Below are 461,373 nucleotides of genomic sequence, written 5' to 3' on the forward strand. Positions count from 1 at the left end.
TCAAAAGTAATTGTGTTAAAATAACTTAACCATAAAAATAATCCATGTTTATCAATAGTTTTCGGGCATTTTTTGAAACTTAAAACCAGAAGTTGCGTATAAAACTACATACTTTTAAATATCGACATGAACCGCAATCTGCAGGAAATTAAAATAGCTATCGTAAAACTGGAAAATAACTTACATTCATGCGTTCCTTTTTGTTGTTTTGGAAACGATAACAAAAAAATGATACTTGTAATGCTTGATGTTATTAAACACGACCGGTCGCGGGTTTGGATCAACTCTACTTATTTATCCATTTCCGAAATGTTTCACCAGATGCCTGATAACGCCACATGGCAAGCTGCGATAGACGCCAGAGAATGGTTAGAAAGTAATTTCGAAATCGAAGAGTTGTTATTTAAAGAACTTGAAAATTCATCAAGCAAATTATTTGAAAGCGTTTTCTCTAATCGCTAACCTGCCTCCAAGTGATAAACAAAATTATTAGTATAAGCTGTTGTTTACGATAGGAAGCCAGCTCGAATAAGGGCTAGTAATTTAGAATCCGGCTCCTTTTGCAATTTAGCAATAAGTTTTGAATCAAATTAGGGACATATAACCAATTTAAGTATCCTCAAATAATAGCACTAGCTTAAAGTTAGTTCTCCGCAGCTATTACATCGTAAAGAAAACGTCCTTGCCCTTCTCAACACCAACTTATACGCCATGTATAACGGACTGGCTAGAAAGTAACGAACTACACCCCTGCCAAATTATGTGCCGACAAGTGCGCATTTAATCCCCACTTAAAGTATACTGATCTTAGTTACGCTGATCATTCAAATAGCCCATGAAAACAGTAGCTCAAGTCCCGGTCGCTTTCTTCATCTGAGCCTCTTGAACCTGGCTACTATTAATGATTTATTTTAGTGGTAAAACCATCAGAGTTTCAAGCGCTCCCATCATTTTAAGCGGATATTAAAGAGCTTAATAAAATTTTAAGAAAAACTGGGAATGTGATGTGATATTGCATTGGAACTTATGCTATCAAGACTATCAATTTGAAATCAGTCAATTTTTGATGCTAAAAATATGCGCGGACAATTTTGCGAAGAAAACCAACAAAAATATTTGGTGGAAACGGCCTAAGCTAAAGTTCAGGAGAAGCAGTTAATATATACCCAAACTATCTGGAAAGAAAGGATTACAGCGCCGAGATAATGGTACCACATCAGGTGCTATTATCTCGGCGATCGAATTTATTTGTTTGTATAGGTTTTATAACTATAGTCGGTCAGTACCTCTTTGTATTGATCCAGTACATAATCAGGAAAATTATTCCGTTTTTTGAGCGTGCTCAAGAAATTTGAAGCATCAGCAAAACAACCTTGCTCAAACTTCAATTCATTTTTTTTCCCGTATCTAAGGGTAAGACTAACGTCCCGGCTCATCATTATAGCCCTAAAAACTTTCACAGCTAAGATCATTCTTTTCATCTTCTTGATTATTGGTACAGTTTTATACGTTTTCACTCCAAATTTTGTTACCAAAAAACACGTAATAATATCAAAATAAAATTTAAAATAATAAAACATTGATTACTATCCAACTAGCTTACAGCACATAATGCGGGATTTAAACCTCAATTTTGCACAAAAACACACCAATATGCGGGACAGAACCCAATAAAATATGGTTGGACAAATTGTGTGCAACTGTGTACGAGATACACTCAAGGCGTATTTTTTCGCACATAATTAATAATTTTACAGGTAGAAAAATCTACTGAAGGAAAACGTATGAATAAGCACCATGGTAAAATAATTGAATACACGCTTAGAAAAAACGACTATAATATTAGTGATCTGGCCAAATCCATGAATGTGAATAGAAGGACACTTTATAATTGGTTTGCTCACGAAAAAATTAAAAAGGATATAGTGTTCCGGATAGGGTGCATTATACGGCATGACTTTTCAAAGCAGTTCCCAGAGATGTTCACTAGTGATGATTTCAACGTTATCAACCTACCTAAAACTAAGCAAATGCTGGGTGATGAAGACAATTTCTGGAAGAATAAATACATGGCTCTATTAAACGAATATAACAGAATTGCTGAACGGCATTTGAAAATTGTTTAATAATAGATATAAAATCGCATACGCACTCTCAAAGTGATCATTTTGCCCCTTACAGGAAATTAATTAAATTTAAAAATTGTAATATATATTGTAACGTATTTATTACATTTGAGCAACGATGTATTCCCATTTCAATTTAGGTGACTATTTGCCTTTTGAAAATGAAGTCAAACCATGTTATAGGTTTGAAATTTGTTTATTTATTAATAACAATAAGCATATGGAAAAACACTACGGCCAAATTGTAGAATATCAGGTAAGGAAAAACGGGTACAGCATTACCGATCTTGCCGATGAATTAGATGTGAATAGGAGATCGATTTACAACTATTTTGCCAACCAGCATTTAAAAAGTGATATTATTTTCAAGATAGGGCGTGTTATCCGCCACGATTTCTCTGAGGAGTTTCCGGAGTATTTTAATGCTGAAGATTTCAATCCAAATTACAATCCTGGTAAACTAGCGATACTTAAAACAAATTTAAATGATAGCCTTGTGTCTGACCAAATTTGGAAAGATAAATATCTGGCTCTTTTAGAATGCTATAATGAAGCACTTCTTAAGCGAATTAATTTACAAAACGAAGCAAAACAAAGCAATGGTGATGTTTTTACAGATCAATGCAACTACATTACCAGTTAATTTTTTTTCAAATCTTTTGTCTAATGTAATTACATCACGATAAGTGTAATTTATAATTATAAAAACATCAGGTAAGTTTCTATCTTCGCTGACTGACATCACAATGAATGAGCGAATTATCGGATGCATTACGCCTAAAAACAGCACAATTCAACAATTTTCTAATTGAAAATTACCTTGGCAAGATTAAGGCGCGCAAAGACGTCGACGAACTTCATACATTCTTATTCGGTGCATTTTTAAATCTAAGTGAGCATCTGTCAGCAATTGGTTCGATTTTAGCAAGTTTAAACAATGTTCAGAAGGTTAATCTTGCCCCCATAAACGATGCAATAAGTGAAGCTATTACTGTAGTTTACCTGATAGAAAAGTCAGCGGACTTCGACGACCTTACGTCAAATATACACGGGATTAATACTGCCAGCTTGCTCAGCAGCATTCATAACATCAATTCCTACGGTGAGGTTTTTAATGAGTCTCAGGCTAATATTGATACTGAAATAAACGAGCTTAAACAAGATAATCCGGTATATTTTGCGGCGGATGGGACACCGAATTTCCCAAGCTATAAAATCTTGCCCAACGAGGCTTTATCTTACCTTACCGATCACGCATCTGTGCTCCAGGTTAAACTTGCATTCAAAAAAATCAGGGATGCTACTCATTGCTTCTCCACCATAGATGATAATAGTGTAAACTACGAAGCCAATAAACTTTTCGTCAGCAGCGTATTAAATACGCTGACAGTAATATTGATAGCATTAGGATATATCGAACCATTCTTTCTAAAAGCAAGTACCGTTGCCGGATTTTTTGAACAACAGGTAAAAGAAATCTCCGCTTTACAAACAGCATTGATCAAAGAATTATAATATTCTAATTTTGATCGCCAATTGGCTTTAACCTAATTTCAACCCTGCGATTCTTTTGACGTCCATTGCTTGTTCTGTTATTAGCAATAGGAACAGTACTACCAAACGCCGTAGTTACTATTCGGTCTTCAGCAATACCCCTGCTAACCAAATAAGCCTTTATAGCATTTGCACGTGCTTCAGACATTTTCCAATTACCTACGTAAGACCCTACCGCATCTGCATGCCCGCGTAGAGCTACGGCATACTTATTTTCTAAAAGATATTGTGCCAGTCCGTTTAGTTGCACAGAATCCAAGGAGGGGACGTTAGCTTTGCAAAACCCAAACTCAACATTTCTGGTAAGGTCAGCCACCGAAGGCTTACTTATTAACGCTATTTTATTTTTTGCCCTGATAATTATCTTCGGGCGTGCTAATACCGATTGAAAATGAAAGAAAGCTACAATTGCAAGAATGCCAGTTAATTTGATTTTCATAATATAAACTTTTGGATATTAGTTAACACAAAAAGAGCCAAACCTATCTTTAAATCAAACTTGTATACTACTACGTGTAAACGAACCGACGATATAAACTATCTTCTGTATGGAAAATCAATTTTCATTTCATTTACACAATTTATGGTGCAAGCAAACATTTGGTAAAAATAACTGGCCAATAATCCTGAAGTTGCTTATCAATTAAACCGTTATACTACCGATAATATGAAAACCTCAACTTCATTACTGCTAATCATAGGCTGTGTTGCTGTTTCCTGTTCAAAGGAAGCTTCGCTACCGGTAAGTAAATTAAATAATACTAATGAAACGGCAGCAAGCAAAGCAGCAGTTGACATCGTTTATGCTCCTTATACAGTACGCACTATTGCCGGGGCTTTCGCCCCTTCCCAGTCAGCACCTTACCTGTTAAACGGGCCCGGGCCGAAAGCGAAATTCTGGAAACCCCATGGTATTACCGTAAGCGGCGACGGCAGTATTTATGTAGCTGACTTCCTTAACAGCGCCATCAGGAAAATTACTGTGCAAAACAACGTTTACACAGAAGCCTTATCCTATAATCAGGATACCGGCGGCGGCCTCCTTCCAGAAGCGGTAGGTATATCACCGGGAGGAACCCTCTATATCGTATCTACAGGGTATGGCATTCGCATTTACAATAAAGAAAAAGGCATTGATGTATACGACCGAATTTCAAACAGCGACTCTAACCTCGACCTGGAGAAAGACAGCAAAGGCGATATGTGGTTTGTAAGTTCCAAAAGCCTTGGTAAAATCACGGGCACTACAATTCAAAGGAACTTAGTAAATTTTTCATCCCTACTTGCATCCAATGAATCTTTAAGAGGCCTGGCTACTGGCCCAAATGGCACAAAATACGTAAGCACAGCAACTCAATTATTTAAGGTTGCCAACGATGGCAGGATAACCAAGCTTTTCGAAAACGAAAAATTTACTTTTATAAGCGGCATAGCAGTTACAAAGGATGGCAAAACCATTTACCTTGCCGAAAGCAATAAGGTGAAGAAAATAGTGGAAAATGCAATAACTACAATTTGCGGTCCCTTGGCCGCGGCAGATGGCAGGGACGGTATTGGGGAGGCTGCAGACGTTGTCGCAGCAAATGTGGCGCTTTCCAATAGTGAAACGGCTTTATTTGTTTCGGATACCCGAAACACTATACGTAAAATAACACTGCAATAGTAAACTGGTATACTATTAATAAAATAGCAAAATGGCCGGATAGCATTGTGCTGTCCGGCCAATTTGTTAATAAGGCTAATTCTTAGGCCGCCAAAAAACTGCTAATCGTTTTTAGCAATTTCTTAATTTCAAAAGGTTTACTTAAAAATGCATCAAACCCGAAATTACCAAATAAGGTTGCAAAATTTTCATAGCCGGTAAGCAACACTACTGGTATATGCGATGTATCCTTGTGACTTTTTATCACGCTACATATCTTCCCGCCATTCATACCCCAAAGCAAAAAATCAGTAAGAATCAAATCCGGACCGTGCTGTTTTACCAATTGCAAAATATCATCAGACCTCTCAACCCCAACTACTTCAAAATGATGTTCTTCCAATATGGTTTTCAGTACTTCCAGCGTTTCGTGATCATCTTCTACTATTAATATTTTTCGTACTAACTTTTTCATAACATTTCTTTATCACACATACCTAAACCGGTGGTAACTATTTAAATAATCTTGATAACCCGTAGTGGTCTACCGGCAAATCTTTTAGTCCTTATGCCTTACTTAAAAGGTTTCAATTTGGTTTTATGGCATCGGTTTTCGGTTTAAATTTAACTCATATGGGCCGCTATAACGCTTATAATGCCATTAAAACCTTATATTGAATCAAGATTGTAAAACTTTCTCACTATTTCTCACCACCAAATATCACCTGCTACCGCAACAATAGCTTGCGTACAGAAGCGTGCCAATCAAAAAATAAAACGCGCCTTCACCTTTAGAAAGTGCAAGCTTAAAAGCATACACATCTGCATTGGAGCCAACGCCATCCTTATCCTTGAGATTTTTATGAGAAGCTACCAGGTATTTTATTTTGCAATCGATGATAGCCTTTATTGCTCCGCGTTCCGCTATATAAAGTGTCTGGCTATATTTGGTAGCGATAGTGTCGGATAGCTGAAAAAATGTATGATCACCGTATAATTGCTTAAAAACGCCCGCCGGACTAAGCTTGCATATTATTTTGGAATGCAAATCAGTATATTTCATCAATGCGGACGCTAATAAAATTTGACGAATTTTTAAGTTCATGACAAGAAAGATTTAATTCTATAAGGTTTTAACGTTTGGCTATTAAGGTGTTATAAAAATACACTGAGAATAAATAGATAACTTACCCATTTTTAGCACAATTTGTATACAAGTTAGCGCACCATATTTACGCTTATGTTTTGGTGGTATTTCTCCATTCAGCGTTTTTTTTAATGATTTAATTGCTTTTATCCGCAGTGTCTCTTACGATTATTTATACCGATGCACAGCTATTTACAGCGATTCACATCTTTGGGGCAATTGGATTTACCCTATGGTTATTGTAGTAAATAAATGATTCTTTTGGATAGTGAAAAACATCATAAGTGAAAACGTTTCTACATTTCTTCAAAAATAAAATACACCGATGACTAAAATTTTTCTGGGCGGCTTCCCTTTAGAAATTACAGAACTTAGCTTGGTACAGTTGCTGAGTCATCATGGCGAAGTAGCTACAATCAAAATAGTGCGCAATAAGCAAACACGGATCTGTAAGGGTTATGCCTTTATTGAAACGGCCAGTCTGAAGGATGCGACGCAAATAATAAAAGCCCTGGATGGAACAATGCTAGGTGAGCGTGAATTAACAGTGAGGCTGGTTGTAGAAAAACCGGTAATCATTGAAGAAGTTAAAGAAGTGCGTAAGATAAGCGCACCGGCAGAACGGTTTACCAGCCGTATCATCCCTGTTAATGTTGCAGCCACAAAAATAAAAAGGCCGCGCATCAAATCGAAGTCTCTTTAATATTCCAAACTCGCTTCGTTCGCTTTTTATGACATAGCACGGTCAATCTATCAGCAGGTCAGAGATACATTGCTTCATTGTTCATTTAAATTTGTTAAGCTGGTTTCAAATTGGAATAATCCAATCTGTCCTGGCTTGAATATTAGAAAGCAGCATACTTTTACTCTTTTAATCTGAAATAGTCAGCGCCCTATTGTACTCATAGTTCATTCGCGCAATATGCAATACAGAGATCTCCTGCGGGCATTCTACCTCACAGGCTTCGGTATTGGTACAATGCCCAAACCCTTCGTCATCCATCTGATCTACCATAGCAATCACCCGCCCGGCCCGCTCAATCTGCCCTTGCGGCAGCAGTGCCAAATGGGTAATTTTTGCAGCAGTAAAAAGTTCTGCGCTGGAATTTTTACAAGTTGCCACACATGCACCACACCCGATGCAAGCTGCAGCATCAAAAGCGGCTTCCGCAATGGTGTGCGGTATCAAAATCCCATTGGCTTCCGGCGCTTCACCGGTGGATGCCGAAGCAAACCCACCCGCCTGAATGATTTTATCAAATGCCTTGCGGTCTACCTTCAGATCTCTCACTATTGGGAATGACGCAGCACGGAAAGGCTCAATGTAAATGGTGTCTCCATCTTTAAAACTGCGCATGTGCAGCTGGCAGGTGGTAGTATGGGTAAGCGGGCCATGGGCCCGGCCGTTGATCATCATACCGCACTGCCCGCAGATGCCCTCGCGGCAATCATGGTCAAACTCTACTACGCGTTCACTCTTTTGGATGAGCGACTCGTTTAGCATATCCATCATCTCCAGGAACGACATATCCTGCGATACATTGTCCAATTCGTAGTTCTTCATTTCGCCGGCGGCTGCAGGGCTATCCTGTCGCCAGATCTTCAAGTATATTTTCATGATCGGATTTTATTTGTAGCTTCTAACAGTTAAGGATACATTCTCAAAAACAAGGGGTTCTTTGTGCAATTCATGCTCGGCCAAAGGCCCCTTCCATTCCCAGGCAGATACGTAGCAATAATCCTTATCATTGCGCAAGGCCTCCCCGTCTGGTGTTTGATACTCTTCGCGGAAATGTGCACCGCAGGATTCTTCACGGCTTAGCGCATCTTCGCACATGAGTACACCCAGGTCGAGATAATCAGCAACGCGACCAGCCTTTTCCAGTTCACTGTTCACGGTATGGTCGCCGGTTATCTTAAGGTCGGTGTAAAACTGCGCTCTCAGCTGCCTGATCAATGCAATCGCATTTTCCAGTCCGGCTTTTGTTCGCGACAAGCCGCAGCCATCGTACAACAGTTTACCTAATGTTTTATGGAAATGATCGGCAGACAAATGGCCATTGATATTCAAAAACTGCTGCAATTGTTTTTTTACAATTTGCTCAGCTTCCGCGAAAGCAGGGTGGTCGGTAGTAATTTTTTCAGCCTTTAATTCGCCGGCCAAATAATTGGGGATGCTGTACGGCGCTATAAAGTATCCGTCAACCGAAGCCTGCAATAATGAATTTGCGCCAAGCCGGTTGGCGCCATGGTCGGCAAAGTTGGCTTCGCCCAAGGCAAATAAGCCGGGGATGGTAGTCATCAGTTCATAGTCTACCCAAAGCCCGCCCATGGTAAAATGCGCTGCGGGTGAAATCAGCATAGGTTCCTCGTAAGCGTTTACCGCGTTTATCTTATCATACATTTTAAACAGGTTGCTGTACTTCTCTTTGATCTTTTCTTTACCCTGCTCTTTGATGGCTTTGGAAAAGTCAAGGAAAACGGCATTTTTCATTACCCCTACCCCGCAACCGGCGTCAATCCGTTCTTTTGCTGCACGAGAAGAGATATCCCGTGGCGCTAGATTGCCAAATGTAGGGTACCGGCGTTCGAGGTAATAATCTCTTTCCTGTTCCGGAATATCGTTTGGCTTGCGTTCGTCATGCGCTTTTTTGGGTACCCAGATCCTGCCGTCATTACGCAACGATTCAGACATCAGCGTCAATTTCGATTGATGCTCGCCGGACTGCGGTAAACAGGTTGGATGAAACTGGATCCAGCTGACGCCGGACATGTACGCCCCTTTTTTGTGCGCCCGCCAAATGGCTGAGGTATTACAGCCCATGGCCAGTGTGGAGAGATAATAAACTTTACCGTATCCGCCGCTGGCCAGCACCACCGCGTTTGCCGCATGGCGTTCTATTTCGCCGGTGACCAAATCACGGGTAATAATGCCTTTTGCTTTGCCATCAATCACTACCAGATCCAGCATTTCATGCCGGGTATAGGTCTTTACCTTATTTGCACCAACCTGCCGCATTAAGGCCTGGTAGGCACCCAAAAGCAATTGCTGACCGGTTTGCCCGCGGGCATAAAATGTTCGCGAAACCTGAACTCCGCCAAAGGAACGGTTGTTTAAATAACCACCATACTCCCTGGCGAACGGAACACCTTGCGCTACGGCCTGGTCAATAAGGTTCGCCGAACACGCTGCCAGCCGGTAAACATTGGCCTCCCGGGAACGGAAATCGCCACCTTTTATAGTATCAGAAAACATACGGAACACACTGTCGCCGTCATTCTTGTAATTCTTTGCAGCATTTACACCGCCCTGCGCAGCAACACTATGCGCCCGCCTGGGTGAATCCTGGAAACAGAAGGATTTAACATTATAACCCAATTCGCCAAGCGAAGCCGCGCAGGAAGCACCGGCGAGGCCGGTACCCACTACTATAACATCGAGTTTTTTTCTGTTAGCCGGGTTAACCAGCTTTACCTGTTCTTTATAGTTATCCCATTTATCGGCCAATTTGCCTTCGGGTATTTTTGCATCTAACATAATGGATCAGTTATTAAAATAAACAACAATGGGTATCAGCATAAAGCCACCGGTAATAAAGGCTGTGAAAAGCCAGCCGGTGTAACGCACCAGCTTTACAAATTTTGGATGATAAAGCCCGAGCGTACGCGCTGCGCTAAAAAAACCATGGAGAAGATGAAAACCCAACGCCACGAAGGAAACCTCATATATGAGCACGTACCACCATTGATGAAACGTAAGCACCACAACGCTGTACATATCTTTATAACCCTGTTTATCTAAAGCCATGTTGGTAAAATCACTTACATACCAAAAGTCTTTTAAATGGATCACCAAGAAGATGAGGATCACCGTGCCGAGCAGGCCCATATTACGGCTGTTCCAGGGGCTAACAATGCTGCGTTTATCATACACGTATTTGGCACCATTTGCATTTTTTGTTTTAGCGGCCAATATCAGCGCGTAAACCGCATGCGCAACGATAGCGATTAGCAAGATCCAGGAAACTATCTTAATAAACATATTACCGGCCAGCAGGTGCGAGTACCAGTTAAATTGGTCTTTGGCCTCGGCAGCAGGTAACAGTAACTGAAGGTTACCCAGCAAATGTATCACCAGAAAAAAGCAGAGGAACAGGCCCGTACCCGCCATAACGAGTTTATATTGAATGGTCGTTTGTTTCATATTTATTGGTATCGGCACTAATTGATAATAGTTAATCGCGTTCACTGAAAGACGAGGGCGAATGTACCCGAACAGCCCGAACACACCCGAACATTAAACTTTTGGCTACCATAAGCCGATGACCTTCCACCAAAGCCCGCCCACAATAAACCAAACCAGCAGGAACAGCACACTCATAAAAAAGCCTTGCTTCCACCAATCCTTCATGTCCACATAAGTGCTTCCGAAAAAAATGGGTGCCGGTCCGTGCCCATAGTGTGTCAGTGCGCCCATCAGTGTAGGGCAGGCACCTAAAAAAATGGCCAGCATTACCGGCGGTACGCCCACTGCAATACCAACCGCTAAGAAAACAGAGTACATTGCGGCTACCTGCGCAGTTGCACTGGCGAACATGTAATGGCAATAAGAGTATACCAATATGATAAGCGGAAAAGCCAACTGCCAGCTAAATTGCTTCATGCTGCCGCCCACCAAATGGCCAAACCAGCCTATTAACCCGAGCGAATTAAGGTATGAGCCCATCATTACCAAAGCAGAGAACCATACGATGGTATCCCATGCGCCTTTTTCAGATTTAACATCTTCCCAGGTTAGCACTCCGCAAAGCAATAGGATGCAAAGGCCGATAAGTGCGCCAGTGGTGGCATCTATCGATACCAGGTTGCCAAAGATCCAAAGAACCAGCAAAATGATAAATGTGGCTACCATGAGCCATTCCTGCAGGGAAATCCGGCCCATTTCCTTCAGCTTTTCAGCAGCCATTGCGGGTGCTTCCTTGGTTTGCTTTAATTCGGGCGGGTAAAACTTATAAAGAAATAGCGGTACCAACATAAAACAAACCAGCCCGGGTACAGCTGCTGCCATGGCCCAGCTACCCCAGGTTATCGTTACTCCTAAATCCCGGGCAAATTTTTGGGCCATAGGATTACTGGCCGTTGCGGTAAGGAACATCACCGAGGTGATCATATTGGCATTGTAGCTGCTTAGGGTGAGAAATGCCCCTATCTTGCGGTGTGTTTCGGGTTTTTCCGGTTCGGAACCCATATTCACCGCTATAGATTTCATGATTGGGAATATCACCCCGCCTGCACGTGCCGTATTGCTGGGGATAGCAGGTGCCAGGATCAGGTCGGCGGTATTTAAACCGTAGGCCAAGCCCAATGTGCTTTTACCAAACAGTTTTATAAAGTTATAAGCCAACCGGTTACCCAACCCAGTTTTAATAAAACCCCGGGCAATAAAAAAGGCAAGACCGATGAGCCAGATGGTTGAATTTCCAAAACCGCTTAAAGCATTTTTAATAGCATCAACAGGTTTACCCGGTGCCAACACCTGGGTACTGGCACAAAGTGTAATACCCAGCATAGCCATGGTACCCATAGGCGCTGCTTTTAATATAATGCCAACAATGGTTGCCACAAAAATGGCCAGTAAATGCCAGGCATTTGGTTTTACGCCTTCGGGTACCGGTATAAACCAGATAACGAGGCCAACCACCAGGGTGATGGCTAACGATTTTAAATTGATCTCTTTCATGATAGTAATTAAAAGCGTACCTGTAGTTGGAGATAAGCCAGGTTATGATTGTAAGCTGTAGTAAGGGGTATATTTTTTTGGTATAGATCGATAGATACGCCCAGCTGGAGCGCAGCGTAAAAATCGTCAGCAAATATTAGCGAAGCGTTGGGGATAATTGTTTGCCTTGCGTTATGGGCAAGCTTATAGCTTTCATTAAAATATTCGTAGCGGGATGAGAATTCTATGGCTCTAACCCTGCGCATATTGGCATTATATCTAACAATCGGGAAGATGTAAAAACCCTGCATGCGCACATCTTTCAGGATAGGCTTTACCGTTAAAGTATTGTACAAGGCAAAATTTGTCCCGGTTTTATATTCACCGCCCAAACTAACATCCCATTTGCTGTTCAGTGCTAAGCCGCCTTTAAAATCTATCCCGAGTGCAGTGCCTTTACCGGCCCCCAAACTTCCCTGGCCTGCATTAATGCCCAATGTTAGGCCTTTAAGAAGGTCGCCCTCCAAACGCGCATAAAAGTTTTTAGTATTATCGTTATCATTGGCCTGGTTACGGTTATTGCCGTTGTAGGCCCCTGCGTAATACCTTAGCTGGCCACCTTTGTTGATGTTGCCAAATACAGCCACACCCGTTTGGAAGCTTTGCCAGCCGCTTGCGCCAAAGGCATAGTATTGGTTGGAGTAATCAAGCGTGCGAATAATATCGTTAGGCACAACATCCTCAATACCGAAAAAAGGCCTGAACTGACCAGCCTGCACATTAAAGTGGTTATTTAGCGAATATTTAACATAGGCGTTCTCCAGCACTTTATTAGCCGGATCGCTGCTGAATTCTGCAAAGTTCATCAGCAGGTTAGCTGAGAAGTGGTCATTGACGGTACCTTTTACTACAAAGCGCACCCGTTTCAACATAAATGTGTTGGTGATCTTAGGGGTAGTGGCCGTCGCATCAAAGTTCTTACCGTTCACATCTACATTTTTGGTGAGCGAGCCCAGGAACCGGGTTTGAAGAAGACCGGCGAAGGTGATAGATCTTTTATAGGTGGAAAAGTTTTTTATAGTATCGGTATTCACTTTGAAGTTTGCACCTGCTAGTTGTGCTGTAGCCCGTAAGCAGACAAAGTGAAACAGGATGAGAAAGGTGATATTTTTCAAATGGCGATGATAAAAGAACGTTCAATTAAATTTTGCAAGGGTGCTTAAAGTCAGTTTGGAATTCACAAACCTGAATAGCTTAAGATGACTGGTAAACTTTAAAACCTGGATACCACGTTTACAGTGTTTACCCATTGATCAAAAACTGATTGGTAAGCGGTTTAAGCAGAATAGCTGGTTAGCGAAGCTATTAGTTCCCGCAGAATGCCTTTTGGGCGATCTGAGCAGCATTCTTATAGTCCAGATGCAACCGTAATTGCTGCGCGCTAATGTTGAAGAGGGTGTGTTGATTAACATGCCGTAAAGATGACCCCATTAAAGAGGCGTTTAGATGATGGTGGGCATCTAAAAAAATGATGCCTACAGGTGGATAAGTTGATGCGTATCACTTTATCCGCCAGTAGGCATCGTATCTTTTAACGCGGCCGCAAAAGTCTCTACCCAATCCAAACCTTTAATGGTCGGATTGGTAAACCAACAAGGGTATGGATATATGCGCGGCCATCTTTTGGGTATGGCTCAGTTTTAAGATATCATCAATAAAATCATAGGGCCCGTGGTTCATAGCCAGCATGTCAATCTGCCCGTGTTCGCAAAGCCATTCTAAACCTTTTTCGGGAGTGCTATCCTTTAACGCCCGGTAATAAATATGCGGGTAGTCAGCCTGGTTTGATAAGGTAGTTAGCAATTGGTCTATCAAAGGCTGCAGGGCGGTAGAATGATCATTTTTTTTGTGAATATGCGTTAACAATATATCAGCATTTAAAAGCCTGGCAAAGGCTATCAGTTTGTAAATAGATGGGATATCTTTTTCAACCTGGTTAAAATCTGTAGCAAAGGCAATCTTTTTAATTTTCCCGATAGGTGATTTGGGCGGGATGATTAGAAGGGGTTTGGCTACGGTATCAATTAGCATGCTGCAGTGATTACCTGATAAAAAGCTGCTGAGACCATCACTGGCGTGGCTGCCGGTTATCACTATGTCTATTTCGGCATCAGTCAGGTGTTCTACTACATCCGTAACTCTTCCGGCTTCGCTGATGTAGTTTACAAGGGGTTTAAAAGTATCAGAATAATCGTTTTCTTCCAGGTGAGCTTTCAACCTTTGAAGTTCGGCGATGCTGTAGGCGCTCAATTCCTCGCCCTGAGAAGCGGGCCAAATAATCGTTCCGGCCTGTGGAATTTCTGCGGGAACCGTTACCACGTTTGCCAAAATGATATTGGCTTTGATTTGTTTGGCCAGGTTATAACCGTAAGCTGCGGCGTGGGCGGCAGTTGTCGAAAAATCTGTTGAAATGAGTATGGTTCTCATTGAAATTGTTTTTTACTATTTTGATCCGGAATAAACTAATGCCGGCCCTACCGTACGAGCATAAAACTCGGTGCAGCTTATATAAACTTATTGAGTCCCGCTTAAATGGAGATGCTGTTGAGCTTTATTTCAGAAGCCCCTAACTCTTCGTACCAGCTATGCATTAGCTGCGACGCCTGATCCGGCACATCGCTGAACAACTGTTTGTAGTAGGCTATCCCACTTTGCAGTTGTGCTTTAAATTTAACAAACTGTTTTACCTTCTTATCGTTAAGTTCTTTTAACTGCGATTGAAGATCGGTTTGCAAATAATCGATATACAGGTTAAGTTCTTTGATAAACATATGCGGCCGCTTAACATTAGCCAACAGATCCAGTTTACCATAAATGTGCTTCACCATTTCATCCAGCGAATACGCCCTGCTAAAGTAGGCCAGGTTAGGCCCGGGGCAAACGGCAACTGCTGTGTTTTCTTTGGTTTTGGCGATGTTGTATTTGATATATACCGACGAGCAGAGTCCTTCGCAAAGGCAGATCTTTTCCGTTATGGCATTATATTGTTCCTCATATACATCAGCGTTAAGGCCCGAGGCCTGCAATTGTTTTATTTTTAAATGCTGATATTCCCTGGACGCTGTGCAGATGGGTTGTACGGTAAATTCGGTATTGGTACACAGATATTTTTTAGTACAGGGGCTGCCTGGTTTCCCTGCCGCCATTCTCGCCAGCCTTTGCGTTTCACTGCCGGCAGGCTTAAAGTTATTAAACAGGATGCCCAGTGGGGATGAAGCGCTTAGGTAATAATCTTTTTCTGCCGCTACCGAAAGCTGGGTTAAGGTTTCATCGTCTACATTAGTGGCTTCGGGAACTAATAAAAACGGGCTCCCCCATCCGGTCGCGTCCACCTCATAGTTTTTTACCAGGAAGTCGTTCTCTGCTGCGGTGCCAATGCCCCCCTGCACACTTAGCCTTTGTTTGGGGGAGGCTTCGCAAATTATACCCCTTTGCAATAATGCCGGCCGATACAGCTCCTGTAGTTCTTCCGCCATCTCAGCCCGCTTTTGTTTAAACTCCTCCAGTATCGGGCCCAACAGGTATCCCTCTGTAGCAAAGGCATGCCCGCCGCAATTCAGGCCCGATTCTATCCGGAATTCGGACACCCACAAGCCTTTTTTTGCCAGGAATTTGGCCTGGATCAATGCAGACCTGAAATCGCTTACTTTTAAAATGATCTTCTTCTGCAGTTCGCCATTTTCGTTTGGAAAAAATGCGTCGAAAGTTTCGAGATAACTATATAGTTTGGGATTCATGCCCGCCGATAGGATAACCGATGAGCAAAGGCTACTATTAGCAAATCCTCGCAGGGCTGCCTGGGCATCCGTGTGCTCATCTCCCATATAATCTCCCGCAGCAGTAAAGTTCATCCGGTCTACTTTCGACATGATATTTACATCAATGGCGCCTTTAGTCATGCCATGCCGCAAAAGTTGCTGGAAAATCTGCTTGCTAACGCCCTCGGGGTATTCCGTCATCAGGTCATAACCGGCTTTTAACTGGGAGTTATCGGGCAGCAATTCAAAATAACGGCAAATATCGCTGCCATTTTCAAATGGCTGATTTCGTAGATCATCAAACTGCATCGTAACCAATTCATCCACAAGGTTTAAATAGGCTGTGATCCGGCGTGCCCTGGCGTCGACTGATTTTTTGGCAATAGGTATAAATGGCAAATTATTTTCAACAGCATGATATTCGCGCATCCGTTCTATGAGGTCATCGTCAACAATAGACAAAACGGACGAGATGCCGTAGCGGGCAACTTTCAACGGCGTATCGATAGAAAAACCCAAACCTAAAACGGGGATATGAAAAGTGTGGCTCATGATTAAACAGATGGATAAGAAATGGCTTTTATCAGCAATTTCAATTTCCAAAGGTATCCTGGTCCGCAGTTTCAAAAACTGACTAAGGTCACTTTTCTGCGTATTGGTGGTCACGTTTTACCGAAACTAAAGGCTGCAGATTTGAAGACTAAAAACCCCGGGGAATGCAGCAGTATACAACCATAGAAAAATCCGCCTGTTATCATTGCGGCGATGATTGTGAAACGCAAGAATATATTATTGAGGATAAAAGCTTTTGTTGCCGTGGATGCAAAACTGTGTACGAGGTATTATCGGCCAGTAAAATGGGGAATTATTATAGCTATAATGATCACCCCGGTTTTAATCGTGCCCGTACAGACAAGCGGTTTGAATATTTAAGTTCGACAGATATTGTTAACGAATTGATAGACTATACAGACAGCCAGGTAACCATCGTCACTTTTTATATTCCACATATCCATTGCAGTTCCTGCCTGTGGCTGCTGGAGCAACTGCACAAGATTAACCCGGCTATACATTACTGCCGGGTTGATTTTTTGAAAAAGCAATTGAACATCCGTTACGATCATCAAAGGATTAATCTACAGCAAGTGGTAGAGATTTTGTACGATATAGGTTACGAACCGCTGATCAGCCTGCAGGATGTCATCAAAAAACAGAACCAAGTAATAAAAGACAACCTGGTACCCAAAATAGCAGTAGCTGGTTTTTGTTTTGGGAACGTTATGTTGCTTAGTTTTCCCGAATATTTTGGGATCACAGCATCAGAACATACGCTCAGGCAGGTTTTCGGATGGCTAAATGTTCTTTTTGCGCTGCCGGTAGTATTTTACAGCGGGTGGGGCTATTTTGTTGCTGCCTGGCAAAATATTAACAAAAAAGTATTTGGGATTGATTTTCCGCTGGCGCTGGGCATCGCCGTACTGTTTATACGAACCATTGCTGAAATAGCCACCCAAACAGGTGCAGGTTTCGCCGATACGCTTTGCGGGCTGGTCTTCTTTCTACTGATTGGTAAGTTCGTTCAGAAAAAAACCTACCACCACATCTCTTTCGAAAGGGACTACCGGTCGTTTTTTCCGGTTGCTGTTCAAGTCATAAAAAATGATGCTGTTCATGAAGTTATTTCATTGGCCCAACTAAAAACAGGTCACCGTATATTGATCCGGCATAATGAGATCATCCCTGCAGATGCTATACTGTTGAAAGGGGAAGCGCTCATCGATTTTAGTTTTGTAACCGGCGAAAGCGTCCCTGTGAAGAAAACTTTGGGCGAAGTTATTTACGCAGGCGGCAGGCAAACCGGCGAAGCTATTGAAATGGAGGTAGTTAAACCTGTTTACCAAAGTTACCTTACCCAGCTTTGGAACAACGAGGCGTTTACGCGGCAAAAGGACAGCCGGATACAAACCTTTAATGAAAAGGTAAGCAAATACTTTACTATCGCACTGCTGACTATCGCTTTTGGCTCGCTGCTTTTTTGGCTCCCCACAGATCTAAGACGGGGGATTGCTGCCTTTACTGCTGTGCTGATCGTAGCCTGCCCCTGCGCGCTTGCCCTGAGCACACCGTTTACCATGTCGGCAGCGCTCTCCATTTTCGACCGGAATTTTTTCTACCTCAAAAACGTAGCAGTTGTAGAACAAATGGCGGCTATTGATACCATTGTATTTGATAAAACGGGCACCATTACCACCGGGAACAGCAACCAGATCCAACTACAGGGGTTCATGTCGGCACAGGAACAGCAGCTGATCTACAGCGCTTGTATCAATTCTACACATCCATTAAGCAGGATGATTTGCCAATACCTTGGCAACCAGCAAAGGCTCAGCCTAAACAGGTATGCAGAAATGCCAAACCTTGGCATAATGGCAACTATTGCCGGCCAAAATATTCGTGTGGGGAATGCTAAACTGGTATTAGGTTACAAAGAGGAAGCGACTCGAGTCACCAGGGTTTACCTGATGATTGACAACAAATTGCCTGGCTTTTTTGAATTTTCTCACAAGTATCGCGAAGGAATGCAGGACATCAGCAAACTCCAGCCGCAGTACCAGGCCTATTTACTGTCTGGTGATCAGGACCATGAACGGGAAGAACTTGGCCATTTTTTCAGGGAAGCAAATGATATGCACTTTAACCAGTCGCCACAGCAAAAGTTAAATTTTGTACAGGCCTTACAGCAGCGTGGCCGGCAGGTGATGATGATGGGCGACGGGCTAAATGATGCCGGCGCTTTAAAGCAAGGCGACCTTGGCATTGCGGTTACGGATGATGTGAATAATTTTTCGCCGGGAAGCGATGCTATTATGGATGGCCGTTCGTTTCATAAACTGCCTGCTTTTTTAAAGTTCTCTAAAGATACGGTCAACATTATCCGCTTTTCGTTTTTGATATCACTTACCTACAACTTTATTGGGCTCAGCTACGCTATTACGGGTATGCTTTCGCCGCTCACAGCCGCAATACTGATGCCTTTAAGTACTATTACCATCATCTCATTTACAAGTTTGGCCACCCATTTCGCGGCAAAAAAAAGAAAACTGGCATGAACATCCTCTATTTCCTTATAGGTTGCAGCGTATTGCTGGCCCTACTTTTTTTAGCTGCTTTTTTCTGGGCACACCGCAATGGGCAAAATGACGACCTATACACAACATCCATGCGCATGCTGCTGGATGAAGAAACCGAGCCACCTGCAAAAAAGTGATGCCAATCACTTTAGCGGATAATTCTGGTCACGCTTCAACTTCTCTGCTCCCGCTATTTTTACACCATCTTAAAACACACTATGCAGCCTGAAAAATTTTACTACGATAATAAGATAGTTCGCGACTTTGGTATAGCCACTGTTATATGGGGGATCATCGGCATGACGGTGGGCCTCATCGTCGCCATTCAGCTCTACGCCCCCGGTATGAACATGAATAACCAGTATACCACTTATGGCCGCATCCGCCCTTTGCATACCAATGCGGTGATCTTCGCCTTTGTGGGTAACGCCATATTTATGGGTGTTTACTACTCTCTCCAACGGCTTTTAAAAGCACGTATGTTCAGCGATTGGCTGAGCAAGATCCATTTCTGGGGCTGGCAGCTCATCATCGTATCTGCGGTGATCACCTTGCCACTGGGCTTAACTACCTCACACGAATATGCTGAACTGGAATGGCCTATTGATATTGCCATTACTATTATCTGGGTAGTATTTGGGGTGAATATGTTCGGCACGATAATTAAGAGGCGCGAAAGACATTTATACGTTGCCATATGGTTCTACATCGCAACATTTGTTACCATAGCAGTTTTGCACATCGTCAATTCTGTTGAGCTGCCTGTATCCGCCTTTAAAAGCTACTACGTTTATGCAGGTGTACAGGATGCGCTGGTACAGTGGTGGTACGGCCATAATGCCGTTGCTTTTTTCCTTACTACGCCTTACCTGGGCATGATGTATTATTTCCTGCCCAAAATGGCAAACAGGCCTATTTATTCCTACAAATTAAGCATACTGCACTTTTGGGCGCTTATCTTTATTTACATCTGGGCGGGGCCGCACCATTTATTATACACTACGCTGCCCGGCTGGGCACAATCACTGGGTATAGCCTTCTCTATTATGCTGATCGCACCAAGCTGGGGCGGAATGATCAATGGTTTGTTAACCCTTAGGGGCGCATGGGATAAGGTGCGGGATGATGTAGTCCTGAAATTTATGGTGGTTGGCTTAACTGCCTATGGCATGGCTACGTTTGAAGGCCCCATGTTGTCTTTAAAACAGGTGAACGGCTTTGCCCACTTCAGCGATTGGATTATTGCCCACGTTCATGTTGGCGCTTTAGGATGGAACGGTTTCCTGACATTCGCGATTTTGTACTGGGTTATTCCGCGCATTTATAAAACAGCGCTTTATTCTAAGAAATTATCTGCCTTCCATTTTTGGATCGGTACCCTGGGTATCTTATTTTATGCTATACCTATGTACTGGGCGGGTTTTACCCAAAGCCTGATGCTGAAGGAGTTTACGCCTGAGGGGATGCTGAAATACCCCAATTTTTTAGAAACTACACTTCAGATTTTGCCGATGCATATGATGCGTTCTGCCGGTGGGGCTATGTACCTGTTGGGTGTAATTGTAATGGCATATAATTTAGCCCGCACCATGTTGCAGGGAAGTTTAGTAGCCAATGAAGCTGCACAGGCTATGCCTTTGGCGCCCGCCAGCACGGTGATAAAAGAAGGGACCTGGCACCGCACGCTGGAGCGTAAACCTATCCAAATGATGATTATTGCGCTGCTGGTAATTCTTGTGGGAACATTTGTTGAATTGATGCCTACGCTCACCATAAAATCAAACATCCCAACCATTGCCAGCGTTAAGCCCTATTCTCCGCTTGAACTTCAGGGCCGGGATATTTATATCCGGGAAGGCTGTGTTAACTGCCACTCGCAAACGGTACGCCCATTCCGGTCGGAAACGGAACGATATGGCGAATACAGCAAAGCTGGCGAATTTGTATATGATCATCCATTTTTGTGGGGGTCTAAAAGAACCGGTCCGGATTTGGCCAGGGAGGGGCAAAAGTATAGCAATGCTTGGCACTACAATCACCTGATGGATCCAAGATTGATGTCTTTCGGCAGTATTATGCCCAATTACGACTGGCTGATTTCACAGCAGCTGGATACAACTACCACCGCAGCAAAGATCAACGCTATGCGCAGCCTGGGCGTACCCTATGCTCCGGGATATGAAAATATAGCTAATCAGGACCTGGATAAGCAGGCTAAAGGAATTGCCGGCAACCTGGCGAAAGACCATATCAAAGTAAAAAGTAATAAAGAGATCATCGCTATTATTGCTTACCTGCAAAGGCTCGGTATGGATATCAAGGCAAATAAAAACGGTAAATAAACAACCCAATCATGTTTAAACAATTCACAGAAAATATCACCGCAAACCAGGGCTATTTGCTCTTTTCCCTGGCTATATTCTTCGTCTTTTTTGTTGTAGTCACCTTTATGCTCATCAAAATGAACAAAAATCATGTAGCTAGCATGAGCGATATGCCATTGCATGACGGGACCGGTGAAACGCTTAATACCAATAAGTTATGAAACCTATACCTATTTTTTCTATAATCGTTTTGGTGGCAACCACCTTTAGTGCAAGCGCTGCAAACGACAGCATGCTATCAGGCGAGGTACAGAATTACATCGGCTATGGCGCCTTTATGACACTTTTCCTCCTCATCGTTTTAGCAATGCTAATGCTGTTGCGAACATTTACGGTGTTGACAAAGATCACGCTGAAGGCTCAGGGCTATACCAACGAGCAAATTGAAGCGGAAATGCATCCTGCAAAAAAAGAGAAGAAGAAGGCTAAAGGTGAGGTTTGGAATAAATTGCTTTCGTTAAGGCCCATGGCTGAGGAGAAAGACTTGCTGATTGCACATGATTATGATGGCATCCAGGAGCTGGATAACCCCATACCGGGCTGGTTTATGTATTTATTTTACGCTACCATCATTTTTGCCGGGGGCTACCTTTTAAATTACCACGTTTTCCATTTTGGCCAGCTGCAGTATGAGGAGTATACTACCGAAATAGCACAGGCAGACATCGCAAAAAAGCTTTACCTCAGCAAAGCGGCAAACCAGGTAGACGAAACTACGGTAAAAATGGAAAGTGATCCCGAACTGCTGAAAGCCGGGCAAGTGATATTTATCCAAAATTGTAAGCCGTGCCATGGCGAACATGGCGAAGGAAGCGTGGGCCCCAACCTTACAGATGATTATTGGCTGCACGGGGGCAAAATAAGTGATTTGTTTAAGACCATTAAGTACGGCGTACTAAACAAAGGAATGCCAACGTGGGAAAAACAACTATCGCCAAAGCAAATTGCGGATGTTGCCAGCTTTATAAAATCATTACACGGCACCAAACCTGCCGGCGCTAAAGAACCCCAGGGGACCAAAGAACCGCAGGAAAACAAAGAAGAAGCCGGTGAAAAACTTGCCGCAAACAATTAATATGGACGCATTACTGGCTGGGAAAGAAACCGGGAAACGAAAATGGATGTACCCGTTGTTACGCCGCGGCCAACTTTATAAATGGCGCAGCCTCATTAGCTATGTTTACCTGGCTGCCTTTTTTGCCGGACCTTTTATCCGTATAAACGGGCAACCCCTGCTCCTGCTCAACTTTATAGACAGGCAATTTGTGATACTTGGGCAGGTTTTCTGGCCGCAGGATATTTTCCTGTTCGTGTTAGCTACACTGGTTTTTTTGGTTTGTGTTGTACTGTTCACAATTGTTTTCGGGCGTGTATTTTGCGGTTGGATATGCCCGCAAACCATTTTTATGGAGATGGTTTTCCGCAAGATCGAATATTGGATAGAGGGCGATGCAGCTAAACGAAAAGCTTTGGATGCGAGGGTTTGGGACAATCAAAAAGTAATAAAGAAAACGACTAAGCACCTGCTTTTTTTAATGGTATCTTTCCTGATAGCCAATACTTTTTTGGCCTACCTTACAGGCAGTGAAAGTTTGCTTAAAATAATTACCGAACCCGTAACCGCACATCTTGCAGGCTTTATCAGTATTTGGGTGTTCACCATTATATTTTACCTGGTTTATAGCCAGGTGCGCGAATTGGTTTGTACGGTGATTTGCCCCTACGGAAGGTTACAAGGGGTATTGCTTGACCGTGACACACTTGTAGTTGCCTATGACGATAAGCGCGGAGAACCCCGCGGAAGGCTATCTCGAAACGCAGATCCGGGAGCGATTAAAGGCGATTGCGTAGACTGTGGCCTATGCGTTGCCGTTTGCCCCACTGGTATCGATATCCGCAATGGCACACAGATGGAATGCATCAACTGCACAGCCTGTATAGACGTTTGCAACGAGGTGATGATCAAGGTAAAGAAACCACTGAATCTGGTGGGATTTTTTTCCGAGAACATGATCCACAATCAGGTGAAACCCACCTTTACCGGCAGGATGAAAGCCTACACGGCTGTAATAGCGATTATGATGGCTGTACTCTGCTACTTTATCTTCAGCCGCAGCGACTTAAATATGACTGTAATGCGCGGTGCGGGAATGCTTTACCAGGAACAACAGGGTGGCTACATCAGCAATATCTACAACGCAGAAATTATAAATAAAACTAAAAATGAAACGGCAATAACCATACAACCTGTCGATACGGCCATTAAGGTAAAATACATCCAGGCCCCGGGGCTAATTAGCGGAGGTTCATCTGTAAAAACAGTTTTCTTTCTGCTCATCCCGGTCAGCAGTATCCATGAGGCAAAAACAACCGTCAGCTTACAACTAATACAGAACAACAAGGTTAAGCAAACCGTAAAAACCGCCTTTGTAGGGCCCGTAAACGATTAAAGGTATGAATTGGGGAAAAGGAATTATAGGGGGAATGGTACTATTTATGCTTTTTATACTGAGCATGTGCATTTACATGTTTATGGCGCCCGAAGACGGCTACGACCACCAGTATTACGAAAAAGGCTTAAATTTTGACAAGGATTTCAAAAAAGAGCAGCAGGTTCAAAAGGATCAGGCCAGTCCTTTGATAACCGTTTGGAATAAATCTGTCAGGATCCGTTTTGTAAAACCCGCCGCAGGCACAATCAAATTTGTGCGCCCGGCAAATGAGGCATTGCATAAGGAAATTAAACTTGACAGCCTGGCCGGAAACGAAGTTGCCATCAATACCGAAAACATGGCTGTTGGGCGCTGGCAAATTATACTGAATTGGGACAGTAACCACAAGGCGTATTTATACCACCAGGAAATTGATATCAAATGAGCCCAAACAGCATTGCTTTTTTTATCGGCTTGTTTGGCAGTGTACACTGTATAGGCATGTGCGGGCCGCTGGCGCTGGCTATTCCGTCATTCCAAACCAAGTGGTGGTTAATTATTCTGGATAAAATATTGTATAATTCAGGCCGCGTAATTACCTACTCTTTTTTAGGCTTCCTTATCGGCCTACTGGGTAAACAACTTTGGCTGGCCGGTTTACAGCAAGGGGTAAGTTTGTTTAGCGGTATGCTGATCATTTTGGCGGGTTTGTCGCGTATGTTAAAAATACGTTTGAGGCAGGGCGCTTTTATCTCTAGATTTTTATTGCCTGTAAACAAGCTACTCTCTTATGCACTTAAACACCAGGCAGGGCACCTTGCGGTAGGTGTACTTAATGGTTTTTTACCCTGCGGTTTTGTATACCTGGCTTTGGTTGGTGCGGTAAATACGCTATCGGCCCCGTCTGCCGCGCAATATATGTTTTGGTTTGGTTTGGGTACATTTCCGCTAATGTTATTGGCTACAGTGAGTTCCGGTTTTATTGGTCTTCCATTCCGCCGCCGTATCAATCTAACAATGCCTTATATTATGGTTTGCCTTGGGATTTGGTTCCTGCTAAGAGGATTAAATCTAAACATCCCTTACCTTAGTCCCGCAATCCATTCATCGGGAGTACCTGTTTGTTATTAATTATTGTAAGAGTATGCTTCGTCATTTAGGCACTAAACGTACCTATAGCCATAATGTGAAACTGGCATCGCTGCTTGGTACAACAGCAGGGTTTGTAAACGCAACTGGTTTTCTCGGTTTCGCAGTCCTTACTACCAATGTAACAGGCCATGCTGCACTATTTGCTGAACGGATCGCTTTGCAAGACTGGAAAGCAGCGAGGGTAATCGCTTTATGGATGTTCCTGTTTTTTGCAGGAGCGTTTATATCCGGTTTAATCGTGTCGCGTATCGGCCGCAATCAACGCTACTCTTATGTTTTTCCTATCATTATCGAAATATTTATTTTACTGACTGTGGCGCTGCTGGGTTACCGCTATGATCATAGCCTGGTTGCAAAAGAAGTATTTGCGGGGAGTTTACTTTTTGCAATGGGACTGCAAAATTCTTTGGTATCAATGGTATCCGGCTCGGTTGTAAGGACTACCCACCTTACCGGCACTTTTACCGATCTGGGGATAGAATTGGCGCAATTATTCCGGAAGAATTTTACAGAGCGCCGTGTGCTCATCTCACGGATTAAGTTGCGTTCTGCCATCATTCTCTGTTTTATGTGCGGCGCCCTTGCCGGAGCCTACTTGTTTCAATTGGTGAAATTCTATGCTTTTTTTGTGCCGATAGCCCTTTTATTTTATACGCTGGTGTACGATGTATTTCGGATAGCGATAAAGCGTTATTATCAGCAACTGCATCATCACCTCAAAACCAATAATGACTAAGGTCATTTTTGATACCAATATCCATCATGGTATAAACTATCTTTTCGGGCCATCTTTGATCTATTAAACAACAGATCATGACAACTTATAAATTAAGCACTCAAAATTGGGCAACGCCGAAAACAAACCAACTTACAACACCCACATTATGGAGCAAATGGCTAGCCTTTGCCGATACCCAGGCGCCAAATAAAACGCTTTGGTTTTTGGTTTCACTAATGTTGCAAGGGGTATTGTTTTTGCCTGTCCCCGCTGTCTTAATGTATTATTTTGATGCCCCTTTAGCAGTGCTGGCCGTAACCATGGTACTTTTCTTTGGTAATGTGATTGCCGGTATGGGTGGGTCAGGCATCAGGACATTGTTGAATTTTTTTGCCGCCAGTGTGATCATCCATTTAGCCATGCTGCTTTACTTTATTTTATAATAAAACAACTTTAAAGCTATGCTACCCAAAACAATGAAGGCCGCTGTAATCCGTGAATTTGGACAAGCATTACAGATAGAAGAAATGCCGGTGAAAGAACCAGGCGAAAACCAGATCTTGGTGAAAGTGGTTGCCTGCGGTGTTTGCCATACAGACCTGCATGCCTGCCAGGGCGACTGGCCTGCCAAACCAAAATTACCGCTGATACCCGGGCATGAAGCATTGGGCTATGTAGTGGCCCTGGGCCGCAGTGTTAAAAACGTTAAAGAAGGTGATATAGTTGGCGTACCCTGGCTTTACAGTGCCTGTGGCTGCTGCGAATTTTGCATTACCGGCTGGGAGACCCTGTGCGATACCCAGCAAAATGGCGGCTACAGCGTTGATGGAGGCTTTGCGGAATATGTTATCGCTGATGCCCGGTATGTGGCACACTTTCCGGCTAATATCAACTTTACCGACATGGCACCGATCATTTGCGCCGGTGTAACTGTTTATAAAGGAATAAAAGAAACCGAAGCCAAACCCGGCGAATGGATAGCGATATCGGGCATTGGCGGTTTGGGGCACCTGGCCGTGCAATACGCCAAAGCGATGGGCCTCCATGTGGCCGCGATTGATATTGCGGACGACAAATTAGAACTGGCCAAAAGCTTAGGCGCCGATTTAACCGTTAATGCATTGGAAAATGATCCCGGTGAATTTCTAAAAAAACAAACCGGTGGCATGCATGGTGTATTGGTTACCGCCGTTTCACCTGTAGCTTTTAAACAAGGTATTTCCGCGCTGCGGCGTAAGGGGACAATCGCCTTAAACGGCTTGCCAAAAGGTAGTTTTGATCTGCCTATCTTTGATACCGTAATTAATCGTTACACCGTGCGTGGCTCTATCGTAGGTACGCGTAAGGATATGCAGGAAGCCATTGCTTTTGCATTGGAAGGAAAAGTAAAGGCAACCGTACATACCGCCAAACTGGAGGATATTAATACGGTATTTGATGATATGAAAAAGGGAGAAATAGAAGGCCGGATAGTATTGGAAATCGCCAAATCAAATTAACAGTTAATATATAAAAGCAAAAAGGAGAACTTTATACGGGTTCTCCTTTTCTGCTATATAGCCATACTAAATAGTTGCGTGGCCGGCTTATCTGCCCACAACCGGGCATCGAGCGCCATACATATATTACGTAAATAGCCATTACCAAGTGCAGTTACTTTCAGTGTCCGGGAGCTCAATTCAATCAGGTTATCATCAGCCAAGGGCTGCAAACGCGCCAAACCGTCAATGAGTGACAGGCAGGGTTCTATATGATGATTCCATGAGGTTTCGCCTTTGCACATTATATTTTGTATGTGCCTGCGTAAAATAAGATCGTCAATAGTGAGCAGGTGGCCCTTTACTACTGGCAGTATACCCCTTGCAACCTTCTCCAGGTATTCTTCTACATTCTTTACATTTTGTGCAAAGGCATATCCCGAATCGCTGATTGCCGAAACACCAAGACCTATCAATAATTGGGTGTGCTGAACGGTGTATCCCATAAAGTTCCGGTGAAGATTTCCGTTATTCAGCGCTAGAAAAAGTTCGTCTTCCGGCAATGCAAAATGATCCATACCAATTTCCAGGTAGCCATAGCTATTTAGCAAATTGCGGCCGGTTTGGCGCAGCGCTTTTTTTGCAGTAGCGTTTGGCAGGTGCTGTTCGGTAAAGCTTCTTTGCCCGGGCTTTAGCCATGGTACGTGTGCGTAACTGTAGAACGCTATCCTATCGGGCATCAGCTGAGATACCAGTTTAATGGTACGGGTGAGTCCGGTTATGGTTTGTAGCGGCAAGCCATATATCAGATCAAAGTTTACAGAGGTATAACCTATAGCACGGGCTGCTGTTGTTACTTCTTGCACCTGTTCAAAGCTTTGTTCCCGGTTGATGATCCGCTGAACATCCGGGTCAAAATCCTGGATCCCCAAACTCAGCCTGCGAAATCCCAGATCGTATAACGTTTGCAAATGTGCTCTGGTGGTATTTGCAGGATGTGCTTCAAAACTAAAATGAGCTTCCGGATGAATTTTCGTATTTAGCAGAATGGCATCCAACAATATTTTTAAGTTTGCGGCGCTGAAAAAAGTAGGCGTACCCCCACCCAAATGAATTTCCCGAATCAATGGCTGTGTACCAAACAGGTTTAGGTACATGGTCCATTCCATGATCAGGGCATTGATATAAGGCTGCTCTACACCATGATTTTTAGTAATGCGGGTATTACAGCCGCAATAGGTACACAAATTCTCGCAAAATGGGAGATGGATATATAAACTGATCCCTTCTGATGGATTGCTTTCTGAAAAGCTTTGTTCTACCGATTGTTTCCAATCGCCTGTAGTAAAAGAGGCCGCATCCCAATAGGGCATAGTTGGGTAACTTGTATAGCGCGGCAATGCCACATTGTACTTTGCAGCAAGGTCTTTGTTTTCCGGAAAAGGCATAACTATATTTTTAGGGCTTGATAATGGCTTTGCAGTCTTTTTGGCAAACGCAGGCTTTTCCTACGCACTTATTCAGTTGCCACAGATCGAGGCTTTTAATCGTTTGGTTTGAGATTTCCTGCAGAGCCTCTTTAGTCAGATACGCCTGGTGAGGTGTAATGAGCACATTGGGATAATTTAATAAGCTATGTAACAAAGGATCTTTATTCTTATCATTCTCGTGATCTTCAAAAAACAAGCCTTTCTCAAACTCGTAAACATCTAAGCCGAGATAACCAATCTTTCCGCTTTTCAGCGCCGCTATTACATCGGTAGTCCGGATGAGTGCCCCCCTGGAGGTATTGATCAGCATCACGCCGCCTTTCATTTTAGCTATTGTTTCCCTTTTGATGAGGTGGGCGGTTTCGGGTAATAACGGTAAGTGCAAGCTAATAATATCCGAAGCAACAAGCAGGTCATCCAAACTTACCGGCTGAATATAGGGCAGATCTGCAGGGGGTACCGGGTCGAAGCCGATTACGTTGCAGCCCATGCCGTTAAATATTTTTGCAGCCGCCTTCCCGGTGGTACCCAAACCCACAATACCCACCGTTTTACCTGCAAAGTTGAAACCAACCAATTCATCATTCCTGAAATCGAAATTATGGCTGTGCTGGTCTGCTTTTACCAGTTGCCTGCTCAGCGCGAAGGCAAGCGCAACCGCATGTTCGGCAATTGCCTGGGGGGAATAAGATGGAACATTTGAAAGTTTAATACTAAACCTGGCCGCTGCTTCTTTATCGATATGATCGGTACCGGTAGAACGGGTAACGATATACTTAACGCCATAGCCGGCCAATGCTTCAATAACGGCAGCAGATACATCGTCATTAGTAAATACGATCACCGCATCCTTGCCTTCGGCATAAACCGCTGTTTCGGCGCTTAGGGAATTAGATATTAATGTAATATCATGCTTTTTACCATTGGCAATTGCCAAATATTCTTTTTCAAATGGTTTGATACTGTACGCTACCGCTTTCATTAAACTATATTTTTCAGATCAAAAATATAGCATATTCGTTTGCTTACACGTGTTTACGGTCAGTCAAAAAAGTGATGAATATCAGTTTTTCATTTTTTCGAGGCGTTGCAGGTTTAAGATAGTGATCGTTCCGCCCTTCTTTTCTATCAAGTCTTCATCTTTAAAATCTGCCAGGGTTCGGCTAACCGTTTCTGTTGCCATACCGGCCATTGCAGCGAGGTCTTCCCGGGTTATCTTAAAACTCATATCGCCATTAATTTGCTGCCGATAAAGACGAAGGATCGCCTCCGCCATTTTTTTACGCACCGAATGGTAAGCTAACTGCAGCAATTGCTCTTCCTTCTCCCTTATATTATTGGCTAATAGCTTGATAAACTCTCTTGCTACATCCGGGTATTTATTAAGCAATTCATCCAACCGGTCTTTTGGAATGAGGCAAAGGGTAGCATCTTCTAAGGCTGTAGCTGTATCTGCGTAAGGTTCGTTGCTCAGAATAGCGTGGATACCGAGGTAGTCGTCAGCAACGTACATGCCGGTCATTAATTCTCTACCGTCATCCGCCTGCTTTATGGTTTTAACCCTGCCGCTGATAACCAAATAAAGGCCGTAACCCTTATCTCCCTCATAGTAAATAACCTGGTTCTTTTTAAATTGCCTGGTCTTCCGCTCGCTGATCACATTCTTCAATTCCGACAGGCCATCGTTTTTTGATACGAGTGATTGAAGGCTATCCAGACTTTTACTGTAAAGCTGATGAATATTATCCTGCTTTTTAAGCCTCGTTTCAATGGCGTTCAATAGTTCCATATCATCAAAGGGCTTGGTGAGGTAATCGTCGGCACCCATCTCCATGCCTTTCCGCAAATCCGGGCGCTCCGCTTTAGCGGTTAAAAAAATAAATGGGATGGCTGCCATTTGTGGATGCTTATTAAGCATAAAAAGCACACCGTAGCCATCCAGCTCTGGCATCATTATATCACATAGAATCACATCCGGCGAATTTTTTAGGGCGAGTTCAACGCCCAGCTTGCCATTATCTGCGGTAAAAACGGTATAACCTGCCAGTTGCAATATCTCATCAATATTCTCCCTGATGTCATTGTTATCTTCAATGATCAATACTTTTTTACTCATAGGATCGAAATGAAATCGTAAATTGTGTACCCTTGCTTAAATTACTTTTAAAATCGATAGTGCCGTTCATTAGCCTGACGTAGCGTGCCACTATGTTTAAGCCCAGGCCCGTGCCGGGAATGTTACCTGTATTATGTGCCCTGAAAAATGGTTCAAAAAGATGTTTCTGATCTTCTTCCGGGATACCTATGCCATTATCTTTTACTACCAGGTAGCATCCGCTTGTATTAATCTCCGTATTAAATTCAATAAAAGTATTTTCACCTGAATATTTAATAGCGTTGGCAACAAGGTTTATGATACAATTTTTAAGCAGGTTGGCATCCAAATTGGCTACATGACGTAAACCGGTATGCTGATATATAATGTTTTGATTTTGTTTGGCCAGCATCTGCATTTCTTCGGTTATTTCTTCGGCCAGCTTTACCAGGTCAAAATCGCTGAAAGAGGGCGCCACTATTCCGGCTTCCAATTTTTCCAGAGAAAGGAAATCATTGAGGATCCCTGTTAGATTACCTACAGCGTGTTTTATCCTGGCAACGTGTTTAGTGATGTTGACGTTCTCAAAAGGTTCGGCATATTTATCAATGAGAGAAGCCGACAGCTGCACTGCGCTCAACGGGGTACGAAATTCATGAGAGGCCATGGATACAAAACGGCTTTTTAACTGGCCCAACTCTTTTTCCTTTTTCAAAGAAAGACTAACTTCCTCTTTGGCCAGGCTCAAAGCTTCCACCGTTTTTTGAAGCGACTTCGTCCGCTCGGCCACCAGCTCTTCCAAATCAGCAGCATATTCTTTCAGTTGCTGTTCAGCTTCTTTTTCGCGGCTAAGGTCATGTATAAAACCTGCATAGATCTGCCTTCCGGAATACTTAACCTCACTGACTCCTAACCGGAATGGAAATTGCGTACCATCTTGCCTTAAACCCGTCACTTCTCGGCCAATACCGATAATATGTGCATGGCCGGTACGCTGGTACCGGTCAATATACTCATCGTGCAGTTCCCGATCGGGCGGGGGCATTAACACAGACACATTACGGCCTATAACTTCATCAGGCGTGTACTGGAACAGCTTACAAGCTGCTGGATTGATCGATTCGATAAGTCCCCTACCATCAATGGTAATTACACCATCAATGGCATTGTCAATTATAGCACGTAAAAGGGCGGTACTCTCCATAGGCAAAAATAGCCGGTTGACTATTTTTCAAATATCGGTATAAGCTGCTTACAAATAGTATTTACTTTCAGGGGAAAAAGTGACAAACATCATTTTTTCAAAGTCAAAATATTACGATATGGTTGACCGTTTTTTTACAAAAACTGAAAATTATAAAAACATCGAGCTTGCGATAAAAATGAATTTAGCTATCAAGCCGGAATGGCTTTGAGATCATATTTAATGGTGACGATCGTCATCATTAACGGCTATTTATTTGATGAGATTTGAGAATAGAAATCATATCAATATGCAAAAATTTAACAAGTTAGGGATAGAAACTAAAAAGCTTGCCTGGTTATGCTTAAATCTTACCGCCATACTATTGCTTTTGCATTTAACCGCCTCTGCAACGCCATTAAAAAGGCAATCAGAGTCAAAACTGGCCAATAGTTTTAAGCGCGATACCACGGTAGCCGAAATGTTTAGATCCCAAATTCCAAAACACAAGTACGACTTATTTTACCCACAATCGGTAAAGCGATTTTACGAGAAAAACGGATATAAATTAGCGTTTGTAGCGCTCGAAACCGTAAAAACGCATGCGGGTGATGCCATGATGTTTTTAGACTGCCTGGTGCAATATGGCTTAAATGCAGCTGATTACCATAGCAGGATACTTACTTACAATAAGCTTAATGCCCTGGTGAAATTAAGCAGCACAGCGGGCATAAAACAGAAAGTATTTTTTGATGTGATGCTTACCGATGCAATGATCGCACTGATCAACAACCTGCACCACGGGAAGCTCAACCCTTATTACACAACCAGCGCAATAGATTCAGGCAAATCCAAATTCGGATTTTTGGAAAACACCCTTCAAAATGCAATATTGGCAGCGGATTTCGAAAGTGTTATTCAACTTGTGCAACCCAAATCAGCAGCTTATCAAAAGCTTCAAAAGCGGATGCATTTAATAACCGGACTTTACGAAACCGACTGTTATGAAACCCCTGATAGTACGATCAGACTCATGGCTATCAATATGGAGAGATTGAGGTGGCTAACCCACGATTCCACAAATTATATTGACATAAATTTACCGGCCTCGACCATGGCGCTTCATTTGAATGACAGCACCCGCCATTTTAAAGTAAATATTGGGAGCCCGGCTACCCCAACACCTGTTTTAAAAGGGATCATCAACTATTTTAACGTTGGCGCCGGAGGTACTGCCGAATCAAAAAAAATCATTTTCCCGATAAGCGGTTATGCCTCACCTTATCTGCTAGATATGGCAAATAATACGAAGTTTAAATTTGGGATTTCAACAGCCACTAAAGGAAATATTCAAATTGAACATGCACAACAATTGGCAGAGATGCTATTAGTAAATAATGGCCCCGGTTATAAGTATACCGCGATTTCAAAAAAGTTTAAGAAAACACAGGCAAAAACCTACAACCTAGACAAGGGCATAGAAATCATCATCAACTACATCACCTGTGAAGTGAGACAAGGGGAAATAATAACCTACAACGACATTTATAATTTAGACTCCCGGTTAACCTTTCAACTCTATGGGGTTAAAAACCAGTATGCGGTGAAAACAAAAAAAGACTATCGACCAACTCGTTCCCGGTGAGGAATGCCAATTATTTTAACGACTATCCCACGCAAAACAACCACGGGTTTTACATTTCTCTATTAATGCTTTTTACCTTGAGCCGGACTTCCCGTTTTTCTTTTAGCGGAAGAAAAAAGGATAAACGACTGATAAAAAACCAGTGATTCAAATAAGGCTAGTCCATCATAAAAGGGCTGAACACGCTAACTCTTATTCTCTAGAACGAAACCAAATGCTATTTGACAATTAAATTATATAATATCTATAGCTTTAGTAGATTTAATATTATATTTGCAGCGTAATCGTTCCTAATAATTATCAAGAAAGACTGAGGGAAAGGCCCTGTGATGTCTTAGCAACCTGTACGCCATAGGTAAAAAGGTGCTAATTCCTATCTGTAGCAATACAGAAAAGATAATGTTCGCAAATTATTTGCAATGCCTGCGAAGGCTTTCATTAGACGCACTCCTCCTTCATTTTTTGCTGATTATTCGGGGCACCGAACATCCAAACTATGAATATTAAACAGTTACTATTGACAGGCTCTTTATTGCTTACCGGCCTTTTTGCAAACGCACAATCTGCCCCTACAAATCCCCCGGCAACAGAAATAGACAGGGGCTACATCGTTAAGACGGGCGACGTTGCGCCTGCTGATTTTGAACTCAAACTTACCGACGGCACCACAACATCCCTAAAACAACTGGCCGGCAAAATTGTAATACTTCAATTTACGGCAAGTTGGTGCAGCGTATGTCGTGCTGAAATGCCCCATCTGGAAAACGAAATATGGCAGACTTACAAAGACAAAGGTGTTGTGCTAATTGGTGTGGACCGAGATGAACCTTTGGAAAAGGTTGCAGCATTTCAAAAGGTTATGAACATCAGCTATCCCCTTGCCTTAGACCCGGGCGCTGACATCTTCGGCTTATTTGCCAATAAAAAAAGTGGCGTAACCCGCAACGTGGTAATTGGCCGCGACGGCCGAATAGCTTATTTGACCCGGTTGTACGATCAGCAGGAATTTGCAGGCATGGTTAAAGCCATAGATGACCTTGTCAACAAACCAATTGTAGCACTTAATTAATTCAGCATACCCTAACATTACTTATATGAAAACACCTACTACTAGCCACGTTACTCGTCGCCCCTTTATGATTGCGCCTTTTTTCAACCCCCAAACTACTGTAAGATCATCTTCCATGTGTTGTTGCTGCTAGTCTTTCGGCAATTTACCGGCAAACCTATTCTGGCAAAGTCTGGTAAAACATATCCATTTATTCTTTACTGCTGCTAAGTTTCCTGTTTGTACATTTTGTGCAGGCTGATTTGGAGCTTAGAAATCCGTATTGACATTTTAAGATTCATCAATAACAAATCATGTTAAAAAATTACAAAAACCTACTAGCAATTTTATTGCTGTTTTTAGCCCTGCAACAGGCAGATGCACAAGCTGTAAAAATAAGCGGTGTAGTAACTGCAAAAGGCGATGGCCAGGCACTGCCCGGTGTTACCATCGGTGTTAAAGGCACAACAAATGGTACTCAAACCGATATATCCGGTAAATTTACGATCAATGCTTCCGCCAATGATGTGTTGCGAATCTCCTACATCGGCTTCACTACAATTGAAGTGCCGGTGAACAACAATGGCGAGCCTTTGCAAATTGTGTTGCAGGAAGCGCCTAACTCGCTAAACGAGGTAGTGGTAACCGCCCTGAACATCTCTAAAGATAAGAAGTCGCTGGGCTATGCTGTACAGGGCCTGAAGTCAAAAGACATTTCAGAAGCCAAAGAGAGCAACCTGGTTAACGCACTTTCTGGAAAAATAGCCGGCGTTCAGGTAACCGGCAGCCAGGGCGATATGGGCTCTTCCCGGATCGTTATCCGTGGCGAAACTTCCGTATCCGGAAATAACCAGCCACTTTTTGTTGTAGATGGTGTTATAGTGGATAATTCCCAATTCCAGGGCGCTAACGGCTCAAGAGATTTCCCCAACGCTATATCCGACCTAAACTCTGAAGATATTGAATCCATCAGTGTTTTAAAAGGCCCAAATGCGGCCGCACTTTACGGTTACCGTGCAGCAGGCGGTGTTATCCTGATTAAAACAAAAACCGGAAAGGGTGCCCAAGGACTAGGCATCACTATCAATTCCAACACATCTTTCGCTACACTGAAAGTATTTCCCGATTATCAGAACCAATACGGGCAAGGCTCCAACGGTAAATTCAGTTATGTAGATGGCAAGGGCGGCGGCGTAAATGACGGCGTTGATGAAAGCTGGGGACCGGCGCTGGATGGAAGACTGATTCCGCAGTTTAATTCTAACGGCCAGGCTGTCCCTTTCGTGTCCCATCCAAACAATGTGCGCGACTTTTTTAATACCGGTGTTACACTTAATAATGGTGTGGCTTTAGCTGGCAGCGGCGAAAAGTTTGACTATCGCTTATCGTACAACAACCTGCACCAAACAGGTGTGGTACCTAATTCATCACAAGGGAGAAACTCTTTTTTACTGAACTCTACCTTTCGCCCAAATTCTAAGTTGACCATTACTACCATTGCAAATTACATCAAAGATGATGCAGGTAACTTGCCCGGGTCTTATGGCAGGCGCGCTACCAGCACCATGTTGCAATTTACCTGGTTCGGCAGGCAGGTAGATGTTAGCCAGCTGAGAAATTACCGTGATGCAAACGGCAACACCTTTAACTGGAACAACAGCTACTACAGCAACCCCTATTTTGTTGCTTATGAAAATACGGTGGCTCAGCATAAAAACCGAATTATCGGGAGTGTAGAGTTGAATTACAAGATCATTAATGGCTTATCTGCCAACTTCCGTACGGGAACTGATTACTATAACGACAGGCGTAAGATTAAGGTAGCTTACGGCACCAACGGTACGCCTTTTGGTTCGTACGAGGAAGACGCATACACGGTTAATGAAACCAATACTGAGGCCCGTTTACAATATACCAAAAAACTAAGCAAAGACTTTTCTTTCGATGGCTTTGTAGGTGGTAATATCAGCAGCATTTTAAACGAGCAAAACGACCAGATAGCACCAAAGTTGGCGGTAGCCGGTTTATACACACTGAGCAACTCCCGCGATCCTTTGGTATCATCCAATTATTATGGTAAGCTAAAAACTTACAGCTACTTTGCATCGGCACAAATTGGATATAAGAATTACGCGTTCCTGAACTTAACCGGACGTAATGATTGGTCGTCTACCCTACCTGCGGCCAATCTTTCCTATTTCTATCCGTCAGTGAATGGAAGTTTGGTGCTTTCGGAAGCGCTGGATCTTAAAAGTGATGTATTGAGTTATTTGAAATTACGCGGCGGCTGGTCAAAAGTGGGTAAAGCAACCACCCCCTACCAGTTGATCAACACTTATAACTTCACAGCGCCATTTGGTGCCAATCCGCAGCAAAGTGCGGCCAGCATCAATCTAAATCCAAATTTAAAACCAGAAACCACTACTTCAGGCGAAGCAGGTATTGAGGCTGGTTTCCTGAAGAACAGGATCAGGCTGGATTTGAGCGTTTACAACACCAACAGCGTTAACCAGATCCTGAATGTAGATGTGAGCTCCACAACTGGTTATAGCCAAAAACTAATAAATGGTGGCCGTATCAACAACAAAGGTTTAGAAGTGCAGCTAAGTGCTACTCCGGTTAAATCAACTGATTTTACCTGGGATGTAACGGTAAACTATTCACGCAATAAAAGCAAAGTGGTTTCACTTGATGATGCCGGGCAGCTGAAGAGCTACATCTTGGGCACAAACCGAACCGTACAAGTATTGGCAGCAGTTGGGCAGCCTTACGGAACATTATTTGGTACAGCCTACCAGCGTGATGCTTCAGGACAGATCATCATAGGATCCAACGGTACCCCTGTAGTGAGCAATACTAAACAATACCTGGGTAAATATACGCCAGATTGGTTGGGCAGTATCAACAACAGCTTCAGCTACAAACGGATCAACCTTAGTTTCCTTGTAGATGCTCGCGTAGGTGGCTCAATTTATTCCAACACCAACCGTACAGGTACTTATACGGGTGTATTGGCATCCACATTGCCCGGCCGTGGTGCTGCTAACGGTGGTTTAAGTTATTATTACCCCGGTAACAATGCCGCTTTACCGGCAGTACAGGTGAGCGCAGGTGCCGCAGCGCCCGGTGGTGCAACTGTATATGATGATGGTATGATATTTAAAGGCGTAAAAGCCGATGGCACTGCTAATACATCTATCATCCCGGCGCAATCGTACTATAAAGGATTCACAAATGTTGATGAAGCATTTGTTTACAGTGCTTCATACGTAAAACTTCGCGAAGTGAAGATTGGCTATACGTTCCCGTCGCGCTGGGTTAAAGGTGTCGGCTTGCAATCTGCTACATTATCATTGGTTGGCCGTAACCTGTGGATCATCCATAAGAATGTACCAAACATAGACCCCGAAACCGCATTTAATACCGGTAACGGCCAGGGACTGGAAGACCTTACCCTGCCCACCGTTCGCAACATCGGTTTTAACGTTAACCTCAAATTTTAAAAATCATGAAATTTAGATACATCACCATATTACTTTCGGGCGCTTTTTTATTATCCGTCAGCTCCTGCAAAAAAGATCTCCAGGCGATCAACCAGAACCCTAATGCCTCCCAAAATGCGCAACCCGATTACCTGCTGACAGCTGCTACAAAGGCCACAGCCGACACGTATTGGGGAACTGCCAATAATATGGATGCCAGTTTACTTTTTGTGCAGTACTGGGCCAAAATTCAATATACAGACCCGGACAGGTATATATATACCAATACCGCTTTTCAGGAGCTGTGGACGGTAGGCTATTCGAAAAGCATTGTAAATCTTAACCAGATCATTAAACTCGCTGATGCACAGGCTAATCCTAATTACAAAGGAGTAGCCCTTGTACTTCGTTCCTGGGTATTTGCTTTGGTGACCGATAACTATGGCGACGTGCCTTACACCCAGGCTACCAGTATCGATCAGTACCTTACGCCGGCCTATGACAAGCAAAAAGATGTTTACTTTGCTTTGCTGGATGATCTTAAAACTGCGCAGGCAGCGCTGGACCCGTCGGGTACCGCTATTGCAGGGGATGTGATCTATGCCAATAATATTACGCTATGGAAGAAGTTTGCCAATTCATTACGCTTACGTATTTCATTAAGAATAGCCGACCGCGAGCCGGAAAAGGCTAAACAGGTACTGGCCGATATACAGGCCGAAGGTGGCAGCTACATCAGTGCGAATGCTGAGACGGCACAGCTGGTTTATTTATCATCGCCAAATCAAAACCCCATCAGCAATTTGTTTGATACTCGGGATGATTACCGCATCAGTAAAACCATCGTGGATCAGCTATTTGCACTGAACGATCCGCGCTTACCTGTATACGCCAGCAAAACGCAGGCAGCTTCCACCGCTACTTATGTAGGCATTCCCAACGGCTTGCTGGTTGGCGATGCCAGTAATCTGGGCTTTACTAAAACATCTAAACCAGGCACTTACTTCCTGGCTCCAAACGCTCCCGCAGTGATCATTAGCTACGCCGAAGTTTTGTTTGACAGGGCCGAAGCTGCAGCACGCGGGTTTACAACTGAAAATGCAGCCGATTTATATCAACAAGCCATAACCGCCTCATTAAAACAATACAGCGTTTCGGATGCTGATGTAGCTACCTACCTGGCACAGGCTTCGGTACAATACGATGCTTCAAATTATAAAAAATCGATCGGAAATCAAAAATGGCTGGCTTTATTTGGCCAGGGACTCGAGGCATTTGCCGAGTGGCGCAGACTGGATTACCCGCAATTGCAGCCTGCAGTAGCCGGTACGCTGGGCGGAAAGTTCCCCCTAAGGTTTATTTACCCGGGTACCGAACAATCGTTAAACGGGGCGAGTTACAATGCCGCAGTTGCCAGCCAGGGTGCAGACCTGCTGACTACTAAACTTTGGTTCGATGTAAATTAATTGAACGATACAATTTACAAGTAACAGGCCGCGTCATAAACAAGTAACGCGGCCTGTTTTGTTTCTACAAATCACGGTACGCCGCCCTTGACAACAACCGGTACCAAGACGGTTTTAAGAACTGTTTGGATCAGCAATCCCAACGCCTATAATCGTATTACTTTTATTGGACAGAAAACCCTGTAAGATTTTAATTGTCAGGTACTTCCGATTCTTTTTGTAAAAGTTTGCGTTTGCATCCTGAAGTTCGCCGGGCAAAACAGGCCGTGAAAATGTAAAATTGGCCGATCATTCAAAAAAGCAGCATTTTAAAAAAGTAATCAGGCTAGTTTTAGTTGATGGTTTCTAATCGTATTGCTCCAAGCGTAACCGAGAATTTGTTATCAAACTGCCCCGGTATGGTCACTTGCAATTTTTCTATCTTGTTAAGTGTGAAAGGTGCGTTGCCGGGCGATTTAAAAGTAAAAGCCTGGAAACCGGGATAAGGCCTTGGCAGTAAAACCAGCTCATCTTTTTTGAATAAATCCAACGGAACGCGAACTTCTCTTAACTCCCTGCCGAGTTTAATGGTGGTGCTATAGGCATTGGCATCTTCATCAATCAGGGTTAATTTAAGGCCCAAAACGGTATCAGCTCCTGCATTTATGACTATGGATTGGAACTTACCGAGGTCAGCTTTCCGCGTTATAAGCTGTGGTTTAATATAAGCCTCTACCCCACCCGTTTTTGTACCCCAGTGGTGCTGAAGGTTCAACAAAAGAGAACCATCTGTTCGGTTGATATAGTCGTAGGAATCGCTTTTCCACTCCGGCGAAAAAATGGTTGCCGTTTGCCGGTTGGCGGCGGGCTCATACAGCTGCAGGCTACTGCCTTTGCTGCCCGACACTGCTTTAGCCACTTTTGGCTCTTCGGTTACACTGCCGATTTTTTGAGCAGGTGCATAAAATTCATTCATCCGCAAGTTGCCTACTTTAAAATCGGCCGGATAGCTGGATGGCGCACCCCCCTTTCGCCTCAGCAAATAAACACCGGGACTTACCGTCACAGCGTTTTTCGAAGCCGTTGAACGTACTCCATTTTTATTCACCTGTGTGACACTAAAATTATCGCCCAGGTCCGCCAGGTTTATTTTCATCTCCCGCTCCCGACTGACAACGGCTGTAACCGGTTTGTCTAATGATGTTTTTTCAAACGGGTCGTGCAATTTTATAACATCCGGCATCACTTCCAATCGCCAGGTGCCCGGGGCAATTTTATCTAGAAAATAGGCACCCGTGCCTGCATACTTCAGCACAGCAGAAGAGCCAACGCCAGCAATATGCTGCAATGCATTAGGCTGCACCGGCGCTGACGAGGTACTATTGGTATAGTAAAACTCCGTTGCTGCGTTCATCTCACTAAGTTGCTGTTTATAGCTCAAGTGGAAGTTACCAAAAACCGTATCTGCCGGGTAGGCACCGTACGACTTATACAATGGTACCTGCCGGAAAACTTTGCCTGCTATTAACAAACTGATAGCTTTTGCGGGGGTGTAAGCCAAATTCAAATAATGGGTTTGATACTCGGTATTGGCATATGCCGTTGCCATAGGGTCATAAGCAAACTGGGTGGCCCATTGGAAACCCGCCGTTTTAAAACTCCTTGCCATGGCCGGATACATGTACGGCTGTAAAACATCTCCCGATTCAAATTCATAGATCATCCGGGGTTTGTTCTTAAACGCCGGTATGGTATCAAACGGAATGGCGTAGTGATCTACCTGCGGCAACAGGTTCCCTAACTGTTCGTGCCCCGATACCAGTCCGGTTGGATACCATTGAAAACTAAATCCATTTGCTGTTGACGCGGCCACGGCATCCGCGTACGAAGGCGATTCGCTGATGTTGTAGAATATAGGTTTCTCCCACCCGGTGCTTTTGATCGCCGCCATCATGCGGTTGATGTAAGTTGTCGTTAGCGATTTCGGCCCGGTATGGTGCGGCTCGTTGTTGATTTCTGTTGCAATCACAAACCTGTCGGCTCCGTATGTTTTTTTAGTATAGGAATTTACGTGATTGAAGAACTGGATTAAATACCGCTCCTGGGCTTGAAAAGCTTTAGGGTTTACCAGGGCCTTTTCTTTTCCATAAATATCAGAAAAACTGCCGGTATGTTCATCGCTGTCGGGATAACCGTTACCCCAGAATGCAATCGGCGTGACGATGGCACGGATGCCACGCTGTTCCAGTTTGAACAGCAGGTAATCAAACAAACGCAGGTGTTCGTTATTTTTTAAGTTACCCAGCGAATCGCTGATTTCCGTATCCCAAATATGCACCCTAAAAGCTGTTACGCCAAGGCGGGCCAAATGGTACACATCGGCATCTATAGCCTTTTCCGGCAGCACACCCAGTTTTTTGTGCGAGCGGTAACCATATGCAAAAGGCACCGTATAGTTCACACCGAAAAAAGCAGCCTCGCTATCATCTTTTTGCAGGCGCATAATGCCCTTGTTATCTATGTAAACTTCGTTCGCCTTATTTTTTGGCACACCCGTCTGCGCATAACCCGGTCTGGCCGCACCAAACAAGTGAAAGCTTATTACAATTGCTAAAACTTTAAATCTCATCTACTAACCTTAATTACTACTTAATTAAAAATGCATCCATTGCCGCCGTTGGTTTGCCACTGGCATCAAAAGCGCCCAAACCATAGCCTTGCCAGTTATTATACGCTTCCGGCTCCCAATAAAAAACGCCGACACCTTTGCCGCCGGCAAGGCTGTTGTTTTTGGTAATAATATCAATTAAAAAAGCTTTTGTCGCGGCCGGTTCGTTAACCGGCATCCCCACTTCTGCCAGCATTACTTCCTTGCCATAGCGGGTTACCATATCATTCATATTAGTTAAACATTGGCTATTTAGCGTTTGCCAGTTAGCGGCTGTTGGATAAAGCGACATTCCGATCACATCCCAATTTGCACCGTTTGCCTTTAAACCATCAAATATAAACCGGAACAGATCATTATCATACCCGTTGGAGATATGCACGATAACCTTGCTGGTATTGCTTACGCTTTTTACAGCGTCATAACCGGCTTGTACCAAACCGGCAAAGTTTTTCATATTTACAGATACCTTGCCCTCATCCCAAAGCATACCGTTATTAGTTTCGTTGCCCACCTGTACCCATTCAGGCGTAATGCCTTTATCTTTCAGCGCGTTCATTACACCAGCCGTATAAGTGCTTACTGACGATTTTAACGCAGCAATATCCTGCCCTGCCCAGGCGGCAGGTTTGGCTTGCTTACCCGGATCTGCCCAGGTATCGCTGTAATGAAGATCTAGCAGGATGCGAAAACCCATATGTTTTGCCCTGATCGCTTTAGCCACTACATCGGCAGTGTTATTCCAGCTATCAGCAGGGTTAACCCAGGCCCTCAGCCTGATGGAGTTAATCCCCATATCTTTCAGGATCTGTAAGAGGTCCTGCTGCATACCGGCGCTGTTATAAAATTTAATGTTACTTGCTTCCATCTGGCTCACCCAGCTCACATCAGCACCTTTTGCGTAATTAGCGCTAAGTATTGCTGTATCCGGAACGTTGGAAGATGAGCTATCCTTTGTACAGCTACCTAAAAGTGCAGCATAAGCAACTGCAAGTGCTAAAAATACTTTCTTCATTTTATTGGTTGGCAATGCTGCAGATCTCTTTGCCCGGGCTTATCCAGTTTTAGTTGATCAACTGGTTTTGGTAGCCTTTCATTTTACTGCTTTACCGGCGACTAAATTAGCAGTTACCTTCCATTTTTTTGCGGTCGATTATATCCCTGAAGTAAAACTTTGCTTGTGTGTAAATGAAACCAAAAGGCGTGTAAATTATATGCTGGCTTTTACTAAAGAATTGTTTAATAAATAATAGATTTGGACTGCCTCCTTATCCCGGCCAAGGATGACCCAAGACATTTTTAAGAAACTAAACGAGTTAGGTATTGAGGTGGATGAAAATTCACCCTCCATGCTTGCCTATTGGGATAAAGATTTGAAATGCCGGTATGCCAATAACGCATACTGGGATTGGTTCGGCGTGAAACCTATAGATATGGTCGACAAGATTTCCTTACCTCAACTTATAGGTCCACTGTATGTTCAAAATCTGCCATACATTCAAGGCGTTTTAAATGGCAAAGTACAGGTTTTTACCCGTGATATCACAACCGTTGCCGGTGACATAAAAAAAACGGTAACAACCTATTGTCCGGACTTTCATAACGAAAATGTTGAAGGCTTTTTTGTACATGTGGAAGATATGGCTCCCAAAAACTTCACACATTCAACCCTAAAAGAAGGGAGCCTTGGTTATGAATATACAAACTTCAATGAGCAGAGTATTATCAATGTTCAAAAGGCGCTGTATGCCTTTATGCTCAAACCATTTCCAGGTATACCATTTCTGGCGAAACAAAATTTCGTCTCAGAATCCAGACTGAAGCGTGACTTTAAAGCGCGCTACAATAAAACTATTTTCCATTATTACCGGCATATCCAAATGGAATTGGCTGATGCCTATATTAAAGATAAAAAATGCAGTAAAAAGCAAATGGCAGATCTGCTAAACTTTAGTAATCCATCTAAATTTAACACCTGCTACAAAAATTACCTCAAAGAGAAGGCAGATCTGCAACTGATCAACGACATAAAAAAGGCATCTGACGACCGGTACAAAACTTTCATTACCCAATCACCTTTTGCTATTGCCATGCTTGATACTCAAATGATGCTTATGGCGGCATCGCAAAAGTTCCTGGCCGACTATCACATATTTGAAGGCGCCGTAGTAGGTATTCATTTTTATAAACTATTTCCAGATCTCGACCAAAAATGGAAAACGATGCACAAAGCAGCTTTGAAGGGTAAAACTTTCACGGGCGAAGACACATTCTTTGAGCGGTCAAACGGATCGCACATCTGGATAAAATGGGATATAAGGCCCTGGCGTAAAGAGAATGCCACAATTGGCGGCCTGTTAATATTTACGGAGGATGTAACAGCCATTAAACTAAAAGAACAGGAGAATGCCAAAATTCTGGAAATATTGAATAAGGCCAGCGAAATTGTGAGAATAGGTGCATGGAAAAGAAATTTCAAAACAAATACCAGTACCTGGAACCATGTGATTAAAGAAATTCTGGAGGTGCCGGTTGATTATACCCCCCAGCCAGAACTGGCACTGACCTTTTACAAGAAAGGCAAAAGCAGGGAACTCATGAAAAAATGCCTGCAGGAAGCTACTGATCTGGGTAAAACCTTCGATGTTAATGTTGATTTAATAACGGCTAAAGGCAATCAGAAAAAAGTGCGGGTAGTTGGCTATCCCGAATTCATTAATGGCAAATGCGAGCGTCTCTTTGGCATTTTGCAGGAATTATCGCCCAAAAAATCATCCTTCTGAAATTTGCAAACCGGAAAGGCCACTAATTGGCCCTTTACGGCTACATCACCTTTATGTTGATGATGTAATTTTATAATCTGAATTCTCAGCGTTATAAATAAGCAATCAATGAGTAGATACGAGGCAGATTTAACGAACTGCGACAAGGAACCGATAAGGATACCCGGCAAGGTTCAATCGCATGGATTCTTAATAGGCGTTAGTGATGAAACCGGAAATATCACCCACGTCAGCGATAATATCAGTCAATTTATTCCTACAACACCAGCAGACCTCTTGGGTAAGAGCCTGGCAGCATTAGCCAGCGCACTGGAATTAGATATGTTAAGCAGCGAGTTCTTTTTCGATCAGCTTTTGAAAGAAAAGGGTGAGAAGCAATTACTTGAATTATTAAATCCTCACATCATAAAATTAGCCGGCGAGCCCTTTAATATAGTGGTTAGCGAATTTAAAAACGGGTATTTACTTGAATTTGAACCGGCAAGCAAACACGAATTTGATCTCCAGAAAACCCTGGGCGCAGCCATTTCCAAAATGCTTGCCGGTGAGGGTCTGGTTACTTTGCTAAATAATGCGGCGCGTGAAATTAAACGCGTAATAAATTACGACAGAGTAATGGTTTACCGGTTTGCGGAAGATGGGCATGGCCAGGTCATTGCCGAAGAAAAGAATAACGATCTGGAGCCCTTTTTACATTTGCACTATCCCGCATCTGATATTCCAAAACAGGCACGCCAGCTTTATAAAATCAACCTCACCAGGCTTATTGCAGACGTAAATTCGGTACCATCCGATATTATGGCATTAGCTGATACTGACGAACCGCTGGATCTAACTCATTCGGATTTGAGGGCGGTATCGCCATTGCACATCCAATACCTGAAAAACATGGGTGTTGGTGCCAGTTTCAGCATATCGCTAATTGTAAAAGGAGAACTATGGGGACTTATTGCATGCCACAGTTTAACACCCCGGTTTATCAATTACAATGCCCGCAGTGCCGCCAAATTAATTGGAGAAGTACTGTCATCAGCGTTGGAATACCGGCAAGGTGAAGAAGATGTTGAAAAATTTAAGCAGTTAGCCGATTCGTCAGCGGGGGTTGTAAAAGCGATTGAAAGCGGAGAAGATATCATAGGTGCTTTAACTACCGGTGAGAAAACGCTAAAAGACATCAATAATTCTAGTGGGGCGGCTCTCATTTTTGAGGACCAGGTTTTTTGCATGGGCGATACCCCCAATGAGGCGCAGATCCGCGATCTGGCAGAATGGCTGATTAAAAATATGCAAGACGCTGTTTATACCTCGCACAACCTGTCGGAAGCATATAAGCCGGCTACCGAATACAGCGACAAGGCAAGCGGAATTTTAGCTTGCTTGTTATCCCGAGAATTAAAAGAGATGGTTATTTGGTTCAAACCCGAAAAACTAACAGCAATTAAATGGGCAGGCAACCCCGATAAACCGGTTGAGCTGGCAGCAAATGGCAGTATGGAGCTCACGCCAAGGAAATCGTTCGAAACCTGGGCGCAGGATGTTAAATATACCTCAGAGCGCTGGAACCGCGCAGAAATTGCGGCGGCTATCAACATCAAGGAACATATCATTTATGCCGTAAAGCGGAAAGCCAATGAAATACGTGTATTAAATGAAAAACTGATTCTGGCCTACGAAGAGCTGGATACTTTTAGCTATACAGTTTCGCATGATTTGCGCACTCCGCTGTCATCCATAAAAAGTTACTCAGAACTACTGCTTAGCAGCAATAGTAGCCTGGATGCCAATGCTTTGAATATTTTAGAGCGTATTAGAAAGTGTACCGATAAAATGGCCGTATTGATAACGGAGATCTTAAATTATTCGCGTGTTGGCCGCGTGGAGGTGACTAATGTAGAGATAGATATGGCTACGATGATTCGGGACATTAAAACCGAAATCATTGATGGTTTAAAGCCGGAAAATCTTGAACTCAGTATCGGCCAAACGCCAGCCTTACTTGGCGATAAAGTAATGATTAACCAGGTATTTAGTAACCTGATAAATAACGCGGTAAAATATTCGCGTAATGCAAAGCCTTCCAAAGTTACCATTAACGGATACACCGTTGATAACGAGGTAATTTACGCTGTAAGTGACAATGGAATAGGCATTGATGTAAACTACTACAACAGAGTATTTGAACTTTTTAAACGATTAGACAATGCGCAGGACATTGAAGGAACCGGTGTGGGGCTTGCTATTGTTAAACGAATAATTGAGCGGCACAACGGGCGCATATGGTTTGAGAGCAAACTAAATTTGGGAACTACTTTTTACATGGCCCTTAAGAATAATTAATGATAGCACCAGATATTTTTCAAGTAGAAGACGACATTGACTTTACATTCATAATGGAATATGCTGTAAAAGAGGTAGATAAAAATATAAGTTTAAAGATCACATCCAATGGCAACGAGGCGTTAACCGCACTAAAGGGTATGGCGGAAACGGGTAAAAAGCCCGGCCTTATCCTGTTAGATTACAATTTACCGGGCCTGTCTGGATTGGAAATTTTGAAGAGTATAAAAGAGATGCATTATTTTGATAGTGTACCTATAGTTATATTTTCAACCTCTGATAATCCCAAGGATATAGAATCCTCGATGGCATTCGGTGCCACCGCTTTCAGAACAAAGCCAATGGGTTATCGCGCACTGGTAAATAGTTTAAAAGCTATGCAGGGCACCTGGCTGAATTATTAACATAACATCAACATTACCAAACATAGCACTATGAAAAAAATTTTTGTGATAGAGGACGACAAAGATATCGCCGATTTCCTTGAGATTGCGTTATGCGAGCGATACACAGTGTTAGCCAAGCGAAACGGCACGAATCTGCTGCCGGTGCTTACCCAATTTATGCCCGATTTGATTTTGATTGACAATCAGATTGGCCAACGAAATGCGTCGGAAATTTTAGACGAGATTCGGTCCGCAGATTATTCCTTGAAAATACCGCTGATTTTATTTTCGGGCCATCCGGACATTGCTGCAATTGCGATAAAACTAAAAGCAGATGCTTATTTGGCAAAGCCGTTTAATTTAGTTGATCTTTATAGTTGTATTGCAGCAGTTTTAGAAAAAAACGATGTAATATTCTCTCCTGTCGCATTTAACGCAGTTGGCAATGTTGCACAAACTGATTAAAGAGGCAACCCGGCATCAACACGATGAACTGGAGGAAATGATGTATGTAAAAAACATCATGGATGATTCGCTTACGTTTGAACAGTACAAAAAAGTATTAATTGGTAATTATCAAATTACGGCTTTTTACGAACAAACGCTGATTAGCGCCTTAAATAAATCAATTGCGCTGAGGCTGGAAATCCACATGCGTATCAAAATAAATGCTTTATTAACAGACCTTCACGACCTGCACATTTCAACCGAAACGATCAATATTCCTGAACTGAATGAAATAGCTGCCCAAGGTTGTAACTATATTCTTGGGGGCCTTTATGTACTGGAAAGTGCTACACTTGGCGGAAATTTCACCTATCATAAACTCAAATCTAATCCTCATCTTAAGCCTTTAAATCTTTCGTTTAGATACTACCAGGTATATAGCGAGCAGTTAATCAGTTACTGGAAGCAATTTTGTGACGTTATAAATGCACAGCCGGAAGAAACTTTTAATGAAGTAGTTGAGGGGGCAGTTTACATGTACGACCACTTTATAAAGCTACAGCGCGGCCAACAAATTACAAACAATTAGGATCAGGTATAAAAATTAAAAAATGGATTACATTAATTACCAAACACAACTGTTTTCTGATTCGGACGTACATAGTACAACCGAACAATTTAACAACTGGCTGGCAGAAAAAAAAAATCTCCTGGAGGTGATTTCCTCTAATATGTGCACTTATTACGATGGCGGTAAACAGGTCTTTATGATTTATGTGCTTTTTATACTTTTCCCCGTCTCTACAAACGACTAATTATTTTTATTAAAATAGAATTAAAAAGGCGGTTAGTATTTTCGCTATTTAAAAAGGCCATAAAAATCTGCTGTAAGTTTATTTAAACCAATGCCTAGCCTAAAACTAAAACGAATACTAATTTCAAATCGTTGATAAAGCGGTAACAATCGCCGTAAGTCTACTTCCCCGATATTTGGATAAACCTGCCCGAAAGATCTGGATCTGCCATTGATTTATCAAAAGGAAACATAGGCCTGATGATGCGTTTGTAAGGTAGATGCTCTATATCCTGATCTACCCCGCCAGGTGTTAAAGCCAACAGCCAATCGGCACGCATGGCATATAACTCAGGTTCCAGGTACCCGATTTTAACAACTACAATATCAGCTTTGCGTGGATTTAAACCCAGGCGGGTAAAGTCGATCTCTTTATGATATGGCTTTCGTTTTTTCGTAACAATAACGTGTACGCTCCCCACTTTAACAACAACCTCAACTTCCGCATCCTTGTCGCCATATTCAATGGCTTCTACTGTGCCGGTCAGCAAAACCGGAGGGGCAAAACGCGCATCTACAGCGGCCCCTGCCCTACCTGTTACGGGCCTGCCCACACCCGCGGCAATAGCCTTTTCTACCAGCTCAGGACCGGGTATGGAAGCATAGATCAACGAGGGACCGGTGGCCTTTGTAAATTCCGGTCGTTTGAGGAGCTCAGTGAGTGTCCAGGTAGCATCGCCGGCGCCCCCTGCAGTGGGGTTATCGCCCGAGTCACTAATAAAAAAGGGATGCTTTTGGCTGGCCAAAGCTTTATTTACACAGAATTGTAGGTCACCAGTTGGAGCAACAAAAGCAAACTCTTTTCTTTTTTCCCAAAAGCTAAGTGCCAGCTGCTCGGCCGTGTTTTTAACTTTCTTTTGATCGTCACCTGTAACCATTACAACGGCCCGGTTACGCGGCTCGTCAGCCCAGGCGTAGCCTATCCAAATGGCTGCGTCTACAATACCCTCCTGTGCGGCTGCGGGAGCAACCTGCGCGTAAATACTTTTGCCCGGCTCTATACGGGTGCTGGTTTTTTCGCCGGGCAGCAGGACAGGTACAGGGATCCAAACTTTGTAGGCAGGTTTGCCTTTGCCGCTTGTAATACGGCTGATCAAGTTAGTAACGGCACGCGCTTTTGTTTGCATGGCATCCTCGTGCGGAGCCATGCGGTAGCAGGTAATCAGATCGGTATTTTGAGCAAGCCGTTCCGAAACATTGCCGTGCAGATCCATTGATGTGGAGATAATGGTTTTAAAGCCTACAACTTTCCTGATCCGCACAATGAAATCACCTTCCGGATCATCCAGCCCAACTACGCTCATCGCTCCATGAATATCGTAATACAAGCCATCGTAAGGAAGATGTTTTTTGAGGGAGTCAAGCGTTCTGTTAACCAGCGACTCGTACGCCGCGCGCGTAACCGCTCCGCCCGGCAATGATTTACCAACCAGCGTGGGCACCCAATTGGCTTTTTTACGTAACGCAGAATCGGCCGCCAAAAAAGGATATCTTGAAAATACCTCGTCACCATAAGTAGCATGGAAAGCGGCTTCGTCAGTTAATGCTGGTGAAAACGTACTGGATTCGATCCCGAGTCCGGCTATAGCAATTTTGGGAAGCTTTTGAGCATGACACAGCTTAGCAGCAATGATTGAAACGAATAGGATACCAAGAATCGAAATGCTGCGGAGTCTTTTCATTAAAAAGTGTTTTTACGATAAACTGAATAAACCTCAACGCGACCTGTTTGCTAATAGCCGCTTCATCACCTGTTGTTACAGTTCTTTTACCTACTGCGGTGTCTACTTTTTTTGTAGACTACCTATAGTACTAATGCCGCGCTAAAAAGCCGATACGGGTCTAAGCTCAAGGTCTTATCTGATGATTTGCGTACACAACTAAAATACATCTTTACTCTTGATGCACAACAGAAATTCGATAAATAGTTACAACCTGGCAGGTAATTGCACCAGAGGCACCGCAGCGAGCTGTGCATTATTTTGTATTAAGTATTGCCATGGACTGCAAAGCCGTCAAGGTTCATGCCCGGTGTGTTTTTATTAATTTCAGGTGCTAGGTATGCCTCATCAGTTCACGCTGAATGTCAAATAAAAACTCAAATAAATTAATTTCGGTGGGAATTTGGAGCTTTTTACGGAGCCGATAGCGGCTGATCTCCACCCCTCTTACCGATATAGCCATAAGCTGGGCAATCTCCTTACTGGATAGATTCATGATCAGGTAAGCACAGAGTTTCAGTTCCTGCTGGTTTATACTAGGGTAGCGCTCTTTTATAATGGTTAAAAAGCCGGCGTGGACTTTATCAAAATGCACGGAGAATTGCTCCCACTCCTCGTTTATCTTATTTTCGCCGGCCAGTAATTTTAAGATCTTTTTTATCTCCCCTGTCTCCACCACTTCTTTGCCGGATTTTTGAAGATGCTGCAGTTCTTCCTTTACTTTAAGTAAAAACTCCTTCTTTTGCACCAGGTTTAACGCTGCGGAAGCCAACTCGGCGTTTTGAAATTCTACCTCCGACTGCAGTTTTTCATTTTTCAGTTTCACCACTTCTTTTTCAGATCGTTCCAATTCCAACTGGTGCAGATAGGCGATCTGTCTTTGCTCCTCCTCATTCTTTTGCTGTTGAATCAATAATTCTTCTTGCTTTTTAATAGAGTGCCGTTTCTCTTGTAATTTATACAAGCAATAAAGCAATGCGCTAATACAAATCAAATATAACAGGTAAGCGCTAATCGTTTGATACCAGGGTGGATTAATGATGAAAGCATAGGTGGCCACCGGCGATACATTATTTTGATGATTGCGGGCTTTTACTTTGAAGGTGTAATTGCCCCATGGTAAATTGGTATAATCTTTTTCAGATTTTTTGGACCATTCCGACCATTCTTTATCAAAGCCTTCTAATAGATAACTGTACTCCGCATTAGATTGCTCATCAAAAATTGGTGAGGAATATTCAAAGTGCAGGGATCTCCAGGAATAAGCTAATGATAAAACATTGGTGTCTGCCTGCCCGGCTGCATCGTTAACGCCGCCAAAGTAACCGCCATATAGCAAACTGTCTGTGCCGGATATAGCCCTAACCTTGCGAATGTAAACTTTAACGGGATGAATATTTTGCTTATAGCGGGCATAATTGATATGATAAAACCCGTTTTCACTTCCTACAAACACATTGTTGGCATCAATAGGATAAACGTTTTCAAACCCGCTTAGCACCCGGTCATTCAGCTCGGGAATAATAGTGATAACAGGCTTTGCCGAATAGTCTGCCACGCCAAGGCTCTTACCTTCCACAAACCAGATATTACCGGCTGCATCTTCTTTTAAATATCTTAAACTGCGCTCTCCAAATACTTTTTTAAATTGTGCGGAAGGCTTGAAACGGTCTGTGTGAATATCGTATTCATAAATACCCTTTTCAGTTGCAATCACTACCCGGCCTTTTACCTTAAATACAAAATTGTTTAGGGTTGATGGCAGGCCCTGTGCCTTTGTGTAAGTTTTAACGGCACCATTAACGGGGTTAAGTTTATATACGCCCCGGTAAGGGTGCGATGTCCAAATAATGTGCTGATCATCTACTTGCAGAAAGCGAGCAGACTCGTAATACTTCCCTACGTTTCCCCGGTCAGCTAACTTACCCTGAGTGTTGTCAAACATCCTTACACCGTAATAGTTACCAGCAGCTATCTGCTGCTTTCCTGCATTATCCATCAGCGGCTGAAAGATCCAGAACCCGGTAGCATTATAAACGGGAGCAAATTGATTATGCAGCACCTCGAACACGCCATCGTCCCGGCCGGCAAGCAGGTGGCCATCCACCGCTGTAAGGTTCCAGGTTTGCCCTTCAGCCACTGTTTTTATACTGTTTTTGAGATAACTTAAGTCGGCAGAATTGGTTACCGGCAACCCGTAAATACCATTTGAGAGGCCAAAGTAAAGCGTGTTTTTGTAAAGCACGGTTGCAAAACCCCCACCATCTTTAAATATAGCCGGGTTAACATGTTTTACTGCATTGTTATAGGCAATGTAATCGATGCCATTGTCCAGCCCAAGCCAAAGGTTATGATTAGCATCGGTAAATAAGCTGCGTACATTCGTGTTTTGCAGGGCTTCCTTCCGGGCAATATTTTCTATCACATTTCCGCTGTTATCAATCTGGTATATGCCGTTGTTATAAGTTCCAATAATGTATGTACTATCTTCCAGCGCGGTAGCAGCAGAAAAATGCTGGTGATTATCGATTCCTTTTACCTCAAAATATTTGAGCTTATTGCCGGTAAGCAGGAACAACCCATGTTTTGCGCTGGTAATAAGGGCCGATGAATCATTAAATTTAGATATGGAAGTAATATAAAAATCACCCGGCAGCTTGCTTTTACTGATCAATGGCTGCCATTCATTTCCGCCAAATTGCAACAACCCTTTCTCTCCGTCATGAGCAATCAGTTGATCGCCGTAACGACCCATTGATAACCACGACCGCGAATGATAGACTGTTACCTTATTTTTACTGAGCCGGATGATCTTATCGTTCGATCTGAAAAAAACTGCCTTACCCAGGCAGCAGATATCCCAGATATCAGATAACTGCTGATCTGCCTTTGGGATAAGGTTTTTTATGGAGGTAAAAACTAGCCGTCCGTTTTTTGCCGGCGAAAAATAGCCAATCTCATCCTGCCCCCCTACATAAAGCTTTTTATCTTCCCCAAATTCCAGTGAGCGCACAATGGTTTTATTCGGCAAAGGATAAAGCTGCCAGGTGGCACCATCAAAAACCAGCACCCCCTCGTTATTTGCAAAATACATGCGGCCCTGCACATCCTGGCGTATTTTCCAATTTTGCGTACCAGCATTATACTGCCTTTTTTCGTAGTTAACAGTTTTGCGCTGGCCGATATAAGCCTGCGGCATTGCTTTTTGAGCAATTGCAAGTAACAATACGAAAATCATTAGCCTTGTAAACAATGGGTTAGGTAGCTTAATCAAAATTTTAAGAGAAAATATAATTGGTGTACGAATATCCACCTTTTAAATGATTTTTCAATAGTGTGTAGCAGGGATGTAGTACAAAATTTCAGTTTGAGCACCCGCCTGCTCTACATTTGACCCCATAAACCAATTGCTCCGGCAAATTATAAATCAATTTTAAACCCTTAACATATGATTACAAACAAATGTATGACCCTGCATTTTTGTACCCTAAAATTTAATTATGATTAAACTTTACTAAAACCTAAGTAACACCAACAGACCAATTATTTAATTTTCAATTAAACCTTTATGCAATTAAAACATAAGTTTCTTATGGGTATTGCGTTGCTGCTATTTTTCGGTACCGAGGGCTTCGCGCAATCGTTACGCTTAACCGGCAAAGTAACCCAAAAATCAGACGGGCAAAGCTTGCCCGGTGCTTCTGTATCAGTAAAAGGCACCACAATAGGTGTTGTTACCGATGTTAATGGTAACTACACTTTAAATCTGCCACAAGCAGGCGGAACCCTGGTTGTATCATTTATCGGGATGAATAGCATCGAAAGAAAAGTAACCCAGGCCGGAGAACAGAACTTTGTTCTGGAGGAAAACGCCAACAATACACTAAACGAAGTGGTGGTAGTGGGTTATGGAACGCAGAAAGTAACAAAAGTTTCGGGCGCTATATCCACTGTGAAAAGTGCCGACATCCAAAAGCTTAACCCGGTACGTGCGGAAGAAGCCATACAGGGCCGTGCCTCCGGCGTAACGATTGTGCAGGGCGGTACGCCAGGCTCATCACCCACTATTGCGATCAGGGGTATCCCCTCCTACCGCGGATCAAACCCGCTGGTGGTTATAGATGGGGTGCAGCAATCCGTAGATGACCTTAACTCGCTTAACCCAAGCGATATTGAATCGATCAGCGTATTAAAAGACGCCTCTGCTACAGCTATTTACGGGGTAAAAGGGGGTAACGGCGTTATCGTGGTAAGCACAAAAACCGGCCGTAAGAACATGAAAACGGAGCTTACCGTTAACAGCAGCTACGGCGTACAGGAAATTCAGCGTTACATCGGCGTTCTAAACGCTACGGAATACGGCGCTATGCTGAACGAAGGCAGTGTAGCAGCAGGTGGGAATGTTATTTTTCCCGATTTGTCTGTTTTAGGAACAGGCACCAACTGGCAAAAAGAAGTATTTAAAACCGCACCGCTACAGCAGCATAACATTGGTGTACGCGGCGGCAGCGAAACGGTCACGTACTTTCTTTCCGGCGGCTACACCAGTCAGGGGGGTATCGTTGGTGGTATCGATAAATCAAAATTCGATCGTGGCAACTTCACCGCCAACCTGGATTTTCAACTGGCGCCCAAATTGAAATTCATCTTAAACACCACCGGGGTTATTCTCAATTCGAAAGGAATTCAGGAAAATTCTTTCAATAGTGTTATTGGCAGCGCGCTTAACTTTGATCCCACCGTATCAGTTTTAAACAACGACCCCAATACCATCGGGAAATATGGTTATAGTAACCTGTTACTATCTGAAGTTTATAACCCATTAACCAAACTGGATAATACCTACAACAAAAACCTGGGCAGCAAACTGTATGGTAAATTCGAGATGCAGTATGACATCCTGAAAAATCTGAAACTAAGCAGCAGGTTTGGTTACACTAAGTACGATTCAAACGCAAAATCCTTTAACCCATTGGTTTTTTACGGACCACAAAACGTGGATAACAGCTTGAATGCCGATGGCTCAACCGTAACCGGCAGGTTTAATAGCGTATCGCATGATAAGGTTAGCAACTTTAATTACACCTGGGAAACTTTCGCCAACTACAATTTTAAGATTGCCCGGGACCATAATTTTGAAACGGTTATCGGCTACTCCTTGGCCAAAACATCAGGCAACGCAGCCGGTGCAAGCAGGCAGGATGTACCGTTCAACTCCTGGGAGTTTGCAGATTTCACCGCTGCTACAGGTGTTAACTCAGCTACCAATACCAACGCTTTGACCGGTTACTACTACCAGTATTTCAGCCGTAACCAATCTTATTTTGCCCGCGCTAACTACGATTACAAAGAAAGATACCTGGCATCATTCACCGCCCGCCGCGATGGTTCCACCGCTTTTGGGGTGAACAACAAGTATGCTAACTTCTTCTCCGGATCTTTAGGCTGGGTGGTTACTAAAGAAAGCTTCTTTAATGTGCCTTTTATCGATTTCTTAAAAGTGCGAGGCAGCTACGGTACCGTTGGTAACGATAATACGCCATCGCAATTTGTCAGGATAGTAACCGGCGGCCCGGATTATGGCGCCGGTGCGAACAGCAACGGCTATAACTTCGATAATGTATTTTATCCCGGTTCTACAGTTGGCTCTGCCGAAAACAGGAACCTGGGATGGGAAAGCCAGAAACAAGCCAACATAGGTTTCGACATGACCTTTGGCCACGGCAAGTTTAACATCACTGCCGATTACTATGAAAAACGGGTAAATGGCCTGTTGTTCCAGCCAAAAGGCTCGGAGATTTTGGGCACAGTACCTATCCCGGATGCCAACATAGGGTCTACAAAAAATAACGGTGTTGATATTTCCCTGGGCTATAACGACAAGTTTGGCGGGTTTAAATTAGCTACCAACCTAAATATAACAACTGTAAAAAGCCTGGTTACCGCAACCAATGCCGAAGGTACAGCAAGGATCACCGGCGGATCGTACTTTAACGGCCAATCGCAAACGGTAACTGTTTTTGAAAAAGGCTATGCTCCCGGTTATTTCTACGGCTATAAAACAGCGGGCTTATTCCAAACTGCGGCAGAGATAGCGGCAGCGCCGAAGCAAGACGGTGCCCAACCCGGTGACATCCGCTTTGTGGATATCAATAATGATGGCGTGATCAACGCAGATGACCGAACCAATATTGGTAACCCCTTCCCTAATGTTATTTTAGGATGGAACTTATCCATGAGCTACAAAAATTTCGATTTTAACGCCTTTACCTACGCTTCTATCGGTAACGATATTTACCGTGCTTATGAGCGTAACGCCAACTACACCAACAAATTCCGTGGGGTATTGGCCAGGTGGACAGGACCTAACACCACCAATGATGCCCGTAATCCACGCTATTCATTTACGGATGCCAACAGCAACATCCGCGTGTCAGACAGGTATGTAGAGGATGGCTCATTTGTGAAACTTAAAACGGTACAATTGGGCTACACCGTGCCGCAGCTAATGCGTGGCAAAGTATTTAAAAGTATCCGTCTCTATGCACAGGTACGTAATGCGTTAACCTTAACCAAGTATTCCGGTTACGACCCGGAAATATCTGGCGGCGTGTTAGATACAGGTGTTGACCGCGGCGCTTACCCACAGCCAAGAGTGTACACCGTTGGACTTGACATTAAATTATAATTCATTAACAGATTTACTACGATGAATAAAAGATATATAAAGCTGATTGGGGTGGTAATGCTGCTTAGCACACTCACAGCATGCAAAAAATGGGTAGAAAACAACCCGCACGATAGTTTTTTAGTAACTGACCTGGATTACCTGAAATCGGAAAGTGATTACCGCACCATGGCCATCAGCGTTTACTCGCCTGTACAATGGCTTAACCAGGTAGTGGTTATTGGGGATATTGCTTCAGATAATTCGGTAGCCGGTGGCGAAAACGCTTCAGACGTACTGGCGCTGCAGCAAATTGACGATTTCACCCTCACTCCTGTTAACTCTACGCTGGAGGATCTTTTCCGGGTGGCCTACGAAGGTGTAAACCGCGCCAATTACATGATCCAGTATAAGGACAAGAACAAGGCCGGCGAAGTGGTAACCTTCAATGGTAAGGATGCCCTTTATGGCGAAGTTAATTTCCTCCGCGCCTACTACTATTTTACACTTGTAAAAATGTGGGGAGATGTGCCGTTGTTTACAGACAGGCGACTGGGTTTGGAAGACCTGAAAGGTTTACCAAGAAACCCCAAAGCAGAAGTATATGCACAGATAGAGAAAGACCTTAACGCAGCTATAGCCGCATTGCCGGCAACACAGAGCCAAAAAGGCAGGGTCACTAAATACGCAGCACAAGCATTGCTAGGCAAGGTTTACCTGTACGAAAACAAATTTACCGAGGCGGCGGCTATATTAGAGCCCATCATCACATCCAACGCTTATTCACTGGTGAGTGATTACGCTTCCATCTATTTAGCAGCAGGCGAGAACGGCCCGGAGTCGGTTTTTGAAATTCAGTATACCAATGGCTCGCCGTATTACAACTGGGGCGGGGCAACGCGCGGCCAGGGTAATTATGCGGTACAACAAAATGGTGTGCGCGGTATCAGTGGCAGTGCATCAATGCCTTATGCGGCAGGATGGAGCACTAATCTGCCTACGCAAAACCTTGCAGCAGCTTATACCGCAGGCGATAAACGCAAAGATGTAACGGTATTGGATATAGAGGCTTATAAAAATGCTCATCCAAATTATAATTTGGTTTACCAGGTAGCTCCCTACAAAAACACAGGTTTATACAACCAGAAATATTTACCGCGCAAAGGCGAAACCTCCGGCCAGGTGGAATTGAACTACCTGAATAATTTCAGGGTGTTACGCTACTCGGAAGTATTGCTGATGGCAGCCGAAGCGATTAACCGCAGCAATGGCGGCGATGCCAAAGCCCAGGATTATTTGAACAGGGTGCGTGCCCGTGCCTTTGGTGATAACCTGCATAACGTAACCGCCACCGGCGATGCACTTAAGCAAGCTATCTGGAACGAACGACGGCTGGAACTGGCTATGGATGGTGATCGCTTTTTCGACTTGGTAAGAACCGGACAGGCAGCTTCAAAACTACAGGGATTTGTGGCAGGCAAGAACGAGTTGTTCCCAATTCCGCAGGAAGAAATCAATGTTTCCGGCATCACTCAAAACCCGGGCTATTAACCTTAAAGTATGACCATTATGAAGGCAATAAAATATTTTTTGAGCATATCCTTATTATTAGCCGTTGCAACAGGCTGTAAAAAGGAATCATTTAACGATACATCGTTTGTAAACAGCGGTGTAGCCGACCCGGCAAAGCTATCGGCGCTATTCAATATCACCCAGGATAACACCGGGCTGGTTACTATTTACCCTTCGGGCGAAGGTGCCACCACCTACGATGTTTATTATGGCGACGACGCGGTTAATTTTGTTAAGGTAGCCCCGGGCAAAAGTACACAGCACGTTTATAAAGAAGGTGTTTACCCGGTAAAGCTGGTTGCCCATGGCATTAACGGTAAAACAACCGAAATGACGCAACAGCTTACGGTATCATTTAAAGCGCCGGAGAACTTAAAAGCAACCATCACTACAAACAGCCTAACAGTTAATGTAATTGCAACGGCACAGTATGAAACCATGTTTCATGTATACTATGGCGATGAAGCTACTAAAGTACCGGAGCCCTATGATTCTTTCCTGGAAGATCAAACTGCTACCCATACTTACGCCAGCGCGGGCACCTATGTAGTGAGGGTAATTGCCCTGAGCGGCGGCGCCGCAACAACCAAGTATGAGCAAACCATTAAAGTAGGCAAGCAGATAGACCTGCCTTTAGGCTTTGACGACCCGAACTATGATTACACAACCAGCGACTTCGGCGGCAACCAATCTGGCGTTGCGGCAGACCCTGCTGATGCGGCAAACAAAGTTTTAAAAGTCACCAAACCTGGCGGTGCCGAGGTTTGGGCCGGTACCACTTTGGGTACGGCAGCTGGCTTTGCTACCAGAATTGGAATCACCCCTGGTAATTCGAAAATGACGGCACGTGTTTACTCCCCTGCGGCCGGTTTAACCATAAAACTAAAAGTAGAGGACCATACCAACCCCGATAAATCTGTTGAAACAGATGCCAAAACAACTGGTGCCAATAAATGGGAGACCTTAACTTTTGATTTCAATAACCAGTCTGCGGGTACGGCGGCCCTTAACGCTTCATATACCTTAGATAAGGCTTCAATGTTCTTTGATTTTGGTACTGCCGGTAGTGGTAAAGTGTTTTACATGGACGATTTGAAATTGAGTGCTCCTATTCAACAGATTAGTCTACCGGTAACCTTCGACGCGCAAAACACCGATTACAGCGTAACCGATTTTGGCAATAACATTACCGTTGATGCTGTGGATCCAACTAACCCGGCAAACAATGTTAAAAAAACCACCAAGCCAAACGGCGCCGAAGTTTGGGCAGGCGTTACCGTAGGTACTCCGGCTGGTTTTGCAACCAAGATCCCGGTAACTGCAGATTTTGCGCAAATGAGCCTCCGGGTTTATTCTCCGGCAGCGGGTTTAACTGTTAAGCTAAAAATTGAGGATCATACCGCAGGTGCAAAATCTGTTGAAACGGATGTTGTAACTACCGTGGCAAACCAATGGGAAACCCTAACTTTTAATTTCCTGAACAATTCATCAGGAACGGCGGCTTTCAGCGCAACAACCAATTACGACAAAGGCTCCGTGTTTTTTGATTTTAACGTAGGGGGCTCGGGCAAGGTATTTTACTGGGACGATCTGAAGATAGTGCCTGCCCCTTCTTCGGTTTTAGGTATCCCGCTTAATTTTCAGTCGTCAACCCTTAATTATAAAATTACAGATTTTGATGGCGGACAACTCACCGTGGTGAATAACCCATCGGCTACTGGCATCAATGTAAGCAGCAGGGTTGCAAAAATGGTTAAAAACCCTGGCGCAACTTATGGCGGCAGCTTTATGGCCATGGATAACCCGATTGATTTTTCAACCAAAAAGATCTTTAAGATGAAGGTTTACTCGCCAAGGGTAGGCGCAAAAGTATTATTGAAGGTAGAGAATCTAACCAACGGCGGTATTAGCTTTGAAAAAGAGGTAACTACTACCAAAGCAAACGAATGGGAGGAACTTACCTTTGATTACAGTGCCATCAATACCAGCAACGCTTACCAAAAAGTGGTACTGATATTTGATAACGGCACACCAGGCGACGGCTCCGCCAACTATACCTTCTACTTAGACGACATCACACTCAATTAATTTAAACAGCGATGAAAATTAATATTAAAGCATTAATAACCATCTGTTTGGCAGCCCTCGTTATTGCAATCGGCTGTAAAAAACAGGAATACTCCTTCGGAAAAATAATTACCCCGACCGATGTAAGCCTCACTACCGCTATTGCAGGGGTAGACGCGGCTAACCCAAACGGCGGTGGCTCGGGTAATGTTACTATCAAAACATCAGCTACCAATGCCATTTCGTATAAAATAGATTTTGGCGATGGCAATACACAAATTGTAAGCGGCGGCGAAATGGTGCACCGCTACACCAACCCCGGCACCGCAGATTATACCATTGTGGTAAATGCTATCGGTACCGGCGGCGTTACTTCAACCGTTACTAAAAAAATTACGGTATTTGTGGCCTTTGATATTCCGGCGGCTATTTTGCAAAATTTAACCAATGGCAGTACCAAAACATGGGTAATCGCTCGTGAAACTCCCGGGCATGTTGGTGTTGGCCCTGCAGATGGCTACACATCCAGCTATTACAGCGCAGATCCTAACCAGCGTGCCGAATGCTTGTACGATGACGAGATCACTTTTTCCAAAGATGCCAACAACAATGTAACCATGGTGATCAATAATAAGGGTCAGTCGTTCTTCATCGGTGCCTCAGCTGCATTTTACGGCAAAGCCGGAGGCGATAATTGTTACGATATTGATATGACTGCACCACGCAAGCTGGCTTTTATGGATGCCACATCCGGCTCTACATCTGCAAATTCAACCCGTATTCAGTTCATTGTACCGGGTAACGGCCTTATTGCATTTGGTACAGGCGGCACAACTTACGAACTGCTGGAACTCACTGCTAGTACCATTACCTTGCGTAATATCGGTATAGACGGACTGGCATGGTATCAAAAATTCAAAATCAAACCATAAAAATATGAAATACCTACAAATCTGCATCCTGGTACTGGCGATAGCCGCATGTACCGGCTGCAATAAAAATGATAACCAAGGCAGCACGGTAAATAAACCTGCCAACGTTACAGTAACATCAATGGTAAGCACTGATAATAGTGGCAAGGTAACTTTTGCTGTAACTGCCGATAATGCAGTATCCTATGAGTTTGATTTTGGTAATGGCTACTTCCAAACCTCAACAAGCGGTAACGTTAATTACCAATACCCGGTTGCGGGCACTTACACGGTGAAAGTAACTGCCAAAAGCGCAAGCGGAATGGTAACCGTGCAATCTGTTCAGGTTTCTGTTTCTGCTATAGAAACACTGGTATGGTCTGATGAATTCAACACCAACGGGGCACCTGATCCCGGCAAATGGGGTTTTGAACTGGGCAACAATAATGGCTGGGGCAATAACGAGCTGGAATATTATACTGCCCGCAGTGACAATGCCATTGTATCTAACGGCACCCTGAAGATCAACCTTAAAAAAGAAGACTACCAGGGTTATGGATACACATCAGCCAGGATGCTTACAAAAGGAAAATTCGGTTTCAAATACGGCCGTTTTGAAGCAAGGGCCAAGTTGCCAGCCGGCGGTGGTACCTGGCCGGCCATTTGGGCAATGGGAACTAATATCGACACAACGCCATGGCCCGGCTGCGGAGAAATAGATATTATGGAACATGTGGGTAATCAACAAAACAAGATCTTTTCTACCCTGCATTATCCAAATCATTACGGCGGCGGCGGCATCAGTAATAACACCATTATACCCACAGCCTCAACAGATTTCCATTTGTATGGCTTTGAGTGGAATGCAACAACCATTAAGTTTTCGGTTGATGGCAAGGTTTTCCACACGTTTGCTAATGATCCCTCTACGCCTTTCAATCAAAATTTCTTTTTGATCCTGAATGTGGCGATGGGCGGTAATTTTGGTGGCGCCGTTGACCCTGCTGTTACCGGCGGTACAATGGAAATAGACTATATCCGGGTTTACCGGTAATTAAAAATAAACCTAAAAGCCGTTTCAAATGAAATGGCTTTTAGGTTATTGATCATCCTTCCCCTATTAAGATTATGCTTTACAAAAAGTACTTGTATGTTGCTGCACTATCAGCAATGCTGAGCAACATGTCTTGCTCACCTGTCAAAAAGGCTTCAACAACAGGTTATGCCAAAGGCGACGTCGTTTTTTTTGATGATTTCAACGGAACTGCCCTCGACCGGAAGAAATGGACACCAGAGGTGCCGGGGTTTAATGGCAATAACGAACTGCAAACCTATGTGGATTCTGCCTCGGTGATGTACCTGGAAAGTGGCAACCTGGTTTTAAAACCCAAATACTCGCCACAGTTTAAAAATGTGGAGGGCCGGGTATACGATTTCATTTCTGCAAGAATTAATACTAAAGATAAATTCGACTTTACCTATGGCACAGCCGAAGCAAGAATTAAGGTTACCAGCGGCGATGGTTTATGGCCCGCGTGGTGGATGCTGGGTAATGGCAACTGGCCCGAAACCGGCGAAATAGACATTATGGAATATGTGGGCGAACCAGACTGGATCAGTGCTGCCGTACATGGCCCCGGCTACAGCGGAGAAACGCCGTTTGTAAACCGGCAATATTTTGCTAAAAATAACGATGCCACGCAATGGCATATTTACGCCGTAGACTGGACGCCCGATGCTTTAGTTTTTAAATATGACGGAGCTACCATGTTTCGTGTTACCCGCAAAATGGCCGAAATTTACGGCAAATGGGCTTTCGATAGCAAAAAATACCTGATTTTAAATTTCGCGCTTGGTGGCGGTTATCCTGCTAAAATAAACGGTGCTAAAAAGCCCCACTACGGCCTACCGGAAAGCACGGCCAATTTGGTTAAAAGCGGTGAAGCTAAAATGCTGGTTGATTGGGTTAGGGTTACCAAAACAAGGTAACCTCTAAAGCCCAGAATCCTTTTTTGCCGGCGATATTTAAAATGATTTACCGTGCGCATAACATGTGATGCGGGTTAAAATAATTTTCAAATATTTGCTTATCAAATATTTACATACAAATAGGTTAAGTTAGGTGAACCCTTAGCCAGCCGGGTAACATAACTGCTTTGTAAAAATAGGTGGTTTTACTTTTGAATTGGTGCCGAATGCTTACTTTTAAAAAGTAATGAGCAACATTGTAATTCATAAGGCAAATACACGCGGATCAGTAGATCTAGGCTGGTTAAAGAGCTACCAAACCTTCAGTTTTTCGGGCTACTACAACCCGGAGCGGATGCAGTTTGGTGCGCTAAGAGTATTGAATGATGATATAGTAAACGGCGGTGGCGGTTTTGGCGATCATCCGCATGATAATATGGAAATCATTTCGATCCCGCTGGAAGGGGCTTTGATCCATAAAGACAGTATGGGCAACGCCAGTACCATTTACCCGGGCGAGATCCAGGTAATGAGCGCCGGCACCGGCATCTATCATACAGAATATAATCAGCACGAAAGCGATCCTGCAAAGTTTTTACAGATCTGGGTTTATCCAAACCAGCGCAATGTTGAACCGCGTTACGATCAAACGATCATAAAACCTGCCGGAGATAATGTGCTATACCAGATCCTGTCCCCATCTGCCGATGATGAAGGGGTATGGATCTATCAAAATGCATGGTTTCATATGGGCACTTTTACCGCAGGGTCTGAATTCTCTTATGAGCTAAAGGATACAGCAAATGGTGTGTATGTATTTGTTATTGATGGCACGCTTACTGTAAATGGTACCGAATTGCACAAACGCGATGGAATGGGAACCTGGGAAATCACTAACCTGCAGTTTGTAGCTACCAGCAATGCACAATTGCTGATCATGGAAGTACCGTTAAAATACTAATACCTCATGGAAGCATCAACCCGTATACTTGCTGTATGTACGCACGAAGGCATTCTTGCCACCATACTCCGGCTCACCAATAAAAATGCGGAGTGGCACGCCACTGGTGCAGAAAGCGCTGACGAGGCATCTGCACTGATCAGCGGTAACGACTATCATTTAATATTGCTTGGCAGCGGCTTAACGCCTGAGCAGGAAGACCAACTGGCGGAAATTGCGCTTGGCAAATCCGACGCCCCAAAGATCATTCACCACTTTGGCGGAGGCAGCGGTTTGCTGTTCGGTGAAATTTATCAGGCACTTGGCAGCAAATAGTCCCGGCCCTGATAGTTAAACTGCGCTTTCAGGGGAATCTACACTTGGCCCGATCACGTTTTCAATAGTGGATATCAACTCATCTGCTTCAAACGGCTTCGCAATAAACCCATCAGCCATACAGCTTTTAGCTGTTTGTTCTAAATTAGTTGTACCGGAAAGCAGCAATACAGGAATAGTATTTGTCTTAGGGCTGATTTTAAGCTGATAGCAAATATCATGTCCTGTTTTACCATTCAAAAAATTATCTATCAGCAAAAGGTCGGGTGGGTTCTTTTCCACCTCAAATAAATCGGTAACATCATGACCTACTTTTACGAGATAACCGGCGTCTTTCAGCAAGAGGCTGATGACGTTTAAAATTTCGGCATCGTCGTCGATAATCATAATGGTTTGCTGGGCCATTGCAGTTTAAATTAGATGTGCAATTTAAGTATTAGCAGCCTAATTTCCATACTTTATCTGTTTGGTAACCGTGCATTTTAAGATTTCCGTGATGAATAGGTGTATGCTGATCAGCTGAAAATGCTAAAAGAGATTGCCACCTCCAAAAGGTAAAAGCCAGGTACGACGGGGCTAAACACGACAAGGTTGCTAACAATTCGCACGGTTAGCAAACTGTGATTACAAGATAAAACAGATCTACAAAGGCTTAATTTACACTACGAATTCGTAAAATGCTCGGCCTATTTATATTGCAGCAGGTATTTTCCCCCTGCTGCAATACAATATCAATTAATAAACAGATTTTGGCCTGGAAGCCTGGTTTACACCCCATACCGCGGATGCCTTGCTGCCCATTGTAATTTGCAGCTCGCCACCTTTCGCCATATCGGCATGCAAAAGGTACGATTTAAGATAAGGTTTCCCGTTTAGCGTGATCTGCTGAATGTATTTATTCACTTTGGAATTGTTTTTAACCGAAATGTGGAACACCTTGCTGCCGAGTTTCAAAACCGCATCATCAATCACCGGGCTGCCAAATACGTAAGCGGCGTTTGCCGGGCTCACCGGGTAAAAGCCCATAGCAGATAATACATACCAGGCAGACATTTGCCCAACATCCTCATTACCGATAATGCCATCCTTTTTGTTGGTGTAAAAGTTATCCATCACAAACCTCACCTTATCTGCAGTTTTGTAGGGTTGCCCAACATATGCATACAGATATGCGATATGGTGGCTGGGCTCGTTGCCATGTGCATACTGGCCTATTAAACCGGTAATATCGTTTGATGCCTCGTTACCCATATCACCATGTACCGTAAATAGTGAATCCAGTTTGCTGATGAATGGTTTTTCGCCGCCCAACTCCTGAACCAAGCCCTCCACATCCTGCGGTACCAGCCAGGTGTATTGCCATGGGTTGCCTTCGGTAAAATCATCTTTCATATGGCGGGATACAAACGGACTGAACGGAGTTCGCCATTCGTTTGCTGCTAAGCGGCCGCGCACAAAACGGGTTTGCTTATCAAAATAGTTTGCGTAGTTTTTGCCCCGGGCCAGGAAATAATTATAATCCTGTTCATGCCCAAGTTTTTTGGCCATCTGGGCGATACACCAATCATCAATGGCATACTCCAAACCAGTAGCTACAGATTCCAGCAGACTATCGGCAGGGATATAACCGCGTTCCTTTACAAATTTCAACCCGCGGCGGTCTCCCATGGCGGTAGTTTTTACCGCCTCGTATGCTAGTTCTGTATCAAAACCTTTATAACCCTTTAAAAAAGCATCAACCACAACCGGTATAGCGCTATTACCCACCATACAGTCGGTTTCATTACCCATGAGGTGCCAAACCGGCAACCTGCCCTGTTGTTTATAGATAGCCAGCATGGAACTGATGAGATCATTCACCCTATCAGGCTGCAAAATGGTCATCAGGGGATTTTCTGAGCGGTAAGTATCCCAAAGTGAAAGCGTGGTTACATTGTTAAAACCGGGGTTGTGATAAACCTTCTTATCGGTGCCCAGGTAATCGCCGTTATGATCGTTGTAAGCGGAGGGTGCTATCATGGTATGATATAACGCCGTATAAAATGTACGCATCCGCGCGGGTTCGGCTTTTACCAATGCTTTGCCCAGCTCCATGTTCCAAAGTGCAGTGGCTTCATTCCGCACCTTATTAAAATCCCAGGTGCCTGCTTCAGCCTTAATGTTAAGTAATGCATTATCAGTACTTACCGGCGAGATCCCTACCTTTATTTTTACCTTTTCTCCAGCGGTTGTAGTGAAACTTATCGCGCCTTTAACATTGCGGCCTGTCAGTTCGGTACCGGCAGCCTTTGCCAGGCTATCATACACCGCAAAATTTTTAATCTTTTTTGAGAAAACCGCCGCAAAGTACATCCGCTGGTCAACTGCCCAGCCCGATGATTTGCGATAACCTACTATGGTACTATCATTTACCTGCTTGAGGTAAGTTTCCACGGGGTGATCCCAGCCTATACCCTTTTGCAGATCGATAATTACATGCGCATTGTTTGATTGCGGGAAAGTGTACTGATGAAAACCAACCCTTGAGGTAGCCGTAAGTTCAGCATCGATGTTATACCGCTTTAGCTTTACCGAGTAATAACCCGGCTTGGCTATTTCCTGCTGATGGCTGAACAATGAGTAATAGCCACTGTTATAATCGTTAAGCTTACCGCTTAAAACCTTTATATCACCTGTAGTTGGCATGAACTGAATATCGCCCAGGTCGCCGATACCGGTACCGCTTAAATGCGTATGCGCAAAACCGGCAATGGTAGAATCTGAATAGTTATAGCCCGAGCACCAGTCCCAATCTTTGGCAACAATATTTACCGGCCCTAATTGCACGGCACCAAAAGGCACATTTGCTCCTAAAAAAACGTGACCATGCAAAGCGGTACCAATATACGGATCAACAAAAGATGTAAGATCGGCCTTTTTGAGGGCTGCTTTTTTTTGCGCAAAACTATTAACGCAGCCAAGGGCTGCAAACAGGAACGGAAAGTAATATTTATAATGCTTCATCATGACTTACTTGGTTTTAACCCCTATCTCGGCTACCGTTACACCGTTGCCATTGGTGACGTGGGTTATAGCAAACTTAAAGTACCGGGCGCTGCTTACGCCCTGCAATGTAATTAACTGTTCTATAGGGTTAGATCTGATATTAGAAAACTCCCCTTTTGCGACGGGAGCCCAGTCTTGCCCATTATTACTGGTATAAACTATGTAGCTATCAGCCATACCCGCGGTACGTTTATCCTGGCGCGGCAGGTAGGTAAACGCTTTAATGGCTTCCACTTTACCCATATCAACGCTGATCTCCTGCGGATATTTGATGGCTGCGGCGGTATCTGCCTGTAAACTACTCCAGTTAGTATAGCGATCTTCGTCAATAGCGTACAAAGATTTGCTCAGCGTTTGCGGTGTACTGCTGATAACCGACCAGCCTGCTTTAGATAAACCAAAATCCCCTATCCCGGTTTCGCTCTGCTTGGCACCTTCAAAACTTGCGGCTTTGATAACGCCACCGGTAGGTAGCGCAAACGGCTGCTGGTAAGAAGCGGAGCTGACATTCGGTTCCGAACCATCTGTGGTATAGCGAATACCAGCTACCGGAGCATCTGTACCAATGCTTACCATACCACTTCTATCACGGCTGATCAGCGGTGCACTCAAATGTGCAGGCTCCTTAAATAAACCGAAATCACTTAAGGCGATACAGGCATTGGCACTGGTAACACGCAGGCGAACTTTATTGGTCGTAATATTTTGCGGCAGGCGGATCAACCGGTTTGCACCGATGCTGGTAGCTGTTGCTATTTCCTTCCACACCCCATTTTGAAAAGCATCAACAGCTAAGGCATTTATGCGCTGGCCCAGTTTGATGTTTTCGCGCAAGCGGATAACGTTAAATGTTTTTTGGCCATGCAGATCAACAACCAAAGAAGGTTTAGTTATGGCATCATTAGTAGCCCAATAACTGTAGCGGTCATTGTCGGTTAAAAAAGCCGTACCAAATTTAAGCTTGTTATTACCGCGAATATTGCTTGCCGTAAATGCAGCATCTTTTGCCAGGTTAATTGCAAAGGTTTGTTTCAACAGATTGCCAAATTGCTTAAGCGAAGCCACATCCCGGTCGTTAAGGAGGCCGCGTGGGTCTGGCGAAAGGCCAAGGTCCAGATTAGCACCGCGGCCAACACTTTTATAATAAAGCTCCAGTAATTGATAAGGCGTTTTTACCTGTGCATTTTGAGATTCATGGTAAAACCAACCCGGGCGAAGCGAAACATCGCATTCGGGAGGCATCCATTGGCCTGTGCGGGTTCCCTCTGGTGCTTCCTCATATTTACTGTAACCGTTGGATGGCTTTTTGCCTTCATCCGGCGCTTTAGGCGTGTAGGTAGCCCAGCTTGTTTTGCCTGCCTCGCCTTCTTCGTTCCCTACCCAACGCACATCAGGGCCAATATCGCCAAATATAGCGGCGGCGGGCTGCCATTTACGGATCATTGCCCAGGTGTTATCCCAATCGTAATAGGTGGTTCGGTCTATTTTCCGGTCTTCCACCTTGCCGCCGTAGTAGCCATTACCCCCATTGGCACCATCGTGCCAGGAGATAAAGATAGGTCCATAATTATTGTATAGTTCTTTTAGCTGGGCACGGTAGATCTCCAAATAAGCCGGTGTGCCGTAGGCGCCGTTGTTCCTGTCCCAGGGAGAGCAGTAGAGGCCCAGCTGCATGCCTAATTTCTGGCAGGCCAGCTGGTATTCGCGAACCATATCGCCTTTGCCATTTTTCCAGGGGCTTTTGCTAATGTTGTGTTCGGTTGTTTTAGTTGGCCAGATACATAAGCCATCGTGGTGTTTGGCTACAATTACCACCCCTTTAAAACCGCCCGCTTTAGCCGCTCCAACGATTTGCATGGCATCGAATTGTTTAGGGTTAACTAACGACGGACTTTCATCGCCGAACCCCCACTCTTTATTAGTATAGGTATCCACCCCAAAATGGATAATACAGTACATGCCCATTTCATGCCAGTTGAGCTGAGCCTTATTAGGCAAGGCACCGTAAGGCTTTGGAGCGGGCTGTGCAAAAGCAAGATTTGCAAACAGCAGGCATCCCCCTAAAATTGATAAACTTCTTTTCATACGTTTAGTTCTTCAGCCAGGCTGATGGAATTTCTGTAGGTTCGGAGCCGTTAAGGCTATACTTTAATTTAAGCGTGTAACCACCGCCGCCTTCAATAAAATCAAGCGCTACCGGTTGGAGGCCTTTCTTTAAGGCAACCTGCCCATTCTTTTCAATCGCCGAGTGCAAGCCGTCGTTATTAACCACTTCACGGTTTGCTATGCTCAGCACGCCTCCATCGTCGCAAGTGAGGTAAAAGCTGTAAATACCATCCTGCGGAATATCAAAATAACCACGGTATTTTAAAGCAAAACTTGGAGCCTCTGCATATTTAGGAACAATGATCTCGTTGACTTTAAACACGCCATCCGGTTTAGTATCTGGTATCAGCGAAACCTGTTTGTAATATTCTTTATACTGATTAACAATCAGCCCACTGCTTACTGATTTTCCGGTTGCTGGTTCCGCAAGTGTTTGTTTCTGATATTTCAGATTATAAACATCGCCCATTGTGCCATTCGGTTTGAAGGCAGCCAACCGAATATTTTCCGTTTTATCAATAGCCAATGGTTTGCTCAGCTCCGTAGAAGCGGCGTTTGGTAAAGTACCGTTGGTTGTGTAACGGATGGTCAGATCAGCCATTGGTTTGATCACTTTCAGGGTGTCCCGGTCTGTAAAAACATTAGAGGCCAGGAACCCGCCCAGGTCAGGCAGGCGGTAATGCACTTTAAGCGCATCCAATCGCGGAAATTGTTGTTCCAACCGCTGCTGGTAAGATTTGTAATCTTTACGGTTAGTCCAAAGGACTTCCGCGAGCGCCGTCATCCGCGGCATGTACATATAATCGGCCCGGTTTTCTGTGGGGATGTACTCCGTCCAGATGTTGGCCTGGGCACCGATGATGTTTGCAGCTTCGGCAGCAGTTAAACCTTTGGGGATGATATCGAAATTATACACATTGGTGATCGAATTCTTATCCGGCAGTGCATCAAAGTACAAGGGGTTTCCCGGCGTCATGATCACTTTGTTACCAAGTTTTGCAGCTTCTACAGGGGCCTTTGGCACCCAGCTGCGCCAGTACATAATTACAGCTGTTTTACTAACGCCGCCTTCCAGCACCTCGTCCCAGCCTATCAGCTTGCGGCCTTTGGAGTTGAAGAACTTCTCCATATTATTAATGAAATAGCTCTGCAGTTCCTCTGTATTTTTCAACCCCTCTTTCTTCATCAGCGCCTTGCACTCTTCAGATTTGGCCCATAGGGAGCGATCCACCTCATCACCGCCGATGTGCAGGTATTTGCTCGGGAAGATCTCCATAATTTCGCTGTACACATCCTGAGCAAATTGAAAGGTAGATGGCAGACACGGGCAAATTGGCGTAGAGAATAATTTACCAAATGCGCTTTTTCCGTCGCAGCTCAGATACGGGTATTCATTAATGGCAGCCATCATGTGGCCGGGCATATCAATCTCCGGGATGATCTCGACGTGCCTGGTTGCAGCATAGGCAACAAGCTCTTTTAATTGCTTTTGGGTGTAAAAACCCCCGTAAAGCGTTTTACCATCTTTTTGAATGATGTGTTTTTTATCGATCTCAAAATCCGGGTTATCTGCCGCGCGTTTCATGCAGGCAGTATCCTGGTTGTTAAAGGTTCGCCAGGCGCCGTTTTCAGTAAGCTTTGGATATTTTTTGATCTCCACACGCCAGCCCTGATCATCAGTTAAGTGCAAATGGAATTTATTGAATTTGTACAGCGCCATTACATCAATAAACTTGCGCAGGTATTCGATAGAGAAAAAATGACGGGATACATCCAGGTGCATACCGCGCCAGTCGTACGCCGGGTGGTCTGCTATACTTAATGAAGGTAACGTGAGGCTTTTGAGTGCAATAGCATTGGAGCCTTCTGCGGAAGCAGGAAGCAGCTGCCTGATGGTTTGCACCGCCCGGAACATCCCCGAAGCTGTTTTAGCACGGATAACCACTCCGGTTTTGCCAATGGTCATCTGGTAACCTTCATCCGAGGTGATGGCCTTATCATAAATCAGTTTTATAGCATTCGCAACAGCAACTGTGCTCAGCTTAACAGCCTTATGAAAGCTATTTGTAAAATACCCGTTCAGTATCGCTGCCTCATTCGCAAATAACTTATTGGCTGGCAACACAATAACAGTAGCAGGGGTTACGGTAAAACTACCTCCAGCAGGCGTTAAACTGGTTGGATAAGGGATAATAGGATACCGCTGATCATTTTGCTGGGCAATTGCTTTTGTACCCGAAAAGGCTACCGATAGTACAAAAAGGGCAATCGCCCCGTAATTTAACTTCATATCTCGTTAATATTCTATTTTAAAAGTTGCAGCACTTGCCGTAGTACGGTTATTTTGAACCGATGCCGGGATCTGCAGCACCAGGTCATCATTGGTCAATTGCCATTTGATCTTATCCTTAAAACCCAGCAAGGACACTTTCTTTACCTTTTTAATGTCGTTAAGCTTTACCGTAACCGTCTTGTCAAACTTAACCATATTATCCTGCGCTAATAAAAACGCATAAACAGTATTGGTATTTTTGGCTTTGGTATAGTAAATATTACCGGTAGAATAAGGGGCTATTGATTTAGATCCATAGATTCCTTCACCGTTTACATTCATCCATTTACTGATCTCACCAAGGCGCTCATAAGCAACCGGGTCCCAGTCCCCATCCGGGCCGGGGCCGATGTTCAATAGCAAATTACCACCGCGTGATACGATTTTTACCAACAGGTTAACAATTTCTTTTGAAGATTTGTAGCGATCACCGGGAACATAGCTCCAGGAATTACCCATTGTGATACAAGTTTCCCAGGGATGATCCAGCGGCACGGCTGGTACTTGCTGCTCCGGTGTGGTGTAATTTTCGAACTCTCCGGCAACGGTCCGGTCAACCACAATAAGGCCCGGTTGCTTGCTGCGCCCCATGGCTGCGATTTTAGCCATATCGATGTCCTGGTTAAATTTGATGCCGCGCTGCCAATCTACCGAAGTATCGATAGAACTTTTAGGCCTTACCCAGCCGCCATCCAGCCAAAGTATATCCACTTTTCCATAGTCGGTCATCAATTCGCTGATCTGGTTGTAGGTAAAATCTTTAAACTTCTGCCATTTTTCAGGATGCATGGCGGGGTCGTAATTTACATTACGATCCTTTGGCGGAAAGTATGGCCACCAGTAATCTTCCGAATGCCAGTCGGGTTTAGAGAAATAGGCACCTATCATAAAGTTCTCCTTACGGAATGCATTGAAGATCTCTTTCGTGACGTTGGCACGTGGGTTAGTTGAAAATGGTGTTTTAGCAGATGTGATTTTATAATCGGATTGTTTGGTATCAAACATATTAAAGCCATCATGATGCTTGGTTGTAAATACCACATATTTCATCCCGGCACCTTTGGCGGCAGCTACCCATTTTTCAGGGTTGAATTTTGTTGGATTAAAAGTTGTCTGCAGGTTTTCGTAAGCTTTTACGTAACCGTTGTAAGTGGCACCATAAGGGCCTTTACGTTGCGTCCAGCCTTCGTCTTCGGGGCAAATGCTCCAGCTTTCTACTACGCCCCATTGGCTGTAAGTACCCCAATGCATAAACAGGCCGAATTTGAGATCCTGCCAGCCCTTGAGTTTTTGCTTTACCAATTCATCAGAGGGTGCCTGGTAACTTTTAGACATGTTGTGCTCCTGGGCGTAAACCCCGGCTATGTTCAAAAGCATTGAAAGAATAAATACCGATCTTTTTATCATAAGGCAGTTATAAATAAAGTCCGGGCCAAATATAGCGCGGCTATGTCTAAGACAGGCTTTTATAATTTTATGCTTACAATAAATTTGATTTAGATGCACCCGCCGTTAATCATGCGGAACAAAGCAGCATACATTGCTATTATGCCCTTTGATTATCAGGCGTTTCCATAATGACAACACTAACCCAGCCGTTTAAAAAAAAATACAGAAAAAAAATTTTCAGGATGTAAGCATTATATTTCTTTTAATTGTCCTTACACCAACGCAGGTATTGTGAAACCAGCAATCTGCGGCACCTAATCAATAAATAGTAACGTTACCAAAGCTCCGGCTTGTTTACTACTAATTAAAAAAAACTAATTGATGGCCTATGTAAGAAAGAATTACTCTCCCCAACAAAGCATAGTTACCCAAGGGGCTACCGCTTAAGAAACTAAACTGTTTATACAATCCCCCCTGACCAGGGAATTTTGTAATTAATCTCTTTTAAACTAATCAAGTATGGAATTTTTTAGACATCCAACGGGTGTAAGAAACAGATATTGGCTGAATAAATCTCTGCCAATATGTAAAATGGCGCTGGCTTTGCTAATCGTAGCAAACGTACCGGCTAATGCCGCTGAAGCAACTTTAAACACCAAAGGTTTTAAATTGAATCACAAAGCCGCTGAGCCTGTAACAGGTTTGGTAACTGATGAGGCCGGCGAGCCACTGGCAGGTGTAAGTGTAGCGGTAAAAGGTACCGGTACAGGCACACAAACCGACGCGAGCGGTAAATTCTCATTAAACGCTCCTTTAAATTCAACCATTGTATTTAGCTATGTTGGTTTTAAAAGCCAATCGGTTGTTTTTACAGGTAAAGCACTCAGAATATCTTTAGCATCAAGCACTGCCTTAAATGAAGTGGTAGTAACCGCTTTGGGTATTAAGAAAGATGAGCGTAAATTAGGTTACTCTGTAACTACAGTTAAAGGCGATTTATTAAACACTGCGAAAGAAACCAACGTTGCCTTATCACTACAGGGCCGTGTTGCGGGTTTAAGTATCAGTGGTACAAATGGTGGCCCGGGTTCATCAGCGCGTATTTTGTTACGTGGTGTAACCAGCTTAACAGCAGGCGGCCCATTATTTGTTATCAACGGCGTACCAATGGATAACACCCAAAGGGGTCAGTCCGGCGAGTGGGGCGGTGCAGACTTTGGTGATGGTATCAGCAACATCAACCCTGATGATATCGAAACCATGACCGTATTGAAAGGCCAGTCGGCATCAGCATTATACGGTACACGTGCGGTAAACGGTGTTATTTTAATCACCACAAAATCTGGTAAGAAAAATTCAGGTTTTGGCGTTGAATACAACACCAACTACCAAATGGATAAGGTATATGATAATACCGATTTCCAAAATGTTTACGGCCAGGGTTTACTTGGTGCTAAACCAGTTACTACTGCAGGTGCATTAGCTTCGGGCAACCAGGCTTGGGGTGCTAAGTTGGATGGATCGCAAGTAATTCAGTTTGACGGTAATAACTACGCTTACTCAAAAACAAGCGACGACTATACTAAATTCTACAAAACCGGTAACACATTTACCAACACGGTTTCTTTAACCGGTGGTAACGAAACCGGCGCATTCCGTTTATCAGCTTCCGATCTGAATAACCATGCTATTACACCAAATAGCGGTATCAACAGAAAAACTTTCAACTTTAACGGTTCGCAAACTGTAATTAAAAATCTGGATATCAATTTGGTAGCCAACTACATTTTGGATAACGCAAAAAACCGTTCTGGCTTGAGCGATGGACCGGGTAACCCTAACAACGTTCAGTTCTTAGCGCCAAACGAAGGCCAAAGTATTTTGGCACCAGGCACCAAAGCCGATGGGACAGAGCAGTCTTTCACCGATGATATTTATGTAACTAACCCTTACTTTGCTGCTTACAATTTTGTAACCAACACTACCAGGGAGCGTTTAATATCATCTATATCTGCTAAATACGCATTAACTAACTGGGCATACGTACAAGGCCGTATTGGTTATGATAAAATCCATGACAAACGTTTAGGCATTACTCCAACCGGTACAGCTTACGCGGGCAACAACGGTAGTATGTCAACCCAAACTACTCAAATCACTGAGTTAAACTCTGATGTTTTGATTGGTGCAAAGCATGACCTGATTAAGGACTTGTTAAATCTTGATGTGTCTGTGGGTGGTAACATCCGTAAAAGCGATGCATCTGGTACATTTATCAATGCCAATCAATTCATTATCCCGTACTTCTACGATCTGTCTAACGGTAAAACAAGAGACAGTGGCAACCAGGGTGTATCAAAACAACAGGTAAACTCTGCGTATTACACTGCAGATTTCGCTGTTAAAAGCTTCTTGGTATTGAGCACATCTGGCCGTTACGATTCTTACTCAAGTATTGGTGGTGATGTAGGCCGTGGTATATTTACGCCATCTGTTTCTGGTAGCTTTATCTTTTCCGAGCTTACCCATATCAATGGCCTGGACTTTGGTAAATTACGCCTTTCATATGCCAAAACAAGTGCAGCTCCAAATCCTTACACAAACAGGGTTTATTATAACGTAAATAATTCAATCAATGGAGTAAGCGCTGGTAGCTTTGATACATCGTTACCAAATCTTTTCTTAAAACCTTATACATTAAGTGAGTTTGAAATCGGTACTTCACTAAAGTTCTTCAACGATCGCGTTGGCTTAGATGTAACCTATTTCCACAAGAAAACCAAAAACGAAATCCTGAGCGGATCTCTTGATATTTCAAGCGGTTACACCAGCTATTACGTTCCTACCGGTTCTACACAAAATAAAGGTTTAGAGGTTGAACTACATGGCTCACCTTTCAGAAGCAGCACCTTTAACTGGACATCATCTTTTAACTTTACTTATGTAAATAACAAGATCTTGTCAACAGATGCTAATAATAGCAACATTGGTTTAGGTACCTATCGTCCGTTAAATGCAACAACAGCATTTGTTGTAGGCATGTCTGGCCCACAAATTTTGGCTAACGATTATCTTCGTAACGACCAGGGTCAAATTATCTATGATGCGCAGGGTATTCCTAAAGCTACAGGCCGTGTTCCTATGGGTAGCGTTATACCTAAGTTTTATGGTGGCTTTAACAATGATTTCAGCTACAAAAACTTTAACTTCTCGTTCCTGATCGATTACCGTTATGGTAACAAAGTTTTATCAGCTACTAATTACTACAGTATCTTCCGCGGGTTAAACCAAATGACTTTGGCTGGCCGCGAAACTGGTGTTGTTGGTGTTGGTGTAAACGAAGCGGGTACTACAAACACAGTTAATGTACCTGCACAAACCTATTACCAAGGGCTTGCACGTAATATCTCTGCGGTTAACGTGTTAGATGGTAGCTTCATCAAATTACGTCAGATCACTTTAGGTTATGCTATTCCTAAGGCTTCTATAGCAAACACGCCGTTTAATTCAATCACCGTTTCTTTGGTAGCACGTAACTTATGGACTATCATGAAACGTACAGACAATATCGATCCGGAATCTAACTTTGCACCAGGTATTAACTATGCCGGTATCGAAGGTACAAGCGTACCTGCTGTTAGGACTTACGGGTTAAATGTTAACTTTAAATTTAAAAAATAACAAAGATGAAAAAACGACTTATATATAGTTGCCTGCTTGTAGGTGCCACCTTTATAGCGGGTTGTACTAAAGACTTTGAGGCAATCAACACTAACCCTACAAAAGTAAATGAGGCCACATTTCCACCAAATTTTTTGCTGGCACAGTCTCAGATAAAGTTTTCAAACAGCGGTTACGATCAATTGCTTTTCCAAAGTATGTGGTCTCAATCATTAGCCGGTACCTACTCTTACTATAGCAATGGCGACAAGTATGTTTACGGTGGCAGCGGACGCGGTTACTTAGAGCGTACCTGGAATACCAGCTATGGCGCAGCTACCCTGGTTGATGAAATGAAAAACCTGATCAAGGGTAAAGCTGAATACACCAACCTGGATAACGTTGGTACCATCATGCGGATCCTGATCCTGCAACGTGTTACCGATGCTTACGGAGATATCCCTTTCTCTCAGGAAGGCCAGGCAAAATCTGGTGTGATCACTCCGGAATTTGATAGCCAGCAAGCTGTATACACTTCAATGCTTTCTCAGTTAGAGACAGCAACTGCAGCGTTAGACGCTACTAAAGACAAACCATCATCAGATTTGATGTATGGTGGTAACATTGCACAATGGAAAAAACTGGGTTACTCTTTAATGTTAAAAGCTGCAATGCGCTTAACTAAAGTTGATCCTGCTACTGCAAAAACATATGCCGAAAAAGCATTTGCAGGCGGTACCATGGCATCTATCGATGATAATGCTAAAGTTAAAGCTGATGAAGCAAATGGTAACAGCAACAGTGATGTTAATGCATTATTGGTAAAAGATGATTTCAGGGAAGTAAGATGGTCAAATACTTTGATCAGTTACATGCAATTAAATGCAGATCCCCGCATTAGTGCCGTAGCAGAAATCTCAGCAGGAACAGGTAAAGCTGCAAATGAGGCTTATTTAGCTGGTGACAATACTGCTGCTTTGCAAGTTGGTATGCCAAATGGCTACGACCAAAACGGCGGTACTACCGACATATCTAAAGCACCTGGATACCCTGGAACAAGCCCTGCTAACCCTGCCGTTGCAGGTGATGTTGCAGCACCGGATGGCAAATACTCACGCCCAAGGTTTGCTGTTTATCAGGATCGCAGCCGTATTAATATGCTTTATACTTATGGCGAAAGTGAATTGTTGCTTGCAGAAGCAGCGACAAGAGGCTGGAACACTGGTGTTGCAGCTACACACTTTGCCAATGCCTTAGCAGCAGACGTACAGAGCATTGCGCAATTCAATGCAGCTGGTGCAGTTTCTACAGCCAGCACTGCAGCGTTTGTAGCGGCTCATCCGTTAGTACCGGCAACTGCTTTAGAGCAAATCAACATGGAGTATTTTGTGGTAACCTCTACAACATTTAACTTCAATGAAACATGGGCTAACTGGAGAAGATCGGGCTTCCCTGTTTTAACACCGGTTAAATACCCAGGACAGTTTACTGATGGGTCTATTCCCCGCAGAAATCCTTACCCACTTGGATTACCATCTACCAACGCAGCAAATTATGCTGCTGCGGTTGCAAAAATCACCGGTGGTGACGTATTTACCGCCCGAGTTTGGTGGGATAAATAATTATACCCTACTATAAAAAAACAAGGCTGTGTATACAGCCTTGTTTTTTTGTTTATAGTGAAAACGTTTTTAAATTTAAATTAGCAATCGCTATATTTATAATCGCCGTAATTAGCGAATAAACCCCTATTATTTAAATGTATTGCTGCTACAGTTTTTGCCGACCGGTTTTTAAGGGCCTGAGCCTTTTGTGCCTCTTAATCGTAATTAAATGTACCGGCGTATTTGCCCAGCAATCACCCCTGTTTAAACTTTTACCGGCCACACAAACCGGAATCAGCTTTCGTAACGATTTAACGGAAGATGAGAAATTAAACGTACTCTCCTACGAATACCTGTATAACGGTGGTGGCGTTGCCGTTGGCGATATCAATAACGACGGCCTGCCCGATGTTTTTTTCACCAGCAATATGGGCGCAAACAAGTTGTACCTTAACCTGGGCAACCTGAAATTTAAAGATATTACCGTGCAGGCCTCCCCTGCCCTTGCGGGCCGGAAAGGCGGCTGGAAAACCGGCGTTACCATGGCTGATGTAAATGGCGATGGCCTGCTAGATATTTATATCTGTTACTCCGGCCTCGGCGATAACGAGATTAGGCGGAACCAGCTTTTTATCAATAAAGGCAACAACAAATTTACCGAATCTGCCAAAGCCTACGGGCTTGATGATCCCGGCTACAGCACACAAGCTGTTTTCTTCGACTACAACAACGATGGCAAACTGGATATGTTCCTGCTGAACCACAACGTTAAAAAGATTAATAATATAGAGATAGCCCAAAACAAAACCCAGACAGATGAACTGGCCAGCAACAAATTATTTGAGAACGCAGGCGGACATTTTACTGATGTATCAAAAAAAGCAGGCATTATTCAAAACCCATTAACCTTTGGACTTGGCGTAGCCATTGCAGATATTAACCAGGACGGCTATCCTGACATCTACGCCACCAATGACTATAATGAACCCGACTACGTATACATCAACAACGGGAACGGAACATTTACCGAGCAATCGCAAAAAATGCTGCGGCACCTATCACAGTTTTCTATGGGGGTTGATATCGCGGATATTAATAATGACGGTTTGCCCGATATCATGACCCTGGATATGCTACCTCCCGATAACAGGCGGCAAAAACTGCTTCAGCTGCAGGAAAACTACGAAACCTTTGAGCTGATGCTTAACCAGGGCCTTTACAAACAGTACATGCGTAACATGCTGCAATTGAATAATGGCGATGGCACCTTTAGTGAAATAGGCCAGCTGGCAGGTGTGTCCAACACCGATTGGAGCTGGTGCCCTTTAATTGCTGATTTTGACAACGACGGATACAAAGATATTTTTATTTCGAACGGATACCTTAGGGATTATACCAACAAAGACTTTTTACGCTATTGGGGCGATTATAAAATGAAGAAGGCTATGGATCGCGAGCCTACTTTACTAATGGACCTCGTACAGGCGATGCCATCAACAACGCTATCCAACTACATCTTTCAAAATAATCACGATCTTACTTTTACCAACAAAAAACAGGATTGGGGGATCACACAACCCGGCATTTCCAGCGGTTCAGCCTATGCTGATCTGGATAATGACGGCGATTTGGACCTTATTACCAATAACATCAATAACACGGCTTCGGTGTTTGAAAACACTGCCAGTCAAACTTTAGGCAATACATACCTGTCCTTAAGTTTTACCCAAGCCAACAAACAATTGATCACTACCGGCACCCGCGTATACCTGTATGCCGGGAAATCAATTCAATACCAGGAAGTAAACCAAAACCGGGGGTATTTATCATCGGTATCTACCGTTCTCAACTTTGGGTTGGGTAAGCTGGCCGCGATTGATTCCGTTAAGATCATCTGGCCGGATAAAACCGTTCAACTGCTAACCGATGTAAAGACCAATCAACACATAAACGTTAATTACCAGGGCATTAACAAACCCCTCCCGCTGGTTAGCCAAACCAAAACACTGTTCACCAAAGCAGGCGCTGCCATAGCTTACAAAAGCACTGAGAATTCAATAAACGATTTTAAGCGCCAGCCGCTGATGCTGTTCATGGACTCGAAAACAGGGCCGGTAATGGCAAAAGCCGACGTTAATAAAGACGGACTGGAAGATATCTTCATTGGTGGCGATGCTACCGCTCCGGGTAAAATTTTCTTACAAAATAAAAATGGTTCATTTACGGGTTCGGATATTGCCGACCTGAATGCCGAAAACACATCAGCAGCCGTTTTTTTTGATGCCAACGGCGATGGCTTCCCGGATCTGTACCTTGCCAAAGGCGGCTATGCCTTGCTAGAACCGGGCACGCCTGCCCTGCAGGATAAGTTATATTTTAATGATGGCAAAGGTGCCTTTAAATATATGAGCACTACTTTGCCTAAGATTACCAACAGCAGCAAATCTTGCATCCGCCCATGCGATTATAACAACGACGGCAAAATGGACCTGTTTATTGGCGGACGGATTGTACCCGGCCAGTACCCGGTTACGCCGGAAAGTTACCTGCTCACCAACAACGGAGACGGCAGCTTTCAATCTTCACCCGCGCCCTTTAAAATGGCCGGTATGGTTACCGATGCCCAATGGACAGACCTGGATGGCGATGGCCGCAAGGATTTGATCATTTGCGGCGACATGATGCCGATTATGGTTTACCTGAATACTAAAGAAGGCTTTGTTGACAAAACTAAAACCTGGTTTAGTGAACCCGAAAGCGGCTTTTGGAACAGTTTAAACCTGGTGGATGTAGATGGCGATGGAAAAATGGATTTGATTGCTGGTAACCTCGGCACCAATACCCAAATAACCGCAAGCCCGGCACAGCCTGCAGAAATGTATTACGCCGATTTTGACAACAATGGTTCGATAGACCCTTTCTTTAATTTTTTCGTACAGGGTGTAAGCTATCCATTTGTTAGCCGCGATGAACTTAACGATCAGATTTACCCAATGCGCAAAAAATTCAGCTCATACAAAGCTTACTGCGATGCTACCATGCAGCAAATATTTAGTACAGATGAGCTTTCAAAAGCGGATAAACTCAGCGTTACGGATGTGGGCACCGCATGCTTTTTAAACAGGGGTGGTAGCTTTGTTAAAACCAGCTTGCCTGTGGAGGCTCAATTTTCCACGGTGACCCAAATTTTAAGCGGCGACTACGATTATGACGGCAAACCAGATCTGCTATTGTTTGGCAATCACTCTGATAACCGACTAAAACTGGGCAGTTTTGATGCCGGCTATGGCTGCCTTTTAAAAGGCAATGGCAAGGGCGGCTTTACCTACGTAACGCAGGTTGCATCGGGCATTTGTGTGCCGGGCGATGTAAAATCAGCAACCGAGATCACCGTCAGCAATTCAAAATATATTATGATCGCCGTATCCAATGAGGCGGTTCAATTTTATAAAGAAAACTAATGACCAAAAAAATATTACTGATACTTTTTATCATTCGCGGCACTGTTGTTATGGCGCAGAATGGATCACCGCTGCCGGATTATTTAAGTTTGGATCAAACGATCAATTCAGTTTCGGCAGTGATGATCCATGATGTAGTTAACCCGCCTGCCGCCGCCCGGTACTACAATTATGTAATGATGGGGGCATACAACCTGGTGGCTTTAAACAATAGGGAGATATTGCCGATAGCCTCTTTTGTAAAAACCTATAACCAGGATAATACGATCACCTTAGCGCCCGGCAGCTATGATTACCGCATTGCAGCGGTTTATTGTATGCTGGAAACCGGCAAACAAATGCTGCCCTCTGGTTTTATGCTACAGCCTGATGAAGATAAATATGTAGCCCTCCTGAAGAAAAATAATGTTAGCGAGGCAATCATCCGGCAATCTATAGCAGCCGCTGTGGAAATGAGCGCTAAAATAATTGCGTATTCCCGTGGCGACCGGTACAACCGCTTAAGCGGCAAGCTGCGCTACACACCAATAAAGGGCAACGCCAATTGGTACCCAACCCCACCCAGCTACATGGAAGCCGTAGAGCCAAATTGGAAAACGGTGCGCCCGATGTTTATCGATTCGGCCAGCCAGTTTGTGCCGGTAAGGCCAACCCCTTTCAGTACCGATACCGCAAGTGATTTTTATAAGGAAGCTTATAAAGTGTATAAAGTATCCTTTCACCCTTCTACAGAACAGGTTAACATTGCCAGTTTTTGGGATTGCAACCCTTTCGCCGTAACCACTTCGGGCCACATGATGATCGGCTTCAAGAAGATCAGTCCTGGCGGCCACTGGATGAATATTGCGGCCATTGCCACGAAAAAAGCTAACCTTAGCTTTGATAAGGCGGTAATGGTGATGAGCCTGGAAGGGATGACGCTGATGGATGCTTTTATCAGCTGCTGGGATGAAAAATACCGCAGCAACGGTATCCGGCCTGAAACCTATATCAACCGCTATATCGATATTAAATGGATGCCATTTTTGCAAACGCCCCCCTTCCCCGAATATCCAAGCGGACACGCGGTGCTTTCCAACGCTTCGGCAACGGTGCTTACTTATTTATTGGGTGAACATTTTGCTTATACAGACGATTCAGAAATTCCTTATGGGGTTGCGCCACGTAAATTCAGCTCATTTATGCAGGCGGCAGAAGAAGCTTCCATCTCGCGTTTTTACGGCGGCATACATTTTAATGATGCCATTGTAAACGGTAATAAAGAGGGCCGGGATGTTGGTGCAGATATCGTTAAAAAGCTAAAAGCAGCCAATGTAAACCCGGTAATAAAATAGTTTTAGGTGGGTCGTCAGTAATTTATTGCTTCAGGCATCTACTTAGCTTAAAAACACGTATTAACAATAAACGCGCGCATGCAGTTGAGAACTGGAATTTTGTTGAGTTGTTTTGTTACTACACTCTTTATCAGTTTAAATTCCTTTACCACAAAAACCCACCGTCGCGTTACTGCGGATGACGGCCGCACCTTATTTTTACGCTACTGCAGCCTTTGCCATATGGCGCCAGGTCCGGAAACGCTTACCAAAGAGATCTGGAAAAATCACGTGCTACCCATTATGGCCAGCCGCATGGGGATCATATATCCCAATTATGATCCGCTGAGGGGTTTGTCTGATGCAGAGAGAGCCATCGTTAACAAAAACAATATCATCCCCGAGCGGCCGATGATCAGCCAGGAAGACTGGAAGAAGATAGAGACCTACGTTATTGCAAATGCACCGGATACCAGCCTGTTAGACGAGAGCCGACTTACCCGTAACAGTCCGCTCACCCAATTTAAACGCGTAAATATCCAGATAGACGAGCAGGGACCGTCTATGATCACCGGCTTAAAATATAATGTTGATACAAAAACTCTGTGGATAAGCAATTTTCACAAGCAGGTAATTAATTGGCAATACACGGCCGGTATCACCAAAACATATGACGTGAGCAGCCCGGTAGTAGATTTTAACTTCGATAAAAACACTACTTACCTTACGGAAATAGGTAAGCTATACCCTACCGAACTCAGTACCGGATCTTACGTACAGCTAAACGCCGAAACCCAGACAACTGTACTCCCCGATCTGCACCGACCTGTTCACAGCCAGATTGAAGACCTTAATGGCGACGGGATCCCGGAGATCGTCGTATGTAATTTCGGGAACAAAACGGGCTCCTTATCCCTGTTCAAAAAAAACAATGTCAACGCAAAATATACCGAAGACGTTTTGCTGCCCGTGCCCGGTGCGGTGATGTGCTACCTAAAAGATATGGACGGAGATGGTAAAAAGGATATCATTGCCATGTTTTCCCAGGGCGACGAAAGTGTATATATCTTTTACCAGAAAGAGAACCTTAAATTTAAAGCCAAACGGGTGTTGCGTTTCCCTCCTAACTATGGCACTACCGATATGGCGCTGGTAGATTATGACCATGATGGCCTTACGGATATTGTTACCGTGCATGGGGACAATGCAGATTACTCCAACATTTTAAAATCCTACCACGGTATCCGTTTGAATTTGAACCAGGGCAATGGTGTATTTAAAGCGCGGTTTTTTTACCCTGTTTATGGGGTTACCCGTGTTCTAGCTGATGATTTCGACGGCGATGGCGATATTGATTTCGCTACAACATCTTTCTTCCCCGATTACGGTCCGCTACTGAGCGAGTCTTTCATTTACTTGCAAAACCAGGATAGCAAAACATTCAGGTTTAAACCATTTACCTTAAAAGCAGGACTGCCCATAAAATCGCTGACGATGGAAAAAGCAGATGTTGACGGCGATGGCGATATGGATATCATCCTCGGGAACTTTTCGCAAACGCCGGGAAAGGTGCCGCAGGATCTGGATGAACAATGGAAAAGCGCCAAATATGGATTGATACTATTACAAAACACTTCCAAATAAAAGCCGCTAAATACTTTCGTATTTAGCGGCTGCATAATTAGTTTGGCAAATGCTATTGAATACTGATAAAAGCTTCGGGAACATTCCAGCCTTTTACGCTTAGCAATGGTTTGGCCCCACTTTTTACCGGGGTATAATCAACAATCACTTTTTTAGTCTCACCCGGCAATACGGTTATATAGTTATCACTATAAAAAACGGGGAGCAACCTGCTCTTGGTACCTGCATCTACCAAAGATAATCGGTTAAAGAATGCCAACGGACCGCCTTTTTTATTAGTCAGCGTAACCTCAACTTTGCCGGTGCTTACCTGGCGGGCAGTTGTTTGCAATGCCACCTTTTCCATTTTCTGCAAACCTGAGTAATCGCCTTTTTGATCGGCTACCCAGTAAATATTCTGACTGATGGATTTCTGATGTTCGTCCAAAAGCTCCAGCAATAAAAATGCGCCTTTATCTTTGGCAACTTCATCCAGTGCTTTCTTTACCGACAGGTATCGTTTAGTTGTTGTTTCGGTAACATCGACGAAAACCTGGGTGATCATTTTCTCTTTGCCATCCATATCAAATGTTTTGGCTACCAGCATTAAATTAGTTGCCGGTTTAAAGGTATTATTGGCTACCATCACCATACCATCGGTAGGGTTATACATCACGTGCAGCGGCTGGCTTCCGTTGTGCAGGCCATAAAGGCAAGCGTTCGGATCCAGGTAATAATCATACATCTGGCCGCGCATGGCTGTCCACGGGTTTTGCGTTTTCCATATGATCACGCCGGTATACCAATCCCACATGTGCGAGCTGAAGCCCTCCATCAACGCGCGGTACTGGTCATAGTTAACCAGCTGCGCTTTGTCAGCAAAATCTTCTACATTTTTTGCCTTGCCGTATTTGTTTATAAAACCGTCATAACCTATATATTTATGATAGTCCCAAACAGAATCGGTTTTTGTTTTGCCGGTTGCTTCATCGTAAACGGGTAGCACCATATTTTCCTGGGGCAGAAAACGCTTTAAAGATTCATAATCACTCACCCCTACCGACCCAATCTCAGAATTAAATGGGTAAGTCCGTTCGTTCCACAACACAGATAAGGGCTGGATTCCGTAAGGCCCGTCGCCATTACCGCCAAGCACATTGCGCGACATCGTTTCGGAGTTGGAGTACGGGATAAACCAGCGGGTATTATCCAGCTTCGGCATTAGGGTATCCTGCAGCGCCCGCAATATATCTTCGGGCGGCGTTATTTCGTTACCGCCGCACCAAATGGCAAGTGATGCATAGTTACGCACCAGCTTCACCTGGTCTGCAACCGATTCGAGGTACAGGTCATGATCATCCGGGTACTTGCGGCGGGTCCATTGGTCTTCCAGCTTCATTGGGTCAAGCCACCGGCCGTTGCAATCGCCCGATCCCCACATATCCTGGAATACCAGCATGCCATATTTATCACAAGCTTCAAAAAAGTCTGGTCGCTCTATCAGCGCACCACCCCAAACCCTGATCAGGTTTAGGTTCATATCCCGGTGAAAACGCACCTCGGCATCATAGCGTTCTTTGGAAAAACGCAGCATCGCGTCAGAAATGATCCAGTTACCACCTTTTATAAACACTTTTTGCCCGTTAACATTTACCTGTTTGCTTTCGGTACGGCTGTTCCATTCGGTCGTAATTTGTCTTACGCCTACTGATATATTTTGCTCATCGGAAATTTTGGCACCGGTTTCTACAAACTGCAGTTTTAAATTGTAGAGGTTTTGCGCCCCATAACCATTTGGCCACCACAATTTAGGGTTAGGTAAGGTAAGGTCACTTAGTTGCACTTCTGTTATCGCACCGGGTTTAAGCGTAACCTTCTTCTGTACTTTTAATCCGGCCAGTTCATATTGTAAAACCCCGGTTACTGGGGTGGCCGATGCATTTTGCAGATCGGCAGATAATTGTATAATGGCCGGTTGCTGAGCACCTTCTGCTTGGCGAACACCAGGAACAAGCGTAATCACATGCGGATCCTTGATGCGGACAGCCCCGGTGGTTTGCACGGTAACTTTATCCCATATACCGGTGTTCCTATCGCGCATCGGTTGTATCCAGTCCCACCCTGCGGTGTATTGAATACCCACATTTTTTGCTATGGTACCGTCGCCACCCTGGCCGCCATTTGCATTGCCCACAGCATCCGGCGGGTGTACGATTACGGCCAGGCGATTAGCCCCATCTTTGGCAAGCCACCTGGTAATATCATACGAGCGGCGCAAAAACATACCTTTATTAATTGTACGGTTTAATTTGTGTCCGTTTAAAAAAGCGTCGAAACTATAATTAACGCCATTAAAGTTTAAATAAATATGGCGCCCGGCGGCTGGTACAGTTTGCTTAAAATCTTTAGCGAACCAGTAAGTATAGTAAGCGCTGCCTGTTTTGTAGATATCAGGAATTTTTTCATTGTTCATCCCGTAGAATGGATCGGGTACTTTTTTTTCAGCCAACAAGCTGGTTAGTACAGTTCCAGGCACCACTGCTGGCATCCACCCCGCGAAACTGTAAGTGGTTTTGGAAATTTCCAGGCCGGTTTGTGAAATCTCGCCTGCTTTTTTGCATTTCCAGCTACCATTTAATTCATAAATGTTTTGCGAAAATGATTTTTCGGCTCCAAAAAGGCAGGATATTGCCGAAATCGCGACGAAAAATGTTTTTTTACTGATAATAAACTTCATAAGGTGTACTTAAAGGGATTTTTCTAACGCTATATACTACGGTCGACCACAAAGAGCGAACTTTGTACATAGTGTACTTATTACAACAACCGTTTATCGGTTATCGCCTACAATGTTCAAAAAAACTTTTTAATAAAAATTCAAAAGATGCTTATCTATTTAAAATAGTTTTATAAATTTAACTGTTCTTAATGTTGAATTCACATTAGGGGCAACATAAAGCGTAAATATTGATATTTTGAGTAAAAAAGTAGATACATTAAGTCTCTGGAAACTGATTTGCGAAAATGATGACGATAAAGCATTTGAGCTTTTCTTCTCCGTTTTAAACAATTCGCTGATCAGATTTTGTGTGCTATACATTCACAATCGCGAAGCTGCCGAGGAAATCGTATCAGACGTATTTGTAAAATGCTGGCTAAACCGCAAAACACTCACTGAGATAAAGAAACCCGAGACCTATCTGTTTGTCGCTGTTAAAAACCATTCGCTAAATTACATTAAAAAATATTCCAATATTCACCTGGTACAAATCGAAGATACCAATCAAGTTGAATTTTTTAATAATTACGATCCGCAAAGGGCGCTGGAAAATAAAGAATTGATCCACAAGATGGATTGCGCCATTGATACCCTGCCGCAACAATGCCGGATTATTTTCAGGCTGATTAAGGAAGATAGCATGCGCTACAAAGAGGTAGCCGAAATCCTAAACATTTCGCCCCGCACTGTGCAAACGCAACTTTTCCGGGCTATGAAAAAACTCAACGTCACCCTTGAGGGCTATTACCGGGCAAATTTCCAGACTTCGCCAGCTAAAATACCCGACTACATTTTCTAAATATCCTCATTTATAGATATTTCTCTATTTTTTCATTAAACTTGTATGTATTTTTTGAAAAAATATTGTCCATAATACAAATGGAAGTTATAAACCGAGATGGGCGACGAGAAATTTATTGAACTGGTAACCAAGAAACTTACCGGAGAAATAAACCAACCGGAAGCCGACGAACTTAAAATTTTACTGGATACCTCCCCTTCATTTAAGCAACAATATGAAGCTATGAGTTTGTATTGGAAAAATTCTGATACGCATCAGCAAGACAACAAACTTGCTTTCAGTAAGTTAAAAGATAAAATTAAAAAAGCGGAAGAAGCCGGACTAGATGATCATGACACCGACCAGCACTTACTTCCACCTCCTGCAGCGTTTAAAAAGAAGACTTATTTCTGGGCGATAGCTGCGGCTTTGCTTGTTTTCGCGGCAGCTGCATTAACTTATCTTTTATATTTCGCTGATAAAGACCAGGAAGGCGTTGCCTTGCAGCAATTTAATTCGAACGGCCAAAAGGCTATAATTACTTTAAACGACGGCACTAAGGTTACCCTGAATTCAAAAAGTGTTTTAGCATACCCTGCTAGTTTTAATCACCAATTTCGTGAAGTCACCCTAACTGGAGAAGCTTATTTTGACGTAAAAAAGGATCCAAAACATCCCTTTATCATCCATACTGGTAAAATGAATATCAAGGTGCTTGGAACAGCATTCAATGTAAAATCTTACCCGAAAGATTCAGTGATGGAAACCACCCTGTTAAGGGGAGCAATTGAAGTGACGCTTAACGACCGGCCGGAAGACCGGATCTTGCTGAAGCCAAACGAAAAACTCGTCGTAAAAAATGCAAGTTATAATAAGCCAAACCTGCCAGTTGCACCCAAACACGATACAGCTAAAAACAGTAACAATACCCAATACACCCTTACATCCTTCACTTACCAAAGCGACAGTGACAGTACTTTATTAGAAACCGCCTGGTTAAGCGATCAGATGGTTTTCAGAAACGAAAGCTTTGAAGACATTGCACTACAGATGGAGCAGCGGTACGGGGTAAATGTTGTGTTCAAAAACGAGGGACTCAAAAAATTCCGTTTCACCGGGTACTTCGAAAAGTCCGCCCCACATTTGCTGAACGACCTTCGCCTGACAGAAAAGTTTCATTACCAGGTATCAAATTCCACTATCTATATTTATTAGATTTTTGGCTCAAATTTTTACCCGCTAAAATTACAACAGCACGTTCCAATACAGATACTTTTTACAAGAAGATATTTATATCATGAAAGCCTCTATTCGCACTTTACTATTTACAACGTTAACCCTTACTTTCAGCATCACTGCGTTTGCACAACAGCAGGCTGCCTATTTAAATCCAAATCTGAGTCAAAACGCCCGGGTGAAGGATCTCTTGGGCAAATTAACACTTACAGAAAAAGCATTATTGCTGGGTTACAGAAGTAAAGCGGTAGAGCGTCTGCAAATACCCGCCTATAATTGGTGGAATGAGGGACTGCACGGGGTAGCTCGAGCAGGCGAATCAACCATTTTCCCGCAGGCAATCGCCATGGCTGCAACCTTTGATACGACATTAATCAGGCAAATTGGCGATGTGATATCAACCGAAGCGCGGGCAAAATACAACCTGGCCATAGCAAAAAACAACCACGGGCAGTATGTAGGGCTGACTTATTGGTCACCCAATATTAATATCTTTCGCGACCCGCGCTGGGGACGCGGCCAGGAAACTTACGGGGAAGACCCTTTTCTTACCAGCCAGATAGGCATGGCCTATGTAAATGGTATGCAGGGCCAGATACCCGGCAGATTAAAAATATCTGCAACTGCCAAGCACTTTGTGGCCCACAGCGGCCCGGAAGCTACCCGCGATTATTTTGACTCAAAGGTATCGGAGCAGGACTTGCACAATACTTATTTATATGCTTTCAATAAACTGGTTAAAGGTGGTGTTTCCAGCGTAATGACGGCCTACAACAGCGTAAACGGGATCCCGAACTCGGTAAATAACAATTTGCTACAAAATATCCTCCGGAAAGACTGGGGCTTTACCGGCTATATTGTAACCGATTGCGGTGCATTAGATGATGTGTTCAATACACATAAATATATTAAAACCAGCGTAGCAGCAGCAGCGGCGGCTATCAAAGCCGGTATCAACCTGGATTGCTCCAGCGTGCTGCAGAACGATGTAGTAGAAGCTGTAAAACAAAAACTCCTTTCAGAAAAAGAAGTTGATGCTGCGCTAACGCCGGTATTGCTTACGCAAATGAAACTCGGCTTTTATGATGAGCCTAAACTTTCACCTTATGCCAATTTCGGCACAGATAGTATCCACAACGCATACCATGTAGCCCTCACCCGTGAGGCAGCGCAAAAAAGCATGGTATTATTAGAAAACAAGGGCAACCTATTACCCTTAAGTGCCGATAAATACGGCAGTATAATGGTATTAGGGCCAAATGCGGCATCACTTGATGCCCTGGTTGGCAGCTATCACGGTATCAGCTCTAACATGGTAAATTTTGTTGAAGGTATTTCCGGTGCGGTTGATAAAGGGGTAAGGGTTGAATATGACCTGGGAGCAGGTGAAAGCGATACTACCCATTTTGGTGGAATCTGGGGGGCCGGCAACGCCGATATCAGCATAGCCGTACTAGGATTATCGCCAACTAACGAGGGCGAAGCGGGTGACGCATTCTTATCCCCATCTGGGGGAGACAAAAAAAACCTAAGCCTGCCTGCCAGCCAGATCGCATTTTTAAAGGCACTGCGCAAAGGCACAAAAACTCCACTGATTGCGGTTGTTACCAGTGGCAGCGATGTTGACATTGCTGCTATTAAGCCCTATGCAGATGCCATCATCCTGGCCTGGTACCCCGGTGAACAAGGTGGGAACGCACTTGCAGATCTTTTATTTGGCAAAGTGGCACCGTCGGGTAAACTCCCGCTAACTTTCTACAACTCAGTAAATGATTTGCCTGCTTTTGATAGCTATGATATGAAAGAGCGTACTTACAGGTACCACACCGGTAAAGTACAATACCCTTTCGGTTACGGGTTAACCTATACTACCTTCGGGTATGAGGCTGCCTCAAAATTGAAGACACAATATAAAAATACAGATACCATTTCGGTTGCTTATAAATTAACTAATACCGGAAAATTAAATGGAACAGAAACGGCACAGGCCTATATTGTATATCCGAAAAATCCGGATCTTCCTATCCAGGAGCTTAAATCGTTTAAAAAAGTTCAACTAAAACCAGCGGAGAGTAACCAAATCACTTTTAAGATCGCGGCGTCTGAACTTCAAAAGTGGGATGCAAAGGAACATAAGTTTAAAATGTACCCCGGCGAATATGCCATAAAAGTTGGTGGTGATTCTGAAAACGCAGCCTTAATTCAAAAATTTACGGTTAAATAGCTTTTTACTGCTACTCAGATACTTAAAGTAACGCGAATTTTACGTTATTTTAATCCGTCAAAGTTGGATTGGCCCTGCTTTGCCTTGATTTTTTTATCGCGCAAGCCATGTTTTGGGTATTGAAAATAAACCGGGGACTCCTCCCCGGCTATCAACTAAATCTCAGAACATATGAATTCGCTTTTAAATCATCTTAACGTTTGGGCAAATTCATCTTGTAGTTATAGAACAATCATTAGCCGAAAACTGCTTACAACTTTTGCTAATTTATTAGCTTTTGCTTTTTTAACTGAAATAGTTGATTGGAGGCAACAAAAAAGCAAAGGTGGTGCTTTGCTGGTAAATGAAGTGGTGGAGTCTGTTTGGTGTTAACCTCTATTAATGAAACTGAGATTTTTATTAATTTCATTATTTAGCTTATCCTCATTTGCCGGTGTTTACGGGCAAAATAAAGTCTCTTTGAACTTAAAATCGGCAGATTTTAAAAAAGCGCTCGCTGCTATTGAAAAGCAATCGCCCTACCATTTTGTATACAGCGAACGTAAGATCCCAACCACTGCTAAGTTTAGCCTCACTGTCGATAAGGAAGATGCCCTGGTAGCTTTGGATAAACTGTTAGCCAATACGGGCTTCACTTACAATAAACTGAGTAACAATATCATCGTGATTTTACCGGTTGGCGAACAATTAGGTTCCTCTCAGATCACCGGCACCGTTGCAGCTGATAATGCGCTGCCCTTAATTGGCGCCACTGTGCAGCTGCAAGGTTCAACGATTTCTACAGCAACTGATATAAACGGCAAGTTTTCGCTTGATGTACCGGTCAATTCGCAGTTAACTATTACCTATGTAGGCTATGTACCACAAACCTTCACCATAAAGGATTACGATCCGCTTAGCATCCGCATGCTTCCGGAGGATAATGCGCTGAGCGAAGTTATTATTACTGCACTCGGCTTAAAAAAATCCGAACGCAGGCTGGGTTACTCGGTAACACAGATAAGTGGTGATGAGGTTTCGGAAACGCGAGAGCCAACTTTCATTAATGCACTGGCCGGAAAAGTGGCCGGACTGATCGTACAATCGCCACCTAATGGCCCTGGCGGGTCGTCTAGGGTTATTTTGCGTGGCTATTCTTCATTTTCAGGCTCTAACCAGCCGCTTTACGTTATCGATGGCATCCCGATCAATAGCGACACACGCGAAAACACGGAAGATCCCTTAAAAATATATGGCGGGGCAGACCCCGGCGACGGCCTGGCATCCATCAACCCGGATGATATCGAATCGATCAGTATTTTAAAGGGTGCCTCGGCAGCTGCACTTTACGGTGGCAGTGCCCAGGCCGGGGTAATCTTGATCACCACTAAAAAAGCATCCGGCACAAACGGTTTAGGTATCACTTTTAACAGCAATACCGTGCTGGAAAAAATGGTGCCTTACGGCGATCTGCAATACCAATATGGCCGTGGTAATAATGGAATGCTGTACACGGCCGCTGATAATATCAGCAACAATTATTATTTAACCGGCCAATCCTGGGGGGTACCGTTTTCAGGACAGATGGCACTTGGGGCAGATGGGCAAATTGGCCCTTATCAGCCCCAAACCGCAAAACAAAGGTTCAATACCTTTTTTAATACGGGTTTTAGCACTACGAATAGTCTCGCGTTGGCAAAAACAATTAAGGATGGTAGTTTCAGAGTATCAGCGTCGCAAACCAAAAGTAACTCGCCTATCCCTGGCTCCGGCTTTGAGCGGTACAACGGGCTTTTAAAATTCATCCAGGATTTTGGCAAGCGCATCCACACGGATATTAAAATAGATGCATCCAGAACGCAACGGCTCAATATCCCACTTTTGCGCGGCGACGACCGCGGATCCTTCGCAAAATATTTTATCCGGTCGGATAATGTAACCGATATCGCCTTCCTGGATAAGCGGGATGCCGAAGGTAATTATCTCTACACTTACACTAATCCTTACATCGGGATAGAAAAAGTGATCAATAACCAAACTCAAAACCGGATCATCTCTTCGGCAAATATTTCGGTCGACCTTACCAACCACTTACAGGCCAACCTCATCAGCGGTATAGATTATGTAAATACCGATGGACTATTTGTTAACTTCCCTAACAATAAAAATGGCGGCGGCTCCATCACCACTACCAACTTCAACCAGCAGCGCAGCGATGTACGGGGAATGTTGTTGTACAACCAATCTTTTGGTAATATCAGCCTGAGCGGTTTCGCCGGCGCGGAACTGCAGCAGGCAACTTTTAAATCGGTAACATTAACCGGCGTCAACCTTGCCGATCCGAATCTGGTTAGCCTAGGCAACGTTACGGTAGGCCAGCCCGTACAAATTACAATACCGCGCTCTAAAACCAATTCGGTATTCGGAGAGGCTCAAATCGGTTTTAAAAATTATCTTTTTCTAGAGATTACCGGCCGTAATGACTGGTTTTCGGCTTTAACCTCCTCCAGGCCCGGCTTCACCAACCATATATTTTACCCTTCGGCTAACTTGAGTTATATTTTTACAGATGCACTGAAGATAGACCCGCAGATTCTCTCTTTTGGGAAATTGAGGCTGGCAGTTGGGCAAACCAGTAGTAACCCGGTTCCAAATCAAACGGATCTCACTTTTAAGTTTACACCCACGGTGAATGGTATACCGGGGCAGGAGATCAGCAATACTTCTTTGCCCCCATCGGGACTAAAACCCGAAAACACTACCGAAACCGAAATAGGTACCGAACTTAAGTTTTTTAAAGACCGCCTTTTTATTGATTTTGCCTGGTACAATAAAACATCAAAAAACTTTCTCCTCCCTATCGCGCTGCCTACGGCCACTGGTTTTAATGCCACTTACCAAAACGCAGGCTCGATGTATAACCGCGGCATCGAGCTTTTGGTTAATGCCACCGCTATAAGAACAAAAAACTTTTCATGGGATGTCAGCATCAATTACGCTAAAAATAAAAACCTGGTTACCAGTTTAAATGATGCTTTAAAGACCAACGGGGTATCGTTCTATTATAATATCAAAGCCAAAGCGGGCTATCCGCTTGGGTCAATCTTCGGTACGCCCTTCCGCCGGGATGCTGCAGGGCAACTGGTTTACAAGGCTATTAGTGCCAATGGCAGCGGCACAGCCGATGCAGTAGTAATTGACAAGGGCGCCTTAACTTTTGATAGCAATGGTAACCCGGTGAAAACAGCAGGCGGAATGCTTGCTGTAAATAACGAAGTATACCTGGGCAGCACCAATCCGGATTGGACCGGTGGGATAACCAATAGTTTCCGCTTTAAAAACCTGCGATTAAGCTTTTTAATAGATGGCCGGTTTGGCGGAAAAATATATGAGGACGGCGCGCGCTGGGCTAATTTCTTTGGTAATAGCACAACATCAGTACTGGGCCGCGACGGCAAATATATCCCACAGGGAATGGTGAACACCGGTACGGATGCCGCGCCAAATTATGTTAAAAATACTTTGCCTTATAACCCCTACCAACAATACAATGCAAACGGCACACTGGCTTATTACGTAGATGAATCATCGGTATTCAGCCGCACGTTTATAAAACTGCGGCAGGTGTCATTGGGTTATACACTACCCAGGCGCTTACTCGGCAACGGCCCGGTTAAAAGTGCAACCTTTTCATTAATAGCGCGTAATTTGCTTTACTTCCGAAAAGACCTGCCCATATTTGACCCGGATGCATCAGATAGTATCGGTAATGGCTACGGCTATGATACCGGCGGACTGCCAGCCAGCAGAACTTACGGTTTTAACTTAAATATTGTTTTTTGATGATGAACAGAGGATTAAAGCGGCTACTCAAAACAACGGTGATCATCTGCTTTGCTTTGCTGCCCTGTGCATGCACCAAAAATTTTGCTGAATACAACCTCAACCCGGATGGCAGTGTGGTTGCGCAGCCTGCACTTTTATTTTCAGATGCACTGGTAAAGACCTCTGCCGCAGATATGGAGGCCCGCACCAATTACTGCCATGCTTTTATGCAATACGGTTACAGCGATTTTTGGTCGGGTACTACCTATTCCTTGTCAGATGCAATTTCCAACCGGTATTGGAACAACTTCTACATCCCCGTATTACGAAACCTGGAGTACATCGTACCTATTCTCAAAAACAAGCCGGATATGGCTACTACGTATGCCGCAGCGCGTATCTGGCGGGTTTTTATTTATCAAAAACTGACAGATATGTACGGGGACATCCCCTATTTTCAGGCTGGGCAGGCGCTTGCAAGTGGAATATTCACGCCGGAGTACGATACCCAGCAGGTGATCTATGCCGACCTCATCAAAGAGTTACGTGCTGCCATTGCCCTTATGAAAAGTAACCCGGCAATGGTTGTTGGCGGCGACCAATTCTATGGTGGCAGTGCTGCCCAGTGGCGTAAGCTGGCCAACGCTATGTTGCTAAAAATTGGTATGAGACTGATAAAGGTTGACCCGGCACAAGCCGCAATTTTAGTAAAAGAAGCCTATACCGATGGTGTGATGACCTCTAATATGGACATGCCGGTGTTAAAGCATAACAGCAGCGCAGATAATGGCTTTTTCTTTAACCTCAGCGATCAGCATTTTTTCCTTCATCAAACCCTGGTAAGTAAAATGAAGGCCGCAGGCGATCCCCGGCTTAATATTTATGGGGCAATTTATAACAAAGCCGCCAATGCGGGCGGGGTAATTACATCAAAAGATACCTTACAGTATGTAGGCTACAGTTTTAAAGCAGCCGATCCATTACCAAATGCAAGGGTCAATGTTTCGATATTTGGTTTAGAAGAAACACCTTTTTTTGATTTTCAGTTTGCGGAAGTGCAGTTTCTACTGGCAGAAGCCGTGCTGAGAGGGTACATAGATGGAGATGCCAACGAATACTACCGATCCGGCGTAACTGCCCACATGCAATCGCTGGCACTTTTGCCCACCGGGCCTTCCATTAGCAATGCGCAAATTGTAGCCTACCTGGCCCGCAACCCATTAGTAGATCCTTTAGACCCCACCGTCGAGAAAAGCATTGAACGGATCAACACCGAATTCTGGTTAGCCGGGTTTATATTTGATGCAGACGAGGTTTACGCCAACTGGCGCCGTACAGGCTATCCTAAACTAGTGGCCAATCCAAACACCATTACCGGCCCAAGCAGTTCGCGCGGTGCTATTCCGCGAAAGCTTCCCTATCCGCAATCAGAGTTTACACTGAATAGTACGAATGTAAACAAGGCCCTGGCCGTATACGGAGGGCTAAATGATTTTAATGAAAAGGCCCGGGTGTGGTGGGATAAGTAGCTTTCCGCATTCGCATTTTGTGTGCTGAACAAATTGCCTGCTTATAAAGACGGTCCAGTTAAACACTAAGGGCCTTTGTGAAGATACCTCCTATTTCCGCATCAATTTTCAAAATAATTCGTCTCAAGATGCCGAAAAGAAAGTTTAGAAAATTTTAATTTTTTTAAACATAATAATTGTGGTGATGTTCCTATTGGAAACAATAAGTTATGTTGATTGCATCTCCTACTCAGGTTAACCCTGTTTCAAAAGGGACACCAAAAACGATCACGCTCCATATTAACGGGGCAGCGCATACCCTGGAGGTATTACCTTATGTGAGCCTGTTGGATGCCCTTAGAGAATACCTGGATTTAACGGGCACTAAAAAAGGCTGCGACCATGGACAATGTGGTGCATGCACGGTTTTATGTGATGGCAAACGGGTTTTAAGTTGCCTTACATTGGCGGTGATGAAAGATGGTGCCGAAATTACCACCATTGAAGGTGTGGATCATCCCTTGCAACAGGGTTTTATTGATCATGACGCGTTTCAATGCGGTTATTGCACTCCCGGGCAGATCTGCAGCGCCATTGGCATGATGCAGGAAGGAAAGGCTAAAACCAGGTTGGAAGTGCAGGATGCCATGAGTGGTAACCTTTGCCGCTGTGGCGCCAACATGCAGATAATTGACGCAATAATGGAAGGGATGGGTCATGAATAATTTTGATTATGAGGTAGCAGGCTCCGTTGAGGAAGCAGTAGGAAAATCAACCTTTATCGCCGGTGGCACCAACCTGCTCGATCTGCTCAAATACAACCTTGAAAGCGTTGAAACGCTGGTAGATATCAACTCGCTTGATAGCGCCATAACTCAGATAGAAACGGGGATACTGCTCGGCGCTTTGGCCACCAATGCAGATACTGCCTACCACCCGCTTATCGAACAGAACTACCCACTGCTATCTAAGGCTATTTTGGCCGGTGCATCCGGGCAGATCCGCAATATGGCCACCAACGGCGGTAACTTATTACAGCGTACCCGTTGTTATTATTTTTATGATGCCCATGCCCCATGCAATAAAAGAGTACCGGGGTCCGGGTGTTCGGCAATCAACGGTAACAACCGCATTATGGCTATTCTGGGTACCAGTGAGCATTGTATCGCAGTATTCCCTTCGGATATGTGTGTGGCACTGGCCGCATTGGATGCCGTGGTAAACATTGCTGGCCCGAATGGCAACCGGAAATTAAATTTTGCTGATTTTCATCGCTTGCCGGGAGATACGCCACATTTAGATAACAATTTATTGGCCGGAGAACTGATCACCGGCATTGAGCTGCCCAAAAAAGGGTTTGCAAAAAACTACTCCTATTTAAAACTACGCGACCGCAATTCTTACGCCTTTGCCTTAATATCGGTAGCTACAGGTTTGGACATTGAAAATGGCATCATCAAAGAGGCCCGCATTGCCCTGGGCGGTGTGGCGCATAAGCCGTGGCGCGTAAAAGCGGCAGAAGATTACCTTGCCGGAAAACAACCAGATGAAGCAAATTTTGCGGCTGCTGCGGAAATAATACTACAAGGCGCTATCGGCTTTGAACATAACGAATTTAAAATAGAACTGGCTAAACGTGCCATAATCCGCAATGGAATGATGGCCTTAGATCCATCCACTCAATTACCCGGCGCACAGCCTTCAGCATAAATACCATGACAGCAATAGGACAACCAATTAGCCGGCTGGAAGGCCATGAAAAGGTAACCGGCAGAGCCAAATACGCAGGCGAATACAATGTACCCGGGCTATTATATGGCTACGTTGTGAACAGCACCATCACCAAAGGAAAGATCATTAAGATCAACACTGAAGCAGCAGAAGCTATAGCTGGTGTGGTGAAGATATTTACCCATGAGAACCGGCCGTCTCTAGCCTGGTTCGATCTGCAATACAGCGATATGGATGCGCCTCCGGGATCACCTTTCCGGCCTTTGCACAATGCCGAAATCAAACACAACGGGCAGCCTATAGCTTTAGTAGTAGCCGAAACATTTGAACAGGCAAGGCAGGCTGCATCTGTTATTACGGTTGATTATGAGGAAAGCGCCTTTAAAACCAATCTGGCCTCGCACCTGAACGAGGCGCGCGACCCAAAAGTTGGTATGGCATCTGCCCTGAAACCGCCACCACCAAAACCATCCGGCGATTTTGAGAAGGCTTATGCGGGCTCGGCCGCGAAAGCCGCATTTGAATTTACACACGGTACGGAGCACCACAACCCCATGGAGCTGTTTACCACCACCACGCTGTATGAGGGCAAAGGAAAACTAACCATTTACGATAAAACGCAGGGCACTGTAAATTGCCAACTTTATGTGGCGAATGTATTTGGGCTGCGTTACAAAGATGTTCGTGTAGTTTCCCCGTATGTGGGTGGTGGGTTTGGTGCAGGGCTAAGACCGCAGTACCAGTTATTCATGTCGGCGATGGCGGCATTGGAGCTCAAGCGCCACGTACGTGTTACGCTGGATCGCAGCCAGATGTTTAGTTTTGGCCATCGCCCGCAAACCATTCAGCGTACGCGTTTTGGTGCTGATGAAACCGGGAAAGTCACCGCGCTTAACCATAGCGCCTACGGCGAAACATCGCGGTTTGAAGATTACGGAGAAATTGTGGTAAGCTGGTCGCCGATGATTTACCCTGCTGAAAACACCTTGCTCGAATACAAAGTAGTACCGCTGGATGTGCACACGCCGCTGGATATGCGCGCACCGGGTGGCAGCACCAGTCTGCATGCCATTGAAGCTACGATGGATGAATTGGCTTACCAGCTAAAAATGGATCCCGTTGAACTCCGTTTAAAAAATTACAGCACCTTTAACAAGGTGGAAGGCAAACCCTTCACTAGTAAAGAATTAAAAGCCTGCTATTTAGAGGGCGCAAAAAAGTTTGGCTGGGAGAAACGCAACCCCGAACCAAGGAGCATGAAACGTGGCCACAAACTGGTTGGCTACGGCATGGCCACCGGCATTTGGGACGCCATGCAATTACCTGCACGAGCCGAAGCGATGATCACCAGCGACGGTAAGCTGCACGTTAAAAGTGCAGTGACCGATATCGGTACCGGCACGCTTACCGTAATGACCCAGATAGCAGCTGATGAACTGGGTCTTAATATGGCGGATGTACAGTTTGACTATGGCAATAGCAAAATGCCCTTTGCCCCCATCCAGGGCGGATCGTTTACCACATCAACGGTGGGTATGGCGATAGTTGCTGCAGCGAAAGCTCTGCGTAAAAAGTTGTTTAAAATAGCAAAAGATAAATTTGACACCCTTAAAGAGGCTAAGCTGGAGACTGTAACTTTTAACGGCGGCAACCTGGTTTTTGGGGAAGTTATTATTGGACTGAACGAAATCGTCGAAGCAAATAACGGCAAACCAGTAAAAACCACTAATACGGGATATCCGCATGCATTAAAGCTGCGAAAATATGCTAAAGCCGCTCATAGTGCCGCTTTTGTTGAGGTAGAAGTTGATGAAGAACTAGGTATGATCAACGTGACCAGGGCGCTTACTGCAGTGGCTGCCGGCAGAATCATTAACCCTAAAACAGCACGCAGCCAGGTATTGGGTGGTATGGTATGGAGTATCAGCAAAGCACTGCGCGAGGAGACCATACTAGACAAAAACCTCGGCAAGTATATGAACCAGAACCTGTCTGAATACCATATCCCTGTACATGCCGATATCCACGACCTCGACGTATTATTTGTGGAAGAAAACGACAGCATTATCAATGAGCTGGGTACAAAGGGAGTTGGGGAAATTGGATTGGTGGGCATGCCGCCTGCAATCGCGAATGCTATTTTTCATGCTACCGGCAAAAGGATAAATGAATTTCCAATTCACTTTGATAAGCTATTGTAGCAGTGAGCGTACAGTAAGCTTATCAACAATCGTGAAAACGGTGTTTTGATGGTAAACAAATTGCGCAGCTAATAGTTATTACAATATCAATGCGCCTAAAAGCTAGGCGCCTATACTTAAATAACATCATCATGAGAAATCCATTTGAAAAGCAAAACAACAATATCCTAATCGCTTCACTTGCCATTGGTGCTTTGGCAGCAGGCGGCCTTACTTATCTTTTTGTTAGTGACAACGGGCGCGTTTCCCGTGAGAAAATTAAAGGCTTTGTGAAAGAAGCATTTAAAAATAAAGCATCAGAATTTGCGGCTCTCAAGACCCCGTTCTCCAAAAAAGCAGTAAAAACTGCGCTGGATCATTTCATTAAATAAGTGCAGCCAGATTTCAAACAACGAGATCAGATAAAAAAAGACCCTTCGCTATTGGCAAAGGGTCTTTTTTATGCTTAACTTAACGAGATAGCTCGCTTATTCTGCTACGGCTGCTTCGTTAACCAAAGATTCGGCGCATACGGTTAACGCTACATCCGTTGCTTTCTCGTTATCCAGCGTTTGCTGTAATAAATCGGCAACATCCTGGTTTCCCATAGTAATGGCCAGGGTACGTAAAGCTCCGTAAGTTGCAATCTCATAATGTTCCACCTTTTGCGCACCCAGGATCAACCCGCAATCACGGATCATAGTGCCCTGGTCGGTGTCTGAAATAATGCCATCAGCTTCTTCCAGTAAACCAGCCATCGCGTCACATTTTTTTGCAGCAGCTTTTTCGCCAAGTAACTCAAATACTTGCTCCAATGTTGCAATATGTGTTTCAGTTTCGGCGGTGTGTTTGTCAAAAGCAGCAGCTAGCTCGGGGCTCGTAGCAGCTTTCTTCATTTTCGGTAATGCTTTTACCAGGTGCTTTTCTGCCCAGTAAATATCCTTCAGTTCGTCTACAAAAAATTCATGAAATTCTGAATCTTCAAATTTACCGCTTGCGGGTGATTTGCTTGTAGCAGCCGTTTTGGTGGCTTTAGTTTTAGTTTCGGTTTTAGCTTTAGTTGCCATGTTTTTATAGTTATAGAGTTGTTTAGTTACAACTTTGGCATCCAGATTTTGTTTTCCCGATTTTAATTATTTGATAATATTTAAATTAGTACGCAATGCACATGTATGGGCTTTGAACTTACCGAATTCATATTTAAGTAAAAAGCCCCAACTGTCGTTGAGGCTTTGGATCGTAAATCATCAAAGAAATTTATTGCCCATTATCCACTTTTGGTTTCAATACGTAATCTTTTGGCGGTTCGGCACCTAAAAGATTCTTTACAAAATAATCCCAGCGGCGGCGCATCATATAGTAAGAATATTGCCCGTAACCATGCGCACTATTCGGAAAAATTACCAGGTCGAAACTTTTGTTGGCTTTCTCCAGCGCTTCTGCCACCAGCAGGGTGTTATACGGAGGCACGTTATTATCCATCATGCCATGGGCCAGCATCAGTTTACCTTTCAGGTTCTTAGCAATATTTTGATTGGCTTGCGCGTCGTAATTTGAGTTTTCTACCAGGCCGTTATAGCGTTCGCCCCAATCGTCCTCGTAGTTCCTGTTTTCGTGGTTGCCCGATTCAGAGATACCCACTTTAAAGAAATCGGGATAACGGAACATCGCTGCTGCCGTTGCATACCCGCCTCCAGAATGGCCCCAGATGCCAACGCGGGTTGTATCAATGTAGCTGTATTTTTGCGCCAGCTGGCGAATGCCGCCCACCTGATCGCTCAGGGTATTATCACCCATATTACCATAATTCATATCATGATAGCTTTTTGACCGCAGCGGGTTGCTGGTGCCTTCTATTGCTACCACCACAAAGCCCAATTCGGCCAAAGCCTGGTTATCCCCACGTGCGGCGCCAAACGACCAGCTACCAACGCTGCCGCCCTGCGGACCCGGGTAGATATAATCAATTACAGGATATTTTTTGTTGGGATCAAGATGGGTTGGCGTAAACATTACACCGTAGATATCAGTTTTGCCGTCATGCGCTTTCAGGGTTATCGGCGTAAGTGGTTTCCAGCCCTTTGCTGTTAATTGGCTGATATCCGTTTTCTCCAATGTGGAAAGCAGCTTGCCTTCAGCGTTCCGGAGAACGGTAACAGGGGCAACATTGGGCTTAGAATAAGCATCTATAAAATACCCGTATGAAGGCGAAAACGTTACCTGGTGGTTACCTGCCTCCGGCGTTAGTACGGTAAATCCCTTACCATCCATCCCAATTTTGCAAAGCTGACTAAAATATGGGTTCTCAGCCTGGCGGCCATCCGCTATGAAATAGATAACCCTCTTTTTTTCATCCACTTTGAGCACCTGGGTCACCACCCAGTCGCCCTTGGTTATCTGGCGTTTTAACTTACCGGTGTTTGCATCGTAAAGGTAAAGATGGCCCCAGTTATCGCGTTCAGAAAACCAGATGATCTCGTTACTGGCAGGCAAATATTTCCAGTTGATACTGCGCCAGCCGCTTTCATACTGGGTGGCAACCGTTTCACCAAAAACCTCTTTCACCGCACCGGTAGCCGCATCGGCAATTCTTACTTTTTCTATCTTATGATCGCGGGAGGTAGATACAAAGGCCAGTTTACTGCCATCGGCACTCCAGTTAACATCGTCAAAAGTACCACTGCTGGCAATATCATCGCTCAGTGTAGCGCGATGCGGATCTGCCGGGATCTGCAGCCTGATCACTTTTGGCTCATCAACATTGATAATTACCCGGGCAATAGTGGCTATATCCTTATCACCGGGCAAGGGGTACTTCCACGCTTTTAAAGTTGGCTTACCCACATTGGTAGTCACCAAAAACATGTCACTTACCGTGCGCTGATCCTGCTGAAAAGTGGCAATCTTTTTTGAATCCGGCGACCAGGACAATATCGGCCCGTCGCTCATTTTCCAGCCTGCGTTATCGGTTGCATAGCCGAAATCCTTCACGCCATCGGTAGTCAGCTGAGTTTGTGCACCCGTTTTAACATCCTTTATCCATAAGTTCCAATCCTTAATAAAGGCCGCCTTGGTTTTGTCGGGAGATAAAACTTCCAGTCCACCCCCACCGCGTGCCCCCCTGCCGCCCTGGGCATCTGCCATGGCAACAGCGCCGCTGTACTCGCTTACTTTATCACTTGCCGCATCATACTGCCACTGCTTGCCTAAAGCCCGGAACAAAACTGTTTTATCATCGGCAGCAAAGCTGATAGAACGAAACGGCAGGGCTTTCGCATCCACCTTTTCATTGGAGGCTGTTGCTAAAGCAGTAGCAAGCTTTTGTGAATCAAATGCTGGTGTACGCGTTCCTTTAGCGGCGTTTACCATTACAAACTCGGCACCTGCGGGCATAACAACACGGTACCAGAAGTTGTCTCCCGGCAGCCAGTTAGGTCTCACGCTTCCGTTAAAAACAAGCGGTTCGGTATTATAGCCCAGCATACTTTCGGCGTGCTGGTAATCCTTATCTGTTAATGCCGGCAACTGCTGGGCACCTGCAGTAAACGCAAGCATAAAGCCGGCTGTGGTTAAGTAAAGTTTATTCATCAATGTTTTTAAGAAATCTGTATAATAAAATAATTCAACGCACAATTACCGCAAAAATAATCGCTTTTTACAAGTATGGGGCTGTAACGATTTTGTTAGTACAAAAACCTCTATAATTCAAATCGCAGCATAAAAACAAAGCCATTTAATTAAATCTGAAAGCTTCCCACATTTATTAATAACAGGGCATCGTATGGTCCTGATAAGTAAACCTTAGTTTGTATAATTCAAAAACAAATAAATTTATTCATAGTTGAAATAAGTAACATCTAACAAAACTATGGAAACGATAAACACAGAAAAAATTGCAGCTAAAGGCTATGGTGCCTCGGGCAGCCTGTTTGGGGGAGAAACCCTTGAACTTATGGAGTTTGAACGCGATGCACCTAAAGATAATGAGGTGCTGATTGAAGTACTTTATTGCGGCGTGTGCCACAGTGACGTACACCAGGTAGAAAACGACTGGAAAAACACGCTCTATCCATGTGTACCGGGCCATGAGGTAGTGGGTAAAATTACTTATGCAGGCAGTGCGGTAACCAAATTTAAGGTAGGCGATACCGTTGGTGTAGGCTGTATGATAGATAGTTGTAAAAGCTGTTCGGCCTGCCACGAAGGAGAAGAGCAATTTTGTGAGCATCCGCATGGGCCTACCATGACCTATAACGGCTATTTTGTAGCTGACGGAAGCGGATATAACACCTTTGGCGGTTACGCTAACAACCTGGTGGTACGCGAGGATTTTGTGCTGAGCATTCCGGAAGGCTTGGATGTGGCTAAAGTTGCACCTATCCTTTGCGCAGGTGTTACTACTTATTCCCCGCTTAATCACTGGAAAGTAAAGGCAGGTGACAAAGTTGCGATTGTGGGTATCGGCGGTTTGGGCCACATGGGTGTAATGATAGCCAAGGCCATGGGCGCCGAGGTTACCGCGATTACCACTAAAGAAGAAAAACGTGAACTGGCGCTGGAATTAGGCGCGGATAAAGTGATCGTATCAGAAAATGAAGATGAAATGAAGCAGTTTGAAAAATACTTCAACTTTATTTTGGTAACCATCCCCGATCCGTTTGATGTAACCCCATACATTTCATTGATGCGTCGCCGCGGATCTTTAGTTACCGTTGGATTACTGGCACCTTACAAAGAGCCACTGAACAATATGGAGATGGCCAGCCAGGGCCGCAGCATCGGCGGATCATTAATAGGTGGTATTGCCGAAACCCAGGAAGTGCTTGATTTTTGTGCCAAACATAACATTTTACCATTGGTAGAGATGATCAGCATTGAGGATATCAACGATGCCTATACAAAAATTAAAGACGAAGACGTGCGTTTCCGTTATGTAATAGATATGCAATCCTTAAAACAATAAGTTACCCGGCCCCGTTTTAAAACGGGGCCATTTTTTATATAAACAATGAAAACAGAAAACATAAAAAAAGCAACGAGGATATTATTAGGTGCTAATTTGATCTTTGCAGGTGTAAGCCACCTTAGCTTTGGGCGTAAAGCTTTCAGGGCCCAGGTACCGGATTGGGTTCCGTTAAAAACAGATGATACTGTAATTTACTCGGGCATTGCGGAAATTGCTTTAGGTGCAGCGCTAGTGTTCACCCCGCAAAAACATGAAAAAAACGTAGGTAAAATCTCGGCCGCCTTCTTTACAGCAGTATTCCCGGGCAATATTTCGCAATACCAGCATGATCGGAGTGCCTTTGGTTTGGATACCAAGAAAAAAAGATTCGGCCGGTTATTGTTTCAACCGTTGCTGGTGTTTTGGGCACTGAAAAGTACAGGCAACGTGTAAGGATATTGCACAGTAAATTCATTGTGCCAATATTGTCCATCATGTGTGTTAGATATGTATTCAATCTCATTGATTCCAAAAGCTTTAGATCGCCTAATGGGAAAATCCGAAATTATGTGTGGTAAGCCATGTATGAAGGGTTACGGATGACCGTGGGAACCGTAATAGGCACTTTAGCCCTCGGATTTACTATCGAATTTATAAAGAGATTTTTAGATTAAACGGATGGGACTACACTGTAAACCGCATAAAAAATCACCCAGGAATTATAGGTACTTGGACAAGACAACTTATTAATAATCTGCTGTCAAAAGGCATTTTAGAAGAGCTTGAGAAAAAGACACAAATAGCTCAGCAGGTAAAAAAACCGCTCGCCTACAACAAGGCCTTACGCTCGATTTTGGAGAGCCGCACTTAGAAAACAATTAATCTCAGTTATCACACTGACGAATATTTCTGATACATGGCAAGAGTTTCTAAAAAACTTTGGAAAGAAATTCAAAAAAGAACTTTTAGAACCGCCACCAACAAGCTTTAAAAAAGGAATCGTAAAAACATTTCGGCAAAAAATATTTGGAGTTAAATGGAGATTTATTTGGACAGACCGATTTGTTTGGAAACCAAGTCCAACAAGACTTAAAAGAAGATAGACAGCCGCCTTTATCAGACTTTAATAATAAGCTAAAAACCGCTTTAAACTACAACCCAAAAAAATGAGATTAAAAAGCATAAAAAAAGAGCAGAATTTTTCTGCTCTTAATGTTATTAACTTTGCCTTACTATAAGGTAAGTGGTGTTATTTTACAATGATATCCATAAAGTTATTTATTAAATAGACGTTAATATTTTAACAATGTTATTTTAAATGTGTTTTTATTATTTAATCTTAAACGTATTCCCACTTAAGAAGTTGCCCTGTTCGATATTGCCAGTATGTTTATATGACTTACTTTTAACAATAGAGAAACCCGTTAATGAATGTTTTGCTATTATTTCAAAAGTAATAAACTTTCTTTGATTTAAACAAGTTTTTATGTCATGATAAGTAGAAAACTGCGCTGCGTAGTTAGTTCTACTGCTCAATCGTTTATCGGGAAGGAAAAAGTCTTGCCAAAGATGTTTCCAACATATTTGCGGCAATACCCATTGCTCGCTTTTTCGTAAAGGCACTTCGATATAGGAAACATCATCTCCATTTAGCGAAGGCGTCTGTTCGCATATGTACAATTTAATTTTTATATCATATGCATAATAAAGCAAAGATTTATTCACAACCTTAAATGAAAATAAATTTTGATTCCCAGAACCTGTATTTTCTTTAGAACAAGAAATACTATCCCCAATACGGATTTTAGGTTTAAATCTGCTTATTATGATTAGGAAAATGGCGGAAGACATAATACCTACAACTATAGCAGATATAGAATCAGTAAGAAATTTTGTATAAATCATGTGATTGGTTAAGCTCGCCAAACGTACAAAATAATTTCGATTTATAATATGTAACTGTTTAGTGTAAACTTGTATGTAGTTACAAAATATTACCATAGCACATTTAAGCGGGATAATTTTGCCAACGTTCAATAATTATACAGCCCTGATTGAAGGAGGTGCTTTGTTGGTAATAGACGATGACAGACAAAGGATCAGCATATCACCTCTTCGATTAGCCGGTTAAAGCAGGATAAAGTTGATCACTCCTATCCTGCTACTTAAAATTTCTTCCTCCGTAAAACACCTCCTTTTGGGGATCATCACGCGATGGGCGGTTACCGTCGCCGTGATATGGTTTGGTAGTTTCATCGCCACGGGCCAGCGTCAATACCGGCAAATCTTCTTTGTTATTTTTGGTGAGGCCTCGCATTAGTTTGGTAAGATCGAAACAGCGCTTTACAATTACGTGTACCACAATTCCTTCGCGCTGTAAGGTACCCTCTACCATCAGCAGGCGTGCCTGGAGTATTTCCTTACGGTATTTATCAAAAAGGCTTTCAAACACCACCAGGTTAGAGAAACCGGTTTCATCTTCTATGGTAATAAAACACACCCCTTTGGCCGTACCGGGCCTTTGCCGCACCAATACCAAACCGGCAACTCTAACGGTTGCACCATTGGCTATGCCATCCAGCTCTTTAGTGGAAGAGATACGCAGTAAGCTCAGTTTTTCGCGCACAAAACTTACCGGATGTGCTTTTAGCGAAAGTGCTGTAGTAGCGTAATCTTGTATCACATGTTCTGATGCGGCCATTAAGGGCAGAGACACCTGCGTTTCTATCACACTTTCTGAAGGCTGACCGGCAAATAACGCAACCGGGGCATCTGCCAGTGCAGCTACTTCCCAAAGCGCTTGTCGCCTGTCTAACCCAATGGACCGGAAAGCGTCACCATCGGCCAGCCGTTCCATTGCGGCCTGGGAAATCCCGGCATGCTGCAATTGTGTAATGGTTTTATAACCGCCCATTGGTTTGGCCCGTACCAACAGCTGCATATCTTCTTCCCGCAGGCCTTTTATCTGCCGCAAACCAATCCTTAGCGGGCGGTATTTATCCTCGCCTGTTTCCAGTGTATTATCCCAAAAGGAAAGGTTGATATCTGCCGGCCTTACTTCTACCCCATGTTTACGGGCATCTATCACAATTTGTGCAGGCTGATAAAAACCCATAGGCAAACTATTGAGCAAGGCACAGGCAAATACATCAGGGTAATAACATTTAAGCCAGCAGGAAACGTATACCAGCAAGGCAAAACTCGCGGCATGGCTCTCCGGGAAACCGTAGCTACCAAATCCCTCAAGTTGTTTAAATACTCTTTTAGCAAATGACTCTTCATATCCCCTATCCGTCATACCTGTCACCAGCTTTTTCTGAAAAGCACTCACCAGTCCTTTTGCCTTAAAAGTAGCCATGCTACGGCGCAGTTCATCTGCTTCGGCTGGTGTAAAACCGGCTGCTACAATAGCAATTTCCATAGCCTGCTCCTGAAAGAGCGGTACCCCGAGCGTTCGCCCTAAAATCGCCCTTAATTCTTCTTTTGGATACTCTTCCGCTTCTTCTTTATTGCGCCTGCGCAGGTATGGGTGCACCATATCTCCCTGTATCGGCCCTGGGCGAACAATGGCTACCTCAATCACCAGATCATAGAACTTTGCCGGTTTGAGGCGGGGAAGCATAGACATTTGCGCGCGGCTTTCTATCTGAAAAACGCCCAGGGTATCTGCCTGCTGAATCATTTCATACACTTTGGGATCATCCTCCTTATTGATCTCCGCCAGCGTAAGATCTTTACCATAATGATCTTTTGCCAGATCAAACGCTTTGCGGATACAGGTGAGCATCCCCAGGCCCAGCACATCCACCTTTAAAAAGCCCAGCGCATCAATATCATCCTTGTTCCACTCCACGCAGGTACGGTCTTCCATCCGGGCATTCATAATAGGGCACAGATCTGATAGTTTACCCTGCGTAATTACAAAGCCACCCGTATGCTGCCCCAGCTGCCGCGGAAAGCCAATGAGCTGACCGATCAGCTGCAACACTTTTTTCAAATGCGGATCATGAGGGTTCAGGCCCTGTTCTTCTAACTGACTGCCCTCCAAAAACTCCTCATCGAAATGCCATACCGCGCTGGAAAAGCGGTTAATGGTATCAACCGAAAGCCCCATGGCCTTCCCTACATCGCGAATAGCGCCTTTATATCGCTCCTGCGTAACGGTTGCCACAATGGCCGACCGGTGCCGGCCGTATTTATTATAGATATACTGGATCACTTCCTCCCTTCGTTCATGTTCGAAATCCACATCGATGTCAGGCGGTTCGTCCCGCGCATCCGACATAAACCTGGCAAAAAGCAGGTTGAATTTAGAGGGATCTACCGAGGTGATACCCAAACAATAGCACACCACAGAATTGGCCGCAGAGCCCCGCCCCTGGCAAAGGATGCCCTGCTCGCGTGCAAAGCGCACATAATCATAAACCGTTAAAAAATAGGAGGCATAATTTTTTTTCTCCATAAAGTCCAGCTCCATTTCAATATTTTCCCTCACCTTTTGGGGAATTTCATTATTGAATTTTTCATTGGCGCCTTTCCATGCCAGGTGTACCAGTTCCTGCTGCGGGGTACGCCCTTCGCTGGTAATTTCTTCGGGATAAATATATTTGAGACTGTCTAAAGAAAATTTACAGGCTTCGGCAATGGCTAAGGCATTTTCAATTGCCTCCGGGTATTTTTGAAACAAACGGTGCATTTCTTCAACGGGCTTTAAATGCCGCTCTGCATTTTCATGCAGCCTGAAACCCGCATTCTGGATGGTGCACTTTTCGCGCACACAAGTGAGTATATCCTGGAGTTCACGCCGTTCGGCAACATGATAGTGGGCATCATTAGTGGCTACTAATGGCACCCCCAGTTTAGAGAGGCGATGTAATCTTTTTTCATCATTGCCATTATAGCTGCGCGATGCTGCCAAATAGAGGTTATCACCAAAAGCCCGGCGATAATCGGCCAGATCCTGTAAAAATGTAGCCTCGAAATTAAAGGTTTCGGTTAAACTATCCGGCGGCACCACAATAAGCTTTATGCCTTCGGCATGCGTGTATACATCTGCTTTGTATAAATGGCATTCTCCTTTTTCTGCACGCAGGTTGCCGATGGTAAGCAAATTAGATAGCCTGCTGTAAGCAGCCGTGTCGGTAGGGTAAGCCATCAGGCTGGGACCATCTAGCAGGTCGATCCGGCAGGCAGGAATAAAACGAATGCTCTTTTCCTTTTCGCCTTCATCCTCCCTGCTATTTCTGAGTTTTTTAGCAGCCACATGGGCGCGCACAATCCCTGCAAAAGTATTCCGATCTGTTACAGCGATAGCCGTATAACCGTATATATCTGCCTGTTGCACCATTTCTTCGGGGTGAGATGCCCCCCTCAAGAAAGTGAAATTGCTGGTTACCTGTAATTCTGCGTATTGCATTTAACTCTTTGTATTTATCAGTTGCCTTTCTCCATCTTTACTGGTGGAGAATTTAACTCACCCCCCGCCCCCTATCTGCTACGCAAAGAGGGGGAGATATGGCTTTGCTGCATTTAAGCCTGCCACATCAATATAAATCAGGCAAAAAAACCATGAATAAACCACTGGTTGCTGCCATCTGGCTGGTAATGTCCCAGCCTGAACAACCAGTACCGCTGCCCATCCTGATCTTCTACATTATAGTAATCGCGGTGCTGCCCGCCTTCCAGCCACCATTCGCGTTCTATGCGTTCGGGGCCGTCGGCTCGTTTTATATGGTGCCGCTGATTTTTGTATATAAATACAATCGGCGGATAATCCGGAATGGGGGCGGCCACTTCAATAGCTTCGGGCCGGGGTAGTAACCGCACTGGTCTGGGTTTATCGCTCCGCCAGTTAATGGCCGGCTTGTCTTCCAGTGATACTGCCTTCTTAATACTGCGTTCGGGCCAGTAATGCTCATCGGGCAGGTAACGGTGTATGGTATCTGCTCCTACTTTGCCGGCCAGCCTGTCCAGCAGCTCAATTACGCCCACATCATCCAAACCCGGTTTACCGGCCCACATTGCCTCCTGCACCAGTGATACATCTTCCACTTTGGTGGCCTCCAATACAAAAAGCTCTATCCCTAAAGCTGGTTCAATCGAAGCAATTTTAAGCCCCAGCAGTTTAAAAAGATGATTAATATTATAGGTGGCCCGGTTGGTACCGATTTGTACCTGCTCCAATTTGCCATCAATGCGGTAACCCTTCAGCACCGCTACCCTAATGCCTTTACCTTCCTGATGCAGCCGCTTGCACAGCGCTTCCAGCAAACGGGTAATAGCAATCTCAATGCCTACAACGGTACGGATAGGTTCCATACAAGGCAGGCGTTCCTGGTAGGGCGGAATGATATGCAGGGGCTGCAAAACTTCATCTGCCTGCCCTAATGCCTGGGCCAGCCGCAGCAAAAAATGCTCGCCGAAACGCCTGCGCAATACCGAGCGCGGCATATTGATAAAATTGCCGATGGTGTTTAAACCCAGCTTTTGCAGCCGCTGTAAAACCACAGGCTCCAGCCTTAAAGCTATCGGCGGTAAGCTAAGCAGTGCTGCAGCATGCTCACCGGTTTTAATAATAGGCGTTACTTTGCCATAACGGGCAATGGCCCATGCAGCGCCCGCGGTATCAGCCATGGCGGCGCGTACATCATAGCCTTTACTGCGCAGGCGGTTAACTATTTCTTTCAGATAATCGCGTTCACTGCCCCAAAGATGTGTGCAGCCGCTTACATCCAGCATCAGCCCATCCGGCAGATCGGTAGCGATAATGGGCGTATACCTGGTACACCACTCGCCCAGGCCTTTTAACAATTTGGCCGCACGACCGGGCTTTTCATCAAACACCTGCAAATCACTAATAATGGCTTTGGCATCTGCAACAGGCATTCCTATAACTACACCCTCTTCCATCGCTTTAAGGTTAGCCGCAACAATAAGCATACGGCCATGATCCGGCGCGGAGAATATAAGGGGCAGGTCCTTCAGTTCTGGTCGGCGGAGCGTGAGCCAGTCGGTAGTTAAATACCTGAACCATATGGATACAAAGCGGCGCTGCATAATTACCCTGCATTAAGCATTTGCTGCTTAACCCCGCTTTCGGCAACTGTTTCAGCAATGGAAACAAACCGCCCGGTTAGCCATTCTGCTTGCCATATACCCGGGTTGCCGTTACGTACTTTTAATAATTCAACATTCCAGCGCGGATGGCCAACACCCGGTAAGCCATCCTGCAGCTCACTGGGCAGGTGGGTGATCTTCCAGCGGGCAGTGCAGGCAGTTGTACCCAGCTTACGCGCATCGGTACGCATCATAAAACCGGTTACTTTGCTTTGCTCAACAGCCAGCTGTAAACGGCGCGACTGGGTAAAGCTGATCTCGTTCAGTTCAGCAATAACGGCAGAAAGGCCTCCGCATTTTAAGGCCTCTTCCGTAGCCCAAAGTACGTCACGCTCGCGTTTCAGGTCAACAAATATCATTTTATCCGGCTCTACCCCAAAAGTTTTTAAAGAGGGTGGAAAAAGTGAGCGCGATGTGCTGATCCATAAACAAGCACCGCCCTGTTTCATAAGTGATTTTAAAATTCCGCCCACAAAACCACCACTTGCGGCAGCATCTTCGGGCCGGGTAGTTAAAAACTCATGTATAGCGCCAACCGGGAAAATACCATTTGGAAAAGCCCCTTCTATTGGCCCTAAACCAATAGTTTGGGTAGCCCCGGTGGGCGGCTTAAACCCTTGCAAAAGCAAAATATCCTTTTGCAGCTGGTTAATGATCTCTTTTTTTGATTCGGCCATAACATTATCAGTTTAATCCCGGTGCACGAAAAACAGGGATGAATAAAGCCATATAAGCCGTAAGATGAACGATCATATGCCGGCCGATAGCTTCACCAATTTCCCGAACAGCGCCATCACCCAAAGGGCTTTGATAAGCCATGTTCCAGCTATCAGCATCTACGTAGCGCAACTGGGAATCGTCTTCGGTTATCCTCGAATTACGATCATACCACTTGCCCTGATCAAGTAAAAGGGTAAGCGTAATAAACTCCCTGCCGTTATGATATTCGATAATAAATTGCGGCGCGTAGGGCATATCCCATTGCTCCGGCGGCACTTCGTCCACCTGGATCCGGGTTACTCCCTGGCTTAATTCAACATCTATATAAAACTCCTGCATAAAACTTAATACAAATATAATGCTAAAAATATTAGCATTATAAGAGTGTTGATAAAAAGTTTTTTAGGATAGTTACAGGTTAAATTCTCAAGAAAATTTAAGCTATCAGCGAAAGGCCGGGTTAGTTTTAATCAGAAAAAGTGTAAATATTTGTCAGTAAGATGTGATGGAAGTTTGTTCCAAAGTGTTCCATCGGGGTATTCCGAAGCCTATTATCAAGCGGCAACAAATTTTACATAACTATATAATAATAAGATTATTATATAGTTTACCTCAACAACAGGGATGTTCCAATTTGTTCCACTTAAACTCATTATATATCTGAATATCAAGTTTTTACAAAAAAAGCTGTTCCACCTTCACAAAGTGGAACAAACCTCGTTTATAGCTGAAAGAAGTTTACAGTAATTCTACTACATTTCTTAGCTTAGCCACCGATACATCATATGATAAAAGCTTATAAATTATATACCGGCGAAGACGGGCATTCGCATGTACAAACGGGCACAATTAGTGAAGGGGTGATGAACCAGGCATCATCTGTGCGTTTCCAGGAATCGCCGCCACATTCGTTTTACGACTGGCACAACGCCCCTACCGAACAGTATGTGATCACCCTTTGCGGAACGCTTGAATTTGAGACCAGGCCCGGTGAAACTTTCATTATAAAACCGGGAGAAATATTGGTTGCAATGGATACCACCGGCACTGCCCACAAATGGAAACTGATTGACGATGCCCCGTGGCGCCGCGTATATGTAGCCTTTGAAGCCAGCCAGCAGTTTAATTTTGTGCCGGATGAAACCAACAGCCGGGCTTAAAAGAAATCCTAATAGCCGAATGCTCTTTTAATGCCGAGTTCCAGCCCGCGCAATTCTGCCAGTCCGCGCAAACGGCCAATAGCAGAGTAGCCCGGGTTTGTTTTCTTATGCAGATCATCCAGCATCTTATGCCCGTGATCCGGCCGGAAAGGCATGCTGATATCTTTGCGGCCGGCGGCTATCCGCTTTTGCTGCTCTTCCAGCAAAGCTTTCATTACTGCATACATATCCACGTCACCATCCAAATGATCGGCCTCGTAGAAATTACCCAGTTCGTCCCTCCTGGTACTGCGCAGATGGATAAAATGGATCCGGTGCCCCAGGCGCTGCACCATACCGGGCAAATCGTTACCGGCTATCACCCCAAACGACCCGGTGCAAAAAGTTAAGCCGTTGTTGGGGCTATCAACAGCGTTGTAAAGGTCGGTAATGTCCTGCTCGTTACTTACCACTCGCGGCAACCCTAATATCGGGTAAGGCGGGTCATCCGGGTGGATGCACATCAGCACGCCGGCTTCCTCTGCAACAGGAATTACCTCCTGTAAAAAATAAGCCAGGTTGGCCTTTAGGGCGGCGGCATCAATATGATTATAGGATGCCAGCATAGCCAGCACACTCTCAATCGTATAACCTTCTTCAGACCCCGGCAAACCGGCAATAATATTGGTTATGAGTTTTTGTTTGTCTGTTTCGTTCAATGAAGTGTAATAGGCCCTAGCGCTTTGTAAAACGTGTTCTGAATAGCTTTCTTCGGCGCCGGGCCTGTTCAAAATATACAGATCAAATGCGGCAAAAGCGGCCATTTCAAATCTTAATGCAGTCGAACCGTCAGGCATCAAGTAGTCCAGATCGGTGCGGGTCCAATCCAGCACGGGCATAAAATTGTAGCAGACGATGTTTATACCACATTGCCCGAGGTTGCGCAGACTTTGTTTATAGTTAACGATATATTGCATAAAGTTGCCGCTGCGTTTTTTGATATCCTCGTGCGGCGGCACGCTCTCCACCACAGACCATAGCAACCCGGCATCCTCTATCAATGCTTTCCGCTTGAGGATCTCGTCAACCGGCCAAACCGCACCATTTGCGATATGATGTAAAGCTGTAACAATGCCGGTAGCACCAGCCTGTTTAATATCAGATAAACTAACCGGATCCTTGGGACCATACCACCGCCATGTTTGCTGTAAACTCATATGCAAATATTATTTTTTCAAACCGTATTTTAACAAGGTATGTATATTAACAATTGCAAACGTTTATATTTCTACGTAAAAGTTTGAGTTCTGCCGCCTTTGGGTATATTTGAGTGTGAGGCGGGTTTACGATAACGATTGCGTAGAAATAACAAGCTGTTTATTTCTGATTATTACATCAATAGTTTACACTTGCCATCCAATGTAAATGTTAAATACCTTCAACAGTTTCTGTTTTGAAAATACTACATGCCGTGCATCCCGGCGACTTTAAAAGTTACCAAACTGAAAAGATCCGTGAGAATTTTTTGATGGAAGACTTGGTTAAAACCGACCAGATCAACTGTGTTTACACCCACTACGACAGGATGATCATTGGCGTGGCGCACCCGGCTACTAAAGTTTTGGAACTGGAAAATTACCCAAACCTTCGTGCAGAATATTTCCTGGAACGACGTGAAATCGGCATCATCAATGTTGGCGGAGATGGCGAAGTAACTGCTGATGGGCAAACCTATCCGCTTAAAAAGCTGGATTGCCTTTATGTAGGAAAAGGCGTAAAAAATGTTCAATTTTCTTCCAAAATGGCAGAAGATCCGGCAGTGTTTTATTTACTCTCAGCACCGGCACACCAAACTTACCCAACCGCGCTCATGCCTCTGGCGGATGCTGTTAAAGTGGTTGCCGGGCATAGTGCAACCGCTAACCATCGTACCATCAATAAATACATCCATGCCGATGGCATTAAAAGCTGCCAGTTGGTAATGGGACTTACTATTTTAAGCACAGGCAGCGTTTGGAATACCATGCCGCCGCATGTGCATGACAGGCGTATGGAAGCTTATTTTTACTTCGACCTGCCAAATAACCAGCGCGTTTTTCATTACATGGGCGAGGAAAAAGAAACACGGCACATTTTGGTGAGTAACCATAACGCAGTTGTTTCGCCGCCCTGGAGTATGCACTCGGGTGTGGGTACGGCCAGTTACAGCTTTATTTGGGGCATGGCAGGCGAAAATTTAGATTATACAGATATGGATGCAATTGATATCGAGGGCATCAGGTAATAAATAATAAACTATAAATGGATAACTCTTTTTCATTAAAAGGTAAGGTAGTTGTGGTAACCGGTGGCACCGGCATACTTGGCAACTCGTTTGTAAATGGCATTGTAGCCGCAGGTGGTGCCGTGGGCATTCTGGGCAGAAACAAAGGAATAGCCGAAGAGCGTGCCGCTGTCATCAACAAAAATGGCGGCGAAGCTATAGCACTCGTTGCCGATGTTTTGGATGAATCAGCTTTGCAGCAAGCAAAAATTGCAGTGCTTGACCGCTTTGGCCGGCTGGATGGTTTGGTTAACGGTGCCGGGGGCAATATGCCTGTTGGTGTAATTCAACCCGATGAGGATATATTCAAAATGAATATGGACGGCATGAAAAAAGTGCTGGATCTTAACCTCTGGGGCACACTACTGCCTACCCAAATCTTTGGCGAGGCCATTGCTAAAACCGGAAAAGGAAGTATCGTTAATATCTCATCCATGAACTCCAAACGTGCGGTGACCAAGGTATTGGGTTACAATATGGGTAAAGCTGCGGTTGATTGCTATAACCAGTGGTTTGCTGTTGAACTGGCTAACCGCTACGGCGACGCCATCCGCATGAATGCACTGGCCCCTGGCTTTTTTCTGACAGAACAAAACCGCAATTTGCTTACCCTGCCAGAAGGAGGCTACACATCCCGCGGCGAATCTGTGATCAGGCAAACACCTTTTAAACGTTTTGGCGACCCGGATGAACTGATTGGCGCACTGGTATGGCTGTTGAGCGATGCTTCAAAATTTGTTACCGGATCAATGATCTGCGTAGATGGTGGATTCTCTGTATTCAGCGGGGTATAAACAGATATGAAAGCTGTAAACACGGGATCGGTATTAACATTTGGAGAAATGTTACTGAGGCTTTGCCCGGATGCGGGTGGTAGCTGGCTTGGTAATGAACAATTACCATTTCATGTTGGCGGAGCAGAACTGAATGCGGCAAGCGCACTGGCCTTGTGGCAGGTGCCAACCAGGTACTTTACGGCCTTGCCTGCTAATGGGCTTTCTGACCAACTGATTAGCTATGTAAACAAGCGCAACATAGATACCAGCGCAATTCATCTCGGCAGTGGCCGGTTAGGCTTATTCTATCTTACAAAAGGCAAGGACATGAAGCACGATGCCGTGATCTACGATCGTGCAGGATCTGCTTTTGCCGAACTCACGTCAGGTATAATCAACTGGGATGAGGTTTTAAAAGGGGTAAGCTGGTTCCACTTCAGTGCTATTTGCCCGGCACTTACCCAGCAAACAGCCAACCTTTGCGAAGAAGTTTTAAAAGCGGCATCTAAAAAAAACATTACTATTTCCCTCGATTTAAATTACCGCGCAAAACTGTGGCAATATGGTAAACAACCCAACCAGGTGATGCCGGCTTTGGCCAAATATTGCACGCTAATAATGGGTAATGTTTGGGCAGCAGAGAAACTGCTGAAAGTGCCGGTAACGCCGGAGATGCATGAATCAGGCCAGAAGAGTATATATTTGAAAGAGGCACTGCTATCTTCAGAAACGATCATCAAGGAGTTTCCGAATTGCAAGGCCGTTGCCAATACTTTCAGGTTTGATGAAGGTAACGGCATCCGTTATTACACGACTTTATACACCGATAATAAATTCTATAATTCGGCAGAATACAGTTCTGATTTTGTGACCGATAAGGTGGGCAGCGGCGATTGTTTTATGGCAGGATTGATCTATGGTTTTTATAACCATCTTTCGCCCCAGGAAACGCTTGATTATGCTACCGCAGCGGCATTTACTAAATTATTTATTGCCGGTGACGCCACAACAAGTACAATTACAGAAGTTCAAAATGCAATTAAATATGACGGATAAGTATTTGTCTTAACAGAAAAACGGCTTTTTGGGGTGCATCGGTATTGAATTGAGAAGTGATCTGAACAAAATACCCCAGAGCCAAAACTAGAATACCGGCAGCTTATTATAGCTGCTAACCAAACCGATTATGAACGAACCAAAAAAGACAAACTACCGATGGGTGGTAGTAGCCCTCCTGTTCTTCGCTACAACTATTAACTACCTCGACAGGCAGGTGATCGGGTTTTTGAAACCCACCCTGGCTGCAGAGTTTAAATGGACGGAAACCGATTACAGCCACATTGTTATGGCCTTTTCGGCGGCCTACGCGCTGGGTTTGCTTTTTTATGGGGGTATCATAGATAAGATAGGTACGAAAATGGGCTACACCATTTCGCTTATAGTTTGGAGCCTGGCGGCGATGGCACATGCGATCGTAAAATCCACCTTCGGATTTGGCGTGGTAAGGGCTGCACTCGGATTGGGCGAATCGGGCAATTTCCCGGCAGCTATTAAAGTAGTAGCAGAGTGGTTTCCTAAAAAAGAACGCGCCTTAGCAACAGGTATATTCAATTCCGGTGCAAATATCGGGGCAATACTGGCGCCGGCCCTGGTACCATGGATCCTTGGGGTTTACAACTGGCAAATGGCCTTCCTGATCACCGGCGCCATCGGTTTTATATGGCTGGTGTTTTGGTTGTTATTTTATGAATTACCGTCCAGACATAAAAAAGTAAACACAGCTGAGTTTGATCACATCCATTCTGATACCAGCGAAGCAGCGGCAGCAAACCTCCCGGAAGGAAAAACTAAATGGGCTAAGCTTTTTGGCATCCGCCAAACCTGGACTTTTGTTGTTGGGAAATTACTGACAGATCCTATGTGGTATTTCTTTTTGTTCTGGCTACCCTCCTACTTTTCCAGCACCTTCAATCTCGATCTGAAAAAACCAACGCTGCCACTTATTGTAATTTATACCGCAACTACAATTGGCAGTATAGGCGGCGGCTATTTATCATCCTGGTTGATCAAAAAAGGAATGCCAATATTTAAGGCCCGTAAAATAGCCATGCTGATTTTTGCGCTTTGTGTAGTACCTATATTTTCTGCCAGGTTTGCAACAAACATTTGGCAGGCAGTTGCATTAATCAGTCTGGCAGCGGCTGCACATCAGGCCTGGAGCGCAAACATTTTTACTACAGCATCAGACATTTTTCCAAAACGGGCAGTGAGTTCGGTAGTGGGTATCGGTAGTATGGCCGGGGCTGTGGGCGGCATTGCTTTCCCGTTCTTTATCGGTTGGATCCTCGATTCGGCTAAAGCCGCGGGAGATGTTACGTCAGGCTATAATATTCTTTTTATCATCTGTGCGTGCGCATATGTTGTAGCTTGGCTATTGATGCATTTGATATCTCCAAAAATGAAGGTGGTTGAGTTGTAACGATACTAGCCTTGCAGTTTACTGCCGGATTAAATGAACCAGACATGATTAAAAAGCTTTATTTTATCCTTGGGCTGCTATTGACAACCAGCAGCTCCTTTGCTCAAACGGTGATGCTGGATTACTATTTTAATCACGAAACAAAACAAGATGCAAACCGTCAGCCCCAGCGGTTTCATTACCTATGGGAGGATACTAGTAGTACCGGATTTTCTATCTGGGGCCAAATTTTTAAACACAAAGGCGCCACGCTACGCAGCCTGAACGCTGCTCCAACTACCGGTAACTTGAAGGGCGCTTCAGTTTACATTATTGTTGATCCGGATTCGAAAAAAGAAAACCCGAATCCCAATTTCATTACCGACGCCGACGCCAAACAAATAAGCAATTGGGTGAATGCAGGTGGTATACTTATCCTCATGGCTAATGATAGCGCCAATGTGGAGCTGCCGCATTTTAATATCCTGGCCGGGCATTTTGGGCTACATTTTAATAATGATATGCAAAACCATGTAGTTGATGACGATCATTTTAACGATGGCGCCGTACTAATAACCAATCACCCCATCTTCCAAACCAGCAAAAAACTCTTCCTTAAGGATATTTGCAGTATTGCGTTGAGCGGCAAAGCTATACCCGTACTCAAAACAACTAATGGTGCTGTGATAGCAGCCACTACCAAATATGGCAAAGGTTTTGTATTTGCCATTGGCGACCCGTGGCTTTATAACGAATATGTAAATGGTCGCCTACCTGCTGCCTTTGATAACAACCACGCTGCTGACGATCTAGTGAATTGGGCACTGGCATTAGCCAGAAATCAATAGATTTACAGTTTGCCATATTAAATATCTAAATATTTTATAAGCGGAATAATAATTTACACAGCCAATAATTCGCAAAAAATATTTGTCTATTTTTAGAATAATAAAATTTTATTCTGATGAAGATGAAAAAACCTATCCTACTCATTATCCTGCTCGCGCAAAGTGCCATGCTGTTTGCACAAAAGCCGGTTCCTAAAAAATTTCCTGACATCAATATCCCTTACAAGCGGTTCGTTTTAAAGAACGGATTAAGATTATTGGTGCATGAAGACCACAAAGCGCCTATCGCGGCCTTCAATATCTGGTATCATGTAGGTTCAAAAAATGAAAAGCCCGGTAAAACAGGTTTTGCACATTTATTTGAACACTTGATGTTTAACGGCAGTGAGCATTACAACGATGATTATTTTAAAGTGATGGAAAGCATTGGCGCCACTAACTTAAACGGCACTACCAGTAACGACCGTACTAATTATTTCGAAAACTTCCCGGTATCGGCACTTGATAAGGTACTTTGGCTGGAAAGCGACCGGATAGGCTTTATGGTTGGAGTAATAGACAGCGGCCGGCTTAACGAGCAGCGCGGTGTTGTGCAAAACGAAAAAAGATCAGGCGACAACCAGCCCTATTCAATTGCTGAAGAACTAACTGCTAAAAGCACTTATCCATCCAATCACCCCTACTCGTGGACGGTTATCGGTTCCATGGCTGATTTGGATGCAGCATCCATCCCGGATGTAAAAGACTGGTTTAAAAAATATTACGGGCCAAATAACGCAGTGGTGGTTATTGCAGGTGATGTAAATGCTGATTCGATATATGCCAAGGTGAACAAATACTTCGGCGACATCCCTCCAGCAGGGCCAATTGCCAAACAAGCTTTATGGACCGCTAAAATGACCGGTACACATGAAGAGACCGCCCAGGACCGTGTACCCCAGGCGCGCTTACAAAAAACATGGAACGTGCCGGCATTCGGAACCAAAGATGCTACCTACCTCAACTTATTAAGCAGCATACTGGCCGAAGGCAAAACATCGCGCCTGTACAAAAAACTGGTTTATGATGACCAAACTGCCAGCAACCTTTACGCCTATTTGGATGATCGCGAAATTAGCAGCCAGTTTACAATCATTGTGAACGCTAAGCCGGGGATTACGCTTGATTCTATTGACCATACCATTAACCGCGAACTTTCTAAAGTATACGCCACCGGCGTTACCCAGGCCGAACTTGATCGTGCTAAAACAACCTATTTTTCTAATTTCATTAAGGGGATGGAAGGGATTGGCGGTTTTGGTGGCAAATCTGACATCCTTGCGCAGTATGAAACATTTAGCGGCGATGCCGATCATTATAAAGAGGTACAAAAGTGGATCAAGAATGCTACCGTGGCTGATATCAGGGCAATTGCAGTAACCTGGTTAATGGATGGAGAATATAAATTAAGGATCACTCCTTTTGGGACACCATCTGCCGAAACCGCTTCTATTAACCGTACGGTTCAACCGCCCTTGGGCCCATCGGTTGCGGTGAAATTTCCCGAGGTAAAAGAATTCACATTGAGCAACGGGCTTAAAGTTGCTATGGTGAAACGCACTGCCGTACCCGTTGTAAATATGTCGATGTTTTTTAATGCCGGTTATTCCGCCGATCAAAACGTTCTGGCAGGAACAGCCTCTATGACGATGAAGATGCTTAAGGAAGGCACTAAAAAACGAACCTCTTTGCAAATCAGCGATCAATCAAGCGATATCGGCGCAACCATATACACCTATTCCAACCTGGATTTTTCGTTTGTTGGGATGAATGCTTTAAAAACAAACCTGGAACCATCACTTGATTTATTTTCGGATATTATTGAAAACCCGGCATTCCCCCAGGCAGATTTCGACCGTATCAAGAAACAGCATTTGTTGGGCATCAAGCGGGAGCAGGTAGAGCCATCAACTATGGGTCTCCGTATTCTGCCTAAGTTAGTTTATGGCGAAGGTCATGCCTACGCCAATCCTTACACCGGTAGCGGTACCGAAAAATCGGTAAATAAATTAAGCCGGGCAGATGTAATTAAATTTTACGACACCTGGTTTGCTCCAAACAATGCCACATTGGTAGTAGTGGGCGATGTAGATGAAATATCTTTAAAGGCAGTGCTGGAAAACAAGCTGGCACTATGGAAAAAGAAAACAGTGCCTACTAAAACCATTGCAGCCGTAACACTGCCGCAGAAACAAACCGTGTATATAGTTGACAAGCCTGATGCCGATCAGTCTATCATCTTTGCTGCAGAATTAGCCCCGTCTGCAACTGATCCAAGCAATAAGTTTTATAGCATGATGAACCGCATACTTGGCGGTGATTTCACCTCCCGTATCAACATGAACCTGCGCGAGGATAAACACTGGTCGTATGGATCATTCTCTATACTGCTGGATGCTTACGGTCAGGGATTTTTTACCGGCTACGCCCCGGTACAAACCGATAAGACCAAAGAATCAATTGTTGAGTTGCGGAAGGAACTACAAGATATCTCATCTAAACGCCCCGTTACCGAAGCGGAGTTTAAAAAAGTACAAACCAATGCCGTTTTAGAGCTACCAGGGACCTGGGAAACCAATAGTGCAGTCTTAGGCGATCTTCAATCTGCATTGATGTATAACCGCGGAATGGATTATCTGAACAACTATGCCGCTAATCTTCAAAAACTAACATTGGAGGATATCCGTAAAGGCACTAAGGAAGTAATTAAACCGGACAATTTAACCTGGGTAATTGTAGGCGACCGGGCTAAAATTGAGAAAGGTATCCGGGAACTCAATATTGGTACCGTCCAGATCATTGATTCTGAAGGAAATACAGTAAAATAAAGACCGCACAAAAAAATAATAAAAATGGGTTATAAGAAAATGGCCGTCCAATCGGGCGGCCATTCTTATGTTTAAAGAAATTTCGACAATAAACGGTCACGAGATTATAGCGCAGGCTTGAATTCATGAGCTCAAAAATCTCTTAAAGTTATAACTCCCTTACCCAGATATTTTTATAGCTTATGGGTTTACTATCATCGCCATGAGCTTGCAACTTTATAGGCGCCGGGCCATGCTTGCGATATTGGGGCTGCCCAATGTAGGGGGTATCTCCTTTTAATATGGTATTATTTTGAACCAGGATGCTATTGTGCAAAACAGTTACGCGGGCCGGAGCGTTAACAGAACCATCTTCATTAAAACGGGGAGCTGTCCAAACCACATCATAATAGTTCCACTCCCCCGGTTTGCGGCAGGCATTTACCAACGGTGGCGATTGCTTATACATACTGCCCGCCTGGCCGTTTACATATGTTTTGTTGCCGAAGTTATCCAGTACCTGTAACTCATACCCACCTGCTCCCCATGGAAGAGCAGCTAAAAAGATGCCGCTGTTACCGCGCGCCTGGCCGCTGCCGGCAATATCTTCGGGGATTTTGCACTCTATATGTAACTGAAAATCAGTAAATTTCCTTTTGGTTTGCAGGTCGCCGGCCTTTTTATCAACGGTGATAATATCACCGGCCACATTCCATTTACGCATCGATGTGGAATCGTTGGTGAGCACCCACTCATCCAAATTTTTGCCGCCAAATAAAATTATGGCATCAGAGGGTGCCTCGCCGGCGATTTTAGCCGGTGTGACAACTTTAGGTACCGGTGTCCAGATCTCAGTATCTTCAGGTTTGGCACTTTGCTGGGCCTGTGAGCTCAATCCCGAAGCAATAATCATAGTAGTTATAAATAGTTTTTTCATTTGTTGATATTATTTCAGTGATGTTATCCAGGAAGCTATTTTACGTGCATCAGCAGCCGGAACTTGTGGCATCGGCGGCATCGGGGTGGAATAGTCCGGCCAGTGCTCCGGTTTTGGATTCTTGATCAATGCCATGATCTGCGCAATGCTATACTTCTTTTTGGCTATTTCCTTAAATGCCGGGCCAACCTGCCGGGTGTTTGGATTATGGCAGGATAAACAGGTGTTTTTTTGTAGCAATGGCTGTACATCGGCATAAGTAACCACTTTGTTTGCTTCAATTTTAGCGGCTGCTTTTGCTGCCGGGTTACTTTTCACAGTTGCTTTGGCAGTTGCCGTTTTCGCCGAGTTTTTAGTACTCAAATCGTTTAAACTTAATTTTCCACCTTCGGGAATATTATTCAGCGTGTAGTAAGCAGTTGGGTGCACCAGATTGAAATAGTTCTCTTTATCGCGCATGCCCTCTAACGTAATGGTGTGAATGTAGTGCGTACGGAGTCCGTTTACCACAATACGGGCTTTTAATCCATCTTCAGAAACCTTAACGCCGGCGATAGTCAGTTTTTGGTTGTTTACCGGAGGGCTTCCATAAACACCGTGATATTTGTAAGTATAGCTTTCTACCGAATAAGAGGCCAGGTCCTGCGCTATTTTCATATCCACCGGTTTAGTAAACTCAATCTCGAAACCATCCGGCATGGCACGGATTGCGCGCATCTCAAACGGGATGTGGTTGTTCCAGATCAAACGCTGCAAACCCATGGTAGCCTCCCCTGCCGATCCCCAGCCCCGGTTGGTTTCACCAGTCACTAATGAGCCATCCGGCAGCCAGGCCAAACGTACTATACCCGATTGAAAACCGCTTCTGAATGCCCATGCTGCACCCTGGTACTCGCCGTTTACTTTTTCCAAAAAGATCCGGTCCACCATACTCTGCCCTTGGTCACAAACCAACAATTGGCCCGCAAATGGCCCGAATGCCCCTTCGGGAATCTTTACAATCTCCGAATTGGAGATGCCCAGGATACCGTGCGGCAGCCATACAGCCGGTAACTGCAATTCAGGGATATCTTTCTTGGCATCGACTTCGGTACGGAAATTTTCCTCCACAATATTTTGTGGCTTAAAAGGCTGGCCGTTTTTATCAAATTCAATTCGGGGGTTGTTTTTGGCAAAAAACTGTTCCTGCGTAAGTTTAAGCGGAGAATTTGGCAAGTTTGTCCATACCAAACTTGCAGGGTGGCCCATAAAAGCGCCTTTGTTAACCGGCATAATACTACCTGAGCCAACCCAATCGCCCTGGTTATCACTGTACCACAACTGGCCATCAATCATACTGATTCCACAAGGTGACCTGAAACCCGCTGCCCACGGCGTCACTACGCCGGCTTCAGTAATATTAAGCGCCCAGCCGCGGTAAGGCACAAAGCTTTTAGGGTGCCACCAATCTGGCGGAAAGCCAAGATTCAAGCTAACGAAAAACGATCCGTCTGGCGCTATCTTCGGGCCAAAGCTGTATTCGTGATAGTTTCCTGATAAAGGCCAAGCGTAAACGGTTTCAAACACATCGGCCTTGCCATCCATATTGGTATCTACCAGTTTGGTGAGTTCCCCCCTTTGTACCACGTACAACGCGCCATCTTTGTAAGCCGCACCCAACACCTCATGCAGGCCCGATGCAAATTTTCGGAAGAACGGGTGCTGACTGGTGGGATTCTCCACCATAAATATATCGCCACGGCGGGTAGTTACCGCCAGGCTGCCATTTGGCAAAGTGCATAAACCGCCAACTTCCAGTATCGTACCCTCTGGTGCTGGCACCTTCATGATCTTAAAAAAGTCATCCTCTTTTGGCGATTCAGCCTGTGCTTTTGCCCGAAGGGTAAACCCGGTCAATACGGCGGTAGCGCATACAAAAAATAAAACCTTGCTTATCATTTGTTTAGTTAATAATTTCTTCATCACCTGCTTCTTAAAAAATGATAGAATAGGTTAATTTGGTTTTGATAGGGCTAACCAGCTCCTGCATCCCGCCGGAATTGCGGATTACGGCCTTGGCGTCGCCAATATCGTCCAGCCGGATATAGTATTTATCATCTACACTGTACAGGCCTTTTTTTAGCAGTTCTATCTTATCTCCCTGCGCCATCCGGAAATACAGGCCTTCAACGGGAGCGCTCAAACTCACTTCCCGGTGCAAGCCCTGCGCCCCGGGTAACACCATACTGGCATCGTTAACGGTTGTTCCATATAGCAGGTATTTAAAGGTGGGCTTGCCATCACCATCAAGAACGTATCCTTTGGGCCTGTAAGCAGTACCAGCCGTATCTAAAGGCCATACAGCATCCGCAGCAGCCAATTTGGCTATACCAGGAGCTGGTTTACCTAAGTATTGTACTGAGCCGGCAGGCCGCGAAGAACCATCGCCCCTTTCGTGCCACATTGGGGTGGCATCCAGGAAACCGCCCCGCCAGATCTGCACAATCATCCCTTTATCCATATCATACGTATAATGCAATTGCTCCGGACTGCCTACGCCAACGCCATGTGTTACACGGATGCCGCCAGGCAAATCGCTAAAACTGCGCAAAATGGTATTTTCGGTTGCGTTGATCAATATAGGATCAACGGCATCGTTAGAACTAACGTTGCCATCGCTCAATAAAAACTCCCGTACACCCGGGCCGGAGACGGTTAGTCCAAGGGCGGCCTTTGCCCAGTCGGTAGTTTTGGCGTAAAAAACCTCAAAAGGTAATTCTCCTGCTGTTAGCTGGGTAGTACCCATGCCCCGGTTATTGCTCAGCGGAACGGTATTGACGCCGTTTATTTTCAACGCGCCTTTGCCACCCGGAACGCTCAACTTAAATGTATAGCCTCCAGGTTCGGCAATGTGCAGCGTACCAGTATACCTCACCAGGAAATCATTTGGCAGTTTCACCTCATTTGAAGTTAGCATTGGGCTTACACCCTGTGCTTCTGCTTTTAAGGTTTTATAATCGGGCTCGGTGGAATAAGCGCCTTTATAAACCACATACTTTAGGTTGGAAACCGTTGGGTGCTGCTTGTTAAAGTTGGTATAGCTAATATTTTTGAAAGCCACCGCCCCATGATCGCCTTGTAAGCGCAGCGGGCCTAGCGCACTTTCTTTACTATCATAAGCACCACGGGTTGGCCCCGCAAGTTCCACATTTTCCTGAATCAGCACGCCGTTCAACCAAATGTATAATACTTTAGCATTGGCAATCTTCGCTCCACTAGCATCAAACTTGGGTGCCTGGAACGATATGCGCATATGCTGCCATAGGCCAGGTGCCCTGCTTGCATTTTGCCTTGGTGCGTGGCCGTCATAGCCTTTCATGCCATCGGGCTTGCCATCGTCCCAACGCTCATAAATACCTCCGTTGTCGCTTGATTTTGGATTTACAGCACCCCAGCTATCCAATAGCTGAATCTCGTATCGGCCCTGCAGATAGATGCCGGAGTTGGCACCTTTGGCCAGGGTGTAATCCATCTCCAGGTCGATATCGCCATGCTGAAGATTAAAATACAAATCGTGTCCGGGATTTTTTTCATCCACCACATTTACCAAAATACCCGAACCCCTGGTAAGGATAAAAGCGTTGGTATTTTCGAGATCTACATGCACACCACCATCGATCTCCCAGTTTTTTGGCGGCGCAGTAAAAGCCGACAGACTGGTTAAAGGTACCTGACTTGCCAGTGCCTGCGCATTGGCAACACGAATGCCAGACGAGCCCGCCAGCACAAAAGCCATAGCGATGGCCGTGTAGTTTTTGTTATTCATTGTTTTAGGTTAAGCGTGGGGAAGAATGAAGCCCGGGCTAATAAATTTATGCTATTTACAATTTTTCGGTGAAAAATGCAATCGATTGTTTAAACTTTAATTTATTATTCGATGGTGCCCGGAATTATCAAATACCGTAATGCTTGCTACACTTTTACCCCGTGTAATAAACCTGGCCGACTGCGATAAAAATGAAGCCCCAAAATAAAATTCCTGCCTGTCGGTTTGCCCGTTTTTATACTTGATTATGGCATAAGCATCATTGGGCTGTACCGAGATATTTTGGGCTGGCCCCTTTAATTTAAACAGCTTCAAATAATCCCTGTTTTGGCTTGCGGCTAGCAACAATTGGCCCTTCGCATCACGAAGCTTTACCAATGCCTTGCCGTTTCCGGGGATATAAATTCCGCTTTGCAAAATACTTAGTGCTTTAAAGCCTCCTTTGCCGTCACCTTTTAGCATTAATCCGCTGAGGGCATCGTACCTGCCAATAGCGGCATCGGTTCCAAAATCATTACCATTCATCACCACATCCAGGTTGCCATCGCCATCAAAGTCTCCTGTTTCCATGCCATTAATAACCGATACCTGCGCTTCAACCGGTAGTGGAATAATGGTAAACTTCCCATTCCCATCATTTCGCAAGTAGCATGTTTTAAGCAGGTTGGCTTTCATCCGCAATGCGCCTGTCCGCTGCTCCGGCGTTAAAATATCATCAATGGTAGCTACCGCAAAAGATTTGTAATTGGTGTACTTCTTCTTCATACTGATCATTTGCTTTAGCAGATCATCACGACCCTGCACCGGGAATTCTCTTTTATCACCGTTTTTATCCTTGAAATAAACCGATGTAATGGCGCTGTAAGCCTGGCTGTTATCAAAGTCTTTAGCGGTAATGTGTACCGGGTAGTCATTGCTGGCCTGGATAAGGCTGTTTTGTCCTACGTTGCCTACGATGTAATCGGTACGGCCGGTGTGGCGGAAGTCGCCGCCTATAATGGAGTTCCACCAGCCAAATTTATCAGAAACGCCTATTTTGGCGGTAACGTTTACGAATTTGCCATGATCATTCTTTAGAAAAGTAACCGGCATCCACTCGCCCGCCAGCATCAGATCCGGCCAGCCATCATTGTCAAAATCGGTAAAGAGGCCATCGCAAACCAACCCTATATCTTTTAATGCAGGCGCAACCTGTGCGGTAACGTCAGTAAACTTGGAGTGCCCGTTATGGCTGTCGTTGCGTAATAAAATGCTGGACACCGGCTTTGGGTATTCCCATGGTTTTACCCTGCCGGATATAAACAGGTCCGGCTTGCCATCCTTATTATAATCACAGGCACGCACACACAACTTGCTTGTAAAATTAGATGGTACTACACCTTTGGACAAGGCAAAGTTCCCTTTGCCATCGTTCAGATATAACCTGTCCTGGTATTCGGGGCTGTTTGCCGTGGTTGCATACCCACCGCTTGCAGCGTACAGGTCCAGCGTTCCGTTACCATCGGCATCAAAGAGTAACAAACCGGCATCTTTATATAATGAGGAGTAATCAACACCTTTAGGGATCAGATCACGCTGAATAAATCGACCGTTGAGCTGCTGAACAAATACTTTTGCCTGGTTGGCAGAGTTACCGCCAACAACCATATCATCCAAACCATCGTTATTTACATCACCTACGGCAATAGCAGGGCTGTAATCTGATAATTTATGCGGCAGTAATTTTTGGATATTGAAATCCAGAAAGTTAGGGTCATTACTAAAATAGTGCACGCCCAGCGAATCCGTTACCTCTTTAAATAAGGCTTTGGCATCAATCAATGGCAATACCGAGGAGTAGTGATCCTTTGCATCGGCAATGCTAACCCTGAGTTTCTGGTCAACTTTTACATTGGTAAGCTTTTGCTTTTTGCCGTTTGGCCATTTCACCAAAACCGAATCAACTATAGTTATTTTTCCCAAACCAAAATGGGCAATATTTTCTACTGATGAAAGGTATCCCCTGTAAGGATTATTCTCATAAAATTGCTGCTTGTCTTTACCATAATAAATATTCACCAGAGCGCCCAACCCGTTTACGTTTTGCTTGCCTCCTTTCAAAGAGAGCTGCAGGTAATGCGCATCGCCAATTGTTTTTTTGTCATCGCGCGTTGTGTTGCGATAAACAAAGGCTTTATCGTTGATATTATTTACAACCATATCCATGGCACCATCATTATCCAAATCTGCATAAACGGCACCGTTAGAAAAGGTTGGCGTTTCCAGTCCCCAATCCATACTCACATCTTTAAAGGTTAGGTCGCCGTTATTGAGATAAGCATAGTTATGAATCTTGATCTCCGGGATTTGCTTAAGCACTGTTTCCTTAGATGCCACAGCGTATGCTTCCTGGCGATAGGTCATAAAATCCCTGTCGGATACATCTCTCGGGAAACCGTTGGTAATGATCATATCCCGAAAACCATCATTGTTGAAATCGGTAATAAGCGGTGTCCAGCTCCAGTCGGTTTGCGCCATACCGCTTAGAAAAGCGATATCACTAAACGTAGGGTCGCCTATTTTTCCCTGCTTATCTACCCGCGGACCGCGGTTGAGCTGTAAAGTGTTGCGTACATACTGATACTGGTAGCCAAACTGATCGAAATTTGAAAAGGTTTGATAGCTGTTTGGCCCGAGCATCATTTTCTTGCGGTAGTTGTCTTCGGGGTTCATATCCAGTTCTACCACATCGGCAAGTCCGTCGTTATTGATATCCACGATATCCTGACCCATAGAATTGAAAGACGTATGTTTAAAATAGTCTTTAGCCTTATCGGTAAAGGTGCCATCGTGGTTGTTGATGTATAGTATATTATTGGAAATAAAATCGTCTGAAACATAAATGTCCTTCCAGCCATCGCCGTTAACATCCACCGTTGATGCGGAATGTCCAAAACCGCTAATGGTAACTCCCGCATGTACCGTAACATCGGTAAATACAGGATGATGCAATTTTTCGTCCCAATCGTTCCGATACAATTTACCGGTAATTATATGCGGACCACGGGCATTTGCGGGGCCGAATACATTGGGGTTATACGTGGAACTGGCATTGTTTACCGTAAGATACATATCCAGGTCACCATCGTTATCATAGTCAAAAAAGCTGGCCATGGTAGATTCCGTTCCTGCTTGCAGGTGGTACTGTTTGGCCATATCTTTAAAATGGGGAACATTATTTTTGTCAGGCCCCTGGTTAACGTAAAGGAAGTTTTGTCTATTCAAAGAATCTTTATAGATGGTATTGCAAACGTAAATATCCATCAGGCCATCATTATTGATATCAACAATACTAACGCCTCTGCCCCATCGGCCAATGCCGCTAACGCCTGCTTCTTCGGTAACATCTTTAAATTTGAAGTCCCCCTGGTTGAGGTATAGTTTATTGGATACCATATTGCCGGAGAAATACAGATCCTGAAGGCCATCGTTATTAAAATCGCCAACACCAACGCCGCCGCCGTTGTAAATATTAACCACGTCCAGCGGATTGATCGAATCGTTCTCGGTAATCTGATTGTTAAAGTCGATGCCGGAATGTGAAGAAGATATCTTTTCAAAATGCGTTTTCTTTCCACATGAAAACAGCCCCAGTATACCCACCAGGAGAAAGATATTGTAAAAAAGCTTCATAAAAACGTATAGGTTTACCGATACAAAATGTAGGGACAATAATTGTGTTTACCGCAATTAGTTTAAAAATATACTTATCAGCAAAAAAAGGCTCTCCCCTTGCGGAGAAAGCCTTTTAAAACTACTAACTAAAATTATTTACCATATGCAGGGTTCTGCGTAAGATTTGGATTAAGACCAATGGCCTGTTGTGGAATTGGTAATATATCGCGGCCTTCCGGCAGAGTTGTACGATAAACGCCATGTGGCTTACCGTCAGCGGTTGGGCCAAATGGATAAGGTTGTGGAGTTGTAGTAGCATCGGTACCATAGTTTGCTTTGATAAAAGCAGAAGCCACACCCGGGCCAGCCCTCCGCAAATCGTAGAATAATGAATATTCGGCAGTCAGTTCGTGCCTGTATTCGCTTAAAACCATCTGCAATGGATCGGTAATTGGTGACGCAGCAGATCCATCAAACCTGGCGCCATCCTGCATTATAGCCGGTGCGGTACCGCCAAAGGCGCGATCCCTTACCAATTTTAAATCAGCCATTGCACCTGCAACATCTCCGGTGTGAACTTTACATTCGGCACGGCTCAATAACACTTCCGCATAGCGCATCAGAATTTGATTTTGCGAACCGAAGATCACCTGGTTACCGGTACCACCTGTCAATTGCGGATCTCTCCATTTTTTTGCATTGTAGTAGCCAGAACGCAATTGATCTGACACGCCATACCAAGGGCGGGTAAGCGTACCACAGGTATTGATTATGCTGCCATCATCGGCTTTATAACGTGCATCGCCGCTGGCAAAGCCCCCTGTTACCGCAGGATAACCTTTTATACCACCCCATTTCGCAATAATTCCAGGGCTGATATTTTCATCTCCAGGCCCCACAATGGTGAACGCTTTTCTTTTATCGCCAGACTGGTAGGAATACCAAAGACCAGGATTTGCGTAATCATAGCCAAAGTTTGAGATTTCTTCGGGCCAGCTAAAGTCATCAATCCAGGCTACTTCACCACCATTTTGCCAGCCGCCGTCCCAGCTCTGTGAGCCGGATACTTCAAACTGAATCTCGAAAATTGATTCGTCATTATTTTGGTTGGTAAACTCATGCACGTCACCAAAGTTCGACAACAAATGATAGTTGTTTGTTAGCTCAGTATTGTTAAAAGCAGTTAATGCAGATGGGTAATCTTTCAACCACATTTGTGCAGCGCCTTCATAGGCATAAGCTGCACCCTTTGTGGCGCGGCCTAAATCTGTAGCCGGTAAAGCAGTTTTTGATAACAATAATGTTTCTGCCTGTTTCATATCGGCAACTACTTGCTTAAATACCTCATCTTGCGTACTACGCGGAGTTAACCCGTTAGTTTCTGATTTAAGTTCCAGCGGTACGCCACCAAAAGAACCTGCAAGGTAATAATAGGTCATTCCACGCAAAAAGTATGCTTCGCCTGTTAACCTGTCTGCCAATGCCGGAGTAACTATCCCTTTTTCTTTTGCCGTGGCAATAATTGCAAAAGCTGAATTTGCACGATTAATACCCACATAAGCGTTGTTCCAAAGTGTTGATAATGCGCCAAAGCTGGAGTTGATCTGGTAATTATTCCAGGCAACATCGGCACCGTAGTTATAAAAATCATGCGATTGAAAGTTGGCATAATACCATATCGCTTTCTTTAGCAAATCGCTGTTTTGGTATCCATCATAAATACTGTTAACTAGCGCCACCACATCACCCGGTTTCTGAAAAGTTGCTTTAGCGGTTGACTTAAACCGGCTCGTTTGTGATAAAAAATCCTTCTTACAACCAAATGGCATTAATAGCACCACAATTAAGGTGACCACGCCTATATTTCTTCTATTCATTTTCATGTCCTTGATATTTTATAATCTTATTTAAAAGTTACGCTTAAGCCTACGGTATAAAATTTTGAACCCGGATAAGTACCGTTATCAATTCCGTTTTGCGTAGGATTACCGCCCTGTATACCGATCTCCGGATCAAGGCCTGTGTATTTTGTAATCGTAAATAAGTTTTGTGTTGAAAAATACACCCTCACTTTAGCTACGTTTGCCCTGTCTGTAATCTCTTTAGGCAAAGTATAGCCAACAGTTACGTTCTTTAATTTAAGGAAACTACCATTCTCTATCCAGGTGCTTGATGGTACATTGCTAAGTAATTGCGCATCACTGTAGGTAGCCCTTGTGTAAGTATTAGAAGGGTTAGTAGTTGTCCAACGATTGTTGTAATAATCAACGCTTACATTTTCAACGCCCACAAACCCTCGGTTTTGGAAACTTTGCAAAGAACTTTGCTGATAGTTAAGGATCTTGTTGCCATAAACGCCGTAGAAATATGCGTTAAAATCAAAAGACTTGTAAGAAGCATCAAAGTTAAAACCACCGTAGAATTTAGGTAACGGGCTACCTAAACTTACCTGATCTGCCGTGGTAACTTGTCCGTCGCCGTTCGTATCGGCAAAGTAACGGTCGCCAGCTGTTGTACCTACCTGGTAGTAATATGGGTTAGAAGGGTTTTTTATCGCCGCTGCTGCATTCAGTGCCTTTACCTGGGCATCTGTTTGAAAAATCCCTATCGTTTTGTATCCGTAAAATTCACCTACAGAACCACCAACATATGTTTTAGTGAAGGTATTATCGGCCCATCCAGGCCCGGTTAAGCCTAAGCCACCAAAATTGGTTACAAAGTCGGTACCGGATGTTATGCTGGTTAATTTGTTCTTAACAGCCGACATGGTTAAGGCTAAACCATAATGAAAACCTGAGGAATTGGTGTGATTGTAGTTAACAGCCAACTCAATACCTTTATTCTCCATGCTGCCTACGTTACGGGTAAGGAAGTTGTAGCCTGATTGTGCAGGAGCTGCCAATTGCAACAAGAAGTCTTTGGATGTTCTTTTAAATACGTCAACCGTTAGTGTTAATGCACCGTTTAAGAAACCTGCATCCATACCAATATCGGTTTGGTAATCGGTTTCCCAACGCAAATTAGCATTAGCTGGTTGGCTTTGAGCGGTACCACTTTGATAGAGCTTGTTGAAAGGATAACCTAAGTTACCGCTGCTGGCGGCTGGTAAGCCAGTTGAATACAATGCTGCGTATTGAAAATTACCTATCGAACCCTGATTACCTACTTTACCATAGCTACCACGGAACTTCAAATCAGATAACCAGGTCACATCTTTCAGGAACGACTCTTCTTTAGCCCTCCAGGTTGCACCTCCCACCGGGAAAGTGCCATATTTGTGGCCTTCATCAAATTTAGATGAACCATCGCGCCTGATTGTACCGTTGATTGAGTACTTGTCTGAAAAAGTATAAGTCAACCTGGCAAATTGAGAGGCCAGGGTGGTAATGGTTTTACCATTACCTTCATTATCCAACTGCAGATTAGTTACTTGTGCTAAATCCCGGATAACGCTGTTTTTTGGAATACCCTGCCCGCCATTAGCCGTATAAGACGTACTTTGTTGAGAAACACCGCCTACGAAATTGATCCTGTGCTTACCAAAAGTTTTATCATATGAAATAGTGTTTTCCCATAACCATTCAAACAGGTTGTTTTGGCGCTGGCTGTACAAAGCGTTGGTTGGTACCGCAGCAGAATATTGTTGCTGGATGCGGGTATCTTCTGGCTGAAAAAACGAACCGGAATAGGTATTTAAACGCACACCTGCATTAGTTTTAATTTTTAAACCATCTATTATAGTTGCTTCTAAAGATGAATTGGTCAGCAACAGGTTGTTGATGTTTTCATATTCGTTAGTTTCTATGCTATAAACCGGGTTATTGTATTTGGCGGTGTAGGTATTAGTGGGGTTATAAAAACCGTAGTTACCATTAGCATCTTTGATCTGGCTTGTGGCACTGTTACCGCCATCTAAAGTTGGGATCAGCTGCGTTAAGTTACCCAGGGCACCAGTACCATATGGGTTGTTTGAAGTTGTGTAAGTATATTTTGCGCTTGTTGAAGATTTAAGCCATTTGGTAGCCTGATAATCTAAATTAAGGCCAAGTGTTACTCTTTTAAAATATGATCCTAGCACAATACCTTTCTGATCGTAATAACCAATAGATGCAGCAGATTGTACCTTATCACTGCCACCGCGAATTGCAACACTGTAATTTTGAGTTTTGCCTGTTTGGTAAAGCGCATCCTGCCAGTCGGCATTAGTTAATTTGCTTGGGTCGCGCCAGATAGGTAGCTCAACAAAGTTGGCATCCTTGTCAGCAATTTCGTTGGCCAGTGTAGCCCATTGCTGTGCGTTTAACAAATCATACTTTTTAGGCTTTGCCTGGAAAGCGTTGTAAGCATCAACAGACAGCTGAACACCATCTTTAAGCCCTTTTTTGGTAGTAACAATGATTACACCATTTGCGCCACGAATACCGTAAATAGCAGTAGCAGATGCATCTTTCAATACATCGATGCTTGCAATGTCATTTGGGTTAAAGTTATTGATACCCCCATCTAGCGGATAACCATCAACCACATATAAAGGGTTGTTGCCACCGCTGGCCAAACTCCCCACGCCCCTGATTAAAACAGTGGTATTACCGCCCGGGGCACCATCATTTGCAGTAACCTGAACACCCGCTGCACGCCCCTGCAATGCCTGGTCTAAAGATGGCACAGGGAGTTTAGCAATTGTCTCTGCGTTAACAGAACTTACAGAGCCGCTTAAATCCTTACGTTTTGCAGTACCATAACCAATTACTACAACCTCATTTAATGAACTTGTAGCAGCGCTAAGTTTGATACTATATGTATTACTGCCTCCCACTGCAACTTCTTGTGTAGCATAACCTACTATGCTAACTACTAAGGTTGCATTGTTTGGTACAGAAAGTTTAAATGCTCCACTTACATCAGTTTGTGTACCAATGGAGGTTCCTTTGACCCCAACACTTGCCCCGGGAATAGGTGAGCCGTCTGACTCTGTAACTTTTCCGGCAATTTGCCGGCTCTGGGCATAGCCGGCCAAACTCATCAAGACAAACGACAAGCTGAGACCGATCAATACCACAAGATTTTTAATTTGTAGTTTTTTCATCATAAGATTTTTATAAAAAGTTTAATTGGTTGGTGTTGACAGAGGCCGGTTGGTTTGGCCTTTATCATCCTAGTAAAAGTATTGGAGTATAAATTGAGTAGATACCACAAATGTTAACGTTTATATAACAAATGTTAATCCTGATATTTTAAACCAATGGTTAATGCAATCGAATACATTTTAACTTATTAGATATAAACACATTGATTTTAGCATATAATCAAAGGTTTCCGACGAATTCAGACTGCTATTAGAACTGGTGGATAGTTAAAGTATCTACCTAAGGGTATATTTTGCTTAACAAACGTGTTACTGGGGCAGAGTTAAAAGATATGCCTATTTCAAAAACAGCGTTACGATTAGAAGGTCAACAATTGAATCTATTTATAATGTGTTTATGCACAATTACTTTTTAAAGCAAATGGTTACGTTGAATGTAATCAGAGACAAACCGATCCCAATAGCTGTAATAGCAATCGATTTATATTAGAATGTCTAAATTTTTTAAGCTGAAACTTTTTAAAGGCATTTTAACTAATCACGAAGGATTTTGTAGCTTTTGCTTGGTTCAGCAGGATAAGCTTAGTCATTTAATCAAGCTAAAATCAGATGATAGCGGGACAGCTAATTTAATATTGAATATTTTTAGTTTACCAATTCGTTAACCTTTTCTTTGGCCTTCAAATTATTGATATACTCAGATGGGAGAATTCCGTACTCTTCCCGGAATACTTTTGCAAAATATGCGGCATTGTTAAAACCTACCTCATAGGCTACATTGGCAATGCTGAGTTTGCTTTTCTCTAACAATTGCACGGCGCGCTTCAAGCGGATAGTACGGATACAGTCTACCGGGGTTTTGCCGGTAAGGGTCAAAAGCTTTTTATAAAGCGATACGCGACTGAGGTTTAAATGCCGGGCCAGTTCTTCTACCGAGAAGTTCAGATTGGTAATATTTAGTTCTATATAATCGAATGCGTTTTTGAGAAATTTGTCATCTTCGGATATGACTATTATATCCTTTGCTTTCACCTCTACTTGCTTTTGATACGTTTTTTTGAAAGTCTGCTGCATCCGCAAAGAGTTATGAATCTTGGAAAGCAGGATCTCAAAATTAAACGGTTTAACTATATAATCATTCGCCCCGCTATCCAATCCAGCCAACTGGTCTTCCTCCGTGCCCAGGGCTGTCAACAATATCACCGGTATTTCAGCAGTGCGGCTATCGGCTTTGATTTTCTTACACAGCTCTATGCCGTTCATCACCGGCATGCTGATATCGCTCACGATAAGTTTAGGATGCATAGCAAGCGCTTTTTGCCAACCATCTTTACCGTTTACGGCCTCTACAATATGGAAACTGTGTTTAAGGTTATCCTTCAGATAAAAGCGCAGATCATCGTTATCTTCTATCAGCAATATCGTTTGTTTTTTGGCGGCTCCCGGCGAATTATCAACCGCACTAACCAATTCAGGAATTGGTTCATCATCTATAATTGCTGCAACAGCCTGTTCATTACATTGTACGCCAACAGGCAGGCTTATGGTAAAACAGCTGCCATAATCAGGTTCACTTTCTATTTCAATTGTGCCGCCCTGCATCCTAACAAATTCTTTTGTGATAGAAAGGCCTATACCACTTCCCTGATTGAGAAGGTTCTCCGGCATATCATCCTGAAAGAAACGTTCGAACACCCGCTCCTGGTTTTCTTTAGCTATCCCGATACCTGTGTCTATTACTTTTATTTCCAGCTGGTTTTGTATATCGTTAGTGCTACTATTGCCTGTTATTGTTAACATCACGCTAATGTGACCTCCGGATGGAGTGAATTTAAAAGCGTTTGATAACAGGTTAAACAGGATCCGTTCGATCTTATCATGATCGAAATTAGTCACGTATTCGTTCACATCACTTTCTATCAGGAACTGAATCTGCTTCTGTTGCGCCACATCCTTAAAAGACGCCGAAACTTCTTTAATGAATCTGATTATATCGCCTTTCTTCATGCTCAATTTCAGCTCGTTATACTCCATCTTACGGAAATCAAGCAGCTGGTTAACCAGATTAAGCAATCGCTTGCCATTGCGTTTGATGGTAACCAGTTGATTTTGGTGATCGGTCTTATCGCTGGCTTTGATGAGATTATCGATTGGCGATAGTATAAGTGAAAGCGGCGTACGAAATTCATGACTAATGTTGGTGAAGAATTTGATCTTCATCAAGTCCAGTTGGTGCATGCGGCGTGCCTCTTCGCGCTCCTGCGCAATTTTACGTTCTGCCTCAGTTTTACTCTGCAATGTTTCGAATTCGCGCTTAAGTTTTCGGATGCCGCGATGCCTGATGTAGAATAACCCTCCTACAAGCAGAATAAAATAGCTTACATAAGCCAATGTTGATTTAAAAAAAGGCGGCTTGACAGTTATTTTAAGGGAGATGCTTTCGGTATCCCTGTTGTTGTTACTATTAAGAGTACGTACCACAAAAGTGTATTCACCCCCATCCAGGTTGGTATAGGTAGCATTTCGGTTGCTTCCTACCACCGGAATCCACCCTTTATCAAAACCTTCCAGTTTGTATTCGTACCTTATTTTATCGGGATTAAAATAATCGCAGGCAGCAAATTCGATATCGAAAACATTTTGATTGTGCTCCAGCACCAGCTCAGGTGTTTCCGAGAGGGATTTTGTTAGCACGATATCGCCATTGACCGTATCGCCTACGCCTACCGGCCTGTTAAAAAGGCGCAGATCTGTAAAGATCAAATTTGGCTGAGGCTTAAAAGTATTCACTATCTCCGGATCGAAAATATTAAAACCATCTATCCCGCCAAAAACCAATTCGCCGCTTTGAAGCCGTTTTGCAGCATAAAGGTTAAATGCTCGGCCCTGCAGTCCATCCAATTCATTATAGTTATTAATCCGGAACTTATATTTACCGCCAACCAGATCAAGCCTGATGCTGGCAAGACCATTTGTGGTACTCACCCACATTTTTCCCTCTTTATCTTCTATTATATTTGAAACGTTATTAGCGGGCAAGTTCACCCCTTCCTCAATATTTAAAAACTTGTTGGTTTTGGCATTGAGGATACTTAGCCCGTCTTTCGTACCAATCCAAATTAGCCCGCGCCTGTCCTGGGTAATGGTATTCACATCAGTACCTATCAGGCTGTTAAGGTTTTTAGGCTCCGCGGCGTAATGTTTTATCGTATTGGTTTTATACATGATAACATCAACACCCTTATCCCGCCCTATCCATTTGTTTTTCTCCTTATCCTCAAATATCACAGCTGTATAATCCGAACTCATCGGATATTTGGGGTGGCGAAACGATTTTGTCTTACGGTCAAACACATTCAATCTGCCAGAGAATGTTCCTACCCACATATCGCCGGCTGCATCTTCTATAAATGAGTAAACCCGATCGTCACTTATAGATGAACTGTCTTTTTCGTTATGCCGGTAATGCGTGAATTTTTTTCCGTCGAAGCTATCCAGTCCGCCGAAATAAGTACCTATCCATAAGATATGCTGCTTATCGATGTAAAGCTTTACCACTATATCGCTAGCAATGGTATTGGGATCGGCCGGATCGTGTTTGTAATGGGTATAACTATTGCTCTTACGATTAAAATAAACCAGTCCGTTGCCATTGGTACCTATCCACAAATTTCGGTGCTCATCTTCTTCAAATGAATTGATGTCCTGGTAAGGCAGGCTTTTAGGATCACTGTTGAAATGTTTGTACAGCGGAAATTGCATAATTCCGCTATGGTAATAATTGATACCCTGCTTAAAGGTACCTGCCCAGATAATATCTGTATTATCCTTATACAGGTTCAAACTATTGCCGCTTATTGATTTAAGATCATCGGGCTTGCTGAGTATAAAACTTATACTATTGGTAGCGCGGTCGATCACATTGATGCCCCCATGGTCTGAACCCAGCCAAATTTTGCTATCCTCAGCCTGTACGATGCTGTTAATTACATTTGAATTAAGTTTATGCCCCGGCGTATCTTTGCTGTAATGGATCAGCTTATTATTTATCGTTTGATAGCAATAAGCACCAACGGGTGCTGCATCCGAGCAGATCCAGAGGTTTTGATCCGTATCCATCATCATACTATAATTTCTCACTTTTGTATCCACGGCTTTTGCTAACCCGTCATAAGCTTTAATTATTTTATTGGTACGGGCATTTAGCAAATCAATAAAACCATCGTTATACAAGATCCAAACCTGATCCTGTTGACCGGCAACCAGGTCCATTATTATCCCATCATGCAAAGTTGCTCCGTTCCCTGCCTTGTTGCTGTAAAATTCGGTGCTTTTGTTTTTGGAATCATAACGGTATAAACCGCCATAACTGGTAATGAACCAATAATTGCCCTGCCCACCCTTGTTTATTTTGCGAATCTGGCTGGTATTAATGTGGTAGAGGGCGGCTTCGGCAGCTACATTGTTGGAAATTTTTTCGGTAAGCGGATCATAAATACTGATCTTATTGTGTGTAAATATCCAAAGTTTGTTGTCAGGACCTTCGCTTAAACGCATTACGTGGTTCTCGGCTAATGAATTTGGATTACCTGCATCCCGCTTAAAAACCTTAAACTTATTGCCATCGTACCGGTTGAGGCCAGACGTTGTACCGAACCATATAAAACCTTTTGCATCTTTAATAATGCAATTAACCTGGTTATCAGACAAACCGTTGGTAATATCCAAATGGGAAAACTGGTAATTGTTATTTTGAGCGCTTACCGTTCGGCACACCAAAATACAAATCACAAATACGATATAGCGCTTAAACAGCATAGTTTATACTTGGTACCGACAATTAGAGGATAATAGCCGTAATAAAATTATGCAATATATATCGAATCAACATTAGCGCGCAATTAGAATATGTTGACGAGCGCCACCAACCGTTTACAACAATCTAATATACAATCAGATAGCCACTTTTATTTTTTTCAACAATCGAATGCATACATTAAGTTGTCAATTGGCATAAACACCAAGGAGCTACCCCAAGTGTACCGATTAAAAAATAGGCATCATACTACCGATGCAAACCGGCAAAATGTTGTTAAGTGAAAAATTTAGTTAGTTTTTAGATTTGGCTAGCCCATCGTTGCAGGATGCGTCGTCGGGTTTGATGATAAGGCCCTGCTCAAAATACCCCCTGGCCTGGGCTTTGTTCCCGGCCATAAGGTATGACCAGCCCAACATCTGGTTTCCGTCGTAATCAAAAGGGTAAAGCGTCACCACTTTTAAAAAATACCGGCTGGCAGCATCAAACTGCTTGCGGTTATAGTAAATAATACCTGTCCAGTAATTGGCTTGTGTGTTCTGAGGATCTATTTTTAGTACCGCGGCATACTGCGCCAGCACTTTGTCCCAGCTTGCCAAAAGCGAGAGGGGCTTGATATAGCCAAACTTAGCCTCAATAGCATTCGGTTTTATCCGGACAGCTTTCGCATAATAGCTTTCGGCTGCTGTATAATTCTTACTCAAAAAATAAAGCCAGCCCAACCTGAGATTAGTCTCGTAATTACTATCGCTGTAAAATGGCTTTATATCGTTTATGGCTTCACTATAATTCTTACGGGCTTCTTCAGCAAAACTGCTTTTATAGGCCCGTTGCAATGCCAATTCAGATTGTGCATTTGCCTGCGCTACCAACGCCAGACAAGTTAAACCGGTAAATAATTTTTTTAAAACTTCCATGTAAGTCCCGCGGTTACCGAATGTTGTTGATAAAAAGTGTCCCGATACAGATCATTCTTTTTTTCAAGGGTGTAATTCACATATAGCCCCAAATGGTTACCCAAATCATAATACCCGGTTCCGCCGGTTTTAAATTTAGTAATATCTATGGCATTATAAACATATAAACCGTCGGACTCCAAATAATTTTCCAGGGTTCCAAATGTCACACTTGCCTCTACCCAAAAATGTTTCAACAGTTTAGTCCCTGCAGTTTGGCTGAACACAAATTTTGTCGCGCCCTGCTGTAAAACACTACCGCGTGAGGTAAAGTACAAATTCAAATTTCCTTTTGGATAAACGGAGAGTTGCGCATTGTATTGTTGAAAAAAAGTACCTGATATTTTACCCAGATCTGCATCGGCCTGCCATGTGGTGTAACCTGAACTATATTTGAAACCCGCAATACCTAAATTATTATGATATAAATTCTGCCTGTACTGTGTGTTGAGGTAATGGTATACACCAAATAAAGAAAAGGAGCTATTTAACGAATAATTTAGCTTACCGAAATATTCGTACTCTTTTACAGAATTATTAATCAGCAGGCCGCGGCGTCTGAAATTAATACGCTGAACAAAATGAGCTACCGACTGATCCAGTTGAAGATAGTGCCCCAGTTGGGTAATCAATTCTAGCCTTGCGTAATTAGCTTTTCCCCTGAAAGGATTTGGTGAAGATTTCACACTGTTTTCTATAGTAGCGCTTATCAATCTAAACGGCGATGGTTTTGCGGCGAAAGTAGAATCATCCACCAAAGCAAGCTGCCGGTAGGCGGCATCTTCCCGGTTAAGGTAGCTATTGCACAAATAGGTGTAATAATTAGCCGTTTGGTTGTTCGCATCCTGTTTAAGTACCTGCCCATATTGACTAATAGCCCCGGCATAATTCCCTGTGATGAATTGGGCGTAGCCTAAACGCAACCTAAGGAAAGGAAAATCAATACCTTGAGCAACTGCTTCCTTCCCATAACGGATCAGATGCACCCAGTTGCCGGAAAGATATAAGGAATAACTTGTACTATCCACTTGTTGGTAGCCCGGCGTTTGCCCTTTTGCAAACATAAAAGAGGATAAAAAAAATACGATGAAAATGTATTTTAGCATTCCCAACTTGCCTCCGTTCTTCTACCGTTAAGATCAATACTGAAACCGGCTAACCTGTTCCCTTCTATCCGGATAGCTGACTTCATGAATTTTTCGTCCTGCCCGAATTTATGATTGATGCCCGAAGCCGTTACGATTATCTCGTTAACTTTAGCCCTGGACTGACTTTCGTACCTGCGTTCGATGAAGCGGTGGAAAGGCGAACCGATATCATGCAACCATAGGCCGAATTTGGCGCCAACGATGTTTAACGGGTAAACATCATTGATTTTCACCGCTGTATCCGTAGAAAATATAACCTTGTAGGCCGCTAACTGAAATTGATATAACAGGGACGATCTGCCGCCATAAAAAGCAGTGAAATAAAAGGATAGGTCGCCGCTTACGAAATAGGCAATATCGCCGCTCCCGTAATCGTAAAAATAAGTTTGATTGTTGCTATCGGTAAAAACCTCCCATGTTTCCGATTTGTGGCCACTTATCATATTAGCTGTGTAACCCGGCTGAAAGGTAAACGCGTGTTTTAATGCAGAAGACGAATCGACAGAACTTAGTGTGGCGTTAAGCTTTGGCACCATAAAACTGTTAAACTGCTGATTAAGTCCCTCACCCTGCTTAAAATAAGCAAATGGGTAGGGAATCGTTTTTGAGCCCAGATACGGAGTTGCCTGCACCTGGAAATGCAAATGAGGCTCGGGCGATCGGCCACTGTTGCCGCATAGCCCAAGAATGTCACCTCGTTTGACTACCTCCCCGGGCTTTACTTTGGCTGAGTATTGTTTGAGGTGCGATACCTTACTATAAACGCCATCGGTATGTTTTATAATGATGGTATTGCCCCAGTTTTCGATAATATTCATCTCGCCTACCAGGTTATCTGCCACATGGTTGATGACTAGTTCTACCAAACCGTCGGCGCAAGCCAGCACGGGTTTATTGTAGCAATAATAATCTTCGGGTTTGTCGCCAGCGTATTTAAAGGTGCATTTATCCCCATCCGTTATCACAAAATCAAGGGCTTGCGCCCAGCCATCGCTATGCGTAATCCCCCCATAGTAACCCTGCGAAACCGTCCACCCGCCCATAAAGGGTAAGGTTAATTTTAGATAAGTAAGATCTTGAACACGCTGCTGCCCGTTGAGGTACTGGTATAAATTAGCCTCAGGCGAGTAATTTTGGTAAGCCGTGAGCTGTAACTTACCCGGCCTTTCCCGGAGCTTCAAGAAATACAGCATAACCAAAACGGTTAGGCAGAAAGGCAGCGAAAGTACGGGCAAGTGCCATGCATCCAATATGCCGGAAAAAGCCGCAGTAAATAAACAGGCCAAAGGTACCACCGATACAACCAGCAGATATGAACGCAGCGAGGGCACGATAAAAAATCCGGACAGCGCCATAGAAGCCATCATAAAGTTAACACCGAGATGATAGTGGCCTAAACCATCCGGGTAAATATGGGTAAGGTTGTTAAAAAGGCAAGATGTTATAAACCCAATGACCAGCAAACTAAAGCTGATCCTGGAATGAATTAATACCCCAATGCTAATAACAACACCTGCAAAGACACTGTCCTGGAACAATATTGCACTAATAGCGCGAAAGAAAAGCTTTAAATATAAAGGCAGCGGGATCGTATTAAGTCCATTGAACAATTGGTAATGGCTAAAATTTTCTTTTACCGATAGCTCGTTAAGCAAGTAGCTTTCCTTAGGTAGTAAGCCCAGTTGCGCATACCCATTGGCAGCGGCAAGCACCAGCCAAAACACAACTACGAATGGCAGAGATAATGATGGCAAGCCTCTTTTGGCTAAACCTGCTGTTGCAATCACAGTGAGCATCACCGTAAGTGTTGTCGCTACAACCAGCCAAATACAAAACGCCGCATTGACATGAAAAAAACTCCCGAAGCCGATGCCTAATAATATGGAGTTGAAACTGTAAAGTCCGGATTGCATATTAGCCCGTTGATGACCAGACGCTTTTAACAAGCCCAGCGAAAAGCACACTGAAAGCAAACCCGCTAAACCGGCAACAGGGTTAAAAAAAGAAGCAACAAGCAGTAAGGCGCCCAGCATAATATGCTGCGAAAAGAACAAAATGGAATAGCTGTTAAGCAATGCCTGGATAAATAAGAGTGTTTGTTTTTTCACAGCTTACTTAATGCTAAAGGTTTTTGACTTGTTGCAAATGCGTTGGCAGAACTTCCGGCAGCTCCATGTATTGGAGTGTCTCGGCTTTTCTGATCAGGTGAACCCGCCGATCTTCATCAATCATCACAACAGCCGGCCTCAGGCTTATAAATTGCATCCACTGGGTCATGTTGTAGGCGCCTACTTTATGAACTACTAAATGATCACCCGGCTCCATCAACGGCAGATTTACACTCTCTCTGATCATATCGATATTCATACAAAGGGGGCCGTAAAGTACCACATTATCGCTATGCTGCGATGCTTCCTGCGCCGGACTGATCTTATGATCGTACCACAGCGATGTAAACAGGGTGTTTACGCCAAAATCCATTATAACGGCCCGGCGGCCGTCGCTCAGTCGTTTATTGGCGATAACACTGCCCAATAGATAACCTGCATCATCAATCAGTGCGCGGCCGCTTTCCAGGATCAGTAAGGGTAGCTCATCCGGCTCAAACCCACAATTAAGGAGTTTTGTAGCAATCACCTCTGCAAAATCGTCTATCGATGGCACCGTATCCACTCCCGGCAGGTAAGCTCCTTTTAAAGTATTGGTTGATGGAAAGCCACCACCCAGGTCCAGATATGATATCGGATTGTTTAATGCCGACTTACAACGGATTGCCAGTTCGCCCATTTTTGCCGCAGCAACGCCGTATGCCGATGTAGCTAGCATGAAAGTTCCAATATGGCAATGCAGGCCTACGAGTTCCATTTTGCCGGAACTTACAATTTTAGTGATAGCGCTCCAAGCCTGCCCATTTTCATAATTAAAACCAAACCGATCCCATATAGGGTAAACGCCGGTATCCATATTAACGCGAACGGCAACTCGGGGTTTCTTTTTCACTTCCGCGCAAAGCGAGATCAGCATATACAACTCATCAAAATGATCGATGTGGATCATTGAGTTATTCTCGATAGCCAGCAACAGGTCTTCCCTGCTTTTCTGCGGGCCGTTGAAAATGATATGCTCGCCCGCTACGCCATTATTTAATGCTTTGTGATATTCAAACCCTGATACTACCTCGGCCCAGCTGCCTTCCCGGTGAAAAACGTTGCAAACGGCATTGAGGTAGTTGGTTTTATAGCTCCATGCAAACTGCACTTTTGGGTAACAGGTTTTAAACGCCCTAACCGCTGAGCGATAATTGCGCCTGATCTGTTTCTCCGATAATACAAACAAAGGCGAACCAAATTCGGCTATCAAACTTTTTATCAAAACTCCGTCGATATCCCTTACTGGTTCCGATTCATTTTGTGTACCGAACTTATTCATCAGACCGGTGTTCATCTTTTTGATAAAGGGCCGTTCATATTTAAGTTTTTGCGTCATTCTGTATAAAATTACAATTCCCCAAAGGCCGAAAACTGCTGAAACTCGCTCACATCGGCCACGTGATCCCAGGCATATCTAATGAACATTTTACCGACGGAATAAGCTAGGAACGGTTCCACGTTTTCGCCCAGGGCCATTTTTGTTAAAGCTACCGGCTGGTTTTGCCCCGCGGCGGCCGTTAGGTACACCCAAGCCGGAAATCTTGGGTTGATCTCCATAATAAATAACTTCCCTTTTTTATCCTGCATCAATTCCAATTCGAAACCGCCGTTCCAACCGGAGCCTGCTGCAAACTGTTGGGCTATTGCTATTAATTTTTCATCCGCAATAGTAATACCCGCCCAGGCTTTGCCTTTATCGGTGATGTATAATTTGCGCATTGGCACTGCACTGATGATGGTACCTTTTCCATCCGCCAACCCGGCTACATTGATCTCTGTACCCTTTATAAACTGCTGGGCCATAATAGGTGTACCCCATTTTGCACTGAGCCGGTAAAATGCATTGACAGCCTGAACGGAATTATGAACTACCTCCGCCTCGTAAAATTTACCTTTAACCACCATTGGGTAGTTTAGTTCTTCTCCTGCAATATGTAAATCATCAGCTTTTAAAATAGTCCTGGTTTCGGGCACGTATAAATTGTGTTGGTTTCCAAAGGCAGCAAGGTTTGGTTTGCTGCAGGCATTTAACTGCTTATGCGAAGGCAGGCAGGTTTGAATCCCCATGACACGCAATGCCGCACTGATCTTGATGAAATTGTGCAGTTCCGCGTCAAAATTGGGGATCAGCACGCTCATATTTTCTTTGCCCTGGATAAATTGCAGGCGTTGTGCCAATGCCTCCGAACCTGCGGATGGATACGGGATCTGGTAGGTTTTGTCAACCAGGTTATGCAGGTAAATGCCCGGCTCAAGCGACTCGTATGACAAACCGATAATGCGCACATTTGAAAACCCTTCCCGCAAGGCACGAATAACCGACAACCCTGGCCCGGGATTTTCAATAGCGTTTAGGCCGGTTACGCCTATTACCAAACGGGCATGATCTATTTCTGCCATATTTAATTAGCTTCCAAAAGGTTGGCATCCTTCAGCTGCAGCATCCAGTCTTCCCAGTCACGATCTAAGGTATTGTCTTCAACGTCATAAAGGTTCAGGATCTCGAGCTTTATATCATCGGCAGTTTTACCTGTCTTCATCATAGCCAAAATTGCGGCAGCTATAGCATTGCTGGTAAAAGAATCGCCGGTGGCGGGGTTAAATACAAACCCGTTCTTGCTGGTGGCTATATTAGTCTTAAGTTTCACGTAGTTGTTTTATCAAATATTAGCTGTTAAAGGTAATTGATTTTATGCCTGTTTGTCAATTTTTACCTGCCGGGTGCCTGCGAGTATTGTGGTTCAGCCCATTTACCTTCCTATCCAGGCTGCGAATGTGTCTTGGTAATTTATGCGCACCGGTTAATAACAAAACTGTACAGAGTATGCATAACAATTCGGGCCAGCCAAATTCATTCATCTTTTTAACCTCCTTATATTATAAAGATGCAGCCGAAAGGCACCAAACACCGAAATGTGTCGGTAAATGAGTGGATTGTGTAGACGAAGAACTAAAAGTTTTTAGCCCAGGTGCGAATGGTATCGGTATAACTTTCGCCTATAGGCAACTCGTTATCTGCCAGCTTTAACTTACGGTTATGAATTGATTTAACTTTGTTAACGGCAATGATATAGCTCCGGTGAATCCGTTTGAATTTATCTACCGGTAACTTCTCCAGCGCTTTTTTAAGCGACATCAAAGTAAGCACCGGTTTTGGCTGGCCTGTTAAATGGATTTTGATATAGTCTTCCATACTTTCCAGGTATTCTATTTCGGCCACGTTGATCTTAACCATACGGTACTCGGAGTACACATAAAAGCTTTCATCAGCAGCCTCGGGGCTGGTATTGTTTTTGAAATTATAAAACTCTAATGCTTTCTCAACAGCCTTTGTAAATCGGGTAATATCTATCGGCTTAAGCAGATAGTCTAACGCTTCCAGTTCAAAGCCTTCAAACGCAAAGTTTTTATAGGCAGTGGTAAAAATAACCATAGGCTTGCTGGCTAGGGCCCGAACCAGATCAATCCCGGTAATGTCGGGCATATTGATATCCACAAATAGCAGATCCGCCCGGTTGCTTTTAAGGTATTCGGCTCCGCTTACAGCATCTTCAAAAGTGCTTAGTAACTGCAGATAGGGAAAACGGGATATGTAGGCCTCCAACAAGTCTAGCGCCAGGGGTTCATCATCAATTGCAACGCATTTCAATTTAATCATTTCTCAAAATTTATATAAAAGACCAGTCCCGGTTATTAGCCCACCTCTTTCCTTAGAGATAAGGCTAAGTATTGCGTAAAACAATGGGTTAACAGGGCTAACACAACTTAGGAAAATTACAATATCAACCGAATTAAACCATTAATAATCAACATATTGCATATATCAAAACATATACATGTTAACTTTCTCATCAAATTACAAGCACCAGCTTCACGCTAAACAAACCATTGCACTGGTCAATATTTAAGGTATGTTTATCGGGGTACAAATGAGCAAGCCGTTGTTTGGTATTGGCAATACCGATACCGGTCCTTTCTGCAAGCACAGCAGATCTGTCGAAAATCGCATTATCACATTCGAAATTTATTTTGTTGCCGGTGTTGCTTATTTTAATATTGATGGTACTTTCGGTGTGTTTGCTGATGCCGTATTTAAAGGTATTTTCTACAAACGACATCATGATGAGCGGTGCGATTTGTTGATTACCCACATCCCCATCAATATTAAAATTCACCACGCTTTTACGCCCTAACCGCAGCCTTTGCAGGTCAACATAGTTTCTGATACAATCAAGATCCTGCTGAAGCGGCACAAAATCCTGTGTTACATCATCGGTTACGTAGCGCATAATATTTGAGAGCTTCATGATACTTTCGGAGGTATGCTCGCTATTCATCACCGAAAGGGTATAAATGTTATTTAAGGTATTAAACAGAAAGTGCGGGTTGATCTGCGCCTTGAGGAACGAGAGCTCGGCATTTACCTTTCCCGCCTCGGCTTTAATTACCTTCTGCTCAGTGCTTTGCCATTGCTCTACCGTGCGCATCGATAACCCTAAGGTAATTATGACAAGAAACAGGAATAAACTTACGATATCTACCGAACGCGAGTGCCCAAAGAGATCATCACCGCGAGACGGCGACGCAACAGGCACCTGCATCCGCAAATCTTCATGTGGAAGGGGGCCAAATGGCAGTGACTTATTCCCCGGGCCCTGCATAGCAGTGTCGCGGGCACGTAAAGCGGCTGCTTTTAATGAATCTGCCATTTGCTGCATGGCTCCAATCTGAATTTGCTCCTGGAAACGTGGGTTATGGATAAGCAATTTGTCAAATGGTTGGAGAAAAAACACGCCGCCCAGTAAAACGATCACTGCTGCCCCGTAGATCCAGTACTTTTTTTTGAGGAAATAGGAAGGAATAAGATACCACAGGTTAAAGTAGAAAAGAAGGAGATATGTTGAACAAAACAGCCAGTAAAATGGCGACGACAATAAGATCCACGCACCGCTATGTTTGCTGCCCGTACTTAAAAACAAAACCGGCAGCAACAGGAACAGTAGCCAGCCGGTAAGGTGTATAAGTATATTGTTAAGCTTTAAGCGAAGCATTTAAATTTCGAAGGTGAATATTTCAGCTAACCAAAGTGGAAAGTTAATAAATATAAAAATATACGCAATTAACCACAATTAAACTGATGAATTAAAAAGGTATCGGCTAACAAGCCTTATATGCCGATTAAAGATTGTTAATTTATTTTTACAACATTGCGCAGCTTGGATGGTTTATAATGTACAGTTTACCGGGATACCATGGAAAGATTCGATATCAAAATAAAGCAAGGCAAAAAAGAATACGACTTTGAGATAAGAGAATACATGCACCACAATGGCGATAAATGCAAGCTGGAAGTGTATGACCAGGATGAACTGGTGGCCAGTTTCAACCCTGACCCTCACGAAAATTTTACCGTTTGTAAAAATCCGGGCAATCTGGATAATACATTACTGCACCTGATCGCTGATAAATTGGATCATCTAAGCTAAAAGCCTGAATAGACGATGTGAAAATGTGCGGATTCCAGATGTGCAGATTTGTCGATCATTTTAGCCCTTTGAATAAAACATAGAACTACGCAAACAAATTCCAACTGCAAACTTGCACATCTGAATTTTACAGATTTATAATTTTACCATCTGAAGTCTGCGCATTACTATCTGCACAATCTTTCAAAAACCTCATCATTTCCGGGATATTCCGCTCTCAATTTATTCTTATTGGCCATTTCGAACTCACTGAATTCAAACCCCGGAGCAACAGCGCAGCTTACAAGTGCATAACCTTTTTTAGACGGTATCTCTGATGCAAACCATAAACCCGCGGGTACAATGTGCGACAGACTCCCGTTATTTTGGTTGGATAGCTCCAGCACATGGTGTTCGCCCTGATGATTGATCACATGAATATGGAGCGGATCGCCTATGTGAAAATACCAGATCTCGTCTGATTGAATTCGGTGGAAGCCGGAAAAATCTTCTCCTTCCAATAAATAATAAATTGAGGTACAAGCGTGCTTCAAACCAGTTTCCCCGGCTCGGGTAACCTGTTGATTAGATCGGAACACTTCCTTATAAAAGCCGCCTTCAGGGTGAGGTTGCAGATTTAAATGGTGTACCCAATAGTCTGCGTATTGCTGGTGCATAAGTTTTTCTGTATGGTAAATTTAAAGCATATACCCGGTTATAAAAACAAAAAACCCAGCTTTTGCCGGGTTTTTTGTTTTCTGGAAAATTTATTGTGCTTATTTTTTGAGCGGCGCAGCTGCGGCGCCAGGCATCAATATGGCATTAAGACCATTTACTACGCCATTGCCACCAATGAGATCGAACAGGGTTACCTGGGCGCTACTTCCGGAGGCATTAGTTAACTGTAACTTACTGCCTGCTAACGACAGCGTTAGGGGCTGACCATCTAGGGTTGTCAACGTAGCTTTTCCTTTTCCTGCGGTCAAAGCTTTGATAATGTCAGCTTTCCCATATTTACCGGTAACAACGTGACCTTTTAATAAAGTTGCCAATTTGGCCGGATCTTTTAAAAGGTTATCCAGTTCGCCTGCGGGCAGGTTATTGAAGGATATGTTGTTTGGTGCAAAAATAGTGTATGGACCGCCGACTTTAAGTACGGAATCGAGCTTGGCTGCTTTGACAGCGGTAAGAGCAGTACTATAATCGGCATTACTTGCTAACGCCCCCACTACATCACTGGCGCCTTCGGTAGTTGTTGAGGCTGCTGTAGTAGTTGTTGTTTTAGTGGTATCTGGCTGTGCAAAAACGCGGCCTGCGGCTAAATTTAAAAGTAATACTGCTGCAGCTGCTAATGTGGATCTTTTCATGTTTTACTGTGTTTTAGATTTCAATTAAATTTGATTAATGCGTAGCGTTTTTTCGTATAGCAAGAATTTTAGTTTGAAATGTTAACCCTTAAATAACTCGACCTCACTGAGATTGTTTGTAAAAAAATGAATTCCCAAATTAACTGAGCGAATAAAAACACCACAAATAGTTGATTATCAATATTGTAACAAAGTCAACAAAATCGCTTAATTCTTGAATTTGGAAATTGCAATTTCAGGTCTTCACTATCACGGGCCTTTTGAGACTACCCGGGAGATCAACATGCGGCGACGGAGCGAATCAACCAGTCGATTGGCTAGACTCACCGCCAATTTATTGTAAATTAATTTAAAAAAACCAAAACGTTAATTCCAACGTAATGTTACTTGCTCATCGTCTGTTTGAAAGTGCCATATGCACACCTGCAACCTACAGTTTTTCTACAGAAAGTTTACTTAATTAGCAACGTTTAAATAGAAATTGATATCCTTGAAAAAATCCCTAGTCATCATCCTAAGTGTTTTTACGCTAAGTGTTCATGCCCAGATAAGGGTTACTACAAAAGATTCCGCGAAGGTTGATTCGGCAAATCTGCTGGCTTTACCTGATACCGTAAAACCTTTGAGAAGCGCCTGGCAAACCTACATACCCCCTGCAATTTTCGTCACTTATGGTGCATTATCGTTTTATGTAAAACCCATCCGCAATTTAGATTTCAGTATAGACAGGGACGCCCAGAAAGATCATCCGGGGAATCTTTATCCGGTAGAAAACTTTTTACAATATGCGCCGATTGCTATGGTTTATGGTTTAAATTTTGCCGGGGTGCATGGTAAAAATACTTTTATCGATCGGACGATCCTGCTAGGTATGTCTGAAGGTATCTTTGGCCTTGTCACAATCGGTCTCAAAAACTCATCCGGCCGGCTGAGACCAAATGGGGCAGATAGACTATCTTTTCCTTCGGGCCATTCGGGCAGTGCATTTGTGGCGGCTGAGTTTATGGCGCAGGAGTACGGCGATAAGTCGCCCATCTATGGCATTGTAGGTTACACATTTGCTTCGGCTACCGCTGTTTTACGCGTTTATAATCACAAGCATTGGTTTAGCGATATTGTGGCCGGGGCAGGGTTTGGAATTTTGTCTACCAAAGCAGCCTACGCACTTTATCCTTTATTACGCAACAAACTTTTTCACGATAAAAAATCTAATAAACAAAGCATTATTATGCCTAGCTATGGCGACGGAATGTTTGGGCTCAGTTTTGCCAAACAGTTATAGCGGGCCAGCTTTCTGCGCCCGTTATTAATGCAAAAGGATCAGCGTAAGCTGGTCCTTTTGCATTAGGGAAATTTATTTTAAGGACGCTAATTTCTGCATATCCACAGGCGCTGTATAATGATAAGTGCCGGAACCTAGTTCTACCAGTACATAATTCTCCTTACCAATTGCAGATTGAAAAGGTTTGCCGTTTTGGACCGGTTTGCCATTCTCCAGCACGCCAGAGGCATCCTTTGCCGGGATATATACCGAAGCTGTAGTATTTACCGGGATTTCAATATCCAGGCTTAGCTGTCCATTTTCAATCTTCCAGCCGGAGCTCAACTTGCCGTAATAGGTTTGTAAGGTGCAGGCCGCATTGGTAAAACCACCACCCGGATGCGGCATTATTTTAATGTGCTTATATCCTGGCCCGTCGTTATAGGTATCCAGCCCAACCATTACCCTGTACATCCAATCGCCAATGGCCCCATAAGAATAGTGGTTAAAAGAGTTCATGCTGGGGGTTTCAAAACTTTTATCAGGGCGGATACCGTCCCAGCGTTCCCAAATGGTAGTAGCACCCATTTTAACCGGGTATAGCCATGATGGATAGGTATCCTGCAAAAGCAGGTCATACGCAACGTTGGTATAGCCAAACCGGCTGAGCACGTGGCACAAATAAGGCGTACCTAAAAAACCCGTGGTAAGGTGATTATTATAGGCTTTAACATTGGTAACCAGCCGCTTTGCAGCCTGTTCCCGCATGTCTTCGGGCAGCATATCAAAATTCAGCGCCAGCACATATGCTGTTTGCGTACCTGATACCATGCGGCCGTTAGCAGTAACATATTCTTTTACAAAAGCATCCTTTGCACGTTTCAAAACTTTACCGTAAGCTTCATAATCATCTGTTTTGCCTAGTACCTGCGCTGCATTGATCAGCAATTGTGTTGAGTAGGCATAGAAACACTGTGCTATTAGGTATTTATCAGTTACGGCAGATGTACCGTCGGTATCGTCATTAACACTGTAGAAAAGCCAATCGCCAAAATGGAAGCCGGTATTCCAAAGGTCGTTCTTACTTTGGTTCTTCATAAAATCTACCCAGGCCTTCATACTGGCGTACTGGTCTTGGAGGACCTTCTTATCGCCGTAAGCAACATACATATTCCATGGGATCACGGTGGCAGTTTCGCCCCAGCCGGCACTACCGTCCGAACCGGTTCCCAGCACGTTGGGAATAACAAACGGCACGGAGCCATTGTTGCCTTGATCTGCTGCCACGTCTTTCAGCCACTTGGAGAAAAAGTTATCCACGTTCATATTAAATGAAGCGGTGCGGCTAAAAACCTGCGCGTCGCCTGTCCACCCAAGGCGTTCATCACGTTGAGGGCAATCGGTAGGCACATCCAAAAAGTTACCCTTTTGACCCCATTGAATATTATGCTGCAACTGGTTTACCAGCGCATTTGATGAAGTAAAGGTACCGGTAGGTTTCATATCTGAATACAGTGTCACGGCAGTAAAATCATCGGGGTTAAGTTCGCCATTGTAGCCTTCCACTTTAATAAACTGGAAACCGTGAAATGTAAAGTGTGGCTCAAAAACTTCTACCCCATCCCCGCTCAAGATGTATGTGTCCTGCGCTTTAGCTGCGCGCAGGTTTTCAGTATAAAAGTCGCCATCCTTATCCAAAACCTCTGCGTGGGATATCACTACTTTTTGCCCTTTTTTACCCTTTAGCCTTATCTTTACCCAACCTACCAGGTTCTGCCCAAAATCAACCAAATGTTCATTCTTCCGGCTTTTAATTACACGTACCGCTTTGAAAGTTTCGTGTTTGCGCACGGGCTCATTGTAGGTGGCAAGCAGGTTTTTATAGCCATGATTTAATACGAGTACGCCGCTCCAGTCGGTATCATTATACCCGTTGAGCGCCCAGCCTTTCTTAATTTTGCGGGCATCGATAGTTTCGCCATTATAGATCTCCGCATAAGTGATCTCGCCGGTAGATGATTTCCAGCTATCGTCAGAATTGATGACTTCTGATGTGCCATCGGTATATTGTACGTGCATCTGAAAAAGCAAGGCGATATCCTTCCCGTATACATTCATCTGATTATTGAACCCGATCAATCCCCGGTACCATCCGCTACCCAGCGTTACCCCTATGGTATTACCACCTGTAGCCAGCAGATCCGTAACGTCATAGGCCTGGTATTGCAGGCGTTTGTTATAGCTCGTCCACCCGGGAGTAAGGTAAGCATCGCCTACCCGGTGGCCGTTTATTTGTGCCTCATATAACCCATGCGCAGTGATGTAGGCAATGGCCGAACTTACTTTTTTGGTGGAATTGAAAGTTTTGCGGAGGATGGGCGAGGCCCGTAATGTATCTTCCTTAAAACCCGGACCGATCCATTTAGCCTGCCAGTCGGCGGGATTAAACAGGGCGGTGATCCAATAACCTGCTTCGCTCCATGCCGATGCTTTTTTAGTGTTATCCCAAACCTTTACCTGCCAATAGTATTTGGTGTGCGGTGCCAGCGGCTTACCTTTATAAGCCACATGTACGGATGAATCAGACAGGATCTTTCCGGAGTTCCATACCGGTTTCCTGGAATCGGGATAGGTGCTTACCCTTACCTGGTAAGCCACTTGTGTAATATTTCTTTTATCAGATGCCATTTCCCAGGTAAATCTTGGCTGGGCGAGATCTAGACCTATTGGATTAGCCCGGTTTTCGCATAAAAGTGCACTCACAGTAATTTGTGCCTGCGCTAAAGCATTACACCACCAGAATAAAATGATCATCGAAAATAACTTTTTCATAAACATAAAATTTAGAAGCAGGATCACCCCCCCCCCGGCACTTATAATTGGTTGGAAAAGTTAAGGTTTATTAACTTGCGTTACAAACGCTATGGTTAAAAAAATAAGGGTTTAATTTGTCAGGAACATAAATTTATAGATTCAATAAAATTTATGTTCTGAAGAAATTAGATGCCTGACCATGAACATGGCTGGGCATATTATTTATTAAACGCCACGTTTATTTCATCGTTACCAGGTAAGGCGTTAAAGATTGCTTTATCACCAGTAACACTAAACGGCAGGGTTTTTCCTTTTTGGGTAATGCTTAATATCTTACGATTGCTAACCGTAAGATTAATGGTGAGCGGCTGATCCCAGTTTTTACGGTTATTGCCCAAAGTATCGGTAAGGCTAAGCACCCACTTTTTTGGGGTGATGTGCAGAAACTTCAGCGCCGCGGAATTTCGCTCTTTATGATACTGAATCACATTTTTAAAAGGAGCTATCCATACAGAATTTTTCCGTTGATCAAGTTCAGCCAAATGCCTGGCAAATACAGCTGTGGGGGTAATGATCCACCCATCGCGGATGCCATGATAGGTTGGGCAAAACCAGCCGCCAACGGCTATCGTTTGGTCGATATCATTATCAAAATTTGCCATTGAGGATGAGTCGGCCATCATCTCGCTGTTTATGTGATAGTAATCATCATTGGTTTTGGCGAAATCGTAAGTATTGTAAGAATAAGGTTTGTTCTTTGTAGCCCTTGCACCGATAAAATGTGGTAACAGCGCTTTACGAATGGCGCTGTCTTTTGCGGTATTTCCACCGCCTTCTCCAAACGGATAAGCGTGCGTGATCATTTGTTGTGAGGGCACTAATTTATTCATCTGCAGGTTGGATTTTACAGTCTCCGTAACAACAGTATCCAATGAAACCTTTATAAAATGCGGATGCGTTAACGCATGATTGGCAATTTCATGCCCCTCCTGTGCAGCCCTATCGATCACCATCCAGCTGATGTGCTGACTATCGACTATTTTGACCGTCATGAAAAAGGTGCCTTTAAAACCATATTTATCTAATAAGGGTACGGCCACGGCATACTGCCCGGCAATGCCATCATCGAATGTTAAACTCACGGCTGCTTTTTTGTTATTGAACCATGGTGCGATGGTATAGGTAGGCTTGCTGCTTTTTTGCGCAAAAAGGTTTGCCGATAAAATTATACATACAGCAAATAAAGGCAGCTTTTTCATAAGTGTATCCGGTTAGCAGGCAATTAATATTACACTTTTAAATCGTTAATATTATCCAGTAGAAAACTATGTGTAAACCTGGTCATACCTGTTTTGGGGTAGTAATCTACCGCTGCGGGGGCCGCGAGCAAAATAAGTTTAGCCTGCGGGGTGTGCAGTTTTGTTTCTTTAATTAGCCGGATACCAATCCCCATCCGCTGGTAGTCCTGGTCCACTGCAAGATCTGACAGATAGGTGCAAAAAGCAAAATCACTTAGTGAGCGGGCGACACCCACAAGTTGGCCATCCAAACGCGCAGTAATAATGAGGTTGGCATTGCTGCACATTTTATTTATCCTATCCAGATCATCTATAGGTCGGCGTTCCGCCAGGGTGCTGCGTTTAAGTACACCTATAAATTCTTCAGGGTTAAGTTGTTCTTCGCGGTGGTATATGATTTGAGGGGGCGCCATTGTGATTAAAGATTATGATTTGATAACACCGCAATATCAATATTTACAGCATAACTTTTATAGTAAGAAAAACATAAAAGCTAAAGCCCAGCAGGTTAGCTTTTCTCTGACGTTACACCCTGTAAAATTTCGATTACAAACTCACAGCTTACTCCCGTTTGCTATATTTGTTTAGATTTACAGGCGGATAAAGCAGCGTATTCTCCTTATTTTTTTATACTACACTTAGCCTTTTTATCATCAATTTATTTATCATGTCCGAAGAAATATCACAGTCACAAGAAGCAACTATCCCTTTAGCCAATGCTATCGCTATGGCAGCAAACTGGCGTACCTATTTAGCCGCCGCCGATCCTGAATTTGTAGGCCGGTCCTTCCTGATCCCTATCGCTTCTATCAAACATCTTGTAGACCATAATGAAGATGCAGAAAGCGTGCGAGCTTACATCGGTTTAGAAGATGCCACAGATCTATCCAGCGCTAAATTGATAATGGTTGCCATAGTAGATGGAAACGAAGTGCATACCCTGCCTGGCGGCGCAAGTAATGTAGTTGATCTGGCAATTGTTTGTCCACCGCACTGCCCTGTTGGCGGCGGCCCCACCTTAGAGAATAGTTAGAATTCGCTGTTAATTGTTTATAAGCTTTAATATCTTTAAGGCTTATAAACCTCATCAGATGCTCGACTATCTCTACAATACTTTTATTGTTCCTCTTACCATCATTTTCCCTTTTATATACGCGTATCGCAACTATCAATATCTTAACAGGGCTTTGAAAATACTGCTGGCCTTTTTAATATTTTCTGCTATAGCAAACGCAATCGGAACTGTGATAGCCAGGGGCTTTCACATGCGCACAACTTTCATGGTACATATTTACACGCCCTTCGAATTTGCTTTTTTATCATTTTTTTTTGCAGAGTTTTATCATAAGCCAGCTAAGAATATCATTTATGCCATAACCGCCGTATTTGTTGTTTTTTGCCTTTACAACTCTTTGTTTATACAAAAGGCGATGATCATTAATAGTTACTCGCGCTCTGTTGACGCTATTATATTGATCATTTATTCCATGTTATACTTTTTGAGGAGTAGTAATGATATTGACGCCAGATGGAAGCTGCAGGTGAATAATTGGATGGTAACGGGCATCTTGCTATATTATTCAAGCGCACTGTTCATGTTTATCTTTTTTAATTACCTTCTATTATCAGATGAAATGTCATACGTTATCTGGAACATTCACAATACAATCTTAATCGTCGAATACATTTTATTCGCAATTGGCTACAGCAAATGCAGGTTTCCCCAGACAATATCTATATCCTGATCACCTTAGGAATGGCCGGGACCTTAATTCTGGTTTCGTCATTCATATTATATTCTATCCGTAACCAAAATAAGCTGTTACGGCAGCGGGAGCAATTTCAACAAGCTGAATTAGCGCACCAGAAAGAATTGCTCGGCGCAGTGATAGCATCACAGGAGGCTGAGCGGAAACGCATTGGTCAGGATCTGCACGATGATGTGGGCACTACCCTATCCGGATTGCGGTTATTGATTGAAATGTTTAAACCCGTAGATGCTGCCGATCAACATTATAAAGATTTTATCAAAGCAAGTAAGGGTACAATAGATAAGGTGGTTAAGGATGTGAGAAACATATCACACAATCTATCACCGGCAACCTTGAGCTATTACGGCTTAACGGCGGCGATAAACGAGCATTGCGGTATCATCAACCAATCGGGCAAATTAAAAATAGGCCTTATTAATGATGCAGAAACGCAAATGGAACATCTGGATATAACCGCCGCGTTGGCGTTATACCGGGTATTAGAGGAACTTTTGAATAATACCATTAAACACGCTGGTGCCAGTGCAGCCGAGATCCATTTTAAAGCAGGGCCGGGCACGATCAATATCGAATATTTAGACAATGGCAAGGGGCTGTCAGCGGCTGTGGATACAATGAAGAAAGGCATGGGATTACAAAATATTGAAAGTCGCTTGCTTAATATCCAGGCTACCTATACGGTAGACACCCAACCAGGCAAAGGGTTTCATATCAGGATAAACTACCCAATAAAACCGTTAGTAGTAAGCATATGAACAAAATTGGGGTTGCCATTATTGATGATCAGAATTTATTTCGCCAAAGTTTGGCTTTGCTCATCAATTCTGTAGATAATTTTAATCTGGCAGCCGAAAGTCCCGGTGGGCAGCAATTCCTGGATGTGCTAAAAGCAGGCAATATCACTGTTGACGTTGCGCTTATAGATATGGATATGCCGGGCATGAACGGCATCCAACTAAATAAACAGCTGCGCGAAAATTACCCTGAAATTAAGGTGATCATTTTATCGGTGCATGTGAACGAGGCACTTATTTCACAAATGATTACCGCGGGTGCCGCCTCATACCTTGCAAAAAATTGCGATAAAGACGAGCTGACGCTGGCAATTACTACCGTTTATGAAAACGGTTATTATTTTAATAATGAAGCGCTTGATGCGCTACGCAATAGCGCAAATCACAAACAAACGCCTAAGGAAACATTGAATGGTTTGCCAATTGCTTTAACGCGGCGTGAGAAGGAGGTGCTGCAATTGATTTGCCGGGAATTTAACAGCAATGAAATTGCAGAACAGCTTTTTTTGAGCGTGCGCACAGTAGAAGGGCACCGTAACAACCTCATTGCCAAAGTAAATTGCCGCAATACAGCAGGCTTGATACTATTTGCCATCAAATCGGGCTTATTTGATATACCTTTTTAGCACCTCAGGTTTCTAACTTCATTTTAAGGGACCATTAGATAACACCATAATTCGTACCTAAAGCTTCTTGTTACCCGCCGCTTTAAAAGAGCTATCGTTACACTAAATAGCTTTTACCACCGTTTATTGCTTAATCAAAGGTTAATTTTTATGGCTAAAAAGTGCTTTTTTTGCAACCTTTCGCTATATCTTTACGTAAACGAAACTGTAACCTAAAGCTTAATAACATGGATATCATATTTATCAGCAACCAAGTCAAGTTTGATGTACTAAATATCTGCGGCAAACCCGCTGCAAAACCATACAATTTACTTACGGAAACCCCGCTGTACGCTAACGGCTACCAGGAAAATGAAGACTTGTGCCGAAAACTGGAAAGACAACTGCAGGAGATAGCCAACGAATACAATACCGGCAAAAGTATTAACCGCGGCGCAGTTTCAAAATATCTTACCGTGCGCGAGTGCATTGAAATGATTATTGTTAAATAACGTACCTGCGGACCTACCATTTTATCCACGATAAATTGTATTCACAGTACATAATAGTTCGATTTTGAAAGACAGGTTGGTGTAGCCAAGTTGTTTATAGCTGGAGACCTTATAACGCTATTCCCTTAAATTTCAAAGTAAAAACGATCAGTTGTAAAATTACGTTCCCGTATGCCCCGGCCAGCACATCATCCATCATTACTCCCGTACCACCCGGAAAAGCCTCCATTTTACGGATCCCCAGCGGTTTCAATATATCAAAAAAACGGAACAACACCAAGCCGCCTAAAAGCAGGTACAGGTTTGGCGGGATAAACAACATGGTTACTAGCATGCCCGATACCTCATCTATCACCACCCTGTAGCTGTCTTTACCCCATTCGGGTTCTACCTTGTCGCCCACATAAATACCAACTAGGGTAATTAAAATAGTCACAGCCAATAAAACCCAGGGCATCTGCCATTGCCATACCAGCCAAATTAGCGGGCAGGTAACAATGGCCGCCAGCGTACCTCCTCCTTTTACATATCCAATCCCGAAGATGGATGCGATTATTTTATTCATGGCTGAATTAGCTCTTGTTTAAAACATCTTCTGCCGCTTCGGCGACTTCCGGCTCAATCGTATGTTTTTTAGGGAAATTGAACAATAACGAGGTTATTACCGGGATCAGGAAAATTGCTACGGTGAACACAGACACTGCAATATCCGCCGTTTCGCCTTCCATAAATTCTGAAAAAGATGAGGCCGGATAAAAATGGATGTACAATGATGCTGTCAATTTGATGCCCAGCACCCCTATCACAATAAAAGCCACGGTCTCTAAAAATGTAAACTTTTCCATCAGCTTAACAAAAGCCTGCGCTACGAAACGCATAGCGAGAATTCCGATAAACACTCCTACATAAATTAAAAAAACGTGGTCGGTAAAGGCCACCGCAGCAAACACGTTATCTATCGAGAAAGCAAGGTCCATCAATTCTACCAGCGCAACGGTAGCCCAAAAATTACCAATAAGGCCAACTGTTGATTTATAAAGCCAGTTTTGCTCCTTATTTACATTCTCTTCTTCCCCATCATCGTTCTTTTGCAGCTTGCCTTTAAAATAATCGAATGCCAGGTACATCAAATACAGGCCACCCAATGGCTTTAACCACCAGATCTTTACCAGCCAGGCAGCCAGAAATAAGCATACACCACGCAACACATAAGCTCCGATGATACCATAGCGCAAGGCGCGGCTGCGCTGTTCTTTCGGCAAATCAATTACCATGGTGGCCAGTACAGCGGCATTATCTACAGAGAGCAGGCTCTCTATAACGATCAGGTTCAGAATAATCAATAATCCCGCTTTTATGTCGTCACCAAGCAGGGTGTGTAAAATGTCCATATCAGGTTTAAATTAAATCAGTATTCAGCATTGATTTCAGCACATTCGCCTGTACATCAAAGCTATTCATGTGTTGCAGAAAATCAACACCGGCAATTTTCTTGTAGTTCTCTTCCAACAGGCTTATTACCTCTGCCGGCAATTGTGTTTTTAGCACCCCGGCGCTACTCTGCAGGTGCACGTTTTTATCCATCAGTTCCTGCATCACACGCTCTTTTTTTGAGAGCTTACTTTCGCGGGCTGCGTCGCCAATTTTTGTAACATCGCAAAATAAGAAAATATTATTCGACGGTGAGTATAAAAAGTATTGGTCAATATCAGTGAACCTGTATACTTCTATTGTTATTTCCCCTGTGCGTATACCGGTATAAAACTCAACTTTAAAATTGTATTTGCACAATTTACCCATCAACTTGCGCTGAATGGTAGCATACTTGTTTGTGTATAGGTCGGCGGGATTATATTGAAGTAATTCGTCTAATACATCAACCGGGATCTCTGCGTAATAATCGTTTGCATATCGTGAACTGAACAGGTTGATATTTTTAGCAAAAGGATAATCGTCCAGATCGTGAGACAAAGCTTCGTATAGCTTGCGAAGGGATTGCCCCATCTTCAGGGCCTGGCGCTGCTTATCCAGGTTAAAATTGGCCTCGGTAAACAGCGTATCATCCATTTTAGTAATCAATTCTTTATTCAGCTGCACCTCATCCAACATCAAATCAGCGTTGGCCTCATTGTTCTTCTTAATTTTCTTCAGCAGATCTATCAAGCTAGCGGTAAACTGAAGATGGAACATTTCCAGTTTACCGAGGTCAAGATCAGGATTGGTGGCGAACAATTGGTGGATTACTTGCGTGCGCAGGTAAATTTTATAAATGACATCATTATTAAAAAAAACGGTAAGCAGCTGCAATTTGCTGATAGCCCGGGTAGATTCATTTAGAATATTTACACTGTTTTCATCCATAGTTTAATTAACGTGTATTGGTCACATTCTTCTTTAACTCTGTCTCTAAATTTTGCAATTCGGAGTTCAGCGTTTTGCGATTTTGTGTCCCCTCATCGTGAATTCGCTTCACTTCTGTAAGCGTTTCTATCAACGATTGTGTTGTACGTTTCAAAGTTTCTATCGAAACTACGGTTTTTTCGCCTTCGCGGGCAACATCTATGCTGTTTTGTTTCAGCAACTCGGCGTTTTTCTGCAAGATGGTATTCGTGGTATCCGAAATTTTCTTCTGCATCTCCACGTTTTCTTTCTGCCGGTTTAACGCCACAGCAATAGTTAACTGGTTCTTCCATACCGGTATGGTGGTAGAAACAATTGATTGTGCCTTTTCCGCAATAGTGGTATTGTTATTCTGCACCACCCTTATCTGGGCCAGCGATTGCAGCATAATAAATCGCACTACCTTTAAATCTGCCAGGCGTTTATCCAGCCGGTTTACGAAATCGCGCATATCGGCTATCTGGTAATCCTCGTAGTTGGCTGGGTTTCCGTCCATCACCGCTAGCTCTTCATTCAGCTGATTATATTTTAACTGACCAGAGATGATTAGTTCCTCCATCTGGTGAATAAAGGTAACATTGCTATCAAACATGGTTTGCAGTGATGCGTTGTCCTTAATAGAGTTAACCCTGCCGGCCTTGATCTTATTGGTGATTTTATCAATGTTATTCACAACCGTATCGTACTTCGCAAAAAGTTTTTTGGTATCCATAACGATGCCTTTTAAAAACGGGATGCTGGTTACAAACTTCATGAAACCGCTCTGGTTCAGTTCATCTACATCAATATAATTCAACTCGTTTAACAAATCGGTTATTAAAACACCTACCTCTCCCGAATTGAATGTCCGTACCGAAGAAAGAAAGGTATTACTGTAACGCTCCATTGAATTTTGCACTTCGGTACCGTAATTCAGTATTGAGTTTACATCCTTTGGGTTAAGGTCTTTGCTCAGTTCGCCATATTTCTTCACCTCGTCAGGTGTGATATTACTCAGATCTACAGTGCCATCCTTCGCCAGTTTTACAGGCGTATTGGTATTCACCGGTGTAGGGATATCGCCAAGCGGCTGGGCGTATGAACCAGGCACCGGGGGTATAGACGGGTTTAATTCGTTGCTTTCCATTATTGCTTAATTTTTGCTGATAAAAGCTTATAAATAATTTTGTGTTACTGTGCGTACAGTTTCTTCCAGCTTGCGATCCTTTGTTGGTTCGCCAATAGCATTAAATTTCCACTCACCATTCTTTTTGTAAAAAACACCCATCACCATAGATACATGGCCCTTAAACTCCGAACCGTGAGCAATATCGTACTTAGCGAAGATCTCATTCACCCGTTTTGGTGTGCCTTCGTAAATGCGGATGGAAGCAAATGGAATGGCACCAAAATCCTGCCCGCGAAAACTGTTCAGCACAAAAGCCACATAGTTTACTGCAGGATTAAGCGCTGCAAAATCTAAAGTGATCACTTCATTATCTAAGCCGTCGTCGCCGTCCATATCTCCGGTTAAATCATCACCACTGTGGCGCACCGAATTATCCTTCGACTTAAGATTCCCGAAATAGACTACCTCTAATAACTTTTTGCTTTCGTCATACAAAGCACAACTTGCATCCAGGTCAACCGCTTCTTTGGTTGTGCCGAAGCCAAAAAGGCCTTTCTTTTCTATAGCGCCCCAGTTGATACCTACACATATATTTTGCAGTTTGCTCCCATTGCTTTTCTCTAAGCTGATGCGCTGCCCTTTTTGAAGATTAATTGCCATTGTTTTTTGTTTAATGTTTTTCGTCAATAGTACTAATTCGCATGCAGAACTAACTCACCCCGAAGGCACCCAGTGCGTCGACTCCTCTACGCTGCGAATGGAGGTAAAAAAAGCCTAAAAGTCGCCAATGCTCTGCCTTATAACCGCCCTGTACATCCCCCTCTGCAAATAGAAAAGTGACGGGGGTGAGTCTATTGCCATATCGGGCTTTTACGCTCTTCCTTTTAATTATATTTATTTAAATAGTCTTGCAGGCCGCCTTTCATACCTGCTCCAACTGCTTCAAACTTCCACTTGTTGTCGCGTTTGTAAATGCGGCCAAATTCTACAGCAGTTTCTATCGAAAAATCTTCCTCCAGTTCGTACTTTAAAATATCGGCGCCGGTAGCCGCGTCAGCTATCCTGATAAAGGAATTACGTACCTGGCCAAAATTTTGCCTGCGGCTTTCTGCTTCATGGATGGTGACTACAACGCAGATTTCCGTAACACGTGAGTCGATTCTACTCAGATCTATTTTTATCTGCTCATCATCGCCATCGCCGGCGCCGGTTAAGTTATCACCGGTGTGCTCCACTGCGCCATCCGGTGTTGTAAGATTATTATAGAAAACAAAAAACTCATCAGCCACTATTTTCTTGTTATCGTTCATTACAAAAACAGAAGCATCTAAATCAAACGCTGCTCCTGTAGATGATGAGTTGGTATCCCACCCTAATCCTATCGTAAATTTGGGAGCGTCGATAGCTTCGCGCTGCCCTTTTTGAAGATTAATTGCCATATTCTATCGATTTATAATTGTCTAAAAGTAAACGTTTTTTTATGAAATTAAGGTTTTGCGCATAAGCTTCGATGGTATGGTAACCGTTGCCCAATGCCATGTTATATAATTGCTGGGCAAACGTAATGTTTTGCTCCTGCATGAAAATACAAAAGCTTTCGAAATCATAATTGAGTATGTACTTAACGATGCGGGTATTGATGCAAAAATCCGGACTAGCAATGATATCCTGCAAGTGAAATATAGATTTTACGTGATGGTAGTTCAAATGATTCTCCACATTTGGATGAACGCTTTTGTTCACCAGCTCCGCAAAATAAAGCATATAAATCTCGTTGCTCAATTTATATTCCTCTACCATTTTCATGATCATCCGCTCGTGACTGCCCGTAATACGGATATCATCCAGGAATATCAGTGTTTTGCCAGCCAAAAAATCTTTATCGATATGAAACTGATCGTTCCCGATCAGCTTCATCCGCTGCTCAGCATCCAGTTCGCCGTAGTCTTCTTTATAAGTTATGGTGCGGTGCACCTTTGCTTCCTGCACAACCGGTAAATTAGTTTGTTCCAGCCAATGGTTCAGCCGGTATACAAACCAGTTCTTCATGGCGAAAGTGGCTGTGGGGATAAAAGAATAAGGGCTCGACAACACCACTATTTGCTGTCGGATGGGATTTATCACCAGCCGTTCAATAATAAAGCCGTTGGCCAGAGCCGTGCCAAAAGCCTGGGAAACTAAACCATCGCCAAATTTAAATCGACTATACTCGTCGGCGCTGAAGCCAAAGCTTTCTGCGCTATCAATATGATATAAAGAATAGGTGCTGGTCATTGTTATGGGAGCAGGTTAAGTATTGTGCTTTTGTTAGAATTGATAAGCATACTGTTTATACCTATGTCGCTGGCAGGTTTAATATCATTTTTGGGATTGTCGCCAATATGCATAATGCCTGTTAAGGGCACGCTTTTACCCGGATTGCAAATGTCCACATGATTGAGCATCGCGTTAAAAAATGCTTTGTTGGGCTTGCTCATATTTACCTCGTCAGAATAAAGCTGAAAATCAAAAAAATCATCCAGCCGATATAATGCTAATACTTTTCTCAATGTTTTGCCGGTGATGTATCCGGTGTTGCTCAGCAAGCTAAAGGTAGCCCCGCTATTTTGTTTTAGATGATGTAAGGTGGAAATTGTTACAGTTGAATATGGGATAGGCGGGTGCAGAAACAAAAGGTTTTCCATCTGTGCAGCTAAATGATCCAGGTCAACCCCTTCCAGATCGGCCTTGCCATCGTTAATAAAATTGATCACCATCAGATACATCTCGTCTGCATCAATATTTTTACCGGTTTTCTCATTTACGCCATTTACCATCAAATCCACCTGACGGAAGATATGTGCTATATCTTCTTCCGATTTGTTATAATTATTATGATTTTGATGGAAATATCCGGCGCGCAGATTTTTAAATTGCGGATCAGATTTGACGAGGGTTAACCAAAGGTCAAAAGAATAGTGCTGATAGTAAGGCATAGCAAGCAGATGGATGGTTGTAGATGTGTTTGTAAAATACTAACAAATATTACAAAGTTCTGCCCCTAATTTTAATAAATAAGATTGATTATGAAGAGATAACGTCGAGTATACTGGCTAATAAAAGCGTTCCTAGCTACTACTACACTTAGGGCAAAGCCCAGAAGCATAGAGCGTAAATGCCTCAGCTTTAAAGCCACTGGGAAGATTCAGCGAAGGGAGGCTTAATTCATTCAGGCAAAACACGCCTTTACACATGGTGCAATTAAAATGCAGGTGCTCATCATGATGATGTTGTTCCTGGCAGCCGGATGCGCATATGGCATAATTAGCAGTGCCATTCAAATCGAACACCTTATGAATGATGCCTTTCTCTTCAAATACATTCAGGATGCGATATAAGGTAACCCTGTCGATATCATGCATTACACTTTCCAGATCGGGTTGGGAGGTTGCGGTTTTTTTTGCGTACATCAGATCAAGCACCCGCAGGCGTGCACCTGTTTTTTTTAGTTGATGCTTCGCAAGTACATCTTCAAACCTCTTACCATTATTCACGTCTGTCATAATTAGTTGTGGCTATGCTTAACATGCAGGAAATTATCGCCGGCATTGCAGGTTCCTGCATATTTGTAATTTACAAAATGGGCAACTGCAATGGTAATTCCCCCGATAGGTACAATCACAGCTTCCAGCCAACCTTGAGTAAATACATGGCCAAGGATAATTGTCACAAACCCGGTTATCAGCATAGCCAGCGGCAACGTGCGGTGATGTGCATTAACAAACGATCCACCAATTGAAGCCACACCAACCACAAGGGCTGCGATGATCATCCCCCACTCAATCCAGGGATTAGCCAAAAAGCCAAGTCCTACTAAGGGCAAACTCGTAAAAAATACCGGTACAGCAGCGCAATGAATAGCGCAGAGTGTGGATGCCGTCATCCCGATATTATCCAGCTTAAAAGCCATTCTTGACGATCTCATGGTGCAAATATATAACTAATGCAACATAATTGCATTTACGAAATGTAAAAATTTATTGCTGATTGGATCTGATGAGTTGGTAGGCATCTAGGTCATTTAGCCGTGCCAGCACTTCCAATTTCTTGCCAGCCTGCTCATTGTAATTCTTAAAAAAGTGCTCTACCTGGCTTAAAATTGCATCGGGCAGGTGAAGTATCGAACTTACATCTGCAAATAATTGCGATACTATTGGCACGGCAAGCAACCGGTCGTTACGCAGCGTTTGGCCGTCTCGTTCCGTTTGCTCTATTTTTAATGCGCCAATGATACGGCAGTCCATACATACACCAGGGTAACTGGTAATCTCGGAGATTACCATAACATCCAATGGATCGCCGTCGCCACCCTTGGTATCCGGTATAAATCCAAAATCAAAAGGGAAAACCATACCTGCCGGCAATACTTTATTTAATTTAAATCGCTTCAAATCAGGCTCATAAACATACTTATGATTGCTACCCTTCGGGCTTTCTACAATTACACTAATTGGTTCCATTTTTGGGTGTTTGATATATTGGCTAAACCGTTATCAGAGTTAAATTACAAAGAGCACTCCAAATTGTTTACTGCCCTTCCGGTACTCCAGCCTCCTCAAACATCTGCTAGGCAAAAAATTCAAAAAAACCTTCCTGATTAAAAGGCATAAGCCGTATGTTTAGATTTAATTGTTCCCCATTTGTACCTATGAAAATCAACAAACGCACTATCGCCCTATTGACCATTTCATTATTTACACTGTCCGCAGTGGCGCAAAAAAAGCCACTAAGCGAATTGCAGCAAAATTTTGTTGATCTCAAATTCGGCATGTTCATTCACTTTAATATGCCCACTTTTAATGATGCAGACTGGCCCGATCCCGATGCATCCCCCGCCCTCTTCAACCCCAAAAAACTGAATCCTGCACAATGGGCCAAGGCTGCAAAATCAGCCAATATGACCTACGGTTGCTTAACCACAAAACACCATAGCGGCTTTTGCATTTGGGATACCAAAACTACCGACTACAATGTTATGAACAGCCCATTGAAGAAAGATGTGGTTCGCGAGTTTGTAGATGCTTTCCGCGCTAATAATTTAAAGGTGATGCTGTATTACAGTATCCTGGATACGCACCATCGCCTGCGCCCGAACAACATTACCGCCAAACATTTTGAGATGGTGAAAGCACAGATCACCGAATTGCTTAGCAACTATGGAAAGATAGAGGCCCTGATCATTGATGGATGGGACGCTCCCTGGTCGCGTATTTCTTACGATGACATCAACTTTGAAGATATTTATCACCTCGTAAAATCGCTGCAGCCCAATTGTGTGATCATGGATCTTAACGGTGCGAAATATCCTGCCGAAGGTTTGTATTACACGGATATTAAGACCTATGAAATGGGTGCTGGGCAGCGTATTTCTAAAGAAACCAATCGTATGCCTGCCCTGGCTTGCCTGCCTATTAACAGTGCCTGGTTCTGGAAAACCAATTTCCCAACAACGCCTGTGAAAGATGCGGCAAAATTGGTAAATGAGGACATCATTCCGCTTAATAAGGTTGATTGTAACTTTATCCTAAATGTTGCCCCGAACCGTGATGGATTAATTGATGATAATGCCCTTGCAGCGTTAAAACAAATTGGCGGATTATGGAAGAATGAAGGCCCCGCGCCTAAACTTGCACCTACCGGTGAACCTATTATCGCCAGTAATTTGGCTAAGCACAAAATGTCAAACTCCAGCTGGAGTGATGACATGAACATTATGGATTTTGCTAACGATGATGATTTAAGCACCTCGTGGACATCCAACAGTCGGGTGAAAACGCCTTGGTACGAGATCGATTTTGGTCACGACACTAATTTTAACGCAATAACCATTACAGAGGATAAGCCTAACTTTAGTGCTTACCGTTTAGAGTATCTGCAAAATGGCGTTTGGAAACCCATCCTTAAAACAATCAACAATAACCGGGTAAAAGTTAACCGCTTTGATGGCGTTTATGGCAGTAAGGTAAGGGTGTGGATAGACGAGGCGGATCATCAGGCATCCATAGCAGAATTTGGGGTGTATGATGAGCGGCGATAAGAGTTTGCAGGTAAAAAGGTTTACGGTAACAATTACATGTATAAACATCTATCCAAAACCTTATTGTTTTTTTACTGTTTCTAATTATTATCAAAATTTTAAAAGAATTGAACTTGTCGAGCACATGCCTCTTTTTCCGATCCGCCATAGTTGCCGTAGCATTGCTTGTTTGCACGACTGGCGCTAAGGCTTATTCTATATTGGCACATGAGGCAATCATCGATGCTTCCTGGCAACCGACTTTATTACCGATAATTCAACAAAAATACCCCAATCTTACAGCCGCCGAAATCAGAATGGCTCACTCTTACGCTTACGGCGGTGCAATGGTTGCAGACATGGGATACATGCCATTTGGGAACGCTTTTTTTACAGACCTGCTGCACTATGTGCGTAGTGGCGACTTTGTGGAAAATTTGATAAGAGATGCACGGACTGTGAATGAGTATGCTTTTGCCCTGGGGGCAATATCGCATTATATGGCCGATAAATATGGCCACTCACGGGCTACCAACCGCAATATCCCATTGATTTATCCTAAACTCAAAAAGAAATTCGGGGATGTAGTAACCTATGCGGAGGATCATAAATCGCACAGCAGGATGGAGTTTTCTTACGATGTTTTACAAACCGGCCGCGGAACTTACACCAATGACGGGTATCATGATTTTATAGGTTTCAACATTTCGGTACCTGTTTTGGAAAAAGCCTTCTACGAAACCTACGGACAGGAATTAGGCAGCATTTTCGGTAATATTAACGGCAGTATTAACACCCTGCGTTGGGGCGTACGTAATTTGTTCCCGGTGTTAACAAAGTCTGCCTATAAGACTAATAAAGATACTATTCTGAAAATGACTCCGGGTATGACGGCCAAGAAGTTCCAATACAAAATGAGCCGCCGGTCGTTTAAACTCGAGTATGGTAAACAGGTTGATAAATCAAAGCCTGGATCACACATACTGGCTTTCCTTATTAAGATCTTACCCAAAGTAGGCCCGTTAAAAACACTAAAATATGTTTCGCCCGGTAAAGCTGGTGAAAAATTATTTTCGCAGAGTTTTGATACGATAGTTCGCAACTACGGCATCGCTTTGCAAGAGGTAGGTAGCAGTAGTTTCAACCTTCCCGATATCGACTTCGACACCGGCAATCTGAGCCAATTCAGCGAATACTCACTGGCTGATAAAACCTATGATGAGTTATTATTACGCCTGCAAAAGCAACAATACAAAAATATTACGCCAGAACTTAAGAAAAGTATTCTCTCTTATTATCAGCACAAAGATCTGGCAGACGGCGATGTACGGTACCGCGAAAATTGGCAGAAGACAAATAAAGCGCTAGATAATATTAAGCAATTAAAGCCCGGTCCACAGCAAGCCTTGGTACCACTTGAAAATCCTTATGGGTCTACACAATAATTGGTAGCTTTTCATGCTGCTGGAAGGCGGTATCGAAAAACCGAAAAATTGCGACTTTCTTCTCCACGCATATACTGCCAAAATAGTCGTTAGCTGCTTCGAAGCTGATCGTTTGCCAGTCACGCCTAACATCCTGTAAAATTGATGGCATGTTGTGACTGCCATCAAGCGATGGTGTGAGGTTCAGGTGATCGCCTAAACCCTTACCGGTGGCTTTAAGTAAAGCCTCCTTACGTGTCCACAGGAGGTAAAAACGCTCCCGGCTATCTTTTTCATCGATAAAACTGTTTTCATCCGCACTGAAATTATCAGTCAGGATATCCTGAAAATTAAAACCGGGATCTTTATACTCTACATCGGCACCTACCGTAGATTTGGCAACAACCAGTATAATCCAGTCGCCGGCGTGGCTTATATTATAGTGTAAACCTGCCGACTTATTAGTAAACAGGTAGGGCTTCTTATTAGCCCCTAAAGCAAAAATTAATTGGTGTGCGGGGATACTCAAATAGCGGCTAAGAATATACCGTTGCGCACCCCTGCTGATCACAAATCTTTGCCTGTCCTTCTGCTGAAAGTAGCTGCCGCCCCGATCTTTCTCTGCCTGAGTAAGAACTGTCGAAAACAAATCTAAAAGTTGCAGATTGGCACTGATCTGAATTCGGTATACATGAACGTCACATTCGTTCAATACGGGGCATAAGGGTTCTTGTTGCCAGTCAATGTGTTTTAAAAACTGTATGTTAACCTTGCCCAACAGATAGTATTTTTATTTTGATTAAAGCAGTGTGCCGTATGCAAAAATAGTAAAGGCGCCGGGTATAGCGCCTTTACCGTCATTTTTTGTTGGCTGCATTTAAGCATTCCTGTAATATCCTCGCAAACTCTTTATCATTTGGCGGTTTAAATATGGTGTTGTGTTCGCCCGGGATCTTGTGAATATTTACGCCCTTTAAGGCGAACGGTTTCCAGCCCATAAATTCAAAATCATCCAGGTAAAAGGATTTTATTTCGGCCCGGAAGAGTTCTATCGCAATTTCATAGGGCTCTATCTTGTAATACCGCTGCGCAACATCGTTCATCTCATCTATCTTGTTGCTGTAGCCAAAAAAACCAACTTGCTGTTGCTCTTTGCCGTGTTTTAATCGCCACATCGCTCGGGTAAACATCCTGCTAACCGATTTGGTGCGATTTTTAATCGTTGTGCCGATACCTTCCTGGAAGGTTACAGAATACCATAGCCTGCGCGCAAGATATTTGCCGCGTTTATATTTATTCACCAGCCAGCTATCATAGTACGGTGTGCGGTAGGCATAAGTATCAAACATAGCCAGCATTCTTACCTCCAGGTTCAGCGCTTCCATCTGCCGGGCCATTTCAAAAGCGATGATACCACCAAACGAAAAGCCTGCTAATGCATACGGACCATTGGGATTTTGCGCCCTGATGGACGATATGTAATGCGCCGCGATGTCTTCTATGCGGTTCAGCGGTTCATCTATCCCGTTTAAGCCCTTTGCCTGCAGGCCAAAAACGGGCTGATCAGGATCCATATTACTGGCCAGCGTATTAAAGAGCAACACGTTCAAACCCGCACCATGCACAATATAAATCGGCATTTTATTGCCCTTAGGCTTAACCGGCACCAGTGAATCCCAGGTTATAGACCGGCCATCCATCCCCAAAATCTGCGATAGCTTTTCCACCGTAGAGTTTTCGAACAGGATAGCAAGCGGTAGGCGTTTGCCCGTTTCTCGTTCTATTTTGGCCATTACCTGTACAGCTATAAGGGAGTGACCGCCCAACTTAAAAAAGTTATCGTAAACGCCAACTTTATCCAGCCCAAGGTATTCCTTCCAAATATCTGCCACCATTTGCTCTATATTGGTACGCGGCTCTACATAGGCATCATCATTTTCGGTAGCGATGGGCCCAATGGCGGCCAGTGCTTTTTTGTCTACCTTACCGTTTGGGGTAAGCGGCATTTCATCCACCCGGATAAAGTTATCCGGCACCATATATTCGGGCACAGAGCCGGTAAGCTCGCTGCGCCAATAATTCATACATTCGTTGAAGTCTTTACATACAAAGCCATCGTTAAATACCACATAAGCAACCAGCTTATCTACACCATTGTTATCGGGCCTGGCAATTACAACGGCCTGTTTCAGATCCGGATCTTTTGATAAATGAAACTCGATTTCGCCAGTCTCGATGCGGTAACCGCGGATCTTAACCTGGGCATCCACACGGGAAAGGTATATCAGCTCACCTTGTGGCGTGTAAGTCCCCAAATCACCGGTGCGGTACATGAGGGCCCCCGGGGTATCATCAAACGGATCGTCAACAAACTTTTCATAGTTCATGATCGGCTGATCCAGATAGCCCTTTGCCACTCCTTCTCCCCCGATATGGATCTCGCCTGCCGCACCCGGTGCCAGCTGATTTTGAAATTTATCGAGGATATAAATGTAGGTGTTGTCTATCGGCTTGCCAATGGTGATCGAAGTATCATCGGCAGTAACCTGTTTCACCGTGCTCCAGATGGTAGTTTCTGTAGGCCCGTATACGTTCCATAATGAGCTGGCGCGTGCTAAAATACGGGTAGCCAGATCCATCGGCAGTGCTTCTCCCCCACAGATCACTTTAATATTTTCATCTTCCCAGCCCGATTCTAAAAGGATGCGCCAGGTATAAGGCGTGGCTTGCATCACCGTGATCTTCTCCTTTCGGATCAATTCCAGCAGGGCCATACCATCTTTCGCCGTTGCACTATCAGCCAATACAATTTGGGCACCGCTAATCAAGGGTAAAAACAACTCCAGCCCGGCGATATCGAAGCTAATGGTAGTAACGGCCAGCAGCTTATCACGGGCCGTCATACCCGGAACTTTTTGCATGCTGTACAAAAAGTTAACCACGTTATGATGGGCTATCTGAACACCCTTCGGCTGCCCGGTAGAGCCCGAAGTGTATAAAACATACAGCAAATCTTGGCCCGTCACCTTTACTTCAGGGTCGGTTTTAGGTTTACTGCTGAGGTTTACCCAAATATCATCCAGTAAAAGTTCCCTGGCCTTACTTTCATATTTGCCCAGGTATTGCCGGGACGTGATGAGGATCACCGCTTCCGAATCTTCCAGCATGTAATTGATACGGTTGATAGGGAAAACAGGATCAAGCGGGATGTAAATCCCCCCTGCTTTCATGATGGCCAACAGCCCGATCACTAATTCGGCCGAGCGATCTAACGATATCGCTACTTTATCGCCTACAAGAACACCTTCTTCAATTAAAACAGCAGCCAGTTGATTGGCTTTTTCATTTAACTGCTTGTAGCTGTAAGTTTCGTTATTAAATTTAAGGGCTGTTACTGATGGATTTGCTGCTGCAGTTTCACTGATGATCTGGTGCAGCGATTTTTCTTTCGGATAAGGGACTTTGGTATTGTTCCATGCTTTTAGCTGGCGGCTTAGTTCGTCCGCGCGCATCACCGGCAATTTACCAATCAAGCTTTCGGGGTTATTCACCACCTGCCTAAGCAAATGCTCGTATTCATCCATCATCCTGGTGATCGTAGCCAGGTGGAAAATCTGCGTATTATACGACCACTCCAGCATCAGCGCATCCTTATGATCGGTAATATTCAGAAAGATCTCAAAATTTTCGTATTCACGGCCAGTTGTGATATACCGGTGTTTGATATTGTAGAAGTGTACACCTTCGTCCATACCGATATCGATATTGAAAACAACCGGTACCAATGGTAAGCGCGATGCATCGCGTGGTATGTTAAGCTTTTTTAGTAGACTGCCAAAAGTATACATCTGGTGATCATAGGCATCCAGCACCTCTGTTTTTCTTTGTTTAAGATATGCACTGAAGCTTTGATCTCCTTTTGGATAGCTACGCAGGGCCAACAGATTTACACAGTGCCCAACTAAGCCATAGTTACCGGTGGCAGATTGCCCCGCTGCCGGCAGGCCCAAGATGATCTCTTCGTGGCCGGTGACCTGCTGTAAATAAACCTCAAAGGCGGCCATGAGTGTGGTTACGAAGCTGGTGCCCGCCTTCCGTGCCATTTGCTTTATTTCGGTAACTAAGTTGCCGTCCAATTTAAAATCTACCCGCTTACTTTTATAAGTACGCATTGCAGGCCGCGGATTATCGGTAGGCAGGTTCAGCAAATGCGAACTACCTTTGAACATATCTATCCAATACCTTTCCGTTTCGCGGCTTTCTTCGGTGACGGCTAGGGCGGTTTGTTCAATAGCGTACGCACTGTATTTTGGAGCGGGCGGCAAGTTTGGCCAATGCCCCTGTGCATAGTCTGAATAGAGTCTGCCCATTTCCTGCATCATCACACCAGTAGACCAGCCATCGCAAATAATATGATGCGCCACAAAAGTAATGTAGTGCTCCTCGCGGCTCAGCTTTAAAATGGCAGGTTTAAACAGCGGTCCGTTAACCAGGTCAAGCGGGGTAATAGCTATTTGCCGATTGTAATTTTCTATAAAAAGTTTGTTCTGCGCGTCGCTCTGCGACGACAGATCATGGTAATCGATGTCTACCTGCGGGTTGTTGTAGACTATAAAATTTTGCCCATCGGCAGTAAAAACGGTACGCAAAGCCTCGTGCCGGTCGCTTAGTGCCTGCAACGCTTTAAACATGGCATCCTTGTCAAAAGGGCCGGTCAATAGTATGGATCCAGAGTCGTTATAGGCACAACTCGCGTCAGCACCGCCAATTAAGCACGATGTCCATATCTCTATCTGCGGCTCGGTAGCAGGAGCCATTAATAAGATCTCGGGGCCTGCGAATGGGTCAAATTCGACAGAACTTACCTCATAGTTCATAATTGTGCCGTCCTAATTATACAATTTATTTTACCTGCAAATATTTGCCTGGTTTGTTTTCATCAGCAATGAACCAACCTGGTTTGCCATCTTTATCGCGGCCCAAACGGGCGCCTGGAACAGGCGGCGTGTTTGCGTTTGCCGGTGTAGGCTCTACCGTGGGGGAAACGGCAGTATTAACCGGCTGCGTTGCCTGCTGAGATGAAAAGAAATCAGCGGCAATCATCTCATCCATGCTTGATTCAAATGCTGCAATCATTATTTTTATATCATCTTCAGTATGGGCATCGGTAATAAAGCACGGAAAGCCATCCAATATATGAATACCTTTCAAACGCATCAAGGTAAAGAAAAGCTCGCTGTATGGGATCTCCTCCAGGAACTTCAGGCGCCATAATGACCCAAAACCAACCACAGTTACCGGGAGATCTTCCTTGCGGCATTTGGCTTCCATCCCGTCGGTAAAAATCTTGGTCATTGCAGTAATCTTTTGCTGCAAAGCGGGCCCGCGATCCTTCATATGCTGTAACGATGCTTTTGCTGCCGCGAGGGCAAGCGGGTGCCTAACAAACGTACCGGCAAAGTAAGTTACCCCTACCTCGGGCACTGACAAATCACCGTACTGCCAGAAACCGCCATCAAGGGCATCCATATATTCTTTTGTGCCGCAAATAGCCCCTACCGGCATGCCACCGCCAATTACTTTACCATAAGTGCCCATGTCGGCTTTCACACCAAAGATGGCCTGGGCGCCGCCCGGGTGCATACGAAAACCGCTGATCACCTCATCAAATACCAATGCGATCTTTTCATCTGCGGTAATTACCCGCAATTTCTTCAAAAACTCCACCGGTTTAAATTCTGGCCGACGGCTTTGCACCGGCTCCACCAAAACTGCAGCTATCTCATCTGCACGGTCTTTTATAATCTGCAGGGTTTCATCGGTACCATAATCCAAAATGAGCATCATCTGCACATTTTCTGAAAGGATACCAGATGCCGCAGGAACCGTTTTTAATTTCTTGGTGCTGCGCACAATCACCTCATCCATAATACCATGGTATGAGCCGCTAAACGCTACGATCAGCGACCTGCCGGTTACCGTACGGGCTACGCGCATAGCCCCTAATACCGCTTCGGAACCGGTATTGCAAAGAGCTGCACGTTCAAACTGGGTAAACTCGCAAAGCAGCTTACATACATCACCTGCCAGTTCATGCTGCGGGCCAATTTCGTATCCTTTTTCTATTTGCTCATATATGGCTCTTTTCAAAACCTCCGGCTGATAGCCCAGCATATTGGAGCCGAAACCATTCAGTGCATCGATGTATTCGTTACCGTCAACATCCCATACGCGGCTGCCTTTGGAGTGATTGACTACGATTGGATAAACCAATTCCTTTGTCAAAGGGCGGAAACCGCTCACCACCCTCGGGTCGGCCATATATGGGCGATGCTGCTGGGTTTGCTCTTTGCTCTTCTTGGTTTTCTGGTTATAATCTCTGGTGAGTTTATCTATAAAAGCCTGTTGTTTGGTGCTGATACCTTCTACCTGCCGTTCAATACGAGCCGTAGCGCCAAAAGGTTTTTTCAGTTCTGCCAGTTCTTCTGCGGTAGTTTCGGGCTGCGGTTCCAGTTCCATACCCGGAGGCGCAACGCTTGGATGCGGTTCGTTAATTGGGTGCATTGGCGGCGGTGGCAGTACTACGGTTGCAGTACGCGCCTGCGGTGGCGCATAACCAACCGTTCCGCCCTGTAAGGTGGCTACCTGGCTGGCCAGTAATTGTAATTGTTGGGCTATCATATGCAACGCCTGAGTGCTGCCATCGGCTTGTGGCATGGCATGAAACACGGGCTGCTGATGAGTTGGCTGTTGATAAACGGGCTGAGCGGCTGGTTTAGGAACAGCTGCCGCCTGTGCGGCCGGCTGAAATTTATCGGCCGGTAAAACGCTATCCAAATGCGTAGCCAGCAACTCTAAAGAATTGTATTCTTCAAATAACTTACGGAAGGTAACCGGTACGTTGAATTCTTTTTTAAGGTTGGTAGCTACCTGTGTAAGCAATAAGGAATCAAAGCCTATTTCAATAAAGCTGGCATCACTGCTATCTACGTCAATCCCAGAGGTATCTTCAAATATTTCCTTCAATTTACTAATCAAAAGGTCTTTTCTAACTGGCATGTTTTGCGGTGTTTCTGTACGGTATGCTATTAATTGTTCTGTTGGGGCTTCAAATGGTGGCGCTAAATGGCTAAGCGGTGTTATGGGCTCTACCCATAACCGTTTCCGGTTAAATGCGTAGGTGGGCAGGTTGAGGCGCACACGGGTCTGGCCACTGTAAAATGCGCTCCAATCGGGGTCTATCCCGTTCATCCACAGTACACCCAATGCATGCAGCGCAGAGCGATGGGGCAAATTACCTACCGCGCTATCAATACCGGGTATAGTTGTAATGTGTTTTGGGGATGCCTGTTGTTTAACCAGTGTGGAGAGCACATTACCGGGGCCAGCTTCCAGCATCACCCGTGTCTCATCTTCCGCAAGCAGGTTGGCAACATCGGCAAACCTTACGGTGCGGCGCACGTGCGTAGCCCAATAACTTGGGTCAAGAGCTTCCGCTTCGCTTAACCACTTGCCGGTGATCGTTGATATGATAGCCTTTACGGGCGGATTTAGCTTTACGGTTTTTACGACGGCTTCAAATGGTGCCACAATGCTATCCATCATGGCCGAGTGAAAGGCATGGCTGGTCTCCAGCAGGCGGGTAGCTACGTTTTGTCCTTTCAATACTTCGGCAAATTTGGCAACCTCTGCTGTTGGCCCGGCAACTACCGTTGCATTTTTTGTATTAAGCACCGCAATAGATAAACCTTCGGGCAGCATGGCCTTAACAGCTGCCTCCGGCATCCGTACGGATAACATATCACCTCCTTCAGCTTCGCTTACCAATTTGGCGCGGGTGGCAACCAGTTTAACCGCGTCGGCAAGCGAAAAGATTCCCGCGAAATGTGCAGCGACAAATTCGCCTATGCTATGCCCGGTTAATATAGCCGGTACAATGCCCCAGCTCATCCATAATTTAGCCATGGCGTAACTGGTGATGAATAGTGCAGGTTGGGTATAAAGAGTGTTTTTTAATTTTCCCGCCGCTGCTGTTTCATCTCCATCGGAAAACATTACGGATAGGATATCCTTCTGAGCAGTACCTTTAAGCAGAGTGATACATTCGTCAACAGCATCCCGGTAGGCAGCTTCTTCCTGGTATAGATTGCGGCCCATGTTCACAAACTGGGCACCCTGCCCGGGGAACATAAAGGCCACTTCCGTAGCCTTTGTGCTAAGTTTTTTATAATCGGTTTTGGGCGGGGTTACCGCCAATTTGCTAAGCAGTTCTTCTCTATTTTCTGCTATCGCGATGTATCGGTTAGCAAAGCCTGTGCGGGCAGTTTGTAGGGTGTAGGCCAGATCTGCCAGTGATACCGAGTTGTTTGCTTTGATCCATGCCGCTAATTTTTCACGGTACAATTCTGCGCTTTCTGCAGTTTTTGCCGACCATTGAACGAGATATGGCCCTTTACGGTCTCCGAATATTTTGGCTTCCTGCGGGTATTCTTCTACTATTACGTGCACATTTGTGCCGCCTACGCCAAATGAACTTACACCAGCAATACGTTTTTTATCGGTGTCCCAGTTGGTGAGTGTGGTATTTACAAAAAATGGACTGTTCTCAAAATCGATATTCGGATTTGGACTGGTATGGTACAGCGATGCCGGGATTTGCTTATGGTAAAGCGCCAGCGTAGCTTTTATAAAACCCGCAACGCCTGCAGCGGCTACCAGGTGGCCCATATTGCTTTTTAACGAACCGATAGCGCAGTACTGGTTTCTACCCTGCGGACCAAAAGCCATGCGTAGGCCTTCAATTTCTATCGGATCGCCCAAAACAGTGGCCGTGCCGTGTGCTTCTATATAAGTAATATCTGCCGGGGATACTCCGGCATTTTGAATAGCCATGGCTATAGCGCCTGCCTGGCCGGTAGCATTTGGTGCAGTAAAGCTGCCCTTGCTGCCGCCATCATTATTCAAACCCACGCCTTTAATTACGCCATAAATGGTGTCGCCATCCGCTTCTGCTTCTTCCAAGCTTTTTAACAGAACCACCCCTGCTCCATCGCTGAATATGGTGCCATCGGCTTCAGCATCAAACGACCTGCAATGCCCGTCGGCACTTAGCATAGTGCCTTCCTGGTAAAGGTGACCGCTGTTGATAGGCGAACTGATAGACACGCCGCCGGCCAGTGCAGCATTGCACTGCCCGTTGCGGATGCTATCCACCGCCTGCGCGATGGCTAAAAGCGATGTTGAGCAGGCGGAGTGTACGCTCACGGCCGGGCCTTTCAAATCCAGTTCATAAGCCACACGGGTGGCAATGTAATCCTTCTCATTTAAAGTGCTTACCAAAAAACCACCAACCTTATCAATCAACTGGCGGTTCGGTATTACATTGTTGATGTAATAGGTATTATTTCCACAGCCGGCGAAAAGGCCAACCGTGCCAGAATATTGCGATGGCAAGTGCCCTGTAGTTTCCAGGGCCTCCCAAACCAACTCTAAAAATATGCGCTGCTGCGGATCCATTAATTCGGCTACGCGCGGGCTTAAGCCAAAAAACGCCGCATCAAATTCATCCGCAGCGTCTACAACGCCACGGGCCTTTACATAGTTTGGCGCGTAGCGCACCGCAGGCGGAATAGAGTGATCGAGTTCCTCATCTGTAAAAAACCTGATGGTCTCGCGGCCCTCTTTCAGCAACTGCCAAAACTCTTCTATAGTATTGGCACCCGGGAAACGCCCTGCCATACCGATCACGGCAATATCACCGTTCCCGGTTTTTACCTTTAATTTTGGCAATTGGGCCTCGGTAGATTTTCCGGCAGATCCATCTAAATGTGCGGAAATCCCCGCTATCGTTGGGAACTGATAAAGCTTGGTTATCGGTAAATCAATACTAAACTGCTTTTTTAAAGCAGCAACGGTTTTTAGACCAAGTAAGGAGTTACCACCCAGCTCAAAAAAATTATCATCTATACCTATCTTCTCCAATTGCAGCAGTTCCATCCATATACCGGTGAGGTATTTCTGGGTAGTGGTTGCTGCAGGTTTGTATAAAGTTGCCAGCTCGGGTCGTTTCAGATCGGGTTTCGGCAGATTGTTCCGGTCTACTTTACCGCTGCTGGTTTTGGGCAGTTCTGTCATCCATACAAAGGCAGATGGCATCATAAACTCGGGCAACTTTTCTTCAATACTATCCCTAACCCTGGCAGTGGTGATTTTACCATGTGCAGCAACCAGATAGGCAACCAATCGCTTGTCGCCGGGGTTATCTTCCCGGGCAATCACTACAGATTGCTGGATACCGTCCAACTGGTTCAGCAACACTTCTATCTCCCCTATCTCTACCCGGTTGCCGCGAATTTTGACCTGGGTATCTTTGCGTCCCTGGTAGGCTGTATTGCCATCAGACAGGAAACGGCAAAGATCACCACTGCGATAAATGCGGATTGTTTTGCCATTGTGTTCCCAATTAACAAATTTCTCAGCGGTAAGTTCCGGCCGGTTCAAATAACCAAAGGCCAGGTTGATGCCGCTGATACATAATTCACCTACCTCACCGTCTGGCACCAAATGAAGGTTTTCGTCAAGAATAAAATTCTCGGTATTATCTATTGCCTTACCAATACTGGGCAGCAGCGGCCATGTTTCAGGTGGGCCTTCCAGGCGTAGCGTAGTGCTATCTACACTTGCCTCAGTTGGGCCGTACATGTTATAAAAAACACAGTTGGGCAGCGCCTGAAAAAACCGCATGATTTGCGGCGTTATCTTCAACTGCTCGCCCGCCGTGATCACTTCTTGTAGGAAAGGAGGATAAAACTGCTCAGCATCCGCTATCTCAGTAATGTATTGCAGGGCTACAAATGGCACATCGATCCGGTTTACCTTTTCAGCATCAATAAATCTGATCAGTTTTACAGGGTCGATGCGGATTTCGTCTTCTATCAGCACCAGCGTACCACCAAGGCAAAGTGTTTCGAAAATTTCCATCACCGATGCATCGAACACCAACGGGGAAAACTGAAGAATTTTAACGCCCGGCTTAGCTAAAGGCGAAATGCGGCTGTAGTAAGATACCAGATTGGCTACCCCTTCATGACCTACGCACACCCCTTTTGGTTTACCGGTAGAGCCGGAAGTATAAATGATATACGCAACCTTGGTACGGATATTTTCGGTTTGAGCAACCGGGATTGCATGTTTCTCATCTGACGCGATCACCGAAAGCGGCAGATATTTAAATAATGGCGTTTGAGCGGAAACGGCTAAAATCGTATCGATGCCAGAATCCTCGATGATCTGCTCCAGGCGTTCGGCGGGGTAACCCGGGTCAAGCGGCAAATATGCTTTACCTGCCTTTAAAATAGCCAGGATACTGGTTATGGTCTCAATAGATCGGTGTGAACTTACCCCAATTACCAGCGATGCGGGCGCCTGGCTTATGATAGCTTTCGAAAGGGCATCGGCCGCGGCATTTAAAGCAGCATAAGAAACTTGTCTTCCGAGGAACTGAACAGCAATTACATCAGGTGTTACCTGTGCCTGCTTTTCAAATAAGCGATGTAGAAACACATCGTCTGCTAATTCCCGGGTGTAAATATGATCAGTAAGTATGTTCATTAGGCTGGTTAGGAAGGCTGCCCGAAAGCAGTCTTTTTTTATCAATACCGGTAATTTATTTTTAAAAACGGGTTTAAGTTAAAAAAATTTACGGTTGCCCTGATCATATGAAATCTGTTTTTTTTATTTATTTTTCATTATTGGTGATTATTATCGTCGTATTAAGCTATACTCAATATGGTTTAATCGACATGTAAAAATACAGGTAACTTATGAGAGAGTTAACCAAAAATTAAATAGCAAAGGAGCGATTTGTTTGTAGAAATAGTTTAGAAGAGTTTCAACCAGAGTTGGCAATTGCACATTAATAGGCCATACTTCTGGCTTACTAACGGCTTTATAGCATTATTTTAGGCTACCGGGGTGGTTATAAATTTGGTTCAGGGCTCATTGGTATAGACTTTACCGGCCTGCAGAGGTAGTAAGAACAAGAGTAAGTATTTTGGTTTATTATTTTCGGCTATGGGAAAGTAATATCATTAGGTTGTGAAGCAACTATTTCCGGGCGGTTCTTATGCATTTCAAACACGCCGGTAACGCAAAGTCGCTTGCCCTTTAAATTAACCCAATCCAGCACAAGCTTGTTCCCTTTTACCGCGATGGTGTATTTTTGATTTGGATAGTTGCCTCCCATATTAATAAGCGTTAAGGTATCGCTAAAAATTTTTATGGAGGCAACAGTATCGCAGAGTGTTTTTGTCTTGCCTAGGTTATTTTTAAATTCTACGGCATTAAATGTTTGGGCATTCACTTTAAAAGCAAAGGCACACACAAGCAGCAAAATAAATAGTGATTTTTTCATGGCAATATAGGTCACATCTTTAAGTAAAGGACGTTAAGGTTAGATTGAACAAATATGTATTTTAATTGATTAAGCCTATTTAATCACTGTAATTTTCGGTATATTTTTTAAAATTGGTAAGGATTGCCTGCCAACCTTGTTGCTGCATTTCCGCAGAGTGCGTATTTTCCGGATCAAAGGTCTCTTCAATTTTGGTGGCGCCGTCGCTTTCGGTAAAAATAATTTCGACCTGTCGCCCATCAGCCAGTTCGTAGGCAATCTTTTTATGTTCTTCTACCGCAGTATAGGTTCCTCCAAATTCAAAACTCGCACTTCCGTCTTTCGCAGCCATTGATGATAAAAAACTACCACCTACACGTAAATCGTTTTCGGTTTTTGGGGTATGCCAGTCATCAGATGCGTTGTTCCAATGTACAATATGTTCAGGCTTAGTCCAAAGCTCCCAAACTTTGCCGAGCGGAGCGTTAATATCTGTGTTTACCGTGATTTTTTCTTTAGTTTCTGACATGACAATAATATTTAGTTTTCAGTACAGCAATAAAAGAAATTATTTAATCATTTGTTTTGGATGTGAACTTAGTTAAAATTAAAATTCTCAATTGCGTTAATGTTCGTAAACCAGTCAGCAAGTTTTTAAGGTTTACTAACTGGAAAATTAAAGGAATTCTAATCTACCTCTTTACAGCGCTGCTTATATTTGCCGCGGTAACTACGTAGCATTCTCCCCTCTGCCAACTATTAAAATGAACACTTTTTAAAGCATTGTTAACCAGCGGAGGTGATGAAGATTGCACTGGTTAAAGAAGGTCATTCTTTAATTCTGATGCCTTTAGCTGCAAACATTCCCATCAGGCTGCCCTTTACATGCTGGTCATCCACAGGATCCAACTTTAGGTTGACATCATAGTTTTGAATATTGAATTCAGAGGTAATAGACTTATCTTTTTCCTCTATTTTAGAGATAACCGATAATTCTTTGCCGGTAGAATCCTGAACACTTCCAACAAGTTTCCCTTCCTTACGCGAAAAAACAAAGTTCATTTTGGCATCACCTTGTGGTGTTCCCATTACCGTTATAGTCCATTTTCCAACATAGTAGTCATTGTTAGTTTGCGCGCTAACGTCCAAACCCAGGAACACACCTAAGGCGACTGTTAATATTAAGGAAATCTTCTTCATGTTATTCTGGTTTTAATTTAAGGTGATATAATTCATTCTGTACATTCAACGCAATAAAGATATTCCAGCGTAGCGGCATTTCCAAATCCTAATAGGTACATTTTACCTATTGAATCAAAATTTGTTAATTTTGTTCATACTCAATTAAATGGAAGAAAACGGGAAAGACTCATTTATCGCGGAAGAAAAAGAATATCTTCGAAATGTAGTAGTTGATAACGTGATTTTTGGCTACCATGATAAAGAATTGAAGGTGCTCCTTCAAAGACCGTTTGCAACTGGTAAGTGGACCATCACTGGTGGATATATTAAAAAGACAGAAACCATAGACCAGGCCGCTGCCAGAGTTGCCTTATCGAGAACGGGGCTAAAAGATCTGTACCTGCAACAATTCAAATCTTTTGGAGACCCTGAAAAAAGGCGTGACGCAGATTTTAACCCAAAGCAGCTGAGCCAATTATTTGGCGTAGCATTAGCAGATGATTACTGGATCTTTGATTATTTCGTTTCCATCGGCTTTTACACCCTTACCGAATTTGCCGAGGTGACCGTTCTGAAGGGCGAGTATGAATCAGAATGTGAATGGTGGCTGGTGAAAGATTTGCCGTTAATGATGTTTGATCATCAGTTCTTGATAGATGAAGCCCTGCGGGCGTTGCGCATTCACATTGCCCACTACCCCATCGGTTATGAATTATTACCGGGAAAGTTTACACTACCCGAAATCCAAAGCCTTTACGAAACCATTTTGGGTAAAACATTGGATAACCGCAACTTCGCAAAAAAAATGATGGTTGCGGGAATCCTGGTGAAATTAAATGAAACCAAACCTATAGGCGCACACAGATCACCTTTTCTTTATAGTTTCGACAAGGACAAGTACAATGAAGCCTTGAAAGACGGTTTGATGGGCGGATTTTAGGCTTCAGTTTTTCTAATGCAACCCTTGTTCAGGTTAGCATATAAATAAATTAACAAATTAAGGCTGCTTGCTAAACTAAACAAGCTAAAAGAAGTTAAGCTATTTGTATTTAAAACATTTTTAATATGGCGTCGGGTTTTTTTGCGATTTTAGATGATATAGGTGCGTTGATGGACGATGTTGCACTTACCGCCAAAGTAGCTACGCGTAAAACTGCTGGCATACTGGGTGATGATTTAGCTGTAAACGCAGAAAAAGCGACCGGGTACGTTGCCTCAAGAGAGATCCCGGTACTGTGGTCAATCACAAAAGGATCATTGCTTAATAAAATAATTATCGTCCCCATTGCGCTGCTCCTAAACGCGTTTTTTCCGGTAGCTATAAAATTCATTTTGGTGTTAGGTGGTTTTTACCTGGCCTATGAAGGCGTTGAAAAAATTGTTGAATATTTTTTCCCGCATCCTAAAGGAGCAACAGAAGAAAAGAATGCTGCAGACGAAAAGACCAAGGTTAAATCGGCCATAACAACAGATTTTATCTTATCGGTGGAAATAGTGATCATAGCACTGGGAACTGTTTTAGACAAGAGTTTACCGATACAGATCATAACCGTTTCCGTTGTTGCTATTTTAGCAACCGTTGGTGTTTATGGAATCGTAGCGCTTATTGTGAGAATGGACGATGCTGGTTATAAGCTTATGGAAAAATTCAACAATAATGGCTTCATATCTACCCTGGGTAAATGGTTGGTTAAACTACTGCCAGTTATTATTAAGATACTCGGAGTTGTTGGCACAATTGCTTTAATCCTGGTTTCAGGTGGTATTTTTGTCCACAATATCGCTTATCTTCATGATCTGTTGCCTAAATTCCCTTCAATCGTAAAAGAATTTAGCCTTGGATTGCTAGCCGGATTAATTGCTGTAGCAATCGTGACTGGTGGAAAAAAGGTAATTTCTCTTCTCAAATAAGGTTGATTTAAGAGCTTGAATTCATTAGCAATTAAAATTCATCCGAAATATTGCAAATACGATAATAATAAATTATTGATTTCTCCCATTTCCTTGTTTCCTGCTCCTGCCGGTAGGGCTTCTATTAATGTTAGCGGCCAGTTTGCCAATATCGGGTCAATTGTCTAATCATCTATTTCGATATATTCACAATTTAGGGTCATTAACGGCTAGAATTTTATAATCAAAGGATTACAAAGTAATTTTGACTTTATTTATCAGCTTAGGTATTAACAAATTAGTTGAATTACCTGGTAAAGTGCAAAATACAAAATGATGATTTTTTTTAAGATTTTAGTGAGGTTTCGTGGAGAAAAGTTATTTACAATAGCGTTTTTAATGATGCTATTGTACGATACCAGGGCGCATTCACAAATCATCAATATAAACTTTCAACCTAGCGGCACATCTACTCCAAGTGGTTACAAGGCAGATGTAGGATTGCCATATGATGCCACACGCAAATATGGCTGGATTAATCCCTCGAGCAAACAAGCCGTTAGTTTGCAGGCTAACATGCGGCTGCGCAGTGGCACAGGAGACGTAAAGCAATTGTCGTTAGTGCAGATGCAGGCAACAACAAATTCGCAAGTACCAGGTACCTGGGAATACGCCGTTGCAAACGGGCGGTACAGGGTACTTGTAAGTGCCGGCGATAGCGGCTTCTACGACAGTAATAACCAGATCAACGTGGAAGGGCTGCCAACAATAGCCGACTTTACTCCCACGGCACAAACCAAATACCGCACGTCCACAGCCATTGTGCAGGTTAACGACGGTAAACTGACCATTGATGCCACAGGAGGTGTTAACACTAAAATGAATTATCTAAGTTTTTCGCCGGAAACAACCGTCACGGATACTGAAAGCCCCAACGTAAGCGCCCGGTTTGCAGGGTCTCAAAGCTCAACCAATGTTTACAGCAACCAGGTAAAAGTTTACGTAACCGCGAAGGATAACGGTACGGCGGGTTTGGCATCATTGCAATACTCCATCAATGGCGGTTCTTACATCAATTATAAATCGGCTTTTACAATAAATATAGCAGGCACCTATACCCTCAAATTGAAAGCTACTGATGGAAATAATAATTCGAAAATTGTATCTTACAATTTTAAATTGACTGCACCAAAAGTACCCGGCGCCTATATGTCTTTAAAGAATATGGATCTTATACCGGCTAATGATGTGCTGGTATTTTCACTAATTCAAACCCCCTGGCGCCGTACCAGCCCAACCACCACGCCCTATAATGCTAATCATGACAAAGTAAAGCTTCGGGTATATAATAAAGGTACGGGCAAGCTCAACATTACCAATTTAAAGTTATCCAATACCATTTCATGGAAAATTGCATCCGTAAATAGTGACACCACTGTAAGGCTTCCATTTTCGGTTAATTCGCAGGCTTACAGTGACGTAGTAGTGCAGTACACAGCCAAAGACGTGGGAACAAGAGTGAAAGTATTGAATGATACCCTTACCATATTTAGCAACGATAGTATAGCGCCGATAAAAAAGGTAAATCTGCATGGCATTTGGCAAATAGCAGGCGAAAGCACAAATGAGCCTTTTGCACAACAAATTATCAGCGCCTTTGGATATACTACAAACACTGGATACGGGCATGATGATGGCAATAATAACGGAACTGCCAGAGTATCCAGCTCCAGCGAGGTTATCGCATCCTACTTTGTTCAGGCTGATAAAAGCAAGCCCGTTACTGTTCATCAACTGGCTGCTTACCATAGTTGCTGTTCGGCTGTAGAATCCGTTAAGTATTTTCCAAAAGGCTCATCATCAACCACAACGTTATTTACGCATAACAATCTGGACGGGCAATCCGTGATACCGCGGCTGGCCAATTCCAGCTCTCCTGCCCAGGGAACCTTTAATTTATCGGGGTCGTTTGGATTCAAGATCGGCTCGTCATCTTCTGATCGGACACAAAACTTTAATGGTCTTATCGGTATCCGGTTTTTAAAAGTCATGGATGCGGAAGGTAACATTGTGCCAAACGCATATATTCTGGACTGTGATTATTTAGGGACGCCAAACACCAACTATGATTACCAGGACAACGTTTACTATATAGACAATATCCAACCAGAGTCCGGCTCTCTTCACTATTCTGACTTGATATGTACTACTTCATCTGACGTTAGTTTTGCGAACACTTTAACAGGGAACACCAGCAATGTTACCCTCAATCTAAAAAATGCAGGACAAAAATACAGCGACGGCACAAGTGATTCGGACATAAAACTTATCCGCGCCGAAATAGTCGGACCCAACGCTTCTGAGTTTTCTGTTGGGGCTTTACAAACATCAAATCTTACTGTACAGGCCAGTACGCCACTTACGGTGCAATTTAAACCCACTACAGTTGGTATCAAGAATGCAGCCGTACTGGTTTATTATAATAGCGCTGCTTCACCATTACGCATCCCGCTATATGGCAACGGTAACAATAGCACAGCTACAGTGGCCATAGTTAAACGAATAAAAGGTGGAGCGGATGCGAACATTACTATTGACAACAAATTATTTGAGGCTGATAAAAGCTACAGATCCGGTCCCATCAAGCTGGATATGCAGGTAGTTAAATCAGGTATATCCGCCACAGATGATGATGTTTTGTATCAAACCTATCTTTCAGCAGCTGCAGATCTGGCGGAAACAAAATACGCCATCCCCGTGGCTAATGGCGATTATATGGTAAGAATGCACTTTGCGGAGAATTATTGGACAACCCCCGGCTCGAGGGTTTTCAGCATCTTTATGGAAAATAAACAAGCGCTCTCTAACTTTGATATATTCAACGAGGTGGGTTACCGGGAAGCGTTGGTGAAAGACTTTGATGTTACAGTAACTGATGGCGCATTAAGCATTCTGTTTAAACCAACTGCAAACAGGGTCGCTATTGGGGGACTAGAAATATTTAAAATTGATAGAACGAGCGCCCCGGCGGTAACTGGGGTTATGCAGACTGCGATAGACGAGGTAAAGCCGGTTTTATCACTAATCGTTTATCCCAACCCAAATCCAGGTACTTATTTCAATTTAAGCGCACATAATTTTACAAGTAACGAGAAAGCCGTTATAAACATTATTAATTCCCTTGGCAGATTGGTGCAAACGCAGAAGGCGGTCATTAATGAAGATGGATCCTTAACAATGCAGGTTACTACAGCAAAAAAGCTGGAAAGAGGAGTTTACGTCATTCAACTGGTAGCAGAATCGAAAACGTTATTTTCAAAATTACTTGTGGAGTAAGCGGATCGGGTTCTCCTAAACTGGAATTTAATTGCATAAATCATGGGCACTATAAAAATGCGCCGGCTATACAGGGGACATTAGTAAACTTTATGTCGCAGTGAATTGAGTAAATTAAAGTGCCACCAATATATTTTTATTAACCCCTAAAACCTACTAGTTCAATATACCATTCTAAGGCATAAACTGAAGTTGAACTTTAGTGCAACAGATCTCTAATTTGTTGCCCTATAGCATGTGATGGCATTAAGGTCACATTTTTACAGATGATGATGATAAGTGCACCACAATCTTGATATCAATCTCCATAGAACATAAAATCTTCACTAAAACGATCTTCAAAAGCACTTCTACGTCTTCTTTTATTTTAACATGTGAATGAGAAAGAATATCATGGAAACTGCTAAGGACTGCGGATTAATCCTTAAATATTAAAGCAGCTAAACGAGGGCAAAGAGCTGCTGATTATATCCTGGAAGTAAAATACGAAACTTCAAAATTGCAAAGCCCTAAACCGGGTTTTATTCCAAAGATCTACTGGTTTTGATATAATTATTACTTAATCGACTGAGGGATAGGATAATGATCGTTTATTTTACAAAGTTTTAATTATCATTGCGTTATATTTACACATTGCCAATTGTAAACCAAAAACCAACAATATGAGAAAAAAAATTACTTTGTTAACCTTAGCAGTTATGTACCTGCTAAGAACTACGGCATTTAGCCAAAGTGAAGATGCTGTGAAGGCTGGGGAGAATATTGCAGTAACTTCTACCGCATACGGTAAAGTGAAAGGCTATATTCACAATAATATCTTTACGTTTAAAGGTATTCCTTACGCAATGTCTGAGCGATTCACCGCACCACAAAAGCCAAAGCCCTGGACTGATGTTCGTAGTTCAATGACTTATGGCCCCGTTTGTCCAACAGATCCAACTACAAGCGTTAATGATCCATTCGAATTTGCCTTTAATCATAATCTGGGTTATTCAAATGAGCATTGTCAAACGTTGAACATCTGGACGCAGAAATTAAATGACGGTAAGAAACGGCCTGTGATGGTATGGCTTCACGGTGGTGGGTTTACAGCCGGGTCGTCGATTGAATTGCCATCCTACGATGGCGAAAACCTTGCTAAAAAAGGTGACGTTGTCTTAGTTTCGGTAAACCATCGATTGAATGTTTTAGGATTTCTAGATCTTTCAGCCTATGGTGAAAAGTATAAGAATTCAGGTAACGCCGGACTTGCTGATTTAGTTGCAGCTTTGCAATGGGTGAAAGAAAATATTGCCCAATTTGGAGGTGATCCTAATAACGTCACCATCTTCGGACAATCGGGAGGTGGCGGTAAAGTTACCTGCATGATGAATACTCCAAGCGCGAAAGGCTTGTTTCGAAAAGCTATTGTTGAAAGCGGGAGTTATGTAACCTCGTTCTCAGAGAAAACGGTGTCCCAAAGAGTAGCAGCAGCGTTGCTGAATGAACTACACCTTCAGCCTTCCCAGGTAGATTCCCTTCAAAAGATATCTTACGAAACCTTAAACTTAGCTAGTAAAAAAGCAATTGGAAAGGTTAGTGGCGATTTGAAAAAAGAAGGAAAACACGCTCCTGTTGGTTGGAATGCAGTATTGGATGGGGAAATGTTCCCTTACCAACCGGCCGACCCAAAGGCAATGGAACTAGCTAAGACAATACCATTATTGGTAGGAACAACAAAAAATGAGTTTGCCGCCTTCGCACCTACACCGAAGGGTTTAACGATGGATGGCGTAAAAACCACGCTTCAAAAACGATATGGGGCAAATACTGATGCTTTCATAGCCGCTGTAAAGCAAGCCTATCCGAATACCACTAAACCAGCAGGGTATATCGATATAGAATTTGGCTTTCGCTCGTTAGCTATCAAGCAGGCAGATCAGAAATCGGGATTAAAAGGATCCGCACCGGTGTATATGTATCTCTTTACCTGGCAATCGCCTGTAAATGATGGTATGTACAAAGCGATGCATTGTATGGACATTGCTTTCCAGTTTGACAATATCAAACGGTGTGAGGAAATGACCGGCGGAGGTAAAGATGCTTACGCGCTTGCTTCAAAAATAAGCAGTGCCTGGATCAATTTTGCAAAGACAGGGAACCCGAATACGGCAACTTTGCCTGTGTGGCCGGCTTACACATCAACAAACGGTGCTACCATGATATTAGATGTTAAGCCAATAGTTCGCAGCCACCCGGATGCAGCTCTTTTAAAAATTGCCACTGCACCGGCAATTTAACACAGATAATAGGATATTTTGAAATAGAATTCTTCAGTTAAAGTACCATGATAATTTATGGTACTTTAACTTTTGATAATCTGGTTAAAGGCATTGGCTCAAAAAGCAAATTTTGCTTTGGAAAAACTAAACCAGTGGTTTTTAAGTGGAAGAAACTATTTCGTCAAGTTGAATGCCCGGACCGCCGAAGTATTCTGTCGCTAATTGTAATCTTGCTTATTCGAAGCCGTCACCAATTGCGAAATCGATTAAACGATTCCCGTTAAAACAAACCGACAGTCTCCATTACCCTACAAGCTTCCAGCGCGTTAGTCACATTTAATTTGTAAAAAATATTCTGACGGTGTCTGTTCACTGTATTAATACTTAATGTCAAGGTTTCAGCAATCTCTTTACTTCTTTTCCCCTGGCGGATTAATTGCATGATTTCTATTTCCCGGCATGACAATATCTCGGGGGATTTTTCTTCAGCACCGACAATGCTTCCGGTCCTCGTATTAAGAATCAGCCCGTCGGGTGCATCAAAGCCGGGATGGTCAGGTATTAAATTATATAAGCAAAGCGCTAGCCAGATACTGTCGTCGGGTGAACTGCTGATGTAAAGCAAACGATGTTGTAATAAGATAATTTTACCGTCAATGGATCGAGCTCTTAGTTTAGTGATGACTTCATAGACTGAACGATCAGCTATTGCAGTTGTATTGAGTAGCTGAAAATAGCGAAGTTCAAGCTTATACTTTTTTTGCAGATCTCCTGAATGGATCAAACCAAGTAACTCATCTTCCCAAATAGAATTGATTTCAGCCGGTCGACTTACTAAGCCGAGTGAGTCAGCAACTGCGCCATAATAGATATAACTTTTTCTTGCCTTTATATCACTTAGCACACTTATACTGTTGTTAAAACTTGAATATAACTGAGCAATCGTCTTAGCATTATCCAGTAATAATACGTGACCCGAAGATGAATTAAAAGACTGTTTTAATAATTTTATATCCAGCAATTTGCGAAGATGTGTCATATAAGATCATGGTTATAAATCACCATTGAAGGTTTTTCAATTGCCTTATAACTTTACGAACATACAAAAGCGGATGGTTAACTTCGGTCGCCCTAATCATGAAATTATGAAAAAATTATTTTTTACTTTACTATTGTTCTGGAGCATTAATGAAATGAAAGCACAAAGCTTGCAAAAACTAATCTGGTTTAACGAACCGGAACATTGGGAAATTAAGAACAACAGCCTGATCATGCAGGTCACGCCTAAAAGTGATTACTGGCGTATCTCTCATTATGGATTTACTGTTGATGATGCCCCTTTTTACTATGGTAATTATGGCGGCGAATTTGAGGCAAAAGTTAAATTGACAGGAGCCTACAAAGCCCGGTTTGACCAAATGGGTTTAATGGTCCGCACAGACCACGAAAACTATATCAAAACAGGCGTTGAGTTTGTTGATGGCAAATTTAACGTTAGCACTGTAGTGACCCATATCAAAAGCGACTGGAGCGTCACCACGCTCGACAAATCACCTCCGTTTATTTGGATCAAGGTGGTACGCAGATTAGATGCCCTGGAAATCTTTTACTCCCTCGATGATAAAACTTATATCATGACCCGCAACGCGCCACTTAAAGATAACGCACCTGTGATGGTTGGACTAATGGCCGCTTGCCCGGACGGAGATGGCTTTGAAGCTAAATTTGAAAATTTTTCCGTTAAGCATCTGCCAGACCAAAGAAGATTGGAATGGCTGAAAAATCACCAGTAGCCGCTGCTAAAAAGCTTAAATTGATTAACTCAATATAAAAGCATTTGGCTCTTGAAATTTAATTCTGAGGCATAAAAAAAACGCTTTCCTATATAACTAGGAAAGCGTTACTTGTGATCCCATCTGGACTATTACCTTTGTGATCAGTAGACGTTAAAACAATTAATAAAACTCATGTTCATATGTAAATTAGCTATCAACTAGAAAAATCGATAAAACTAAATCAAGCTAGATAAAAATTAATCGACAACAAAAGCGACAACGAATATTATTTTACTTTACATTTGCATTGTCAAACATTACTCCATGGCAATCAAAGACATCAAACCCGTAAAAGTTAATTTTAATCTGCGTGACCAGCTTACTAAAGATAAGGACACCGCTATTCACTGTGTTATTCGATATAATAATTTAAAGGTCGTAATATCCAGTGTAGAAAGTATCAAACCAAAATTTTGGGATGTTGAAAAACAACGCGCTAAGGCATCCAGACAATTTGTTGAGTACCCTGAATTAAACCAGCGGTTAGATGATATAGAATCTATTATTAAATCAGTCTACCGCAATCATATTTCGGAAACAAAAACCTATCCATCTACAGAGCTCTTAAAGAGCAAAGTCAAATTGGAATTGTCGGATAAAACGAAGATTGACAAAACCATAAAGATCACGCTGTTCGGTTTTATCGAGCAATTGATTGAAGACACAAAGTCCGGTAAGCGAACAAATCCAAAGTCAAAGCAACGTTTTGCTGCAGATTCACACAAAGCCTATCAAAATACATTAAGAGCATTGGAGCGTTTTGAAAAGCATACTAAATGTAAAGTGAATTTTGAAGAGATTAACATGGACTTCTACAATGATTTTAAAGACTACATGTTCGAAATTGAAAAAGTCTCAAATAATTATTTCGGGCTACACATTAAAAATATCAAACTGTTCTTAAACGAGGCATTTGAACGAGGCCTCCATACTAACCAGAAACATAATCATAAGCGTTTTCTTAGACTACAAAATGACACTGACAATATTTATTTGAATGCCGCACAATTGGAGATTATAATGAATCTTGACCTCACTAAAAATACGCGATTAGATCGCGTTAGAGACCTTTTTTTAGTTGGATGCTGGACAGGCCTCCGCTTTTCGGATTTCAACGCCATAGGGCCTAAAAACATCTCAGGTGAGTTCATTGAGATAGAAACCCAGAAGACAGGGGAGCAGGTAGTAATTCCAATTCATAATGTAATAAAAAGTATCATGAAAAAGTACTCTGGGCTTACAAAAAATTCCTTACCGCCGTCAATCTCAAATGTTAACATGAATAAGTATTTAAAAGAGTTAGCAAAGGAAGCTGGATTTGATGGAATAGAGCAAATAAGATCATACAAAGGTGGAAGTGTGGTTGTTGGAAATTTACCGATTTACAAACTTGTTTCTACTCATACTGCCAGGAGATCTTTTGCTACTAATATGTATTTAATGAATGTCCCAAGTATAACGATCATGGCGATAACAGGACACCGTACAGAAAAAGCTTTTTTGAAGTATATAAAAATTACACCAAAAGAGCACGCAGTTGGTTTAAAAGAAATTTGGGCAAGGCAAGCTATGAAAGCTTTAGCAAATTAATGGAAGTTATTAGTGGTTGTATGAAGGCTTTATTCAACGACAATGAGTATCGTGCTGCATTCTTATGTAAGACTCGAATAAGTGCCTTAGCGCGAAAAATTCAGGCGAAATGCTTCCCAAGTACAGTAAAGGGCTACTCTTCACGGCGTACGATTCAAATAAAATTTTTAACGCTAAATTTACATTAGGCAGCTATTTTTGCACTATGAAAAAAAGTGTGTACACCGGATTATTTATTGCAATATCTGCCGCCCTGATTTCCTGGGGAGGGGTGGGTCACAAACCTATTGGCACTATTTCAGAAAACCATTTGACACCACAAGCGAAAGCAGGTATCCGCAACTTCATTGGTGATACCGCTATCGCAGCTATCGCTTCCTAGGCTGACCAGGCACGTTCGACACCCGCCTATAAATATACCGGGCCTCGGCATTACCTGGAATTCACCCTTGGCATGAATTACCAGGATTTCACCGCTCATGTGATCACCCTCGATAGCACTAATGTTTACGGGGCTATCCTGAAATGTGAGCGGGACATCAAAAGCCCTACAACCACTACCGCGCAAAAAGCCATTGCGCTTAAATTTCTCGTTCATTTTATCAGCGATTGCCACCAGCCCATGCATTTAAGCAAAGCCAGCGACAGAGGTGCTAATGACTTTCAGATCCAGTTCAACGGCAATGGCTCCAATTTGCACGGCCTTTGGGACAGCAGCCTCATCAATAAAGAAGGTAAGACCTTTGACCAAATGGCAACAGACTATGATATTGCCACACCCGCACAAATCAAACAATGGCAAAGTGATAGCCCGATGAAATGGGTTTCGAAAGTCACCAGATAGCCAGCAAGATATATGACGATATGGACCGAAATGGCAGAAAACCTGATGAAGCCTATTACCAAGCGAAGATCCCGGTAGTCCAGCAGCGTATAGAAATGGCCGGTATCCGCCTAGCAGGCACCCATAATGAACTGTTTAAATACTCCAAGGTCTTCTTCGCTTCCATTGATACTAATCGAATAGTATTATTTATTTCAACCTTAAAAACAATGCTCATTCGCCAATTGTCTTTAAATTATGTGTATATATAATGCCGAAGAATTTGCCCGTTGGACAGTACAAGTAGAAAATTCACCCGGCTTCAAATTCTGTCCCAAATTTCCGCAGATAATAACCCATATTAGAAGGTTAGCCAATGCGGAACAACAAACTGTTTAATTTTATCAAAGTTTAAGCGGATTTGGCAATCATCTTGGACCTTTGTTGCTGCAGCTTGGAGATAACTTCTCCCCTAAAAGCTATCCTCAATTAATAGCATTTCTTGAATCCTTAGATCCAGAAATAAAAGTTAGCCTGGAGGCTCGAAATAAAAACTGGTTTAACGACATTAATTATCGTAGAGCATTATTTAACCTTTTATCTGAACACAATGTTAGTACAGTAATTTCTGACACATCGGGTAGATGAGATTGCGTACACATGGAATTGACCACAACCGATGCTTTTATTCGTTTTGTAGGCAATAACCTCGATGACAGCGATTATAAAAGAATGGATGACTGGGTAGATCGAATAAAGGGTTGGAAAAATCAGGGTTTGAAATCAGTCTGGTTCTTTATGCATCAAAACGATGAAAGACATGTCCCACAGGCGTGTGTTTATTTCATTAATCAACTCAATGCCAAACTTGGAACTTCAATAAAACCACCAATAATTTTAAACACTGAACTTTTCTAACCATGTGCGCACGATTTACATTAGCAGCTTCAGACAAAGAAATTATGCAAGCTTATGCCCTCGGTAAATTATCTGCAGAGTATAGTCAGAACTGGAACATCGCAATTACCGATGAGACTGTGGTTATTACCGCGGACGAACCCGATTATGGCCAGCTTATGCACTTTGGTATAGTGCCTCATTATTCGACTACCGACAAGATGGATTATGATTCATTTAATTCAAGAGATGATAGTTTGTTGAAAAGTAGCTTATGGAAGCCATTGGTGACAAATCACAAAACATGCTTGGTTCTTACAACTGGGTTTTATGAATGGAAGCGCATTCCGGAAGGTAAGAAGATTATTAAAGAGCCTTATCGATTTACAGTTAAAGATCGCCCGCTGTTTGCATTTGCCGGCCTATGGTCCCAATGGGTAAACCCGGTAGACAAATCATGAATCCGTACCTTCTCTATAATAACTACGCAGTCAACCGATCTGGTTAGCGAAATTCATGAAAAGAAGCGCATGCCGGTAATTTTATCTAAAGAAAACGAGTTAGCCTGGCTATCAAAGGATATCTCGTCTGCAGATATGCTTAGCTTATGCCAGCCATTCCCTGATGATCTTATGGATAGATACCAGGTTTCGAGCCGGATCAATTCGACAAATAGAAAGGACAAGCCGAATAATGATGAGGGGTTGGTGTTGGAGGAGAATAGTAAGTAAAAAGGTATTAAGCCCTTTTTATTTGTAAATATATCTCTATTTACATTTTTTTTGTTATATTTGAAAAGGTAATTATACCTTTTTATTGTATGGACAAGCGAGATTTTGCGGATAGTGTGTTAGATGATTTGTTTAGACCTGCAGCCTTTAAGATCAATATTTCTTTGAGTGAGTTGTTTGACAAACGAATTCAAGAACTTGACATCACTAAAACTGCTTCCTTAGAAGTGATGAAAATTGAACGGTTAAGCTTAAATGGTATTCTGGAAGGAACCCAAAGGAGAACTGACTTTTTAAACCTTGCTAAGCTATCTCGTTTTTTAAGAGTGAATAAAGAAGAAGTTGTTCGATTATATATAGATGCACTTCAAAAAAACTTTCCAGAAATCGCAGAGCTTTCAACCAGCTCAATTGAATTTATAAAACTAAACTTTGATTTAGCTGCACTTAGAAGCGCTGGAGTTATAGATTCTATTAGTGACTTTCAAAGTATAGAACAGTCTTTAACTAATCACTTTGGGCTTAAGTCCATATTTGATTTCCGTGTATCAGATGTTAGACCCGCGTTTAGTGCAGCAAAAGGTGAGGTGAAAAATAGAGGTTCACGTATATTTTGGCTTGAAAGTGCAATTGATAAATGTAAACTTATAAATAACCCTTACGACTACGATAGAAAGGGACTAATCGACTATTTTTCGCAAATTAGATGGCATTCTCTTAATGTTGAGGAAGGACTAATTAGTATTATTAAAGATCTCTTTAAATTAGGGATTACGGTTATTTATCAGCCCACTATGGCTGACCTGAAACTTAAGGGAGCCACTTTCTCTGTTAACAACAAACCCTGCGTCGTAATATCTAACTATAGAGGATTTTATACAACATTGTGGTTCACCCTCTTACACGAACTTTTTCATGTAATTTTTGATTGGGAAGAAATAGTTGTGGGCCAATATCACTTATCTGAGGAAAAGCCAGATAGTCTTACAGTTAGGGAAAAAGAAATTGAAGCTGACTATTTTGCTCGGGAATACCTTCTTCCAAAGTCAAAATACGAGGTCATTAGGCCTCACATTATAGATCCTGATTATGTTGAGAAGTTTGCGAGAGATCATCATTTTCACCATAGCTTTATATACACCTTTTATGCGCTTGATCGCGGTGAGTCTAATAGATCAGCATGGGCTAAGGCGAATAAAATGAATCCAAATTTCGAACCATTGCTTTGTCAAATAGGTAGCGATTGGAAACAAAAACTGAGCAATATTGAATGGATAACAAGTAAAAGAGATATCTTATATAACTGATTATGAAAGAAAAAAACAAAGCACAATTAAATTTAGACGCACGAAAACAAAGAATAGAGGAATCGCGGCAAGATTTACAGCAATGGTTGCTTAAAGGTCCTGATGGCCGGATCTTAGACAAAGGTTCGGATAGAAGCTTAGATAGAGATAATTTAAAGCATCGTTTACTTGGAGGCGGCGAATTTTCAATTGCGGAAATTAAAAAGGTATTATCTGAAAATATTCAGAATCACCCACCACAATTTGTGTCAGATTTTTACATTGAGATTTTTAGGCTTTTACGATTAGACGGAAATCCACGAGATTTTATTAAACCAAAAGAAGTGGCTGATTTTACTAATCAAGTTATTTATAGCCGATTTAATAAAGAAGTTCTACCTACTATACAAGCTATGAATAAATATGTTGGTTACTGCATTAGGCTTAATAAAAATTACCAATATTTAAACAATGAAGGGGTAAAACAACTACGTGTTTATATAGATCAAGCTATAGAAACCATGAAGGAATCTACGACCCATTATCAGTTTAGACAAAGCATGTTTAAGAAATATAATTTACCTTACCAAGTTGACCTATTTCCTAATATTTAATAACTTAATTCATAGTAACAAACCTTTAACTACTAATACGTCTTCCAAATTTGTTGTAAACTTCTTGCTTAAATACCCCTGACGCATCCGCCAGGGCTGATCATAACCCATTGCTGCAAAACGAACTGTATCTTTTCCCATGAGGTGGTTCATTTTGTCCGCGATCTTGGTCACATTCAACATTTTCGCCCGTTTATCCATATCTTCCAGCAGATACATCTGCCTGGCGCTTTCAGGTGTGAACTTCGTTAGAAATATGCCGACCTTCTGATAAGGATAACCCGGGCGGTATATCCTTTTTAAGCACTGCACAGCGTACTTCAATAGCTCCTGGGTAATGTTCGTAGGAATTGCAAGATCCATGGTGTGAGCCGCGCTTTTAAGTTTGTGAACCACCTCGAACTGGCTTGTGTGTAAGAATACCTGCAGCTGGCCACATAGTGATCCTTGGGCCCGCAGCTTTGGGGCAGAGTTCTGAACGAAGGCACACAGCGCATCTTCAATAACCTGGTAGTCGTCGGTTTTTTGACCAAAGCTTCGCCCGGTACAAATGCCTTTTTTATCCGGTGGCAGGTATTCCATACTCAATACTGATTTCCCATTCAGCTCATACCATGTGCGTAGCCCGGTTATTGTAAAGCGCTTATTGATGTACTCGTAATCGTTTATTGCAGCGAAGTCCTTAGCCTTATTGACACCAATCTTGATAAGCTTTGCCGCATTCTTAGGCCCGATTCCCCAAACATCCTCGATGGGCATATTTTCCATGGCAAAATCAGTTCGGCCCCGGTCATCCAATACACATACGCCGGTATTTTTGAAGTACTTCTTTGCGCAACGGTTCGCCACCTTGGCCAGTGTACGTGTCGGCGCTATGCCGATACACACCGGTATGCCTGTCTGCTGCAGAATCCTTTCCCGCAATAAATTGGCCATGGCCTCCAGATCATGGGCATGAAACATTTTAAGGTCAACGAAGCTTTCATCGATGCTGTATATCTCCATCTCCGGCCACATTTCACAAACAATGCCGGTGACCCTGCGCATCATATCCTGGTAGAGCGTATAATTTGATGAACGGAACCATAACTTACCTTCGTCAACAAGTTTTTCCAGTTCAAAATACGGAGTGCCCATTTTTACACCAAGATCTTTGGCTTCCTGACTGCGGGCAATCGCACATCCGTCGTTATTGCTAAGAACTACGCCGGCTTTACCGCGTAGCTCAGGCTGAAATACTCGTTCGCACGATACGTAGAAGTTGTTGCAATCGATTAACGCGTACATTGTTCTGTCTTCTTTGGTTGAGGACAGTATGCGGGATAACTCCTTCAATTGTAAAGCGATCGTATTCATTTACCAGGTGTGGGGCGTATTTTGGGTTATCGGGCATTAGGTATTTTCGTCCTTCGAATTCCATGTAACATGCCAGTACATACTCATCATTAAGTACTCCGATGATAATGTCGCCATTTACGGGTTTTAAGCTTTTGTCTACAACCAACAGATCTTCACTTTCGATACCCGAGTACTCTAGACAGTCACCATCAACTTTGATGTAGTAAACCGCATGCGGGTGGTTGCTGACATAAGTATCCAGGCTGATTCGTTCCTCCTCGTAGTCAGTACCAGGGCTTTCAAATGCTGCATGAACCCAAAAGCCGGCAAGTGGTCGGCCGGGGTGTATCTCACCTTTTTTATACCGCTTAACTACCATGATTAAAAAGAAAGTTGATCGTCAGGTTAGTTGCCACCTTTATTGAGTATTGCTCAACACTAGAATTGCAATTACCGCTTACAAAATCCACTTTGCTTCCCAAAGCTTCTCCTAATGCAATAAATTCACCATCTGTCAGGCCGCTTTTTAGTTGGTGGTTAAGTTTTATGATTTCTGCTTTGCTTTCCATAATGCAAAGTTATGCTAAAATAATTAGCAAAAACAAGGTGCTGTTCAGAAAGAACTAAACTTTTATTATATGCCAAAAGCGTAATGGTTAACTATTCCCTCGGTAGTCCTATTTTTGCTAAATTCCAGCAAATGGCGGATGTATTATTGATCAGATCTGAAGTCATCCACCTTTCGACTTTGAATACCAACCGGACTTTGGCAACTTTTTAAAATGTTTGGCATAATCATTCATCTAGTGAAAGTCAATTTGAGATAACTCTGATTTAACGCCTCTGTTTTATTAAGCAACTTTTATTCAACTACCATGTACGGTGTTCATCTGATGGTAGTTGCGGAGCAATGGAACGTAACCATTCAGCAGTTATTTTACTTTCAAAAAGGCGTTTCCAAATGTTAGGATTGTATGATAATTTGGTAAGGAAATATTCTGTCTCATGTTCCGGTAGATATTTTTCAATCAATTCAAGTGTCCATTTAGTAGAGGTGTTTTCTGCAACATCTATCCAATGAAGGTCATTTTTAAGTTCATCTATTAAGTAGGCATTCCACTCTACTGCTGTGTTGCCAGAAATTGATTTAAAGCTATAATTGCCCTTGAACCACCATCTATTACGATAACGCAAAATTAGATGCTCCGTAAATACCACGCCAGTATTTCCTGACAAGGCCTTAAAATTTAACCATTCTTCATTTGCAATAATAAATTGAGGTGTCCATGGGAAAGTTGTATTCAAACTAAATTGCTCTGCGTTTACCACCAGTTTTGATCTATGAATATCAAACATTTTCATTGTCCATTTAATAGTAGCGTTAGCTGCCACTCCTTTCCAATCTAAAATATCATGAAACGCAATTAATTGTTCAGGTGTTAAGAATGTCTGCCTGCAAAAAATATAGAATTGCCACGTTTTTAATGATTGAACGGTTAGTAGCGTCTCCCTTGTCCACTCAATTTCAGGATAACCAAGTACTGTCCAAAATTCAATTTCAGGTGCTCGTCTAATCAATTCATCTTCAGTCCACACATAACTAAGGTTAATATAATCCTGGGTTGCCTGCGAGTGATTTGATGGGTTAGGAGTTGGTTGCAGGTCTGCAAATACTTTGTAGATAAAAAATCGCTCGTTATGGTTACGATTAATATCTGAATACTGAGAATAACGACTTTTCAACTCTTCGTACCTTTTTTGAAGATCTGGAAATTCCAATAATTCATTAAGAGATAAAAAAATCATTTCATTGCCAGGGAAATGGGTACCTAAGCTGTGGGAAGCTTTAAATAGAGGTTTACTAAACTCTCTAATTAATTCCGCTGTCCATATTGTTTTAGTGGCATATTGAATTTGCGAAAAGTTCACTTTATTTCTATAAGCTACCAATGTAACCGCATCCCATGTATATTGCTTGGCCAACTGGCGTAAAAGAATTATAGGATATCGCTGACAGAATTCTTTTAAGGAAGCCGCATATTGAGGATATATCAGGGGCTGAGATCTTACCGATTCCTCATATATTTCTTCTGGAACAATGCCGCATTCGTATGCAGCAACAAGTTCTAAATCCAAATGGTCATTAGCAGCGACTATCTCGGAAGGTGGATTCTGCATTAGATAATCTTGTATATCAAATACCGAATTTGCTGACAGAAGCAGGGTGTTAAATGCTTCAAAATAATAGGAAGCCGTTTTCTCGTCTTCTATTTTTATTAAATTTTCTTGGTTACTAGTTTCCGCAGCGTAGGTCCAATTGTAAGAGCCAGTGAAGACAGCATTGTTATCTATAATGCAAAACTTATTGTGCATTAATCTCTTACCCTTTGAAAAGTGAAATATTACACCGGAATCGATCAAACGCTGAAAAGCTAAACCACCAGGCCGATTGTTCATACGGTCGTTTATTATCAGCAAAATTACCTGGACGTCTCGACGGGCTGCCCTTAAAATGCTTGCAAATAACCGCTCGTTATTAAACCAGGCAACAGCTATAACCACTTTTTGGGAAGCAATTTCAAGAGCTGAAATCAGTGCAGATTCAATATTATTAAAGTAGGGAGTAAGCATAAAATTATGATTGACTTGGTTTGCAATTTATTACATAGTAAAACAGTATGGATAAAATGCTAAATGAGTTATAGCACTTTGATTTATCTATACGGTAGCCGCCAAACTATTTAAAATAATGTCCCCATATTGCAGATACAATTCATGACAAGTGCTAAGTCTTGTCTGAATGCAATCAATATCTTCCCTTTAATCCAGCCATAATATATAACCAAATTGAAGCATTTATAAATTAGTTACCTCAACTGCTTTATTATCGACCTAAAATTCTCCAAACCTGCTTCCAAGTTTTCCATAATATCTAACGCTAATACGTCCGGATCAGGCAGGTTGTCCAAATCAGCAAGTGATTTATCTTTTAGCCAGGTTATATCTAAACTGGTTTTATCCCGGCTTACAATCTCATCATAAGCAAACTTCCTCCAACGGCCTTCCGGGTTAGTTTCTGCATTGAAGGTTTCTTTACGCGTGTGTCGATTACCCGGTTGATAACAGTTGATGAAGTCTTGCAGATCATCAAGCTTTAACGGGTTCTTTTTAAGCGTGTGGTGAACGTTAGTACGATAATCGTAATACCATATCTCTTTTGTCCATGGGTCTTTCGCTGATGGCTTAGCATCAAAGAAAACCACATTTGCCTTTACACCGTTTGCATAAAATATACCCGTAGGCAAACGTAGGATAGTATGTAAATCGGTTGTCTCTAAGATCTTCTTCCGTACTAACTCGCCTGCACCGCCCTCAAACAAAACATTGTCCGGCAGTACTACTGCTGCCAAACCTGTTGTTTTAAGCATAGTGCGTATATGCTGCACAAAATTAAGCTGCTTGTTACTGGTAGTTGCAAAGAAGTCTTGACGGTTATAAGTTAAGTCTTCTTTTTCCTGCTCGCCCTCTTCATTAGTAAATGTTTGGCTGCTTTTTTTACCGAATGGTGGATTAGCTAGTACATAATCGTAAGTAGTGCTACTTTGGGCTATTAGCGAATCCGCTGGCGAAATGTTATTATCGCTGTCGATATCTCCAATGTTGTGTAGAAACAAGTTCATGAGGGCCATTCTACGGGTACCCGCAACAATCTCGTTTCCAAAAAACGTGTTATATTTCAAAAAGCGCTTTTGTTCTTTATCAAGTTTGTGGTTTTTTTCGTTGGCAATAAAATCATATGCCGACAAAAAGAATCCTCCGGTGCCGCATGCAGGGTCAGCAATAGTTTTACCTGGCTCGGGGCGAATACAAGCCACCATAGCACTTATCAATGCTCGAGGGGTAAAGTACTGCCCCGCACCACTTTTGGTGTCCTCTGCGTTCTTCTCAAGCAGTCCCTCGTATATGTCGCCTTTAACGTCAGTATCCATCATTACCCAGTTTTCACGATGGATCATGTCGATAAGCTTAAACAGCTTCGCTGGATCTTGTATTTTATTTTGGCTTTTAGTAAAAATTTGACCTAAAACACCTTTTTGCTGGCCTAATTCACGCAGTAAAACGGAGTAATGTAATTCGAGTTCCGCACCTCTCTTTGAGGTTAAGCTCTCCCAACTGAATTCTTTGGGAATTGGCAATGGGCGGTTATATGGGGGCTTACTGTACTCATCAGCCATTTTTAAAAACAGAAGATAAGTAAGCTGCTCCAGATAATCTCCATAACTAACACCATCGTCGCGAAGTGTATTACAAAAGGACCAGACTTTGGATATTATTGCGGATGAGGTCATAAAGAATTTAAAAAATGCTGTGAGTTTGCTAGTATGTCTATAGATATTGATTGCCAATAATTAATTCCATATCGCCGCTTCAAATCTGATGACTTTGTTAGTAAAAGAGTTTGATATACATAGGATTTATTGTCCCCGTAAGTATGCGTTTTACAGCTTTAATATCGGTCTTAATGTCAGAGACTAATTTGGGAATACCATAAGAGTACAATTGACATAAATTAAGTTTTGTAAAATGCGAGTTCATTACACTAAAAAGATCGGTGTTTATTAAAGCACCATTGTTATTTATAGAAAAAGTGATCACTGGATTTACTCCTGAAAATTGTAGGTTACAAAATAAAAATCTAACATTGGGAATAATATCGTTGTATAAATGAATAAATAATCTATTATTATCTTGCCGCCAAAATCTATTTTTTATAGCATTGCAATTAGAGCAGCAAGGGAATAAATTTTTGGCTAAAACTCCGAACTCCGAATATTCTTCAATAGGAATATAATGATCTATTGTGGATGTCAAAAAATACAAACAATAAGCACAGGTTGTTTGAAAGTCAACGCTTTGTGCATTGTAAATTCGTTTCATTAAATCATCCCTTGCTTTGGTTTTTATATCATAACAACCTTTTAAGGCATCCGAGTCGGGTGTTACATAAGTCGATGTAGGTAAATTAACTACATTGTTGAAATTAGTTAAGTAGTCATTAAAGTCAATATTTATTCTCTGCCTTAGATTTACCAATCTTGTTTTTGTTGGTTCATGCTTAGAGTTAACAATTAAATCAAATTCATTAATTTCAGTACAATTAATGTAGTTAAGATTTTTCATTTCTGTTAATTTGAACAAGTGCGGCTAAGTACAATTGAGCGTTAAAACTTAATTTGTCATCGAAAAAATAATTAATGGCTTCTAAAGAATCAAAACCTTCATTTACCATTTTTTCGAGATAAATTTTGTAAAGTTCTTTAACATCTACGGTTCCAAAAGCTATACTAGTTATTTCAGAAATATTTTCACCAAAGCTCTCCATTGCAAGTCTCTTAATAATAGGTAAATTACCATGCCGTTCAAATACTGATATATACTTAGATGGAACATCTTGAATAATTATTGGAGAATGTGTTGAAATGATTGCATATGACTCATACATGGACAATATATTATAAAACCCATTCATTAGTTGCGCTATAGCACTTGGATGCAAGTGGGTTTCGGGCTCATCAAAAAGAATTAGGGTCTTGTCTTGGATCGTTGCAATAAGTTCTGTTAAAATAAAAAGTAAAATACTTTGACCGGAGCTTAATCGTTTGGCCTTTTCATAAGATATACTACTGACCCATTCCTTATTCAGGTCATTTGCTGTTGATAAACCTAAGTCCTTTAATGGTATGATCTCGTTAATTATTTCATACCATTGATCATCCCGATTATCGTCGATAATAGCAAATAAGGCTGCTCGCAATTTTTGCCCTAACTTTTCGTCGCTTACAATATCTTCCTCACCTGCTCGTAATCCAATATATCTATAATTAAATACTGTTGAATTGGGCGGCTTAGGAAAGTCGTCAAATAAACTATAAGAGATAGCTATTACTTTACTAAATAGCGGGTAGTGTGGCAGAAAGCCTTGCTTATTTTTTACCCCACTGATTGATTTTACCATTCCTCCTAAATAGGACGTTTTACCCGTACCGTTTTTTCCTATTAAAACATTAATTCGGTATGGCAAGTGTTCAGTTTTGTTGAAATTAAAATTAACTTTATGTTTATCTGATGCACCTTCCAACTGGACCTCATAACTAAATTCAATATCGTCGGTGATTGTACGTAAATCGTATAAAAGCAAATTTTTAGCCTCTTTGAAAGCAATTTCTGCGGAACCAAATCTAAGAAGCGCAGTCTGAAACCCTTCAATTCCTTCAAAGGTTTTAGCAATATCATCATCAAATGCGACATCATTTAATGCTTCAAGGACCTCTTCAAAATTTGAAGGACAATATTTTTTTATGTTTTCATAATATTCCATCGACTGTCCTAATGAACAATAGTTAGGTGGCAACTTGTCAAATTGCTTTGGTAATACAGTCTCTTTTGTGCTATCGTCCAAAATCTTAATTGTCCCCAAGTGAAGATAATTGGTTTGAGCTGAATGAAGATATACGTTAAATGAAACCTTGTGATGGTAATCGTCCCAATTATCCTTAGTCAACTGAATAGAGGGAAATCTAACATTATTTGTTTCTGTAAAAAACGTCATTTGAACTTTCTTCATGACTTACAAATTGTAAAATTCTGATAACAAACGATTAAACATCTTTTGTTCTTTAAGATTAACTTGATTGTTGTAATAAAAGCTTATTTGCAGTCGCCCCTAAAAGCCTCTAAATATTGAACAATAATTTATAATAAGTAGTCCCCAGATCTTAGGAAAAAATCGGCTCCTTTATCTATATCAACTTACCTTCAAAAGCTTTTTTCAAAACACTTTGTCTTAATGCCTCGGCTTGTTGTAGGCTTTTAGTTATGGTTTCTTCTATTTTATCGCACACGCTAAGGCGGCTTTCAATTTCTTGAACCACCCGTATTTGCTCATCAAGCAATGGTAACGTTATTGGGTAGGTTTTTAGCTTAGTCCCATTTATATTTGACTGGTTAACACCAAAACTTCTTACTGAATTCCCATAACTCTTTGCAGCATGAGTATTTAAGAAGTATGTTAGATAGTCTGCATTTATCAAAGAATCAATTCTATTAATTCGAATTAAATAACCCGCAAATATGGCCGGGCGGTCACCTTTATATATTGCCGTTTTACCAACAAGTTCAGCACTATTGGTTCTGTTAAATAGAACATCATCCTTTTTAAGCAAATATTTACTTATCTCTTTCTCATCATCAGTGTATACTAAGTCACCCCAATCGAATTTGCCGCTTTGAATATTGCCCATTCTTAATACGGGTACACTGCCAGCATTTTTTGATTTTATAGCAGAACCGTATTCAACACTTGTACAGATTTCGTTTATCGTTGTTTTCATCCAACTTTTCGGCAAATTTCCATTTTCAATATTTTCATTAGTCAATTTACCCTCAAAAGCCCATTTTAAAACCGCTTGCCTATAAACTTTAAGTTGCTGTTGTGCGGTTTGTAAGTTTTCAATGCCTTTATCCAGTTCACTAAAGAGCTCCTCTATTTTTTCAACGATACGATATTGCTCTGCTATTGGAGGAAGTGAAAATTCATAATTCCAAACCAGGTTCGGATCAACATGGGGGATACCTACACCTTTTGCTCTGGTATTTATCTCAATGTATTTAGATTGAAGAAAATAGTAGGCATATTTTTCAAAAACCTCTTTTGGAAAGCTTAATTTTACGAGTGTGCTTCCAATAGCACCCTTTATCGCTCTTCCAACGTAGCCAGAACGTGATCCATCCCATACCATTAAAAAATCATCTTCTTCACAAAGTACACATCCTTGACCATCTGTGTATTCATCAATAATATTCTTTTCGAAGGCTTTAATGTTTACATATGGTATATTAAACTCAGGAGTTTGCTCCGTCGAAACAAATTTTGGTTTCTTCCCCTTTTTTGATTTAACAAAATCAGCAAGCTTCGTGACTCTCCAACCTTCCGGCAATTTTATATTCATCTTACGCTGCCAATACTTCGTTTAACTCATTAATTATTTCACCAGTACTATCACCAAACAATTGCCACATTTTGCCTAAGCCACCTTGTTTGTTAAACGGATCGAGCTCAAAATCATCCTGCTCTACATGAAAGCTAGAGGCAATGTAATCTTTAATCATACGCAACCACTGCATTTGCTCTTCGTTAAATTTCAATGTACCAGCTTGTTTAGTAAATACCCATTGCTGAAAGTTCAGATCAACCGTTTTATCGTAAATAGTTAAGCTTCCATCAATGCCGCTAATCCTGCGAATCAGCGAAACCAAAGCTATTAATTCGTTTTTGGGTTGGTCATTTACCTTTTCTAACTGGGCATATGCTCGCCATATACTTAACGGTGCGAATAGTGGTTTACTTGTCTTAATAGTCTCCGCAAGGTCTTTAATCATCTTATAAGTCAACTCACGCCTATGGTAGGGTTGCCCGTAAAATATTTGAAGTGCGATTATCTCTGTCTTGTTATCTTCAATCCAGATCTTAAAGTCCTGTACTAAACCTTCAGCTATCACCACATTATCCTTAACCCAACCTATATTTACTAACTCATCAGGGTTAACATGGTCAATCACCTGGTCGTACTGCTTACGTATATCTATTACAAAGTTACGCAGCTCAAAACTATCAAATATCTGCGTAGCTTGTTCTATTAGCTTCTCGTGTTGTTCCTTAAATAGTATCTCTTTGTCAGAAGGCGCGGCACCAGGCGTTTGCTCATCAATACTCATGCGTATATTTTCAAGCGTGTCGGGATCGTATGCGTTCAATAACTGTTTAACTACATGGTTTATGCTTTGCCCTTGTGCTTTCTCCGCGAAAGCCATCTTTTCCTTTTCATTGATCAGCTTATCCAAACGGATCAACCTGTTTGCAAGTGTAGTGAGCATGTCCTCAGCGGTATTACCAATGTGTACACTTTCTATAACTTCCTTTAAAGACAAGCCCGGCTTTTTTTCCAATGGGCGGCTATCCGTCTTTTGGCTTTTCTCTACACCAATAGCATCTATAATTACAAAATGATCCTTTGTGTATTTGGCACCAGGTGTACCTGTAGCTTTTAATTCTTCCAGGCTACAGGTACGTGTACCGCGGCCTTTCATTTGTTCGTAATAGCTACGGCTTTTTACATCCCGCATAAATAATAACACCTCAAGCGGGCGTATATCTGTACCTGTAGCAATCATGTCAACTGTTACCGCCACACGAGGATAATAACTATTCCTAAACTGCTGTAAAATACTTTTGGGATCTTCCTCACTTCGATAGGTAATCTTTTTGCAAAACTTATTCTCCTCGGCAAATTCTTCACGCACTATATTGATAATGTCGTCTGCATGGCTGTCGCTCTTCGCAAAAATGAGCATTTTAGGCACTTCAAAACTTTCTGGTGTAGTATTAGTGGGCTCAATCTTCCGGTCAGGAAACATTACTGGCAACTGTTCTCTAACTGCTTGAATAATCATGCGCAGCTGGTTGGGATTAACTACCTTATCATCCAATTGCCTGCCGTTATATTCTACCTCCTCATCTAAGGTGTTCCAAAACTGTTTACGGGTGAGCTTTTCACGCTTCCCTATATATTCACCCAATTCAATTTTTGAACCTTGCTGAGTGATTTTAGTTACAATCTCAAAAACATTGTATGGCACCAGTACACCATCTTCGACAGCTTTTTGATAGCCATAATCACAAACCAGGTTTTGATTAAAATAACCAAAAGTGCGGTTATCTGGGGTAGCTGTTAAGCCAATTTGAAATGCATCGAAGTAATCTAAAACTTGCTTCCAAAGATTGTAAATGCTGCGGTGGCATTCGTCGATTACAATGAAGTCAAAGAACTCCATTGGAGTTTTCTGACTATATATAACGGGTAAAGGCTCTTTGTTAACTAGTCTTTTCTCGTTGGGGTTTTCTTCTTCATCCCTCTCATCCAATTCCGTCCCTTTCAGGATTGAATACAGCCGCTGTATCGTACTTATGTAAACCTGGCTATCATTGGGTACAAAAGAACTTGTTAGGCGGGATACGCCGTATAATTCAGGAAACAAGCGGTTGTCATCTTGCGGTTCATATCTTTTAAATTCCTGCTCAGCTTGTTCTCCTAAGTTTTTGGTATCAACCACGAATAATATTCGTTTCGCTTTTGCAAATTTTAATAAACGATATATAAATGATATTGCTGTAAATGTTTTACCGGAACCAGTAGCCATCTGTATTAAAGCTTTTGGTCGGTTATCGCGAAAGGATTTTTCGATGTTAGTTATTGCAGTTACCTGGCAGTCACGTAACCCGGCTGTTTCTAATAATGGATTATCATGTAGTCTTGCCCTGAGTGTTTTAGTCTCTTTCAGCCATTGCTGAAACGTCTCTGGCCTGTGGAAAGTAAATACTGGCCGTGAGCGTGGTTTAGGATCACGATAGTCTGTGAAGCGGGTTATCTCGCCGGTGCTTTCATAAACAAAAGGCAGCGGATCGTTATTGAGATATTTTAGTTTCGATTTGGCGTATTCGGTGGATTGTTCTTCAACAACGGTGAGCTTTAGCCCCTCGTCTTCACGCTTGGCTTCTATAACACCGACAGGCTTTTTATCTATAAATAAAATGTAATCGGCAGGCCCGGTTTCGGTTTGATATTCCCTAACTGCAACTCCAACCCCGGCACTTAGGTTAATTTGTTTTTTATTCTGTATTAACCAACCGCAAAGTAATAATTGCTTGTCAATTTCATCTCTTGCGATTTGTTCAGGGTTTTGGTTCACTTATAGATTTATGGTTCGCTAAATATAGTATTTCTTTGTGACGAAATATTACCTATTTTTACCCTTGATGCTAGGCATCGCAAAATATTTATTGTATTAGCGTTAAAGCTAAGTTCAGGCGAACGAAAACTGGTAATTTTTAAAATAGCCCTGGAACGAAGTGTAAGCGCTCACGCATGCGTGGGCTATTTGCTTTGTTGTGGGCTATAGGTATACCAGTACCTCGTTCTCCGAACAGCTTATAGTTCCACGCTAATTTTTTGGTACCCTTCGATTGGAACTACGGAGAATAAAATATCTCAATGAAAAAAGTAGTTTTCGCATTTTGCTTAGCTTTCAGTCTTTTTCGTGCAACTGCTCAAGTTCCTATAAACCTTTTGGGCCATAAAGCTGACGAGATAAAAACGTACATGTTGTCGTTAGGAGCAACAACTGAGGGTAAAAAGTATTCGGAAAGCGGTGTTCCCTACTACCAATATATTTTAGACTTTAACTTGGAAAAAAAAACTAACCGGCAAGGTACCTCTGTTGCTGTAGTATTAGTTCAATTTGGTATTGAAGACGGTTGTACGACATGCATTTACCAATACGCACTGAAGAACAATTTGGAAGCAATAGTTGACACTTTTAACAAAGATTCTTCATTTATAAAGACCCCTGGAGAGTTTTCTTGGAAGGAGATCAAATATGGTTTCAAAGCGGCCATAATTAATAAATTGGAAGATCATGGGTTTACTTTCATATATAGTTGGCCGACTTCGAAGGCATCTAACTAAAATGTCTTTAAAAATTTAAGTCATTTATTGTGCTTAATATAATTTGTAGACTTGTAATTTGGAAACTGAAGAGGCAATACCCGCTGGTAGGTGATGAAGTAAAAAATCGCTGGGAAGATTTTTGCTGGCATTACCAACGAGATTCCGAGACAATGGGTATGTGGGAGAATTTTATACTTGCGGAGATTTCTATGAGATTTGACAAGCTTAAAGAGATGGACCGTTTTGAAACCTGGTTAGATACAGGTAACGGCAAATATGCGTTAGAAACTTTTATGAGTAAGAAATTTGACCAATGTATCCCCATAGAATACTTAAACCTTAAGGAAATTTACCAGGAAATTGCTTACCATGCGGACGATGTATGCGATGATGTTTATATCGCTTTAAAAGAACGCGCAAGCGACTATTGCCTTGATAATGGCTGAACAGTACGGGGCAGCTGCGAAAGTGCCTTATAGCCAATATTATCGCCCTTTAATTTAAAAGACGTCAGGTCTAATAACAGGCAACCATGCCTTTATATAAGATTCCAACAATTGCCTGCCTTTATTATTTATCAAATAGACGGCAGGTTTGTTTCTTTTCCCTACATGCCATAATTCAATTGCACCAACATCAACAAGTTTTCTTATGCCCTGTCTCACTTGTTGTAGGTTCATCTGTACAAATTGCTTTTGAACATTGTATGGATTAAAAGAGATAAGCGTAGCGGCAAAAGCCAGTATTTCAATATGGGTTTTATTCAATCCAATCTCCTTACGAAAAAGGTAATTGACGTTCCGCTGATTTAGAGTAAAACACTTCACAAACAAATCCACTGTTGCCTTATCCATCCCAAATAATTAATACATAAAAGTAAACATTATGATCCGACTAAATGCACAGTGTAAAGGTTGGATAATGTTAATGGCATTTCCATTATATACGTTCTATATAGGAAACTATGCGATAGTAGATAATCCGAGAGGCTTAAAAAAACCATTCCGTGCGCTCTGGAGCCCCGGATTGTCTATTATTTTTGGTGGAATTGAATTAGTAATCACCAATTTAAATGTTCAAAGCATTGCAGAATCAACTTTTCGCGATTCATTTATGGGGGGGGGCAACTGCTCCGGAATGTCCAAACAATTGTTACTCCACGCAAATTAAACATTTGGGGTTTAACGTATACAAAAAACGGCATTTATACAGCCTATAGTACGTCCAAACGTTGCCCATGGGTCTATTATAGATTCAGATGAATGGTTTGCTTACGGGTGCTTAAATGACGTGTACCAATATGATATAGTAGACCATGACCGTAAGCAATATTTTTATAACAACGGTTATACATCTAATGCTATGGAGTATGAATGGAAACACTTTATAGGATCTTTTATCAGCATCTATCATTCAGTAAGCAGAACGCACTTCAATAAATATGTAAAGGAGTTTGTGTTTAGATCAACTCTCGTAACTTAGCCATTCAACAACAAATTGAGGGTGTCATTGGTAACATGGTTCGCCGATTTGAATATAGGAGTTAATTGCAAAATGAGTGATATAAATAAAAATCCATATACTAAAGTATGTGCCTTTGATGACCAAAACTCACCCTATAATACAAAGGGTGACTGATCGAACATGGCTTTTTGTTTTTTCTTCAGCCTCATAAATTTAAATCTATGCATTATATTGGCCATTTATAAAGATGAGTTGTGCCGCTCTCTAACGTTACCTCAAGAATTCAACTGGAAAATAAACTTAATCTCGCTACAGATGTAATTCAATTGCGGCTTAATTTGTCCCGACTTGTTTACAATTCATAATATTACTCACTTTTATAATACTTAATTAGGTCCTGGCCAGCTACAAGCTTGTCACTTTACTATAATTTAAACAACAGGCAATTATGTTCTGCTTACTTGAATATCAATGCCTATTGATATGCGCCATGCTGCTGTACTAGTTCAGCAGGGGAGTACATTTTCGCACCGAAAATGCATTCATATGATCTTAATTTTCAGCTATTTCTAATCATCTGAAAATTTATATTAATACAGATTCAGGAAATCAATACTTTGTCGCACTTACCGTTACAATATTCCCGTTCCAAACCCAAATTTGTAATCCAAAATTTTCAAAAGTATAAACCGTTTGATTTTGGCCTCGGTTGTTTATTAATAAATAAATTTTCTCGAAACTATCTGGTATTGTTTTAGACAATTTTAAAAATTCATAATAATCCATACTTATCAAATTTTGTCCTTTCCAAATGCATTCAAAAGAGCAGGTAATATTTGTAATATTATTAAGATCATCTACAAATACATCTACAGGCGGTTCTTTAAAAGCATAAAGGTTTTCAATGTATTCGTCTTTTTTGAGGTATAATGTCGGGGATTTGTGCAAGTAATTTTTTATAGTATCGCCAATTTTAAAATCGCCTACCGAAATATTAGGTACCAATAATGCATGTATCATCTTTTAATTGCGTTGCTATGTTCCGTTCCCTATGCATTTTTTTGTGCAGTTCGTTGAACATTTATTAAAGTTTGTTGTAGTTTCTTTTTTTCTTTTCCGACTGCGTTACCTATTTTTTCTTTTAAATCTTTAACTTGCTCTGCTGCTTTGCTAATTGCTTTGCTATCGCCATGTTTTTCATTTTTTCCGTTATTGTTTTGTGGTTCCGGATTGGGGTTACCATTGTCCTCCCCGTTGCCATTCATTAAATTAATCGCCGCATTTTTAATCGTAAAAACTCCATGAGTTACTAATGCCGCTCCTGCTGCTGTTAGCCCCAGCGATAAACCTGCGGTCTCTGGGGCTCCCGCAACTCCTACTGCAGCAGATGTTCCTCCAGATGCGACTTCTTGTCCTGCACCAAATAAAGCGGCAACGTGTCCCGTTTTGCGCCCCAAATTATAAACTGTAGCACTGCTGTGGCGCGATGTAGGAGCGTTGGCACCACTGACATCAGAAGCCAAAGCATTTACAAAGCCGCCAATAAAGTCGTTAGCTTTGCGTCCGATTTCATTCCAATCCGGCCATTGACCATCTGGATCCGTAAATCTAATAGAATTATGAATCCATATAAGTACGAATAAGCAGCGTCTTACTCAGCGCTCGGATCTATAGTTGTCCATCTTGCTAATTTGGAAAAAGCAATTTATTGAGTGTAAAAAAGGCAGACGTTTTCGGGCTGGATGTAAGCTTGGGTTGTGGGTGGATCTGTGCGGCTTGCATCCGGCACGTAAACGATCCAACAGGGGTTTAGGGGCTTTGGGAGATAGCCCCCAATTAAACAAAAGGCCTCCATGTGCGGGGGGAATAAAGCTGCTATTACCGGCTGTATAAACCATCATTTTGACAGCACCGGCAGGGTGCTGTCTTCCTTTCTAATGGATTTATCTTATATGCAACAATTCAAACTCGGACTCTCAATCTGCGTTTTTGATGCCGTAAAGGCACTTTTTATTTTTGAGGGTGATGCTTTAGCAAGGCTTCTTTCAGTTCTTCCAGGTTACTTTCCCGATATCTTTCGGTACTGCTAACGTAACGGTGGCCGGCCATATATTGCACCGTCCGCAGGTCTTTTTCTTTCAGCCATTCGGTGATCACGCTTTGCCTGATCTGTACCGCATGTTTGTATTTAGGATTGATCTTTTTCAATGCATAGCCCAGGTGCAGCAAGGTGTTCTTTAAGTTTTCTATATCATATCTGCCGGTGAACAAACGCGCTGATCTGCTTTGAAGCTTTGGCCGTATGAGCAATAGATATTCTTGCAGGTCTAAGATCTGATGGGGTTGCAGGAGTAATATCCTGTCGTTTTGCTTGCCGGTTTTTGGTACGTTTATTTTACCTCTCTCAATTTCAAATGCTCCGGCCGGATAGTTTCCAGTTCTTCCCTGGTCAATGCCTGGTAAACTAATAAGCCTACGATCACTTTATTACGATGGGTACGTTCGTCTTTGATCTCGTAGGTATGATAAAGTGCTTCCAGGTCTGCTTTCTCTAACAGGTCATGGGGTACGGTTCTGATCGTTCCTTTCAGACTGATACCTGCTGCGGGCTTGTAACTGATCTGCTGTTCATTTTGCAGGTAAGTAAAGTAATATCTTACCGCTAACATCATTCTGTTGATCAGGTTGATATTTTTATTTTCCTTTTTTAAGTGGTCTGCAAAGTCCAGTATTTCGGTGTAGGTAATTTGCTCTATAGCCAGGCTTTGTTCAGCCATCCATGCTAAAAAGTAGCTGGCATATTTACGGTGCTGATAAACGGTTTGAGGCTTAAAGCCCGTTTCCTGTAAGTACTCCTCAAACTTGCTCATGCTTTAAGTGGGTATAGATCTGCGTACTTTCCAGGCTGCTATGGCCTAAAAAGCGTTGGATCTGTTCTAACTTCATTCCTGAATGCAACAGGTGGCTGGCAATGCTGTGGCGAAGCGTATGCAGGCCGATGGCTTTCTTTAACCTGGCTTCGGCTCGTAGTTTTTGCAAACGTTCGTAAGCAGTGGCACCACTCAATCTTTTACCGTTAATATTGAGCAATAAGGCATCATCTTTTTTACCGCTAACCAGGTAAGGCCGGGCATACTGGATATAGTTTTCAAGGTCGGCTTTATTGCTGCCTGCTAATGGCACATAGCGCTCCCTGTGGCCTTTTCCTTTCCGCACATATACCAGGTCTTTTTCGATCAGTATATCCCGCACATCAATTTTTACGCCCTCATTTTTACGTAAGCCACAGCCGTAATATAAAGCCAGCATAGCTTTATCCCGCATTCCTAAAGCATCCTCTTTGGTGGCATCATACAATTTATTAACCTCGTTAGTGGACAATATGCTTTTAACATTACTGGCCTTGCCCTTAATGCGAAGCTTGACTGTGAAGCTTTCCTGTCCGCTCTCTGTCTGGTAACGGCTGAACTTTTTAATGACCTGTAAATGCTTACGGATATAGTTCAGACTGATCGCTCCGGCCTTTGTTTTGCATGGCCGTTCATGCAGGCGTGTTAGGTAGTTTTTCAGGTGCGCTTCCTGTATCTCATGCGGGTGGTTGCAGTTTTGGTTCTCCAGGTATTCCAGGAACTCGGCCAACATTTTAGGCATGTCCCGCTGGCTCGTCGGTTCAAAGTTCAATATGCGTAGCCATTCCGAAAAGCCTGCCTGCAGGCGGATATAAAGAAGTTCAAGGATTTCTTTAATAATAATGTTGCCGCACTATAATAACAAAGCCCGGCATATGGCCAGGCTTCGTAAACTAAGAGCTTACCTCATGTTAAGACGCAGTTACAAACGGCGACCAAGGGGGGGCTTTAAACCATTAAACTCAAGGATTGGATCAATGGATTCATCACCCAATTCAACCTTTTTAAGTATTACAATTACTTTGTTAACATCCCTATCTTTGATTGCTTCGTAAAAGTCATCAATCAAACCAGCCACGTACAAACGCTCGTTTACTGTCATTCCTTTATATTGATCATTCATAATTTAGAAAGCAGGATTAGCTCCCGACACACTTGTTTTTTTGACATTATTCGGGTTTATAATATATTCAGTTACTCCACCGCCTGCGCGACCATCTAAAGGTTGGGCAGGGTGCGACGTTATTATATTTTTAAAATCAACGGTTCCTTCTATAACAAATTGTCCTGTGTTTGTGGACCCACTCGCACCTCCTGATGGAAGTCCTGCAGCCTCTCTAAAATTTGCCACACCATTAGGATTAGTTGGTGTCCAAGAAAACCCATCGGCTTTAGCATCTCCGCCAAACACACGATATACTTTGCTTTCTGACGTTCCTATCCCTGTAAAACCATCTATTGGGCCTTTAACAGTTCCCAAACTATTACCCACCGGCCCTTGCAGTGCGCCCATCACCGTTGTCATCGCGGTCATATTGGCTGAACCCCACTGCAAAGCCCCGGCATACGCTTTATTATCCGCTTTATCATCCATGATTTTATCATGGATAGCCCGTACTTTTTCAGGAACATTGGCAACATATCCGGGGTCGCGTTTATGAATGGTATTGTTCACCTTATCAACCGCGCCCTGTGCGTACGTTTTAAGGCCAAAAACGCTTTGTATATTTTGTTTTACTTGAAGATAAGCTACATATAAACTAACACCTGCGGCAGGGCCAAGAAATCCACAACAGTTTTGCGTTTCCATTCCATCTGGATCAATATTTCTAATTGGATTATCATCACCATAGGTGTAAGGACTAAAGCGCCTACTCTTTTCAGCTAATGGATCAATTACATTCCACCTCCCCACTACCGGGTCATAGAACCTTGCGCCGTAATCGTATTGGCTACCATAAAGTTTTTACGTTTTTGGCTGTTTTCCGTTTTGCACTTTTTCGGTGCCATAAAGAACGTTCGTTAGGGTAAAGATAAGCGTTAGTTTTTCATTTGCAAGGCGGCGTTTGTTGGTAGTTTCATTGCCGGGTGGCCGTGGTTGGTTAATCATCTGTTACAGCAAAGGTAGCCTCCGAAGCCAGGTCAGTAAAGGGACTTTCGCGGCATAAACCCGCAAGCCTTTCACGCACAAGGCCATTTATTCCACGTTCCCTTGACAGCCCCGCCTTCTCCCGCTTTTGGTTGCTTAACAGAAGATAACCTGAACCCCTGATGATTAAGAAAGGTTTAAGGGGTGGAACTTGTTAAGCGCATCTTTCAGGTCTTCAAGATTGCTGGTCTGGTAACGTTCGGTGCTGCTAATATAGCGGTGGCCCGCCATGTATTGTACTGCCCGCAGATTCTTTTCTTTCAGCCATTCCGTTATCACGCTTTGCCTGATCTGCACCCCATGTTTATACTTTGGGTTGATCTTTCGCAAAGCATAGTTGAGGTGTAACAGGCTGTTTTTCATCGTTTCCTGCCCGTTCATCGTAACAAAAAGCCGCTGTACATCTTCGACGGCCTTATATTTATCCGGCTTTCTGCCGGAACGCTCGGCCATGCGTTCGGCCAATATCTTAGGCCGGATTATTAGTATATATTCTTGTAAGTCTAAGATTTGATGCGGTTCAAGGCTAAGCACCCGGCTGTTCAGTTTGCCCGTTTGGGGAATATGTATCTTACCCTCACGTAGTTTCAGGTGGTCAGAGCGCAAGGTTTCCAGTTCATCCCTTGTCAATGCCTGGTAAACCAGTAAGCCTACAATAACCTTATTGCGGTGGGTACGCTCGTCTGTTATAGGATAACTTTCGTAAAGCGTTTCCAGTTCGGCTTGGGTTAACAGGTCGTGAGGCACATGCCTGATCGTGCCTTTCAGGATGATGCCGGCCGCGGGGTTATGTGTGGCCTGCCCGGCATGTTGCAACCAGGTGAAGTAATACCTAACGGCCAGCATTACCCGGTTAATGAGCCGGATCGTATAGCCGTCCTGTTTAAGCTGATCGGCAAACTCCAATACATCGGCATGGGTTACCTGTATGGTGGCCAAGCTTGCTTCCTCCATCCATTCCAGGAAGATACCCGCATAGTTGCTGTTTTGCCGGATATAGTTTTTGGCGTAATGTTCCTGCTGTAAATAGGTTTGGTAGCTTTTCAAAGCTGCCTGTATCGCCGAGGCGAACTTATATTTGTTCATGCTTTAGGTGGGTGTAGATCTGCGTACTTTCCATGCTACTATGCCCTAAGAAGCGTTGGATCTGTTCCAAAGCCATACCTGAATGCAGTAAATGGCTGGCAATACTGTGGCGCAGCGTATGCAGTCCTGCGGGCTTTTTTATCTTCGCTACGGCCTTTAACTTTTGTAACCGCTCGTAAGCCATGTGGCCGCTTAACCGGGTGCCATTAACGTTCAACAGCAAAGCATCTTCTTTTTTATCAGCCGCCAAATGAGGGCGGCCATACAGGATATAGTTCTCCAGGTCGGCTTTACCTGTACCTGCAAGCGGTACGTAACGCTCTTTATAACCCTTGCCTTTACGCACGTAGACCAGTCCCTTATCTAACAAAATGTCCTTAACATTGATATTGGCACCCTCGTTTTTCCGCAGGCCGCAACCATAATACAAAGCCAGTATCGCTTTATCCCGCAAACCCAATGTATCATCTTTTACAGCCTCGTATAAACTGCTGATCTCGGCAAGGTTAAGGATACATTTCACGTTGGAACTTTTGCCTTTGATGCGCAGCTTTACCGTAAAGCTTTCCTGTCCGCTTTCGGTAAGGTAACGGCTGAACTTGCGGATCACCTGCAAGTGCTTGCGGATATAGTTGAGGCTGATCGCACCGGCGGCGGTTTTGCTTGGCCGCTCGTGCAGGCGTTCCAGGTATTTTTTAAGATGTTCCTGCTGGATGTCATGCGGGCGATGGCAGTTATTATCTTGCAGGTAGATCAGGAACTCGGTCAGTATCTTAGGCATATCGCGCGGGCTGGTCGGTTCAAAGTTGAGGATCCGCAGCCATTGGGTAAAGCCTGCATGCAGGCGGATATAGAGCGGATTATATAGGGTGGCTTGCATTTTCTGTTACTCGTGGGTTACTGGTCGTTCCCCGCTGATCTTCTGCATTTTATGTAACCCATTAAGGCTTTGGGTTACCGGTGGGATACGGGTTACTAATTGGATGTTTTCAAGTATAGATTTAACCATGCTTTGCGCATCGTTTGCTAAGTTTTCGAGGTCGTTCCAGCTTTGTATTTTATATTCAAAGCCCTTATAGCGGCTTCCTTTCGCTATTTTGATATAGCCCATGCGTTCCAGTTCAAACAGGTAGCGGCCTATGCTGCTCGGACTTAACCGGAATGCGGCCCGTACTTCCTTGCTGTAAAAGGTGTCGGTGTCCTTTTCTTTCAGGTAGGTTTTAAGCTTTTCAAAGAAGTCCCGGCAGGCATCGTTTAACTCGTCGCTCTTTTTAAGCAAGGTGGTTTCCAGTAAGCTAAAAGCGGCCTGTATGTCCTCAATAGTGGTTTCAATATACTGCTCCCCGGTGTCCTCGTCCGTTTTCAGTTCTCTTTGGTATTGATGGTAGTAAGTAATGGTTTCGATGAATAACAGCAATAAAAGCATGGTACGGCGTGGTTTAAACACGGCCTCCGGCAGTTGCAGGTAAGGGGCGTAAGGATTTTTAACGCTGACAGGTTTTAACATACGCTGAACGTTTTTAAGCTGCTCCCGTACTTTCTTTTCTGCATACTGATCGATCAGCCCCGCACTCATTTTACGCTGATAGTCCATGATCTTCACGTCCTGCTCCGGGCTGTTATCCATGTAAAGCAGGATGCACCGGTTCGCGTTATCCTCATACATTTGCTCCCGTGTCGTACAGCCGCTGATACAAACAGGGCCTTCTACCTGTAAGGTGATGGTTTTGGGATTGCCTTTGCTGTCTTTCAGGGTCACCGTTTTGCTGATCTTGCGCTTGCTTTGCAGTTCCCTGATCGGGTACAGCACATCTTCCGCGCCGTCCATATCTTCAAGCAATAGCAGCTTATATTTCAATTCCTCTTTACCGAAGTAGTAAAAGGCGTTTACACTGAGCGTGGTGATCTCCAGTTTGTCTTCTTCGGGTATCAGCTCGCCTACTTTCTCCTGTAACCAGGTCTTGCCTGTCCCGCTTGCGCCCAGGCATAACAGGTGTAATGGGTTTTCACGGGTTCGTGATGTGTAAATAAGGTAGGCGATCAGGGCGTTGGTTTCTTCACCTACAATGCCACTCTGGCCGATGGCCTGCTTGGTTCTGCCTAACAGATCAGGGCCTTTTAGGTAAGCTATGGCGGCTTTACGCTCGGCTTCTGATAGCTGTTTCTTTTCAGGCTGTTTGGGCTTCATGGCCTCCAAACGTTCTGAACGGTATTGCTCTAAGGCGGTGGTCAGCCCGGTTATGGCCGTGCTGATCTCACGGGTGCCGGTGTCCAGCGCATCGGCTGATTTCTCGATCAGCTGCTCGGTTTGGATGCTGTTGTAAAGGTCTAAGCTATGGCGAAAGACGTTTAGCTTATCATCCGTATTTACCAGTTTAAGCGTCACCTTTAAACGGTCAAAGCCGGTCAGCTTAATGCCGCCCAATACGGTGATGTGCAGTTTCCCGTCTAAGTACAATAATAACTCCGGGTTGTCCGTGATAAGCCCAACAGGTTTTTGCATCGCTTTAAAAAAGTCGTAATAAACTATATATAATGCAAATATATTTATATGGTACAGTTTTTCAATAAGATTATGATTTATTGTATTGTTTATACTACTTTTTACTGTGATTAAAGCCGTTTTAGCTCCATTGACAGGATTTTATTGTAGTCTTTAGTTGCGTATATTTGTATTTATAGGTAAAAAAACGCTGTTAATAACAATATGGATTCATTTGGTAAAAGATTAAGGGAGTGCAGGGATGCCAAAGGGCTTTCGCAGCAAGACCTTGCCAAGTTGATGCATACTTCTTATACAGTCATTGGTAAGTATGAGCGGGACGAAACAAAGCCATCTATTGAAGTTGCCCGTAATATGTCGAAACTGCTTGATACCACAGTAGGGCATTTACTGGGAGAAAACGATGATCTGAACGTGCTAAAAGATCCTGCTATGCTTAAGCGTCTCAACGAATTAAACTCACTTTCTGAACCTGACAGGGACAGCATTCTATATGCGCTTGATGGTCTGCTTAGGGATGCTAAAGCCCGTAAAGCCTATGCGCTTTAACACAAAAAAGCCCCTTAACAGGGGCTTCGTCATTTACATTATCTTGTTTTCTTATTCGGTTTCCCGACTGGCTTTTTAGCTTTTGCGCTATCAGCAAATGCGTAGGGGTAATTTTGTTTTGGGTCTCTGCGCATAAGATGATACTGCCGGTGGGCACTATCCCTTTTGGCACTATCTCTTTGAACAGGTGTTTGTGCCCTGGCTGTTAAGGTTAATACTATAAGTAGTAGGGTTAGACTTTTCATTTTTTTACCATGTTGCGGGTGCAATTTTGTTTTTATCAGGCACTTCAAATAGTTTTGCTTCTAACTTCATAGGAGTAATATTCACAGCAGTGCTAATTAAAGTAAACTGCTCATTTTCCGAGATTGTTTTTAATGGCAATGCCCTTGTCTTTGATATAACATAATACCAATTTCCGTATGCATGTTGTTTAAAAAAGGCTGGATTTATACCATATTTACTATTATAATAATAGGCAGTTTTGCTTTTTGGTGTATAAACAATTAATACATCACAAAGTACTCCCATAATAGTCTCTTTTCCTTTTTCGACTTCGAACCTGGTTGCTACATCCTTGTTTTTACTGTAATCTTCCCAGTAAAGCGAATCGGACTTAGCTGTAAGCGCGTAGCTTCTATTTTCGGCACTTTTATACAATTGCATTTTAACAAACGATCCATTAAAGACAGATTTGTAATCACCCCCTTTAATATAGTAGTCTTGCGTAGTACCCATCATGGTCGCCAATCGCTCATCTTTCAATTGAGGCGATTTGCTTTTATAGCTGTTGGCATAACTGATTTTGCCCTCAAAGGTCTGTGCAAAGCCAATCGCTGGGCTAAGTAATAATAACAAAATAAGTAATCTCATTCTTTGGGGTTTAAAGGTTTATTAATATTGGGATGTTCCTTGTTGTATTCAACTTCAACGGTATCGCCAACTTTTAGACTGGTATCATGGGCGTTGCCGGTATATTTCTCACCTTTAACTACAAACTGATATGAGTAAGAGAACTTAGGGGCCACGGGTTGATTTCCCATAAAGTTCTTTTTATCTATAATCACCGCTTTAGTTCGTTGGGGAGCATTCCCCATAAACTGGTCTGTGAATGAGTTTCTGGCCACCTTATAAATAAAGTACCCAACAATTGCTACACCTATAGCAATCCAAAAGATGTTTTTTATTTTATCCATAGCTTAATTCCCCGTATTCGTATTCTTTTTTAGCTCATCCCGTTTTTGATTGGTCGTAGCTTTTATGGTGCTTTCTGTTGTTTGTGCAACTACTTTAGTTGCTACTTTCAATCCCGCTTTTACAGTTGCTGTTGTAGCACGGGTAACATTGTTTCCAGTTGCTCTCACAGCTGCTCTTGCAGTACTTGATAATCTACCTGCATTCGTTACACCAACTTTAGACAGCGCTCCCTCAACTTTACCACCTATTTTACCAGCCACGCCATCTGCAGCCAAATCTATTGCTGTATTCTTCAAAACATCTTTAACGTTATGTACTTTAACACCATCGGTTGTGTTTACTTCTACGGTATTATTAATTAGAGCAGCACCAACTTTAGCAGTAATTTTAATCGCTGTTTTTGCAGCCAAGTTTTCCACTACACTTGCACCGCTTGTTGCAGCACCAGCAAGAGCAGCAGTTCCAATAGAAACTAAGTTGATGTTACTTGTCCATGGATTTTTGTTACCCTGAACATAGTTCGTTGCCACTTGCTCCCCATAATCAACTAAACCGCCAACAATCCCACCAATAAGACAACTCGGACACCTACCATCAGGATCATCGTATCTTACAGGATTGTTTAAGCCATATTGATACGGGGTAAGGCTTTCCTGGTCGCCCTCTTCGGATGACGGGTCAACACTCGTCCATCTACCTATTACAGGGTCATAGAACCGCGCGCCGTAATCGTATTGGCCTGTTTCTTCCTGCAGTTCCTTCTTATTGTAAAGGTATTGATTTTTTATACCAAGTGGTCCCGTGACAGAGATATTTTGACCGAAGGGAAAGTAATCATCCGCCTGCACCGGGCGGGTACCGCTTTGTGTATCGAACGTCAGCCTTGCGTTCCCCAGGTGATCCGTCAGATCATATTCGTAGTTGTACCCCGTCCCGTTCGGCCTTGCCCTGCCCTCCCCTGTCTGTACCAAATCGATCGCCCCCGTCCCCGTGCCGGGCGTGGAATACTGGATCCCGTCGATGTAATCGGTTGCCTGCGTCGACGAGCTGCCTACCGTTACCTTCCGCAGCTTTCTGCCATTGGCATCATAGCTGTAGGTAATATTGGTCGTGCCCGTTACCGTCTGCGGCAGATTCATCAGGTTATAGCTGATGTTGTTATTCGTCCGCCCGTCATGCTTGATATATCCGTTGCCGCTATACGTATACACCATCGGCGCAAGGCCAGCATACATGCTGTTCCCCGACAAGTCCCGGATCGTATCCTGTTGGTTGCTCAGTCCCCCGTTTGGATAATGATAGCTCAAACTGTCCGTCCGAGTCCCGTTCAGGTACCGCGCCAGCGACAGCAGATTCCCCATCTTATCATAAATGATCCCCTTCTCCGAGCTGCCGTCCGAGGAGATGCCCGAAAGCAGCCGGTTCAGCCGGTCGTAGCGGTACTCCGTGCTTTTCGCATTCGAACCGTTGCTTCCCGCCCAGCTCTGCGAGGCGATATTGCCGTTATACTGCGGTACCGCCCCGTCGTCATAGTTCAGCTGCTGGGAGAACAGCTGCGCGCTGTCTTTAACCATCCACCCCCTGGTGTTATAACGGTAGGTTACCGTTTGGGCAAACGTACTGCCGCTATTAGTGCTGTGGAGCTTTTTGCGGTACAACTGACCCAGTTCGTTGTAGTCCTGCTGGCTCAGCAGGATCTTACTTGCTGCCACAGGCGCCGCCGTTCCGTTAGTCAGCTGGTGCCAGTGTTGCCTCACCCGGCCCATATGGTCGTAGCTCAGGCTGTCGTATACCGTAAGCTTCAGGTCCTTCGTGCCCCCGCTGTTCACAAGGAAATGCCTGCGCGTGGTGGATACCGCTTGGTCATTGAAGTTATAGTTTGTGCTGACCTCGTCGTAATTATAAACGCTCATCGCCCCGCCCAGGTAATGCTGTTTGATCGTTTTGCTTACCCGTCCCTGGTCATCGTAGTAAAATACGTTCCACAGCCGGGTGGCGGGGTTATTCAGTATCGCCGCCTTGCTGACCGTCAGCAGCCCCCGGGTCATCTTGCTGCGGGCAGCGTAGTCATAAACTCCTGAGGCGGGCCAGTTAGGGATATTGTCGTAATCGTCATAATAATTGAGCACCAGGTTACTCGTCAGCGTGGCCGGGTAGCTGGTTATCGTATACCCCGTACCGCTGGCGGTGCCGCTCTTCTGGTCCCACTGCGCATTGGCGTACACGCTGTCTCGGAACACCTGCGCCGTAAAATTCGGGTCGCTCTTCGTCCACAGCCCCGTCACAATCACCCTGCCCTGTCCATCGTACTTGGTGACCTCCCACTGGCTATTCTGCCGCAGGTTGCTGTCCTGCCGGGCTACCAGCTGATCCAGTTTATTGTATACCATATACTCCCAGGCTTTCCCCGGAACCTTTTTGCCCGTCATCCGGTTCCGCTCGTCGTACCGGTACTGGTAGCAAAGGCTGTTCAGCGTCGCTGAGCTGATCGCTGCCGTGCTGTCCCCCATCGCCCCCGGCGGCAGTACGAAGCTTAGATTCCCAAGGTCGTCATACAGGTAATACGTGCTCAGCATCTGCAGAATCGTTGACCTACCTGCAATAACCAGTTTATTGTACGTCCTTTTAACAACTACCTGCCCTTGTTTGTCTTTATATTCTTCCGTGGTTCCCAGGCAGCCGTCAACCGTCGAATCCCGGTTTTCGTCCATAGTGATCGTGCGGTAAAGCTGACCCGCACCGTAGCTGGCCGTATTATTTGACGCCCTGGACAGGCTGCGCGTCTGGTTGGAATTAATCGTCACCGTATACAGCGCTACCCGGTCGCTTCCCACATTGTTCGTCAGCACCGACCGGCTGAAGCCTGTATTACCGTTCATGCCATAATCCATCTTATTCGTATGCCCCTGACCCAGCTGCCAGGAAAATCCCGGCGCTCCCTGCTCCGTTACCCGGTTCAGTGGAGAGGCCTCAAATACCGTCTCTCCGTAAGGCCTGGTCGTACGTACGATGCCATTGCTTTGCTGCGTTCCCCCGCTGCCTGAAGGCGCATAAAAAGTAGTTACACCGCTAGTGGGGTCCAGCGCGTTGTCCTTATAGTTCCCCGTACTGCTCGAAGAGGTCGTATACGGCAGGTATTTGCGTGCCTCCCTGCCAAAAGCATCGTAAACTACCGGCTGCACCATATCGCGCCCGTTGGGAGACCCTGCCTGGTTAACCGTCTGGATCAGACGCCCTAAGCCGTCAAAATACTGCACCCCCGTCTGCACAGAATCTTTATTAGTAGCTAACTGCCCCAGCTCCGTATTATTACTAATCGGCGTTCGCGGTACCCGCGTTAACACGTAGTTCATCGTCGCCGTCTGGCTGTAAGCTGCCGATGTTAAAAATAACAGGCACAGCAACAGCGTTGCCTTTTTGTATTTGTTCAGGTTTGATTGCATCTGGTTAAGGTTTTCCTAGGTGTTGCTGCTTATTGCTGGTAATGGTAATCCGTATGCTTAATGATATTCCTCTGCTGTAACCGCACCTCAGCAACATGGTTGCTATTGATGGAAAAAGACAAGCTGGTGATACCAGTTAAAGTCCATACATTTTGGTCCAAGAGGTGGAAATTGTTTTTCTGACACCGCCTATCGTTATGTTTCCAGTCCCCTTAGCCCAAAGCGAAATAAGACAACTATCTGCAGGGAAAGTTGATTTTAATAGGCTGCCAGTTGAGCATTTAACGCCCGTCCGCGCATTTTTGATGACAATATTGCCCGTCTTATAGGTAAGCAAAGCGTAGTCATCTTCAAAACTTGTGGAGGCGATAGCTTGACGCGCAGCATTTTTATATTGGGCCATGGGATAATTGTCGTCGTAGCCACAAACGTCGCCCAGTTCTACAAATGTAAGCTGGTGGTTGTCTTTTCGTTTCATTGCTATTTAATATTTAGGATTATAGCCTGTACCAAGTGTCAACGCTACGGTTGATGAGCAGGTGGTGCCTGTTCCGCCCCCTCCGCCGACATTGGTTTCCCCGCCGGATACCGTTGTACTTTGCTGCGATGCGGAGGTTTTGGATGCCGTGAGCGCTTCGCCACCACCACCGCCGCCGGCTCCCGCACAAGTGATGCATGCAGTTACATCTATCGCATCTGAGGATATCGTATTGGTCCCCGCCTGTACCGTTACGCTGCGGTTGCAAACTGTGGTATTGGTTACAGAACCGTTGGTTCTGGTGGTTATCGTTACGTTGTAGTTCACCGTCAGGTTAGCCAGCACGTTGTAGGTAATGGTACCCGCAGCATCACTGTAAACATCGAACCGGTAGGTATTGTACGTATCAGTACCCTGGGTATAAGTGCTCGCCAGTGTCATTTTTACATACAGAGTTGGCGATGCCGGTACCGGGCAGCCGGTGGTATTGGTACCCAAACTTAGCCAGCGCGTTTTCTGGTACGTCGAACTGGAAGGGTTGCTGTCCACTTGCTGCTTTTGCTGCTCGCCCGTGTTATTGTTGTTCGGGTCTTTTACGCACTGCAGATTCTGCGGACTCACATCCACCCAGATCGCATCGATTCCCGCATAGTTGTATCTATAGTCCTTTAAAATGCTGCGGTTCTGGTCAAGCACCTGCGCCAGCCTGCCTACATTGTCGTATGTAAAGTAGGTGATATTGTTGCGCACGTCGCACTTACTTGCCATGCCTACCAGCGGCTGATAGGTGTAGGTGCTCATTTGCGCATTAACCGGATAGAGGCGCAGCTCGTCCAGCAATCCGCTGCCGCCGATGGTGACCGATGCCGTACCGGTAACGGTATATTCGCGGTACGTCCAGCCCGATTTGGGATTACCCACAGGCCCTGCGGTTACCGTGCCGCCGCTTACCGTTACCGCCGCTCCCGCTTTGCTCCAGAACGAAACGATATAGCTGGCAGATACCGTTAAGCTATTTTTGATTACCGTATTGCTGCTGCTTACCGTATAGCACCCATTCCCCATCGGTGCGGTTACATCGGCTACTATACCTGCGTTATTATAAGCCCAGTTGCCCAGGCCAGTGCTGCTATACCCTTCGAAATTGGTATAAGCGATACTGGCCGAATCGGCATTTAGCACTTCTGCAATCGGGTAGGTGTTATAATAAGGAAGTCTAACATCCTTATAGCCCCAGATGAAACTTCGTAGCGCGTCGCCTATCTTTGCCTCCTGGATGATGTTACCTGCCGCATCGTATTTATTAAAGGCCACCACTGGCTGATACCGGCTGTCGCGATTAGCCCCGCCTGCGGCGGTTACAAAATTGGTAACGGGGGCAACGCTCCGCATCACAAATACGGTGTCTTTGAAGGGTTTATTGGTTTTGTACGTGGTCAGTACAGCGTTCACGGTACGTGCATTATTGCCGTTGATGTCCGACCGGGAAGTAACCTCTTCGATAGGATAAGTATAGATCCTGGCGGCATTTAAGTAATTCACTCCCCTGATGGCGGGAGATGCCGTATTGGAATAGGTTACCAACTGTGTGATCAACTCATTTTTGCTATTAACGCTCTGCAGCCTGGTTAACTGATAGGTTACCGGGTCCATCTGGTAGTTGTTCCAGGTTTTCAAGGTTTTGTTGGCATCGTTCATATCGTACACATATGTGCTATCGGAAGACAGGTATTTGTAATCGGTTACGGTTGGATACGGCTGCGCCTTCATTTGCGAAGGGTAATAATTTGAATTCTCATCATATGCTACTGGAAGCGGATTAAAACCAGTTTTGATGCTGTTATATTCCGATTTGAAATTGATAATACTGTAAATATTTATCTTTTTCTTAACCGGCTGAAGCTGCCCGTTAACGTTTCGGGAGGTAACCTGGCTCAGCAACAGGCCAGTATGCCAGTCCTGCTGCGTGGGCGGGGCAAAAGGAAACCCAGGACCATTTACGCCCTGCCCTGCAATGTCATAGTTATATTCTTCCTTTCCATTAACCCCATTTTTGTCGAAATACTCCTGTACGCTGTAATATCCTACCACCGCACCGCTTTGTGTGGCCATTGGGTAATTGGACGATGCTGTTCGGACGAAATAGGTATGTGTGTAAGCCACCTTGTAATTACCAGTTAAAACTGTTAGGTCATAACTATAGGATGGTTGATAATTCAGAAAACCGCTGGACCTGTTGGCATTTGAATTTAAATTATAGGTGTAACGCCTTACATTGTAGGGTACTGTACTGATTCCGTCATAATCCTCTATCCTGGCTATGCGCAATCCGCTGGCGGTATGCCCCACATAATTAGATTGCCCTGGTAACGACAGATGATTACTCCAGTTGGCGGCGATCGAATACTTAACAAAGTTTGATTTGGTAGTATCTGTTTGCTGCTTGCTATCCAAAAGCACTACCTTATAATAGCCCTGAGGGATAAAAATAGTAGTATCGGTGTTGGTGACATTCTGTACAGCTACCGTGTAATTACCCTGGGCATCCTGCCCGTAAATGCGGGCGGTAACCAAATCGTAAAGAGGCGGCGGCGGGTTATTGCCATCACGCATGCCATACGCAGTTAAATGTACAGCCATTTTAGGCACGTTGTTTAACTGGTTATACACATGCATCAAATGCGTTGGATTGCCGTTTCGGTTATCATAATTGTAGTAAATATTTTGGCTATCGTTCGAAAAAGCCGTAGCCTGCGGGTCGGCTACGTAATTATCGGCACCAAAATCATAATCAGGCGTTTGATGCGGCTCGAAAAAAAAGTTGGTATAACCATTTGTAGGATATTTGATACTCGTCAGCATGCCTGCCGTCATGTAGCCCGCATCGGGAGTTCTGTTTGCACCGGGTAACGGTGTGCTGCTTAAAGGATCTTGCGAAGCTGGCACAAGGGTAGTTTGATTAGTGCCATTATAATATCCCCACCAATCCTGATTAAAATACATAGTACCGCCAATCGTAATGTCTGGATTATAAATAAAACTATACTTTTCTTTTTTGTTTACTGTTGCGGTAACCTGCTCCAACTGTCCGACAAGAGAATCCAGCCTTAAGCGGCTGCTCACTTTATTCGTATAGTAAAACTTGTACAGTTTAGAAAATCCTGTAGAAGTTATAGCAATAGTATCGATCATTTTAGGCTGTAAAACAGGATCAAGTGTACTAAGATCCAAGCGCTTTAAGTTGGCATAAATCTGCAGGCTTCCATTTTCAAATGTGATGCCGGTAAGTTTCATATTATGCATACCTGTAGTTGATCCTAAGTCATCGTCGGTTCTTAAAGTAGAGCGATTTGTATCTAACCCAGTACCTGAAGTAAGTCTATACTTGGTTCCATTCGGCTGATATTGCGAATATACCTCTGGCTTATAGGTAAAATCTATCCTGCTGCCCATTGGACTAATAATCGACTTTAACAGCCAGGAGGTATTATATGATTTTTGATTTGCAGTATTCCCATTCCGTTGCGCATATTCTACGGCATCAACACCTTCCGAAGAGCCAAAGTACCAGGTGACCCCATCCGGGGTCTTGGCCGTAAATGACGGGATATGCTGTCCGGGAGAATAAGCAAAGCTAAATAAAATGTTTTGCTGTGGGCTGATGATAAAGCCCGACGTTTGACTGAAGCTAAACTGTCCGGAATAACCACCAAAATTAAAATTGAAAACATCGGCTTCACCATCGTAAGTACCTTCCGCCATCTTGTTCATTACCGCACCCGCCTGCGCGAGAGTTAAAGTACTAGGCTGATTGTTTAATGCGCGGTAAACGTTGCCCACATAGTCAGCCGCATCAAGGTAACCGAAACTGGATTCGTCTACATTACCCCTAACCGTGCGGGTTATAGCACCACCCGCGTTAAGCGCCCAGCCCAGGCCTACGGAGGAGGCCTGCTCTTCCACCTTAATCCCGCCTGAGTGGTAATTGATGCTTACCGGCAACGTAAGGTCACCGCTTTTGATCGTATACAGTGGGATGGAGATATTGGGTACGCCTGTATAATATCCTACAGGTGTTCTTCCAAATTTGCCCAATGCAGCAGCATCCGGCGAAGAAGGTATCGCCTTGGTGATCTCGGTTCCAGCTTTGGGAATGGCAGGGCTTTGAGCTTGTGCATAAGCGGCTGCGAAAAGCACGAAATATAAAAATATTTTTCTCATCAATATGGTAAGGTATAAGTAGGAATTAAATTTAAAAATCAGTAATCAAGTATTCCCGAAAGTAGGTAAGACAGTTTATAATATTTAAAGTGTGCAAGTCCAAGCTGGCAATAGATGCAGGAATGGCTCCGTTATGACATTCTGTGGTGTGCATTGATTTATATCCATGTCTTTAAAGGGCATTCTACGCCGTAGGAAGTGAATATCAAAAATTCAGTATTCTAAATACAAATAATTTATTCATCGCCAGTGTTATAAAAGTACTTAAGGTTTAAGATCCAAGGGACAAATTTGAATAGCTAAATTTTGAATTAGTTGATATTTTCAACGTATAATTTCAACTTTTGAAGGATGGATAATAACGGAGAAAATAAATATCTTATTCTTTTTACAAAGACATAGCGGTATTCAATGGCCAAGCAATGTGATCGATAACTACCTATTTACTAATCAAATATCGCTTATAGATGTAGAAAATATGAAAACGCCGGGAACTTCCTTTAAGTTTGGAGCTGTAGGTTTGCGCTAGAAACAATAAGCTTTTGGGTAGATTTGTATTCATGTGAAAGATTTAAGTAATATAATATTTGTGAAATATTAAGCGCAATATAGTAAATCAATTAATTTACATGAAATTTATAAAAAATAATTTTTCCAATGAAATTTTAACTTTAAAAAAAAAATTGCATCAATTAAGAATTATTTAATATGTTAGTGATCTAATTGTTGCCATGAAAACTCCTAAACACTTATTGATAAAACGCCTTGACGGTTATACCCTGACTGAGATATTGGTAGTACTTTGTATTATCGGAATATTGGTGTTCCTTTCCCTGCCCAATCTTTTGCCGCTGATCACCAAGGCAAAAAGTACAGAAGCAAAACTTCAGCTGGAATACATTCAAAAGCTGGAAAAAAGCTATTACTACGAACATTCTAAATACACAAATAGTCTAACCGATATTGGCTTCCTGCAGGAAAAACTGACGACCGACAGCAAAGAAGGGCACGCCAATTACCGGCTGGAGATCATCAGCGCAAGCACTACCGGCTTCAAAGCAAAAGCGACAGCGGTTGTCGATTTTAACGGCAACGGCACTTTTAACGTATGGGAGATTGATGAAGAAAAGAATATTAAAGAGGTAACGCCTGATTGATGTGCTGATCGTAAAGTTCCTAGTCATTATTTTACTTTTAATCATGTTTTTTCAGGATTTAAAAAGACGGAGCATATTATGGCCCCTATTTCCTGTACTGGCTGGTCTACTGCTCTTCCTGCGTTTCAATTCAGTTCATAGTGTATCACCTATTTTGATTGAATCCGCACCCTCCCTACTCTGCCTGGTTTTTATGCTGGTCATGGTTTCCTTGTACTTATCTGCCCGGCATAAAAGGTGGATCAACTTAACGGACGGCATGATCGGCTGGGCGGATCTACTTTTATTAGCCTGCCTTGCTTTGTACCTTCCGCTATTAAATTATATGTTATTTTTTATCGGCAGTAGCGTGGTCATCCTGGTGGGTTGGCTGGGTTATCAAGCTTTTGCTCGCGCGAAGTCGCCCTTCATTCCGTTTGCCGGTTGCCAGGCATTGCTGTTCGGCGGCCTGCTTGTGTTCAGCTGGGCATCTGCCACCGATCTGTTTAATGATTACTGGTTCTTTCAATTGGTTAGCAGATGAGCACAATATCAGAGATTTTCCTGCAAACCGATAATATCCACCTGCTCAGTAAAGAGCAGGCCTGGCATTACCGGATCCTGCCAAAGGAAAAAGTAAATGATCAGCTGTACGTATATTGCGAGGAAGAAACAAATCAGGAAGATTTACAAGCTGAGTTGGAGATCCTGTTAGGCTTGCCCGTGACCTCAGAGTTTTTGCCTGCCGAACAGATCAACCGCTTACTGGCTACCTACTACATCAAAGATAACGCGGCACAATCTAATGCCTCCCTTCATACCGGGCAGGATACCGACAATTTCCTTTTCAATCTTATCCGCGAGGCCAAGAATTTAAAGAGTAGCGATATTCACATTGAAAGCTATGAACACAAGTGCCGGGTACGAGTCCGCATAGACGGCATGATGGTGGAGCGTTACCTTCTGAAAAAAGCCGATTATCCATCTCTCATCAACAAGATCAAGATCCTTGCTAATTTGGATATTGCCGAAAAACGCCTGCCACAGGACGGCCGCATCGATTATAATTACGAACAATACAAGTTTGATATCCGGGTTTCGGTGCTGCCGACCTTATATGGCGAAAAGGTCGTATTGCGTTTACTGAACAATGATGCCGCGGATATCGATCTACGGCAACTGGGCCTTTCCAGTTTCGACCTCGACAATTATTTGCAGGGCGCAAAGCGTCCCAACGGCATCCTGCTGATCAGCGGGCCGACAGGCTCGGGAAAAACTACCACGCTTTACGCAACATTAAAATTGCTCAACCTGGAAACCCGCAATATCCTGACTATTGAAGACCCGGTTGAATATACGCTGGAAGGGATCAATCAGGTGCAATTGAAAGAATCCATTGGCCTTGGGTTCGCGGCAGCCCTTCGGACCTTTCTCCGGCAGGATCCTGATGTGATCATGGTAGGTGAGATAAGGGATGTGGAGACGGCCAATATGGCCATCCGAGCAGCGTTGACCGGACACCTCGTGCTTTCCACAATTCATACCAACTCAGCATGGGGTACGGTGTCCCGATTAATTGACATGGGTATCCCCTCTTTTTTGGTAGCAAGCACCTTAAACACCACTGTTGCCCAGCGCCTGATCAGGCTCCTTTGCACACATTGCAAACAGGAGCAGGAAATGCGGGAAGAACTCTATCCTAAGCAGTTCAAACCCTATACACATGTGCCGTTACATTATGTCGCTAAAGGCTGCGACCGATGCTATTTCACTGGCTACAAGGGCCGAAAAGCCGTATATGAAGTGATTCCGATTGACCGGGATCTAGCTTTGGAGATCAAGAACGGCAACATGTATATCAATGATCAGTTAAAGAGCCGGGGCATCCGCACCCTCGCAGAAAATGCCTTCGGGCTTTTCCGGGAAGGATCAACCTCCCTGGAAGAAATTTATCCCTTACTCTTTAATTTCTGACCTCAACGGCCTATGAATAAAAAATTTACATTACTCGCGCTTATTGGTTTACTGTTTTTGTTTCCGTTTAAGAATCTGGCGCAGCAGGGTAACCAACGAATTCAAAACCTGCAAAACACGCTGGACAGCCTGGCAGAATTTGTTCCTGGCCTGCATAAAAAGGTGCAGCTTTCCATTTCCGGCGTGCCGTTGCCGGATTACCTCCGGGCAATCGGCCGCACCAATAATATCAGCTTTCATGTCGACCCGGCGATTAATGTGACGGTAAACAACACACTCTCCAACGTACCCGCAAGCAATATCATCATCCTGCTTGCCCAGCAGTACAACCTGGATATCAGCGCGACCGGCATCATCCTAGTGGTGCGCTCTCACCAGGACAAACCGGTGTTTAACCGGGTAGTCCCGAAAGAAATCACCGTTAACTATAGAAATTCGGACAATACCCTAAGTGTGGACCTCAGTAACGACAGCCTGACTTCCGTTGCCAAAAAGATCACTATGCTATCCGGCAAAAATGTGATCGTTCCACCTGCCTTAAGTGGCAAACTACTTTCTGCTTTTATTTCAGGAGCTAACTTTGATGTCGCAATGGACAAGCTGGCCTATTCAAACGAGCTAAAAATGGTCAAAACGAATGATAATTTTTATCTCTTTCAGTCACTGGAGGAAAACGAGCAGCTTTACGTGAATGGCGACCGGAAAACGGCTGTCAAAAGAACATTCAAGACCATCAACAACGCGCCTGCGGGCAATGTTGGCTTGTTCGTTCAAACGGTGGGCGGACAGAAATTCATCTCCGTCAATGCAACCAACTCGAATATTGCAGATCTGGTGCGGTCGGCATCGCAGGAAATGAGTAAAAGCTATTTTGTGTATTCCGACATCAAAGGGGTTATCAATTCCATCAGCGCGAATGATTTAACATACGACAGTTTCCTTAATCTTATCTTCAAAGGCACTGATTACACTTATAACCAGGAAAACGGAGTTTACCTTATCGGTGACCGGAAAATAGAGGGTCTGCGCAGCCACAAAGTGGTCATGCTGCAAAACAGATCTATTGATACCGTGATGGCCATGATCCCGGCAGATTGGCGGCGTGGGGTAGAAATAAAAGAATTCCGTGAACAGAACACACTGATCTTGTCCGGCTCCAAACCCCAGATCGAGGAGATCAGCTCACTGATCAAACAAATAGATGTGCTGGTACCGCAAATTTTGATCGAAGTTACCCTGATCGATGTGCGTAAGACCAGACGCGTGGCTACGGGACTGGCAGTAGGTACGGCAGACAGCGTAAAAACGGGCGGCTCCGTATTGCCAAGCATAGACTATACGTTCAGTTCCAATTCGATCAACGGTTTCCTAAATAAAGTCGGCAGCGTTTTTTCCGTCAACCTCGGCCACGTGGTGCCAAGCTTTTATCTGAACATTAAAGCGCTCGAAGCCAATAACAATGTGGATGTACGCTCGGTGCCGAAACTAGCCACGTTAAATGGGCATACTGCCTCCCTGAGCATTGGTAACAGTGTATTCTATAAGAATGTCACTCAAAATATTATTCCCTCTGCTGCCAGTAATACCTCGATATTCGTTAACGATTATAAAGAGTCGGACGCGAACCTAAGCATTAAAATTCGGCCCATGGTATCGGGGGACGACCAAGTGACTTTGGGTATAAATATCGACATTTCCGATTTCACCTCCCTGCCTACCGATGGTTCTCCTCCACCTAAATCGACCAGTAAATTCGAGTCTACTATCCGCGCGCATAACGAAGATATGATCGTCTTAGGCGGTATCGAGCGGACAGAAAACTCAGAAGGTACATCGGGCATACCAATCCTATCGCGTATCCCGATCCTGAAATACATTTTCAGCAGCCGGAATAAATCGCGTTCAAAAGTAGTGACACTAGTCTTCATTAAACCGACCATCATCAGATAAGCAGATATGTTAGCGCAATACTGGCGGATCAATAAGGCAACCGGCATTCATCTACACCTGGCAAGCGACGGAAAGCCTGTAGTGGCTTTGTGCAGCCTGGCACTTGATAAAGACAAGCTGGATTTCATGCAAAAGATCCCTTTGCTCGATGATCCGGAAAATTTTAGCAGAAGCAACATTTCGCCAAAGGCAGCGGCGTTGCTGATCACCGGAAAAGGCGTATTGATCCGGCAGGTAGAAAAACTTGGGGTAATAGATCAAAGCAACTTCTCTGGAATCCTGACAAACGCAGACATCAACGATTTCTACGTCCAGAATTTCGTGAGCGGCGAAAGGTCTTACTTGGCCATGATCCGCAAATCTGAAGCTGACAAATGGATAGCGCTATTCGCGGGAAAAGGCTACGACCTCTTACAGCTTTCTCTTGGCCCCTTCGCGGCTGAACATATTCTGTCGCAGTTGAATATTTATGATGGCAGTTATACTTTTTCGGGGCATATGATTCAGCGCGGTGAAGATAACGTCTGGTTGAGTTATAATTATGCTGCCGGCACACCCTCACCATTCTTCATCAAAGCGGAAGATGAGCCATTGGAGGAAACCCTGATCCTTGCTTATGCCGCAGCGTTCCAGCTGGTGCTTTCAGAGCAACTTTATAGCATTTCGGCAAACTCAGCAGAACTGGAATCCCGGTTGCGGGGCAAATTGCTCGAAAACAAATTCCGCGTAAAATTTGCGCTGATGCTAGGTGTAGCTTTCCTAGTATTGTTTATCAACTTTTTTGTCTTCTTTTCCCTCAATGAAGCTAATGAGCAGCTGGCTGTTCAGGTGGGCCGGACCACACAAAACAGTACGGATGCCGAAAACATCAACGATGCCATCAGCCAGAAAGAAATGCTTTTGAAGGAACTGGGCTGGGGCCAACTAACAAACAAAACAATACTCATCGATCAGCTGGCGCAGCTGTTGCCGCCAGAAGTAAGCTGGGAATCGGCCAGTATAGACCCCCCTGATGCTTTGGCTTTAAAGACCCAGCGAACCGTTCGTTTTACTTCGATGCGCATGGTTGTCACCGGGAAATCCGCCAGTATCATCCCGGTAAATGAATGGGTGGCCCGAGCCAAATCCAGGCACTGGGTAAAAAATATCCAGTTAGATGCTTACCTGTTCGATAACGATGCGCAAACTGGTAAGTTTACCGTAACCATAGATTACTGATATGCTAAAGGACTTTTTTATCAAAGGGAAATATGGGCTGATCGTAGCAGCCGTTATTTTACTGGCGATTAGCTACCAGCTAGCCCTCAAAAAAACAATAGCTGCCTGGCAGCTGAACAGCCGCCTACGGCAACAGGTCAGCCAGGCCGGGGACCTAAGTTTTCAGCCCGGTTACCTGGACCGGAAAAACAAGAACCTGGAGCAGCTGGTAAAATCTTATACGATAGATTCGGCAAATTTCAGAAGCGGGATCATCAATAATGTCGCACTCGTTGCAGAAACAGAAAAAGTAAAAGTGACCGCCATACCCGTACGGGATATATCCTTGCAAAGCGAACGCCTGATGATGCAGCAGCTGGAACTGGCGGGCACTTACCCGGCCTTGATGAAAGCCTGTCAGAAGCTGTACAGCTTACCCGGCATTGGGCTGGTCAGATCAGTCACGCTGAAAAAACCGGCCCAAACTCAAAGTAAAAATACAGATGAAGTGCTGATGGATGTCTATATTACCGCGATCAGATAAACCAATTACTGGAAGCTGTTACTCATCTGGAAAAGCGGCAGGTACATGGCAATGAGTATCCCGCCAACAATGATCCCTAAAAAAATAATGATCAAAGGTTCCATCGCGCTGCTGAGTGTGGATGTTTTATACTCCACTTCCTCCACATACTGCTCCGATATTTTGGCAAAGAAATAGTCCAGCTGATTGGTTTCCTCACCAACTTTAATCAATTGGATCATCTTGGAGGGATAGATCTTGTATTGTTGCAAACTCTGGTGAAGCGGCTTACCATTCATGATGTCTTTTTCGATCAGGTCAAGCGATGATTCAATTGGGTAATAAGCGATCATTTGTTTGATCAGCGCAATTGCTTTGAGCAAAGGGAGTTTTGCATTAATCAGCAGTCGCATTGAATTGCAAAAACGGGCCAGGTAGATCTTTTGCACCAGGTTGCCAATCAAAGGTAATTTTAACACAAATGCTGATGCCAATTCTCGAAACTTTGCCGTTTTCCGAAAGAAGATGATGCCTCCGGCTAAAAGTACGATGACCAGAACAAAGCGCCAGAAATTATTTTCCAGCGCCTGCGATACATGGATGATCTGCTCTGTGACATAGGGCAGCTTACCGCCGAAACGGATAAACACGTCGCCAAACATCGGAACCACGAACTTGAGCATAAAGAATACGGCGCTTAAAGATGTAAGCAGTACAATACAGGGATAGGTAAGCGCTGATACGATCTTCCGGCGTTGCCTGATCTTGTTCTGAAAATATTTAGCTAAGTCCTGCAATACTTCATTGATCTTACCGGATTCTTCCCCAATCTGCAAACTGAACACCTCGTATGTAGAAAATCGTTTGCTTCTATTCATCGCTTCGGACAATGCGATTCCACCAGTGACTTCACTTAGGATGGTGCTGAATAATTTTTTGTCTTTATCTTTCTGCTGATCAGCGGTGATGAGTTCCAGGCTGCTCTTCAAGTTTATCCCAGCCATTAACAGCGAACTCAATTCAAGATACAGGTATTCCTTTTTCTTATCCGGCAGTTCCTGGCTGCCAAAGCTGATATCCTTACTCAATACGTCCATCAGTCTCGTTGAAGTTGCCTGATGCTTCGCTGCCTGCTTAGGCTGACTATAAGATTTGATATTAATGGATGGCATCGGCTTGGTTTGTGATCAGTTCATCTGCACTATATCGCTTGTGGTAAATATACGGTATGCTGCGGTTTTTATAAACCAGGTCAAATGATAATTCGTCCAGCATAATCGTGTCGCCCTGCGGTCTTAAGGCTTGATCTTCGAAATTCAGGCTTAGATTCCCGCTGGCTACCTTAAAGGTGTCCGTAATGCCTGATGTCCTGATAATATAATCCGGCTGAAAATTATAACTAACCTTTAGGTTTTTAACCGTAAAAGTAACTTCACCGTCTGCCGCGCTGCTAACCCGCTCCGACAGTGTGAAATCTCTTTTCAGTAACCTATCCAGCTGGACCACTTCTGCTATACCTTCCTGCTCGTCGCGGTACCGGTGATAGGAAGTGCTGACGATGCCAAATGCCGTATAGGTGATCGAGATAACAATCGCCGATAGTATCATCGTGATGGTGATCTCAATAATCGTGTAAGCATTGAGGTGCATGTTATTCATGAAGCAATACCTTTTTAATTGTCAAAACGGTATCCCCTTTTTCGTTCAGTGCCGACAAAGTGATTTCTTGCAGGTTTTGACTTGTCCCGTAAGGTACGATATTTTTTTTGACGACTAATCCCTCAGCATTGAACGTCCGCTCATTAATATCGGCTTCGTTTATACTTTCTGCTTCCGCTAAAACTTTGTCCAGAACTTTGGCGGCTGCTGCTTTGCTTACGTTCAGCGACGAGCGTGTAACATTGGTCACGATCATCAGCGCTATACTGAAAACCAGCACGATCACCACCATAGCGATCACCACCTCCACAAGGCTCGAACCACTGACGCGCATGGCTACTTTTTTTCGAGCCATTGCATTATTTTATTTTTTGGACCCGAAGCAGGAAGCAGCATCCCCGTTAAATAATAGCGAGACAACTTGCTCGCATCGATGGTACTGCCGACCAGGTAATTCTCGTAAGCGGAATACACGGTCTGGTATAAAAAACGGGAGGTATACAGGCTGCCGTTTATCACCGTGCCTTCTTTATAAGAAAAAGCACCCTGGCTATATATCTGGCCCACTACTTTTGCATTCTCTGTCAACTCCAATATGGGTGAAGGCTCGGAAACAAAATCCTGCCACAAAAGTACCGTTCCGTTTATCACCGTCCTCTTGCCGATGTGCAGTACAGCCCGCGAATTGACCCGTGGATGGAACCGCATCGTAGCCAGACAGGAAGGGTAAGTAAAAACGCAGCGCTCACCTATGCTTAGCGTGTCCTTTGCGAACAGCTGGCAACGACCATGAAAATCGTTGTCTACAATGATTTTTCGTGCTGATATAATAACGTTATCGAGCCGCGCATCCGTGCCAATTGTGATCGTCGTATCCGATACGATCATGATGTTACCCTGCAAGCTAATATCATTTAATGTAACTGCCGATTTGCCAAGGTAAATGTATTTAAGTGTAGAGCGGAAAGAGTTACTGTCTGTAAGCAAAGTGCTTGTCGACCGAGGAAAAGCTGTATCTAAAATCTGCCTGAGCAGCGCGACTCTTTGGGGACTAAGCACAGGCAATTCTCTTGCGCTGTTTTTTATTTTCCCGATCACCAGCCGTTTGTCGCCTTCGTATCCCCGATTTTCGAGATAGGCCTCGCGTATGCCTGGTTTGGGCAGGTAGGCATCCCCTTTGATCAATGTTTTACCGCTGACAGATATGGGGCGATCCTGGTCGATAACGTAAAGGGCCGACCACCGGGCGGAATCGATCTCTTTTCCAATACTAAACACATTGTACAAAGTATCGCTTTTACTGAAGGCGCAAGCAATGCCTATATCCAAAATGCCCCAGGGAATGCGCCTTAGAAAAACGGAATCGCTCTGCTGCTTAAAAAGATCCGTTGTCCGGCCATCCTGGTAAGCGTAACTGGTATCAGTCAGCAATATGTTGGTAGCAGAACCGAGATTTAGCTGCAAGGTATTGTACTTGAAACTGTTTTGATATTGCAGGCGATAAAAATATGCGGCAACGATTAACGACGAACAGATCACGGCGATCACCAGCGCAATAATGATAACCATATACAGGGCAGATGCCTTTAGCTTCATGGACGAACTTCTCCCGTGTTTGACCGGACTTTAAGCGAGTCTGCCTGATGCTTTTTACGGAAGATATTGATCCGCTTTAAAAATGGTGGCTTTTTACCAACCACCACACCGTTGCGGTAGTACTGCATATCAACCGAATCTTTCCCGTGATTTTTGTACAAAACGCCGTTCAAAACATTGTTTGCAAAGGTGCCTTGCTGTTCCACTTTACCATTTGTATCGTAACTCCTAAATTCCCCGGACTTGATCCCTTTTTTCCATGTAACGGACTGAACCAATTGACCCGTCTCCGCCCACTCCTTCCAAAGCCCCTGCTTCAACCCTTTCTTAAATGTTCCCTGCTCTTTCAAGCCTTTGTTCAGGTAAAACTCGGTGTAATGCCCATTGAGCAGTTTACCACTGAAGCCGCCCTGGGTGGTATGGATTTGATTAGAGGCATACCAGTAATAAGTCAGGCCGAAATCCATGTCTGAAAGATTGTCGACCGGGTCCACGTCGAACAGGATCGTTTTATCCGCTTCATTGATCCGGACGCGGTTGGCTCCTATGAGCGGGATATTTTGCGAATAGCACTGCGACAAAAACGCAATCAAAAGAAAAGCTGTCAGATATTTTACCATCGTTATAAATTCATCCTGATCGACCTGGTTTTACCTTCAAAGAAAACTTTGATGGAGTCTTTCATATTTTTAAGCAATTTAACATTATCCGCCTGTTCTCCTTCTGCCAGCGTCAGATTTTTGCCGTTGATATTGACCAGTGCCAGCGGTCTTTTGGAGTCGGCACCCATTACGTAACCAGAATAATGAATAAAGTTCCAGTTGATAGGAGGCTTTACGGGTGCTGTTCTCATACCAGTTAATGGCGCGATCAATTTCCTGACCGGGATGGTTGCCGTATCTTTCAAACTTGCATTACTAAACGGATCACGGTAATTGAGCAGCAATTTGTTGGTGTCTTTTATCGGTGCGTAATCGTTAGGCGCGTCTTTTCCCTCGTAAATTACAGCAGATTTTGGCGGGGCTATATCATTATCTGGACTAACAGTAATAAAAATTCGGTAGGAGATCATCCCCCAAACAGCTGTTGTTACGATCAGCAGTACATAGGTCAACGGCTTTTGCTTCATCCTGGTGTTATTTGATCACAAAGCTACGAAGTTCGCTTTCTGGCCCTTCATTACCCGCTGCATCTATCGCGCTTACTTTCCAGTAGATCCTGTCTCCGGTGTTCCCGAGATTAAAGCTATAGCTGGTACTATTTACGGAAACAGGAAACGTCGTGTCGTAATTGCTGGTGGAGTCGCTTTTTAAAACGTAAACTTTGTAAATAGATGCGGTTGTAATTGCATTCCATTGCAAGCTCACAGGTAACGGTACCACTTCGCCTTTCCCCGGCGAAGCAAGTGTGACCTGCGCGGGCGCGGTACGATCAAACCGGATATTACGGATAGCCGACCAAAGTGATTGTGCCGTATCATTTTCCGCTCTTACCCGCCATTGGTATTGCTGATCTTTTGGAAAAGTGTAAGTGTATTGTTGACCCGGGCTCGTGTTGTCGTAAATGATCTTTGAAGCATCCGAAAAATTATTGGTATCGATCTGCAGGCGATAGGTTTTTGCGCCAAACATGGTACCCCACTGAAAATTAGTTGTTCCCTTATTGGTTAATGCGTTGTTTCCTGGTGAAACCAGTTGTACGGACTGTTGTTTGATCGACGAAAACACCACGCTAAAATTATGCGGTGCGCTGTAAGCGGTCTGGCTGCTGCCGTTTTCCGCCCTTACCCGGAACTGGTATTCTCCCGGCGACAAGCTCAGTGTCAATTTGTTTGCTTTAACCAGGGTATCAGCAATCAATGCGCCTATCGTGTCAAACTTCGGGGTAACGATCTGTAACCGGTACTGCAAGGCGTCTTCCACCTCGTCCCACCAAAATGTTACTGTATAGTTTTTGCTTTGGTATCGCTCGCCCGGAGCAAACAGATTCACACTACGTTTAGCGATGGACGGCTCTATAATATCTTTACAGGCAGAAAGGTTTATCAGTACTAAAAATAGAAAAAGATGGTGTAAAGATTTGGCATTCATTTAGCATTAAAATTAACTAAAAATCTGTAATCAGCAAAATCGGTTTTTCGAAGTTCGCTTATTGCGAAATTATTCAATCCTAGCAGTCACAAAACCAACGAATTAAAATTATATCCCCCAGCTACTAGAGGAAGAGGTCACCGCGATGACCTGTCCCCTATAAACCGGGGTGTTAAAAGTTCATTTTTAAAGTTGCTTTTCGGGAACCGGGTAGGGTACTAATCTGATTGCAGCCGTCGTGTTCAATCGCTCAATTAAGATGCTTTACAATAGCTAATTTAGAGCCACGTCGCCTATTTAGTTTTAGTAGACCTATCAATAACCTTATCTAATACAACACCTAATTACCTCATAGATTCGTTCCTTATTCTTACACCTTTTTTCCGTTTATGAATGTAGATGTTAGATAGTAACAAGTCAGTACCCACGACATACAGTCGACCTTTCCACTTTTTTGCTCTTCCAACAGGAATATTATTTATTTTAAGATATTCAAGCCGATTGGACCAAACGGTATAAGTTTCTATCCAATTGTTCATAACCTTAATATATCCGAGTCGCTTTGCTTTCTTTTTGTATTTATCAACCCAACTAATCGATTTATTTAGGCAGCTGGCGATATAGCTAAGCGATATAGGGTAAAGATAAAAGCGCTTGTGAGAAACAAAAGACAGACCTCGAAGTGCATCATCGTTTGTTAACGCTGGCCCATGCTTTGCTTTTTGCTTCATTCTTTTCCCAATACACGCTACTGTTGCAGCAATGATAAATTCGGTGAAGTGTTTTAAATGTTCATTTGATAATTTAACTTTAAAAAGTGTCTTCCTTTTAGCCTTAGGAACAATGGTGTACCTTGATCTTACATGCAAGATATTTGTAATAGAATCATATCCTATAAACTTTGCTGTTCTTAGCCCATCAATATGCACCTTGGCTGTTTTAATATTAATATTTAACCCCAAGGACACCTCTTTGTATAGCTTATTGGATAATGGTAACCGATTCGGAAAATGGAGTTTGAGGTAAAGATATGTTCTAAGTAACGATGGTTTTATTACATCTTCGTTAAATACCCATACCAATAAATCTATTGGCAAACTGGTTTCGTTAAAATTTTGCCAGGCTTTCATCGACGGTTATTATTTGCCTGTTCTAATCTGTTTTAAAGCCGCCTCAACGTCTTCTCTCTTGTACCTGACCTTAGTACCCAAGCGGTGAGATTTAATCAATCCACGCTTGGTATAAATATGCAGGGTGGGAAGTGATAAGGACAGTAGCTTTGCAGTTTCTTGTCGGGTGAGTATTGTAGTTGCTTCAACGGGTGAAGCCAACGCTGTTATTTGATCCTTAAATGATTGTGCTATGCATTCAGCGATGAGCGATTTAAACTCGTCTGTGTTGAAGGAGGTGGTAATTACTGTTGTCGCCATATCTGTTTCGATTAATATGGGACAAAGATGGCGGGGGCTGAGATGAGTAGTACCTTTCTTAAGGGCTACAGATTACGGTTTTTTCTCCACCTTAAGTAAATCAGCTTCAACTTCATCGATAATATCTTTTAAATAAAGTTGGAACGGCTTCAGCAATTCTAAAATGACAATCAGATTTTTTTTTGTTTTAAAACTATCGAAGCTTTTACCTAAACCAGAGCGCACATTTTGATAACTTACATTTAATAAAAATGTTAATATTTGTGCTTGCCCAGTATTATCTGGATGAAATTTAGTTAACGAAACCCGTTTAGTTCTTTCTAAGTACCTAATAAGTAAGAGTCTTTGTTCCAGTGTATGTTGTACTGGGATAGTCTCTAATTCTTTTTTTCGTTGTTCAAGAAAGCGGCATTTCCTATCCAGAGAATTATCGACTTTATTACCTTCGGCGATTGCTACTCTTACATAATTCATATAAGGTTTGTATCTCTTTTCAAACCGAAAGCTTTGAAAGCTGTCATCCGAATTTAATCCTTCACCAAGAATTATAAGATATTGAGAAATGTCTCGAAATACATCGAGTTCATCATTCACGAATTGTAATTCATCGCCGTCTGTAATTTCTTCATAAAGTTCAAGGAACAAATCAAAATTGTCGAAATAGTTTTTAAAAGTTAAATTAAGACGCCCCATGGACGCCTCAACACTATCATAGAAAGAGTGGGGGTAAGTGCTTTTATCTTTTAATTTGGTCATTATCGTGTACAGCTAGAAATCAAAGATAAATTTGCAAAAAGAGAGTCCAACCGACCACAAATCCGACAACCAAAATCAAATAAGCCCTTCTAAATGCTTAGAAAGGCTTATTTAGTGATCCCATCTGGATTCGAACCAGAGACCTACAGATTAGAAATCTGTTGCTCTATCCAGCTGAGCTATAGGACCAACGATATTTCGCGGTGCAAATATGCAAATTTACGTTCAAATAGGCAATAGTTGTTTAGGAGTTTACGTTATTTTGTCAACTAATAAATTTATAAAACATCGATAGAGGTAATAAATTTTATCTTTGCTGACGAGAATTGTGAATATGGGACTACCGATGAGGATTACTTTCGATGATAAAGATTACGTTTACCAGATTGTTAACAGCAAACTGATAGACCAAAATACGACTTTGTTAGAAATCCTGCTGAATGGCGAAAAAGTTGAACTGGTAAAAGATTCAAAAATGGTTTGGACACTAAAAGAGGGTGATACATCATTAGACCCTAATTTGATCCAGGCGTTGGGGCGTTCCGTGTCGTTACGATTACGAATGTAACTATCCGGCAGACGGCCGCAAGCCAATTCAATACATTCCTTCCGCCTGCCCTACAGGTGTGTTAGCTTCATTATATTGGTTGGAAATTTCTTTCCCAAACTGTTAAATTGATAGCTTAATCTAGAGGTAATATTCATTTAACCTCATTTGGAAATGATTTATATTATTGTAATTGAAAAAAATGCAATAAATGAATGCTCCAGCACCTTTTATATGTTAAAACGACACCTATTTTAACCTTAAAAAGTGTTAGCAAAAGGGGCTAAATGTTTAAATTTTTGCATCAATATATCACATAAACTATGTTTTTAGCAAAAGAGCGCATTTAAAGTACCAAGTGTTTTTTTTACAATAAGTTAATCCTACTTTTAGCACAATTTTTTAACAACTCATTATTTTATGATCATTATTGCTGACGGTGGCTCAACCAAAACAAACTGGTGCCTGGTTACTGAAGAAGGTAAAAAGGTGTATTTTAACACCGAAGGTTACAACCCTTACTTTGCTCCTAAAGATTACATTATTCAATCCTTAAAGGAAAGTTTACCTACCGACCTTGAAAAGGATAATATTACCGAGGTCAACTATTATGGTGCAGGTTGCTCTACGCCCGAAATGCGTAAAGTAGTAGAGGAGGCCATGTCCGAAGTATTTACAAAAGCTAAAGTAAATATTGGCCATGATTTACTTGCCGCGGCCCGCGCTTTGCTTGGCAACAACGAAGGCTTCGCTGCCATCCTGGGCACCGGCACTAACAGTTGCCTGTACGATGGGAAAGAAGTAGTTAATAATATTGATTCTGGTGCATATATCCTTGGCGATGAAGGTAGCGGATGCTACATTGGTAAAAAGCTGCTCATTGATTACCTGCGTGGCTACATGCCGCAGGCAGTTCGCAAAGCATTTTGGGAGGAATTTAAATTAACTCCAGACGATATCAACGAGATAGTTTACACCCAGCCAAGGGCAAACCGCTTCTGCGCAAGTTTTAGCAAGTTTGTTTATGACAACAATGTTAACATCGAGTACTCACGTAACCTGGTGCGGACTTCTTTTGAAGATTTCTTTAAAAACCTGGTCACTCACTACCCTGATTATCAAAAATACACCTTTAACTGTATAGGCTCAGTTGGTTACAACTTCCGTAATGTATTGGAAGAAGTTTGTACTGAAAACGGCATGACCGTGGGTAACATCATCCGCTCGCCTATAGATAGCCTGGTTAAATATCACCTGGAATTGGCGCCTAGCAACCTGTAAAGGTCAGAAACAGGAATTCAAGAATTAAGAAACAAGAAACAATTTAGAGTTTGGAGAGCCCGGAAGCATTTGCTTTTGGGCTTTCTTTCTTTACAGCCCAATCATCTTTGGACACGCAGCACAATTTCGAAAAATCAACAAGCCATGCATAACGCTTGTAATGCTGAGAGATAATTTCAATTATTGTAATAAAGTATCATTTAACAACGAACGCCCGGACTACAGTCCCGACGTTCGCTAATTGGTTATTTAGTTTTGTTTCTTGATTTTTGACTTCTTGCTTCTGACTTCTGACTTCTCAAGTACTCAATTCATACCTACTGCACCAGGTTCAACTCATTCTGGAAGATCTTAGCATACTTCCTCCTGTCGAATTTGTAGAGTTTCGCTGCGCGATACGATACTCCTTTTTGCTTCTCATCCAGTTCCTTCAGAAAACCGTAGCTCAGCATTTTCTTGCGGAAGTTTCGCTTATCCAATTTTTTATTCAGCACAGCTTCATAAAGCGACTGCAATTGGGTAAGGGTAAATTTCTCGGGCAGTAATTCAAAGGCTATAGGCTGATAGTTTAGCCTGCGGCGGATTTTATTGAAACCGGTATTGAAGATCTCGCTGTGATCAAATGCCAGCTTTGGCAAATCATTTACCGGGTGCCAAAAGGCAGATTTTGCATATTGGGTAACCGGTTTAACCTCCTTTGTCCCGTTGATCCGGATCAAGGCATAATAGGCTACGGTGATAACCCGGCCCTGTGGGTGGCGTTTTACTTCACCAAAAGTATGGAACTGCTGCATGTGCAAATCGCGCAGGCCGGTAAGTTCATATAGTATCCGCTCGGCGGCATTATCGATACTTTCATCCTGTGATACGATGTATCCGGGCAAAGCAAGCCAATCCTTAAACGGCTCTTCGTTACGTTCGATGAGCAATATCTTTAATTCCCCGGCGTCAAATCCAAATATTACACAGTCGATAGAGAAAACCGAATCAAATGTAGGTAACTTTACTTCCAAGATTATTTATAGGTTAGTTGGTTATATAGTAGGTTATTTGGTAAATATATACCTTAAATGTTGTATCAAAAATAAATAAATAAATTTAATGGTGTAATTTCGACACCTTATATTCGTGCCACCAAATTTAGTGTGTAAAAAATGCATAAAATTTCAAAAATCGCAGTTTTAACTTCAGGCGGCGATGCGCCGGGAATGAACCCATGCATCAGAGCTATAGTACGTACTGCTATATATAACAAGCTCGAAGTTGTAGGTATCCGCCAGGGCTACCAGGGCATGATAGACAACAACATGTATGATATGAACACCCGCTCGGTTAGTAATATCCTTAACCTTGGTGGTACTATTTTAAAAACGGCCAGGTGCCTCCCTTTTCGTACTGATGAGGGGATGGAAACCGCTTACAAAAACATCAAAGCCCAGGGAATTGACGGCTTGGTGGTTATTGGCGGCGACGGGACATTTACCGGGGCGCAGCGTTTTTCGAAACGATTCCCAGATGTTGCTGTAATAGGCGTGCCGGGTACCATAGATAACGACCTTTATGGATCTACCTACACCCTTGGTTTTGATACGGCTACCAATACCGTTATAGAGGCTATCGATAAAATTCGCGATACCGCTGATGCACATGACAGGCTTTTCTTTATTGAAGTGATGGGTCGCGACTCGGGTGCTATCGCACTGCGCGCAGGTATTTCCTGCGGTGCCGAAGCTATTTTGCTGCCGGAACGTGCTACCGCTATAGATGAATTAATAGATAACCTTAAAGCCGGCCAATTCAATAAAAAATCCTCGAGCATTGTAATTGTTGCCGAAGGCGATAAAAGCGGCGGTGTATATGATTTAGCCGAGCGGGTGCGCCAGCAAGTTAAATTTTACGATATCAAAGTAACCATTTTAGGACATTTACAGCGCGGCGGCAGTCCTTCTGCGTTCGACAGGATACTGGGCAGCCGGTTGGGTTTTGCTGCGGTAAATGCGCTGATAAATGGCCAGTCGCAAATGATGGTAGGTTTAGAAGCCAACCATATTAAATTAACCACACTGGACGAAGCGCTTAACCAGCACACCTATAAACTGGAAGACGACTTGATGCAGATGGCGGAAATCCTATCTATATAGATGATAGCAGTTGTATATAGTGGATCTAACAATGCGGGCTGGCGTTTAGCCTACAAAGGGAAAACTGTTGCCTCTTTTAATACCGCGGCTATTAATCCTTACTTTAACGACGAGAAATATATTACCCAACTGCTCAATCGTAATATAAACCTCATTCATCATGCTGAAGAGATCAAGCGCATTTACTTTTTTGGTGCGGGTTCATTTTCTGTAGAATTAAAGGAAGTGGTGCACAACGCACTTACCGCATTTTTTAAGTTTGCCAAGATATCGGTGGAGCATGATATCGATGCTGCTGCAATTGCCTGCTGCAAAAACAACCAGGGAATTGTAAGCATCTGCGCAAGTGGAAGCAATGCCGCCTGGTATGATGGCAAAAAGGTTAAACCGAATAATTACGGCCTGGGTTATATAATGGCTGATGAAGGCAGCGGTAACTGGCTGGGAAGGCAGCTCATCAAAAGCTTTATGAATGAGACACTTCCGGCCAATTTACGTAAGCAATTCATGCATAGGTATAATGCAGACAGAACAACTTTACTGGAAAAGGTTTACCGTAAAAAAGAGCCTGCTTTATACCTCAGTTCTTTTAGTGATTTTTACTTCGATAATAAAAACGACATTTATCTGCGCAGTATCATTAAAACAGGATTTACTAAGCTGATTAACACCTATTTGTTACCTTTGCAAAAAGAATACCCGGGTGCACCTGTTCATTTCGCGGGGTCGGTAGCAGCAAATTTCCAGGATTACCTTGGCGAAGCTGCAGAAGAAACCGGTATAAAAATAGCAGGCATTGTGAAAGAACCTATAAATAATTTATTGACGTACTATTCAAATAAAATTTAGAAAAATCATGAAAATAGGAATTAACGGTTTTGGCCGTATCGGTCGTTTAGCTTTCAGGGCTGCAATTGAAAGAGAAGGCGTTGAAGTTGTTGGTATTAATGACCTTGTAGAGCCTGATTACATGGCTTACATGTTGAAATATGATTCAACCCATGGCCAGTTTAAAGGTACAATTGCTGTAGAAGGTGGCCATTTGGTAGTAAACGGAAAAACCATCCGTGTAACTGCCGAGAAAGATCCAGCAAACCTTAAATGGAATGAAGTAGGTGCAGAAGTTATTATCGAGTCCACAGGTTTATTTTTAACCCTGGAAACTGCACAAAAACATATTGATGCCGGCGCTAAAAAAGTGGTTATGAGCGCACCTGCAAAGGATGATACCCCTACATTTGTAATGGGTGTAAACCACAAGCTGTTAAAAGCAGAGCAAACAATCGTTTCAAACGCATCATGTACTACCAACTGTTTAGCGCCAATTGCTAAAGTATTGGATGATAAATTTGGTATTGAAGAAGGTTTAATGACAACTGTACACGCAGTTACAGCTACTCAAAAAACAGTTGATGGCCCGTCTGCTAAAGACTGGAGAGGTGGCCGTGGTGCTTACCAAAACATCATTCCTTCATCAACAGGTGCTGCTAAAGCAGTTGGATTAGTTCTTCCTCAGCTAAAGGGTAAATTAACAGGTATGTCATTCCGTGTTCCGGTTGCCGACGTTTCTTGTGTTGACTTAGTGGTGCGTTTAAAAACTCCAACTTCTTACGAAGGCATTAAAGCTGCTATGAAAGAAGCTTCAGAAGGCGAATTAAAAGGTATTTTAGGTTACACTGAAGATGAAGTGGTATCTGAAGATTTTAAAGGTGATGCACGCACATCAATTTTTGATGCAAAAGCAGGTATCGCATTAAATGATAGCTTTGTTAAAGTAGTATCTTGGTATGATAACGAATGGGGTTATTCAAACAAATTGATTGACCTTGTACAGGAAATTGGTAAACTATAAGTTTAACCAGTTTATATAAATGCAGAAAGCCTTCCGAATATCGGGAGGCTTTCTGCATTTATGGTTATCGACATTTAAAACAATTGCGATTTTTTTTGTTTATTAAATGCGTTATGAAAGACATCACCAAACGGTTTAAAATTACCGACACCAAAAACTTTAAGTTAAGTAACTTCGATACAGACGATACCGCAGATTATAAAAAAGACGACGCCAAAGCTATTCTAGCCGGTCTGATTAATGAAACGGCTAAATTACAAACAGAACTTTACGCAGCTAACAGCCATTCGTTACTGGTTATTTTCCAGGCGATGGATGCCGCCGGAAAGGATAGTGCCATAGCACATACGATGTCGGGGTTAAACCCACAGGTTTGCCAGGTATTTAGTTTTAAACAGCCCAGCGCCGAGGATTACGACCATGATTTTTTGTGGAGGCACTACAAAGCTCTGCCCGAACGCGGCCGAATTGGCATTCACAACCGCTCGCACTACGAGAACGTATTGGTAACCAAAGTGCATCCAGAATTTATTTTAAAAGAGAAACTGCCGGGAATAACTGAAGTGAAAGACATTGGCAAAAAATTTTGGGAGAACCGGTACGAAAGTATTCGAAACTTCGAAAAACACCTAAGCGCTAACGGCACAGTCATTATTAAATTTTACCTCAATTTATCCAAAGACGAGCAAAAGGAGCGTTTTCTGAAACGGATAGCCGACCCCGAGAAAAACTGGAAATTTGCATCGGGCGATCTGGCAGAGCGCGATCGTTGGAAGGATTATATGGATGCCTACGAAACTGCCATCAAAGAGACCAGCACCGGCAATAGCCCGTGGTACGTTGTCCCCGCTGATAAAAAATGGTTTACCCGGATAGCCATCTCCACTATAATTCTGGAAACGCTAAAAAGTTTAAAGCTTACCTACCCGGTGTTACCAAAAGAGGAAATGGATAAATTACAGGAGTCAAGAATAGCACTGGAAAAGGAATAAATCTACCAGAATTGAGAACTCTTAAAGTTGTCAATTCTGGTAACTCAGCTACATCAGTTCCCCATCCTTTTTTACATGGTAGGTTTTATAAGCCATGTAAAATAATAGCAGTGTTGGGATGATATAAAATAAAGCCCCACCATACCTAACATTCGGATACGTAACTACCACTTGATAGATTAATAGCAGCAGCGCAACTATCCCGCCTATGAGGTATAGATAAAAGAATTTGGTGCTCATATTTTTCTAGGCTTTAGCTATTTTTTTAAATACAGCTGCCCCTAATGGAGGTGCTGTTATCTGCATAGAGTTTTCTTTTCCGTGCCAGGCCTGGGCTTCGGTTTTAATTAATTCATAATTGATCATTCCGCTGCCCCAATATTGGTGCTGGTCGGAATTAAAGATCTCCCGCCACTCCCCTGCTGATGGCACGCCAATCCGGTAACTTTGATGAGGAACAGGTGTCATATTCAAAACAATAATAAGATCGTTAGCAGGATCAATTCCTTTGCGCAGATATACGATAACGGAATCGGCCAGGTTACTGGCGTCTATCCATTCAAAACCTGTCCAATCAAATGCTTTTTCATAAAGGGCTGGCTCAGATTTATATAAATTATTAATTGCTTTAACGGCCTCTGTCATCCCAACATGGCTATTATGTTCCAACAAGTGCCAATCCAGCGACTGCTTAAAGTTCCATTCTTCTACCTGGCCAAATTCGCTCCCCATGAATAACAATTTGGTACCCGGGTGGGTATACATAAAGCTATATACTAATCGCAGGTTGGCAAACTTTTGCCAATCGTCGCCTGGCATTTTACTCAACATTGATTTTTTGCCGTACACCACTTCATCATGCGAAAAAGGAAGCATGAAGTTTTCTGTAAAAGCGTATACCAAACTAAAGGTGAGTTGATTCTGGTGGTATTTGCGATGGATAGGGTCATGTGCAAAGTAATCCAGCGTATCATGCATCCAGCCCATCATCCATTTCATACCAAAGCCAAGACCGCCCGTGTAAACCGGCCTGCTAACACCGTTGAAAGAAGTTGATTCTTCTGCTATGGTTTGTACATCCGGGAAGTTGCTGTAAACCGTAGCGTTAAATTCCTTCAGGAAAGATACGGCTTCGAGGTTATGATTCCCGCCGAAAATGTTTGGCTCCCACTCCCCTTCATTACGTGAATAATCAAGGTAAAGCATAGATGCCACGGCATCTACACGGAGTCCGTCAATATGGTAACGCTCCAGCCAGAATATGGCATTACTAATCAGGAAAGCCCTAACCTCGTTGCGGCCATAGTTAAATATGTATGATTTCCAGTCCGGGTGAAAGCCCTTTCGCAGATCTTCGTGCTCGTACAAATGTGTCCCGTCGAAATTATAAAGGCCGTGTGCATCGCCTGGAAAGTGCGATGGCACCCAATCAAGTATCACACCAATACCATTCGCATGGAACTCTTCTACCAGATACATCAGATCCTGCGGCGTACCGTAACGGCATGAGGCTGCAAAGAAACCGGTGATCTGGTAACCCCAGCTTGGATAATATGGGTGTTCCATTATGGGCATAAACTCTACATGAGTAAAGCCCATTTCCTTTACATATGGCACTAGTTTTTCGGCAAGCTGCCGGTAGCTCAAAAACTCATCAGGGCTCTCCGGGCTGCGTGCCCATGACCCGATGTGCATTTCGTAAACCGAATACGGTTTATCCAAAGCGGTGTGCTGGTAGCGGTTGGCCATCCAGTCCTGATCTTTCCATTCATAAAACGTATCGGCAACTATTGAGGCAGTATGCGGAGGCAATTCCCAGCGGAGGGCAAATGGATCGCTCTTTTCCAGATCCTGGCCCTGCGGGCCTTTAATAAAGTATTTATAGGTTTCGCCTACGCCAACGTTCGGCACCCACCCTTCCCAGATCCCAGAGGCATCCCAGCGGTAATTCAATTGGTGCGAACCCCGGTTCCAGCCATTAAAATTACCTATCACCGCTACGTATTGTGCATTGGGTGCCCAAACCGCAAAGTAGGTACCTACTACGTTTCTATATTCTACTACATGCGAACCAAACTTCTCATAAAGTTTGAAATGTTTACCGGCTTTAAATAGTTCGATATCAAAATCAGTAAAACGGCTATAAGGTTCAACTGCCTTCACTTGTTCGGCTGTGCCTGGTAAGGTTACAGCAGATTTAGCGGCCAATGATTTTTTAGCAGCAGGCTTTGTTTTTTTCACTACAGGCTCTTCAGCTATGGGCCATTTTTCTGCAGCATTATCTGCTTTTTTGGTCGTTTTTAGCTTTACTGCTTTCACAGGTTTTGATTCGGATAGTTCGGCACCGGTAATTTCTTTTTTCTTTGCCATAGTAAGGTAGCGTTGTATGAGCGCAGGTTAAATGGGTTGCAGGAACAATTCCTGATGTTCAAATATATAATTATTGAACATACATTGTAGGGAGATGTTTATTTAAAAGAAAAAAGGCAACTGCACCGTGTTCCGTTTTTGAGAAAGCTTGCTATGATGCCGTTTTCAGTTCAATGCATTCCTGCAACTTGTTTAGAATCCAAATGGACAAAAGAGACTTATCCGGCGGAAACCTTGGTAAAAGAAAAGGCCCCTTGCGGGGCCTTTTCGTACTACTTCAATATTTCTATCTGTTTAAAATTCTTACTGAATTTAAATTCATAGGTTTTATCTGAGTTGACAGATATTTCCTTTATCTCTTTACCATCAGCCACAATTTTTGATGGCTTAAACGGCAACCCATTTAGTTTGATGTGGTACCCTTCGTACCTCGGTGTATACAAACCTTCCATGCTTTGTTTGATGCTGAGGCTATCTGCTGTTCCATTCACAATGAATTTTTTCTCAAGGTAAATATCCTGCTCGTAAGCAAAAGTTTCACCGTAATCCTCAAACAGGAATGAGTTTACCTCATAGTCGCTATAATAAATATTCAGCTTCACCTCTTCTATCGGCTTTTCGCTGGTGTACTGCATTACCGGATATTCCGGTACTACCGAGCCTGCTTTTACAAACATTGGCATGGTGTCCAAAGGTGTTGCTACCTGTACTTCCTGGCCGCCTTCAACCATTTCCAGGCTCCAGAAATCATACCATTTTCCTTTCGGTAAATAAACGTTCCTAGTGGTTTGGCCAGGTTCTAAAACCGGGCAGATCAAAATTTTATCTCCGTAGGTGAATTCATCCTGGCGAAAATGATTAGCAATTGTATCCTGTTCCAGCATCACAACCGGCCTTAAAATAGGGAAGCCATAACGGTGATGCTCCCAAAATGCCGAATACAGGTACGGTAACAACTTGTATCTTAACTCTATAAATTTACGGTTGATGCTGGTAAAAGGCTCGCCAAAGCTCCATGGCTCGCGCTCTTTGGTATCACCGGCAGAGTGCGCACGCATAAAAGGAGAAAATGTCCCCATCTGTATCCAGCGGGTAAATAATTCACCATCGGGCTCGCCGCTAAACCCGCCAATATCGGTTCCGCAAAATGAAATTCCGGATACTGATAAACGTTGTAATTGTACGTTCCCAATCTTTAAATGCTCCCATGACGCCACGTTGTCACCGGTCCATACCGACGAGTAACGCTGTACACCAGCATAACCCGCCCTCGTGATGGTAAACGGACGTTTGTTTTTCATTTGCTTGCGCAAACCTTCATAAGTTGCACGCACCATTTGCATACCGTAGACGTTGTGCGCCTTACGGTGACTGCCCCGGAAACCATCATACTGGTGGCGCACATCATCCGGGAAGGTACCCGAACCAAACACCGCAGGCTCATTCATATCGTTCCAAACACCGGCAACACCAAGGTCAACCAGTTCATCAAATAAACCGCCCCACCAGGTGCGTACTTCCGGGTTAGTAAAATCTGGAAACTGGCAGCGGCCCGGCCATACGTGGCCTTCCATAAAGTAATCATCGCTTCGGCGACAAAAATATTTTTTTTCTTTACCTTCTTTAAATACAGAATAATTGTCATCAACGCGAATCCCAGGATCAATGATCACCACCGTTTTAAAACCGTTGGCATTTAAATCGTCGATCATTTTGCGCGGATCGGGGAAGTACTTTTTATTCCAGGTAAAACAACGGTACCCATCCATATAATCGATGTCCAGGTAGATCCCGTCGCATGGAATTTTGTTGTGCCTGAAACCGTTGGCAATCACCCTTACTTTATTTTCGGGATAATAGCTCCAGCGGCATTGGTGATAGCCCAACGCCCAAAGAGGTGGCATTGGATGTGTACCGGTTAAAATGTGGTAGTTTTTTACCACATCCATCATGTGCGGGCCATGAATATAATAATATTGCAACTCACCTCCATCGGCCCAAAAACTGGTTTTGGTTTGATCCTCTCCGCCGAAATCAAAATGTGCTTTGAATGTATTATCGAAAAATATACCGTGTGCTATGCCTTCGTTTACACTAATGTAAAACGGAATTGACCGGTACAACGGGTCCTGGTTCCAGCCGTAAGAATAGGCATCGGTATTCCAGTTTTTTAACCGTTTGCCACGCAGATTAAACTCGGTTGCTTTATCGCCAAGGCCAAAAAAGCTTTCCTGTTCGTGACATTCTTTGGTACAGAACACATAGTATCCGCCAAATTTTACGTTCTCCTCCCAATGCATCGGCGAGGCGTCTGCGCTGGTGATGATATTATTACTATCGGAAAATGAGATTAAGAAATCCGCTTTGCGGATATGACAGTTTACCGCTTCTGTAGATACGATAAATTCAAGGTCGTTTTCTGTAAGCTTGAAAGAAACCGCTTTGGTTGGCAACTCTGGTACGGCGTAAGAAAACTCATCTAGAAATACGCTATGCGGGGCAAGGCGTACACGAATAATCTCACGGGTAACAATGGTAACCTCTACGCTTGCATCGCCATCGGTAAAAAAGAATTTATTCCCTTTTTGCTCAGCATGGTTAGGCACACCTAAATATTTCTTAACGATAGGTTTAATACCATCGGCAGGGTTATTTAAATGGTGAAACTCCTCATCATCCACAATCATGTTCTCCTCCGCAACGAGAAGCTTTGCCGTTATTAATTCCGGGTTAGGGTCAGGTACATTATCTTTCATAAACTTCAATATTCAATATACTTTGTTACCTATTGTTTAAACAAAGTTTAAAACTACATCAGCCAATTGTGCTATCAGCTAAATAACGATTTTATTCATGAATATTCAAGCTATAATTGAGCCAAAAGCATCGAATGGTGTGATGATTTTAAAAATTTAAAAGCAAGGCGCTTGAGGCGTTTAAGTTAAGATCAATTCCTTCGCCGATCTCTTCTGTGCTAAATATCGTTTTCGATAATAAATCGGTAAAATTCGTTTTGCCACTTATACCGAATTGTGCCAAAAGATCTACCGGGAGCTTAACACGGATATTTCTTTCACTCCGGTTAAAATTTGCAACTATCAACACCCGTTGTGAGGTTGTATAACGTAGATAAATATACACTTTGGAATCAAAGCCGGGCTGATGCTCATTTGCGATCATCAGTTCGTAAAACTCACCGGTACGCAATGCTTCATTGTTCTTTACGGTATTTAAAAGATCGCTGTAGAAGACACGTAGTCTTTTTTGATCCTGAGACAAACCACCGCCATCAAAAGCATTGTAATTTATCCACTTCTGATGCTCAGGCACACCCCAGTAATCAAATATGGTGGTGCGACCGTCATCCCCGCTAAATCCGGCTTCGCCAATTGCCGGTTCACCTACCTCCTGCCCGCTGTAAACCATTACCGGCCCTGTAGCCAAGGTAGCGCTCACAATCATTCCAGGAACGGCCAGCCAAGGATCACCAGCAAAAAAACGACTAGCAATACGCTGCTCATCGTGATTTTCCATAAAGCGGATCATATGCTCATCTATACCCCTGGTGTGATTATTCCACACATTGTTGATTTCCCAGGTTGAACTCCCCACATCATTGCAGGTTAGTCTACGAATGGCCTCATATAAGCCAACCTTATCGTACAAATAATCAAACCCGCCGTTGTGGATATAATTAGCATACTGGTTTTTATCATAAGCTTCTCCAATAAAGATCAGTTCGGGATAGGTAGCTTTTAGTTTGGGGATCAGCCATGCCCAAAATTCTACCGGTACCATCTCTATCATATCGCAGCGAAAACCATCCACGCCCATCTCTGCCCAATAGGTGAGCACGTGGTGCATCTTATACCAAAGCGGTGGCACATGTCCGAAATAGGTTTTATGCCCGTCCAGATAGTACACACCATAATTAAGTTTTATGGTCTCGAACCAATCATTTATAGAAGGGTCGGGCTTAAAAACATCATTACCGGTGGCCTTAGCAGGAAACTCGTCAAACCGGCCATCCTTCAGCGGCGATGTAAAACCATCCCCACCCGGATTATATCCTGCCGGCACCTTGAAGGGCTCACCAGGAATGTAGTAAAAATCATTCTCGGTTGTGTACGACTGCGTTGTATCATCATCCTCGCCAAAGTCGCGCACACCGGCCGGGCGCTTGTCTGACGCGTAAGTGCGGGCTACGTGGTTGGGTACAAAATCGATCAGGACCTTTAAACCCGCAAAGTGTGTCCGGGTCACCAGGTCCTGGAATTCGTTTAACCGGTTATTGATGTCAACAGCCAGGTCTGGCGCTAAATCGTAATAATCTTTTATCGCATAAGGTGAACCGGCCCTGCCCTTTACCACATCAGGATCGTCAGGCGGAATACCGTAGGCCGAGTAATCGGTCATGGTTGCATGTTCAATAATACCGGTATACCAAACATGGCAAAATCCCATATCTCTGATCTCCGCCAGCGCTTTATCGGTAATGTCGTTGAACTTCCCGCAGCCGTTCTCTTCAATAGATCCGTTTACTTTATTAACTGACTTATTGTTTCCGAATAAACGGGGCAACAGCTGATAGATTGTTAATTTATGATCTGGGTTGGATGACATTTATTCCTGATTAATTTCGCCACATGGCTATTTAACGATCTGTGGCTTTCCATTCACAATTACCTCAAGATCTATACCTGATGTTTTTGTAATGGTGACCCCTGCCTTAGCTATGCTGACATTTAATAACGTCCCTCTAAATCCGATCTGGAAAGATAATGCTTTCCATTCTTCGGGCAATAACGGACTGAATGCCAGTTGACCATCCTTCACCCGCATGCCACCAAAACCTTCTACAATGGCCATCCAGGTGCCCGCCATTGAGGTAATATGGCAACCATCATCCGTGTCATCGTTATAATCGTCGATATCCAATCTTGATGTACGCAGATAGAACTGGTAAGCCCGCTCTACATCGCCCAGCTTAGCAGCTAATATAGAGTGCACACAAGGTGACAATGACGACTCATGCACCGTTCTCGGTTCGTAATAATCATAGTTACGGCGAATGATTTCCAGGTCATAATCATCTTCGAAGAAGTACAGCCCTTGCAGTACATCAGCTTGCTTAATATAGATGGATCTCAGGATCCTGTCCCAGCTCCATTTTTTAACCAGCGGGAGGTTTTCTTTTGGCAAATCTTTCACCAGGATCTGTTCTTTATCCAGGTAGCCATCCTGCTGCAGGTAAATGCCCTGTTTCTCGTCATAACCCAGGTACATCTTTGCGATGATATCTTTATACCGGCCGGTTTCTACCTCGGTATCAAAAGCAAGTTTGCTGAGTAGAGCCGTTAATTTAGCCTCGTCTGCAGCTTTAACTTTATCCAGTACTTCCAGCGTATATTTCATACACCAAACCGCAATTGTGCTGGTATACCAGTTATTGTTGATGTTGTTCTCGTATTCATTTGGCCCGGTAACCCCCAACATTACGTACTGGCCCTTTTCGTCAGAAAATGTAACACGCTGCGACCAGAAACGGGCAATGGCGATCAATACCTCCAAACCATAATCGGCCAGGTAAGCCTCGTCGCCGGTATAGCGCACGTAATTATAAATAGCAAAAGCAATGGCTCCATTCCGGTGGATCTCCTCAAAGGTAATTTCCCACTCGTTATGGCACTCCGTACCGTCCATTGTCACCATTGGATACAAGGCCGCGCCATTGTTAAAGCCAAGCAGCTTTGCATTGTCAATTGCTTTGCCTAATTGTTTATAGCGATACAGCAGCAAATTACGGGCAACTTTCTTGTCTGCAGTAGCCAGGTAAAACGGAACGCAATAGGCTTCGGTATCCCAATAGGTGGAGCCTCCGTACTTTTCACCGGTAAAGCCTTTCGGTCCAATATTCAAACGATCATCCTCACCGGTATAGGTTTGGTTGAGCTGGAAGATATTGAAACGAATCCCCTGCTGTGCTTTGGCATCCCCATCTATAATAATATCGTTGTTTTTCCACTTCTCCGCCCAAGCACTAGCCTGTTCGGCCAACATTTTATCAAAGCCTTTTTTTGAAATTGCGGCAAGCAGATCTTCACCCCGCTTAGGCATTTCTGCCAGTTCATAATTCTGCGAAGACAAATTAACCGCATACTTAATCAGCGTAGTCGCTTCTTCCTTTTTCACATTGGCTTTGATCGCAATCGCGATGTATTTTTCTTTTTCAACCGGGGCTGCCTGGTAGCTTACTTCCGTACCGTTTTGAAGCAATATGCACTTCATTGCGGTCAGCACCTGGAATTTGGTTTTTTTGGTGATGAGGCGTAAAAAGCCGCCGTCATTTTCCAGCTTCTTATCTACTTCATCCCAGAACTTCTCGTCGTAGTTTGAATCTTTGTTGGCAATGTCACCATCGATAAATGGCGTGATCGTGATCTCGCCATCAAAGTTAAGCGGTGTAACTGAATATTTAACAGCACCGCACTTATCATCAGCTATGCTGCAGAAACGGGTAGTTTCCACGGCTAGTTCTTTACCGGATGCCATTTTTGCCCGGAAGCTACGCTTGAGATAGCCCTCTTTCATATCCAGTTCGCGGGTAAACGCGGATACCTCGCATTTAGCAAGATCCAGTTGCTCACCCGCAACGTTGATGTCAATCCCTATCCAGTTAGCCGCATTCAGCACTTTGGCAAAGTACTCGGGGTAACCGTTTTTCCACCAGCCAACGCGGGTTTTATCAGGGTAGTAAACACCTGCTACGTAGTTGCCCTGCAGGGTATCACCGCTGTAGGCTTCCTCAAAATTTGCCCGCTGGCCCATCCGGCCGTTGCCCAGGCTCAAAACGCTTTCTGCTACTTTATTATAGTTTGGATCGAAGCCTTCTTCGATGATCTTCCACTCGTCAACTTTAAAATAATCCTTCATAAAATAGGTATTGAGTTACACGGCGCTAAAATAATACAAACATTTGGCCTCACCTAAATCCTGTTAAAAGACAAAGCCTTTTTTCACAAACTTGTTTTCCGAAAGGTTTGATTTCATCCCCAGTCACAATGATAAATGTATAAACCCCATACAGGACGACACCGTGTTTCACTCCGCGAAAGTGAATCGGGTGAATCAGCTTTATGTTTGATTATCAATGTTTTAGCTTTTTTATTGAAACGCCCTTTTTTAAATACACTGCAACATATTTTATTGATCATCAATGATTTAATTTTATCAACCTGGGGTACTAAAATACCGTGAAACACTTTGAGTGAATCACCCCAAACACATCTATTTGCAAACCACGCTGCAATCACATCCTTCAAAGCTAGAAGGCAGCCACCATCTATGATGCCTTGCGCAATACAACTTTTCGCTTTACTTTGCACTCACTATATGAAGAACCGTATTTTAATTATTGGTGCAGGCGCTGCCGGACTAATGGCTGCACGATCTTTAGCCAGTGCGGGCAAAAAAGTAACCGTGTTGGAAGCCCGTAGCCGCACAGGCGGCCGGATCCAAACCTTAAATGATACATCATTTTTTAAACATACCGAGTTAGGGGCCGAATTTATTCATGGCGATTTGCCCGTAACACTTAAGCTGCTGAAAGAAGCCGGTATCTGCACCCGGCCCGCCAATGCCGAAATGTGGCGCTTTGAAAATGGAAAGTTTGATGAGAATGCGATGGTGATACATGATTGGGACCTACTGATGAAACGCCTTAATGATCTAAAGAAAGATACCAATATTTACGATTTCCTTCAGGCAGAATTCCCGGGTGATCAATACGCCGGCCTGCGTGATGGCGTTTGGGAATTTGTAAGCGGCTATGATACCGCGAACCCGCGAGACGCCAGTGTATTTGCCCTCCGCAACGAATGGCAGCACGACGATGAGGATGCCCAGCATCGCTTGGATGGCGGCTATTGCAGCATGATCAATTACCTGGCAAATGAATGCAAGGCTAATGGCGGCGAAATCTACTTGAATGCCGCAGCCAGCCAAATTCAATGGGCGCCCGATGAAGTCACGGTTACCACCATAGATGGAACACGCTACAAGGCAGAGCAGTTGCTGATTGCGATGCCGCTGGGCGTATTAAAAGCGGATCCTGGTGAACAGGGAGCCGTAAGATTCGACCCACCTATCCCGGCGCAAAGCGAGGCGATCCAACAAATGGGATTCGGTGCGGTGATCAAGATCCTCTTTGAATTCAGCGAACCTTTTTGGCTCGATGGCAAAACAGCGGGCCTGGCCGGCAGGAACTTTGACGAAATGGGTTACCTGTTTAGTAGCGAAGAGATCCCAACCTGGTGGACCCAGGTGCCAGAAACATCGAACGTGCTCACCGGGTGGATCGGCGGACCGGCGGCGGCGGAAAAAACAAATACTTCCGATGAGGATCTGGCAAGCCAGGGGCTGCAATCACTGGCCAATATATTTAGTAGGGATGTGGAAGAACTGAAGACTAAACTGATTGCCCGGCGCATTATGAACTGGACCGCCGATCCGTACACGCGCGGTTCCTACGCTTACGATACCGTTGCCGCGTCGGCAGCACGACAAATATTAAACACACCTGTTGAAGGCACGATCTATTTTTGCGGGGAATATTTGTACGATGGCACCGCAATGGGAACCGTGGAGGCTGCACTGAGCAGTGCGGTGGATGTGGTGAAGAAAATCTTAAACGGAAAAGGTTGAGAGGCCTTTTAAAGCGCTTTTAAACATAAACTGCCCCCAATAAATAGTTAAATTTTGGGGGCAGTCTATCGTCGGGTTTTTTTATTACGGGGTTACCGTTTTTTTGGATGATACCTTTTTAGTGGCGCTGCTGCTTGACTTGTAGCGCATGTCCATTGTGCCATCCTTTTTAAGGTGCTTGTTGGCATTATTACGCCTGTCCAGTTTACCACTCTTTGTTTTCTTTGTAGTATCCTGAAACGCGTAGGAAGTTGTCATTGCCGAAATGTTAATGAACATTGCGAGCAGCAAAATGAGTAGCTTTTTCATGTTTGTATTTTCTTTTATAAACCGATTCCCCGTTCCAATTGTTTTAGACCTTGTCGTCGTCAACTTTCTCGCTTACCGCTCCAGGCTGGATAGGGGCTTTGATTCAAGAGTTTGGTGGCTGTGTTTATGACCTGCTTTGCGGTAAGGGCGGCAGCCAGTCAGGCATCAAATTAGGGAAATGGATTGCCTTATATCCGCTGCGTTTAGTGTAAAGCCATTGGTATCCGAATTGTATTCGCTGGTAAAGAATTTCGCGTGCAGATAATAAGGCGGGCCCGTTATCAGAACAGGTTTGGAATGCAATAGTATTGCGGCAACGGCTGCTGCTGAAATGCCTCAGCAGGTTAAAATGCTAAAGGATCAGTTAGGCGGATAAACCGTTTCTCATTAATTATCCACCTTACAAAGTAGATCAGCGCACCGGTAACATAACCTATCAGGGCACAATCGGTGATATACCAAAAAATCCTACCAGGATCTGAAAAAAGTCCGTTCAGATCGCTTAGCGTCAGCATGCCTATTAAAGCAACCGGCAGCATGATAATTAAGCCCAGCATCAACCCGCCATCTATAAAGCAAAACTTGTAGATTCCCTGTTTGCGCAACACTTCCCAACTTTTAACAAACTCAATATTCAATGTGTCGGTGATGGTGAGCCCCTTTTTCTTCAATTCACGTGCCTTCAATCGCCTTTCATGGTGCTTTTGATAGCCTGCAATGATAAATATCAGCACAGCAGCAAACCCAGTGAAAAGAAAATCTTTAGAATGAATTAAAAGTGTTTCTACCAGAAAGCTAACGATAGCCAGCCCAACGGCAACGCCAAGCAAATTTTGCCTGAGATATTTGCCAAGAGCCGCCAGCATATATTTACGCCCCCTGCCCTGCCAGCAAATACAGTACCGCCATCCGGATGGCAACGCCATTCTCCACCTGGTCCAGGATGATGGATTGTTTGCTGTCGGCTACATCACTGGTGATCTCCACGCCACGGTTAATTGGGCCCGGGTGCATCACCGTGATCTCTTTGTCAAGGCCATCGAGGATCTGCTTATTCAGTCCGTACAGCATGGTATATTCCCTAAGAGACGGGAAGTATTTGATATCCTGCCGCTCCAACTGGATGCGCAGCATATTGGCTACATCGCACCAGTTCAACGCTTTAATCAAATTATGTTCTACTTTAACACCTAAGGAACCAATGTATTTAGGGATCAGGGTAGTCGGCCCGCAAACCATTACCTCGGCACCCAATTGTTTCAGGCAAAGAATGTTGGACAATGCTACCCGCGAGTGCAGGATATCGCCTACGATCACTACCTTCTTACCGGCTACTTCGCCATAACGTTCACGGATTGAAAAAGCATCCAGCAGGGCCTGGGTGGGGTGCTCGTGGGCACCATCACCGGCGTTCACGATCTGGGCCTTTACATGCTTGGCTAAAAACACACCGGCACCAGCGTACGGATGGCGCATCACCACCATATCCACCTTCATGGCCAGGATGTTGTTTACGGTATCTACCAAAGTTTCGCCTTTACTTACAGATGAAGAAGATGCCGAAAAGTTCACCACATCTGCCGAAAGTCGTTTCTCGGCAAGCTCAAAGCTTAACCGGGTGCGGGTAGAATTCTCAAAGAAAATATTGGCAATGGTAACATCCCGCAAAGACGGCACCTTTTTTATCGGCCTGTTCAGCACCGTTTTAAAATTATCAGCGGTTTCAAATATCTGGTTGATATCGCCAACGTTTAAATCTTTTATACCTAATAAATGCCGTGTGCTTAATGCCATTTGTTTGATTTCGAATATCTGATTCGTAATTATTCTATTCACTATTTAAAACCACGCCATGCATAGCAAGAAATATTCTTTCAGCTGTGTATAACGGTCCAAGCTTGTTTAATACCCCCGTAATGCCGCCCGGTGGAGACTTAGTTAGAATTCTCTGATACCAGCACAATCCTGTCTTCGCCATCGGTTTCCTTCCAGCTGACTACTACTTTTTGCGATGCTATGCTATCTACTTCTATACCCACATAATCTGCCGCTACCGGGATATGGCGCGAATAACGGCGATCTACCAGCGCAAGCAGTTCCACCTTTTCGGGTCTGCCGAATGCCTGCATAGCGTCCATAGCGGCACGGATGGTCCGTCCGGTCCACAATACATCGTCCATCATGATCACTTTTTTACCTTCAATAATAAAATCGATCTTAGTTTGATTGGGCACCAGTGGTGTATCCCGCCTGCGGAAATCATCGCGGTAAAAGGTAATATCGAGATCGCCCTGCTGGATATTGCTTTCTGGCAGGATCTTACGCAGTTCTTCCGCAACGCGATAGGCCAGGTAAATGCCTCGTGGCTGTATGCCGATCAGTACAGAACTCGAAAAATCGTTATGATTTTCAATTAACTGACGACATAAACGCTGAATTGTAATTTGAAATTTCTGACCGTCGAGCAGCGTTAGATTTTGCATCGTGTGGGTGGATTTGGGCAAAGGTAATAATTTTGGCCATTAGTTGAATAGAGATTAGTCAATAGCTTTTTCTATTACCCTCTTGTTAGCTAATTAGTTTTAACTGACTGATTACTGTAGCACAAAGCAGGAGCACAAAGGACACAAAGCCTTTTAGTTGATTTTAAAGGCTTTGCGGCTCTTTGCAAAAAAACCTCTCAGTTTTTTGTGGTTATCAAGCGTCCTGCTGTGGCACTACTACGTAAAAATCAATCCGTTGTTTTAGATACCCCGCCTATTCCCTATCTTCAAAGCGCTTTAAAATGTTCAAAATTCGCTCTATATATGAAATGTATCTATAAAATAACACTGCTTGCTGCGCTCTCCTTTTCAGCGGTATCACCCATATTTGCGCAAACAATTGTAACCGAAAAACTGCCTATTGATTATTTGAGCAAAGAATTCCATGCAGGCAGGCGACAAGCCCTGAGGGATAAAATGCCCGCCAATTCGGTTGCAGTGGTCTTCGCTTATCCAGAGCAGGTTTTCTCCAATGATGTAAATTATGTTTTTCATCAAAACCCGGATCTGTATTATTTGTCGGGTTATAAAGAAGCCAACTCCATGCTGCTGATTTTTAAAGAAATGCAAAGCAAGGGGAGCAGTACGTATAACGAAGTTTTATTTGTGCAAAAAAGGGATGCTGCCCAGGAACAGTGGACCGGTAAACGCCTTGGTGTTGAGGGCGCAAAAGGCCAGCTTGGTTTTAAGGAGGCCTACAACAGTGCAGATTTTTCAGGTTTTGATCTCTACTTTAAAAAATTTGCCACTATCCTGTATGATGGCTTGCCGGGTGATGTAGGTGCTTCATCAGTTAAAGGAAGCCTGCGCGATTTAGTCAATACCTTTCAAAGCAAAGCCGGGATAAAGGAAATGGACAAAGGCCTCATGGCCGATCTTAGTTTTGTTGCCTTGCGTGGCAATCCAAAAAACCTTGGCCGGTTCGCTGCTTACTTAAAGCCAAAAATGGACCAGGAGGCTTACAAGAATAACGCAATTATTCAACAATTGATGGCCCAGCCAGATTCGGTAACATTCATGTCGATCAAAAGTAAGATAGCTGCTGAAATAGGTGGCATAGGCCTTTACGATGATGCTTTAACGCAATTGCGAGGTGTAAAAACGCCGGAGGAAATTGAACTATTGAAAAAATCGGTGATGATCAGCAGCCTGGCACATGCAGAAGCTATGCGTGCTGTTACCCCGCAAATGAGCGAGCGCGAATTAGAAGGCATTATGGTGTATGTACACAAAAAGTACGGTGCCGAAGATGAGGGCTATCCGCCAATTGTTGGCGCCGGGGGCAACGGTTGTATTTTACACTACGAAGAGAACAATGCAACAGCGGTACAAAACCAGCTGGTGCTGATGGATGTTGGCTCAGAGTATCATGGCTACTCGGCAGATGTTACGCGTACGTTCCCTGCCAACGGCAAATTCACCGAGGCACAAAAAGCAATTTATGAATTAGTTTACAATGCGCAGGAAGCGGTATTTCCGCTATGCAAAGCAGGTGTGCCTTATGGATCATTACAAGAAAAGACTGCAGAGGTGCTTGCTGCCGGCCTGATCAAATTAGGCATCATAAAAGATGCAAAGGAAGTGGGCCGCTATTATCCGCATGGCGTATCGCACCACCTGGGCCTGGATGTACACGACAAAGGCGCATACGGAGACAACCTGATAGAAAACATGGTGATCACCGTTGAGCCGGGCATCTACATCCCCGCAGGAAGTCCCTGCGACAAAAAGTGGTGGAACATTGGTGTACGTATAGAAGATGATGTACAGATAGGGAAAGATAAAGGCATTAACCTATCGGCAGCTGCCCCGCGCACCTGGCAGGCTGTTGAAAAAATGGCTGCGGAGAAGAGCATTTTTGACGCAAGGAAACCTGCGAGAAAAAGGTGATAAAGAATTACAGATCTAGCAATGAGTCCAAATTAGAGCTCTAAAATCGCGGCATCCTCACTGATATCAAAATGCAGACGTCATGCTGAATTTATCTCGGCATCCCACAGGACAAAAAACCAGCCGTCATGCCGAATTTATTTCGGCACCCAACAGGACAAAAACCAGCTGTCATGCCGAATTTATTTCGGCACCCCACAGGACAAAAACCAGTCGTCATGCCGAATTTATTTCGGCACCCCACAGGACAAAAAACAGTCGTCATGCCGAACTTGTTTCGGCACCCCACAGGACAAAAACCAGCCGTCATGCTGAACTTATTTCGGCACCCCACAGGACAAAAAACAGTCGTCATGCCGAATTTATTTCGGCACCCCACAGGACAAAAAACAGTCGTCATGCCGAACTTGTTTCGGCACCCCACAGGACATTCACACAGGACCAGTCTGAAGTAAGTATTCAGCTCATTTTTCTGTCGTTTACCTATTGCTCGGGCGCTTAGCATGTGGGGTGCCGAAATAAATTCGGCATGACGGCAAGATGGGGTTTTCGTCTTAGCATGTGGGGTGCCGAAATAAATTCGGCATGACGGCAAGGTGGGATTATCGTTTTAGCATGTGGGGTGCCGAAATAAATTCGGCATGACGGCAAGGTGGGGTTTTCGTCTTAGCATGTGGGGTGCCGAAATAAATTCGGCATGACGGCAAGGTGGGGTTTTCGTCTTAGCATGTGGGGTGCCGAAATAAATTCACTGTTGTCCGGTAAAACGATTTTTTGATAAAAGTTAAGGGGTAGTTTACAAGCTACCCCTTTGTTGTTGATATTTGAGTTACCACACTTAAACATTCAACATGGGCAAAAGTACTTTTTTTACCGGACAGCCGGTGCTGAATCAGCTGTTAAGTTTACTTGACCGTAATGGAATAAGGTCATTAGCCCGGCGCGGTGAGCATGACCGCTATTATCGTTATTTCGACACTTATACCCACCTGGTAACGATGCTTTATTGTGCTTTCAATAAATGCACCAGTAGTCGTGAAGTAGTGAGCGGCATGAAGGCCTGCCTGCATAAACTCAGCCATACGGGCGTTATTAAGTGTCCGGCGCGAAGCACTTTATGTGATGCCAATGCCGGGAGAAGTTTTGAGGTATTTGCCCGTATCTATGATCAGTTATACCGTCGTCATAAGCATCTTTTACCGGACAGCCGGTTGCGTATAGACCCAAAACTTTTTATAGCTGATGCTTCTACCATCACGTTGTTTCAGCGAATATTAAATGCTCCAAGCCCGGGTAAGTTAGATGGCAGAAGAAAGGGCGGGATCAAGGTGCACACGTTGATCAATGCTGCGGACGATGTACCACTAAAGGTGAACTTTACCGCTGCCAGTGCCAATGATATGCCTTTTTTGAAAGAGATACACTTACAGCCAGGTTCATTCATCGTTTTTGATAAAGGCTATGTCAGTTACGCCCAGTATGAAAGATTCTGTAATGAGGGCGTATTTTTCGTTACAAGGCAGAAAAAAGATGCCCGTTACACCGTAACCACTGTCCATGAGTTGAGCGAACACAGTAAAGATGTGGGTGTAGTAGCGGATAGATCTCTCTTACAGGGAACACGGACTCAAAAAGAAGGCATCAAGCTAAAAGTCCGCGTAGTTACCTTTTTCGACAAGGAATCCGGCCGGACATTTGAGTTCCTGACCAACAACTTTTCTCTGCCTCCTGAAGTGGTAGCAGACATTTATAAAAAGCGATGGCTGATCGAGGTGCTTTTCAAACGGGTTAAACAGAACTTCCCGCTTAAATACTTCCTTGGCGATAATGAAAACGCCATTAAGATCCAGATATGGTGTGCTTTCATTGCTGATCTGCTCATCAAACTGGTACAGGTACAACTCAAAAGGAAATGGGCCTTTTCAAATCTAACGTCGATCATCAGGTTGCATTTGATGAGCTACATTCATTTGTTCGACTTCCTTAACAATCCCGAACGGCTGTCCGCAGTGTACGATCATGCCGAACAACTAAAACTGGGGGGCTTGGAAATTGGTTTTAAGACATGATCTACTCTGAAAGGCCTTAAATCGTAACTTTTTTTATTATTTGAGTTTTTACCGGACAACAGTGAAATATATTCGGCATGACGGCAAGGTGGGATTATCGTCTTAGCATGTGGGGTGCCGAAATAAATTCGGCATGACGGCAAGGTGGGATTATCGTTTTAGCATGTGGGATGCAGAAATAAATTCGGCATGAAGGCTAGGTGGGATTATCGTTTTAGCATGTGGGGTGCCGAAATAAATTCGGCATGACGGCAAGGGGAGGTCATCGTCTTAGCATTCGGGGTGCCGAAATAAATTCGGCATGACGGCAAGGTGGGATTATCGTTTTAGCATGTGGGGTGCCGAAATAAATTCGGCATGACGGCAAGGTGGGACTATAGTCTTAGAAGACAATTGACGGCAGGTTGGTTTATCGTTTTATGAAGTCAAACTAGTTAAGCATTCGCTGATCGTCTTAAACGCAAGTCCCAGTCACAGAAAGCAAATAACCAGCCGTAATGCCGAATTTATTTCGGCAACCCCACAGGACAAAAAGCCAGCCGTCATGCCGAATTTATTTCGGCACCCCACAGGACATTCACACTGGACCAGTAAAACGCATGCATACAACATTTAAACACAAAAAAGCCCTTCCGATTGCTCGGAAGGGCTTTAAATATTTAAACTTTAAAAGATTAAACTTCTTCGGTTTCTTCTGTGTCGGCAGCAGCTTCAGGTTCTGCTTTCTTAGCTGGTGCGGCAGCAGGCGCTTTTTTAGCAGCTTTGCTTTCAGCACCTTCCATTTGCTCTTTCAACTGAGCTAATACGCTAAGGTCACCTAAAGTTGATTTCTCAACAGATTCTTTCACTTTCTTCACCGCGTTGTTAGCAGATTTTGCTTCTTTTTTGCGGTTTTCAAATTCCTGTACACGAGCATCAGCGCGAGCTTCTTCCCATATACGTGAGTGTGAAATAACGATACGTTTGTTCTCTTTGTTAAATTCGATGATCTTGAACTCAGCAGACTCTTCAGCCTTAACTGATTTACCATCTTCTCTAACCAGATGTTTAGTTGGGCAGAAGCCTTCAACACCGTAAGGTAAAGCTACGATAGCGCCTTTGTCGGTTACCTTGATAACGGTACCTTCATGTATCGAATCGATAGTGAAGATCGTTTCAAATGTATCCCAAGGGTTTTCTTCCAATTGTTTGTGGCCTAAGCTCAGTTTGCGGTTATCGATATCCAACTCTAAAACTACCACGTTTAATTTTTCGCCAACCTTAGTAAATTCGTTAGGGTGGTTTACTTTTTTAGACCATGATAAGTCAGAGATGTGGATCAAACCATCAATTCCGTCTTCCAGCTCAACAAACACACCAAAGTTGGTCATGTTTTTAACAGTAGCTACATGAGTAGTACCGATGGCGTATTTAGCGCCGGCGTTTTGCCATGGATCAGGAGTTAATTGCTTAATACCCAAGCTCATTTTGCGTTCGTCGCGATCTAAGGTTAATACCTGAGCTTCAACTTCGTCGCCAACTTTAAGGAATTCCTGAGGATTGCGCAGGTTTTGAGACCATGACATTTCAGACACGTGGATCAAACCTTCAACACCCGGGATAATTTCTAAGAACGCGCCGTAATCAGCTACAGTTACAATTTTACCTTTCACATGAGAGCCGATCTGGATGTTTTCATCCAAAGACTGCCAAGGGTGTGGAGTAAGTTGTTTTAAACCTAAAGCGATACGTTTTTTCTCGTCATCAAAGTCAAGCACTACCACGTTGATCTTCTGATCTAGTGCTAACACTTCTCTTGGATGCTCTATGCGGCCCCATGAAATATCGGTAATGTGCAATAAACCGTCAACACCACCAAGGTCAATAAATACACCAAAGTCGGTAATATTTTTAACGGTACCTTCCAATACCTGGCCTTTTTCAAGCTTAGCAACAATTTCAGTTTTTTGGTTTTCCAAATCGTCTTCAATCAGCACTTTGTGCGATACCACTACGTTCTTAAACTCGTGGTTGATCTTAACAACTTTAAATTCCATTGTTTTGCCCACATATACATCATAATCCCTGATAGGTTTGATGTCGATCTGTGAACCTGGTAAAAAGGCTTCAACGCCCATAATATCCACAATTAAACCACCTTTAGTTCTGCTTTTAACAAAACCGGTAATGATCTCATCGTTATCCAGAGCTGAATTAATACGCTCCCATGATTTTTGAGTTTTTGCACGTTTACGTGAAAGCACCAACTGACCGTTAGCATCTTCCTGTGACTCTACAAATACTTCAACCGAATCACCGATCTTAAGATCAGGTGTATCACGGAATTCAGAAACTGATACTAAACCGTCAGATTTAAAGCCGATGTTCAATACAACGTCTTTGTTGTTGATGTTTACAACAACACCTGAGATAATTTCGCCTTTGGTGATAGAACTGAATGTTCCATCATACATTTTCTCTAATTCCTCACGGTCGCTATCGCTGTAGTTACCAAACTTTTTTTCATCTGCATCCCAGTCGAAATCTTCCGGTGGTGCAGCTGCGATCCTAGATTTGATCTCTTCAATTGATATTGAATCAGCCTCTGACTCAATAGTTTCTTTTTCTGCGGTCGCTGAAACTGTACCCAGTTCTGCTTCCTTAGCTTTTAATTCTTTTTCTGCTTCTTGTTTTTTTGCCATTAATAAATTTTACTCCTTTTTCCCAACACTTAATTGGGACTGCAAAGGTAGGGATATAATTTTTATAGAAAAAAAATAATTTACTGGTAAATAGTGGTTTTTGAGAGGTTTCGTGAAAGGTTTGGAAAGTAAAGCGCCAATTATATTATTTTTTACATTGGAAATGCGTTTTCCCACAGTCAAATTGGGCAAATGATTATGGCGTTGCCTGCGGCCCGCGCTATTCGTTACAAGTCCGCAATTCGCTGCGCTGCGTTTACGGGCTTTTCACTGCTATCGCTAACGCATGGAAGTTGGGGGATACAAGTGGGTAAATCTGGGACAAGTTATTCCACACCCAGATTTCTCCCATAATGATTTATTGGGACCAGGAACTATAAATTCCCTGACCTCTTTTAAATTTTTGCAAACTCCCATCCGCACGAAGCATTTTACAACTTTTCCCCTATCTCTTCATAAATATTCATAAAGCTATCCAGCAAACCCTCGCGGTAGGCCAAAACAACGTCTGTCATGGCTAGTTCATGGGCTGGCGTAAATGGGTCGCGCCAAACGCGCATACAAATGCGTTTAAGCGCGTAGGTAACCTGCGACAGGTTTTCGTAAGTTTTGAGGTAACGGCTTTTTTTAAATTCAGTGTAGAATTGAGCAAACACCCCGGGGTTATGCATGCCTGCAAATGTTAAAAACTCGTGGATCACTTCCTGGCTGCATTTATCCAAATGATCATAAAAATCATTCACACTGATTTTGCCGGTAGTGAGCAGCAGATTATCCAGGATCAGTTCGATAGTGATATGCCCCAGGAAAAATGGTTTTACCGGCGAGCCGGTTATGGCAGGGGTTAACAGGTTCTTTAACGCATGCGAGTGAAACTGAAAAAACGCTGCCGAATGAAAGTATTTATCAACCAGTAAATGTTTGTTCCACCCATTAATAATGGAGTTAACGGCCGGGTTGGGGTGTGTTAATTTTTCCGGGTGCAGCATGATCGACTTGTCGGCATTTTTTAAAAGATCGGGCAGTACCGTACCTAATATAAAGTAGCAGTCGGTAGTATACCGGTCGAAATAATAATGCGACAAAAAATTCATAGGCGCTGCGTTACGTGTCCGTTTGTCACAATAAACGAAAAATTAGTTACACTTAAAAGCATTAACACAGATGTAATAGCAAAATCATGCTGAATTTACACACCCAACAGGCATTAAGACTTAAACTATAAGATCGGAATATTCTGCTATACGATATTCTGTTATCTTTGCCGTCCCCGCATACAACTGCTATGGTTCGGGATTAAAAATACTTACACTGATGAATTTTGTAGAAGAACTACGCTGGAGAGGCATGCTGCATGATATAATGCCCGGTACGGAAGAATTATTGAATAAAGGGATGGTTTCGGGCTATATAGGTTTTGACCCAACGGCCGACTCTCTGCATGTAGGCAGCCTTGCGCAGATTATGACACTCATCCACTTTCAGCGTGCGGGCCATAAGCCTTTTGCGCTGGTTGGGGGCGCTACCGGTATGGTGGGCGATCCTTCCGGCAAATCCGCCGAACGTAATTTGTTATCAGAAGAAGCCTTGCAGCTTAACCTTAATGGGATCAAAGCGCAACTGGAAAGATTCCTTGACTTTGGCAACGGCCATAACAGCGCCGAAATGGTAAACAACTTTGATTGGTTTAAGGATTTTAACTTTTTAGATTTCATCCGCGAGGTGGGCAAACACATCACCGTTAATTATATGATGGCCAAAGATTCGGTTAAGAACCGCATTAACGGCGATACGGGGATGTCATTCACCGAGTTTTCTTACCAACTGGTACAGGGCTACGATTTTTACTACCTCTGGAAAGAAAAGAACTGCGTACTGCAAATGGGCGGCAGCGACCAGTGGGGTAACATTGTTACCGGTACCGAATTGGTGCGGCGCAAAGGGCGTGGAGAAGCTTTTGCTTTAACCACCCAATTGCTTAAAAAAGCCGATGGCACGAAGTTCGGCAAATCCGAAGGGGGCAACATCTGGCTGGATGCTGCGAAAACATCGCCTTACCAGTTTTACCAGTTTTGGCTAAACGCAAGCGACGATGATGCCAAAAGCCAGATCAAGATCTTTACGCTTTTCGATAAGGAAACAATAGACGCCATCATTTCAGAACATGATGCGGCACCGCATATGCGAACGCTGCAAAAAGCTCTGGCGAAGGATATTACTATCCGTACACACGGCGAGGCGGAATTTATTAAAGCGGTAAAATCATCCGAATTCTTTTTCGGAAATATCGGCATTGAGTTTTTAAACGAGTTAAATAATGATGAAGTGACTGGGTTGTTTAGCGGCGTTCCAAATTTTAGCATTAGCAAAGAAGAATTAGCTGCAGGCATTACCGCTACCGATCTGCTTGCCGGAAAAACCGCTGTTTTCCCATCAAAAAGCGAGGCCAAGAAAATTATTCAGGGCGGGGGCGCTTCCATCAACAGGGAAAAAATCAATACGCCGGAGGATATCATCAATTCCGATAAACTCATTAATGGCAAATACCTGGTAGCGCAAAAAGGAAAGAAAAATTATTTTTTAATTATTGCCGAATAATTTTTAAATACGACATTTAGTAATTAAATTTGTTATTATGTCGTACGAAGAAAAACACATTCACGATAACATCGTCAACGAACCAATGGCAATTTACATGCCCGAAGGTTCTGGCGTGTCGCTATATAATTTATTTGGCGGTACCAAAGCCGCCAACTTTTCTTCAGATTTTGATATCGTCAAACTGGCAAGGCAGGGCTTCCCTAAAAAGGCGCTGCTTGCCTTGGCAAAAAAAATCTCGCTCACGCTGCAGGAGTTATCCGGCATCCTTCACATTTCCGAGCGTACCTTACAACGCTATGAGGATGATGCGATCATTAAAACCGAGTACGCAGAAAAAGCGGTTGAGCTTGCCCGGTTATATACGCGCGGCGAAGAGGTATTTGGTTCGCTTGATAAGTTTAAGCTTTGGGTTAAGGCACCAAGCCTTATTTTTAATGGTGAGGCCCCGGTTAGCTTCTTAGATACCTCTGCCGGTTTCGATATGGTATTTAACGAGCTTGGCCGTATCGAGCATGGTATTTTTGCTTAAATGATCCTGTACCGTATTGCTAATTGTAAATACATCAACAGCCTTGACGGCATTGGCGCAAGGCTATACGGCGGCCGATGGAACAGTAAAGGCCACGCCATGGTTTATACGGCATCGTCGAGGGCGTTGGCGGTGTTAGAAGTATTGGTACACCTCCCTCCCCTTTTGATCCCCGATAATTTTTGCCTTGCAGAGATCAAAATACCTGAAAGTAAGATCCTGGATATAGAAATAAATACCCTGCCCGCTAACTGGAAAGATATATCATCGCCGGCCGAACTCAAACAGATAGGGAACCAATTCCTTAAAAACGGCCAATACCTGGCCATGAAAGTGCCCTCATCCGTAGTTGAACAGGAATTTAATTACCTGCTTAACCCGGCTCATCCGCTCATCAGCAAAATAAAAGTAAATAGCCTTCCCTTCAACTTCGACGATCGATTGCTGTAACCATCGGCAAAAATGTACTGAATGTTTACGTTATCTTTCAAACTAAATTATTAGTTTTACGGCATACCAATATTATTGATGATGAAGATATTTTTTAGTTTGCTGTTGCTAACGCTGACCAACGTTAGTGTGATGGCCCAAAAGGCTGACGTTGCTATCGGAAAAGCCACCTACGAACTTATCCATGTTAGGGACACTGCCAATCGGGATAAACCTTACCGGGAAACCATGGTGCTTTTATTAGGTAAAAACGCTAGCCTTTATCGCAGCCTGACCAAAGAGCTGCAGCAGCAAATGCTGGCTGCTCAAATTGCCGACCAGGTGAAAAACGCCAGCGACCCCAACCATTTAAACTTAACTATTACGGGTGGGGGTACAACCACCACCGAAGAATACTATCAGTATTATAACGATAAAAAGTTATTTACAGAAGAGAAAATCATCAACTACTATCTGGTGGAGGAGCCTTTACCCGCTATAAGCTGGAAAATACAGACCGATACCATGACCATCAGCACGCTGCACTGCCAGAAAGCTACAGCGCATTTTAAGGGGCGCGACTACACAGCCTGGTTTTGTATGGACCTCCCCTTCAGAAACGGTCCTTGGAAATTGAATGGACTGCCCGGCCTCATTATTGAAGCATCGGATACTAAAAATGAGGTCCAGTTTAAATTTAAAGGTTTTGAAAATCTAAGCACTGCGGCGCAGAAGATTTTGCCCCCTGCTGATGACATTAAAACCACACCGAAAGAACTGGGACGATTAAAAGAGGCAAAGGCGAAAGATCCGCAGGGTTTCATGAAAGCCAACCACGGTGGGAACAGCGCCAACCGCGGCAGCGGCTCGCCTATGGATAGTGTAGACCCAAGCCGGATCTCCGCAATCAACGTTATCAAAGCGCCGGATGCAAATTCCAGCGTCAATAACAACCCGATAGAACTGCCGGAAAAAAAGTAAACCCGCATTGAGCGGGTTTAGATGATCTTAAAAGTCGCTCAGCAGATCGAGCTTTTTACCATTATACTCCTCCTGCGAGATGAGGCCGTTTTCGAAAAGCATTTTAAGGCGTTTTAACTTCTCGGCCAATTCATCTTTCTTCGGCTCTTCCTGCGGCAACGCGGCAGGCGCTGGTGGCGGTGGCGGCATGGTAAACGGTGCCGGCGCGGCAACAGGCTGCTGGTAAACCGGGGCCGTTGGCTGGAAAGCTACCTGCGCTGGATGGTCTATCTGCATAGAACCCGATTCGGCACGCTTTTCTTCCAAGTCGCGCAGCCGGCGGGCTTCACGCTCGGCTTCTTTGCGTTCCTGGGCGTATTGGTAAAGTTTGCGGGCCTGAACTTTGGGCAGGTAATCTACACCCATTTCGGCACCGTTAGTGGTTTTAACGCTGAATACGGCGCCGATGATCTCTTCCTTGGTATATACGTCTACAATGTCCTTCCAAACAAAATCAACGAATTTGATAGAAAGGCCCAGGTTAGCCGGGGTAAAAAATAAGATGCGTTTATTAGTTAAAGCAATACAATCCGGAAAAAGGTTAACGATTGGCTTTTTCTGAACCGAAATATATAGGATCTCCTCACCGGTGGTAAGCAAGTCAATCAAGCGGCCGTAAATTCTTTCAACAGCCTTAGGATCTTGTTCTTCCTTTAAAAATTTTTCAATCATACTTTTGATATTAGGGTCGGCGCAAAAATAAGAATAATATGGGCTTTGTAATACAAGTTTTAGGCAATGAGTAAATTACAACCCCTGATGTCGGAATTATCAAACCGCCCCAATACTTCAAAAGAACCGTCGGCATAAACCCGGCCCAGATCCTGCGTTGCAATAAATGAGCAGGAATTGATATTAGCCAGGTCAATGATATTTACGCCACCTGTTTTGCCGGTTGCTATCAACGTAAACGGATCGTTGGTATCACGGGTGATAATTTTCATCCAGGGCGGGCAGTTGAAGATGCCTTCCCCTTTTGAATAAGCCTGAGAGAGCAACTCCGTTGCCCCATATTCCGAATGGATAGCATTAACGCCAAACCCATTGCATAATATCTGGTGCAGTTCCTCGCGGATCATCTCTTTACGCCGGCCCTTCATACCACCTGTTTCCATCACAATAAGTTCAGGAAAGTTGGTTTGATATTGCGCTGCAAAATCCAGCAGGGCAAAAGTTACACCAATCAGCAGCGTTGGCTTTCCCGCCGCTTTTTGCTTTTCAAGCATGTTGTAAAGCTCCCCGTGATTATATAAAAAGAAGCCGCTATCTGCACTCCCGGATTGCGTGATCAGATCCTGGGCCATATAAATAAGTGAGGATCCTTCCCGCTCCAGGTAAGATGGCAATAGCGCGAGCACCGTATAGTTTATAATATCACCATAAAACAAATTAAATGCTTTACGGAAGCTTTCCACATACCAGCTTACATCGGTAACAACATGGCTGCTGGTTACCATACCGGTAGTGCCCGAACTTGTAAATACCACATCTGGATCAGCCCCCCCGGTGGTAATCTTATGCGATTTAAAGAATTCAACCGGCATAAAAGGGATCTGTTCAATTGTAGCAACTTGCGAAGGATCCAATTTCAGTCCGGTTATAAATTCTTTGTAAACAACGCAATTGGCCGCCTGGTAACGAAACACTTCCAGCGACACCTTGCTAAACTGCTCGGTGTCACCCAAACCAAACACTTGCTCTTTAAACGGTTTATTCATACCGGGGCAAAGATAAGGAAGATACACGTGAGATATAACACCTGCTAATTGTAGAAATACCCCATTGGCAATGCTAATGTTAGCACGCAACAATTATTCGATTTTAGAGTTATTGGTACAGAAAAAAACAATAATAATTGATCAACAAATTAACATGAAAGCATTAAAATACTTCAGACTACCGCTGTTACTCAGCGCATTTTTCATACTGGCATCTGCCAGATCTACCGAGAAAGGAACGGCAAAAATACAGGAGGCTACTAACGTTTTAAAAGAATTTGCTAAAATGAAGGAAAGCATCCCCGGCAAACTGCTGGAAGAATATGAAGGCATTGTGGTGATCCCGAAAATGATCAATGCCGGTTTTGTAGTTGGCGGCAAACGCGGTCAGGGCCTTGCTATGGTAAAAATGGCCAATGGCAAATGGAGCGACCCGGTTTTCGTAACCCTTACCGGCGGCAGTATTGGCTTACAGATCGGCGTACAATCGGTAGATCTGGTTTTGGTATTCCGCAACAAGGGCGTACTGGCCAAGGTTAAAAATGGCGATTTTACCATCGGTGGCGATATTTCTGCAGCAGCCGGACCCGTTGGCCGCAGCTCCACAGCCAGTACCGATCATAAATTGGAAGCAGAGATCTACTCCTACTCGCGTAGCAAAGGCTTGTTTGCCGGTGTAAGCGTTAACGGTTCAAACCTGGCCATTAACAAAAGTGCCAATGCAGATTACTACGGATCTGATATTTCATCTGAGAAACTGTTTGACAGGGCTACCGATAAATCTGAAGCGGTTACCGAATTGAAAAGCACGCTGAATTTGTTTAAAGAATAGTTTATTCAAGAGTACTATTGAAGCAGGCCAGGAAAAGTTCCGGGCCTGCTTTGTTTAAGAGGAAGTATGTGATCTACTGAACCATTTTTTACTTATATTTGTTAGTAAGGCGGATTTAAATCAATTTCTACATAAAATGGAAACAGTTCTGTTGCAAATAAATAATCGTAAGGCTTACAGGCTGCTTGAAGACCTGGAAGACCTTGATATTATCAAAGTCTTAAACAAAAGCATAGCGCCGAAGCAAAAACTTTCAGAGAAATATGCAGGCAAACTACCCTCAGATGTAGCGGATGAACTTCAACAATACGTAGCCCAAAGCCGCAAGGAATGGAACAACCGCAGTATCTAATCGATACTAATGCTGTCATAGACTATCTTGGCAGAAAAATGTCACCTAGCGCTATGGTATTCATGGATTTGGTAATTGATGCAGTGCCACATTTGTCCGTAGTATCTAAAATCGAAGTATTAAGTTTTAATGCGCCTGAAGAACATTACGAACTTCTTACTGATTTCATGGCCGATGCCGTTATCTATGACCTATCCGAAAATGTAATAGACCAAACTATCCAGCTGCGAAAGCATCATAAAACGAAGTTACCAGATGCTATTATCGCTGCAACGGCGCTTGTTTATGATCTAACACTGATATCCCGCAATATTGCCGACTTTAGATATATAACTGGACTAAAGTTAATTGATGCGCACTTACTATAGTTACTGTTAAATAAATAAGCTGCAGTGAACGATCCAATTCCGATTTAACAAGTGTTGCATATCACTTCATCTCCTTCTCAAACACCTTTTTCACCAAAAAACCTGAAAGCGACGACATCCCACCAACTAAGCCACCTATCAAAACAGTAACCGCCAATAGCAATAACCAGTTTGGCAATTGGAATAAGTGTGCTACCCTCGTTGCCAGGATATTTTCGTTCGGGAAGCTCTTTAGCATAGCCAAAGCCAGCCAGGCCAAACCCAGGCCCGCGAAACCCGACCAGAACGCCTGCCGTGAATGCCTGCCCAAAAACAGCGCCACCGCAAAGGCAAAAATACAGGCGGCCCACCAGGGTAAAATAAAACCGCTAATGAGTGCAAACAATAATATGAGGGCTAAAAGCATGACTTATCGATTTAGGGTTAAGGTTGATTTGATCCGGGTTGATTTTTCCGTTGGGGATTGCAGATACAGCAACTCGTTTAGTTTACCGTCTTTCCAGGTTTGCAGCATATCGTCGTAAAAGAAGCTGCCCGGGTTACCGCTTTGTCCGCCGGGAATAATACCGTAGCCTTTTACCTGTGGCCCTAATTGCACCACCATTCGCCAGGACGGGCCATGACCATCGGTCAACGCATTTACGGTAGATCCGGTTCCGCCGGAGGCAAAATTGCCCGAGCCAAAACCCGGCAGGTTGGCTAAGTGCCGTACTTCAAACTTTTTAACCTTCCCCCATTGCCAGTTGCCCGGCTTACCCTGTTGTTTTAGCAAGGCATCCACAGTGAGGTTGAAGGTACGGCTCAATAGATCTGCAGCGGTTTCCTTTACCGGCGTGCGCTTGTTGTCAAACCAGGCAGCATTTGGTTCTTTTAATAGCAGGGCTTCTGTACGATCCATACTGGGGAAATTAAGCGTAAGTGTAGAGTCGCTAAAGTTATCCCGCCAGGTAGCTTTGTAAAAGCGGCTCCACCAGGTGGAAAAAACGGACGCACCTTCGGACTTCACATCAAAATTCTTATCCCATTGCTTAACGATCTTTAGTGCTGCCAGCTGGTTTTCGTCGAGTTTACTGGCATCTATATATTTTAGCATCGTAGGTAAAATATCCTGTGCGCGGATGCTGTAAGTATCAGTTTGTAAAATACGCATACTATCGGCAGTGGCTTTTTGCATCGCGCCGAGGCGGTCGTTAATTCTTTTACCTCGATGGTACGGCGCAAACTGCCAGTTGATGTAGTAGGGATAAGTTGGATCGGTAGCGGACTGGTTGGCCGAACTTACAAATCCGCGCGGCGGATTTTTCACTGTGGGATTTTGCTCAAAAGGAATAAAGCCATGCCAGTCGTTAGCCGGGTCGCTGCCATCCATGATGAATTTACCCTGGTCTTTGTATTTCAATGGCAATCTGCCATTTGGTGTGATGGCGATATCGTTATCCGCAGAAGCGAAAACAAAGTTCTGCGCCGGGGCGCTGTAGTAACTTAACGCCTTGCGGTAATCGGCATAGTTACTGCCGCGGTTGAGCAGGTAAAAGGTTTTAAACTCGTCGCTTTCCTCATGCGCCACCCATTTAAGGGCATTGCCTACGGGGATATTATCGCGGCCCTTAGCCATGCCGGCATTATCATAAACCACCGGGCCGAAACGGGTATACAATACGGTATCAGCCAAGTCTGCTTTACCTTTTCTTTTGATAACTTCTATGCGGCGGGTAACTTTTAGCCATTGGTTATTGTACCAATATTCGTTACGGGCGGCATCTTTAAACTTGATCTGGTACCAATCCAATATATCGGCATCTACATTGGTTACGCCCCAGCTGATCTTGTTGTTGTAGCCAATCACCACACAAGGCGCGCCGGGAAGCGATGCACCGTAAACGTTTACACCGGGTGCCGACAATTGCACCTGGTACCAGATGGACGGGAAAGTAAGATCGAGATGGGGATCATTGGCGAGTATAGGATAACCTGTTGCCGTTTTGCTGCCGCTGATGGCCCAATTATTACTACCAATACCTTCTACCCTATCCCTTGTTTTCATGCCAGCCATCAGCTGCGCTTTAAAAGCAGGAGGCGGCACCGGAACAGGCAGGGGTTTAAAATCCCACTTGGTGCCCACGGGGATAATAGGGCTCTCGTGCATGGGGTAATCCGGAAAAAGATCATTGGTTACTTTTGCACCAAAGCGGTTCAGCACGTTCGTCATCGCCAGTTCATTAGAACCACCGGCCAAAGTTTCCGACATCAGCTTCAGCAGGAACGCGCAATTGATAGGCTTCCACTCCTCCGGCGCATAATCCAGCAGTTTAAACTCTATCGGGTAATCACGAGGAGATAGGCTGTGGATATAGCCATTCATACCCTCAGTATAAGCATTGATCACGTTGCGCATCACCGGGTCTTTCATAATGCCTTTCAGGGTATTTTCTGCACCGTAAACCATGCCCATACGGCGATGATAGCGGTCAACCTCTAAAGCTTTATCGCCAACTACCTCTGCTAATCTGCCGGAGGCACTCCGGGTTTGGATATCCATTTGCCATAGGCGGTCGCGGGCAGTGAGGTAGCCCTGGGCATAATACAAGTCGTGATCGTTCTGCGCGAAAATGTGCGGAATCCTGTTCTCATCAAACCGGATGGTAACTTTGGCCTGCAAGCCCTTAAGTTTGAGGTCTTCATCTGTAGTAGGGTTCTTGCTTTCCGCATTTTGCCAAAAACCGGTTGCGGGGTTTAAAAATTTGCCCAACGGCGGCAGGATAGCGATAGGAATTTGCAATGCCCAAATCAGCGCAATGGTTAGGGCAAGGGAAATAGCTGCCTTGAAGATCTTCATTCGGTTGTAGATAGATAAGCAAGATAGGAAATTAGCGGCAAATTAGCGCCGCTATAATTACGATGTTTAGTTATATTATTATCAACTGCACCGGTAGGGCCAAAAGTCGATAAACAAGCATGCCGTAGTTTTCTACCGACGTGCCCCCCCATGGGGCCAAGTCTTAATTTAACGAAATGGATAGGTCGCCATCTGCCAGGCACAAATTGACGGCTGCGATATCGAATTGATCCTAACATTCTGGCGTTTCAAAACTTGCCGGGTACTTTCAAATCCGATCGCAGCTATATTCGCATTGGCAAGTCATGTGGCGAAAAGGGGTAAAAAGTAAATTATGCCCAAGTCAGCAAATTAAAACGCTATCGTATCCCGGTATTTCAATCTCCGCCTTCTGTAATGGCGTTTTATTTTCTTTATCTTTTTACTTGTAGTATCTGTACGCATTTGCTTTGCTTCTTTCCGGAAGTTCCAGGGTGGTGTTGGGTTGGCATCCTGCCACAGGCCCAATCGTTGTTCCCGGGCGCGTTCCTCTATTAAAGCCAACGCCATATCTTTGGAGTAAGCACGATATTGCCAGGCATATCCATTTTTTACGATTTCGTAGTTGAGGATCTTGCCATCCTCCAATTCTATTTTGGCTACCGTTCGTCCGTAGCGGTCATGCTGGTTACCCAGCAGCTTTACCATTTTGCCAAAGCAAAGGCTTGTGTAAATTGCTTCGCCGCCTGCCCGAACGCCTGGCTTTTTTCTGGGCAGTCAATTTCCGCCAGGCGCACGGTGATATTCTGATGGTCGGGCGAAAGAAGTTCGATGGTATCGCCGTCTTTAATTTTAACTACCTTGTATAGTGTTTCTTCTTTACGGTTACAGGAGAAAAATACAAGAAGCAGTACAAGGACGAGAAGCGGCTTTTTAAACATAGGGCGAATTTAGCAGAATGGCGCAGAATGATCGCAATGAACACCAGGAAGAAAAAGTAAAGTTTGGCGGAAAGCTAAGAGATGCTGGCGGGTATAAGCCATTTTTGAAACCAGCTATAGCATTATCAAAATCAATCCTAGAACGTTGTTTATTATTATGATGGTTATTAGCGGGGCATCCTTTAACTTTGCTGCTCATTTAACATCATGAGTAAGATAAAAGCCTGCATTTTCGATCTCGACGGGGTAATAGTTGATACCGCCGTATATCATTATCAAGCCTGGAAACGCCTGGCCAATGAACTTGGGTTCGACTTTACCGAACACCAAAATGAACAATTAAAAGGCGTTAGCCGCATGGCTTCGCTGGAACTGATCCTGGGCTGGGGTAACGTAACCGGTACAACCCAGGCCGAAAAAGAAGAAATGGCTACCCGTAAAAACGATTGGTACACGGAGATGATCGGCAAGATGACCCCTGCGGAGATCCTGCCAGGCGCAAAGGAATTTGTGCAAAGCTGCCGAGATGCGGGGATTAAAACCGCTATCGGCTCGGCCAGCAAGAACACGCCGACTATTTTGGAGAAATTGAATCTGATGCCACTGTTTGATGCCATCATAGACGGCAATAGTGTCACCAACCCCAAGCCGGACCCTGAGGTATTTTTAAAAGGTGCAGCAGCCGTGGGCGTTACCCCTGCCGACTGTGTTGTATTTGAAGATGCCGTTGCCGGGATTGAGGCTGCATTAAACGGAGGGATGAAAGCCGTGGGTATTGGATCACCGGATATGCTTACCAAAGCCAATATTGTGGTAAGTGGTTTGGATAAATTTGACCTGGAGATGCTGGAGAAATTGTAAAGCGTTGGAAAGGTTAGATGAGCTATAAAAGTTAAAAAGTGAAATTAAAACTGTTTACTTTTTGTGTGATGCTGTTTAGTGCAGCTTATGCCGAAGCACAGCCTTTGCCGAAGATGACCATTAAGCCGCTGACCAAAAATTACTACGTGGTTACTTCTTATGGCTACCCGGGTAAAGGCGAACCGCCCTTCCCGGCCAACAGCCTGTTTGTGGTTACCGATGCCGGCATTATACTCATTGATACCCCATGGAGCGAGGAACAAACGCGCCAATTGGCAAACCTACTGCAAAGCACTTATCATAAAAAGATAGTGCTTTGCATAGCCACACACTTTCATCCCGACCGGACCATTGGGTTCGACGTGCTTAAAAAGCAAGGTACAAAAACCTTTACCAGCCAGCTAACCTACAAACTTGCCAAACAGCATGGCGAAAAGCTGCCGGAATTCACTTTCGCGCGAGACACTACGTTTAACATTGGCGGCGTTACGCTTAAAACCTTTTACCCCGGCGAAGGACATACACAGGATAATATCGTGGTTTGGTTCCCTGATCGCCTGATTTTGGTTGGGGGATGCCTCGTAAAAAGCCTGGAAACAAACAGCAAAGGCTACACAGCCGATGCCAGCCTGAAGCAATGGCCGGTGAGCATCAAAAAACTGATCCGCCGGTATGGCCGCGCCAAATATGTTATTCCCGGCCACCAGGGCTGGCAAGGCGGAATATCAGCATTGAGCCATACAATTGATGTGGTAAACGGGACAACGCCAGAGCCCTGAGCAAATGAATAGGTATAAGTAATTCGGCATTTATGTGCGATAGGGATATTCTACTATCGCACAAAGAGCCCTACCGCCCCTGTTCTGCGTTAACTTTAGCTTTCTGTTCAGTAACCGCTTTAGCCGCTTCTGCGAGCAATGCCTTACCCGGCTCATCCAGTTTCGTGACGGCGTTGCCGTTGTACTCATATTTAACTCTGCCTTTATCGTCTCCTTCTGCTTTTATCTTTTGGCCGTTATGCTCATATTTCAAAAAGCCACCGTCAGAAATATAATCAATACCGGTTTTTTGCTCATCAAAAACCACTGTGCCCGAATATTCAACCTTTTGTATGTTCCCATTTTCGTTAATAGAGATCACCGTTCTGCGATGCCCGGGTTGGCGGCAGGAAGTCGATGTGCTTAATATTGCTACGGACAATAAAGCAAAAACCAGGTTTTTATAGCTCATTTTTTTCAAATTGATTGAATTAATAAACAAATATAAACATTACATAGTAATATGCAATACATAGTACTATTTTAATTAAATCAATTTTCACATTTGCGTTTAAACCTAGAAACTACTTGCAACAGTTTCCAATTCGGCTATTGTATTTCACCCTGATATCAATATATTTAGTGATTGCTAAATAAACCTGCTTAAAAGCTCTCATTCGCTGAATATAATTCATGTATAATAAAAAACTACTGTTTTTAATACTGTGCCTGTTGCCTGTTGCGGCTATACTAACACAATGCTTAAGTGAAAAAAAAGCAGCAGACCCACGTGGTCCCGAATATGCAGGGCAGGCAACCTGCAACAGTTGCCATAAAAATATAGGCAGCTCTTACCTGCACACAGCACACTATATGGCCTCGCTGCCAGGTGATGCCAAAAGTATCCAGGGCAGCTTTGCAAGCGATAGCAATACCGTAATTTATAACGACCACACTAAAATCAAATTCCAAAAAACTGATAGCGGCTATTACCAAACCAGTTTTGTTAATGGTGAAAAAACACAAAGTGCTCGCATGGATATTACCATGGGCGGCGTAAAAGGAGAAAGCTATTTATATTGGAACGAAAACGAGCTACTGCAGTTACCAGGATCGTACGACAATAAAAAACGCCATTGGATCATTAGTCCGGGGTACGATACCACCATTGCAAGTTTCGACCGGATGATAACGCAGCTCTGCATGGAGTGCCACGCTTCGTTTACACGTACCGAAGCAGCAAAAGTGGCCAGCTTTGGAGGGGATGTTGTAGGCTTTGAAAAAGGATCGGTTATCTTAAGCATCGATTGTGAAAGGTGCCATGGCCCGGCAGCGCAACATGTGAAATTTCACCAGGACAATCCGGCAGAAAAAAAGGCTAAATATTTAACGGTTATCAGCGCTTTGAGCAGGCAGGCCAAAATTGATTTGTGCGGCACCTGCCACTCGGGCACCAGTACCATTACATCAAAGTCTATTTTTGATTTTAAACCCGGCGATAAACTGGCAGATTTTAAGAAGCATGCCCCATCCGCCACCCCGCTAGACTATGCGCATATAGATGTTCACGGCGACCAGATGGATATGCTCAAAACCAGTAAATGCTTTATCAGCAGCCAAATGGACTGCTCTACCTGCCATAACACACATCAAAATGAACGCAACAATTTAACTGCCTATACAAGCCGTTGTTTAACTTGCCATACAACGGCAAAACACAACCTCTGCAAGCTGACAGGCAAGGTGGATCAGGCCATCCTTAGCGCAAAATGTATCTCGTGCCATATGCCGGCGCTTCCGTCAAAAGCAATTATTAACGAGTCGGAATCGGTATTAGTGAATACCCATCATATTGCCATCTACCCGGATGAAGCTAAAAAAGTGTTGAACTATTTAAAAAAGTAAGGCGGTAATCAATATTACCGCCCTGCTAATTACTTGGTTATGTGATTTTCCAGCACCACAAAAGGTGTATGTTCATCCCAGTTTGGCATAAAGTTGGGCTGAAATAAAAACCCTGCGGCGTAATTGCCGAGTATAATATCCGGTTTACCATCTTGATTCAGATCGCTGACATTCATAGTCATCCAGCGTCCGTTCTTGCTCACCGGAACACCGTGTGGGATAAATTTTGAAGCACCTGTTTGTTCAAAGTAAATAAACTCTTCGGCCGGATTATTCTTCATGTCAGCAAAAAAGGCAATAGTGGCGATATCAATATCACCGTCTCCGTCAAAATCTTGAGCAATGGCTTTGGTACAACCGTTTACAGGATAAAACCAGGTTTGCTTAAAATTAAAGTTGCCGGTATTTTTAAAGATATACAGCCCATGGTAGGGTTTCAAAATGCGCGATTCCCGGAAATTATAGCCGCAGGTATAAATTAAATCTAAATTACCGTCGTGATCTATATCCGTTAACTGGAAACTGGTAGAACCATTTACCGGTGGAAATTTGAGTAATTCATGCGCAGCAAAACCGCCATGTTTATTGTTTAGGTATAGGGTAAGGCCCTCATCAACCGCACCGTATAAGATCATCATATCCAGCCACCCATCGTGGTTGTAATCGACTGTTATGGCCTGTACGGCACCGGGGCGCTCGTTGATAATGGTTTGCTTAAATGATTTACCATCTGTAGTTGGTTTAAATTGGTATAAACCGCCTTTAGTGTTCCCCGCTGCCAGTACAATAACCTCTTTCCGGCCATCCTTATCAAAATCAGCATTTACCGTTTGTACAGGTCGCGGCAGGTCGCTTTGGATCTGTACGAGTTCACCCTTCCCGCTAAGGTTTGTTTTAAATACTTTTCCATTCGGAAAATCAATGGCATCTAAACGGCCGATGCAGGAAACAATGGCCTGGCTTAAACCCGCAGAATCAGTATCAAAATTAACGTCGACAGCTGCTGAGGGTAACCCAATTGCTGATGTTGTTTTGAATTGAGCATCCCATCCGGTTAAGTTAAGGGCTACGGCATCACCCGTGTAAATTTTCGATCCTTTAGGGTCAGCAGCTACTACCGTAGTAAAACAGATGTCGTTTTTGCGCGGGGCTTTTTTAAGCGTAAAACCAGCCCAGTCGTTTACCAGTGGCATTGGCCTTTTTGCGGGCATCAGCGTATCAGGCGCCAGCTTTTTGTAGTAGTCAACTATAGCACCCCAATGCTGTAGTGACAAGCCGGAGGTATCATTGTCTGTTTTATAATAATCAATACCATAAGTTTTGATACCGAAATATTTCGCCATCAACGGCAGGGTATGCACCGTCCAAACTTGTTTAGTGAGGGCACCGGCAGGTACCAGCGAATGGCATTTGGTGCAGTGCTGCTGCACCAATGCTTTCCCATCGGCAAGGGTATCACCGGTTAATTCATAAACCCCGGCGGGTTTGCTTTTACATCCGTTAAGTACGGTGCTCAACGATAACGCCAATACACCCGATAATATAAAAGAAGTAACTAAAAAGGTCCTTTTCATCGTCAGATCAAAAAATTACTTGTTCGCTTAGTTTTGCAGCTTTAATTTATTCCAGATATAGTCCCCGATTTTGCGGCCCTGATCAGCACCTGCATCTACACTATTGCGGTAATGGATGCCCCCATAAAAACGACTGATAGACGTTTCATCAGATGCTTTCATAAATGATTTAAAATGCCGCTGCATACCGATATAACGCAGGTCGCTGGTATCATCATATTCGAAATTGTCACCAAACAGGTGGGTAAGTATCACCGCAGAGGCCGCACTGATATCACTATGCCCGCTAGGGTACTCAGGGAAAGGCGGCGTTTGCAGCATGGGTAACCATTTCTGGTCAATTTTATCATTGATAACCGTAACCGGGCGAATGTATTTGGTATCGTACTTCACCTGCCAGCCACAAATAAAAGCATCAAAAAGGGCAATTGCAGTTAAGGCATATGCTTGGGCCGTTTTTACAGCGCTAGCGTGCGTTTTCTTGCAGGCAATTGCGGTGATGCCGATCCAGTGGCCCCCGGGAGTGATCTTTTTGTTCACAAACATCATGTGCCCGTTATGCTGTATCACAAAAGGGTTATCATCCCAAAAGCGCGCTATTTGCACCTGCTCCTCTGTAAGGTTTTTGCTCTGCTCATAAACTTCTACATTTTGCTTAAAGTACTCGCTGGTTTTATCTTCGCTATACGGCGGCGGCGGCGGCAGCTTAAACTGGGCGGACGAATCCAGCACAAAGGTATGCATGGTTCCCCAGCAGTATTCTACGCCATCCAGGTAATCCGGCGCGGTTGGGCGCCATTGCCCGTTGTCATTGCTACCCAAAAACCGGGGTTTGCCACGCGTTTGCGGGTAATTGTCTACCGCGGCGCGGGCCATAATTGCTTTCCCAATCTTCTCCCCAAAATCTACCGATCGGGAAAAGGTGGCCGTATCCAGGTTGTCCTGGTACATGGCAAATACTTTATCCTCGTACTTCTTCAGGGTATCTACCGAAAAGGTAATCTTATGCGCCACCGTAAAAAACGCTTTGGTGGCGGCAAGCGCGTAATTATATTTAAGGCCCTTTGCAGGCTCGGGCATTTTTTTGAACCCGTTTAACTGGTTTACAATTGAAGCGTATTTCGGATCGGCATGGCGCATGGCTTCGTAGGCAGCAAGCGATGTGTAGCCATAGATGCGGCTGGCTACCGGGGGAGTAAACACATCATAAATGATCACCTGGGTTAGCTGGTCAACATTTTCATGCAACACTTCGGCATCACTCTTTAATGCAATTTTAGGGGTCTGCCGACAAGCGCCGAACGAAAGGCATAGCATAGCGGCAATTAGTACATGAAAGTATCTCATAGTTCAATCATTGCAATAATTAGTTTAAAGGTATATCTCGTTTGTGGCCAACATTATCGGTTATAGTTACCGACTGCATTGAGGCATCAATATTAAAAAATCTAGCCGACTGTGACAAGAAGGATTGCCCATTATAAAATTCCTGTTTTGCGCTGGTACCGTTCTTATATTTTATGGTGGCAAACATATCCGCAGGCAGCAATTTGAAAGTTTTAACCTGCCTTTTCAATTCAAATACCTTCATCGCATCTTTATATTGCGTGGCAGCTATTAAATATCTCCCTTTTGCACTACGCAACTTCACAAGGGCCTTACCATCTCCGGGGATATAAATGCCACTCTGCATGATACTTAGGGGTTTAAAGCCTCCTTTTCCGTTCCCTTTCAGCAGCAATCCATTAAAGGCATCATAGCGGCCGGTGGTTACTTCGGTACCAAAATCATTGCCGTTCAGCAACACATCCAGGTTACCGTCGCCGTCAAAATCGTCTATCACTATACCACTCAACTGTGATAGCTGCGCCTCGGCCGGCAGCGGGATCATGGTGAACTTACCCTTACCGTCATTGCGCAGGTAAACAGACCCCAGCATATTCGCCTTTAATCTGATCGCCCCTTTGCGCATCTCCGGGGTTAATACGGAATCCATTGTACTAACAGCAAACGACTTATAATTTTGATACTTGATCCGCATGCTGATCATTTGCTTAATGATGTCATCCCTTGTTTGCGCAGGAAATTCCTGTAACACGCCTTCTTTATCTTTCAGGAACACCGAAGGGATGGCATCGTAGCTGCCATTGTTATCAAAATCCTTGGCTGTGATGTAGATGGGATACTTATCGCTGGCTTTATAAAAGGTGTTGGTGCCGGTATTACCTACAATATAATCGATGTCTCCATCGTGGTCAAAATCGCCGCCGGCAATGGTATTCCACCAGCCCAGTTTATCGGCTACACCTGTATTTCCTGTTTGGTTTTTAAAAACACCGTGGTCGTTCTTTAAAAAGGTAACCGGCATCCATTCCCCGGTAATCACCAGGTCGGGCCAGCCGTCGTTATCATAATCTGTAAAAGTTGCATCGCATACCAGCCCTATCTTATTGAGGCCCCTGGCAGCTACGGGGGTGGCATCGGTAAACTTAATCTGCCCGTTTTTGCTGTCGTTCCGCAAAATAAAGCTAGATACCGGTTTAGGGTAGTTCCATGGCTCAACCCTGCCGGAAACAAACAGATCCAGCGAACCATTTTTGTCATAATCTACCGCCTTTACGCATAATTTACTGGTGAAATTTACGGGCAAGGCATTGGGCTGCAAGGTAAAGTCGCCTTTCCCATCGTTAGCATAAACCCGGTCCTGGTAGGATTTTGACCCCGGTTCGTCCTCATACCCACCGCTTGCGGCGTAAAGGTCTAAATCACCATCGCCATCTGCATCAAATAAAAGTAGGCCCTCATCCTTGTACCGGTCGGCAGATGCAATAGCGGTAAGTAAATTTCGCTGCATGAACTTACCGTTAGCCTGCTGCAATAAAAGTTGCGCAGGGTATTTTGCGGTACCGCCTATCACCATATCGTCGAAGCCATCGCCGTTTACATCGCCCACTGCAACGGCCGGCGTATACTCCGAAAATTTATGCGGAATCAGTTTCTGGATATTAAAATCTATAAAATCGTCGCTTTGATGCAGGTAGTTGATGCCAAGCGATTTGGTCACTTCGCTAAAAAGCGCCCCATTATTAACTTTAGGCGATTGGAAACTATAGGGCTGCGCAGCATTTGCTATACTGACCGTAAGCAGTTGATCTGCTTTTACATTTCTGAGGGTTTGCTGGCGGCCATTTTGCCATTTGATCACCACAGAATCCAGCCCGGATACTTTACCCAGGCCAAAATGCGCACTGTTTTGAATGGTACTAAGGTAGCCGCGGAAGGGCGTATTCTCATATACCTGGTGTTTGCCGTGGTCGTAATAAATATCTGCCCAGGCACCTATCCCATCTTTGTTCTGCGGGTTACCTGCAAATTTTACCTGCAGGTAATGATTGGCCTCTTTATCCTGATCGCGCGAGGTGTTGCGGTATAAAAAAGCCTCATCATCAATATTGTTGATCACCATATCCACGGCGCCATCATTATCCAGGTCGGCATAGGCGGCGCCGTTTGAGAATGACGGGATATCCAGCCCCCAGCTTTTGGTAACATCATCAAAGCCCAGGTTGCCATTATTCTGAAAAGCGTAATTGGGTATTTTAACAACCGGGATCTGCTCCAGCACCTGCTTTTTAGTTGCCACCGCAAAAGACTCGTTCCGGAAGGCGATGAAGTCATGATCCGTAACATCGCGTGGATACCCGTTGGTAATTACTATATCTCTGAAACCATCATTATCAAAATCGGTGATCATCGGCCCCCAGCTCCAATCGGTTTGCGCAACTCCGCTATAAAAGGCTATCTCGCTAAAGATAGGCGCTCCAACAGAATCGTTCTGGCCCAAACGAGGGCCCTGGTTCAGTTGCAGGGTGTTATGATTATATTGATACTGGTAGTTGTAACGATCAAAATTTTGGTAAAGCTGGTAGGCTGTGCCCGGTACAAACATCTTTTTGCGATAGTTGTCCTCCGGATCCATATCCAGCTCAAAAACATCGGCAAGGCCATCATTATTAATGTCTTCGATATCCTGCCCCATAGCGCTGGTAGCGGTATGTTTAAAGTACTCCCGGGTACGGTCGGTAAACGTGCCGTCGTGGTTATTGATGTATAAAATATTATTGGGTAAAAAATCATTCGTCACGTAGATATCCTTCCAGCCGTCGCGGTTAATATCTACGGTGGTGGTAGCATGGCCGTAGCCTTCAATCAATACGCCTGATTGTTTGGATACATCCTTATACACGCCATGTTTGAGTGCAGGGTCATACTCGTTACGGTACAACCGGCCTGTACTGCGCGCCGATCCGTCAACGGTAAGTGGCCGGAAAGAACTGGTATTATCATTCGGCTGTACTTCATTCACCGTTAGGTACATATCCAGATCCCCATCGTTGTCGTAGTCAAAAAACGATGCCATGGTAGAGTGGATGTTGATATCCAGCCCGTAGGCTTTAGCCTCTTCTTTAAAATGCGGAACGCCGTTCTTATCAGCCCCCTGGTTAATATACAGCAGGTTCATTCGCTTAACCGGGCTGTTTAAAAGCGTATTGCAAACGTAAATATCTGCAAGTCCGTCGTTATTGATATCTACAACTGCTACGCCTCTGCCCCAGCCCCCTTTGCCACCCACACCGGCAGCTTCGGTAACATCATCAAATTGCATGTCGCCTTTGTTGAGGTACAGCTTGTTGTATACCTGGTTGCCTATGAAATAAATATCCTGCTTGCCATCATTATTAAAATCGCCGATGCCTACGCCGCCGCCATTATAGATATTCAATTTATCTAAGGGGTTGATGGAATCGTTTTCGGTTACCAAATTATTGAATTTGATACCGGAGTGAGAGGAGTCGATCTTTTGGAAAAGCGTGGATTTTTTACAGGAGAAAAGCAAGCAGGGTAAGGTTAGAAAAAGCAGAAAGTAAGCGCGTCTCATAGATCAATACTACACAAATAACTAAAATAAAAAAAGAGGAGAAGATACAGATCTCCCCCTCTTTATAAACATTATAAACCTTTAGTAATTAGGGTTTTGTTTTAATGTACCTTTTGATAAATCAATTTGAAATTGAGGTATCGGGTAAACTTCATTTTTGTTAGAACCGAATTTGGCTACTTTCATAACTGCTGAGGTAAAAGTGTCGCCAAAGTCACGTGTATTTTTTAGGAATTTCTCAATTTCAGTGGTCATGATATTTCCTGCAGGTCCGCCATTAACAGCATCCCAGCGTGAAAGGTCAAAATAACGGTGTCCTTCCATACCCAATTCGATTTTTCTCTCAAAATAAACTGCTTTGCGAGCGTAAGCCACACCATTAGCTGTGAATTGACCTGTATACAATCCTACCTTATAATTAGCAGCAAATTGCGTATTGTCAACAAGTGGCTTAGTTGCATCAGGTTCACCTTTATCATTTACGCCGTAACCAGTTAGCTTACCTTTAACCCAACCGGTTTGATCAGCCGCACGAGATCTAACCTGGTTAACCAAATTTTCTGCAACCGCTAAAGTACCCGTTTCTACATTACACTCTGCCGCCCATAACAACACATCAGCAAAACGAATCGCATTATAGCTGTTTGATGTTGCCTGGTTTGCTGCCCAGCCACCGTAAGTGTCTGATGTAGTTGCTTGTGCAGCTTTGTAGTAAACGTTTTTGATTGGCAGGTACGGTCCACCGTTTGGCTGATCACGTGCCCAGGCAGCTCCCGGGCAAATTCCCCAATCCAAGTATGGAATACCACGGCGACCAACTGACCAGTCTAACCTTGCATCAAGCAATTCATTTCCAGGAGTAAATATAGTTGCTGCTGCTACAGCCTGATCATTTTTGATATACCCGTTCTGATAAGTATCGAGCAAAGGCAAGCCATTAGCATCAACTTTAAATGAATTTACAAAATCAAATGTCGGCTGGAAAAATCCGCAGCAACCTGCGGGACCACCAGATGGAAAGTTTAAAACGCTACCAGCGTTACCATTTAATCCGTTAGCACCATCACCTACAGATGTTTGTACGACAAACACGCCTTCAGGTCCGTTTTTGGTTGATGGATTAAAGTTATTAGCATAAGCACCCAAGGCATATTTAGCTCCCGAAGCTGTAACACCATTAGCAATCACATCGGTTAAGATCTTCAATGCGTCAGGATACTTGTGCTCAAACATCATCGTTTTTGCTTCGAAGGCTAAAGCCGCCCATTTGTTTGCACGGCCAACCTGTGGCTGGCTGTTCGGCAATACTGCCGCTGCTGCAGCAAAGTCAGCCTCTATTTTATCCCAGATAGGCCCGCTGTTAGGCACATTATAATTACCAGCTGCGTACGTGATGGTCTCATCAACATATGGTACATTCTTCCAAATCTTAGCCGCTTCCAAATGATAAAAGGCACGTAAAAATCTAGCTTCAGCTATGTATTGCTTCTCCTGATCGGCACTAACCGATCCATCCTTTACGGTAGGTAAAAGGCGCAGAACATCGTTTGCACGCTGTACACCAGCGTAGCAAATACGCCATTTATGATCCAAATAATCATTGGCTCCCGTTGCGCTAAACGCTTCAAGATTAGCTGCAGCCGGTTGGTCACCAGGGTTAGATCCTTTAAAAGCGTCACCCGCTACCACACTACCGTAAACCCAGTTATCGGTCCCGGTTTCCCAAGGAGAACCCGCCTGGCCATCAAACACACCGTCCACCAGTGAATATGCACCGATTAGCAAGCCATCTACACCTGTACGAGTTGCAACAACTTCCGGGATCAAAGAACCGATAGGAGCTTGTTCCAGGTACTTCTTGCAAGAATAAGTCGACCCAAGCATTAAAAGTGCTGCCGGGATCAATACTTTTATTTTAAGACTTTTTTTCATAACTATTGATTTTATATGAAGTTAGCTATTATTAAAATGTAAGGTTTACACCAAAAATAAACCTGCGTTCGTTGTTCGGGTAGTTACCTAAGTCGATGCCCGGGCTGTTACGATCAACTGATTGCAACTCGGGGTCTGGTCCTGTATATTTGGTAGCGGTGAACAGATTAGTACCTTGAACATAAACATGTAGTTTATCAACACCTATCATTTTCAACCCTGCAGGTGAAAAGGCGTAGCCAACCTGTACTGACCTTAATTTCAGGAACGAACCACCTTCTACATAATAAGAGCTGATCGCATCTGCGGTACTGAAGTTGGTTGTTTTTTCTAAAATCGGCGTTTTAGCATTTGCGTTTTGGGCTGCGGTTTTTGAAGGATCCCATGCGTTGTTCAACAGGTCGAGACTTTTGTTACCGGTTTGTGAACCGTAAAAGTTAGTCCAGTATTTAATTGAATTATAAATATCACCGCCGTGCGAGCCATAGAATACTGCTGCAAAATCAAAATTTTTGTATGCAAGATTCATGTTTACACCATAAGTAAAATCTGGGTTTGGGTTACCAATTTTCGTACGGTCGGCATCGGTTATGCGGCCATCGCCGTTTACATCAGCGTATCGGAAGCGGCCCGGAAGTGCATCTTGTTGATATACTGGTTTTGCGCCAAATAGATCGGCTTTTTGTGCAGCATTCAATGCATCTATTTCTGCTTGTGTATTCCAGTAACCTTGTACTTTATAACCATAGAACTGGCCTATAGAACCACCAACCTGGTTGTATACAACGCTACCATTACGTATGCCTGTAGTGAAGAAAGGAGCACCTAATTCAGTAATTTTGTTATTAATAGTAGCTAAGTTAGCACCAATGCTGTATGTTAAATCACCTGTTTTTCCATGGTAGGTAGCACTGATATCTAAACCTTTGTTAACAACTGTACCAAAGTTAACTGTAGGCCATGCACTCTCCAACCCACCTACTAAGGCTGATAATGGAACCTGCACAAGTAGTTTAGATGTTGTTTTCTTGTAATATTCAACGGTCAGATCCAAATGATTGAATAAAGATGCATCAAAACCTACGTTAAATACCTTATCATTTTCCCAAGTGGTGAATGGGTTACCGATAGAATTAGAGAAATACCCAGGAACAACAGAACTGGAAGATCCTGTAATTGGGTAAGAAGATGAACCAGCACCGCCGCCAAATGCAGAATAAGCACTGTTTACACCCACGTTACCATTGTAACCAGATACACCATAACTACCGCGGATCTTTAAGTCGTTAACAAATTTAACATCTTTAAGGAACTCCTCCTGTGAAACGCGCCAGGCTGCTGAAACCGCAGGAAAGGTGCCCCATTTTTGACCTGTTGAAAATAGTGAGCTACCATCACGACGAACTGTAGCGCCTAAGATATACCTGTCATTGAACGTGTAATCTAAACGGCCAAAAAATGACATGATCTTATTTAGACCGTTGAACGTACTGTTTGCAGTTGTTTGGCCTGCTTGTCCATTGGAAATGTTAGCATAAAAAGGATCAAGTGAGAACAGGTTTTTGGCATTGGCATTGATATTACGTCCACTATAGCTTCTCTGTTCGAAACCGCCTAATAAATTTAGGCTGTGTTTGCCAAATACTTTTTTGTAAACCAGCGTATTGCTAAAGTTGAAATTGGTATTGTAAGACGCCCCTTCGCTATAGCTATTGTTACCTCCGTGTGCTTCACCGCTATCATATTGACGATAGCCGATATTGTAGTAATAATTATTTGCTACATCAGCACTGAAAGAGGTTCGTGCTGTAAAGTGTTTTAGGAAATCAACCTCGGCGAAAGCAGTACCTTGCATACCGAATAAGTTGGTATTGGTGGTTTTTTGACGCTCCTGGATACCAACCGGGTTAAGCGCGTTACCTAAAGCAGCCGGACCGGCATAAGTACCACCCAAATTACCTGCAATATCGCGCACAGGGATGATAGGAAGTGTACGGTAAGTTTCAGAGATCGGGTTACCTTCGTTTTGGTTACCACCATTTGCTAAACCACCACCACCATTAGGCGACTGGATGTAGAAAAAGCTGAAATTCTCGCCTAAACGAACATGATCCTTAACGTTGAAGGTGGTGTTTACGCGCGATTGGTAACGTTTAAAATAAGTATTAATCAGCGTGCCTTGTTGGTTTGTATAACCTAAAGATAAGAAATAAGCATTTTTGTCGTTTGCGCCACTCGCACTTATCGAGTGCTGTTGTATTGGAGCTGCTTTAAAAATCTCATGATACCAATCAGTTCCGGCACCTTTAACAAATTTTTGGATGAGATAATCCTTAGTCGGATCATTATCCAGGTGATAGTTAGGCAAAAAGTTACTTGCATTTGCCTGATTAAATACACCTTTTGAGCCAGCACCCGACTGATAACCGTAATCGTAAATTTTACCGTTATTATCCTTTATTAAATCATTTCCAGGGTCAACCTTGTTTAACAACTGCTCGTACTGATCAGCGTTAAGTGTGTTGAAAATGTTACCACTTAATGGGCGGGTTGTACCGTAGAAAGCATCATAGGAAATGGTTGCCTTGCCGGATTTACCTTTTTTGGTAGTTACCACAACAACACCGTTACCACCGCTTACACCATAGATAGCTGCAGCACCGGCATCCTTTAACACCGAAATAGATTCGATATCATTTGGATTGATGTTTGAGATACTACCTGTTTGCAAACCATCAACAACATATAGCGGCGATGAATTACCAAAGTTACTGGTACCACGGATAATAACTTGTGCGCCGGCACCCGGTGCACCCTGTGTAATAACATTAACACCTGCTGCCTGACCTTGTAATAAAGTTTCTGTACTTACAGAAGGAACAGATTTAGCTGCCGCAATATTTACCGTAGTTACAGACCCTGAGATGTCCTTTTTACGCTGTGCGGTATAACCGGTTACTACTACTTCGTTTAATGCAGTGTTGCTCGATTGCAGTGTTACGCTGATGTTGTCTCCAGCTACGGTAAGTTCCTGAGTGGTAAAACCGAGATAAGAAAATACCAAAACGTCTCCGTTATTTACGCTGATGGTAAATTGTCCGTTAACGTCTGTTTGTGTGCCGGTAGTAGTGCCCTTTATTCGCACCGTGGCGCCAACTACGGGCAGCTTGTCGTCGCTGCCGATAACACGGCCTGTGTGTTTTGTTTGGGCTGAAACTACCAATGAAGACACCAGGCAGCATAAAAGCAGGCAAAGTGCTCTTCCCTTGAGGAGTAGAGTTTTAAACATGAGATTTGAGATTTAGTTGATTAATATATTTGATTTAAGATCTTGGATTCATCGTGTTAAGTGATACAATAAAATCTGCGCGGGAAAGTAACGTAAGAAAACTTTAAAACATTTTCTTTTGAAAAAGGGGTGAGATGCCCTTTGGATATGAAAAGATCAAAAAGAAAAAAATGTAAAAGTTTTATCATCTAGTTAAACTAACCTGTCTAAAAAATTATTTGCCTGCAAGCACCAATTCTAACTTTTAACAATTATCGGGTGCCTATTTATCCTTTAAAATTTGTTCGCTTTTCCTGCAATAGAAAAGTTTATAATGGTAATCATCTAATATAAATAGAGTGTAAAGGTTACACAAGGCCGTTTTGTAGAATTATGAATTATTTATTTTTTTACAACTTTATTGTTACAATTTACATTTTAAAAAAATTTTGTTGTATACATTTTAACAAAAGACGCGGTTTACTAAAAAATTATCAATGCCAAAAAAACTATCTATTGTGGATTTTGACAGAATTTATCTCCATTTTGTTTAAGCACCGCGCTAAATTCCATTTTCGCAAAATAAAATTAAATAATGGGGGCATTTTTACCGTTATGAAATTAAATAACTGTTAAATTTACATTAATTCATATTTTAAGTGATTTGTAAGCCACGGGCAGATACCGTTCAACCGCTAAAATTTTGTTTCGCGAAAATTTGACATTTGTATAAAAAAAATATGCCTTAGCGTTATGCTAAGGCATATTCTACCCGTTTTTGTTTAACCGTTTTTTAATACATTTTATTTAAGCCAATCTACAGCTGCTGTTTGCGTATTGGCAGAACTTGTTCCAATTTCGATTAAAAACCGACCTGGTTCCCAATCGTATTTTAATTGGCTGTTAAAAAACTTTAATTGCTCGGGAGTGATCATAAAGCTCACTTCTTTCTGCTCACCAACCTCCAGGCTGATCTTCTTAAAGTCCTTTAATTCCTTTACAGATCTGGAAATGGTGGCAAACGGGTCGCCTACGTACAGCTGTACAACTTCCTCGCCGGCATAAGAGCCCTTGTTGGTAACCATTACCGTTGCTTTTAACATTTCGTTACCTTTCAATTTGGTTTTGCTGAGCTTGATTTTGCTATACTCGAACCTGGAGTAGCTTAAACCGTAACCAAACGGGTAAAGCGGGTCATTTGAAATATCAAGGTAGTTGGATTTGAATTTGGTTGGCCCGTCAGTATAAGGCCGGCCGGTATTTTTGTGGTTATAATATATAGGTATCTGCCCTACGCTACGCGGAAAAGTAGCCGTTAATTTACCTGCCGGATTGTAATTGCCAAAAAGCACTTCTGCTACTGCATTACCCGCTTCGGTACCCGGTGCCCATACATCTAATATAGCGGCAGCATGCTCATCTTCCCAGGTGAGGGTGAGTGGCCTGCCGTTGAACAACACGATCACGATGGGCTTGCCTAATTTGGCCAATGCTTTCAGCATATTTTTTTGACTTTCGGGAATATCGATATCCGACCGGCTGGATGATTCTCCGCTCATACTCTGACTCTCGCCTACTACAGCTAATATAACATCGGCCTTTTTGGCGGCTTTCACAGCCTCGTCTATCATTTCCTCGGGCGATCGGCTGTCCAAACTTACCATTCCGGGACCAAAGTTCAACCGTTTCATAAAACTCGTATCGTCTGTAACATTCGCGCCTTTTGCGTAAACCAATTTTACGTTATCGCCAACAACATGTTTTATACCTTCCAAAACACTTACCGATTTTTCCCATTCACCTGCAATAACCCAGGTACCCAGCATATCACGTTTGTTATCAGCCAGCGGACCAACAACAGCAATGGTACCACCTGATTTTTTTAATGGCAGTATTTGATTTTCATTTTTCAGCAGCACAAAAGAATGCTCGGCTGTAATTCTTGCAGCCTTGCGGTTCTCTTCAGTAAATACGTCTCTTTTCTCAGCTGCGGCATTTATCGATTTATAAGGGTTATCAAACAAGCCCAGTTTGTATTTTGCCTCCAGCACACGGCGGCACGCCAGGTCAATTTCGGCCTGCGTAACCTTACCCTGCTGCAAGGATTTTTTCAAAGTGGTCAGGAAGCCCTCTCCTACCATATCCATATCCAAACCAGCTTTCAGGGCCTGGGCCGATACTTGCTGCAGATCGCCAAGGCCGTGGTTGGTCACTTCGTTCAACGCTGTATAATCGCTCACTACAAAACCATCGAAGCCCCATTGCTTGCGCAACAGATCGGTCAGCAACCATTTATTAACGGTTGCCGGCACGCCGTCTACCGTGTTAAAGGAGCTCATAAAACTACCAGCACCCGCATCAACCGCTGCTTTGTAGGGTGGCAGGTAATCCTGGTACATCCTGATGCGGCTCATATCAACAGTATTGTACTCGCGGCCGGCCTCTGCCCCGCCGTATAAGGCAAAATGTTTTACACAGGCCATTACCGCGTCGGCATTTTTCATGCTGCTGCCCTGGTAGCCTTTTACCATTGCTTTGGCAATTTGCCCGCCCAGGTACGGGTCTTCCCCGCTGCCCTCCGAGATCCGGCCCCACCGGGCATCACGGGCTATATCAACCATCGGCGAGAATACCCAGTTTAAACCTTCGGCCGTTGCTTCTTTTGCGGCAATATGTGCAGCCTCTTCAATCAGGTCCAAATCCCAGGTGGCCGACATGCCCAAAGGGATAGGAAATATTGTGCGATGACCGTGTATCACATCCAGCCCAAATATTAAAGGTATGTGCAGGCGAGTACTTTTAACCGCCGCATCCTGGGCTTTGCGTACATTATCCGTACCATACAACCCAAAAATCCCGCCTATCTGGCCTTTGCTAATGCCATTATCTATGCCGCTATTGGTAACCGACCCGGTAATAGCCATACCGCCGGTAACCAGATTAAGCTGACCTATCTTTTCGTCGATCGTCATCTTTTTCATCAGTCCGCTAACAAATGCGTTCATTTTTACGTCAACAGGTTTTTTCTGGGCCAATGCGCCATAACATGGTAATGCCAGCACAGCAGCTGTTGACAGCCTGAGAAAGTTTTTTTTGTTAAAAATATTTTTCATTGGTAATATGGTTGGGTAATAATTAACATCAATTAAACCTAAATAATAGCGTACTATTGATTAGGATTAATAATTATAACTATAATTGGTTCTTAAAAAAAATAAACTAAGGGTGTAATTGGTACACAATTGTAATTATTAAATTTAAACATTCAAAGTATTATTGTATAATAGTATAAATGCTGACAAAACAGGAACTTGAAGAATTTTCGGCTGATGCGCAGGCAAATTATCTTGATCATATCTCGATAGATTGCGTGGTGTTTGGCTTTCACGAGGGGCAGATGAAAGTACTGATGTTGAAAAGCAACAACGAGAACGGCTGGTTGCTGCCCGGCGGTTTTGTTAGGAAAGAAGAACCAATTGATGCCGCTGCAACCCGGATCCTGGAGACAAGAACCGGCATTTCTGAAATATTTTTGCAGCAATTTCATGTTTTTGGAGCCCCCAACCGCAACCGGGAGCATAACGAAATGTATGATGGATTTTTACCGAGAGAAAAGAATTTTTTCGCCAACCGGTTTATCTCAATCGGCTATTATGCGCTGGTAGATTTTTTTGATGTTAACCCAACCCCCGATGTATTTTCGGAAATTTGTACCTGGCGAGATTTGAGCGACCTGCCCGAATTTCAACTTGACCACCGGCTAATTTTCGATACCGCACTTGATACCCTTCGCCTGCAACTTAGCTATCAGCCAATAGGCTATAACCTGATGCCTAAGGAATTTACAATGCCTGAGCTACAAAAGCTTTACGAAACTATCCTTGGCAAAAAGCTGGACCGCCGAAACTTTCAGCGCCGCGTACTGGCATTCGGAATTCTGAACAAACTGCCTCAAACCCGCAAAGGCGGCGCACACAAAGCCCCATACCTTTATTCATTCGACCTGGAAAACTACCAGGCGGCATTAAAAGAAGGATTGAATAGCGGCTGGTAAAATCAGCTGATAGCTTTTTAATTGGCAAAAAACACTTAAGATGCAGCGCATGTGCTACGGCAAATTAAAAACGGTTTGCAGCCAAACAAATAAAAAAAACTATCTTAAGCCCACATCCTTACTATTAATATGAAATACAAATCTGCCATAATTGATACTACTTTAATTATCCTTGGAATATTCTCTGCGGGAATGGGCCTTAAAGGTTTTTTACTACCAAGCCATTTTATTGACGGTGGTGTAACGGGGATCTCAATCCTGGTAGCAGATATTACCGGCTTACCCCTGTCCATCTTAATATTCATTATCAACCTGCCCTTCCTTTTTTTAGGCTACCGCAAACTGGGATCCGGATTTGCGTTACGAAGCGCGCTGGCTATTGCAGGCCTTTCGCTGGTACTGGCTTTTATGAAATTCCCGGATGTTACGCCTGACAAGCTCTTAACTGCCGTTTTTGGCGGGGTATTTATAGGTGCCGGGATAGGATTGGCCATGCGTGGCGGTGCTGTACTGGATGGTACAGAGATAGCGGCCCTGCTAGTCAGTAAAAAAACACAGATCGTTCGCGTAAGCGATGTGATCCTCATACTTAACGTATTCATTTTTATCACCGCCATATTTATTCTTGGCGTAGAACCTGGCTTATACTCTATCCTTACCTATCTGTCGGCATCCAAAATGATCGACCTGATTTTAAACGGTTTGGAGCAATACACCGGCATTACGGTGGTATCTGCCAAAGGCGAGGAGATCCGCATGGCGATTACCCAATCACTCGGTCGCGGTGTTACCGTTTACCAGGGTAAAAGCGGGTACGGAAAAGACGGACATATCAATGCCCCGCGGGAGATTGTATTTACGGTAGCCACCAGACTTGAAGTACCGGTTATAAAGCGTGAAATTTTGAAAATAGACCCCACTGCCTTTATTGTGCAGCAAAGTGTAGATGATACCACAGGTGGCTTGTTGAAACGGAAGAAGCATTAAGCGAGCCCCCCGGCCCCCTGAAAGGGGAATTTTTGATTGGCATGGCTGAAAGCGGCGAGCCCCCCGGCCCCATGAAGGGGGAATTTTTGATAGGCATGGCTGAAAGCGGTGAGACCCACAAACTTTTCGGTTTTTGATTGTTTGCACCTATATGCCGGAAGGACCAATTATTGTTATCTTAAAGGAAGCTGTACAGCCGTTTATAAATAAAAAAATTGTTGCGGCAAGCTGCAACAACGGAATGATCGATGCTGATTTACTGTTGGATCAAACCATCACTGATTTTAAAAGCTGGGGCAAACACTTTCTGATCTGCTTCCCCAAATTCACTATCCGGGTGCATATGATGATGTTTGGGTCCTATCGTATTAACTCACATACCGACAAATCAGCCCGGCTGCATTTGCAATTTGAAGATGGCAGCGAACTTAACTTTTATGCCAGTCAGTTGAAGCAGATTATCGAACCATTGGAGCACGTTTATGATTGGTCGGCTGATGTGATGAGTGATGCCTGGGATACCAAAAAAGCGATCCAAAAGATGAAAGCAATACCGGAACTAATGGCTTGCGATGCGCTGATGGATCAGCAACTATTTGCAGGCGTAGGCAACATCATCAAAAATGAAGTACTTTTCAGGATAAAGGTGCATCCGGAAAGTTTAATAAGCGCCCTTCCACTAAAGAAACTGAAAGAATTGATCACCGAATCGATCAATTACAGTTTTGAATTCCTGGAACAGAAAAAGGCAGGCACGCTTAAAAAGAACTGGCAGGCTTACAGTAATAAGGTCTGCCCCAGAAACAACATTGCGTTTATTAAGCGCGACACCGGTCAGTCGCATCGCACCAGCTACTACTGCGAAGCTTGTATGGTTAAATATGAATAGGAACGATTCGGGTTTATAAAAGTGATCTTAGTCATTTTGGAAACTTATCCCACAATGTGTTGTTAGCATTGAACAACACCTTAAAAACATGAAAACAATATCAGTAGCAGGAGACCCAACAACCATGTCAACTATCATGGTTCCAAAAACCGACACCCCGCTTTACCACGAACACGAAACCGTTACCCTGCATTCATCGGAAGGCAATGAAGCAGTACAAAAAACCATCTTCCGCATTGTGGATGCAGGAGACGATCAATGGGAACTGCAATTTGAGTAATTGCGGCCTATTTTTCTTTTGTAAAAACGAATTGCCCGCCGCCTTGCTTTAGTGTAAACTGGCTGGTGGCCGGGCTAAACTCCATTACCACACCTGCTGCATCAAATACAAACTTATCGGCCGTTGTGGTTGCATCCAGCGGAAATGCCGACTGGCCCGTGGCTTGTGCAATAAGCGAACTGCCCTCTTTAGTAATCGTGATTTTAATAGGTAATCCCGGGCTGGCGTATATACCGGTATATTGATCGAGGTCCCCTGCTTTGGCCGTCGTAAAGCTAGGTATCGTATAAGGCTTGTTAAAATAAATAGAAAGAACGCCCGCCAGGATATTATCGGGCGAGTAAAAACCCCCGTTTTTGATATAAGATACGGCAAGTTTATCGGCTGGAAAATAAGCCAGCGACGATAGGAAACCATCAATAGCACCGCCGTGGCCAAGGCCTGCTTTATCCGTAATCGGCATTTTATGCATCGCCATACCGTATTTTTCAGTAGTCGGTTTCATTTGCTCCAGGCTGGCGGCGCTGATCAGCTTTCCGGCAAAAAGTGCCTCGATGAATTTATCCAGGTCGGTCGGGCTAGATACCATGCCACCTGCACCTGCTGCTAAAGTCATATCAATTTCGGGCAACAGTTTCCAGCTACCGGCATAGTTATAGGAATGCGCCTCGTTGGCCGCTGCATTGATCTTACCGCCATAAAAGGTTTCTTTCAGTCCTAATTTATCGATGATGCGTTTCTTCACCACTTCGGCATAAGGCTTACCGGTTATCTTCTCGATGATGTAACCCAGCAAAATAAAATTAGTATTACTGTATTCATATTTCGCGCCGGGTTCGAAATCCGGTTTAAAGGATGCCATCTTCGCCAGCAGCTGTTCGTGTGTTAGGGAGGTGGTCATATAGGTGGCAATAGCCGGATCGTTGGTACTATTGAACATACCGCTGTGATGACTCAGCATCTGCGCTATGGTGATCTTCGCGGCGTTAGGCATTTGCGGATAATACTTGTCAAGAGTGGTTTCCAGCGTAAGCTTCTTTTCCTCGATCAGCTGGAAGATGATCACACCGGTAAAAACCTTACTAATAGAGCCGATCCGGTATTTGGTCTGCGCATTAGCCACAGTTTTCGCCTCGATGGAACTATACCCTACCGATTTTTGGTAAACCACTTTTCCGTCTTTAGATATCGCCAGACTACCCATGGTTTTGTTGTTGGCAGCCAGCACATCCAAGAGGCTATCCAGCTTTGCTTTATTAATTGTTTGGGCATTAGCTGATATCGTTACCGCTAAAAAACTGAAGGTGAGTAGTCTTTTGATCATAGGAGTAGATTTTGGAGTCTGCTGTTGGAGTTAAATCACAATCAGTTGTTACAAGAATAGCAAACAATAATATATAATTGCCCTTGCATTAGTTAGTTATTGAGTGAACACGAATTTCACGAATACTATTATTTATTTTTCGCATCTAAATGTATAATTTATGGTAGTGCCTCTACGTCTATTCGATTCTATTGGTGTCATAAATGTTCACTCAATTAAATATAATCAACAAACGCCATACATCGAAATTCGTCTCATTCGATCCGTGTCGCGAAATTCGTGTTCTCACCATCGCACCTGTCCGTACCCATCCAAACAATCAAAAAACGATATAACCCCAATTCAAAAATTATTAACTTTATATTTGCAATTATAACGTGCGGAGATAGCAAATGGCAGTAAAAGGAAATCAGTTCAGAACAAATAGTTTTAAGGATGACGATGCGCCGCGCAAACCGGGAGTTAAAGGCGAAAAAGCCCGTCCGCTGAGTAAACCCACGCTATCGATCCCCAAATTCAATATAGAGGATGAGCGTGTACTAAAGATAGCAGGGTTATTTTTCCTGGTACTTTCTGCGTTTTTCATGATCGCTTTCACTTCTTACCTGTTCACCTGGGAACAGGATCAAAGCTATGTTTCGCCAATTAACGGTGGCTGGCACAACCTTTTCAAAACCTCAAAAGAGCTCCTGGAAAGCGGCGTTAACAGCCCTGTAGTTGATAACTGGCTTGGGAAATTTGGCGCCTTGTTGGCCAACCAATTCATTTTTGAATGGTTCGGCATCGCCAGTTTCCTGTTCGTGTTTATCTTTTTTGTGATTGGGGCACGCCTGCTGTTCAAAATAAAATTATTTGCCATTGCCAAAATGCTGGCTTACAGCTTTTTTGGGATTATATTCCTGTCAATCACCATCGGCTTTTTTCATGGGATGATGATCGATTATCCGCATTTTCTGGAAGGGGAATTCGGTTATTGGAGCAACCGCCTGTTAAGCGCCCAGGTTGGCCATGCCGGTACAGGTGGCGTGCTGGCGTTTGCCGGTTTAACCATCTTGATCATTGCTTATAATATCGATTTTAAATTACCACAGCGCAAACAACAGAGTGCCACTGAAGTTGCAGTGCCCAATGTATCGCCGGAGGCGGTTGACCTGGTAGAGGAAGAAATTTCTTTACCTGTTGAGTGGCCAAGGAATGGCAGTCGCCCCCGGGAGAACGCACTGAAGGAGGATATTGTGCCTATAGTAGCGCCCGAACCGGTTAAGCAGCAACCAATGGCCCAAAATTTAGTGGTGCATGAGCCCGTTGTTTTAACACCGGAGCCATTTGTGGCCGACGAAACGGAAGAACAACTGCAGGATGAGATCCCGCTAACCATTGACGTGGTACGCCCTACCCCTGAGCTGAACATTGAAAAAAGTGATGATGATAAAGCGCAATCGCTGGTTGATCAGTTTGGTACTTACGACCATAAGCTTGATCTGGCCTCCTATAAATATCCAACCCTTGACCTGTTGGAAAACTACGGATCCAACAAAATTGCGGTAAATACCGACGAGCTGGAGGCCAACAAAAACAAGATTGTTGAAACGCTGAACCATTACAATATCGAGATCGATAAGATCAAGGCCACCATCGGGCCAACGGTTACGCTGTACGAAATCATCCCAGCTCCTGGTGTGCGGATCTCCAAGATCAAAAACCTGGAGGATGATATCGCGCTGAGTTTGGCGGCCCTGGGCATCCGTATCATTGCGCCTATGCCGGGCAAGGGCACTATAGGGATCGAAGTACCAAACCAGCACCCGGAAATGGTGTCGATGCGGTCGGTACTCGCTACCGAAAAGTGGCAGAACAATACCATGGATCTGCCCATCGCTTTAGGTAAAACCATCTCTAACGAGGTATTCATTGCAGATTTAGCCAAGATGCCCCACTTACTGGTTGCCGGGGCCACTGGTCAGGGTAAATCGGTTGGTATCAATGCCATCCTGGTATCGCTGCTCTATAAAAAACACCCGGCAGAACTAAAATTTGTACTGGTAGATCCTAAAAAGGTGGAGCTTACCCTCTTCCGCAAAATCGAAAGGCACTTTCTGGCTAAACTGCCAGATGAGGCGGATGCCATTATTACCGATACTAAAAAAGTGGTGAACACGCTGAACTCTCTTTGTATCGAAATGGATCAGCGTTATGACCTGCTTAAAGATGCGCAGGTACGTAACCTGAAAGAATACAACCATAAATATGTTAACCGGAAGATCAGCGATCCGGAAAAACACCGATACCTGCCATTTATCGTACTCATCATAGATGAGTTTGCCGATTTGATGATGACGGCCGGTAAGGAAGTAGAGCAGCCGATAGCCCGTATTGCCCAGCTGGCCCGTGCCGTGGGGATCCACCTGGTTATTGCAACGCAACGCCCGTCGGTAAACGTTATTACAGGTACCATTAAGGCCAACTTCCCGGCGCGTTTAGCATTCAGGGTACTCTCTAAAATTGATTCAAGGACTATTTTGGATGCCGGTGGTGCAGATCAGCTGATCGGTCGCGGAGACATGCTAATGTCAACCGGCAGCGACCTGATCCGTCTGCAGTGCGCCTTTGTGGATACGCCCGAAGTGGAGCGGATCTCTGATTTTATCGGCAACCAGCGGGGCTATCCATCTGCCATGCACCTGCCGGAATATGTTGGCGAAGGTGAAGCGAGCAGCAGTTCAAAAGAATACGACCCGGATGACCGCGACCCCATGTTTGAGGATGCAGCGCGTTTGATCGTACTCCATCAGCAGGGCTCAACCTCCCTCATTCAGCGCAAGATGAAACTGGGCTATAACCGTGCAGGCCGCATCATTGATCAGCTGGAAGCAGCAGGTATTGTAGGTCCGTTTGAAGGCAGCAAAGCGCGTGATGTGTTATATCCGGACGAGTATAGCCTTGAACGTCACCTGGAAAGCCTGCAAAAACCACGCGATTAAACCAAGCTAGATTGAATTGGTCTATAAATGACTGAACACTAATTTCGCGAAGAGAATTAATTTTAAGAATCAACTAAAACAAATTGGTATAATTCATGTCCTTCAATTCTTAAAATTAGTGTTCGCTGAACGCTACCCTATAATAAAAACATGAAAAAAATCTGCCTAATAATATTAACCTCAATATTTGCTTTTACAAGCGCTTTCGCCCAAAAAGATAAAGAAGCTACAGCAATTTTAAATAAGCTTAGCCAGCAATACCGCACGTATGATGCCGTAAAAACCGACTTTTCCCTGCTGATTGATAATGAGCAGGCCAAGATCAAACAAACCCAGACCGGTACGTTACTGGCCAAATCTAAAACCAATAAGTACAAGGTTACCATTTACGAAAATGGCTCTGCTGCCAAATCTAATGTTACGCAAGAGATTATCAGCGATGGTAAAAGCCAGTGGACCTATCTGAAAGATGCCAACGAAGTTCAACTAGCCGATGCCGATAATAGCGAAGAAGGGTTTAACCCGGCCAAAATTTTCACGATGTACGAAAAGGGATATAAATACCTATATACCGGCCAGCAGAAAATAGGCGCAAAAATTTACCAGGTGATCGATCTTACCCCCGAACAAGCCGGCAAAACCTTTTTTAAAGTAAGACTGATGGTTGATAAAGTTAAAAATCAGCTGTATAGCGCTATGATCTTTGATAAGAACGGTAGCCATTACACTTATACGCTTCGCAGTTTTGCATCTGTTAAATCGGTGAGCGATGCGTCGTTCGCTTACAATAAAAAAGACCACCCCGGTGCGGAATTGGTTGATTTGAGGTAGCGGTTAGCGGTTAGCGGTTAGAGAATTATCGCTCGCAGAATTGACTCACCCCGGGTTCGCTTCGCTGCCCGACCCTCTCTTTGCTACGCAAAAAGAGGGTTAGATGACCACTTCAATTATCGCTCGCAGAATTGACTCACCCCGGGTTCGCTTCGCTGCCCGACCCTCTCTTTGCTACGCAAAAAGAGGGTAAAACGATCATCTCAACTGCAAAAGAGGGTAAAACGATCAACTCAACTATTGCTCGCAGATCAGAATCACCCCGGGTTCGCTATGCTTCCAGACCCGCTCTTTGCTACGCAAAAAGAGGGTAAAACGATCACCTCAACTATTGCTTGCAGATCATAGTCACCCCGGGTTCGCTTCGCTGCCCGACTCGCTCTTTGCTACGCAAAAAGAGGGTTAGACGACCACTTCAATTATCGCTCGCAGAATTGACTCACCCCGGGTTCGCTTCGCTGCCCGACCCTCTCTTTGCTACGCAAAAAGAGGGTTAGACGACCACTTCAATTATCGCTCGCAGAATTGACTCACCCTCGGTTCGCTTCGCTGCCCGACCCGCGCATTGGTACGCAAAAGAGGATTAAATTGGCCTTACCTATCTCGCCCTCTTCCCCTATTAAATCCAAAACAATATACAACCATATCCCCCGTTTAAACGTTATCTTAGCGTATGAAGGAAGCGGAAATAGAACGTCTCATCAAAATAAGTAAGGAACGGCCCCTGATGCCCGAAACTTACGTGCCCTGGAAGGAAGTTGCCGGCCCTGATGATCTGTATCTCCCCGAGAAGCTGACAACACTGGAAGGTTTGCCGGTTTATAACACCCTTACAAAGCAGCAAAAAGCCGATTTGGGCAGGCACGAAGTGGTGCAAGTGCTTTATTCTTATGGCTGGGGAGAAGCTCTTTTTTGTGTATTTATGGCTAAACATCTGTTGGAATTACCGCCCACCAGTGCCGAACACCGCTTCCTGATCAGGGAAATTATTGAGGAGTACCGCCACCAGGAAATGTTTGCCCAAGCCATTGCGCTTTTAAATGGTGAACCTGTTAAACAAAATGCTTTGCATAAATTGTCGGGTACCATCAGCACAAAATACTTGCCTGCAGATTACCTTTTTATGGGTAGCCTGTCTGTAGAACTTATCACGGATGTATATGGTAATGGAGCAAGGAGGGCGCCTGAAATTTATGTGGTACTGAGAAAAGTATTTGAATTGCACAATATAGAGGAGGGCCGCCATATTCACTTTACCAAAGGCTTGCTTAAAAAGTACACTGACAAAGCCGGCATCATTAAGAAGAGCCTGTATAGCTTTGTTATCCTCATGAACATTTGCTTTGTGCGTACGATGTACGTGCGTAAGGAGATCTACGAACGCATCGGCTTGAAAGATGCTGATGCTGTATATAAAGCTGCTTCCAAAAATTTCAGGGACAAATTCACACAAAACTGCCTCGGCGATATTATTGAATTTGTGGATAGCTGGGGCGGTTTCAACACCTTAACCCGCTGGGCGTGGCGATTCGTGCTAGGAGCTAAAGTGTAAAACCTGGTAGGCCTATTCATCACCCATTCTGAACTTGTTTCAGCATCCCATGGCAAAGTTTCAGGCATTAGGCACCTTTCAATCCGTCACCAGAAATAAACCGGCAGGACGGATTGAAAGGGCCAGAACGGTTTAAACCCTGATATAAATATTCTTCTTTTCCAGCAGTTTACCTACCAGCCAGCAAACCAGCATATAGCTAATAGCGAAAAGCAATGAACCGACAGGCCCAGGTGCAATTACCTGGTAAACGGACCCGTTAATGGCATCTAACAGGTTTTTGCCGCCCAGCGGAATCATCCAAAAAGCGATGATCAGGATCTCCGAAAGGATGTAGATCGGCAGCGGGTTTTTACCTACCGTTGTGAAAAACGCGGGCCAGTTAGCAGCAGTCCATTTTCGCACCTCAACGATGTAGATCAGTGCAGAGATGATCACGAGATCCAAACCTACGGTAAGCAAGGTGAAAGGGCTAGACCATAATTTCTTCCCGATGGGGAAATTAATGTTCCAGCAAATTGCAATAAAGATAAACAGGTAGCCAACCAGCAGTATTTTGGCCAACGCTTCATATTCCTTGCCTTTTTGCTGGATAAACTTGCCGGCAAAATAGCCGCAGATCACATTAACTATGGCAGGCAATGTACTTAGTATTCCCTCCGGATCAAAGGCTACACCCTCGCCATGGTAGAGGTGATTATCACCCAATACGAATTTATCAAAGTACGTACCTGCATTGGTGAGCATACCATAAGGGGCAGCGGGATCACCGAAAGCTAATAGTAAAATCTGGTAGCCTAACAGCAGCAATATGCTGATAATTAAAATAGCCCGGAAAGACTTAATAAAATAAACAATTAACGAAGCAAAGAGATAACAGAGCGCGATACGCTGCAATACCCCCATCACCCGGGTGGTAGCAAAAGGCTTAAGTCCCCAAACGCCATTGTGTGGCTCGAAAAACGGGAACCAGTACATCAGATAACCTATCAAAAATATCAGGAAAGCGCGTTTAAAGATCTTTGCCAGCGCAGCACCGGTGCCCATGGCCTCAAACTTGCGCGACGTAAAACTCATGGCGTTACCCACTGCAAACAGGAAAGATGGAAATACCAGGTCTGTGGGTGTGAAGCCAAACCAGGCGGCATGCTCAAGCGGCGCAAAAGGATGTGCACCGCTGCCGGGTGTGTTCACGATGATCATAAAACAAATCGTCATTCCGCGAAATACATCCAGCGAAAGAAACCTGTCTGGCTTTTGAATCATAAATCAAAATACGTTTAAAGGGTTGGGGACTAATTGAGGTACAAGATATAAATTATTTGAAATTAATAACAGCCGTAATACGCAACCGTGGTAAATAGCGCTTTACCACAATGGCAGGACCAGGTTGGCCTTTAGAAGTTATCACAAACGTTATTTTTTGTAGCGCCAGGTGCGCGCGCTGCATGCCGCAGCCAGAGTTCCGTCTTAGCATCATTGTTAACAGCTTGTTGTTGACATGCTGAGGGGAACCGGGGAGGCTTCCTTTTAATAACAATTGCTTTTTCCAGCTACCCCGTATCGATCCGGAATTTTAAAAAGATTTGCCACAGCAATCTAAAAAAGCGCCGATGGCATGTTAAGCTTAACGGGTATTTTATTATTTTTGAAAACATGCTTACTGCTACCAACCACACACTTGAGAAATTGGAACTCCTGTTGAAAACAGCGGGTTACAAGGTGAGGTATGAAAAAGGTAACTTTAAAACAGGCGCCTGCCTGCTGCAAAACAGCCGGGTAGTAGTTGTAAACAAATTTGCCAACCTTGAGAGCCGGATCGCCGCCGTAGCTGATCTGGCCCGTACGCTGGAAATTGATCATAACCTGATGGACGATAAGCAATCAGCATTTTTACACCAGTTAAAACAAACCTCCCTGCAACTGTGAAAGTAACTTTCTTAGGAACCGGTACCTCGCAGGGCGTACCCGTTATAGCCTGCGAATGCGAAGTATGCGCATCAACCGATAGCCGGGACAATCGCTTACGTACCTCTATCCTGATAGAAAGTGAAGATAAAACCATTGTGATAGATTCCGGGCCGGATTTCAGGCAGCAGATGCTGCGTGAGCGGGTGATGCATTTAGATGCCATTGTTTTTACCCACGAACATAAAGATCACGTAGCCGGGATGGATGATATCCGTGCTTTTAACTACAAGCAGCAGGGCGCGGTAGCAATTTACGCAGACAACCGCGTACAACTTGCGCTTAAACGGGAATTCCCTTATGTTTTTGATGACAAGGGTTACCCCGGGATTCCGCAGATAGATATGCATCTTCTGGATATGACGCCGTTTGACATCGGTTCAATCCATCTCATACCTATACAGGTAATGCATTATAAATTACCGGTTACCGGGTTCAGGATAAATGACTTTACTTACATCACCGATGCCAAATCCATATCAGAGCCAGAACGGAAAAAGATACTTGGCACCAGGATACTGGTAGTGAATGCACTGCAAAAAGAAAAGCACATCTCGCATTTTACATTGGAGGAAGCCAAGGCCTTTGCTAATGATATAGGCGCAGATACAACTTATTTTACCCATATAAGTCACCGGTTAGGCAAGCACGAAGATATTTCACAGGAACTGCCGCCAAATATAAAATTGGCTTATGATGGCTTGCAATTCGAAATCTAACAAGCCGTTTATTTCGTTCATACCCATACAGTGGATTTTTTACACTGTAAATTGCATCAAAATTATTTTTTATAATGACAAATCTGGTTTACATCAGCACATCTAAAAGCATCCTTGGCGATGATGTACTGTTAAACATACTGGCGTCGGCCCGAAAGTACAATGAAGCACATCATGTTACCGGTGTGTTGCTTTACAGCGATGGTACTTTTATACAAGCATTGGAGGGTGAAGCGGAAGATATCGATTTCATCTTCGCGCGGATCCAAAACGACACCCGCCATAAAAACATCCTGGTTATGATGGAGCGGGAAATATCCGAACGAAACTTTCCAAACTGGTCTATGGGCTTTACAAAGGTAAACAAGACCACCGCTGATGACTTCATCGACAGCATGACGTCGACAAAAAATATCTTAAAAAGCCAAAGTGACGATACGTCTATAGCAATGCTCAAAACTTTTATAGAAACCAATAAGCTGGTTGTGGAGCATTAAGGCCCGGTTACTTTTTAACAACCCCAAATAAGGTTGCAAAAAATAGAATAAAGTAATCTTTATACTTTAAATAGATTTTTAACAGGCGGGCAGTATTGGCCATAGCTATCAGGAAGTTACGATTGCTTAATGTTGCAATTAGCAAACCCAAACGCTACAGCCAATTTCCCGCGAATTATTTAGTCTTCTAAGCCGCGGCCAGTTTTGTGCTGCAGCTCGTCAATTTTTTTGGATGCATCGGCTTTGCTAAGCGTTTCGTCGATCTCTTCTCCCGCCTGGTCTGACAGTGTTTTAAGATACGACTGCTGTGCGCCTGTCATTGGTTCGGCACCAGTTGTCCACTCATCAGGGTCTTTGATCGTGTTACTGCCTACTAAATTATCGTTATCTGGTGTTGATGCGTTGTCATTCGTCTTTGCTTGCTGATTAGTTTTATTGGTTTCCATCGTATTTAGTGTTTTGATGGAAACTAAGCAATAAGTTTGCCAATATTTTTAGTAAAGCTCAATTGCGCTCACTTCGTTGATTGTTGCACTGTAGCCTTTGGAATTAATTTCAACCCTTCCCCGTAGGGTTACCTTATGGTCATTAAGTTTTAAATAACTTCCGTCTTCCGACGAGAAAAGCCCTTGCTGTGTACCGGATAGGTACAAGGGGCAATCCTGCGTAAAATTGACCCACAATGAATGCTTATTGCTATGGTCAACAAATGTGCTGTCGCTTACCAGCACCGATACATTCTTGCCCTCCTGGTACTTACCAGACACCTCCACGTATTGCTTATTATAAAATTTTACGCTGTCGGTTAGATGCGACAGGCTTATTTTCTTAAAATGGATATTAGGGTTGCATTCACTAATGTAAAGTTTCTTTTTACCAGAGCAACCAAAATCCAATAGGGCCGGCAATAAAACCACAAAAAAAATTAAAGCTTTCCCCATTTGTTCCACCCGCTAAATTTTTTACAATTTAAGCAACATGCCAATACGAATGGGTATTTAATTTTATTATTATTAAGACGTTTTTCAAAAAAACGTGATCGCCTTTATTTATTCAGTTTACGCAGCACCTGCCGGATGTAGTCACCCGCCGGCGTCAGCTGATTTTGCTTCCAGCCGCCGTTTGCGGGGGCACCGGGATGAAGAAGGGCTGTTGTTTCTTGCTTGTCTGTCAAATTCCAGTTAGCCCAGCTGAGCTTGTGGTCTTCCATCCAGTTTAGCCAAAGCTGGGTTTTCTGCCTATCAAATTCGCCATCACCGGTTGATTCCCCTACCCCCCACTCGCTAACCATAATAGGCAGGCCCATTTGTATGGCTTTATCGCCTTTTGCGCGTAGGCCTTCCTGGTGATTTTTATCTGAAGCGTAAAAGTGAAAAGAATACGCAATATTGCTGAACCCCCTGATCGGATCTGCTGCCGCGATATCTATATCCTGATCCCAATGCGGGCTGCCCACCACAATGAGGTTGTCTTTATCGAATTTTCTTATTTCGGGGATGATCTGCAGCGCATAATTTTTAACGGTGTCCCAGCTAACGCGTTCCGGCTCATTCCAAATTTCATAGATAACGTTTGGTACGCCAGCATATTTTTGTGCCATCTCAGCAAAAAAAGCTTTGGATTGAGGAATATGCAGATGGCTGTTATGATCGTGCCAGTCTATCAGCACGTAAACACCTTTCTTTATGGCTTCATCTACAATAGTCCTCATCAACTGCTTTTGCAGTAATGGCTCCTGCAGGTAGCCATGATCCGGCTGTACGCCCATGGACGACCGAATGAGCGAAACTTTAAAATCATCTGCCAGCCAGTCAACCACCGCAGGGTTGTAATATTTTCGTCCTGCCCAAAGACTCCAGGAAAAGCTTACACCACGCAATTGTGGCGGCACCCCGTGTTTGTTAACAATAATACCATCCTTTACGGCGAGCTGGCCATTTCCAACCACCGGCGACTGCGCCGCGGCTAACCCGGTAATGCCGATAAATGAAATGGCTATCCACAGAAATTTTTTCATATGATGCAATGTAAAGTATTTGAGGGTTCCGCGGTCAAAAAGCTTACAATTTCATCATATTTTGGTAGAAAACACTGCGGTCACCCACCAACCTTCAAATTAACAGCTTAAGGCAACATTAACGCTGAGGTACCATTATCTTAACCACAATTCCATATTTTTGAGGATCAGAAATGTTTCATGAAGAAATACACCTTTCTCCTTTGCCTTAGCCTGTTTTGTTTAAGTGGATTCAGCCAGGTTGCACTACCAGTTATCGATACCACACAAAAGATCATCGCCGGCCGTAAAAACAGCCTGCCACAGCAAAACAAGCCCTATGTGATACTCATCTCTGCTGATGGTTTCCGCTGGGACTACACCGATAAATACAACGCTGCAAACTTAAAAAGGCTCCGCGCGGATGGCGTACAGGCATCTTCAATGGTGCCCTCATACCCATCGGTCACCTTTCCCAACCACTACGCTATGGTAAGCGGCCTCTATCCTTCCCATTCCGGGCTGGTGAACAATACCTTTTATGACCGCGGCCGGAACGACAGCTACACCATGGGCAACAAGACCAAAGTAGCAGATGGCAGCTGGTATGGCGGCACACCACTTTGGGTACTTGCAGAGCAGCAACATATGCTGGCGGCAAGCTTTTACTGGGTGGCATCAGAAGCTGCTATAAAAAACGTGCGTCCTTCCTACTACTACGTTTATAACGAAAAGATAGCTATGAGCAACCGCATTAGCGCGGTGGTGAATTGGCTGAAACTGCCTGCCGATGAGCGCCCCCATTTCATCACGTTCTATTTGCCGCAGGTTGACCATGCAGGCCATCTCTACAGCCCTGAAGCGCCCGAAACTGCGCATGAAGTACACTTTGTTGATTCTGCAGTAAATGAATTGAATAAGGCCGTTAAAACCACGGGACTGGATGTAAATTTTGTTTTCGTATCAGATCACGGCATGACCCAGGTTGACACCAAGGACCCGATCAAGATCCCCGCAGCCATTGATACCACTAAATTTAAAGTATCAGGAGATGGTGTTTTGGTGGAGTTGTACGCGAAAGACAAGGCTGCTATCCAGAGCACTTATGAGGAACTGAGCAAAGAGGCCAAAGATTACAAGGTGTACCTTAAAACCAATATTCCGGCAAGATTTCATTATAGCGCAAGCGATGACTGGCATAACCGAATCGGCGATATTGTACTGATTCCTAACTGGCCAAAAGTATTTAACCTTTACAATCGTAAAACCATCAGCCCCGGCTGGCACGGGTACGACCCGACTGTAGTAAAAGACATGCATGCTACATTTTACGCCTGGGGGCCGGCATTTAAAAAACACTTAAACATTAACTCGTTCCCTAATGTTAACGTATACAACCTGATCAGCGCAATTTTGGGCCTGAAGATCAGCGAAAAGGTTGACGGAACCGATGAACTTGCGAAACAAGTGCTGCTGCAAAAGAATGCTAAAAAGAAACGATGAGAAAAATCTTTAGAATTACCCTTTTAATACTTCTCCCTTTAACCCTTTTTGCTCAGGGCAACAGCGCGTTAAAAACACAGGCAGATCTGGTTGCGCAAGCTGTTGTCAGTGGCAATTACAGCACTGTTATTGATTATATGTACCCAAAGGTGATCCAGATGAGCGGCGGCAAGGCTAAACTGTTACAAATGATGACCACAGGCATCAACCAAATGAAAACACAGGGCGTTAGTTTTATCAATGCTTCCGTTGGCACACCCGGTAAATTTTATAAGGCGGGTACCGAAATTCATTGCCTGGTACCTGAGATCATCAATATGAAGACCCCCGGCGGTACGTTTGCCGTGCATAGCAACCTACTGGCTATCAGTAAAGATAAAGGGAAAAACTGGACCTTCCTCGATCTCAATAAAAACACCATTGCACAAATACCAAAGCTGTTTCCAAACTTCAATAAGGAACTGGTCATTCCGGAGCCTAGCATGCCAGCGATGCAATAATCAGATCCATATTTGGAGCAACAAAACCGCTGAAACTTGGAAATCTCTGCAATTATTTTGTTAGGAGCCCGTTATAAATTAAGTTAAACAACAGCCCTAAGTGGTTATACCTCTAAAACGATATCCTTGCCCAAAAATTGATGCGGTTTCTTTGTTTGATCTACTTCGTATTTGCACTTTCTTTCACCGCTAATTGCCAGGATACCGCAATTATTAAGCGTCAGGCAAATTTAATGGCACAGGCCACATTCAAGGGTGATTATAAAACTACTATCGCTTTTACCTATCCTGCTTTGATTACGCTAAGCGGTGGTAAGGAACAACTGCAGCGCTTAATCACGGACCGCATGGCCAAATTGAAATATCAGGGTATTACGGGTTTTTCAGGCGGCATTGCTTCTCCGGGGAAATTCTATACTGCAGGGAACGAGATCCATTGCCTGGTGCCGGAAGATATTTATATCCGTACAGCTGCAGGCAGGTATAAAAGCAGATCCTACCTTTTAGGTATCAGTGCCGACAATGGCCAAAACTGGACATTTATTGATGTTGGCAACATGCCGCCCGAAGTTTTACACCGCCTGCTACCCAACTTTAATAAGGACTTGATCATCCCTCCATCTGCCAAGCCTGAATTTTTAGCAAATTGACTTGCTTAACGCGCTAAAGCTTGTTATTTTTCCTAAATTGGGATGGAATTTTATACACCTGCCCCATTATGCAAAGAAGAAATTTTTTAAAAACAGGATCATTAGCTGGTTTAAGCTTAAGCACTCTTGTCGCTGCATCCTGCAAGCCCGGCATGCCGGATGCTACGGATAAATCTGATAACGCTTTTTCTGACGATTTTGAGCTCAACGAAGCAACTATAGATGACCTGCAGAAAAAAATGAAAGATGGCAGTCATACTTCCCGCTCCATTACTGATCTTTATTTAAAAAGAATTGAAGCTATTGACAAAAACGGCCCAAAGCTGAACGCAGTTATTGAACTGAATAAAAGCGCTGCAGACATGGCCGATGCAATGGATAAGGAACGTAAAGCCGGTAAGATCCGCGGACCTTTACATGGTATTCCGGTTCTGATCAAAGATAATATCGACACCGGCGACACTATGCATACCACCGCGGGTTCGCTTGCCCTTGGGGATCATTTTGCCAAACAGGACGCATTCATCGTGCATAAATTGCGTGAGGCAGGCGCGGTGATCTTGGGGAAAACCAATCTGAGTGAGTGGGCCAATTTTCGTTCTACAAGGTCTACCAGCGGTTGGAGCAGCAGAGGTTTGCAAACCAAGAACCCCTATGTGCTGGATCGTGGGCCAAGTGGTTCCAGCGCAGGATCCGGCGTTGCGGCATCCGCCAATTTATGCGCGGTTGCTGTTGGTACCGAGACTGATGGCTCTGTTGTTTCCCCCTCGTCGGTAAATGGGCTGGTTGGGATCAAACCAACCGTAGGATTGCTGAGCCGTACCGGTATCATCCCCATTTCTATTACCCAGGATACCGCCGGGCCAATGACCCGCACGGTCAAAGATGCCGCTATTTTATTGGGTGCTCTAGCCGGGATCGACCCGCATGATACCTACACTTTAAAAAGCAAACCGCAAAAAGACTACACCAAATTCCTGGATGCAAACGGCCTGAAAGGCAAACGCATTGGGATTGAAAAAATAGAATTTCTGCCGCCGGCTGCAAAAGCATTGCTTGATGAAGCAATAGCCGTTATGAAAAAGCAAGGCGCCGACGTTGTGGAAGTTGAGCTTTACAAGCAGCTTAAACCTGCAGACGGGGCCGAATCCCTGGTATTGCACTACGAGTTTAAAGACGGACTGAACAAATACCTCAGCACCGCCGATGCCAAAGTGAAGAACCTGGCCGATGTTATTGCCTTTAACAGTGCAAATGAAGATAAAGCGATGCCATTTTTCAAACAGGAAACGCTGATAAAATCTCAGGCAGAAGGCGACCTTACCAGTAAAGAATATACCGATGCGTTGGCAAAATCAACCACAGTAAGCCGCAACGCCATCGATTCTATTTTAACAACTCATCAACTGGATGCCATTTGCGGGCCAACAAACGGTTTTGCCAGCTGCATCGATCTACTAAACGGAGATTACGATAATGGCTTTTCTTTCTCTACTCCCGCTGCAATGGCAGGTTATCCGCATATCACTGTACCGATGGGTTCCTGGCATGATTTGCCTATGGGCCTCTCCTTCTTTGGCACTGCATGGATGGAGGGTGAACTGATCACACTGGCATATGCCTACGAGCAGGCATCAAAAAAAAGAAGAAAACCAACGTTTAAGGGGCCTATAGTTGCATGATACAATTGATTGCGCCGAACCCAAGAACGACTGACCCGTTTAATCATGCTGCAGGCAACGATTATCGTTCCGGATCAGGTGCTTGATCGTTGTATGGCTTCTACCCCTGACATGATTTATTATTCCTAAATTTGAGGTGTAAAATAGTCTGCTATGCCTGCTACACCCATCCCAAAAAAGATCCTTGCCCGCCAGCATGAAATTACTGCGGATTTTTTAAGGGAGATTGATAAACACTTGGACGACCTAATGCACAACCGTGTTATGGATATGTTTGAGATACGAGATTTGGCAGGTAAACTTTTTATTCACCCCACACACCTCAGCAATACCATTAAACTTACCACTGGCAAATCTCCCTGTTACTTCTTTGAGAAAAGAATAATGGATCTGGCCAAAGATCTGCTGCAGCAAAATATCCCGATCAACCAAATAGCGGGTCAACTCACGTTCGATCCATCTAATTTCACCAAGTTCTTTAAACGTTTTGAGGGCGTTACCCCGAAACAATACCGGGAACAGGTATATGAGGTGGTGCCGGCGCAATAATATTATGCTGATTCTGCATAATTGTGGCATGCCGCAAAAATGAGCGTCAAAAATAATAGCGTATCTATTTAAATCTGCTTGGCAAAAGACGCCAAGTATCACACCTCTACGAAGTAAGACCAAAACCCCATCATTCTCCGCCCCTACTCTTCTACCTCTGCGATCAAAAAATCAATCCAGCTCATCCTGCCTTCTCCAATATCGGAAACTGTCACCATTTAAACTGAACTTGTCACCATTTTTACGGTTGTATTAGCTGCACCTTTGTACCATCATCTTAAAACAAAGAACAAATGGAACTCACTAACAAAATTGCACTGATAACCGGCGGAAGCAGGGGACTTGGTAAAAACACTGCGCTTAAACTGGCATCAAAAGGAAAAGACGTAATTATAACTTACAGAAGCAAAAAAGAAGAAGCGGAGGAGGTTGTGGCTGCCATTGAAGCTTTAGGGCGCAGAGCTGCAGCACTTGAATTAGATACCTCAAAGGTTGCCACCTTCGAGAATTTTAAAACTACGCTTACTGAAGTGCTAAAAAATAAATGGAACCGTAACACATTTGATTTCCTGGTGAACAACGCGGGCATCGATGCCGCAGCACCTTTTGCGCAAACCACAGAGGAGGATTTTGATAACCTGTTCAATGTTCACTTTAAAGGCGTTTATTTTTTAACGCAAAAACTGTTGAACGTAATTGCCGATGGCGGCCGCATCATCAATCTTTCTACAGGCTTAACCCGCTTTGCTACACCGGGCTATGCCGCCTATGCATCCATGAAGGGCGCTATTGAAGTATTTACCAAATACCTGGCAAAAGAATTGGGCAGCCGTGGCATTGCGGCCAATTTGGTTGCCCCCGGTATCATTGAAACCGACTTTACTAAAAGAGCATTCGACAGTCACCCGGGCATGCACGATTTTATCTCGTCAATAACTGCCTTAGGACGGCCAGGGCAGCCGGATGATATTGGCGGCGTGATTGCGTTTCTGTGTTCCGACGATGCGCGCTGGATCAACGCCCAGCGCATAGAAGCATCGGGCGGTATGTTCTTGTAGTTAATGCCTTCGCTGAGCCCTTATTAGTAAATGGGGCAAGATCAAAAAGCGGATTGCAGCTCGGCAACCCGCTTTTTGGTCTTTCAAACTGTTAAAGAACTCCTATCTTGCCAAAAATATTAGTGATATGGATTTTGGCCGTGTACCTGCTGAAGAACTTAATTTTGTAGATTTCACCCTTCCTCCCGATCCGGATTTTACGCTGGATACGCTGCGGTCTGCCCATACCACCAAACCACTACAGATACATTCCGGATGCGCCAAATGGGGGCGGAAGGAATGGGTGGGTAAGCTCTATCCGCCAAAAACCAAAGAGGCCAACTTCCTGAATGAGTATGTTAAACATTTTAACAGCATTGAACTCAATGCTACCTTTTACAAAACTTACGGCCCGGAAACGATTGAAAAGTGGAAAGAAAAAACTGACAGTAATCCCAACTTTAAATTCTGCCCAAAATTCTCGCAAAGTATTAGTCATTACCGCCGGTTAAAAAATGCCGACGAGATTACCACTAAATATTACGAAGGCATTATGGCCTTTGGTGATAAACTGGGTCCGCTCTTTTTGCAATTGAGCAATAACTATACACCTAAAAGTCTCCCGGAATTAACTGCCTACCTGGAAAAATTACCAACCGATGTGCCGGTCTATGTAGAATTGCGCCATAAAGACTGGTTTGCTGTGCCTAAAAATAAGGAGGCCGTTTTCAACTTATTTAAACGACTCAACATCGGCAGTATACTCACAGATGCCAGTGGAAGACGCGATTGCCTGCATATGATGCTGCCTACCCCTCACGCCTTTATCCGCTTCGTAGGTAACAGCTTGCATACAACCGATTACACCCGTTGCGACGAATGGGTAGACCGTATTGTAAAGTGGAAAGAATTGGGGCTGCAATCAGTTTGGTTTTTTATCCATCAGCATAATGAGCGCTACAGCCCGGAACTTATCAATTATATCATTGACAAACTCAACCAGCGTCTCGGTAGCAATATACCAAAGCCGTTGTTTATAAATAGAGATGAAGAGAAGTCCCAGAAACCTAAATAAAGTTGTGTCATGGCGATGGGAACGTACCATCGAGACATGTTTTAAAAGGTGCTGGCAGCAATAGTGCAGGACAGTAAAAACAGCTAGCAAGAGCGGATTAAGGATACCCTGATTAGAGACAAAGTAATTTAGTTAGATAAACTACATATCCACGGCCCTGGTTCTGCTGCGTTTGATGTAGTTTCGGAAATCTAAAACGATACCGGCAAAAAAGTAAAATATCAGCGGAAAACCTACCGCCAGGAACGACGTATAAATAAAAAATAACCTGATTTTGGCGATAGAAACGTTGAAACGGTCGCCCAGGTAAGTGCAAACCCCAAAGGAGTAGCGCTCAAAAAAGGTAAGGATTCGCTGTAGCATATTAACCGGGTTTTAATATTTTAATTCCAACGCCGCACTGCAGGCATTTCTTATAATCGCAGTAGTTATTTTTGAGTTCCAGCAGCGCCTGCGATTCAAAAGCATTAATAATATTTACTCCTAAGGTAGCAAAATCTGTTGTAATGTGGTTATTTTCAGCAGGTATATTTTCTAAAAGTTTGAGGGCACGGCTGGTAAAATAATCCTGTTGCATATGTTTACCATAGCTAAACAGAAATACCGCAACCGTATTCAACAACAAGTTATCAACAGAAGATTGCCCAAGTTGTTTTCCAACTGTGGGCGATTCTTTATCAAAACGATAATGGTTCTCCCAATAAGGATTCACCGTCACCTCTGTAAACAATGCCCTTAAAGCTTTCACTTCCTTTGTCTCCAATATTTTGGAAAACAGGTGGCTGCTCTGTATAGTTAAAGCCGCAAATTGCGCCAGCCTTACCGTCGGGAAATTTTGTGGCCGCATCCGCAGAAACTTCCACAAGTGGTTTTCCACCGGCGTAAGGTTAAACTTTTTTCGCAGGTAATCATATTCGGCTTTTAAGCTGCGCGGATAATCATCTGCCGGCTCGCTGTTTAAAAAACCGGCCTGCCCAAACATAAGCGCCTCAATTTGCAGCGGATTGTTTTTATGCTTAGCCAGGATGTTTTGCGGCAGCGATTTAGCCAATAGTTCAAAAGGCAAAGCATTTGTTTTAAACCCAAAGTTAGCCGCTAAATATTGGTAGAATGTTTCTTCCCAGTCGCCGCGGTTTTTGATGAGGGCAGCGGTAACCCCTTCGGCGCGTTTTTCTAATCGCTCTACCAAGACCCGTGTTAGCCAGTTTTTCATCGTCAACGGGTCTACCCGCCTGATGCTCCCCTCGCAGGGTATGATCACCTGGTTGCCAAAAACAAGGTTATGATACCGCTGGTACAGCTCTGGGTTAACCCTTTCTTTCAACTCTAGGGTAGGCAAACGGCGGCCGCTCAATAACGTCACCGGCGCATCGTCGCTATATACTACATGCAAGATCACGTTATCATAAGCATTGTTGGTAGTATGGCCGTGGCGTTGCCAGTCAGAAGAGCTTAAATGCAGCTCGGCGTTTCCGGCCCAGGTGGTCTCCCCTATCCTGATCCGTGCATTCTGAAAATCGGGGCCGGCATGGGTGTTGTGCATCCCGGTGGAATAAATTTCTATTTCTTCACCTTCAGTAGTGCGCAGGTCCAGTCTGTCGAACAAGCGAAACTTCCAGATATAATGTAATAGGTCTTCGGTGAAAAGCATGATACAAGGTAGACAAATTGTTGGAGAACCTTTGGTGACCCTGTTCAAAAGATTTCACCGGTTTTTGAATGAAACTTGATGGAAGCATTTCATGATGACTACGCTATTCGTGCTCATTATTTTATACCTTGGCTTGTAAAATTTTTCTTCTTAAAAATGCAAACTACTGCTTTACCTGCTACGCCCGTCACCACAGCTTCGCGCATTAAATCCATCATTGGCGGTTCGCTGGGTAATTTGGTGGAATGGTACGATTGGTATGTTTATTCGGCCTTTTCGCTTTATTTTGCCGGCTCTTTTTTCCCCTCGGCCAATAAAACAGCCGAATTGTTAAATGCGGCAGGTGTATTTGCTATCGGCTTTCTGATGCGCCCCCTTGGCGGCTGGCTCATGGGAACTTTCGCAGATAAAAAAGGACGCAAGGCAGCACTGACTTATTCTGTGCTGCTCATGAGTGCAGGCTCACTGATCATAGCCATAACCCCGGATTTTAAGCACATAGGCATCGCAGCACCTATATTATTGGTTTTTGCGCGCATCATCCAGGGCTTAAGTGTTGGCGGTGAATACGGAACCAGTGCAACTTACCTCAGCGAAATGGCCGAAAAAAAGCATCGCGGCTTTTATTCCAGTTTTCAATATGTAACACTCATCATGGGGCAGTTACTGGCTTTAGGGGTATTGGTATTACTGCAACGGGTATTTTTAACCGATGAGCAGCTAAAACTTTGGGGCTGGCGAATCCCGTTTGCGATTGGTGGGGCATTGGCCATCATTACCATGTACCTGCGGCGCAGCCTGCACGAGCCTGCTAATTTTACCAGTAAAGAGAATAAGGCTAACCAAAGCCGGGGTACCATCAAAGCATTATTACAGCACCCCAAAGCTGTGGCAACCGTAATCGGCCTTACGGTAGGCGGAACGGTGGCTTTTTATACCTTCACAACCTATATGCAAAAGTTCCTGGTGAACACCAGCGGTTTCAGCAAAAACACGGCTACGCTCATCTCTACTTTTACGCTGTTTATTTTTATGCTGCTGCAACCGCTTTATGGTTTGCTGTCTGATAAAATTGGCCGCAAACCTTTGCTAAATGCATTCGGTATTTTGGGTACACTAACCACCGTACCCATCATGATCGCACTCAGCCATACTAAAAATGAATACGTAGCTTTCGGGCTCATTATGCTGGCTCTGCTCATTGTCAGCAATTATACCTCTATCAACGCTGTGGTTAAAGCCGAGCTTTTCCCGGCGCATATCCGCGCACTGGGTGTTGGTTTCCCCTATGCCGTTGCTGTATCTGCTTTTGGCGGTTCAGCAGAATACATTGCCCTGCTGTTTAAAAATGCCGGTCACCAGGAATGGTTCTACTGGTATGTAACAGCTTGTATAGTGGCATCACTCGTGGTGTACATCAGCATGAATGATACGAAGAAGCATTCGAGGATTGAAGAGGAAAGTCCCGAATAGTAAGATCACTTACCCCCTACCGGCACGGATAGCTAACACATAAATATCTTGGTTGAAAGAACTTGAGAGAAATGTCCCATTTTTATTTTGCAACAAGGCCCGATATTACATTGATACTTAAAGCTACAATTGCTGTATTAAACGCAAAAGAGATCAACCCATGTGCCCAGGCAATGCGGCGGATCCGTTTGGAGGAGATTTCGACATCAGACACTTGGAACGTCATCCCCAGTACGAAGGAGAAATATACAAAGTCCAGATAGTCGGGCTCTTTATCATCACCGGGGAATTCAAGACCGCCAACCGGGTTACCCTTGCCCTCATCTACGCTGTAATATAAGTGGGCGTAACGCATGGTGTAAACCGTATGCACCAGCCACCAGGAAACAATAACAGCCCCCATCGACAGGAATACATAAGCCGCCACTTGTTCTTCCGACTGGCCCTTTGATGACTTCAACAGCAGGAATATGGCCAGCAGGCTCACCAGGGAGGCCGTTGTGACGAATAAAAAAATAAGATAACGGCTACTATCTTCCAATCTGGCAATTTTGCGGATCTCTTTAGGGTGCGCCCAGATAATAATAGCCCAATTTAATATAATGATCGTTAGCGCAAATGCTATCCAGGTTATTAATGCAATAGCCGGTACCGATGATAAGTGCCTGCTGAATAAAAATGCAACGGCACCTGCAAACAGGGCAATGTACACCCGGTAATGGGCGTCCATACGGAAGAAAAAATTCTTTCTGGGTTCTTTGAGGGGGGCCATAGTTGGGTCCGTAGTAGATAGGCCACAGACCATGGCAATTTACGGGAAGATTTCAAATTCCAATAATTTATTGTCGGACTTTGTATGGCGATGGTATTTGGACTTAAAAATCCTCCTCCACAATCTCAGCCACGCGCCCTACCTGCCCATCTTCCAGGCGCACTTTGATGCCGCGGGAATGAAACGCGGAACTGGTAAGCAGATCCTTTACAATGCCACGGGTAAGTTTGCCGCTGCGCTGATCTTTCTTAAGTATAATTTCAACCTCCAGACCGGGGTATATATCTGCTCTGTTTTGTCCGTTCATGATTTTTAAAGTCCGAAAGTCCGGGAAGACCGAAAGTCCGGAAGATTTTGCAGGGTTATTAAAAGCGTTCGTTCGGACTTTCCGACTTGCCGATTAAAATCTCTATCGCCTTCTCTACCTTTTCAAACCCGAAACTTCCAATCACTTTACTCATGGCAGCACAGATCTGCTCATTTTGGAGGTTGCCGATGCTTCCTTCATGAGTGTGGTGGATGTTGTGATCCGGGTTAAAGTCGCCTTGCTCTATTGCCAGGCCTACTTGTTTGTATGCATCGCGGAATGGGGTGCCATTAAGCACTGCCCTGTTTACTTCTTCCACGCTGAAAAGGTAGGCGTATTTGGGGTCAGCCAGAATATTGGTATTTACTTTAATATTTTGCAGCATAAAGGTGGCCATATGCAGGCAATCCAACAGGTCGGCAAAAGCCGGGAACAATAACTCTTTCAATAGCTGCAGTTCGCGGTGATAACCCGACGGCAGATTGGTCGTCATCATGGCTATATCGTTTGGCAGGGCCTGCAGGCGGTTGCATTTACCGCGCATAATTTCCCATACATCCGGGTTTTTTTTATGCGGCATAATGCTGCTGCCGGTAGTAAGGTTTTCGGGGTAGCTTACAAAAGCAAAATTCTGGCTCAGGTACAGGCACTGATCCATTGCCATTTTAGCCATAGTTGCCGCCACCGAAGAGAGTGCCTGGGCAATGATCCGCTCGGTTTTTCCACGCCCCATCTGGGCATAAACTACGTTGTAATTCAGGCTTTCGAAGCCCAAAAGTTGTGTCGTCATGGTACGGTTGAGCGGAAACGATGAGCCGTAACCCGCAGCAGAGCCTAGTGGGTTTTTATTGGTGATCTTCCAGGCAGCTAAAACCATCTCGAGGTCATCGGCAAGGCTCTCGGCATACGCACCAAACCACAGGCCGAAAGAGGAGGGCATAGCTACCTGCAAATGCGTATATCCCGGCAATAATACCTCTTTGTGCTGTTCGCTTAGCGAGATCAGTTGTTTAAACAGTATTTCCACCTCCTCAACAACTTCTTTTAATTTGTGGCGGAAGAAAAGTTTCAGATCAACCAGCACCTGATCATTCCGGGAACGGCCGCTGTGGATCTTTTTGCCGGCATCACCAATCCGCTGGGTGAGCAGCATCTCTACCTGCGAGTGCACATCCTCTACCCCATCCTCGATAACAAAATTATTATTTTGTATATCGGCATAAATGGCCTTCAATTCCTGTTGAACCAACTCCAGGTCGTCAGCGCTCATCAAGCCAATGCTTTGCAGCATAGTGGTGTGGGCAAGGGAACCCAGCACATCAAAAGCGGCCATCTCACGATCAAGCTCGCGGTCGCGGCCTACCGTAAAGGTTTCTACCAGTTGATTTACGTTGGTGGTTTTTTGCCAAAGCTTGCTCATGCTGCAAATATAAATTAAATGGGGTTTGTTGGCAAGCTGGCTTGCACCGGAGCGATATTAATCCAGATCGGGGTTATCTAAACTGTAAATAACATACCCGTTCGCGTCCCCAGGGTTGGGCGCCTGATAGAAGTTGAATTTTTTAAGCAAAATTACTGATCGGGTGTTGTGTGATTTCACCTCAGCAATTACTTTCTTTAACTGAAGTGTATTGAAACCGAAGGCTAATAACCCGCTGCAATGCCTCGTACATAACACTTTGCCCCTGGTGAGCAGGCATTAATTCATACCCTATCTCTACAACATCGCTTTCTCTATCAATATTTTAAAACAGTATCGTACCAAGTAATTTTGACTGGTTTTTAGAGCTGATCACCCAGAAGAAACCGTCGCCACGTTCCTGCAGATTAATAATTTTATTAATGTGGGCGATGGCATCGCTAATATGGGTAGCTGTTGGCCGGTCTATCAATTTACTAGTTTCCCCATCCGATCTCAGCACGAAGATCTCATCGGCATCCTGCAAGGTTAGCTGCCTTAAAACAAACCTTTCGGTTTCCAAAGAGGTAAACCCAACGTTGTTCAACATAGTACTATCTGACTACTTTTTCCAACATCTCGATATACAACGCTATCCCCTTGCCTATTTCATCCACGTAAATAAACTCATCGGCCATGTGGGAACGTGCCGAATCGCCGGGACCAATTTTGATGGACTGTATATCTAACAGCGACTGATCTGAAGTGGTTGGTGAGCCGTACGGCGTTCTGCCAAGGCCGATACCTGCCTGTACAAATGGGTGGTTTTTATCTATCGATGATGGTTTTAATCTTATTGATCGCGCCGTTACTTCACAGCTTACGTGCTGGCGGATAATCTCCAGAACCTCTTCATTGCGGTAAGCATCTGTTACGCGCACATCAACCGTAAACACACAGGTAGCGGGTACCACATTATGCTGAGAGCCAGCGTTAATAATCGTAACGGACATTTTTATCGGGCCAAAAACTTCAGATTCTTTGGGGAACTTAAAATTACGGAACCACTCGATATCTGCCAATGCCTTATAGATAGCGTTCTCCCCTTCTTCACGTGCGGCGTGGCCCGCTTTGCCATATGCAGTGCAATCCAGCACCATCAGTCCGCGTTCTGCAACAGCAAGGTCCATCAGGGTGGGCTCGCCTACTATGCCAAAATCAAGCTGACCAAGTTCGGGAATAATGAGCTCCAGGCCATTTACGCCTGAGATCTCTTCTTCGGCAGTGGTGGCGAGGCAAAAGTTATATTTTAGCCCCTGCTGCTCAAAATAATACAGAAATACCGAGATAAGTGATACCAAACATCCGCCTGCGTCATTACTGCCCAAGCCGAAAAGTTTATCGTCTTCAATTTTGGCATCGTATGGGTCGCGGGTGTACCCGGAATTGGGCTTTACAGTATCATGGTGCGAATTGAGTAATATAGTTGGTTTGGCTGCATCAAAATACTTATTCCAGGCCCAGATGTTGTTGAGCTTGCGGTGTGTAATTACGCTGTGCTGCTGCAAAACCCGCTCTATCAGATCGGCTGTGCGGTCTTCTTCTTTACTAAAAGATGGTATTGAAATTAATTGCTGAAGCAGTGTTACCGCCTGTTGCTGCAAAGCTGTTATATCGGCCATAGGTAATGGTGAAAGTATCCGGTGATGAGGCGGTAAAATTAGCTTATTTTCTCAAAGGCAGCAATGTTGAAAAAAACCCGAAAATTTATTCTGCGGTTATTTAGATACGGCCGCATCAATGGTACTTAAAATATCCAGCCGGTTGGCGATGATCTCCAGGCGGTATCTTTTTATCCGCTGCTCATCTACAAAGGAGGTAGTTTGAATTTTTCCCTCTATGTACAACGTTTGCCCTTCAACTATCGACAGCGATTCCTGCGTAATGAGTTTTTCAGAAGCTTTGATGTGGTGATATTCTTGGTGCTCTATCTGGTCGTACCCCTTTTTAATGTATTCTGTAGTGATCAGATCAAAGCACAGGAACTCCTGGTTCCGATCTGTCACATTCAGGAACGGCCCGCTGGTGGTCCCCATTAATATCACCTTGTTAATACCTGTATTGCTAAGCATAGGATTTTTTTTAATCACCCTGATTACACCCAAATTTTTGAAGCTACTTCGGGAGGTGACTTTTATCAAATATAGGGATATAGTTACACCTAATAGTTGTAAAAATCGCTTTAGTCTAATAATAATTGGTCTTCCTCATCGCCCAGGCTTAACTGGATCACGTCCGAACCTGCAATACCTTCAATAGAACCTTTAATGTGAGCGGCATTCAGCAGCACTTTTTCAAGTTGCTTTTCCCGTGCCTTCCATAATTTCTCCATTGCATCACGCTCTTTTTGGATAGACACCCGCATACTCATATACCCCTCGCGAATCGCCTTCCACTGTTCGGAGAATTCGCTGCTGGTTAAATAATCATACAGCAGGTGCATCTTATCGCCTTTATTATCCTGCGCCTTTGCCATATTGGCCAGCTTTACAACGCCATCCCTCAGGATGTAGGATACCGCTTTCACCTCGTCAAAGCTGCAGATCCACACGCCGTCTTTTTCACCAAAGCATTCCATTCCCTTCGGATAGCATTGCGTTACAATAACCGCCACATCCACATTCATGGCGCGCATATCTTTTTTCAGCTTATCTATCCAATCGCCCCCGAAAGCCGAAGTGCGTTTACTTTCATATATGATCCGCCCACATTCCTGCCCAAACTGGTTACGCACGGTTTGCACACAATCTGCACCGCGTACGCCTTTGCCTACTTCGCTGATCATATCAAAAGGGAAATACTGGCGCAGCAATTCTTCCAGGATCAGCTCCTGCGCTTCGCCCTGTAACTGCATCGAGCCTTGCTCGGCACGGCGTTTCATCTCATCAACCAGGCGTTTCTGATCGTCCAGTTGTTTTTCCATTTCTTTTACCTTGAGTTGGTGCTCGGTATCTTTAATGGCATATTTTTCTATCTCCTGCTTGCGGATCTGCTCTGCCAATTCGGCCCGCTGTTCCTGCATTTTGCGCTGCATGGAAATCTCCATTTCCTCTTCCTTTTGCTTAAGGGATTGCTCGCGCTGTAAAAACTCAAGTTCTTTCTGGCGCGATTCTTTCAGCTTTTCGGCGCTTGCGTTGACCGAATTCTGCAGCATCAGCAACTGATTTTCAAAATCGGAGGCGATAGATTTGCGCAGATTTTCTTCGAGCGTTAGTTGCAGTGCTTTTTTTTCGCCGGCAAGGCGCTGCTCAAACTGCTGCTGCTGTATTTTTTCACGATTGGAAAAATCGTCTTCTTTTTTGCGGTATTCTTCTTCTTTCTGGCGGGTATAATCCTGCATCTTCAGCCTGAGCTGCTGCTTGTATTCCTCGGCCATTACTTCCTCAATAGGGAAACCATGTCCGCAGCTGGGGCACTTCACTTCTGTAGCCATAGATCAAAGATAAAGAGATTTTAGGATAGCAACGAAACGGAAATCCGCCTGATCATTATCGAGTAATTACTAATTGGATCGAGTGATGCGAATTGCATGAATTTAAATCTAACCGATCAGCCGGTCAGTTTTAAGAGTATTAGGTTAATTCTAAGAGTTGGAGCTGATTAAAAATCGTGATACAGATTCCGGAAGGTGGTTCTTATGCCAAAAGTTAGCACCGCGTTTTTTTTGTCGCCCAGGGCATTCTTTTCCGATCGGTACAAACCACCCAGTTCCAGGCGCAGGTTGTATTTAGGATTGATGAGGTATGATACCGTGCCTTCACCGTAATACCTGTTGGTAGCGACGCCCTGGCCAACTGCCGACCCTGTGTTGGTAGGGATATACGGCAGGTTAATATTTTTACCGTTATTTTCTCCGGTTGCATCCAGGCCGTATTTCGCGTAGCTTAACTCACCCTGTAAATCAAACCTGCCGATAGTGTAATTCACCAAGCCGACAAGTTCATTAAGATTGGCGCCCAAAGGATGTGCAAGCGCATCGCCATAAAAAGTATAACTGTTTAATGCATAAGCATCAGAATAGGTATAGGGTTTAACCGTATTATATTCTACGAGGTAGCTCAGGTTCTTCACGCCGCCAACATCTCCGCCTCTTACGCCTACCTGGTAACCGCTGCTGCTTTTTGAGGCGCCGGCAGTTTGTTTCTGGTTATCCAGCACCAGTTGGGCATATACAGCATTCTTATCGAGGAATTTGTACTTACCGGTAAAACCGAACAGCACATTATCCGGAACCGAAGCTGGTCCGTTATTGCTGGTAAAGAAAAGTGGATTGATTAAGTTTACATCAAAACCTCTGCGGTTACCAGCATTGTCTGCCTCAGCGTAAACAACCGAATTAAAGAAGCCCAGCGACAGGCTGTTGGTTGCATTCCAGTCGATGTAGTGGTAAAAGGCATATTTACGGCGGTTGCTACCCAGGTCGTCAAACTTAGGGGCTTTAATATCCTGCAGATAGGTCCACATCATCATATACTGAACAGGCCCTACATTAGCCGTTACGCGAACAAGAGGATAATTGGCTGCAAAATCAGACAAAAGCAGGGAGCGATAACCATCTCCGATAAAGGTTTTGTCCTGGCCCAGTGTGAAATTTAAATATTTGTTGGGTGTGTATGATAACAAGGCCGTAACGTATGAATAGTCCTTTTGCGGCTTGCCAAAACTGCGGTCATAAGCCAGCCCGGGAACAATGCCACTTGCACTTATATAATCATTGTAATAGGACGGAAATACGGCCTGATTCTCGTAACCACTCGTATAAAAAGAAAAGTTATCGCCAATAGTTCCACCTACCTGGAAGCCACGCGTATTAATACCCAAATGGGTATTAACCCCAAAGCCTACGGGTTTAAAGGCTGCCGGGGTAGTGGCCTTGTTTTTCAAGTCGCCAGCAAAATTATTATCGATTAATATATCAGCATAAAAGGTGTAACCTTTGGCTTTTACATCTACCAAATGCTCGTTTAGTAATTTACGCAAAAACCAGTTTTGGCGGGTAGTATCTACGCCCACACTCATCAGTTCGTTATACCTGCTGTTTAGTGCTGTGTCTATCAAAAAAGGGCGCAGCGCAGTGTGCATGCTGTTACTTTTTGAGTATACCTGCCCGTTGAATTTTTGGTAAAACTGGTACGATTGCGGCAAATAAACCGACTGGGCCCTGGTAACCCCTGCACAAAGCAACATGAAACCGGCTATAAGTAAGGTCTTTGCTGACGATGGTAGTAAGTGTTTTTGCATCGGAACAAATTAAGTATTATTTATTGTAAGATTAAAATGCATCGGCCATTTAAATGCCGGGACAATGCGGATGTCAAATTTTGAGCAACCGGATTCGGTTGTGAGATGATCAATCAAGGTGATTCCACCATTTTGTGAAACGATACCGCCCTGTGATGACTCAGGAAGTTGAAAAAAGGTTAACACAAATAATCGTCATCCGGTTAGCTGCTGTTAAAATTTGTTAAGCCAATACTTAATTATAAAATAAAACATATAATTACTGATATTTGCGCAGCTCATCAGCTACTCTTAGTACATGCAATACAATAAAATCAACAACCTTTTAGGCTGGCTTTGCTTTGTTATAGCCTCTACCACCTACATTTTAACTTTAGAACCATCCGTTAGCTTTTGGGATTGCGGTGAATTTATTTCCTGTGCATTCCGCTTACAGGTATCGCACCAGCCGGGCTATCCAATGTTTGCCATGCTGGGCAAGGTATTCTCTTTACTATCATTCGGTAACAATGCAAAAGTGCCTTACTTTACCAATATGCTGTCGGCTATTGCCAGTGGCGCAACGGTAATGTTTTTGTTTTGGACCATTACCGCAATGGCCAAAAAGTTGGTCAACAACCGCGAAAAGGATTTCGGGGATGCTAAAGTTTACCTTATCATGGGCGCCGGCCTAGTTGGTGCGCTTGCCTTTACTTATACCGATACCTTTTGGTTTTCGGCTGTTGAAACTATTGTATTTGCGCTTTCCTCGCTTTGTATCGCCACTATTTTTTGGGCTATATTGAAATGGGATGCCCATGCAGATGAGCCCGGTGCCGATAAATGGATAATCTTTATTGCCTATGTATTAGGCTTATCCATCGGTATCCACCTGCTAAATTTATTAACTATCCCGGCAATTGCGCTGGTTTATTACTTCCGCCGCACTAAAAAAGTTACTACCCAAAGCGCATTGGTGGCTTTCCTGATCAGCGTTGTTATTTTGGGTGTGGTACAATACGGCATCCGGGGTTACACGGTTAAATTTGCCGCCCTGTTCGATCTGTTTTTTGTAAACACACTTGGTATGGGCTTTGGTACCGGTGCAATTTTCTTTTTACTGCTGCTTATCGGCCTGATCGTTTTCGGAATCGTTTACAGCATCCGTAAGCAAAAGCCGGTACTCAACCTTATTATGCTTTGCGTGGCTTTTATCTACTTCGGTTATGGCTCGTTCGCTTACATTCCAATCCGTGCCACGGCCAACCCTGATTTAAATAACTCGCATCCGGATAATGCCTTTACCATGTATGGTTATTTAAACCGCATCCAGTATGGTGAAAACCCGCTTATAACCGGCCAGTATTATGATGCGCAGGTTACAGACCAAACCGAAGGTAATACCATTTACTGTAAAGGAGCTACTAAATACGAGGTAGCAGGCAAACGTCCAAACTACGTTTATGATCATACTACCTTTCTGCCGCGCATGTACAGCACAGATGCGCAGGACGTGAACTTTTACAAGCAATGGCTGGATATCCCCGAAGGGCAAAAACCAACCTTTGCGGATAATATGAAATGGATGTTCAGCTGGCAAATTTACCAGATGTACGCCCGTTACTTTTTATGGAACTTTGTTGGCCGCTACAACGACCAGGACGGTCAAACGAGTACCGAAGGCATTGATGGTAACTGGACTAGCGGCTGGCGCGATGGTGGCAAACACCTGCCACAATCGTTATTGCACGACCCAAGTTACACCCCGCTTTACGCCCTTCCTTTTGTTTTGGGCCTCATTGGAATGGTTTACCAGTTCCAATACAAAAAACGTGACGCCCTTATTATTACCCTGCTGTGGTTCTTCACCGGCCTGGCCGTGGTACTGTACGTTAACCAGGCAAATGTGCAGCCCCGGGAAAGGGATTATTCATACGTGGGATCGTTCTATGCCTTCGCTATCTGGATAGGACTGGCCGTGATTGCCATCGCAGACCTGATGAGCAAGAAGCTTAACACCCGCACCGCTGCGCTTATTGCTACCGTAATTTGCCTTTTTGCCGCCCCAGTGCTGATGGCCAAACAGGAATGGCGCGGACATGACCGATCTACCAAAATGACGCCGCATGATATGGCTTACAACTACCTCATCTCCTGCCCGCCCAATGCCATTTTGTTTACTTATGGCGATAATGATACTTACTCATTGTGGTACGACCAGGAAGTTGAAGGGATACGCCCGGATGTACGCATTGTTAACCTGAGCCTGTTCACCGGCGACTGGTATATTCGCCAGATGCAAAAGCCGATGAATCAAAGTGCGCCGCTGCCAATCACCATGCCTTTTGACAAGTATAAAGAAGGTGTGCGTGATGTGATCTATTACAGCGACAGCAAAATACCGGGCTACACCAGCATTAAAGATGTTTTCGATTTCATTACATCTGATGACAAAAATATGCAGGGCCAAAGCCAGGGTGGAGAATTTTTAAACTACTTGCCAACCAAAAGCTTTAAACTGGATGTAGATGTAAATGATGTGATGAAAAACCATGTGATAACGCCCGAACAGCACAGCAAACTGGCTAAAACCATGGAGTGGAAATACACATCCAATTACGTTACTAAAGAGAACCTGGCCATTTTTGATATCCTTGCACATAACAACTGGAAAAGGCCTATCTGCTTTACTACCACTATTGGTAACGAGAACCTGATAGGTTTGCAACCCTATCTGTACAAAGAAGGGTTCACTTACCGGTTATTGCCATTGCAATCAGATACCGCAAATCACGACCAACTGGGCAAGGTGAACACTGCGGTAATGTATGATAACGTAATGAACAAGTTCAAGTTTGGCAACTATAAAACAGCCAGGTACCTGGATCATGAATCTGTAAATATGTTTTACCCGGTAATGGTAACTACCTTTTTAGAACTCGCCCAAAGCCTGGAAGCCGAAGGCAAAGGTGAACTAGCTTTAAAGGTATTGCATAAGTATGATGCAGAATTACCCGACTTGAACCCGTACATTGATGTGGAAGGACGCAAAATGTATATGGCAGCCATAGCCTACCGACTAGGCGATATCACGTTAGGCAACAAGATCACCAATACAATTAACAAATACCTGAAAGACCAGCTGGATTTTAACTACAATAACCTTAAGGAAAATCAGGCGTTGTTAAACCAGCGTGATGTACAAATCAGCTTGCAAGTGCTTAATGGCCTGATAGAATATACCCAAATGGGCCACCAGGATGCGCTAAGCAAAACTTTAGCGGCGGAATTGAAGGACTACGGAACAAAATTCGCCCCGATAATGAGCCGCGGCCAGTAAGTGGTCACGCCAAAGAAAAAAGCCATCTCTTTTAAGAAAGGATGGCTTTTTTTATGGTGTTGGTATTTATTTGGGTCTTAAATAGAGTGCGGTATCCTTCAAATCGTGATTGATGATTTTAATTCATGTAGCAGAAAGTTACAGCACACTACCTCTACAGATCGCACCATTTCGCTTGCTGAGCTCCAGGGTGCGCAAACCTTTAGTGGATTTCCATTTGCCTGCTCTGGTGCCTTGAGAAGTTTGATTTACATGATCAGTCCACATTGGTTGGCCTCTCAATCGGAGAAAATACTAATAAGTACCTTTGATACTTTGCTCCTGATCACACTATTTACAGAACCTATTTTGCGCAATATGATGCTTTTATCTGCGGTGAACATTCGTGTTGGTCGTATGTATGATGACACTGGTAAACTTCCGGCTTCAAAATCTGCGGAAGTCAAATGAATGGCGTATAAATCCGCACTATTTTGACTTGTAATCTGACATAGGATGATGTCATTACCGGGAAGATCTGCTAAGACCAAAGCTGGACGCTTCTTTGAGCCTGACAAATCGGAAAAGGGAAATGGAATAACTATAACATCCTCTTTTACAAATTTTGCCATGCAGTATCTTCTTCTGGTTTAAGCCAATCTTCTGCTAAAATCTTTTCACTGGCAAAATGAGTTAATGTTGGTTCGTTAGCAAGATCTATTATTTGAGTCTCCGCTAAAGTAAACGCGATAACCTCTACCTGCTGGCCAATAAAATCTTCAGGAACATCTATTGATATCGTTTTACCTAGCGGCTTTACAATCGTTCTTACCATAATCAAAAATACAATTTTAACAAAGGTTTTTTATATGATATAACTTATTACAGGCAAATCAATTAAATTTCAGCGAAAGTAGATAAACTTAATTTTACCAATTGCCGAAATCTCTTTTTTGTTAAAAAGATAAACAATTAGAGACCCTTTTTGCAATGTTGCTTCTCTTGTAAATTTGCGTGAACCTATTCAGCAATTGCCTTTTAAATTTTCAAATCCTGCTTAACTTCAATAGGTTTGTAAGTAAACGCCCAACATCATGCCCGAATTGCCCGATCTGCAAGTCTTCAGCCGAAACCTCGATAAAAATCTGGCGGGTAAAACCGTTAAAGAAATTATCGTTCATAACGCTAAAAAATTAAACGTCAGTGAGAAAGAATTACAGAATAAGCTAGAGAAACAGAAGCTAAAACATGTTTACCGGGATGGTAAAGAACTCTACCTCAAATTCAGCACCGGCGATATATTGGCCCTGCACCTGATGCTGCACGGAAAGCTATTTTTGTTTGAAGGTGAAAATACCAACAAGTACAGTATTTTAGAACTGGTATTCGCAGATAACACCGGCCTGGTATTAACCGACTTCCAAAAGGCCGCCACGCCTACCCTCAACCCAGAAGAAAAAACAGCCCCGGACGCTGTAGATAAAAAAGCGAATTTTGCTTATCTGAAAGAAAAGCTGGGCAAGACCAAAACCAACGTAAAAACCCTTTTACTGGATCAAAGGGTTATCCGCGGTATTGGGAATGCATATGCCGATGAAATTTTATGGGATGCCAGAATTTCCCCATTCTCCACTAGTAATAAAATCCCCGAAGCGAAGGTTAAAGACCTGGTGAAATCGATCCGTTCGGTTTTGGAAAATGCCGAAAAGCAGATATTAAAGTCGAACCCAGATATTATTAACAGGGAGGTACGTGATTTTATGAAGATCCATCATGTAAAGCAGGAAGAAAGCCCAACGGGATCGGAAATTTTAATTAAAGCGGGCAGCCGTAAAACTTACTACACGGAAGAACAGGTGCTGTTTGAATAGATATGCCCCAAACATGTACTAATTAGTATCCAAATCCACGGTTTGGGAAAATTGTTCCATGTTAAAAATTTCCATCAATTTTAACTTATACATAAATACGCCCAGAGGTTGTAAGGCACAGCAATTGCAAATCGTTTGTTAACTAAAAGCTAATTAAATTTCAAACGAATATGCATTTATTAAGCACAGCTCTACACCTTTTCGTTATTGGAGCAATGGTGGCGTTTATTGTTGGTTGTACGTCTGCCCTAACGGGTTCTTATGATCATTGGGGCAACCGCTATGTTTTAAACCCACGCCGCAGCCAGCTAATTCGCCGAAAAGCAGCGCTTGTCCGTAATCACAGCTTGCAAGGAGCGAATGTTACCCCATACCGTGTAAAAAAGCCAAATAAAAATAGTAGGGTCTTCATTGCGAGAAATGCGGCATAACGTTTGACTTAGTTACCTTAATTAAGCAAAACTAAACTAAACTACTATGGGAACATTACAACATATTCAGCACCAAATTTCTGGACTGAATGATCTGATAAAGATCAATAACGATCGTACAACCAGCTATCACAAGGCAATTTTGGACACACAGGATGCTAGTTTAAAATCGGTGTTTGAATCATACGCTGACCAAGGCAAAGGTTATGTTAACGAATTGAACGATTATATTCATCAATTGGGTGGTTCGCCTACCGACGGTACTACATTATCCGGAAAGTTAACACACACCTGGATGGATGTTAAAGCTGCCTTGGGTACGCCAAGCAATTTGTCTCTCTTGTCAAACTGCGAACATGCAGAAGATATTGCTAAATCAGCCTATCGCAAAGCATTGGATGATAAAGAAATGATTTGGGAGGATGAAAAACTAGTGGGGTTATTAAACAACCATTTAGATGGACTGAAAATGGCGCATGATGCAATTAAAGCGCTTCGTGACACGGTTGCATTAAAAGAAAAACAAGAAGCTTAAAAATGGATAGTCCCGATCAATCATTTGTAAAAGCCTTCGGCCCCATACATGTACCACACAAGTATGAGGCCGGGGCTTCTTTACAGGATAATATTGTTTACGCACTTGCCCAGCTGGAGCATGCTACTGCGCCGGAGGTTGCCAATAAGATGGCAGAATTTGAGCCAGCAACTGATTTGGCAATCCACAAAAAAAACGCCCAGGAGATATTGAGCGAACTATTTGAAAAAGGCCGGATAAAAGGTGATGATAATGCCGAAAATAGAGCTTTTAATCTGAGTAAGATCTTAACTCAGAATTCCGGCAAAGCGGATGAATTATTTTAATAATATTAACCGCTTGACTATCGAAGCAAAAGCAGCTATCAGGCGTTAACTAACGGATTCCAAATATAAATTTAATTCACACCCGGGGTTACGGCGCCACCGGGGTAGCGGGTGTGGCAGTCATTACGCTATCTACCACATATTCACTTACTCCCCGCCACGGCAAGGTGTGAAGGTACTCCTTGTAATGCAGTTCCAGCACGGCACCGGCGTTATGATTTAGCTTATCAGCTACTTTCTCATCGGTTACCGAAAACATAAATTCGTTGGAGGATATATTTCCCTGGGTTTGGCTACGGATGCCACTCTGGATGAGGCGCCCTTCATAGGTTTTAAACAGATAGCCTTTTTTTACGAAATAATTCATGGTGCCTGCCTTTGTACCTTCGCCAAAAACAAAGTAGTACCGGTAATAAAAAATACCAATTAAAACTACTAACAGTACTAATCCTATTATCGTAAATATCCGGCCTTTCATATTTTATTGTTGTTTTTGTAAAGCTAACACTTGCCTGCCTTATAAGTTTAAAAAATATGTGCTTAAGGTATTAAAATCATCAAACTTGAGATCATAGTCATCGGTCTGGCCAAAACCGTAACTAACAAACACAAACGGGATCCCTGCCAGCCTGCTTTGTTCGCCATCACCGGCCGTATCGCCAATATAATATGGATTTTTAAGGTTATGCTTATCAGCAAGCAATTTGATATTGTGCTGCTTGGGCATAAAATTTACGCCGTACGCCAATTCGTCTTTAATGTGCGCATCAATTCCAGCCCAATCTATAAACTGCCGGATAACGCCTGCAGCGCAATTGCTCAGGATAAACAACTCATATTGCTCTGCGAGCAGCTTTAAGCCTTCTTTTACACCATCGTATAAAATACCGCCCATTTCCGGAATAATGATCTTACGCCTTTCGTTCACCTGGGCATAGATCTCCCATCTTTTGTCGGGCTCAAATTCTGGTAAAATTTCTGCTATTACTTTTTTGCCTTCCCAGCCAACCATCCCTGCAAGCCGTTCGCGATCCATCTGCTTATCGATGCCCAACTCTTTAAACATTACATTCCAGGAGTGCGCATAGGTATCTACGGCATCCCACAAGGTGCCATCCATATCAAAAATTAAGCTGTCGGGTTTTTTTAGCATGGTGGTGAAATTAAGAAATAAACTTAAATAGTCTATATTAACGCAAATTGAATGAAAACACAAGGTTACGAATACGTGATGCTGTATATTATTTACAATACCAGCCGCCTGCCGCTACTGATTCAACGCCGGCAATTCGATATAAAATGTAGAACCTTCTCCGAATACACTTTCTACACCAATTTTACCATTGTGGCTGCGAACGATCTCGTTAGAGATATATAAACCCATGCCTAAACCGCTGGTCATGTTCTGATTATCTTCCACGCGATAAAAACGTTCGAAGATTTTGCTCTTTTGATCTTCGGATAGTCCGATACCTTTATCCGTAACGGATATGCGTACCAGTTCTCCTTGTTTTTCGGTTTTCAGTACCACGCTCTTGTTAACGTATGAATACTTCACGGCGTTACTGATAAAATTCATCAGCACCTGCTCCAGCCGTTCCTGGTTACCTACCACCTTGTAAGATTCGGCAGCCAGATTTACAAATGAGAAACCAGGATAATTTAATACGGCATTTTCTATACACTGATTTACCAATATATTGGTATCTACCTCGCTGATAGCGTATTCCAGTCGACCAGCTTTTATCTTACTCACATCCAGAAGATCATTGATCAGGCTCTGAAGTTTATTAAGCGATCCGCCTGCTTTGGTAATATAATTTTTCACCGACTGCGGCAATTCTTCTTTTTTGTAAGCAGCCATCAATTGCAAATACCCCTTTAAACTGGTCAGGGGAGTCTTTAATTCATGACTGGCAATACCTATAAAGTCATCCTTACGCTCCATCTCGCGTTTTTGATCTTCGATATCGGTAGCGGTTCCTACCCAAAAAATTATTTCTCCCTCTTCATTCGTCAGCGGGGTGGATCTGTTCAAATGCCAGCGAAAAACGCCGTCGTGCCGGCGATAACGGTTTTCCACTTCAAACAATTCACCGGTTTTAATTGCATGTTCATGCCTTTCACTGGTGATCGCTAAATCATCCGGATGAACAGCGCTTAACCAGCCTAAACCGGTTGAAGCTGAAAAGTCAAGCCCGGTATAATCATACCAGCGCTGGTTAAATGAGCTTGCATCACCAGTGGGCAAAGTAGTCCAGGTCATTTGTACAATATTGTTGGTGAGCAACTTAAAATGCTCCCTGCTGATGGTGAGATCTTTTGTCCGCACCTTAACAATCTGCTCAAGGGATAAATTGAGTTTCTCGGTTGTTGCCCGTGCCTCTTCAAGTTGTTCGTTACGTAACTTAAGTTCTTTTTCGGTGGCTTTAAGCGTAGTGAGATCAGTGACAATTAAACTTAAGGCAGCACCACTGTCAAGTTCAAGCGTAGTACAACTAAACAGGCAGTACATATCTTCGCCACCGCCATCTTTTACGGTTATTTCTTCTTTACAATCGCCATCCCAGCTTCCGTCAATAAGTTTCTGGAGCTTAGCCTTAGATTTTCCGGGCACATAATCAAGCAGGGGGCTTCCAATGATCTCATCAAGGGGAGTCGCCGCCATTTCCGCAAAGCGGGTATTGCAATATAAAACGATGCCTTCCCGGTTAATGGTTACCGCACCTTCACTCATTTTTTCAATAAAAACACGGTAGGTTTCGTCGGCAGTTTTTAATGTATAAAGTTGATGGCCTTCTGTATTTTTTACCACCAGCGCATCAATTTGCCCCGTGCGGATTGCACTAATTGTATCTGTAGCCTCCTCCAGTTGCTGGCGCAGCTCTTCAATTTCGGCTAATAAGCTGTTATTTGAATAAGATTGTTCCATTGCAATTATTTGGTTTGAGGTATACCCAGACCTTTTAATACTTTTTCTATATCGCTCATGTCACCTATCAGGCGGCGTTCTGTGCCAGGCGCCTTATTGATCAGTAAGGGGAGTGCAATAATATCTTCATTTTGAGTCAACTCCGGCTGCTGATGAACATCTATTATTTTCAGATCATAATTTTCGTTTAGATATTGGTCGCAGATAGCTTTGATATTTTCTATCGCACGGATAGAATTTGGAGACGCCCCAATGATAAACAGCCGTAGTATATACATAGATGGCTGGCTATCATCCTCGTTAAACATAAAACTTCTTTCCTGCGCGGCCATATGTAAGCACTACAGTTAAGCGGGGCGAATGTTTAAGCCCACCAATACCTTTTCCTCGTTACTCAAATCGCCGATGATCTTCCGAATGGGCTCCGGCACTTTCCGCACTAACGTGGGGATGGCCAGGATCTGATCTCCTTCGGCTAGTTGCGGTTGCAATAGCAGGTCAATCACTTCAATACGGTACTGGCCCTGGAGGTGTTCTTCACAGTAACGCTTTAAGTTACTTAGTGCGGTAACAGATTTTGGCGTTTTACCGGCAACATAAAGCCGGAGTTCCCATTTCTTATCAATTGTTTCGTCTTCCATTACTATATTTGGGTCTCCCTGCTATTTCCGCCAAGCTCACATCTTCTTATCCTTAGTATTTCTTCCCGGTTCTGTTCTAAAATTTTCTTTTTCAATTCTTCTTCCAGATAAACTTTATTAAGTTCTTCTTCTACAGATTCGTATTCGCTATTAAGACTGGAAATCTTGGCCTCCAAAACTTTGCGTTTCCGTGCAACTTCCCTGTCCTTGCGGCTGATGGCATGAGAATGAATGGCTTCGCCGGTTTGCTCCAGCAGCATTTGTTGTTTTCGTGCCGATCCGGTAAGTACCCCGTCCGGACCGATGTATACTTCAATGAGGTTCAGCCCCTGGTCTGATATGACAAACTCGCGAACCTGGTTACTGTGTTTCATCCCACGGGCCTTCATTACATACATACCACGGTTACGCTCCCCGTTAAACTCAATATCCCGCACCAGCAGCCAGGAATCAACCAGCGATGACACACCCTCGTCGGTTTGTTCATTGACAATGGTATTGAGGGATAATGCAGTAAACATAACGGAGATCTGCTCATCCTGCAGAAAATCTATCAGCCGCACCAGCATATTTTTCACCTCACTTACCGAACCTACGTTGATGAAATTCGTTATCGGGTCAATAACCACTACCGAGGGTTTAAATTTTTTGATGATCTTATGAATCGCCACCAGGTGCATTTCTAAACCGTACATATTTGGCCTGGAGGCGTTGAACATCAAAAGCCCACTATCTACATGTCTTTTAAGATCTACCCCAATAGACCGCATGTTGCGTATGATCTGGTTGGGCGATTCCTCCATAGCAAAATAGATACATTTTTCGCCACGGTTACAGGTCTCGTTGGCAAAGTAGGCCGCCAGGCTGGTTTTACCTGTACCGGCGGTTCCCGATACCAGCGTACTGCCTCCCCGGTAAAAACCTTGACCGCCCAGCATCTCATCAAGCGCCGGTATGCCGGTAGATACCCTTTCTGTAGATACCTGTTTGGCAAGTTTAAGTGAAGTTACCGGAAGTACCGAGATCCCGTCTTCATCTATCAGGAAAGGATATTCGTTGGTGCCGTGAACGGTGCCACGGTATTTAATAATCCGCAAACGGCGGGTGGAGATCTGGTTGATCACCCTGTGGTCTAAAAAGATTACACAGTCTGATACATATTCTTCCAGTCCCTGCCGGGTAAGTCCGCTGCCTTCGCCTTTTTCTCCGGTTATAATTGCGGTAACGCCTTTTTCTTTTAAAAAACCAAAAAGCCGGCGAATTTCTGTACGCAACACCGCCTGGTTATCAAGCCCGGCAAATAAATTTTCTAACGTATCTAATACAATCCGTTTAGCTCCGATGCTATCTATAGCGTAGCCTAGGCGAATAAATAAACCTTCCAGATCGTATTCGCCGGTTTCTTCAATTTCACTTCTATCGATATGTACATGGTCAATTTTTAACTTTTTTTCTTCCTGCAGTTTTTTCAAATCAAATCCCAGTGAAGCTACATTCATCGCCAGTTCATCGGTCTTTTCTTCAAATGCAATAAAAACACCGGGTTCGTTGAACTGGATAGCGCCACGTACAATAAATTCAATCGACATTAAAGTTTTTCCGCATCCTGCCTCGCCACAGATCAGTGTTGGCCTGCCGGTTGGTAAGCCCCCTTCTGTAACTTCATCCAACCCTGCAATGCCGGTTGGGGTTTTTGGCAACGTGGGGTAGGTATTATTAATTTTATTAATCTCGCTCATTTAATTGAGAATTTTAATCGGATAGTTTCATAAAAGTATATAATATTCTGTACCAAGCAATATTCAAATCATTTGCGGCCGATAAGGTGCAGTGTACACTTGCTGCTCTAAAATATTTCAAAATAACTTCGACGACTCACAATTGTTTGATTGCTAATAATTTATTTAAAAAAATATTGCTAAAAATATTCTTAAGATCCGGATTTAAACGATTGAAAAACTTTTAAACTTAGCATTCCTTAAAGTTGTAAAATATAAACAATCATAATCGCAGCCGAGCAAGATATTATAGCCTGCTAAAAGATTCGGGGAATTATTGGAACCAATGTGCTACCCAAATGAGTTAACGCAATTCTAATGGAAATTTAACCTGAGGTGCAGTTGGTAAGGTGTAATTTTGCATACCCTACTGAATAAACATGACAGCTGAAACGACACTCATAATTAAAGCGAAAAGCCCAATATGCAGAACCTGCAGACGAACGTATGAACGCATACCCCGGGCACATTTAGTAAAAACTTTATTTTTCTGGTTGCCTGTGAAAAGGTACCGGTGTTTTAACTGTAATAAGAATAGGTATAAGTTGGCTTAGCCCGGGAAGGCTGAATTTTATTTTTGGTTTATCGGCAGCGATACAAAGAAAGATGACCCCTGATCTTTTCCTTTGCTTTCGGCCCAGATTTTACCATTATGCAATTCCACCAGTATTTTGGCGATAGAAAGGCCAAGGCCGTTACTGGTTTCTTTATTGGTGGGTGAGGCACTCAGCCGGGCAAACTTGGTAAACAGTTTTTGCATATCTGTTGGGGTGAGGCCCTGCCCCTGATCTCGAAATTCTACCACCAGGTTACCATCGATCTCGTTGGAACATACGGTGATGCTGCTCTCCGGATGAGCATACTTAATGGCGTTGCTCAGCAAATTTTCAAAAACCTCCAACATCCTGCCATTATCATATTTAACTAACGTTAAGCAATTGAGCTGCAGCAGTATCTTCTGCTGCTTCTGATCGGCAAGTACCTGCAAATTACTTACTACTTTTTTTAACAAGATTGTAGGATCCGACAATTCAAATTTCAAAAGTATTCCATCATTTTCGGATTTAGCGTTGCTAAGCAAATCGCTCAGATCCTGCATAATGCGCTTTGTTGCATTCGCAATTTTTTCAGCCATATTTTTGATAGGCTCCTGCGTGGTTTTCTGGGAGATTAAACCGGCATACAACGATATTGCTGTTAAAGGGTTTTTAATATCATGTACAGCAATATTCATTAAATCAGTTTGTACACGTACAGTATTGCGCGTGGTTTGGCGCAATTCAAGTTCATCAACAATAATTTCCGATAAATTTCTTAGCATCGACAACTGCTTTTCCGTTGCTACCCGGGGGCACCTCATCAATAACACTCACTGTTCCCAGCAAGTGGCCGTCCGGGGTTTTTATTGGTGCAGCTGCGTAAAACCGCACAACATGATCTGTTACCACCAGAGGTGTGCCCTGCAGCTTTGGTTCGAAATGAACATCGCTGATAGCTATAGGATCCACACTTAAAACAGCAAGTGTTGCAATTATTTCTTCAGGTAATTCCGGCAGCCCGGCTATGGCACCCACCTTAGCTTTAAAAAAAACCCGGTCGCGGTCAACAAAGCTCACAAAGGCGCTGGGGGTATCAAAAATCTGGGCAGCAAGCGTGGCTATCTTGTCGAAGGTTTTGTCGGCCGGGGTGTCAAGTATTTCATACTTGTAAAGTTTCCTTAGGCGCTCTTCATCATTTAGCGGGATAAGGGATACCTGTTTAAAAAACGGATCCATATGTTATAATTAAACGTAACTAAGTAGTATAATAAGGTGTATAAATGTATGTCAAATAATCAGCATACTTACTACTAGCCGTTGTAAAATAAATACATTTATGTTGCGGGACTTACGACGAATATTGGTATACTAATGTTAAGTTTGTGGTAACATTGGAGCGTACATACTAAATGGCTGCCTTCAAACTAATTGCAAAACGTTTTAGCCGAAATGGACGATACCAGTTACCAATACTACCTCCAAAATAATTCACTCTTTAAAGTACTCATAGCTGAATCTGTTTCTCCTATCGGCCTTTACGTAGGTCGGGAGATGGTGATCAAACTGGCCAACAAATCAATCTTAAAAGTTTGGGACAGGGACGAATCCGTTATCGATAAAACTTTCCGCCAGGCTTTACCGGAACTGGAAGGCCAGGGTTTTTTTGAGCTGTTAGACCAGGTTTTTACAACCGGTACGCCGTATGAGGCGCATGGTGAACGCGTAGACCTTTATGTTGACAAGCGGCTGCAAACCTTTTATTTTAACTTCACCTATCAGCCTATAAAAAACGATGCTGGTGAGGTATGGGCCATTATGAATACGGCTACCGACGTTACCGAACTGGTAGTTACACGCCAAAAATTAGCAGAAGCAGAAGAACGGACCAGCTTTGCGCTGGAATCTGCCGGCCTGGGCACCTGGGACCTGGATCCGGTGAATGACACCGTTATATGGGATGCCCGCTGTAAACAGCTCTATGGCTTTGCTAAAGACGAGGAGGTTTTATCCTACAAAGATGTGTTAAGGCATGTTCACCCGGCCGACAAGCAGCGCATCGATAAAACCGTTCAGGATGCTTTGATACCGGAACGAGGAGGCGATTACGACAGCGAATTCCGCACTATTGGTGCGGAAGATGGCAAATTGCGCTGGTTGCGCTGCAAAGGCAAAGCCTATTTTAATGCTGATGAACGCTGTATCCGCTTTGCCGGGACAGCGCTGGATATCACGCCGGAAGTAACTGATAAAGAAGAACAGCGCAAGCTGCTTACGCTGATAGACCATAGTTCGGATTTTGTGAGCCTGTCTGATCTGGAAGGCAATGTGAGCTATGTAAACGCTGCCGGGCGAGAAATGCTTGGATTGGACGATGGCCCTGTAGCGCGCCCTAATACAGACTTTGTAATGCCCGAGGACGTTAACCGGGTGAAAGATCTGGTTGCGAAAGATCTGTTTAAATTGGGCAGATGGAGCGGCCAGGTAAATTACCGTAATTTTGAACCAGGTGAAGCTATCCCTGTTTACGGTACTACCATGCTCACTTACGATGCTATAAGCGGCGAGCCGCTGGGCAGGGCAACAATAGCGCGGGATATGCGCCGCGAACTCGCAGATAAGAAAGCATTGGTTGAAAGCGAGCAGCTTTTACAAAATATAACCAGCGCAGCACCTGCGGCTTTGTGGATGAGTGATGATAAAGGCTTAATTACTTACACTAACCAAACCTGGGAAAATTGGACCGGCCAAACCTACGAACAGACACTTGGCACCGGCTGGCTGGAAATGATCCTGCCGGAAGACCAGCTAAGGGCCGGCGAGATTTTCTTGTCAGACCTAACTGCCCGCAGACCCTACGAAGTTGATTTCAGGTTGCTTTTTAAAGATGGCAGCATCCACTGGTGCATAGCTACTGGTAACCCGCAATACGATGCCCGGGGTGAATTTACAGGCTACATAGGTGCCTGCACCGATGTTACCGAGAAAACCGCCATTGACCTGGAACTGCAGGAACGCAACACGGAACTACGCGACCAGATAAAACAATTTGAGTTTGTTACCGATTTTATGCCGGTGCAGTTGTGGACGGCTAAAACCACCGGCGAGCTGGATTATGTAAACAAACGGGGGATGGAGTTTTTTGGCCTGCCGGCCAAAGAAATTACCGGCCCCAACTGGCTACAAAATCTGCATCCGGACGATAGACTACCCTGCAGTGCTGCATGGTTATCCTCGGTAACTACGGGCCGGATGTACCAGTTTGAATTCAGGCTGCGCGATAAGGAGGGTATATACCGCTGGCACCTGGCGCGGGCCCTGCCGTTTATAAACGAGGGCAGCATTGTGAAATGGTTTGGTACCAATACCGATATTGACGAACAAAAACAAATGCAGCGCCAAAAGGATGATTTTTTGGGCATTGCCAGTCATGAGCTAAAAACCCCGGTTACCAGTATAAAGGCCTACGCACAAGTGCTGGGTGCCATGCTTAGCAAAGAAGGTGAAACCAAAAAGGCGGCGATGGTGGCGAAAATGGATTCGCAGCTAAACAGACTGACCAACCTCATTGGCGATCTGCTGGATGTAACCAAAATCAATTCCGGCAAACTGCAGTTCAACAAATCATGGTTTAATTTTAACGAGATAGTAGCCGAAAACATCCACGATCTGCAGCATACTACCCACAAGCATCGTTTAATTACTGAGTTTAACGAAACCGGCCAGATCTATTCTGATAAGGACCGCATTGGGCAGGTGATTACCAATCTTATCACCAATGCGATTAAGTATTCTCCCCATTCGGATAAGATCATTATCAGTACTAAATTAATGGGGACTGAAGTCTCTTTATGTGTACAGGATTTTGGTATCGGTATTCCGGATGATAAAAAGGACAAGGTTTTTGAACAATTTTACCGGGTAAGCGGCAGCAAACAGCACACCTTCCCCGGTTTGGGACTTGGACTCTATATTTCATCAGAAATTATTCGCCGCGAAGGCGGTAAAATGTGGGTTAACAGTGTAGAGGGAAAAGGATCCACATTTTGTTTTTCGTTACCAGTAGATGGAAACAATATTGACACACAATAATCACGAAATAACACGTTAAAATTTTAGCGTAAGCCGATCAATTGAAGAACATGAAGCAAAAGAAGATAATGATTGCAGACGATGACCCGGGAATCGTAGACGCTGTAGAAATGCTGCTGGAGTTTGAAGGGTACCAGGTAACCAGCACCGTTGACGGATCAACCGTGCTGGATATGAAAGATGAACTGCCCGACCTGCTACTATTGGACATTTGGATGAGCGGCGAAGATGGCCGCGAAATATGCAAAAAACTAAAAAGCATTAGTGCAACCAAAAACATCCCGGTGATCATGATCTCTGCCAGCCGCGACATCAAAGAATCTGCAATGGCCGCCGGTGCCGACGACTTTTTAGCAAAACCTTTTGAAATGGACGAACTGCTGAGAAAGATAGAAAGCCTCACCTAAGCCACCGGGCCGACTGCCGGACAATAAGTATTGTAACTTGAAAAGTAACAGATCTTCCTATTAAAGATCTAATATTGGATAATCGATATTTATTCTGCTCCCGGTTTCCTGGTTACCCCTTTATTCTTGTCTTCACTTCTCCAGGGCTCATAATTTAACCCTGGGGTTAGCCAATACAATAAAATTACGCGGGAATAGCGATAATTAAACGGCGATAATAAAAATATGACGCCCATTAGCACTGCCACATACAGCCATGGAGAATTGGAGCCCGTTAGGATATAGGTTGCTACGGCAGCTGTTACCATCTGGGCAACGTTAAACGCATAACTTACAAACATGGCCACGTACCAGTATCCTGGTTCTCGCTCGTAATGCAGGCCGCAATGCGAACAATTTTCATACATTTTTTGGCCGAACAACTTATAAGTAGGTGTAGCAAAAATATCGCCCCGGCGGCAACGCGGGCATTTTGAGTGGGCTATCCCACTTAGTGCAGAAATAGGTTTGGCGGTTTGCATATTGTTATCGCTAGTCATTGTTTGATCGTGTTTTTTCTGAATTCCTCCGGCGTTTGGCCAGTATGTTTTTTAAAGAATTTGGTGAAGTAGGAATTGTCTGCAAAGTTAAGCTGCGCGGCAATTGCGGTGATATTCAAATCGAGATTGACTAACAGCCGCTTGGCTTCCAGTATCACCCGGTTACGGATCACTTCCCCGGCAGGCATCCCCAGCATATCATTACATAGCGCATTTAAATGGTTAGGGGTAATATACAGCAAAGCTGCATAATCTTTCGGCATTTTAAGGCTAACAAAGTGCTTTTCGGTGAGTTTGCGAAAGCTCTGCAGCAGGGTGAAATTATAGTTGGAAATAGCTGCGGTGTCCTTAGCTTCAGTTTGCCGCGCCACGATTATAAAAAGTTGCAGCATCTGTGTTTTAATCATGTCCATTGCCAGCCTGCCCGCGTTTTCCGTCTCTGCGATCAACTGTTCAAAAATATTAAGAACATATTTTCCGCATTCGCTGTCCAGGTTGATCACTTCATCGTCAATATTGCCGCTAAAGAAAGGCAGGCTATCCAAATAATCGGGCCGCAATAAAAACGATTGGAAAAACGAGGCCGAGAAATTGATAATGTACCCATCCACCGGTTCATCAAAACTCCAGCTGTGCACCTGGCCGGGTACCATAAAGTAAATTTGATAGGGTTTTACCGGGAAACTTCTAAAATCAATAGCATGGGTGCCGCCGCCTGCTGTAAAAAATACCAGGTGATAAAAGCTGTGTTTGTGCGGCAGACTAAGGTTCTGGTGTTTTTGCAGATAGGGCGCAAAACGGCTGATCAATAGTTCCTCATGCTGATGATCAGCAAGAGAACAAATATCATAAACCGGGAACACCTTTTTCATTGATACAAAGATACCCAACAATTACCCGCACCAATGGTGACGGATATCACTTTTATGGTATTTTTTACTGATTTTAACCGATTGATTCTATCGTGTTTGTTAGTGTCAAAGATTTTTGGCTATTATGCACAACGTCCTGCGATGATGCAAAAATAGGCGATGATATAAAAGATATGTATCCTTGTATCCTATTGCATGAACTAAGCTTACCACTATGAGCAAACCAGAAAATGGACACGTAACCCTGAACATAGGCGACGATGGTATTGCCACCGTCAGCTTTTATCACCCGGCGCAGAATGCTATGCCGGCTGGTTTATTAAAAGAACTTGCAGAATTGATCACTTTCGCAGGGATCGACTCCAAAACACGTGTGATTGTACTAAAAAGCGAGGGCGACCGCACTTTTTGTGCCGGTGCCAGCTTTGACGAACTATTGCAGATAAAAGATAAACAGGCCGGCGCCGAATTCTTCTCAGGCTTTGCCAATGTGATCAATGCCTGCCGTAAATCGCCAAAGGTCATTATAGCGCGGGTACAGGGCAAAGCCGTTGGCGGTGGCGTAGGTTTGGCCGCCGCAGCAGATTATTGCCTGGCTACCGAATTTTCATCCATCAAATTAAGCGAACTGGCAATTGGGATCGGGCCGTTTGTGATCTCCCCCGCGGTTACCCGCAAAATTGGCTTACCGGCATTTTCGCAGCTTACTATACGCGCGGTAGATTTCCAAACCGCGCAATGGGCAAAGGAAAAAGGATTATACAACGAGGTTTATGCTGACATTCCCGCTTTGGACGAGGCCTTAAAAAACCTCACCCAACAGCTAGCGGCCTATCATCCCGATGCCCTCGGCGGCCTCAAACAGATCTTTTGGGAAGGCACAGAGAATTGGGACGAGTTGCTCGCCGAACGCGCTGCCATTAGCGGGGAATTGGTACTATCAAAGTTTACACAGCAAGCTTTAAATGGATTTTTGAATAAATAGCCAAAGCATGCAAATTTAAATTACAATGATTTATCAGCAGGTTTTACAACTAATCCCTGTGATGGCACCCACTTATCATATTCCATATAAACAGCGGTCTGGGCCGCAATTTCTTCGCCCCTTATTTTAGCAACCAGGTGTAAGGCACCATCTATACCGGCAGAGATCCCGGCGGTTGTAATTACTTTACCATTATCTACAAAACGTACGTTAGCCAGTACTTTAGCCTTTGGCGTTTTAAGTTTTAGCTCATCTATGCTGGAATGAAACGTAGTTACCGTTAAGCCATCCAGCAAACCTGCCTTGCTCATAATGAAGGCACCGGTACAAACCGAAAAATAATAGGATACATCCTTTTGACCTGTCAGCCAGCTAATCACTTTTGAATTGTTACTCGCCACATCGGAGTTTCCTCCAAAAAAGGCAACAATATCTGCATGCGGTGCATCATCGATACTGTAATCCGGCGTGATCTTTAATATTCCCTGCGCTTTGATCTGCCCATGAGTTGCCGACACCGTAAAAACGTCAAAACCTGAATTGGCAAAAACTTCCATTGGCCCGGCAAAATCCAATACCTCTACTCCATCCTGCAGGTAAAAAGCTACCTTAAACCGCTTTTGATTGTTTAGGTGTTGCGCTGCAGTTTGCTTAATGAGTGCCATGCCACAATGAGGGCAAGAGCCCGGCTTATCGTAAGCCACACTATCGCACGTACCACAGGGAGGGCAATAATATTTTATCGGGTCTTGCGCTTTTAATCCACTTACCAAACCAAAAAACGACACTAACACCGTGAATAACAATCTCAACTTTTTCATAATTTCTTTATTGATACTTTACATCAAAATTAGGTATGAAAAACGCTCCAACCCGGCCATCTACGCGCAGTATTGGGTCATGATTTGTTGAATGAGGACCAAAATGCAGCAGCTACTAACCTGCCAGTACCAAACTAGATCTTTCCTATTATCGTCCGCAATTGATTAGTGCTTTTAAGTCCGCAGCTCTGGGCAGTTGCCTCGATGGTATGCCCTTCGGCAATCAGCTGTAATGCGCGTTCCCTGCGCAAGCTGGTGGTATAATCGCCAATACTTATCCCTGTAGTTTTACGAAACTGCCTGGTTAAATTCCTTGGACTCATGCAAGCCGATGCAGCCAGATCATCAATGGTTAGCCGGACACCCAGCGACTGGGACAACAAATCCTGTACAGTGTGCACGCGATGATCCAGATGATTGCGGAATTGCATAAATGCACTGAGCTGCGGGTCGGATTCGGTACGCCGGGTATAGATCACGATCTCCTTGGCAATTTTGGCAGCGAAGCCCGATCCGAAAATCTCCTCCAATAAAAATAAGGCCAGATCTATGCCTGATGAAACACCTGCGCTCGTGAAAATACTACCGCTTTTTACGAAAAGGCGGTTTTTTTGGAGCAATGCTTTGGGGAAACGTTCATGAAACCGATCGGTATATTTCCAATGCGTAGTACATGCTCTTCCGTTAAGCAACCCTGCTTCGCCCAACAAAAAAGCGCCGGTACAAACGGAGCAGATCAATACACCCTTTTCATATTGATCTTTCAGCCAATATTGAAATGCCCTGGAAGATTCAAGAAAAATATGATCCATCAGCAGTTTGGCATCCAATCCGGGTACAAATACCAGGTCGCCCGCAACAAGTGTAAGCTGATTATAATCGATAAGGTTAGCTAGAAATAAGGTACTGCTGCTTTGAATCCGATCTTCCTTTTGGTGCACATTGCAAAAATTCAGGGTCACATTTGCGCCGTAATCTTTTGCCTCATAAAAAACATGAGCCGGGCCCGTGATATCCAGCAGATGTACCCCGGGCGGGATAACAAAAACGGCTTGAAGACCTATTCCCATATATCCAAACTTAGTAAATTTATATCACCGGCTTTACGAAAAAAAGAGCTGCCTGAAATAACAGGCGACTCCTTCTATCTTTAGTACATTTTTGGCTTAATTACCATCTCCGGCCATAAGCATGCCCGCGGCCATGAAACCCACGGTTGTAACCACGGCCATGATAACCGCGATAAACCGGCCTGTAATATCTCCTGCCGTAATATGCTCTGCGATAGCCACCACTGTAGTAAACAGGGCGGTTACGATATGGTGGTTGTGGGTAGTAAACAGATTGTGGATAATAAACCGGCTCCGGCGCATAAACCCTTCGGTACGGCTCAGGATACCCTATGTGTACCCCTACCCTAACCTGTGCTTTTGCAAATTGTGCCGAAGCGATAAGGACCAGTGCGACTATCGAAAATTTGATGAATTTCATGACTATAATATTTAGTTAAATTCTTGTTCGTTTGCAGGTATGACTGCGTTTCAACACAAGGGTTTAAATAATTATGTCAAATTCCTGGTCATCAATCTTCATAAAGCCGCAAACGGCTCCTTAACGAGGACACTTCCTGCTGCATATTTTCAAGTTTATTAAGTAGGTTATCTATTACCGCAATGCCGGGTTCATTAATTTCCAGCTGGGTGTGCAGGCGCGCCAGGCGCTCCAATTTTTGAATATTATCTATTGGTATACAGCTGGTTTGGTTGATAACAGTAACTTCTATCAGTCCGGCCTCCTGCAAATGATCTACAAAAGTATATTCCACATTGTGGTAAATACAAAAATCGCTGACGGTTATTAAATTTTCAGTTTTCATAGGCTTAAATTTTTATCAGGACTTAGCTAATTCTTCAAATAATTGCTTTTGCTTTTCGGTCAATTGGGTTGGGATCTGCACATTATACGTTAAATACAGATCGCCGAATTGGTTGTCCTTTTTGTAAAAAGGAACACCTTTACCTTTCAACTTAACCTTTGTGTTGTTCTGCGTACCCGGCGCAACTTTCAGTTTAACTTTACCGGTTAGCGTTTCGGCAGTTATTTCGCCACCCAGCACTGCTGTATACAAATCAAGGTTAATTATGCTGTTAAGATCACCACCTGTGCGTTTAAAGTCGGGATCATCCGGTATCGTGAACTTAATGTAGAGATCACCTGCGGGCCCACCGTTAGTCCCGGCTGCGCCATGGCCTGCAATTTTGATCGTCTGTCCGTTCTCTATCCCGGCAGGAATGGTTAGGCGGATGCTTTTTCCATTTACGGTAAGCGTTTGCTTTTTTGATGCTAATATATCACGCAGGCTCACCTGATAAGTGGCGTTCAGATCCTGCCCGCGATACCGCTGCGACTGCCTGCCGCCGCCGCTGCCACTTCCCGGCGGCCCTCCGCCAAACATCGAACCAAAGAATTCGGAAAAATCCCCGCCGCCACCGCCGAAATCGTATCCGCCAAAATCCTGCTGACCACCACCACTATAGGTGTTTTGCTGCCTTTGCTGCTGCTGGGCCTGCTCATAGGCTTCGCCATGCTGCCAGTTTTCTCCGTACTTATCATATTTCTTCCGTTTCTCGGGGTCGCTTAAAACCTCATTAGCTTCGTTAAGCTGCTGGAAGATCTTGTTGGATTCCGCATCATTCGGGTTCAGATCCGGATGATGCTTACGGGCAAGCTTGCGGTAAGCGCTTTTAATTTCTTTTTCCGAGGCTTTTTTATCTACCCCCAGTATTTTGTAATAATCTATAAAGGCCATAGCAAATTAAGGTTGTAAAATAGTAAACCTGCAAATTGCAGGTAAGTTTTAATTCCTGCAGCAAGTTACAGCAACATTATATAAATTACAGCCTGAATAAACTTAATATGACCACGATCACTAAAATTGCCGGAGATGACAGGACCAACCCGACGGCCTACCTCAATGTACTGCGAATTTTCGCCTGCCTGATGGTGCTTACCGTACACAGCGGCGAATATTTCTACATTACTGCCGAAGGCGGCATAGCGCCTGTTCATAATGTTTGGGTAAACCACTATGGCAGCCTGATGCGGGCCTGCGTACCGCTGTTTGTAATGATCTCGGGGTATTTGCTGCTACCCATTAAGGAATCGACATCCCAATTTTACAAAAAGCGCTTCTCAAGGCTGCTGATTCCTTTCTTGATCTGGTCATGTATATACGCCATCGTGCCTTACCTGCTGGGAACCGATACTGCCCAAAAAATGTGGACCAATATTGCAACCATCCCGGTTAACCTCGGCCCAAATGCCGGCCACCTTTGGTTTGTTTATATGCTGATAGGGATTTACCTTTTTATACCCGTTATATCGCCATGGGTTCAAACCGCGTCGCAAAACTTCAAGTTGTTCTTCCTGGCTATCTGGGTTTTCACTTTGTTTTTACCCTATATCCGCACCGTTTACCCCGAGGTATTGGGGGAAGTTTTCTGGAACAAGTTTTCCAGTGTTCATTATTTTTCGGGCTATATCGGCTACCTGGTGCTGGGGCATTATATTAAAGCTTATGTACGTTGCTCGAAAGCAGCCATCATTATCACCGGCTTGTTGCTGGTGATAAGCGGATACCTGATTACACACGAGGTATTCAAACACCAATGGCCAACAGCCAAAACTTTGCCGGAACTGGAACTATCCTGGGCATTCCCCACTATAAATGTGGCGCTGATGGCAACGGGGATGTTTCTGTTATTTAGTTTGATCAGGATAAAAAGTGCCCGGCTGGATAGGTTCCTTGCCAAATTCTCCGGACTTACTTATGGGATGTATCTGGCACATATCCTGGTATTGCAGCAGCTCTATGGCCCAATTAACAACTGGCTAAAAGCGCCCATGCTGGTCATCCCGGTATTGGCGCTGACTACGTTTATGGTCACTTATATCGGCATAAAGCTGCTATCGTACCTGCCGGGGAGCAAATACATGGTTGGCTAACTAAAAACTGGTAGTAACCATCAACTGCCAAACATTTGTTTTGGCGCTGCCATCAATCTCTTTTTGATACCAACACATATAGCCAAACTCGGTATCTATTTTCTTGCTCCACCGGTAACCAAGCGATATAAATGATCGGTTCTGATCAAAGAAACTGCCGTTTACTTTGCCCTTATTTTGCACGTTGAGGAAAATTTCGTTTTGGATGGCGGTGTACAATCCTTTCGTAAAACCGGTATCGGCAATTAAAGGGATTTGTGCGCTGATAAATCCCCGGGATCGCTGGGAGAAAGCAACCTCACCCTCTTCTTTTACAAATCGTTGTTCCTGGCGGAAGCGGGCACTCAACTCAACTTTCCCTGCCTTGAAATTATATAAATACTGCTGATAAGTACGGTTTTCGGCCGACTGGGTACGTTCGCCATCTTCATGCATCCAATCGCCCTTGTAGGCATACCCTAATGCTACAGCGTGTTTTTTATTGAAGTTATAGTTTAATGCGCTGCGTAATAACAAGGCCGAAAAATAATCGAAGCGGTCTGCAGACCGGAGCTGCACATCGGCCAGGATGTCAAATTTAGACGAGATCTTTTGGGTATGCGAAAGGAAAAACCAACCGGTGTTTTCCGTTTGTGCATACGCCTTCACCACCAATATTGTAATTATGGCTATAGTTGATATAATTTTTTTCATACTAAAATTCCTCTAAATAACCATTGCACGTAAATGTTGTTGTACATTTTCGCATATATTTAAACCATATTATTCAATAAATGCAAGCCAAAGTTTTCCAGTCTTTTTCCGAAATCGATACCAAAGAAATTGCCCCTGGCTTTTTCTCCAAACTTATCCATACCGCCAACAACACAATCAACTTTATTGAGGTAAAGGCAGGTTGTTCTGTGCCGGACCATAGCCATATACATGAACAATGCTCTTTTGTAACCGAAGGGCAATTTCAGCTTACGGTAGATGGGCTGGCACAAGTGCTGGACGAGGGTATGTTTGCGGTGATTCCTTCAAACGTACGGCACAGCGGATTAGCAATTACAGACTGCAAACTGATAGATGTTTTTAGCCCTGCTCGCGAAGATTATAAAATGTTATAGACCCTACGGTCATAATTTATAAGTTTGCCGATTATAATTTGATTATGGCTATAACCCGTGCTACACTTGCTGATGTACCAGAACTTAATGCGTTGGTTAACGCGTCTTACCGCGGCGAAACATCACTAAAAGGATGGACCACTGAGGCTAATTTGATAGACGGACAACGCATTGACCCAGCCAGCCTAACAGAGCAGATAAACGACCCAAACGCGGTTATACTCAAAAACACAAACGATGAAGGGCAGATCACCGGCTGCGTGTACCTGCAGGATCGCGGAGCGAAGCTTTACCTGGGCATGCTCACTGTTTCGCCCGCTTTACAGGCAAATGGTTTAGGCAAATTACTGTTAGCAGCGGCTGAGGATCATGCGCGCTCAACAGGTTGCAAACTAATCAGTATGACGGTTATCACAACGCGTTATGAGCTCCTTAATTATTATGAGCGGCGTGGCTATCAAAAAACCGGCGAAGTTGTGCCTTTGCTGATCCCGGAAAAGTTTGGCATTCTAAAACAGCCACTAGATCTTTTTATATTGGAAAAGGCCATGTAGATTTAATTTCTTTTGCAATTTCTTTGCTTGACCATGCAACCCTACTTAAATAAAGTGCGTCATATAGCTTATAAGGCGCAAGTATGGAGCACATCAACCCGCAATTGAAAGATTTTATTGTTGATTATTGCAACAAATACAAGGTGCAACCCATCGACGCTGAAAACCTGCATCCCTGCACCAGCATAGATCTCGACCTGGATATTGTCGATATTGAGATTGACCTCTTTATCGATGATTTTGCAGAACACTTTAAGATAGACGCATCCAAATTTACATGGTACAAATACGGTTATCCTACCGGTTCGGCAAAAGTAAATGTCCTTAAACTGCTTTTTGGTTATAGGCGCCGCTGGGTAAAAAAGCTCGCGGAGCGCTGGTACACCCCCAAACTACGTATCAGCACCTTACAACGAGCGCTGCAAACCGGCAAGTTGCTTTAAAATTCAACGGTCTGCTTCGCTCTTCCCCTCTTCAATAAATTTGACCGAATTTCCTGACCTGCTAATTGGTACACAGCCGGACTAAGACTTTTTAGCGGTAGCCACAACTATTATCCCGCCAACTAATAAAATACCGCCTAAATAAGGCGGCCAGTTTACTGTTTTTTGTCGGTCGGCAGAGATTTGAATGGGTCCTGCATCTATAAGCTTTTCTTTCTTAGTATAGGTAAAGCCAGTCCATATCAACATGGCGGCACCAACAACAATGAGTACTATTCCAATCGTTCTGTTCATGATTTCTTTGCTTAAGTAATTAAGGAAAATAGCACTGATTGTGTGGATAATAGCAGATAGTGTATAATTGTTTGCAAAGGCTGGTACATTGCCAAATGCAATGGAGCGCATGTCTGCGACAGGACAAGAAATCTATGCGCTTGAATGAAAGCATGGTTATCCCTTTTATTGAAATGCGGGCATTGCTTTATAAAACTGGGCTGGCTGCGTTTTAATTTCGTCCCATCATTTTGAGGTCGTAATCATTCTCGTAGAGTACGGTGTTGTGAATGTTCCAGTCCTCTATATCAATTATGCCGGCTACCGTTCTGTAGTGCAGTTCATCATTAGGGCACCTCACTTCGTAGCCCTGCAGCCCTGCATGGGCAATGATAGGGCGCGCGCCACACTCCCGGCAAAGCTTACAATAAATAGACTTGGGAATGTTTACGTAACCCCTCATACAGGGTATACGTATAGCCTCGGAAGATGGTTATAAAAATTTCGAATAAATTAAAAAATTTATTTCGCGTCGTTTATCTCAATAAGGTAACCGTCCGGATCGTTGATGTAAACCTGGTTAACGCCATCTACCCGGCGTTCTACTTTGCCGGTTTCACCCTTCCAGTTACTGTAAGGGATATTCATGGTATTCAGCCTGTCAATAAATGCGGCAATTGCCGGTACGCTAAAGCATAAATGCACCCCGCGTGGGTAATCGGCCTTTGGGCAATTACCCTGGATAATGTGCATTTGCAACTTCGGGCCAATGCTGTACCACGTATGTACGGTATCTTTAAAAGGGTTAGGAATAATTTTGAGCTGTAAAACACCTGTGTAAAATTTGTTGCTCACTTTAAGGTTAGCCGAGCATAGCGCAGCATGGTCAAAAGTGGCTTGTGCCGAAGCAGTAAAGGGCAGGGCGAACAGTATACCAAGGACAAGAACTTTAAAAGAATTTGCTCTTAGTGATTTAACGGAAGCAATTGAAGGCATGTTATATTTGGTTTATGCTGATAAATATACAAGCGCATTATCCTATCTCCTAATTTTTGTTGTAACAAATAAATGTGACAAGAATAATTTAATGTTTCCGGAAGACTGACTGGATAACTATTCATTCTACATTACAAACGTTTCAAACCGTGTTGATGCCCCGGGATGAGGGTCCTTTGTAACGATTATGTGATGGGCCATGCTTCAGACTAAACCTTGCCACTGCCGATGAGTTTAACTTATACAACAACAGAAATTAACTAAAATATATAGTTATGAAAAACGACATCAAAAAATTATTAGCACTGCTTTTATTAGGCACTGCAGCAATATCGGGTTGTGCCATAGATAACGGCAGGTATCACAGGAATGACCGTCATGGCAGAGACCGCAATCATTATCACGATAGCACCCACGGCGGTTATAACAATGGTTACAATGATCGTGATCGTGACAATGGTTATTACAACAACCACTAAAGCAACATTAATAAAACCTACTCATAAATTGTATCATTTAAAATAAACATCATGAAATATCTTAAAGTATTAGCCATTGCATTAATAACCATGTTTGCCGTTGAAGGCGCAAAAGCACAGGTAGTGGTTCGTGCCCGTGTAGGTGCACCCGTTAGAAGCCGTACCGTAGTAGTAAACAGGCCTGTATATCGTCGTACGATGGTAACACGCCCTGTTGTTTACCATCGCCCTTATCGCCGCACGGTAGTGGTTGCACGCCCGGCGTATCGCCGGTCAGTAGTATATCGCCACCCTCGCGCCAGACGGGTAGTTGTTAGACGCTACTAATCATTTAATACATCATGAAAAACGCCTTCCGGATAACCCGGAAGGCGTTTTTACTTTCTATCTGATCCATCTCAATTTTATGGCTTAGCAGCATTAGTTAACAGCACCCAATCTACATATACCAGTGCTTTGCCTGCTTTAATTTTATTTACTGATGACTGGGACAGACCAAAATAGGGTTTGGTAACTTTATTAACGCCATTAGGGTAGCCACCGCCAATTGCGAAGTTTATAATAAGAAATTTGGGGTTATCAAATGCCCAACGGCCATACTTTTCAACCTTTGCTTTGGTTACGATGTAAGTTATGCGGCCATCAACCTTAAATACTATTTTACCGGCAGTCCAATCTGCGCTGTAAACATGCCACTGGGTAACATCAAAACCTTTTGGGAAATGCGCGCGGTAAGCCAGCGGTGTGTTGCCGAAATAGCCGGGGCCATGCAATGCGTTGCTCGTCCAGCTGCTATCGCCAACGGTTTCCATCACATCTATTTCCCCGCAATCCGGCCAGTTGCCATTACCCAAGGCCCAAAACGCCGGCCACAAGCCAGCGCCGGCAGTCATCTTCATCCTTGCTGAAAAGCTGCCGTAGGTAAACATCATTTTATCCCGGGTATTGATCCTGCCCGATACAAAATCATATTTTTTTTGCTCTTTAGAAGTGTGCCCCGGCTTATAAACCGCCTTTAAAACCAAGGCTCCATTATGGGCCCCTTCAGTTTTGCCGCCAACCACATACAAGGTAGCGGCAGAATCTATATAGGCCTGCTGCTCATCATTAACAGTGTTACCGGTAACTTCCACGTTCCACTTGCCGCGGTTGAGCTTTCCGGAACCAAAGTCGTCGAAAAATACAGTATCGCGTTTGGCATGCTGCGCAAAAGCAGCAGTAGACAAGGTAACGGCAAATAAAGTGATCAGTGATTTTTTCATTGATTTTATAAGATGGCTAATTTTCTGATTATTAAGGAACTTGTCAATGGTAGCGCAACATATAATGAGCGCGTATACAAAGATCACAAACGTTTTAAATTTTCAAATAAGAATATATTTTGTGATCTCTGGCTGGCACCCTGCCGAAATCCCGTACACTCCAAACATTTTTTCCCAAATAACCTTTAACCTTTATCTTGCTAACTTAGCCACACAAACTCTATGCATAAAGGCGGTTTTTTAAATGTGTTCATCTATATCACGGGTATAACCCTGCTGATGGATTGGTATGTGTTGTCCGGGCTGAGCAGCTTAACAAAAAGATGGGCATCGCGGCCTTTGCGGCTGGCGGTGCTTTGGGGCTACGGCCTTATTTCAATCGGTGTAACTATAGTCTTCATGGCCGGTTTTGGCAGCTACAATACCGACAAGGGGATGACACCCTTTCCCGAATGGCGATTGAGCTTGCTGCTCACTTTGTTTGTTACCAAGCTCATCTTTGTCATCGTGCTTTCACTGGGCGATCTTGGGCGCTTCGCTTATGGTGTTGGTAATAAGTCCATCAATGATCAAACAGGCAACAAGCCGTTTTTTCCTGAGCGCCGCAAATTTATTGTGCAAATAGCCCTGTTTTTGGCCGCTGTGCCATTCAGCGGATTCATCTATGCCATGTTTCGCGGTAAATATGATTACAAGGTACACCGGGAAACAATTTATTATGATGAATTGCCGGAGGCTTTTGACGGCTTCACTATTACACAATTATCAGATATTCATTCAGGGAGTTTTGATAATACCAAGGCCATGCAGCGCGGTATCGACCTGGCTAACGCGCAGAAGTCCGATCTCTTCGTTTTCACCGGCGACCTGGTAAATAATGCCGCCTGGGAAATAGAACAATACATTGATAGGTTTGGTCAACTCAAAGCCCCTTACGGCCAGTATTCCATACTCGGCAACCACGATTATGGCGACTATGTTACCTGGAACAGCGATGCAGAGAAGGAAGCCAATTTGGCTAAATTAAAAAAACACCACGCTGATTTAGGTTACCGGTTGTTGCTGGATGAAAATGTGGTGATAGAAAAAGGCGGCCAAAAGCTCTCACTCATCGGCGTAGAAAACTGGGGCCGCAAGTTTGTACAAAAAGGCGATTTAGATAAAGCGTTGAAGGGAGCTGATCCAAATGCATTCAAAATCCTGCTCTCTCATGATCCTACGCATTGGGAGGACAAGGTTCGCTATCATCCAACAGATATTCATCTCACACTATCGGGACATACACATGGTGCGCAGTTCGGCGTGGAGACAGCCGGCTTAAAATGGAGCCCTGTTAAATATACTTACCTGGATTGGGCGGGCCTCATCAACCAAAAGAACCGATACTTATATGTTAACCGGGGATTTGGCTTTTTAGCTTTTTCCGGAAGGCTGGGTATTTGGCCCGAGGTTACGGTGATAACGTTGAAAGCCAAATCTAAATCATCTTCAAAGGGAAAGGTTAAAAATCAGCAACACCAATCTTTTGTTTAGGGTTTGAGATCAGCCAAACAAATACCCCTGCTCAATCCTTAATAAAACATGGAAAAGAAAAAAATCGGTACCGGAAATTCAACTGCTGCGCGTAGGAATGATCAGGGCTTTGTAGAAACCATGAAGCCGTTCGTTCATTTCGGCGTTAAAGCTATGGCTGTGATTGGTAGTGCCCTTGTAACTATTGTACGCAATATCCCCAAGCCAGAAGCGGAAAAGCCTAAAGCCAGTAAGGATAGAAGAATTATAAAGATATAGTAATTTTAAGTTAAGCCTCCCAATTAGGATGCAGCCGCCAAACTCCCTGTAAAAGCCGGGAGGATGCATTCGTTACGCTTTTCGGACTGACGGAATTTCAGGCTAAGCTTAACTTAGCCATTTTCCAAACTCGTAATACTTGGATATTTTGATGCCGATCTTACTGCCAACTTTGTGTTTGCCTCTATCGTAATTGATTACGCGGAGGGATACCTCATCCTTCTCGATCACCAATTCTTCAAAGAATCCTTTAAAAAGTACTTGCTTGACCACCCAGCCTCTGTTTGCCCTCAGGCCGCCTATGCTGATATGTTCGGCATAGATCACTACCGTACCGCGTTTTGATTTGATACCGCAAACCGAGGCCTGGTCAGCGATTAATTCGCTACAGCTTACCAGTATTTTTGCCGTATAAAGCAATTTGGGCGAATGATATAATTTCTCGGGCGCACCGTATTCTACAACCTCCCCTTCTTTTATTACGATGAGTTCATCTGCCATAGAGAGCAGTTCGGCCGGGTCATGCGACACAAGGATAACCGTTACGCCCCACTCCTTCACTACCTGGCGGATATCGTGCTGCAGATCATCACGATAGTTGGCATCTACCTGGTTAAAGGGTTCATCAAGCATCAATACCTCGGGCCGGTTAATCAATGCCTTGGCAATTGTTACCCTTTGCTTTTCGCCGCCGCTTAGCTTGCCAAAAGCCTGTTCTTTTAAACCGTAGATACCCAGCAGGTTAAGCGCCTGGGTAGTTTTTTGCAACTGGTAGTTCACATCTTCCTTCGGCAATCCGGCGCTTACATTATCCCAAACGGAGGCGCTCATACTCATATCCCGGTTATCCTGCGATACCATGGTGATCACGCTGTGGGCATCAGTAAGTCGCTCGCTGCGAAGCGGAAGTATCTGTGAGTTAAAAAACACATCACCCGAATCAGGCTTTATACTTCCGCTCAGCAATTTAAGCAGGGTAGTTTTTCCGCTGCCGCTCTCCCCTACTATAGCCGTTATTTTTCCCCTCGGAATAAAAACGGTAATGTTATTTACCCCGGTAGACTTGTCCCCAAAGAAGTTTTTGGTTATCGATATGGTTTCCAGTATCAGCTTGTCGTTCATAAATTAACCAGGGGGGATTTATTAACCAAACCTAATCTATAATAACCTATCAGCCAAAAAATGTGGAAAACTGAAGCGGGAAAGTAGGTGCGCTGGCGGATTTCCGATCAGTAACCTCCGGGATTAAAGACCAATATTTTTTCAATTCTGGAGGAGTTACGTGTTTATAGCTAAAGTATCAATTTTATAACAGCCTCCGTCGACACCGCCTTTTTTAGTGATTTCACTGGGTGTCAAATTTCCAAAAGGTTTCAAATTTTCTTGGTTTACCTTTTCCATCCATTAAACCTTGCTTTCAAGTTCCTGTCAGATTAAACAGAAACACAACAAAGAATACCTTAATATTTGAAGCCATGAAAAACACCCTCTTAAAACTCAAAGCCGATCTTTACAGCGTATTTGTAAAGGGTAACGCCGATACGGTTCAGTTAGCACACGTATTTTTTTTATTAGCCGTACCCACCGCCTCAATTTTCTTTACACTTGGCCAGTTGCCTGCTTAATATCGACGCCTTTTGCGTGTCCCTAAAAAAAATCTCCTACTTTTGCGGCACACTACGCAATAATGGAAAACACTCTAAAAGACACCTACGATAGTATTATATTTGATTTGGACGGCACCCTTTGGGATAGTACCGACACCATCACCGGGGCCTGGCAAACTGCACTAAACCAGGCACCGTATATGAGCCATGAGGTAATGACCCGAGAGCGGGTACGATCCATCACCGGGATGACCTACGATAAGATCTTCGAAACGCTGTTCCCTTACTTAAGCGATGAGCAGCGCGCCGAAGTGAAAAAACTTTGCTCGATAAGCGAACTGGAAATTCTGCACAAACAAGGCGGCATCCTTTACCCCAAACTGGCCGAGACGCTGGATTACCTTGGTAAATACTACAAATTGTATATTGTAAGTAATTGCCAGAGCGGTTATATCGAGTTATTTCTCGATCTTAATAATATGCACCATCATTTCCTTGCCCACCAATGCTTCGGTACAAAAGGCAACCCCAAAGCCGATAACATCCGCGATATTGTAAATGATCATAACCTTAAAGCACCTGTTTATATCGGCGATACAATGGGCGATTATCAAGCAGCGGCAAAGGCCGGCGTTCCATTTATATTTGCTGCATACGGTTTTGGTGTGGTGGAGACCGGGCAGGTAGCTACTGTTAAAAGCTTTGAAGAATTACAGGATATCCTGTAACGAAAACCTTTTTTTATGAGGCAGGTTGATAGGATAAAGATGTGAACTTATGAAGATCTCCAAATACATCCACTCCTGCCTTTTATTTGAACTAGAGGGCTATAAATTACTGTTTGATCCCGGTAAATTCACCTTTGCCGAAGGCATTGTAACACCCGACATGTTTGCCGGAGTAAACGCAATTGTTATAACCCATATCCACCCGGACCACCTGGATACCGAAAACCTGAAGAAAATAGCGGAACTGAGCAAGGCCTCCATTTATACCAACCTTGAGGTTGGCACGACTATCCAAAAAGCCGGGCTTGAATACGAACTTTTGGAAGAAGGCATCTACAGCATTGGGCCATTTAAATTGCAGGCCATACCGGTTGTGCACGAGCCATTGCTGGATAGCCCTATACCACAGATGACCGGTTTTATCATTAACGATAAGGTATTGCACCCGGTGGATTCTATGGAAGATAAACTTACGCTATACGAGGGAATAGCGTTACTGATCATGGTGACCATGGCACCTTTTGCCAATGAACTACGTATTGCAGGCTTTGCTGATAAAGTAAAACCCAAAAAGATTCTCCCCGTACACGATGGATACGCCAAAGACTTTTTTGTGAAACAGCGCAATGGAAATTATAGCAAACATTTCGCAAAATCGGGTATCGAATTCTTAAATATCACCCAACCTGGCGAGACGATAAGCATCTAGAATTCAACGTATTCAACCACAGCGAATAGGCTGAATTTCTTTTAATTTAAAAAAATAAACTTTTGGTATGTTTTTTATACATAATGTATAAACTATCAAAAACTTATGAAAACTATAGTATTTATACATGGAATGTTCCAAAACCCAAAAAGTTGGGATAAATGGGTGGCCTGGTTTACGGCGAAAGGATACAATTGTGTTGCACCAGCCTGGCCGATGCATGAAGGTGAGCCTGCTGATCTGAGAGAAAATCCACCAGCCGGGCTGGGCGAACTTAAATTGCAAACTGTTATAGACGAAATGGAACGCGTTGTACGCGCACAATCCGAGCCGCCTATCGTTATAGGCCATTCGGTTGGCGGGTTGATTACGCAGCTTCTGGTAGCCAAAGGGCTTGTAGAAATAGGTGTGCCTATAGACTCGGTTGCGCCTAACGCAATGTTGGCTGTAGATTGGGGCTTTATGAAAAATAGCACACTTATCCTCAATCCGCTTAAAGGCGACGAACCGTTTTTTATGGACCTGGAAAGCTTTCACGGCTCTTTTTGTAATACCATGACGATGGATGCAACCAAATTAGCTTACGACGAAACTGCAACGCATGATAGCCGCAATGTTTTGCGCGACTGCCTTGGAGAAGCCGGGCAGATTGATACTGACCTGCCACATGCACCGTTATTATTTATCGGCGGCGAGAAGGACGAGATTATCCCTGCGAGTTTAAATAAACGCAACAGCGAAGCCTTTTCAGACGAGATCAGTATCAGCGAATACCGGGAATTTGAAAACCGCGGGCACTGGATCTGCGGACAAGAAGGCTGGGAAGATGTGGCCGGTTTCATCGAAAGCTGGCTGCAACGCCATAAGGAAGTACAGTACCACACCTCGCAGGTTAGATTAGGACAATAGCATTAATTATAATAGGTAAGTTAAACCCCACGTACTAAAAAGTCGTGGGGTTTTTGCTTGGTAATAATCAGGAATTGATAACAAAAAAGCTCATCAACCATCCAAAGCAAAATAGCGCAAGGTATAATAATCTGTCTTTTATGCTCGTAAAAGCTAACTATCGCCCTTTTACCTCTTTATCAAAGTTTTCCATTACCAGCACTGCTGCGCCAATGAGTTCTGCATCAAAGCCGAGCGAGGAGATCAACAATTCGGTACCGGAGGCTAAACGCGGGATACAATATTTGTGCAAAGCCTGCTGTATGGGCGCTAACAGGATCTTGCCTACTTTAGCCCCACGGCCGCTCAAAACAATATTAGCCGGGTTCATGATATGGATGAGGATGGCCATGGCCTTACCTATTTTATAGCCCGCATCTGACAGTAGTTCCAAGGCAAACTGGTCGCCCTGGTTAGCGGCATCCATCAGGGAATCGCCCATTAGTTTAAAGTTGCCATTCATGGGCTTCAGGCTGGTCACCCGGCCTTCTTTAATGCCTTCTTCTGCCTTCTCTGCTACTACCAGCATACTGGCTTCAGCTTCCAGGCAGCCCCGCTTGCCGCAGGTGCATAAAGCGCCATCATCAGACAAAGGAATGTGGCTGAGTTCGCCGGCAAAGCCATTGTAGCCACGAAAGATCTTGCCATCTATGATCATACCGAGGCCTATCCCCCAGCCCAGGTTAATCACCATTACTTCCTGCTGCAATTTAGCAATTCCGAATTTCTGCTCGGCCAGGGCAATTAAACTGCTATCATTATCTATATAAGTAGTAATACCGGTTTTTTCACTCAGGTAATCGCTCAGGCTTTGTCCGCCCGCATCAAGGTAAGTATAATTTATGCCCTCTATGGCGTTAATAAAACCGGGCATGCCTATACCAATACCGGCTATTTTGCTTTTAGGGATGCCGCTGCCGGCAACATAACTGTTCAGGCTTTTAACCAGTAAGGCCAGCGCATCGTCGTTATTGTGCAGTTTAATATCTACGGTAAGCATATCTGCTACCGGGTTGTTTTGCAGATCTATCAATTGTAACCGGGCCGATAACTGATCCATTGCAACGGCCAGTATATACATGGCCTTGGCATTAATGGCATACATCAAAGGCCTGCGGCCCCCACTGGATGGAGCGTAACCTTCTTCAACAACGAAACCTTCTTTTATCAGTTCATTTACAGCTTTGGTAATAGAGGGAATACTTTTATCAAAAAGCTGGCTTAAACCCGCGCACGACATCGCTTTATCAAAATACAAGCGCTTTACAATCATGTTTTTTAACCATCCGCCTTTTACACCACTACTTTTTATTTCCATTAACTATACTTTGTTCCGCTTTTAAAGATCTTTGTGCGTTTAATTTGATAAAATTAAAAATAATGCGCTAAACTACAATAACATCATTTAGACGGTTAAAAAATCGACAGGTAATTTAAAAAGTTTACAACCCTGCTGGGCGCAGAGATGACTTTGGTAATGCCGTGTATGAAAATTACCGTAGGGTTGCGGATAAGTAAATATTGTTAGGTTTGAATTTAATAAACCTACCTGTTAACCCATTTTACTAAGCCTTGGCTTCAATACAACGAATTGTTTAATTACAGGCCCATCCGCATTTTAATCATACTTTTGCTAAAGCCCACCTTTTCGTAAGCCTTTACAGCGGGTGAATTTTCATAGTAAACTTCCAGCTGCAATTCGGTTATACCATTGCTCAGCACCCATTCCCTCAAAGCATTCATGATCAAACCATTTACACCCTTTCCGCGATGCGCATCGTCCACAAACATAAAGCCTAAATAGGCGTTCTGCACGGGGGTTAGGAAAAGTTTGGAATCTTGTATACGTGCGTAACCGCTGCCAATCGCTTCGCCATTTATTTCAGCTACCAGCAGTTGAATGTGCGGCTCGGAGATCATTTCGTGGATGTTGTAATACCTCACCGGATCAGGTTTTATAGTAGGATCAAACGGGCGTTCCGCGCGTATCACACCCTGCTCAAACCTAAGTAAGGCATCCATATCTGCCAGCGTAGCAGGCCGGATAATTATATTTTCCATTGGGCTAAGTTAATATTTTCACGATATGGCCCGCTCAACAAATTATTATCGGGTAGTCCACATGGCTACCCCGAAAACATTAATAAATTCAGTATGGTCATCCTATTCGGGCTTGTTCGGGGGCATTCGGGCATGTTCGGGCATGTTCGGGCATGTTCGGGGGTGTTCGGGCTGTTTTTTTGAATTTACTTCGCGAACGCGAACACCTGCATGTCTAAATTAACCCACCATAAATCTGATCTCTTCAGACGATGCAATGATCACCGCCATCAGCAGGCCGGTCTTTTAATCTATTTCAAAATTTTTATCCAGCATACTGATGCCCGATGATGGCTTTACCAATTGAAGCTTATAAGGATTTAGTTACAAACTTCTTTTTCAGGGGAAATTCGAAGAGCCATAATAGATATTTTGTTTTTTTAGCAAAATGATAAAAAACCAATGGAATAATTAAGCCAGCCAGGGTGCCGGTTATCATATGTATCGGAGAGTTGGTGATATGAAATAATCGCGAAAGAATGATCCTTATGCCGCTTGCAGCCAAGATATGTACTAAATATATGATCATGCTATTGATTCCTAAATATTCTACAAATGAAAGCCAGGAAACTTCAGAAAGCATTTTGGCAACATGGATGACTATAAAACAGCCAAAAAATTGAGGAAAAATTTGGTTGTACCAAAGTTTTTGTGAAAAATTGAAATAGAAGTAGAGCGAAAGACAAAAGCCCACGAGATTAATCAGAAGTACATATTTATTGGTAAGTAATTGTTTGGTATACGATTGATTAACTGATAAAATAATTCCGCCCGTAAAGTAAATTAGATTAATAAGAGTTTTGTTAAAGAGATCGGTCCTCAGCTTAAACGTATAACATATGATCCAAAGCATAATGGAAATTACTACCCCCCATTTTTTTGAAATATTGAACATTATAACAGTTAAAATATTGATAAAAAACAAGGCGAACATAAACCAAAACTGATCCTTCGGCCTATAAAAAATTTCAATTAGAGATGCTGAATCTTTGTACCCGTTTGTTAAGCCGGATAATTTAATTTCAATTACCGTTTGGATAACAGACCATATTAAAAAAGGGTAAGCAATTGTTTCCAGTTTGTTAACTATGAATAGTTGGGTGCCTCTTTTATTAAAACTCGCTAAAAAAAAATAACCAGAAAGCATAAAAAATAAGGGCATGTGGAAGCTATAAATAAAGTTTATAGCATAATAGTAAAAGGTTGGCTCCACAAGTTTTGATGTATTTAAACCTTTTAATACATGGCCAAATACTACCAATATAATTCCTACACCTTTGGCATAGTCAATCCAGTTAAGGCGGAGGTTATTATCTTTTGTTACTATCATTTTGTTTAAATGTTAAATAGGGGGCAGCCGCCTCAAACTAAATTCGTTCCCCGTTCTACTTAATTTTTTTTCTGCGTTTGTTTTAGTTGAAGCACAACGATTGCCCAACGATTTTCATTTTTTGGCTAATCGCTGATCGTAATAGAAAAGACTAGAAGAATACCAGTAACTTTATTAAAGCGATGGTGTTAAACGATACAATGACATGGGATTTTTAATGGTTGGTAGGCTTTTAAAGAAAAATTTACAATTAATATTTCTTCAAACATAAGGTAGATAATACAACAATTAGCTATTAGCCGGTAAAGTGTATCAAGATTCGAGAAATAGCGAGCATATTAGTGCGCTCTAAAAGAAATGGTTTTTTGTAGATTTTGCAATTCTTATATCACCAGGTTTGAACTTCTGCCCGGGATAACTAGCACAGCAAACCAGAAGAGAGTGACCAAACGCCTTATCGTAATTCAATAAGATTACTGAACCGTACTGATAGAAATGTGAAATTTTGCTTTGGCCTGTTTGATAACATTAGGTCCCTTTGCAGTTTAAGGATTGTATTGCCCAATTATTGATGAACCGATGCGTAGAAATGTATCATATTATTAATTACACGATACTGAGATAGGGGAAGCAAATACTTGCTGATAGTAACCGTTATGGTTTTACAATAGATTCACTCAGAAAGGTAAATTATGCAGAACCAATTAGGGTATTAAGATGGTTTGAGTTAATGATTCGTTTAATTTTTGGATTTTAGTGCTTTTGAAAATTTCCTTACCTGCTCTGCTGTAAACATATAAGTCTACATTCTGATCAGCATCTGTTGGGGTAACGCTGATATTTAAATTATAATTTTCCTTATACCTGATGTAATAATTTGCAGTAGATTTTTCAACGTCAAAATTGGAAACTTTATCCGGTGAACCATAAAATTTTACGTTGCATTTATTTTGGCATGCTACTGTTAATTTGGCGTACCCGTAATCTCTGTCGCTGTTAACGACATTCTTTTTACAACCTAATCCCAGTGATGCAATTACAATTATTAAACTTAGGTTTCTCCATGTAGAGTTGTTGATCGCGCCCTTTAATAGCTCACAGCCTTTTGTAAAATATAATCGCATAATTTCTTTTTATTCAAACATATACAAGAAAAATAATAATTGATCTACCACTGCAAATGTGTATACCTATTTGAGAAATTACTGTGCAATAGTGTGTAGCAGACCTGCAAGACTTTTATCGCAATGATGTATATTACATCGGACTGTAGACCCAAAAATCTAAACTATCTAACCAAATGCCTGCATACGGTTAGATAGTTTAGAAGTGTCCACGACTGTAAGATTTAAATAAAGTGTTGAAGCTAATTTTCGCTGTCTCTCTCTCCAGCATCGTATTATTAGGGCGTGTTCGGGCTGTTTTTTTCGATTTGCAACTGCGAGCGCAAAAAACAAACAAAACCCGACCCGAATGCTATTCCACTGTAAATTCCCTCTTCAACCTGATGTCTTCTGACGATGCGCCTATCATCACCGTAAATTTGCCGGGTTCTACCGTCCAGTTCATATTCTTATCCAGCAATGCCAGGTCGTCGGGATGCAGCGTGAATTGCACCGTTTTCTTCTCACCCGGATTAAGGGCAACGCGTTCAAATCCCCGCAGATCGAATTCGTACGTGGTTACGCTGCTTATATTATCCTTAAGATAAAGCTGCACTACCTCGTCGCCTTTGCGCAGGCCGGTATTGGTAATATCAACCGTTACGGTGACATCTCCCTGAGCGTTCTCTTTTTCGGGTGATACAACCAGGTTACTATATTCGAATTTGGTATAACTCAATCCGTAACCGAAAGGATACAGCGCGCCGTTTACACTGGTTTTGCCCCAACTATTCTGGCCGCCCTGCCCCGCCTGTGCATTGGGTTTAAACGGAAAGTTAAACTCAATTTGCCCGGTAGTTTTAGGAAAAGTAATAGCCAGTTTACCGCCGGGATTATTATCACCAAACAAGGTTTCGGCAATCACCTGCCCGCTTTGCACACTCGGGAACCAGGCCTCCAAAATAGCAGGTACATATTTATTTTCCCAATTAATGGTAAGTGGCTGCCCGTTGATCATCACCATTACAACCGGCTTGCCTGTGGCCTGCAATGCCTGGATAAGTTTGAGCTGCCTGCCCGGCAAATTGAGCCCGGTACGCGACAGGCTCTCGCCTACCCTATCCACATCCTCGCCCACAACGGCGATGATCACATCAGCTGTCTTTGCCCTGGTAACAGCCGAATCGATCCCTGCCTGCTCCGCAGCAGTCAGCGGGGTTTCGATGATCTCACTTTCCGGCCAGGTAGCATCTACCATGTTGCAGCCTTTAGTATAGCTTACGATAGCGTTCTTGCCTACATAGTTTTTAATCCCATCCAATACACTGGTCACGGGGTTGTGCGAGGGACCATAGCGACTGATCGCATAATTACTCTCCACGGCAAGCGGACCAGTCACCAGGATGTTTTTGTATTTGTTTTTATCCAGCGGCAACAATTCACCGGCATTTTTTAGCAGCACCATGCTTTCACGGTTCATCTTCAGGCTCATCTCTTGATCCGCCGCGGTGTGCACCAGTTTATCGGCGGCTTTCGGGTCTTTTACATAAGGGCTATCAAACAAACCCAATCTGAACTTTACCTTCAGCACATCGCCCACCCGGCTGTCAATCACCTTCATGGAAATTTTGTTCTCTTTGATCAATTCGCGCAGGGGGAGTATAAAGGTTTGGGGCATGGTAAAATTTGTACGCACGTTCAGCCCGGCCTCAACCGCCTGGCGTACGGCTTCTTTATAGTCGCCCGCCACATGGTGCTTGGAATACAAGAATTCAACTGCTTCACTATCGGATACCACATATCCATCGAAACCAAATTGCTGCCGCAGCAGCTCCGTCAAAAAGTAATAACTGCCTGTGATGGGGACACCATCCCAATCATTATAACTGCTCATTACACCCATAGGGTGCGCTTCCTGGATCACCCGGCGAAATGGATACAGGTAGATCTGGTGCATCTCCCGCGGGGCCACATGCGGATCGGTGCGGGCACTGCCATCACGCCCCCCCTTAGGCACACTATAAACGGCGTAATGCTTTAGGGTGGAGGCTACTCCCTCCTCCTGGATACCCAGCACCATCTGCTTGCCCAGTTCGGCAATATGAAAAGGATCTTCGCCATAACACTCTACCACACGGCCCCAGCGCTGGTCGCGGGCCGGGTCGAGTATCGGGGCATAAACATTGGTATACCCCAGCGCTTTCGCTTCGCGGCCAACCGTTTGCCCGGCTGCTCTAACCAGTTGTTTATCCCAGGTAGCACCAATGGATATGGGCGCAGGCAGCGGCGTAGCCCGGTCGTGATTGAGTCCGTGAATGCCTTCGTTTGTAAAATCTACCGGAATACCCATCCGGGTTTCTTCAACAAACCACTTTTGTATCGTATTGATAGCCGAAGCATGCTTACTGAAAGGAAATGAATATTGGGTGGGTGCATCGTCGGTATGTGAAGAAAGGTTATTTAGCTCTTCGTCTATATTAGCAATACCGTCCTTCCAGATCTCGGTTTTCCAGCGCTCAACTGGCATCTCATCTTTCAGTACGCGTTTGTAACCGTAAAGCGTGGCCATCTGGCAGGTTTTTTCTTCAACGGTCATCTGGCTCAGCAAATCCGTGACGCGTTTTTCTATGGTTTGAGCAGGATCCTCAAAAACGTCCATTTTCCCATTCTTATTAAAATCAACCCAGCCCTTGTGATAGATGTTTTTTTGCTGGGCCGATGCGGATACAGCCAGCGAGAGCAGTAAAAGTGCTAATAGCGGTTTTTTCATGAAAGCAGATGTATGGTTTACTTTTCAAATATAGGTAAAGACGATACTGCTTGTAGGTTTAAACCGTATTTATCCTACAACGTTTTTGGTAAGCACGCGTATAAACAAAGGAACAGCATAAGTTTACTGAGAATATACTTAATAATTTAGCGGGTTGCACAATGCACACCGAATTGTAATTATATTGTAATACTTTGGCATCCGATTTGAGCCGTACCGATTATACTATCATAACTGGAAGTTTTTTATGAGCCACACGTTTCTAATGAGCTTTTTATCGTTGCTATTGTTTAATGGTATAAACACCACCGCAACAAAATCAACTACTGCCGCAGATGAGCAGATCTGCGGGAAATGGCAAACTGAAGAAAAGAACCTGGTAGTACAGGTTTACAAAGAAAATTCGCAGTTTAAAGCCAAAATAATTTGGTTCAATGATAAGGACGATAGCAAGCCCATGGATTACTGGACAGATAAAAACAATCCGGATCCGGCGCTGCGGTCCAGAAAACTTATTGGTTTGAATGTGCTGGAAAATTTGGTATATGATGCCAGCACTAATTCCTGGGAAGAAGGAATGATATATGACGCCAAAAATGGCCGTCATTGGAATTCATCAGCCTATATAGATAAAAACGGACTTCTTAAAGTTAAGGGGTACTGGCACTTTAAGTTCATTGGCAAAACCATGACCTTTAACCGTATCTAGCTGCTAAACTACATATCATAGAAAAGCGACGCTTGGAATAACCGAGCGTCGCTTTTTTATTATCATTGAAAATTTATTATTTAGCCTGGCCAAATTCGCCGCTGGCGCTCAATACTACTTCGTCGCTAAGCATTGGCGCACCGTATTTGCTTCCGAAACCGTAATCAGAACGGTTGATCGTACCGGTTACTTTAAAACCAGCAGCAGGTTGTTTGCTCATTGGGTTAGTAATAGTACCACGGTGAACCATATCAAAAACAACTGGTTTAGTAACACCATGTAAAGTTAAGTTACCAGCCAGTTTAAACTTACCGGCACCTGCAGGGGTGATTTTAGTACTTACGAATGTAAGTGTTGGGTACTTGGCAACATCAAAAAACTTCTCGCTTTTAAGGTGACCATCACGTCTTTCGTTATCAGTATTAACCGATGCGGTTTGCGCAGTAAAAGAAACTTTAGCATCGCTGAAATCAGGTTTTGCAGCTACAATAGTTGCATCAAAATCTTTAAAAGTACCATCAACATCAGATACCGCCAAGTGGGTAATGGTAAAGGTTACATGAGAATGCGCTTTGTCATTCTTCCAGGTAGTTTGAGCAAAAACCGCTGTTTGCATTAATAATGCCGTTGCAGCTACGAGTAATGTTTTTTTCATTGTGTTTAAATTTTGGTTAATAGTTATAATATTTTTTACAGTTCAAATATAAATAAAGGTTTTACACTTTCTAAAAAAAAGATGTTGCAACATCTTTTTTTTAGAAAGTGATGACAAATACTATTTCTTTTTAAAAAAGGCATCAACGCGTTTATTAAATTCTTTAGCATGCTCTACCAATGTGCCATGGCCCGAATTTGATACTATCCATAATTCAGAACCGGGAATGTTTTTTTGAATGAGGCGTGTATGCGGATCGGCAATAACATCATGGTCGCCTGCGATAATTAAAGCGGGGCATTTGATTTGCTGCAACTGGGTAAGTTTAATGTTTGGCTGATTATAATCCAGCATAAAGATCTTCCAGGCATTTTTAGCTTTTTGAGTTTTCCAAACGCGATCTTTATTTAGATTGTAATAATTATTGGCCTGTTTCCAGCCGTCGCCCGAGAAAGCGCTGGCGTCCGGTGTAATATTAGCACCTGTTGATGCCAGTTTGATTACCTGATCAGGATGCCGGATGGCCATGAGCAGGGCATTGATACCGCCATCGCTCCACCCTAGTACATAGGCCTTCGGTATTTTTAACGTATCCAGCAGCACCGAGAAATCATCAGCCATTTGCTCAAAGCTTAGCGAATCGGCTGCGTCAGCAGATTTCCCCTGAGCACGGCTATCTACTAAAATAACCCTGTACTTTTTGGCAAAGTAAGGTACATTTTCGGAGAAGGCACTCATGTCACCACCGTTACCGTGGATCATTAACAAAGGATCGCCCTCCCCGTATTCTTCCACGTACAACTTAATTCCGTTTATATGATAGTAATGGCCAGCCCCTGGGTTATTTCCGTACATTGTTTTTGGTTTGCAGCCCAACAAGGTTAACAGCTGCGGAAGTATCACCCATAAAATTAATCGTTTTACTTTCATATACAGTTTGCTCATTGGCAGGTAAATATAACATTTAGAAAGCAATGTTCAGTCGCGCAGGCTGATCATTATCAACTGGTTGACCTTGTGATAATACCCTGCAAGGAAATTTATTTACGCAGTTGGAAACAAATTGCTATTTTCACTAAATTAACATATTTCTATAAAGAATATCAAGATTGAATGGAAACGATAAGAGAGACGATAAAGCTTTTAGAAAAATCTAATTTCTATTATACACTTGTTATTGGTATGGACAATAAATATCAGTACGTAAGTGAATATTACAACCATAACTTTGATTTCTTGAGGGAGTCATTAGTCGGCAAGCCATTTTATATCACTCTTCATCCTGATGATGTGAAGATATGCCGCGAGGTTGGCGGCAAATGCTTTGAACAACCCGATAAACTTTTGCCCGCAACCTTAAGAAAGCATAATGGCAGGGGTGGCTTTATATTTACCCAATGGGAATTTAAGGCATTGTTTGATAAGGACAACAATCCTTTTGGGATTTTCTGCATTGGTCATAACATTACCGAGCATATTGAAGCTACTAATCAATTAGAAGAAGCCATTGCCGAAATTGAAGATAAAACCGGCAAGTTGCACGAGATCGGCTTTATGCAATCGCACATTGTGCGGAAACCCCTTGCCAACATCATTGGCTTAGCCAGCGTCATGAGTAACATGAATGTAGATGAAGAGCTGATAGGGGTAACCAGTATGATGATCAACAGCGCGATAGAGTTAGATACCGCTATCAAGAACATCGTTGATAAAACATCATAGCTATATTGTTTCCCATTTACCTGTTTTTAAACTGCGATAAATAGCATCAACCACTTTCATATCTTTTTCGCCTTCTTCGCCAGGCACGCGGCTTTGTTTGTTAAGCATAACACAAGTTGCAAAATCATCCATTTGCGCTGCCTGTTGAATATTGTTTGGAATGTTCATCGGTTTGCCATTAACCTTGCCATCTAAACCGCCGTAGCCAAAGGCCGGCTCCAGTTCAAAATGGCCGTTTTCGGCAGTTGCATGCAGGTAGCTCCAATTATTGTTGTAGCTGGATTTGCCATTAACCTTTGCCCCGCCCGGAAACTTTAGTTCCCAAAAAATGGTTTCGTCGACCTCTTTAAACAATTCCGGCCGCGTTTTTTGCTGGGTAGCTTTAACAGCAACCGGCTCTTCACCCAACGTATAACGTGAACCCTGGATGGAGTATATGCCCATATCCATCAGCGCACCGCCGCCAGACAGCGCCTTTTTTAGTCGCCAGGCATTGGGGTCGCCCCCATATACAAAGCCATTACCCGTATCTATTTTTACTACTTTACCAAAAACTTTCTTTTGGCCAAGGCGCATCACTTCTTGTGAATGCGGTTCAAAATGCAGGCGGTAACCAATGGATAGCAATCTTTTTGCGTTTTTACATGCAGCTATCATTTCGCGGCAATCGGCAGCGTTGAGGGCCATCGGCTTTTCGCAAATAACATGCTTGCCCGCTTTTGCCGCTCGTATAGTATATTCTTTGTGCATGCTTACAGGCAACACGATATAAACTATGTCAATAGCTGGATTATGAGCTATTTGGTCAAAAGTTTGGTAATTGTAAATATTCTTTTGGGGGATGTTGTACTTTTTTGACCAAGCCTCTGCTTTTTGAGGGGTTCCTGTTACAATACCAGCCAAATAACAGTTTTTGGTATGCTGCAATGCCGGTGCCAATTGCCCGCCACTGTAGCTACCCAAACCTACCAATGCAATACCCATTTTTTTACCCGCCGCTATAGCGGAGATGGTGGAGCCCAGCATTAACGCGCTGGATGCTATGGCACTTTGCTGAATAAAGCTCCGGCGGGAAATTTCTTTATCGTTCTTCATAGGTTTGATATTTAACGGTGGTAATTAATTTTATAACAATATCGGGCATAAAAAAACAAATACAAAAACTGATAACAAAAAAAAGCCGCTCATAAAGAACGGCTTCTGTTTTGCTTAAACACCTACGTATTCAAAGCGGTTATTCTCGTTACTCCGCTCCCGACGCAATTTGTTCTCTTTAGCCAGTTTCAATAAAATCCCCGATAGTTCGGAAGTTTTAAAATCCGAATCGAAATTATCTTTGCAATAATCTGCAATGGATGATATAGAATGCGGCGTGCTGAAAAAATCGCTGCTAAGCAATTGATTCAGCACTTTTGTGGCACCTGGTTTTTTACGCCTTTGAACACTTGCGCTTTGATCTTCTTCATTTTCTTCCCTGGGCCTGCGTACCCTCTTATTGAAAATTTCATTTCCTTCCGTATCCACCCGCTCTGCTTCTATAATCTCGTCTAAAAGCCTGTCAACCACCCTTACCTGTACGGCCTCCGATTGGAAAGAATTAACAACTTCTGCAATTTCTACAAGTTGTTTTTTTAGTTTTTCAATGTGTCTGTTCATCCTAAATTGTAACCCTGTTTTTATAATTAAATAAGTAGATGTATTAAAGAACTATCTGCATTGTTCCGATGCCCTTATTTAATAGTTAATAATATTATGTAACGTGAAACTGCGATAATAGTATTTATAAAAGAAAAAAGCGCCTGTTTTGTTTTAAAACAGGCGCCGGTAGCAGTATTATTACATTTATATTAAAGTATGGGGATTATTTTTTCAATCATATTCAATCCCTCATCTATGTGCGCTTCTTCAATAATTAGGGCCGGGCGGAAACGAATGGTACGATCTCCGCAGCCCAGGTACATAATATTATGAGCTAAAGCACTATCAATAAATGCATTACGAGTTTTGCTATCAGGTAAGTCAAAAGCGGTTATTAATCCCTTGCCCCTTACATTTGTAATCAGGCTGTTCTTAGCAGCAATATTCAATAAGCCATTTTGCAGGTAAGCACCGGTTGCGGCGGCCTTATCGCATAAATTATCATCGGCTATGATCTCCATAATTTTTGCAGATCGCACCATATCCACCAAACTTCCACCCCAGGTGGAGTTGATTCGTGAGGAGATCTTAAAAACATTGTCCTCAATTTCATCAACCCGGTTACTTACCAGGATGCCGCAGACCTGCATTTTTTTACCAAAAGCAACGATATCCGGCCGTGCTTTTTCGCCAAAATGCTGGTGCAGCCAAAATTTGCCGCTCAGGCCCACACCGGTTTGTACTTCATCATAAATCAGCATGGCATCATATTCATCAGCAAGTTGGCGCAATTGTTCCAGAAACTCCTGCCGCACATGTTTATCGCCACCTTCAGAGAGTATTGGTTCAATGATGATCGCACAGATCTCATCCGGGTTTTGTGCAAATGCTGTCCTGATCTCGGCTATGGATCTTGCTTCCCTGCTTACCAGGTCATCGATATTGTTTTCGTTCAAAGGAAATTCAATTTCAGGTAACGAAACTCTCGGCCAATCAAATTTGGCAAACCATTTAGTTTTTACCGGCTGCGTATTAGTTAAGCTTAACGTATAGCCCGACCGGCCATGAAAGGCATTCTCAAAATGTAAAACCTTGTGTCCTTTTTCAGTAGTGTGGCCCTTAGCAAAGTTCTTTTGAACTTTCCAGTCCATTGCTACCTTCAAAGCGTTTTCTATAGCCAAACTACCGCCGGCTATAAAAAATGCATGCGGTAAATAATCAGGAATACCCACGCGCGAAAAAGTATCGATAAACTGCGCGTATTGCTCGGTGTAAATATCAGAGTTGGATGGATTAGTTAATGCAGCCAGCATCAGGTTTTTCTTAAACACCTCATCGTTCAGCATTTTGGGATGATTGTACCCTAATGGCACAGATGCAAAGCAGGTAAAAAAATCTAATAGGGTACGTTTGTTCTTGGCATCGTAAATATGCACGCCCTGGCTTTTTTCCATATCAAAAGTAAGGTCGAACCCATCGGCAAGAATGTGCTTGCTAAGAGTTTCCTGAACATTTTGCGCGTTGATCTGTGAGTGGTTCATAAGCATAACTGATTTTAACAAATCTAATAAAAAGCCCTAAAAAACAATAATTTAAAGGTTTTTGAACCGATTTGCAAAAAAGTAACTTTAAATTAACTAAACCTAGTTTTTGAACCAAAGCGGAGAATAGTATGCCGGGGACAGATGTGCAGATGTGCAAAATTCAGCTATGCAGATGCGGTAAAAGATCTTCGAATAAAGGAAAGTTTGAAATTGAAAATGGTTGAACCAAATTTCCGAATCAGGGAAACCGTTTTAATTCCCCAAATTATGGTTCAGACAAACTTGTCCTTCAAACCCATGAGGCCCATCATTCCGCCGGTATGAATAGCCAATATTTTACTACCGGGCTCGAAATGGTTTTTGGCAATAAGATCGTATATGGCGTAAAGCATCTTAGCTGTATAAACTGGCTCAACCATTATCCCGGAACTAGCTATAAACTCTTTAATAAACCGTATCAGCTCAGGGGTGGTTTTTGCGTAACCACCAAAGTGATAATCAAGATGCAGATCATACTGCCAGGGTCCGGTTAAATATCGATCTATTTCATTGGCCATAAATCCGCCATTTTTGAAAACAGGTATAGCATTAAACCGGGTTGGCAACTTATGATGATGAATGCCGTTGATGATGCCTGCGGCGGTGGTGCCTGTGCCACAGGCACAGAAAATGTGGTCGTAGGTTTCACCAAGTTCGTCAATCAATTCACTGCAGCCCTTTGCGGCTTCTATTGATGCACCACCTTCATCGATAAAAAACGCTTGCTCATTATCTGAGAAATATTTATCAAATAAAGCCGGCTTATTGCGATAGCTGTCCCTATCGCTAAATATGAGTTGCATGCCGTGTAAGCTGCAAAGGAATAAGGTATCGTTGCTTACTTCTTCCCCGCGCACAAAACCGGTAGTTTTAAAACCGAATTTTGCACCTGCCGCCGCGGTAGCCAATAAATGATTGGAATATGCCCCCCCGAACGTGACCAGATGGGTTTTATCCTGCCCGGCAGCTTCCCGCAACACATATTTTAACTTGCGCCACTTGTTGCCCGAAATGAGCGGATGGATCATATCGTCGCGCTTAATGAACACCTCAATACCCTTTTCAGTAAACAAAGGGTTTTGTATTTGCTGAACGGGGCTGTAAATATCAAGCGTGATATGCATTTGGCGAATTTAAGTTTTTAGTCCGGAAGTCGGAAAGTCAGAAACTCCGAAGATGAATTAGTTAGCTGCAGAAAATTCTCCTTTCCGGGAGCTAGTGGGCTTGGCCGCATTTTCTTACTTTTGCCGAATGACGGATGATGCCCTAATTCTTGAAAGCGACGAGCAAGACTTGTTTGAACACCTGCGTGTGGTGGTTGATAAAGGGCAATCGCTTTTGCGGATTGATAAATTTTTAATGCACCGGGTGGAGAATGCCTCCCGTAACCGCATTCAGAACGCCATTGAAGCCGGCAATGTGCTTTTAAATGATAAGCCGGTTAAGGCAAGCTACCGGGTAAAGCCGATGGATGTGATCTCCGTTGTGCTCCCGCACCCACCGCGTGACACCGAAGTTTACCCGGAAAATCTGACCATCAATATTGTTTACGAAGATAACGATGTGCTGATCGTTAATAAAGAGGCCGGCATGGTAGTACACCCCGGGTATAACAATTATACGGGCACACTAGTTAACGCCTTGGTGTATCACTTTCAGCAATTGCCTACAATGCCGGGCAATGATGGCCGACCTGGCCTTGTTCACCGGATAGATAAAGACACCTCGGGCCTGCTGCTCATCAGCAAAAACGAGCGGAGCATGAGCTACCTGGCTAAACAATTTTACGACCACACCATTAACCGCAAATACCTGGCGCTTGCCTGGGGAGATATTGAACAGGACGGAACCGTTAGCGGTTATATTGGCCGCAGTGTTAACGACCGGCGTGTAATGTCGATCTACGACGACCCCGAAAAGGGTAAGTGGGCCGTTACGCATTATAAAGTACTGGAGCGTATGGGTTATGTCACGCTAATAGAGTGCAAACTGGAAACCGGTCGCACTCACCAGATCAGGGCGCATATGCGGCATATTGGCCACCCACTGTTTAGCGATGCTATGTATGGGGGTGATAAAATTTTGAAAGGCACTGTGTTTAGCAAATACCGCCAGTTTGTTGAAAATTGCTTCGAGTTAATGCCGCGCCAGGCCCTGCACGCACAATCGCTCGGTTTCCTGCATCCATCATTAAAAAAAGATATTTACTTTGAAGCACCTTTGCCAATTGATTTTGAGAGCGTTCTGCAAAAGTGGCGCAAATATGTAAAATCAGATCTGGGTTCTGAGATGTAAGAATTAAGAACAAAACGAACGATCAGGAGTTTTTAATCAGATAAATCAACAACTTTATAATTTTTTAAATTTGCGGTTGTTTATATGGGAGTCAATCTCATATCTCCAATCTCATATCTTCAATTTACTGATGAGCCCAAACTATATAAATTTTAACGGCGAAATTTTCCCTGCAGATAGCCCTTTGCTTAACATAGCCAACCGTGGTTTTAAATATGGCGATGGTTTATTTGAAAGTATGCGTTTAATGAAAGGAAAACTCCAGTTTGCCGATCTGCACGCCGAACGGCTGCAGCGGGGCATGAAAGCGCTGAAAATAGATGGATACTCACAGGCCGACAGCTGGTTTTTAAAAGACAAGGTAGAGGAATTAGCCCGCCGCAATAAGGTAAAGCACGGCCGTTTAAGGCTAACGGTGTATCGTGATGCAGAGGGTTTATATACGCCCTCCCAAAACAAAATGGGCTATTGCTTAGAGTTAAGCGCCATGGATGAACAGCGCTACTACATGAATGAGCGGGGCTTAATCATGGATATATACAGCGAATTACCGAAGCCGCTTAATTATTTATCTACCATAAAAACCTGCAATTCGCTGTTATATGTCATGGCGGCCTTATTTAAACAGCAAAACAAGCTGGATGAGGTATTCCTGCTGAACGCTAATGGTTTTTTGTGCGAAGCTGGGGCAGCCAATTTATTTGTATGGTACCAGAATCATCTGTACACTCCTGCATTAAGCGAGGGCTGTGTTGAAGGGGTAATGCGGCAAGTGGTGATTAAACTGGCCAAAGACAATGGCATCCCGATCACAGAGGCCCAGATCAATCCTGAGATCTTAAACCAGGCCGACGAGGTTTTTTTGACCAACGCCAGTAAAGGCATACAGTGGGTAATGGGTTATGGCGTAAAGCGTTATTTCAACAAAGTGAGCAAGGGTTTGGTTGATGAGCTGAATAAGTTATAATATGTACACTATTCAGTTATATGATAAATTGGTAATCGATTGATGAACAACCGCTCAAGATAATTCAATAAGGATAGCCCCTATGGGGCAAAGATAGGATTGTTTATTCTACAAAGCGGTTGCCCCCAACGGGGCATGCAAAATGGTTCCGATTCGATACCCTGTAAGGGGGAATCGCTTTGTAATATCAGAGCAAATCCAGACCTCAATACCTCGTCAGGGGTAACCGCTTTGTAATATCAACGCAAATCCAGACCTCAATACCCCGTCAGGGTAACCGCCTTGTAATATCAACGCAAATCCATACTTCAATACCCCGTCAGGGGTAACCGCTTTGTAATATCAACGCAAATCCAGACCTCAATACCCCGTCAGGGGTAACCGCCTTGTAATATCAACGCAAATCCAGACCTCAATACCCCGTCAGGGGTAACCGCCTTGTAGCAAACAATTAAGGATTTTTTACCGGAGGTGCTACCTAGGTAAACCAATCAATATTAACGCAAATCCAGGCTTTAATACCCCGTCAGGGGTTACCGCTTGTAGCAAAACAATTAAGGATTTTATGCACCGGAGGTGCTACCTTGGGTAAACCAATTAATATTATCGCAAATCCAGGCTTCAATACCCCGTCAGGGGTTACCGTTTTGTAGCAAAACAATTAAAGATTTTATGCACCGGAGGTGCTACCTTGGGTAAACCAATTAATATTATCGCAAATCCAGGCTTCAATACCCCGTCAGGGGTTACCGCTTTGTAGCAAAACAATTAAGTATTTTATGCACCGGAGTGCTACCTAGGTAAACCAATCAATATTAACGCAAATCCAGGCTTTAATACCCCGTCAAGGGTTACCGTTTTGTAGCATCAACGCAAACCAAGACCTTAATACCCCGTCAGGGGTAACCGCTTTGTAGCGAATAATTAAGGATTTTTTGCACCAGAGGTGCTACCTAATATTTCGCGTTTACATCATAACTCTAAAAATATACCGTTCGTCAAAATCCACTTCGAAATCAATAAGCATTTTTCTATATTCATCTAAAAAATTACGCTGCTTGTGATGTTGCTGCTGATTATTGATGTACTTGACTACCCTGTTGATCTGCGACTTACTATGGCTAAATGCACCGTAACCATCCTGCCATTGAAACCTGCTGGCAGTAAGCTTTTCTTTATTGATAAATTCTGATAAATCGCCTTTAACCAACCGCATCAAATCCGAAATTGATTGCGAAGGATTTAACCCGACAAACATGTGCATATGATCTGGCATATTATTTACAGCCAACATTTTATGCCCATTATTCTGAGTTATAGCAGTAATATACAAGCGGAGCCGTTCATCCCAGCAGCGATCAAGTAATGATGCGCGGAATTTTACGGCGAACACAAAATGAATGTAAAGTTGCGTGTAGGTATTAGGCATTGGGTGATCAAAGCCTAAATATCATGATTTTTTTACCTTTCCACAACTTCCGCCCTTATACCGGCCAAAATGCCATCCCACAGCGCTACCCTCGCCTGCAAAGCAGCTTTTACGGCAACGGTTGCCTCATGCCATTTGCGGTCATCGTCTCCGCAAAGTTCGGCCGTCATTTGATAGGCTAACTGCGAATGGTGGTCGCCATCTACCTCAATGTGGCGTTCCAGGTAATAAAGTAGTATCTCCACTTTACCGGGCAATTGGCCGTTTAGTTTTTTCACCATTTCAATAAACATACCGGGGATCAGGTCTTCCCTCCCGAACGTAAACACCGCAGCGATCACATGACTTATATTAGTAGCGATTACGTTGAAGGTATGTGCTACAAAATCCCGGGCAACTACCGGCATATTTGCATTTTTTAATGCAGCGCTAACATCAGGATGTAAACTCAACTGCTGAAACAACGACAGAATAGCGGAGGCATCACATCCTCCCTGCTCCATCGCTTTCAAATACAGTTCAAAATGGCTAGTGCGTGCACCGGTGTGGTCCACATCACTTTCTTCACCGGTTACAATTTCGTTGATGAGATAGCGCGTATTGGCACTGCCAACAGGCATCCAGGGTAAGGTGGTGCAAGTTAAGTTCTGTTGCAAAGATTTTAACAGCGACATAAAATCCCACACAGCAAAAATGTGGTGCTGCATAAATAAATGCAGGTCTGCCAGCGTATTAATGCTGCTGTATAAATCGTGGGCTATTAATTGCTCACGGATCGGAGCTATTTCGTGTTGTAACTGGGTTATTCTTGCGTTCTGATCTATCATGATAGAAAATAAACGGCAAAACTAACTTTTTGGATTTTAAGCTGAGGAATTTGTAGAACCCAACTGGTAATTATGACAAAGCTAAAACTTATTCCCCCTTAACAGATCCGCTATCCCCATGCGTTTCTTGCCTTCCAGCTGCACATCAGTAACATTTATAAAGCCATCGGTGGTGGCAAACTTCAGGAAGGTTTTATTATCAGTTAAGTGATGCCCTGCCGGGATATCGGTATCCTCTACCTCAATTGTGGAATTATAAATTTTGAGCACTTTGCCATCTATATTGGTATAAGCCGTTGGTACCGGGCTTAAACCGCGGATGAGGTTAAAAACCTTTTGAGCCGGCTGATTAAAATCGATCAGGCAGTCTTCCTTAAATAATTTTGGTGCGTGGCGTAGTTCCATACCATCCAGTAGCTGTGTTTGCGGGTGTTCGTGGTAGCGGCCGCTCTCAATGCCTTTTACGGTTTTCACCAATAATCCCGCCCCTTTATTCATTAACCTGTCATGCAGATCGCCGGCGGTTTCGGTTCCGTGCAGCGTTATCTTTTCGGTAAATAATACATCACCGGTGTCAATATCATGTTTTAAAAAAAAGGTGGTTACCCCGCTTTCTTTTTCGCCGTTAATGATGGCCCAATTTATTGGTGCGGCTCCGCGGTACTGGGGTAATAATGAAGCATGCAGGTTGATAGTACCTTTAACGGGCATGCTCCAAACAATCTCTGGCAACATGCGAAATGCTACCACCACCTGCAAGTCGGCCTTTAGGGCTTTTAGTTCTTCAATAAAATCGGGAGCCTTCAATTTTTCCGGCTGCAAAACTTTAAGGCCGTTAGCAACAGCATATTGCTTTACAGCACTTTCGTTTAGTTTTTTTCCACGGCCTGCAGGTTTATCAGGAGCCGTAATTACAGCAACGATATCGCTGCCAGATTTTATCAATGCATCGAGTGATGCAACGGCAAATTGGGGTGTACCCATAAAAATGATTCTCATCTCTTGCAAAGATTAGGTAGTGTATCCAAAAGTAAACTAGCGTAGCGCAATTATTTATAAAGTAAATACTTGCTGCGCAGGGATTTAAAGTTTGAAAGTGCCGGCTCCCAGCTTTCTCTTATCTCCGCCTCGGTTTTGCCTGTAATCAATTGTTTTTTGAGGGTATCGTTACCAGCGAGCTTATTGAAATAGGCATTAAAAAAGTGCTCTTTATCGGGATAAGCCTTATAAATCTCCATCAGCCATGCTAAATTAAGCTTTTTCTGTTGCCTTAGCGTGTCGGTATTGTAATCTTTTAGGCTGATTCCGTAGCAAACCTGATCTTTCAACGGCGGATTATCGCTCATCCCAGGGATACTTAACGGCTTAAACGAATAGCTGTATTTCCCTTTTAACACAGGGCTACCCAAAATTTGGAACGGCTCCATCGTGCCTCTGCCCAAACTGATGTTGGTACCCTCAAAAAAGCATAGATCCGGATATAACAAAATAGACTGGTTTGAATTAAGATTTGGCGAAGGGTTAACCGGCAACACATAAGGTTTGCTGTGTGCATAATTAGCCACTTTAATGATCTTGAGTTTGCACTGAACTTTATTTTTAAGCCATCCTTCTCCGTTGATCATCTGCGCATATTCGCCAATGGTCATCCCATGAACCACAGGGACCGGATGCATACCCACAAAAGATCGGAATGCGGTATCCAGCAATACAGGGCCGTCTATGAAGTAACCGTTTGGGTTCGGCCTGTCCAATAACATTAGCTCTATATTGTTTTCCGCACAGGCTTCCATCACATAATGAAGGGTTGATATGTAAGTGTAAAATCTTGTACCTACATCCTGTACATCAAATATCATCAGATTGATGCCTTTTAAGTCTGCCGGTGTGGGTTTAAAATGTTTACCGTAAAGCGAAATTACGGGCAGACCGGTTACCGGGTCGGTGCTATCGTCTACCTTTGCGCCATTAGCTACGTTGCCCCTCACGCCGTGCTCAGGCCCGTAGATCTTTTTTACCTTGATGCCTAGCTTTAGCAAACTATCTACCACAGGCACTTTACGCCGCCCGATAATTGATGTTTGATTAATAAGCATTCCAATATTCTTACCCCTTAAATAATCAAGGTACGCAGGAAGCTGATCTGCAGCAGGAATGATAGGCGCACTGAATTTTACAATGGCTGTTTTGTGTTCGCGGGGCACCTGGGCAAGGTTGTCGCATTCAAACAAAAGGCAGCAAATTAACGCGGCGGGCAACAATAACTTTATCCTGATCATATATTTTTAAACTAAAGAAAATTTAAAAGCGGCTTGTTTAACGTTAAAAACGCATATTTGCGAAGGTACAAAAACATTCTGCATTGAGTTTCGCCCGGTTTATATCCAATCGTATTACCCTAAAGTCTAAGCGCACATTTTCTAAATTAATTGTGCGGATAGCCATTATTGGCATCATGCTGGGCCTTGGGGTGATGATCCTTTCGCTGGCTGTGATACGTGGTTTTAAACAGGAGATCCGTGAAAAAGTCCGCGGCTTTGCGGGTGATATCCAGATCGTAAAATCGGATCTCAATAACTCTTACGAAAACTCTCCATTTATTGAGGATGCCGGTGTTCTTAAAAAACTAAAAACCAGTAAGTTCATCGAAAGCATTAACGCTTTTGCCACCAAGCCGGGCCTTATCAAAGCAAACGACGAGATCGAGAGTGTGGTAATGAAGGGGGTTGACAAAGGGTACGATTGGGCCTACATTAAAAAGGCACTGGTTGCAGGGTCAATCATTGATTTCAATGACTCCACGGCTGCCAAAAGCCAGGTGATGATATCGCAGTTTACCGCCAACAGACTAAAGCTAAAGGCGGGGGATGATCTGCTCATTTATTTCATTCAGGAACCGCTGCGCAAGCGCAAGTTAAAAATCACTGGTATATACAGCATTGGTGTAGATGAGGTAGACAAGACTTTTGTAATAGGCGATATTGCGTTGGTAAGACGGTTAAATGATTGGACCAAGGGCGAAGTTGGCGGTTATGAGGTACGCGTAAATGACTTTGATAGGATTAACCCTATTGCCGACTGGATAGACAGCAACTTACCCATCATTTTAAAATCGCACACGCTGATAGAGAATTATCCCACCATTTTTGAATGGCTGGGTCTGTTGGATGTTAATACCGTAGTTATGTTGGTACTGATGACCATTGTGGCAGTTATTAACATGATTTCGGCGCTGCTCATTATGATTTTGGAACGAACCAGTATGATTGGCATGTTGAAAGCAATGGGCGCGCGAAATTGGGTCATCCAAAAGGTGTTTTTATATAACGCTGCTTACTTAATTGGCGTTGGGCTTTTATTAGGTAACGCACTTGGCTTGGGCCTGGGCTTTTTTCAGCAAAGCACCCACTTTTTTAAACTGGACCAGGCGAGTTATTACATGACATTCGTACCCATCAAATTTGTGTGGACGGACGTGTTGCTACTTAACCTTGGTACACTAGTAGTATGTTTGGTAGTGCTGGTTATCCCGAGCATGTTGGTTACAAGGATCTCGCCGGTAAAGGCTATCAGGTTTAAATAGCCTAATAGTATCTTTTAATAGCCTATACGGAATTGCCGTCACTACAACTTCCACCTATCTCCAACGCTATCCGTGAGTGTCATAGTTGAAAATAAGTAAACCATGGATATCTTTTGCGCCGGCTGGCTATTTCACAAACTTGCAGTTAAACATGCACTTTAAATCTATTTTTAATACTGAGTCAGTTCAGGCTGATCATGCAAGCTCGATAGCATGTTTTTACCGCTTTATAATTTTGGTAGTCTTAAAACTAAATTTGAGGTTGACACCGCCTGCCCCAAAATGGATATCCTGTGTGCCCAGGCCTGAAAGCGGGTACTTTAGGAATGGTTCGATGATGAGCCTGTTTTTGCCTATCGGGTACCCCATACCAAATGATAAGTTGAGCGTTTTAGCGAAATAAAAATTATTGAAGCTACTAGTGGTGGTTTGATCCTGCGTGGGCACCGTTTTATCAATTAGCCCATTAGTTTTATACGCATAACTGTAAGTGTAACGCTCATCAATAAAAGTACCGGAGCTTAAACCTGCCGAGAAATAAGCATCTGTTTTTTCGGGATTGAACTCAAATTTGATATTCAGCGGGATATCAAGACCGACCAGACTGGCGTTGTAGTTTTGAAATTCTGCCACTGATGCGGTGGTGTTGAAAAACCCGGCGCTCTTAATAGCCGGTGCAGCTTCCGCTAGCGCCCTGCCTGTTGCCAATGGTGGTGTATTGGCATAACTTAGTGTATTTTGCGCCAGTGATACGCCTGTAGATAATTTGATATTCTTACTTAGCCTGATATCTGAGGTAAAGCCTGCACCAGCATTTACACGGTTAGCACTGCCTTCAGCATAATTAAAATAGGTTGCTGCATAAACGCTGAAATTTACTTTTTTCGAATCCTTTTTATCGCCTGGCTCTTTTTTGCGTTGAGGCTGCTCCCGCTTAAACATCTCTTCTATCGGTTGAGTGGGTGGGTTGGCAGCTATTGTGGTAGCTGTGCTATGATCAACAATAACCGGGGTTGAGACGTTCGCCACTTGCTGACGGTCCGTTTTATTTTCAGTTTTTTGCGCCGTATCTGCTTGGTTAACGGAAGCAATAACACTGCTCTTGCCATTCTTTCCGTCGTTGATGACACCCACATTGTTATTATCAGTTTTCACTCCGGCGTCAGGCTTAGCCATGCCGATTACAAACTGATCACTGTTTTTTGTCAGACCTGTATTCACGCCATTGGGATGAATTATAGCGGGTGTTGAAACTACGTCTACAGCTTTGCTGCCCTTTGCTGCATAGTTGTTGTTGGCTAGTTGTTGGTTTGGATAGCTGCCTCTATTGGCATGCTGTTCAACTGCCGAATTTACTGTACTATCGGCTGCCAGTTGTGATTGGGCTATGCGTGTGTTGTTTCCTGCAGTATTTTCTATGCCTGTTGTAGTATCTGCCTGTGGGTTTTTAAAATTTCCGGCAACATTACTTGCCATATCAGGCTCGTTAGTCATCCAGATGCCCAAGCCTAAAAACACCAATAAAATGGCCGCAGCGCTGCTCCACCAAAGCCATGCAACTTTACGTTCCTCTTTCACCGGGAACTTTTTGCGAAGCTCAGTCCACCCCTCTTCGGCAGTTGGATACTCGTAATTATCAAACACCTCCGAAATGCGGCTGCTTAGTTTTTTATCAAACTGATCATCCATGGTTCTGTGTTTCCGTTGTTAATAGCTGCCGCAACTTCTCTTTGGCCCTGCTTAAATAAACCCTCGATGAGCTTGCGGGCAAGTTCAAAGTTTTACCAATTTCATCATGGTTGTACCCATCTATCTCGTACATGTTAAATATAGTCAGCTGAATTTGCGGCAATTGCTTCATCAGCTTTAAAATGTCCTGTGCATTTAAATTCTCTATAACATTGGCGTTACTGCCAACGCCAATTGCTGTATCCAGGTCGGTATGCGCCTGGTGTTTTAGTTCTTTGCGGCGGCGGTCTATAGCGGTATTTACTACTATGGTGCGCAGCCATGCCCTAAAGGGCTTGTCCATTTGATAAGCTTTAATATTGTTGAACACCTTTATAAAAGCATCATTGACCACTTCTAAGGCATCGTCCTGGTTCAGGCTGTAACGCACACTTATCCCCATAGCATAGCCGTAGAACTGCTTGTACAGCAATTCCTGGTATTTAAGGCTGCCGGTTTTGCACTTACTTACTATTTCTTCTTCAGTAAGCCGGTTTAGTAGATGCATTAAATGTGTTAAGTGCGCTTAATTATTAGCAATACGCGTAAAAAGCAGTAAACGCTACAGGACAGAGAAAAATAAATGGCAATAAGGCCATGATAAATTCACAGCTTCAACACCACCGGTAAATTATCAGTTTACATTTTTTTCAGATCATACTGCACGGCGAGGGTATCAGAGCTGTTGGCCACCATTTGTAATACACTGGTGCCATCATAATAATAATTATAATAGCCGTTTAGATGACTTTTGGCAGGGTGGCCGGCAGGCGGATAAGTGTCGTCCTGAAAACCGATATAACCACTATTTAAAAAATATTTCCCCTTACTACCCGCGTGGACAACTGTGGTGTCGCCGCTTACTTTAAATGTGCCGTCACTTGCAAGAGACAGTTGCAAGGTTGCTTTGGTAGTATCTACTTTGGAACTACCAGAAGCTCTGTGCAGGAGACGAAATTGACCGGTGAAATTTCCTACCGGTACAGGTATTGGATTATCATTTTTATTAAAGCAGCCCATTGCCAACAGGGCAATTGCTAATAAGGCCGGCAAAAAATAAGTAAATCGTCTTTTCATATTATTTGTTATTACAAAATGTTTACGTCTTAGCGTCTATAAACGCTACATGTAATAAAATATTTCTAAACCTTTTTAGCCTCATTCCAAAATACATCCATTTCTGCCAGGTTCATATCCTGCAATTTTTTACCATGTTCAATAGCCTTGCTCTCCAGGTACTGAAACCGTTTAATAAATTTACGATTGGTTTTTTCCAGCGCATCTTCTGGATTAATATTGATAAACCGTGCATAATTTATAAGCGAGAACAGTAGGTCACCAAATTCGCCCTCGGCTTTTTCGTGGTCGATACCACTATCATCAGCCACGTTATACTCATCTTTAAATTCCTGCAGTTCCTCCTCTACTTTGGCCCAAACCTGGTCTTTATTATCCCAATCGAAACCAACGCCCCGGGCTTTCTCCTGGATACGAGATGCTTTCACCAATGCGGGCAACGAAGCAGGTACACCGCCTAATACCGATTTATTGCCCTCCTTGAGTTTGATCTGCTCCCAGTTGCGTTTTACATCTTCCTCGTTTTCAACTATGGTATCACTGTAAATATGCGGGTGACGGTTCACCAGCTTGTCGCAAATCCCGTTTAGCACACCGATTATATCAAAATCGTTGGTCTCGGATGCTATGCGCGAGTAAAATACCAGGTGCAGCATAATGTCACCCAGCTCCTTTTTGATTTCATCCTTATCACCGCTCAAAATAGCGTCAGATAGTTCGTAGGTTTCTTCAATAGTGAGGTGGCGCAGACTTTCAAGTGTTTGCTTTTTGTCCCATGGGCAGTTGATCCGCAGATCGTCCATTATTGTAAGTAAGCGCTCAAATGCGCCGGAAGGTGTTATTGCAGTTACGGGTGCTATTATAGCCATAATACAAAGATATTGAATTCGGTTGGCAGTTCCTTTTAGTTTGCAGTAATGGCAGTACGAACTAAATGTCATCATGCTAACTGCAAACTGCTTACCGCACACTTCCTACTCCAATACCGCTCTCAGCATTTCCCGCTTACCCGGAGCGCCCGCGGCTTTCTCTACTTTTAGACCAAGCGCCTTTATACTGCGTTTAAGATTACCGGTGATGGCATAAGTAACAAATACGCCACCTGGCTTTAAAAATTGAATAGTTTGGGAAATTGCTGCTTCATCCCACATTTCCGGCTGATGGGCAACAGCAAAGGCATCAAAATAAATTATATCAAACTTTTGGGGGGAGTTAAAATCCTGTAATTTAAGAGGTGCAATCTCCAGTTCGCAATACTCGTGAATGCTCACCGGCAAGTTTAAAGATTTGGGATACTGATTGAGGAAACTTTGCCAGATATCGTCAGAAACATAGGAACCATAACCAGTGTTACCAATCATATCATTGCTTAGCGGGTACGCCTCAATGCCGGTATATGCTAATTTGATATGCTCGCTGTGGCAAAAATCGGCACTAAGTAAAAAATTGAGGCCGGTACCAAAACCTACTTCCAGTATGCTCACTTCTGCAGGTATTTCGCCCGACAAATGAAGGAAATACTGAAGGCCCGCTTGAAGAAATACGTGCCGGCTTTCCTGCAGGGCACCATTGCGTGAATGGTAATTTTCACCAACCTGTGCATTGTAAATGGTATTTGAACCATCGGCAGTTGGCGTTATTTGTAAATGGGAAGTTTGTTGATTGATGTCCATAACTTGAACATCAAACTTAGGAAATAACGGTAATATTCAAGCCTGGTTAGGCTACCATTGTTAATAAACGGTTCAGCCTACTGCAATATTCAGGCAAGGTAACCTGTCCTTTGTCAAAAGCTTCAACCAGTTCATCTAACTGTTTGGAAATATCGCTGCGCGATTCATGGTTAAGTTCGGGCTTTATGGTACGCAGTTTTTGACTGACTGCTTTCGTCATTAGCAGCGGCTTTACATCGCGCGTTTTGGATAATATGGATTTCATTTTATTCCGCTGAAGCTTATCAAACTTTAAAATAAAGTAAACTATAAGTGAGCCTATCAGCAGGAAAAATATAAACGTGGCAATTGGCGAAAATAATGCTTGCATTATATTTGTACTTATGTTATAAGCATTTTATTACGTGGCATTTGCCAAATAGGTTTCGGGAACTTTTAATTTTAGGGAAATATTTTATCTGCCTTATACGAAACAAGTTGTGTCGTCGGGCTGTTCTGCCCGGTATTAAACTATGAGGCCTGTTGCAAGTCGAACAGATGTTTAACGCTTGTAGCGGATTACAAACAGCCAGTTTATAACACCCTTATGCTCTTAAAAATTACACCGCCAGAAGAATTATATACCTTAAAAACAAACATCTATCTTTGCGCCATGTTTTTTTCGCGCTTAACCAAAGCTGTACTAGTAGTTTGTACTTTATTATTTATCGCAGGTCCCCAATCGGCTTTCGCTCAATCTACCGCAAAAACTGACGATTCCACGGGTTCGTTCCGTTTCAAAACCATAGTTATCGATCCGGGCCACGGGGGTAAAGATCCAGGTGCTCACGGCGCTTACTCTAATGAAAAAGCTGTGGCATTAAGTATTGGTAAAAAACTACGCAATGCTTTGAACGACCAAATGCCAAGTATTAATGTAGTGATGACCCGGGGTGAAGATAAATTCATTGAGTTGCACCGCCGGGCAGAAATTGCCAATAACGCCCACGCCAATCTTTTTATATCCATCCACTGTAACTCTTCTCCCGAAAGGGTAGGTAGCCGCCGCGGTGCTCTCCTGCTGCTATATGGTTTCCATCGCAAACAGGAACAAATGGAGGCCCTCCGCGAAAATTCATCCATTTACCAGGAAAAGGATTATCAAAAAAAATACAATGGGTATGGGGAAGATGATGCCATGAATGCGATCATCTTAGCAGCTTTTCAGCAACGATACCGCAGGCAAAGCGTTTACTTCGGCGATTTGCTGAATAAAGAATTTACGCAGACGGATGGCAGACGAAGTGCAGGTGTAAAGGAGCAGGGCGTACTGGTTTTGCAGCAAAGCGGTATGCCGGGCTTATTAATAGAGACGGGTTTTATCAATAATCCTGACGATGAAAGGTATCTGAATTCAGACGAGGGACAGAACGAGATCGTTCAATCCATCATCAGATCTATCAAAAAGTATAAGACCAGTTATGGAAATTAATTGACTTTGAATAGATCTGTTTTGAGTTAACACGAATTCCACTAAGTGGGCTAATTTTCTTAAATCTGTTTGGTAAAATTCGAATCATTCGATTAAATTCGTGTTCACTCAAAACGATTGGATGGTAATTTGAGTTAAGACGAATTGCATTAATTGGGCTAATTTTCTCAAATCTTATTGGTAAATTGGGATTGTTCGATAAAATTCTTGCTCAATAATACGATTGGATGGTAATTTTGAGTTAACACGAATTGCACTAATTGAGCTAATTTTCTCAAATCTTATTGGTAAAATTCGTATTGTTCGATAAAATTCTTGCTCAATAAAACGATTGGATGGCAATTGTTTGAGTTAACACGAATTACACTAAGTGGGCTAATTTTCTTAAATCTGATTGGTGAAATTCGAATCATTCGATTAAATTCGTGTTCACTCAAAACGATTGATTTGTATTTTTTAATCGTCCAACCAATCAGTGTTTATTCAGTTGATTTTTATTTTAAATCAAATAAATCAGTCACTCCCAATATCTTGGCAGAGGTAAATCCCTCCCCATAAGTTACGTTAAGGCTCTTGCCAAACTCCCGGCCACGGGCTTTGATCATGTCAATAAAATCAGGAGATGAAATGTAAGTTTGCGGCTCATCTTCATTCCAATCGGCATTGTGGAATTGCGAACCGTAGGCATAAATGCTCTCTATCTTTTTATCCCAAAATTCGGTAACATCAATAATTATATCAGGCTTAATATAACGGTCCTGTATAAAATGTAACAATTGCTTGGGTCGCCAGGCTTCCTGCAGGTCGCCGTTTTCAGTATAGGTTTCAATTTTGCGCAGGCCAGATAAAAATGCGGCAGCTTCTACCAACTCATTTGCCCGTCCGTGGTCGGGGTGCCTGTCATGGTATGCATTGGTAATCACAATATCAGGCTGGTATTTCCGAATTGCGGTAATGATCATCAATTGATACTCTTTAGTATTTGCAAAGAAACCATCTGGCAGGTTAAGATTTTCGCGTATGGTTAGTCCCAAAATCTCCGAAGCTTTGGCCGCCTCCCTATCCCGTATTTCGGCAGACCCTCGGGTACCCAGTTCGCCCCGCGTTAAATCTGCAATGCCAACCTTATGGCCAAGCGCTACATGCTTTAAAATGGTACCGCCACAGCCTAATTCGGCATCATCCGGGTGCACGGGCAAAACTAATATATCTAATTTGAGCATAATGAAGAATACTTAAAACTTATCGGTACCAAGGGTTAACAAACGTTGTACCTTTTTTTTCACCTTGGCAGATGTTGGGCTGGTAAAGGGATAAAAATAATCAACCACCCTGCCCTTACGGTCAACCAGGTACTTGTGAAAGTTCCACCGTGGTGCACAATTCAATGAACCGTTTTCTTTTTTATCGCTCAGGAATTTGTAAAGCGGATCTGCATACGGACCGCGTACCCTTATCTTATCAAACACCGGGAAATTGTTACCGTAGTTACTGCAAAAGGCAGCTATAGCCTGCCCTTCCAAAGGTTCCTGCCCGCCAAAATCATTTGATGGGAACGCCAGGATTTCGAAATCCTGCCCTAAAAACTCTTTCTTAAGCGCCACCAGATCTTTAAGTTGTGGCGTGAACCCGCACTCGGATGCGGTATTGACGATAAGCAGGACTTTATCTTTGTAATCGGTAAGGCTGATCGGCTCACCATCCAACGCCCGAACGTTAAACTGGTAGATGTTTTTTTTATCCATTAATTGTAGCTGGGATTGTACCCGGCCGCATTCAATATCGATTCGATATCACGCTGCTCTTCCCTATCATAGGTCTCTTTCAGATCGTGCCCGAAAATTTTGGCTACAGATTGTATCACAAAAGCGTTAAAACCGCCTTTTAATTCTTTCACCATAGCAAAACTGGTATTGCCTGTTTCGCGGTTAATCAATTTTATCAGCACCTCCCCCTGACTAATTGTCAGATCTTTGATCTCTTTGTTAAATATGCCTTTAATCTCACTCTCGCAGGCTTTCATCAATTCCTTTTGCTTTTTTGAATCGGCGGTCATGGCCAAATCGCGCTGCAACTGGCGATAACGCTTACCTGCAAATTGTGCATAAGGCAGTACTTTCATCACATTATAGCGCAGGCGGTAAAAATTTGCACGGTCCTGCGCGCTGGCAAAAATACGGGTATCAACTATCCGCACTTCCGGCTCTACAATCCAGGGCACCAGTTCGCCATCCAGTTTAGTCATGTTAACCTTTATGGTATCATGTTTGCCCAGTATAACCGGCGGGGCTGGTTTATCCTGTGCTATTAGGCCTCCCCAAACGCAACAAAACACAATAAGTGTAGCGATAAATTTCATATTTTTACTTGACACAAAATTAACGCATTTTATTTGGTTATTTTACAACAACATGCAATAATAATAATTGTTACAGGTTGATTATATTATACCGTGCTAACGCCGATACATGAAAGATTTAGTGATTGACCTGGAAGCCGAAAAAACGGAGATATTAAAACGTTACAGAACGCTGTTGCGTGCAAGTAAATCTACCCTCCAAAAGGGAGATAAACGCATGATCCGCAAGGCTTTTGAAATGGCTTTAGAGAGCCACAAAGATATGCGCCGTAAAAGCGGCGAGCCTTATATATATCATCCTATTGCCGTGGCCCAAATTGCCGCCGAAGAGATAGGCCTGGGTACCACCTCCATCGTTTGCGCTTTACTCCATGATGTAGTTGAAGATACCGATGTTTCGCTGGAAGACATCGAGATGGAATTTGGTAAAAAAGTGGCCAAGATCATTGATGGCCTTACCAAAATTTCGGGGGTTTTTGATACCAACAGTTCCCTGCAGGCAGAGAATTTTCGTAAAATGTTGCTTACCCTGGCAGACGATGTGCGGGTAATACTGATCAAACTGGCCGACAGGCTGCACAACATGCGCACCATGGAGTTTATGCCGCGCGATAAGCAGCTTAAGCTTTCATCAGAAACCGTATACCTCTATGCTCCGCTGGCGCACCGCTTGGGATTGTACGCCATAAAATCTGAACTGGAAGACCTTTCCATGAAGTATATGGAGCGCGAAACCTACTCGTTCATTAAAACCAAACTAAACGAGAAGAAAGCCGAGCGCGAAAAATTTATCCGTGACTTTGTGGAACCGGTGAAAAAAGTTGTGGAGGCACAGGATTTGAATGCCGATATTTTTGGCAGGCCTAAATCTATCCACTCCATCTGGAATAAGATGAAGAAAAAATCGATCCCCTTTGAGGAGGTATACGATCTTTTTGCCATCCGGATCATTTTGGATAGCACCCCCGAGAGCGAAAAAGCCGACTGCTGGAAAGCTTACTCTATCATTACCGATCTTTACCGTCCTAATCCCGACCGGTTGCGCGACTGGATCTCCTCACCAAAGGCAAACGGTTACGAAAGCTTGCATACCACCGTTATGGGCCCGCGTGGCCAATGGGTAGAGGTGCAGATCCGTACAAAACGTATGAACGAGATTGCTGAGAAAGGATTTGCTGCACACTGGAAATACAAAGAATCATCAACTGATAGCGGCCTGGATCTTTGGGTGCAAAAGGTACGCGATATGCTGAAAAACCCGGATTCCAATGCACTGGACTTCCTGGATGATTTCAAGATGAACCTTTTCAGTGATGAGATCTTCATCTTTACACCGAAGGGTGCTTTGATCCAGCTGCCATTGAACGCCACTGCGCTCGATTTCGCCTTTGAGATCCACACCGATGTGGGTGCCAGCTGTATTGGTGCCAAGGTAAATCATAAGCTGGTACCGCTGAGTTATAAACTGCAAAACGGCGACCAGGTGGAGATCATTACCTCCAGCAAGCAAAGCCCCAAAGAGGATTGGCTCAGCTTTGTGGTTACCGCTAAGGCTAAAGCCAAGATCAAATCTGCCCTTAAAGAAGAAAAACGCAAAGTTGCCGAAGATGGTAAGGAGATTTTGGAGCGAAAACTTAAATCGCTTAAGATCACATACAACTCCGAAAATATCCAGAAGCTTAGTTACTTTTTTAAGCTGCCATCTACCCAGGAGGTTTTCTACAATGTAGCCAAAGGGCTTATTGATATGAAGGACCTGAAGGAATACCAGGCCTCCGAAAAGATCATTGAAAATAAACCGCAGGATAAAATAGAGCATGAACAACTGCAAAGCCTGGTTCGCAGCGTAAAAGCGAAGGACGGCGATGTGCTGCTTTTTGGTGAGGATCTGCAAAAAATAGATTACAAGCTGGCAAATTGCTGTAACCCCATCCCCGGCGACGATGTATTTGGCTTTGTAACCGTAAGCGACGGCATCAAAATTCACCGCACCAACTGCCCTAATGCCGCCAAACTGATGGCTAATTATGGCTACCGGATCGTAAAAGCCAAATGGACCAAACAGCTGGAGCTGGCCTTCTTAACGGGCTTACGTATCCGCGGTATTGATGAAGTAGGTTTAATTAATAAACTCACTACGGTGATCTCAACGGATTTCAAGGTAAATATCCGGTCGATAACGGTTGACAGTGATAACGGGATCTTTGAAGGATCGATCATGATCTACGTAAATGATACCGAGCACTTGGACAAACTGATCAAAAACATCCTGCAGATAAAAGGTATCACTTCGGTGCTGAGATTTGATTCTGTGATTGAGAAAGCATCGTAATTAGACATAAGACGACAAGAATCAAGAGAGAAGAAAGAAGAGATTAACAGTTAAAAATTAAAAAAATTAAGAGATCCAATTTATCCCCTGATTTGCGGGGCCTTAATATAAGTTCTTCAACATTGATGCGTAATTTCTTCTATCTTACATCTTGACTTCTTGAATCTTGACCCATTACATGCTATTTCTTATTTTTTTCTTGACACCGAAAACCATACCTTTGAAGGGTTAATTTAACATTATGCCTGTACAGGAAACCATTGCGTTGGTAAAAAAGATTTTTGAGGCTTACCTCGAAAATAAAAGCCTCAGGAAAACACCCGAGCGTTTTGCCATCCTTGAGGAGATCTACTCCCGGAGCGACCATTTTGATGTGGAGAGTTTATACATCCACATGAAAAATAAAAAGTACCGCGTTAGTCGCGCTACCGTATACAACACACTCGAACTTTTGGTATCCTGTGACCTCGTGACCAAGCATCAGTTTGGCAAAAACATGGCCCAGTTTGAGAAATCGTATGGCTATAAGCAGCACGATCACATTATCTGCATTGACTGCGGTAAAGTAGTTGAATTTTGTGACCCGCGTATTCAGCAGATCCAGAGCATGATGGGCGATATTCTGAAATTCGAGATTAAACACCACTCTTTAAACCTTTACGGTAATTGCACTAAGCTGCGCGAAGGTTTTTGCGACAGGAAAGTATCTTAAAATCAAATGAAAAAGCCGATCCTCAGCAAACAAGCATTCTGGGATGTTGATATGGAAAAGATCGACTACGAAAAAAATGCGCGATATGTTATGGAAAAGGTGATTAACAGAGGGTCTCTTGAAGATATTATCAGCATGAAGAAATTTTATGGCGATAAAAGGATAAGGAAGGAAATTATCAGTGCAAGCTGGCTTGGTGATAAAGAAATTTATTTTTGTTGCGCCATTTTTAATTTGAACCCTACGGATTTTCAATGTTACATAAAAAAACAGTTGAACCCGCAACTTTGGCTCTCTTAAAAGAGCTCATGATGTTGGACGAACTGAAGGAATTCAGATTGGTTGGCGGTACAGCATTATCTTTACTTTTAGGTCATCGGACCTCTATCGATTTAGACCTATTTTCTGACGTTCCCTTCAACAGGGATTTGATCATTGAAAGATTGAACGAAGATTATTCATCATTTCAATTCGAGGGTACAACAAGCAGTCGCCTATTCTTCACCTTTATTAACGGAGTAAAAGTTGATTTTGCTAACACTTTTGAAAAATTCGCTTATGATTACAAAGTGATTGATGGTATTAGGATCGCTTCAACGGAAGAAATAATCGGTTTGAAACTAAATGCAATTGCCGGGAGGGGTGCGAAAAAAGTTTTTTGGGATGTACATGAATTACTGAATCAATTTTCTTTCGAACAAATGTTTTCCTACTACCATAAACGATATCCTAATAATTCTCTTGCTATGGTGGTAAAATCTCTTTCTTATTTTGTTAACGCTGATTCCGAGCCGGATCCCGATAGTTTTCATAATTTAGATTGGGGCACAATTAAGAAGGACCTTATAGAAAAATTAAACACATATATTCAAAATATCAATTAATGGCTGTTGACGTATTATTAGGCCTCCAGTGGGGCGATGAAGGTAAAGGTAAAATTGTTGATGTACTGAGCGCAGGTTACGACCTGATTGCCCGTTTTCAGGGCGGACCAAATGCCGGTCACACTTTAGAGTTTGAAGGCAAAAAGTTTGTATTGAACACCATTCCTTCGGGGATCTTTTTTGATAACACCATGAACCTGATTGGTAATGGTGTGGTTATAGATCCGATCACACTGAAAAAAGAGATAGATAAGCTGAAAGATGCCGGTCATGATCTTTTGGCAAAAAAGAATTTGATGATCGCCAAAAAGGCGCACCTGATATTGCCTACGCACCAATTGCTTGATGCCGCTTCTGAAAAGAAAATGGGCGATGGTAAAATTGGTTCTACCTTAAAAGGTATCGGCCCAACCTATATGGATAAAACCGGCCGCAATGGTTTACGTATAGGCGATATTACCCTGCCCGATTTTAAAGAGCGCTACCAGAAACTGGTTGATAAGCACACATCCATGCTGCAGGCGATGTACGGCGAAGTGGCTGACTTTAGCGAACGCGAAGATTTATTCTTCGAGGCCATTGAATTCATCAAGCAATTCCCGCTGGTTGATAGCGAGCATTTGGTGAACAACTATATTAAAGATGGTAAAAAGGTATTGGCTGAAGGTGCACAGGGCGCCATGCTGGATATCGATTTCGGTTCTTACCCGTTTGTAACGTCATCAAATACTACTGCAGCCGGAGCTTGCACCGGTTTGGGTATTGCACCGAGCCAGATAGGCGATGTGATCGGTATTTTCAAAGCTTACTGTACCCGTGTAGGTGGCGGCCCCTTCCCTACCGAACTGAATGACGAAACCGGTGAAGAACTACGCCGCATTGGCCACGAATTTGGTGCAACAACCGGCAGGCCCCGCCGTACCGGTTGGATAGACCTGCCGGCTTTAAAATATGCCATCATGCTGAATGGCGTTACCCAACTGGTAATGACCAAGGCTGATGTATTGAGCGGTTTCGATAAGATCTATGCCTGTACGCACTACAATTACCTGGGCGAGGAGATAGATTATATGCCTTATGATATTTGCTCTGTTGATGCACACCCGGTACTAAAAGAAATAGACGGCTGGAACGAAGACCTGACTGGTATTACCGAACTGAACGAAATCCCTGAAAGATTACAAAACTATATCGATTACCTGGAAGCTGAACTGAACGTGCCGATCAAGTGGTTATCTGTAGGCCCCGATAGAAAACAGACTTTAGTGCTACACTAATATCTTGACGATGAGGACGCCGACACAAAAACAACCTTGTTTTTAGTTTCATATCTAAAACAGGTAATATTAAAAGGCTCCTTTTAAAGGGGCCTTTTGCTTTTACTTGCTATTTTTGCCAGGTGATATTTCAGGTAAACAACGTGCAACTCTTCAAACAAAAAGCCCTTTCATGGGCCAATACCTTTGATACGGTTTGCTATCTAGACAGTAATAATTTTAACGACCCCTACAGCAAGTTTGATACACTGATAGCAATTGGCGTAAAAGAGGAAATAATTCTGTCCACGGGCGATGCTTTTCAGAAATTTGAAAATTTCCGTAAAAAAACGCCCGGATTTGTGACCGGGTTTTTTGGGTATGATCTGAAGAACGAAATAGAACAGCTCTCTTCTCAAAACGACGATGGACTGGATTTCCCGGATCTCTATTTCTTCGCGCCTAAAACCTTCATCACGCTTAAGGGAACCAAAGCCGAAATCACCGGCGATGATCCGGTGGATATTTTCAGCACGATAGAGAGGATAGATCTCCTCACAATCAAAAGTTCGCCTAATGTAAAGCTACAATCGCGCTTTAGTAAAGTTGAATATATCGCTGCGGTTGAAAAGATTAAAGAACATATTGTACGCGGTGATATCTACGTAACCAATTTTTGCCAGGAGTATTACGCGGATGATGCAACAATTGATCCTTTAGCTATCTTCAACCAACTTAATGATTTGTCACCCAACCCCTTCGCCACCTATTTTAAATGGCAAGGTAACTACATCATTTGTGCTTCGCCCGAGCGCTTTTTGGCCAAACGCGGCACTAAACTGATCTCGCAACCTATTAAAGGTACCGCAAAGCGGGATCCCGACGAAGCAGTTGACAAAACCATCATTGAAGAATTGCGCAGCCATCCAAAGGAGTTACAGGAAAACGTAATGATCGTAGATCTAGTACGGAATGATCTTACGCACTCTGCCAAGCCCGGCACCGTTAAAACCGAAGAACTTTTTGGCATACATAGCTTCAAACAGGTTCACCAGATGATCTCAACCGTAGTTTGTGACCTCAGGGATGATGTAAGCGCTGCACGGGCCGTGAGAAACACTTTCCCTATGGGGAGCATGACAGGCGCCCCCAAGGTAAGTGCTATGCGGTTGATGGAGGAATACGAGCGCAGCAAGCGTGGTGTATACTCCGGGGCTATAGGTTACTTCGGCCCGGATGATGATTTTGATTTCAATGTGGTGATCCGTACGCTGCTATATAACTCAAATAATAAATATTTATCCTTTCACGTAGGCAGCGCTATCACCTATCACGCCAATGCCGAACAGGAGTACGACGAATGTTTACTGAAAGCCAAAGCAATTTTGCAAGTATTGGGTGTAAGTAACAAAAGATAACCTCGCAACGTTATAATATTGTATTTTTACACATACAAATCCCAGATTATGGCGATACAATATGTTTCAGATGATGCCGGAAATAAGACCGCAGTATTGATTCCAATTGACGAATGGAACAATCTTACATCTAAACACGAGGACATTCAACTTCTTGTGCAAGATCCAGCTCAACCAAAATCAAAAAGAAAACCCTCTGAATTTGTTGGAACGCTTGATAAAGAAACAGGGCGACAAATGATTTTGGATATTGAAAAAGATCGTGAAGAATGGGAAAGACGTTTTTAATCGACACTAACGTCATTTTAGAATTCACCTCTGGACTTTTGCCTCCTAACGTAAACGCCTTACTTGAAGATATTCTTGACCAAAGTGGCTTTTACATTTCGATAATTAATCGGATTGAAGTTCTTGGACATCCTTCAGCCACTCAAACTTTAGCGGATTTTTTAGACACAGCTATTACGTATCATTTAACAAATGATGTAATCGAGCAGACCATCAATATAAGAAAAGTTAAAAAAATAAAATTACCTGATGCAGTTATTGCTGCAACAGCAATGTTTCATGGGCATTCTCTGATTACTCGCAACATTAAAGATTTTATCAGTATCGGTAACCTTGAAGTTATCGATCCTTATAATTTATCATAACTGCAATCTGCCACCTACTTCTCCACCACCAACTTATCCCCGATCCTCACCGAAACATCTGATCCATTGGCAAAAAAAGCCGAATAGGGTTCTACATTGAGAAAAGGTACAAACGCTTCTCCGTATAGTTTAGCGACATCTGCATCAAAAATATAGTCTTTAACTTCGGCAACCTGCCAGCGGATATGCTCTACCTGGTATTGCATTGTTTTATAATCGGTTAAGCGGTTGTAGCCCCAATAATGCTCAAAAATAAACTCCTCCTGACTACCTGCTGCTATCGTTACTAAACTATTTTCTACGGTTGCGCCTAGCTTGTTCCATTTGCCTTTAAATTTCCACTCGTATAAAAATTCGGTTTGGTCAGCCCCTTTCCTGGTAACCGAATGACGCATAGGCATGGCGCTGTAATGCTCTTTATAAAGCGTATTGGCGATGACTACAATAATGGGTTTGGGCACGATCTCGCTAACAAAAACCGCTCCGCGCTTCCACTCCTTACCATCAAAATGACGTACGTAAAAACGCAGATTAACCTCTTCAAAATTTACGTGAAAGGGCCATTTAACGCCCAGTACCTTAGTTTCCTGAAACATAAAACCTACCATGCTCACCAGCGCTTTTCCCTGCCAAAGATCAATTTCGGTAGCTGCCGGCAAGTAGGGCTTTAATATCTCCGGATCCACCTCGTAATTTAACATCACCAGGTTTTTCCATTGAGCGGTCAAGAAACGGGATTTGGATGACATAAGCGGTTACTTTCAATAATAGTTTACCACAAATAACGCTAAGATCGAGCCATTTGCCTTAATAAAGATCATTTAAAATGTCAGCAAAAAGCAATAGAAAGGCGCAAAAAAAGGCCGCAAAAAAATTTCGGCGGCCTTAAATATTCTGATGGATATAAAATGGTAAACGTTTATCTGGCTTTGTAATACTTCATAGCCTCCGGAATTAAATTCTGGATAGCGGCAATACGTGTCGCATCCGCCGGGTGGGTGCTTAAAAACTCGGGGGGCGATCCGCCTTTGTTTTGTGCCGCCATCCGTTGCCAGAAAGTAACCGCCATATGCGGGTCATAACCCGCCATCGCCATAAACGTCAAACCTAAACGGTCTGCTTCCGACTCCTGCGAGCGTGAATATTTTAATAAGGCCAACTGACCACCAACGCCATACAACTGGCTGACGATAGCTTGCGTTGCCGCAGACTTGCTACCTGCGGCTGCACCAACAGCGGTACCACCTGCCTGCAATGCCAATTGCTGCGACATCCGTTCAGCAGAGTGGCGTGCAATGGCGTGCCCAATTTCGTGCCCCATTACAGTGGCCAGGCCAGCGTCGCTTTGCGCTACGGGTAGTAAGCCACTGTAAACAGCAACTTTACCACCAGGCATGCACCAGGCGTTTATTTCGGGGCTTTGGATGAGATTAAACTCCCATGCAAAACTATACTGGTTGGCATAACCGTTTGCGTTTAAATATTGTTCTATCGCTACGGCCAGCTGGTTACCAATTCGTTTTACACGTTGGGCATCGGTGCCAGAAGCAATAACTTTTGTCTTAGGGTCTGTCAATAGGGTACGATAACTGGCGGCAGCAGCAGGATTGATCTGATCATCACTAACTAAAGATAGCTGAGAGCGGCCGGTTAGCGGCACAGTAGAGCAGGCGTACAGGAAAATTGCCGCAAGTGCGGCAAACAGCAAGGGTTTGAATGTCTTCATGGTTTCAGGCGGTTTTTTTCTTAAATAAGTTAACTTTCGACTCCTTACCTTTTAACAAACGTTCGATATTTTTTTGATGTGTAACCAAAATGAGCAAAAATATGCACATACCATAAATTACGACCGATTTAATAGACACCGGGAAAATGAATGTTACACCGATGGGATAAGTAAAACCAGCCATAATAGAGGCCAAAGACACATATTGCGTCAGCAGTAACACAACTAAAAACACCAAAACGCAAAGTAAGGATGCCTGAAGGTTTATAGCCAATATCATTCCAAAAAGTGTGGCAACGCCTTTTCCACCCCTGAAGCCGGCAAATACCGGGAACAAATGGCCCATTACGGCAGCAACCCCCAGGGCAAGTGAATAGTTAGTGAAGGCAACAGAATGATAAGCACCTGTAGTAGAAACGCCGATGATGTAAGCAAGGTTGGTAGCGGTCCACCCTTTTAAAATATCGAGCAGCATAACAGGAATGCCTGCCTTTTTGCCTAAAACCCTGAACGTGTTGGTTGCACCGGCGTTGCCGCTGCCATATTCACGTACATCAATATCGTAAAAGGCCTGGCCAATCCATACAGCCGTAGGTATAGACCCGAAACAGTAAGCAAGAATAAGCGCTAAAATAGAAGAGATCGATAGCATCTGCGTGCAATAATATTAAATTGATGTTATATACCGCAATATATTCATTTATAATTTAACAGCTTTTAAACTCAGGTCTAAACTTTTTACAGAGTGTGTAAGCGCCCCCATGGATACATAGTCCACCCCGCAATCGGCGTATTCGCGAACGTTTTCCTCGGTAATCCCACCAGACGCTTCCGTAATATACTTGCCCTCTATCATGTTAACGGCCTGCCGCAGATCACCAAATTCAAAATTATCCAGTAAAATGCGGTTCACATTGCCGGTTTGCAAAACCTGCTCCAACTCGTCAATGTTACGCACCTCAATTTCTATGGCTAGCTTTTTACCCGTTTTTACTAAGTATTGGTTGGCATTCTCTATGGCCCGCCTTATCCCGCCGGAATAATCAACGTGATTATCTTTGATCAGGATCATATCGTACAGCCCTATCCTATGGTTAACGCCACCGCCTATGCGCACCGCCCATTTTTCAAGGTAACGCAATCCGGGAGTGGTTTTGCGGGTATCCAATACCTTGGTATTGGTACCCTTTAACATATCTACAATTTCGTTGGTTTTGGTAGCAATGCCGCTCATGCGCTGCATGCAGTTCAATACAAGCCGCTCGGCTTTAAGAATGCTTTGCGCATCTCCTTCAACTATAAAGGCTACATCTTTGGGTTTTACTTCTGCTCCGTCACGTAAAAATATCTGCAGTTTAAGGTCAGGATCAACTACATTAAAGATCTCTTCAGCCAGCTCTACGCCTGCGAGAATGCCCGTATCTTTTACTAAGAGTTTAGCTTTGCCTTGGGTACCGGCTTCAATAGTAGCCAGGGAAGTGTGGTCGCCATCGCCAACATCTTCACTAAGCGCGTTTACTATAAATTGATGTATAAGTTGTTTGTCCAAACCTTTGCATTTTGAATTTCAAAAGTAAGAACAATTGACGAGTAATTAGGTTTTTTCGATTTCTATCCGCATCTCAATGATCACCATTTCCTTTTCAACTTCCTTCATCGTATAGGCTACCCTGAACTTTCCTTTATCGGTGTGCAGCAAAACAACGCCAAAATTATAGTTAGCATTGGAGTTAACGCGGTGAAGTATGGCTACAGACTGCGGCTTATTGTCTTTAAAAAATTTTTCAAGGATCACCTCTGCCTGCGTTTTAGAGTAAACATTGGCATTTTCCAGCACGGCAATATCAACACTGGGAGCAAAAAACCTGGCTATTTCATGAGCATTCCCCTGCCCTATCAGCGCGGCTATTTTATCAATAGGGTCGGCTTTACAAACATTTGGCACCATATATAATAGCACCACCATTGGCAGATATTTTAGTTTCATCATAAGATATGACCAATAAACCAAATAAAAGTTGCAATAAAAAATAAAACGGGATAAATTATAATGTTTAAAAGTTGCTTTTATATTTGCATTGTGGAAAACAGAAAAAAAGTCGCACTAATTATACTCGACGGATGGGGCTACGGCCGCACAGACGATTCGAATGCTATACTGGCAGCCAATACGCCGTTTTTTGATTCGATGATCGCAAAATATCCCAATTCAAAACTCGAAGCATCCGGCCTGGCGGTGGGTTTGCCGGAGGGACAAATGGGCAACTCTGAAGTTGGCCACATGAACCTCGGCGCAGGGCGCGTGGTTTACCAGGAACTGGGCCGAATTAATAAAGCCGTAATTGATAACGAGTTTTTGCAGAACGAAACGATGGTGGAGGCATTTAACTATGCCCGCGATAACGATAAAGATCTGCACCTGATAGGCCTGGTGAGCGATGGCGGCGTGCACGCACACATCAATCACCTGAAGGGGCTGTGCACTGCGACCAAAGCTTTAGGTTTGGAGAAAGTGTTTATACACGCCTTTTTAGATGGCCGGGACACCGACCCAAATTCCGGCCTTAAATTCATCACCGACCTGGAGCATCATATTGCTGACAGCCCGGTAAGGCTGGCTTCTGCCATTGGCAGATATTATGCTATGGATCGGGATAACCGCTGGGAACGTGTTAAGTTGGCATACGACCTGATGGTTAAGGGCGCTGGCGAAAAAACCGATGATATTTTAGCCTGTATCAAGCAATCCTATGAAGCGGGCGTAACCGATGAGTTTATTCAACCAATAGTAAAAGTTGATGCAGACGGGCAGCCCATTGCTGTTATAAAAGATGGCGACGTAGTGATCTGCTTTAACTTCCGGACAGACCGGGGCCGCGAGATTTCGCAGGCACTTACGCAGCGGGAGTTTCCGGAGTATGATATGCATCCCCTGGATATTCAGTATATCACCATGACTTCTTATGATGAAACATTCAAGAACGTAAAGGTGGTTTTCCGTAAGGATGATCTAAGTAAGACGCTTGGCGAGGTTTTAGAAGGCGCAAACAAGAACCAGATCCGCATAGCGGAGACCGAAAAATACCCACACGTCACTTTCTTCTTTAGTGGTGGCCGTGAAAAAGAATTTATTAACGAGAAGCGTTTATTGGTACCATCGCCAAAGGTGGCTACATACGACCTTCAACCGGAGATGAGTGCCGAAGGCATCCGTGATGCAATCATCCCCGAATTGATTGCCGAATGGCCCGATTTTGTTTGTCTTAATTTCGCTAATACCGATATGGTGGGCCATACAGGCGTTTTTAGCGCCGTTGTTAAGGCTGCCGAAACAGCAGACGCCTGTACTAAAGCAGTAGTGGAGACCGGGCTGGAACACGGTTATTCGTTCATCATCATTGCCGATCATGGTAATGCTGATTATATGATCAATGACGATGGATCGCCAAATACCGCTCATACCACTAACCTGGTGCCCTGCATTGTAATCGATAGCGATGTAAAAGCTGTGAAAGATGGTAAACTGGGCGATATTGCTCCAACCATATTAAGCATTTTGGGTGTATCTATCCCGGAAGAAATGAGCGGTAATGTACTGGTATAAACCAATAAAACAATATCTCCGTTTTACAGGCGCACTTGCACTTTTGTGTTGCGGGTATGCCTGTAAACCGGAAATTAAAGAAACCGGCGCTAGTGTAAAATATTTCGATTTGAAGGAATATTTCAGATCAGATTCTGCCCGGCTTGCGGTGCTTAATCCCGAAATAACCAAAACGGTGAGCCATAACGGCGATAGCGAGACCAAAAAAATGCACATACCTAACTGGGGGCGCGAATTCGGCTTATTTAAATCATCAGATATAAACAAACCGGCGTGGAAAGATAGTTACACGGTACAGTTAACCGGCGATTCATTGATCAGCTACAAAGCTAAATTCCCCGAACTCAAGACACGGGAGATTGTGATTCGAAAAAGCAAAGGAAAAGTCATATCCGTTGCCATTACAAATGATGTTCATAACCTGTTATACCAAACTATTGAGAAACTCACTTATGTGCCAAACTCGTACTACCTCATAGAAAAGAAGCAGCATGTGAAAGTGATGGGGGAAAACGACTACCTGATTAAAGGGGTATTTTAATTAGTGGCGGCCTGTTGCCGATGCCAGCTTCTCTTTAGAAACATCCAACAGGGTAGAAATATCCGTTCGGCCCGGGTTCTCATTCAAAACCTTTTCCAGATCGGCAACCGATGCCTTTAAAGAGTTGACCCCCCTTACCCTATCATAGTTTTTGCTGCTCGGTTGCAGCTTAAACAATCCATACTCACGATAGGCAATGGCCCTGGTTTGGTAACTTTTAGTTTGTTGTGTGGGATCAATAGCAATGGCCTTGGTAAGATCAAATATAGCCCCCAACAAATATTTCTCTCGTTCGTCTGGCGACAAGTAGCTGTCTTTACCTAAGAATCCTTTGGCACGGGCGCGGTAATAATACGCGGTGGCATCCGCCGGATTAATATAAATAGCTTTAGAATAAGCAATTACAGATTTGCGGTAGTTTTCGCTATGGTAGTATGAGTATCCCAACATCCAATAAGCATTAGAATTGGTAGAATCTATCAGGCAGGCTTTTTCCAGCTGCGCAACAGCGGCTTTAAAATTGCCATCCATAAATGCTTGTTGCCCCAATTTAACATAAGCGTTTTGGGCCGATGAATCGAGCGAAGTAATAATAAAAAGGGAAATTATTGCCGATAGCCTCATTACTTACCTAACGTGTGTAACAATTTAGTATTACTTTAACTTGCATAAATACAAAATATTATCTCCCAGGCTTACTTTTTGTAATAAATATATAATCACCAATAGCTTGTCACTAAACTAAATTATAGCATGTTCGCAAACACGCTACTATACATGACAACATCCTGATACTGCCCTTTAAAAGCCGCAATTATTAAAGCCTAAAATTCAAGCGTTTTACATTTAACAGGCCTAATATAACTGCCAACCCGGCCATTTCTTGTAATCATGATAAAGTTTAACCTTTAGTCGCAATTTGTTGCATCTAATTGATTATAATTTGCTTAATCGGAACTCGAATTTCATCAGGCTTAATCTAACATCATAATTAGTTTATTGATCAATGTATAGCGACAAATCCCCTGCTTATACCTGACTTAATTACCGTTTACCTTCAGTTTTCTTGAGATCTGCCCGAAAAGAAAAATAGATCACAAATAGCATGATATCAACAAGTTAATGCCTACAGGCAAATACCTTTCCAAATAAAGTTATCTTGGCACAGCACTTGAAACAGTATATTTGCATAAATAAAACTGATAGTTAACCCCTATTAAACACCCGGGTAGTAACCCGCGGCTGACAATATGACGTTGATTTATCATAACACCAGGTGATTAATGAGTTTCGATCCGTTTGATTTTAAAAATACTGCTGCAATAAACGAAGATTCTGAATTCTTCCCGCTGATGTCATCAGAGGACGAAGAAGAAATGAACAACGAGCAGGTTCCTGATATTTTATCCATCCTGCCTTTACGTAATACCGTTCTGTTTCCGGGGGTGGTAATTCCGATTACTGTGGGGCGTGATAAATCCATTAAACTGATCCGCGATGCCAACAAAGGCAAGCGCCTTATTGGCGTGGTGGCACAGCAGGATGTAAGTGTTGAAGACCCTAACTTTGATCAGCTTCATCGCGTTGGCACCATTGCACTGATCATTAAAATGCTGCAAATGCCAGATGGTAATACCACTGTGATATTACAGGGTAAAAAACGCTTCATTTTAAAGGATGAAGTGCAAAGCGAGCCTTATATTAAGGCAACGGTTGAGCCTTTTAAAGAGATCAAACCAAAAGAAGACAAAGAATTTAAGGCCATGGTATCGTCTGTTAAAGACATGGCCATGAACATCATACAGTTATCGCCCAATATCCCGAGCGAGGCAGGGATTGCTATCCGCAATATCGAAAGCAACTCTTTCCTTATCAATTTCATATCATCAAATATGAATGCGGATATGCAGGCAAAACAAACGTTGCTGGAAGCTGCAAGCCTGCGCGACAGGGTGAACATGGTGCTGGAGCATCTTACGCTGGATTTGCAGATGCTGGAACTGAAGAACCAGATCCAAACCAAAGTAAGGGTAGATCTGGATAAGCAACAGCGCGATTACTTCCTTAACCAGCAGCTGAAAACGATACAGGAAGAGCTGGGCGGTACCTCCCCCGACCTGGAAATTGAAAATCTTCGCCAGCGTGCGCTAAAGAAAAAATGGAGTAAAGAAGTTAAGACTCAGTTTGCTAAAGAGCTGGAAAAACTTGCCCGTACGAATCCTGCGGCGGCAGATTATTCAGTACAGATTAACTATCTGGAACTGCTGATTGACCTGCCTTGGAACGAATTTACCAAAGACAACTTCGACCTTAAACGTGCCCAAAAGGTTTTGGATAAAGATCATTTTGGTTTAGATAAAGTAAAGCAACGTATTATAGAATACCTGGCTGTGCTTAAATTAAAGCATGATATGAAGGCCCCTATCCTTTGCCTGGTTGGCCCTCCTGGAGTTGGTAAAACTTCGCTGGGCAAATCAATCGCCAAAGCCCTGGGTCGTAAGTACGTGCGCATGGCCTTAGGTGGTGTGCGGGACGAGGCGGAAATTCGCGGGCACCGCAAAACCTATATAGGTGCCATGCCGGGCCGGATCATCCAGTCGGTTAAAAAGGCAGGTGCTGCAAACCCCGTATTTATACTGGATGAGATCGATAAAGTAAGCAGCGATTTTCGTGGAGACCCATCTTCTGCATTGCTGGAGGTACTGGATCCGGAGCAGAACGCCACATTTTACGATAATTACGTAGAAATGGATTTCGACCTATCCAACGTAATGTTCATTGCGACCGCAAATTCGCTGAGCACCATTCAGCCCGCCTTGCTGGACAGGATGGAAATTATTGAGGTGAACGGTTACACTATTGAGGAAAAAATTGAAATAGCTAAACGCCACCTGGTGCCAAAGCAACGCGAAGCACACGGCCTTACTCCAAAGGATGTGGTTATTAAAAACGATATTGTTGAAAAGCTCATTGAAGATTATACCCGGGAGTCGGGCGTGCGTGCGCTTGAAAAACGGATAGGCTCTGTAGTGCGTGGTGTTGCAAAAAATATTGCGATGGAAGAAGCTTACAACCCGCAGGTGAACAAAAAAGAGGTTGAGAAGATTCTTGGTGCCCCTTTTTATGACAAGGACCTTTATGAGAACAATGATATAGCCGGCGTTGTAACCGGCCTGGCCTGGACATCCGTTGGCGGCGACATTCTGTTCATAGAATCGAGCCTGAGCCCCGGTAATGGCAAGTTAACGCTAACGGGCAGCCTGGGAGATGTAATGAAAGAATCGGTAACCATTGCACTGGCTTATTTGCGTGCCCATGCAGGCGATTTTAATATCAACCCAAAACTGTTTGAGCAATGGGATGTGCATGTGCACGTACCAGCAGGCGCAACCCCTAAAGACGGCCCATCTGCAGGTGTCACAATGCTTACCGCACTGGTATCGGCGTTTACCCAGCGCAAGCTGAAACCGCATTTAGCGATGACGGGCGAGATCACGCTCCGCGGCCGCGTGTTGCCGGTTGGAGGCATCAAAGAAAAGATTTTGGCCGCTAAACGGGCAAATATCAAAGAGATCATCCTTTGCAAATCCAATCAGAAAGATATTCTGGAGATAAAAGAAGATTACATCAAAGATCTGAAGTTTCATTATGTAACTGATATGAAGGAAGTGATTGAGCTGGCCTTGCTTAACGAGAAAGTCAGCAACGCTTTAGACCTTACCGTAAAAGAAAAAGACCCGGTTAAAACCGAAGTAATTTAAGCTCATTAAATCTAAAAAAAAGCAGTACTTCTGGTGCTGCTTTTTTTATGCCCAAAATTTTAACTAGGGCAAAATGTCTTTACTTTAGCAAACAACCAATGCTTTCCCGCAAATATATCAACCTTATGAAGTTTACATTATCCGGCACCCTGCTAGCTAAAATAAAACGGTTTAAAGCCATGGCAATTATTACAGCGTTGGCCCTCTCTTCACAACTTGTTGCTGCCCAGTCGGTGTATAATATTAGCGGCACTGTAAAAGATGAGAAAAATAAAGAATTGCCATCGGTAACCGTATTTTTATCCGGGCGCACAAACATCACCGCCAGCAACGAAAAAGGTGTGTTTACCTTTTATAACCTGCCACCGGGTTCTTACTTGCTGGTAGCCCGGTCTGTAGGTTATAAAACCTACGCCAAAGAAATAACCGTTACCGCTGCTGATGTTAAAATAAATGTAAAGCTAAAGCAACAACTTAACACACTACACGAGGTGGTAGTGAATGGTTTTTTGCAGAAATACTTCGATAAGTTCAGCCGATATTTTTTGGGAACAACACCTAACTCAGAAAAATGCACTATTCTTAACCGAGATGCGCTCCATTTTTATTTTGATAAAGAAACTCAAACACTTTCCGTTTCGGCAGACGAGCTCTTACAGATCCAAAATGATGCGCTTGGCTACAAGATCAGCTATTCCTTGGAGTCGTTTGAACTGAACGAGGAAAAACACTTGCTAAAATATCAGGGCTACCCCTCCTTCCAGTAATTACAACCACCCAACAAAACTACGCGTAAACGCTGGAAACGAGACCGGGAAAAAGCATACAATGGGTCAATAATTAATTTTTTAAGATCACTATACAACAAAGATCTGGATAACGAGGGTTTTGAAGTATACCAACTGGCTAACAAAGTAAAACAAGGCGAAACCACGGATGGCCGCTCGCTAAAAGTTATCCAGAGAGCGCTTCGAGAAGATTCGCTTACAAGCCGGGTTGATATAAACTTTAAAAAATTTAGTTTTAGGAACAGCCTGCTGGTTGTGTACAGAAGTGAAGATGTAAACAGCGATTTCGCTTCGAGCGAATATTTTATAGATGTTAATCCCCGCAAATTAAGGTACATATCGCACGGAGAAAATTCAATGGTTACGTTTTTGTCTGAAAATATTGTGATTGATAAACAAGGTTACTACACACCGCAAGGGGGCCTGCTATTTGAAGGCTACATGGGGTGGGAGCAAGTTGCAGATTTGCTACCTTTAGAATTTGGTGATTAAAACAACCTGTCTATCTACAAGTTGTCGGTCTTTTTTTTAATTTCGTCAGGTGTTCGAACTGTTAACCTTAAACCCTTTGTGCTACCTTTTCCGCTTTATAACAACAACCGCCAAATCCTTCACAATTATAGAAATCTATGAAAATTAAATCATTAAGCCTTCCTTTTGTTATTACATTGCTTGTGGGTTGTTTAACCGCAAGAGCCCAAAATGCAACCCTATCCAAAACTGATACTGTTGCGCATTCATTAGCAACACAAAAGCCCCAAAATTTCTATTTTGAATTACTGGGACCGGGTGCGCTCTATTCGGTAAATTACGATACCCGCTTTAAAAACCGGCAGGACGGGCTGGGCTGGCGGGCCGGTGTAAGCTATTACGCGCAAGATGGTGATCAACTGCTCACCGTGCCCCTTATGTTTAATTACCTGCTGGGCAAAAAAGGCAAATACTTTGAAATTGGTGCCGGGCTAACTTTTTACCATACAAATACCAGTGACGTATTTTTTGACCAGCAGCAAAAGTATGATGCAACGTATAACTATTATTACTATGAGCCGGAAAAACGTAATGGGGTATACGGCACTTTAAGTTTCGGGTACCGCTATCAACCGTTAGATGGTGGCTTTAGCTTCAGGGCAGGGGTAAGCCCTATTATTAATTCGAATAACTTTATACCCTACTGGCCCTACGTAAGTTTCGGTTATACATTTTAAAATAGATGATAAAAACGGGGCAATTATCTCCCCGCATTCTTTATTTTAGCCCTGCTTTATAAATCCCTGATGAAGATAAAATTACTCGCCTTAGCCGCCTTTCTATTTGTTGGCACTGTTACCATAGCCCAAACCCGCGGAAATGAAATTGGCTTCCAGGCTGATAATGATTCCTTTTTGGCCCAGGGGTCCGATCGTTATTACACTAATGGCGTATTTGTGTACTATCGCAAAGCGCTTGATGTTAGCAAAAGCACCACACTAGCCAATAAAGTATTGGGTTTTGAGATAGGACAAAAACTTTTCAACCCGCAGTCGGCAGCTATTCCTTCGGTAGATTTTCTCGACAGGCCCTTCGCCGGCTACCTTTATGCAGGGACATCTTTAAATTTGCTGTTCAAAAACGAAAGCAACTTAAAGCTTACCGGCAGGATCGGCGTAGTCGGCCCGGCATCCGGCGGGCAGGGTATCCAGGAATTTATACACAAAACCTTTGGCTTTTACCCTCCGGATGGATGGCAATACCAAGTACGGAACGATGTGGAAGTAAACCTATTTGCCGAATACAATACGCTGCTCGCACGGGCATCCTGGATAGATGTTTCTGCGGCTACTTATGCTAACCTGGGTACAGGCTTCATCAGCGCGGGTGCTGGCCCTCTTTTTCGCTTTGGCAATTTTAACCAGTTATTTCAGTCGGCATCAACGCAAAGCACTGCATCACGCAGCAACAACAGCCTGCTACATCAGCACGAGTTTTTCTTGTACTATAAGCCGCAGGCTAATGTTATCGGTTATGATGCAACTATCCAGGGCAGCATTTTTAAAAACCATCCGGAGCCGGGCACTTTAGAGTTTACTAAAGATATCCGCCATTTTATATTCAGTAACGAAGTGGGCGCAAATTACGTAAGCGGGAGATTTGTATATGGCCTGGCAGCAATTTTCAACACCAGGGACGTAAAATATATGGCGCATGCCCATCAATGGGGTTCTGCCACGTTGTTGTACCGTTTTAATTAGTATCGAAATTCTTTTTGCGGCTGGCTTTTTTATCAGACTGCACTTTTTTGTTACCGAGGCGGGCCAGCTTTGCCGCCCGGCTTACTTTGAGCTTCTTCCTTACTTTAGGGATAATCAGCGCATGCGTTAATAGAACAATCAGACGCCCAACAGCAATTTCTTTATTCAAATACTGACTGCGCTCTTCATCGCAAATAACCTGCACGTCCCCATCTTTGTTAAAACGGTTCTGCAACTTTTCGTTCAGCAATAGTTTTTCATCATCGGTGAACAGTACCGAATCATTGATATTAAAAAGCAGTTCTACCTTGCTGGATACTTTGTTTACATTTTGCCCGCCTTTACCCCCACTGCGCGAAGTTTTGTAACTAAGCTCTTTCTGGAGGCTGGCCTTATCTAAATTCATAGCCAAAAATAGCCATTTACTTTATGATGCTACAATAAGAAGAAGCAACCAAGGCGAAATGGTTTTTTAAATAGCACTACATTATCAACTCAGCTTAGGGCAGCTTCTTCATGCTCTTTTTGCCTAGCAAAGAGAGAATCTACTCACCACCGCCCCTTATGTTAACCTTTTTACATTACATGCTTGCCCTAATTATTTCAGGCTGCAACTGTTAGGTGACTATTCCATTTTCGGTGTTAAACACGTATATTCGTTCCCCGATGAGCAACAACATTGTAGTGGCCATTGATGGCTATTCTTCCTGCGGCAAAAGCACTATAGCTAAGGCGCTTGCAAAAAAACTTCACTTTATTTATGTAGACAGCGGTGCCATGTACCGTGCTGTGGCCCTTTATTTTTTAAGGAATAATACGGATCTGCAAAATGATGCTCAGGTAAAGGCGGCACTGAAAGATATCCATCTCAACTTTCATTCGCGCGATTATCAAACGCATATCACTCTTAACGGTGAAGAAGTATCCGAAGAGATTCGCCAAATGCCGGTATCAGAGCGGGTAAGTACCGTTGCTGCCATCCGCGAAGTGCGCTTGGAGATGGTGAAGCAGCAGCAGCGCATGGGTAAATCTAAAAGCATTGTAATGGACGGACGGGATATTGGCACCGTTGTATTCCCCGATGCCCAGGTAAAATTATTCATGACCGCCGACCCGAAGATCCGTGCAGAAAGGCGCTACAAAGAGCTATTGCCCAAAAACCCCGACATCACTTTAGAAGAGATTTTTGATAACCTGGCACATCGTGATTACCAGGATACAACTCGCGAAGAAAGTCCGCTGATGCGCGCTGAGGATGCGATCATTTTAGATAATACCGATCTTTCTCAGGACGAACAATTGATGTTCGCGCTAAGCAAGATAGAACCGTTCATGTAAGCTGGTGTGGAATGTCAACACCCAACTTATGGCTGTCGATCTTAAAAATCTGAAAATTACGATGCAGGCTGTCGTGACCATGCGTATCATTTCAGACAGCCTTTACTGCACTTACTCCAAATTTATTTAAAAAATCTACGCCCTCATCGCTGGGGAGGCCCTTGTACGCCGCGTACGACTTATCAAAGTAAACCTGTTTTATTCCTGCCGAAAATATCAGCCTGGCACAAGGCAGGCACGGCGACAACGTAGTGTACAGCGTTGCACCCTCCAAATTAGCCCCATTTTTTACGGCATAGAGTATAGCGTTTTCTTCGGCATGCAGGGCAAGTGAACAGCTGCCTTTACTATCGCGCGGGCAACCGTGTTCTGGAAACTCCTCATCGCAGTTATGAGTGCCTGACGGTGGCCCGTTATAGCCTATAGAGATGATCCGGGTATCCTTGGCCAGTACCGCCCCTACCTGGGCTTTTACGCAGTGTGAACGCTTGGCCAGATCGGTAGCCAGGTTCATAAAAATATGATCGAAAGTGGGTTTCATTTGAGTTGAGCAGAAGGTGGAGAATAATAACGGGGCAAATTAACGAAAAGAGGTTAGCCGGACAAATCCGGCTAACCTCTGAGATCTTTCTACTTAATCTATAAATATTAGTGGCCGCCTGATGCTTCCATGTTATCTACATCGATACCCTGGCTTTTTAATATAGAACCGGCTTTCCAGGCAAAGAAGGCAAGGTAAGCAAAGCCCAAAACAGGAATGATGTAAGATGCATGGATGCCTGACGTATCAGCCAAAATACCCTGCACCGGTGGAATGATTGAACCACCTAGGATCATCATAATTAAAAATGCCGAGCCCTGGCTGGTATATTTACCTAAACCGGTTACCGATAAAGAGAAAATAGAAGGCCACATGATAGAGCAGCACAAACCACCGCTGATAAAGGCAAAAATGGCTACCATACCGGTTGTCATTAATCCAACGATCATAAATATAGCGCCCAAAATTCCAAATAATGCCAGCGTACGAACTGGTTTTTGTTTACCGATAATAAATCCGATGATCAGGATGGCTACACACAAGGCGTAAGGCAGGAATACACCAACTTTGGCACCACTTAATTTATTAACCAATAAAACCACACCGAAAGCCACAAAAGGAACGGTTAAGGTAAGTATCAGCTTTACAGTTTTTGACAAATTGAAGGCTGCGATGCCACCGGTCCAGCGGCCAATCATTAAGCTACCCCAGTACAGTGCAATAAACGGAGAAACCTGATCTGCCTTGTACCCGCCAAATGCAGGCGTTTCTAACAAAGCACCCATATTACTCTGGATGGTTACTTCGGTACCTACATAAGTAAAAATAGCAAGCATGCCCAAAATCAATTGCGGATACTGCATGGCTCCCCACCCCTCTTTACTCTTAGCGGAGGCTGAGATAGTCCCCAAAAGCGTAAGCAGTATAATTGCAAGTGAAGCATAAACAAAGTATGATGTTGCTAAACCCGTTGCAGTTGCAAGCGGCGTGGCCGCCAAAATAAGCAGGAAAGCAAAAAAAATAATACTTAATGGCAGGTTGGCTTTATTACTTGGTTCAATCTTCTCGTCGCTGGTTACCCGTGGTAAATTTGATTTCCAGAAGAAACCTGCAACCAGCAGGAAAAGTACCGCAAGGGTATAGTAAAGGTTGTTAACCGAAGATATTTTTACATCTTCTGGACGTATTTTTGCTGCGGCAGATCCAAAAAGCACAATGCTCACAATTACCGGCCCCCAGATACTACCGAAGTTGTTTACACCGCCGGTAAAGTTTAAGCGGTTGGCACCTGTTTCCGGTGATCCTAATGAAACCACAAAAGGATTGGCTGCTGTTTGCTGTAAGGAAAAGCCCAGAGCGATAATGAAAAAGGTAACCAATATAAAACCGAATGAACCGGAATTAATAGCAGGTACCATTATTAATGCGCCAACCGCAGAAATAAGTAAACCTATGATGATACCGTTTTTGTAACCTATTTTATTAAGAATATCAACTTTGGAAGCCGCTGAAGCAAAGTACAGAATAAGCGAGCCTATAAAATATCCTCCATAAAAAGTAAAATCGATTAATTGGGATTCGAATTGGGATAAGTTAAAATGTGCTTTACAAAAAGGTATAAAGATCCCGTTAGATGCAGCTAAAAAGCCCCAAAAGAAGAAAACTGTTGCCAGCGTGTATAATGCCGAGCCAAAGCTTTTGGTTTTGTTTTGTTCCATTATTAAAATTAGGTTATTGCTTATGGTGTATTTGAAGCAATAAACTTAAAGCATTTTTTATAATTAGCCCGTAAATTTTTCAAATTATAAATCACAATTTAAGTTTTTGGTGTTTAACAGATAAATGTCGCATATTAGTGCCCTGACTTTTTGCCTGGATGAAATCAGGATTATAAGCCTTAATTAATGATAGAAGCCATTATTTCGGGAATTGGGTTTGGCTTAGTGCTAACGTTTATAACCGGCCCTGTTTTTTTCGCGTTAATTAAAACCAGTATCGAAAAGGGCTTTCATGCAGGCGTGGCGCTTGCCCTTGGCGTTGTATGCAGCGACGTGGTATTTGTCGGAGCAATTCTGTTTGGTTCGCAACTATTTAGCGTTAGTGCACATACCAAAACCATCATAGGTGTATTTGGAAGCATCATCCTTTTTACCATTGGAATTTACTATCTCTTTAAGAAGAGCGATGTTAACTATAAGAACAAAGTGCCTACTACCGTAGACCGTGCCGGTTACTTTTTCAAAGGATTTTTGATGTGCATTTTCAATCCTACCATCCTTTTCCACTGGACGGTAGTCATCGGTGCCGCAAGTACGGTTTACCACGAAGGCGTACACAATCGCAGCCTAAAAATAGCCATTATGTTCCTTGCTATACTTGTTGTACAGTTTGGTTTGGATACTACCAAGGCCTTTTATGCCGATAAACTGCGCGATAAGATCTCTGTAAAATTGGTACACCGCTTAAACCAGGTGGCTGGTATAGCCCTGATAATAGCGTCGCTGGTTTTAATAGACCGGTTGGTTACGCATTATATTTTCTCGGCACCGGCGGCGTAAAAATGCCATGCATTCTAAACGATAGCTTTTACATTTCTTCAACAAAAAAAGGCGAAAGATCTAAAACCTTCCGCCTTTACTTATCAGCTTTTGTTCTTATTTACATGTAAGCTCTCTGGTTCTTACCTTCCATCCAGTTAACAAAGGCACGATTTACTACTTTGTTACCACCCGGGGTTGGGTAATCACCGCTAAAGTACCAATCGCCGGTATGATCCGGGCAGGCAATATGCAGGTTATCTAATGTTTGATACAACACCTGCACTTCGCATTTTACGCCTTTAGGCGTAATGATCTGTGCAATACGATCAGAGATCTCCTGATCGGTAAACTGCTCGTAAATCGCTTTAACGTAGTTTTCAACGTCCTCTTTAGGCAATTTTAAACCGTCTTTACATTTCTGATAAACGCCTAATATCACATCATCTTTGCCGGCATCTTTTAACAAGCTAATCGCCGCTTCAAACGCAACAAACTCGCCCATGCGCGACATATCAATACCGTAACAATCCGGGTAACGGATCTGCGGTGCGGAAGAAACGACCACAACTTTCTTAGGGCCCAAACGATCCAGGATCTTCAGGATACTTTGTTTTAACGTAGTACCACGTACAATAGAATCATCCAGAACAACCAAAGTATCCTGGTCATTCTTGATCAGGCCGTAAGTGGTATCATATACGTGTGCCACCATTTCGCTCCGGTCTGCATCCTGGGTAATGAACGTACGCAGCTTAACATCCTTAATCGCTATCTTCTCCACGCGCGGTGCCATGCTCAGCACTTCGGTCAGTTCTTCTTCACTGATCTTGTCATCGCGGTTAAGCAGCCGTTCGCGCTGGTATTGCTTAATGTATTTATGGATCCCTTCAACCATGCCATAAAAGGCAACTTCGGCTGTGTTCGGGATATAGGAGAACACGGTATTTTTAACGTCATTCTCTACAGCTCCCAAAATCTGCGGGCAAAGCAAACGGCCAAGCTGTTTACGCTCCCGGTAGATGGATGCATCGCTGCCGCGGGAAAAATAGATCCGCTCAAAAGAACATGCTTTTTTCTCTTTCGGTTCGCTAAACATCTCCTCGGTGATCTTACCGTTCTTTTTAACGATAAGTGCATGGCCGGGTCTTATTTCTCTTACCTCCCCTATCGGGATATTAAAAGCGGTTTGGATAGCAGGGCGCTCTGAAGCAGCCACTACAATCTCGTCATTATAGTAATAATATGCCGGGCGGATGCCTACCGGGTCGCGCATTACAAATGCATCGCCGTGGCCCAAAATACCTGCTATGGTATAACCACCATCCCAGTTCTTTGCGCTTTTACGCAAAATCTTGGCTACATCCATATCATTGGCTATCAGCTTGCTGATCTCGCGGTTATCATCCAGGCCTTCGCGTTTGTACTGGTCAAACAGGCCCTGATTCTCGGTATCAATAAAGTGGCCCATTTTTTCCAGAACGGTGATGGTATCCGCCTGTTCTTTCGGGTGCTGACCCAAATCGTAGAGTTGCTGCAGCAGTTCATCAACATTTGTCATGTTGAAGTTACCTGCAATCACCAGGTTACGGGTCATCCAGTTGTTTTGCCGCAGAAAAGGGTGACAGCTTTCTATACTGTTTTTGCCGTGGGTACCATAACGCAAATGGCCCAAGAGAACTTCGCCGGTAAAGCTTACATGTTCTTTGAGCCATTCGGCATCCTGCATTTTTTCAGGCATCTCCTTTTCTATATCCGCAAATTTTTTTTGGATATATTCGAAGATATCCGCCACCGCATTGGAGGCCATACTTCGGTGCCGGCTTATGTACCGCTTGCCGGGTTCAATATCCAGTTTAATGGTAGCAACGCCCGCGCCATCCTGGCCCCGGTTATGCTGTTTTTCCATTAAAAGGTATAATTTGTTAATCCCGTACAGCGCTGTGCCGTATTTTTTTTGGTAAAAGGATAATGGCTTTAAAAGACGGATAAAAGCCACACCGCACTCATGCTTTATCGAATCGCTCATGGTTGGTAATCAGGCCGCAAATTTAGGACTTTATCTTATATAGTGTTTAAACATATTGTCATTATTTAACCATCATTTTATGATTAATTAATTTAACTCATTCGCTAAATATTTTATCTGCAAGGGTGGCTTCTTACTTCGTGAATTTGGTTATCAAAAAACTTTCCCGGCCACAATTGTTAACTTTGAGATACAAATAACCCTTTATGAAAAAAATATTGCTGCTCACCGCCATGCTGGCCGGTATAATCATCAATCAGTCTTTCGCGCAAAAAAAGGCTAAAACAGGATTCAATAAAGCTATTGGTATCCAGGCTTATACTTACCGCGCGAGCTTTGCCAAAAATACAGAAGCCGTACTCGATTCCATAAAAGCTTTGGGGATCAATGAAATAGAAGGCCCCGGACCAAAAGGACTGGACATTTTCAAGTTCAGAAAAATGCTCACCGACAGGCACCTCAGCATGCCCTCAATCGGCGTTGATTACGACAGCCTGGTTAAAGCCCCTATGGAAGTTGTCCGTATGGCGGGTATACTGCGTGCGGATTATGCAATGGTGGCCTGGTTACCGCACGGCAAAATCTTCACTATTGAAGATGCTAAGAAAGCCGTAGCTGATCTGAACAAAGCCGGCCGCACTTTAAAGGCTAACGCGGTAGACCTTTGTTACCACATCCACGGATACGAATTTGTGCCTTATGAAGATGGTACCTTGTTTGATTATATCGTAAAAAACACCAACCCGCACTATGTAAATTTCGAAATGGATATGCTTTGGGCCTTTCACGGCGGCCAGGACCCCGCGAAACTACTGCTCAAATACCCAAAACGCTGGAAACTAATGCACCTGAAAGATATCCGCAAAGGCGTAGCTAACGACCTGACGGGCGGTACCGACATTAAAAACGACGTAGCCTTGGGTACGGGGCAGATCAACATACCGGAGGTATTAAAAGCAGCGCAAATGGTGAATATACGCCATTACTTTATCGAAGACGAAAGCCCTAACCACGCAGCACAGATCCCGGTAACGATTAAATATTTGAAAGAGCTGTAGACATGTTTTCTCTTGGCATTCGAACGAATTTAGAAATCTTACACAACAAGCCCATGTGCATAGTTCGCTTATCGGCCATGTAAGATTTATCCTCTTTCGAAATGACAAGTGAATAAGTATTCAGATACAAGGCTCCGAATCCTGCTTAATCTTTTAATCCTTAAATCGTAACCCTACTTACTAAACCCAACCATGCGGTGCAGGGTGCCGGGGTCATAGATCTTGCCTGCTTTGATCACCACTTTTACATTACGGATATCGCGGATGTTGGTTAGCGGGTTACCATCTACTATAATGATATCGGCATTTTTACCGGTGGCTATGCTGCCCGTTTTATCAGCAAGGCCCATTACCTGTGCCGGGATCAGCGTGGCAGTTTTAATGGCCTGGGCAGGGGTAAGTCCTGCAGCTACGTACAGTTCCAGCTCACGGTCAACGCTAAAGCCGGGGAACCCCATATCAGTACCGGCTACTACCGGCACACCGGCATCGTAAAGTAACTTCACCAGCTTACTCATTCCGGCCAGCAACGGCTTTAGCGATGCTGCTGTTTCTACATCTTCACCGGTGTTTTTAAACTGGGTTTGCAACGGCAACGGCAGGGTGTAAAAAGCTGGTTCCATTTTGGTGATATCATCCTTAATGTTACGAAACGACAGATCGTAAACGCCGATGGTTGGATCGATGACCACCTTGCGGTCTTCGAGGTATTTAAGCGCCGCCTTGCTGGTGCTGTCATCAAAGTTGATGCTGCGGTCTTTGTTACGTTTCATCATAGCGTAAACGTATTGCATGTGGTTCACCATGTTCATCCCCGAGTCTACACCTGCCTTCAACGTCATACCGTTCGGGATGTGGCCGGTAACCGTCAGGCCAAGTTTATGCGCCTCATCGCAGATAGCCTTCAATATTTTCGGTTTTACCGAACTGTACACTTTTATCTGGTCGAACCCACGTTCTTTATAAGTATCAACGGCTTTAATGGCTTCTTCCTTCGAATCCGCCTGAATGATCCCCAGTGCCATGGGCCCCTTGCCATCAATGATACCCGCCATCAGAATTTTAGGACCAATGCCCTTACCGCTATCGATGGCTTTTTGCACAGCGTCTATAAAACCAAGTTCATTACCACAGTCGCGCACAGTAGTTACGCCCGCAGCGAGGTAGGCCGGTCCCCATTCGGTTTGTTCAAAGTGGGCGTGCATATCCCACAGTCCCGGCAAAATACTTTTCCCTTTAGCATCGATGACCTTTGCTCCCTTTGGAATATTCACTTCCGCTGCTTTACCGATGGCTTTAATCATGCCGTTTTGCAACAATAACACCCCGTTTGGCGTGGTGGTGCCATCAGCTACATTGACGATTGTACCGTTGGTAACCGCGATAGTGCCCGTACCTGCAACCGATACCGGTGCCGCTTTACTAAATGCATCCATCCCATAACCTGCTGCCCTTTTGATCAATTCAGGCAGCAAAGACTCGTAAGCCTCGCTCATCATTTCGGTTTTATCACCCTCGGCATCAATGGTAAGGATACACATTAACTTGCCCGCGTTATCTGTCCAAACTTGTTCGTTACCCCAAATTAAACCGCTTATGGTATAGCGGATCAGCGGCAACGGCTTGCCATCGAAGGTGAGAATATCGGTGCCCGCTTTTTTTATTTGCAGCGCGCCATAGGGCAAAGTGTTGATGGTTGCAGGCTGCTTTTTGGTGTTCCAGTATTTTAGCAGCAACATTTGCACCGTAGCAGGAGAATACCCCGTAACCGGAAAGGTAAAAGGAAGTATCGTTTTGGTATATGTTGAATCATTTACCCGGATGGCGGCCGTGTTGCCTTTAATACTGATGGAATCATCTACGGTAGAAAACCGGGAGGTACTTCCCTTGATCAGCAGCTCCAGCGGATCTCCAACGGGGTTTACTTTGAGGGTCGCCTTTAATGGCACCGGGCTCCCCCTATCCACAAACTTAAAATCCACTACATACTTCTTAACATCTTTATCATGATAAACCTTGTAAGTTTCTTTACCAATATGTTGCTCAAATTTGTGCAGCAGGAATACGCCGCTATCGGCTGGCAGATCCTGGGCCTGGGCAATGGAACTAACAAATAGCAGCAAGAAAGCTGAGAGGAAATTTTTCATGGTGAGGGTTTTAAGTAGCTCAAATATAATGGTATTAGCGGTATCAGCAAACAAAAATGGCCCGGTTGAGCCGGGCCATTTAATGTTTATTGCAATGCTATTTACAATTTCTCGCCATGCTGGCTGATGTCCAGCCCAAGCACCTCATCTTCTTTAGATACGCGCAGCGGTGAGATCATATCGGTGATCTTCAGTAGCAGCAGCGAGCCAAAGAAAGCAAATATCGAGGTAGCTACCAGCGCTACCAATTGGATAAAGAATAAATGTGTGTGACCGAAGAATAAACCGTCGCCGGTAACATTGGCTGCGTTAACCGCTTTGTTGGCAAACACACCGGTAAGCAACATGCCCACCATACCACCTACCCCGTGGCAAGGGAAAACATCAAGGGTATCATCAATACTGGTGCGGGTACGCCACTCAACCACCAAATTACTTACCACTGCCGATATAATGCCAATAGCCAATGAATGCGGCACACTTACAAAACCCGCCGCAGGTGTTATCGCTACCAAACCTACCACCGCACCAATACAGGTACCCATGGCCGATGGCTTGCGCTTTCGCAGCATATCGAAGAAGATCCAGGTAACGCCGGCAGCTGCTGATGCAGTTGTACTGGTGGCCAGGGCGGTTACCGCCAAATGATTTGCCCCAAATGCCGAACCCGCGTTAAAACCAAACCAGCCGAACCATAATAACCCCGTACCAATCATGACGTAGGTGATGCGGGCGGGCGAGTGGTTGGCTTCGTTGCGGCGTTTTAAATACAGGGCAGAGGCCAATGCAGCCCAGCCGGCCGACATGTGCACTACCGTTCCGCCTGCAAAATCTAACACGCCTAATTTGGCCAAAACCCCATCAGGGTGCCAGGTAGCGTGCGCCAAAGGCGAAAAAATGAAGATCGAAAATAAAACCAGGAAAATTATATAGGAGTTGAACCGGATGCGCTCTGCAAAGGCACCGGTAATAAGCGCCGGGGTGATAATAGCAAACTTTAACTGGTACATGGCAAACAGCAAAAGCGGAATGGTTGGTGCCAAGGGCCAGCTGGCATTGCCCAACATGCCCTTCATCATAAAATAGGTAGTTGGGTTGCCGATAACCCCACCAATGCTATCGCCGAAGGCTAAACTGAAACCAAAAATACCCCACATTACCGTAATGATCACCATACAAACAATGCTTTGCAGCATGGTAGAGATCACATTTTTTTTGTTGACCATACCGCCGTAAAAGAAAGCTAACCCGGGAGTCATGATCAGTACCAAGGCAGTCGACATCAGCATCCAGGCAATATCGCCGGTATTAAAATTAGGTTTCACCGAACTGTCGTACTCGACAGATGGGAACAGGAAAGTAAGACCTAAAATTACGAGGATTACAAAAAAAGGGAAATACCGTTTCATAGATTTCAACACAATTGGATTTGATCGGCTGAAATTATAATTTTTTTAATAAGGTAAGTTATAAAATGTAAAATAACTACAAATTATATGTGGTTTATAGAGGAAAATTAAACAGAGTTATTCATTCTAAATTAAACTGGGAATCTATGCCCGCTATCTCCTATTCCCTGCACTACCCCAATTATTTAATAGATCAAGAAAGAAAAAATATACATTTAAATATCATTCATCAATCTTTCAAATTTATCGATGATGTAACCAGCCAGTGGATTTTCGATATTGTAAAGGAGGGATGAATTAATAGTATAGCCGTGTGAAGACCTTATCGAATAATTATGCTTGCCAACATTTTGGTAAACTGTTTTTGATTTTTTGTACCAGTATTCAAATACCTTGTGCCGCTTCGTCTCCCGTTCGTCGGTACTGTCACAGATGTAAAATATTATGTTTGAATCGTTTTCCAAAAATGAACCGATGATTTTAGTAACTGTATTTTTAACCCACGAATCAAACAAGTTGATTTCTTTATCGGGATACAGTGACAAAGAAAAGGTGCTAACGTCTTCTATGTAGTAGACTGTTAGCACCAAAGTATAAATAACGTTAAATCTTGTTTGGAAATAGTAAGTTAAGCCGTCATCTGACGACTGTATATCATAAGAGCTTTGCAAACTTTATGCCTTTTTCCTTTGCCAACTCTGTTAAAGACTTTTTATCAAGAATAGCTTGTTTGATATCCCTTTTATCTTCCATCATCTTTTTCATGAAAGCCGGAATACCATCCGGTATTTCTTTTTTATTTGAATTTGCCATGATGTTTATTGTTTAACAAATATATAAAATTTTTTGTGTGTAAAACCTTAACAATAACGCTAATAGGCTTTATTTGTTACAAAAATTGCGCCTTATCTTATCTACATGTGCCTCATCAGCGCATCCGGAAACACCCCAAAGGCTATCAACACTACAGCGATCACGATCGACAGAATCACCAACTTAATGCTCCACTTATTTTCGCTGATGATCAATTCGGTACGTTTAAGGAACAGGTTGAGGGGGATCTTGATGTAATAAAACAAACCCACTACCGTAGTAATAGCCCCCGTGATCAGCATGGCTAATAACCACACGTCATTTGTTTGCTGATATACCGCATATACTGATGAAAACACAAACAGCTTCCCCGTGAAACCTGCGCTTACCGGGATACCGGTTAGGGAGATGAGGATCACCACAAAGCATACCGAAGCCAGGGGATATTTAAAGCCGAGGCCTTTGTAATCGCGCACGTCCGTAATGCCTTCTGCGTTCTCAAAGTAGTTGGCTAAAGCCAGCGCGGCAATATTGCCCAGGCCATACATCAGCAGGTAATAGGTAAGTGATGAAAAGCCCTGCTGGGTAAAAGTGATCAGGGCCATCAATGCAAAACCGGTATGGCCGATTCCTGAATAGGCCAGCATCCGTTTCACATTGGTTTGCATTACTGCCGCGAAGTTACCTGCCACCATGGTGAGGATAGCAATAGCCGAGAGGATAAGTCTCAAATTTAAAACATCCAAATAAACCAGCGGCGCAATAAAATTGAGCAGTAAGGCAAACGCTGCAATTTTTGGCAGCGTAGAAAGGTAGGCGGTAACAGGCGTTGCTGCACCCTCGTAAACATCGGGCACCCAAAAATGTACGGGCACGAATGACAACTTAAAACCGATCCCCGCAAGCACCAGCACAACAGCAAAAGATACACTGAAAGGGTTTACATGAGTTAGTAAAGCCACGCTGGCCTCGTCATAGAAATTCAATGAACCGGTAAACGCATACAAAAGAGAAATGCCATAAAGCATTACCGCCGATGATGCCGCGCCGAACAGTACGTATTTTAAACCGGCCTCCGTACTCACCCCTCTTTCGGATTTGTAGGCAACCAACAGGTATGATGCTATAGAAACCATTTCGATAGCCAGGTACATGGCCAGCAAGTTAATAGAAAGCACCATTAAATGCAGGCCCAAAACCGACCCTACGGCAATGGTATACAAATCTGACAAGCCTTTTTTATGCGACTTTAATTTATGATCCCAGGTAAAATACAGCAGCAGGATAAACATCAGCACATCAATGATGAGCTTAAAAATGATCACATTGCGGTGCAGCATCAGCATGCCGTTGAACAATTTGTGCGCCCCATCCAAAATCATCTCAAACTGTTCAAAATCTTTATAGATCACAAACACGATACCGGCGCATGCCACCGTGCGGCAAAGCCAAGTTGAGCCTTTCCCGAAGAAAAGATCGGTTAGCAATACCAGGATAAACAACGCAGTTAAATAAATCTCGGGCATAAACATGGGTATGCTCGTAAAAACATCATTTAACTGGTTGTGTATGCCGGGGATGAGTTGCTGCATTTGTCTATTGAACTATTACGGTTTGGTTTTTAGGGTATTTAACCTGGTATTTTACCCTCAGCTGTTTTACCGTTTGCGGGTTAAATGTCAATGTCCAGCTCAATTTGCCTGTTAATTTATTTACTTCGGCCCCGCTGGTTTCCTGGGTGTCCACTTCAATAGCGGTATTTTGCGTTACGGGTACCTGGTCTTCCACCAGTAAATTCACCGGTTGATTCTTTCGGTTCCTGATAGAGATCATCCAGTCGCGCGTTTCTTTTTTGCTCGATCCCAGCAATCCCGGCTTCTCGTTTAAAACCTGCATGATGCGTTTTACCACAATATTTTTATCAACCCCCAAAGATAAGCTCAAAGTATCATTGGCGGCGCGTGTATCCAAAACAGATTTACCGATAAAAGTTCCTTCAAAAAACAGGTTAGCTTCGCCGGAGAGGAAATTATACTTTGTCCAATCCGTAATACGGGCGGTCAAAAACACATCGGTGCTTAGTTTTGGCGCCACATAGTATTGAAACTTCGCATCGGTGGTCACCTGGTCTATCTCTACCGAATACGGTTTGCCATCACCCGGAACCGAAAACGGATTCTGGATATTGAATTCCATATTGGTTTGGTTCTCGGTTTGATCAACAGCGACCGGAATACTGCTATCTTTATTAACATTGACCCCGGCCACTCTTCCGGTTACTGCTTTGGAGACTACGACCTCGGATAAATTGCTATTTTTTTCATAGTAACCCACTGCGACTGGCGTGTAAATATCCAGATAATAAGGCCTTAATTCCGGTTTAACGCCGCTTACGGACGGATCACCTGTGGACAGCGTCAGCTTCACCCCTTTCCAATCCTCACCGCATTGTTGCGATACATTGGCTTTATAGGCGATAACCACCGGACTGTTCACATCTTTAGCACGGATATCGTACGCCGGGTACCACCTGGCATTGTTGACCACATAACTAAGTGTAAAGGTAGACTGCAAAGCAGTTTTTGATGATACCTCTACCAATATATTACTCGTGGCCGCAACCTGAGCATTTACCAAAGTATTGATCTGGTTATCGTATTTGCTGAGTTGCGTATTGAGTGCTTCTATTTCGTTATTAATCGCCAGTTCTTTCTTTTTTATCTCGGTTAAGCGAGCCGTTTGAAAATCGAGTGCGGCTTTCAATTTAACTACATCCAGCCCGCCGGTTTGGCCATTGCCCACCTGGTTTTTTGCCAGCATATTGGCTTCTTCCTGGTTGATATTTAATAATGTGGATTGGAGGGATAGTTTGTCGCGCAGTCCTTTTTGCAATAAATGCAAATCGTCCACTTGCTTATTTTTAACTTGTGTGCCAAGGTAATTCAACTCGTGCTTTACGGATAAGATAGTAAAATCGCCGCCTGCCCTCACCTGCATACTGGCAGCATCCAGGTTAGGAGAAATATTATCGAAAATAAGGGTGGTAGTCCCCGAGGCTATGTTGACCAGCGAGGTGCGGGTTACTTGTGCCCCATTCAAAAAAACGGTCACCTTTTCTACTTTGGATGGAATTTTTACGCCCTCATCAGCATTAGCTAAATGGAAGCAGAAAAACAGGCAGGCAATAAATAATAGCTTTTTCATCATTATTTTTAATTTACCTGTAGGATGCAGCATCCCGCCCAATTCCATAATGCTTTTAAAGATTATTTAATAAACTGCACCAGTGCCAATACCGAATCGTTGATTTTATCAAACACCAGCGAAGGCATCAATCCAAGCACCAACGCGATCAGCGCCAGCGGTAACAAGGTGATGGTTTCCCTAAAGTCGATATCGGTTAGGGCGGTCTTCCAGAAGTCGCCGCCTTTGAGTGATAAGGTGCCGAAGAACATGCGCTGCAAAGTCCACAAAAAGTAAGCGGCGCTAAGTAATATACCTACCGAACCGCCAACCGCCATCCAGTAAGGTAACAGGCCATTAACCGAAGGCGACTTAAATGCACCGGCCAGGGAAAATGCCTCGGCCACAAAAGCGGAAAAGCCAGGTAAACCCAAAGAAGCGAAGAATGCAATCATAACATATACCGTGTAGCGCGGCATCAGGCTGCCTAGTCCGCGGAAGTGGTAAATATCCCTGTCGTGCACCCGGTTGTAGATCACCCCTACCAGGAAAAAGAGCATGGTTGATAAAAAGCCGTGACTTACCATTTGCATCATGGCGCCGCTGATGCCCTCGGCGGTATTGGAGGCAATACCCAGCAGCACAAAACCCATATGCGATATGGAAGAGTACGCGATCAACCGTTTCAGATCGCGCTGCGCCAAAGCATTAAATGCACCGTACAGAATGGAGATAACACCAAGCAGTCCCAGCCAAAACGCGCTGCTGTGGGCAGAATCCGGGAAGATACCCATGCAGATGCGGATGATGCCGTAACCACCTATCTTTAACAATACGCCAGCCAGTATAATGGATACGGGTGTTGGTGCTTCTACGTGTGCATCCGGCAGCCAGGTATGCAAAGGCACCACCGGCACCTTAATAGCAAAGGCGATGAATAACACAACGAAGCCCACCATGCGCGCAGGCATGCCCAGAATGGTAGCATGAGAGAGTGCAGAGAATACCGAGCCGTTGATAAAATTGGCCGGATTCATCATCTGGATGATATTGAAAGTATGGTTACCTGTTGCAGGGTCTTTAACCGACAGGTAAAGGCCCACCATTACCAGCAGCATAAATACCGAACCAAAGAGCGTATACAGGAAAAACTTAATGGCGGCATATTCACGCCTGGCACCGCCCCACATCCCTATCAAAAAGTATAGCGGTAGCAGCATCAGCTCGTAAAAAGTATAGAATAGGAAGAAATCCAGCGCGCAGAATACGCCCACTACGGCCATATCCAATAGCAAGAACAGCGCGAAAAAGCCCTTCAAATTACTCTTGATCTCCCAGGAAGCAACGGCGGCAACCACCATCACCAGGCAGGTCATCACCATTAAAGTGATGGAAATCCCGTCGATCCCGACAAAGTAATCTATTTGCATTTTACCAGCCGGACCAAGATCGAGGTGGATCCAGGGCAGCTTTTGCACAAACTGAAACTGGCTCTCGTTACTGACACCCGCATAAGCGGTACCGGTTTTAAAGTTGGTATACATCCAAATGCTGATACCCAATTGCAGCAGCGTTGCAAAAAGCGTGATATATTTAAAACTGGCCCGCAGGGAAGTGGGCAGCACCAGGATGATAATGCCAAACAGGATAGGCGTAAATATGAGCAGGGTTAATATGTTCATCAGGTCCAGATCAGTTTTAAAATAAATACGGCAATTACCGCCAGGAGCATACTGTATAAATAGTATTGCACTTTGCCGCCCTGGAAACGGCGTGCAAAATTACCAATAGTTTGCACCAGTTGGGCAGCCAGCAATAAAATGCCATCTACAATATATTTATCAAACCAGGCAGTGAATTTGGCGATGCACAATCCTGCTTTCCCTAATAGGTTCACAAATCCATCGATCAGGTTTTTATCAAACCAATAGAGAGCTGCGCTGAGCCAAAGTACAAATTTTACAATAACCCGGTTATAAAAACGGTCGATATACCACTCGTTGAAAGAGAGGCGATAAAGCAACCCTGATTGCGGTGCAGACCAGGTATTGCGTTTAGCGTAGATCACATAAGCACTGTAGATTACGCCAAGACTTACAACCGTCACCAGGGCAGGAACAATTGCGGCGAATATACTTTGGTGTTCTTCAGCAGCCTTCAATGCAAATACCTTGTACAGCCAGGAACTTTCATACGAGAAAGGGTTGAATGAAAACAGCGGAAACAGGCAACACAGCCCCAGGAATACCAGCGGCAGTTTGTAACGCCAATCGCCATCGCCCATGTGGATCTTAATAAGCGGGTTCATTTCTTGCAGGCGGAATTCGCCAAAGAAAACCTTGATGACCAGCCTCGACACATAAAAAGCAGTAAGCCAGCTGGTGACCATTGCTACAATTGGTATAATACTGAGCAGCGGACTTTTACCACTGCTCCAGTTGAAGGCTTGTACCAAAATGCCATCCTTAGATAAAAAGCCGCTTGTAAACGGCAAGGCGACCAGCGCTACAGCACCTAAGATTGCGGCTATAAAAGTAAGCGGGAGTTTTTTCCGCAGGCCGCCCATATAGAGGATATTTTGCGGGTCGATATCAAGTTTATTTTCGTCGCTGATGTGTTTTACTTCATGGATAACAATACCGGCCACCAAAAACAGCAGGCATTTAAAAAACGCATGCGTTACCAGGTGAAACAATGATGAGGAGTAAGCGCCGACGCCCATCGCCATCACCATATAACCCAATTGAGAAATGGTAGAATAAGCCAGCACGCGCTTAATGTCGTTTTGCGTAAGCGCAATGGTAGCGGCCATAAAGGCCGTAAAGCAACCTACGCTAGCCAGGGTGGTAAGCTCAGCCTCGTTGAACAAAGGATATACCCTGCCTAACAGGAACACGCCGGCAGCTACCATGGTAGCCGCATGAATAAGTGCGGAAACAGAAGTTGGCCCTTCCATGGCATCGGGCAACCAGGTATGTAAGGGGAACTGTGCGGATTTGGCTGCAACGGCTAAAAAGATACCGCCAAAGGCGATGTATTGCCAAAGCGCAGGCAGGTGATCAACGCCCGAAAGCCACTGCCCGTTAGCGAAGGTCGATTTCGCAACTAACCCGCCATCCTTAAACAGCTCATCAAGATCAAACGTATGGAATTGGGTAAACAAAATAATAATAGCAGTCAGCAAACCGATATCGCCTATCCTGTTCATGATAAAGGCTTTTTTATTGGCCATTACCGCCGCGGGCCTGTCGAACCAAAAACCGATGAGTAGGTAGGATGAGAAGCCCACCAGTTCCCAAAAGGCATAGAAGGTAAGCAAACTATCTACCACTACCAGCGCCAGCATGCTGAAACAAAAAAAGCTGAGGTAGCGGAAGTTACGGCTAAACCCTGCATCATCCTTCATATATGCCATGGAATAGATATGTACCGGCAATGCGATCACCGGAACCAGCACCAGCATGAGTACGGAAAGATTATTGAGCAGGATGCCGATCTGCACCTTTGTTTCGCCAATGGTGAACCACAAGCGCTGCAGGTGGATAGCGTGATCGTTCCAAACTTTACCAAACACGGTTACCGACAATACCGCGCTCATCAGTATAGCAAACGTGGATACCCATCCCGAAGCTTTACTTTTACCCAGCAGCAAAAAGTTTATGACAAACGCAGCAAAAGGCAGCACCACTGCTATAATAGCAAGGGTTACGGTTTGCGGGTCGGTATGGAGCGTGGTTGGGTTCAATTCACTTGCTCATTTATAGTAATCGTTACCGTTGCAGGCGAACTGCCTTTCCGGCCGCTTGTAGGGGCGGTAAATTCTACGGATTTAATATCCGCCTTGGTTGCAGCTTCAAACAATTGCAGTTTGTCCTCTCCGGTCAGTTCGGTGCCGTTGGGTAGGGTATAGATCATCTTCAGATCTTTTCCCCGGTGCGAACGGATGTAAGATTTATACGCCTTAGAAAACGTACCAAATTTCCATTGGTACCACTTGGTGCCGTAGTATTTGGTGGTCACGTTCAAACTGGTATCATTCTCCCTGGATCCCACAAACTTGGGTTGGATCAGTGTGTCGATCTTTAATATCGTACTCGGATCGATATCCGATAATAGCCTGTCGGTAACTTCCTCGTTTAAAATAAAGGCTTTTTGCTTAACCGGTATCATAGCCATTGGTACAGGGCCATTCGGCAAATCGGCCGGCAAAGCCTGCTTTGTTTTAATCAGCAGTGCGCCTGCTGCGCCTTTTTGTCCATACATGATCCTGGCTCCCTTGCGGTTCACTACTGAAATATCCAGGATATCTTCCGTTTTGATGTTTGCTAACAGGCCGGCATATACGTTATCATTTACCAATACAAAAGGCCTGTCCTTTTCTTCCGGCGGGTCTTTTAAGGTCATCTTTTTTGTGACCGCATCCACTGTTAAAAATGGGTAGGTTGGTTTTTCTTCTTCCACTACCTCTTCCTCCACGGGCTCATCCTGGCTCACACTACGCCTGCTACGGTGTTTGCTTTTATGCTTAACGCTATGACTGGTTTTTTTCTTGGCGGCGCTTTTTTTCTTCCGCTGCGCAAAGGCAGTTACAGATAGTAAAACAAGCAATAAGACTATTATTTTTTTCATCAATCTTTTAACTGGTTTAATTTATCGGGATCGATGGTTTTATAACGGCGGTATACGTTTAAGATTATGGCCAGGGCCACGGCAGTTGTTGCGGCCGCCAGTACGATGGCAAACAGGGCAAACATTTGTCCCCCGTTGTTCACGCGGTCATACCGGCCAAAAGCTACCAGGTTGAGGATTGCGGCATTCAGCATCAGTTCAATACCGATCAGGATCTGGATCGCGTTCTTTTTGGATACGATGATGAACAAACCGATGCAAAACAGCACAGCGCTCACCAGCATAAAATCCTGCAGGGTGATCATGGCCTAACCTCCTCTTTCCGCGACAAGTGCGCCGCCCCTACCAATGCAATCATCAGCAATACCGAGATCACCTCGAAAGGCAGCAGGTAATTCGTCATTAAATTAACACCGATATTATTGATGGTAGATTCATTCACCGGAATAACGTTCTTTGCCGCTTTAGCGGCTTTTATCCAGGATAACTGTGGTGCATCGGCCTTCAACACCACGTTAACCATCACCACCAGGAATAACCCGGCCAGGATGAGCGACGGTAAGTTACCAAAGCTTATAAACCGGTTCTTCTGTTGTTCGATAGCGGCCAATGCCTCTTTACCCGAAAGCATAAAGGTAAACAGGATCAGCACGAGGATGCCGCCTACATAAACTACGATCTGGGTTACCGCTACAAAATCGGCCATTGCTAAAACGTACAACCCTGCCAACCCAAACAGGGTAACAAAGAACATAAAGATACTGCGTACCAGGTTACCGCTCACCGCCACCACCAATGCCGACCCCAGCGTTACCAAGGCCATTACATAAAACATTAGCTGCACTAAACTCATGCGCCCCCTCCCTTTGCCTTCGCGGCAGCTAATTTGGCGGCTTGCTTTTCGGCCTGCTGTTTTTCCAATAGCATCCGCTTTTCCGCAGCCACTTCGGGCGACATGTCCGAAAATTCGTAGGTAAGATCGCTTAGTTCAAATACGGTGCGGTCGTATTGGTTCGTCATCACAATGCACTCGGTTGGGCATACAATGGTACACAGGCCGCAATACATGCACTTCGCCATATCGATGTCAAACTTGGCGGCGTACAGCAGCTTTTTAGAACCGTCGGATGTCTCGCCAATGGAACCTTCAGTTGATTTGATGGATTCGATGTCGATGCAATTAACCGGGCAGATCTTGGCGCAAAGGTCGCACACTATGCAGTCGTCAATTTCCACGTCCAGCTGATATCGCCCAACCTCGGGCGATGGCAGTGCCTGCTTAGGATACTGAATGGTGTTGGTATCCTCCAGTTGCTTAAAGTAGTTGTTATCGGAAATCGACAGTACCTCGCGCTTATGGTTACCCGCAAAGAGGTACTTCACGGTGAGGGTGAGCCCCCGCCATGCCGTTGTAAAACCGTTTAATACTTTATTTATCATCATTATTTGGGATTTCACCGATTTTAGGCGATCTCACCGATTATCTGTTTCTAATTTCTTGTCTGCTTGATTCCAACATCACATTACCCATAGCCGCCACACGCCGGATATCAGCATGCAGGCAAATGCTATTGGCGTTAATACCTTCCAGCAAAGGTTCATCAGCTGGTCTACCCGTAAACGGGGCAATGTCCACCTGATCCACATTTGTACACCAACCAGGCCTATGGTTTTCAGCAGGATCCAAATGATCCCCCAGGCCGTGCCGGTTGTCCAGGTAGCCAACGTTACTGAACCAATATTTGGCAGCGGCGTATTCCAGGCCCCCAGGAACAGGATCACCCCAACCATCGATACCAGGTACATCATGCTGTACTCCGCTAAAAACACCAGCGCAAATTGCAGCCCGGTAAATTCTGTATGAAAGCCAGCTACCAGTTCCGATTCGCCTTCCGGGATATCAAACGGCGCGCGGTTGCTCTCCGCGAGCGAGGCGATAAAATAAATTACAAAGGCAATGATGAGATGCGGTGCCCGGAAGATGTTCCATGACAATATTCCGCCTACATTCGTCACATCCCAATAACCTAAAAACTTAATTTTTTCAGCTGCTAATATACCCTGCTGCATCGCAATATCCTGCAGATTAAGCGTCTGCGCTACCATCACCACGGCTATCAGCGCAAAGCCTGCCGGAATTTCATAGGAGATGATCTGCGCTGCCGACCGCATAGCGCCGAGGATCGCATATTTATTGTTAGATCCCCAGCCCGCCATCAGGATGCCAAGGGTTTCGATAGAGATGATCGCAAAAATGTAATAGAGCCCGATATTGATCTTTGCCGGCAACAAGCCAGGGGCCCAGGGCAAGGCTGCAAAACCTAAATAAACGGCTATAAAAATAATAGCCGGAGCCATCAGGAACAGGATCTTGTCAGCTGCTGCCGGAATAATGAGTTCCTTTTGCACCATTTTTAACATATCTGCCAATACCTGTAAGGAGCCATATTTACCCGTTTCAGTCGGGCCAAGCCGGTTCTGAATAAACGCACTCACCTTACGCTCCGCGTATACGCCAATCATGGTAAACAAGCCCACAAAAGCAAATAAACCGAAGGCAATGAGGAAATATGTAAAGTAAAAATTCAAGTGCGTTTTGCTTTTGCTGCAAACTTAATAAATGCGGGGGATAGTTGACTTTTTTAGTAGTGCTTTTTTGGTTGTGACGATTTTTTGTGAAGGCTAAACCGCAATTTCTCGATATCGTTCAATCCATTGCGCTCATCGGCTAATCTTCCACATCCATCTGCACATCTGAAATCTGCGCATCCGCACATTTACCGCTTACATCCACACTCTCGCTCTTCACTTCGGTACCAAAAAATTGGGACGCATGATGATCGAATTCCGCGGTGTCATCTATGGTGGTATAAAACCTAAGACTCCCTGTTTTGCTGATGTGCTCCTCCATATCGGGGTGGCGTTGGAGGTAGTCAACCAGGCTTGTAGCTACTATATCTCCCTGGGCAACTACGTTTACATGAGCAGGCAACTGCGCTTCTATTTTATCCAGCAAGAGCGGGTAGTGCGTACATGCCAGGAGGATGGTATCAATATTGGCGGATTGCTCTTTTAACTGATCAAGATAATGTTTCACATAGTAGTCTGCACCGGGCTTATCGTACTCGCCATTTTCTATCAGCGGCACCCAAAGCGGGCAGGCTTGCTGGTAAACTTTCAGTTCGGGCGCAAAATGTTCAATCTCTAATAAATACGATCCGCTTTGTACCGTGCCCTTGGTACCTAATACACCGATCTCTTTTGTTTGGGTGTAACTAGCAATTACTTCCGCGGTTGGGCGGATAACGCCCAGCACCCGCCTGTCTGCATGCTCTTTTGGCAAATCCTGCTGCTGTATGGTACGCAGGGCCTTAGCAGATGCCGTATTGCAGGCCAGTATCACCAGCGGGCAGCCTTGCTTAAACATCCATTGCACGCACTCCCAGGTATATTGGTGGATGGTATTGAATGACCGGTTACCATAGGGCGCACGCCCGTTATCGCCCAGATAAATATAATCATAGCCGGGCAATTGACTCACAATTGACCTGAACACGGTTAAACCGCCAATACCTGAATCAAATACGCCTATCGGGCTACCATTTACCATAGTACACAAAAATAAAAAAAGCGCCCCGGTTAAGGGCGCTTTATAAATAATATAAATTCTTATTGAGCTTACTTCAAGCCTAATTTAAGCTTCACAGCAGCCATCAGGTCATCAGCATCAGGTGATACGATCAAATCTGTTTGTGATGAGTTCAATACGTAAGCATAACCTTTTTCTTTAGCAACGGTAGCAATTGCCGCACGTGCTTTATCAACCAATGGCTTGGTTAACTCATTACCTTTAGCTTCTACTTGTTGCTGTGCAGTTGTCTGGTACTCCTGTACCCGTCTGTTTAGGTCGTTAAGTTCACCTTCAGCAACAGTTTTAGCTGCATCTGTCATGGTTGCTCTTTTTTCCTGGTAAGCTTTACCTTTTGTTTGCAACTCGTTGTTCAATGTAGTTAACTGATCTATAAAAGTTTTTTTATAGACATCAATTTGCGAAGAAAGTGTTTTAGTCTCTGGCATAAGGCCTACCAGCTGCTCAAAATTAATATGGCCTATTTTATTCTGGGCCTGGGCAAAGTTGCCTGCAAATAACATTCCTGCTGCAACTAAAGCAACTTTAAATAATTTTTTCATTGTTTTTTTTGTTCTGTTCTGTTGTTTAATAATAGTTCGCGAATTTATATAAAATTTTTATTTGGCAAACACTCCGGGCTTTAATCCTAACCGCGTAATTACATCGTTACTTTTATCATAACGCGGACTAGCATATAGCATGATCACTTCGCTGTTTTTGTCAAAAATCATATCCAGATTGTCGCCTTCGGCAACTGCTTGCACTGCTTTTGACACTTTTTCCTGGATAGGTTTAATCAGCGACGTACTTTTTTTAGCCAGCTCGCCATCAGGTCCAAATTTTTCGCGCTGAAAATCTTTGGCAATCTTTTCTTTGTCTACAATCTCCGCTTCGCGGCGTTTGCGCATATCCGGTGTTAGTAACACCTGGTCGGCCTGGTAGGCTTTATATAAACGGTCAATCTCCTGGAACCGGCCGTCAACTTCTTTTTGCCATTGTTCTGACAATGCTGCAAGTTGCTTTTGCGACGATGCATATTCGGGTACATGTTTCAAAATGTAATCCGAATCCACATAAGCAAAGCGCTGTGCAAATGCCGCTGTAAATGCTGTGAAAGTAAAAAAGAGTACTAATATTATCTTCTTCATATAGTATTGCTGTGCAAATTAATTAAAACCACCGCTTAAGCTTTGTGAGATGGTAAAGTGGATATGCCCTTTGTTAGCATCTGGCTGGCCCGGTATTTTGTCAAAACCGTAACCGTAATCAAGCCCAAGTAAACCAAATATAGGTAAAAATATCCTTGCACCCACACCTACCGAACGACGAACATTAAACGGATTTACCTGGCTAATATTATCCCATACGTTACCGCCTTCGGCAAATGCCAGCATGTAAATTGTTGCCGACTGGCTTGCAATAACCGGGTGCCTCAACTCGAATGTGAATTTGTCGTAAATAGCATTACCCTGGTTGGTATTGGCATTAAAGTTAGATCCTACCGGTACTACCGAGTAATTTTCGTAACCCCTCATACCAATGATATCGGTACCCTGTAAAAACTGGTAGCTCTGCATACCATCACCACCCAGCTTAAAGCGCTCGAACGGAGATGGACCCACTTTGCTGTTGTACTGGCCAAGATAACCAAAACGGGTTTGTGTCATTAATATCAGTTTACCGGTAATTTTGGTGAACCACTGCGCATCAAACTTCACTTTATAGTACTCTACAAAATGGTAGCGTTGCTCAGGTGTTATTACGTTATAATTTAATTTGTTAAATAACGAGTATGGTGGCGTTCCCTGCAGGGTTAACTTAATGTTTGAACCCGAAGTTGGATAAAGCGGAACATCCACCGAGTTACGGCTGAATTCCTGCGTTAACTTAATGTTGTAAGATGTACCATTGTTGAACAGGTAACCGCTGTAGTTATCCAGGTTGTAATGATCAAAGTTTAACGAGTAGTTTAACTGGAAGTAGTTATCCGGCCAGTTCAAGCGCTTACCCAAGGTTATACCCACACCATTGATGCGCAGATTATTGTAGTTAGGGCTAGTTTTTGGATAATACTGACCTGTAGAACTACCCTGTGTATAGGCTGACAATGCAAAGTAAATTGGCTTTTTACCGCCTAACCATGGCTCACTGAAGGTGAACGAAAAGTTTTGGTAGGTACGCCCGCTGGACTGACCTCTTAAGCTCAGTTTCTGGCCGTCACCTTTTGGCAATGGGCGGTATGCTTTGCTGTTAAATATATTACGTAAGGAGAAGTTGTTAAAGGTTAGCCCCAGGGTACCCACCAGCTGCCCGCCGCCGAAACCACCCGAAAGCTCGATCTGATCTGAAGGTTTTTCAACTACGTTGTACACCAAATCAACCGTACCATCTGCAGGGTTAATATTAGTTGGCCTCGGTTCGGTTTTTTGCTCGTCGAAATTACCCAGCTGGCCAATTTCACGCGCACTGCGGATCAATAGTTCCTTGCTAAACTTCTGGCCCGGCTTGGTGCGGATCTCCCGCATAACTACCTTATCGTTGGTAACATCGTTACCTTTTAATATAACCCGGCTAATGGTATACTGCGGCCCTTCATAAATCCTGATATCCAGATCAACTGTATCGTTATGCACACGGGTTTGTACCGGATCAGCATTGAAAGTTAAATAACCATCGTTAAGATAAAGTGATGATACATCATCGTTATTGGGTGTTGGGCCGCTCAGGCGCTTGTTCAGCTCTTCTTCGCTAAATACCTGCCCTTTTTCTATTTGCAGCACACGGGTAAGTACTTCACCAGGGTACCTTGCGTTACCAGAGAATTTAATACCCCCAAAGTAATATTTGTGCCCTTCGTAAATCTTTAATTTAACATCAACAGTTTTGTCATCATGCCTTACCACACTATCGCTAACCAGCTCAGCATCGCGGTAGCCTTTATCCTGCATCTTTTCAACCAGGTTTTGCTTGTCTTCATCGTACTTATCCTGTTTGAATTTTTTCGATCCAAAAAGGTTGTACCAATGGCGGCGGCGGGTTTTGCTCAGGTATTTTCGTAATGCTGCCTGTGAAAAATCCTTGTTACCCTCAAAAGTAACATCATTGATCATCACTTTCCGTTTCTTATCAACAGCAACATCCAATATAACGCTGTTGGCATCACCCGGATCTTTAGTTTGCTTAATATTTACGGTAGTGTATAAGTAACCCTTTTCGTGAAAATGCTTTTTGATAATCGCTGTGGTGGTACTTAGCAAATTCTCGTTTACTATTTTGCCGGTTTTATCGCTCAGCTTTTTAGTAACGTCTTCAATTTCGCCTTTGCGGATACCTGTTAAATGCAGCCTTGATAAACGCGGGCGTTCCACAACGGCAATTTCCAGGTAAATGGTATCCATATTGATGCCGGTAACATTTAAGTGAATGTCATCAAAAAGGCCTTGTTTGTACAGATCTTTTATCACGTTGGCGTTAGCCTCGCCCGGAAGATTGATCTTGTCGCCTTTATTTAATTTAGATATCTGTAGCAATACATCTTTATCTAAATATTTAGCGCCACTAATGGATACACCACCAATAATATAGTCCTTAGGAGTAAGGTAGCTTAAACTATCAGCCGGTATAGATTTTGTAAGCGTAGGGCGCCTTTGACCAGGTATTTGGGCAAGTGCCGCGGTGCCTATAAGAGAGAAAAGAATAGCAAAAAAAACTTTATTCATCCGAATATTTTAGTGGGCTAAAAATAATTTATACAGTTGTTAAAAAGTGTTAAAAGAAAAAATTTAGTTTACCTGCTCGCTAGTCATCCCAAAACGGCGTTCGCGTTTCTGGTAATCAAGTATGGCTTCAAACAGATCTTCGCGCCTGAAGTCGGGCCATAACTTGGTTGTAAAGTAAAGTTCGGCGTAGGCAATTTGCCAAAGCAGGTAGTTACTTATACGGTATTCGCCGCTCGTTCTTATCAAAAGCTCGGGATTTGGCATACCGCCTGTGTATAAATTATCTTCAAACATCGTTTCATCAATATCCTCGGGGTTCAGCTCTCCGCTTTGCACCCTGGTCGCCAATGCTTTGGCAGCATGTACAATTTCACGGCGCGAGCCATAGCTGAGTGCCAGTGTAAGTACAAGCCCTGTGTTTACTGATGTTTTACTTATTGCGTTGTTAAGTTCGCGAAAGCATTTGCCGGGAAGCTGATTCAGATCACCAATGGCTTTCAAGCGCACATTGTTATCCATCAGTTTATTAATCTCCTTATTAATGGTGCTGATCAAAAGCTCCATTATGGCGTTAACTTCAAATGTTGGGCGGCTCCAGTTTTCGGCACTGAAGGTGTAGAGGGTAAGGTATTCAATGCCCAGTTCTCCGGCACCTTCTACCACATCGCGTACAGATAGTACACCGTTATGATGGCCAAACACCCTTAATTTGCCTTTGCCTTTGGCCCATCGGCCATTGCCATCCATAATAACAGCTACGTGGCGCGGCAATCTTTGCAAATCGATCTGATCCTTATAACTCATTTTTAGCGGGGTTTAACAGCCAAAACCGGGCTGTTAAATTCAATAGCTTTGTTAAACAGTAAGTTGTTTGGGGCAAAGCTTTCAATAACTTATGTGTCTTTTTTAAGGTGACAAAGGTAAAACTTACTTTGTATTATTTTAGTATGGAACGAAAAAGAAATAAATGTGGGGTTTACTAACGAAGAGGTATACCCAAATGTTTCCGAAACGTGTATAAAATCGAATTTCTTTAAAATAGTTTGTGTGTTCAAGTTCCGAAATTGCTTTTGTTTTTGACATCGGAATAACAGCTTAATTAAACGGTTTTTAGATGATCAGCGATGGCCTTATGGATAGCTATGAAATAAAAAATAGAATTTATTTTAAGTAGAAATAGCCTGATGTCTGCAGACAATTCAAAAGAATTATCAAAGGTGTTTATTTGACAATTTAGTTTTCGCCGCTGATCTTAACACCATCGCGTATGGCTGCTTCAAGGGTATGGAGATCTATATCTTCCAATTTTTTGAATTTGATGCAATAACCGGTTACACTGGCTTTACCTAACTGCTTCCCGTAGGTTTGAGTTAAATACGTTTTATCGGCAATGCCGAGGATATAGATCGAAATCCCGGTTGTGTTGGCACTCATCCCAATCTGGAAAAAGTCGCGCGTGGTTCCGTTAGCGTATTTAATGGTGTAGTTGCCATAGCCGATACTAGGGTTGCTAACCGCTTTACCATCGCTGTTTGTCCCGTCATCAAACCGCAGCTTAGTTCCGGGCAATATTTGAGTGATAAGCCTATGCAGGTTTTCCATATCGGCACGTTTCGGTTCGGGTTGGCTGCCTATATAATCGTCAATTTGATCGGTTACGGTCATATACTTTAGGTTTAAGATGTGGGTTTATGTAAGCATTATAAACGGATACAATATCGTATTTAAACATGGTTTAGTCAAGCTGTTTCAAACTGCGCCCGTAAGTGCAAAGGCCGGCAGCCGATTGAAAAAATCATATTTGCATGCCAAAGGTATCCCACCTGTACAGGTGTTGTACCTACAGCACAATATTTCTCTTGCTACCGACCTGTGACCCCGATGGGGTCAACTCATCAGTAAACGACATTCAGCGAATTTTCATTTTCGATGCTTAAATCTTGATGGTAAAAAATGCCGAAGCTTTTCCGGGGCAAAGGATAACTTCATACCTTAATTATTGCGGCAATTTCAACTGGTCTTTGCCCGGACTAGCAGCGAACAAAAAAAGCCGCAAGCCAAAGGCTGCGGCGCTACGGTAATATGACAGGGTTTAGTAGGCTTGTTTATCCTTTAGCAGGCTGATGTCCTTCGCTCCGATGTCGGCGATAGCATATTGGCTCACATTGCTGATGTTTAACTCATCAAGCGTGTTCACCAGGTTTTCGTAAATGGAACTTTCGGCAGGTTTAATGATCACGAGCATGGTTTTGCCCGTAGTTTGCGATACGTAGGTACGGGTATTCATGATTGCATGGCGCAAACCGTCTCTGGTGTAATTGGTCAATGTTGCTGCGATAATGGGTTTATCGGCCAAACCCAGGTAGTACATCGCCTGGTTATTTTCCCCAAGGCATATCGTCATCGTTCGTGATGCCGCCTCGCCACCCGGCTCATCCCCTACCGGCATGGTCAGATCCATTACCCGGGGTTTGCTAAGCGTGGTCGTCAGCATAAAAAAAGTGATCAGCAGGAAGGCTAGATCAACCATTGCAGTAAGATCTACGCGAAGAGCCTTCTTTTGAGAGCGCACTTTGCTGCCTTGTTTTTCCGGGGAGGTGTTTAATTCGGCCATGACTTTTGGTTTTAAGTGAAACAATTGATTTGATTACTCAACGTATAAAAATACAATATTATTTGTTAAAACCAAATTATATTCTGTATATAATAATTATAGTAAAATATAATTATTAATAAATCCAATTTAACAGTCTCAATTTATGTTAGCCAAAGGAGTACCGATCTACAAGAACCCTCCGAGACCTATAAAATAAAACGGGCCTGCGATTTTGCCGCAAGCCCGTCATTTTACATTTAAACTAAATAGTATTACAGTGCCTTCACCCTGATATTTTTAAAATAGGCCTTATGTCCATGATCCTGCAATGCAATGCGGCCAATCTGCGCTATCCCATATTCGGGATGGTCCTTCCATTTTCCTTTCGCTTTTTTACTAAGCCAGTCATCACTCCAGGCGGTGAATTCCACAATTTTTTTGCCGTTTAACCAATGTTCTACATGCCCGCGGTTAAAAATGATCTTACTGCTATTCCACTGGCCTACCGGCATTATTTTTTTATCACTATTGGGTACGGTCATCGCATAATCTGCGCCGGTTTTTTGCCACTCTTCCAAAATATCAGGCACCCAATTGATGTCATCTATGATCTGGTACTCAGGGCCGGTTAAATAAGTGCCTGCATATTTGGGGTCTTCCACCACATGGTAAAGCACCCCACTATTACTCCCCTTATCTATCTTCCATTGCCACTCCAGTTCAAAATTATCATACTGTGCATCGGTTACAATATCCCCGCCGGTATCCGTACCCTTGATACTGCCAAGGCAAACCAGCGCACCGTTTTCAACTTCCCAGTTTTTAACGAGGCTCTTTTTGTTATAACCATGCCAGCCCTGCAGGTCCTTCCCGTTAAAAAGGCTTACCCATTCGCTTTTTTTAGTCTGCGCCTTTTTAGTTGGGGCAGGCTTCATCGTTCTGGATGCAAAGGTTTGCGCACCGGCCAGGCAGGTTAATGCCGCCGCAAGGCTTAATATGGTAATCGGATTTCTCATTTATCTGTGAAGATTAGGATTTGATCGTTTTCATTTTTTCAGGATCCCAAAACATCGGCGCATTCTTAAAATAACTATCGTTACAAAGCAGCGCAGGTGCCGCGGCACGATAGCCAAATATGGCATCTTCGGTTACCTTGCCACCATTGCGCACAGCGGTGATGAAGTTATTCATATGGTCATACGGGCCACCCAGGTAACCTTTCTCGGCATCGTAGGTGATCTGCTCCGGCGGAAGCATCATTTTACGCCCCCCGGTAGCCTGCCCCATCTGTTTCATCTTCTCGATGTAAAACGGATCGGTGTTATCGATTGATTTGTTGCGTTTAAGGGTAACACTATCCCAGGTAATATCCATTGAGCCTTCGCTGCCTACTAATTTAAGGTAGGTGGTGCCACTGGTACCATCTACAAAGTTACAACGCAGTGATAAATTGAAGGCCGGGTGGGCCGCTGCTTTGGCATAATCAAATGTACCCAGTAAAACATCAGGTACTTCGCGGCCATCGTTCCAATAGCGTAACCCGCCCGAAGCATAGATCTTATTAGGACCCATAGACCCGGTTATGAAGTGCAGGCTGCTAAACAAATGCACAAATAAATCTCCCGCCATCCCTGTACCGTAGTCGGTATAGTTTCTCCAGCGGAAAAACCGTTTGCTATCAAACGGCCTTTTTGGCGCATTACTGATGTAAGTTTCCCAATCTACCGTTTGGGTTGATGCATCCTCGGGGATTGGATACTGCCAAACCTCCACCGCACCACGTCGCGCCCAAAAACCTTCGGCATAATTTAACTCGCCTATAGCACCACTCTTTAACAGTTCCCTGGCTTTTTCATTACCCAATGAAGAAACACCCTGGCTGCCTACCTGGAACACTTTGCCGGTTTCCTGCTGTGCCTTAATTACCGCAGGGCCTTCCATCACCGAGTGTACCATTGGTTTTTCACAGTAAACATGTTTACCGGCATGCATGGCATCAACCGAGATTTGCTGGTGCCAATGATCTGGCGTGGCTATGATCACCGCATCAATATCCTTGCGGTTAAGAATTTCTTTGTAAACTTTAGTAGTGAAAATATCAGCGCCCCATTTGGATTTGGCATCTTTCAACCGGCCATCATACAAATCGCAAACCGCAACCAGCTTTACACCCGGTATTTGCAGGGCTGTATTCGTATCAGATGTACCCATACCTCCGGCACCTATCAAGGCAATATTTACCTGGCTGTTTGCACCAATGCGGTTATATTCCTGCTTGAGATAGTGAAAACTGCCGATATTATCGGCGGCGATCAAATTACTGCCAACGGTTGCGGCTACCGTTGTTGTAGCCAGCTTTTTAAGAAACCCTCTCCTCGAGGCTTCGTTATTTTCTTTCATATAGGATAAATTAGTCAGGTTTTAAGGTACGACTACCAGCAGGCAAGATATAAATTTATTTAAATAGTTCATAGCAGAACCGGTAGCGGCACAGCAGTGCGCCACAGGTACCGCTATTAATTATTTGCCTAAACGGGATGAATGGTTAGGCCGATCTTACAGGTTAAATCATCGCTCAGAAAACGCAACTTCAATTTTGTAGCAAGTATTAGAGCAACCCCGATGTAAAGCTACCAGCGACTATAAAAACTCAGGCATTGATCAGGAATATTGACCAGATTTATGTCCATTCTTCGGGCGTATTCGTGTTCCAAAAGTGTTTCAAAATGTTGTTCCATGTAGCTTTACAACACCTAGCTGTTTATTTTATAATACACTAAAGATAAACCACTTGCAAATTTCACCTCAACAACAGGGATGTTCCAATCTGTTCCACCATAACTTCACAACTAACTGAATATCAGCGTAATTTGTATTCATGGTGTTCCACATTTCAAATGTGGAACAAGCTGCCCCAAATACCAATTACTATCCACAATTGACTATGGTGTAAATGAGTTATCTTTGCCACCCATACAACACAATGAGCAAAATCGTAACACCATACCAGGATCAGCAGGGCACCAAAAAAGAGCAGGTTGCCGATATGTTTAATAACATTTCCAAAACTTATGATTTTTTAAATCATTTCATGTCACTGGGGATCGATATCATCTGGCGCAAAAAAGCCATTAACGAATTAAAAGCGGACAAACCCCAGCTCATCCTGGATGTAGCAACCGGCACCGGTGACTTTGCATTTGAGGCGCTCAAGATCTTAAAACCAAAAAAGATCATCGGCGTAGACATTTCCCGCGGCATGCTTGATATTGCTGATCAGAAGATCCTCAAACGCCGCCTTTCTGATAAGTTTGAAGTAAAATTAGGCGATTCTGAAAAACTACCTTTCGGGGCAAATGAATTCGACGCGGTAACTGTAGCCTATGGTGTGCGCAACTTTGAGAATTTAGGCGATGGCCTGGCCGATATTCACCGGGTATTGAAACCGGGCGGCAAAGCGGTGGTGCTGGAGTTTTCTAAACCTAAAGTTTTCCCTGTTAAGCAGCTGTACGCGTTTTACTTTAACTATGTTACACCTGGTATTGGCAAGATCTTTAGTAAAGATGCACGGGCTTACACCTACCTGCCAGAATCGGTTGCGGCTTTCCCGGATGGGGTAGCTTTTACCAATATGATGATTAAGGCTGGTTTTAAAAATACGAAAGCAAGGCCTTTGGCGTTTGGTATTTGTTCCATCTATACCGGGATTAAATGATTTTACGTTACGTAGCAGTAGTATTGATATTAATGTGTTGCAGCGCGGCGTTGCGTGCCCAGCAATTTTCACCTGCCTGGGGTGGCGGCGCAGACGAAACCGATCTAAGTTTCGGCTTTAGTTTTTCCTATGTGGGCAGCGATTTTAAAATAGTAAAACAACCCAACTGGCGGTCGCCTTTTGTGGATCCTGAAACGCAAAGAAACGTAACGGATTCCCTTACCAGCATCAGTTCTAACACGACTCCGGGTTTTGGCGTTGGCTTTATTACCCGCTACCGCCTGACCGATCATCTTGAAATACGCACAACACCCTCGCTGATCTTCGCCGATAGAAAACTGCGCTACACTTTCAAAAATACGGCCGAACCCATAGATAAGCCGGTGCAAACCACCACTGTTGACCTACCCCTGCAGATGAAGCTAAAATCCGACCGGGTGGGCAACCTGCGGGCGTATTTGCTTGGTGGCATTAAATACTCTGGCACCATTGGCGGTAAAAAAGATAATGCAAATACGGCCCCGATAGAACGCATCGTTAAAAATGTGAAAGGTTATTCGTCGTACGAAGCAGGCTTTGGCTTTGATATCTATTTTGAATATTTTAAACTTTCACCAGAGATAAAAGTAACCAATACGTTTGGTAACCTGCTGGTACCGGAAAATCAGCCGTTCTCATCTCCCATCAGCAAATTATCACTGCATACGATAATGTTTAGTTTGTATTTCGAATAATTAGCTGTCTGCATCAACATCCACCTGTAAAAAAGTTTTTAGAACCCGTACTTGCTATATTTTCCAAGTTCTAAAATTCTGATTCGGCCATATGCGAAAATAAAAACATAATTTCGCTGCCGATAGTTACCTATGTCTATGGCTAAAATTGCATTAATCACAGGCGCTACCTCCGGAATTGGGGAAGCTTGTGCACATATCTTTGCCCGCGAGGGTTACAACCTCATACTCACCGGTCGCCGTACGGAGCGTTTAGAGCTTCTTGCTGGTCAATTGAATGATCAGCACAATGTTGAAGTGGCAGTTTCGTGCTTTGATATACGCAACCGTGCTGAGGTGGTTGAAAATCTTGATGGTTTACCTGCCGAATGGAAACAGATTGATGTATTAGTGAATAACGCTGGTTTAAGCCAAGGCCTGGATCCCATTAACAAGGG

Annotated in this window: 400 protein-coding genes, 1 tRNA gene, 2 pseudogenes and 1 other annotated feature (2 of these 404 only partly in view); of the genes and pseudogenes, 178 read left to right on the top strand and 225 right to left on the bottom strand. The window is 43.6% G+C overall.

All coding sequences use genetic code 11. From position 1 onward, the window contains the following. Positions 1-24: the 3' end of a hypothetical protein gene (locus A0256_19925; GenBank protein ID AMR33529.1), read on the top strand. Its footprint begins 5,205 nt before the window's first position; the window shows 24 of its 5,229 coding nt (coding positions 5,206-5,229); its start codon lies off the left edge, out of view; the stop codon is at positions 22-24. A 102-nt stretch (positions 25-126) separates the two neighbouring features. Next, positions 127-462: a hypothetical protein gene (locus tag A0256_19930; GenBank protein AMR33530.1), complete on the top strand. Its 336-nt coding sequence runs from the start codon at positions 127-129 to the stop codon at positions 460-462. Positions 463-1,244: 782 nt separating this feature from the next. Here the strand turns inward: A0256_19930 and A0256_19935 are convergent. Next, complete coding sequence (locus A0256_19935) at positions 1,245-1,580, bottom strand: hypothetical protein (GenBank protein AMR33531.1); 336 nt, start codon at positions 1,578-1,580, stop codon at positions 1,245-1,247. Positions 1,581-1,784: 204 nt separating this feature from the next. Here A0256_19935 and A0256_19940 point away from each other — a divergent pair, with 204 nt between their 5' ends. The 3 genes and pseudogenes from A0256_19940 to A0256_19950 all read left to right on the top strand — a co-directional run bounded on the left by A0256_19940 (position 1,785) and on the right by A0256_19950 (position 3,641). Beyond that, positions 1,785-2,126 (top strand): hypothetical protein, encoded by a 342-nt coding sequence (locus A0256_19940; GenBank protein AMR33532.1) that lies wholly within the window; start codon positions 1,785-1,787, stop codon positions 2,124-2,126. 220 nt (positions 2,127-2,346) lie between these two features. After that, positions 2,347-2,694: pseudogene (locus tag A0256_19945) on the top strand (hypothetical protein). Positions 2,695-2,876: 182 nt separating this feature from the next. Next, the gene (locus A0256_19950; protein ID AMR33533.1) at positions 2,877-3,641 is read left to right on the top strand and encodes a hypothetical protein; all 765 of its coding nucleotides are present in this window, start codon (positions 2,877-2,879) and stop codon (positions 3,639-3,641) included. 4 nt (positions 3,642-3,645) lie between these two features. On the opposite strand, the gene A0256_19955 is transcribed toward A0256_19950, so the two are convergent. Next, the gene (locus tag A0256_19955; protein AMR33534.1) at positions 3,646-4,119 is read right to left on the bottom strand and encodes a hypothetical protein; all 474 of its coding nucleotides are present in this window, start codon (positions 4,117-4,119) and stop codon (positions 3,646-3,648) included. Between the two features lie 228 nt (positions 4,120-4,347). On the opposite strand from A0256_19955, the gene A0256_19960 reads away from it, so the two are divergent. Continuing rightward, positions 4,348-5,343 (top strand): hypothetical protein, encoded by a 996-nt coding sequence (locus A0256_19960; protein ID AMR33535.1) that lies wholly within the window; start codon positions 4,348-4,350, stop codon positions 5,341-5,343. 82 nt (positions 5,344-5,425) lie between these two features. On the opposite strand, the gene A0256_19965 is transcribed toward A0256_19960, so the two are convergent. Together A0256_19965 and A0256_19970 are read right to left on the bottom strand one after the other, a co-directional pair. After that, on the bottom strand, positions 5,426-5,797 hold the full coding sequence (locus A0256_19965) for a hypothetical protein (protein ID AMR33536.1): 372 nt from the start codon (positions 5,795-5,797) through the stop codon (positions 5,426-5,428). Positions 5,798-6,043: 246 nt separating this feature from the next. Further along, a complete protein-coding gene (locus A0256_19970; GenBank protein AMR33537.1) occupies positions 6,044-6,385 on the bottom strand; it encodes a hypothetical protein in 342 nt (113 codons plus the stop codon). Positions 6,386-6,794: 409 nt separating this feature from the next. Between A0256_19970 and A0256_19975 the strand changes: the two genes are divergently transcribed. Beyond that, entirely contained in the window at positions 6,795-7,172 is a 378-nt protein-coding gene (locus tag A0256_19975) for a hypothetical protein (GenBank protein ID AMR33538.1), read from the top strand. 168 nt (positions 7,173-7,340) lie between these two features. On the opposite strand, the gene A0256_19980 is transcribed toward A0256_19975, so the two are convergent. The 7 genes from A0256_19980 to A0256_20010 all read right to left on the bottom strand — a co-directional run bounded on the left by A0256_19980 (position 7,341) and on the right by A0256_20010 (position 16,558). Next, positions 7,341-8,087, bottom strand: coding sequence for a fumarate reductase (locus tag A0256_19980; protein AMR33539.1), 747 nt, complete (start codon positions 8,085-8,087; stop codon positions 7,341-7,343). A gap of 9 nt (positions 8,088-8,096) precedes the next feature. After that, complete coding sequence (sdhA, locus tag A0256_19985) at positions 8,097-10,010, bottom strand: succinate dehydrogenase (GenBank protein AMR33540.1); 1,914 nt, start codon at positions 10,008-10,010, stop codon at positions 8,097-8,099. Between the two features lie 3 nt (positions 10,011-10,013). After that, complete coding sequence (locus A0256_19990) at positions 10,014-10,673, bottom strand: succinate dehydrogenase (protein AMR33541.1); 660 nt, start codon at positions 10,671-10,673, stop codon at positions 10,014-10,016. 105 nt (positions 10,674-10,778) lie between these two features. Beyond that, positions 10,779-12,209: an anion permease gene (locus tag A0256_19995; GenBank protein AMR33542.1), complete on the bottom strand. Its 1,431-nt coding sequence runs from the start codon at positions 12,207-12,209 to the stop codon at positions 10,779-10,781. Between the two features lie 8 nt (positions 12,210-12,217). Next, positions 12,218-13,342, bottom strand: coding sequence for a porin (locus tag A0256_20000; protein AMR34630.1), 1,125 nt, complete (start codon positions 13,340-13,342; stop codon positions 12,218-12,220). 475 nt (positions 13,343-13,817) lie between these two features. Next, the gene (locus tag A0256_20005; protein ID AMR33543.1) at positions 13,818-14,675 is read right to left on the bottom strand and encodes a hypothetical protein; all 858 of its coding nucleotides are present in this window, start codon (positions 14,673-14,675) and stop codon (positions 13,818-13,820) included. A 101-nt stretch (positions 14,676-14,776) separates the two neighbouring features. Then, positions 14,777-16,558, bottom strand: coding sequence for a hypothetical protein (locus A0256_20010; GenBank protein AMR34631.1), 1,782 nt, complete (start codon positions 16,556-16,558; stop codon positions 14,777-14,779). Positions 16,559-16,722: 164 nt separating this feature from the next. Between A0256_20010 and A0256_20015 the strand changes: the two genes are divergently transcribed. From A0256_20015 to A0256_20065, 11 genes are all read left to right on the top strand, one after another. After that, complete coding sequence (locus tag A0256_20015; GenBank protein AMR33544.1) at positions 16,723-19,116, top strand: ATPase; 2,394 nt, start codon at positions 16,723-16,725, stop codon at positions 19,114-19,116. Continuing rightward, positions 19,113-19,274, top strand: a complete 162-nt coding sequence (locus A0256_20020) for a cytochrome oxidase maturation protein (protein AMR33545.1) — start codon at positions 19,113-19,115, stop codon at positions 19,272-19,274. The genes A0256_20015 and A0256_20020 overlap by 4 nt, the downstream gene beginning before the upstream one ends. Before the next feature lie 81 nt (positions 19,275-19,355). Further along, complete coding sequence (locus tag A0256_20025; protein ID AMR33546.1) at positions 19,356-21,479, top strand: cytochrome C oxidase Cbb3; 2,124 nt, start codon at positions 19,356-19,358, stop codon at positions 21,477-21,479. An 11-nt stretch (positions 21,480-21,490) separates the two neighbouring features. Then, positions 21,491-21,682, top strand: coding sequence for a hypothetical protein (locus A0256_20030; protein AMR33547.1), 192 nt, complete (start codon positions 21,491-21,493; stop codon positions 21,680-21,682). Continuing rightward, positions 21,679-22,596 (top strand): cytochrome C, encoded by a 918-nt coding sequence (locus A0256_20035; GenBank protein AMR33548.1) that lies wholly within the window; start codon positions 21,679-21,681, stop codon positions 22,594-22,596. Before A0256_20030 ends, A0256_20035 begins: the two co-directional genes overlap by 4 nt. A gap of 1 nt (position 22,597) precedes the next feature. After that, on the top strand, positions 22,598-23,971 hold the full coding sequence (locus A0256_20040) for a cytochrome c oxidase accessory protein CcoG (protein ID AMR33549.1): 1,374 nt from the start codon (positions 22,598-22,600) through the stop codon (positions 23,969-23,971). A gap of 4 nt (positions 23,972-23,975) precedes the next feature. Next, on the top strand, positions 23,976-24,398 hold the full coding sequence (locus A0256_20045) for a hypothetical protein (GenBank protein ID AMR33550.1): 423 nt from the start codon (positions 23,976-23,978) through the stop codon (positions 24,396-24,398). After that, positions 24,395-25,084 (top strand): hypothetical protein, encoded by a 690-nt coding sequence (locus A0256_20050; protein ID AMR33551.1) that lies wholly within the window; start codon positions 24,395-24,397, stop codon positions 25,082-25,084. Before A0256_20045 ends, A0256_20050 begins: the two co-directional genes overlap by 4 nt. A gap of 13 nt (positions 25,085-25,097) precedes the next feature. Further along, positions 25,098-25,841 (top strand): hypothetical protein, encoded by a 744-nt coding sequence (locus A0256_20055; protein ID AMR33552.1) that lies wholly within the window; start codon positions 25,098-25,100, stop codon positions 25,839-25,841. A 77-nt stretch (positions 25,842-25,918) separates the two neighbouring features. Further along, the gene (locus A0256_20060) at positions 25,919-26,266 is read left to right on the top strand and encodes a hypothetical protein (protein AMR33553.1); all 348 of its coding nucleotides are present in this window, start codon (positions 25,919-25,921) and stop codon (positions 26,264-26,266) included. A gap of 18 nt (positions 26,267-26,284) precedes the next feature. After that, positions 26,285-27,322 (top strand): zinc-dependent alcohol dehydrogenase, encoded by a 1,038-nt coding sequence (locus tag A0256_20065; protein ID AMR33554.1) that lies wholly within the window; start codon positions 26,285-26,287, stop codon positions 27,320-27,322. A 53-nt stretch (positions 27,323-27,375) separates the two neighbouring features. Here A0256_20065 and A0256_20070 read toward each other — a convergent pair whose 3' ends face one another. The 4 genes from A0256_20070 to A0256_20085 all read right to left on the bottom strand — a co-directional run bounded on the left by A0256_20070 (position 27,376) and on the right by A0256_20085 (position 32,090). Then, positions 27,376-28,749 carry a coproporphyrinogen III oxidase gene (locus tag A0256_20070; protein ID AMR33555.1) on the bottom strand — a complete coding sequence of 458 codons (1,374 nt, stop codon included), beginning with the start codon at positions 28,747-28,749 and terminating at the stop codon, positions 27,376-27,378. Between the two features lie 10 nt (positions 28,750-28,759). Continuing rightward, positions 28,760-29,773, bottom strand: coding sequence for a hydroxyacid dehydrogenase (locus A0256_20075; protein AMR33556.1), 1,014 nt, complete (start codon positions 29,771-29,773; stop codon positions 28,760-28,762). Positions 29,774-29,854: 81 nt separating this feature from the next. Next, positions 29,855-30,907, bottom strand: coding sequence for a transcriptional regulator (locus tag A0256_20080; GenBank protein ID AMR33557.1), 1,053 nt, complete (start codon positions 30,905-30,907; stop codon positions 29,855-29,857). Further along, positions 30,900-32,090, bottom strand: coding sequence for a PAS domain-containing sensor histidine kinase (locus A0256_20085; protein AMR33558.1), 1,191 nt, complete (start codon positions 32,088-32,090; stop codon positions 30,900-30,902). The genes A0256_20080 and A0256_20085 overlap by 8 nt, the downstream gene beginning before the upstream one ends. A gap of 289 nt (positions 32,091-32,379) precedes the next feature. On the opposite strand from A0256_20085, the gene A0256_20090 reads away from it, so the two are divergent. The 4 genes from A0256_20090 to A0256_20105 all read left to right on the top strand — a co-directional run bounded on the left by A0256_20090 (position 32,380) and on the right by A0256_20105 (position 39,710). After that, positions 32,380-33,714, top strand: coding sequence for a hypothetical protein (locus A0256_20090; GenBank protein AMR33559.1), 1,335 nt, complete (start codon positions 32,380-32,382; stop codon positions 33,712-33,714). 294 nt (positions 33,715-34,008) lie between these two features. Beyond that, positions 34,009-34,117, top strand: a binding site (SAM riboswitch class I). A gap of 93 nt (positions 34,118-34,210) precedes the next feature. Continuing rightward, complete coding sequence (locus A0256_20095; protein ID AMR33560.1) at positions 34,211-34,783, top strand: redoxin; 573 nt, start codon at positions 34,211-34,213, stop codon at positions 34,781-34,783. A 293-nt stretch (positions 34,784-35,076) separates the two neighbouring features. Continuing rightward, positions 35,077-38,265 (top strand): SusC/RagA family TonB-linked outer membrane protein, encoded by a 3,189-nt coding sequence (locus A0256_20100; GenBank protein AMR33561.1) that lies wholly within the window; start codon positions 35,077-35,079, stop codon positions 38,263-38,265. 5 nt (positions 38,266-38,270) lie between these two features. After that, entirely contained in the window at positions 38,271-39,710 is a 1,440-nt protein-coding gene (locus A0256_20105; GenBank protein AMR33562.1) for a hypothetical protein, read from the top strand. 331 nt (positions 39,711-40,041) lie between these two features. Here the strand turns inward: A0256_20105 and A0256_20110 are convergent, their stop codons facing one another. Together A0256_20110 and A0256_20115 are read right to left on the bottom strand one after the other, a co-directional pair. Then, the gene (locus A0256_20110; GenBank protein AMR33563.1) at positions 40,042-42,318 is read right to left on the bottom strand and encodes a hypothetical protein; all 2,277 of its coding nucleotides are present in this window, start codon (positions 42,316-42,318) and stop codon (positions 40,042-40,044) included. A 16-nt stretch (positions 42,319-42,334) separates the two neighbouring features. After that, positions 42,335-43,372, bottom strand: a complete 1,038-nt coding sequence (locus A0256_20115) for an arabinogalactan endo-1,4-beta-galactosidase (GenBank protein ID AMR33564.1) — start codon at positions 43,370-43,372, stop codon at positions 42,335-42,337. A gap of 4 nt (positions 43,373-43,376) precedes the next feature. Between A0256_20115 and A0256_20120 the strand changes: the two genes are divergently transcribed. The 7 genes from A0256_20120 (at position 43,377) to A0256_20150 (ending at position 49,125) form a co-directional block, all read left to right on the top strand. Further along, positions 43,377-43,607 carry a hypothetical protein gene (locus A0256_20120; GenBank protein AMR33565.1) on the top strand — a complete coding sequence of 77 codons (231 nt, stop codon included), beginning with the start codon at positions 43,377-43,379 and terminating at the stop codon, positions 43,605-43,607. A 33-nt stretch (positions 43,608-43,640) separates the two neighbouring features. Next, positions 43,641-45,140: a hypothetical protein gene (locus tag A0256_20125; GenBank protein AMR33566.1), complete on the top strand. Its 1,500-nt coding sequence runs from the start codon at positions 43,641-43,643 to the stop codon at positions 45,138-45,140. 108 nt (positions 45,141-45,248) lie between these two features. Then, a complete protein-coding gene (locus A0256_20130) occupies positions 45,249-47,477 on the top strand; it encodes a histidine kinase (GenBank protein AMR33567.1) in 2,229 nt (742 codons plus the stop codon). After that, positions 47,477-47,881 carry a response regulator gene (locus A0256_20135; GenBank protein ID AMR33568.1) on the top strand — a complete coding sequence of 135 codons (405 nt, stop codon included), beginning with the start codon at positions 47,477-47,479 and terminating at the stop codon, positions 47,879-47,881. Before A0256_20130 ends, A0256_20135 begins: the two co-directional genes overlap by 1 nt. Positions 47,882-47,911: 30 nt before the next feature. Then, positions 47,912-48,328 carry a hypothetical protein gene (locus tag A0256_20140; protein ID AMR33569.1) on the top strand — a complete coding sequence of 139 codons (417 nt, stop codon included), beginning with the start codon at positions 47,912-47,914 and terminating at the stop codon, positions 48,326-48,328. After that, complete coding sequence (locus A0256_20145) at positions 48,309-48,899, top strand: hypothetical protein (GenBank protein AMR33570.1); 591 nt, start codon at positions 48,309-48,311, stop codon at positions 48,897-48,899. Before A0256_20140 ends, A0256_20145 begins: the two co-directional genes overlap by 20 nt. Positions 48,900-48,921: 22 nt before the next feature. Further along, positions 48,922-49,125 (top strand): hypothetical protein, encoded by a 204-nt coding sequence (locus A0256_20150; protein ID AMR33571.1) that lies wholly within the window; start codon positions 48,922-48,924, stop codon positions 49,123-49,125. 160 nt (positions 49,126-49,285) lie between these two features. Here A0256_20150 and A0256_20155 read toward each other — a convergent pair whose 3' ends face one another. Together A0256_20155 and A0256_20160 are read right to left on the bottom strand one after the other, a co-directional pair. Then, a complete protein-coding gene (locus A0256_20155; protein AMR33572.1) occupies positions 49,286-50,845 on the bottom strand; it encodes a microcystin degradation protein MlrC in 1,560 nt (519 codons plus the stop codon). Between the two features lie 373 nt (positions 50,846-51,218). Further along, positions 51,219-54,122, bottom strand: a complete 2,904-nt coding sequence (locus tag A0256_20160) for a hypothetical protein (protein ID AMR33573.1) — start codon at positions 54,120-54,122, stop codon at positions 51,219-51,221. A 330-nt stretch (positions 54,123-54,452) separates the two neighbouring features. On the opposite strand from A0256_20160, the gene A0256_20165 reads away from it, so the two are divergent. The 8 genes from A0256_20165 to A0256_20200 all read left to right on the top strand — a co-directional run bounded on the left by A0256_20165 (position 54,453) and on the right by A0256_20200 (position 65,345). Next, entirely contained in the window at positions 54,453-57,572 is a 3,120-nt protein-coding gene (locus tag A0256_20165; protein AMR33574.1) for a SusC/RagA family TonB-linked outer membrane protein, read from the top strand. 21 nt (positions 57,573-57,593) lie between these two features. Then, positions 57,594-59,102, top strand: coding sequence for a glycan metabolism protein (locus A0256_20170; protein ID AMR33575.1), 1,509 nt, complete (start codon positions 57,594-57,596; stop codon positions 59,100-59,102). A 9-nt stretch (positions 59,103-59,111) separates the two neighbouring features. Further along, complete coding sequence (locus A0256_20175; protein ID AMR33576.1) at positions 59,112-61,211, top strand: hypothetical protein; 2,100 nt, start codon at positions 59,112-59,114, stop codon at positions 61,209-61,211. An 11-nt stretch (positions 61,212-61,222) separates the two neighbouring features. Next, positions 61,223-62,122 carry a hypothetical protein gene (locus A0256_20180; protein AMR33577.1) on the top strand — a complete coding sequence of 300 codons (900 nt, stop codon included), beginning with the start codon at positions 61,223-61,225 and terminating at the stop codon, positions 62,120-62,122. Between the two features lie 4 nt (positions 62,123-62,126). After that, a complete protein-coding gene (locus tag A0256_20185; protein AMR33578.1) occupies positions 62,127-63,155 on the top strand; it encodes a beta-glucanase precursor in 1,029 nt (342 codons plus the stop codon). Positions 63,156-63,229: 74 nt separating this feature from the next. Next, a complete protein-coding gene (locus tag A0256_20190; protein ID AMR33579.1) occupies positions 63,230-64,090 on the top strand; it encodes a hypothetical protein in 861 nt (286 codons plus the stop codon). Positions 64,091-64,316: 226 nt separating this feature from the next. Beyond that, entirely contained in the window at positions 64,317-65,030 is a 714-nt protein-coding gene (locus A0256_20195) for a hypothetical protein (GenBank protein ID AMR33580.1), read from the top strand. Positions 65,031-65,036: 6 nt separating this feature from the next. Then, positions 65,037-65,345, top strand: coding sequence for a hypothetical protein (locus A0256_20200; protein ID AMR33581.1), 309 nt, complete (start codon positions 65,037-65,039; stop codon positions 65,343-65,345). Between the two features lie 15 nt (positions 65,346-65,360). Here A0256_20200 and A0256_20205 read toward each other — a convergent pair whose 3' ends face one another. From A0256_20205 to A0256_20225, 5 genes are all read right to left on the bottom strand, one after another. Continuing rightward, positions 65,361-65,750 (bottom strand): hypothetical protein, encoded by a 390-nt coding sequence (locus A0256_20205; protein AMR33582.1) that lies wholly within the window; start codon positions 65,748-65,750, stop codon positions 65,361-65,363. A gap of 330 nt (positions 65,751-66,080) precedes the next feature. After that, on the bottom strand, positions 66,081-68,348 hold the full coding sequence (locus A0256_20210; protein ID AMR33583.1) for a sugar hydrolase: 2,268 nt from the start codon (positions 68,346-68,348) through the stop codon (positions 66,081-66,083). A 6-nt stretch (positions 68,349-68,354) separates the two neighbouring features. Further along, the gene (locus A0256_20215) at positions 68,355-70,475 is read right to left on the bottom strand and encodes a hypothetical protein (GenBank protein AMR33584.1); all 2,121 of its coding nucleotides are present in this window, start codon (positions 70,473-70,475) and stop codon (positions 68,355-68,357) included. Positions 70,476-70,479: 4 nt separating this feature from the next. Beyond that, positions 70,480-72,786, bottom strand: a complete 2,307-nt coding sequence (locus tag A0256_20220) for a beta-hexosaminidase (GenBank protein AMR33585.1) — start codon at positions 72,784-72,786, stop codon at positions 70,480-70,482. A gap of 6 nt (positions 72,787-72,792) precedes the next feature. Further along, complete coding sequence (locus tag A0256_20225; protein AMR33586.1) at positions 72,793-74,235, bottom strand: alpha-L-fucosidase; 1,443 nt, start codon at positions 74,233-74,235, stop codon at positions 72,793-72,795. Between the two features lie 573 nt (positions 74,236-74,808). On the opposite strand from A0256_20225, the gene A0256_20230 reads away from it, so the two are divergent. The 5 genes from A0256_20230 (at position 74,809) to A0256_20250 (ending at position 85,899) form a co-directional block, all read left to right on the top strand. After that, positions 74,809-77,898, top strand: coding sequence for a SusC/RagA family TonB-linked outer membrane protein (locus A0256_20230; GenBank protein AMR33587.1), 3,090 nt, complete (start codon positions 74,809-74,811; stop codon positions 77,896-77,898). 5 nt (positions 77,899-77,903) lie between these two features. Beyond that, entirely contained in the window at positions 77,904-79,499 is a 1,596-nt protein-coding gene (locus A0256_20235; protein AMR33588.1) for a hypothetical protein, read from the top strand. A 206-nt stretch (positions 79,500-79,705) separates the two neighbouring features. Then, positions 79,706-82,942: an RNA-binding protein gene (locus A0256_20240; GenBank protein ID AMR34632.1), complete on the top strand. Its 3,237-nt coding sequence runs from the start codon at positions 79,706-79,708 to the stop codon at positions 82,940-82,942. Further along, positions 82,942-84,276 (top strand): haloperoxidase, encoded by a 1,335-nt coding sequence (locus A0256_20245; protein ID AMR33589.1) that lies wholly within the window; start codon positions 82,942-82,944, stop codon positions 84,274-84,276. The genes A0256_20240 and A0256_20245 overlap by 1 nt, the downstream gene beginning before the upstream one ends. Before the next feature lie 222 nt (positions 84,277-84,498). Continuing rightward, on the top strand, positions 84,499-85,899 hold the full coding sequence (locus A0256_20250; GenBank protein ID AMR33590.1) for a hypothetical protein: 1,401 nt from the start codon (positions 84,499-84,501) through the stop codon (positions 85,897-85,899). 52 nt (positions 85,900-85,951) lie between these two features. On the opposite strand, the gene A0256_20255 is transcribed toward A0256_20250, so the two are convergent. After that, on the bottom strand, positions 85,952-88,615 hold the full coding sequence (locus A0256_20255; GenBank protein AMR33591.1) for a glycosyl hydrolase: 2,664 nt from the start codon (positions 88,613-88,615) through the stop codon (positions 85,952-85,954). Positions 88,616-88,853: 238 nt separating this feature from the next. On the opposite strand from A0256_20255, the gene A0256_20260 reads away from it, so the two are divergent. From A0256_20260 to A0256_20300, 9 genes are all read left to right on the top strand, one after another. Further along, positions 88,854-89,456, top strand: a complete 603-nt coding sequence (locus A0256_20260; GenBank protein ID AMR33592.1) for a hypothetical protein — start codon at positions 88,854-88,856, stop codon at positions 89,454-89,456. A gap of 99 nt (positions 89,457-89,555) precedes the next feature. Then, positions 89,556-90,653 (top strand): hypothetical protein, encoded by a 1,098-nt coding sequence (locus A0256_20265; protein ID AMR33593.1) that lies wholly within the window; start codon positions 89,556-89,558, stop codon positions 90,651-90,653. An 82-nt stretch (positions 90,654-90,735) separates the two neighbouring features. Further along, positions 90,736-92,898 carry a glycosyl hydrolase gene (locus tag A0256_20270; protein AMR33594.1) on the top strand — a complete coding sequence of 721 codons (2,163 nt, stop codon included), beginning with the start codon at positions 90,736-90,738 and terminating at the stop codon, positions 92,896-92,898. Positions 92,899-93,279: 381 nt separating this feature from the next. Continuing rightward, positions 93,280-96,720, top strand: a complete 3,441-nt coding sequence (locus A0256_20275) for a hypothetical protein (protein AMR33595.1) — start codon at positions 93,280-93,282, stop codon at positions 96,718-96,720. Further along, positions 96,720-98,231, top strand: a complete 1,512-nt coding sequence (locus A0256_20280) for a hypothetical protein (protein AMR33596.1) — start codon at positions 96,720-96,722, stop codon at positions 98,229-98,231. The genes A0256_20275 and A0256_20280 overlap by 1 nt, the downstream gene beginning before the upstream one ends. 209 nt (positions 98,232-98,440) lie before the next feature. After that, a complete protein-coding gene (locus tag A0256_20285) occupies positions 98,441-98,935 on the top strand; it encodes a (2Fe-2S)-binding protein (GenBank protein AMR33597.1) in 495 nt (164 codons plus the stop codon). After that, positions 98,928-99,920: an FAD-binding molybdopterin dehydrogenase gene (locus A0256_20290; protein ID AMR33598.1), complete on the top strand. Its 993-nt coding sequence runs from the start codon at positions 98,928-98,930 to the stop codon at positions 99,918-99,920. Before A0256_20285 ends, A0256_20290 begins: the two co-directional genes overlap by 8 nt. A gap of 5 nt (positions 99,921-99,925) precedes the next feature. Continuing rightward, positions 99,926-102,142, top strand: coding sequence for an aldehyde oxidase (locus A0256_20295; GenBank protein AMR33599.1), 2,217 nt, complete (start codon positions 99,926-99,928; stop codon positions 102,140-102,142). Positions 102,143-102,231: 89 nt separating this feature from the next. After that, complete coding sequence (locus A0256_20300) at positions 102,232-102,513, top strand: hypothetical protein (protein AMR33600.1); 282 nt, start codon at positions 102,232-102,234, stop codon at positions 102,511-102,513. 96 nt (positions 102,514-102,609) lie between these two features. On the opposite strand, the gene A0256_20305 is transcribed toward A0256_20300, so the two are convergent. After that, entirely contained in the window at positions 102,610-103,188 is a 579-nt protein-coding gene (locus tag A0256_20305; protein ID AMR33601.1) for a rubrerythrin family protein, read from the bottom strand. Positions 103,189-103,378: 190 nt separating this feature from the next. Beyond that, complete coding sequence (locus A0256_20310; GenBank protein AMR33602.1) at positions 103,379-105,709, bottom strand: peptidase S9; 2,331 nt, start codon at positions 105,707-105,709, stop codon at positions 103,379-103,381. 280 nt (positions 105,710-105,989) lie between these two features. Between A0256_20310 and A0256_20315 the strand changes: the two genes are divergently transcribed. Together A0256_20315 and A0256_20320 are read left to right on the top strand one after the other, a co-directional pair. Beyond that, complete coding sequence (locus A0256_20315; GenBank protein ID AMR33603.1) at positions 105,990-107,084, top strand: hydroxyacid dehydrogenase; 1,095 nt, start codon at positions 105,990-105,992, stop codon at positions 107,082-107,084. A 45-nt stretch (positions 107,085-107,129) separates the two neighbouring features. After that, positions 107,130-107,519: a hypothetical protein gene (locus tag A0256_20320; GenBank protein AMR33604.1), complete on the top strand. Its 390-nt coding sequence runs from the start codon at positions 107,130-107,132 to the stop codon at positions 107,517-107,519. An 876-nt stretch (positions 107,520-108,395) separates the two neighbouring features. Here A0256_20320 and A0256_20325 read toward each other — a convergent pair. From A0256_20325 to A0256_20345, 5 genes are all read right to left on the bottom strand, one after another. After that, complete coding sequence (locus A0256_20325; GenBank protein ID AMR33605.1) at positions 108,396-108,971, bottom strand: hypothetical protein; 576 nt, start codon at positions 108,969-108,971, stop codon at positions 108,396-108,398. A gap of 256 nt (positions 108,972-109,227) precedes the next feature. Then, entirely contained in the window at positions 109,228-112,482 is a 3,255-nt protein-coding gene (locus A0256_20330; GenBank protein ID AMR33606.1) for an error-prone DNA polymerase, read from the bottom strand. Positions 112,483-112,619: 137 nt separating this feature from the next. Continuing rightward, entirely contained in the window at positions 112,620-114,122 is a 1,503-nt protein-coding gene (locus A0256_20335; GenBank protein ID AMR33607.1) for a nucleotidyltransferase, read from the bottom strand. Positions 114,123-114,124: 2 nt separating this feature from the next. Next, complete coding sequence (locus tag A0256_20340) at positions 114,125-114,859, bottom strand: Error-prone repair protein ImuA (protein AMR33608.1); 735 nt, start codon at positions 114,857-114,859, stop codon at positions 114,125-114,127. Between the two features lie 7 nt (positions 114,860-114,866). Next, positions 114,867-115,241 carry a hypothetical protein gene (locus A0256_20345; GenBank protein AMR33609.1) on the bottom strand — a complete coding sequence of 125 codons (375 nt, stop codon included), beginning with the start codon at positions 115,239-115,241 and terminating at the stop codon, positions 114,867-114,869. Between the two features lie 446 nt (positions 115,242-115,687). Between A0256_20345 and A0256_20350 the strand changes: the two genes are divergently transcribed. After that, positions 115,688-116,062: a hypothetical protein gene (locus A0256_20350; protein ID AMR33610.1), complete on the top strand. Its 375-nt coding sequence runs from the start codon at positions 115,688-115,690 to the stop codon at positions 116,060-116,062. An 8-nt stretch (positions 116,063-116,070) separates the two neighbouring features. On the opposite strand, the gene A0256_20355 is transcribed toward A0256_20350, so the two are convergent. After that, entirely contained in the window at positions 116,071-117,258 is a 1,188-nt protein-coding gene (locus tag A0256_20355; protein AMR33611.1) for a mannonate dehydratase, read from the bottom strand. Positions 117,259-117,494: 236 nt separating this feature from the next. Here A0256_20355 and A0256_20360 point away from each other — a divergent pair, with 236 nt between their 5' ends. From A0256_20360 to A0256_20385, 6 genes are all read left to right on the top strand, one after another. Further along, positions 117,495-118,325, top strand: coding sequence for a 5-keto-4-deoxyuronate isomerase (locus tag A0256_20360; protein AMR33612.1), 831 nt, complete (start codon positions 117,495-117,497; stop codon positions 118,323-118,325). Positions 118,326-118,342: 17 nt separating this feature from the next. Beyond that, positions 118,343-119,158, top strand: coding sequence for a D-mannonate oxidoreductase (locus tag A0256_20365; protein AMR33613.1), 816 nt, complete (start codon positions 118,343-118,345; stop codon positions 119,156-119,158). A gap of 6 nt (positions 119,159-119,164) precedes the next feature. After that, the gene (locus A0256_20370) at positions 119,165-120,196 is read left to right on the top strand and encodes a carbohydrate kinase (GenBank protein AMR33614.1); all 1,032 of its coding nucleotides are present in this window, start codon (positions 119,165-119,167) and stop codon (positions 120,194-120,196) included. Positions 120,197-120,326: 130 nt separating this feature from the next. Beyond that, entirely contained in the window at positions 120,327-121,619 is a 1,293-nt protein-coding gene (locus A0256_20375; protein AMR33615.1) for a hypothetical protein, read from the top strand. 44 nt (positions 121,620-121,663) lie between these two features. Then, entirely contained in the window at positions 121,664-122,446 is a 783-nt protein-coding gene (locus A0256_20380) for a hypothetical protein (protein ID AMR33616.1), read from the top strand. A gap of 116 nt (positions 122,447-122,562) precedes the next feature. Beyond that, positions 122,563-125,313, top strand: coding sequence for a peptidase M16 (locus A0256_20385; GenBank protein AMR33617.1), 2,751 nt, complete (start codon positions 122,563-122,565; stop codon positions 125,311-125,313). A gap of 148 nt (positions 125,314-125,461) precedes the next feature. Here the strand turns inward: A0256_20385 and A0256_20390 are convergent, their stop codons facing one another. The 15 genes from A0256_20390 to A0256_20460 form a co-directional block, all read right to left on the bottom strand. Then, entirely contained in the window at positions 125,462-126,229 is a 768-nt protein-coding gene (locus A0256_20390; protein AMR33618.1) for a hypothetical protein, read from the bottom strand. Between the two features lie 9 nt (positions 126,230-126,238). Then, positions 126,239-128,191, bottom strand: a complete 1,953-nt coding sequence (locus A0256_20395; GenBank protein AMR33619.1) for a hypothetical protein — start codon at positions 128,189-128,191, stop codon at positions 126,239-126,241. 10 nt (positions 128,192-128,201) lie between these two features. Next, on the bottom strand, positions 128,202-130,034 hold the full coding sequence (locus tag A0256_20400) for a hypothetical protein (GenBank protein AMR33620.1): 1,833 nt from the start codon (positions 130,032-130,034) through the stop codon (positions 128,202-128,204). 96 nt (positions 130,035-130,130) lie between these two features. Then, on the bottom strand, positions 130,131-133,706 hold the full coding sequence (locus A0256_20405) for an RNA-binding protein (protein AMR33621.1): 3,576 nt from the start codon (positions 133,704-133,706) through the stop codon (positions 130,131-130,133). A 134-nt stretch (positions 133,707-133,840) separates the two neighbouring features. After that, the gene (locus A0256_20410; protein ID AMR33622.1) at positions 133,841-135,571 is read right to left on the bottom strand and encodes a hypothetical protein; all 1,731 of its coding nucleotides are present in this window, start codon (positions 135,569-135,571) and stop codon (positions 133,841-133,843) included. Between the two features lie 20 nt (positions 135,572-135,591). Further along, positions 135,592-138,711 (bottom strand): hypothetical protein, encoded by a 3,120-nt coding sequence (locus A0256_20415; GenBank protein ID AMR33623.1) that lies wholly within the window; start codon positions 138,709-138,711, stop codon positions 135,592-135,594. A gap of 708 nt (positions 138,712-139,419) precedes the next feature. After that, complete coding sequence (locus A0256_20420; protein ID AMR33624.1) at positions 139,420-143,592, bottom strand: hybrid sensor histidine kinase/response regulator; 4,173 nt, start codon at positions 143,590-143,592, stop codon at positions 139,420-139,422. 291 nt (positions 143,593-143,883) lie between these two features. Then, positions 143,884-144,507 carry a hypothetical protein gene (locus tag A0256_20425; GenBank protein ID AMR33625.1) on the bottom strand — a complete coding sequence of 208 codons (624 nt, stop codon included), beginning with the start codon at positions 144,505-144,507 and terminating at the stop codon, positions 143,884-143,886. Further along, the gene (locus tag A0256_20430) at positions 144,495-145,652 is read right to left on the bottom strand and encodes a hypothetical protein (GenBank protein ID AMR33626.1); all 1,158 of its coding nucleotides are present in this window, start codon (positions 145,650-145,652) and stop codon (positions 144,495-144,497) included. The genes A0256_20425 and A0256_20430 overlap by 13 nt, the downstream gene beginning before the upstream one ends. Then, the gene (locus A0256_20435; protein ID AMR33627.1) at positions 145,646-147,802 is read right to left on the bottom strand and encodes a hypothetical protein; all 2,157 of its coding nucleotides are present in this window, start codon (positions 147,800-147,802) and stop codon (positions 145,646-145,648) included. Before A0256_20435 ends, A0256_20430 begins: the two co-directional genes overlap by 7 nt. 13 nt (positions 147,803-147,815) lie before the next feature. Further along, the gene (locus A0256_20440) at positions 147,816-149,180 is read right to left on the bottom strand and encodes a diaminopimelate decarboxylase (GenBank protein ID AMR33628.1); all 1,365 of its coding nucleotides are present in this window, start codon (positions 149,178-149,180) and stop codon (positions 147,816-147,818) included. An 11-nt stretch (positions 149,181-149,191) separates the two neighbouring features. Beyond that, positions 149,192-150,244 (bottom strand): biotin carboxylase, encoded by a 1,053-nt coding sequence (locus tag A0256_20445; protein AMR33629.1) that lies wholly within the window; start codon positions 150,242-150,244, stop codon positions 149,192-149,194. Positions 150,245-150,246: 2 nt separating this feature from the next. Then, entirely contained in the window at positions 150,247-150,492 is a 246-nt protein-coding gene (locus A0256_20450; GenBank protein AMR33630.1) for a hypothetical protein, read from the bottom strand. A 302-nt stretch (positions 150,493-150,794) separates the two neighbouring features. Next, positions 150,795-151,499, bottom strand: a complete 705-nt coding sequence (locus A0256_20455) for a DNA-binding response regulator (protein AMR34633.1) — start codon at positions 151,497-151,499, stop codon at positions 150,795-150,797. A 196-nt stretch (positions 151,500-151,695) separates the two neighbouring features. Next, positions 151,696-152,895, bottom strand: coding sequence for a hypothetical protein (locus A0256_20460; protein ID AMR33631.1), 1,200 nt, complete (start codon positions 152,893-152,895; stop codon positions 151,696-151,698). Between the two features lie 201 nt (positions 152,896-153,096). Between A0256_20460 and A0256_20465 the strand changes: the two genes are divergently transcribed. Continuing rightward, positions 153,097-153,330, top strand: coding sequence for a hypothetical protein (locus A0256_20465; protein AMR33632.1), 234 nt, complete (start codon positions 153,097-153,099; stop codon positions 153,328-153,330). Positions 153,331-153,497: 167 nt separating this feature from the next. Here the strand turns inward: A0256_20465 and A0256_20470 are convergent, their stop codons facing one another. Both A0256_20470 and A0256_20475 read right to left on the bottom strand, forming a co-directional pair. Beyond that, positions 153,498-153,986 carry a hypothetical protein gene (locus tag A0256_20470; protein AMR33633.1) on the bottom strand — a complete coding sequence of 163 codons (489 nt, stop codon included), beginning with the start codon at positions 153,984-153,986 and terminating at the stop codon, positions 153,498-153,500. A 99-nt stretch (positions 153,987-154,085) separates the two neighbouring features. Further along, on the bottom strand, positions 154,086-154,676 hold the full coding sequence (locus A0256_20475; protein AMR33634.1) for a hypothetical protein: 591 nt from the start codon (positions 154,674-154,676) through the stop codon (positions 154,086-154,088). 490 nt (positions 154,677-155,166) lie between these two features. Here A0256_20475 and A0256_20480 point away from each other — a divergent pair, with 490 nt between their 5' ends. Beyond that, a complete protein-coding gene (locus A0256_20480) occupies positions 155,167-155,958 on the top strand; it encodes a hypothetical protein (protein AMR33635.1) in 792 nt (263 codons plus the stop codon). Positions 155,959-156,030: 72 nt separating this feature from the next. Here the strand turns inward: A0256_20480 and A0256_20485 are convergent, their stop codons facing one another. The 3 genes from A0256_20485 to A0256_20495 form a co-directional block, all read right to left on the bottom strand. Then, positions 156,031-158,769 carry an alpha-L-rhamnosidase gene (locus A0256_20485; protein ID AMR33636.1) on the bottom strand — a complete coding sequence of 913 codons (2,739 nt, stop codon included), beginning with the start codon at positions 158,767-158,769 and terminating at the stop codon, positions 156,031-156,033. Between the two features lie 200 nt (positions 158,770-158,969). Beyond that, positions 158,970-160,010: a hypothetical protein gene (locus A0256_20490; protein AMR33637.1), complete on the bottom strand. Its 1,041-nt coding sequence runs from the start codon at positions 160,008-160,010 to the stop codon at positions 158,970-158,972. Positions 160,011-160,039: 29 nt separating this feature from the next. Continuing rightward, positions 160,040-160,462 carry a GCN5 family acetyltransferase gene (locus A0256_20495; protein ID AMR33638.1) on the bottom strand — a complete coding sequence of 141 codons (423 nt, stop codon included), beginning with the start codon at positions 160,460-160,462 and terminating at the stop codon, positions 160,040-160,042. A gap of 254 nt (positions 160,463-160,716) precedes the next feature. Here A0256_20495 and A0256_20500 point away from each other — a divergent pair, with 254 nt between their 5' ends. The 5 genes from A0256_20500 to A0256_20520 all read left to right on the top strand — a co-directional run bounded on the left by A0256_20500 (position 160,717) and on the right by A0256_20520 (position 163,732). Continuing rightward, complete coding sequence (locus tag A0256_20500) at positions 160,717-161,082, top strand: hypothetical protein (protein AMR33639.1); 366 nt, start codon at positions 160,717-160,719, stop codon at positions 161,080-161,082. A 58-nt stretch (positions 161,083-161,140) separates the two neighbouring features. Next, positions 161,141-161,794 carry a hypothetical protein gene (locus A0256_20505; protein ID AMR33640.1) on the top strand — a complete coding sequence of 218 codons (654 nt, stop codon included), beginning with the start codon at positions 161,141-161,143 and terminating at the stop codon, positions 161,792-161,794. Then, positions 161,761-162,576 carry a hypothetical protein gene (locus A0256_20510; protein AMR33641.1) on the top strand — a complete coding sequence of 272 codons (816 nt, stop codon included), beginning with the start codon at positions 161,761-161,763 and terminating at the stop codon, positions 162,574-162,576. Before A0256_20505 ends, A0256_20510 begins: the two co-directional genes overlap by 34 nt. Next, positions 162,573-163,241, top strand: coding sequence for a hypothetical protein (locus A0256_20515; protein AMR33642.1), 669 nt, complete (start codon positions 162,573-162,575; stop codon positions 163,239-163,241). Before A0256_20510 ends, A0256_20515 begins: the two co-directional genes overlap by 4 nt. 227 nt (positions 163,242-163,468) lie before the next feature. Next, entirely contained in the window at positions 163,469-163,732 is a 264-nt protein-coding gene (locus A0256_20520) for a hypothetical protein (protein AMR33643.1), read from the top strand. Between the two features lie 109 nt (positions 163,733-163,841). On the opposite strand, the gene A0256_20525 is transcribed toward A0256_20520, so the two are convergent. The 11 genes from A0256_20525 to A0256_20575 all read right to left on the bottom strand — a co-directional run bounded on the left by A0256_20525 (position 163,842) and on the right by A0256_20575 (position 171,739). Then, positions 163,842-164,297, bottom strand: coding sequence for a phosphatidylglycerophosphatase A (locus tag A0256_20525; GenBank protein ID AMR33644.1), 456 nt, complete (start codon positions 164,295-164,297; stop codon positions 163,842-163,844). A gap of 7 nt (positions 164,298-164,304) precedes the next feature. Then, a complete protein-coding gene (locus tag A0256_20530; protein ID AMR33645.1) occupies positions 164,305-165,123 on the bottom strand; it encodes a hypothetical protein in 819 nt (272 codons plus the stop codon). A gap of 7 nt (positions 165,124-165,130) precedes the next feature. Next, complete coding sequence (locus A0256_20535) at positions 165,131-166,093, bottom strand: hypothetical protein (protein AMR33646.1); 963 nt, start codon at positions 166,091-166,093, stop codon at positions 165,131-165,133. Between the two features lie 7 nt (positions 166,094-166,100). After that, a complete protein-coding gene (locus tag A0256_20540; GenBank protein ID AMR34634.1) occupies positions 166,101-167,189 on the bottom strand; it encodes a tellurite resistance protein in 1,089 nt (362 codons plus the stop codon). Positions 167,190-167,285: 96 nt separating this feature from the next. After that, positions 167,286-167,900 carry a Tellurium resistance protein TerD gene (locus tag A0256_20545; protein AMR33647.1) on the bottom strand — a complete coding sequence of 205 codons (615 nt, stop codon included), beginning with the start codon at positions 167,898-167,900 and terminating at the stop codon, positions 167,286-167,288. A 224-nt stretch (positions 167,901-168,124) separates the two neighbouring features. Continuing rightward, positions 168,125-168,679: a chemical-damaging agent resistance protein C gene (locus tag A0256_20550; GenBank protein AMR33648.1), complete on the bottom strand. Its 555-nt coding sequence runs from the start codon at positions 168,677-168,679 to the stop codon at positions 168,125-168,127. Continuing rightward, on the bottom strand, positions 168,669-169,514 hold the full coding sequence (locus A0256_20555) for a hypothetical protein (GenBank protein ID AMR33649.1): 846 nt from the start codon (positions 169,512-169,514) through the stop codon (positions 168,669-168,671). The genes A0256_20550 and A0256_20555 overlap by 11 nt, the downstream gene beginning before the upstream one ends. Before the next feature lie 2 nt (positions 169,515-169,516). Continuing rightward, positions 169,517-170,215, bottom strand: a complete 699-nt coding sequence (locus A0256_20560; protein AMR33650.1) for a dehalogenase — start codon at positions 170,213-170,215, stop codon at positions 169,517-169,519. A gap of 132 nt (positions 170,216-170,347) precedes the next feature. Further along, the gene (locus A0256_20565) at positions 170,348-170,782 is read right to left on the bottom strand and encodes a Fur family transcriptional regulator (protein AMR33651.1); all 435 of its coding nucleotides are present in this window, start codon (positions 170,780-170,782) and stop codon (positions 170,348-170,350) included. 2 nt (positions 170,783-170,784) lie between these two features. Further along, positions 170,785-171,189 carry a hypothetical protein gene (locus A0256_20570; GenBank protein ID AMR33652.1) on the bottom strand — a complete coding sequence of 135 codons (405 nt, stop codon included), beginning with the start codon at positions 171,187-171,189 and terminating at the stop codon, positions 170,785-170,787. Between the two features lie 67 nt (positions 171,190-171,256). Continuing rightward, the gene (locus A0256_20575) at positions 171,257-171,739 is read right to left on the bottom strand and encodes a hypothetical protein (GenBank protein AMR33653.1); all 483 of its coding nucleotides are present in this window, start codon (positions 171,737-171,739) and stop codon (positions 171,257-171,259) included. 188 nt (positions 171,740-171,927) lie between these two features. On the opposite strand from A0256_20575, the gene A0256_20580 reads away from it, so the two are divergent. Further along, positions 171,928-173,316: a carbohydrate-binding protein gene (locus tag A0256_20580; protein AMR33654.1), complete on the top strand. Its 1,389-nt coding sequence runs from the start codon at positions 171,928-171,930 to the stop codon at positions 173,314-173,316. A gap of 200 nt (positions 173,317-173,516) precedes the next feature. Next, complete coding sequence (locus A0256_20585) at positions 173,517-174,740, top strand: hypothetical protein (GenBank protein ID AMR33655.1); 1,224 nt, start codon at positions 173,517-173,519, stop codon at positions 174,738-174,740. Here the strand turns inward: A0256_20585 and A0256_20590 are convergent. From A0256_20590 to A0256_20615, 6 genes are all read right to left on the bottom strand, one after another. After that, entirely contained in the window at positions 174,730-175,497 is a 768-nt protein-coding gene (locus A0256_20590; GenBank protein ID AMR33656.1) for a hypothetical protein, read from the bottom strand. The genes A0256_20585 and A0256_20590 overlap by 11 nt on opposite strands. 79 nt (positions 175,498-175,576) lie before the next feature. Next, positions 175,577-179,596 carry a hypothetical protein gene (locus A0256_20595; protein ID AMR33657.1) on the bottom strand — a complete coding sequence of 1,340 codons (4,020 nt, stop codon included), beginning with the start codon at positions 179,594-179,596 and terminating at the stop codon, positions 175,577-175,579. Positions 179,597-179,621: 25 nt separating this feature from the next. Next, positions 179,622-186,329, bottom strand: coding sequence for a type I polyketide synthase (locus tag A0256_20600; protein ID AMR34635.1), 6,708 nt, complete (start codon positions 186,327-186,329; stop codon positions 179,622-179,624). 460 nt (positions 186,330-186,789) lie between these two features. Further along, a complete protein-coding gene (locus A0256_20605) occupies positions 186,790-187,131 on the bottom strand; it encodes a hypothetical protein (protein AMR33658.1) in 342 nt (113 codons plus the stop codon). Positions 187,132-187,210: 79 nt separating this feature from the next. After that, complete coding sequence (locus tag A0256_20610) at positions 187,211-187,639, bottom strand: polyketide cyclase (protein ID AMR33659.1); 429 nt, start codon at positions 187,637-187,639, stop codon at positions 187,211-187,213. A gap of 299 nt (positions 187,640-187,938) precedes the next feature. Continuing rightward, positions 187,939-188,310: a hypothetical protein gene (locus tag A0256_20615; protein ID AMR33660.1), complete on the bottom strand. Its 372-nt coding sequence runs from the start codon at positions 188,308-188,310 to the stop codon at positions 187,939-187,941. A 148-nt stretch (positions 188,311-188,458) separates the two neighbouring features. Here A0256_20615 and A0256_20620 point away from each other — a divergent pair, with 148 nt between their 5' ends. The 4 genes from A0256_20620 to A0256_20635 all read left to right on the top strand — a co-directional run bounded on the left by A0256_20620 (position 188,459) and on the right by A0256_20635 (position 195,797). After that, positions 188,459-189,232 carry a hypothetical protein gene (locus A0256_20620; GenBank protein ID AMR33661.1) on the top strand — a complete coding sequence of 258 codons (774 nt, stop codon included), beginning with the start codon at positions 188,459-188,461 and terminating at the stop codon, positions 189,230-189,232. A 125-nt stretch (positions 189,233-189,357) separates the two neighbouring features. Continuing rightward, entirely contained in the window at positions 189,358-190,203 is an 846-nt protein-coding gene (locus tag A0256_20625) for a hypothetical protein (protein ID AMR33662.1), read from the top strand. Positions 190,204-190,581: 378 nt separating this feature from the next. Further along, entirely contained in the window at positions 190,582-193,518 is a 2,937-nt protein-coding gene (locus A0256_20630) for a hypothetical protein (protein ID AMR33663.1), read from the top strand. 662 nt (positions 193,519-194,180) lie between these two features. Next, on the top strand, positions 194,181-195,797 hold the full coding sequence (locus A0256_20635; GenBank protein AMR33664.1) for a carboxylesterase: 1,617 nt from the start codon (positions 194,181-194,183) through the stop codon (positions 195,795-195,797). Positions 195,798-196,059: 262 nt separating this feature from the next. On the opposite strand, the gene A0256_20640 is transcribed toward A0256_20635, so the two are convergent. Beyond that, complete coding sequence (locus tag A0256_20640) at positions 196,060-196,818, bottom strand: hypothetical protein (GenBank protein AMR33665.1); 759 nt, start codon at positions 196,816-196,818, stop codon at positions 196,060-196,062. 106 nt (positions 196,819-196,924) lie between these two features. On the opposite strand from A0256_20640, the gene A0256_20645 reads away from it, so the two are divergent. The 9 genes from A0256_20645 to A0256_20685 all read left to right on the top strand — a co-directional run bounded on the left by A0256_20645 (position 196,925) and on the right by A0256_20685 (position 203,555). Next, a complete protein-coding gene (locus tag A0256_20645; GenBank protein AMR34636.1) occupies positions 196,925-197,572 on the top strand; it encodes a hypothetical protein in 648 nt (215 codons plus the stop codon). Positions 197,573-197,878: 306 nt separating this feature from the next. Then, on the top strand, positions 197,879-199,204 hold the full coding sequence (locus A0256_20650; GenBank protein ID AMR33666.1) for a hypothetical protein: 1,326 nt from the start codon (positions 197,879-197,881) through the stop codon (positions 199,202-199,204). Positions 199,205-199,658: 454 nt separating this feature from the next. Continuing rightward, complete coding sequence (locus tag A0256_20655) at positions 199,659-200,048, top strand: hypothetical protein (GenBank protein AMR33667.1); 390 nt, start codon at positions 199,659-199,661, stop codon at positions 200,046-200,048. After that, complete coding sequence (locus A0256_20660; GenBank protein AMR33668.1) at positions 200,024-200,299, top strand: hypothetical protein; 276 nt, start codon at positions 200,024-200,026, stop codon at positions 200,297-200,299. The genes A0256_20655 and A0256_20660 overlap by 25 nt, the downstream gene beginning before the upstream one ends. Positions 200,300-200,687: 388 nt before the next feature. Then, complete coding sequence (locus A0256_20665; protein ID AMR33669.1) at positions 200,688-200,945, top strand: hypothetical protein; 258 nt, start codon at positions 200,688-200,690, stop codon at positions 200,943-200,945. 2 nt (positions 200,946-200,947) lie between these two features. Continuing rightward, positions 200,948-201,385 carry a hypothetical protein gene (locus A0256_20670; GenBank protein AMR33670.1) on the top strand — a complete coding sequence of 146 codons (438 nt, stop codon included), beginning with the start codon at positions 200,948-200,950 and terminating at the stop codon, positions 201,383-201,385. A 69-nt stretch (positions 201,386-201,454) separates the two neighbouring features. After that, the gene (locus tag A0256_20675) at positions 201,455-201,655 is read left to right on the top strand and encodes a hypothetical protein (GenBank protein ID AMR33671.1); all 201 of its coding nucleotides are present in this window, start codon (positions 201,455-201,457) and stop codon (positions 201,653-201,655) included. Between the two features lie 89 nt (positions 201,656-201,744). After that, complete coding sequence (locus tag A0256_20680) at positions 201,745-202,962, top strand: hypothetical protein (GenBank protein ID AMR33672.1); 1,218 nt, start codon at positions 201,745-201,747, stop codon at positions 202,960-202,962. Positions 202,963-202,964: 2 nt separating this feature from the next. Next, complete coding sequence (locus A0256_20685; GenBank protein AMR33673.1) at positions 202,965-203,555, top strand: hypothetical protein; 591 nt, start codon at positions 202,965-202,967, stop codon at positions 203,553-203,555. Positions 203,556-203,564: 9 nt separating this feature from the next. Here A0256_20685 and A0256_20690 read toward each other — a convergent pair whose 3' ends face one another. The 9 genes from A0256_20690 to A0256_20730 form a co-directional block, all read right to left on the bottom strand. Then, positions 203,565-204,842, bottom strand: coding sequence for a hypothetical protein (locus tag A0256_20690; GenBank protein AMR33674.1), 1,278 nt, complete (start codon positions 204,840-204,842; stop codon positions 203,565-203,567). Continuing rightward, positions 204,781-205,272, bottom strand: a complete 492-nt coding sequence (locus A0256_20695; GenBank protein ID AMR33675.1) for a hypothetical protein — start codon at positions 205,270-205,272, stop codon at positions 204,781-204,783. Before A0256_20695 ends, A0256_20690 begins: the two co-directional genes overlap by 62 nt. Beyond that, positions 205,262-205,462, bottom strand: coding sequence for a hypothetical protein (locus A0256_20700; protein ID AMR33676.1), 201 nt, complete (start codon positions 205,460-205,462; stop codon positions 205,262-205,264). The genes A0256_20695 and A0256_20700 overlap by 11 nt, the downstream gene beginning before the upstream one ends. Positions 205,463-205,763: 301 nt before the next feature. Next, positions 205,764-207,524, bottom strand: a complete 1,761-nt coding sequence (locus tag A0256_20705; protein AMR33677.1) for a hypothetical protein — start codon at positions 207,522-207,524, stop codon at positions 205,764-205,766. Positions 207,525-207,760: 236 nt separating this feature from the next. Next, positions 207,761-209,242 (bottom strand): DNA methyltransferase, encoded by a 1,482-nt coding sequence (locus A0256_20710; protein ID AMR33678.1) that lies wholly within the window; start codon positions 209,240-209,242, stop codon positions 207,761-207,763. A gap of 97 nt (positions 209,243-209,339) precedes the next feature. After that, a complete protein-coding gene (locus A0256_20715; protein AMR33679.1) occupies positions 209,340-210,074 on the bottom strand; it encodes a hypothetical protein in 735 nt (244 codons plus the stop codon). Continuing rightward, positions 210,061-211,518: a hypothetical protein gene (locus A0256_20720; GenBank protein AMR33680.1), complete on the bottom strand. Its 1,458-nt coding sequence runs from the start codon at positions 211,516-211,518 to the stop codon at positions 210,061-210,063. The genes A0256_20715 and A0256_20720 overlap by 14 nt, the downstream gene beginning before the upstream one ends. A 175-nt stretch (positions 211,519-211,693) precedes the next feature. Beyond that, the gene (locus tag A0256_20725; protein AMR33681.1) at positions 211,694-212,902 is read right to left on the bottom strand and encodes a hypothetical protein; all 1,209 of its coding nucleotides are present in this window, start codon (positions 212,900-212,902) and stop codon (positions 211,694-211,696) included. 1 nt (position 212,903) lies between these two features. Next, a complete protein-coding gene (locus tag A0256_20730; GenBank protein ID AMR33682.1) occupies positions 212,904-215,699 on the bottom strand; it encodes a restriction endonuclease subunit R in 2,796 nt (931 codons plus the stop codon). Between the two features lie 302 nt (positions 215,700-216,001). Here A0256_20730 and A0256_20735 point away from each other — a divergent pair, with 302 nt between their 5' ends. Both A0256_20735 and A0256_20740 read left to right on the top strand, forming a co-directional pair. Next, positions 216,002-216,475, top strand: coding sequence for a hypothetical protein (locus A0256_20735; protein ID AMR33683.1), 474 nt, complete (start codon positions 216,002-216,004; stop codon positions 216,473-216,475). A 152-nt stretch (positions 216,476-216,627) separates the two neighbouring features. Continuing rightward, the gene (locus tag A0256_20740; GenBank protein AMR33684.1) at positions 216,628-216,903 is read left to right on the top strand and encodes a hypothetical protein; all 276 of its coding nucleotides are present in this window, start codon (positions 216,628-216,630) and stop codon (positions 216,901-216,903) included. A 54-nt stretch (positions 216,904-216,957) separates the two neighbouring features. On the opposite strand, the gene A0256_20745 is transcribed toward A0256_20740, so the two are convergent. Beyond that, positions 216,958-217,311: a hypothetical protein gene (locus tag A0256_20745; GenBank protein ID AMR33685.1), complete on the bottom strand. Its 354-nt coding sequence runs from the start codon at positions 217,309-217,311 to the stop codon at positions 216,958-216,960. A gap of 31 nt (positions 217,312-217,342) precedes the next feature. Here A0256_20745 and A0256_20750 point away from each other — a divergent pair, with 31 nt between their 5' ends. Then, positions 217,343-217,627, top strand: a complete 285-nt coding sequence (locus A0256_20750; protein AMR33686.1) for a hypothetical protein — start codon at positions 217,343-217,345, stop codon at positions 217,625-217,627. Between the two features lie 903 nt (positions 217,628-218,530). On the opposite strand, the gene A0256_20755 is transcribed toward A0256_20750, so the two are convergent. The 10 genes and pseudogenes from A0256_20755 to A0256_20800 form a co-directional block, all read right to left on the bottom strand. After that, positions 218,531-218,941, bottom strand: a complete 411-nt coding sequence (locus A0256_20755) for a hypothetical protein (protein AMR33687.1) — start codon at positions 218,939-218,941, stop codon at positions 218,531-218,533. A gap of 29 nt (positions 218,942-218,970) precedes the next feature. Then, positions 218,971-219,378 carry a hypothetical protein gene (locus A0256_20760; GenBank protein AMR33688.1) on the bottom strand — a complete coding sequence of 136 codons (408 nt, stop codon included), beginning with the start codon at positions 219,376-219,378 and terminating at the stop codon, positions 218,971-218,973. A gap of 553 nt (positions 219,379-219,931) precedes the next feature. After that, positions 219,932-220,192, bottom strand: a complete 261-nt coding sequence (locus A0256_20765; GenBank protein AMR33689.1) for a hypothetical protein — start codon at positions 220,190-220,192, stop codon at positions 219,932-219,934. Positions 220,193-220,311: 119 nt separating this feature from the next. Next, complete coding sequence (locus tag A0256_20770) at positions 220,312-220,791, bottom strand: hypothetical protein (GenBank protein AMR33690.1); 480 nt, start codon at positions 220,789-220,791, stop codon at positions 220,312-220,314. Further along, positions 220,778-221,572 (bottom strand): hypothetical protein, encoded by a 795-nt coding sequence (locus tag A0256_20775; protein ID AMR33691.1) that lies wholly within the window; start codon positions 221,570-221,572, stop codon positions 220,778-220,780. The genes A0256_20770 and A0256_20775 overlap by 14 nt, the downstream gene beginning before the upstream one ends. Before the next feature lie 180 nt (positions 221,573-221,752). Next, positions 221,753-221,953 (bottom strand): hypothetical protein, encoded by a 201-nt coding sequence (locus tag A0256_20780; protein AMR33692.1) that lies wholly within the window; start codon positions 221,951-221,953, stop codon positions 221,753-221,755. Positions 221,954-221,956: 3 nt separating this feature from the next. Beyond that, positions 221,957-222,745, bottom strand: coding sequence for a hypothetical protein (locus A0256_20785; protein AMR33693.1), 789 nt, complete (start codon positions 222,743-222,745; stop codon positions 221,957-221,959). A 360-nt stretch (positions 222,746-223,105) separates the two neighbouring features. Continuing rightward, positions 223,106-224,065: a hypothetical protein gene (locus tag A0256_20790; GenBank protein AMR33694.1), complete on the bottom strand. Its 960-nt coding sequence runs from the start codon at positions 224,063-224,065 to the stop codon at positions 223,106-223,108. Then, entirely contained in the window at positions 224,052-224,945 is an 894-nt protein-coding gene (locus A0256_20795) for a hypothetical protein (GenBank protein AMR33695.1), read from the bottom strand. The genes A0256_20790 and A0256_20795 overlap by 14 nt, the downstream gene beginning before the upstream one ends. Positions 224,946-225,044: 99 nt before the next feature. After that, positions 225,045-226,568: pseudogene (locus A0256_20800) on the bottom strand (hypothetical protein). A gap of 204 nt (positions 226,569-226,772) precedes the next feature. On the opposite strand from A0256_20800, the gene A0256_20805 reads away from it, so the two are divergent. Beyond that, the gene (locus tag A0256_20805; protein AMR33696.1) at positions 226,773-227,117 is read left to right on the top strand and encodes a transcriptional regulator; all 345 of its coding nucleotides are present in this window, start codon (positions 226,773-226,775) and stop codon (positions 227,115-227,117) included. Between the two features lie 38 nt (positions 227,118-227,155). Here the strand turns inward: A0256_20805 and A0256_20810 are convergent, their stop codons facing one another. From A0256_20810 to A0256_20835, 6 genes are all read right to left on the bottom strand, one after another. After that, entirely contained in the window at positions 227,156-227,362 is a 207-nt protein-coding gene (locus A0256_20810) for a hypothetical protein (GenBank protein ID AMR33697.1), read from the bottom strand. Between the two features lie 4 nt (positions 227,363-227,366). Further along, positions 227,367-227,990, bottom strand: a complete 624-nt coding sequence (locus A0256_20815; protein ID AMR33698.1) for a hypothetical protein — start codon at positions 227,988-227,990, stop codon at positions 227,367-227,369. After that, positions 227,987-228,313, bottom strand: coding sequence for a hypothetical protein (locus A0256_20820; GenBank protein AMR33699.1), 327 nt, complete (start codon positions 228,311-228,313; stop codon positions 227,987-227,989). The genes A0256_20815 and A0256_20820 overlap by 4 nt, the downstream gene beginning before the upstream one ends. A 3-nt stretch (positions 228,314-228,316) precedes the next feature. Further along, positions 228,317-231,757 (bottom strand): hypothetical protein, encoded by a 3,441-nt coding sequence (locus A0256_20825; protein AMR33700.1) that lies wholly within the window; start codon positions 231,755-231,757, stop codon positions 228,317-228,319. A 136-nt stretch (positions 231,758-231,893) separates the two neighbouring features. Next, complete coding sequence (locus A0256_20830) at positions 231,894-232,235, bottom strand: hypothetical protein (protein ID AMR33701.1); 342 nt, start codon at positions 232,233-232,235, stop codon at positions 231,894-231,896. Positions 232,236-232,241: 6 nt separating this feature from the next. Continuing rightward, positions 232,242-236,456 (bottom strand): hypothetical protein, encoded by a 4,215-nt coding sequence (locus tag A0256_20835; protein ID AMR33702.1) that lies wholly within the window; start codon positions 236,454-236,456, stop codon positions 232,242-232,244. Positions 236,457-237,187: 731 nt separating this feature from the next. On the opposite strand from A0256_20835, the gene A0256_20840 reads away from it, so the two are divergent. The 6 genes from A0256_20840 to A0256_20865 all read left to right on the top strand — a co-directional run bounded on the left by A0256_20840 (position 237,188) and on the right by A0256_20865 (position 243,257). Beyond that, entirely contained in the window at positions 237,188-237,613 is a 426-nt protein-coding gene (locus tag A0256_20840; protein ID AMR33703.1) for a general secretion pathway protein GspG, read from the top strand. Positions 237,614-237,806: 193 nt separating this feature from the next. Then, positions 237,807-238,136, top strand: coding sequence for a hypothetical protein (locus A0256_20845; GenBank protein ID AMR33704.1), 330 nt, complete (start codon positions 237,807-237,809; stop codon positions 238,134-238,136). Then, entirely contained in the window at positions 238,133-239,566 is a 1,434-nt protein-coding gene (locus A0256_20850) for a general secretion pathway protein GspE (GenBank protein ID AMR33705.1), read from the top strand. The genes A0256_20845 and A0256_20850 overlap by 4 nt, the downstream gene beginning before the upstream one ends. Before the next feature lie 12 nt (positions 239,567-239,578). Continuing rightward, positions 239,579-241,516 (top strand): general secretion pathway protein GspD, encoded by a 1,938-nt coding sequence (locus tag A0256_20855; GenBank protein ID AMR33706.1) that lies wholly within the window; start codon positions 239,579-239,581, stop codon positions 241,514-241,516. Positions 241,517-241,522: 6 nt separating this feature from the next. Beyond that, entirely contained in the window at positions 241,523-242,734 is a 1,212-nt protein-coding gene (locus A0256_20860) for a hypothetical protein (GenBank protein ID AMR33707.1), read from the top strand. A gap of 1 nt (position 242,735) precedes the next feature. Further along, on the top strand, positions 242,736-243,257 hold the full coding sequence (locus tag A0256_20865; GenBank protein ID AMR33708.1) for a hypothetical protein: 522 nt from the start codon (positions 242,736-242,738) through the stop codon (positions 243,255-243,257). Between the two features lie 5 nt (positions 243,258-243,262). Here the strand turns inward: A0256_20865 and A0256_20870 are convergent, their stop codons facing one another. The 11 genes from A0256_20870 to A0256_20920 form a co-directional block, all read right to left on the bottom strand. After that, positions 243,263-244,408: a general secretion pathway protein GspF gene (locus A0256_20870; GenBank protein ID AMR33709.1), complete on the bottom strand. Its 1,146-nt coding sequence runs from the start codon at positions 244,406-244,408 to the stop codon at positions 243,263-243,265. After that, the gene (locus A0256_20875) at positions 244,395-244,895 is read right to left on the bottom strand and encodes a hypothetical protein (protein AMR33710.1); all 501 of its coding nucleotides are present in this window, start codon (positions 244,893-244,895) and stop codon (positions 244,395-244,397) included. The genes A0256_20870 and A0256_20875 overlap by 14 nt, the downstream gene beginning before the upstream one ends. Further along, positions 244,888-245,250, bottom strand: coding sequence for a hypothetical protein (locus A0256_20880; GenBank protein AMR33711.1), 363 nt, complete (start codon positions 245,248-245,250; stop codon positions 244,888-244,890). The genes A0256_20875 and A0256_20880 overlap by 8 nt, the downstream gene beginning before the upstream one ends. Continuing rightward, complete coding sequence (locus A0256_20885) at positions 245,232-246,491, bottom strand: hypothetical protein (GenBank protein ID AMR33712.1); 1,260 nt, start codon at positions 246,489-246,491, stop codon at positions 245,232-245,234. The genes A0256_20880 and A0256_20885 overlap by 19 nt, the downstream gene beginning before the upstream one ends. Continuing rightward, complete coding sequence (locus tag A0256_20890; protein ID AMR33713.1) at positions 246,488-247,111, bottom strand: hypothetical protein; 624 nt, start codon at positions 247,109-247,111, stop codon at positions 246,488-246,490. Before A0256_20890 ends, A0256_20885 begins: the two co-directional genes overlap by 4 nt. A gap of 2 nt (positions 247,112-247,113) precedes the next feature. Beyond that, positions 247,114-247,620 (bottom strand): hypothetical protein, encoded by a 507-nt coding sequence (locus A0256_20895; protein AMR33714.1) that lies wholly within the window; start codon positions 247,618-247,620, stop codon positions 247,114-247,116. Between the two features lie 7 nt (positions 247,621-247,627). After that, on the bottom strand, positions 247,628-248,581 hold the full coding sequence (locus A0256_20900) for a hypothetical protein (GenBank protein ID AMR33715.1): 954 nt from the start codon (positions 248,579-248,581) through the stop codon (positions 247,628-247,630). A 344-nt stretch (positions 248,582-248,925) separates the two neighbouring features. Next, positions 248,926-249,711 carry a hypothetical protein gene (locus A0256_20905; GenBank protein AMR33716.1) on the bottom strand — a complete coding sequence of 262 codons (786 nt, stop codon included), beginning with the start codon at positions 249,709-249,711 and terminating at the stop codon, positions 248,926-248,928. Between the two features lie 9 nt (positions 249,712-249,720). Next, positions 249,721-250,011, bottom strand: a complete 291-nt coding sequence (locus tag A0256_20910) for a hypothetical protein (GenBank protein ID AMR33717.1) — start codon at positions 250,009-250,011, stop codon at positions 249,721-249,723. A 72-nt stretch (positions 250,012-250,083) separates the two neighbouring features. Continuing rightward, a complete protein-coding gene (locus A0256_20915; protein AMR33718.1) occupies positions 250,084-250,767 on the bottom strand; it encodes a hypothetical protein in 684 nt (227 codons plus the stop codon). 112 nt (positions 250,768-250,879) lie between these two features. Beyond that, positions 250,880-250,956, bottom strand: a tRNA-Arg gene (locus A0256_20920). Positions 250,957-251,101: 145 nt separating this feature from the next. Between A0256_20920 and A0256_20925 the strand changes: the two genes are divergently transcribed. Both A0256_20925 and A0256_20930 read left to right on the top strand, forming a co-directional pair. Continuing rightward, entirely contained in the window at positions 251,102-251,335 is a 234-nt protein-coding gene (locus A0256_20925; protein ID AMR33719.1) for a hypothetical protein, read from the top strand. 399 nt (positions 251,336-251,734) lie between these two features. Then, on the top strand, positions 251,735-252,595 hold the full coding sequence (locus A0256_20930) for an N-acetylglucosamine kinase (protein ID AMR33720.1): 861 nt from the start codon (positions 251,735-251,737) through the stop codon (positions 252,593-252,595). A 317-nt stretch (positions 252,596-252,912) separates the two neighbouring features. On the opposite strand, the gene A0256_20935 is transcribed toward A0256_20930, so the two are convergent. Next, a complete protein-coding gene (locus A0256_20935; GenBank protein AMR33721.1) occupies positions 252,913-253,608 on the bottom strand; it encodes a hypothetical protein in 696 nt (231 codons plus the stop codon). 141 nt (positions 253,609-253,749) lie between these two features. Between A0256_20935 and A0256_20940 the strand changes: the two genes are divergently transcribed. From A0256_20940 to A0256_20955, 4 genes are all read left to right on the top strand, one after another. Beyond that, entirely contained in the window at positions 253,750-254,736 is a 987-nt protein-coding gene (locus tag A0256_20940; GenBank protein AMR33722.1) for a 6-phosphofructokinase, read from the top strand. Continuing rightward, positions 254,737-255,585 (top strand): hypothetical protein, encoded by an 849-nt coding sequence (locus A0256_20945; GenBank protein AMR33723.1) that lies wholly within the window; start codon positions 254,737-254,739, stop codon positions 255,583-255,585. A 7-nt stretch (positions 255,586-255,592) separates the two neighbouring features. Next, the gene (locus A0256_20950; protein ID AMR33724.1) at positions 255,593-256,588 is read left to right on the top strand and encodes a type I glyceraldehyde-3-phosphate dehydrogenase; all 996 of its coding nucleotides are present in this window, start codon (positions 255,593-255,595) and stop codon (positions 256,586-256,588) included. A 113-nt stretch (positions 256,589-256,701) separates the two neighbouring features. Next, positions 256,702-257,580, top strand: coding sequence for a polyphosphate--nucleotide phosphotransferase (locus A0256_20955; GenBank protein ID AMR33725.1), 879 nt, complete (start codon positions 256,702-256,704; stop codon positions 257,578-257,580). Positions 257,581-257,628: 48 nt separating this feature from the next. Here A0256_20955 and A0256_20960 read toward each other — a convergent pair whose 3' ends face one another. The 5 genes from A0256_20960 to A0256_20980 all read right to left on the bottom strand — a co-directional run bounded on the left by A0256_20960 (position 257,629) and on the right by A0256_20980 (position 266,883). Continuing rightward, positions 257,629-257,820: a hypothetical protein gene (locus A0256_20960; GenBank protein AMR33726.1), complete on the bottom strand. Its 192-nt coding sequence runs from the start codon at positions 257,818-257,820 to the stop codon at positions 257,629-257,631. 6 nt (positions 257,821-257,826) lie between these two features. Then, the gene (locus tag A0256_20965; GenBank protein AMR34637.1) at positions 257,827-259,839 is read right to left on the bottom strand and encodes a glycogen-branching enzyme; all 2,013 of its coding nucleotides are present in this window, start codon (positions 259,837-259,839) and stop codon (positions 257,827-257,829) included. 383 nt (positions 259,840-260,222) lie between these two features. Beyond that, on the bottom strand, positions 260,223-262,706 hold the full coding sequence (locus tag A0256_20970) for a glycosyl hydrolase (protein ID AMR33727.1): 2,484 nt from the start codon (positions 262,704-262,706) through the stop codon (positions 260,223-260,225). A gap of 148 nt (positions 262,707-262,854) precedes the next feature. After that, positions 262,855-264,573 carry an alpha-amylase gene (locus tag A0256_20975; protein ID AMR33728.1) on the bottom strand — a complete coding sequence of 573 codons (1,719 nt, stop codon included), beginning with the start codon at positions 264,571-264,573 and terminating at the stop codon, positions 262,855-262,857. Between the two features lie 27 nt (positions 264,574-264,600). Beyond that, the gene (locus A0256_20980; protein AMR33729.1) at positions 264,601-266,883 is read right to left on the bottom strand and encodes a maltose phosphorylase; all 2,283 of its coding nucleotides are present in this window, start codon (positions 266,881-266,883) and stop codon (positions 264,601-264,603) included. Between the two features lie 135 nt (positions 266,884-267,018). On the opposite strand from A0256_20980, the gene A0256_20985 reads away from it, so the two are divergent. Next, a complete protein-coding gene (locus A0256_20985; GenBank protein AMR33730.1) occupies positions 267,019-267,207 on the top strand; it encodes a hypothetical protein in 189 nt (62 codons plus the stop codon). Between the two features lie 135 nt (positions 267,208-267,342). After that, positions 267,343-268,653: a hypothetical protein gene (locus tag A0256_20990; protein AMR33731.1), complete on the top strand. Its 1,311-nt coding sequence runs from the start codon at positions 267,343-267,345 to the stop codon at positions 268,651-268,653. Between the two features lie 84 nt (positions 268,654-268,737). Here the strand turns inward: A0256_20990 and A0256_20995 are convergent, their stop codons facing one another. From A0256_20995 to A0256_21010, 4 genes are all read right to left on the bottom strand, one after another. Then, the gene (locus A0256_20995) at positions 268,738-268,962 is read right to left on the bottom strand and encodes a hypothetical protein (protein AMR33732.1); all 225 of its coding nucleotides are present in this window, start codon (positions 268,960-268,962) and stop codon (positions 268,738-268,740) included. A gap of 344 nt (positions 268,963-269,306) precedes the next feature. Then, positions 269,307-269,828: a hypothetical protein gene (locus A0256_21000; GenBank protein ID AMR33733.1), complete on the bottom strand. Its 522-nt coding sequence runs from the start codon at positions 269,826-269,828 to the stop codon at positions 269,307-269,309. Between the two features lie 4 nt (positions 269,829-269,832). Next, positions 269,833-270,756: an aspartate carbamoyltransferase gene (locus A0256_21005; GenBank protein AMR33734.1), complete on the bottom strand. Its 924-nt coding sequence runs from the start codon at positions 270,754-270,756 to the stop codon at positions 269,833-269,835. Between the two features lie 140 nt (positions 270,757-270,896). Further along, complete coding sequence (locus A0256_21010) at positions 270,897-271,445, bottom strand: PyrR protein (protein ID AMR33735.1); 549 nt, start codon at positions 271,443-271,445, stop codon at positions 270,897-270,899. Positions 271,446-271,829: 384 nt separating this feature from the next. On the opposite strand from A0256_21010, the gene A0256_21015 reads away from it, so the two are divergent. Together A0256_21015 and A0256_21020 are read left to right on the top strand one after the other, a co-directional pair. After that, complete coding sequence (locus A0256_21015; protein ID AMR34638.1) at positions 271,830-273,395, top strand: hypothetical protein; 1,566 nt, start codon at positions 271,830-271,832, stop codon at positions 273,393-273,395. Between the two features lie 851 nt (positions 273,396-274,246). Beyond that, the gene (locus A0256_21020) at positions 274,247-275,464 is read left to right on the top strand and encodes a hypothetical protein (GenBank protein ID AMR33736.1); all 1,218 of its coding nucleotides are present in this window, start codon (positions 274,247-274,249) and stop codon (positions 275,462-275,464) included. Between the two features lie 674 nt (positions 275,465-276,138). On the opposite strand, the gene A0256_21025 is transcribed toward A0256_21020, so the two are convergent. Next, entirely contained in the window at positions 276,139-278,145 is a 2,007-nt protein-coding gene (locus tag A0256_21025) for a 30S ribosomal protein S1 (GenBank protein AMR33737.1), read from the bottom strand. Positions 278,146-278,576: 431 nt separating this feature from the next. After that, positions 278,577-279,239 carry a hypothetical protein gene (locus tag A0256_21030; protein AMR33738.1) on the bottom strand — a complete coding sequence of 221 codons (663 nt, stop codon included), beginning with the start codon at positions 279,237-279,239 and terminating at the stop codon, positions 278,577-278,579. Positions 279,240-279,459: 220 nt separating this feature from the next. On the opposite strand from A0256_21030, the gene A0256_21035 reads away from it, so the two are divergent. The 4 genes from A0256_21035 (at position 279,460) to A0256_21050 (ending at position 282,685) form a co-directional block, all read left to right on the top strand. Beyond that, entirely contained in the window at positions 279,460-280,743 is a 1,284-nt protein-coding gene (locus A0256_21035) for a tyrosine--tRNA ligase (GenBank protein ID AMR33739.1), read from the top strand. 37 nt (positions 280,744-280,780) lie between these two features. Then, on the top strand, positions 280,781-281,275 hold the full coding sequence (locus A0256_21040; protein AMR33740.1) for a hypothetical protein: 495 nt from the start codon (positions 280,781-280,783) through the stop codon (positions 281,273-281,275). Next, positions 281,276-281,725, top strand: coding sequence for a hypothetical protein (locus tag A0256_21045; protein ID AMR33741.1), 450 nt, complete (start codon positions 281,276-281,278; stop codon positions 281,723-281,725). Positions 281,726-281,803: 78 nt separating this feature from the next. Then, on the top strand, positions 281,804-282,685 hold the full coding sequence (locus tag A0256_21050) for a hypothetical protein (GenBank protein AMR33742.1): 882 nt from the start codon (positions 281,804-281,806) through the stop codon (positions 282,683-282,685). A 27-nt stretch (positions 282,686-282,712) separates the two neighbouring features. Here A0256_21050 and A0256_21055 read toward each other — a convergent pair whose 3' ends face one another. Both A0256_21055 and A0256_21060 read right to left on the bottom strand, forming a co-directional pair. Continuing rightward, on the bottom strand, positions 282,713-283,396 hold the full coding sequence (locus A0256_21055; GenBank protein AMR33743.1) for a hypothetical protein: 684 nt from the start codon (positions 283,394-283,396) through the stop codon (positions 282,713-282,715). 59 nt (positions 283,397-283,455) lie between these two features. Continuing rightward, on the bottom strand, positions 283,456-284,442 hold the full coding sequence (locus tag A0256_21060; protein ID AMR33744.1) for an acyl transferase: 987 nt from the start codon (positions 284,440-284,442) through the stop codon (positions 283,456-283,458). Positions 284,443-284,590: 148 nt separating this feature from the next. Here A0256_21060 and A0256_21065 point away from each other — a divergent pair, with 148 nt between their 5' ends. The 3 genes from A0256_21065 to A0256_21075 all read left to right on the top strand — a co-directional run bounded on the left by A0256_21065 (position 284,591) and on the right by A0256_21075 (position 285,994). Next, positions 284,591-285,274 (top strand): hypothetical protein, encoded by a 684-nt coding sequence (locus A0256_21065; protein AMR34639.1) that lies wholly within the window; start codon positions 284,591-284,593, stop codon positions 285,272-285,274. Between the two features lie 136 nt (positions 285,275-285,410). Beyond that, on the top strand, positions 285,411-285,626 hold the full coding sequence (locus A0256_21070) for a hypothetical protein (GenBank protein AMR33745.1): 216 nt from the start codon (positions 285,411-285,413) through the stop codon (positions 285,624-285,626). Beyond that, the gene (locus tag A0256_21075; protein ID AMR33746.1) at positions 285,605-285,994 is read left to right on the top strand and encodes a hypothetical protein; all 390 of its coding nucleotides are present in this window, start codon (positions 285,605-285,607) and stop codon (positions 285,992-285,994) included. Before A0256_21070 ends, A0256_21075 begins: the two co-directional genes overlap by 22 nt. Before the next feature lie 61 nt (positions 285,995-286,055). Here the strand turns inward: A0256_21075 and A0256_21080 are convergent, their stop codons facing one another. The 4 genes from A0256_21080 to A0256_21095 form a co-directional block, all read right to left on the bottom strand. After that, entirely contained in the window at positions 286,056-286,400 is a 345-nt protein-coding gene (locus A0256_21080) for a hypothetical protein (protein AMR33747.1), read from the bottom strand. A gap of 3 nt (positions 286,401-286,403) precedes the next feature. After that, positions 286,404-288,830 carry a penicillin acylase gene (locus tag A0256_21085; GenBank protein AMR33748.1) on the bottom strand — a complete coding sequence of 809 codons (2,427 nt, stop codon included), beginning with the start codon at positions 288,828-288,830 and terminating at the stop codon, positions 286,404-286,406. A gap of 351 nt (positions 288,831-289,181) precedes the next feature. Next, the gene (locus A0256_21090; protein ID AMR33749.1) at positions 289,182-289,517 is read right to left on the bottom strand and encodes a hypothetical protein; all 336 of its coding nucleotides are present in this window, start codon (positions 289,515-289,517) and stop codon (positions 289,182-289,184) included. Continuing rightward, on the bottom strand, positions 289,511-289,750 hold the full coding sequence (locus A0256_21095) for a hypothetical protein (GenBank protein AMR33750.1): 240 nt from the start codon (positions 289,748-289,750) through the stop codon (positions 289,511-289,513). Before A0256_21095 ends, A0256_21090 begins: the two co-directional genes overlap by 7 nt. Positions 289,751-289,957: 207 nt before the next feature. Here A0256_21095 and A0256_21100 point away from each other — a divergent pair, with 207 nt between their 5' ends. Together A0256_21100 and A0256_21105 are read left to right on the top strand one after the other, a co-directional pair. Beyond that, positions 289,958-290,611 (top strand): beta-phosphoglucomutase, encoded by a 654-nt coding sequence (locus tag A0256_21100; protein ID AMR33751.1) that lies wholly within the window; start codon positions 289,958-289,960, stop codon positions 290,609-290,611. 68 nt (positions 290,612-290,679) lie between these two features. Then, positions 290,680-291,390: a hypothetical protein gene (locus tag A0256_21105; protein AMR33752.1), complete on the top strand. Its 711-nt coding sequence runs from the start codon at positions 290,680-290,682 to the stop codon at positions 291,388-291,390. Between the two features lie 70 nt (positions 291,391-291,460). On the opposite strand, the gene A0256_21110 is transcribed toward A0256_21105, so the two are convergent. Further along, positions 291,461-291,841, bottom strand: a complete 381-nt coding sequence (locus tag A0256_21110) for a hypothetical protein (GenBank protein ID AMR33753.1) — start codon at positions 291,839-291,841, stop codon at positions 291,461-291,463. Positions 291,842-292,062: 221 nt separating this feature from the next. Here A0256_21110 and A0256_21115 point away from each other — a divergent pair, with 221 nt between their 5' ends. After that, the gene (locus tag A0256_21115) at positions 292,063-293,274 is read left to right on the top strand and encodes a hypothetical protein (protein ID AMR33754.1); all 1,212 of its coding nucleotides are present in this window, start codon (positions 292,063-292,065) and stop codon (positions 293,272-293,274) included. A 29-nt stretch (positions 293,275-293,303) separates the two neighbouring features. On the opposite strand, the gene A0256_21120 is transcribed toward A0256_21115, so the two are convergent. From A0256_21120 to A0256_21140, 5 genes are all read right to left on the bottom strand, one after another. Then, positions 293,304-294,848, bottom strand: a complete 1,545-nt coding sequence (locus tag A0256_21120; GenBank protein AMR33755.1) for a hypothetical protein — start codon at positions 294,846-294,848, stop codon at positions 293,304-293,306. A 27-nt stretch (positions 294,849-294,875) separates the two neighbouring features. Beyond that, positions 294,876-296,195 (bottom strand): phosphoesterase, encoded by a 1,320-nt coding sequence (locus tag A0256_21125; GenBank protein ID AMR33756.1) that lies wholly within the window; start codon positions 296,193-296,195, stop codon positions 294,876-294,878. A 19-nt stretch (positions 296,196-296,214) separates the two neighbouring features. Next, the gene (locus tag A0256_21130) at positions 296,215-299,787 is read right to left on the bottom strand and encodes an RNA-binding protein (protein AMR33757.1); all 3,573 of its coding nucleotides are present in this window, start codon (positions 299,785-299,787) and stop codon (positions 296,215-296,217) included. 81 nt (positions 299,788-299,868) lie between these two features. Continuing rightward, a complete protein-coding gene (locus A0256_21135; protein ID AMR33758.1) occupies positions 299,869-301,719 on the bottom strand; it encodes a hypothetical protein in 1,851 nt (616 codons plus the stop codon). A 31-nt stretch (positions 301,720-301,750) separates the two neighbouring features. Next, the gene (locus tag A0256_21140) at positions 301,751-304,942 is read right to left on the bottom strand and encodes a hypothetical protein (GenBank protein ID AMR33759.1); all 3,192 of its coding nucleotides are present in this window, start codon (positions 304,940-304,942) and stop codon (positions 301,751-301,753) included. 438 nt (positions 304,943-305,380) lie between these two features. On the opposite strand from A0256_21140, the gene A0256_21145 reads away from it, so the two are divergent. Then, positions 305,381-305,623 (top strand): hypothetical protein, encoded by a 243-nt coding sequence (locus A0256_21145; GenBank protein ID AMR33760.1) that lies wholly within the window; start codon positions 305,381-305,383, stop codon positions 305,621-305,623. A 167-nt stretch (positions 305,624-305,790) separates the two neighbouring features. Here A0256_21145 and A0256_21150 read toward each other — a convergent pair whose 3' ends face one another. Beyond that, positions 305,791-308,100: a beta-glucosidase gene (locus A0256_21150; protein AMR33761.1), complete on the bottom strand. Its 2,310-nt coding sequence runs from the start codon at positions 308,098-308,100 to the stop codon at positions 305,791-305,793. 179 nt (positions 308,101-308,279) lie between these two features. Between A0256_21150 and A0256_21155 the strand changes: the two genes are divergently transcribed. From A0256_21155 to A0256_21170, 4 genes are all read left to right on the top strand, one after another. Continuing rightward, positions 308,280-309,041 carry an NUDIX hydrolase gene (locus A0256_21155; protein AMR33762.1) on the top strand — a complete coding sequence of 254 codons (762 nt, stop codon included), beginning with the start codon at positions 308,280-308,282 and terminating at the stop codon, positions 309,039-309,041. A gap of 129 nt (positions 309,042-309,170) precedes the next feature. Next, positions 309,171-310,028 carry a hypothetical protein gene (locus A0256_21160; protein AMR33763.1) on the top strand — a complete coding sequence of 286 codons (858 nt, stop codon included), beginning with the start codon at positions 309,171-309,173 and terminating at the stop codon, positions 310,026-310,028. Between the two features lie 151 nt (positions 310,029-310,179). Beyond that, positions 310,180-310,917, top strand: a complete 738-nt coding sequence (locus A0256_21165; GenBank protein ID AMR33764.1) for an endonuclease — start codon at positions 310,180-310,182, stop codon at positions 310,915-310,917. Positions 310,918-311,005: 88 nt separating this feature from the next. Further along, positions 311,006-311,197, top strand: a complete 192-nt coding sequence (locus A0256_21170; protein AMR33765.1) for a hypothetical protein — start codon at positions 311,006-311,008, stop codon at positions 311,195-311,197. 7 nt (positions 311,198-311,204) lie between these two features. On the opposite strand, the gene A0256_21175 is transcribed toward A0256_21170, so the two are convergent. Then, positions 311,205-312,521: a hypothetical protein gene (locus A0256_21175; protein AMR33766.1), complete on the bottom strand. Its 1,317-nt coding sequence runs from the start codon at positions 312,519-312,521 to the stop codon at positions 311,205-311,207. A gap of 392 nt (positions 312,522-312,913) precedes the next feature. Between A0256_21175 and A0256_21180 the strand changes: the two genes are divergently transcribed. From A0256_21180 to A0256_21190, 3 genes are all read left to right on the top strand, one after another. Beyond that, positions 312,914-315,502 (top strand): cell division protein FtsK, encoded by a 2,589-nt coding sequence (locus A0256_21180; GenBank protein ID AMR33767.1) that lies wholly within the window; start codon positions 312,914-312,916, stop codon positions 315,500-315,502. 150 nt (positions 315,503-315,652) lie between these two features. Next, positions 315,653-316,333 carry a gliding motility protein gene (locus tag A0256_21185; GenBank protein ID AMR33768.1) on the top strand — a complete coding sequence of 227 codons (681 nt, stop codon included), beginning with the start codon at positions 315,653-315,655 and terminating at the stop codon, positions 316,331-316,333. 673 nt (positions 316,334-317,006) lie between these two features. After that, positions 317,007-317,885 carry a hypothetical protein gene (locus A0256_21190; GenBank protein AMR33769.1) on the top strand — a complete coding sequence of 293 codons (879 nt, stop codon included), beginning with the start codon at positions 317,007-317,009 and terminating at the stop codon, positions 317,883-317,885. 132 nt (positions 317,886-318,017) lie between these two features. Here A0256_21190 and A0256_21195 read toward each other — a convergent pair whose 3' ends face one another. Then, positions 318,018-319,151, bottom strand: coding sequence for a hypothetical protein (locus tag A0256_21195; GenBank protein ID AMR33770.1), 1,134 nt, complete (start codon positions 319,149-319,151; stop codon positions 318,018-318,020). A 390-nt stretch (positions 319,152-319,541) separates the two neighbouring features. Between A0256_21195 and A0256_21200 the strand changes: the two genes are divergently transcribed. From A0256_21200 to A0256_21210, 3 genes are all read left to right on the top strand, one after another. After that, entirely contained in the window at positions 319,542-319,814 is a 273-nt protein-coding gene (locus tag A0256_21200; protein ID AMR33771.1) for a hypothetical protein, read from the top strand. After that, the gene (locus tag A0256_21205) at positions 319,811-320,572 is read left to right on the top strand and encodes an MBL fold metallo-hydrolase (protein AMR33772.1); all 762 of its coding nucleotides are present in this window, start codon (positions 319,811-319,813) and stop codon (positions 320,570-320,572) included. Before A0256_21200 ends, A0256_21205 begins: the two co-directional genes overlap by 4 nt. Positions 320,573-320,646: 74 nt before the next feature. Then, positions 320,647-321,069 carry a hypothetical protein gene (locus A0256_21210; protein ID AMR33773.1) on the top strand — a complete coding sequence of 141 codons (423 nt, stop codon included), beginning with the start codon at positions 320,647-320,649 and terminating at the stop codon, positions 321,067-321,069. Positions 321,070-321,248: 179 nt separating this feature from the next. Here A0256_21210 and A0256_21215 read toward each other — a convergent pair whose 3' ends face one another. The 3 genes from A0256_21215 to A0256_21225 all read right to left on the bottom strand — a co-directional run bounded on the left by A0256_21215 (position 321,249) and on the right by A0256_21225 (position 323,086). Then, positions 321,249-321,515, bottom strand: coding sequence for a hypothetical protein (locus A0256_21215; GenBank protein AMR33774.1), 267 nt, complete (start codon positions 321,513-321,515; stop codon positions 321,249-321,251). A gap of 48 nt (positions 321,516-321,563) precedes the next feature. Further along, positions 321,564-322,010, bottom strand: coding sequence for a hypothetical protein (locus tag A0256_21220; protein ID AMR33775.1), 447 nt, complete (start codon positions 322,008-322,010; stop codon positions 321,564-321,566). Positions 322,011-322,114: 104 nt separating this feature from the next. Continuing rightward, positions 322,115-323,086 (bottom strand): glycosyl hydrolase family 5, encoded by a 972-nt coding sequence (locus A0256_21225; protein ID AMR33776.1) that lies wholly within the window; start codon positions 323,084-323,086, stop codon positions 322,115-322,117. Between the two features lie 180 nt (positions 323,087-323,266). Here A0256_21225 and A0256_21230 point away from each other — a divergent pair, with 180 nt between their 5' ends. The 7 genes from A0256_21230 (at position 323,267) to A0256_21260 (ending at position 330,061) form a co-directional block, all read left to right on the top strand. Next, positions 323,267-324,568 (top strand): phosphodiesterase, encoded by a 1,302-nt coding sequence (locus A0256_21230; protein ID AMR33777.1) that lies wholly within the window; start codon positions 323,267-323,269, stop codon positions 324,566-324,568. Continuing rightward, positions 324,565-325,068 carry a hypothetical protein gene (locus tag A0256_21235; protein AMR33778.1) on the top strand — a complete coding sequence of 168 codons (504 nt, stop codon included), beginning with the start codon at positions 324,565-324,567 and terminating at the stop codon, positions 325,066-325,068. Before A0256_21230 ends, A0256_21235 begins: the two co-directional genes overlap by 4 nt. A gap of 140 nt (positions 325,069-325,208) precedes the next feature. Continuing rightward, positions 325,209-325,718 carry a hypothetical protein gene (locus A0256_21240; GenBank protein ID AMR33779.1) on the top strand — a complete coding sequence of 170 codons (510 nt, stop codon included), beginning with the start codon at positions 325,209-325,211 and terminating at the stop codon, positions 325,716-325,718. Between the two features lie 68 nt (positions 325,719-325,786). Next, complete coding sequence (locus A0256_21245; protein ID AMR33780.1) at positions 325,787-327,400, top strand: amidase; 1,614 nt, start codon at positions 325,787-325,789, stop codon at positions 327,398-327,400. Positions 327,401-327,553: 153 nt separating this feature from the next. Then, entirely contained in the window at positions 327,554-327,949 is a 396-nt protein-coding gene (locus A0256_21250) for a DNA-binding protein (protein ID AMR33781.1), read from the top strand. 293 nt (positions 327,950-328,242) lie between these two features. Beyond that, positions 328,243-329,007 (top strand): short-chain dehydrogenase, encoded by a 765-nt coding sequence (locus A0256_21255; GenBank protein AMR33782.1) that lies wholly within the window; start codon positions 328,243-328,245, stop codon positions 329,005-329,007. Positions 329,008-329,134: 127 nt separating this feature from the next. Then, the gene (locus A0256_21260; GenBank protein AMR33783.1) at positions 329,135-330,061 is read left to right on the top strand and encodes a hypothetical protein; all 927 of its coding nucleotides are present in this window, start codon (positions 329,135-329,137) and stop codon (positions 330,059-330,061) included. A 141-nt stretch (positions 330,062-330,202) separates the two neighbouring features. Here A0256_21260 and A0256_21265 read toward each other — a convergent pair whose 3' ends face one another. Together A0256_21265 and A0256_21270 are read right to left on the bottom strand one after the other, a co-directional pair. Continuing rightward, the gene (locus tag A0256_21265; GenBank protein ID AMR33784.1) at positions 330,203-330,424 is read right to left on the bottom strand and encodes a PspC family transcriptional regulator; all 222 of its coding nucleotides are present in this window, start codon (positions 330,422-330,424) and stop codon (positions 330,203-330,205) included. Position 330,425: 1 nt separating this feature from the next. Beyond that, positions 330,426-331,712 (bottom strand): hypothetical protein, encoded by a 1,287-nt coding sequence (locus tag A0256_21270; protein ID AMR33785.1) that lies wholly within the window; start codon positions 331,710-331,712, stop codon positions 330,426-330,428. A gap of 156 nt (positions 331,713-331,868) precedes the next feature. On the opposite strand from A0256_21270, the gene A0256_21275 reads away from it, so the two are divergent. Next, entirely contained in the window at positions 331,869-333,185 is a 1,317-nt protein-coding gene (locus A0256_21275; protein ID AMR34640.1) for an alpha-ketoglutarate transporter, read from the top strand. 82 nt (positions 333,186-333,267) lie between these two features. Here the strand turns inward: A0256_21275 and A0256_21280 are convergent, their stop codons facing one another. The 8 genes from A0256_21280 to A0256_21315 all read right to left on the bottom strand — a co-directional run bounded on the left by A0256_21280 (position 333,268) and on the right by A0256_21315 (position 340,964). After that, the gene (locus tag A0256_21280; protein AMR33786.1) at positions 333,268-333,957 is read right to left on the bottom strand and encodes a hypothetical protein; all 690 of its coding nucleotides are present in this window, start codon (positions 333,955-333,957) and stop codon (positions 333,268-333,270) included. Between the two features lie 103 nt (positions 333,958-334,060). Then, complete coding sequence (locus tag A0256_21285) at positions 334,061-334,264, bottom strand: hypothetical protein (GenBank protein AMR33787.1); 204 nt, start codon at positions 334,262-334,264, stop codon at positions 334,061-334,063. Positions 334,265-334,322: 58 nt separating this feature from the next. Then, positions 334,323-335,684: an argininosuccinate lyase gene (locus tag A0256_21290; GenBank protein ID AMR33788.1), complete on the bottom strand. Its 1,362-nt coding sequence runs from the start codon at positions 335,682-335,684 to the stop codon at positions 334,323-334,325. A gap of 325 nt (positions 335,685-336,009) precedes the next feature. After that, positions 336,010-336,273, bottom strand: a complete 264-nt coding sequence (locus A0256_21295; GenBank protein ID AMR33789.1) for a hypothetical protein — start codon at positions 336,271-336,273, stop codon at positions 336,010-336,012. A 4-nt stretch (positions 336,274-336,277) separates the two neighbouring features. Next, complete coding sequence (locus A0256_21300) at positions 336,278-337,345, bottom strand: acetylornithine deacetylase (GenBank protein ID AMR33790.1); 1,068 nt, start codon at positions 337,343-337,345, stop codon at positions 336,278-336,280. A 96-nt stretch (positions 337,346-337,441) separates the two neighbouring features. Continuing rightward, positions 337,442-337,828 (bottom strand): hypothetical protein, encoded by a 387-nt coding sequence (locus A0256_21305; protein ID AMR33791.1) that lies wholly within the window; start codon positions 337,826-337,828, stop codon positions 337,442-337,444. Positions 337,829-337,905: 77 nt separating this feature from the next. Then, positions 337,906-339,156 (bottom strand): hypothetical protein, encoded by a 1,251-nt coding sequence (locus A0256_21310; protein ID AMR33792.1) that lies wholly within the window; start codon positions 339,154-339,156, stop codon positions 337,906-337,908. 167 nt (positions 339,157-339,323) lie between these two features. Continuing rightward, positions 339,324-340,964 (bottom strand): hypothetical protein, encoded by a 1,641-nt coding sequence (locus A0256_21315; protein AMR33793.1) that lies wholly within the window; start codon positions 340,962-340,964, stop codon positions 339,324-339,326. 298 nt (positions 340,965-341,262) lie between these two features. Between A0256_21315 and A0256_21320 the strand changes: the two genes are divergently transcribed. Together A0256_21320 and A0256_21325 are read left to right on the top strand one after the other, a co-directional pair. Then, a complete protein-coding gene (locus A0256_21320; GenBank protein ID AMR33794.1) occupies positions 341,263-344,283 on the top strand; it encodes a multidrug transporter in 3,021 nt (1,006 codons plus the stop codon). A 252-nt stretch (positions 344,284-344,535) separates the two neighbouring features. Next, complete coding sequence (locus A0256_21325; protein ID AMR33795.1) at positions 344,536-344,733, top strand: hypothetical protein; 198 nt, start codon at positions 344,536-344,538, stop codon at positions 344,731-344,733. Positions 344,734-344,878: 145 nt separating this feature from the next. On the opposite strand, the gene A0256_21330 is transcribed toward A0256_21325, so the two are convergent. After that, positions 344,879-345,097, bottom strand: coding sequence for a hypothetical protein (locus A0256_21330; GenBank protein AMR33796.1), 219 nt, complete (start codon positions 345,095-345,097; stop codon positions 344,879-344,881). A 259-nt stretch (positions 345,098-345,356) separates the two neighbouring features. Between A0256_21330 and A0256_21335 the strand changes: the two genes are divergently transcribed. The 3 genes from A0256_21335 (at position 345,357) to A0256_21345 (ending at position 347,425) form a co-directional block, all read left to right on the top strand. Beyond that, positions 345,357-346,133, top strand: a complete 777-nt coding sequence (locus A0256_21335; protein AMR33797.1) for a DNA-formamidopyrimidine glycosylase — start codon at positions 345,357-345,359, stop codon at positions 346,131-346,133. 477 nt (positions 346,134-346,610) lie between these two features. Next, positions 346,611-347,099 carry a hypothetical protein gene (locus A0256_21340; GenBank protein ID AMR33798.1) on the top strand — a complete coding sequence of 163 codons (489 nt, stop codon included), beginning with the start codon at positions 346,611-346,613 and terminating at the stop codon, positions 347,097-347,099. A gap of 2 nt (positions 347,100-347,101) precedes the next feature. Beyond that, positions 347,102-347,425: a hypothetical protein gene (locus A0256_21345; protein ID AMR33799.1), complete on the top strand. Its 324-nt coding sequence runs from the start codon at positions 347,102-347,104 to the stop codon at positions 347,423-347,425. An 88-nt stretch (positions 347,426-347,513) separates the two neighbouring features. Here the strand turns inward: A0256_21345 and A0256_21350 are convergent, their stop codons facing one another. The 8 genes from A0256_21350 to A0256_21385 all read right to left on the bottom strand — a co-directional run bounded on the left by A0256_21350 (position 347,514) and on the right by A0256_21385 (position 354,551). Continuing rightward, positions 347,514-347,903: a hypothetical protein gene (locus tag A0256_21350; protein AMR33800.1), complete on the bottom strand. Its 390-nt coding sequence runs from the start codon at positions 347,901-347,903 to the stop codon at positions 347,514-347,516. Positions 347,904-347,942: 39 nt separating this feature from the next. Further along, complete coding sequence (locus A0256_21355; protein ID AMR33801.1) at positions 347,943-348,578, bottom strand: hypothetical protein; 636 nt, start codon at positions 348,576-348,578, stop codon at positions 347,943-347,945. Between the two features lie 114 nt (positions 348,579-348,692). Beyond that, positions 348,693-350,357, bottom strand: coding sequence for a hypothetical protein (locus A0256_21360; protein AMR33802.1), 1,665 nt, complete (start codon positions 350,355-350,357; stop codon positions 348,693-348,695). A gap of 5 nt (positions 350,358-350,362) precedes the next feature. Beyond that, positions 350,363-350,689, bottom strand: coding sequence for a circadian clock protein KaiB (locus tag A0256_21365; GenBank protein AMR33803.1), 327 nt, complete (start codon positions 350,687-350,689; stop codon positions 350,363-350,365). A 15-nt stretch (positions 350,690-350,704) separates the two neighbouring features. After that, positions 350,705-350,998 carry a circadian clock protein KaiB gene (locus A0256_21370; GenBank protein AMR33804.1) on the bottom strand — a complete coding sequence of 98 codons (294 nt, stop codon included), beginning with the start codon at positions 350,996-350,998 and terminating at the stop codon, positions 350,705-350,707. A 2-nt stretch (positions 350,999-351,000) separates the two neighbouring features. Then, entirely contained in the window at positions 351,001-352,737 is a 1,737-nt protein-coding gene (locus A0256_21375; protein AMR33805.1) for a KaiC 1, read from the bottom strand. 610 nt (positions 352,738-353,347) lie between these two features. Continuing rightward, positions 353,348-354,097, bottom strand: a complete 750-nt coding sequence (locus A0256_21380) for a hypothetical protein (GenBank protein ID AMR33806.1) — start codon at positions 354,095-354,097, stop codon at positions 353,348-353,350. Continuing rightward, positions 354,066-354,551, bottom strand: a complete 486-nt coding sequence (locus tag A0256_21385) for a hypothetical protein (GenBank protein AMR33807.1) — start codon at positions 354,549-354,551, stop codon at positions 354,066-354,068. The genes A0256_21380 and A0256_21385 overlap by 32 nt, the downstream gene beginning before the upstream one ends. A 213-nt stretch (positions 354,552-354,764) precedes the next feature. Between A0256_21385 and A0256_21390 the strand changes: the two genes are divergently transcribed. Together A0256_21390 and A0256_21395 are read left to right on the top strand one after the other, a co-directional pair. Continuing rightward, complete coding sequence (locus tag A0256_21390) at positions 354,765-357,404, top strand: hypothetical protein (GenBank protein AMR33808.1); 2,640 nt, start codon at positions 354,765-354,767, stop codon at positions 357,402-357,404. A 50-nt stretch (positions 357,405-357,454) separates the two neighbouring features. Continuing rightward, positions 357,455-357,811 (top strand): response regulator receiver protein, encoded by a 357-nt coding sequence (locus A0256_21395; protein ID AMR33809.1) that lies wholly within the window; start codon positions 357,455-357,457, stop codon positions 357,809-357,811. Between the two features lie 89 nt (positions 357,812-357,900). On the opposite strand, the gene A0256_21400 is transcribed toward A0256_21395, so the two are convergent. Next, positions 357,901-358,332 carry a hypothetical protein gene (locus A0256_21400; protein ID AMR34641.1) on the bottom strand — a complete coding sequence of 144 codons (432 nt, stop codon included), beginning with the start codon at positions 358,330-358,332 and terminating at the stop codon, positions 357,901-357,903. Positions 358,333-358,346: 14 nt separating this feature from the next. Continuing rightward, positions 358,347-359,222, bottom strand: coding sequence for an AraC family transcriptional regulator (locus A0256_21405; GenBank protein ID AMR33810.1), 876 nt, complete (start codon positions 359,220-359,222; stop codon positions 358,347-358,349). A 214-nt stretch (positions 359,223-359,436) separates the two neighbouring features. Between A0256_21405 and A0256_21410 the strand changes: the two genes are divergently transcribed. After that, positions 359,437-360,207: an enoyl-CoA hydratase gene (locus A0256_21410; GenBank protein AMR33811.1), complete on the top strand. Its 771-nt coding sequence runs from the start codon at positions 359,437-359,439 to the stop codon at positions 360,205-360,207. A gap of 20 nt (positions 360,208-360,227) precedes the next feature. Here the strand turns inward: A0256_21410 and A0256_21415 are convergent, their stop codons facing one another. From A0256_21415 to A0256_21435, 5 genes are all read right to left on the bottom strand, one after another. After that, positions 360,228-361,028, bottom strand: coding sequence for a hypothetical protein (locus A0256_21415; protein ID AMR33812.1), 801 nt, complete (start codon positions 361,026-361,028; stop codon positions 360,228-360,230). Positions 361,029-361,162: 134 nt separating this feature from the next. Further along, on the bottom strand, positions 361,163-362,098 hold the full coding sequence (locus A0256_21420) for a hypothetical protein (protein ID AMR33813.1): 936 nt from the start codon (positions 362,096-362,098) through the stop codon (positions 361,163-361,165). A 96-nt stretch (positions 362,099-362,194) separates the two neighbouring features. Further along, positions 362,195-362,401 (bottom strand): hypothetical protein, encoded by a 207-nt coding sequence (locus A0256_21425; GenBank protein AMR33814.1) that lies wholly within the window; start codon positions 362,399-362,401, stop codon positions 362,195-362,197. Between the two features lie 209 nt (positions 362,402-362,610). Next, the gene (locus A0256_21430) at positions 362,611-362,904 is read right to left on the bottom strand and encodes a hypothetical protein (GenBank protein AMR33815.1); all 294 of its coding nucleotides are present in this window, start codon (positions 362,902-362,904) and stop codon (positions 362,611-362,613) included. Between the two features lie 15 nt (positions 362,905-362,919). Next, complete coding sequence (locus A0256_21435) at positions 362,920-363,837, bottom strand: molecular chaperone DnaJ (protein AMR33816.1); 918 nt, start codon at positions 363,835-363,837, stop codon at positions 362,920-362,922. 107 nt (positions 363,838-363,944) lie between these two features. Here A0256_21435 and A0256_21440 point away from each other — a divergent pair, with 107 nt between their 5' ends. Beyond that, positions 363,945-365,033: a hypothetical protein gene (locus A0256_21440; GenBank protein ID AMR33817.1), complete on the top strand. Its 1,089-nt coding sequence runs from the start codon at positions 363,945-363,947 to the stop codon at positions 365,031-365,033. On the opposite strand, the gene A0256_21445 is transcribed toward A0256_21440, so the two are convergent. Continuing rightward, on the bottom strand, positions 365,034-365,726 hold the full coding sequence (locus A0256_21445) for a hypothetical protein (GenBank protein ID AMR33818.1): 693 nt from the start codon (positions 365,724-365,726) through the stop codon (positions 365,034-365,036). It lies immediately after the preceding gene. A gap of 80 nt (positions 365,727-365,806) precedes the next feature. Here A0256_21445 and A0256_21450 point away from each other — a divergent pair, with 80 nt between their 5' ends. The 3 genes from A0256_21450 (at position 365,807) to A0256_21460 (ending at position 367,139) form a co-directional block, all read left to right on the top strand. Continuing rightward, positions 365,807-366,142 (top strand): hypothetical protein, encoded by a 336-nt coding sequence (locus A0256_21450; GenBank protein ID AMR33819.1) that lies wholly within the window; start codon positions 365,807-365,809, stop codon positions 366,140-366,142. Positions 366,143-366,186: 44 nt separating this feature from the next. Beyond that, positions 366,187-366,696, top strand: coding sequence for a GCN5 family acetyltransferase (locus A0256_21455; protein ID AMR33820.1), 510 nt, complete (start codon positions 366,187-366,189; stop codon positions 366,694-366,696). Between the two features lie 83 nt (positions 366,697-366,779). After that, complete coding sequence (locus A0256_21460) at positions 366,780-367,139, top strand: hypothetical protein (GenBank protein AMR33821.1); 360 nt, start codon at positions 366,780-366,782, stop codon at positions 367,137-367,139. Positions 367,140-367,220: 81 nt separating this feature from the next. Here A0256_21460 and A0256_21465 read toward each other — a convergent pair whose 3' ends face one another. The 3 genes from A0256_21465 to A0256_21475 all read right to left on the bottom strand — a co-directional run bounded on the left by A0256_21465 (position 367,221) and on the right by A0256_21475 (position 368,408). Then, complete coding sequence (locus A0256_21465; GenBank protein ID AMR34642.1) at positions 367,221-367,433, bottom strand: hypothetical protein; 213 nt, start codon at positions 367,431-367,433, stop codon at positions 367,221-367,223. Positions 367,434-367,644: 211 nt separating this feature from the next. Then, positions 367,645-367,875 (bottom strand): hypothetical protein, encoded by a 231-nt coding sequence (locus tag A0256_21470; GenBank protein AMR33822.1) that lies wholly within the window; start codon positions 367,873-367,875, stop codon positions 367,645-367,647. A 59-nt stretch (positions 367,876-367,934) separates the two neighbouring features. After that, a complete protein-coding gene (locus A0256_21475) occupies positions 367,935-368,408 on the bottom strand; it encodes a hypothetical protein (protein AMR33823.1) in 474 nt (157 codons plus the stop codon). A 275-nt stretch (positions 368,409-368,683) separates the two neighbouring features. On the opposite strand from A0256_21475, the gene A0256_21480 reads away from it, so the two are divergent. Together A0256_21480 and A0256_21485 are read left to right on the top strand one after the other, a co-directional pair. After that, positions 368,684-368,887, top strand: a complete 204-nt coding sequence (locus tag A0256_21480) for a hypothetical protein (GenBank protein ID AMR33824.1) — start codon at positions 368,684-368,686, stop codon at positions 368,885-368,887. Between the two features lie 51 nt (positions 368,888-368,938). Then, positions 368,939-369,214: a hypothetical protein gene (locus A0256_21485; GenBank protein ID AMR33825.1), complete on the top strand. Its 276-nt coding sequence runs from the start codon at positions 368,939-368,941 to the stop codon at positions 369,212-369,214. A gap of 77 nt (positions 369,215-369,291) precedes the next feature. On the opposite strand, the gene A0256_21490 is transcribed toward A0256_21485, so the two are convergent. Then, on the bottom strand, positions 369,292-370,149 hold the full coding sequence (locus A0256_21490) for a hypothetical protein (GenBank protein ID AMR33826.1): 858 nt from the start codon (positions 370,147-370,149) through the stop codon (positions 369,292-369,294). 222 nt (positions 370,150-370,371) lie between these two features. Between A0256_21490 and A0256_21495 the strand changes: the two genes are divergently transcribed. Further along, positions 370,372-371,682 carry a hypothetical protein gene (locus A0256_21495; GenBank protein AMR33827.1) on the top strand — a complete coding sequence of 437 codons (1,311 nt, stop codon included), beginning with the start codon at positions 370,372-370,374 and terminating at the stop codon, positions 371,680-371,682. 48 nt (positions 371,683-371,730) lie between these two features. Beyond that, entirely contained in the window at positions 371,731-371,940 is a 210-nt protein-coding gene (locus A0256_21500; protein AMR33828.1) for a hypothetical protein, read from the top strand. Between the two features lie 108 nt (positions 371,941-372,048). On the opposite strand, the gene A0256_21505 is transcribed toward A0256_21500, so the two are convergent. Next, complete coding sequence (locus tag A0256_21505; GenBank protein AMR33829.1) at positions 372,049-373,062, bottom strand: hypothetical protein; 1,014 nt, start codon at positions 373,060-373,062, stop codon at positions 372,049-372,051. A 565-nt stretch (positions 373,063-373,627) separates the two neighbouring features. Between A0256_21505 and A0256_21510 the strand changes: the two genes are divergently transcribed. From A0256_21510 to A0256_21520, 3 genes are all read left to right on the top strand, one after another. Next, positions 373,628-374,275: a phosphoglycolate phosphatase gene (locus tag A0256_21510; GenBank protein ID AMR33830.1), complete on the top strand. Its 648-nt coding sequence runs from the start codon at positions 373,628-373,630 to the stop codon at positions 374,273-374,275. 49 nt (positions 374,276-374,324) lie between these two features. Next, positions 374,325-374,984, top strand: a complete 660-nt coding sequence (locus tag A0256_21515) for an MBL fold metallo-hydrolase (protein ID AMR33831.1) — start codon at positions 374,325-374,327, stop codon at positions 374,982-374,984. A 105-nt stretch (positions 374,985-375,089) separates the two neighbouring features. Continuing rightward, on the top strand, positions 375,090-375,893 hold the full coding sequence (locus A0256_21520; GenBank protein ID AMR33832.1) for a hypothetical protein: 804 nt from the start codon (positions 375,090-375,092) through the stop codon (positions 375,891-375,893). A 157-nt stretch (positions 375,894-376,050) separates the two neighbouring features. On the opposite strand, the gene A0256_21525 is transcribed toward A0256_21520, so the two are convergent. The 5 genes from A0256_21525 to A0256_21545 form a co-directional block, all read right to left on the bottom strand. Then, entirely contained in the window at positions 376,051-377,250 is a 1,200-nt protein-coding gene (locus A0256_21525) for a sugar kinase (GenBank protein AMR33833.1), read from the bottom strand. Between the two features lie 281 nt (positions 377,251-377,531). Next, on the bottom strand, positions 377,532-377,993 hold the full coding sequence (locus tag A0256_21530) for an acetyltransferase (GenBank protein AMR33834.1): 462 nt from the start codon (positions 377,991-377,993) through the stop codon (positions 377,532-377,534). 349 nt (positions 377,994-378,342) lie between these two features. Further along, positions 378,343-379,362, bottom strand: coding sequence for a hypothetical protein (locus A0256_21535; protein AMR33835.1), 1,020 nt, complete (start codon positions 379,360-379,362; stop codon positions 378,343-378,345). Positions 379,363-380,066: 704 nt separating this feature from the next. Continuing rightward, positions 380,067-380,486 carry a hypothetical protein gene (locus A0256_21540; GenBank protein ID AMR33836.1) on the bottom strand — a complete coding sequence of 140 codons (420 nt, stop codon included), beginning with the start codon at positions 380,484-380,486 and terminating at the stop codon, positions 380,067-380,069. A gap of 352 nt (positions 380,487-380,838) precedes the next feature. Next, a complete protein-coding gene (locus A0256_21545; GenBank protein ID AMR33837.1) occupies positions 380,839-383,235 on the bottom strand; it encodes a glycosyl hydrolase in 2,397 nt (798 codons plus the stop codon). 247 nt (positions 383,236-383,482) lie between these two features. On the opposite strand from A0256_21545, the gene A0256_21550 reads away from it, so the two are divergent. Beyond that, positions 383,483-383,944 carry a hypothetical protein gene (locus tag A0256_21550; protein ID AMR33838.1) on the top strand — a complete coding sequence of 154 codons (462 nt, stop codon included), beginning with the start codon at positions 383,483-383,485 and terminating at the stop codon, positions 383,942-383,944. A gap of 76 nt (positions 383,945-384,020) precedes the next feature. On the opposite strand, the gene A0256_21555 is transcribed toward A0256_21550, so the two are convergent. After that, the gene (locus A0256_21555) at positions 384,021-384,599 is read right to left on the bottom strand and encodes a polyisoprenoid-binding protein (protein ID AMR33839.1); all 579 of its coding nucleotides are present in this window, start codon (positions 384,597-384,599) and stop codon (positions 384,021-384,023) included. Between the two features lie 120 nt (positions 384,600-384,719). Next, on the bottom strand, positions 384,720-385,544 hold the full coding sequence (locus A0256_21560; protein ID AMR33840.1) for an alpha/beta hydrolase: 825 nt from the start codon (positions 385,542-385,544) through the stop codon (positions 384,720-384,722). Positions 385,545-385,712: 168 nt separating this feature from the next. Here A0256_21560 and A0256_21565 point away from each other — a divergent pair, with 168 nt between their 5' ends. Beyond that, positions 385,713-386,321, top strand: coding sequence for a hypothetical protein (locus A0256_21565; GenBank protein AMR33841.1), 609 nt, complete (start codon positions 385,713-385,715; stop codon positions 386,319-386,321). Here A0256_21565 and A0256_21570 read toward each other — a convergent pair whose 3' ends face one another. The 4 genes from A0256_21570 to A0256_21585 form a co-directional block, all read right to left on the bottom strand. Then, positions 386,322-387,416 (bottom strand): glucose-fructose oxidoreductase, encoded by a 1,095-nt coding sequence (locus A0256_21570; protein AMR33842.1) that lies wholly within the window; start codon positions 387,414-387,416, stop codon positions 386,322-386,324. It abuts the gene before it with no gap. 114 nt (positions 387,417-387,530) lie between these two features. Then, complete coding sequence (locus A0256_21575) at positions 387,531-387,977, bottom strand: hypothetical protein (GenBank protein ID AMR33843.1); 447 nt, start codon at positions 387,975-387,977, stop codon at positions 387,531-387,533. Between the two features lie 191 nt (positions 387,978-388,168). Continuing rightward, positions 388,169-389,500 carry an L-lysine 6-transaminase gene (locus A0256_21580; protein ID AMR33844.1) on the bottom strand — a complete coding sequence of 444 codons (1,332 nt, stop codon included), beginning with the start codon at positions 389,498-389,500 and terminating at the stop codon, positions 388,169-388,171. 275 nt (positions 389,501-389,775) lie between these two features. Then, on the bottom strand, positions 389,776-390,666 hold the full coding sequence (locus tag A0256_21585) for a 1-aminocyclopropane-1-carboxylate deaminase (protein AMR33845.1): 891 nt from the start codon (positions 390,664-390,666) through the stop codon (positions 389,776-389,778). A 127-nt stretch (positions 390,667-390,793) separates the two neighbouring features. Between A0256_21585 and A0256_21590 the strand changes: the two genes are divergently transcribed. Continuing rightward, positions 390,794-391,837: an RNA pseudouridine synthase gene (locus A0256_21590; protein ID AMR33846.1), complete on the top strand. Its 1,044-nt coding sequence runs from the start codon at positions 390,794-390,796 to the stop codon at positions 391,835-391,837. Positions 391,838-391,967: 130 nt separating this feature from the next. Further along, positions 391,968-392,804, top strand: coding sequence for a 4-amino-4-deoxychorismate lyase (locus tag A0256_21595; GenBank protein AMR33847.1), 837 nt, complete (start codon positions 391,968-391,970; stop codon positions 392,802-392,804). 967 nt (positions 392,805-393,771) lie between these two features. Here A0256_21595 and A0256_21600 read toward each other — a convergent pair. The 4 genes from A0256_21600 to A0256_21615 form a co-directional block, all read right to left on the bottom strand. Next, positions 393,772-394,233 (bottom strand): transposase, encoded by a 462-nt coding sequence (locus A0256_21600; GenBank protein ID AMR33848.1) that lies wholly within the window; start codon positions 394,231-394,233, stop codon positions 393,772-393,774. Positions 394,234-394,265: 32 nt separating this feature from the next. Beyond that, positions 394,266-395,060 (bottom strand): heme oxygenase, encoded by a 795-nt coding sequence (locus A0256_21605; protein ID AMR33849.1) that lies wholly within the window; start codon positions 395,058-395,060, stop codon positions 394,266-394,268. 81 nt (positions 395,061-395,141) lie between these two features. Beyond that, positions 395,142-396,059 carry a methionyl-tRNA formyltransferase gene (locus A0256_21610; protein ID AMR33850.1) on the bottom strand — a complete coding sequence of 306 codons (918 nt, stop codon included), beginning with the start codon at positions 396,057-396,059 and terminating at the stop codon, positions 395,142-395,144. 50 nt (positions 396,060-396,109) lie between these two features. Continuing rightward, entirely contained in the window at positions 396,110-397,339 is a 1,230-nt protein-coding gene (locus A0256_21615) for a hypothetical protein (protein AMR33851.1), read from the bottom strand. Between the two features lie 83 nt (positions 397,340-397,422). Here A0256_21615 and A0256_21620 point away from each other — a divergent pair, with 83 nt between their 5' ends. Then, positions 397,423-398,643 (top strand): ABC transporter permease, encoded by a 1,221-nt coding sequence (locus A0256_21620; protein AMR33852.1) that lies wholly within the window; start codon positions 397,423-397,425, stop codon positions 398,641-398,643. A gap of 219 nt (positions 398,644-398,862) precedes the next feature. Here the strand turns inward: A0256_21620 and A0256_21625 are convergent, their stop codons facing one another. From A0256_21625 to A0256_21650, 6 genes are all read right to left on the bottom strand, one after another. After that, positions 398,863-400,332 (bottom strand): hypothetical protein, encoded by a 1,470-nt coding sequence (locus A0256_21625; protein ID AMR33853.1) that lies wholly within the window; start codon positions 400,330-400,332, stop codon positions 398,863-398,865. Then, positions 400,325-400,879, bottom strand: a complete 555-nt coding sequence (locus A0256_21630) for an RNA polymerase subunit sigma-70 (protein AMR33854.1) — start codon at positions 400,877-400,879, stop codon at positions 400,325-400,327. Before A0256_21630 ends, A0256_21625 begins: the two co-directional genes overlap by 8 nt. A gap of 131 nt (positions 400,880-401,010) precedes the next feature. Beyond that, the gene (locus A0256_21635) at positions 401,011-401,448 is read right to left on the bottom strand and encodes a hypothetical protein (GenBank protein ID AMR33855.1); all 438 of its coding nucleotides are present in this window, start codon (positions 401,446-401,448) and stop codon (positions 401,011-401,013) included. Positions 401,449-401,513: 65 nt separating this feature from the next. After that, positions 401,514-402,317: a pyrophosphatase gene (locus tag A0256_21640; protein ID AMR33856.1), complete on the bottom strand. Its 804-nt coding sequence runs from the start codon at positions 402,315-402,317 to the stop codon at positions 401,514-401,516. Between the two features lie 105 nt (positions 402,318-402,422). Continuing rightward, a complete protein-coding gene (locus A0256_21645) occupies positions 402,423-403,121 on the bottom strand; it encodes a tRNA (5-methylaminomethyl-2-thiouridylate)-methyltransferase (GenBank protein AMR33857.1) in 699 nt (232 codons plus the stop codon). Between the two features lie 46 nt (positions 403,122-403,167). Beyond that, a complete protein-coding gene (locus A0256_21650) occupies positions 403,168-403,491 on the bottom strand; it encodes a hypothetical protein (GenBank protein ID AMR33858.1) in 324 nt (107 codons plus the stop codon). 216 nt (positions 403,492-403,707) lie between these two features. Here A0256_21650 and A0256_21655 point away from each other — a divergent pair, with 216 nt between their 5' ends. Then, the gene (locus A0256_21655; GenBank protein AMR33859.1) at positions 403,708-404,592 is read left to right on the top strand and encodes a hypothetical protein; all 885 of its coding nucleotides are present in this window, start codon (positions 403,708-403,710) and stop codon (positions 404,590-404,592) included. A gap of 494 nt (positions 404,593-405,086) precedes the next feature. Here A0256_21655 and A0256_21660 read toward each other — a convergent pair whose 3' ends face one another. The 3 genes from A0256_21660 to A0256_21670 are packed head-to-tail and all read right to left on the bottom strand — an operon-like array spanning position 405,087 to position 406,951. Further along, a complete protein-coding gene (locus tag A0256_21660; GenBank protein ID AMR33860.1) occupies positions 405,087-405,815 on the bottom strand; it encodes a bacillithiol biosynthesis deacetylase BshB1 in 729 nt (242 codons plus the stop codon). A gap of 12 nt (positions 405,816-405,827) precedes the next feature. After that, the gene (locus A0256_21665; protein ID AMR33861.1) at positions 405,828-406,337 is read right to left on the bottom strand and encodes a glutathione peroxidase; all 510 of its coding nucleotides are present in this window, start codon (positions 406,335-406,337) and stop codon (positions 405,828-405,830) included. Then, positions 406,337-406,951, bottom strand: coding sequence for a hypothetical protein (locus tag A0256_21670; protein ID AMR33862.1), 615 nt, complete (start codon positions 406,949-406,951; stop codon positions 406,337-406,339). The genes A0256_21665 and A0256_21670 overlap by 1 nt, the downstream gene beginning before the upstream one ends. A gap of 109 nt (positions 406,952-407,060) precedes the next feature. Between A0256_21670 and A0256_21675 the strand changes: the two genes are divergently transcribed. The 8 genes from A0256_21675 to A0256_21710 all read left to right on the top strand — a co-directional run bounded on the left by A0256_21675 (position 407,061) and on the right by A0256_21710 (position 414,206). Continuing rightward, complete coding sequence (locus A0256_21675; protein AMR33863.1) at positions 407,061-409,283, top strand: RelA/SpoT family protein; 2,223 nt, start codon at positions 407,061-407,063, stop codon at positions 409,281-409,283. Between the two features lie 241 nt (positions 409,284-409,524). After that, on the top strand, positions 409,525-409,995 hold the full coding sequence (locus A0256_21680; protein AMR33864.1) for a transcriptional repressor: 471 nt from the start codon (positions 409,525-409,527) through the stop codon (positions 409,993-409,995). Positions 409,996-410,001: 6 nt separating this feature from the next. Further along, complete coding sequence (locus A0256_21685) at positions 410,002-410,295, top strand: hypothetical protein (GenBank protein AMR33865.1); 294 nt, start codon at positions 410,002-410,004, stop codon at positions 410,293-410,295. Between the two features lie 11 nt (positions 410,296-410,306). Continuing rightward, positions 410,307-410,879 carry a hypothetical protein gene (locus A0256_21690; protein AMR33866.1) on the top strand — a complete coding sequence of 191 codons (573 nt, stop codon included), beginning with the start codon at positions 410,307-410,309 and terminating at the stop codon, positions 410,877-410,879. Then, a complete protein-coding gene (locus A0256_21695; protein AMR33867.1) occupies positions 410,879-412,156 on the top strand; it encodes an adenylosuccinate synthase in 1,278 nt (425 codons plus the stop codon). The genes A0256_21690 and A0256_21695 overlap by 1 nt, the downstream gene beginning before the upstream one ends. 125 nt (positions 412,157-412,281) lie before the next feature. Beyond that, on the top strand, positions 412,282-413,553 hold the full coding sequence (locus A0256_21700) for an aminobenzoate synthetase (protein AMR34643.1): 1,272 nt from the start codon (positions 412,282-412,284) through the stop codon (positions 413,551-413,553). Between the two features lie 12 nt (positions 413,554-413,565). Continuing rightward, positions 413,566-413,841, top strand: coding sequence for a hypothetical protein (locus A0256_21705; protein ID AMR33868.1), 276 nt, complete (start codon positions 413,566-413,568; stop codon positions 413,839-413,841). Continuing rightward, positions 413,823-414,206, top strand: a complete 384-nt coding sequence (locus tag A0256_21710) for a hypothetical protein (GenBank protein ID AMR33869.1) — start codon at positions 413,823-413,825, stop codon at positions 414,204-414,206. The genes A0256_21705 and A0256_21710 overlap by 19 nt, the downstream gene beginning before the upstream one ends. Positions 414,207-414,220: 14 nt before the next feature. Here the strand turns inward: A0256_21710 and A0256_21715 are convergent, their stop codons facing one another. The 5 genes from A0256_21715 to A0256_21735 form a co-directional block, all read right to left on the bottom strand. Next, complete coding sequence (locus tag A0256_21715; protein ID AMR33870.1) at positions 414,221-414,955, bottom strand: hypothetical protein; 735 nt, start codon at positions 414,953-414,955, stop codon at positions 414,221-414,223. Positions 414,956-415,125: 170 nt separating this feature from the next. Then, positions 415,126-415,932, bottom strand: coding sequence for a peptidase M48 (locus A0256_21720; GenBank protein AMR33871.1), 807 nt, complete (start codon positions 415,930-415,932; stop codon positions 415,126-415,128). 4 nt (positions 415,933-415,936) lie between these two features. Then, a complete protein-coding gene (locus A0256_21725) occupies positions 415,937-416,584 on the bottom strand; it encodes an acyl-phosphate glycerol 3-phosphate acyltransferase (protein ID AMR33872.1) in 648 nt (215 codons plus the stop codon). Between the two features lie 48 nt (positions 416,585-416,632). Further along, positions 416,633-417,481, bottom strand: coding sequence for a nicotinate-nucleotide diphosphorylase (carboxylating) (locus A0256_21730; protein ID AMR33873.1), 849 nt, complete (start codon positions 417,479-417,481; stop codon positions 416,633-416,635). Between the two features lie 45 nt (positions 417,482-417,526). Continuing rightward, positions 417,527-417,919: a hypothetical protein gene (locus tag A0256_21735; protein AMR33874.1), complete on the bottom strand. Its 393-nt coding sequence runs from the start codon at positions 417,917-417,919 to the stop codon at positions 417,527-417,529. A gap of 63 nt (positions 417,920-417,982) precedes the next feature. On the opposite strand from A0256_21735, the gene A0256_21740 reads away from it, so the two are divergent. Together A0256_21740 and A0256_21745 are read left to right on the top strand one after the other, a co-directional pair. Further along, positions 417,983-419,536: a 2,3-bisphosphoglycerate-independent phosphoglycerate mutase gene (locus tag A0256_21740; GenBank protein AMR33875.1), complete on the top strand. Its 1,554-nt coding sequence runs from the start codon at positions 417,983-417,985 to the stop codon at positions 419,534-419,536. Continuing rightward, complete coding sequence (locus A0256_21745; protein ID AMR33876.1) at positions 419,523-420,077, top strand: hypothetical protein; 555 nt, start codon at positions 419,523-419,525, stop codon at positions 420,075-420,077. Before A0256_21740 ends, A0256_21745 begins: the two co-directional genes overlap by 14 nt. On the opposite strand, the gene A0256_21750 is transcribed toward A0256_21745, so the two are convergent. Continuing rightward, positions 420,078-420,701 (bottom strand): hypothetical protein, encoded by a 624-nt coding sequence (locus A0256_21750; GenBank protein ID AMR33877.1) that lies wholly within the window; start codon positions 420,699-420,701, stop codon positions 420,078-420,080. Positions 420,702-421,360: 659 nt separating this feature from the next. Between A0256_21750 and A0256_21755 the strand changes: the two genes are divergently transcribed. From A0256_21755 to A0256_21775, 5 genes are all read left to right on the top strand, one after another. Further along, positions 421,361-423,838, top strand: a complete 2,478-nt coding sequence (locus A0256_21755; GenBank protein ID AMR33878.1) for an endopeptidase La — start codon at positions 421,361-421,363, stop codon at positions 423,836-423,838. 98 nt (positions 423,839-423,936) lie between these two features. Next, positions 423,937-424,605: a hypothetical protein gene (locus A0256_21760; protein AMR33879.1), complete on the top strand. Its 669-nt coding sequence runs from the start codon at positions 423,937-423,939 to the stop codon at positions 424,603-424,605. A gap of 276 nt (positions 424,606-424,881) precedes the next feature. Next, positions 424,882-425,118 (top strand): hypothetical protein, encoded by a 237-nt coding sequence (locus tag A0256_21765; GenBank protein AMR33880.1) that lies wholly within the window; start codon positions 424,882-424,884, stop codon positions 425,116-425,118. Between the two features lie 137 nt (positions 425,119-425,255). Continuing rightward, complete coding sequence (locus tag A0256_21770) at positions 425,256-425,834, top strand: hypothetical protein (protein ID AMR33881.1); 579 nt, start codon at positions 425,256-425,258, stop codon at positions 425,832-425,834. A 69-nt stretch (positions 425,835-425,903) separates the two neighbouring features. Next, positions 425,904-426,857, top strand: a complete 954-nt coding sequence (locus tag A0256_21775; protein ID AMR33882.1) for a hypothetical protein — start codon at positions 425,904-425,906, stop codon at positions 426,855-426,857. Here A0256_21775 and A0256_21780 read toward each other — a convergent pair. Then, positions 426,850-427,263, bottom strand: coding sequence for a peptide chain release factor 1 (locus A0256_21780; protein AMR33883.1), 414 nt, complete (start codon positions 427,261-427,263; stop codon positions 426,850-426,852). The genes A0256_21775 and A0256_21780 overlap by 8 nt on opposite strands. A gap of 260 nt (positions 427,264-427,523) precedes the next feature. On the opposite strand from A0256_21780, the gene A0256_21785 reads away from it, so the two are divergent. Further along, positions 427,524-428,195, top strand: coding sequence for a cytidylate kinase (locus A0256_21785; protein ID AMR33884.1), 672 nt, complete (start codon positions 427,524-427,526; stop codon positions 428,193-428,195). Positions 428,196-428,286: 91 nt separating this feature from the next. Here A0256_21785 and A0256_21790 read toward each other — a convergent pair whose 3' ends face one another. Beyond that, a complete protein-coding gene (locus tag A0256_21790; GenBank protein AMR33885.1) occupies positions 428,287-428,736 on the bottom strand; it encodes a cytidine deaminase in 450 nt (149 codons plus the stop codon). A 107-nt stretch (positions 428,737-428,843) separates the two neighbouring features. Further along, positions 428,844-430,454 (bottom strand): glucose transporter, encoded by a 1,611-nt coding sequence (locus A0256_21795; GenBank protein ID AMR33886.1) that lies wholly within the window; start codon positions 430,452-430,454, stop codon positions 428,844-428,846. Between the two features lie 186 nt (positions 430,455-430,640). Between A0256_21795 and A0256_21800 the strand changes: the two genes are divergently transcribed. Continuing rightward, positions 430,641-431,294: a hypothetical protein gene (locus A0256_21800; GenBank protein AMR33887.1), complete on the top strand. Its 654-nt coding sequence runs from the start codon at positions 430,641-430,643 to the stop codon at positions 431,292-431,294. A gap of 100 nt (positions 431,295-431,394) precedes the next feature. Here the strand turns inward: A0256_21800 and A0256_21805 are convergent, their stop codons facing one another. Then, the gene (locus tag A0256_21805) at positions 431,395-433,302 is read right to left on the bottom strand and encodes an amidophosphoribosyltransferase (GenBank protein ID AMR33888.1); all 1,908 of its coding nucleotides are present in this window, start codon (positions 433,300-433,302) and stop codon (positions 431,395-431,397) included. A 206-nt stretch (positions 433,303-433,508) separates the two neighbouring features. Here A0256_21805 and A0256_21810 point away from each other — a divergent pair, with 206 nt between their 5' ends. Then, on the top strand, positions 433,509-434,360 hold the full coding sequence (locus A0256_21810) for a sugar phosphate isomerase (protein ID AMR33889.1): 852 nt from the start codon (positions 433,509-433,511) through the stop codon (positions 434,358-434,360). A gap of 173 nt (positions 434,361-434,533) precedes the next feature. Here A0256_21810 and A0256_21815 read toward each other — a convergent pair whose 3' ends face one another. From A0256_21815 to A0256_21900, 18 genes are all read right to left on the bottom strand, one after another. After that, complete coding sequence (locus tag A0256_21815; GenBank protein AMR33890.1) at positions 434,534-436,561, bottom strand: hypothetical protein; 2,028 nt, start codon at positions 436,559-436,561, stop codon at positions 434,534-434,536. Positions 436,562-436,608: 47 nt separating this feature from the next. Then, complete coding sequence (locus tag A0256_21820; protein AMR33891.1) at positions 436,609-437,916, bottom strand: ammonia channel protein; 1,308 nt, start codon at positions 437,914-437,916, stop codon at positions 436,609-436,611. A gap of 215 nt (positions 437,917-438,131) precedes the next feature. Next, a complete protein-coding gene (locus tag A0256_21825) occupies positions 438,132-438,587 on the bottom strand; it encodes a hypothetical protein (GenBank protein AMR33892.1) in 456 nt (151 codons plus the stop codon). Between the two features lie 243 nt (positions 438,588-438,830). Continuing rightward, positions 438,831-440,321, bottom strand: coding sequence for a hypothetical protein (locus A0256_21830; GenBank protein AMR33893.1), 1,491 nt, complete (start codon positions 440,319-440,321; stop codon positions 438,831-438,833). 4 nt (positions 440,322-440,325) lie between these two features. Next, positions 440,326-441,981, bottom strand: coding sequence for a hypothetical protein (locus A0256_21835; GenBank protein AMR33894.1), 1,656 nt, complete (start codon positions 441,979-441,981; stop codon positions 440,326-440,328). A 14-nt stretch (positions 441,982-441,995) separates the two neighbouring features. After that, on the bottom strand, positions 441,996-443,594 hold the full coding sequence (locus A0256_21840) for an oxidoreductase (GenBank protein ID AMR33895.1): 1,599 nt from the start codon (positions 443,592-443,594) through the stop codon (positions 441,996-441,998). Beyond that, on the bottom strand, positions 443,594-445,657 hold the full coding sequence (locus A0256_21845) for an NADH dehydrogenase (protein AMR33896.1): 2,064 nt from the start codon (positions 445,655-445,657) through the stop codon (positions 443,594-443,596). Before A0256_21845 ends, A0256_21840 begins: the two co-directional genes overlap by 1 nt. Continuing rightward, positions 445,654-446,541 (bottom strand): hypothetical protein, encoded by an 888-nt coding sequence (locus A0256_21850; GenBank protein AMR33897.1) that lies wholly within the window; start codon positions 446,539-446,541, stop codon positions 445,654-445,656. The genes A0256_21845 and A0256_21850 overlap by 4 nt, the downstream gene beginning before the upstream one ends. Beyond that, complete coding sequence (locus A0256_21855) at positions 446,541-446,846, bottom strand: NADH-quinone oxidoreductase subunit K (GenBank protein ID AMR33898.1); 306 nt, start codon at positions 446,844-446,846, stop codon at positions 446,541-446,543. The genes A0256_21850 and A0256_21855 overlap by 1 nt, the downstream gene beginning before the upstream one ends. Further along, positions 446,843-447,394, bottom strand: coding sequence for an NADH dehydrogenase (locus A0256_21860; GenBank protein ID AMR33899.1), 552 nt, complete (start codon positions 447,392-447,394; stop codon positions 446,843-446,845). The genes A0256_21855 and A0256_21860 overlap by 4 nt, the downstream gene beginning before the upstream one ends. Next, positions 447,391-447,987, bottom strand: coding sequence for a 4Fe-4S ferredoxin (locus A0256_21865; GenBank protein ID AMR34644.1), 597 nt, complete (start codon positions 447,985-447,987; stop codon positions 447,391-447,393). The genes A0256_21860 and A0256_21865 overlap by 4 nt, the downstream gene beginning before the upstream one ends. A 72-nt stretch (positions 447,988-448,059) precedes the next feature. Then, positions 448,060-449,130, bottom strand: a complete 1,071-nt coding sequence (locus A0256_21870) for an NADH-quinone oxidoreductase subunit H (protein AMR33900.1) — start codon at positions 449,128-449,130, stop codon at positions 448,060-448,062. Between the two features lie 139 nt (positions 449,131-449,269). Continuing rightward, positions 449,270-450,151: a glutamate racemase gene (locus tag A0256_21875; protein AMR33901.1), complete on the bottom strand. Its 882-nt coding sequence runs from the start codon at positions 450,149-450,151 to the stop codon at positions 449,270-449,272. Between the two features lie 68 nt (positions 450,152-450,219). Continuing rightward, a complete protein-coding gene (locus A0256_21880; protein ID AMR33902.1) occupies positions 450,220-450,732 on the bottom strand; it encodes a hypothetical protein in 513 nt (170 codons plus the stop codon). Between the two features lie 57 nt (positions 450,733-450,789). Next, positions 450,790-451,320, bottom strand: a complete 531-nt coding sequence (locus tag A0256_21885; GenBank protein ID AMR33903.1) for a hypothetical protein — start codon at positions 451,318-451,320, stop codon at positions 450,790-450,792. A gap of 18 nt (positions 451,321-451,338) precedes the next feature. Next, complete coding sequence (locus A0256_21890; protein AMR33904.1) at positions 451,339-453,891, bottom strand: outer membrane protein assembly factor BamA; 2,553 nt, start codon at positions 453,889-453,891, stop codon at positions 451,339-451,341. A gap of 63 nt (positions 453,892-453,954) precedes the next feature. Further along, a complete protein-coding gene (locus A0256_21895) occupies positions 453,955-454,695 on the bottom strand; it encodes an isoprenyl transferase (GenBank protein AMR33905.1) in 741 nt (246 codons plus the stop codon). 429 nt (positions 454,696-455,124) lie between these two features. After that, complete coding sequence (locus tag A0256_21900) at positions 455,125-455,556, bottom strand: hypothetical protein (GenBank protein AMR33906.1); 432 nt, start codon at positions 455,554-455,556, stop codon at positions 455,125-455,127. Between the two features lie 16 nt (positions 455,557-455,572). Here A0256_21900 and A0256_21905 point away from each other — a divergent pair, with 16 nt between their 5' ends. Then, entirely contained in the window at positions 455,573-455,767 is a 195-nt protein-coding gene (locus tag A0256_21905) for a hypothetical protein (GenBank protein AMR33907.1), read from the top strand. A gap of 216 nt (positions 455,768-455,983) precedes the next feature. On the opposite strand, the gene A0256_21910 is transcribed toward A0256_21905, so the two are convergent. The 3 genes from A0256_21910 to A0256_21920 form a co-directional block, all read right to left on the bottom strand. Beyond that, positions 455,984-456,505, bottom strand: a complete 522-nt coding sequence (locus A0256_21910; protein ID AMR33908.1) for a hypothetical protein — start codon at positions 456,503-456,505, stop codon at positions 455,984-455,986. 254 nt (positions 456,506-456,759) lie between these two features. Further along, on the bottom strand, positions 456,760-457,503 hold the full coding sequence (locus tag A0256_21915) for a glycosyl hydrolase (GenBank protein ID AMR33909.1): 744 nt from the start codon (positions 457,501-457,503) through the stop codon (positions 456,760-456,762). A 13-nt stretch (positions 457,504-457,516) separates the two neighbouring features. Next, on the bottom strand, positions 457,517-458,887 hold the full coding sequence (locus tag A0256_21920) for an oxidoreductase (GenBank protein AMR33910.1): 1,371 nt from the start codon (positions 458,885-458,887) through the stop codon (positions 457,517-457,519). A 583-nt stretch (positions 458,888-459,470) separates the two neighbouring features. Between A0256_21920 and A0256_21925 the strand changes: the two genes are divergently transcribed. From A0256_21925 to A0256_21935, 3 genes are all read left to right on the top strand, one after another. Further along, the gene (locus tag A0256_21925; GenBank protein AMR33911.1) at positions 459,471-460,202 is read left to right on the top strand and encodes a bifunctional demethylmenaquinone methyltransferase/2-methoxy-6-polyprenyl-1,4-benzoquinol methylase; all 732 of its coding nucleotides are present in this window, start codon (positions 459,471-459,473) and stop codon (positions 460,200-460,202) included. Next, entirely contained in the window at positions 460,199-460,936 is a 738-nt protein-coding gene (locus A0256_21930; GenBank protein AMR33912.1) for a porin, read from the top strand. Before A0256_21925 ends, A0256_21930 begins: the two co-directional genes overlap by 4 nt. A gap of 138 nt (positions 460,937-461,074) precedes the next feature. Then, on the top strand, positions 461,075-461,373 hold the 5' end (the start) of the coding sequence (locus A0256_21935; protein AMR33913.1) for an NAD(P)-dependent oxidoreductase. 460 nt of this gene lie beyond the right edge of the window; only the first 299 of its 759 coding nucleotides appear in the window; it begins with the start codon at positions 461,075-461,077; its stop codon lies beyond the right edge, outside the window.

It is taken from the genome of Mucilaginibacter sp. PAMC 26640 (assembly GCA_001596135.1).
In the GTDB taxonomy this organism is placed as follows: Bacteria; Bacteroidota; Bacteroidia; order Sphingobacteriales; family Sphingobacteriaceae; genus Mucilaginibacter.

What these genes read in the sequence shown, in the direction of transcription:
- A0256_21295 (AMR33789.1), bottom strand. Translation starts at nt 336,273, where the DNA reads ATGTTGAACAACGTTGGGTTTACCTCTTTGGAAACCGAAAGGTTTGTT.
- A0256_20985 (AMR33730.1), top strand. Translation starts at nt 267,019, where the DNA reads ATGTATAAACCCCATACAGGACGACACCGTGTTTCACTCCGCGAAAGT.
- A0256_21680 (AMR33864.1), top strand. Translation starts at nt 409,525, where the DNA reads ATGCCTGTACAGGAAACCATTGCGTTGGTAAAAAAGATTTTTGAGGCT.
- A0256_21625 (AMR33853.1), bottom strand. Translation starts at nt 400,332, where the DNA reads ATGGATGATCAGTTTGATAAAAAACTAAGCAGCCGCATTTCGGAGGTG.
- A0256_21860 (AMR33899.1), bottom strand. Translation starts at nt 447,394, where the DNA reads ATGAGTTTAGTGCAGCTAATGTTTTATGTAATGGCCTTGGTAACGCTG.
- A0256_20995 (AMR33732.1), bottom strand. Translation starts at nt 268,962, where the DNA reads ATGAAAAAGCTACTCATTTTGCTGCTCGCAATGTTCATTAACATTTCG.
- A0256_20300 (AMR33600.1), top strand. Translation starts at nt 102,232, where the DNA reads ATGCGCCTAAAAGCTAGGCGCCTATACTTAAATAACATCATCATGAGA.
- A0256_21105 (AMR33752.1), top strand. Translation starts at nt 290,680, where the DNA reads ATGCTGTTTAGTGCAGCTTATGCCGAAGCACAGCCTTTGCCGAAGATG.
- A0256_21720 (AMR33871.1), bottom strand. Translation starts at nt 415,932, where the DNA reads ATGAAGACATTCAAACCCTTGCTGTTTGCCGCACTTGCGGCAATTTTC.
- A0256_21095 (AMR33750.1), bottom strand. Translation starts at nt 289,750, where the DNA reads ATGTTTAAAAAGCCGCTTCTCGTCCTTGTACTGCTTCTTGTATTTTTC.
- A0256_21190 (AMR33769.1), top strand. Translation starts at nt 317,007, where the DNA reads ATGAAGGAAGCGGAAATAGAACGTCTCATCAAAATAAGTAAGGAACGG.
- A0256_20420 (AMR33624.1), bottom strand. Translation starts at nt 143,592, where the DNA reads ATGCTGTTTAAGCGCTATATCGTATTTGTGATTTGTATTTTGGTGTGC.
- A0256_20505 (AMR33640.1), top strand. Translation starts at nt 161,141, where the DNA reads ATGCTCGACTATCTCTACAATACTTTTATTGTTCCTCTTACCATCATT.
- A0256_21175 (AMR33766.1), bottom strand. Translation starts at nt 312,521, where the DNA reads ATGATCAAAAGACTACTCACCTTCAGTTTTTTAGCGGTAACGATATCA.
- A0256_20310 (AMR33602.1), bottom strand. Translation starts at nt 105,709, where the DNA reads ATGAATAAACTTTACTTAACCACAGCCGGCTTTATGCTTGCGTTTACT.
- A0256_20790 (AMR33694.1), bottom strand. Translation starts at nt 224,065, where the DNA reads ATGAACAAATATAAGTTCGCCTCGGCGATACAGGCAGCTTTGAAAAGC.
- A0256_20745 (AMR33685.1), bottom strand. Translation starts at nt 217,311, where the DNA reads ATGGATAAGGCAACAGTGGATTTGTTTGTGAAGTGTTTTACTCTAAAT.
- A0256_20340 (AMR33608.1), bottom strand. Translation starts at nt 114,859, where the DNA reads ATGGCCGAATCAAAAAAAGAGATCATTAACCAGCTGCAAAAGGATATT.
- A0256_21630 (AMR33854.1), bottom strand. Translation starts at nt 400,879, where the DNA reads ATGCATCTACTAAACCGGCTTACTGAAGAAGAAATAGTAAGTAAGTGC.
- A0256_20780 (AMR33692.1), bottom strand. Translation starts at nt 221,953, where the DNA reads ATGAATGATCAATATAAAGGAATGACAGTAAACGAGCGTTTGTACGTG.
- A0256_20125 (AMR33566.1), top strand. Translation starts at nt 43,641, where the DNA reads ATGACCCAAGACATTTTTAAGAAACTAAACGAGTTAGGTATTGAGGTG.
- A0256_21830 (AMR33893.1), bottom strand. Translation starts at nt 440,321, where the DNA reads ATGCAGCAACTCATCCCCGGCATACACAACCAGTTAAATGATGTTTTT.
- A0256_20680 (AMR33672.1), top strand. Translation starts at nt 201,745, where the DNA reads ATGGACAAGCGAGATTTTGCGGATAGTGTGTTAGATGATTTGTTTAGA.
- A0256_21655 (AMR33859.1), top strand. Translation starts at nt 403,708, where the DNA reads ATGCTCTTAAAAATTACACCGCCAGAAGAATTATATACCTTAAAAACA.
- A0256_20315 (AMR33603.1), top strand. Translation starts at nt 105,990, where the DNA reads ATGGAAACGATAAACACAGAAAAAATTGCAGCTAAAGGCTATGGTGCC.
- A0256_20630 (AMR33663.1), top strand. Translation starts at nt 190,582, where the DNA reads ATGATGCTATTGTACGATACCAGGGCGCATTCACAAATCATCAATATA.
- A0256_21085 (AMR33748.1), bottom strand. Translation starts at nt 288,830, where the DNA reads ATGAAGATCTTCAAGGCAGCTATTTCCCTTGCCCTAACCATTGCGCTG.
- A0256_21135 (AMR33758.1), bottom strand. Translation starts at nt 301,719, where the DNA reads ATGAAAAAAAGTCTTAAAATAAAAGTATTGATCCCGGCAGCACTTTTA.
- A0256_21645 (AMR33857.1), bottom strand. Translation starts at nt 403,121, where the DNA reads ATGGACATCAATCAACAAACTTCCCATTTACAAATAACGCCAACTGCC.
- A0256_21480 (AMR33824.1), top strand. Translation starts at nt 368,684, where the DNA reads ATGAAAAACGACATCAAAAAATTATTAGCACTGCTTTTATTAGGCACT.
- A0256_20145 (AMR33570.1), top strand. Translation starts at nt 48,309, where the DNA reads ATGTTGCACAAACTGATTAAAGAGGCAACCCGGCATCAACACGATGAA.
- A0256_19930 (AMR33530.1), top strand. Translation starts at nt 127, where the DNA reads ATGAACCGCAATCTGCAGGAAATTAAAATAGCTATCGTAAAACTGGAA.
- A0256_20710 (AMR33678.1), bottom strand. Translation starts at nt 209,242, where the DNA reads ATGACCTCATCCGCAATAATATCCAAAGTCTGGTCCTTTTGTAATACA.
- A0256_21255 (AMR33782.1), top strand. Translation starts at nt 328,243, where the DNA reads ATGGAACTCACTAACAAAATTGCACTGATAACCGGCGGAAGCAGGGGA.
- A0256_21810 (AMR33889.1), top strand. Translation starts at nt 433,509, where the DNA reads ATGAAAAAAATATTGCTGCTCACCGCCATGCTGGCCGGTATAATCATC.
- A0256_19935 (AMR33531.1), bottom strand. Translation starts at nt 1,580, where the DNA reads ATGTTTTATTATTTTAAATTTTATTTTGATATTATTACGTGTTTTTTG.
- A0256_21795 (AMR33886.1), bottom strand. Translation starts at nt 430,454, where the DNA reads ATGGAACAAAACAAAACCAAAAGCTTTGGCTCGGCATTATACACGCTG.
- A0256_21470 (AMR33822.1), bottom strand. Translation starts at nt 367,875, where the DNA reads ATGAGGGGTTACGTAAACATTCCCAAGTCTATTTATTGTAAGCTTTGC.
- A0256_20725 (AMR33681.1), bottom strand. Translation starts at nt 212,902, where the DNA reads ATGAATATAAAATTGCCGGAAGGTTGGAGAGTCACGAAGCTTGCTGAT.
- A0256_20380 (AMR33616.1), top strand. Translation starts at nt 121,664, where the DNA reads ATGATTAAAAAGCTTTATTTTATCCTTGGGCTGCTATTGACAACCAGC.
- A0256_21275 (AMR34640.1), top strand. Translation starts at nt 331,869, where the DNA reads ATGCAAACTACTGCTTTACCTGCTACGCCCGTCACCACAGCTTCGCGC.
- A0256_20910 (AMR33717.1), bottom strand. Translation starts at nt 250,011, where the DNA reads ATGGCGACAACAGTAATTACCACCTCCTTCAACACAGACGAGTTTAAA.
- A0256_20305 (AMR33601.1), bottom strand. Translation starts at nt 103,188, where the DNA reads ATGGCAACTAAAGCTAAAACCGAAACTAAAACTAAAGCCACCAAAACG.
- A0256_20495 (AMR33638.1), bottom strand. Translation starts at nt 160,462, where the DNA reads ATGGCGCCCCCTCAAATCATATACCACCGCGAAGAACAACTTAACCCT.
- A0256_21185 (AMR33768.1), top strand. Translation starts at nt 315,653, where the DNA reads ATGAAAAAAATCTGCCTAATAATATTAACCTCAATATTTGCTTTTACA.
- A0256_20970 (AMR33727.1), bottom strand. Translation starts at nt 262,706, where the DNA reads ATGAAAGATAATGTACCTGACCCTAACCCGGAATTAATAACGGCAAAG.
- A0256_21310 (AMR33792.1), bottom strand. Translation starts at nt 339,156, where the DNA reads ATGGCTACAGAAGTGAAGTGCCCCAGCTGCGGACATGGTTTCCCTATT.
- A0256_21555 (AMR33839.1), bottom strand. Translation starts at nt 384,599, where the DNA reads ATGAAAAAAACATTACTCGTAGCTGCAACGGCATTATTAATGCAAACA.
- A0256_20390 (AMR33618.1), bottom strand. Translation starts at nt 126,229, where the DNA reads ATGAAAAAACTATTTATAACTACTATGATTATTGCTTCGGGATTGAGC.
- A0256_21535 (AMR33835.1), bottom strand. Translation starts at nt 379,362, where the DNA reads ATGATAGTAACAAAAGATAATAACCTCCGCCTTAACTGGATTGACTAT.
- A0256_20235 (AMR33588.1), top strand. Translation starts at nt 77,904, where the DNA reads ATGAAAAAACGACTTATATATAGTTGCCTGCTTGTAGGTGCCACCTTT.
- A0256_20825 (AMR33700.1), bottom strand. Translation starts at nt 231,757, where the DNA reads ATGCAATCAAACCTGAACAAATACAAAAAGGCAACGCTGTTGCTGTGC.
- A0256_21665 (AMR33861.1), bottom strand. Translation starts at nt 406,337, where the DNA reads ATGGATAAAAAAAACATCTACCAGTTTAACGTTCGGGCGTTGGATGGT.
- A0256_21635 (AMR33855.1), bottom strand. Translation starts at nt 401,448, where the DNA reads ATGAAAAGACGATTTACTTATTTTTTGCCGGCCTTATTAGCAATTGCC.
- A0256_21290 (AMR33788.1), bottom strand. Translation starts at nt 335,684, where the DNA reads ATGAGCAAGCTTTGGCAAAAAACCACCAACGTAAATCAACTGGTAGAA.
- A0256_21755 (AMR33878.1), top strand. Translation starts at nt 421,361, where the DNA reads ATGAGTTTCGATCCGTTTGATTTTAAAAATACTGCTGCAATAAACGAA.
- A0256_21475 (AMR33823.1), bottom strand. Translation starts at nt 368,408, where the DNA reads ATGCCTTCAATTGCTTCCGTTAAATCACTAAGAGCAAATTCTTTTAAA.
- A0256_21760 (AMR33879.1), top strand. Translation starts at nt 423,937, where the DNA reads ATGCTTTCCCGCAAATATATCAACCTTATGAAGTTTACATTATCCGGC.
- A0256_20865 (AMR33708.1), top strand. Translation starts at nt 242,736, where the DNA reads ATGCTAAAGGACTTTTTTATCAAAGGGAAATATGGGCTGATCGTAGCA.
- A0256_21360 (AMR33802.1), bottom strand. Translation starts at nt 350,357, where the DNA reads ATGGAACAATCTTATTCAAATAACAGCTTATTAGCCGAAATTGAAGAG.
- A0256_20595 (AMR33657.1), bottom strand. Translation starts at nt 179,596, where the DNA reads ATGAACTATGAGGTAAGTTCTGTCGAATTTGACCCATTCGCAGGCCCC.
- A0256_21820 (AMR33891.1), bottom strand. Translation starts at nt 437,916, where the DNA reads ATGAAACGGTATTTCCCTTTTTTTGTAATCCTCGTAATTTTAGGTCTT.
- A0256_20830 (AMR33701.1), bottom strand. Translation starts at nt 232,235, where the DNA reads ATGAAACGAAAAGACAACCACCAGCTTACATTTGTAGAACTGGGCGAC.
- A0256_20210 (AMR33583.1), bottom strand. Translation starts at nt 68,348, where the DNA reads ATGAAGCATTATAAATATTACTTTCCGTTCCTGTTTGCAGCCCTTGGC.
- A0256_21040 (AMR33740.1), top strand. Translation starts at nt 280,781, where the DNA reads ATGTCGTACGAAGAAAAACACATTCACGATAACATCGTCAACGAACCA.
- A0256_21670 (AMR33862.1), bottom strand. Translation starts at nt 406,951, where the DNA reads ATGAAATTTATCGCTACACTTATTGTGTTTTGTTGCGTTTGGGGAGGC.
- A0256_20200 (AMR33581.1), top strand. Translation starts at nt 65,037, where the DNA reads ATGGAAGCATCAACCCGTATACTTGCTGTATGTACGCACGAAGGCATT.
- A0256_21225 (AMR33776.1), bottom strand. Translation starts at nt 323,086, where the DNA reads ATGAAAAAATTTCTGTGGATAGCCATTTCATTTATCGGCATTACCGGG.
- A0256_20415 (AMR33623.1), bottom strand. Translation starts at nt 138,711, where the DNA reads ATGAGTTTGGCCGGCTATGCCCAGAGCCGGCAAATTGCCGGAAAAGTT.
- A0256_21905 (AMR33907.1), top strand. Translation starts at nt 455,573, where the DNA reads ATGTGGGTTTATGTAAGCATTATAAACGGATACAATATCGTATTTAAA.
- A0256_20750 (AMR33686.1), top strand. Translation starts at nt 217,343, where the DNA reads ATGATCCGACTAAATGCACAGTGTAAAGGTTGGATAATGTTAATGGCA.
- A0256_20930 (AMR33720.1), top strand. Translation starts at nt 251,735, where the DNA reads ATGATCATTATTGCTGACGGTGGCTCAACCAAAACAAACTGGTGCCTG.
- A0256_21920 (AMR33910.1), bottom strand. Translation starts at nt 458,887, where the DNA reads ATGAAAGAAAATAACGAAGCCTCGAGGAGAGGGTTTCTTAAAAAGCTG.
- A0256_20840 (AMR33703.1), top strand. Translation starts at nt 237,188, where the DNA reads ATGAAAACTCCTAAACACTTATTGATAAAACGCCTTGACGGTTATACC.
- A0256_21445 (AMR33818.1), bottom strand. Translation starts at nt 365,726, where the DNA reads ATGAAAAAAATTATATCAACTATAGCCATAATTACAATATTGGTGGTG.
- A0256_21790 (AMR33885.1), bottom strand. Translation starts at nt 428,736, where the DNA reads ATGAAACCCACTTTCGATCATATTTTTATGAACCTGGCTACCGATCTG.
- A0256_21120 (AMR33755.1), bottom strand. Translation starts at nt 294,848, where the DNA reads ATGAAAAGGACCTTTTTAGTTACTTCTTTTATATTATCGGGTGTATTG.
- A0256_19965 (AMR33536.1), bottom strand. Translation starts at nt 5,797, where the DNA reads ATGAAAAAGTTAGTACGAAAAATATTAATAGTAGAAGATGATCACGAA.
- A0256_21055 (AMR33743.1), bottom strand. Translation starts at nt 283,396, where the DNA reads ATGATTGAAAAATTTTTAAAGGAAGAACAAGATCCTAAGGCTGTTGAA.
- A0256_21640 (AMR33856.1), bottom strand. Translation starts at nt 402,317, where the DNA reads ATGGCTATAATAGCACCCGTAACTGCAATAACACCTTCCGGCGCATTT.
- A0256_20950 (AMR33724.1), top strand. Translation starts at nt 255,593, where the DNA reads ATGAAAATAGGAATTAACGGTTTTGGCCGTATCGGTCGTTTAGCTTTC.
- A0256_20685 (AMR33673.1), top strand. Translation starts at nt 202,965, where the DNA reads ATGAAAGAAAAAAACAAAGCACAATTAAATTTAGACGCACGAAAACAA.
- A0256_20095 (AMR33560.1), top strand. Translation starts at nt 34,211, where the DNA reads ATGAATATTAAACAGTTACTATTGACAGGCTCTTTATTGCTTACCGGC.
- A0256_21390 (AMR33808.1), top strand. Translation starts at nt 354,765, where the DNA reads ATGGACGATACCAGTTACCAATACTACCTCCAAAATAATTCACTCTTT.
- A0256_21035 (AMR33739.1), top strand. Translation starts at nt 279,460, where the DNA reads ATGAATTTTGTAGAAGAACTACGCTGGAGAGGCATGCTGCATGATATA.
- A0256_20640 (AMR33665.1), bottom strand. Translation starts at nt 196,818, where the DNA reads ATGACACATCTTCGCAAATTGCTGGATATAAAATTATTAAAACAGTCT.
- A0256_20325 (AMR33605.1), bottom strand. Translation starts at nt 108,971, where the DNA reads ATGATTTATACAAAATTTCTTACTGATTCTATATCTGCTATAGTTGTA.
- A0256_20285 (AMR33597.1), top strand. Translation starts at nt 98,441, where the DNA reads ATGTTGATTGCATCTCCTACTCAGGTTAACCCTGTTTCAAAAGGGACA.
- A0256_21750 (AMR33877.1), bottom strand. Translation starts at nt 420,701, where the DNA reads ATGAGGCTATCGGCAATAATTTCCCTTTTTATTATTACTTCGCTCGAT.
- A0256_21545 (AMR33837.1), bottom strand. Translation starts at nt 383,235, where the DNA reads ATGAAAAAACCGCTATTAGCACTTTTACTGCTCTCGCTGGCTGTATCC.
- A0256_20835 (AMR33702.1), bottom strand. Translation starts at nt 236,456, where the DNA reads ATGAGAAAAATATTTTTATATTTCGTGCTTTTCGCAGCCGCTTATGCA.
- A0256_21270 (AMR33785.1), bottom strand. Translation starts at nt 331,712, where the DNA reads ATGCTTTTCACCGAAGACCTATTACATTATATCTGGAAGTTTCGCTTG.
- A0256_21070 (AMR33745.1), top strand. Translation starts at nt 285,411, where the DNA reads ATGGAAACAGTTCTGTTGCAAATAAATAATCGTAAGGCTTACAGGCTG.
- A0256_21600 (AMR33848.1), bottom strand. Translation starts at nt 394,233, where the DNA reads ATGCCTAATACCTACACGCAACTTTACATTCATTTTGTGTTCGCCGTA.
- A0256_20925 (AMR33719.1), top strand. Translation starts at nt 251,102, where the DNA reads ATGGGACTACCGATGAGGATTACTTTCGATGATAAAGATTACGTTTAC.
- A0256_20165 (AMR33574.1), top strand. Translation starts at nt 54,453, where the DNA reads ATGCAATTAAAACATAAGTTTCTTATGGGTATTGCGTTGCTGCTATTT.
- A0256_21910 (AMR33908.1), bottom strand. Translation starts at nt 456,505, where the DNA reads ATGGCCGAATTAAACACCTCCCCGGAAAAACAAGGCAGCAAAGTGCGC.
- A0256_20570 (AMR33652.1), bottom strand. Translation starts at nt 171,189, where the DNA reads ATGGCTTTTAAGCTGGATAATATCGGGATGACGGCATCCACACTCTGC.
- A0256_19960 (AMR33535.1), top strand. Translation starts at nt 4,348, where the DNA reads ATGAAAACCTCAACTTCATTACTGCTAATCATAGGCTGTGTTGCTGTT.
- A0256_21835 (AMR33894.1), bottom strand. Translation starts at nt 441,981, where the DNA reads ATGGAATTGGGCGGGATGCTGCATCCTACAGGTAAATTAAAAATAATG.
- A0256_20195 (AMR33580.1), top strand. Translation starts at nt 64,317, where the DNA reads ATGAGCAACATTGTAATTCATAAGGCAAATACACGCGGATCAGTAGAT.
- A0256_20705 (AMR33677.1), bottom strand. Translation starts at nt 207,524, where the DNA reads ATGCTTACTCCCTACTTTAATAATATTGAATCTGCACTGATTTCAGCT.
- A0256_20070 (AMR33555.1), bottom strand. Translation starts at nt 28,749, where the DNA reads ATGCCTTTTCCGGAAAACAAAGACCTTGCTGCAAAGTACAATGTGGCA.
- A0256_20940 (AMR33722.1), top strand. Translation starts at nt 253,750, where the DNA reads ATGCATAAAATTTCAAAAATCGCAGTTTTAACTTCAGGCGGCGATGCG.
- A0256_21025 (AMR33737.1), bottom strand. Translation starts at nt 278,145, where the DNA reads ATGGCAAAAAAACAAGAAGCAGAAAAAGAATTAAAAGCTAAGGAAGCA.
- A0256_20755 (AMR33687.1), bottom strand. Translation starts at nt 218,941, where the DNA reads ATGATACATGCATTATTGGTACCTAATATTTCGGTAGGCGATTTTAAA.
- A0256_20535 (AMR33646.1), bottom strand. Translation starts at nt 166,093, where the DNA reads ATGGATGAAAACAGTGTAAATATTCTAAATGAATCTACCCGGGCTATC.
- A0256_20560 (AMR33650.1), bottom strand. Translation starts at nt 170,215, where the DNA reads ATGCCTTACTATCAGCACTATTCTTTTGACCTTTGGTTAACCCTCGTC.
- A0256_20740 (AMR33684.1), top strand. Translation starts at nt 216,628, where the DNA reads ATGGGTATGTGGGAGAATTTTATACTTGCGGAGATTTCTATGAGATTT.
- A0256_20110 (AMR33563.1), bottom strand. Translation starts at nt 42,318, where the DNA reads ATGAGATTTAAAGTTTTAGCAATTGTAATAAGCTTTCACTTGTTTGGT.
- A0256_20470 (AMR33633.1), bottom strand. Translation starts at nt 153,986, where the DNA reads ATGCACCAGCAATACGCAGACTATTGGGTACACCATTTAAATCTGCAA.
- A0256_21285 (AMR33787.1), bottom strand. Translation starts at nt 334,264, where the DNA reads ATGAACGGACAAAACAGAGCAGATATATACCCCGGTCTGGAGGTTGAA.
- A0256_20275 (AMR33595.1), top strand. Translation starts at nt 93,280, where the DNA reads ATGAAACTGAGATTTTTATTAATTTCATTATTTAGCTTATCCTCATTT.
- A0256_21165 (AMR33764.1), top strand. Translation starts at nt 310,180, where the DNA reads ATGCCGGAAGGACCAATTATTGTTATCTTAAAGGAAGCTGTACAGCCG.
- A0256_20485 (AMR33636.1), bottom strand. Translation starts at nt 158,769, where the DNA reads ATGAAAAAGTTATTTTCGATGATCATTTTATTCTGGTGGTGTAATGCT.
- A0256_21675 (AMR33863.1), top strand. Translation starts at nt 407,061, where the DNA reads ATGAAAGATTTAGTGATTGACCTGGAAGCCGAAAAAACGGAGATATTA.
- A0256_20610 (AMR33659.1), bottom strand. Translation starts at nt 187,639, where the DNA reads ATGTCAGAAACTAAAGAAAAAATCACGGTAAACACAGATATTAACGCT.
- A0256_20690 (AMR33674.1), bottom strand. Translation starts at nt 204,842, where the DNA reads ATGTACGCGTTAATCGATTGCAACAACTTCTACGTATCGTGCGAACGA.
- A0256_21090 (AMR33749.1), bottom strand. Translation starts at nt 289,517, where the DNA reads ATGGTAAAGCTGCTGGGTAACCAGCATGACCGCTACGGACGAACGGTA.
- A0256_21550 (AMR33838.1), top strand. Translation starts at nt 383,483, where the DNA reads ATGAGCCACACGTTTCTAATGAGCTTTTTATCGTTGCTATTGTTTAAT.
- A0256_20545 (AMR33647.1), bottom strand. Translation starts at nt 167,900, where the DNA reads ATGGCAATTAATCTTCAAAAAGGGCAGCGCATCAGCTTAGAGAAAAGC.
- A0256_20140 (AMR33569.1), top strand. Translation starts at nt 47,912, where the DNA reads ATGAAAAAAATTTTTGTGATAGAGGACGACAAAGATATCGCCGATTTC.
- A0256_21350 (AMR33800.1), bottom strand. Translation starts at nt 347,903, where the DNA reads ATGAAAGGCCGGATATTTACGATAATAGGATTAGTACTGTTAGTAGTT.
- A0256_19975 (AMR33538.1), top strand. Translation starts at nt 6,795, where the DNA reads ATGACTAAAATTTTTCTGGGCGGCTTCCCTTTAGAAATTACAGAACTT.
- A0256_21515 (AMR33831.1), top strand. Translation starts at nt 374,325, where the DNA reads ATGAAGATCTCCAAATACATCCACTCCTGCCTTTTATTTGAACTAGAG.
- A0256_20160 (AMR33573.1), bottom strand. Translation starts at nt 54,122, where the DNA reads ATGATTTTCGTATTGTTACTTGCAATTGCTCAAAAAGCAATGCCGCAG.
- A0256_21915 (AMR33909.1), bottom strand. Translation starts at nt 457,503, where the DNA reads ATGAGAAATCCGATTACCATATTAAGCCTTGCGGCGGCATTAACCTGC.
- A0256_21885 (AMR33903.1), bottom strand. Translation starts at nt 451,320, where the DNA reads ATGAAGAAGATAATATTAGTACTCTTTTTTACTTTCACAGCATTTACA.
- A0256_21610 (AMR33850.1), bottom strand. Translation starts at nt 396,059, where the DNA reads ATGAGAATCATTTTTATGGGTACACCCCAATTTGCCGTTGCATCACTC.
- A0256_20580 (AMR33654.1), top strand. Translation starts at nt 171,928, where the DNA reads ATGAAAATCAACAAACGCACTATCGCCCTATTGACCATTTCATTATTT.
- A0256_21900 (AMR33906.1), bottom strand. Translation starts at nt 455,556, where the DNA reads ATGACCGTAACCGATCAAATTGACGATTATATAGGCAGCCAACCCGAA.
- A0256_20135 (AMR33568.1), top strand. Translation starts at nt 47,477, where the DNA reads ATGATAGCACCAGATATTTTTCAAGTAGAAGACGACATTGACTTTACA.
- A0256_20385 (AMR33617.1), top strand. Translation starts at nt 122,563, where the DNA reads ATGAAGATGAAAAAACCTATCCTACTCATTATCCTGCTCGCGCAAAGT.
- A0256_21030 (AMR33738.1), bottom strand. Translation starts at nt 279,239, where the DNA reads ATGAATTTTTTGTCGCATTATTATTTCGACCGGTATACTACCGACTGC.
- A0256_20055 (AMR33552.1), top strand. Translation starts at nt 25,098, where the DNA reads ATGCTTCGTCATTTAGGCACTAAACGTACCTATAGCCATAATGTGAAA.
- A0256_20225 (AMR33586.1), bottom strand. Translation starts at nt 74,235, where the DNA reads ATGATAAAAAGATCGGTATTTATTCTTTCAATGCTTTTGAACATAGCC.
- A0256_20980 (AMR33729.1), bottom strand. Translation starts at nt 266,883, where the DNA reads ATGAAGGATTATTTTAAAGTTGACGAGTGGAAGATCATCGAAGAAGGC.
- A0256_21500 (AMR33828.1), top strand. Translation starts at nt 371,731, where the DNA reads ATGGAAAAGAAAAAAATCGGTACCGGAAATTCAACTGCTGCGCGTAGG.
- A0256_20880 (AMR33711.1), bottom strand. Translation starts at nt 245,250, where the DNA reads ATGGCTCGAAAAAAAGTAGCCATGCGCGTCAGTGGTTCGAGCCTTGTG.
- A0256_20605 (AMR33658.1), bottom strand. Translation starts at nt 187,131, where the DNA reads ATGAAAAAATCACTATTTATTTTGCTGCTTGTGTGTGCCTTTGCTTTT.
- A0256_21530 (AMR33834.1), bottom strand. Translation starts at nt 377,993, where the DNA reads ATGGAAAATATAATTATCCGGCCTGCTACGCTGGCAGATATGGATGCC.
- A0256_20635 (AMR33664.1), top strand. Translation starts at nt 194,181, where the DNA reads ATGAGAAAAAAAATTACTTTGTTAACCTTAGCAGTTATGTACCTGCTA.
- A0256_21425 (AMR33814.1), bottom strand. Translation starts at nt 362,401, where the DNA reads ATGCGCCGGAGCCGGTTTATTATCCACAATCTGTTTACTACCCACAAC.
- A0256_20440 (AMR33628.1), bottom strand. Translation starts at nt 149,180, where the DNA reads ATGACGCAAAAACTTAAATATGAACGGCCCTTTATCAAAAAGATGAAC.
- A0256_21710 (AMR33869.1), top strand. Translation starts at nt 413,823, where the DNA reads ATGGGAAAGACGTTTTTAATCGACACTAACGTCATTTTAGAATTCACC.
- A0256_20975 (AMR33728.1), bottom strand. Translation starts at nt 264,573, where the DNA reads ATGTCATCCAACCCAGATCATAAATTAACAATCTATCAGCTGTTGCCC.
- A0256_21320 (AMR33794.1), top strand. Translation starts at nt 341,263, where the DNA reads ATGCAATACAATAAAATCAACAACCTTTTAGGCTGGCTTTGCTTTGTT.
- A0256_21925 (AMR33911.1), top strand. Translation starts at nt 459,471, where the DNA reads ATGAGCAAAATCGTAACACCATACCAGGATCAGCAGGGCACCAAAAAA.
- A0256_21215 (AMR33774.1), bottom strand. Translation starts at nt 321,515, where the DNA reads ATGGAAACCAATAAAACTAATCAGCAAGCAAAGACGAATGACAACGCA.
- A0256_21125 (AMR33756.1), bottom strand. Translation starts at nt 296,195, where the DNA reads ATGAGATACTTTCATGTACTAATTGCCGCTATGCTATGCCTTTCGTTC.
- A0256_20020 (AMR33545.1), top strand. Translation starts at nt 19,113, where the DNA reads ATGAACATCCTCTATTTCCTTATAGGTTGCAGCGTATTGCTGGCCCTA.
- A0256_21375 (AMR33805.1), bottom strand. Translation starts at nt 352,737, where the DNA reads ATGAGCGAGATTAATAAAATTAATAATACCTACCCCACGTTGCCAAAA.
- A0256_20335 (AMR33607.1), bottom strand. Translation starts at nt 114,122, where the DNA reads ATGCAGCGCCGCTTTGTATCCATATGGTTCAGGTATTTAACTACCGAC.
- A0256_21395 (AMR33809.1), top strand. Translation starts at nt 357,455, where the DNA reads ATGAAGCAAAAGAAGATAATGATTGCAGACGATGACCCGGGAATCGTA.
- A0256_20430 (AMR33626.1), bottom strand. Translation starts at nt 145,652, where the DNA reads ATGCTAAAATACATTTTCATCGTATTTTTTTTATCCTCTTTTATGTTT.
- A0256_21745 (AMR33876.1), top strand. Translation starts at nt 419,523, where the DNA reads ATGTACTGGTATAAACCAATAAAACAATATCTCCGTTTTACAGGCGCA.
- A0256_20520 (AMR33643.1), top strand. Translation starts at nt 163,469, where the DNA reads ATGGATATCATATTTATCAGCAACCAAGTCAAGTTTGATGTACTAAAT.
- A0256_20060 (AMR33553.1), top strand. Translation starts at nt 25,919, where the DNA reads ATGACAACTTATAAATTAAGCACTCAAAATTGGGCAACGCCGAAAACA.
- A0256_21805 (AMR33888.1), bottom strand. Translation starts at nt 433,302, where the DNA reads ATGAGCGATTCGATAAAGCATGAGTGCGGTGTGGCTTTTATCCGTCTT.
- A0256_20990 (AMR33731.1), top strand. Translation starts at nt 267,343, where the DNA reads ATGAAGAACCGTATTTTAATTATTGGTGCAGGCGCTGCCGGACTAATG.
- A0256_21585 (AMR33845.1), bottom strand. Translation starts at nt 390,666, where the DNA reads ATGCATATCACGCTTGATATTTACAGCCCCGTTCAGCAAATACAAAAC.
- A0256_21400 (AMR34641.1), bottom strand. Translation starts at nt 358,332, where the DNA reads ATGCAAACCGCCAAACCTATTTCTGCACTAAGTGGGATAGCCCACTCA.
- A0256_21595 (AMR33847.1), top strand. Translation starts at nt 391,968, where the DNA reads ATGAGCCCAAACTATATAAATTTTAACGGCGAAATTTTCCCTGCAGAT.
- A0256_21435 (AMR33816.1), bottom strand. Translation starts at nt 363,837, where the DNA reads ATGGCCTTTATAGATTATTACAAAATACTGGGGGTAGATAAAAAAGCC.
- A0256_20900 (AMR33715.1), bottom strand. Translation starts at nt 248,581, where the DNA reads ATGAATGCCAAATCTTTACACCATCTTTTTCTATTTTTAGTACTGATA.
- A0256_20850 (AMR33705.1), top strand. Translation starts at nt 238,133, where the DNA reads ATGAGCACAATATCAGAGATTTTCCTGCAAACCGATAATATCCACCTG.
- A0256_20005 (AMR33543.1), bottom strand. Translation starts at nt 14,675, where the DNA reads ATGAGAACCATACTCATTTCAACAGATTTTTCGACAACTGCCGCCCAC.
- A0256_21050 (AMR33742.1), top strand. Translation starts at nt 281,804, where the DNA reads ATGATGAAGATATTTTTTAGTTTGCTGTTGCTAACGCTGACCAACGTT.
- A0256_20860 (AMR33707.1), top strand. Translation starts at nt 241,523, where the DNA reads ATGTTAGCGCAATACTGGCGGATCAATAAGGCAACCGGCATTCATCTA.
- A0256_20180 (AMR33577.1), top strand. Translation starts at nt 61,223, where the DNA reads ATGAAAATTAATATTAAAGCATTAATAACCATCTGTTTGGCAGCCCTC.
- A0256_20205 (AMR33582.1), bottom strand. Translation starts at nt 65,750, where the DNA reads ATGGCCCAGCAAACCATTATGATTATCGACGACGATGCCGAAATTTTA.
- A0256_21355 (AMR33801.1), bottom strand. Translation starts at nt 348,578, where the DNA reads ATGCTAAAAAAACCCGACAGCTTAATTTTTGATATGGATGGCACCTTG.
- A0256_21430 (AMR33815.1), bottom strand. Translation starts at nt 362,904, where the DNA reads ATGAAAACTGAAAATTTAATAACCGTCAGCGATTTTTGTATTTACCAC.
- A0256_20045 (AMR33550.1), top strand. Translation starts at nt 23,976, where the DNA reads ATGAATTGGGGAAAAGGAATTATAGGGGGAATGGTACTATTTATGCTT.
- A0256_21465 (AMR34642.1), bottom strand. Translation starts at nt 367,433, where the DNA reads ATGAACAGAACGATTGGAATAGTACTCATTGTTGTTGGTGCCGCCATG.
- A0256_21660 (AMR33860.1), bottom strand. Translation starts at nt 405,815, where the DNA reads ATGCTCAAATTAGATATATTAGTTTTGCCCGTGCACCCGGATGATGCC.
- A0256_20550 (AMR33648.1), bottom strand. Translation starts at nt 168,679, where the DNA reads ATGGCAATTAATCTTCAAAAAGGGCAGCGCGAAGCTATCGACGCTCCC.
- A0256_20775 (AMR33691.1), bottom strand. Translation starts at nt 221,572, where the DNA reads ATGCCTAAAATGTTGGCCGAGTTCCTGGAATACCTGGAGAACCAAAAC.
- A0256_21240 (AMR33779.1), top strand. Translation starts at nt 325,209, where the DNA reads ATGCGGTTTCTTTGTTTGATCTACTTCGTATTTGCACTTTCTTTCACC.
- A0256_20050 (AMR33551.1), top strand. Translation starts at nt 24,395, where the DNA reads ATGAGCCCAAACAGCATTGCTTTTTTTATCGGCTTGTTTGGCAGTGTA.
- A0256_21345 (AMR33799.1), top strand. Translation starts at nt 347,102, where the DNA reads ATGGATAGTCCCGATCAATCATTTGTAAAAGCCTTCGGCCCCATACAT.
- A0256_20405 (AMR33621.1), bottom strand. Translation starts at nt 133,706, where the DNA reads ATGAAGCTTTTTTACAATATCTTTCTCCTGGTGGGTATACTGGGGCTG.
- A0256_21010 (AMR33735.1), bottom strand. Translation starts at nt 271,445, where the DNA reads ATGCAAAATCTAACGCTGCTCGACGGTCAGAAATTTCAAATTACAATT.
- A0256_21615 (AMR33851.1), bottom strand. Translation starts at nt 397,339, where the DNA reads ATGATCAGGATAAAGTTATTGTTGCCCGCCGCGTTAATTTGCTGCCTT.
- A0256_19990 (AMR33541.1), bottom strand. Translation starts at nt 10,673, where the DNA reads ATGAAACAAACGACCATTCAATATAAACTCGTTATGGCGGGTACGGGC.
- A0256_21930 (AMR33912.1), top strand. Translation starts at nt 460,199, where the DNA reads ATGATTTTACGTTACGTAGCAGTAGTATTGATATTAATGTGTTGCAGC.
- A0256_20100 (AMR33561.1), top strand. Translation starts at nt 35,077, where the DNA reads ATGTTAAAAAATTACAAAAACCTACTAGCAATTTTATTGCTGTTTTTA.
- A0256_20355 (AMR33611.1), bottom strand. Translation starts at nt 117,258, where the DNA reads ATGAGTTTACAGCAAACATGGCGGTGGTATGGTCCCAAGGATCCGGTT.
- A0256_21170 (AMR33765.1), top strand. Translation starts at nt 311,006, where the DNA reads ATGAAAACAATATCAGTAGCAGGAGACCCAACAACCATGTCAACTATC.
- A0256_21780 (AMR33883.1), bottom strand. Translation starts at nt 427,263, where the DNA reads ATGAATTTAGATAAGGCCAGCCTCCAGAAAGAGCTTAGTTACAAAACT.
- A0256_21380 (AMR33806.1), bottom strand. Translation starts at nt 354,097, where the DNA reads ATGCTAAGAAATTTATCGGAAATTATTGTTGATGAACTTGAATTGCGC.
- A0256_20400 (AMR33620.1), bottom strand. Translation starts at nt 130,034, where the DNA reads ATGAATAACAAAAACTACACGGCCATCGCTATGGCTTTTGTGCTGGCG.
- A0256_20615 (AMR33660.1), bottom strand. Translation starts at nt 188,310, where the DNA reads ATGAAGAAGATTTCCTTAATATTAACAGTCGCCTTAGGTGTGTTCCTG.
- A0256_21370 (AMR33804.1), bottom strand. Translation starts at nt 350,998, where the DNA reads ATGGAAGACGAAACAATTGATAAGAAATGGGAACTCCGGCTTTATGTT.
- A0256_21485 (AMR33825.1), top strand. Translation starts at nt 368,939, where the DNA reads ATGAAATATCTTAAAGTATTAGCCATTGCATTAATAACCATGTTTGCC.
- A0256_21715 (AMR33870.1), bottom strand. Translation starts at nt 414,955, where the DNA reads ATGTCATCCAAATCCCGTTTCTTGACCGCTCAATGGAAAAACCTGGTG.
- A0256_21495 (AMR33827.1), top strand. Translation starts at nt 370,372, where the DNA reads ATGCATAAAGGCGGTTTTTTAAATGTGTTCATCTATATCACGGGTATA.
- A0256_21365 (AMR33803.1), bottom strand. Translation starts at nt 350,689, where the DNA reads ATGGCCGCGCAGGAAAGAAGTTTTATGTTTAACGAGGATGATAGCCAG.
- A0256_21740 (AMR33875.1), top strand. Translation starts at nt 417,983, where the DNA reads ATGTTTAAAAGTTGCTTTTATATTTGCATTGTGGAAAACAGAAAAAAA.
- A0256_20655 (AMR33667.1), top strand. Translation starts at nt 199,659, where the DNA reads ATGAATTACCAGGATTTCACCGCTCATGTGATCACCCTCGATAGCACT.
- A0256_20670 (AMR33670.1), top strand. Translation starts at nt 200,948, where the DNA reads ATGTGCGCACGATTTACATTAGCAGCTTCAGACAAAGAAATTATGCAA.
- A0256_21195 (AMR33770.1), bottom strand. Translation starts at nt 319,151, where the DNA reads ATGATTCAAAAGCCAGACAGGTTTCTTTCGCTGGATGTATTTCGCGGA.
- A0256_20795 (AMR33695.1), bottom strand. Translation starts at nt 224,945, where the DNA reads ATGCAAGCCACCCTATATAATCCGCTCTATATCCGCCTGCATGCAGGC.
- A0256_21145 (AMR33760.1), top strand. Translation starts at nt 305,381, where the DNA reads ATGAATTATTTATTTTTTTACAACTTTATTGTTACAATTTACATTTTA.
- A0256_21735 (AMR33874.1), bottom strand. Translation starts at nt 417,919, where the DNA reads ATGAAACTAAAATATCTGCCAATGGTGGTGCTATTATATATGGTGCCA.
- A0256_21540 (AMR33836.1), bottom strand. Translation starts at nt 380,486, where the DNA reads ATGCGATTATATTTTACAAAAGGCTGTGAGCTATTAAAGGGCGCGATC.
- A0256_21690 (AMR33866.1), top strand. Translation starts at nt 410,307, where the DNA reads ATGTTGGACGAACTGAAGGAATTCAGATTGGTTGGCGGTACAGCATTA.
- A0256_19995 (AMR33542.1), bottom strand. Translation starts at nt 12,209, where the DNA reads ATGAAAGAGATCAATTTAAAATCGTTAGCCATCACCCTGGTGGTTGGC.
- A0256_20090 (AMR33559.1), top strand. Translation starts at nt 32,380, where the DNA reads ATGCAAAAATTTAACAAGTTAGGGATAGAAACTAAAAAGCTTGCCTGG.
- A0256_20960 (AMR33726.1), bottom strand. Translation starts at nt 257,820, where the DNA reads ATGAGCACCAAATTCTTTTATCTATACCTCATAGGCGGGATAGTTGCG.
- A0256_20870 (AMR33709.1), bottom strand. Translation starts at nt 244,408, where the DNA reads ATGCCATCCATTAATATCAAATCTTATAGTCAGCCTAAGCAGGCAGCG.
- A0256_21405 (AMR33810.1), bottom strand. Translation starts at nt 359,222, where the DNA reads ATGAAAAAGGTGTTCCCGGTTTATGATATTTGTTCTCTTGCTGATCAT.
- A0256_20215 (AMR33584.1), bottom strand. Translation starts at nt 70,475, where the DNA reads ATGAAAAGAAGTTTATCAATTTTAGGGGGATGCCTGCTGTTTGCAAAT.
- A0256_20490 (AMR33637.1), bottom strand. Translation starts at nt 160,010, where the DNA reads ATGAAAAAGCTGCCTTTATTTGCTGTATGTATAATTTTATCGGCAAAC.
- A0256_21880 (AMR33902.1), bottom strand. Translation starts at nt 450,732, where the DNA reads ATGAAAAAATTATTTAAAGTTGCTTTAGTTGCAGCAGGAATGTTATTT.
- A0256_20345 (AMR33609.1), bottom strand. Translation starts at nt 115,241, where the DNA reads ATGCAGGAGTTTTATATAGATGTTGAATTAAGCCAGGGAGTAACCCGG.
- A0256_20445 (AMR33629.1), bottom strand. Translation starts at nt 150,244, where the DNA reads ATGGCAGAAATAGATCATGCCCGTTTGGTAATAGGCGTAACCGGCCTA.
- A0256_21340 (AMR33798.1), top strand. Translation starts at nt 346,611, where the DNA reads ATGGGAACATTACAACATATTCAGCACCAAATTTCTGGACTGAATGAT.
- A0256_20770 (AMR33690.1), bottom strand. Translation starts at nt 220,791, where the DNA reads ATGAGCAAGTTTGAGGAGTACTTACAGGAAACGGGCTTTAAGCCTCAA.
- A0256_20280 (AMR33596.1), top strand. Translation starts at nt 96,720, where the DNA reads ATGATGAACAGAGGATTAAAGCGGCTACTCAAAACAACGGTGATCATC.
- A0256_20425 (AMR33625.1), bottom strand. Translation starts at nt 144,507, where the DNA reads ATGGAAGTTTTAAAAAAATTATTTACCGGTTTAACTTGTCTGGCGTTG.
- A0256_21330 (AMR33796.1), bottom strand. Translation starts at nt 345,097, where the DNA reads ATGGTAAGAACGATTGTAAAGCCGCTAGGTAAAACGATATCAATAGAT.
- A0256_21565 (AMR33841.1), top strand. Translation starts at nt 385,713, where the DNA reads ATGGAAACGATAAGAGAGACGATAAAGCTTTTAGAAAAATCTAATTTC.
- A0256_20150 (AMR33571.1), top strand. Translation starts at nt 48,922, where the DNA reads ATGGATTACATTAATTACCAAACACAACTGTTTTCTGATTCGGACGTA.
- A0256_20890 (AMR33713.1), bottom strand. Translation starts at nt 247,111, where the DNA reads ATGGTAAAATATCTGACAGCTTTTCTTTTGATTGCGTTTTTGTCGCAG.
- A0256_20675 (AMR33671.1), top strand. Translation starts at nt 201,455, where the DNA reads ATGCCGGTAATTTTATCTAAAGAAAACGAGTTAGCCTGGCTATCAAAG.
- A0256_20810 (AMR33697.1), bottom strand. Translation starts at nt 227,362, where the DNA reads ATGAAAAGTCTAACCCTACTACTTATAGTATTAACCTTAACAGCCAGG.
- A0256_21490 (AMR33826.1), bottom strand. Translation starts at nt 370,149, where the DNA reads ATGAAAAAATCACTGATCACTTTATTTGCCGTTACCTTGTCTACTGCT.
- A0256_21725 (AMR33872.1), bottom strand. Translation starts at nt 416,584, where the DNA reads ATGCTATCGATCTCTTCTATTTTAGCGCTTATTCTTGCTTACTGTTTC.
- A0256_21840 (AMR33895.1), bottom strand. Translation starts at nt 443,594, where the DNA reads ATGAACATATTAACCCTGCTCATATTTACGCCTATCCTGTTTGGCATT.
- A0256_20530 (AMR33645.1), bottom strand. Translation starts at nt 165,123, where the DNA reads ATGGACATTTTACACACCCTGCTTGGTGACGACATAAAAGCGGGATTA.
- A0256_20525 (AMR33644.1), bottom strand. Translation starts at nt 164,297, where the DNA reads ATGAATAAAATAATCGCATCCATCTTCGGGATTGGATATGTAAAAGGA.
- A0256_20080 (AMR33557.1), bottom strand. Translation starts at nt 30,907, where the DNA reads ATGAGTAAAAAAGTATTGATCATTGAAGATAACAATGACATCAGGGAG.
- A0256_20620 (AMR33661.1), top strand. Translation starts at nt 188,459, where the DNA reads ATGGAAGAAAACGGGAAAGACTCATTTATCGCGGAAGAAAAAGAATAT.
- A0256_19980 (AMR33539.1), bottom strand. Translation starts at nt 8,087, where the DNA reads ATGAAAATATACTTGAAGATCTGGCGACAGGATAGCCCTGCAGCCGCC.
- A0256_20805 (AMR33696.1), top strand. Translation starts at nt 226,773, where the DNA reads ATGGATTCATTTGGTAAAAGATTAAGGGAGTGCAGGGATGCCAAAGGG.
- A0256_21410 (AMR33811.1), top strand. Translation starts at nt 359,437, where the DNA reads ATGAGCAAACCAGAAAATGGACACGTAACCCTGAACATAGGCGACGAT.
- A0256_20500 (AMR33639.1), top strand. Translation starts at nt 160,717, where the DNA reads ATGTCCGAAGAAATATCACAGTCACAAGAAGCAACTATCCCTTTAGCC.
- A0256_21525 (AMR33833.1), bottom strand. Translation starts at nt 377,250, where the DNA reads ATGGAAATAAAAAGTAGTGGTGTAAAAGGCGGATGGTTAAAAAACATG.
- A0256_20555 (AMR33649.1), bottom strand. Translation starts at nt 169,514, where the DNA reads ATGACCAGCACCTATTCTTTATATCATATTGATAGCGCAGAAAGCTTT.
- A0256_21770 (AMR33881.1), top strand. Translation starts at nt 425,256, where the DNA reads ATGAAAATTAAATCATTAAGCCTTCCTTTTGTTATTACATTGCTTGTG.
- A0256_20250 (AMR33590.1), top strand. Translation starts at nt 84,499, where the DNA reads ATGGCGCCAGGTCCGGAAACGCTTACCAAAGAGATCTGGAAAAATCAC.
- A0256_20265 (AMR33593.1), top strand. Translation starts at nt 89,556, where the DNA reads ATGGGCGACGAGAAATTTATTGAACTGGTAACCAAGAAACTTACCGGA.
- A0256_20155 (AMR33572.1), bottom strand. Translation starts at nt 50,845, where the DNA reads ATGAAAAGACTCCGCAGCATTTCGATTCTTGGTATCCTATTCGTTTCA.
- A0256_20375 (AMR33615.1), top strand. Translation starts at nt 120,327, where the DNA reads ATGAACGAACCAAAAAAGACAAACTACCGATGGGTGGTAGTAGCCCTC.
- A0256_21210 (AMR33773.1), top strand. Translation starts at nt 320,647, where the DNA reads ATGACAAATCTGGTTTACATCAGCACATCTAAAAGCATCCTTGGCGAT.
- A0256_21775 (AMR33882.1), top strand. Translation starts at nt 425,904, where the DNA reads ATGAAGATAAAATTACTCGCCTTAGCCGCCTTTCTATTTGTTGGCACT.
- A0256_21110 (AMR33753.1), bottom strand. Translation starts at nt 291,841, where the DNA reads ATGAGCTATAAAAACCTGGTTTTTGCTTTATTGTCCGTAGCAATATTA.
- A0256_21590 (AMR33846.1), top strand. Translation starts at nt 390,794, where the DNA reads ATGACGGATGATGCCCTAATTCTTGAAAGCGACGAGCAAGACTTGTTT.
- A0256_21460 (AMR33821.1), top strand. Translation starts at nt 366,780, where the DNA reads ATGGAGCACATCAACCCGCAATTGAAAGATTTTATTGTTGATTATTGC.
- A0256_21650 (AMR33858.1), bottom strand. Translation starts at nt 403,491, where the DNA reads ATGCAAGCATTATTTTCGCCAATTGCCACGTTTATATTTTTCCTGCTG.
- A0256_20105 (AMR33562.1), top strand. Translation starts at nt 38,271, where the DNA reads ATGAAATTTAGATACATCACCATATTACTTTCGGGCGCTTTTTTATTA.
- A0256_21150 (AMR33761.1), bottom strand. Translation starts at nt 308,100, where the DNA reads ATGAAAAATATTTTTAACAAAAAAAACTTTCTCAGGCTGTCAACAGCT.
- A0256_21685 (AMR33865.1), top strand. Translation starts at nt 410,002, where the DNA reads ATGAAAAAGCCGATCCTCAGCAAACAAGCATTCTGGGATGTTGATATG.
- A0256_20475 (AMR33634.1), bottom strand. Translation starts at nt 154,676, where the DNA reads ATGAAAAGATCCACATTAGCAGCTGCAGCAGTATTACTTTTAAATTTA.
- A0256_21280 (AMR33786.1), bottom strand. Translation starts at nt 333,957, where the DNA reads ATGGCCCCCCTCAAAGAACCCAGAAAGAATTTTTTCTTCCGTATGGAC.
- A0256_20395 (AMR33619.1), bottom strand. Translation starts at nt 128,191, where the DNA reads ATGAAGAAATTATTAACTAAACAAATGATAAGCAAGGTTTTATTTTTT.
- A0256_20365 (AMR33613.1), top strand. Translation starts at nt 118,343, where the DNA reads ATGGATAACTCTTTTTCATTAAAAGGTAAGGTAGTTGTGGTAACCGGT.
- A0256_20245 (AMR33589.1), top strand. Translation starts at nt 82,942, where the DNA reads ATGACCAAAAAAATATTACTGATACTTTTTATCATTCGCGGCACTGTT.
- A0256_21575 (AMR33843.1), bottom strand. Translation starts at nt 387,977, where the DNA reads ATGAACAGACACATTGAAAAACTAAAAAAACAACTTGTAGAAATTGCA.
- A0256_20350 (AMR33610.1), top strand. Translation starts at nt 115,688, where the DNA reads ATGATAAAAGCTTATAAATTATATACCGGCGAAGACGGGCATTCGCAT.
- A0256_20190 (AMR33579.1), top strand. Translation starts at nt 63,230, where the DNA reads ATGCTTTACAAAAAGTACTTGTATGTTGCTGCACTATCAGCAATGCTG.
- A0256_21455 (AMR33820.1), top strand. Translation starts at nt 366,187, where the DNA reads ATGGCTATAACCCGTGCTACACTTGCTGATGTACCAGAACTTAATGCG.
- A0256_20040 (AMR33549.1), top strand. Translation starts at nt 22,598, where the DNA reads ATGGACGCATTACTGGCTGGGAAAGAAACCGGGAAACGAAAATGGATG.
- A0256_21560 (AMR33840.1), bottom strand. Translation starts at nt 385,544, where the DNA reads ATGAGCAAACTGTATATGAAAGTAAAACGATTAATTTTATGGGTGATA.
- A0256_21440 (AMR33817.1), top strand. Translation starts at nt 363,945, where the DNA reads ATGACCACGATCACTAAAATTGCCGGAGATGACAGGACCAACCCGACG.
- A0256_21510 (AMR33830.1), top strand. Translation starts at nt 373,628, where the DNA reads ATGGAAAACACTCTAAAAGACACCTACGATAGTATTATATTTGATTTG.
- A0256_20370 (AMR33614.1), top strand. Translation starts at nt 119,165, where the DNA reads ATGAAAGCTGTAAACACGGGATCGGTATTAACATTTGGAGAAATGTTA.
- A0256_20565 (AMR33651.1), bottom strand. Translation starts at nt 170,782, where the DNA reads ATGACAGACGTGAATAATGGTAAGAGGTTTGAAGATGTACTTGCGAAG.
- A0256_21155 (AMR33762.1), top strand. Translation starts at nt 308,280, where the DNA reads ATGCTGACAAAACAGGAACTTGAAGAATTTTCGGCTGATGCGCAGGCA.
- A0256_20945 (AMR33723.1), top strand. Translation starts at nt 254,737, where the DNA reads ATGATAGCAGTTGTATATAGTGGATCTAACAATGCGGGCTGGCGTTTA.
- A0256_20410 (AMR33622.1), bottom strand. Translation starts at nt 135,571, where the DNA reads ATGAAAATGAATAGAAGAAATATAGGCGTGGTCACCTTAATTGTGGTG.
- A0256_20465 (AMR33632.1), top strand. Translation starts at nt 153,097, where the DNA reads ATGGAAAGATTCGATATCAAAATAAAGCAAGGCAAAAAAGAATACGAC.
- A0256_19940 (AMR33532.1), top strand. Translation starts at nt 1,785, where the DNA reads ATGAATAAGCACCATGGTAAAATAATTGAATACACGCTTAGAAAAAAC.
- A0256_21505 (AMR33829.1), bottom strand. Translation starts at nt 373,062, where the DNA reads ATGAACGACAAGCTGATACTGGAAACCATATCGATAACCAAAAACTTC.
- A0256_20815 (AMR33698.1), bottom strand. Translation starts at nt 227,990, where the DNA reads ATGAGATTACTTATTTTGTTATTATTACTTAGCCCAGCGATTGGCTTT.
- A0256_21220 (AMR33775.1), bottom strand. Translation starts at nt 322,010, where the DNA reads ATGGGGAAAGCTTTAATTTTTTTTGTGGTTTTATTGCCGGCCCTATTG.
- A0256_20715 (AMR33679.1), bottom strand. Translation starts at nt 210,074, where the DNA reads ATGAAAAATCTTAACTACATTAATTGTACTGAAATTAATGAATTTGAT.
- A0256_20735 (AMR33683.1), top strand. Translation starts at nt 216,002, where the DNA reads ATGAAAAAAGTAGTTTTCGCATTTTGCTTAGCTTTCAGTCTTTTTCGT.
- A0256_21250 (AMR33781.1), top strand. Translation starts at nt 327,554, where the DNA reads ATGCCTGCTACACCCATCCCAAAAAAGATCCTTGCCCGCCAGCATGAA.
- A0256_21115 (AMR33754.1), top strand. Translation starts at nt 292,063, where the DNA reads ATGTATAATAAAAAACTACTGTTTTTAATACTGTGCCTGTTGCCTGTT.
- A0256_20625 (AMR33662.1), top strand. Translation starts at nt 189,358, where the DNA reads ATGGCGTCGGGTTTTTTTGCGATTTTAGATGATATAGGTGCGTTGATG.
- A0256_20255 (AMR33591.1), bottom strand. Translation starts at nt 88,615, where the DNA reads ATGAAGTTTATTATCAGTAAAAAAACATTTTTCGTCGCGATTTCGGCA.
- A0256_21785 (AMR33884.1), top strand. Translation starts at nt 427,524, where the DNA reads ATGAGCAACAACATTGTAGTGGCCATTGATGGCTATTCTTCCTGCGGC.
- A0256_20720 (AMR33680.1), bottom strand. Translation starts at nt 211,518, where the DNA reads ATGAAGAAAGTTCAAATGACGTTTTTTACAGAAACAAATAATGTTAGA.
- A0256_20230 (AMR33587.1), top strand. Translation starts at nt 74,809, where the DNA reads ATGGCGCTGGCTTTGCTAATCGTAGCAAACGTACCGGCTAATGCCGCT.
- A0256_20885 (AMR33712.1), bottom strand. Translation starts at nt 246,491, where the DNA reads ATGAAGCTAAAGGCATCTGCCCTGTATATGGTTATCATTATTGCGCTG.
- A0256_21160 (AMR33763.1), top strand. Translation starts at nt 309,171, where the DNA reads ATGAAATACAAATCTGCCATAATTGATACTACTTTAATTATCCTTGGA.
- A0256_20820 (AMR33699.1), bottom strand. Translation starts at nt 228,313, where the DNA reads ATGGATAAAATAAAAAACATCTTTTGGATTGCTATAGGTGTAGCAATT.
- A0256_20035 (AMR33548.1), top strand. Translation starts at nt 21,679, where the DNA reads ATGAAACCTATACCTATTTTTTCTATAATCGTTTTGGTGGCAACCACC.
- A0256_21245 (AMR33780.1), top strand. Translation starts at nt 325,787, where the DNA reads ATGCAAAGAAGAAATTTTTTAAAAACAGGATCATTAGCTGGTTTAAGC.
- A0256_20575 (AMR33653.1), bottom strand. Translation starts at nt 171,739, where the DNA reads ATGGAACCAATTAGTGTAATTGTAGAAAGCCCGAAGGGTAGCAATCAT.
- A0256_20290 (AMR33598.1), top strand. Translation starts at nt 98,928, where the DNA reads ATGAATAATTTTGATTATGAGGTAGCAGGCTCCGTTGAGGAAGCAGTA.
- A0256_21200 (AMR33771.1), top strand. Translation starts at nt 319,542, where the DNA reads ATGCTTACTGCTACCAACCACACACTTGAGAAATTGGAACTCCTGTTG.
- A0256_20270 (AMR33594.1), top strand. Translation starts at nt 90,736, where the DNA reads ATGAAAGCCTCTATTCGCACTTTACTATTTACAACGTTAACCCTTACT.
- A0256_20185 (AMR33578.1), top strand. Translation starts at nt 62,127, where the DNA reads ATGAAATACCTACAAATCTGCATCCTGGTACTGGCGATAGCCGCATGT.
- A0256_19950 (AMR33533.1), top strand. Translation starts at nt 2,877, where the DNA reads ATGAGCGAATTATCGGATGCATTACGCCTAAAAACAGCACAATTCAAC.
- A0256_21005 (AMR33734.1), bottom strand. Translation starts at nt 270,756, where the DNA reads ATGGCATTAAGCACACGGCATTTATTAGGTATAAAAGATTTAAACGTT.
- A0256_20955 (AMR33725.1), top strand. Translation starts at nt 256,702, where the DNA reads ATGAAAGACATCACCAAACGGTTTAAAATTACCGACACCAAAAACTTT.
- A0256_21855 (AMR33898.1), bottom strand. Translation starts at nt 446,846, where the DNA reads ATGATCACCCTGCAGGATTTTATGCTGGTGAGCGCTGTGCTGTTTTGC.
- A0256_21415 (AMR33812.1), bottom strand. Translation starts at nt 361,028, where the DNA reads ATGAAAAAGTTGAGATTGTTATTCACGGTGTTAGTGTCGTTTTTTGGT.
- A0256_20700 (AMR33676.1), bottom strand. Translation starts at nt 205,462, where the DNA reads ATGGAAAGCAAAGCAGAAATCATAAAACTTAACCACCAACTAAAAAGC.
- A0256_19970 (AMR33537.1), bottom strand. Translation starts at nt 6,385, where the DNA reads ATGAAATATACTGATTTGCATTCCAAAATAATATGCAAGCTTAGTCCG.
- A0256_20015 (AMR33544.1), top strand. Translation starts at nt 16,723, where the DNA reads ATGCAGCAGTATACAACCATAGAAAAATCCGCCTGTTATCATTGCGGC.
- A0256_21230 (AMR33777.1), top strand. Translation starts at nt 323,267, where the DNA reads ATGAAGAAATACACCTTTCTCCTTTGCCTTAGCCTGTTTTGTTTAAGT.
- A0256_20650 (AMR33666.1), top strand. Translation starts at nt 197,879, where the DNA reads ATGGCAATCAAAGACATCAAACCCGTAAAAGTTAATTTTAATCTGCGT.
- A0256_20460 (AMR33631.1), bottom strand. Translation starts at nt 152,895, where the DNA reads ATGCTTCGCTTAAAGCTTAACAATATACTTATACACCTTACCGGCTGG.
- A0256_20510 (AMR33641.1), top strand. Translation starts at nt 161,761, where the DNA reads ATGCAGGTTTCCCCAGACAATATCTATATCCTGATCACCTTAGGAATG.
- A0256_21315 (AMR33793.1), bottom strand. Translation starts at nt 340,964, where the DNA reads ATGCAAAAACACTTACTACCATCGTCAGCAAAGACCTTACTTATAGCC.
- A0256_20320 (AMR33604.1), top strand. Translation starts at nt 107,130, where the DNA reads ATGAAAACAGAAAACATAAAAAAAGCAACGAGGATATTATTAGGTGCT.
- A0256_20130 (AMR33567.1), top strand. Translation starts at nt 45,249, where the DNA reads ATGAGTAGATACGAGGCAGATTTAACGAACTGCGACAAGGAACCGATA.
- A0256_20030 (AMR33547.1), top strand. Translation starts at nt 21,491, where the DNA reads ATGTTTAAACAATTCACAGAAAATATCACCGCAAACCAGGGCTATTTG.
- A0256_21180 (AMR33767.1), top strand. Translation starts at nt 312,914, where the DNA reads ATGGCAGTAAAAGGAAATCAGTTCAGAACAAATAGTTTTAAGGATGAC.
- A0256_21520 (AMR33832.1), top strand. Translation starts at nt 375,090, where the DNA reads ATGAAAACTATAGTATTTATACATGGAATGTTCCAAAACCCAAAAAGT.
- A0256_20875 (AMR33710.1), bottom strand. Translation starts at nt 244,895, where the DNA reads ATGAATAACATGCACCTCAATGCTTACACGATTATTGAGATCACCATC.
- A0256_21420 (AMR33813.1), bottom strand. Translation starts at nt 362,098, where the DNA reads ATGGGAATAGGTCTTCAAGCCGTTTTTGTTATCCCGCCCGGGGTACAT.
- A0256_21265 (AMR33784.1), bottom strand. Translation starts at nt 330,424, where the DNA reads ATGCTACAGCGAATCCTTACCTTTTTTGAGCGCTACTCCTTTGGGGTT.
- A0256_21000 (AMR33733.1), bottom strand. Translation starts at nt 269,828, where the DNA reads ATGCTGGCGGCTCTTGGCAAATATCTCAGGCAAAATTTGCTTGGCGTT.
- A0256_20645 (AMR34636.1), top strand. Translation starts at nt 196,925, where the DNA reads ATGAAAAAATTATTTTTTACTTTACTATTGTTCTGGAGCATTAATGAA.
- A0256_20600 (AMR34635.1), bottom strand. Translation starts at nt 186,329, where the DNA reads ATGAACATACTTACTGATCATATTTACACCCGGGAATTAGCAGACGAT.
- A0256_20025 (AMR33546.1), top strand. Translation starts at nt 19,356, where the DNA reads ATGCAGCCTGAAAAATTTTACTACGATAATAAGATAGTTCGCGACTTT.
- A0256_21080 (AMR33747.1), bottom strand. Translation starts at nt 286,400, where the DNA reads ATGCTTTTAGCCCTCATATTATTGTTTGCACTCATTAGCGGTTTTATT.
- A0256_19955 (AMR33534.1), bottom strand. Translation starts at nt 4,119, where the DNA reads ATGAAAATCAAATTAACTGGCATTCTTGCAATTGTAGCTTTCTTTCAT.
- A0256_20665 (AMR33669.1), top strand. Translation starts at nt 200,688, where the DNA reads ATGGAATTGACCACAACCGATGCTTTTATTCGTTTTGTAGGCAATAAC.
- A0256_21130 (AMR33757.1), bottom strand. Translation starts at nt 299,787, where the DNA reads ATGAGACGCGCTTACTTTCTGCTTTTTCTAACCTTACCCTGCTTGCTT.
- A0256_20220 (AMR33585.1), bottom strand. Translation starts at nt 72,786, where the DNA reads ATGAAGTTAAATTACGGGGCGATTGCCCTTTTTGTACTATCGGTAGCC.
- A0256_20175 (AMR33576.1), top strand. Translation starts at nt 59,112, where the DNA reads ATGACCATTATGAAGGCAATAAAATATTTTTTGAGCATATCCTTATTA.
- A0256_20515 (AMR33642.1), top strand. Translation starts at nt 162,573, where the DNA reads ATGAACAAAATTGGGGTTGCCATTATTGATGATCAGAATTTATTTCGC.
- A0256_21695 (AMR33867.1), top strand. Translation starts at nt 410,879, where the DNA reads ATGGCTGTTGACGTATTATTAGGCCTCCAGTGGGGCGATGAAGGTAAA.
- A0256_21850 (AMR33897.1), bottom strand. Translation starts at nt 446,541, where the DNA reads ATGAAAAAAATAATAGTCTTATTGCTTGTTTTACTATCTGTAACTGCC.
- A0256_20895 (AMR33714.1), bottom strand. Translation starts at nt 247,620, where the DNA reads ATGAAGCAAAAGCCGTTGACCTATGTACTGCTGATCGTAACAACAGCT.
- A0256_21075 (AMR33746.1), top strand. Translation starts at nt 285,605, where the DNA reads ATGGAACAACCGCAGTATCTAATCGATACTAATGCTGTCATAGACTAT.
- A0256_21800 (AMR33887.1), top strand. Translation starts at nt 430,641, where the DNA reads ATGATAGAAGCCATTATTTCGGGAATTGGGTTTGGCTTAGTGCTAACG.
- A0256_21580 (AMR33844.1), bottom strand. Translation starts at nt 389,500, where the DNA reads ATGAACCACTCACAGATCAACGCGCAAAATGTTCAGGAAACTCTTAGC.
- A0256_21895 (AMR33905.1), bottom strand. Translation starts at nt 454,695, where the DNA reads ATGAGTTATAAGGATCAGATCGATTTGCAAAGATTGCCGCGCCACGTA.
- A0256_21890 (AMR33904.1), bottom strand. Translation starts at nt 453,891, where the DNA reads ATGAATAAAGTTTTTTTTGCTATTCTTTTCTCTCTTATAGGCACCGCG.
- A0256_21385 (AMR33807.1), bottom strand. Translation starts at nt 354,551, where the DNA reads ATGGATCCGTTTTTTAAACAGGTATCCCTTATCCCGCTAAATGATGAA.
- A0256_21875 (AMR33901.1), bottom strand. Translation starts at nt 450,151, where the DNA reads ATGGTAAATGGTAGCCCGATAGGCGTATTTGATTCAGGTATTGGCGGT.
- A0256_21605 (AMR33849.1), bottom strand. Translation starts at nt 395,060, where the DNA reads ATGATAGATCAGAACGCAAGAATAACCCAGTTACAACACGAAATAGCT.
- A0256_20085 (AMR33558.1), bottom strand. Translation starts at nt 32,090, where the DNA reads ATGGAGAGTACCGCCCTTTTACGTGCTATAATTGACAATGCCATTGAT.
- A0256_21300 (AMR33790.1), bottom strand. Translation starts at nt 337,345, where the DNA reads ATGGCCGATATAACAGCTTTGCAGCAACAGGCGGTAACACTGCTTCAG.
- A0256_20695 (AMR33675.1), bottom strand. Translation starts at nt 205,272, where the DNA reads ATGGTAGTTAAGCGGTATAAAAAAGGTGAGATACACCCCGGCCGACCA.
- A0256_20660 (AMR33668.1), top strand. Translation starts at nt 200,024, where the DNA reads ATGGGTTTCGAAAGTCACCAGATAGCCAGCAAGATATATGACGATATG.
- A0256_21260 (AMR33783.1), top strand. Translation starts at nt 329,135, where the DNA reads ATGGATTTTGGCCGTGTACCTGCTGAAGAACTTAATTTTGTAGATTTC.
- A0256_21100 (AMR33751.1), top strand. Translation starts at nt 289,958, where the DNA reads ATGAGTAAGATAAAAGCCTGCATTTTCGATCTCGACGGGGTAATAGTT.
- A0256_20065 (AMR33554.1), top strand. Translation starts at nt 26,285, where the DNA reads ATGCTACCCAAAACAATGAAGGCCGCTGTAATCCGTGAATTTGGACAA.
- A0256_20905 (AMR33716.1), bottom strand. Translation starts at nt 249,711, where the DNA reads ATGAAAGCCTGGCAAAATTTTAACGAAACCAGTTTGCCAATAGATTTA.
- A0256_20115 (AMR33564.1), bottom strand. Translation starts at nt 43,372, where the DNA reads ATGAAGAAAGTATTTTTAGCACTTGCAGTTGCTTATGCTGCACTTTTA.
- A0256_20075 (AMR33556.1), bottom strand. Translation starts at nt 29,773, where the DNA reads ATGAAAGCGGTAGCGTACAGTATCAAACCATTTGAAAAAGAATATTTG.
- A0256_21045 (AMR33741.1), top strand. Translation starts at nt 281,276, where the DNA reads ATGATCCTGTACCGTATTGCTAATTGTAAATACATCAACAGCCTTGAC.
- A0256_21060 (AMR33744.1), bottom strand. Translation starts at nt 284,442, where the DNA reads ATGAATAAACCGTTTAAAGAGCAAGTGTTTGGTTTGGGTGACACCGAG.
- A0256_21020 (AMR33736.1), top strand. Translation starts at nt 274,247, where the DNA reads ATGGGCAAAAGTACTTTTTTTACCGGACAGCCGGTGCTGAATCAGCTG.
- A0256_20170 (AMR33575.1), top strand. Translation starts at nt 57,594, where the DNA reads ATGAATAAAAGATATATAAAGCTGATTGGGGTGGTAATGCTGCTTAGC.
- A0256_21325 (AMR33795.1), top strand. Translation starts at nt 344,536, where the DNA reads ATGATCAGTCCACATTGGTTGGCCTCTCAATCGGAGAAAATACTAATA.
- A0256_20855 (AMR33706.1), top strand. Translation starts at nt 239,579, where the DNA reads ATGAATAAAAAATTTACATTACTCGCGCTTATTGGTTTACTGTTTTTG.
- A0256_20915 (AMR33718.1), bottom strand. Translation starts at nt 250,767, where the DNA reads ATGACCAAATTAAAAGATAAAAGCACTTACCCCCACTCTTTCTATGAT.
- A0256_20010 (AMR34631.1), bottom strand. Translation starts at nt 16,558, where the DNA reads ATGAGCCACACTTTTCATATCCCCGTTTTAGGTTTGGGTTTTTCTATC.
- A0256_21235 (AMR33778.1), top strand. Translation starts at nt 324,565, where the DNA reads ATGAGAAAAATCTTTAGAATTACCCTTTTAATACTTCTCCCTTTAACC.
- A0256_21335 (AMR33797.1), top strand. Translation starts at nt 345,357, where the DNA reads ATGCCCGAATTGCCCGATCTGCAAGTCTTCAGCCGAAACCTCGATAAA.
- A0256_20845 (AMR33704.1), top strand. Translation starts at nt 237,807, where the DNA reads ATGCTGGTCATGGTTTCCTTGTACTTATCTGCCCGGCATAAAAGGTGG.
- A0256_20295 (AMR33599.1), top strand. Translation starts at nt 99,926, where the DNA reads ATGACAGCAATAGGACAACCAATTAGCCGGCTGGAAGGCCATGAAAAG.
- A0256_21570 (AMR33842.1), bottom strand. Translation starts at nt 387,416, where the DNA reads ATGAAGAACGATAAAGAAATTTCCCGCCGGAGCTTTATTCAGCAAAGT.
- A0256_20330 (AMR33606.1), bottom strand. Translation starts at nt 112,482, where the DNA reads ATGCAATACGCAGAATTACAGGTAACCAGCAATTTCACTTTCTTGAGG.
- A0256_21450 (AMR33819.1), top strand. Translation starts at nt 365,807, where the DNA reads ATGCAAGCCAAAGTTTTCCAGTCTTTTTCCGAAATCGATACCAAAGAA.